The organism is Bradyrhizobium sp. USDA 4473 (genome assembly GCF_054063335.1).
This window is the reverse complement of sequence record NZ_JBSSGE010000001.1, coordinates 7,663,141-8,098,454: the sequence shown is the minus strand read 5'-3', so window position 1 is coordinate 8,098,454 and position 435,314 is coordinate 7,663,141. Positions and strand designations below refer to the sequence as shown.

Sequence of the window (435,314 nt, the reverse complement as noted above, 5' to 3'; positions counted from 1 at the left end):
AAAACTGCCGCGGCCGTTGGAGACGACGTAGCCGAGACCGCGCACGATCGACAGCATGCCGAGCGTGGTGACGAAAGGCGACAGCCCAAGCACCGCGATGCAGAAGCCGTTGACGAGGCCGACGATCAGCGCGACGCCGAGTCCGGCCAGCACCGAGACGAGCAGGATCAAGCCCGGCAAATTGGCGACCGCGGTCTTGCCGTCAGCGCCCAGATGCACGAACCAGTCAGCGCCGGGCAGACCCGGTGTCGAGATCTGCGTCATGACCATCGAGGTGATCATCGCGGAGAAGCACATCACCGAGCCGACCGAGAGATCGATGCCGCCGGTAATGATGACGAAGGTCATGCCGAGCGTGGCGATGGCGATGAAGGAGAAGTTCTTCGCAACGTTCTGGATGTTGCCTTCGGTGAGGAAATAGGGGCTGGCGAAGTTCATCACCACGAACAGCACGAGCAGCGCCAGCAGGACGTAGCCGGTCTGCGAGGCGAAGAAGCCGCTCTGCCACCATCTGGCCTTGCCGACATTGGTGAAGCTGATCGGAGAGTCCAGGGGCGTGGCCATCACGCAGCCTCCTTCGCTCCGGTGATGAGGGACGTGACCTCCTCGGGGCTGGTGTCGCCGATTGCTTTGTCGGCGCGCTTCTCGCCGCGGCGCATCACGACGACGCGGTCGCAGACCGCGAACACGTCGGGCATGCGGTGCGAGATCAACATGACCGCGACGCCCTGTTCCTTCAGACGATGGATCAGGCCCAGCACCTGCTCGACCTGGCGGACCGAGATCGCGGCCGTCGGCTCGTCCATCATCACGAGCTTGGCATTGGAGAGCCGCGTCCGGGCGATCGCGACCGCCTGACGCTGGCCGCCCGACATCTGCTTGACGAGGTCATGCGGACGGGTCTCCGAACGTAGCTCGCCGAACAGCTCCAGCGCACGCGCCGCCATCGCCTTGTGGTCGAGCAAGGCGAACGGACCAAGCTTGCGCTTGAGCTCACGGCCGAGGAAGACATTGGCCGCGGCCGTGAGGTTGTCGGCGAGGGCAAGGTCCTGGTAGACCACTTCGATACCGACCGCACGGGCATCGATCGGACGGGCGAAATGGACCGACTTGCCGTCAAAGCGGATCTCGCCGTGACTTGGCGGGAAGTTGCCGGCAATGATCTTGACGAGCGTCGACTTGCCGGCGCCGTTGTCGCCCATCAGGCCGACCACTTCGCCGGGAGAGATGCGCAGGTCGACGCCATGCAACGCGCGAATGGCGCCGAACTCCTTGCCGATGCCCTTCAACTCCAGGACCGCCAGCCCGGCGTCGTGAGGGGTTACCATGGCTGGCCTCGTTCGAACATATGCCGGCAGCTCAGAAGTGCACCAGCGTGCGCAGGCCGAGAATCCAGGCGTTGTCGGTCTTCACGCCGGCGGCGTTGTAGCCGCGTCCGCCCGGATTGATCACGTACTGGGCGTCGAACTTGAGGTTCATCCAGCCGGTCGCCTGCCAGCCGTACCAGGCTTCGATTGGAACTTCGTTGCCGCCGGCATTGGGTGTGAGCGCGGCCGTGTTCACGTGGGTCGTGCCCACCGCAAAGCCGACCTCGTCGTCCGGACGCCAGGAGAACGTGCCGGTGTGCCTGAAGCCGAGGGCGATCTGGTAATCCTGGTACGACGTCCGGTGATCGGCGACGGTCGTGTTGAGGAAGGTGTACCAGCCCTGTGCCTTGGGGCCGTCGACGGTCAAGCGCTGCAGGATCGATTCATAGACGCCATAGCGACCGCGTGAATCGCCGAGGTTCTGGTCCGAGACACCACCGATGCCCGGCGAGATCGCGATGATGCCCGGCAGGCCGCCGTCGATGGTCGAAGCGTTGTCATACCAGCCGCCGAAGCGCCAGGTCCCGTTCAGCGGACCGCTCGGCGCCCAGACCACCTCGACCGGCACCAGCACGCCGGAGGCGGGGCTCGATCCGGGAGCGCCGGGCAGGAAGTAGACGCTGGAGTCCGACGTCGTCAGATAATTCGGATTGGCGTCGTAGACGCCGACCGACAGCTGCCATTCCTTGGTGAAGTTGTAGTGAACGACACCGCCCCACTGGCTCACCGGCCAGTTGTAGATGTAGCCACCCTGGATGTTGCCGGGCTGACCGCCGCAGAATGTCAGGTTGATGAACTCGCACAGGCCGAAGAAGAAGTCGGAACCGACCGGGAGACGGCCGCCCTTGAGTTCGAGGCGATCATCGAACAGCTTCTGCGACCAGTAGAGTTCGGTGAGGCGCAGAATGTTGCCGCGGCCGAACACTTCGTTGGTCAGCTGCAAGGCCGGAATGCCTGCCTCGTCATTCAGATTGTGGCCGAAGCGGTCGACCAGCGTGAGGCCGACGGTGGCGCCCTGGATGCCGGCGAGCTTTGCCATGTCGAACTTGGCCTGGAAGAACAGCTGACCGGCCTGGGTCGCGGTGTTCCTGTTGCCGCCCGACAAGTTACCGACGGCTTCGTCACCCAGCGTCAGGGCCAGCGAGATTCCGCGCTCCTTCAGCTGCGTTCTGCCGAGATCGCCGAAAAGATACGGCCTCGTCCAGAAATCGTCGGTCTCCGTGTAAGGCACAGGCGGAGCCTTCGTTAGCAGATCGGCAGCACGCGCGCCGCCGAACAGAGATAACAGGGCGATCCCCACGCCGCACGCCCGCGCGGTGCTCACAGACCAAGATGACATTTTCTGCACTCCCAGCGTCCCCGGCTTTGTCTGTTTGTGTCGCGTTCCGGCCCAAAGCCCCTCAGCCGAAACGCGCCCCGTGTATCGATCCGTCAACTTGAGATAGAAACGGCGCGCACAGCAAAAGCGACCTTGCGCGTCGAGCTCCCCTCAAGCTCCTCTTCTCAAGTCGCCGCGACCATGCTGCTCCCCGGTCGCGCCGTACCGTCATGCCTGCTCGCCCGTGCCCGTCCGCACCGCGGCCGCGCTGAGCGTCGATGTGCTCTGCTTTCCCTGGCCGGATGGCGCCTTCGGCGCCGTGCGGGCGAGGCCAGCCAGCGCGGCCTTGCGCCGCCGCCGCGCCTGCAATTGCTGATCCGCCAGCACGCCGATCAGGATCACCGTTCCCATCACCGCGAAGTTCAGGGAGTTCGGGATGCCGAGGATGTTCACCAGGTTCTGCAGCACCTGCAGCAACGCCGTGCCCAGCACGATGCCGAGAATCGAGCCCTCGCCGCCGCGCAGGCTGCAGCCGCCGAGAACCGCCGCCGCGATCGCATAGAGCTCATAGAAATTGCCGAACGAACTCGGCGAGACCGAGTTGGTATAGAACACGAACATCACGGTCGACACACCGGCGAGCACGCCGCTGATGACATAGGCGGTCGCGATCACGAGGTTGGTGTTGATGCCGGAGAAGCGTGCCGCTTCCTCGTTCTTGCCCACGGCATAGAGCCAGCGCCCGTAGACCGAACGGTGCAGCAGCACGCCGAGGATCAGCGCAAGCACGATCAGGAAGATGAAGGTGTTCGGAATGCCAGCGACGTTGCCGGAGGCGATGTTGCTGAGCGTGCTGGCCTCGTCGCCGTAGCCGAAGCCGCGGGTCGAATCGCTGGTGTAGTAGCGCGCCGCGCCGCGATAGATCAAAAGCCCGCACAGCGTCACGATGAAGGGCTGCATCTTCAGCCGCGTGATCAGGAAGCCCTGAATGCCGCCGAGTGCCAGCCCGCCCATCAGCACCAGCAGCAGCGCGAACGGCCAGGGCACTTGATAGGTCGTCAGCAGATCGATGAAGACGACGCCGAGCAGCGCGAACATCGAGCCGAGCGAGAGATCGATGCCGCCGGTGATGATGACGAGCCCTTCGCCCAGTGCGAACACGCCGAACAGGCCGATCAGATTGGCCATGTTCAGCAGGTTCACGAACGACAGGAAGGCCGGATTGATCACACCGGTGATGGCCGAGATCACCGCCAGCAGCAAGAACAGGCCGAGTTCCTTCTTCATCATGACGCCGCGGCCTCCTGAATTTCGAGCGCTTGGCCGACCGCCAGCCTCAACACGTTGTATTCGCTGAACTGGTCGCGCTCGAGCACGCCGCTGACACTGCCTTCATGCATCACCGCCACCCGGTCGGAGACGCCGATGACCTCCTCCATGTCCGAGGAGATCATCACGATCGCGACGCCCTGGTCGGCGAGGCTGCGCATCAGCGCGTAGATCTCGCTCTTGGCGCCGACGTCGATGCCGCGGGTCGGCTCGTCGAAGAACATCACGCGCGGCTGCATCGAGAGCCACTTGCCCAGCACGACTTTCTGCTGGTTGCCGCCGGACAGCGTCACGGCTTCAATGTCGACGCTCGGCGCCTTGATCGACAGCCGCCGGGCCTGGTCCTTGGCGATCTTGCGCTCAGCCGTACCGTTGACCAGCCACATCCGCGCGTGATCCAGCAGGCTCGCGAGCGTGACGTTTTCCCGGATCGGCAATTCGAGCACCAGTCCGGATTTCTTGCGATCCTCCGGCACCAGGTAGATCCCTTGCCTGATCGCATCGCGCGGCGAGCCGACGCCGACCGGCATGTTGTCGACCCTGATTTCGCCAGCCAGCAGTGCGTCGACACCGAACACGGCGCGGGCCAGCGAGGTGCGGCCGGCGCCGACCAGGCCGGCGAGGCCGAGGATCTCGCCGCGACGTACCGACAGGTTGACCTGCCGGTCGGGAAAGGCCGATGTCACGACGCCTTCGATATCGCAGCCGCCCGGCTGCGGCGCGTGGGCCGGCGGCGTATACAGCGCCTTGAGGTCGCGGCCGATCATCAGCCGGATCATCGCTGCGTGGCTGAGCTCGTCTCGCGCCAGCTCGCCGACCGTGCGCCCGTCGCGCAGCACCACGACGCGATCGGCGCAGCTCATGATCTCGCCGAGCCGGTGGGAGATGTAGATCACCGAGATGCCGTGCGCCTTCAGGTCGGCGATCACCTCGAGCAGCCGCTCGGTTTCGGAAATCGTCAGGCTGGAGGTCGGCTCGTCCATGATGATCACGCGGGCGTCGATCGAGAGCGCCTTGGCGATCTCCACCATCTGACGCTCCGCGATCGACAGATTGTCGACCAGCGTGTTCGGCGTGAAATCGGCGCCCAGACGTTCCAGCAACGGCGTCACCCGGGCACGCATCTCGGCATTGTCCACCAGCTTCAGCGGGCCGCCGGCAAGCTTCTCGCGCCCGATGAAGACGTTGGCCGCGACGTCGAGGTTCTCGAACAGATTCAGCTCCTGGTGCACGAAGGCGATGCCGCATTGCGTGGCCTCGCTCACCGTCATCCGGGCGTGCTCGTTGCCCCCGATCCGGATCACGCCCGCGCTCGGTTCAATCACGCCGGCCAGCACGCGCATCAGCGTCGATTTGCCGGCGCCGTTCTCGCCGATCAGGCCAAGCACCTCGCCGCGGCAGACGCGCAAATTGACGTCGTCCAGCGCCCGCACGCCGGGGTAGGTCTTGCTGATTCCGCTGAGTTCGAGCAGCGTCTCCGCCATTCGGCATATCCTCCTGCATCCGCCCGGCTGCCTGCGGCGGCCGGGCGGTGATGCCGACTGAAGTTATTTCTTCAGCAGTTCCTTCATCTGTCCGGCGAACTCCGCGACATTGGTCTTGCTGATGACCTTGGTCGGAACGATCAGTTTGCTGTCCTTCGGAATCCAGGACTTGTCGCCGTTCAGCGTCTTGATGATGTTGGTGGCCGAGAGATAACCGAACTCGTAGGGCTGCTGCACGACCGTGGATTCGATCGTGCCGTCGGAAATGCCGCGCAGCGTGCGCTGGTCCTCGTCGAAGCCGACGATCTTCACCTTGCCGGCCTTGCCCGCGGCCTTCACCGCGTCATAGATCAGCGGCGTTTCGTAGCTCCACAGCCCGGACAGCAATGCGATGTCGGGATATTTGACGAGCACGTTCTCCATGTTCGCCTTGGCCTTGGCGAAGTCCACCTGGTCGGTGAAGACGTCGACCAGCTCGACCTTGGTGCCGGCGATCGCTTCCTTAATGCCCTGTACGCGCTCGCGGGCGTTGTCGGCATCCATCGTGCCGACGAACAGTGCGATCTTGCCGCCGTTCGGCAGCGCCTTCTTGATCTCCTCGCCGGCCTGCCGTCCCGCTGCGACATTGTCGGTGCCGATATAGGCCAGGCGGTTGCTCTGCGGCGCGTCGCTGTCGGTCGTGATCAGCACGGTCTTGGCTGCGACCTTGTTGAGCTCTTCGGTCGCATGCGGCGCATCGTCGACCGAGATCGAGATGCCGGCGACGCCACGCACCAGCAGATCGTCCAGTTCGCGGCGCTGGCCGGCCGCCGTCCCTTCATTGGTGACGATCAGCTCGATATTGTATTCCGGGTGCTCCTTCTGTGCCTTCTCGAGCCCGCGGCCCGCGATGGTCCAGAAGTCGGCGGCGACATTGGTCACCAGGGCGATGGTCTTTTTTTGCTGCGCCTGTGCTACCCCTGTTGCCATCGCGAGCGCGGCTGCGCCCGCGAGCAGCGGCACGATCAATCTTTTCATCGAGTCATTCATATGCACCTCCCTGACGACACCCCCGGTGAGGGGATTTCACGCTCGGCGCTTTTCACGCCTTATTTTATTCACGCAGCTAATAAATTATCGCGACAAAATGTCCAGTCAAGGGTGTTCATTCCGACGTCTTCAAGTAATAATAGTATGATGGTGATGTATTTTCGCCGCTATCCGCCATTTTTGACCAACTTCTGAGCCGCATACGTTGAATAATTTTATCGAGCGAATTAAAAAAGTCGGCATGAACGAGCAGTCTGAACCGCTGAGACGTGCTTCAAGTGTGGCTCGCGGGTCGAGCCGCGGTCGTCTCGTCGAGGTCCTGCGGCGTCAGGGGCCATTGCCGCGCGTCGAGCTCGCACGCAGCACCGGGCTGAGCTTCCCGGCGATTTCGGCAATCACCTCGAAACTGATGGCGGAAGACCTGCTCTGCGAAGCCGAGCCGGATGCGGCGGCGCTGTGGACCGACGATACCGACGAGGACGATGCGGACGGGCTGAACGGCCGCCGCCGCGGCCGGCCGGCGGTGCTGCTCACCCTCAATCCCGAGTTCGGCCGGATCATCGCGGTCTCGCTGCGCATGAACCTGATCGAGACATTGATCGCCGATTTCAGCGGCTCGGCCCTGGCGCAATCGCGGCTTGAACTGACGACGCGCGGCCTCGATGCCGGTGCGTTGTGCGATCTCGTGATCGCCCAGATCGAAGCCATGCTCGATGAGACGGCCACGCCGCGCGATCGGCTGCTCGGAATCGGGATCGCCTTGCAGGGGATCGTCGACGCCGACAGCGGCCGGCATTTGTGGAGCCCGGCACTGTCGATCACTGACGTCGATCTGGCGAAGCCCGTGCGCGAGGCATTCGGCGTCGACGTCGTGATGGCGAACGACGCGGTGGCCGTTGCGCTGGCGCTTGTGGCCGCCGAACCCGCATTGGCACAGGGCCTCACCGCCACGATCATGGTGGGCCATGGTGTCGGCATGGGTATCATTGTCGATGGCGAAGCGAGCTGGAGAGCCGGTGCGGGCAGTGAGATCGGCCATGTCAAGTTGGCGATGAACGGTCCGCAATGCCGCTGCGGGCAACGCGGCTGCATCGAGGCCCATCTTGCCGATTATGCGCTCTACCGCGACGCGCGCACCTTTCTCGACCTGCCGCCGGCGGTGTCGCAGCAGCCGTCCGAGGCTCAGATGGCGCTGTTGCGGGCGCGGGCACGCGCCGGCGACCCCCGTCTCGAGCAGCTATTCCGGCAGGCCGGCCTCGCGCTTGCCGAGGCGGTCGCCACGACGATTTCGGTGCTGCGCCCGGATCATCTCATCCTCGCAGGCCCCGGCCTGGAAGCGTTCGACATGATGCGCAGCGCCTACGAGGAGCGGCTCGACCGGGCGGTGTTGCCGTCGCTGCTCAAATCCACGACGGTCCATGTGCGTCCCAGCGAGTCGGCGACGATTGTCGACGGCATGGTGCGGCGGACGCTGCGGGTCGTGGATCGAAGCCACATGGAGACAACCGAGTGAAATCTCGGGAGCTGCGGCCCCAGGTTTGAGCCGCGGCAACAACGCAACCGACGCGCTTCAGGCGTCCAATCGAGAGTATGCCAATGCAGGGTGCCATCTATCCAAGCCTCAAGGACCGGACCGTCCTGGTGACCGGTGGCGGTTCCGGCATCGGCGAGGCGATCGTCCGGCAGTTCGTCAACCAGGGCGCACGGGTCGGCTTCATCGATATCGACGAGACGGCCTCGAAACGGTTGCTTGCCGACCTGCCGGCGCAATCCCGCGTCCATTTCGCGCACGCCGATCTGCGCGACATCGCGGCCCTGCGGCGCGCGATTGCCGGCATCCGCGAGGCGCTCGGGCCGATCACCATCCTGGTCAACAACGCAGCGCGCGACGACCGCCACGCGATCGAGGACGTCACGCCGGAATATTGGGACGAGCGGTTCGCCACCAATCTGAAGCATCAGTTCTTTGCCGCCCAGGCCGTTGCACCCGACATGAAACAGGCCGGCGGCGGTTCGATCATCAACATGGGGTCGGTGAGCTGGGTGATCGGCCAGGGCAACATGCCCTGCTACACGACTGCCAAGTCGGCGGTGCAGGGCCTTACCCGTGCATTGGCCCGCGATCTCGGGCCGAACAATGTGCGGGTCAATTCCATCCTGCCCGGATGGATCATGACGCAGCGGCAGCAGGACAATTGGTTGACGCCCGAAGGCGTCGCCGAACTGATGCAGCGGCAATGCCTCAAGCGCAAGCTGGTGCCGGATGACATCGCCCGCGTCGTGCTGTTCTTCGCCGCGGACGACAGCGGCGCCTGCACCAACCAGAACTACATCGTCGACGGCGGCTGGGTCTGACGACATCAGTGTGGGCGGATCAGATTATCCGTCCATTTGTCGGCAATGTGGGGAAAGGTCAGCTCCGGCTTTCGATCGAGCAGGAGCTCGAGCACCCGCGGCGGGGTCAATGGTAGCGCCTGGACGCGCTTGCCTGTGGCGTTCGCAACAGCGCAGGCGACGACCGCGCCGACATTGAGGATCGGCACCTCGCCGGCGCCCTTGGTGCCGAGCGGTCCGATCGACGGCGCCCCTTCGTAAAGACTGATCTCGACCGGCACGACGTCGAGCGCCAGCGGCACCCGATAGGTCTCGAAGCCGTTCTGGCAGACGCGGCCGTTGTCGCCGATCGTGACCTCCTCGTGCAGTGCATAACCCAGCCCCTGCACGACACCGCCCTGGATCTGGCCATGGATGGCGCGCGGATTTAGCGCACGGCCGACATCCTGCACCACGCGATAGCTGAGCACCTCGACATGTCCGGTTTCCGGATCGACCGCGACCTCGCAGTCGTGGACTGCGAATACGGGGATGTCGATCGCGTCGATGAAATGACCGGCGACGCAGCCCGGCATCGCCGGCACGCCCGCGCCGGTGAAGGCGCCGGTGCCTGAAACCGGACCACCTAGCGTCTGGGCCCGGGTCGCGACCTCGGCGACGGTGCGGCCGGAGCCCGGCGCGCCCGCGATCTCGATCCGCCCGTCGCGCATCACGAGATCATCGGGCGCGGCCTCGATCATGTCGGCGGCGACCTTCAGGAGCTTGGTGCGCACCTCCTGCGCGGCCGACAGGCTGGCGGCGCCGAGCGAAACCGTGGTGCGGCCGCCGCCGACGCCGACATCATAGCCGGCCGCATCGGTATCGGCGGCCCGGACGATGACGTGCTCGGGCGCGATGCCGAGCGTGCTGGCGACGATCTGCGGCAGGCTCTGCATCATCGAGCCCGACCCGATCTCCACGCCCGACGTGACCAGCGTCGCCGTGCCGTCGGCATTCATGTTCACGGTTGCCGCCGACGGGCCGACGAAGACGAACCAGGTGCCGACGGTGGTCGCGCGTCCATGGAGCCGGCCGTCGACACGTGGGAGACTTGGCGTTGCCGCATCGCGCAGCGTATCCATCCGTGCGAGCATCGGGCCGAGCACGTTGCCTTCGAACACCTGGCCGGTGGCGCCGAGATCCTTGTCGCCGAGCACGTTGCGGCGGCGGAAGGCCAGTGGATCCATGCCGATCCGCGCCGCGATCTCGTCGGTGTGCCGCTCCAGTGCAAAGGTGTTGTAGACGCCGTTGCAGCAACGAAAGGCACCGTTCGGCGTCGTGTTGGTATAGACCGCGCGTGAAACCATGCGCACGCTGCCGAGCTTGTAGTTGCCGCCCAGCGTGTGCGCGGTCATGGTGGTCAGGAAGATCTGTTCGCCGCCATAGGCGCCGCAATCCATCAGCACGACCGCTTCGCGGCCCACGATGTCGCCCTCGCGCGTCACCGCCGAGCGGATCCGGATGTCGGCGTTCTCGCGGAACAGGCAGGTCAGCATCTCCTCCTCGCGCGAATTGACCAGGCGCACCGGCCGACCGCTGGCGCGGGCGAGCAGAGCAGCGAAGGGCTCAACCGCCAGATCGAACTTGAGACCGAAGCCGCCGCCGACCGGCGGCACGGTGACGCGGACCTGCGATGCCGGCACGCCAAGCAGGCGCGCGGTCGCGTTGCGGATGCTCCAGGGGACCTGAGTCGAGGTCTCGATGTGGAAGCGGCCGTCCTCGTAGCTCGCGACCACCGCGCGCGGCTCGAACGCCACATGGTTCTGCCGGCCGACACGAAAGCAGCTCTCGACGATCTCGACGTCAGGTCGCGCGAACGCGGCATCGACATCGCCGCGCACGACGGTCGCCTCCCAGGCGACGTTGCCGCCACGCGCGCCACCTTCGAGCAGGACCTCGTAGCTCCGCCAGTCCGGATGAACCAGCGGCGCATCGGGTGCCAGTGCATCCGCCATGGTCAATATTGCCGGCAGCGGTTCGATCTCCACGTCGATCGCCGCCAGCGCGGCCTGTGCCTGCGCCAACGTGACGGCTGCGACCGCGGCGAGCGGTTCGCCATCGTAGCGAATGACGTCGCGGGCGAAGAGCGGGTGATCGGCGATGCCGATCCCGATCATGCCGGGCGCATCGGCTGCCGTGACGATCGCGTGCACCCCCGGCATGCGGGCAGCCCGCGACGTATCGAGACGAACGATCCGCCCCGACGGCACGGTAGCGCGCAGCACCGCGGCATGCAGCATGCCCGGCAGATACCGATCGATGGTGTAGCGCGTGCGGCCGCGCAGCTTGTCGGCGGCGTCGCGCCGGCGCAAATCCATCGTCGCGGAAACATCGGACATCCCTGCGCCTCCCGATCATCTCGTGGCCAAGGCGAGCAGTGTCGCCTCGACAATGCGTTCATAGCCGGTGCAGCGGCAGATATTCCCGGTCAGCGCAGCCCGGATCTCGTCGCGGGTCGCGTCAGGCCGGGTCGTCAGGAGATGTGTCAAACTCACCACCATGCCGGGAAAGCACATGCCGCACTGGACGGCGTCGCTGGCCTCGAGCGCTATCTGGATACGGTTCAGTGCGCCGTGCGGCGCGAGGCCTTCCACCGTGTGGATCGCGCGGCCATCGGCCAACGCGGCCGGCAGCAGGCAGGATGGCGTGGGCTCGCCGTCGACCAGCACCATGCAGGCACCGCAAAAGCCTTCGCGACAGACCGGTTTCGCGCCGGTCAGATGCAGCTCCTCGCGCAGGATGTCGACCAGCGGCGTGGCAGGGTCCGCCGTGCAGGAGAGGCGATCGCCGTTGACGGTGAGGCTAAATCCCATGTCGATCCCCGCGGGTTCAGGAGCCGAGCGCTGCGGTCGCAGCGCGGCGGACGAGACCAGGCAGCACGCTGACGCGATACCAGCCGGGCGCATCGACGCTGTCGCGGCCGGTGAACTCGTCCGTCAACTCGGTCGCGCTCCTTGCTGCTTCTGCGGCGTCGAGCGGCCGTCCGAGCAGCGCCGCTTCCAGCCGCGGCCATCGCCGTGCGCTCGCCTCGACCGAACCGACGGCGATCCGCGCGGCCTGGACACGGCTCGCCGCATCGAGGCTGACCGAAAGGCTGACGATGGCGACCGGATAGTCGCCCGCTCTGCGCAGCGGCAGCCGGACATGGACCGTCTTGCGCAAGGTCCGGGGCAGGATGATCCGTGTCACCAAGCGGCCGGGTGCGAGCGTTGACCTGATCTTGAGGAAATCCGCCAGGCTGAGGTGCTCGCGACCGCTGCGGTCCGCGATCTCGACATCGGCATCGAGACAGAGCAGCGCCGGCACGCAATCCGCCGCGGCGAAATCAGACGTCGCGAGATTGCCGCCGATCGTTGCCATGGCACGGATCGCGGGGTTGGCGGAGTGTCCGGCAGCCGCTGCGAGGCCGGCAAACTCCGGATGACCGGCCAGGGCCGCCGTCAGCTCCGCATGCGTGACCGCCGCGCCGATCTCGATGGCATCGCTGCCGATCCGGACCGCATTCAGCTCGGCTATTCGTCCGATCGCGACGTAATGGGTCTTGAGCGGCTGGTGCCGGATCGGCGATCGCATGATCCAGGTGCCGCCGGCAAACGGAGCGCCGGCCGCACCGACTTCGCCCAGTGCATCGAGCGCGGCGGCGAGCGAGGGCGCAACGTAGATCGATGCCGGTGCGTTCTGCGCCGCGACCGCGCCGTCCCGGATGGGTGAGCCCGACGTCATTGGCGTCGCTCCTGCCGCAGGCGATCCAGCAGGACGCCGATGATGACGATCGCGCCGAGCACGACCATCTGGACGTATCCGTCGATCCGGGTGAGGTTCATGCCGTTGGACAGGATGGTGATGAACAGCGCGCCGAGGATGGCGGTGCCGACCCCGCCGCGCCCGCCTGCCAGGCTGGTTCCGCCGACCACGGCGCCGGCGATCGCCTGCAGCGAAAGCGCGCCGCCGAGGTTCGGTTCGCCCGAGCCGGTCCGCGCCGTCATCATGATCGCACCCAGCGCGGCAAGCCCCGAGCACAGCACGTAGGTCGCGACCAGGATGCGCCTGACCGGCAGGCCGGCGACCGCCGCGGCGCGCGGGTTGGTGCCGATCAAATAGAGCGACCGGCCGAACACGGTGCGTGCCAGCAGCAGATGAAGCAAGACGCCGATCGCGACGGTGATCGCGATCGCCGCCGGCACGCCGAACAGGCTGCCGCCGTAGAATATCTGCGAGAACAGCGGCGGCACGCCCTGCACCGGCCGTCCGGACGAAAGGGTGGTCGCGATCCCGATCGCGATATTGTAGCTGCCCAGCGTCGCGACGAACGGATTGACGCCGAGCAGCGCGATGACCACGCCGTTGAACAGGCCGCACGCGATGCCGAGCGCGAAACCGGCCGCGAGCCCGGCGAGCAGCACGGCGGCCGTGCCATGGCCCGACGCGGTGGCGCCGGCCATCGCCAGCGCAGTGCCGACGCTGACCATCGACACGGTCGGGCCAAGGGCGAGGTCGAAGCCGCGGGTGAGGATGACGACGGTCTGCGCCATGGCGAACAGGGCGAGGTAGCTGGTCTGCTGCGCGATGTTGAGCAGGTTGGCCGACGACAGCACGCCGTGGTCGACCATGGCAAAGCCGAGCAGCAGCAGCACCAGGGCAGCCGGCAGGACCGCGCTCCAGAGCCGGCGGCTCACCGTCAGTTGCGGGCGATCGGGGTCCTTGGCACCGACAGATAATTCGAGATCAGACACGCGGCTTGCTCCGTCGGCTGAGTTCGTCGAGCGCCACGGCTGCGACCATGATGACGCCGAGGAAGACCGGCTGAAGGCGGGAATCGACATGCAGCAGGTTGAGGGCGTTGCCGAGGATGGTCAGGAACAGCGCACTGACGGCGACAATCTCGACGCGCCCGACGCCGCCGCGCAGGCTGACGCCGCCGATCACGGCGGCAGCGATCGATTGCAGCATCATCCGGTCGCCGCCGAAGCTGGCCTGGCCGGAGCCGACCTGCGCGGTCAGCAGGATGCCGGTCAATGCCGCAAGCACGCTCGAGACGACATAGGTGCCGACGATATGGCGCTGAATCGTCACGCCCGACACCACCGCGGCATCGACATTGCCGCCGATCGCGTAGACGTAACGGCCGAACAGCGTACGCCGCTGCGCAAACACCATCAGGAGGATTACGATCAGCGCGACATGAACCGCGGTCGGCAGCCCGAGTGCCTGGGCGCGGCCAAAGCCTTTCACGAAGCTCTCCGGCATGCCGTAAACCGGGATGCCGTTGGTGATCATCAAGCCGACGCCCGCCGTCGCCGACATCGTGCCGAGCGTCACCACGAAGCCGGAGACCTTGAGCTTGGCCACGCAGAAGCCGTTGACGAGCCCGACCACGGCTCCGGAGCCGAGCCCGGCCGCGACGCCGCTTGCGATGATAAGGGCATTGTTGCCGGGAAACGCCGTAGCTGTCGCCGCCATGGTTTTTGCGGTGACGACGCTCGCCAGTGCGACGACCGCGCCGACCGAAAGGTCGAAGCCGCCGGCGATGATGACCAGTGCCTGGCCGCAGGCGACGATCGCGAGCAGCGAGGCGTTACGCAGGATGTTGAGGACGTTGATGATACCATAGAACTGCGGATCGACCGCCGACATGCCGGCCACGAGCATCACCAGCAAAGCCGGCAAGAATCCGATCCGGCCGGCCATCGATCGCAGGCTGAGCGTGCCGTGCGGGTTGGTGGTGACCAGCGCCGTAGTCATGCGACCTCCGCGGCGAGGTGATCGCGGAAGAAGCTCGACAGCACGTTCTGCTCGGTCTTCTCGGCGCCCTTCAGCTCGGCGGCGATGCGGCCGTGGTGCATCACGTAGAGCCGGTTCGACAGCGCCAGCACCTCCGGCAATTCCGACGACACCACGATAACGGCGGCGCCGGCCTCGATCAGGCGTTTCATGAACTCGTAGACTTCGAGCTTGGCGCCGACGTCGATCCCGACGCTCGGCTCGTCGAAGAGGAATACGGTCAGTTCACGCGTCAGCGCGCGGTCCCAGCATCACCTTCTGGCGGTTGCCGCCGGACAATGTGCCGGCGCTGCGTTCGATGTTCAGCGGCCGTAGCTGCAGCTGCTCCATGATGCCTGTAATCGTCATGCGCTCGGCAGCCTGCCGCAAGACGCCTAAGCGGGCGAAGGCGGGTAGGTCGAGCCCGGTCATCGATGCGTTCTCGCGGATCGGCCGCGACAGCGCGAGACCCTCGGCGATGCGGTTGGCAGGAAAATAGGCGATACCGCGCTTGAGACTTCGCCTGGGCGTCGGAAATTCGTAAGGCAGACCATCGATACGGATCACGCCGGACGTCGCGGGTTCGATGCCGTAGATCGCGCGGATCAGCTCCGACTTGCCGCAGCCGACGAGGCCGGCGATTCCGGTGATCTCGCCGGCGCAGGCATGGAAATTCACCCCCTGAACGCTGCCGTCGGCGAGCGTCAGGCTTTCGATGTCGACCATCACCTTGTCGGGGCGATGCGCGATGGTCGGAAACAGCAGGTCGATCTTGCGGCCGGTCATCAATTCCACCAGTTCGCCATCCGTCGAGCCGGCGGCATCGAGGGTCTGGATATGACGGCCGTCGCGCAGCACCGTGACGCGGTCGGCAAGCGCGCGGATCTCGCGCATGCGGTGCGAGACATAGATCAGCCCGACATTCTGGCTTTTCAGGCGCGCGATCAGCTCGAACAGTCGTCCGGTCTCGCGTTCGGTCAAAGAGGCGGTCGGCTCGTCGAGGATCAAAAGGCGGACGCGACCGAGCAGGGCTTTTGCGATCTCGGCCATCTGCTGATGTGCGCGGGAGAGGTCATCGATCCGTTGTGACGGATCGAGATCGAAGCCGAGCTCGTCGATCAGTGCGCTGGCGCGCTTGCGCATCTCGCGCGAGCGCAGCACCCCGCCATGGGTAATCTCGCGGCCAAGGAACAGGTTCTCTTCGACGGTGAGACTCGGGATCAGCGAGAATTCCTGGAACACCGGGCTGATGCCGATCTCGCGGGCCCGTTGCGGTGTCAGATGCTGGATCTGCTCGCCGCCGAAATGGAAGGTGCCTTCGTCGGCTGGAAAGGTACCCGATATGACATTGATCAGGGTCGACTTGCCAGCACCGTTCTCGCCGAACAGCACGTGAAGCTCGCCGGCGTGGACATCGAGGTCGACGCGGTCGAGCGCGCGGACGCCGGTGAATCGCTTCGATATCCCCCGCAATCGCAGCAGAGGTTCGGCCGGCTTGGGGGCGATCTCGACGTCCATCCGCTGCTCCGTGGGGTGGGTCGTGGGCGAAGGCGAGAGCGTTGCTCCCGCCTTACGCCGGCTCTTGATCAGTTACTTGGCCTTGACCGAGTAGACCGGCGTCCAGCTTGCCGGCGCCAGCACGAGATCCATCTGCAATTTCGGCACGGTGGTCTTGTCGATCACCGCGGCCACCGGCTGGACCAGGCTCATGATCGGCTTCTTCTCGATGAGACGCACCGCCTGGTCGATCGCGATGGCGCCTTCGCCGACCGGATATTGGGTCGCAAAGGCGAGGATGTCGCCGCGGTTCAGCGCGTCGAGCATGGCCTGGTTCTCGTAGGACGACACGATCTTCAGATCGCTTCGGCCGGCCTCGGCCACCGCGCCGATGGCGGCCTCGGCGGTGGGGGCGGTGCCCCAGATCACGTTCATGCCGGGATAGGCCTGCAACGCATCCTGGATCAGCTGAAGCTGCACGGCGACGCCGGAGTCGCCGAACTTCTCAGCCAGGATCTTGGCGTTCGGGTTCTTGGCGACGGCCTTCTTGAAGCCCTCATTGAACGACTCCGCCCAGCCCGAGCCGGCCGGACCGGGGAACGTCACGATGTTGAGCTTGTCGCCGGGCTTGGTCTGCGCCAGCAGGCCGTCGCCGGTGACCTCGCCCATGGCGACGAAGTCGACATAGTTGGCCGCGGGCAGCGCATTGGGCGGCAGCGGGTTGGTGACGCCGACCACCGGCACGCCCTTGGCCTTGGCTTCCTCGAACTTCTTGCTGAGGCCCGCATCGGAGATGGCGCCGACGATGATCGCGTCCGGCCCGCTCGCCATGCAGTCGTCGAATTGCGACAGCTGCTTGGGCAGGTTCTCGTAACCTCCGGCCTCGTAGAGGTTCATGTTGACGTTCATCGTCTCGGCCTGTTTCACGATGCCGTAGGCGACCGCGACCCAGAAACTGTCCTTCATGTGCGGAAACAGCACACAGAGCTTGTAGGGCTTCTCGGCTTTCGGCAGCGGCGTGTATTCAGCAGGTTTCGGCGTGCCGGATGACGCATCGTAGACCTTCATGGGAAACCACGGCGTCTCGGCCGCTGCCAGTGCCGGAGTGACGGCGCTGGCAAGCGCGAGGCCGGCGGCGATGCCGAGCACGGAGCGGATCGGCCATTGTCGGTTGGAAGAAAGGCACGTCGTGATCGTCATAGCGCAATCCTCATGGTTCGAATGAAACTGCAGGGGCGGTGATTTCGAATCCTCTCTCGATAGACAGTCCGCGCCGCTGACGGCGGCGCCGACGTCGATGGCAATCAGCCCGGTTTCCACATCGCGACCGAGCGCCGCTCGAATGCTTCGCGGAATTGGCGGGTGGATTCGGGAAGCAAGGCGCCGGTGCCCCAGTCGAGGATCACCGCGTGGCTGCGGATCACGTCGAGCGCGTCGAGCTCGCCGTTGCGGTAGCGTTGTGCCACCTGCTCGGGATCGAGTCGCACATTGGCAATGCGCTCGGCGCGGATCTTGGCGCGCAGCGCCGCAGTCGCAACCTTGTCGACCTCGTAATTGCAGAGCTCGGCGTCGATGGCGTGCACCACGACGCCGTAGTCCTTGGCGGCGCGCGCGACCGAGACATAATCGTCCTTGATGTCCTCGATCACGAGATTCGGATCGCGCTCCAGCGGGTCGCCAAAGCCGCCGCCGCCGGCGGTCGGACGCGAGAAGATGTCGCCTTCGCCGATCGGGACATCCGAGAAGATCGAGCCGAGCCGTTCCTCGGCCGTGCTGCCGGCGCGCTTCAGGGTCAGGCCGTGCGGCATCGACGGCAGGCCACCCTCGATGCCCCACACGATGGCGCGCTCGCGGTCGCAGATATAGGAAATCACGGTCTTCTCGGCCTGCAGCATCCGCGACGTCTTCATCACGCCGGCGCCGCCGCGCCATTTGCCGGGACCGGGTGAATCCCTGAGGATCTCGCATTCGGTGGTCAGGATCGGGTTGGCGCGCTCCTGGCCCTCGACCGGCTGCGACATCAACCCGGTGCCGAAGCAGGCAGTCGTGACGTTGCTGCCGTCCTTGCCATTGCGTCCGCCCCAGCCGCCGGGCAGCCAGTCGTAGAACATGAAGATTGGCTTGTCGGAACTGCGGGCGTCGAGGCCGCCGGTCAGCAGATATTCGAGATTGAAGGCGCAGGCGAGCGCGCGCTCCGGCATCAGCTTCGACCACATCTCGTAGATCGAGTTCATGATCTTTTCGAACGGCATCAGGAAGCCGGTGACCGCAATCGGCCATTTGGCGTCGACGATCGAGCCTTCGGGGGCGATGATCTCGAAGCAGCGATAGAAGCCCGAATTGAGCGGCAGATCCGGGAAGAAGGTCTTCATGCCGGCGGCAACGGCGGAGAAGGTCGCGCCGAACGCCGAGTTGTAGATCGAGCCGATCGTCGGGTGGCTGCCGGTGAAGTCGTAGATCGCGCGGTCGCCCTTGATCGTCAGCTTGATGCGGATCGGGATCATGCCTTCGCCGCCGGCCGGATCGCGGTCGATGAAGTCGACTGTCTCCCATTCGCCGTCGGGGAGCGCTGCGATGCGCTGGCGTGCCGAGCGCTCGACATAGTCCTGCACGGCGGCAAGCCCGGTCTCGACCGTATCGCGGCCGTATTTGCCGACTAGGCGCAGGATCTCGCGTTCGCACACCGCGGTGGCTTCGGCCTGGGCCTGGATGTCGCCGATGATCGAGGCCGGGTCGCGCGTGTTGGACGCGATCAGATGCGCGACGTCCTTGCGCAAGCCATTCTTGTCGAAGAGGCGGACCGGCGTGATGCGCAGGCCCTCGCGGAACATCTCGCGGGCGGCGACGTCGAACGATCCCGGCACGCTGCCGCCGACGTCAGACCAGTGTCCGTTGGACTGGCTGAAGGCGATGATCTTGCCGTCGGCGAAGATCGGACGGATCAGCCGCACGTCGGAGAAATGGGTGCCGCCGGCATAAGGATCGTTGATGGCGAAGACGTCGCCCTCATGCATGTCGCCTTCGAAATGGCGCATGACGTCCTTGCAGGTGAAATGCAGCGTGCCGACGTGAACCGCGATGTCCTGGTTGCCTTGCGCGGCGCATTCGCCATTGGCGTCATGCAGCGCGCTTGAGAAATCGCGATTGTAAATCACGAAGGAGTAGCAGGTTCGCAACACCTGCTCGCCCATCTGGTCGACGCTGGTGATGAAGGAGTTCTTCAGAACCTCGAAGGTCACGGGGTCGAGCGGGAGAGCTCCGGTCATGGCTCACTCCTTCACGCGGATGATGATGTTGAGATATTTGTCGACCTCGGCGCTGGCGCCGGGCGGCACGACGGTGGTCGCATCGACCTGCTCGATGATCGCGGGGCCTTGAAAGGAGAAGCCGCAGGGCAGGTCGTCGCGCTGATAGACGGGCGTATCGAGCCCGCTGCCCTCGAACCAGACCCTGCGGCGGCTGACCGGCCCGGGGCTAGCGCCAGTCGGCGTGTGAATGGCGAACTCGGCCTTGGGAACCACACCCACGGCCTTCAGATTAAGACGGAAGAAGGAGACCGGCGCGCTGTCGCGGCGGAAATTGTATTCGCGCTGGTGTTCGGCGTGGAAACTCTGCACCAGATCGGAAATCGCTGCGATCGGACGCGGCGCGCTCACCGCGAGCGAACGCCACTGGCCGCGATACATCATGTCGATCGAGCGCTGCAACACGATGTCCTGCTGCGCGACGCCCTCATGGGTCAGCCGTGCCAGCGCCGCTTTCTCGAGCTCCGCGAATTGCGCCTCGATCTCGGCGGCGTCGGCGTCGGCCGCATCGACCATGCAGCTCTGCGAGAAATCGTGCTGCACGTCGACGAGCAGGCAGCCGAGCGCGGAGGTCACGCCGGGATTGGGCGGCACGATCACAACAGGAATCGAAAGATCGCGCGCGACGTCGACGCCATGCAGGGCGCCGGCGCCCCCGAATGCGACCAGGGCAAAGTCGCGCGGATCGTAGCCGCGGCTGATCGAGATCAGCCGCACCGCATCCGACATGTTGGCATTGGCGACCTTGACGATCGCGTCGGCGGCTTCGTGCAGGCCGAGGCCGAACGGCTTTGCAACGCCGTCTTCGACCGCCTGCTCAGCCAATGCGGGGTCGAGCTTGACCTTGCCGCCGGCGAGGTCGGTACCGAGCCGGCCAAGCGTCACATTGGCGTCGGTGTTGGTCGGCTGCGTATTGCCGTTGCCATAGCAGGCCGGTCCCGGGTGCGCACCGGCCGATTGCGGTCCGTTGCGCAGCGAGCCGGCCGGGTCCGTCCACGCCAGCGAGCCGCCGCCGGCGCCGATGGTGAGCACTTCGATCGAGGCAAAGCGGATCGGATAGCCGAATTCGATGTGCCAATCCTTGGTGATGCGCGACTGCCCCTCATAGGCCAGCGACACGTCGGTGGAGGTGCCGCCCATGTCGAGGCCGATCGAGTTCGGAAAGCCGCAGAGGCCGGCGATATAGCGGCTGGCGATGGCGCCGGCGGCGATGCCGGAGCCAGCCAGGCGCGCCGCGAAATCCTTCACGCTCGCCGGCGTCATCACGCCGCCGCCGGTGTGCAGCAGCAGCAGATCGCGGCTGTAGCCTTCCTGCGCCAAGCGTTCGCCGAGCCGGCTCGTGTAGTTGACGACGACCGGGCTCACCACCGCATTGGCGACCGTGGTCGAGAACCGCTCATGCTCGAAGATCTCGGGAAGCACCTGCGAGGAGATCGAGACCGGAATATCAGGCATCTCCGCCAGCAGGATGTCGCGCATGGCGCGCTCATTGGCGCCGTTGAGATAGGCGTTCATGAAACAGACGGCGACGGCGGCGACGCCGCGACGCTTGAGGATGCGCGCGACGTTGCGCGCGGCGTCGAGGTCGAGCGGCTCGATCACGGTGCCTGCAGCATCCACGCGCTCGGGGACGGTCAGGCGGTCGCGCCGCGGCACATAGGGCCGGACCACGTCCTTGTAGGTGTCCCAGAGGTCTTCCTTGTTGGCGCGGCGGATCTCGATGACGTCGCGGAACCCCTTGGTAGTGACGACGGCGGTGCGCGGCAGGCGGCGCGTGATCAGCGCGTTGGTGGCAACCGTCGTGCCGTGCGAGAACAGCGCCACCCTGGACAGGTCGATACCGGCCTTGGACACGCCGCCCATGATCCCGTCGATCGGATCGCGCGTGGAGGAGGTCTTTTCGATGCGGATGAGACCGGTGGTCTCGTCCATAATGCAGATGTCGGTGAACGTGCCCCCGACATCGACAGCCACACGAAGGTCCTGCACCATGCGTCTTCCTTTCGAACAAGCGTTTCGCCGATCTTAGGCAGAGCGGCGGCTTGCCTTCTTGACGCTGAGCGCAGGAAGATTTGTGCGAGAGAGCGCAGCCGCAGGGGGGCACACGTGCCCGGACCGGCGGCGGGATGCCTAGGAAACGATCAGGCGGCTGATGCCGCCGTCAGGCGCTGGCGGCGCGCGAGGTGGCACGCGCCTCGCTGGGGGTGCAGCCGAACCGGCCGCGATAATTGCGGCTGAACTGCGCCTGGTCGGCAAAGCCCCATTGATAGGCGATCTCCGAAATGCTCTTGCGGCAGCTTGCATCGCGCAGCAGGGCGTCGCACATCGACAGTCGCTGGTTGCGGATATAGGCGCAGACGGTCAGGCCTTCGCCTTCGAAGATCTGGTGCAGATAGCGCAGCGAAATGCCGCAGCCATCGGCGATCATCTGCGGCGTCAGCCGCATGTCGTCGAGGCGGGTGTGCGAATGAACTGCTCGCAGCGCAGCAGATGGCCGTTGCGCACCGAGGACGAATGGCCGGTCAGCACGCGGTCGTCGGATTCGATGGCCATCGCAAGCAGCTCGATCAGGTGCTTGCCCATCATCGCCCGCGCCGTCTCGTCCATTTCCTCGATCCGCTCCGCGGAGAGCCGCAGCGTGTCGACGAACAGCGCGCCGACGCTGCGGCTGGCGTCGAACTGCAGCGTCGCGAGCCGCTCGGGGCGGGTGATGCGCCCGCGCAGCACCACGCTCGGGATCTTCAAACACCACAGCGCCGTCGGATCCTGATGGCTGAACTCGTAGGGCAGATGGCTGCGCTCGATCAGGAAGGCGCCGGGCCGGCAGTGCACCACCTTGCCGTCCTGCTCGAAGCGGATTTCGGCAAGCTCCGGCACCGTGATCAGGAAGGATTCCTCCCGCTCGCTCAGCAGATGCCGCTCATGCCGCTTGTAAAGCAGGCCGTTTGCAATGTTGCGCGAGACCGAGAGGGGACCCATCGACCAGGCACCGAGGCGCGCATTGAAGTCGCGCGTGCTCGGGAAGCGCAGGTCGAGCGAGTAATAGGTTCGGGAGACCACCTCCTGCCAGTACTGGCGGCGGCTCTGCAACGGGATGTCGTTGGTCGTGTAGGTGACTTGCATGTCTCACTCCCCGCCGCCGGCTGTGCCTCCGGTCGTCGCGTCCCCGGGTCAAAGTTTGGCGAGGACTGCCGGACGGCGTCAAGTCGAATAAAACGGAAACAGATATTCTAGATTTCGATCGCCTCCTCGGCCCGGTGCCGGTGATCCATGCTGACCGGGGGCCGGGCCGGCCCCACGCCGGCAACCGCAAAGCGCATGAAATCGCGGAATGCCATCGCGGCGTCCGATGGCCTGGTGTCGCGACGCCAGGCCAGGCCGATGTCCATGGTGGGCACCTCGTCCTCGACGACGCGGGTCTCGATCCGCTGCCCTTCCAGCGACCAGGGCCGGTAGATCAGGTCGGAGAGGATGGCGATCCCCATGCCGCCTGCGACCATCGAGCGCACGGCTTCGACCGAGGACGTGCGGAAGATCGTCTTCGGCTCGAGCGAGGCGTTGCTCCAGTAGCGCATCGAGGTGTGCTTGGCCTCGTCGACGGTGAGCATGACGTAGGGATAGGTCGCGATCTCGGCGAGATGAACCCGCTCGGCGCGGGTCAGCGGATGCTCCGGCGCCAGCCACAGCCGGCGCGGCGATCGCAGCAACGTCTCGCTGGTGAGTTTGGCGTTGTCGCGCAAATTGGAAACCAGCATCACCGCGAGATCGAGCGCGCCGTCGACCAGCGCGCGTTCGAGCACGTCGCGCGGTGCCTCGAACAGCTCGATTGTGATGCCGGGGAAGCTCGCCTGGAAGCGCATCTGATGGCGCGGCAGGAAGTAGCCCGACACGGTATAGGTGACGCCGATGCGGATCGTCCCGAACAAGGGTCCGGCGGCCATCTGCGTGCTGCGCACCGCTTCGGCGACAGTGGCGAGGATTTGACGGCCCTGGGACAGGAACCGGCTGCCCTCCATGGTGACGGTCACACCGTTCGGCGTGCGTTCCAGCAGGCGCGCGCAGACGGTTGCTTCGAGCTGCTGAATGGCCGCAGTGACCGCGGACTGCGAGACATTGAGGTCGATCGCCGCCTGGCTGATCCGACCGGTCTCGGCGGCGGCGACAAAGTAGCGGATTTGTTTCAGAGAAACGGACATCGCGGTTGCTCCGATGTTGCCTAACCCATGAGCGGCGCCCCTCAGCCCGGCGGTATTCATTGCAACTCTCGTGCCGACAGGCCGGGAAGTCGCCGTGATGCCGATTTCAGACATGAGAGGCCGCAACCGACGGCCGAAGCGCAGGACATGATCATGCGCGGTCACCAATCGATGACCGCGGTCGTTGGCGAACAGGGCAGGTGACTGGCAATTATGCCAGTGCGCTGTGCAGCCTGCCGAGCAACTCCGAGCGGCTTTTGCGGGCCGCGAGCGCCTCGTTCATGTCGACCTTGACGAACTTCACCGGCGTGTTGGGTTGCAGCTGGCCGATCAGATCCATATCGGCGGCGATCACGGTGCCGACCATGAAGTAGCCGCCGCCAGAGACGGCGTCACGATGCAGCACGATCGGCTCGGTGCCGCCGGGAACCTGGATCGAGCCGTAGGGATAGCAGGCGTCGGTGATGTTGGACGGATCGGAGCCCGCGCCGAACGGCGGTTCGCGCGGCACGAATTCGAGCGGCTTGCCGCCCTTGAAGCGGTAGCCGATCCGGTCCGCTTCCGGCGCGACCTTCCAGGTGTCGGAGAAGAACCCCGTGCCGGCCGCCTCGGTGATGCGGTGCCAATAGAGGCCGGGCATTGCGCGCAGTTCCGTCGGCATTCCCGCCGGTTGCCCGCGCAATTCCCTGGCAACGGCGCGGCCGTCCTTGACGGTCGCGGCGGCTCTGCCGACCGGCAGTTCGTCGCCGGCCTCGAGCTTGCGGCCCTTGAAGCCGCCGAGCGCGCCGAGCGCATAAGTCGAGCGCGAGCCGAGAACCACGGGCACATCGATGCCGCCGGCGACGGCGATGTAGCCGCGCGCGCCCTGCTTGAGGAAGTCGAAGGAAAGGATCTGGCCGCGTTTCACCTTGAAGCTGGTCCAGGTCTCGCGCGGCTCGCCGTCGAGCTTCGGCGGCAGCTCCGCGCCGGTGATTGCGACGATCGCGTCCTCGGTGAACTCGAGCTCGGGTCCCATGAACACGGCTTCAAGCACGGCCGCGCCCGCCTCGTTGCCGACCAGGAGGTTGGCGGCGACCAGTGCGTGACGGTCCATGCCGCCGGAGAGCGGGATGCCGATGTGATAATAGCCGGGACGTCCGAGGTCCTGCACGGTGGTCGCAAGACCCGGCTTCAAAACCTTAACGGCCATGGAGAACTCCATCGAGCTTGCTGTTATAGCCATCGATGTCGCGGTTGAACTCGGTCAGCGAGAACGAGACATCACGGATGATTGGAGCAAAACGCCCGGCGTCGACATCGGCGACCGCGGCGTCATAGGCCGCCCGGTCGATGGACTTCCACTTCACGATGTCGCCCGGCTTGAACAGGCACATGAAGTCGCGCAGATAGCTGATGCTCTGGTTGGGATCATAGATCGGCATCGGCGTGATGCCGAACATCTGATAGCCGCCGGCCCCACGCACCGAGTAGATGCAGCTGAAGCATCCGCCATGCCCGACGGTGAGTTTCGGCGTGTCGGTGCGCGGGCGCAGATATTTCGGCGCCTGCAGCTGCCGCTTTCGCTCGACCATCTGGTAGAGGAAGGGCAGTCCGGCGACGAAGCCGACCATCGAGACGAACCAGGGCGCACTGGAATGCGCCTTGATGAAGGCGTCGACGCTGTCGAGGCCGTTGATGCGGGCGGCGTATTCGAGGTCGGTGCCTTCAGGATTCTGATGCCGCTCGCGGAAGCGCATCAGTGTCTCGTGGGTCCAGGGATCGTTGTAGAGCACGGGGATCTCGATGATCCGCGTCTTGATCACCGGCTCCGACTTCTCGGATGCGGAATCCAGCCGCTTCAGCTCGGTGAGCAGATCGTCGGGCTTGATCTGGTCGGGATCGAACTTGACCTGATAGGAGGCGTTGGCCGGACAGATCTCGGTGACGCCCTTGATCCTGGCGTCGCGTACCGCATTGGTGATGAAGAGGCTCTTGAAAAAGGCCTCGAGCGACATTGCCTCGCCGACCTCGGCGAAGATGTGCTCGTCGCCGCCGAAGGAAAATCGGGTTTGCATGACTAGCGGCCTCCTGTTGCTGACGGGGCGGATCGTCTCATGATCATGACGCGGCCTTTGCAGCCGATGGCGGTGAGGTGGTGGCAAGGGCCGCGGCGTGGGACTCCAGCCACGGCTCGAGCCATGCGGTATGGAAGCGTCCGGCCTTGACGTCGGCGTCGCGCGCCAGCGCCTGGTGCAGCGGCTTGGTCGTGAAGATGCCGTCGACATTGAGCTCGGCGAGCGCGCGCTCGAGCTTGGCGATGGCGCTCGGCCGATCCTTGTCGTGCACGATCAGCTTGCCGAGCAGGCTGTCGTAGAACGGCGGCACCGTGTAGCCCTGATAGAGCATGCTGTCGAAGCGCACGCCGTCGCCGCCGGGTACGCCGAGCCCGCTCACCGTTCCCGGATTGGGCAGGAAATTCCTGGCCGGGTCCTCGGCATTGATGCGGACCTCGATCGAATGGCCGCTGACGCGCACCTCCTCCTGGCGGATGCGCAACGGCTCGCCGCCGGCGATCCGGATCATCTCGCGCACGAGGTCGATGCCGGTGATCATTTCGGTGATGGGATGCTCGACCTGGATGCGGGTGTTCATCTCGAGGAAGTAGAACTCGCCGGTTCTATCGTCGTAGAGATATTCGAGCGTCCCGGCGCCGCGGTAGTTCACCGCCTTGGCCAGTGCCACCGCGGAGGTGCAGAGCTTTTCGCGCACGGCCTGGGTCAGCGAGGGCGAGGGGGCTTCTTCCCAGACCTTCTGGCGGCGGCGCTGCAACGAGCATTCCCGCTCGAAGCAATGGATCACGTCGCGGCCGTCGCCGAGGACCTGCACTTCGATATGCCGCGCGCCTTCGATCAGCTTTTCGACATAGAGCCCGCCATCGCCGAAGGCCGCAAGCGCCTCGGCCTGCGCCTGCGGCATCAGATGATGGAATTCTTCCGTGGATCGTGCGATGCGGATCCCGCGTCCGCCGCCGCCGGCGGCGGCCTTGATCATCACGGGGAAACCGGTTGTCTCGACCAGCGCGAAGGCTGCGTCCGCCGACTCCAGCCGCCCCTGGCTACCGGGAACGGTCGGCACGCCCGCCGAGGCCGCAGCCTCGCGTGCCGCGACCTTGTCGCCCATCAGCCGGATCGATTGCGCGGTCGGGCCGACGAAGACCAGTCCGGCTGCTTCGACCGCGGCCGCGAACTCGGCATTCTCGGCCAGGAAGCCGTAGCCGGGATGGATGGCATCGGCGCCGGTGCTCTGCGCCGCCGCCAGGATGGTCGCCTGGTTGAGATAAGATTTCGACGCCTGCGGCGGACCGATATCGATCGCCTCATCGGCGAGCCGGACCGCGAGCGAATCCTTGTCGGCCTTGCTGTAGACCTGAACGGTCGCAATGCCGAGATCGCGCGCCGCGCGGATGATGCGCACCGCGATCTCGCCGCGATTGGCTATGAGGAGCTTCTTGATCGTCATGGCTTATCAGACGTCGATTTCGGCGATCGGCTGGCCGGCCATCACGGCGTCCTCGTTCTCGACCAGGAATCCAATGATCTTGCCGGTGACGCCGGCCTTCACCTCATTGAACGATTTCATCACCTCGATGAGCCCGATCGTGTCGCTCTCGGCGACGACGTCGCCGTCGTTCTTGTAGACCGGCTTGTCGGGCGCGGGCTTGCGATAAAAGATGCCCGGGAGCGGCGAGAAGATCTGCTGGGTGGCCATGGTTTCCTCTTTGAGAATCTTTGCTTCGTTGCCGCGACCGTTCAGCGGGCGGTGAGATAGGGGCGGACCGCTTCGCGGACGGCCTCGGCGATGGCGACCGCATTCGGCGTGTCGGAGTGGATGCAGATCGAATCGGCGCCGACCACGATATCGTTTCCCGCCACCGTGCGCGTCTTGCCCTCATTGACCGCTCTTGCGCACCTTGTGGCAGCGTCGGCCGGATCCTTGGCCTCGTGCTCGCGGGTGATGATCAGGCTGCCGTCGCCATTGTAGTCGAGGTCGGCGTAATATTCGGCGACGAAAGCGTGGCCGCGCCGCTCGTAGACCTGCTGGTGCAGCGTTCCCTTCATGCCGAGCAGCGGAACCTTGTAGACGTCGGCGGCGTCCGCGATGGCGTCGGCGATCTCCTCGTTGCGCGAGGCCATGCCGTAGAGCGCACCGTGCGGCTTGATGTGATTGAGCGGCATGCCTTCGGCATCGAGGAACGCCTTGAGCGCGCCGATCTGGTAGAGCAGGCAGTTGGCCAGCTCCTCGCGGTCGATCTTCATCTCGCGGCGGCCAAAGCCCTGCAGATCCGGCAGCGAGGGGTGCGCGCCGACCTTGACGCCGAACTGCCTGGCGAGTTGCACCGTCTTGCGCATGTGATTGAAGTCGGAGGCATGAAAGCCGCAAGCGACGTTCGCGACGTCGATATGGGGCATCAATGCCTTGTCGTCGCCCATCTTGTAGAGGCCGTAGGCCTCGCCCATGTCGCAGTTGATCACGACCATCTCCTTGGTTCCTTCCAGCAGCATTGCAAAAGTACGAAGGCTGCGCCGCCCCGGTTCGCAGCAGGTGCGGCCGGGCGCGGCGCGTTGCCGGCTTATTTCGACACCAGATAATCGAGTGGGATCTTCTCCGAGATCGTCCACTGGTCGATCACTTTCGGCTTGCCGGCCTCGGTGTCGACGATCAGGTAACGGCCCTGGTTCTGGTGGTGGATGTCCTTGCTGAAGGTGCGCGGCCCGAACAGCGTGGCCTCGTTGTTCATCTTCTCGAGCTCGGCCACGACGGCTGCCGCATCGGTCGACTTGGCGCGTTCGACCGCCTTGGCCCAGACGTCGATCAGGACGTAGCCCGGATAGACGTACTGGCTGGACGGGTCGCCGCCGGTGACCTCCTTGTACTTCTTGTTGAACTCGTTGACCTTCGGGTTGGGATCGTCGCCATAGACCGAGCCCTGCACCGGAACATAGAAGTTCGACAGGTCCGGCACGGCGTTCATCCAGTAGCTGCCGTCGACGCCCGAACCGTTGAGGATCATCGACTTGATGCCGGCGGCGCGGATCTGCTTGATGGCGGAGACGGCGCCCGGCATCATCGTGCAGAGCATGATGGCGTCAGGTTCTGTCGGCAGGCTCTTGATCCGCGTGATCTGCGAGGCGATCGAGGCATCGTCGTTTTTGAAGGTGTCGCTGCCGACCAGCTTGGCCTCCTTCAGGCGCGGCAGCATCCAGTCGAAGCCGTCGCAAATGCCCTTGTTGTAGACCGTCCAGCTGTCGAGCAGCCGATAGAAGCTGCGCGCGTTTTTCTTGGTGTAGGCCCATTCCGACATCGTCGCGCCCTGCACCGCCGCCAGCACCGAGGCCGAGAACGAGAACGGGCCGACGCCGGGGATGCCGGCCTTGATCGACTCGGCGCAAAGGAAGAAGGAAACCTTGCCGGCGGCTTGCGCCTGCAGCGCCGCGGGCGCGCCGAAATCGTAGTCGCAGGAGACGATCACGAGATCGGCGCCCTGGTCGAGCACCGCAAGACCAGCCTTGGCGCCTTCGGCCTGGTCGGTCTTGGTGTCGGCAAACACCGGCTTGATCTTCTTGCCGAGCAGGCCGCCGGCCTTGTTGATCTCGTCGATCCGGATCAGCGCCGCGTCCTGCGCCGGCTTGTCATAGGCCTGCATGAAGCCGGATGCCGCGGTGGCAAATCCGACCACGATCTCGTCGGCCGCCTGCGCCGACGTGAACCAGAGCGTGGCTGCTCCGGCCAAGATGCTGAGTAATGTCGTAACGCGCATAACCCCACTCCTCCAATTGTACAAACAAGCGTCAGTGCAGTTCCTTCAGTGCGGTCTGGACCGGCCGCGTCAGGCGCCGCTGCAACGGCCATCGGCGCCAGGAGAACTCCCGGTTGCGGGTCAAGCCGGTCGGCAGGTAGATCAGGATCGCGATGGTGATGATGCCGATTGCGATCTCCTGGACGCCGTTCGGCAGGCCGACGGTGTGTCCGCCGAGGCTGACGCCCTTCTCGAGGTCGCGGAACAGCTCGATCAGCACCGATATCGCGACCACGCCCGAGACGGCTCCGCTGAGGCTGTACATGCCGCCGACCACCAGCATCGACAGCGTGATGAAGGTGGTCCGTAGATAGAATGCGCCGGGATTGACGATGCTCAGGAAATGCGCATACAGCGCGCCGGCGAGCCCGATGATGAAGGCGCTGACGACGAAGGCGATCAGCCGCTCGCGGACGATATCGATGCCGGAGGCGCTGGCCGCGACCGATTCGTCGCGGGTGGCGCGCAGCGCGAGGCCCGAGCGCGAGATCGAATAGAGATAGGCGATCGCGATCGCCACCGCGCCGCCGATCCATCCGGTCCAGACGTTCATGGTGGGCGGAATGCCGACGATCGAACCTTGCCCGCCCGTCACCGAGTCCCAGTTCGAATAGACATTGTTGATGACGCCGAGCAGGCCGAAGGTCGCGATCGAGGCGGCAATGCCCGACAGGCGCATGATGACGCGCCCGACGATCAGCGCGAACAATGCCGCAAACAGGCCCGAGATCGGCGTTGCCACCCACATCGGCAGCTGGGTGTGGAGCAGCCATGTCGGCAGGCCCTTGAGCGTGATCGACTTCATGACCGGTGGGATGGTGAGCCAGGCGGTCATATAGGCGCCGAGGCACATGAAGCTGATATGGCCGAACGACAGCAGGCCGGAATTGCCGACGAAGACGTAGAGCCCGACCACCACCATGATGTTGATAAACATCTCGACCACAGTGCGGTTGAACGCTCGGCTGCCGAATTGATAGGACAGGGCGGCCATGATGAGCAGCGCCACGATCAGCACGATCGGCGTGATGATCGTTTGCCGGATGACGGACGGCCGCTGCGACATCAGACCCTCTGCTTGGCGGATTTCGGTGCGAACAGGCCCTGAGGCCGCACCAGAAGGACGACGATGACCGCGCCATAGACGAAGGCGTCGCGGAACACGCGGGCATCATGCGGCAGGGTTGCCTGGAACACGACGCTGGCGGCACCGATCAGGAAGCCGGCGGCGACGGCGCCGGGAATGCTGCCGAGGCCGCCGATCACGGTCGCGATGAACGCGATCAGCATCACATTGGCGCCCATGCCGATGTCGGCGGTGCCGGAATTGGTCGCCAGGATCAGGCCGATCGCAGCCGCCAGCATGCCGCTAATGGCGAAAGCCAGCAGGATCACGCCGTTGGCGCGAACTCCGAGCATGCGTGCCATGGTGAAATTGTCGGCGGCCGCGCGCATCTCGAGCCCGTAGCGCGTGCGCTTGAGGAAGAGGACGAGGATCACCAGCACGGCCAGCGTGATGATGATGGTCACGACCTGGAGCATCGGGATGTGGGCGCCGAGGAACTCGACCGGCAGGCCGAGGCTCGGCCACAGCGTGATCGACTTCGGCCGGCTGGAAAACAGCATCAGCAGCAGATGGCGGATGACGAAACCGAGCGCGAAGGATGCGATCATCATCGTCGCCGGATTGGCGTTGCGGAAGCGGCGGAACACGACGATCTCCGACAGGATCGACAGCCCGGCGCCGATCAAGAGCAGAAGCGGGATCAGCAGATAGAATGGCAGCTGGCCGGCAAACACGATCGCGGCCGCATCGATCGACGGCCACAGCATGGCGAAGACGCAAAAGGCGATGAAATCGCCGTGGGCGAAATTGACCAGCCGCATCACGCCGAAAATCAGGGCGATGCCGAGCGCGCCGAGGGCATAGAGGCTGCCGAGGCTCAGCGCGTCGAAGATGATCTGGAGCAGCTCGCGCATCTCAGTGATCTCCGAAGCCGAAATAGGTCTGCCTCAGGCGATCGTCCCTGACCATCTCGGCCGCGGGGCCCTCGAGCACGATGCGTCCGCCGCGGATCAGCACCATCCGCCCGCCCGTCATCAGGGCGCGGGTCGAGCTCTGCTCGACGATCAGGAGCGTGAGCTTACGCTGGGCCCGCAACCGCAGCAGGATCTCATAGACCTGGTCGATGATTTTCGGCGCAAGGCCGAGCGACGGCTCGTCGATGGCCATGATGCGCGGCGCGGCCATCAGCGCGCGGCCGATCACCAGCATCTGCTGCTGGCCGCCGGACAGCATGCCCGCCGGGGTGTGGCGGCGCTCCGCCAGCATCGGGAATTCCTGGTAGACCTGATCGAGGTCGCCGGCGATCTTCTTGCGGTCGGCCCGCATACCGGTTCCGACTTTCAGATTTTCCTCGATCGTCAGCGCGCCGAAGACGTTGCGTCCCTCCGGCACCAGCGAAAATCCGCGCCGGGCAATGTCCTCGGGCGCGGCACCCCTGATCTCCATGCCATCGATCATGATGGAACCGGACCCCGGCGGTACGACGCCCGCGATGGCGTTTAGCAGCGTCGACTTGCCGGCGCCGTTCGGGCCGGTCACAAACAGGATCTCGCCCTCGTCGACGGTCAATGTTACGCCGCGGAGCGCCGTCAGGCGTCCATAGCTGACCGTGATGTCGTCGACGGCGAGGGCGGTCATGATGCGACGGCCACTTCGGCAGTCACCTGCGCAATCAACTCGTCGCGTTGCGTGCCCATATAGGCATGCCGCACCGCGTCGCTGTCGCGGATCTGGGCCGGTGGGCCGACTTCGATGACCTCGCCGGAGTCGAGCACGAAGATGCGCTCGCAGAGCTCGAGCACGAGGCCGATATTGTGCTCGATCAGCAGCACGCCGACATTGAGCTCGCCCGCGATCCGGCGGATGATGGCGGCGAGCTCGTGGCTCTCGAGTTCCGACATTCCCGCCGCCGGTTCGTCGAGCAGCAGATATCGCGGCGTGCACATGATGGCGCGGCCGATCGCAACACGGCGCTCGTCCGTATAGGGCAGCGCGCCCGCAATGGTGTTGGCGAGATGCGAGATGCCGAGCCAGGCCATGACCCGCTCGGCTTCGCTGATCGCCTCGGGCCGGCCATGGCCAAGGCCGACGCCGGTCACTTCCAGGTTGTCCATGACGGGCAAGTCGCGGAATAGTCGACCCGACTGGAACGTCCGCGCCACGCCCTTGCGCCGCAATTTGTGCGCCGCAATGCCGTTGAGCGTCTCGCCCTCGAGCTCCACGGTGCCAGCGCCGAGCGGCTGGAAACCGGTCAACACATTGATAAGGGTGGTTTTGCCGGCCCCGTTGGGGCCGATCAGCCCGGTTATGCGCCCGCGCGGCACGGCCAATGTAACGTCAGACAGCGCCTTCAGGCCTTCGAATTGGACGCTGACATCGCGCGCGACCAATTCCAACCCGTCCGCCATCATCTCAACGCCTTTTCGCCCGCACCCAGCAGATTGATCTTTCCGTTCCGTCGCGGGATTGTAAAATTCGAAATATCGTTCGCTGATATCGGAAAATTTTATGTCTCTGACGTTCCGTCAGGTCCGGCATTTTATTGCGACGGCGGAGAGCGGCCGCGTTTCGGCGGCCGCGGCCGCGCTGAGCGTGACGCAGTCGGCGGTCACCTCGTCGATCAAGGCCCTCGAGGCCGAGCTCGGCCGCAAGCTGTTCGACCGCCACTCCAATGGCGTGACGCTGACCTTTGACGGCCACGAATTCCTGCAGCGCGCCCGCGCCATCGAGGCGAGCGTGTCAGATGCGATCCGGGGACCGCATCGCTGGGGAACACAGGTTGACGGCACGGTCGACGTCGCCGTGAGCTACACCGTCGCCGGATATTTCCTGCCGCCGCTGCTGTCGCGGTTCTGGCGGTCCTTTCCGGGCATCACGGTCCGGCTGCACGAGTTTCAACGCGACGCGATCGAGCAGAGCCTGATCAGCGGCAGCGTCGATGCCGCGATCATGCTGATCGCGAACCTGCACGACCGCAACTCGATTCGCTCGCGGCTGCTGCTGCGCTCGCCGCGCCGGCTGTGGACATGCGTCAATCATCCGCTGCTGCGCAAGGACAGCATCAAGCTGACCGACCTGGCGAGCGAGCCCTATCTGATGCTGACCGTCGATGAAGCCGAACGCTCGGCGATGCGTTACTGGCAACATACGGCGCATGTGCCGAACGTCATCTTCCGCACCCTGTCGGTCGAAGCGGTTCGCAGCATGGTCGCGACCGGCATGGGCATCACCATCCTTTCCGACATGGTCTACCGTCCCTGGTCGCTGGAGGGACATCGCATCGACCTCAAGACGCTCGACGACGATGTCCACACCATGGATGTCGGGCTGGCCTGGAAGAACGAGGCGAAGCTGTCGCCGGCGGCGCGCGCGTTCTGCGAGTTCGTCGCCCATTCCTATCCTGGCGCCGAGCCGGTCGAGTTCGACTGACGTCCGCGCTACGGCGGGTAACGGCTGCTCGCGGGGCCGTCACAACTCTCGGACGGTCATTTCAGGTAATCCGGCAGCGTAAACCCGTCATAGAACCGATCCGACAGGATCGCGGTCTTGAAGGTCTGCGATTTGTAGCCGGCAACGATATCCTGCGCCCACGCAGAATCCGCATTGGCCTTCTTCACCGCGACCACGTTGACATAGGGCGTCGTCATCTTTTCCAGCGCGAATGCATTGGTCAACTTCAAGCCGCTGTAGATCGCGAAGTTGCCCTGGATGGCGGCGAAATCGACGTCGTCGAACGCGCGGGGCGCCTGTGCCGCTTCCAGCGGCACGATCTTGATGCCGCCGGGATTCTTGATGACGTCGAGTTCGCTGACGTCGACCGGCTTGGAGTCACGGATCTCGACGAGGCCGAGGTCGCGCAGGATCCAGAGCGCACGCTGCAGATTGACGGGATCGTTGGGCACGGCCACGGTCGAGCCGGGCTTGATCGGCGAGCCCACCGCGTGCTTCTTCGAGTAGAGCCCCATCGGCGGCGTCGGAACGTGGACGATGCCGACCAGGTCGGTCTGCTGCCGCTCGTTGTAGGAGTTCAGGAAGATCGTGTGCTGCATGACATTGGCGTCGATCTCGCCCTTGAACACGGCATTGTTGGCCTCCAACCCGGTCGAGAACTCGACATAGCGGATATGGTAGCCCTTCTTCTCCAGCTCCGGTGCGACGCCGACCTTGAACTCGTCGATATAGGGGCCCGGCACAAAGCCAACCTTCAGATCGGGCTTGGCCGGAGTCTCGGCGCGCAGGGCGGCGCCGGAGAGGACGCCGAGCATGAGAACGGCCGAACGGAGCAGGAAACGCATCGTCTTCATTGGAAACGTCAGATCCTTGGTTGTTGAGGCAAACATCGACCGCGGCCAGCGCGGGGCCGGCCGCACCTGAGACCGTCACGCGATCACGCGATCGCCTTGATCGATCCGGAGAACAGGCTCTCCGGCCGGTCCAAGCCGTAATGGTCGCGCAGCGTCATGCCGGCGTACTCGTCGCGGAACAGGCCGCGCTTGCGCAGGATCGGCACCACCTGCTCGGCGAAGAGATCGAAGCCGCCAGGCAGCCAGGGCGGCATCACGTTGAAGCCGTCGGCCGCGCCATTCTCGAACCAGGTCTGGATGTTGTCGGCGATCTTCTCCGGCGGACCCGCGATCACCCAGTGACCGCGGGCGCCCGCCAGCCGCTGCACCAGTTGACGGATGGTCGGCTTCTCTCGATCGACGATATCGACCACGAGCTTGAAGCGGCTCGCCACCCCGCGGGCACTGCCGGTGTCGATCAGATGGCGCGGGAAGGGCACGTCGAGATCGAAGCCGGAGAGGTCGAGCCCGATCATCTGGCGCAGCTGGGTCAGCGAATATTCCGGCTGGATCAGCTCGTTGAACTCGTCCTGCAGCCGGTCGGCCTCAACCTGCGTGCTGGCGATGAACGGGCTGATGCCGGGCAGGATCTTGACCTGATCGGGGTTACGGTCGAAAGCGCGGGCCTGTCGCTTGATGTCGGCATAGAATTCCTGGGCGCTGGCCAGCGTCTGATGCGCGGTAAAGATCGCCTCGGCAAAGCGCGCGGCAAAGGCGCGGCCATCGTCGGACGAGCCGGCCTGGACATAGACCGGCCGTCCCTGCGGCGTCCGCGAGATGTTGAGCGGACCGCGCACCCGAAAATGCTTTCCGACGTGATCGATCGGGTGAATCTTGCCGGTGTCGGCGAATACGCCCGACGCGGGATCGTTCACCACGGCGTCGTCTTCCCAGCTATCCCACAGCCGCGTGATGACATCGAGATATTCCCGCGCCCGCTCGTAGCGTTCGTGGTGCGGCGGATGCTCGGGTAGGCCGAAGTTCTGCGCCGCCTGCGCCGTGCTCGTGGTGACGATGTTCCAGCCGGCGCGGCCGCCGCTGAGATGATCGAGCGAGGCGAACAGGCGGGCAAGGTTGTACGGCTCGGTGTAGGTCGTCGATGCGGTCGCGATCAGGCCGATGCGTTTGGTCGCGACCGCGATGGCGGCCAGCCAGGTGATCGGCTCGAAGCGGAAGCGTTGCGCATAGCGGACATTGTCGGCGAGGGCCGGTCCGTCGGCGAAGAAGATCGCGTCGAATTTCTGGGCCTCGGCACGCTGCGCCAGTTCCTGGTAGTAGGTGACGTCGAGGATGCGATCCGCGGCAGACCCCTTGTAGCGCCAAGCCGCCTCGTGATGGCCGCCGGGATAGATGAAGAGGTTGAGGGAAAGCTGCCGTTTGCTCATGTCGGGGCTCGCAGATTCTGCTTGTTGTATCGGAGGGGGCGGCTCAGGCGCCGCTCGAACTGTTTCGTGCGGTGGCCTGCGTCACAATGCTGTTCGGCGGCACGTCCTTGGTCAGCCAGACGTTGCCGCCGATGGTCGAGCCGCGGCCGATCGTGATCCGGCCGAGAATGGTTGCGCCGGCATAGATCACGACGTCGTCTTCGACGATCGGGTGACGCGCGTCGCCCTTGATCACAAGGCCTTCATCGTCGGTCGGGAAGTGCCGCGCGCCGAGCGTGACCGCCTGATAGACCCGGACGTTGTTGCCGATGATGGCGGTCTCGCCGATCACGACACCGGTGCCGTGATCGATGAAGAAGCCGGAGCCGATCCGGGCGCCGGGATGAATATCGATGCCGGTCCTGGTGTGGGCGATCTCCGACATCAGGCGCGCCACCAGCCGGGCGCCGATCTGATAGAGCAGGTGGGCGAGGCGATGGTGGATGATGGCGGTCATCCCGGGATAGCCGATCAGGATCTCGGGAAAATTCCGCGCCGCCGGGTCGCCGACGAACGCCGCCCGCAGATCGTTGATCAGGAGCCCGCGCACCTGAGGCAGCTGGGCGGCGAAGCCGCGCGTCAGCTCGATCGCTTCCTCTTGCACAAAGCCCGGCTCAAGCTCGTCGCCGACGAACAATGCGCCGCGATGAATCTGCGCGCTGAGCGAATCCAGCGCCGTGCTCAGCGTGTTGCCGACGAAATAGTCGATGTTCTCGCCGTCGAGATCCGATTGGCCGTAGTGACGCGGAAACAGCGCCTCGGTGAGGCCATCGAGGATCAGCTCCAGCGCGTCGCGCGAGGGTGCACGGCGAGGCTCGCCGTCGCGTCGGATGCTGTGGGTCTCCTCGCGCGACGTGCGCAACTCGGCCACGATCCGGTCGAGTTGCCAGCGACCCGGCGCTCGGCCGACCGTGCCGGCGGACGACGGAGGTGACGGTGGTGGTGTTTCGCGCTTCATGCGGTGCCCTTCCTGCCCTAACGGACATGCGCCAAGGGAATGCTGACTTCGGCCAACAGGTCGAGATCGGCTTCGTGATCGATTTGGACATACTGTCCGTTCCAGTAGGTGAGGCCGGACAGCCGATGCGACAATTCCATGCTGGAGAGGCGGCCGACGATGATGCCGTGGGAATGCCGCTCGATGATCTCCTCGACCTGGCATTCGACGACGGCAAGCGACTGCAGCAGCAGCGGCACGCCGGAGGCGCCATGCGTCCAGTCGGTGCCGTCGAAGCGCTCACGGCCTCTCAGCTGGCTGTTGCTGAAGCGCTCGGCCAGGGCCTGCTGGTCCGAGCCGAGGATGTTGACGCCAAACAGCCGATGGCGGGCGATCGGTGCGAACGACGATGCCTGCCGGTTGATGCTGACCAGGAGCCGGGGCGGACTGGCGCTGAGCGAGGTCAGCGAGGTCACGGTCATGCCGGTGATGTCCTCGCCCTGTCCGGCGGTAATGATGCAGACGCCGCCGGGGAGGCGGCGCATGACAAGGCGGAATTGACGCTCGATCTCGTGGTCGGCGTCGACGAGATGGATATCCGGCTTGCTCATCGGTGACTCCCTTGCCTTGCCTCGCCGGATCGGGCCTCGCTAGAGCATTTTCGAGCGAAGTGGATACCGGTTCGCGTGAAGAAAACGCGTCAAACAGGAATCTAGGGCTCCGTTCCGATGCATCGGAACGGAGCCCTAGAAGAAGCCCTTGGCGGGCAGCGGCGTGCCGCTGATCTCGTATTGTCCGATCGAGCGCGTCTTGAAGGTGTTCGGATTGTGTGACGCCAGCGTGCGCGCGTTGCGCCAGTGCCGGTCGAAATTGGTCGCCTTCTTGGTGGCGGATGCGCCGCCGACGTCGAATAGCAGGCTGCCGCTCCGGATCGCGAATTCGTCCGCGACGATCTTGGCCTTGGCCGACAGCAGTGCGGCCCTGTGCGCGGCATCGCCGGCGTTCGCCTCGCCGGCATCGAAGGCATCGGTGGCGGCGTCGAGCGCTTCGGCGGCCGCCAGCACGACGGTCTCGGCGGCGAACGCGCCGCTCGCGATCTGGCCGACGGTCTGTTGCAGCAGCGGATCGTCCGCCGGAACCTCGCTCGGCGCATAGTAGAACGTCCGCTTGCGGGTGCGCACCAGGTCGGTGGCGTCCCGCAGCACGGCGCGCGCGATGCCGGCATTGATCGCGGTCAGGAACAGCTGGGCAAACGTGTTGGAGTAGGGGATGCCGTAGCCGGCATCCGGTGCATCGAACACCACCTCCTGCCGCTTGACGCGCACATTGCGGAAATGCGTGGTGCCGGTCGCCGTCAGCCGCTGCCCGAGGCCGTCCCAGTCGTCGACCAGCTCGATGCCGTCGCGCTTGACCGGAATCAGCACGGCCGCGTTGGTCGCGGATGCATCGGCGGTGCGGACCAGCACGTAGTCCGAATACAGCGTCCCGGTGCTGTAATATTTGGTGCCGTTGAGCAGGTAATCGTCGCCGTCCGCGGTGAGTGTCGTGTTCGGCGTGACATTGCCGACCTTCGGCGTGTCGAGCTCGGTCGCCGCAAGGCCGATGATCGCGCCCTCGGCGACCGCCTTCTGCCACTGTCTGTGCTGCTCGTCCTTCGGTCGACGCACCAGCCGTTCGACGACGCTGAAATGGTTGCGCAGGATATGCGCGACATTGGCGTCGGCTTCGCCGAGGCGGATGACGATCTCGAACAGGGCGCGGATCGACAGGCCGGCGCCGCCGGCCTCGAGCGGAAGCCGGAGTGCGCCGAGCCGGGCCTTGCGAATGAGATCGATCTCCGCAAACGGCAGCACGCGCTCGCGCTCGCGGTCGCTGGCTCCTTCCGCGATACGGCTGAGCAGCGCGTCGATATCGAGCGCATGATTGCCGAGGCGGTCGGAGGGCTCCAGCGAAGTGGCGGTGACGGGCTTGTTCATGGATGTCTTCCGAATGGCGGCGCGAATGGCGGTGATTGAGTTGACGGTTGTTGATCAGACCTGTGCCAGGTGGTCGGTGACCTTGATCGGCTCCGGGAGCACTTTGCGTGCGACCAGCCAGTCGGCGGCGCGTTGCAGCTCGGCAAGGAAGCTCTCGTCATTGGCGGCGAAGTAGCGATACTGCCGCTTCAGCGCGATGAACTGGTCGCGGACCTGGTCGCTGTACTTGCCGGCCTTCTGCGCGATGTATTCGGCGTCCTTGCTGTTCTCGGAGATCCATTTGCCTTCGGCGCGGAAGGCATCATTGACGGCGCGGACCAGTGCGGGATTGTCGGTCGCGAATTTCCTCGTGGTCAAATAGGACGTGTAGTCGATCTGGAACTCGAGATCGCGGCCTTCCAGGAAGATGTCGTGCGCCTTGTATTCGAGCCGGGCGATATCGACGCCGGGGCTCCACATCGACCAGGCGTCGACCTTGCCGGAGGCCAGCGCCGGCGCTGCATCCGGCGGATTGAGATAGACGAACTTCACCTTGGAGCGGTCGACGTTGTGCTTCTCGAGCGCTGCGACCAGCAGGAATTCGCCGAGACCGGAGCGGTTCACCGCCACCGACTTGCCGACCAAGTCCTCGACCTTGGTGATGCCGGAGTCATCCCGCGCGATGATCGCAGTGGTGCGGGGCTCGTAGACCACGAACTGGGTGAACACCAGCGGCGAGCCGGCAATGATCGCGGCGAGCGCCGGCGTCGTGCTGCCGCCGAAGCTGAAATCGGCGCTGCCGCCGGTCACCGCCTGCAGCGTCGGGGCGTGATTCGGAAACGGTCCCAGCCACTCGACCTTGATGCCGTCCTTGGCCAGCAGCTTCTCGAACTCGCCGCGTTCCTTGGCGATCAGGTTGAGCCCGCTCAGGCCCCAGGTCAGCCGCACCGTGTCGGTGACGCGGCCGTTTGCCGCCTGCGCGGGCTCGCAGAAGTCGAAGCCGGCGAGCGCGCCGATGCCGAAGGCCGCGCCGCCAAGGAAGCTACGGCGGGTGGGCTTGGTGAGCTGGGAGGGAGACATCGAATGGTCCTCAAGCAGGGATGGGGTGAGCGGTGCCGACGCCGAGCTCCGCGAGCAGGTCGGTGCGTGCGATCGGCGCTGCGCCGTCGCGTTTCATGCGGTGCTCGAACGCAATCCGGCCTGCGCGCATCACCAGGATGCGGTCGGCAAGCGCAATCGCCTCGTCGACGTCGTGAGTGACCAAGAGAACGCCGGGCCGATGCGCGTCGACCAGCTCGCGCACCAGATCGTGCATGCGAATCCGGGTCAGCGCGTCGAGTGCGGCAAAGGGCTCGTCGAGCAGAAGCAGTTGCGGCTCCTGCACCAGCGCGCGTGCCAGCGCCACGCGCTGCGCCTGTCCGCCCGAGAGATTGCGCGGCCAGTCATCGAGCCGGTCGCCGAGTCCGACCTCGGTGAGCGCGCTCGCGGCACGCTGCCGGGCGTCGGTGGCGTTGAGGCCGAGCGAGACATTGCGCCACAGGCTGTCCCACGGCAGCAGCCGGTGCTCCTGGAACACGACCGCCGGCCGCCGCGGCGCCGTGATGCGCCCGCCGTCGATCGGATCGAGGCCGGCCAGCGCCCGCAGCAGCGTGGTCTTGCCGCAACCGCTCTCGCCGAGCAGGACGACGAACTCGCCGCGCTCGATGCGCAGATTGAGGTTCTCGATCACGACGCGATTGCCGTAGGCCCGACGCAGGCCGGTCACCACGACGGCGGGTGCAGCCGCGCTCGATGAGGGTGCCACGTGCACGGTCATCGCGTACTCCCATAGTTCGGATGCCAGGCCAGCAGCCGTCGCTCCAGGGCGCGCGCGATGCCGTCGGCGGCGACGCCGATCAGCGCATAGATCACGATGGTCAGCACGATCACGTCCGTGCGCAGGAATTCGCGTGCATCCATCGCGAGGAAGCCGATGCCGGATTGGGCGCCGATGGTCTCCGCGACCACCAGCGCCAGCCACGCGGTCGCCAGCGCATAGCGGACGCCGGTCAGGATCGAGGGCAGGGCACCGGGCAGGATGACGCGCCGGATCAGCTCAAATGTGCCGAGGCCCTGGACGCGGCCGAGCTCGACCAGCTTTGGGTCGACCTGCCGGATTCCTAGCGTGGTGTTGATGTAGATCGGGAAGGCGACGCCGAGCGCGACCAGGAATATCTTCTGCGCTTCGCCGACGCCGAGCCAGACGATCACCAGCGGCAGCGCGGCGAGGAACGGGATCGCGCGGATCATCTGAATACTGCGGTCGATCGCAGCCTCCGCGATCCGCGAGAAGCCAACCAGGATGCCGAGTGCAAACCCGATGCTGCCGCCGATCGCAAACCCGGACACCGCGCGCAGCAGGCTGACGCCGAGATCGTTCAGGAGGCTCCCCGATGTCGCGAGCTTGACTGCCGTTCGGACCACCTTGCTTGGAGCCGGCAGCACCTGCGGTGAGAGCCAGCCGGCCTGCGCTAGCAATTCCCAAACGATGAGAAGTACGAGCGGAGCAAGCCACGACAGCAGCAGCAGACTGTGCCGGCTGATCTCGAAGCGTGCCGTCCGCGCCGTCGACGCGGTACGATCGCCGCGTTGCGCGGAATCGAAGGCAATCGATGGCGTAGCCTGTTCGAGGTTGCTCAAATCTGTTCCGTCCTCGTTCAACGTGCGCGAAGATCATCGATCGCGCGCGGCACGGCTCATCATTCTCTCGCTCGGCGGTTTGCCGTCGTTCGAAAGAGCGCGCCGTTCATGCGACGCAAACTGTCCCACGATTTTTCGCAGACAGAAATAGAGCCGTTTTCCAATTGTCGCTGCGTTCGGAGTTTTCTCGTTTCCCGCCGCGCGCGGCGCGGCAAGGAAAATCTTTTGATGCGCCGCTGCTTGATCTGTCGGCGTGCTTCTTCGAAAACACGGCGGTGTAACGGGAGATATCGGAGAGACGTCATGTCGGCACGACCGCTTCGCTTTGGCATCTGGGCGCTGGTCCATGGTTCGCGCGGTGCCTATCAGGATCCGGAGGAGCCGTATGACGCATCATGGGAGCGCAATCGCGATCTCGTGCTTGCGGCTGAGGCGCTGGGCTATGATTCCACGCTGATCGCGCAGCACACGATCAATCCGCATCAGGAGGATTTCGATCAGCTCGAGGCCTGGAGCGCCGCAGCGGCCGTCGCCGCATTGACGAGCCGGATCGAGATCATTGCGGCTATCAAGCCCTATCTCTATCACCCGGTGGTGCTCGCCAAGCTTGCGCTCGGGATCGAGAACATCAGCCGCGGACGCTTCGCGATCAACTTGGTCAATGCCTGGAACCGGCCCGAGCTCGACAAGGCCGGCATCGGTTTTGCCGAGCATGATGCCCGTTACGCCTATGGACGGGAGTGGATCACGATCGTCTCGCGCCTGATGCAGGGCGAAAGGCTGACCTACAAGGGCGAGCATTTCGACGTCCGTGACTATCTGTTGCGGCCGACGAGCCGCTATCGGCCGCGGCCGTTGATCTATGTCGGCGGCGAGTCGGAGCCGGCGCGCGCGTTGGTCGCCGACCATGGCGACGTCTGGTTCATCAATGGGCAACCGCTCGAGGATGTGGCCGGCCTGATTGCCGACGTTGCGGCGCGGCCGCGGACGTCAGCGCCGCTCCGTTTCGGGCTGTCCGCGTTCGTCGTCGCACGCCAGACGCAGGCCGAGGCGCAGGCTGCCTATCAGCGGCTGCTCGAGCTGTCGCGGCAGGATGCGCCGGTGAAGGCGATCCAGCGACAGAACACCGATCCGAAGGTCGTGATGATGCAAACCATGCAGAAATCGGAACGGGTCGGCAGCAATGGCGGCACCGCGGCGGGGCTGGTCGGCAGCTATGACGAGGTGGCGGCCCGGATCGGGGCGTTCCATGCCGCCGGGATCGAGTTGTTCATGCTCCAATTCCAGCCTTTCGAGGCCGAGATGGAGCGCTTTGCGAAGGAGATCATCCCGCGCGTTCGCGCTGCGTCATCTGCTGCCGCGACCGACACTCCGCCGCTGCTGGCCGGATCGCGCTAGCTGCGTCACGCGGTGGCCACAGTCCCGATCCGCCGCGCAAAGCGGCTGACCGGCCGCGGCAAGCCGAAATGCTCGCGCAGGGTGGCGCCTGCATAATCGGTTCGGAACAGGCCGCGCCGCTGCAGGATCGGCACCACGCTGTCGACGAAGACCTCGAGCCCGGTCGGCAGCACGTCCGGCATCAGGTTGAAGCCGTCCGCCGCGCCCGCCCTGAACCAAGATTCGATATCGTCGGCAATCTGTTCCGGCGTGCCGACGATGATGCGGTGTCCGACCCCGCCGCCGAGTGCGCGCAGCAGCTGGCGGACCGTGAGGTTGCCGCGCCGCGCGATGTTCACGGTACCCTGGAACATGGTGTGGTTGGCGTTCGCGGGCAGCGGCAGCGGATCGGGCAGCGGCTTGTCGAGATCGAGGATGTCCGGATCGACCTGCAATGTGCCGGCGAGACGCGCGAGACTGTATTCGATCGGAACCAGCTCCCACAGCTCATCCTGCCGCCGCTTCGCTTCGGCTTCGGTGCTGCCGATCACGGTGGCAAGTCCCGGCAGGATGATGATGGAGTCGCCGGTGCGGCCGTAAGCTGCGGCGCGGGCACGCAGATCGCGCGCATAGGCGACGCCTTCGTCGATCGTCTGCGCCAGCGTGAACACGGCTTCGGCCTGCGCGGCAGCCAGATCGCGACCGTCGCTCGAGCCGCCGGCCTGCACGGTCACCGGACGGCCCTGCGGCGAACGCGGCACATTGAGCGGGCCGGCCACGGCGTAATGGGCGCCGCGATGCGCGATCGGATGCACCTTCGACGTATCGACAAACCGGGCGGCGGTCTTGTCGCCGACAAAGGCGTCGTCCTCCCAGCTGTCCCACAGCGCATGGACCACTTCGGCGAACTCCTTGGCGCGCTCGTAGCGGGCCTTGTGCTCGAGCACGTTGTTGAGGCCGAAATTGCGGCCGGCCGCCGCGTCGGCGGTGGTCACCGCGTTCCAGCCGGCGCGGCCGCCGCTTGCGAGGTCCAGCGTCGCGAAGCGGCGCGCGATGTTGTAGGGCTCGTTATAGGTGGTCGAGGCGGTCGCGATCAGCCCGATATGGCTGGTCGCCGCGGCGACCGTTGCCAGCACGATGGTCGGCTCCATCGACATGAAGGATCGATAGTCGATGCGGTCGGTGATCGCCGGCGTGTCGGCCAGGAAGATCGCGTCGAGCTTGCCGCGCTCGGCGATCTCTGCGACGCGCACGTAATGACCGACGTCGAAGCAGGCGCGCGGATCGCTTTCCGGCAGCCGCCAGGCCGACGCGTAGACGCCGGAGTGCAGCAGATTGACGTTGAGATGAAGCTGACGATCGGACATGGCTGCCACGCAGTGAAATGAGATGTTTTCCGACATATCGCCTGTCGCGCGACAAGGGAACGAACGGCTGGCGCGTGCATGCAAAAAGAAATATCCGCCTCCGCCGCGTGGTTTGCGGACAAAACTCGTTTTCCTCTCTGGCATTGGACGAAACGTCCGCCGCGCCGGTGCATGATTATTCTTCGCTGAGCGGCGGCAGGGGAAGCTTCGTCCAAGTCCGTTCAAATATCTGAAATTGCCAGGGGCGCACGCGCGCGTAAGCATGTTGCTGCGGCGCATCTGCAAGCGATTGGTGTCGCGTGGAGAAGCTGGACGATGACAACCAACGATCGACGCGCCGAACGGCGGGCCGGAACGGACGGCTCGGTTGAATTCGACGCCGATGTCCTGGTGATCGGCGGCGGACCGGCGGGCACCTGGGCTGCGGTGAGCGCTGCAGAGCGCGGCGCCCGCGTTGTGCTCGCCGACAAGGGGTTTTGCGGCACGTCGGGCGCGACCGCGGCCGCCGGCACGGGTGTCTGGTATGTCGATCCCGATCCGGCGTTGCGTGAAGCCGCCATGGCCAACCGCGAGAAGATGGGCGGGTATCTGCAAGACCGCGGCTGGATGGCGCGCGTGCTCGACCAGACCTATGAGGCCAGCAATCGTTTGGCAGCGTGGGGCTACCCTTATCCGGTCGATGACAGCGGCAAGTCGCAACGCAATTCGCTGCAAGGACCGGAATACATGCGCCTGATGCGCAAACGTACCAAGCAGGCCGGCGTCACCATCCTGGATCACAGCCCCGCGCTCGAGTTGCTAGTCGACGATGACGGCGCGGTTGCCGGCGCCAGCGGCGTGCGCCGGCAGAAGCACGACCGCTGGATCGTGCGCGCCAAGGCTGTCGTGATCGCGACCGGTGGGTGCGCGTTCCTGAGCAAGACGCTGGGCTCGAACGTGCTGACCGGCGACGGCTATCTGATGGCCGCGGAGGTCGGTGCCGAATTCAGCAGCATGGAGTTCTCTAATCCTTATGCGATTTCGCCGGCGTTCGGCTCGGTGACTAAGACGCTGTTCTATGGCTGGGCGACCTTCAGCTACGAGGACGGCAGCGTGGTTCCCGGCGCGGCATCCAAGGGCGGCCGATCGGCGATCGCGCGCGCATTGCTGCAAGGGCCGGTCTACGCCCGCCTCGACAAGGCCGATGACGAGGTGCAGCGCGACATGCGCGCATCGCAGCCGAATTTCTTCCTGCCGTTCGATCGCACCGGCATCGATCCGTTCAGCGAGCGGTTTCCGGTGACGTTGCGGCTCGAAGGCACCGTGCGCGGCACCGGCGGCCTTCGCATTGTCGACGACAGCTGCGCCACCAGCGTGCCGGGGCTCTATGCCGCCGGCGATGCGGCGACGCGCGAATTGGTCTGCGGCGGCTTCACCGGCGGCGGCAGCCACAACGCCGCCTGGGCGATGTCGTCGGGGACCTGGGCCGGCTGGGGCGCTGCCGGCTACGCCCGGCAGCTTGGCCCGGCGCGGCAGCGCCGCCTGGCCTCCGCGGGAACAGTTGCGTTCCGAAGCCGATCGCGCCGCCCGTTTGAGCCGGCCGCACTGGCGCGGGCAGTTCAGGATGAGGTCTATCCGTATGAGCTGAACTACTTCCGGCACGCGTCGCGGCTCGAGGGCGCGCTGGCGCGGCTCGATGCGGCGTGGGCCGATGCGTCGGCGGCCGACGCCGCGAGCAAGGATGATCTGCTGCGCGCCCGCGAGAGCGCGGCCATGCTGGCGACGTCGCGCTGGATGTATCGCAGCGCGCTGGCGCGTACCGAAAGCCGCGGCATGCATCGCCGCGACGATTATCCCGATCAGGACGATCGGCAACGCCATTATGTGACGAGTGGCGGCCTGGATCAGGTCTGGACCGCGGTCCGGCCGCATGCCGACGCCACTTACGCCGAGGCTGCGGAATGATCGAGGTGATCGACGCCGAACGCTGCACGTCGTGTGACATCTGCGTGAATGTCTGCCCGACCAATGTGTTCGATAAGACGGATGGAATTCCGGTCATCGCCCGCCAGGGCGATTGCCAGACCTGCTTTCTCTGCGAACTCTATTGTCCCGAGGACGCACTTTACGTCTCGCCCTATGCGGATACCCCTTGCCCGACCGACGTAGTCGCGCTACGGCAGACCGCCGCATTGGGCAGTTACCGCCGCGCGGTCGGCTGGACCGACGAGACGCGCGATCTCCGCGGCATCGACCGCAGCTATCTGCTCTTTGGTCATTGAGTCCGGGCTGGCCCGGCGATCGAAGCCATCTGCCAATTGGACCGATTGAATGAATGTACATCAATCCCTGACGACGGCGCAGCCCGTTGCGCCGCTGCCGTCGATATCGCCGGCATCGGGCGCGGACGATGCGATGATCCGCTTCGAGGGCGTATCGAAAGTCTATCCGGCCTATCGCGACAAGCCGAGCGTGCATGCGTTGCAGGCGATCGATTTCGCGATCGCGCGCGGCTCGATCACCGGCGTGATCGGTCGTTCCGGTGCCGGCAAGTCGAGCCTGGTTCGCCTCATCAACGGGCTCGAGAAGCCGTCGACCGGCCGCGTCGTCGTCGATGGCAGCGAGATCTCCGCGCTGGCCGGCCGCGAGCTGCGCCTGGCGCAGCGCTCGATCGGCATGATCTTCCAGCATTTCAACCTGCTGTCGTCGCGGACGGCGGCGGATAATATCGCGCTGCCGCTCGAGATCGCCGGCTGGTCCAGGGCCGACATCGCGGTTCGCGTGGAAGAACTGCTCGCGCTCGTCGGCATCGCCGACAAATCCGACCGCTATCCCTCCGAACTGTCCGGCGGCCAGAAGCAGCGCATCGGGATCGCGCGCGCACTGGCGACGCGGCCGAAGGTGCTGCTGTCCGACGAGGCAACCTCGGCGCTCGACCCGCAGACGACGCGCGCGATCCTGGATCTGCTTGCCAATATCAATCGCGAGCTCGGTGTCACGATCGTGCTGATCACTCACGAGATGTCGGTTGTCCGCCAGCTCGCCAAGGAGGTCGCGGTGATCGACGGCGGCCATGTCGTCGAACGCGGCCATGTCGCCGACATCTTCACGCATCCCCGGCATCCGGTGACGCAGGCGTTCCTGTCCGAGGCGATCGGAGACAGCGTTCCGGTCTCGCTGACGAGCCGGCTATCGCCACAGCCGATTGTCGGCGGCAAGGCGGTTCTGCGCGTACAGGTGCGCGGCAGTGAGGCCGGCGACACGGTGGTGGCGCGTCTGTCGCGCGAGCTGGCTCATGACGTGGCACTGCTGTCGGCCAGGATCGACGAGATCGGCGGCCAGCACGTCGGCTCGCTGATCCTGGGCATTCCCGGCGGTGAAGCCGCCGCGAAGCAGGCCCTGGCCTATCTGTCTCAGCATGACCTTCTGGTGGAGCGTCTCGGCTATGTCGCGTGAACTCTTCAACCTGATCGTTCAGGCCACTGGCGAGAGCCTGTTCATGGTCTCGGTCGCGGCCCTGGTCGCGACCATATTGGGCCTGCCGCTCGGGATCTTCCTCGCCACCAGCAGGAAGGGCGAGTTGTTCGCGGCGCCGCCCGCCAACGGCATTCTCGGCGTGATCGTCAATGCTACGCGCTCGACCCCGTTCATCATCCTGGTGGTCGCGATCATTCCGTTCACGCGCCTGATCGCCGGCACTTCGATCGGCTCGGGTGCGGCGATCGTGCCGCTCACCATCGCGGCGACGCCGTTCATCGCCCGCCTGGTCGAGGCGGCGATCCGCGAGGTCGACGCCGGCCTGATCGAGACGGCATCTTCATTTGGTGCAAGCCCATTGCAGATCGTGTTCAAGGTCCTGATTCCGGAGGCGTTGCCGGGCCTGGTGCTGGCCCTGACGCTCGCCGTCGTCAGCCTGCTCGGCTACTCCGCGATGGTCGGGGCGGTCGGCGGCGGCGGTCTTGGCGACCTCGGCATTCGCTACGGCTATCAGCGCTTCATGCCTGAGATGATGCTGGCGGTCGTCGTCGTCCTGATCGCGCTGGTGCAGACCGTGCAGACCGCCGGGGACTATCTGGCGCGCCGCGTCAACCGCCGGCTGCGCAATCGCTGATCCCAAAGCCATTCCTGTTCCATGGAGACCAAGATGTTGTTTCGATCCTTTGTCGCGCTCACGAGCGCGATTGCGGTCTGGTCGACCGCGGCTGCGGCTGAAACGATCAAGATCGGCGTGACGCCGGGGCCGCATGCGCAGATCCTCGAGGCCGTGAAGCCGATTGCGGCCAAGAGCGGGCTCGATCTCCAGCTCATCGAGTTCTCCGACTATGTCGTGCCCAACGCCGCGCTCGACGCCGGCGACATCCAGGCCAATTCGTTTCAGAACCAGCCTTATCTCGACAACCAGAAAGCCGATCGCGGCTACAAGATCGAGCAGGTCGGGCTGACGGTCAATTTTCCGATCGGCATCTATTCACGCAAGCACAAGAGCTGGGCCGACCTGCCTGAGGGAGCCAAGGTCTCGATTCCGAACGATCCCACCAATGGCGGCCGCGCGCTGCTGCTGCTGCGCGACAAGGGTGCGATCAAGCTGAAGAGCGATGTCGGGTTCAAGCCGACCGTCATCGACATCATCGACAATCCCAAGAAGCTGAAATTCATCGAGGTCGACGCCGCCCAGGCGCCGCGCGCGCTCGACGACGTCGATGCGGCCGTCATCAACACCAACTATGCGACACAGGCCGGCCTCGATCCGGTCAAGGATCCGATCCTGCGCGAGGACCCGAAGGGACCCTATGTCAATCTGATCGCGGTCCGCTCCGCCGACAAGGACAAGCCGTGGGTCAAGATCCTGGTCGATAGCTATCACACGCCGGAGATCAAGGAGTTCGTCCTGACCAAGTTCAAGGGCGCGGTGTTGCCGAGCTGGTAATCGCCGATTCAGCTATCGAGGACAGACTGATGCGTATCCTGATGACCGCGCTCGCCGTTGCAGCGCTGTTGACCGGCGCGGCCAGGGCCGACACCATCCGGGTCGGCGTCACGGCCGGGCCCCACGCGGAAATCCTGGATGTCGTGAAGAAGGTGGCCGCCAGCCGCGGGCTCGACATCAAGGCGGTCGAATTCACCGACTATGTGATCCCGAACCAGGCGCTCGCGCTCGGGGACCTCGAGGCCAATTCATTCCAGCATGAGCCCTATCTGAAGAACCAGCTCTCCAAGACCGGCTGGAAGATCGTCAAGGTCGCCAACACCATCGCCTCCCCGCAGGGCGTCTACTCCCTGAAGTACAAGAAGCTTTCCGATCTGCCGGATGGCGCCCGGGTGGCGATCGCCAACGATCCGTCCAACGGCGCGCGCGGCTTGATGATCCTGGCGCTGCACGGCGTGATCAAGCTGAAGGAGCCGAACAACGTCGCCTCGACCATTGCCGATATCACCGACAATCCGAAGCAACTGCGCTTCGTCGAATTGGATGCCGCGCAGCTGCCGCGCGCGTTGCAGGACGTCGACCTGGTCTCGATCAACAACAACTATGCGGTTCAGGCCGGGCTCAATCCCGCCACCGACGCGATTGCGCGTGAGGCGGCGGATGGCCCCTGGGTCAACATCCTCGCCGTGCGTGAAGAGGACAAGGACAAGCCCTGGGTCAAGCAGCTGACCGACGCCTATCATTCCGACGAGGTGAAGGCATTCCTCGAGACGCGCTTCAAGGGCACCTATATCGCAACCTGGTGACGGGCGTTTGATTGCCGGTCACCGAGAGGTTCGCAAGTCACTCTATTCGGCGGCGTCAGCGCGCGTGGCCGAGGGCGAGCGACGGAAGCCGGCGCCGGGATGCGTGGCGTCAAGGTAGGGCCCGCGTCCGGGAAACAGCTTCTCGCGCAGCGTGCCTTCGCGATAGGCCGTCTTGTAGACCCCGCGCGATTGCAGTTCCGGCACCACCAGATCGACGAATGATGTCAGCGATTCCGGCGCGACCAGGCGGAACAGGTTGAAGCCGTCGACATCGGTTTCATCGACCCAGGCGATCAACTCGTCCGCCACGTCCTGCGGCGAGCCGACCACGAACGGTGAGCGCGCGCCGACCCGGCTCAGCGTTGCGAGATCGCCGACCTTGACCGGCTGGTCGCTGCGCACCGTGAAATTCTCGACCATCGAATGGATCGCGTTGCTCTCGACATATTGCACGGCCTGGTCCGGGCGATATTTCGAGAAATCGATGCCGGTCCATCCCGAGAGCAAGGCGAGCTGGCCGGCCTGATCGACATGCTCGGCGTAGTCCGCGAGCAGATCGTTGGCCTCGGCGCGCGCGTCGGTGCGACGATCACGGTCGCGCCAGCGAACAGGCGGATGTCATAGGGATCGCGTCCGAACTCCCCGGCGGCCTCCCTGATCTCGCGCGCGGCGCGGGCCAGGATCGGCTTGGTCTGGCCGTTGAGGAAGATCGCCTCCGCATGCCGGGCCGCGAAGGCGCGCCCGCGCTTTGAGGTTCCGGCCTGATACAGCAGCGGCGTGCGCTGTGGCGACGGTTCGGCGAGGTGGATGCCGTCGATCTGATAGTGACGCCCCTGGTGCCGCACCGGATGGATCTTTGCCGGATCGGTGAAGATCCGCGCCGCGCGGTCGCGGCGGACGGCGCCGTCCTCCCAGCTGCCTTCCCACAGCTTGTAGCTCGCCGTGAGAAATTCTTCGGCCGCCTCGTAACGCTCGTCATGCACGCGATTGGCCGCAAGGCCCATGCCGCGGGCACCGCTGTCGAGATAGCCGGTGACGATGTTCCAGCCGATCCGGCCGCGCGAGAGGTGATCGAGCGTCGAGAAGCGGCGGGCGAGCTGGTAGGGATGCTCGTAGGTGAGATTGGACGTGATGCCGAAGCCGAGATGCTTTGTCGCGTGTGCCATGGCGGAGACAAGCAAGGTCGGCTCGGCGTTCGGTAGTTGAACGGCGTGGCGCAGAGCGGTTTCGGGGCTGTTGCCGTAGACGTCGTAGATGCCGAACACGTCGGCCAGGAAGATGCCGTCGAGCAGGCCGCGTTCAGCCGTCCGGGCGTAGTCCACCCAATAGTCCAGTGTGTTGTAGTCGAGCGAGGTGTCGCGCGGATGCGACCACAGGCCCGCCCAGTTGTGGCTCGGCGCCATCATGTTGAACGCGTTGAAGCGAAGCTCTTTCGGTCTGGTCATCGCGCAGTTTCCGGCAATTGAGGACAGAGAGGTGATTTATCACGTCACCAGCGTGGCTTTATTTTCTATTCGGCGAAGCAGGATCAAAATCGTGCTCCGTCCCTGGTCCGGCGCAGCAGGGATTGGTCCGCTCGACGTCGTTGCATCGTTCAGGGTGACCGGCACGTCCGGCATGGCGCGCTGATTTGCCAACGCGATCGACGGGAAGATCAATGTGCCGGTGATCTGCTGAACGCGTGGGCGCAGCGAAACAAATGCAACGCGGCGGGGGCTCGAGCTGAAAAATTCGCGACGCCATCCGACGTGCGGCCAGCACGCGCATCGCTATTTTCGCCGACGTCTCGACAGCCGCGGCGTCGCTGCGCATCATCCGCTGCCTTTGATGCTGGGTCCATGGATTTCGGGAGATTTGGAAATGCCGATCGAAACCAAGAATGTCGAGACGCTCGCCCTGCACGGCGGTTCGTACCGGTCGGACCCGGCGACGGGCGCGGTGGCGGTTCCGATCTATCAGACGACATCCTATCAATTCGAGAGCACCGATCACGCATCGCGGCTGTTCGCGCTGGAGGCGCTCGGGCAGATTTACACCCGGATCAAGAACCCGACGGCCGACGCGTTCGAGGAACGGCTGGCGGCGCTGGAGGGCGGCGTGGCCGCGCTCGCCGTGGCGTCAGGCCAGTCAGCGACGGCTTACGCGATCTTCAACATCGCCCAGGCCGGCGACAACATCGTCTCGTCGACCGATCTCTATGGCGGCACCTGGACGCTGCTGTCGCAGACGCTGAAGCAGTTCGGCATCGAGGTTCGCTTCGTCGATCCGGCCGATCCGGAGAATTTCCGCCGCGCCACCGATGCGAAGACCCGGGCCTACTTTGCCGAGACCCTGCCGAACCCCAAGCTCAACGTATTTCCGATCCGGGAGGTTGCGGATATCGGGCGTTCGCTCGGCGTGCCGCTCATTCTCGACAATACGGCCGTGCCGCTGATCGCGCGCCCGTTCGATCATGGAGCGGCGATCGTGGTCTATTCCACCACGAAATATATCGGCGGCCATGGCACCTCGATCGGCGGCGCGATCATCGACGGCGGCAATTTCGATTGGGCGGCGCATGCGGAGCGCTTCCCGCTGCTGACGCAGCCGGACGATGCCTATCACGGCGCGATCTGGACCGAAGCCGCCAAGCCGCTCGGTCCGATCGCCTATATTCTCCGCGCGCGCGTCAAACTGCTGCGCGATCTCGGTGCCGCGATCGCGCCCCAGAACGCATTCCAGTTCATCCAGGGGCTGGAGACGCTGCCGCTGCGACTGCGCCAGCACAATGAGAACGCGATCAAGGTCGCGAACTTCCTGGCACGGCATCCCTCCGTCTCGCATGTGATCTTCCCCGGCCTGCAAAGCGGGGAGAACCGGCGCCGCGCCGATCTCTATCTCAACGGCGGCTATGGTGCGCTGGTCGGATTCGAGCTGAAGGGCGGCGTCGAGGCCGGCCGTCGCTTCATCGATGCGCTGAAACTGTTCTATCACGTCGCCAACATCGGCGATGCGCGGTCGCTGGCGATCCACCCGGCATCGACCACCCATCAGCAGCTCAGCGCCGAGGAGCAGCTCGCGGCCGGCGTGACGCCCGGCTACATCCGGCTGTCGGTCGGCATCGAGCACCCCGACGACATCCTCGCCGACCTCACCCAGGCATTGGCTCAGGCCGAGGCCGGCGGCAGCAGCCGCAAGGCGGCCTGATCGATCCCCGACAACGGAGTTGAAACCGAGACCATGAAGACATTGTTGTGCTTGGCGCAGGCGGCCGGGGTGCTGCTTGCCATGACTGCGGCCGCTGTTGCCGACGAACCGCTCAAGATCGCGACCAGTGCGGGGCCGGTCGGTCAGCTGGCGGCGTTTGCCGCCAAGCTTGCCAAGGACAAGGGCCAGGACGTCAAGATCGTCGAGCTGTCGGACTGGGTCGCGCTGAACGAGGTGGTGAACAGCGGCGATGTCGACGCCAACCTGTTCCAGCACGCGACGTATCTCGCGATCCAGAACAAGCAGCGCGGCTTCAATTTGATCCAGGTCGACAAGGTCGGCGTGATCGCGCCGGTCGGGTTGTTCTCGAAGAAGATCAAGTCGCTCGACGAGATCAAGTCCGGCGACAGCGTCGCGATCCCGAACGAGCCGCTCAACGGCGCGCGCGGCCTGATCCTGCTCGAACGTGCCGGGCTGATCAAGCTGGCGCCGGGCAAGGGCTTTTCTGTCAGCCGGTTCGACATCATCGACAACCCGAAGAACCTGAAGATCGTCGAGCTCGATCCGGCGCAGACCTACCGGTCGCTCGACGACGTCACGCTGGCGCTGGTCAACATCACCTATCTGATCCCGGCCGGCGGCGATCCGAAGTCGGCGCTGGTGATCGACCGTACGGTGGACGAGGGCCTCGTGCTGCGCTTCACCGCGCGACCGGACAAGAAGGACGATCCGCGCCTGAAGGCCTTCATCCAGGTCTTCAACTCGCCGGAGGTCAAGCACTTCATCGAGGAGAAGCTGCCGGCGTTCATTCCGGCGGGCTTCAGCAGTTAGAGCCGTGTGAGGCGGGGGGACGCGGCCAGGCCCTCAATGCGTTTTGCATTGGGGGCCTTCGCTCGTCTGGAGCGTTTTCAAGCGAAGTGAGTACCGGTTCACGTAACGAAAGCGCGTCAAACAGGAATTTGGGACCGCGAGACAGAGACGCTATTCCAACTCAGCCATGGAATTGTCCGACCGGATGGTCAATAAATGATGGTTCGAATGCGGCCCGGTGCAAGCTGGACCGTGGCTCCCAACTTTCACGGCCGGCTGGTGGAACGGAACGACATGGCCCGATCGCGCGCCAAGGACTATGACGACAAGCGCCTCTCGATGCTGCATCGCGCAGCCGAGCTGTTCGCCGCCTCGGGATATGTCGGCACCTCGATGAACACCATCGCCGATGCCTGCGGGGTCTCGAAGGCGCTGCTGTATCACTATTATCCCGATAAGGAAGCGATCCTGTTCGATCTTCTGTCCTCGCATCTCGAAAAGCTGGTGGCGGCGGTTCGCAAGGCGAGTGCGTCGGCCGGCGATCCGATCGAGCGTTTCAGGGCGATCGTTGCGACCCTGCTCGAGCTCTACCGGCATGCCGACGCCGAGCATCAGGTACAGATCGCAAGCCTCCGGCTGCTGCCGACGGAGAAGCAGCAGCCGCTGCTTGCGAGCGAGCGGATCCTGGTCGGGATCATGTCGGATGCGCTCGCCGCGGCAGTGCCGGCGGCGAAGCAGAAGCGCGTCCTCAAGCCGCTGACGATGAGCGTCTTCGGCATGCTGAACTGGCATTACATGTGGTTTCGCGAGGGCGGGCCGATGACCCGCGCGGAATATGCCGACTTCGTCGCGCAGCTGGTGCTGGCTGGTACGGAGGAGGCGGCCGCGACCCGGCCGCGCGGCAAAGCGAAACCGGCCGGCCGCAGCCGGCAGGTCGAGTTGCGCTGAAGATTTAAGCGCGCATCGCGTTCATCGTCAGCAGTTCGTAGGTCGCCGCGGTCTCGCCGGTGCCGGTGGTGATCTCGACGTCCCAGCGCACCTCGCCATACTGCTTGTTGCGCGGCGTCTTCTCCTTTGCGGTCAGCCGGACCTGGATTGATTCTCCCGGCTGGACCGGTTTCACGAAGCGCAGCGTATCGAGACCGTAATTCGCCAGCACCGGGCCGTAGTCGGGATCGACGAACAGGCCGGCGGCAAACGACAGCAGCAGATAGCCATGCGCGACCCGGCCAGGGAAGAACGGGTGCCCCTTGGTCGCCTCCTCGTCCATATGGGCGTAGAAGGTGTCGCCGGTGAAATGCGCGAAGTGTTCGATGTCGTCGAGCGTGATCTGCCGCGCTTTCGAGACCAGCGTGCGGCCGATCTCGAGATCATCGTAGTGATAGCGGAACGGGTGCAGGTCGCCTTCGAGCACCGGACTGCCCTTGAACCAGCGGCCGGTGGCGCCGCTCAGCATGCGAGGCGAGCCCTGTAATGCGGTGCGCTGCATGTAGTGCTGCAGGCTGCGGATGCCGCCGAGCTCCTCGCCGCCGCCGGCGCGGCCCGGGCCGCCGTGAACCATCTGCGGCATCGGTGAGCCGTGTCCGGTGTGCTCGCTCGCGCAATCGCGGTCGATGATCGCGACGCGGCCGTGGAAACTGCCGATGCCGAACGCAAGCTCGGTCGCGGTCGGGATGTCGTGCGTGTAGACCGACGCGACCAGGCTGCCGCCGCCGCGATTGGTCAGCGCGACGGCCTGGTCGAGATCGTCATAGCCCATCACGGTGCTAACCGGCCCGAACGCCTCGATCTCGTGCACCGCGGTCGCAGCGAGCGGCTTCGCGCAGTGCAGCAGCAGCGGCGGAACGAAGGCGCCGCGCGTCGCGTCGGCGTCGACCAGCGGGAAATTATCGGGATCGCCGGCCACCAGTTCAGCCTCGGCGCGCAGCCGGGCCACATGGGCAAGCACATCGCTGCGCTGGGCGAGACCGACCAGCGGCCCCATCCTGACCTTGTCGTTTGCGGGATTGCCGATCGTGACCTTTGCGAGGCGCTCGCGCAACGCGGTGATGACGGCATCGAGCTGCGCTGCCGGCGCCAGCGCGCGGCGGATCGCGGTGCATTTCTGCCCGGCCTTGACCGTCATCTCCTTCGCCACTTCCTTGATGAAGAGGTCGAACTCCGGACTTCCCGGCACTGCGTCCGGCGCGAGGATCGCTGCATTGAGCGAATCCCGCTCGGCGATGAACCGGACAGCTTCGCGCGCGATCACCGGATGGCGTTGCAGCCTCTGTGACGTGTCGGCCGAGCCCGTGAACGACACCACGTCCTGGCAGGTGAGGTGGTCGAACAGATCGCCGGTCGATCCGACGATGAATTGCAGCACGCCTTCCGGCAGCACGCCGGATTCGGTGATCATCCGCACCAGCTCGTAGGCGACATAGGAAGTGACTGTCGCCGGCTTGGTGACGACGGGAACGCCGGCGAGCAGCGCGGGCGCCAGCTTCTCCAGCATGCCCCAGCACGGGAAGTTGAACGCGTTGATATGAACGGCAACGCCGTGCAATGGCGTCACGATATGCTGGCCGGCGAACGCGCCGCCCTTGGAGAGCCCCTCGACATTGCCGTCGAGCAGGAATTTGCTGTTCGGCAGCTCGCGGCGTCCCTTGCTGGCATAGGCGAACAAGGTGCCGATGCCGCCATCGACGTCGATCATCGCGTCGGTGCGGGTCGCGCCCGCATGCAGCGACAGTTTGTAGAGCCGGTCCTTGTGCTGGCTCAGCGTGTCGGCCAGCGCCTTCAGCAGGCCGGCACGCTGGTGGAACGACAGTTTCCGGAGATTCTTGCCGCCGACCGTGCGGCCATAGGCCAGGATCTCGCGCATGTCGAGATCGCTCCGCGTCGCGAGCGCCACCACGTCGCCGGTCACGGCACTGTGAATCTCGGCGGCGGGTTCGCCTGCGCCGGACCACTTTCCGCGAACGAAGCTGTCGAGCTTCATGACGCTGTCCGCGTCGCTGGATTGAGGCTGTGTCATCGAACTGGACCCCTCTGACTCATGATCAATGTTGCGTCTTGCCTTGCCGGCGGAACGTTCAATCTAGACTCTTCCGGTGAAACCAGGTGCGCGCCTTTCAAGAACGGCAGGAACGCCTTCGGTGTCGTCAACCGGGCGGCCCGCACGTCCTTGCAGGTCGCGCTCGCGTTCGAGTTGAGCGTGTTGGTCGCGGATATCGGTCAACACCAGCTCGCTGACCATGATGGCCTCCCGTTGCGCCTTCTATGAGCGAAGGTCGCATGACCTGCGACCGGATTACTATTGACCGTCCGGTCAGTCAATTATAATTATCCTCGTGCTGCAGTGTGGAGAGCCTCTTCGGGCTTATCGGAGCGAGGACAATTTTAGTCCCGATCACGAATCCGGGCGCGACAAACCCACATCAAGATCGACGCGATGTCGCTCGCTGCACCAGGCCGCGTATTTGAGACGCTTATGCGCACGCTTGACAGTTGTCCGATGAGCTATCGGCGAAACCCGGAAAAGGTTCACGTCTACGGCCGCGCTGCATGGTCGCCATGATCGGCGTGTACTGCCACAAATCGGCCTTATATGACCGGCGACTTCCGCCGCCATGAGGGCGAGCCGATGACAATGCAGTCGGGCGATATGACGGGGTTCCGGTTCTCGACCGCGCATTTCGGCGTGCGCGACCGCTTGCCGATCTTCCGTGAGCAGATCGGGCGGATGATCGTGAAGCTCGATCCGGAGCCGCTCGATGACGGCGCGTTCCATGCCGAAGCGAATGTGCGCGAGTTGCCGGGGCTCGGCGTCGGATCCTGGGCGTGCAGCAATCTCAGGATTGCGCGACCGCGCGAATTGCTCGACGGCAATGACGACCTCGTGCTGACGATCATCACAAGCGGCAACGTGCGCGCGTCCCAGCGGGGCCGCGACATCGAGCTCAGCCCTGGTCAGGCCGTGCTGCAGTCGAGCGCGGAAGCCGGCAACATGGTGGTCCCGGTGGCACCGAGCCGCTTCGTCGGCCTCCGGCTGCCGCGCAAGGTGCTTGCCTCGCTGGTTCGCGACCCCGAAGACATGCTGATCCGCCCGCTGCCGGCGAACATCGAAGCGATGCGGCTGCTTGCGCTCTACATCAGGGAGCTCGACGACAGCTACCAGTTGTCGACGCCCGAACTGCGGCATGCGGTCGTCAAGCATCTGACCGATCTCGGTGCGTTGATCATCGGCGCCAATCGCGATGCGGCGGGGGGCGCGGAAGATGGCGGGCTGGCGGCCGCGCGGCTGGCCGCGGTCAAGGCCGACATCAATGCCAATCTCGGCTATGGCGACCTCACGCTGCCGGCGGTGGCGGCGCGGCTGAAGCTGACGCCGCGCCATATCCAGCGGCTGTTCGAAAACGCAGGCTCGACATTCTCGGAATTCGTGCTCGGCCAGCGGCTGGCGCGCGCGCATCATTTGCTGACCGATCCGCGCCACAGCCGCAGCACCATCGGCACGATTGCGTTCGAAGTCGGGTTCGGCGATCTCTCCTACTTCAACCGCACCTTCCGCCGGCACTACGGCGCGACGCCATCGGATATCCGCGCGGTGCCGCGGCGTCCCTGACCGGGCGTCGCGCCTCTTGGCCGAGGTCGCGCGGTGTGTGGCCTACGGCTCGCCGCAACCAGGCACCCGCCGGATCCATTCGATCAGCCGCCCGTGACGCTCCGCGGACAGCGTCCGCTCATTCGCGCACATCAACATGGCGGCGCACGCGGCCTCCGGTTCGGCAGGCCAGGCGATGCTGCCGTCGATCGCGCCGTCGCATTTGAGATAGGCGTTCTTCGCATCCCAGCGGATCGCGCTTTCGGGCGCGGCTGTCGCAGCAGCCGTCGCGATCAGCGCAGCTCCGATCAACAGCAACAATCGGGGTGTCCGCCGATATGTTCCGCGCATGCCGCTTCTCCATCGTGATGAAGGTCGTCGACGATACAATAGCGTCCAACGCGAGCGATCATTAGCGGGCAGCCCGTCGGCATACAACTTTGTCGCCGGGCAGCCACGCGACGAATTCGATTCACATCAGCAATCGATGTCGCATATGTCCAAATCAGTGTCGCATTCGTCCGTGCGGCATATCCGCTGAGTCCATAAAAGGCAGCTTTCGTCTTCGCGACAGGAAGAGGATTTGTCACCATGCCTCCGATCGCCAAACGGGCTTTTCTGGTCCTGCTTGCCGGGCTGATGCCCTGGTGTGTGCGGGCGAACGACACGTCCGCCGCGCTGGAAACCGGCGGCCTGCGCTTCAAGCAGGACCCCGATATCGTGATGCGCTCGGAGGATCTGTTCATCTCCGAAAAGCAGATCCGGATCGTCTACCGCTTCTTCAATACCTCGACCGCCGACAAGACCATCATGATCGCGTTCCCGATGCCCGATATTGTCAGCAAGGAAGCCGATGAGAATATCGGGCTCCCGACCGACGATCCCGAGAACATCTTTGATTTCCGCGTCACTGTCGACGGCAAGCCGGCCGCGCCGCATCTCGAGCAGACCGCGCTGGCGAACGACGTCGACCAGACGGCGCTGCTGCGGAAGCTCGGGATTCCGTTAATGCCGATCAGGGGTCCCGCGGGCCAACTGCTCGACAAACTGCCGAAATCGAATTGGCCGGAACTGGTCAAGCTCGGTGTCGGTGCCATCGAAACCTACGGATCGGGCGGCCCGATGCAGGATCATCTGGTGCCGACCTGGACGTTGCGCTCGGCCTATACCTGGACTCAGACTTTCCCCGCGGGCCGGGAGATCACCTTCGAGCAAACCTACCGTCCGAGCGTCGGTGGCTCCGTGCAGACCATCATCGGCGCCGACAACTGGCGCGGCAATCCGGAAGCGCCGGCGTTGCTTGCTTCATACTGCATCGACGATGACCTGATCCGCACCATCGAGCGGGCGCGTGTGACGAGGCGGGCGCCCTATCCGCCGTTCAGCGAGCGGTCGATCGCCTATGTGCTCTCGACCGGTGCCAACTGGGCGGCACCGATCGGCGACTTCCATCTCACCATCGACAAGGGTGAGCCGAATAATTTAGTCAGCTTCTGTGCCGATGGCGTCAAGAAGACCGGGCCGACCCGCTTCGAGGTCCGCCATTCGAACTTCAGGCCGTCGCGAGACCTGAAGATTGTCATCTTCGTTCCGAATCCGAATTAGCGCGCGCAGGCAATGCAGTGGTCGCGTGATGTCGCATGCGTCCCATTCCCCGTCGCATCCGTCCGAGCCGCGCATCATTGCCGCGCCTAAGCGCGGGGCGGTTCACCGATAGCAATCCGCGAGGCCAGCAATGACTGACACCATCACGTCACCGTTCGTCGATGCTGCCGCGGCGCTCGCACCGCTGGTTCTGGCATCGGCGCAGGAGAGTGAGCGGTCGCGGCGGCTGCCTGTTCCGCTTGTTGAGGCGATAGCGCAGGCCGGGCTGTTCCGGCTCTGGATTCCACGCGCCATCGGCGGCGAGGAGGCCGACCCGATGACCCTCGTTCGGGTGGTCGAGGAGATCGCGCGCGCCGACGGTGCCGCGGGCTGGTGCATGGCCATCGGCGGCATCTATGGCGTGTTCGGCGGCTATCTCGCAAAGGACGCCGCGCGCGATATCTATGGCAGCGATCCGCTGGTCCGAACCGCGGGCGCCTTGCGGCCGTTTGGCACGGCGACCGTCGTCGATGGCGGTTATCGCGTTTCAGGCCGCTGGCCGCTTGGAAGCGGCTGTCAGCACTCCGGCTGGATGATCGGCAACTGCCGGATCTTCGACGGGGATCAACCGCGCTTGCATCCCGACGGCACCCCGGTGATGCGCTTCATGCTGTTTCCGACCGCGCAATGCGAGATCATCGACACCTGGAACAGCATCGGGCTGCGCGGCACGGGCAGTCATGACTATGCGATCGCGGATGCCTTCGTGCCGTCCGCACGGTCGCTCTCGTTTCGCGAACCGCCGGTCGAGCAGGGGCCGCTCTACGCGCTTCCGACCATCGCATTGTTCGGGGCGGCGCTCGCGGCCGTGCCGCTCGGCATCGCCCGCCACGCGATCGACATCCTGGTCGAGCTTGTCGGGCGAAAGATCGCATCGCGCACGCGCAAGCTGCTCGGCGAGGACGCGCTGGTCCAGGCCGACCTCGGACGGGCCGAGGCCTTGCTGGGCTCGGGACGGGCTTTCCTCTACGGCACGCTGGCCGAGGCGTGGCAGGCCGTCAGTGCCGGCAAGCCGCTCAGCACTGCCGAGCGCGCCACGCTGTGGCTGGCATCGACCCATGCAGCGAATACGGCCAAGCAGGCGACCGAGCTGATGTTCGGTGCCGGCGGCTCGGCATCGGTGGACGTGAGCTGCGGGCTCGAACGCTGCGTGCGCGACGTCCATGCTGCCGTCCAGCATCTCGCTTTGATGCCGGCCAACTATCAGATGGCCGGCGCGGCGTATCTCGGCGCGGATATGCGGTCGACGCCCCTGCTGTTCTCGGATGATCGCGGCGATGCAGGTCGCTTACCCCTCGTTCAGTGAGCGATCGATTGCCTATGTGCTCTCGAACCAGCGCCGTTGCTCACCGCCACACCGATGCCGATTTGCCGACGCGACAGAGAATCAACCTCGCGGTCTCGACGCAATGGGGCGCGATCAAGGTCGGCGGCTCCTATGAGATCGAGCTGAAGGGCGCGGTCGAGGCGGCGGCACCGGTCGGCGCCGGCGTCAAGCCGGCAGAGCCCGAGCCGCTGGTGCGGCCATGATCGAACGACCATCAGCTCTGTGCGGTCGCGCACGCAGGATGATTCCAGGCGCCAATGCACGGCAACGTGTTTCACATTGTTGCCCGATGTCGCATATGTCCAATCCCCCGTCGCCCCAGTCCGAGCCTGCTTGCCATCGCGCGCATAAAAGGCAGCCCCCGGTGATCGTCGCAGCCGGCGACCTGAGTCGATTGCGATGCATTGAGGCGACTTGAGACCATCGAGGAGAATGTGATGACGTTTGCACTTCGAGAATATTGTCTTGCGCTCGGCGTGAGCCTGGCCTTGTCGGGCGCGGCCATGGCACAGGATATCAGTGTCGCCGTGGTCGGACCGATGACCGGCTCGGAGGCGAGCTTCGGCCAGCAGTTCAAGAACGGCGCCGACCTCGCTATTGCCGACATCAATGCGGCGGGCGGCGTGCTCGGCAAGAAGCTGAAGCTGGAAGTCGGCGACGATGCCTGCGATCCGAAGCAGGCGGTGTCGGTTGCCGAGAAGATGGCAGGCGCGAAGATTCCGTTCGTCGTCGGGCACTTCTGCTCGTCGACCTCGATCCCCGCCTCGGACGCGTATGCCGAGGGCAACGTGCTCGAGATCACGCCCGGCTCGACCAACCCGCTGTTCACCGAGCGCGGGCTCTGGAACACGTTCCGCGTCTGCGGCCGGGACGACCAGCAGGGCATGGTCGCGGCCGCCTATATCATCAAGAACTACAAGACCAAGAACGTCGCGATCATCCACGACAAGACGACCTACGGCAAAGGCCTGGCCGACGAGACCAAGAACGCCATCAAAGCGGCGGGCGTGAAGGAAAAGCTCTATGAGGCCTACACCAAGGGCGACAAGGATTTCGCCGCGCTGGTGTCCCGCTTCAAGAAGGAATCGATCGATTTCGTCTATGTCGGCGGCTACTATGCCGAGGCCGCGTTGATCCTGCGCCAGATGCGCGAGCAGGGCGTCAATGCGGTGCTGATGGGCGGCGACGCCCTGGTCGACAAGCAGTTCGCCGCGATCGCGGGGCCGCTTGCCGAGGGCTCGTTGTTCACCTTCTCGCCCGATCCGCGCAAGAAGGTGACCGCAGCGGCGACCTTGAAGAAGTTCAAGGACAAGGGCATCGATCCCGACGGCTACACGCTCTACAGCTATGCCGCGTTCCAGATCTGGAGCCAGGCCGCCACCCGCGCCCAGACCACGGATGCCAAGAAGGTCGCTGCCGCCATCAAGGCCGGAAGCTGGGACACCGTGCTCGGCAACATCAGTTACACGCCGAAGGGTGACATCACGCTGATCGACTACGTCGTGTACCGCCGCGACAAGGACGGCAACTACGCCGAGCTGCCGGCCGCCGGCCAATGATCGCTGGCCGCGACATCGGCTCACCTCCCTGATCGATGTCGCGGCCGTGCCGGCTCACAGCGCCAACGGACCAACCCTCTGCCAGCCCCGGAGGTGTTGGCGCTGTGACGCCAGGCGGGTCCACCACCGATTGATTTCCCCAACGACTGCCAACGCCTGACGTCGTTCGACGGCAACGGAAGAGAGCAACACGTGTCTGACATGAGTCTCAGCAATGGCGGCGGTCGTTCTGGCGAATGGCGCGCCGCGGGGCAATACCAGGCATCTTCCCAGGGATCTCCTCAAGGCCCTTCCCATTCCTATCCGCTGCTGGTGCGCGATCACGGTCTTGGCACCGCGCTGAAGCTGCTGCTCGAGACTCTGCCTTATGCGCTGGCGCGATGGGGCGTGTTGCTGGGTTTTGCCGCGGCGTGCGCGGTCTGGGCCATCGTCGCGGTCGGCGGCGCGGTATGGCTCGGCACCCACGTCGCCAGCGTGTTCGGCTATTGCTGGCTGCTCGGCATCCTGCTGCTCGGCGGATGGATCTGGGGTGCCATCCTGCGCTACACGCTGCACATGATCGCCTGCGGCCACGTCGCCGTGCTGACCGAGCTGATCACGCATGGCCGTGTCGGCAACGGCAGCGAAGGGCAGTTCGCCTATGGCCGGCGGATCGTGATGGACCGCTTCGGCGAGGTCGCGGTTCTGTTCGGGCTCAACGCGCTGATCCGCGCCGTGCTCCGCGCGTTTCACAATGCGCTCGATACGCTCGGCGAATGGCTGCCGGCGCCCGGCATGAAGGCGATCGTCGGTCTGCTCAACACCATCCTGTCGGCCGCGACGCGCTATCTGGACAAGGTGGTGCTGTCCTACGATCTGGCGCGCGGCGGCGACGATCCCAGGCGCAACATCCAGGATGGCCTGGTCTATTATTGCCAGAACGCCAAGCCGATCCTGACCACGTCGGTCTGGATGGTGATCGTCGAGCGGATCCTGAGCATCCTGCTCTGCATGCTGCTGCTGGTCCCGGCCGGCGTGCTGACGGTCTGGCTGCCGGAGGCGATCAGGGAATATGGCGCCCTGGTCACCGTGTTCATCGCGGCTCTGCTGGCGGTGACGGTGCGCGCGGCGTTCATCCAGCCGCTGTTCCTGATCTGCATGATGATCCGCTTCCACGCGCTGATCGAGAATCAGCCGATCAATTCGACCTGGGTCGGTTATCTCGACGGCTTGTCCGACAAGTTCCGGCAGATCGCGCGCTGAGATCGGTCGAACCCCGCGCGGGCCGAGCTGCTGCTGATCGAATTTTGCAACGGAGATTTCTGGTGACCGACATCACGCTCGACAATGCCGGCCTCAGGCTTGCTGCTTCGGTTGGCGGCCCCGTGGACGGTGAGCCGATCCTGTTCCTGCACGGGCTGTCGTTGAGCCGGGATACATGGCAGGAGATCGGTGGCCGGCTCAGCGATCGATATCGGGTCTGGACGCTGGATTTCCGGGGCCATGGCCACTCGGACAGGGCTGCAAGCTACGCGCTCGCCGACTATGTGTCGGATGCGCGGACCGCGTTGGCCGCGATCGGGCGCCCGGCGGTGATCGTCGGGCACTCGCTCGGCGGCTGCGTTGCCGGCGTGCTGGCGCAGCGCGGCGATGCCAATGTCCGCGCCGTCTTCCTCGAGGATCCGCCGTGGTATCTCGGGCAACCCGGCGAGTGGGAGAAGTCCGCCTTCCCGAAGCTGTTCTCGATCGTCAGCGCGCGTCAGGCCGCGTGGCAGCAGGCACGCGCACCGCTCGGCACATACCTGGCGTTCCTTGCCGACTCGCCGACGCCGATGGGCGGGATCGGCCGCGATCATTTCAGCTCCCGTCATTTGTTGAGCCATGCGTCAGCGCTGCAGCGGCAGGACGGGCGGTGCTGGGCCGACGGCAACGTCGCGGGCTCCGTCCTTGCGGCGATTCCGACCGAGCGGGAATTCCTGTGCCCGGTGAGGATTGTTCAGGCCGATCCCGGATGTGGGGCGGCCTTTCTGCCGGACCATGATGCTCGGCTCGCGCACGCCAATCCGCGTGCCGACATCGTTCGCTATGCGGGTTGCGGCCATTCACCCCATCGCGCCATCGCGTTCGAGCAGCGCTTTGCGGCGGATCTGCAAGGCTTCTTGTCGAGCCTGTCGTCGCAGTGAGCAGGGGGCGCGATCCTGCACGTGACAATCACAACCGAAGGCGGGTACGCCATGCAAGAGACGTCCGGCTACGATCCGAACTACGTGATGGGACGCTCGACCGCGGAGACCGACCGGCTCAAGCGACAGTCGCAGCTCTACGATGCGTCGACATGGCAGCTCCTGAGGGAGGCCGGGATCACGCACGGCATGAAGGTGCTCGATGTCGGCAGCGGAGCCGGCAACGTCTCCTTCATCGCCGCAGGTCTGGTCGGGAAGAGTGGGGCGGTCGTCGGCGTCGACAGCAATCCCGCCATCGTCGCGGAGGCCGCGAGCGCGGCGCGCGCGTTCGGCCTGAGCCAGGTCTCGTTTCGGATCGGCGACATCAGCACGATCGAATTGGAGCGCGATTTCGATGCGGTGGTCGGCCGACTGGTGCTGATCTATGTGAAGGATCCCGCGGCGCTGCTTCGGCAACTGCTCGGGCACGTCAAGCCCGGCGGCATCGTGGCGTTCCAGGACCTCGATTGGGGCGAGGGGCCGATCGCCAGCCCGCCGTCACCGCTGTTGTCGCAGTCCTGGGCCACTGTGAAGGAGATGTTCACCCGGGCCGGATTGAACAACCGGATGGGATTGTCGTTGCACCGTGCCCTGGTGGCGGCAGGACTTCCCGCGCCGCGCATGAGCCTGTTCGCGCCGGCCGGAGGCGGGGCGGATTTCGACGGCTACGACTACATGGCGAGCGGCCTGCGCAGCAACCTGCCGCACATCGTCAAGCTCGGCGTCGCCACCGAAGCCGAGCTGGCGCTGGACAGTTTTGCCGAACGCCTGCGCAGCGAAGTGGTTGCCATGGATGGCGTGTTTGCGTTGCCGACCTTCGTCGGCGCGTGGTCGCGCAAGCCGCGGGGTTGAACGCTGGCTCAGCGAGGGCTGGTCACCGCCTCGATGAACGTCGCGGCCAGATCCCGCAATTGCTTGCGGCTGTAGCCGGCGCGCTCCATCACTGCCAATCCGCGCGTGAACGTCACGATCACCCGCGCCAGCCGATTGGCGTCGGCCGCACTCCGCTTGTCCGGCGCCCGGCCGATCGCCTTGCCGATCAACTGTTCGAGCTGTGTGAGCACGCCCTGCACGCGCTGGCGCACATCTGCGCTTGAGATCGCCGCATCGAGCGCGGTGCGCGTGGTCAGGCAGCCGCGCGGCGGCGAGCCGTCGGTCATGTTGACGATGATCATGTCGAACAAGGCCTTGAGCCCGGTCGCCGCATCGCCCTGCGCCAGCGCGTTGCCGGCCGCGTCCAGGAACTGCTCGGCATAGCGATCGAAGGCGCGCAGGAAGATCGCTTCCTTGTCGCCATAGGCGTTGTAGAGGCTGCCGCGCTGCACCCCGGTTGCCGCGGCGAGATCCTGCATGGTCGCGTCGTGCAGGCCCTTGCGCCAGAACACGTCGAGCGCGGTCGCGACCACCTCGTCCTCGTCAAACTGACGTACGCCGACCATGTCTGCTCGCTCCACTGATCATTCTTGACATCATTGTCAATATTAACAATAATGTCAAGGATAATGCCCCAGGGAGCTTCGAATGATCACCGCCGTCACCACGTTCAGATTGCCCAAGCCGATCACGCGCGAGGAAGCGCGCAGCATCTTCCTGAGCACCGCGTCGATCTATCGGGGCGTCCAGGGGTTGTTTCGCAAGACCTATCTGCTGTCCGAGGACGGCATGACCGCCGGCGGGATCTACTTCTGGAACTCGAGGCAGGAGGCGGAAGCGCTGTACACCGATGCATGGCGCGCCCGCGCCCGCGACAGGTACGGCGCCGATCCGACGGTCAGCTATTTCGAGAGTCCTGTCGTGGTCGACAACGTCGCCGAGCAGGTTCTTTCCGACGCGTAAGGCGCAGTGCCGCCGGACTTTCGGCCGTTGCGGAACCTTCGGCCCCTGACCTGATCACGAGCGTCGCTCATGGGAGGCGCCACGCGCTTCGGCTTGTGTGTGGCGTGCCGGCGAGGCTAGTCTCTCTGCAAGCAAGAAGACTGCAGGGAGCCACCATGGTCAACCAATACCAATCTTCAAATCCAGCACCGGCACTGCCACGCCGCAGGCTCGGCCGCACCGGGCTCGATGTTTCCATCCTCGGCTTCGGCACCGCGCCGCTCGGCGATCTGTTCGCGCGGCTCGACGACAATGCGGCGATCGCGGCAGCGGAGCGGGCGTTTGCGCTCGGGGTCAATCTGCTGGATTCCTCGCCGCTGTATGGCCACGGCCTCGCCGAGCACCGCAGCGGCACCGCGCTGCGCCGCGTGGCGCGCGACGATATCGTCGTCTGCACCAAGGTCGGGCGCTGGATGGACCCGTTCCACGGCCGCGGCGACGGTTCGAATTTCGTCGGCGGCGCGCCGCATCGCGCGGTGGTCGATTATTCCTATGACGGCACCATGCGCTCGGTGGAGCAGTCGCTGCTGCGGCTCGGCACCGATCGCATCGACCTGCTCCTGATCCACGACGTCGACGTCTGGACCCACGGCGCCGACGCGATCGAGGCGCGGTTTCGCGAAGCCATGGAGGGCGCCTATGTCGCGCTCGACAAGCTGCGCGCCGAGCGCGTGGTCAAGGGCATCGGGATCGGCGTCAACGAGGCCGACATGTGCGTGCGCTTCGCCAAGGCCGGAACATTCGACACCATGCTGCTTGCCGGCCGCTACTCATTGCTGGAGCAGCCGGCGCTGGCCGAATTCCTGCCGCTGGCGGAGCAGCAGGGCATCGGCATGATGCTGGGCGGCGTGTTCAATTCCGGCATCCTGGCGACCGGCGCGGTGGCCGGCGCCAAGTATAACTACAAGGACGCGCCGCCGGACGTGATGCAGAAGGTCGCCGCGATCGAGCGCGTCTGCCGCGCCCATGGCGTGGCGCTGCCGACCGCCGCGCTGCATTTCGCGCTGGGCCATCCGGCGGTCGCAAGCCTCGTGCTCGGCGCGCAGACCCCGCAGGAGGTGGAGCGCAACGTCGCCGCCTTGTCGTCACCGGTGCCCGCGGCATTGTGGAGCGATTTGAAAGCCGAGGGGCTGCTCGACCAGCATGCGCCGGTGCCGGCATGATGCGGATCGACGCCCATCAGCATGTCTGGACCTTGGCACGCGCGGATTACGGCTGGTTGACGCCCGAGCGCGGTCCGATCTACCGCGACTTCGGCCTGGCCGATCTCGCGCCGCATCTTGCCGCCGCCGGGATCGACGGCACGATCCTGGTGCAGGCCGCGCCGACCGAAGCCGAGACGGCGTTCATGCTCGACGTCGCCAAGGGCGCCGAGCAGGTGCGCGGCGTGGTGGGCTGGATCGACTTCGACGCGCCCGATGCCGCGGCACGCGTCGACGCCGTCGCCGGGCGCGAGCTGCTCGTCGGCCTGCGGCCGATGGTGCAGGACATCGCCGATGACGACTGGCTGTTGCGGCCGGAGCTCGCCGCGCCGCTCGAGGCCATGGCGCGGCATGATCTGGTGTTCGACGCGCTGGTGCTGCCGCGCCATTTTCCGCGGCTGATCCAGCTGGTCGATCGGCATCCGGATCTGCAATTCGTGCTCGATCATTTCGGCAAGCCGCAACTTGCCACCGGCGACATCGCGCCCTGGAAGGACGACATCGCAAAGCTGGCAACCCGATCCAACGTGGTCTGCAAGCTGTCGGGGCTGGCAACCGAGGCGGCGCCGAACTGGCAGGTCAGGGATTTGCGCGAGGCGGTCGATCATGCGCTGGCCTGCTTCGGGCCGCAGCGGATGCTGTGGGGCAGCGACTGGCCGGTGGTCAATCTCGCCGGCGGCTATGCGCAATGGTTCGCGGCCGCCGAGAGCCTGCTGGCTGATTTGTCAAGTGACGCGAAGGCTGCAATTTTCGGCGGCAATGCGGCGCGCATCTATTTGTCAAGCCGCGGCCGGCCGGCATCCCTGAAATAGATTGCCGGCCGCGCCTCATTTGATCCACAGCGCGCCTTGATGAATCAATCCGGGATGGTTCATAAGCGGCGTCCGCGCCATGTGCGGCGCGACGATTCAGAGAGACGAGCGTGGCAAAGATTCATCATCAGATTGCGCAGGAGCTTGGGGTTCGCGACGAGCAGGTCGAGGCGGCGGTGACGCTGCTCGACGGCGGCGCCACGGTGCCGTTCATCGCGCGCTACCGCAAGGAGCTCACCGGCGCGCTCGATGACGCGCAGCTGCGCACGCTGGAAGAGCGGCTGACCTATCTGCGCGAGCTCGAGGAGCGCCGCACTGCGGTGCTCAATTCGATTCGCGAGCAGGGTAAGCTCGATGCCGCGCTCGAAGCCCAGATCATGGCCGCCGACAGCAAAGGCCGTCTGGAAGACATCTATCTGCCGTACAAGCCGAAGCGTCGCACCAAGGCCGAGATCGCCAAGGAGGCCGGGCTCGAGCCGCTCGCCGATCAGCTGCTGACGCAGCCGCAAAACGATCCGAACGAGGCCGCCGCGCCCTTCGTCAACGCCGAGAAGCAGGTCGCCGACGTCGCCGCTGCGTTGGACGGTGCCCGCGCCATCCTGGTCGAGCGCTTCGCCGAGGATGCCGACCTGATCGGCGCGCTGCGCGAGGAGATGTGGTCGAACGGCATCATGGCCTCGACCGTCCGCACCGGCAAGAAGACCGAAGGCGAGAAGTTCAAGGACTATTTCGATTTCTCCGAGCCGCTGCCGAAGCTGCCGTCGCACCGCATCCTGGCGCTGTTCCGCGGTGAGAAGGAGGAAATCCTCGACCTCGCGATCAAGCCGGAAGCGCAAGAGCCCGTGGCCGGCGTGCCCGGCCGGTACGAGCTCCGGATCATGAACCGCTTTGCGATCTCCAACCAGGGCCGCAAGGGCGACAAATGGCTGACCGAGACGGTGCGCTGGGCCTGGCGCACCAAGATCCAGATCCATCTCAATATCGATCTGCGGCTGCGGCTGTGGACCGCGGCCGAGACCGAGGCGGTGCGCGTGTTCGCCTCCAACCTGCGCGATCTCTTGCTCGCGGCTCCGGCCGGTCCGCGCGCCACCATGGGGCTCGATCCCGGCTATCGTACCGGCGTCAAGGTCGCGGTGATCGATGCGACCGGCAAGGTGGTGGCGCACACCGCGATCTTCCCGCACGAGCCGCAGCGGCGCTGGGACGAGGCGCTCGCCATTCTCGGCAAGCTCGCGATCGAGCATGGCGTCGAGCTGATCGCGATCGGCAACGGCACCGCCTCGCGCGAGACCGACAAGCTCGCCGCCGAGCTCGTGAAGCGGCTGCCCGAGCGCAAGATGACCAAGATCGTGGTCTCAGAGGCCGGCGCGTCGGTCTATTCGGCCTCCGCCTTCGCCTCGAACGAATTGCCCGACCTCGACGTCACCATTCGCGGCGCGGTCTCGATCGCGCGACGCCTGCAGGATCCGCTCGCCGAGCTGGTCAAGATCGATCCGAAGGCGATCGGCGTCGGTCAGTACCAGCACGATCTCGGCGAGGCCAAGCTGGCGCGCTCGCTCGATGCGGTGGTGGAAGATTGCGTGAACGCGGTCGGCGTCGATGCCAATACCGCTTCGGTGCCGCTGCTCTCGCGGGTGTCGGGCATCGGCGCGGGACTGGCGCAGAGCATCGTGCAGCATCGCGACGCCAACGGTCCGTTCAAGTCGCGCAAGGCGCTGAAGGACGTGCCGCGGCTCGGGCCGAAGGCGTTCGAGCAGTGCGCCGGCTTCCTGCGCATCAGCAATGGCGAAGACCCGCTCGATTCGTCCGGCGTGCATCCGGAAGCCTATCCGGTGGTGCGCCGCATCCTCGAGGCGACCAAGAGCGACATCAAGGCGCTGATCGGCAATGCCGACGTGGTGCGTGGGCTGAAGCCGCAATCCTTCGTCGACGACACCTTCGGTCTGCCGACCGTCACCGACATTCTGCGCGAATTGGAAAAGCCCGGCCGCGACCCGCGTCCGGCGTTCAAGGCGGCGGTGTTCAAGGAAGGCGTCGAGGAGGTCAAGGACCTCAAGAAGGGCATGATCCTCGAGGGCACCGTGACCAACGTCGCGGCGTTCGGCGCCTTCGTCGATATCGGCGTGCACCAGGACGGGCTGGTGCACATCTCGGCGATGTCGCGCAATTTCATCAAGGACCCGCGCGAGGTGGTGAAGCCTGGCGACATCGTCAAGGTCAAGGTTTTGGACGTCGAGGTCGCGCGCAAGCGCATCGCGCTGACCTTGCGGCTTGACGACGAGATCGGGCCGAAGAAGGACAATGCGGGACCGTCGCGCGATTTGTCGCGCGGCTCGGCCAAGATGACATCGTCCGCGCCGCGCCGCCCGCAGGAGCAGGCCGGTGGCGGCGCGCTCGCCGACGCGCTGCGTCGCGCGGCCGAGAAGAGCGGGCGCGGCAAGCCGACCTGAGCCGCGGTGGTGCCATCAGCCAACTCGCGGCGATTGCAGAACAGGGGCGGATGACGCTTCGCGGATCCGCCCCGGTCGTCTGCCATGGTGGCCTGCCATCAGTTACATCAAGCCACGCGAGAGCCATAGGTGCGCGGTACTATCCCTGAGCCGTTCGAGAGCTCGGTCGGCCGCGATGCAGTCGATCTCGCCGGGCGTCAGGCCGATATCCATCAGCTCCCTGTCGCTCAGGTCGCGCAAGTTCACGCGCAGTCTCTTGCGTTGCCGCCAGGTGCGGACCGCACGCCAGCACCGCCGAAGTAACCCCGGGACGCTCTGCGTCGCTGCAACCGGTGGTCCGACCGCTTGCTTTTCCGAGACAGCGTCTCTCCGCGCTGCGATGGAGACATCCGGGCATGGCTCGGCCACAGCATCGCCCGTGGCGTCTTTCGCCAAGACGATGGCGCGGCTGAGCCCTGTGGCATCGCGCCCGGATTCGGATGTGAAGTTCGTCTGTTGCGGTGGCATCGCATGCTCCTGCTGGTATGCCGGCAGGAGTGTGGCCAAACAAAAGGCCCCGTCCGATGCCGGCGGGGCCTGGTGAAAGATCGCGTCGTCGAATTCCTAGCGCACGACTCCTTCCACGGCCCAGCAAGAGTGGGTCATGTTTTTACGGTTCGCGGTGCGCACGACGGTGATCATGCCGCTTGGCTATCACGGAGATCGCGCAAAATCAAGGGCTGCGCCTGCGCCACGCGCAGCCTGAAGGCGAGTGCGCCGGACTGATGCGAAGATCGCGTGGGGGTTTGAACTGGACGCGCGTGGCCGCCGCAAGCAGCAGGCTTTGCGCCGATCCTAAATCCGCTGTCAGAATCTGGCGCATTTGTCAGTTGAAGTCGGCCTCACGCTTGCGTCTTCTGAGCATCCTCTGCTTGCGGCGATGAGAGTTCGCCGCGGTCCCAATCACGGAGGATGTCTCGATGACCAACAGGCTTCTCAAATGTCTCACGGCGGCGACGCTCGCGGTCAGCGTTGCGCTTGCACCCGCAGCCCTTGCCAGAGGCGGCGGTGGTGGGGGCGCCGGACATGGCGGTGGTGGTTTCGGCGGCGGCCATGGCGGTGGCTTTGCAGGCGCCATGGGCGGCGGAATGCATGGCGGCGGCTTCGGTGGCATGCGTGGTGGCGGAATGGCGTTCGCGGCGATGGGCGGCGGCGGCCATTTTGCCGGCGGGCATTTCGGCGGCGCGCGCTTCACTGGTGCTCCCGCGTTCGGCCCGCGCTTTGCCGGCGCCGGATTCCACGGTGGACGCTTCTTCCATCACGGCGGCTTCTTCCATCACCACCGCTTCCATCGCTTCGCATTCTTCGGCGGGCCTTATGTCTATGCCGATTACTACGATGGCTGTTACCGCAGGGTATGGACGGCTTACGGGCTGCAATGGGTCAATGTGTGCGGGGACTATTGGTGATCGCCCAACCAACCGCACCGTTGTCGCGGTCGTCGCCAGGCGTTCCATCCAGCCCCGGAATGGGATAGTCTGGCGGCGGCTGTCGCGGGGCACGGGCGCTCGGAGAGTTTGCGAACTCGACAGGGTTCAAGACAACTCGGAGAGTTTTGCATAATGACCGGTGCTCACCGCCGCATTCTCGTCGTCGAGGACGATCCGGAAACCGCAGGCCAGCTCGTCGAGGAGCTCACCACCAGCGGCTACGAGGTGGACTTGGCTGCGAACGGCCGCGAGGCGCTGAGCCAGGGCGCGGCGCGCGACTATGCGGTGATCACGATCGATCGCATGCTTCCCGATATCGACGGCATCGCGGTGATGCGCCAGATGCGCGACGACGGCATCGCGGTGCCGTTCCTGATCATCAGCGCGCTCGGCGAGGTCGACGACCGCGTGCGCGGCCTGCGCGCCGGCGGCGACGACTATCTGGTCAAGCCGTTCTCCTTTGTCGAATTGCTGGCGCGGCTGGAGGCGCTGGGCCGCCGCAGCGAGACCGTCGCCAAGGAGACCATCCTGCGGGTCGGCGATCTCGCGGTCGATCTGATCGCGCGGATGGCGAGCCGCCGCGGCCGCAAGATTCCGCTGCTGCCGAAGGAATTCCAGCTGCTCGAATATCTCGCGCGCAACGAGGGCCGCGTGGTGTCGCGCGCCATGCTGTTGCAGCACGTCTGGGATCTGCACTTCGATCCCTCGACCAACATCATCGACGTCTATGTCGGGCGGGTACGCCGCAAGGTCGACGACCAGCAAGCCTATCCGCTGATCCACACCATCCGCGGCATCGGATACTGCCTCCGTGCTCCTGGCTAAGACCCTCGGGTCATCGACATTCCGCCTGGCCTTGATCGCCATCGGCGTCTTCGGCCTGATCGTGTCCGCGATCTTCGCCTACGTCTACTGGTCGACGCTGTCCTATGTGCGCGACCGGTCCGACCGAGCCATCATGACCGAGCAGGCGAGCCTCGATGAGGCCTATGCGCGGTCCGGCCGCGATGGCCTGACCGCGTTGATCGCGCAGCGCATCGCGGACAAGACCTTTGTCGACCATGTCTATCTGCTGGCCGGTCCCGGCTCCGTGGTCCTTGCCGGTAATCTCAGACAATGGCCGACGGTCAGCGTCGGGCAAGGATGGGCCGAATTTCGCGCCTCGCTGCCGGCGCTCTCTTCGGGAGCCGCGCTGGTGCGCGGCGTGACCGAGACCTTGTCAAACGGCGATCGGCTGCTGGTCGGCCGCGACATCAGCGATCTCGACGGCTTCATGACGCAGATCAGGGCGGCCGGCATCGCCGTCGTGCTGCTGATCATCGGGCTTGCGGCCGCCGCCAGCATCGGGGTCACGCGGCGAACGGTCGGCCGGATCGAGCAGATCAATGCGACCAGCCGCGCCATCATGCTGTCCGGTCTTGACCAGCGCATCCCGCTCCGCGGCAGTCACGACGAATGGGATCGCGTCGCCGAGAATCTCAATCTGATGCTGGACCGGATTCAGAGGCTGATGGGCGACGTCAAGCAGGTCGGCGAGAACATCGCCCACGACCTGCGCACGCCGTTGACCCGGATGCGCGGCCGGCTGGAGAAGGCCTATCACGCCCCGCGCAACCAGGAGGCCGATGCGGCGCTGATCGGCGACACCATCGCCGATCTCGATGCGGTGCTCGGGATGTTCGCGTCGATCACGCGGATCTCCGAGATCGAGACGCGAGCCCGCAAGGGCGCGTTCCGCACCGTCAATCTGGTCGAGATCGCCGGCGAGGTGGTCGAGCTCTACGATGCCGCGGCCGAGGAGGTCACCACCCATCTCGATCTCGCCGGCGATCCGGCCGTGCTGGTCACCGGCGACCGCGACCTGTTGTTCGATGCGATCGCCAATCTCGTCGACAACGCCATCAAGCACGGCCGCCCTGGGGGGCGGGTGACCGTGACCTGCGAGAATGACGAAGCTGGACCGTTGATTTCGATCGCCGATGACGGGCCCGGCATCCCGGCCGGGGAGCACGACCACGTCTTCAAACGTTTCTACCGGCTCGAGCAGAGCCGCTACACGCCGGGCAACGGCCTCGGCCTCAGCCTGGTCGCGGCGGTTGCAAGCCTGCACGGTGCACGGATCGAACTGCGCGACAATGCGCCGGGGCTGTTGTGCAGGCTGGTGTTTCCCGCGGCGGAGGCGTAGGGGCGCCGGCGTTGTCGCGAGAATGCGGATGTATGTCCGCCGGCCGTTGCAACAGACCTGGTGTCGTCCCGGGCAAGCGAAGCGCGACCCGGGACCCATAACCACCAATGCGCGATGCGTTTGCTGAGCTGGGGCCGCAGCTCGCTTCAACAACGCAACCCCTGTGGTTATGGGTCCCTGCTTTCGCATGCGAAAGCAGGGACGACGATGTGGTGAGAGCAGGTCAAAACCTCACCGCCATTTCCGCCAGCCGCCGATGTGCCGCCTCCCGCGCGGCGCGGATCGGCTCCGCAGGCCCGGTGGTCGGGCCGATCGGCACGAAGCGCACATCGTTGATGCCGATGAAGCGCAGCACCTCGCGCAAGTACGGCGTCGCCATGTCGATGCGGCCGCGGTTCATTCCGGTGACGAAGTCGCTGCCGCTCGCCAGGATCACGACCGTCGGACGGTCCTTGAGTAGCGGCAGGTAGCCCTGCGCCGGATCGAACCGGAAGGTCAGGCCGGGCTGGATGATGACGTCGAGCCACTGCTTCAGCCTGTAGGGAATCGAAAAATTCCACATCGGCGTCGATATCAGCACGCGGTCGGCCAGCGAGAGCCGCAGCGCGAGGCGCTCGGCGACGGCGAAGGCGTCATGCTGCGAATTGGTGAAGCTCTTGCCGCCGATCCGGGCGTACTTCGCCTCAAGCAGATACCCTTCGAATTCCGGCAGCGGCTCGCGCCACAGGTTCATCGCGTCGATCTCCCAGTCCGGCCGCGCCTCGCGGAAGCGATCGAGAAAGATCCGTGCGCCGGCCGCCGATTCCGAATCGGCGCGGGGAGAGCAGGCAAGATGCAGCAGCTTCGGCACCGCGCCTCCCTCAGCCGAGTGCCTTGATGACGGTGTCGGCGTTGGTCACGACCGAGACGTTCTGCAGCGCGAAATTGATCGCGGCGTTGTGCCAGTCGGCATTCATGGTCGAGCAGCAATCCTCCGGCACGATCATGAAATAGCCCTTGTCGGCGCCGGTGCGCGCGGTGTGCTCGACCGACATGTTGGTCCAGGCTCCGGTGTTGATGATCATGTCGCGGCCGGTCGCCTTCAGGATGGTCTCGAGCCTTGTGCCTTCCCAGGCGCTCATCCGCATCTTCTCGACCACGAAATCGCCCGGGCGCGGCTCGAGCCCGGAGACCGGCGCCGCGCCCCAGCTGCCGCGCACCATCGCCTTGCTGTCGACCAGCCCCTCGAACAGCGGTGCGTTCAAGGTGACGCCGGGCGCCCCCGGCTCGACGACGAACCAGACATGAATGATAGCGACGCCGCGTGCGCGGGCGGCCTCGGCGACACGGCGGACATTCTCGACGACATGCTGCTGGCGGGCATGTGCCGGCGCGCCGGACTCCGCGAACGCGCCGCCGTCCATGATGACGTCGTTCTGCATGTCCTGGATGATCATCGCGCAACGCTGCGGATCGATCTGCATCTCGCCGGCGGCAAGGTTGGGCGCGGACGCGGAGGACGATGCGGCACTCGCGCTGCCGCGCTTGCCGTTCATATAGGGTTCGTGGCGCGGCCCGACCTTGGTCGGGATCGCGTAGACCGAATGGGTCGCGGTGAGGTAGAGCGTGCGGAAATCGGCGCCGCCCCAGGCGAGGTTGGTGACGAGCTCTGGGAGGCGGACCTTGCCGAGCAGATGGCCATCAGGCGAATAGACCCAGACGCCGCCGGGTGCGGTGACCCAGACATTGCCGCGCTGGTCGCACTTCATGCCGTCGGGCACCCCGGGCTCGAGCTCGGAGCGGATGCCGGAGGCGAACACGCGCGGATTGCCGAGCGTACCGTCGGCGCCGACGTCGAAGGCGCGGATCAGCGCCTGTACGGTGTCGTTGACATAGAGGATGCGCTCGTCGGGCGAGAAGCACAGCCCGTTCGGCTGCTCGAACAGGTAGCGGTCGACCAGCAGTTTCGGTGCGCCGCCGCCGGGCGGGACGCGATAGACGCCCTGGAAGCCGAGCTGGCGCGGCCGCTCGACGCCATAGACCGGCATCCGGCCATACCAGGGATCGGAGAAATAGATCGCGCCCGAGGAATGGACGCAGACGTCGTTCGGGCTGTTGAGCTCCTGATTCTCGTAATGCGAAGCCACCACCTCGCGTCGCCCGTCGGGACGCTCGCGGATCAGCGACGATGTCGCATGCTCGCAGACGATCAAATTGAGGTCGGCGTCATAGGTCATGCCGTTGCATTTGTTCGACGGACGCTTGACCTCGACGACGCCGCGCCGCGCATCCCAGCGCCGGCGCACGTCGCCCGGCATGTCGGAGAACAGCAGGAAGTGATCGACCGGATGCCAGATCGGTCCTTCCGTGAAATCGAAGCCGGTGCCGACCTGGCCGACCGGCGCATAGGGATCGATCAGGTCTTCGAATTCGCTGCGCAGCGTGACATGCGTCATCGCCTCGATCCTCTACGCCGGGAACCAGTTGCGCTGCGGCAGGCTCTGCACGACAGGCCCGGGCACCTGGTCGTGCAGGCGGCCGACCACTGCGCCGCCTTCGATCTTGGCCGGGCGATCATGCACCGGCAGCAGATAACGCGAGCTACTCAGCAGCTTCTTGATCGCGGCCTTCTCGGCACGCTTGCTGGTGCCGTGATTGCCCGTCGTGCGCGGCTCGGCGTCGTGGATTTCGTTGAAGGGATTTACGATCTGGTCGTTGAAATCGTAGATCACGTCGCCGCAGATCGTCGCGATCCCGTCGGCGGTGTGGACGTGGATGTTCATCGAGCCTTCGGTATGGGCATTGGCGGCGTCGCAATAGACGCCCGGCATCAGCTCGACTGGTCCCGTGATCTCGAGGTCGAGGAAGCGCAGCGCGCTCTTGGTGTGCAGCCGGTCGATCAAATGCTTGATGTCGGGCGCGGGATATTGCGGATGCATCAGGCCGGAGACCGAATATTCCAGCTCCTTGCGGTTGAGGACGACGGTCGTGTTCATCGGGAACAGATCGTCCTTGCCGGCATGGTCGATGTGCAGATGGGTGTGGCAGACGAAGCGGACATCGCCCATCCGCACGCCGTGGCGGGCGAGCTGGTTCTCGATCATGTTCTCGTGGAACTGGAGGCCGCGCATGCCGAGCGTCTCCATGATCTGGTTGGAGCGATAGCCGGTATCGACCAGCACAGGGTAGGGGCCGCCGAGGATCAAGAAGCCGAGCGTCAGCACGCGGCGGGTGCGGCCGCAATTGTGCCCGAGCACGAGGAAGCTCGATTCCAGCTCGATATCGCCATAGTCCAGGATCTTGATCTCCAACGGCATCTCTCTCCCTCCCGATTCGTCTTCGTTGTTGTGTTCGTGTCTGCGTCGCGTCTACGGCCCCAACCGATAGACCCGCGCCGCCGTGGTGCTGAAGATCGCCTCGCGTTGTTCCGCGCTGAGCCGCTCAGTGGCCGCCTTGAAAGCATCGATGAGATCGCGGTAGCTGGTCCACAGCTTCTCGATCGGAAAATTCGAGCCGAACAGGCAGCGCTCCGCGTCGAAGATCGCGACCGCGTCCATCACGACACCGGCGATATGCGCGGGATCGTTGCGATGGATGAAGGTGCCGAGCCCGGACAGTTTCGAGACCACGTTGGGACATTGCGCGAGCCGTGCCATGCCGGGGCGCCAGGCGGCGCGGCCCTGCGGCGACAGATCCTCCAGCATGCCGGCATGCTGCAGGATGAAGGTCACGTTAGGGCAGGCCTCGGCGAGGCCTGCCGCGTCGGCCATCTGCGGCGCGAACACCTGCAGGTCGAAACTCCAGCCATAATCGGCGAGGTAGCCGATATTGCGCCGGATCACCGGATCGGTGCAGAGATCGGGACGCGCCGCGAAGCGATACAGCGGGTTGTCGTGCCAGTGCAGCTGCATGCGCACGCCGCGCACCAGCGGATAGCGCTGCAGGCGATCGAGCTGCGGGCGGACGTCGTCGACGGAGAAGTCGGCATAGGCGACGAGGGCATGCGGCCAGCCGTGCCGGTCGGCGGTCTGCTGCACCCAGGCGGCCTCGTCCTCGAAGCGGCCGTTCGGCCAGTTGGTCTGGACATAGACCGAGCGGGTGACGCCGGTGTCCTTGAGGTCGTCGAGATATTCCTGAATCGGATAGTCGCGGCGGATCGGCTCGTAGGGGCCGAAGATGCGCGGCTGCATCGGGCCGGACAGCCAGGCGAGATCGGCCTGCCGCCAGATGTGATGATGTCCGTCGACAATGCCGGTCACGCAGCTCTCCTTGTTGCAAGCGACAGCAGGTGCGCGACCACCGCCGCGCTCGATCCGCCGTCGACGAGATCATCGACGAAGCGCTGGATCGCGATCAGCGCCTCGGTTTGCGGCTTGAAGCCGGCCGCAACGGCGAGCGGCGTCAGCCAGCTCACCCGCCAGGCCCGGCGCGACAGTTTTGCGACGGCATCGCGCAGCGCGGCGGGATCGCCGCGTTCGAGGCCATCGGAGACGATCATGACCGCGGCGCCGCGGGCATAGCCGCCGAATCGCGGCACCGCGAGGAAGGCCTGCAAAGCGTCGCCAATCCGGGTGCCGCCGTCCCAGTCGCTGACCAGGAAGGATGCCGCATTCAGCGCCTGCTCGCGCCGCTTCAGCCGCAGCGCCGGCGTCACTCGCGTCAGCCTGGTGCCGAAGGTGAACACCTCGACATTGCCGGCCGCCTGCACCAGCGCGTGCGCGAGCCGCATGTTCTCCTCGGTGCGCGCCTTCATCGAGCCGGAGACGTCGATCAGGAACAGGATCTTGCGCGGGCGCCGGCGGCGGCGCATCCGGCCGAGCCGCAGCACCTCGCCGTCATTGCGCACGCTGTCACGCAGCGTGCGGCGCAGATCGGCGAACGGGCCGGAGCGCGCCCGGCGGCGGCGGTGGCCGCGCCGTCGCGGCAACCGGCGAGCGGCCTCGCGCGACAATTGGCGGAGCGGATCGCTGGTTGCACTCTGCGCAAAACGGCGCTCGACCAGCGCCTCGGCGCGCGCCGCGGCGAGACCGGATTCGTTGGCCTCATCGGCAAGCGGTGGCTCGTCCTCGCCGCGTCCTTCCTCTTGCAGGCGGACGGTCTCCTCGTCCTCGCCTTCGGTCTGCTCGATCGCCTCAGCGCCGCGGAAATGGATGTCGAACAGCCGGTCAAACGTCGCGCGGCGCTCCGGCGGTGGCGCCAATGTCGCGAGCCCGGCCCGGCGGATATGCTCCAGACTGCGCGGTCCGAGCAGCTCGATAGCGGTGAGGAAGCTCGCGGTCTGCTCCGGCGCGACCGAGAAGCTATTGGCGCGCAGCAGCGCGACAAAGGAGACGAAGATCCGCGCGGCGCGCGGCAGCTTAAGATCGTCGCTCACGCGGCGGCCTCCGCGATGATCGCATCGAGCCGCGGCGAGATGAAATGCAGATCCTCCTCGTCCTTCAGCGCGACGCCGATCGAGCGCTTGAACGCATCGGGCCAGCGCGCGCCGCCCTTGTTGAGCAGGGTCGCGGCCTCCGCCCAGTCGACCGCTTCGGCAATGCCAGGCGCCTTGCTCAGCGGCTCGCGGCGCAGCCGGCCGACGGCGGCGACCACGGCGCGAGCGGTGGCTTCCGCGACGCTGGAGGCGCGCATCATCACGATCCGCGCCTCGCGCTCGGCATTCGGATAGTCGATCCAGTGATAGACGCAGCGCCGCCGCAGCGCTTCGTGCAAATCGCGGGTCCGGTTCGAGGTCAGCACGACGACCGGATGCTCGGCGGCGCGGATCGTGCCGCGCTCCGGGATCGAGATCTGGAAGTCGGAGAGGAATTCGAGCAGGAAGGCCTCGAACTCCTGGTCGGCGCGATCGATCTCATCGATCAAGAGCACCGTCGCGTCGGGCGCGCGAAGTGCCGCCAGCATCGGCCGCTCGATCAGGAACGACTCGCCGTAGATGTCGATGCTCTCTTCGCCGGCCTGTCTAATCGCCAGCATCTGGCGCGGATAATTCCACTCGTAGAGCGCTGCGGCCGCGTCGATGCCCTCGTAGCATTGCAGCCGGATCAGCCGGCGGCCGAGCACGGCGGCGATCGCCTTTGCCGCCTCGGTCTTGCCGACCCCCGGCGCGCCCTCGAGCAGCAGCGGCTTGCCGAGCGCGAGCGAGAGATAGGACGCGGTCGCGATACCGTCGTCGGCAAGGTAATAGGCCGCACGCAGCGCCTTCTCCAGCGCCTCGGGGCTGTCGATGCCGACGATGTTGCTGCGGACCGGCATGAAGCGACCTCAGCGCCGCGGCTGCGGCCGTGCGCCGCCCTGCGCCTTGATCGCGCGAAGTACCTTCTCCGGCGTGATCGGCAGATCGTCGATCCGGACGCCCACCGCGTTGAAGATCGCGTTGGCAACCGCGGGCAGCACCGGGTTGGCGCACATCTCGCCGGGTCCCTTGGCGCCGAACGGGCCGTCGGGCGCCGGGCGTTCCAGCACCGCGATGTCGTGCGGGCAGATGTCGCCCGGTCCCGGCATCAGGTATTCGACGAAGTCGCGCGGCCCGTGCACCGGCTCCGGATAATAAGGCTCCGGCGTCTCGTAGAGCGCGTGGCTGACCCCCATCCAGGCGCCGCCGACCAGCTGCTGCTCGACCAGCCGCGGATTGAGCGCGCGGCCGAGCTCGTAGGCGGAGTCCATCCTGACCATGTCGACCTCGCCGGTCTCGTCGTCGACTTCGACCTCGGCGACCAGGCAGGCATGCGCATAGCAGGTCGCCGGCGACATCTCGCCGGTTTCGGGATCGACATCGGACAGCGGTACCAGGAAAATGCCGCGGCCCGAGATGGTCTTGCCCTGCTTGAACTGGGCGGCGATCGCGACATCCTTGGTCGAGATCGAACGATGCGGCGCACCCTTGACATGGATGTTGCCGCGGCCGTCGGTCTCGAGATCGGCAGCGTTGACCTCGAGCTCCTCGGCGGCCGCCTCCATCATCACGCCGCGCGCCTCGCGCGCCGCCGCCATCACCGCGTTGCCGACCCGATGCGTGCCGCGCGAGGCGAACGAGCCCATGCAGTGCGGCCCGGTATCGGAATCCGCGGTGTCGACATAGACGTCCTCGACCGGCACGCCGAGCGTTTCGGCGCAGATCTGCCGCGTCACCGACTTCATGCCCTGGCCGAGATCGATCGACGACAGCGCCACGGTGAACTTGCCGCTGGGGTTGGAATGCACCAGCGCCTGGCTCGGATCGCCGCCGAGATTCATGCCGATGGGATAATTGACCGACGCGATGCCGCGTCCGCGATGCCTGGTCATGGTCAGCGCCTCCTGGTGCCGAAGACGGAAGAGAAGCGGGTGGCGCCATGCGACGGCGCGCTCGGCCGCGGCGGCGAGGGCGGTGCCGGCGGTGCCGGCGGTGGCGGCTCGCGGGTGGCGGCCGGCGCGCGATCATATGTCGTGCGCTGCTGCGACGCCGCGGCCGGCGGAGCATGCGTCTCGCGCGGGGTCGGCGTCACGGCGGCGCGCGCGCCGCCTCCATCCCTGCGTGACGACATCCGCTTGAACTCATCGCGGAGTGGCCATTTCGCCTTCTCGGCCGCCACCTGTACGCACTCGATCAGCGCCGTGTTCTTGGCTTCGCGGCGATGCGCCTTCATGTCGCCGTCGCGATAGGCATTGAGGATCCGGAACTCCATCGGGTCCATGCCGACGAGATGCGCGAGCTTGTCCATCTGGCATTCGATCGCGAAGTCCATCGCGGTGACGCCGAAGCCGCGCATCGCGGTCGCGGGCGTGCGGTTGGTGAAGACGCAATAGACGTCGCCATGCACGTTCGGGATCGTGTAGGGGCCGGGCAGATGCGCGGCGCATTTCACCGCGGCATAGCTCGACAGCCTTGTATAGGCGCCGCTGTCGAAATAGGCGCGCACCTTGCGGGCGACGACCCGGCCGTCGCGCATCACGCCGTCCTTGATGTAGATGCGCTCCGCGCCGCGCGGCGGGCCGTACTGCATCTCCTCCTCGCGCCCGAACACGTAGCGCACGGGACGCCCGGTCAGCATTGCGCCGAGGATGCAGAGCGGCTCGGTCAGCGTGTCGACCTTGCCGCCGAACCCGCCGCCGACCGTGCCGCCGATGAAGTGGAAGGTGTTGGACGGCACGTCGAGGATTTTTGCGCAAGTATCGACCGAGAAGAACAGCGCCTGCGTCGAAGTGTAGACGATGTAGCGGCCGTTGGTGTCGGGCGCCGCGATCGAGCCGTTGGTTTCGGTCGGCGCGTGCTCGATCGGCGACATCTGGTAGCGCTGCTCCAGCACGTGGTCGGCGGTGGCCAGCGCGCGATCCGCATCGCCGAATCGCAGTTGCTGGCGATCATAGGTTTCGTGATAGGTGAAGGTGTTCTTCGGATAGACCTCGTTGACGACGGGTGCGCCCGGTTTCAGCGCGTCCTCGACGTCGAACACCGCCGGCAGCGGTTCATAGTCGATCTTGACCTTGGCGATGGCCTTATAGGCCTCGCGCGGGCTGTCGGCGACGATGGCGACGATCGGCTCGCCCTTGTAGCGCACCTTGTCGACCGCCAGCGACGGCTCGTCGTCCTTGCCGAAATTGATCAGCGAGAGCAGCGTGTTCAGATTGCGCGGCACATCGGAGGCACGGATCACGCGCCGCACGCCCTGCGACCGTTCGGCCTCGGAGGTGTCGATCCGGCGCAGCCTTGCGTGCGGATGCGCACTGCGGACCACCTTCAGATGCAGCATGCCTTGCAGCTTGTGGTCGTCGAAATAGGGCGAGGTGCCGGTGACATGGCCGAGCATGTCCTGGCGCTGCGTGCCCTTGCCGATCTCCTTCAGGTTGTCGTCGCGTTCGTCGGCGAAGATGTCCTTGCGCAATTCCAGCATGGCACTGTTCCCTTACGCGCGAGCCTGGCCGCCGGACGCGGCAGCCAGCACGGCGTTGATGATCGGCTCATAGCCGGTGCAGCGGCAGATATTGCCCGAGATCGCCTCGACCACTTCGGCGCGGCTCGGCTGCGGATTGCGGTCGAGCAGCGCTTTCGCGGCCATCAGCATGCCCGGCGTGCAATAGCCGCACTGCGCGGCGAAATTGTCGGCGAAGGCGCGCTGCAGCGGGTGCAGATTGGGACCGTCCTTGATGCCGTCGAGCGTCTCGACTGAGCGGCCGGCGACCGCCTCCGCCAGCGTCAGGCAGGAGAGATGCAGTTCGCCGTCGATCAAGACGCTGCAGGTGCCGCAGCCGCCCTGGCCGCAGCCGAATTTCGGCGTCATGTCGCCGATCAGCTCGCGCAGCGCGACCAGCAGGTTGGTGCCGCCGTCGACGAAGATCGCGACGTCGCGGCCGTTGTGCTGAAATTGAAGGGCAGTCTTGGCCATCGCGATTACTCCTGGCCCGATAACAGGCGGCGGAGATGCACGCCGACGATCTCGCGGCGATACCAGGCGCTGGCGAGCGCATTGTCGCCGGGCGACGTACCCTCGACGGCCGCTGTCGCCGCTGCACCGATCGTCGAGGCGTCGAGCGACCGTCCTTCCAGCGCGCGTTCGGCGGCGCGGGCGCGGATCGGCGTCGGCGCCATCGATCCGAGCGCGACGCGGGCGCCGACGATCCGGCCGCCGTTGAGGGGCAGATGCGCCGCCAGTGTGATCACCGCGCCGCCCTTGGGCTTGATGCGCGCGATCTTGCGGTAGCGGAACGCATCGGCGCTGCCAGGCCTGGCGAAGGAGATCGCCAGCACCAGCGCGCCGGTCTGCCGGTCGCGCGATTGCAGGAATTCGTCGATCGGGATCTCGCGGCCGCCGAGCCCGCCCTGCACCGACACCATGGCGTCGAGCGCGAGCATCGCGACCGTGAAGTCGCCGTACGGCACCGGCGCGAACAGATTGCCGCCGACCGTGCCCATGTTGCGTACCGCCGGCCCGCCGATCGAGCGGGCAGGGCCGTGCAGGAAGGCGAGATCGCGTTCGGCCAGGATGCGGGCAAAGGTGACGCCGGCACCGAGCGTGATCCGCGAGCCGGTCGCGTCGATCCGCGTCATCGCCAGGTCGCTGGCGCGCACGACGGTCGAGATCGAGATGTCGCCCTCGTTCAGCGCCCGCATCACCAGCGTGCCGCCGCCGAGATAGCGGGCGCTGCGATCCGACGACAGTGCTGCTGCGGCGTCGTGGGTGCTGGTGAAAGTCTTCACCGTGACTGGCATGATGTTTGTCCCCGCTTACGCGGCCTCCGTCAGATGCCGGCGGATGGCCTCAAAGCCGGCTTGGTAGATATCTTCTGAGACCATCTGCGTGATGCGATCCCTGTCCTCGGTGCGCGTCGTGAAGCGTGATTCCCAGTGCCAGAAGGTGCGGTCGCCGTCTGTGACCGGGAGCAGGCGGACATGCGCCACGTAGTTGAACATCGGGATCGGCGTATCGAGCAGGCAGTAGCTGAAGCTCTGTTCCAAGTCGGACAGCGCCAGCAGCTGCTCGCGCAGCTCGGCGCCGTCCTTCAGCTTGAAGCGCCTGACGCAGCCGATCTTGTCGGAGGGCTGCGCGCGCTCGATGCCGCTGCTCGCGACCGCCGGGTGCCAGCGGTCATGGCCATTGAAATCGCGCAGCACGGCCCACACCGCATCGGTCGGTGCATTCAGGATCGTGCTTTTGACGATATGCGGCACGGCTACTCCCCGAGAGATATAGTTCTAACGCGCAGCTCGTCGCGTTTTACCTCGCCCCGCAAGCGGGGCGAGGTCGGAATCTGCGCGACGCGCAGATTCCGGGTGAGGGGGACTCTCCACGAGTCCAACTGCGACCGTCTCCGCGGAGATTCCCCCTCACCCCAACCCTCTAAGAGCGAGCTTCGCTCGTCTCGACCCCGCAAGCGGGGCGAGTGGGTGGAAAGCGCATCGCTCGTAGCCGTTGCGATCACGTCTTCAGCCCCCGAATGCCCGCTTCAGCGCGTCGAAGCCGCCCTGGAACACGCCGCCGCCGATATTGTTGACGAGCTCGGTCTCGCGCTCCGGCGCGCAGTCGAACTCGGCAGTCCATTCCAGGAACGTCTGGTCGCCATCGGTGACCGGCGTCAGCCGCAAGGTCGCGACGTAATTCTCGACGCCCATCGGCGATTCCAGGATCGAGTAGGTGCAGAACATGTCGTAGTCGGACAGCCCCAGCAGCTTCTCCCGGATCCGGTCACCGTTGCGCAGGCGAAAGTCCCTGACGCAGCCGATCTTGTCGGAGGGCTCGCCGCCCTCGATCCGGCTTTCCGCGATCGCGGGATGCCAGTTCGGCAGCCCGTTGAAATCGCGCACGCGAGCCCAGACCCGGTCATTGCGGGCATTGACGACGGTCGAGACGTAAACCCGTGCCATGGCGTCAGCTCAGTCCTTCTTGCGCGGCGTGCGCTCAGGGCGCGCCGGCTCGCCGCCGCCCTCGGTTGCTGCCGGCTTGGGATCGCCGCCGCCCTTGCGTGCTGAGTCCTTGATACCCTGCATGTCGCGGGCCTCGCGGATCAGGCCGGGCATTTTGGCGAGGCTGCCGCCCTCGACGCCGATGTCCGACAGGATCGAGTCGATCAGTGGCGCCTGCACGCGGTAGCGCAGTGCCGAATCGATCACCTCGTCGGTGGCGCTGCGTCCGGTGCCGTTGCCATGTCCGTTGCCGTTGAGGCCGTCGACCTGGAGGATGCGGATGCCCTCGATCTTCTCCATCGGCTTGACGCTCTCGCGCACGATGCCCTCGATGCGGTCGAGCAGCTTGCGGCGGAACAGCGAGTAGCGCGCCTGGTCGGTCAAGACATTCTCGGCCTCGTTGAGCAATCGCTGCGCCTCGGCCTCGACCGCGGCGCGGACGCGTTCGGCTTCGGCGGCGATCCTGGTCTCCTCGGCCTGCTTCTCGGCCAGCAGCACCTCGACCGTCTTGCGCCGCTTGGCGATCTCGCTTTCGCGCGCGGTGACGACGCGTTCGGCTGCTTCGGTGGCGCGGATCCGGGCGTCCTCGGCCGCGGCGCGCGCCGCGGACTCTTCCAACGACTTCTGATGCAGCGCGATGGCCTTCTCCATCAGCGCGGTCTCGACGTCCTTTTCGCGGTTGACCTCGAGCTTGCGCAGCTCGCGTTCGCGGCCGATGCGGGCCTCGTCCAGACCCCGGTCCGATGCGATCCGGGCGCGTTCGACCTCCTCGCGCGCGGCGATCTCGGCCTCCTGCAGCGACTGGTTGCGGGCGACTTCGAGCTGCTCGATCGCGCGGCGCCGCGCGATCCGGGCTGCCTCCAGCGCCTGCTCGCGCGAGACGTCTGTCGTGTCGACCTCCTTGCGCGCCACAATCTCGGCCTGCCGCACCTGCCGGTCGGCATCGATCCGCTCCGAGCGCTTGGCGGCGAGCGCGATCACGCGCTCCTCGTCGGCGAGCTCGATCGTCTTCTTCTGGTCGATGTTGAGCACTTCGCGGGTACGCGAGGAGGCGATCCGCTCGCTTTCCAGCGCCAGCTCGACATCGATGCGCTGCCGCTCGATCGCGTCGCGGCGCTTCAGCTCGGCGGCCTCGATCGCTTCGGTGCGTTCGATCTCGAGCCCGCGGGTCTCGCGCTCGGCGCGGATGCGCTGCGCGGCGACCGACTTCTCCTGCGAGATCCGCGCCGCCTCGATTGCTTCGCGCGAGGCGATGTCGGCCTCCTCGATCGCGCGGCTGCGGGCGATTTCGAGCGCGCGGACGTGCTCTTCCTGGGCGATCCGCGACGCCTCGGTGGCCTCGCGGGCGCTGATGCCGGCGATCTCGACGGCCTGGTTGCGCTCGATCTCGAGCTTGCGGGTGGTGTGGTCGGCGGCGATGCGCTCGGCCGCCAGTGTCTTCTCGCGGGCAATGCGGGCGGCCTCCACCGCCTTCTGCGCCTCGATCTCGGCTTCCTGGATGGTGCGCACCTGCTGGATTTCCAGTGCGCGCGTGCGCTCATCCGAGGAGATGCGCTCGACATTGACCGTCATGGTCTGGGCGATGCGCGCCTTCTCGGTGGCCTCGCGGGCGGCGATCTCGGCCTCGTCGACGGCGCGGGTCCGCTCGATCTCGCGGCGGCGGGTCTCTTCCTCATTGGCGATGCGGGCGTCGGTGACGACGCGATCCTGCTGGATGCGGGCCTTCTCGATCGCCTCGCGGGCGGCGATCTCGGCCTCCTCGACCGTGCGCATCCGCTCGATCTCGCGCTGGCGGACTTCGCGCTCGGACGCGATGCGCGTGGTGTCGACCGAACGCTGGTTGGCGATCCGGACCTTCTCGATCTCCTCGCGAGCCAGCAGCTCCTTCTCCTCGACCGCGCGGGTCCGTTCGATCTCCTTGTGCCTGGTCTCGCGCTCCGAGGCGATCCTGGCTTCGGTGATCGCCTGCTCATTGGCGATGCGCGCCTTCTCGATGGCTTCGCGGGCGGCGATCTGGGCCTGCTCGGACTCGGTCTCGCGCAGCGCGCGCTCGCGGGCGACCTCGGTGCGCTGCAGGGCGCGGCGCATCTCGATGTCGCGCTCCTGCTCGAGGCGGGCGGTCTCGCTCTCGCGCTCGATCTCCAGCGCCTGCCGCTCGGCTTCCAGATTGCGGGAGCGGATCTTGATCATCGAGTCCTGCTCGATGTCGTTGCGCAGCTTGCGCTTGGCCTCGATGTCCTCCATCAGGCGGGTCAAGCCTTCGGCGTCGAACCGGTTCGAGGGATTGAAATATTCGAGGTCGGTCTGGTCGAGATCGGTGATCGCGACGGATTCCAGCTCGAGGCCGTTCTGCGCCAGCGCCTCCGCGGCATTGGCCTTGACCCGCGCGACATAGTCGCCACGCTGCTCGTGCATCTGCTCCATCGTCATTTCCGAGGCGACCGAGCGGATCGCGGAGATGAACTTGCCGGAGAGCAGGGTGTGGAGCTGCCCGGGCTCCATGGTGCGGCGGCCGAGCGTAGCGGCGGCGATCGAGACCGCCTCGCGGGTCGGCTGGACCCGGACGTAGAAGTCGGCCTCGATGTCGACGCGCATGCGGTCGCGGGTGATCACCGCGTCCTGCCGCGAGCGCACGATCCCCATCGGCAGCACGTTCATGTTGACAGGCGTGTAGTCGTGGATGAACGGCAGCACGAAGGCGCCGCCATTGATCACCACGCGCTCGCCCATGAAACCGGTGCGGACGAAGGAGACCTCCTTCGACGAGCGATGGTACAGCCAGTTCACGACATAGACGATGATGACGATCGCGACGATTGCGACGATGAGCCAGAGGATCAATTCACCGACCAGCATCCCCGACATCTCTTCCTCCCTTGGTCACGGCGGCTCTAGCGCGCGCCGATCGCCTTGAATTTGCGAACCTGTTCCGTCAGCGCCCGTTCCACCGGGAGGCGCTCCATCGAGGAGGCTCCGTAGAAGCCGTGGCAGTTGCGGGTTTGCTTTATGATGAAATCGGCATCCGCCGGGTCCGCGATCGGACCGCCATGCGCGAGCACGATGATCTTGGAGTTGACGCTGAGCGCGGCCTCGGCCCAGGCCTCGATGCGGGCAGGGCAGTCCTCGAGCTTCAAGGCGGTCTGCGCGCCGATCGTGCCGCCGGTGGTCAGGCCCATGTGGCAGACGATGATGTCGGCGCCGGCGATCGCCATCGCGGTCGCCTCCTGCTCGCTGAACACATAGGGCGTGGTCAGCATGTTCTTGTCATGCGCCTTCGCGATCATGTCGATCTCGAGCGCGTAGGACATGCCGGTTTCTTCAAGGTTGGCGCGGAAGGTGCCGTCGATCAGGCCGACGGTCGGGAAGTTCTGCACGCCGGCGAAGCCGAGCGCCTTGAGCTGGTCGAGGAACACATCCATGTCGCGGAACGGGTCGGTGCCGTTGACGCCGGCGAGCACCGGCGTGTTGGTCACGACCGGCAAGACCTCGCCGGCCATTTCGACAACGATGGCGTTGGCATCGCCATAGGGCATGAGGCCGGCGAGCGAACCGCGGCCGGCCATGCGGTAACGGCCGGAATTGTAGATCACGATCAGGTCGACGCCGCCAGCCTCCTCGCATTTCGCCGACAGTCCGGTGCCGGCGCCACCGCCGACGATCGGCTCGCCGCGTGCGATCATGGCGTGAAACTTCTTCAACAGCGCCGCGCGTTCAAACCTGGCCATGGGTCACCTCGCCACTCTCCGCCGACCACCGGCGCGTCCGAGCAGCGGACGAAATGCGCTGACGACGGCGGCGGTGAACTCGGGATCGTTGATGTTGCGCTTGACGCGGATGATCTGCCGGTTGCCGGTCTGGCGCACGGTGCGCTCCAGCGCGTGGAACAGCGCAGCGTCCGCGTCCGGGTCCCAGAACGGCTGGCCCGGCGCATCGAGCGCCGAGACGCCGCCCTCGGACAGGAAGAAGCGCACCGGTCCGTCCATCTGGTTGAGCCGCTCGCCGATCCAGCGGCCGATGCGCTCGTTCTCTTCCGGCGTGGTCCGCATCAACGTGACCTGCGGATTGTGGACATGGAATTTGCGCTGCCGGTAGCGCTCCGGGATCGTCTCGGGCGCGCCGAAGTTGACCATGTCCAGCGCGCCGACCGAGCCGACATAGGGCACGCGGCTGCGGATGATGGCGCCGAAGCGATCCTCGGTCGCCGGGAACACGCCGCCCATCAGCAGGTCGCAGACCTCGGTCGTAGTGAGATCGATGACGCCGGCGAGCTGGCCGGACTCGACCAGCTTCTCCATCGAGCGGCCGCCGACACCGGTGGCGTGGAACACGAGGCACTCGAAATCCTCGCGCAGCTCGGCCGCGATCTTCTGCACCGCCGGCGTGGTGACGCCGAACATGGTGATGCCGATGGAGGGAAGCTGCGTGCCTGTGTCACGTTGCTTGCTCGTCTGTTCGTCGAGCCGCGCCCTGACCATGCCGACCAGCGCATGGGCGCCGTTACCGAGCACCGTGCGCGAGATCGAGTTGAGGCCTTGCACGTCGGTCACAGAATACATCATGGTGATGTCGGCAGGGCCGACATAGGGACCGACGTCGCCTGATGCGACCGAGGAGATGATGAGTTTCGGCACGCCGACCGGAAGCGCGCGCATGCCCGGCGCGACCAGCGACGCGCCGCCGGAGCCGCCGGCGGCGATGATGCCGGCGATATTGCCCTGACGGCGCAGCCAGCGCTCGAACGCGTCCGCCATCGCCGTGACCGAAGCGCCGCGATCGGTGCCGAACACACCAGCGCCACCGCGGCCATGGTTCAGCGCGATCTCCTGCGCGGTGACGTCGCAGCTCGCCGCCTTGCCGCTGGTCGAGACGTCGACCAGCCGGGTGCGCAGACCGCTGCCGGCAATGATGTCGCGGATGAAACGCAGCTCCGCACTCTTGGTGTCGAGCGTGCCGACGACCAGCACGACGGGCGGCCCCGATGCTTTCGACGTCGCGGGTTCGCGCCGGGTGCGGGTGGCCTCTTCAAGCCGTGTCACTCCGGCGGACTGCGTCCGCGCGGCGGCCTCGATGCGGGCGATCGGCACCGGCTGCGACCAGCGCGTCGGCAGCACGGGATTGGAGACGTAGACTCGGACCGGCCCCTTGCGTTCCGGCTGCGGCGGCGCACCGGCGGCTTCGGCTTTCGCCGGCGTCGCCTTGGCATCGGTCTCATCCGAGCCATGGGTACCGACGCCGAGCAACCGCTGCTGCAACTCGCGGTCGGTCGCAAGACGCGCGGAGTCGATGATGCGATTGATGCGGCCATTGACCATGATGGCGACGTTGCGCGACACCGCCGTCGCGACGCCGATGTTCTGCTCGATGACCAGAACGGAGATGTCGCCTTCGTCGCCGAGGCGCAGCAGCATCTCCTCGACCTGGGCGACGATCACGGGCGCAAGACCCTCGGTCGGCTCGTCCATGATCAGGAGCTGCGGATTGGTCAGCAATGCGCGGGAGATCGCCAGCATCTGCTGCTCGCCGCCGGAGAGCTGATTGCCGCCGTTGGTCTTGCGCTCGGCAAGGCGCGGGAAGGTGTCGTAGATGCGCTCGATGGTCCAGGCACCCCGGCGCAGGCCGCCGGCCAGCGCAAGATGTTCGTCGACCGTCAGCGATCGCCACAGCCGGCGGCCTTGCGGCACGTAGCCGACGCCGAGCCGGGCGATCCGCGCCGGATTCAGCCGCGTGACCTCCTCGCCGCGGATCCGGATCGAGCCGCCACTGGCGCGCACCAGCCCCATGATGGCCTTGCACAGCGTGGTCTTGCCCATGCCGTTGCGGCCGACCACCGAGAACACGCCGGAGTCCAGCGTGAGATCGACGCCCTGCAGCGCGTGGGAATGGCCGTAGTAGACGTCGAGACCCTTGACCTCGAGGGCGGGTGCGGCGCGGCGGTCATTCATGGCCGCCTCCGAGATAAAGCTCCTGCACCTCGGGATCGGATTCGATCTCGCGCGGCAGGCCTTCCTTGAAGATGCGGCCGTTGTGCATCATCGTCACGCTCTCGACGACGCGCAGCGCGACGTCCATATCGTGTTCGATGATGATGTAGCCGATATGCGCGGGCAGCGAGGTCAGGATATCGATCAGCTCGCGCCGCTCGGTCGGCGACAGTCCCGCGGCGGGTTCGTCGAACAGGATGAAGCGCGGCGCGCCGGCCAGCGCCAGCGCGATCTCGAGCTGGCGCTGCTGGCCGTGCGCGAGCTCGGCGACGCGCTGGTCCTTCACACCAGAGAGGTGCACGGCCTGCACCAGCGTTTCGGTCGCGTGCATCAGCGCGTCGTTCTGTCCCGGCCGCAGCAACGAAAACCGTCCGCGCGAGACGCCGCGGCAGGCGAGGTAGACGTTGTCCTGCACGGTGAGGCCGGGGAACAGCGCCGAGATCTGGTAGGTGCGGCGCAAGCCGCGGCGGATGCGCTCATAGGGCGGGAACTGGGTGATGTCCTCGCCGAAGAAGCGGATGGTGCCGGAGGAGGGCGGGAAGTCGCCGGTGATGCAGTTGAACAGTGTGGTCTTGCCGGCACCGTTCGAGCCGAGCACCGCGCGGCGTTCGCCGGGGCGCACGGTGATGGTGATATCGGTCAACGCCGCCAACGCGCCGAACAGCCGGGTCACGCCGCGCAGCTCCAGCGCGGCACCGGCGCCGACCACGGACAGCCGCTGCGCGACACTATCCATGGCGGCCTCCGCCCGAACGTTGCGTCGAGGATGCGTGGCGCCGCCGCCAGCGTTCCCACAGCCCGATCACGCCGTCGGACGACCAGAACACGATGGCGAGGAAGCCAAGCCCGATCAAGAGGCGGAAGCGGTTGCCGTCGAGCCCGAACTTGATCAGCACGTCGAGCGCGAAGGTGCGCAGCAGGACGAAGATCAGCGCGCCGATGAACGGGCCGATCGGTCGCGTGATGCCGCCGACCACGGCGATGATCAGCACGTCGATGCAGGCGCCGACGCTGACCGAGCCGGGCGAGATCTGGCGGTAGTTCCAGACCTGCAGCACGCCACCGAGCGCGGCGATGAAGGCGGCGAAGGCGTAGGCCGCGACGCGGTGCGCATTGGGATTGAAGCCGAGTGCAGCCATGCGGCGGGAATTGTCGCGCACGCCCTGCAGCGCGAGGCCGAACGGCGCGCGCGAGACATACTGGACGGCGAAATAGCAGATCGCGGCGACGCCGAGCGTCACATAGTAGAAGGCGATGTCGCCGCGCCAGTCGACGCCCCAGAACTGCGGCGTTGCGACGGTGTTGATGCCGGTGTGGCCGTTGAAGATCGCCCAGTTCTGGTTGGTGAAGTAGTAGAACGCCGCGCCGATCGCCAGCGTGATCATGATGGTGTAGATGCCCTCGGTGCGCACCGCGAGCGCGCCGCCGAGCGTGCCGAACAGCGTCGCCAGCGCCAGCGCCATCGGCGTTGCCAGCCACCACGGCCAACCCAGGCTGATATTGGCGTTGCCGCTGACGCCGAACACCGCGACCATGTAGCCGGCGAAGCCCGCGATGGTGAGCTGCATCAGGCTGACCATGCCGCCATAGCCGGCGAGGAACATCAGGCTGAGCGCGATGATGCCGAGGATCAGCGTGGTGGCGAAGATCTCGATCAGGAAGAAGCCGTTGGCGATCAGCGGCATGATCACGAGGATCAGCGCCACCAGCCAGGCCGCAGGGTTCTGGAATTCCGGCCAGGCGCGGATCAGCGCGCGGCGGGGCGTGCTGGTGGACGGATCGGGGCGGAACTGGGTGCTCTGCAGCAACGACATCTCATCGCCTCGCCAGCAGGCCCTGCGGCCGCAGCGCCAGCACCAGCACCATGATCAGGAAGGTGACGACGATGGCGTAGGTCGGGATGTAGACCGAGCCGAGCTGCTCGGCGAGACCGATGATGACGGCGCCGAGCGCGGCGCCTGGGATCGAGCCCATGCCGCCGACGATCACGACCACGAGCGAGGCGAGCAGGAAGCGGGTGTCCTCGCCCGGCGACAGCGACTGGAAGGTGCCGCCGACGACGCCGGCGATGCCGGCAAGCCCCGCGCCGAGCGCGAACACCAGCACGAACACCAGCTGGATCCGCACCCCGGTCGCGGCCAGGATGTCGCGGTCGTCGACCCCGGCGCGCACGATCATGCCGATCCGCGTCCGATTCAGCGCCAGCCACATCGCGATCCCGATCGCGACGGAGGCCAGGAAGATCACCAGCCGCACCAGCGGGTATTGCAGATAGACCGGCTCGCCGGATGATTTGATCGCGGTGAGCAGCGGCAGTTGTACCGGGCCGATCAGCCAGCTCGGGGTCTGGACCTGGTAGAAGTCGCCGCCGAACACCCACAGCATCAGGTCGGCGAACACGATCGAGAGCCCGATCGTCACCATGGTCTGCGCGGAGGTCCTGGCCCTCCATGCGGCGGAACACGACGAGCTGCAGGATCACGCCGACCAGCGCCACCGCGATGAAGGCGACGATGAAGGAGAGGATCCAGGAGCCGGTCCAGGTGCTGACCGCATAGCCGATATAGCCGCCGAACAGGTAGAGCGAGCCGTGCGCGAGGTTGACGTTGCGCATCAGGCCGAAGATCAGCGTGAAGCCGCTTGCGACCAGGAAATACAGCCCGCCGAGCGTGATGCCGTTCAGCACGGCATTGAGGAACACGCGCTTGCGGCCGATCGCGGCTTCCAGCCCCGGCGGCCAGATCGCGAACACCAGCCACGCGAGCACCGCGACCGCGATGATCACGATCAGCGCCCAGGCCGGATGGCGTTCGATGAACCTGGCCATCTCCGTCGCGTTCCCTCAACTGGTCGCGACCGTCTGCCGGGCCGCGTGTCCGATATCCTATCGAGGGCGAAGGCTGCGGATTTGATCGAGAGTATCTTTTATCGTGTGTCTGGAACTCCTTTCATGGCCGCAACACCTTGGCGGCGCGGCGATAGTCGGTCGGGGCCATGCCGACATTGGCGGCGAAGAAGCGGGTGAAGCCGCTCTGCGAGGAGAAGCCGAGATCGAAGCCGATATCGGCGATCGGCGCCTCGGTCGCGACCAGCGCATCCAGCGCCTGCTCCATGATCAGCGTGTTCATGTAGAGGTGAGGGGTGACGCCGGTCTGCGTCCGGAACAGCCGATAGAAATGCGGCCGCGACAGCCCCGCCTCGCGCGCGATCGCGTCGAGCTCGATTTCGGCGCCCGGGCTTTCCGACATCAGCTTGATCGATTTGCGGACCCGGAAGTCGGTCACCGCGGCCGCGGCGGGCGCGCCCTCGGTCGCCTGCCAGCTCTCCTCGTAGCAGGAATCGATCAGCTGCCTGAGCTCGCAATCCAGGCTGCGCAGCGATGGCGCGCCGCACACCAGCGCTGCGGTGCGGCGGATCAGCCGGTCGAGCGCCTCGGTGCGCGGAAAGAAGGTGCGGCCGAACCGCATGGCCTGCGCGTTCGCCCCCTGCGGCGCGAACCATTCGGCATTGACATAGAGCACGAAGAAGATCGCGCCATGGTCCATGTCGGTCGGCAGGAAATTGTGCGGTTCCCACGGGTTGACCGCGACCACGGTGTCGTCCTTGAGCAGCAGCCGCTGCTCGGCGACGTCGATCTGCGCCGGCGTGCCGCCGACATGAAAGATCAAGTGCCCTTCGCGGTGCGCATGCACGTTGAAGGGACGGTTCAACTGATAGACCGTCGCGCGACCGAACCGGCCGTGGAAGACGGCAAGCGCCCTGCTCATGCCTCCCCTCCCGCGGGATGTTCTTGTCTTTTCGACAAGCGTTCATCATCCGCCCGCGGAAAGCAAGGGCGAGCAGGGCTCTCGATGCAACCGCGCGCCCCGGTCACGGCTGGCTTGCTCGCACCTGCAACAAATACGTCAGTACTTCTTGCACTCCGGAACTGTGCGGCTCGGCAGGCCGATCTTGGCGAACACGGCCGGATCGTAGCCCAGCGTCTGGTTGACGTTCGGGATCACCTTCACGACCTTGGAGAACAGCGCGCCCTTGCCGTCATCGACCACCTCGGTGACGAAATTGGTGCCGATCGCTTGGCGGTTGGCATCGAGCTTGATCTTGCCGTTCGGCGCATCGATCTCGATCTTGGCCAGCGCGTCCTTCAGCTTGGCCTGGTTGTTGGAGAGATCGCCATTGACCTGTCGCAGCGCCAGGATCAGCGCCATGGTCGAGCCGTAATAGTTGGTGGCGAGGAGCGACGGGCTCGGGAAGCGTTTGCTCTCCGGGAACGAGTCCTGGTAGGCCTTCACGAATTTCTGCCAGTTCGGATCCTCCCAGGTATCGGCCTGGCCGCTGGCGGCGATGGTGCCGATCAGCGCGTTCTTGGCGCTGCCCTTTGACGACAGGATGGTCTGGTCGATCATGATCGAGCCGCCCATCAGATGCGCCTTGCCGCCGGCCTGCTGATACTGGTTGAGGAAGTTGACGGCGTCGGCGCCGCCGAGGCCGAGATAGATCGCATCGACATCGTCGGGCAGCGCCGCGATGACGGAAGCAAAATCCTTGGTGCCGAGCGGCACCCATTGCCGGTTGGTAACCTGGCCGCCGGCGGCGCAGAACTCCAGCACCAGGCCGAACACCTGGGTGTAGATGAAGGAGTAGTCCTCGCCGACGGTCGCGATCTTGCGATAGCCCTTGGTCTCATAGGCGTATTTGCCGAGGCCGACCTGCCATTGCGCGCCGTCCATGTTGTAGCGGAAGAAGTTCGGCGCCGGATCGACATAGGTCGTCTCCTGCGCGCCGGAGGCGGCGTTGACGAAGGTCAGTTCGGGGTGGGTTTTTGCAAAATTCTTCACCGCGATGCCTTCGTCGCCGGACAGCGGCGACAGCAGAATCTGCACCTTGTCCTGCTCGATCAGCTTGCGCACCGCGCGCACCGCGGAGTCCGGCGTCGCGTCGGTCGAGGCGACGACGAAGTCGAGCTCCTTGTCGCCGATCTTCTTGCCGAGCACGTTGAGCGCGGTCTGGAAGCCGCGCATGCCGTCCTCGCCGAGCACCGTATAGGTGCCCTCGAGCGTGGCGGTGACGCCGACCTTGATCTTCTCCTGGGCGAACGCCGTGCCCGAAAGCAACAGGCTGCTCAACGCAATCAGTCCCAAACTGCCCTTCAACATCGCTTCCTCCCTCTGTGTTGTCGCCGGAATCCACCTGGCCTTGCATTTGGGGTGCGAAGGCCGATCGGCGTCCGGTTGTTGGCGGCAAAGCTAGCCGAAGGCGGGCGCGGCGCGGATGTCGTCGCTGCCATGTGGCTTAACGGGCAGTCTCATTTTGATTGTTGCGCCGCAGCGCGGTTCGCGGCGCAATGTCGCGGTGGCGTGTTCGGTCTTGTTCGGTGTCATCACCCGCGAAAGCGGGTGATCCAGTATTTCAGGGGCAGTTGTTGTTGAGCCGATGGGCCGCGGCGTACTGGATCGCCCGGTCCCGTCTACGCCAAGGCTTCGACGAGGCAAGCAGTCCGTGGCGCGCCGAAGCTTTAGCGGAGGCGGCGAGCCGGGCGACGACAGTTGAGGATAAGGACGCAGCTTCGCATTCTCGCGACATGATTGCCCGAGCTTTGATCGTCGTTTCGCCGCTCTACAATCAGAGGGCGCAGGGAAAGCCGGGTGCCGATCGCACCCATGGGTCCCGCGTAATAAAAAACGCGGGAGGTAGGACCACAGGTGTAACCGGAAACATCCCGGCTTTCCCTGCGCGATGGTTTTACGGCTTATACGTGCTCGCCCCGGTGAGACTGGGCTTGTTTGTCACCGTCCTTCGCGAGAACGCTTGCGCGTTCCGCTAGGAGACACCTGCCGCTAGGGCGTCAGGTCTGCACGACTTCGCCGTCCGCCGCATTGTGCACGTCGTCAGTGCGCAAGCAGCGGCCACCGCATCTCACCGCAACACTCCTGACGATGCGCAGCGCCCCTCGATCGGGTGAGACGGGTGTATTGAACATCTGAGTTGGGTGGCTTGTCAAGACAAATTCGGAAAAAACGAAGAGACGGGATCGTGCGGTATATGTGTCGTACTCGCAACGTCACCAGAGTTTCGTCGATCGGTGGGCCCGTTCGCGCTTCACAGCCTGGCAAATTCCCGGTCTAATCATGGCGGACCTGAGATGCTGTTTTTATCGCAGAGACGTTCATTTGAGACCAGGTTCAAGAGGTCGCTGACCAGCGCCAGCGGCCTCTTCGTGCTGCATCATTGATTGCGAAGGGCTGTCCGATGCCGATGCAGGTATGGGCCGTTGCGGCATCGATCGGTTGGACGGCCGTGGTGGGCGTGACGCTGCTCTACATTATCTTCGGGCCTGGCTAGCGCCAGGAGGGCGCGCCTTACTTCGCGCTTGCTTACTTCAGCGCTTGCCTACTTCAGCGCTTGCCTACTTAGGCGCTTGCAGTCCTTTCGACGCGGCCCAGTCGTCCAGATGCGAGGCCGTATCGGCCCGCCGCGCCTTCTTCAGAAGCGCGTCACGTTCTGCGCCGGGAGAGAGCTTCGCCGCTTCCGCGCGCGCCGCTTCGGCGAACGCGGCGAGCCGTTGCTGAAGGGATTCTGTCTGCGTAAACCGCCGTCGTTTCATGTTTTGAACTCCCTGTGGAGTGGGCGGGAGCGCAACCGGCGTTCTCATCACCGATAGAAGCCAGGGTTGTGCGGTGATGGAACCATTATGGCGGGTCACCATGGAAAGGTATGTCCAATAGTGAACACAGCGCGACGGTTCCTCGTCGGTTAGTTTCTGAACCGATCGTACCCGAAGACGCATTTCGCCCGGAAGATCGTGCCACGCTCGTCTCTGACGCTCACTGAAAGCTCGCGGTCCGATTTGGCGCCAACAGCGGCCAGCGTGTCTCTTGCGAAATCGGCGAGGACAAGCGCTGCCTCTTCCTGCGCCTCCATGACGTTGCGCAGGTCTATCCCTTCCTGGTCCAGGGAAGCTGCCTCATCGTCTCGAAAATCGAAATAGTACCGGGGCATGAACCATAAACAGGTGATGTCGCGTACCGTTCCAATCGAAGTCAGGCTGGTGCCGAGACGTCGCGCCGACATCGCCGCCGCTACGGCATGTGGTGGCCGGCCGCCTGACCGCCGTCGACGTGCAGCACTTCGCCGGTGACGAACCCCGCGCCGTCGAGATAAAGCACCGCGTCGACGACGTCGGATATCTCGCCCATGCGGCCGACCGGGTGCAGCGCGGCCAGCGCCGGATGCGCCTCGCTCGGGTGCATCGGGGTCTTGATGATCCCGGGCGACACCGCGTTGACGCGAATGCCGCTGCTTGCATATTCGATGGCGAGCGCGCGGGTCGCAGCGTTCAAACCGCCCTTGGTGAGGGAGGCGAGGGCGGCCGGCACACTGCTCATCGGCTGGTCGACCAGGCTTGTCGTGATCGTGACGACATGGCCGTGGCCCTGCTTGCTCATCAGCTCCAGCGCACGCTGGGTCATGTGGAAGAAGCCGGTCATGTTGGTCGAGATGTACCCGGCGTAGTCGTCCTGCGAGTAGGCCGTGAACGGCTTGGCCAGGAAGATGCCGGCGTTGTTGACCAGCGTGTCGACGCGGCCGAAACGATCCAGCGCCACTCTGAACACCTGCTCCGCGGTCTGGGGTGCGCCGACGTCGCCTGGCACGGCAACGAGATCCGCATCGGTGCCCGGCTTGATCGAGCGCGATGTTGCGACGACCCGGCAGCCTCGATCCCTGAAGGCTTGTACCAGACCCGCGCCGATCCCCTGCGATGCACCGGTGATGACCGCGACTTTGCGCTCCGTGCTCATGATCGCACTCCCTCCAAAGTTTCAGGCTACGCCGCGCCGCTCGCCGCGAGCGGGCTGTAGTCGTTGTTCCTGAACATCGTATGCAGTTGCCGGCGGCGGATGCCGAGATTGCCGCCGTCGAAGATCGGCAGCGCCAGCGCGTCCTGGAGCAGGCGGCCGAACGGGGCTTCGTGGTCATAGCTGTCGATGCCGACCACCCGCATCAGCTCGGTGATGACACGCACGGCGGACTCCGAGCCGAAGATCTTGGCCTGCACCGACAGCTCCTCTGCGGCCGGCGACTGGGTGTCGAGAGCATGGCAGGCGCGCCAGCTGAGCGTGCGCGCCGCCTCGATCGTGGTCTTGGCATCGGCGAGCGCGTATCCGACCGCCTGATGCTCGATGATCGGGTGAACGCCGCCGCGCTTTTCGCTGCGGGCAAAATCAAGTGCAAACGAAAAGGCCGCGCGCATCAGCGCGACGCCGAAGATCCCGACCAGCGCCGCGGTGCCGGTGAACGCGGCTGCGGTCAGCGCGAGACCTGCACCCTGCTGGCCGAGCAGATTGTGCTGCGGCGTCGTGACATTGTTGAGCCCGAACTGCGGGACCAGATGCGCCCGATGCCCGATACTGTCGATCGCGCGTTCGAACACCAGCCCGCTCACCGGTCCCTGCACGGCAATGATCGAGATCGCGGCGTCCGGCGCGGCTGCCGGATCGGTCCGGCACACGATGGTCAAGAGATCGGCGCCCTCGCGATTCCAGCCGGTGGCCGAGGACACCCATTTCTTGCGGCCGTTGATCAGCCAGTTGGCGCCCTCGCGCCGCGCCGTGGTGCGGACGCCCTCGCCGGGCGGCGGCGAGGCGGCGTTGGCGCTGCCGCCGGGCTCGCTGGAGCAGAATGCGGCCAGCGGCGCGCCGCTGGTCTTCAGGAACGGGGCCAGCAGCCGCTGGGATTGCTCCGGCGTGCCGCCGAGCAGCAGCGGCAGCAGGCCGAGCACGCTGCCGAGCATGGTGAGCGTCACGCTCGGGTTCACGCTGTAGAATTCTTCGGCGAGGATCGCCATGTCAATCATGCCGGCATTGTCGCCGCCGGCCGGCGCCGGAATGCACTTGCGCAAATAGCCGGCCGCCACCATCGCCTCGTAGGTCGGTTTGGTCGCGAGAAACCGCTGCTCCGGCGTTGCCAGCAACTCGGCCGACCTGGCCTCGGCCAGCACCTCCCGGGCGAATTTGCGGGAGGTGAGTTGCAGCTCGCGCTGCTGCGCCGTGAGCGTGAAATCGATCGCCATGCCAATGCCCTCCGTGTCGGCAACTTGGGCAATGGCTATCGTGGTGAGGTCGGGAAATCTTGGACCGCAGCGCCAGATTTCTTGGCGCGGAGTGAACCGGAGTGATGTGGCAGAGCTGCTGCGCGGCAACACGGATCGGTTGGTGCCTGTCGGAACAGACGTCTTTCCATAGCCAGGGATGTCGCGTAATTTTGCGGCGAGCTACCGAGACGAGAGTGCCGAAGCCCCGTTTGGACGAACCGGTAGCGCGCATGCCGTCGGCAGGCATCGGCAGCCTTTCAGCAGGCCTCGCTTTTTCTGGTCTGACGCAGCTTTATTTTAGGGAGATTGGCCATGAGAGCTCTATTTGCGAGCGCAGGTTTGGCGCTGTCGTTGGCTTTGGCGGCACCGGGTGCCAGTGCTCAGGAGGCGCCCGAATGGATGAAGCAGACACTTCCTGACCAGGCATTCAAGGCGCACTGGGACGAACAGCAGGCCGTGATGAATCCAACCGGTGCCTTGGATGGGAAAACCAAGCACCTCATTGGCCTCGCTGTGGCGGCACAGATTCCGTGTGAATATTGCGTCAACGGTCACACCAAAGCGGCAAAAGCCGCTGGTGCGACCGATGACCAAATCAAGGAGGCCATTGCGACCGCCGCGCTCGTCCGTTTCAACAGCACGATGCTGAATGGCTCGGACGGCGGCCGCGAGTGGTCTTCGCGGAAATAGGCTTGGTGCTGTAGGGAGTGAACCTACGAGCCTTCCAGGTCGCGAGATTCGCATCAAAATTTCGGATGCGCGCGGCGATGCATCGAGTACGTTCGTCGCGCTTCAGTGCGCGGCGGCGCGGCGGAATTCGCGCGGCGCGAGGCCGTTGCAGCGCTTGAACAGCCGGTTGAAATGCGAGATGTCGCGGAAGCCTGCGGCAAAGGCGATCTCGGCAATGGTCTTGCGGGCAGAGCTGCGGTCGAGCAGGGCACGCGTGCAGGCGGCGATCCGCTGCTCGTTGACGTGTTCGCCGACGGAGCGGCCGGTGGCTGCAAACAGGCGATGCACGTAGCGCTCGGAGCAGCGGAATTTTCTCGCCAGCGCGAGTGCGCCGAGCTCGGGGTCGTCGCTGTGGCGGGCGATATGGTCGAGCATGACAGACAGCAGCACCGGCACATGCACGCGCTCGGCCGATAGATCGGCGAGGATATCGGGGGCGTGCGCGATCAGCTCGGCGATGTGCGTGCCGAGCATCGCCGAGGTTGTCGCGGGTTGGCGGCCGCTCAGGCAGAGCTCGGCATAGCTCGCCAGCGTCCGCGACAGCGCGCGGCCGGTTTCGGTCGCGGACAGGCCGAGCCGGGGGCGATCGAACAGCGCCTCCGGCAACAGGCGCCGCGGCACCGCAAAGCAGAACAGCTCGAAGTGATACCGGTGCGCGATCTCGAACGGCTGCGTCGTATCGGCAACCGCAAGATCGCCGGGGGCAGAGATCTGCTCATGGCCGCGCTGCGAGGTGCGCCCCAGGCCTTCGAGCTGGAGGTTGACGAAGCAGACGTCGTCGCTGCTCGCAGCGATATGCGAGGCGAGCCGGTGCACGATGTGTCCGCTCGCCGTGACCCGCGATATCTGCAGCGGCGCGGCATCGACCTTGCAGATCGCGCCCGCAAAGGATTCTTCGGCAATCCTGCGCGGCTCCAGTCGCACGAAGGCGGCCGCGAGGTCGTCTGCCCAGCTGCCGAAGGGCTGATCCGGACGGACCGGCCTGGTCGACCATTCCATGTGCGCCTCGAACAGATCGTCACTGCGAAGGGCCCAGCCGGCGAAAGATATCGCCGGCCAAACCGGCGGTCAAATGCCGCCGGTGGTCTGATCCCCCTGCAATGAATGGCGCGTGCATGCCGGGAACGGCGACGTCACTTCGTGGTGTAGCCGCCGTTGACCGGGATGGTCTGGCCGGCCGCGCATCCACAACTAGGGCAATCGCATATGACCCTTCGGCGGCTGCGGAGGTAACTTGGCCTCGTGGTTCGAGACGCGCCGCAAGCGGCGCTCCTCACCATGAGGGTCTACTATTGTGCAGCAAAACAAGCCGTCGTCCTGAGAGGATGTGAAGCTTTGTCCTCATCCACTGTTGTCGTCGCCCGGCTCGACCGGGCGACCCAGTACGCCGCGACTTATCGGCTCAAGCACAGCCGTCTCTGGAATACTGGATCACCCGCATGCGCGGGTGATGACGCTGAGCAAGCCAATTCCGTCACCCTGTGAGGAGCCCGCCAGAGGCGGGCGTCTCGAAGGATGGCCGCAGGATGCTTCTCGGCAGCTCTGTCCGCACTGCCAGCATTTGTCGCGGCGGCCGCAAGTGTTTGCCGATTGGCTCACCGCGCTGCTGAAAGAGAAACTGCTCGCTGCAAGCGAGGGCGCGTACTCAAACCGGGATGTCAGCTTTCTATGGGCAAAGCGGACCCGCGCCCCCGAGCCTGGCGCTGTCGGCTTTTGATCCGGACCTCGCGATCCCCCCGCGCACGCGGGAAACGGATTTATGAGTACACGCCCCAGAACCTCTGCATGATGCCGGCGCAGGAGCCGCGGCGCATCATCGCTCGCTGTTAGCGGCGGGTCGGGATTGTCCTCGTTGCGCGCTTGCGCTCGACCTTGGGCTGAAAGAACAGGCGGGGTGCCACCGAGACCAGTCCGATGGTCATTCCGAGGAATGCCAGGAACGTATCGAGGTAATTGAACTCCATTTCAGTTGTCTCCATTCGTCTTGCACCGGGCTCGGCTTGATATTTGGCCCGGTGCAATGCGTTCGATGAGCTAGATATGGTGCGGTGCAAGGCTCGGTACAATGGTAAATATTGCTCTCGGAGCAATACTCTCAATGCTCCGCATCCAGACAGCAGGCCTTACTAGTCCTACTGCGTCACAAGCGCTGTTTCGGCCGATCCCGAGAGGCCGTGAACGAATCTGGCCGTCATTGCGAGCCAACGGGTCGCGCGAATGCGCGCCCGATGACAGGCTCCGCGAAGCAATCCATCGGCCCGCAAACGCGGTTGGATGGATTGCTTCGTCGCTTCAGCGCAAAATTGCTTTGCAATTTTGTCGCGAGCTCCTCGCAATGACGGCGGAGGCAGGATTATGACGCAGTAAGGCTAGAACTTCTGCGTGATGCCGGCGTAGAAGCCGCGGCGCGGGCCGTATTGCGGGGCGAACACGCCGATGCCGGAGCCGTCGCGGATCTGGTAGACGGTGTCGAACAGATTGACGACGTCGAAGCGCAGCGTGGTCGGCTTGTTCGGCGCGACGATGGTGAAGTCGTGCGAGACGCCGAGATTGACCTGCGTATAGGCCGGCACCGTGCCGGTGTTGGCGAAGCCGTCGCGCAGGCCCGAGCCGTAGATCATCGAGGCGCTGAACTTGGTGTCGTGCCATTGATACCAGCCGCCGACCGATGCGGTCAGCGTCTGGGCGTGGTCGGTGTTGACGTAATTGTTGGCGATATAGGCGAGCTCGTCCGGATCGAACAGATATTGGTTCGACACGACCTGGGTGGCGACTTGCCGTGCGATTGCGACATTGCCGTAGAGATGCAGATTGTCGTGGTCGTAGCGCGCTTTCAGCTCGACGCCTTCATTGGTGCCCTTGGCATAGTTGAAGGCGGTCAGGACATAGGCCTGGCCGAACTGACCGTCGTCGAGCAGGTCGGTCGCGATCTTGTAATAGGCGTCCATGCCGACCTCGAGGCCGGGGATCGCAGCAACTTTTTGCGTGACGCCGATGTCGAACACGTGCGAGCGCTCCGGTAGCACCGGATCATTGGCGGTGACGCCCGGTTGCGCCGTGGTGTTCTGCACCAGCGCGAGGTTGGTCGGCGCCGCCAGCACCTGCTCGGGCGGCGTGAAGTTGCGCGCATAGCCGGCATGGAAGGTTGTGCCATCGAAAGGCTTCCAGGTCAGGCTGATCCTGGGGCTCAGCTGGTTGGCATCGACATATTGCCACATCTGGTCGAAGCGCAGGCCCGCGTTGAGCGTCAGCTGGTTGGTGATCTTCCACTCGTCGGCGATGTAGGTGGAGAACAGGTATCCGGTCTTGGCGCTGGAATCGAACACCGAGAGCGGCGCATCGATCGGATTGCCGGAATCGTCGAGCGGCAGCACGGTCGAGCCGTTGTTGACCAGCGTGCGTTCGGCGCTGAACGACATGCCGAATTTCAGCGTGTGCGCGAAGCCGAGCCGGTAGGACGTGTCCTCCTGGATGCCGTTGACGAAGCTCTGGCGATAGACGTCGGAGGCGACGCCGTTGAAGACGAGGTCGCCGACCGGGTCGGGCATGAAGTGCAGCTGGCTGTAGCGGTTGAAATAGGCGACCTGGTAGTCGAAGCCGTCGCCGGATTTTTGATAGGCCACGACGTTGAACTGGTTGAACTCCCGCTGCCGCTCGTTGAGCAGTGCGGAATCGAAGTTGGAGACGCCGTAGGCGGTGAAGGCCGGCGGCTGCCCGGGATTGTTGGGGATCTGATAGTTGCCGTTGGAGACGCCGCCGATATAGGTCAGCCGGCTGGTCGAGTCGATCGCGGTCGAGACATAGGCAAAGCCTTTCTCCTGATCGGTGCGGTCGTGGATGGCGCTGTAGGCCGGCGTCGGGTTCTCGATGCCGACGTCGCTGCCGAAATAGCGGCCGGAGACGTAGTACTGCGTCTGTCCGACCGTGCCGCCATAGTCGACGCTGGTGGTGAAATTGCCGTGGCTGCCGCCATAGACGCTCACGCTGCCGGAATTGTTGAAGGCGTCGGTCTTGGTCTGGATGTCGAGCACGCCGGCGGTGCGCAGGCCGTATTGCGCGGGCAGCGCGCCGGTGATGAGCGCCATGCTGCCGACGATCCCGGTGTCGATGATCTGGCCGAAGGCGCCGACGCCGTCCGGCAGCATGATTCCGTTGATGCGGTATTGCAGGTTGGCGTGCTCGTTGCGGACATGCAGTTCGCCGCTGGCGGCCGAATCCTGCGATACGCCCGGCGCCTGCAGCAGCGCCTTGTCGAGCGTGGTGTTGGTGCCCTGCGGCAGTGACTGAAGGAACTGCTGGCTCATCTGATAGCTGCCGGCGCCGGTCGGCGCGAGCAGCGCGGCGCGCGCCTGGTCGAGCCGTTCGTTCTGGCCTGCGATGGCCTGCGCCTGGGTCTGCTCTGGAGATTCCGGCGTCGCCGAGACCGTGCCGGCTCGTCGCGCGCGGTGGCCGCCGCCGGCAGCTACGCGGGTGTTCGGCTTTTTTGGCCCTGATGGCGCGTTGTGGTGCTGCGGCGCCGTCACCGTGATGTCGGGCAGGGTGGTGGTCGGCGCCGTCGTCTGCGCGAATGCGGTGCCATTGATCCCGCAGGCGATCAGCGAAGCCGCACCGGCGGCCGCGTGTCGTCGGATAGTGCCTGACATATTGGTTCCCGATCTCATGAGGCCGCGATCCGATCCGTCCGAACAGGACGCGGTCGAGCCCGCCGTCGCTTTACGACGGCCCAATTCCGATTGATCAAACGCCAGCCGATCCATGGCCGCGTTCGACGTTCAGTCGTGCGGGGAATTCAGGCGACCGGAGGCGCGCGCGGCTGATAGTGGTGCCGGCCGATCTCGACCGGGGCCGCATAATTGTCGATCTGCCAACAGAGCAGACCGGCAGCATTCGGCAGTTGCAGCGGCGGCAATGCCGGTGCCGGTACGGCCGAATTGACCATCGCCACGACGGCGCAGATCGCGCAAAGATCCGCGGCCTGGTCGGAATCCGGATTCGAAGCTGGTGCGTTGCGCGAGGCGCGCTCGACATGCGCCGCGAACGACGTCGGCGCCAGCGCCGCTGCAATGGCGTGGAAATGCCCGAACGACAGCACGAACTGGATCGACAGCGCCAGCAGCGCGAGCCGAGCCCCATGCCTGATGTTCGAACGAAACCACTTCATGTCGACGCCATTCCCGCGTCGGGAGGTCACAAGACCTACGGATGGCAGCTGCGACGCGGTGTCGCACAGTTTCGAAAACGTGCTGGGCTGTCAATCCGCATTGCTGGGCGAGGTGATCAATTTCCAGGCGATCGGACGATTTTGCCACATCGCGGCCGGCACGGGACGCCGGTCCCCGACAGCAATGTTTCCGCGAGCGATCGCTCCATGGCGAGGGGCGCCAGCACTAGTCTGTTGCGTCCTGCTGGAGGTCGTGCGCTGGCATTCTCGACCTCAGAAGGGTATGATCGACAACCACATGACGGTAAGCTGATGTCCGCTTTCGTAAGCAAACTTGGCCTCGCAATTCCACTATTGGTGCTGTGCCTCGGCGGCCAGCAGGCCCATGCGCAGGCCGGCCCGGTGCGCTACTGGACGCCGGGCTCGCTGTTCGGCTTCGGCGGCAGCCTGGCGGACGGCCAGAAGGCGGACACCTACGGCAATTTTCCGGGTTTTGACGCGACCAGCGCGCAGGGCGGCGCCGCGTATCTGAACGGGCGGCCGGACGGCTGGTTCGTCGGCAGCGAAGGCGGTCGTGCCGGCTGGAGCGCGCTCGGCCAATCGGCGGCGTTCGGTTCGCTGGACTATCAGGGCGCGCAGGTCGGCTACAATTTCAAGGGTGTCGGCAACACGCCCGTGACCTTCTTCGCCGGCTTCGACAGCCTGAAATACAATCCGCCCGGCGCCGGCGGACCGGCGGCGCCGTTCAGCGGCAATCCCGGCGTCAACGCCGGCTATTCGGCGCGGGCGGGTGTCGAGTTCCGCCCGACCTCGAATGTCACCCTGTCGCTTGGGGCCAGCTTCACCCAGCAGGGGGCGGAGCGGATGGACAGCGACATTCATTCGCAATTGTTGCCCGGCCAGTCGGTCCTGTTCGGCGGCCGCTAGCTTCAAGCCTAGAACTTCGCCCTGATGCCGGCATAGGCGGCGAGCGGCATGCCGGGCACGAACGTGCGGGGATCGCTGAGCTGGGCCATCAGGTTGGTGACGCCGCGCGTCGTGCTGGCGAAGCCGCCGGTCTCGTAGAACGCGCCGCTCAGATAATAACGCTGGTTGAAAACGTTGTTGATCAGACCGAACACCTCGATGTTCGGGGTGATCTGATACGAGGTGTGCAGATTGACGACGGAATAGGCCGGGATCTTCGGGCTCTGGTTGGTGTCGTCATGGATGATCCACTGGCTGCCGACGACGTTGACGTCGGCGCCGACCTTCCACGCATCGGTGACGTTGTAGTCGACACCGGCCTTGACGCGGTGCGCGGGAATGCCCGGGATCTGGTCGCCCGGCTTGACGTTGACATAGGAGACATCCGAATTGTTCGGATCGGTTACCGCGTTCGGATTGTTCGGCGAGAACAGCGTGATCGCGCTTTGATAGGTCGCGTTGACATAGGTGTAGCTGGCGTAGGCGTTCCAGCGATTGACGCGGTAGTCGAGCTTGGCCTCGATGCCCTGCCGCAAGGTCTGCCCGGCATTCTGGAAGAAGCCGAAATTGTTGACGCCGAGCGGGCTCGCCACCTGGATGATGTCGTCGTCGGACAAGGTGCGGAACGCGCCCAGCCCCCAGCTCAGCATGCCGGTTCTGGCGTCGCGGCCCCAGCTGCCGCGCAGGCCGGCCTCGACGGTATGCGACACCACCTGCTTGAGCGGCGGATCGGCCACCAGGAAGCTGTCGATCATGCAGGGATGGTTGGGATCGGAGCAGCCGAGCTCGAGCGGCGTCGGTGCGCGGTTGGCTTCCGAATAGCCGGCATAGGCGGTGAGGTTCGGCGTGATTTTGTAGGTGCCGCCGATCACCGGGTTGAAGCGCTGGAAGTGGTTGCTGCTGTTGAGCAGGTCGTTGGTCCCGGTCTGGTCCTGCAGATCGATCTGGGCGAAGTTGAACCGTCCGCCGGCGGTGATCGAGAATTTGTCGGTCACGTCGAAGGTGTTGGTGAGATAGACGCCGGCATAGGTGTTGCTGGCGTGCAGGTCGACCGGGCTGAGGCCGGCGTCGGGCTGGTTGATGAAGATGCCGGTGCCGGTCACGAACAGGTTCTGGTCGACCGTGCCCAATTCGCTGCTGGCATTGAACTTGGTGAAGCCGTGGTCGACGCTGACGCCCATCACCACGTGGTTGTCGTGGCCGAACAGCTGGTCGGTGTTGGTGAGCTGCGCCGTGCCGCCGAAGCTCTTGGTGTCGACCCGGTTGCGGTCGAGCTCGCCAAGGAAGACAGTGCCGAGCGTATTGGGGACCGGCGGACCGCCGACCGGACCGTAGATCGGGTCATTGTCGTTGTTGCCGTCGATGCACAGGTTGCGCCCCCTGTTGCATCCTTCGACGTCGGTGCCGTTGCCGTCGACATGGGACTGCCAGAAGCCGCGGAAATAGGCGTTGCCCTGGAACGACCAGGTGTCCGAAATCGTATGGTTCAGCGTCGCGTTGACGAAGGCGAGCTGCAGCAGTGTCGATTGCGGCCAGGTGTAGACGCTCGACCAGCGCTGGTTGAGCATCTCGACCGGCGTCGCCGCGACATTGCCGAGCAGATTGTCGGCGCCGGTGAAGTTGATGTGGAATTCGGTCTGGTCGTTACGCGCGCCGATGTCGACATACATGCGGTTGACGTGCGAGGAATTGGCATAGTCGCGCCAGCCGCGGTCATAGGCGGATTCGAATGCTGCATAGGCCGAGATGTTGTCCTTCTGGCCGCCGGCCTGCACGCTGCCCTGCACGCGGCCGTAGGAGCCGCCGAACGTTTCAGCCTCGATACCTTGATAGGTAAAGCCGTTCTTCATCTGAATGCTGAGCGCGCCGCCGATTGCGTTGAGGCCGAACACCGGGTTGTTGGGAACCAGCGAAACCTGGTCGATGGCCTTCTCCGGGATGAAGTCCCAGTTGACCACGTCGCCCCAGGACTCGTTGATGCGCACACCGTTCTGATAGACCGCGATGCCCTGCGGCGTGCCCTGCACCGGCGAGGCGGTGAAGCCGCGATAGTCGAGACTGCGCTGAAACGGATTGCCGGTCTGATCGGTGAGCGTGACGCCGGGCAGCTTGCGGTTCACCGAGTCCAAAAAGTTGGTCGAATAGTTGCGGCTGAAATCCGCCGAGGTCAGCACTTCGGTGTTGGACGGGATCTTGTCGCGGTCGAGCAGGCTGGAGTCGCGGTCGGAGGGGCCGGGCATTCCGGTGCTGCCTTCCGGCGCCGCCGCGGTCTGCGCCGGCGCGGCGCGGATTCGCGCGGTTCGCGATGTCCGCGCCACCGGCCGAGACGCGGGCTTGATGCTGCGGGTGCCTGACAACGGCGAGGTGGCGATCACGGTGACGGGCGGCAGCTCGGTTGCGGCCGGCGCGGCCGCCGTTTGGGCGTGCAGGATCGTTGGCGGCGCGACTGCAAGGACGGCCAGCACGGCTGCCGTTCCGCCGGTATGAGATGAAGACAACAAATATCGTGTTGCCGTACGCAACAACGTACCAGCCATGACGCTCCGCCCCTAAACCTTCGGTTCGCAGTTGTCCCCGTCGAACCCTGCATCTGAAGACTGCGGGAGCGGCACAGGCTTGGCAAACAAGATTTGTCCCGAGCGTCCGGGATTGTTTTCAGCAGCTGTCGGGAAGATTTCCAGCTTCGCGATCGGGAAAAATTCCCGCTCGCCGGCCTCAGAACTTCGCCCTGATGCCGGCGTAAGCCGCGAGCGGCATGCCGGGTACGAAGGTGCGGGGATCGCTCAGTTGCGCCATCAGGTTCGGAGCCGAGCCGGCACTGGCAAAGCCGCCGGTCTGATAGAACGCGCCGCTCAGATAATAGTGCTGGTTGAACACGTTGTTGATCAGGCCGAACACCTCGATGTTCGGCGTGATCTGATACGAGGTGTGCAGATTGACGACCGAGTAGGCCGGCACCTTCGGACTCTGGTTGGTGTCATCATGGATGATCCACTGGCTGCCGACGACGTTGACGTCGGCGCCGAGCTTCCATGCATCGGTCACGTTGTAGTCGACGCCGGCCTTGAAGCGGTGTGCTGGAATGCCCGGGATGTGGTCACCCGGATTGACGTTGACAAATTCCGCGCCGGCGTCGTTGGTCAGGGCGTTCGGATTGTTCGGCGAGGACAGCGTGATCGCGCTTCGGTAGGTCGCGTCGACATAGGTGTAGTTGGCGTAGGCGTTCCAGCGATCGATGCGATAGTCGAGCTTGGCCTCGATGCCTCGCCGCAAGGTCTGCCCGGCATTCTGGAAGAAGCCGAAATTGTTGACGCCGAGCGGGCTTGCCACTTCGATGATGTCGTCGTCCGACAGAGTCCGGAAGACACCCAGTCCCCAGCTCAGCATGCCGGTCCTGGCATCGCGGCCCCAGCTGCCGCGCAGGCCGGCCTCGACGGTGTGCGCGACCACCTGCTTGAGCGGCGGGTCGGATACCAGGAAGCTGTCGATCATGCAGGGGTGGTTGGGATCGGAGCAGCCGAGCTCCAGCGGTGTCGGCGCGCGGTTGGCTTCCGAATAGCCGGCATAGGCGGTGAGGTTCGGCGTGATCTTGTAGGTGCCGCCGATCACCGGATTGAATCGCTGAAAGCTGTTGCTGCTGGTGAGCAGCGGATTGGTCCCGGTCTGGTCCTGCAAATCGATCTGAGCAAAGTTGAACCGCCCACCCGCAGTGACCGAGAATTTGTTCGTCACGTCGAAAGTGTCGGTGAGATAGACGCCGGCATAGGTGTTGGTGGCGCGCAGATCGACCGGGCTCAGGCCGGCGTCGGGCTGGTTGATGAAGACGCCGGTGCCGGTCACGAACAGGTTGCTGGGATCGATCGTTGCGAGTTCGCTGGCCGCCGTGAATTTTGTGTTGCCGTGGTCGACGCTAACGCCCATCACGACGTGGTTGTCGTGTCCGAACAGCCTGTCGGAGTTGGTGAGCTGCGCTGTGCCGCCGAAGCTGTTGGTGGCAGCCCGGTTGCGGTCGAGTTCACCGAGGAAAGCGTCGCCCAGCGTGTTCGGAACGGACGGGCCTCCCGCGGAGCCAAAAATCGGAAGGCCGTCGCCGATGCACAGGCTGGCCCCCCCTTCGCACGATTGCACATTGGTGCCGTTGCCGTCGATATGCGACTGCCGGAAGCCGCGGAAATAGGCGTTGCCCTGGAACGACCAGGTGTCCGAGAAATTATGGCTCAGCGTCGCGTTGACGAAGGCGAGCTGCAGCAACGTCGATTGCGGCCAGGTGTAGACGCTCGACCAGCGCTGGTTGAGCATCTGAATCGGCGTTGCCACGACATTGCCGAGCAGGTTGTCGGCGCCGCTGAAGTTGACGTGGAATTCGGTCTGGTCGTTGCGAGCGCCGATGTCGACATACATCCGATTGACGTGCGAGGAGTTGGCATGGTCGCGCCAGCCGCGGTCATAGGCGGATTCGAACGCGGCGTAGGCCGAGACGTTGTCCTTCTGGCCGCCGGCCTGCACGCTACCCTGCACGCGGCCGTAGGAGCCGCCGAACGCCTCGGCTTCTGCACCCTGATAGGTGAAGCCGTTCTTCATCTGGATGCTGAGCGCGCCGCCGATCGCGTTGAGGCCGAACACCGGGTTGTTGGGAAACAATGCGACGCTGTCGATGGCCTTCTCCGGGATGAAGTCCCAGTTGACCACGTCGCCCCAGGATTCGTTGATGCGGACGCCGTTCTGATAGACCGCAATGCCCTGGGGCGTTCCCTGCACCGGCGAGGCGACGAAGCCGCGGTAGTCGAGATTGCGCTGGAACGGATTGCCGGTCTGGTCGGTGAGCGTGACGCCGGGCAGCTTGCGGTTCACCGAATCCAGGAAGTTGGTCGAATAGTTGCGACTGAAGTCCGCCGAGGTCAGCACCTCGGTGTTGGACGGAACCTTGTCGCGATCGATCAGGCTGGAGTCGCGGTCGGAGGGGCCGGGGACCCCGGCCCCGCCTTCCGGTGCGGCTGCGGTTTGAACCGGCGCGGCGCGCGTCCGCGCGGTCCGTGTGGGGCGCGCCGCCGGCCGGGAGGCGGGCTTGATGCTGCGCGTGCCGGACAGGGGCGAGGGGGCAATGACGTTGACCGGCGGCAGCTCGGCAGGGGCGGGGGCCTGGGCATGCGCGATCGTCAGCGGCGCTACGGCCCCGATGGCGGTGAGTATGGCCGCAGCGCCGCGCGCGGCGGCCGACTCGGATAAAAATCGTGTTGCCGTACGCAACACCGTACCAGCCATGACGCCCACCCCATGGTCGCGGTTCGCTTTTATCCCCGACGAACCTTTGCGACCCTTGGCTTTCAGACTGCGGGAGCGCTGTGGCTTTGGCAAACAAGATCAGTCCCGAGCGGGCGGGATTCTTTCCCGGTTCGATCGGGAAAAATTCCCGATGCTCGGCGCCGTGAGGCGTCATGGGCCGCTGATCAGGGGATTCCAGTGACGTTTCGCCGGTTGCTGCCCAAGAGGTAGGCATTCCCACCTCTTGGGCAGCGGTATCATGTCAGTCCTTGAACTCGCAGCCGAGCCGCTGCAGGGCCTCGTCGACCCAGCGGCGGTCGCTGGTGCCTGCGAGAATCTGCTGGATCGCCTTCTCCTCAGTCGCCTTCTTGGCCTCGGTCAGCTTGCAGATCGCCTCGACGTCGTCATAGGGCACGCAGAGCACGCCGTCGTCGTCGGCCACGATCAGGTCGCCGGGCTCGACGATCATGCCGTCGATCGAGATCGCGCAATTGATCTCGCCCGGGCCGTCCTTGTAGGGGCCGCGATGGGCGACGCCGGCGGCGAACACCGGGAACGAGCCGGTACGGATCGCGCCGGCATCGCGGATCGAGCCGTCGATCACGAAACCCGCGACGCCCTTCTTCTCGGCCAGCGTCGACATGATCTCGCCGATGATGGCGTTGACCAGCACGCCGCCGGCATCGACCACGATCACGTCGCCCGGTTGCGCCAGGTCGATCGCCTTGTGCACCATCAGATTGTCGCCGGGCCGGGTCTTCACGGTCAGCGCCGGGCCGCCGAGCCAGCCGCCCTTGTGCATCGGCCGCAGCCGGTTGGTGCCCGCGATCCGCGACATCGAATCGCTGATATTGGCGACCGGAAGCCGGCGGTAGCGCGCGACCAGGTCGGGCGAGACTTTCCGCTTCGCCTTGTGAATTGCAAATCCTATGGCCATCGGTTTTCTCCGGGAGATTGATTGCTTGAAGTCGGTTCTCGGTCTTGCTGCTTGGTTAGACCCTCATGGTGAGGAGCGCGGAACGCGCGTCTCGAACCATGAGGCCCCGTCGGTGGCCTGCATCCTTCGAGACGCCCTGCGGGCTCCTCAGGATGAGGGGTTAGAGGAAAGTGTGCCGCGGCCGTTCAGTGCGCACGGCGGTCGAGATGGGCGTTGAGGCGAGGATAGACGCGGCGGGCGTTGCCTTCAAAGATCTTGGCCTTGTCTGCCGCGCTCAACGGCAATGCATCGATGTAGCGGCGGGTGTCGTCGAAATGATGCCCGGTCTCGGGATCGATGCCGCGCACCGCGCCGACCATTTCCGAGGCAAACAGGATGTTCTCGACCGGGATCACCCGGGTCAACAGTTCGATGCCGGGCAGATGATAGACGCAGGTGTCGAAGAACACGTTCTTCAACAGATGCTCCGACAGCGGCGGCAGCTTCATGTCCTGCGCGAGGCCGCGGTAGCGGCCCCAGTGATAGGGCACCGCGCCGCCGCCATGCGGGATGATGAACCGCAGGGTCGGGAAGCGCTTGAACAGGTCCGAGGTCAGGAACTGCATGAAGGCGGTGGTGTCGCCGTTGAGGTAATGCGCGCCGGTGCCGTGGAAGCAGGGATTGCAGGACGAGGAAACATGGACCATCGCCGGCACGTCGAGCTCGACCATCTTCTCGTACAGTGGATACCACCATTCGTCGGTCAACGGTGGGTCGCACCAATAGCCGCCGGCGGGATCCGGATTGAGGTTGCAGCCGACGAAGCCGAGCTGGGTCACGCAGCGCTCCAGCTCCTCGATGCAGTTCGCAGGCGTGACGCCCGGGCTCTGCGGCAGCTGGCAGACCGGGACGAAGTTCTGCGGAAACAGGGTGCAGACCCGGTGCACGAGGTCGTTGCAGATCGTGGTCCATTCGCGGCTGGTGGCTTCCTTGCCGACATGATGCGCCATGCCGGCGGCGCGCGGCGAGAAGATGGTGACGTCGGTGCCGCGCTCCTTCTGCAAACGGAGCTGTGCGCCCTCGACGCTACTGCGGATCTCGTCGTCGGTGATGCCGAGATTGGTGGTGAGCGGACGGCGCGATTTGTCGGCGAGGCCGGCGAGCTGCTTGTCGCGGAAGATCTGCAGCTTGGCCGGCTCGGTGGTGTAGTGGCCGTGACAGTCGATGATCATGGTTGCTTCCTTACGAGGTGGTCAGTGTGTCAACGGATGACGGGATCGCGTCCGTCAATTCCGTCTCGCGCGGTTTGACGCGCATGGTGGCGGCGATGGCGGAGGCGATGAGCAGGAAGCCGGCGATGCCGACCAGCGCCCAGGAGAAGCTTCCGGTGGAGTCCTTGATCAGGCCGATGCACCACGGTCCGATCAGCCCGCCGAACTGCGCCAGCGTGTTGACCATGGCGATCGCGGCGGCGCCCGCCGCGCCGGTCAACAGCGAGGCATTGATGCTCCAGAACAGCGGATTGCCGGCATTCAGGCTGAAGCCGACGATGCAGAGGAACACGAAGGCCAGCACCGGACTTGCGACATAAGCGCTGCCGAGCATCGCGACCGCGGCGAGCAGATAGACGGCGGCCAGATGAAACTTGCGGTCGCCGGTCTTGTCCGAGCTGCGGCTGACCACGATGGTGCCGACGACGCCGAGCAGCGGCGGGACCGCCGAGAGGAAGCCGACATGGATGTTGCTGAGATCGCCCATGCCCTTGATGATCTGCGGCAGCCACAGCAACAGGCCGTAGATGCCGACCAGCGCGCAGCCGAACAGCGCCGCCAACAGCCAGACCCGGATATCGAGCACGCATTCGATCACCCTGTGCTGCCCCTGTCGTTCGATCTCGGCCCGTTCGGCGGCGAGCTCGCCCTCCAGCCAGGCCGCCTGCTCCTTGCTCAGCCAGCTTGCCTTGGCGGGACGGTCGGTCAGATAATAGAGCGTGAACAGGCCGAGCAGAATGGTCGGCACGCCCTCGGCGATGAACATCCATTGCCAGCCATGCAGGCCGGCCGCGCCGTCGAGGAAGGTCATGATGCTGGTCGAGATCGGCCCGCCCAACACCGCCGAGAACGAGCCGGCGATGATGTAGCCGGCCACCGCGCGGGCGCGATAGCGCGCCGGGAACCAGTAGGTGAGGTACAGCACGACGCCCGGCATGAAGCCGGCTTCGGCGACGCCGAGGCCGAAGCGCATCACGTAGAGGCTGAGCGGATTCCAGACGAAGGCGGTCAGCGTGGCGACGAGCCCCCAGGTGATCAGGATGCGCGCCAGCCAGATTCGCGCCCCGAGCCAGTGCAGCATCAGATTGCTCGGCACCTCGAGCACCATGTAGCCGAGGAAGAAGATGCTGGCCGCGAAGCCGAAGATCGCCGGGCTGAGGCCGAGATCCTTGTTCATGGTCAGCCCGGCATAGCCGAGATTGATGCGATCGAGATAGTTGAAGAACATCATCGCGAACAGGATCGGGATCAGCCGCCAATAGACGCGGCGGATGGTTTGTCGTTCGAGCTCGCTGACGGACGCGCCGTTCATTGCAATCTCCCGTTCATTGTGATGGCGTTCATTGGGTCGCGACGCCATTTCGGATGGTGTTGGGGGGCATGGCCCCGCGCCCGGCAGACGGCCGTTCGGCGCCATCCGGAGCTGCGCCTGCCGCCATCGTTCTGAGGTCGATGCCCTGCTGCTCGGGCAGCAGCAACGCCGCGCAGAAGGCGGCGGCGTAGCCGCAGATCGCGCAGATCGCCATGGCATCGCCGAGATGCATCCGCGCCGAGAGGATGCCGACGGTCGCCGGCACGATCGAGCCGAGGCCGCGTCCGGCGCTGAGCGCAAAGCCGGCGCCATTGGCGCGGATGTTGGTCGGGAACAGCTCGGCAAAGGTCGGCATCAGGCCGGAGGCGAGGCCCGCCTGCAACGCGCCGAGGAAGAAGCCGAGGATGATGGTGATGCCTTGGCCGATCGGCGCCTGGGTGTAGGCGGCGACGTTCAGCGCCTGGCAGACCAGGAACAGCATGAAACCCTTGCGGCGGCCGATCCGGTCGGCAATCAGGCCGAATGCGATCGGTCCGACGAACGATCCGAAGATGTTGACCGCGAGATAGCCGGCGGTGTGCGTGACGGGCAGGTGCAAGCCGGTCTGCAGATAGGTCGGCAGCCAGGTGATCATCACATAGGCCGCGCCGAGCGTGCCTGTGGTGAAGAACGTCGCGACCAGCGTCTTGAACAGATGCTCGCCGGTGAAGATGGTCCAGAAGCCGTGCGACGCCGACGCGGTGCGTTGTGCCTTCTCTTCGGCGAAGATCGCGGATTCCGGCACGAAGCGGCGAACGAAGAACACCAGCAAAGCGGGCAGGATTCCGATCGCGAAGAACACGCGCCAGGCGATGTCTTGCGACAGCCAGCCGAAGATGACCGGAAATGCCGCCACCGACAGCGCGTTGCCGACGGCGTATCCGCTCTGGATCGCAGCCGCAACGCGGCCGCGCATGCCGGCCGAAACCACTTCGGCGACCAGCACCGCGCCGACCGCGGCCTCGCCGCCATAGCCCATGCCCTGGATGGCGCGTGCGACCAGCAGGTACCAGAAGCCGTCGGCGAATGCGGCGGCAAAGGTCGAGACCGCAACCAGCAGGATGGTGAATTGCAGGACGCGGACCCGGCCGAACCGGTCGGCGGCAATGCCGGCGATCCAGCCGCCGATCGCGGTGCCGATCAGCGAGCTCGACGCGAGGATGCCGGCGTCGGGCCGCGACAGGCTCAGGGTTGCGATCAGCGCCGGCGTGACCAGCGCGTAGATCGTGGTGTCCATCGAGTCGAGTGCGAGCCCGCCGAAGGCGGCGAAGAATGTCTTGCGTTCGACGGCGGACAGTTTCGACAGCCACCCCAGATTCATGTTCGTTTCCTCGTGATGATGCCGGCCTCTTGTGTCGGGCCGTTGCTGGAAAGAGCTAAGGCGGGTCCAGCGCCGCCGGGTTCACCACATTGCCGCGATCGATTTCGCCGCCGGTCAGCACGGCTGCGATGTTGCGCGCGGCCTCGACGCCGGTCCGCGTAATCGATGCGCCGGTTTGCGCGGCGATATGCGGCGTCACGATCAGGTTCGGCGCCTGCAGGATCGGCCGGTCCTTGGCCGGCGGCTCTTCCGCCAGCGTGTCGAGGCCGGCGCCGGCGAGATGGCCGCTTGCGAGCGCCGCGCGGAGCGCGTCCTCGTCGACCAGCGCACCGCGCGCCGTGTTGATCAGGATGGCGCCGGGCTTCATGGCCGCGAGCCGCGCCGCATCGATCATGCCGCGCGTCGCATCGGTCAACGGCGCGTGCAGGCTGACGATGTCGGAGACTGCGAGCAGCTCGGCGAGATCGGCGGCCTCGCGCGCCAGCGCCGGATCGACGCGGCCCTTGCTGCGGCCGAGCGCGACGACGCTCATGCCGAGTGCGGCCGCCGCGCGCGCGACATGCCGGGCGATGCGGCCGAAGCCGACCAGGCCAAGCGTGCGGCCGCGGATTTCACGGCCGCGATAGGTGGCGCGGTCCCAGGCGCCGGCATGGGTGCGCGCGTTCAGGCTGACGACGTCGCGCCCGAGCGCGAGGATCAGCGCGATGGTATGCTCGGCAACTGCGGGCGCGTTGGCATCGCCCGCCACCATCACCAGCACGCGCCTCGCCGTTGCCGCATCGATGTCGACGCTGTCGACGCCGGCGCCGTGCTTGGCGATCACGCGCAGATGCGGATTGCCGGCGATGACGGCGGCGGAGAATACCGGGTTGCCGCGCATCAGGATCGCCTGCGTCGGCACCGTCGCCATCTCGTGCGTGAGGCGCTCGGGCGTGACCGCATCGCGCATCAGCACGATCTCCGCGCCGATCTCGGTGAGGATCTTGACGGCGGCGGGGGCGAGGTTGTCGCCGGTGACCAGAACGCGAAACCGAGCGGCCATGGTCTATCGCCCGCCGCGATAATGCATGGCTGACCCGCTGCGAGCGCTGCGCGATATTGCCTGATCCTGACGCATTTCTCGCGCTTCTCCCTTCTTGTCCCTTGGACCGCAGGTGATTTCGCGCGAAGATCGGGAAACGACTCCTTGAGGTCAAATACCGCTTTGCCCCCTCACTTATAGGGAATCGGAATAAGCCATGGATTACAGGCAGCTTCGTTACTTCATCGCGGTGGCCGAAGAGCTCAGCTTCAGCCGCGCCGCCAGACGCCTGCATGTCAGCCAGCCGCCGCTGAGCACGCAGATCAAGGCGATGGAGCAGGAGCTCGGCACCCGCCTGTTGGCGCGGACCCGGCGCGCGGTGGAACTGACCCAGGCGGGGCAGTTGCTGCTGGAACATGCGCGGCGCGCCGTCAGCGAACTCGACCTGGCCTCGGAGACGGTGCGCCGCGCGGCTCGCGGCGAGGCCGGCATGATCCGCGTCGGCTTCACCGGATCAGTGCCGATGCTCGACATGTTCGCCGAGCTGTTCCGCAGCTTCCGTGCCAGCTATCCGCGGGTCAAGATCGAGCTCCGGCACATGTCGACGGCGACGCAGCTGCGCGCGCTCGCCGACGCCGAGCTCGATGTCGCGATCATGCGGCCGCCGCTCGATTTCAGGCCGGCGGCGGATTTGCAGGTCCATGTGGTTTGGCGCGACCGGCTGATGGTGTTTCTGCCGCTCGATCATCCGCTCGCCGGTGCGAAAGGCGCACTCGAGATGGCCGACCTGGCCGAGCATGAATTCGTCGGCATGGCCGAGAGCGGCTGCGGCGTCGGCGACCAGGCCGCGATGCTGTGCCGGCGCGCGGGCTTCGCGCCGCGGGTGGTGCAGGAGGCGCATGAGCTGCGCACCGTGCTCAGTCTCGTTGCAGCAGGGATCGGGCTCTCGATCCTGCCCTCATGCTACCAGCAGGCCGGCGTGATGAACGTGGTGGCGAAGCCGCTGGAGACGCCGGATGCCGAAAGCCGCATGCTGGTGGCGCTGCGCTCGAACGCCTCGCTGCTGCCGCGCCGGTTCGTCGAATGCGCGTTGCAGGCGGCGTCGCGCAGTGCGCCGCCGCTCGTTCCGGAGGTTGCGGCAGTGAGCCGTTGATCGTGCCGCACGCCCTATACTTTCGTCGACTGTAGTCTTCCGGTATCCGGTCTGGCCCTGCTCTTGCATCGTTCGATGGCAGGTGCTGGGGCGCGCCTGCCCGTGTCCCCGTCCGCGGCGATGATGTCGTGGGCGAAGGATGTGTGACGCGCGCCCGCAGCTGGATCAAAATCTGCGGAGACGAGACGACATGCACGTCATCACACGTGCGGCACTGCTGCTTGGAGCGCTATTGCTGACATCGCCGACCCTGGCGCGCGACGACGGCCGCTACGCCAACTCACCATTGAAACCCTGGTTTGAAAGCCTGCACAGCGGCTACGGGCAGTGCTGCTCGGATGCCGACGGATATGTGGTCGCGGATCCCGATTGGGAGTCGGATCACGGTCATTACCGCGTGCTGATCGACAGTGAATGGGTTGTGGTGCCTGACGAGGCCTTGATCACCGAGCCGAACAAGATCGGGCGAACCATGGTGTGGAAGCACTATATCGACGGCCACCCGCGCGTGCGCTGCTTCATGCCGGGCAGCATGACCTGAAACGTATCGTCCGCTCAGGCCGGCGGAACGAAGACGCGGTTCGGGAACGCTTTCTCGACGACGTCGAGAAACGCGCGAACCTTTGCGCCGACCAGCCGTCGCGAGCTCTGCAGCGCCCAGATCTCGACCGGAGGCCTGGCATCCGTTCCCCAATAGGCAAGCCGGCCCGCGGCAATGTCGTCGTCGACCAGCAGCTTGGGCAGCAGCGCCGCGCCGGCGCCTGCCAGCACGGCATCGCGCATCATCAGCATCGATGAGAGACGCAACACCGTCCGCGGCCTGAGCGTGATCTCGTCGCGTTCATTGCGGATGCGCCAGACCGTATCCGCTGGCGTCTGCGACATCAGAACGGCATCGACGGCCATGCCATCTGAATCGCGCGCGGAGGTCGTCGGCCGTGGTCGATCGGGATGCGCCACCACCAGCAGTTCATCGTTGAGGACGCGGCGGCCGACCAGGCGCTCGTCCGGCGACGGGTTGATGCGGATGACCAGGTCATAGCCGTCCTCGACCGGATCGACCAAGCGGTCCTCGGCGACGATCTCGAGCTGGACATCGGGATAGGCGTGCGCAAAGCGCGCAGCGATCCGGCCGAACGCGACATGCGCGAGCAACACCGGCGCGCTGACCCGCAACCGGCCGCGCGGCGTCGATGCGCCGAGCACCACGGCTTCGCCGGCTTCGGCGATGTCGGACAGCGGACCGCTGGTGCGCTCGTGCAGCGCGCGGCCCTCGTCGGTCAATCGGAGACTTTGCGAACCCCGCTCGATCAGGCGGACGCCGAGGGACTGTTCGAGCTCGGCGACGCGGCGGGACAGCGTGGCCTTGGCCCGGCCGGAGATGCGGCTGGCACGGCCGAAGCCGCCATGCGCGGCAACCAGGTTGAAATCGACGAGCGCCTGAAGGTCCATCTTGACCGTTCCATATTTGAGACGACCTGTCCAAATATTGGCATCTTCAAGAGAAAATTGGAACGGCTAGCTTCTTCGCAACGGCAGACGGTCTGCCCGAAAGAAGGAGTATTCGACATGGCTATTCTGGTGACAGGCAGCACAGGCACCATCGGCACCCAGGTTCTCAACCATCTCGCCGGTCACGGCGTCGAGGTTCGCGCGCTGACGCGCTCGCCCGGCAAGGCGCAGTTCCCGCAGCATGTGACGGCGGTTCGCGGCGATCTGGCTGATGTGGATTCGGTCCGCGCAGCGCTCGACGGCGTCAGCACGCTGTTCCTGCTGGTGCCGAACGTGGCCGACGAACTGACCCAGGCGATGCTGACGCTGACGGCTGCGCGCGAGGCCGGCGTCAAGGGCATCGTCTATCTCTCGGTGTTCAAGGGCGAGACCTATGCCGACGTACCGCATTTCGTCGGCAAGCATACGGTCGAACGGATGATCGAGGCGCTCGATCTTCCCGCGACCATCCTGCGTCCGTCCTATTTCATCCAGAACGATCTCCGGCTGAAGGAGCCGCTGCTCAATTTCGGTGCCTATGGCGTGCCGATCGGCGCGAAGGGCATCTCGATGGTCGACATCCGCGACATCGCCGAGGCCGCCGCGATCGAGCTGGTGCGTCGCGAGCGCGCATCCGCACCGCTTGGCCGCGAGATCTATGACCTGGTCGGCCCCGATGTGATCACCGGCGAGGGCGCGGCTGCGATCTGGCGTGATGAGCTTGGCCGGGCGGTCAATTATGGCGGCGACGATCTTGCGGTCATGGAGCAGCGTCTCAAGGCCGCGATGCCGGCATGGCTCGCGCTCGATTTGCGCCTGATGTTCGGCCGTTACCAGAGCGACGGCGCGGTCGCGACGGCCGATGAGGTGGCGCGTCTGACGCGGCTGCTCGGCCGCGCGCCGCGTGCCTATCGCGATTTCGCCCGCGATGCTGCCGCGCAGTGGCGCAAGGCCTAGCTGCGAGGTTTTGTAAGGAAGCGCGTGACCACGCCGCCGAGCGCGGCGTGGTCGAGCGGGGCGGTGAGCGATGCCTTGGCGGTGTCGACCACGGCATCCGGCGCGAGGCCGCGGCGCAGCTCGCACAGCGCACCGGCGTAATCGGCGGTGAATTCCGGATGCGGCTGCACCGACAGCGTGGTGGCGTTGGCGTAGAGCAGCCCGGCATGCGGCGTGAAGTCCGACGCCATGATGGTGCGCGCGGAGGCGGGCGGGGTGATCACCTGGTCCTGATGCGAGGCGGCCACCGCGAGCATCTCGCCGTCGAGCAGCCCGTTGTCCGGCGCGATCCGATAGATGTGGCGGCCGATGCCCCAGCCCTTCTCCGACTTGCGCACGGTGCCGCCGAGCGCCTGCGCGATCAGCTGATGACCGAAGCAGACGCCGACCATCGGAATGCGCTTGTCGTGAGCTGCGCGTACGAAGGCTTCGAGCGGCGCGATCCAGGCGACGGCGTCATAGACGCCGGCCGCCGATCCCGTGATCAGGATCGCATCCAGATTGGACGGATCCGGCAGCGCCTCGCCCGTGGCGAGGCTCACGACGTCGCAGGTCACAGACGGATCGGCCGATGCCACCATCCGCTGAAACATCTGCGGATAGCTGCCGTGGCGCTCGCGGAATTGCGGGCTGACGAGCCCGGTCTCGATGATGGTGATGCGGGACATGGGATGCGGTGACGGATGCGCGGGGATGATCAAGCCTTTACCCCGAAAGCACTGAGCACCACAAGCCGGATGGCCGACAGCCCCAGGCGCGACGCAAGCGATGTCTGCTGCTCAATCCGTCATTGCGAGCGAAGCGAAGCAATCCATCGCTCCGCAAGCGGCGAAATGGATTGCTTCGTCGCTATCGCTCCTCGCAATGACGATGGTGCAAGATATCGCAGTCTCGCCGGATGAGGGAGGAGCCGTCGATCAATTCTGCGATGGTGCCGCCGCGTCGATCGTTGCGGTGTGCTGTGCTGCCGGCGCCGTGCTGACGGTCGCCGGCGTTGTGCTCACGATCGCGGGCTCGGTGCGGTAGCGCGGCAATTGGTCCTCGAGCGAATAGCCGACGCAGAGCGCGAGGCTCGACCACACCGCCATGCTGAAATACAGCGACATCCAGGCGATCTCCTCGCGCCACTCGGCGATGTCGTGGGTCACGACCCAGCGCCGGCTGACGTCGCGCAGGCCGTCGAGCGGATGCAGCAGCCTGCCGCCGGCGGCGCGGTTGGCGCGCCAGCGGTTCAGGTACATCGGAACGTCGACGGTCATCAGGAAGGCGAGGAAGCCGGCGATGCCGACGATCGCGACGATGAAGGCCCAGCGCACCGGACCCTGAAACTCCGGCAGCAGCCGGCACAGCGCAATCCCGACCAGGAAGAACACCACGGCCCAGATCGAGTTCTCGATCGCGTTGCAGAGATAGTGCGTGGTCAGCACCGCATACCAGGAGAAGCATTCCGCGATCACGATCAGCGGCACGATGATCCAGGCGATGGTCACGGTGGTCTCGGCGCCGGTCATGGTGCCGAGCTGATGCAGGATGATCGCCCATTGCGCGGCGAAGCAGACCTCTGCGACGGTGGCGACGCTGCGGCCGACCATGACGCTCGACAGCCAGTGGTCGAATAGGCAGATGCGCTGCACGTCGGCGCGCGGCAGCACCGAACGGAAGGCGCAGCCGAACACATAGGCCGCGCACAGCAGCATCATCAGGCCGATGCCGGAGGTGTTGCTGAAGCTGCCATTGGCCTGCTCATGGAACTGGCGGTACAGCGCGAACCAGACCGTGATGTTGACGGCGCTGACGAGGCTCAGGAAGCCCCACCACCGGACCACTGGATTTGACCAAGCCAGCGAAACCGGCCGCGCCCGCCACTCCATGCTCATTCACCGCTCCGCGTGTAACCGAATTGATATCGAACTGTAGCAATTCTGTCATAGAAGGCGGCGAATCACGACTAAAAAATGCGTGTGGCGCAGGCTCCGATTGTGACAGTGCGGCGTGGCCCGAAGGCTTTGTGACAGTGCGTGGCTCGGCGTTTGTGACAGTGAGCGCTTGGCGCGCGGCAACCTCTTTCGTCATTCCGGGATGCGCCGAAGGCGCAGGCCCGGAATCCATCGGGCCGCCGTGTTGCGGTTGAATGGATTCCGGGCTCGCGCTTCGCGCGCCCCGGAATGACGAGGGGAGAGAGTCGGGGTCCTCCCGCCTTCGCGATCGTGATCGAATATGACGCCGGCGCCGGTAGGCAGGCTCGCTCCGATCCTCTATTGAACGGCTTCCTTTTTCGGGCCGACCCCCCCGGGCTGGCTTCAAGCGAAGGCGCCTCGTGATCTCGGAAGCCACGGCCAGCTACGATCCGCTGCTGCGGAAAATTCACTGGGTAACCGCAGTGCTGTTCATTGCGGCGATGCTGATCGGGCTCTATTGCGGGCTGCAGCCGGCCGGCACGTCGCCGCGGCGCGAGCTGCTCGATGTGCACAAGTCGCTCGGCGTCACCCTGTTCTTCCTGGCGATCCTGCGGCTGATGGTGCGGGCCGCGACCACGGCGCCGCCGGAGCCGGGCTCGTTCTCACCGCTGGTCAGGCTCGCGGCACGGCTCAATCACTGGGCGCTCTACGCCATCCTGTTCGTGATGCCGGTGACCGGATACATGTTCTCGTCGGCCGGCGGCTATTCGCTGCGCTATTTCTGGACCTTCAGCTGGCCGCGCCTGTTTGCCGACAACAAGGCGGTTGCGGAGGCGGGCGAGCTGGCGCACGGCCTGCTTGCGTGGTTCGTCTATGCCGTGGTCGCGCTGCATATCGCCGCGACGCTCTGGCATGTCCTTGTCAAGAAGGATGAGACGCTGGCGCGGATGTGGCCGCGCGCGAGCCGCGAGCCGTCTTGAGCGCTTAGCGCAGCGCGGTTTCCGGAATGGTCCGGCGAACCACCTCGCGCATCGCGAAGCTGGAATGGATGCGGGCGACACCCGGCATTCGCGACAGATGCTGCTTGTGGATGCGCTCGAAGTCGGCGATGTCGCGGGCGATGACCTGCAGATGATAATCGTCGCTGCCCGACATCAGATGACAGGACACCACATCGGGACAACGCGCGATCGCGGCCTCGAACGCTGCGAGATAATCCTCGCTCTGCTTCTCCAAGGTGATGGTGACGACGACGGTTGTCACGAGGCCGAGCGCTGACGGTTCGAGGTCGACGCGGTAGCCGCGGATCACGCCGATCTCCTCGAGATGGCGGATGCGCCGCGCGCAGGCGGTCGGCGACAGCCCAACCTTCTCGGCGAGCTCGATCTGGCTGGCACGGGCGTCAGTGACCAGCTCGGCGAGGATTCTGAGGTCGATACGATCGAGACCGTCCACGCAGTTTTCCTTCAAGAGCTGACCTGAAAGTGGAGGATATGAGCGTATTTGGCTGTGAGCAAGCCGGAAATCGCTGAGAAACGCCGTGCGCCGGGGCATAGCCTCAAGCCTAACGAAAACCAATCTTTCAAGAAAACCAATCTTTCAAGGAGCGGACCATGCGCGTCGGCGTGCCCAAGGAAATCAAGGTCGAGGAATATCGGGTCGGGCTGACGCCCGCCTCGGTGCGGGAATATGTGGCGCACGGCCACGAGGTCGTGGTGCAGCGTGGTGCCGGCGCCGGCATCGGCGCCGGCGACGACGCCTATACCCAGGCCGGCGCGCGGATTGCCGACACCGCCGAAGAGGTGTTCTCGGTCGCCGAGATGATCGTCAAGGTAAAGGAGCCGCAGCCGTCGGAATGGATCAGGCTACGTGAGGGCCAGATCCTGTTCACCTATCTGCATCTCGCGCCCGACGTGCCGCAGACCGCGGGGCTGATCGCCTCCGGCTGCACCGCGGTCGCCTATGAGACCGTGACCGACGCGCATGGCGGATTGCCGCTGCTCGCGCCGATGAGCGAAGTCGCCGGCCGGCTGGCGATCGAGGCCGCGGGCGCCGCGCTGCGCAAGTCCGCCGACGGCATGGGCAAGCTGCTCGGCGGCGTGCCCGGCGTGCCGCCCGCGCGGGTTGCGATCATCGGCGGCGGCGTGGTCGGCACCCATGCGGCGCGGATGGCCGCAGGCCTCGGCAGCGATGTCACCATCCTCGACCGCTCACTGCCGCGGTTGCGCGCGCTCGATGATCTCTTCATCGGCCGCGTCCGCACCCGCTACGCGACGCTGGAGGCGATCGAGCAGGAGATCGTCGCCGCCGACGTCGTGATCGGCGCGGTGCTGGTGCCCGGCGCCGCCGCGCCGAAACTGGTGTCGCGCGCACAGCTTGCCGGCATGAAGCGCCGGGCGGTGCTGGTCGATGTCGCGATCGACCAGGGCGGCTGCTTCGAGACCTCGAAGGCAACCACGCACCAGGCGCCGACCTATCTGGTCGACGACATCGTGCATTATTGCGTCGCCAACATGCCGGGCGCGGTACCCGTCACCTCGAGCCACGCGCTCAACCACGCCACCCTGCCGTTCGGCCTGGCGCTGGCGTCGAAGGGGCTGCGCGCGCTGGTCGAGGATCCGCATCTACGTGCCGGCCTCAACGTCCATCGCGGCCGCATCACCAACCGCGCCGTCGCCGAGAGCCAGCATCTCGCGGCCGTGATGCCGGAGGAAGCACTGGCGTCGTAGCGTGGGAAGGAGAACTCCAACCCCTTCACAAACTTCGTAGCCCGGATGGAGCGACGCGCAATCCGGGGCCAATCTTTCTGCGGAGGGATTGACCCCGGATTTCGCTTCGCTTCATCCGGGCTACGGAGCTGCGTCTGTCAATTCCTTCAGCCGGCTCTGCATGACTTCGATGATGTGCGCGCGCTTTGCCGCGATCCGTTCGATCGGACCGCCGATGCCGATCGCCAGCGGAGCGCGTCGCTTCGGCAGCGGAACAAGCATGCCGATCGTGCTTGCGCCCGGCGTCGTGCGGCCGCCTGTCTCGGAAAAGCCGCGGCGGCGAATGCGCTCGATCTCTTCGAGAAAGGCCGCTTCGCGAACCCGCGCCGGCTGATTGGGCTCCTCGGCGTTGTTGCGCCGGATGATGCCGCGGATTGTGGTGTTCGGCATTTGGCTCAGCAGCACGTGTCCGAGCGCGGTCCGGACCATCGGTCGTATTTGACCGGCATGTGCCGTGTACTGAAGCTGGGAGCCGCCGGGGACAACGTGGAGATATTGCATCCCCGCGGCGCCGGCCTGTTGCCCGAGCATGACGGTTTCGCCGCCCGTTGCGGTCCAGAGCTCCTCCATCAGGTCGGTGAGCTTTTTGTCGCGGAACGGAGAACGACGGATCCAGTCGCCCAGCAGATTGACCCGGTAGCTCGGGATGAAGCGACGGGTCTTTCGTTCGTATTCGAGATAGTTCAATTCAACGAGACTGCGGAGCAGCATCGACGTGCTCGATTGCGGCATCTTGAGCGCGGAAGCAATTTCGGTCACGGACGCTGCCCGCTTGGTTTCCCGAAAGAACTCCAGAACTGCAAACACCCGCATGGCCGATTTGACAATCGCCGTCTTATTCGCGTTCGGCATGGCTGTCTCCGCGGCGGGTCATACCGCACCTCCATCACATATGTGATGTTAGGCCGAAACTGCTTCACTTGACGACAACTTTGGCACAGATTGACGCCAACAAGATCAAGACGCATGGAAACGCAGAGAGCAGGGGAAGGCGGATGCCCGGCCGAAGTTTGCTCGAGAAGATCTGGGACCAGCATGTCATTGCTCGTTTGAGCGACGACACGGACCTCCTTCATATCGACCGCCATCTGCTGCACGATCTCGGCGGCTCGCGCGGCCTGCTCGATCTCAAGAGCCGTGGCCTCAAGGTTCACAATCCCGAACTGACATTCGCGACGCCGGATCACGCGCTGTCGACGGCGCCCGGCCGCGCCGGGACCAGCAAGATCGGCATGGAGTTGCTGGCCGCGCTGCGGGTCGAGACCGCGGCGAGCGGGATCAAACTGTTCGATGTCGATCAGCCCGGTCAGGGCATCGTTCACGTCATCGGGCCCGAACTCGGCCTCAGCCTGCCGGGCGCGACGATCGTCTGCGGCGATAGCCACACCTGTACCCATGGCGGCTTGGGCGCGCTTGCCTTCGGCATCGGATCGAGCGAGCTCACGCATGTGCTGGCGACACAGGCGCTGATCCAGAAGCGTCCGAAGACGCTGCGCGCGCGCTTCGAGGGCAAATTGCCGCTCGGTGTCACCGCCAAGGACATGATCCTGGCGCTGATCGGCCAGATTGGCGCTGCCGGCGGCACCGGGTATGCAGTCGAATATGCCGGGAGTGCGATCCGCGCGCTGCCGATCGAGGGAAGGTTGACGATCTGCAACCTCTCGATAGAGCTCGGCGCCAAGATCGGCATGGTTGCGCCGGACGAGACAACGTTCGAATTCCTGCGCGGCCGTCCCTATGCGCCGCAAGGCGAGATGTGGGATCTCGCGGTCAAAGCGTGGCGCGAACTGCCGAGTGATCCCGACGCGGTGTTCGACCGCGAGGTCGTGATCGATGTCGAAAAGATCATCCCGCAGGTGACCTGGGGCATCAGCCCCGAGCACGTCGTCGGCGTCGACGGCATCATTCCCGATCCGAAGGCGGTCGACGATCCCGCACAGCGCGCCGCGATCGAGACCGCGCTCGAGTATATGGGCCTGCAAGGCGGCGCACCGATTGCCGGCACACCGGTCGACTGGGTGTTCATCGGCTCCTGCACCAACAGCCGCTTGAGCGATCTGCGCGCCGCGGCCGAGGTTGCGCGCGGCCGCAAGGTCGCGGCCGGCGTCCGTGCCTGGGTGGTGCCGGGCTCGGAGAACGTCAAGCGCGAGGCGGTCGCCGAAGGGCTCGACAAGATCTTCATCGATGCCGGCTTCGAGTGGCGCGAGCCGGGTTGCTCGATGTGTCTTGCCGCCAACGGCGAGGTGGTGGCGCCCGGGCAGCGCTCGGTCTCGACCTCGAACCGCAATTTCGTCGGCCGGCAGGGGCCGCGGGCACGGACGCATCTGGCAAGCCCCGCGAGTGCGGCGGCATCTGCGATTGCCGGCGCGATCGCCGATGTCAGGATGATGGGGCGCTAAGATGCCAAAGCCGTTCGACAAGCTCACCGCAACGGCTGCGCCGATCATGCGCAGCAATATCGATACCGACGTGATCATCCGCATCGAGCGTTTGGTCGGAAATGGAATCCGCGGCACGCTCGGCAAATGGGCATTCGGCTCGCTGCGCTATCTGCCCGACGGCTCGGAGAATCCGGAGTTCATCCTGAACCGCGAGCCGTACCGGGAGGCGGAGATCCTGGTGACCGGACCGAATTTCGGCTGCGGCTCGTCGCGCGAGGGCGCGGTGTGGTCGCTGCAGGAGCGCGGCATCCGCGCCATCATCGGCTCCGGCTTCGGCGACATCTTCTTCGCCAACTGCTTCCAGAACGGAATTTTGCCTGTTGTCCTCGACAAGGCGGTGGTCGATCAGCTCGCCGCCGATATCGAGGCGACGCAGGGCGCGGGCAAGGTCTCGATCGACCTCGAGGCGCAAACCATCGTCTCGCCCTCGGGTGCGCGGTATTCGTTCGAGATCGACCCGCGGCGGCGCGAGGGACTGTTGAAGGGGCTCGACGAGGTGGCGCTGACATTGCAGCGCGACGACGAGATCCACGCCTTCCAGGCTTCCGACCGCACCGCGCGGCCCTGGATTCATTCGACCAAGACACCTGCGACAAGGACACCTGCTTCGGGGATATCCGCATGAGCACGCAATCCAACATGGTCAAGGTCGCCGTGGTCGGCGGCGAGGGCATCGGCCCCGAGGTCACCGCGCAGTCGCGCCGTGTGCTCGACTGGTTCGCGGCGAAGCGTAACGTGCCGATGACCTTGCGCGAGGCGCAATACGGCCTGATCCCGTATCTGGCGACCGGCAAGGTGCTCCCCGAGGATACGGCAGAAGCGATGGACGAGGCCGACGCCATCCTGTGGGGCGCGACCGGCGGGCCGGAAACGACCGAGGTGCCGGCGGCGGCACGCAAGGCCGGCAGCCTTCTAGGCCTGCGCAGCAAATACGATCTCTACGCTAACTTAAGGCCGATCATGGCGAGCCCGGCGCTGTCGGCATCGGCGCCGCTGAAAGCCGAAGTGCTCGACGGCGTCGACTTCGTCATCATCCGCGAATTGACCAGCGGCATCTATTTCGGCGAGCCGCGCGGCATCGAGACCTTGCCCGACGGCCAGCGCCGCGGCTTCAACACCGAGCAATACACCACCAACCAGGTCCGCCGCGTGGCGCGCTCGGCGTTCGAGCTGGCGCGGACCCGGCGCAACAAGGTCTGCTCGGTCGACAAGGCCAATGTGCTGGAGACCAGCGTGGTGTGGCGCGAAGAGGTGATCAGGCTGCACAAGGAGGAGTTCTCCGACGTCGAGCTCACCCACCTCTATGTCGACAATGCCGCGATGCAGATTGTGCGCGAGCCGCGCCAGTTCGACGTGATGGTGACCGGCAACATCTTCGGTGACATCCTGTCGGATTGCGCGGCGATGGCCTCGGGCTCGCTCGGCATGCTGCCGTCGGCCTCGCTCGGCCCGGTCGATCGCTTCGGCCGGCGCAAGGCACTGTACGAGCCGGTGCATGGCAGCGCGCCCGATATCGCGGGCAAGGGCATCGCCAATCCGCTCGGCTCGATCCTCAGCGTCGCGATGCTGCTGCGGTTGACCTTGAACCGGCCCGAGGATGCCGACCTGCTGGAGCAGGCGGTGCAGACCGCGCTTGCTTCCGGCGCGCGGACCGCCGACATTGCTGAGGCTGGCGCGAAGAAGCTGTCGACCGTCCAGATGGGCGATGCGGTGCTCAGCGCGCTCGACAAGATCTCGGCCAGGGAGCACGCCTGATGGCAGATGTCGCCATGCCCAACATTTCGCGGCGATCGGCCCTGACGGTGATCGCCGCGGGTGGCGCGGCGCTGGCGACGGGGCGGGCATGGGCACAGGCGGCCGCGGGACGGGCGATCTATCCGGTCGCGGTGCCGGTCTATCAGACGCAGTTCGTGGCCGACCGCATCGGCTTCTTCAAGGAGGCCGGGCTCGACTGCAAGCTGGTGCAGGGCGGCAGCGGCGTGAAGACCCGCGAGATCATCGCCTCGTCGCAGGGCGACATCGGCATCGGCGACGTCACCCATCCGATGCAGCTGACCAATCACGGCCGCGCCGCACGCGTGCTGCTGCCGGTCGACACACGGTCGAACTCGGTGATGTTCATCCTGCGCAAGGACCTGAAGGACCAGGGCATCAACACGCTGGAAGCGTTCGCGCAATGGAAGCGGCCCGACGGCCGCAAGCCGATCGTCTCGGTGTCCTCGCTCGGCGGCACCAACCATGTCTGGGCGTCCTACTACATGGAAACCATGGGGCTCGACGACAAGGTGACCTGGATCGGCACCGGCAATGTCGACACCATGCTGGGGTCGCTGAAGTCGAAGCAGGTCGACATCCTGGTCTCTTCGCTGTCGCTGCTGAACGAGGCGCAGCAGCAGGGCTGGGGCGAACTGCTGTTCGACGGCACCGACGAGGCGATCTGGAATAAGCATATCGGCGGCAAGGTGCCGGTGACGGCCCATTTCACCCTGCAGGCCACCATCGACAAGGACCCGGCCAAGATGCAGGCCTATGTCACCGCGCTGTGGCGCGCCTCGCAATGGATCAAGGCGCACAAGCCGGCGGAGGTCTATGAGGCGATCGAGCCCTATGTCGGCAGCACCTCGCGCGACGCCAATCTGCTGGAGATCACGGCGATCCAGAAGGTCGCGGACTATGAGGGCATTGTCGACGCGGCGAGCTTCGCGCGCGGCGAGAAGGTCTGGTTCCGCGAGATGACCGGCATCAAGCCGCTCAAGATCGCCGACGTGGTCAACTCCAACCTGATCGAAGCGGCACGAAAGGCCTATCCGGGTTGAGCGCGCTCGAGACGAGCGCACCCGTGTCGCCGCGCGCCGCGGCCGAGCGCCGCGTCGAGGTCCAGGGGCTGAGCAAGTCGTTCCAGCTTGCCAAGACCACCATCGAGGCGGTGCGCGACGTGACGTTCGGCGTGCGCCGCGGCGAGTTCGTCGCGCTGCTCGGGCCGTCGGGCTCGGGCAAGAGCACCGTGCTCAACATGATCGCCTCGCTGATTCGCCCGAGCGGCGGCGAAATCCTGATCGACGGCAAGCGCGTCGTCCCCGGCAGGGCGACGCCGGATGTCGGCTATGTCTTCCAGCGTGACACGTTGTTTCCGTGGCGGACCGTCGGCGACAATATCGGCTACGGCTTGGAGTTGTCCGGCGTGCCGGCGCACGAACGGAAAGAGCGCATCGCCGAATGCGTCGCGCAGGCCGGCTTGAAGGGATTCGAGAACGCCTATCCGTCGGCGCTGTCGGGCGGCATGCGGCAGCGCGCGGCGCTGATGCGGACCCTGATCGTCGAGCCGCAAATCCTGCTGATGGACGAGCCGTTCGGCGCGCTCGACACCCACACCAAGATCGACATGCACGAGGTGCTGCTGCGGATCTGGGAGCGCGAGCAGCAGACCGTGCTGTTCGTGACCCACGATCTCGGCGAGGCGCTGACCCTGGCCGACCGCATCATCCTGTTCTCGGCGCGGCCGGGTCGCATCAAGGACATGTTCGAGGTCGATTTCCCGCGTCCGCGCGATGCGGTGAAGGTGCGCGAGACACCGCATTATGCCGAGCTGTTCCAGCACATCTGGCACTCGCTCGGCGAGGAATTCGTCAAGGGCCGTAGCGCATGAAACGGTACGGCACGCTCGGCACCATCGGCTGGCAGGTCCTGATCTGCGCCATTGTGCTGTCGGTCTGGCAATGGGGTTACGACCTGCGCGGCAAATTGCCGTGGCTGGTGCCGGATCTGCTCGATCCGTATTTCATCTCGAAGCCGTCGATGATCTACGAGAATTTCCTGATCCAGAGTTGCCTGACCTCGAAGCTCGGCGTCTTCAACGGCTGGTTCAATGGCGATTTCGCAAAATGCCTGGCGCGCAACGAGAACAATCTCTGGGCGGCGACGGCGATCACCCTGAAGAACACCTTCTTCGGCTTCGTCACCGGCGTGGTCTCCGGCTTCGTTGCCGGGCTGATCCTCGGGCGATCCGACCGGCTCAGCGCGATCTTTCAGCCCTTCATCACCGCGGTGAATTCGATCCCGCGGATCGCGCTGGCGCCGATCATCGTGCTGGCGTTCGGGATCGGCGACATGTCGAAGATCGTGACCTCCTGGATCGTCGTCGTGTTCCTGGTGTTCTTCAACACCTTCGAGGGCGCGCGCTCGATCGACGAGGGTTTTACAAATGCCGCGCGGCTGCTCGGCGCCAGCGAGTGGCAAATCACCCGCACCGTGGTGATCCCCTCGACCATGGCCTGGGTGTTCGCCTCGCTGACGCCGGCGATCTCGTTTGCGCTGATCGGCGTGATCGTCGGCGAGTTCATCGGCGCCGAGCGCGGTATCGGCCGGCTGATCATCGAGTCCGAGGCGCGCGGCGAAGCCTCGGGGATGATGGTCGCGGTGGTGGTGCTGATGCTGGTCGGCGTCGTGCTGTCGGCGATGATCTGGCGGCTGCAGGCCTATCTGTTGCGCTGGCAGCGGCAGCGCAGCGCCGAATAGCAGAGGCCCGCGGCGGTGTCTGCCGCCACGGGCCTTCATTCACGCTGCGGTTTCCGACGGCGAGGTCTCGCCGTCGAGCCAATCCTGCTCCTTGGCGAGCGCCCGCCAGGCCGCCTCCATGCGCTTGAAGCGGTTGTAGGTCGGATCGTCGGCGGCGCGCTCGGCAAGCTGCGCGCAGTTCTCCGCATTGTTGAGGAATTGCTGCGATTGCTTCATGGAATGTCCTCCTGTTGATAACGACGTGGGACAGCAAATCCGTCAATTCAACGTGGGGAACTATGAGCATTTCGCCACACAGGTGAACGCCTGTTCAGCAGAGTTCCCTGCGCCAAAATCCGCACCGACGTGAGCATCTGCGGCAGCACCGACGTAGGAACACTATGTCGCACCCGGCGTTCGTCTCTCGTCGCAACTGGAGGAGGAGAGACATCATGAGGAAATATCTGTTCGCCGCGGCCATGGTGACCGCCATCGCATGGCCCGCGCTCGCCGATGAAATCGGTGTTCGTGCAGGTCCCGTCGGCGCCGGCGTGACCGTCGGCCAGGCGCCCGAGTATCGGGACCGCGATCGTGACCGCACCACCGTGATCAAGGAGCGCGAGCCGCGCAGTGACCGCACCACCGTCATCAAGAAGCAGGACGAGTTCGGTAACCGCAGCAAGACCGTCATTCATCACGACGACGACTGACGACGATCGGACCGATTCGGAACGAAGATGAAAATCCGCCGTCGACCTCGTCGCGGCGGATTTTTTCCTGTCCTGGTGAGAGGTCTAGCTCGCGGACAGCACGGTCGTTCGATCCTCCCGGCGTTCGCTGGCGATGCGGCTGCGGCATTCCGCAGCGAATGCGCGCAATCGCTCAACGGTCAGCGGATCCATAGCCGTGCGCGCCAGACGCTCGGCTCGGTCGGCTTCATCCTTGAGATGGTCAATTGTCCGGCTCATGGTTGCCTCCATGCCCAGACAATTTGAATCGAATTGTGGCGTTCCCCGGCCTCTGGAGGCGTGGCTAACGGACGGTTAATTCGCCTTCCGAGCGTGCCTCAGGTCACCGGTGCGGGATTGAACAGCGTCAGATCGTTGTGGATGCCCCACCTGTCCGACCACGGCTTGGTCCGTCCGCTCGCGACGTCGAGGATCAGGCGGAACAGGTCCCAGCCGGTTTCCTCGATGGTCTTCTCGCCGGTCGCGATGCAGCCGGCGTCGAAATCGATCAGGTCCTTCCAGCGCCGCGCCAGCTCGCTGCGGGTCGCGACCTTGATGACTGGGGCGGCGGCGAGGCCATAGGGCGTGCCGCGGCCGGTGGTGAACACCTGCAAGGTCATGCCGGAGGCGAGCTGCAAGGTGCCGCAGATGAAGTCGCTGGCAGGCGTCGCCGCAAACAGCATGCCCTTCTGCCGCGCCTTTTCGCCGGGCGACAGCACGCCCGCGATCGGGCCGGAGCCCGACTTGACGATCGAGCCCAGGGATTTCTCGACGATGTTGGCAAGCCCGCCCTTCTTGTTGCCCGGCGTGGTGTTGGCGCTGCGGTCGGCGCCGCCGCGGGCGAGATAGGCGTCGTACCATGCCATCTCGCGGATCAGCGCGCGGCCGACATCCTCGTTGACGGCGCGGCGCGTCAGCAGCTGGATCGCGTCGCGCACCTCGGTGACTTCCGAGAACATCACGGTCGCGCCGGCGCGCACCAGCAGGTCCGCCGCGAAGCCGACCGCAGGGTTGGCAGTGACGCCGGAGAACGCATCGCTGCCGCCGCATTGCAGGCCGATCACGAGATCGGCGGCCGGGCAGGTCTCGCGGGTGCGGGCGTTGAGCACCTTCAGCCGCGCCTCGGCCTGGGTCATGATCGCCTCGACGATGGCGCCGAAGCCGTCGAAGGCTTCGTCCTGCATCCGCACGATGGCATCGCCGACGCCCTCCGGCACCAGCCGTTCCGGCGCGAGCTTCTCGCAGCCGAGGCCGATGACCAGGATCTCGCCGCCGAAATTCGGATTGAGCGCGAGGTTCTGCAAGGTGCGGATCGGCACCACGGCATCGGGTGCTGTGATCGCGACGCCGCAGCCATAGGCATGGGTCAGCGGCACGACGTCGTCGACATTGGGATATTTCGGCAGCAGCTCGGCGCGGATGCGCTTCACCGCATATTCCATCGTGCCCTTGACGCATTGTACCGAGGAGGAGATGCCGAGGATGTTCTTGGTGCCGACCGAGCCGTCGGGATTGCGAAAGCCCTCGAAGGTAAAGCCTTCGAGCGGCGGCAGCGCCGGCGGCACCGCGGTTGCGATCTCGAGCTGATCGAGCGGCGGCGCGTCCGGCATGCGGATGCGCGCTTCGTCGACCCATTCGCCGGCCAGGATCGGCGAGATCGCATGGCCGATCACCTCGCCGTAGCGGATGATCGGCGCGCCCTCGGCGATGTCTTGCAGCGCGGTCTTGTGGCCCTGCGGCACGAAGGCGCGCAAGGTCAGGCCCGAGGCGAAGCGGGAGCCTGCGGGCAGGCCGAAATCATTCACGACGATCGCGACATTGTCGCGTTCGTTGAGCTTGATGTAGCGGGGCTGCTCCTGCGCGCCGATCGACTGGTCCATGGGGGCTCCCGCTATTTTGTAAACTTTGTACGATGGGTAGAGCGTAGCGAAACCCATCATTGCGCCTTGCAGAAAGTCGATGGGTTTCGCTGCGCTCTACCCATCCTGCGATCTCAACCCGGATAGGTGTAGGCCGTCTTCACCGTGGTGTAGAACTCGCGGGCATAGGAGCCCTGTTCGCGCGCGCCGTAGCTCGAGCCTTTGCGGCCGCCGAACGGCACGTGATAGTCGACGCCGGCGGTCGGCAAATTGACCATCACCATGCCGGCCTCGCTGTTGCGCTTGTAATGCGAGGCGTATTTCAGGTTTGTAGTGCAGATGCCAGACGCAAGGCCGAACTCGGTGTCGTTGGAGATCGCCAGCGCCTCCTCATAATCCTTGGCGCGGATCACGCAGGCGACAGGGCCGAAGATCTCCTCGCGGGCGATCCGCATCTGGTTGGTCGCCCCGGTGAACAATGCGGGTTGCAGATAGAAGCCGGGCGTCTCGCGGTTCAGCAACTCGCCGCCCCAATGCAGGCGGGCGCCTTCGTCCTGGCCGATCTTGATGTAGCGCAGATCCTGATCGAGCTGGCTCTGGTCGACCACCGGGCCGACATGCACGCCGCTCTTCAGCGCGTCATCCACCGAAAGCCCCTTCATGCGCTCGGTCATCGCATCGACGAAGCGGTCATGAATGCCTGCGGTGACGATCAGGCGCGAGGACGCCGTGCAGCGCTGGCCGGTCGAGAAATAGGCGCCGTTGACGGCGACTTCGACCGCGACCTTGACGTCGGCGTCGTCGAGCACGACCAGCGGATTCTTGCCTCCCATCTCGAGCTGGAACTTCTTCATCGGGTTGGAGAGCACGCAGGCCTGCGCGATCTTGCGGCCGGTCTGCACCGAGCCGGTGAAGGAGATCGCGGCGACATCGGGATGGTCCAGCAGGGTCTGGCCGACCACGGAGCCCGAGCCGATCACGAGGTTGAACACGCCGGCGGGAATGCCGGAGCGGGCGATGATCTCGGACAGCGCGTGCGCGGAGCCCGGCACCAGCTCGGCCGGCTTGAACACGACCGTGTTGCCGTAGCACAGCGCCGGCGCGATCTTCCAGGCCGGGATCGCGATCGGAAAATTCCACGGCGTGATCATGCCGACGACGCCGACCGGCTCGCGGGTGATCTCGACATCGAGACCGGGACGCACCGACGCGCCCTTCTCGCCCATCAGCCGGAGCGCCTCGCCGGCGAAGAACGCAAAGATCTGTCCGGCGCGCGCCACCTCGCCGATGCCCTCGGGGAGCGTCTTGCCTTCCTCGCGCGCCAGCAGGCGGCCGAGCTCTTCCTTGCGGGCGAGGATTTCGACCGAGATCCTGGTCAGCGCGTCAAAGCGCTCCTGCGGGGTCGAGCGCGCCCAGGCCGGGAAGGCGGCCTTCGCCGCGGCGATCGCCTTTTCGGTCTGCGCCCTGTCGGCTCTGGCGTATTCGCCGACCACGTCCTTGGTGTTGGAGGGATTGATGTCCCGCGTAATGCTGGTTCCGTCGACCCATTCGCCGGCGATGAAGTTCTTCTGGTGAGCGGTCATGTTTCTCTCCAACTTTCTTGTTAGCGCACGAGGCAGGGACGCTTGTCGTCGAAGGTCCAGCCCGGGATCAGGAACTGCATGGCCAGCGCGTCGTCGCGGGCGCCGAGACCATGCTGCTTGTATAGCGCGTTCGCCGCCTCAATGGCACCGCGATCGAGCTCGATGCCGAGGCCCGGCCGGTCCGGGATCGCGATCTTGCCGCCCTTGATCTCTAGCGGCTCCCGCGTCAACGCCTGGCCGTCCTGCCAGATCCAGTGGGTATCGATCGCGGTCACCTTGCCCGGCGCGGCGGCACCGACATGGGTGAACATCGCCAGCGAAATATCGAAATGATTGTTGGAGTGCGAGCCCCAGGTCAGGCCGTTGTCGCGGCAGGTCTGCGCCACCCGCACCGAGCCCTGCATGGTCCAGAAATGCGGATCGGCGAGCGGAATGTCGACCGCCCCGAGCCGCAGCGCGTGAGAGAGCTGGCGCCAGTCGGTCGCGATCATGTTGGTCGCGGTCGGCAGCCCCGTGGCGCGGCGGAACTCGGCCATGATCTCGCGGCCGGAGAATCCGGCTTCGGCGCCGCAGGGATCCTCGGCATAAGCGAGCACGCCATGCATGTTGCCGCACAGTCGGATCGCCTCGTCGAGCGACCAGGCGCCGTTCGGGTCGAGCGTGACGCGCGCCTTGGGGAAACGCTTGGCAATCGCGGCGACGGCTTCGATCTCGGCTTCGCCCGCGAGTACGCCGCCCTTCAGCTTGAAATCGGCGAAGCCGTAATGCGCCTGCGTGGCTTCGGCGAGGCGCACGATCGCGTCCGGCGTCATCGCCACCTGATGGCGCAGATTGAACCAGTCGGGCTTGCCGGTCTCGCCCTCGACGTAAGGAAGGCTGGTCTTCTTGCGATCGCCGACGAAGAAGAGATAGCCGAGCGTCTCGACTTCATTGCGCTGCTGGCCTTCGCCGAGCAGCGCTGCGACCGGGAGGTTGAGATGCTGGCCGAGCAGATCGAGCAGCGCTGATTCCACCGCGGTGACCGCGTGGATGGTGACGCGCAGGTCGAAGGTCTGCTTGCCGCGGCCGCCGGCGTCGCGATCGGCGAAGGCCCGGCGCATCGAGGCCAGGATGTTGTTGCACGCTCCGATGGTCTGGCCGACCACGAGGTCGCGCGCGTCCTCCAGGGTTTTCTTGATCTTCTCGCCGCCCGGCACCTCGCCGACGCCGGTATGGCCGGAGTTGTCGGTGAGGATGACGAGGTTGCGGGTGAAGAACGGTGCGTGTGCGCCGCTCAGATTGAGGAGCATGCCGTCGCGGCCGGCGACCGGGATCACCTCCATCGCCGTGATCACGGGGGCGCCGGCAAAGCCGGTGCGGATCGCGTCTTGAATCATCTGCTCCTCCCTTCGTGCCTTGCCGTTCGGCTTATTCCGCCGCCTGCCGGGTCGCGGCCTGCGGCAGCTTCGCCACCAGCGCCGCGAGCTCGGCGATCTCCTGCGCGGTGAGATCGGTGAGCGGCGGGCGCACCGGGCCGGAATCGCGGCCGATCACCTTCATGCCGGCCTTGATGATCGACACCGCATAGCCCTTCTTGCGGTTGCGTATCGCGATCAGCGGCAGGATGAAATCCTTCAGTCCTGCATGGACGGTCTGATGATCGCGCCGGCGCACCGCGGCGTAGAACTTGGTGGCGAATTCCGGCACGAAGTTGAACACCGCCGACGAATAGGTGGTCACGCCCATGTCGAGATAGGGCAGCGCGAAGGTTTCCGCGGTCGGCAGGCCGCCGATATAGGTCAGGCGGTCGCCGAGCCTGGTGTAGACCCGGGTCATCAGCTCGATGTCGCCGATGCCGTCCTTGTAGCCGACGAGGTTCGGGCAGCGCTCGCAGAGGCGGGCCAGCGTATCCGGCTGCAGGATCGCATTGTCGCGATTGTAGACGATGACGCCGATCTTGACTGATGAACAGATAGCCTCGACATGCGCGGCGAGGCCGTCCTGCTCGGCATGGGTGAGATAGGGTGGCAGCAGCAAGAGGCCGTCGGCGCCGGCCTGTTCCGCGCCAACAGCGATCTCGCGCGCGATCGCGGTGCCGTAGCCCGTGCCGGCCAGCACGGGAACACGGCCCTTGGTCTCGTCGACGGCGATCTTCACGACCTCTGGCACTTCAGCCGGGGTCAGCGAGAAGAATTCGCCGGTGCCGCCGGCGGCGAACAGGCCGGCGACGTCATAGCCGCACAGCCAATCCATGTTGGCGCGGTAGGTCGCCTCGTCGAACGAAGTGTCAGGCTTGAACGGGGTCACGGGGAAAGACAGGAGGCCGCTGCCGATTCTCGCGGCCATCTCCTGCGGGGTCATCTTGCTCATGGCGCCACTCCTTGAATGATGTTGGGAAGGATGCGCGAGCAGCGCGCGTCCATGGCCGGGTTTCTAGGGAATGGTTCGATGCGCGTCCAAGCCAAACGCGGTATCGAGCGATGCCAACTCTGCATCAATCTCCGCGCAGCTGCGGCGCTGCGATTTCGGTTGCGATCTCGATCAGGGACGGCAGCAGCTGGTTCTCGTGATCGCGCCGCCACACCATGAACAACTCGACCGGGACCGGCGTGCGCAGCTTCAGCGGCTTCAATCGAACATCAGATATCTTTAGGCTGGCGGCGGCCTCCGGCACGATCGCGATGCCGAGCCCGGCGCGCACCATGGCGAGGATCGAGTGGATCTGGCTGAGATGCTGCACATAGCGCGGCAGCACGTCGGCGCGCGTGAACATCGACACCAGGAGATCGTGGAAGTAGCGCGCCTCGTAGGGCGAATACATCACGAAGGGCTGGTCGTCGAAATCCTTGATGCTGACGGCCTCGGCTGCGGCCAGCGGATGCTTCTTCGGGATCGCGGCGAGCAGCGGCTCGGCCACGACGCGGCGGCTGGCGAATTCCGGCCGTGCGATCGGCGGACGCAGCAGGCCGACATCGATCTGGCCTGTCGTGAGCGCCTCGAACTGTTCGCCGGAGACCATCTCCTTCAGCGAGAAATCCACCTCGGGCAGGCGGGAGCGGGCGGCTGCGATCAAATCGGGCAGGAAGCCGTAGGCGGCCGCCGCCGTGAAGCCGATCTTGAGCGAGCCGGTCTTGCCGAGCGCGATGCGGCGGGCGACCTGCGAGGCCGACTCGGCGAGCTTGAGGATCCGCCGCGCCTCCGGCAGGAAGCTGCGGCCTGCCGGCGTCAGCCGCACCGAGCGGCTGGTGCGCTCCAGGAGCGGCGCGTCGATGATGTGTTCCAGCACCTGGATCTGCCGGCTCAGCGGCGGCTGCGTCATGTTGAGCCGCGTGGCGGCGCGGCCGAAGTGCAACTCCTCGGCCACCGTGACGAAACAGCGGAGCTGGTTCAGGTCGAACATCGATGCTAGCCTGGAATGGATCGCCTTAGGATTTGTCCGTTCTAGCATCGATGCCTCCCACTGGCCAAGAAGACAAAGACGGCGGCCGAAGCCGCCGTTTTGGGTTTGTGCCGAACTCCATCCCCGTCATTGTGAGCGAAGCGAAGCAATCCATCGCGCGGCATATGCCGAAGCATGGATTGCTTCGTCGCTGTCGCTCCTCGCAATGACGGGGCGATAGACATGGGCGGCCTTGCTCAGGCCGCCTTCAGCTGCACCCGCTTGATCTCGCCGACGATGAACAGGTAGGCGATCGCCGCGACCAGCGCGTTGGCGCCGACGAACACCAGCGCGCCGTTGAACGAGCCGGTGGCGGCGAGGATGTAGCCGATGATGATCGGCGTGGTGATCGAGGACAGATTGCCGAAGGTGTTGAACAAGCCGCCGGAGACGCCGCCGGCTTCCTTCGGCGAGGTGTCGGAGACCACGGCCCAGCCGAGCGCGCCGATGCCCTTGCCGAAGAAGGCGAGCGCCATGAAGCCGACCACCAGCGCCTGGCTGTCGACGTAGTTGCAGGCGATGATCGCCATCGACAGCAACATGCCGCCGACGATCGGGATCTTGCGCGCCATGGTCAGCGAGCCGGTGCGGCGCAGCAGGTAGTCCGAGATCACGCCGCCGAGCACGCCGCCGACGAAGCCGCACAGCGCCGGCAATGTCGCGACGAAACCGGCCTGCAGGATCGAGAGCCCGCGCTCCTTCACCAGATAGACCGGGAACCAGGTCAGGAAGAAGTAGGTCAGGGTGTTGATGCAGTACTGGCCGATATAGACGCCGAGCATCATGCGGTTGGCGAGCAGTTGGCGGATGTGGTCCCAGCTCGGGCCGGAGTCCTGCGTCTTGCCGGCCTTCGCCGCATCCATGTCGACCAGCGCGCCACCCGCTTTGATGTAGTCGAATTCGGCCTCGTTGATCCCGGGATGGTCCTTCGGCTCGTAGATCGTCTTGATCCAGACGATTCCCATGACGATGCCGAGCCCACCCATCACGTAGAAGACGTGGCTCCAGCCATATGTGTGCGCGATCCAGCCCATCAGCGGCGCGAAGATCACGGTGGCGAAATACTGCCCGGAATTGAAGAAGGCCGATGCGGTGCCGCGCTCATTGCCGGGGAACCAGGAGGCGACGATGCGGGCATTGGCCGGAAACGACGGCGCCTCGGCGATGCCGACCAGGAAGCGCAGACCGAACAGCAGCACCACGGCCGCGCCGGCGGAGAGGAACCCGACCAGGCCCTGCATCGCGGTGAAGATCGACCAGACGATGATGCCGATGGCATAGACCCATTTGGAGCCGAAGCGGTCGAGCAGCCAGCCGCACGGCACCTGGGCGATCACATAGGACCAGCCGAACGCCGAGAACACGTAGCCCATCGCGACGGGATCGAGATGCAGTTCCTTGGAGAGGGCGGGGCCGGCGATCGAGAGCGTGGCGCGGTCGGCATAGTTCACGGTGGTGACGAGAAACAGCATCGTCACGATCAACAACCGGACGCGGGATCGCCGCACGTCGGTGGCGGACACAATTGCGCTCATTCGCGCCTCCTTGGAAATTTCCTCGGGGTCTGTCCTAGAGAGGTGACGACAATGGGTCCAAGCCGAAACGGGTATTGATCCATACCGATTTTGAATGGATCGGCCCGGTGTCATTCCACCTTTGCCGCATTTGGATGCGCGCCATAGGCGTTCGCGGCCCATCCTTCGAGGCTTCGCTATGCGAAGCGGTCGGATCGCATAGCTCGCACCTCAGGATGACGCCTTGCCAGCGGCAGTCAATTAATGTACTTGTAGTACAGTTATTGAGGGCGCAGCGTCGCGCCGAGCTGACCGAGGTCGAATCTGCATGACCACGCCACGCGACTATGAGGTGTTCGAGGCAGGTTCAGTGACCTTGCAGGGCGGCGGCGTGTTTCCGCAACTTGCGCTCGCCTACAAGACCTATGGGACGCTGAACGCGGCCAAAGACAACGTCATCCTGTATCCGACATCGTTCTCCGCGCAGCATCATGACATCGAATGGCTGGTGCAGCCGGGTGGGGCGCTCGATCCCGCGCGCTACTTCATCGTCATCGCGAACCTGTTCGGCAACGGCCTGTCATCCTCGCCCTCGAATTCGGCCGAAGTGCTCGGCGGCGCGCCGTTTCCGGCTTTCACCTATCACGATGCCATTGCGATCCAGCGGCGGCTGCTGATCGAGCGATTTGGCGTGAGCAAGCTCGCGCTGGTCTACGGCTGGTCGATGGGCGGCATGCAGGCCTATCACTGGGCCGCGCGCTATCCCGACATGGTGGAACGTGCAGCCGTGGTCTGCGGCAGCGCAAGGTGCTCGCCGTACAACTATGTGTTCCTCGAAGCCGTGAAGGCCGCTTTGACCGCCGATCCCGCCTACCGGGACGGCCGCTTCGTCGGCAAGCCGACCGCGGGCCTTCGCGCGATGGGACGCGTCTATGCGGGGTGGGCGATGTCGCATGAATTCTATCGCGAGGAACTCTGGCGTGCGGCCGGCTTCAACTCATTGGAAGACTACCTCGCAGGATCATGGGATGGCGCGTTCGCGCGGCGCGATGCCAATGATCTGCTGGCGCAGGTCGCGATCTGGCAGGCCGGCGACATCAGCCGCTGCGATGAATTCGGCGGCGACTTCGACCGCGCGCTCGCCGCGATCAAGGCGCATGTGCTGCTGATGCCGGGGCGGACTGACCGCTATTTCGACCCGCGCGACAACGAGGCTGAGCTCGGCCGACTGGTCAATGCGCGCTCCGCGGCGCTGCACGCGATCCCCTCGATCCACGGCCACCGCGCCGGCAATCCGATCAACAACGCCGAAGACCGCGCCTTCATCAACGCCGAGATCTCGGCGCTGCTGCAACGCTGAGATGTGAGATCACCATGAGCACCGCAGAGACCAGTGATGCCGGACCCCGCCTGAAGCCGCTCAGCCCGCTGACGTTGCGCGACCTGTCGACCAAGTCGAACCTGGCCGGCGCGGTGCGCGCAGCAAGCCATTACGGGATGATCCTGAGCGTCGGCACGCTGATCTGGCTGGTCGCATCGCGCTATGGACTCGGATGGGCGCTGCCGCTGATTGCCATCCAGGGTTACTTCGTCGCGTTCCTGTTCATGGTGGTGCATGAGACCGCGCACAAGACCGCGTTCCGCAGTCCGGCGCTCAACCTTGTCGTCGGCAATCTTTCGGCCTTCATGATCGGATTGCCCTACCAGTATTACTGCCTGTTCCACTGGGACCATCACCGCTACACCCAGGATCCGGAGAAGGACCCGGAGCTGATCGTCGGTCCGAAGCCTGCGTCCGACACCCAGCTCGCGATCGCCTATTCGGGACTGCTGCAGGTGCTGGTCCGCATCCGCCTGATGTTTCGGCACGCGCTCACCGGAGAGGTGATCGTACCGTGGATTCCGCAGCACAAGCGCGCCGCGATCGTGAGGGAAGCAAGACTCTATCTCGCCGGCTATCTGCTGCTGCTCGCGGCATCGCTCGCGCTGCACAGCGCGATCCTGCTTTGGGTGTGGCTCGTGCCGCTGCTGGCCGGGCAGCTCATCCTGCGCCCCTATCTCTATGCCGAGCATACCGGCTGCGAGCGGACGCGCAGCGCGTTCGAGAACACGCGCACCACGATGACCGGCCGGATCATGAAATGGTTCGCCTGGAACATGCCGTACCATGTCGAGCATCACGCCTATCCGACGGTGCCGTTTCATGCGCTGCCAAAGCTGAATGCCATCGTCGATGGCCACATCGTCCATCGCGGGAGAAATTACCGCGCCGTGACGCGCGAGACCTGGGCCTGGTTCCGTCGTCAGCGCTCCGCCTGAGTGTTCAAGCGTCCGTGCGCGGACGCAGCACCAGGTTGACGAGGTTGCGGGCATAAGCCGACGAGAGCGGCTTGATGCCGAAGACATAGCGATAGAAGAGGCTGCCATAGATCGCGTCAAAGATGTCGCCGGGCACGCCAGGTGCGCCGATGCTGCCGTCGTTCTGGCCGGCGCTAATGATCTCGAGCATCTTGCTGCGGCGCAGGGCGAGATAGCGCCCGTAAAACAATTCTGCGGTGCCGGTCTTGGAAATGCATTCCGAGATCACCGCAAGCTGCACCCGTCCGAACTCGCCCTGCAATGCCTCGACATAGCTTGCGACATGGCGGCGGATCCGGGCCACCGGGTTACCCGTTGCAGGCAGCGGCACGGCGCGCGAGGCCTGGTCGAGGAAGGCATCGATCAGCAAGGCTTCGCGCGACGGCCACCATTTGTAGATCGTCATCTTCGAGACGTTGGAGTGTTTGGCGATCGCGTCGATGGTAGTGGCGGCAAGGCCGGTGGTCGCCATCAGCGTATAGGCGCTTTGCAGGATCGCGGCCGTGGTGGCGGCGGAGCGCGGCCGGCCGCGCCGCCCGGTTGCCGTGTCCTCCGTCTCTGCCTTGCCGCTCGCCATGGCCGGGATTTGCGTCCTGCGTCTTTGAATCAAAGTTTGGTGTGTCGAGCATAGCACGACATCGCAGCCGGTTTGAGAGCATTGCCGGTGCTTGAGCGAAGCGCCGGGCTTGCGCGCTTGCAACCAAAGTCAGATCATGCAGTTGATATTCGGCGCTGGCTTGTGATTCTTGCCTGGCAGTGTCGGCCGAACAGGTGGGCAGCAATGCGAGGACGGCCATGAGTGACCTGCTTCGCATTGCCATCGTGGGTTTCGGCGAGATCGCCGGCCGTCAGCACCTGCCTGCGATCGCGAAGACATCAGGTGCCGCATTGGTCGCGGTGGTCGATCCGGTCAAGACCCCGCCGGGCCTGCCGCATTTCCGCGATCTGCAGGAGTTGTTGCGCGACGGGCCCGAGATCGATGCGGTCGCGCTGTGCACGCCGCCACAGGTGCGTCATGCGCAGGCCACTACCGCGCTTGCCGCGGGCAAGCATGTGCTGCTGGAGAAGCCGCCGGGCGCGACGGTCGGCGAACTCGCGCCATTGATCGCGGCTGCGCATGAAGCGAACAGGACGTTGTTTGCGACATGGCATTCGCGCTACGCGCCCGCGGTCGGGCCGGCGCGGCAATTGCTCGCCGGCCGCGCGATCAGCAAGGTGAGCGTGGTCTGGAAGGAAGATGTCCGCGTCTGGCACCCCGGCCAGGCCTGGATCTTCGAAGCGGGCGGCTTCGGCGTGTTCGATCCCGGCATCAACGCGCTGTCGATCCTGACCGAGATCGTGCCGCATCAGGTCTTTGTCAGGAGCGCGGTGCTGGATTTTCCCGCCAATCGGGAGGCGCCGATTGCAGCGGAACTTGAACTCTCCGATCAGAACGGTTTGCCGATCCACGCCCAGTTCGATTTCCGCCAGACCGGCGTGCCGAGCTGGGATATCGTGTGCGAGACCGAGGCCGGGCCGGTGACGTTGTCGAAAGGCGGACGGCAGCTGCGCGACGGCGACCGGCTGGTGGTCGATGCCACGGGTGAGGAATATCCCGCGCTGTACCGCCGTTTCGTCGCGCTGACGTCGGACGGAAAATCCGACGTCGATCTCGCGCCCTTGCAGCTGGTCGCCGATAGCTTCATGCTGGGGCGACGGCGCTTCGTCGAGGCGTTCGAGGACTGAACATGACATCAGCCAACATTGCGCGCGCGCCCTTCGGCAAACTGCACGACGGCACGTTGGTCGAGCGCGTGACGCTGCGCGGCGAACACGGCTTCGAGGCCGCCATCCTCACCTTCGGCGCCACGCTGCAAGCGCTGCTTATGCCCGATCGCGACGGGCGTTGCGACGACATCGTGCTCGGCCACGACGAATTCGACGGCTATCTCGCGCAGCGCAAATTCTTCGGCGCGACCATCGGGCGCTATGCCAACCGGATCGCCGGCGGCCGCTTCGTGCTCGATGGGGAGGCGGTGAACCTCGAGGCCAACAACGGCCCCAACGCGCTGCATGGCGGGGCGCAGGGCTTTGATCGCAAGCTCTGGCGGATCGTCGAGCTCTCCGATGAACCGGGCCCGACATTGGTGCTGGAGCGCGAGAGCCCGGATGGCGAGGAGGGCTATCCGGGCAACCTGTCGACGCGGGTGACCTATCGCGTGCGCGCTCCGATGGAGCTTTCGGTCACCTACGAGGCGACGACCGACCGGCCGACTTGCGTCAACCTCACCAATCACAGCTTCTTCAATCTCGAGGGCGCGCGCTCGGGCGCGCAGATCCTCGATCATCGGCTGACCATCCCCTCAGACCATTTCCTCGCGGTCGATGCCACCGCGATCCCGCTACCGGAGCCGCCGCGCTCGGTCGACGGCACGCCGTTCGATTTCCGTAAGGCCACGGCAATCGGCGCCCGGATCAGGATGAATGACGAGCAGCTGCGGCTCGGGCGCGGCTATGACCACAATTTCTGCCTGGCGTCAGGCACCGGCCTGCGGCTGGCCGCGCGCCTCGAGGCGCCGCGCAGCGGCCGTGTGATGGAGCTGTTCACCGATCAGCCGGGATTGCAGTTCTATTCCGGCAACTTCCTCGACGGCTCGACCGCCGGCAAGGGTGACCGGCTGTACCGGCAATCCGATGCGCTGTGTCTCGAACCGCATGCCTGGCCGGACACGCCGAACCGGCCCGACTTTCCGTCGGCGCGGCTCGATTCCGGGCAAATCTATCGGCGCAGCATCGTCTATCGCTTTGCAACCGTGTGAGTGACGCCATGACCGATCGTGCCGCCGAACCGTTGATCGAAGACGTGCCTACATCCGTGCTGTCGGCCGAGCGCTGTCATCTCGGTGAAGGCCCGACCTATGATGCGTCAACCGACACGGCGTGGTGGTTTGACATCCGCGAGCGGCGCCTGTTCGAGCATCGTTTTGCCGACGGCGTCACCGTCATTCACGCGCTGCCGAACATGGCGAGCGCATTGGCGCGGATCGACGGCGAACGACAGCTGATGCTGACCGAAGATGGGCTTTATGTCCGGCAGGTCGCCGATGGCCGCCTCGAACTGTTCGCCGCGCTGGAGGCCGACAATCCGCTGACGCGCTCCAACGATGCCCGCGTGCATCCGTCCGGCACGTTCTGGCTCGGCACCATGGGGCGTCAGGCCGAGCCGGGTGCCGGCGCGATCTACGCGCTGCATCGCGGCCGCATCACGCGGCTTTATCCCGGGATCACGATCCCGAATGCGATCTGCTTCTCGCCCGCGGGCGATATCGGCTATTTCGCCGACACCGCGACCAACGTGCTGCACCGCGTGCCGCTCGATCCGTCAACCGGGCTGCCGACGGGCGAGCCAACCGAATTGATCAGGCATCGCGGTGTCGGCGGGCTCGACGGCGCGGTCGTCGATGCCGACGGGCTGATCTGGAACGCACGCTGGGGCGGCGGCTGCGTCGATATCTACGATCCGAGCGGCCGCCATTTGCGTTCGCTGAAAGTGCCGGCGAAGCAGTCGAGCTGCCCTTGCTTTGTCGGCCGCGATTTTTCACGCCTGCTGGTGACCTCGGCCTGGCAGGATATGGACGAGGCGCAGCGCGCGTCCGATCCGGGACACGGCCAAACCTTCTTGCTCGAGGCCGCGGCGCGCGGGCGTGCCGAGCCTGACGTCAAACTGTCCTGACGGAAGCGGGTGCGGGCCACCTTGTTGACGTGACCTGATGATTTGGACGATAGTACAAATATGGTCCGCAAGCCTGCCAAACCCGATAAGAAGGCCGACGTGAAGGCCGCCGCCAGCACCCGCAAGCCGAACATGCGCGAGGCGATCCTCGCCGCGGCGGAGGAGCTGTTCTCGACCTACGGCTTCAACGCCGTCTCGGTGCGCGACATCGCGCAGGCGGCCGGCGCCAATCCCGGCAGCGTCACCTATCACTTCAAGACCAAGGACGGCCTGCTGCTGGAAATCTATCGGCGGCATTGCGGCCCGATGAACCGGCGGCGCTCCGAGCTGCTGGCGGCGGCGCGGCGGGTGCGCGATGTGCAGGACCGGCTCGAGGCGATCGTACGCGCCTATGTGCTGCCGGCCTTCACCTCGGGCAGCGATCTCGCCGGCGGCGGCACGCGGTTCACGCGGCTGCGCGCCATCATGTCGGCCGAAGGCAACGAGGTGGTGCGCAAGATCATCGCGCAGACCTTCGACGACACCAGCCATGAATTCATCGACGCGATCCATGACAGTCTGCCGCATATTCCGCGCACCGACCTGGTCTGGCGTGGCCACTTCCTGCTCGGCGCGCTCTATTACACGCTGGTGACGCCGGAGCGCGTCTCGCGGCTGTCGCGCGGCAGCGCCGACGGCACCGATGCCGGCCATGCCATCGAGCAGCTGGTGCGCGCCACCGTCGCCGCACTGCAGGCCGCGCCGCTCGATCAAGCCGCGCCCGCGCCGCGCAAGGCCGCCAGCGCGAATCCAGGACGAGCGCTGACCTGACCCTGCGGAGTTCGTCTTCATGGAGAAACTTCGGCTGCGTACCGTGCTCGGCAATCACCCGCACATCCAGGCGGTGAAGAATGGTGAGCTGCGCTCGGAGCTGTTCGACCTCGATTTCATCGAGTTCACGCCGACCAATGCCGCATTCAAGCCGATGGTGCGCGAGCAGGCGTTCGACGTCTGCGAGATGGCGATCGTGACCTATCTGATGGCGCGCGCCCACGGCAAGCCGCTGGTGCTGCTGCCGGCGGCGATGGTCGGCCGCTTCCAGCACGGCCATGCACTTTGCCGCGCCGACCGCGGCGCGCTCACGCCTGCCGATCTCGAAGGCAAGCGGGTCGGCATCCGCTCGTTCACGACCACGACCGGCGCATGGATGCGCGGCATCCTCGCCAACGACCATGGCGTCAATCTCGACCGCATCAACTGGGTCACGTTCGAGGACCCGCACGTCGCCGAATATGTCGACAGCACCGAACGCGCGCCGCAGGGCAAAGCCATCCTCCAGATGTTGAAGGACGGCGAACTCGACGCCGTGCTGGGCGAGACCTCGAGCGACCCGGCGCTCAAGCCATTGTTCGCCGATCCGGCCGCAGCGGCGGCGCGGTGGTATGCACGGCATGGCGTCGTGCCGGTCAATCATCTGGTCGTGGTGACCGGGCGGCTTGCGACCTCGCGGCCCGATGTGGTGCGCAGCCTCTACGATCTCTTCAAGCGCGCCAAGGCCGAGGCCGGTCTGCCCGGTGCCCCGGACATGGTGCCGTTCGGCGTCGAGGCGAACCGCAAGCCGCTCGCATTGATGATCGACTATTGCGCCCAGCAGGCACTGATCCCCCGGCGCGTCGCGGTCGACGAGCTGTTCGACGACACAACACGGGACTTGAACTGATGACAATCTCCGGCGATCCGAGGCAATGGCAGATCGGCATGCTCGGCTATGGCGAGGTCGGCCGCATCCTGGCCGAAGACCTGCGCCGGCAAGGCGTCAAGGTCTCTGCCTACGACATCAAGCTCGACCGCGGGCAAGGCGCGCCGCTGCGCGCTGATGCGGCGGAGATCGGCGTCGCGCTTGCGCAATCCCATGCCGATCTCGCGGCGCGGGCCGATTTCATCATCTCGGCGGTGACGGCGAGCCAGGCGGTGCCGGTGGCGGAGGCCTGCGCGCCGGCGATTCGGAAGGGCGCCTGGTTTGTCGATTTCAACTCGGCCTCGCCCGGTGCCAAGCAGCGCGCGGCGGCCCAGATCGATGGCGCCGGTGGCCGCTATGTCGAGGGCGCGGTGATGACCTCGCTGCCGCCGTACCGGATCAAGGTGCCGCTGCTGCTCGGCGGCCAGGGTGCGCGGGAGCTCGCGCCGCTGCTGATCGCGCTCGGCTTCGCGGCGAAGGTCGCCAGTGACGAGCTCGGCGTGTCCTCGGCCGTGAAGATGTGTCGCAGCATCATGATCAAGGGGCTGGAGGCGATGGTGATCGAGTGCTTCACCACCGCGCGTGCCTATGGCGTCGAGGATGCGGTGCTCGCCTCGCTCAAGGAGACCTTTCCGGGCATCGACTGGGAGAAGCAGGGCGCCTATTTCTTCCAGCGGGTGATCGAGCACGGCCGCCGCCGCGCCGAGGAGGTCCGCGAGGTGGCGGAGACCGTGCGCGAGGCCCAGCTCACGCCGTGGTCGGCGTCGGGCACGGCCGAGCGGCAAGCCTGGGTCGCCGACCTCGCCGACGACGGCGTGTTCGGCGCCAAGGGAATGCCGGACTTCGCCCGCAGTGCCGACTGGCGCACCGAAGCTGACCGGATTCTCGCGCGCGTCAATCCGGGATCACGCAAGGCAACGGCGTGATCCCCGGACGGCATCGCGCGGGACTTCAGGTCGAGACCGACAGCCTGGCGATCTCGGCCGCGTCGGGCAGGTTCTCGACATTCCAGCACGCGTCCATGACGCGTCGGGCCGCTGCCGCCGGAATGATGCCATCGGCGAGGTCGGCGAATTTGGTCTCGAGCTGCTTGTCGGTCATCGGAACCTCGACGCTGCCGATGGCATGCTCGATATAGCGGTGCAGGGTGCGCCCGTCCTTGAGCACGATGGTCATGTCGACCTGCGCCGGATCGATGCCCGGCGTGATCACCGGCATCACCTTCGACCGCAGCGCGACGACGGTCGGATCGGTCACCGCGCGGTCGCTGAACTGCTTCTCGCCGCCGGCGCCCTCGACCAGCGCGACGGCAACCGCGTGATAGATGCTGAACTTGCCTTCGAGACCTTCGCGCGGCGTCTTCTTGCCGGTCAATTCGAGCACCAGCGGATGTACCTTGAGATCGATGCGCTCGATCTGGTCGGCCGTCAGTTTGTTCTCGTTGCGCAGCTGGATCGCGGCGTCGATCGCCGGATGCATCACGATGCCGCAAGCAAACGGCTTGTAGGTGTTGAGCGCGGCTTCATAGCGCTTGCCGAGATCGCCGAGAATCTCGTTGTAGTCCTGCTTGGTGCTGATGGTGTTGGCCCAGCCGCGCTTGGCCTCGATCATGCTGTCTGAGGAGGTGAAGTTCTTCGCGGCCAGCATCGCGGCGAAGATGCCGTTCGATGCGGCACGGCCCGGATTGAAGCTCTTGTTCATCGAGCCGAAGGATTCGCGCAGGCCCACCGGCTGCGACGCGGCAAGGCCGAGCGCCCACACCATCTGCTGCTCGTTGAGGTTCAGCAGCTTGCCGACCGCAGCCGCCGAGCCGAACACGCCCGCGGTGCCGGTGATGTGCCAGCCGACGTCGTAATGGTTGGGATAGACGGCGTTGCCGATCCGGCATTCGGTCTCGACCCCGAGCACCAGCGCGTTGACGAAGTCCTTGCCCGACACATGCTGCATCTCCGACAGCGCGAGGATGGCCGACGCCACCGGCCCGGCCGGATGGATGATGGTCTTCAAATGAGTGTCGTCGTAGTCGAAGATGTGGCTCGACACGCCGTTGAGGAAGGCAGCGTTCATGATGTCGAAACGCTCGCGCCGCCCGAACAGCGAGGCCTGCGCCGGGCCCGAGAACGGCGCCAGTGCGGAGACCGCGATGTCGACGGTCTGATGATGCGAGCCGCCGATCGCGACGCCGACCCAGTTCAGCAGCGTGCGGACGCCTTCCTTGCGGACGTTGGCCGGCAAGTCGTCGTACTTTGCCGCGACCAGATAATGCGCGAGCTTGCGCGTCACGTCCTGCGCGGGCTTGGGCTCGGACTTGGTCGGCGCGGCCGGCGTCTGCGCGACTGCCGCGGTTGCCGCCGATGCGACGAAGGGGATGGTGGCCGCAGCCTGCAGCAACGATCGGCGGTCGGTGATCGACATGGTGGTCTCCCGGAGTAAGATGGGTATCGAAGCGGCTGTTTGAGCCGATCCTGGACCGACCGTAGCAGGCGATGTCGGTCGGGAGCAGGTGTGCAAGACGGCTGCCTGTTTCGCTCGCGCAGCCGCTTGACGAAGACGGCGGAGTCGTTTTTGACAGCCGGTTTGGCGTGGCGCAAGCAGGCAATTGTTGCCGAATGCAATCGTGATATGACGGCCCTGGTCGCCGCGCTTGTCATGGTGAATCCGTCGCGTTCCCTGACGCTGCGGAATAGGCTATTGCTCGGACCGCATCTCGCGTCGCGCGGCTCTGACCGAACGCGCAAACCGAAACTCCTGGAGACACGCCCATGAAAAATTCCGGCAAGGTCGTCGCCATCACCGGTGCGTCGCGCGGCATCGGCAAGGCCTGCGCGGCGCGTTTCCTGTCCGATGGTGCCAGGGTCGTCATCTCCGATGTCGATGCTGCCGGGCTGGTCCACGCCGCCCAGGAACTCGGACATGAGGACCGGCTGCGGGCCGTCGAAGCCGATGTCAGCAAGCGCGCCGACGTCGATCGCATCGTCGCTCACGCCGTGAAGGAGTTCGGCCGGCTCGACGTCATGGTCAACAATGCCGGCGTCGCGCGCAACCGCGACTTCCTCGACATCAGCGAGGCCGAGTTCGACGATGTGATGGGCATCAACCTCAAGGGCGCGTTCTTCGGCGTCCAGGCCGCGGCGCGCCAGATGATCGCGCAGGGCGGTGGCGGCGTCGTGGTCAACATGTCCTCGGTCAACGCGCTGCTCGCGATCCCCTCGCTCGCGACCTATGCGATGTCCAAGGGCGCGATGAAGCAGCTCACGTCGGTCGCCGCGGTGGCGCTGGCGCCGCACGGCATCCGCGTCGTGGCGGTCGGGCCCGGCACGATCCTGACCGAGATGGTGGCAACCGCGATCTTCTCGTCGGAGGACGCGCGGCGCAGCGTGCTGTCGCGGACGCCTGCCGGCCGCTGCGGCGAGCCGAGCGAGGTCGCCTCCGTCGTGGCCTTCCTCGCCAGCGACGATGCCTCGTACATCACCGGACAAACCATCTATCCGGACGGCGGCCGGTTGATCCTCAACTACACGGTGCCGGTCACCGAGAAGAAGTAGGGCGCTGCCAAAATATCGAAGAACAACCCCATGCAAAGGAGCCGCCGGTAGCTGGTTGCCGGCGTTCGATCAGGTTGAGCATCGTCTCCCTTCGTCATTCCGGGGCGTGCGAAGCACGAGCCCGGAATCCATCGCGCTGCATCAATTGTGGTGGAATGGATTCCGGGCTCTCGCTTCGCGAGCCCCGGAATGACGAGCGGATGAGGGCACCGTTACCGGCCCTCGAACTTCGGCTTGCGCTTTTCCATGAAGGCGTTGCGGCCTTCGCGGAAGTCGGCGCTGTCCATGCAGTCGATGCCGATCTGCCTGATCGCGGCCATGTCGCGGTCGGCGGGATCCTTCAGCACCTGCGCGATGGTGATCTTGGCGGCCTTGATCGCCAGCGGGGCGTTGCCGGAAATGGTGCGCGCGATCTCCATGGTCGCATCCCACAGCTCGGCATCGGGCAGCACGCGGTCGACGAGGCCGATCCGCAGCGCTTCCGCGGAGTCGATCCGCATGCCGGTATACATGATCAGCCGCGCCCAAGACGGACCGACCAGCGACACCAGATGGCGCAGCCCGTCATAGCCGTAGGCGATGCCGAGCTTGGCGGCGGGAATGCCGAACTGGCCGCTTGAGCCGGAGATGCGGATATCGGTCAGCATCGCGACCTGCATGCCGCCGCCGAGGCAGAAGCCGCGGATGCAGGCGATCGTCGGCTTCGGATAGTCGGCGAGCAAGGCGCGCTGGGCGGCGCTGCGCCGTGAATAGTCCTCGGAAGCCGCGGCATTGTGCCTGGTCTTCTCGAACTGGCTGATATCGGCGCCCGATACGAACGCCTTGTCGCCGGCGCCGACCAGGATCACGACGCGGACGGCCGGATCGTCGCGCAAGGCGATCAGCGCCTCGCCGAGCCCCTCCCACATCTCCAGCGACATCGCATTGCGCTTGTCCGGATTGTTGAAGGTGATGACGCCGACGCCGTCGACCACGCTTTGCAGGATCTTGCCGTCGGCGAGCGATCGGTCTGAGGTGTTTGGCATGGAGGATCCGGTCCGATTTCAGTCAAGGCTAGCACCCGGTCCCGCGCCGGAGCAGGCGGTTTAGGGCACGGCGCGATTGCACCGGCGTGCGGCAATTCTTCCGGTAGTTGTACGGCTCGCAAAATAAACTGTCGAGAAAGGGTTGCGCCATAGAGTGCGCCACCCGCGTTGCGTGCCGGCTTAACGTTTTCCTAGCTTTTCGACGGTACGAATATACGCACCTGCGCGCAGGGATCACCCGCGGCGCGCGGGCGCGCGTGCCACAGCCTTCCCGCTGCCATCGCGTCGGTAGCGGATGTCCCACCTCCGGACCGGCAGGGACGCCGGTCAACCCCGACCTCCGTGCACTCAGATCGCCTCGGGCGAGGTCCAGTCGTGTCCGTCGAAAAGTTTCTCAAGCAACGCGGTGTCAGGATCACGGTCAACGGCAGCTACACGCTGCCGAACTGGTACGATGCGCAGGGCAAATTGCGCACCTTCGCCTGCCGCACCACGCGCGTCTCGCCGTTCCGCATGATCGTGGACGTGCCCGTGGTCGGCAAGATCGGCGACCGGCTGACCTCTTACTTCGAGGAGTTCGGCAAGTTCGAGGGCTGCATCACCGACACGATGAGCGGCAGCTTCCTGCTCGAGCTCGAGATGACGCATGCGATGCGGGAGAAGTTCGCCGACAAGCTGACCTGGATCGAGAAGAAGCAGAAGGATCCGAGCGTCCGCGAGGCGCGCAACAATCCGCGTTTCGTTCCGGCCGCCCCGCACGCCATGCTGACCTTGGCGGATGGCACCATGCAGAGCTGCTTCATCATCGACATGTCGCTGTCGGGCGCGGCGGTATCCTCCGAGGTACAGCCGCCGGTCGGGATGCCGCTTGCGATCGGCGCCTGCGTCGGACGCGTGGTCCGGCATCTGCCGAACGGCTTCGCCATCAAGTTCGTCGAGACCTACAAGCAGAACGAACTGGCGCGCCTGATCGCGCGCAAGTCCAAGGAGCTGCTGGTGTCCGACGCGGACTCCGTTGCCTAGGGCGAGTGCTCACAAATCTCGTGTGCCCGTGCGGGAATAGCAATGCCGAGTTTTCCTCCAATGCAGACGTCACCGACGCCTGGGTGAATGTCCGCAAAGGGCCACAACCGGACATCAACGAGACAATGGCAGAGTCATGGGCGCTTGTTAGCCCGCAGCCTGCCGGCCACATCGCACGCCGCCGAACTGCAAGTCACCCGAACTGCGCGACCACGGCAGACCACAGACGCCAGATTTCGGAAGACTTTTCATCGACGGCGGTCTGCACCATGACCAGCTTGGAGGGCGGATCAACGAGGATGCGCTGCCCGAGGTGCCCCAGGAGCGCGAATTGTCGTCTGCTGCCGGGAAACAGGTAGACCTGATAGCCGTACCCGAACCCTCCTTCGGCCTTTGCCAGATACGGCTCGGAGGCGCGCACCGTGGTCGCATCGATCATCCACTGTGTAGGTATGATCTGTTTGCTCTCCCACGCTCCGTCGTGGGCCAGCAGACGGGCGAGCCGCGCGTAGTCGCGCAATACCGCATTGAAGAACCCGTGCGCTACCTCATAGCCTTCCGCATCAATCAGCCATTTGGCATCAGCTTCAGTGCCAATCGGCTGCCAGACTTTTTCCTGGAGATAGCCGCACATTGATTGACCGGTTGCGTAACGCAGCACGAGACCAAGCACATCCGTCTCGATGCTGGAGTAATGGAATCGCGTCCCCGGCGGCGCGATCCGTTGGTTGAATTGTGCGATGCTGGCAACGGTGCCTTTTTGGGTCCAGTGCTTGCGCACCATGTCGTCCCACAGGCGATCGAGGTCGTCTCCGCTGCCTTTCGCTTCGTCGTTCTCTTCACCGAACTTCACGCCGGACGACATGTGCAGCAGCGCGCGGATCGGCGTTGCACCGTATTCCGTACCTTTCAAGCCGGGAACATAGGTCTCGGCAGCATCGTCGATCGACTTGATCGCGCCTTCCGCGGTCGCGATCCCTATCAGCATGCCGGTGATGGATTTTGCCATCGACTGCGATATCAGGCGGTCTCGATCGGTGCGGCCGTACTGATAGTGCTCGACCAGAATCCGATCGTCCTTGGCGATCAACAGGCCCGTCACCGGATTGCGCGCCAGATAATCCACAAGCGAAGTGCGATTCCCCTTGTACTGGTAGCTGACATCCGCAGGCGTTCGCTTGAAGGGCCAGGCCGTGGCCGCGCGATCGACTTGACGCGTCGGGAATATCTCGTCGTAATGACTGAATGCGCCGACGCGATATTTTGGCGCCGGATTGCCGGGCTGGTAGATCCGCCACCGGTCCTTGACCGGGTAGTTCTCGGTCGCCCCGTAAAGTTCGGCGTCCGGGCCATCAGCGGAAAAGGACGGATCACCACCGATTTCGGCAGCCCAACTCCAATTCGCCGATGCCACAACGCAAGTTGCCGCCAGTCCAGTCAGGACTGGGCGTCGTGAGAGTGCTTTCCCGGCGCCGGTATCGGACTTTGAAGGACTTATCATGGCTCCCCCCCCCTTCCTGCCGCCGAACGTACGCGGTTTCGTGCCGAACGACCATGCATCGATGTCTGCTTAGGGAAGGCGACATTCCTATGGTCGGACCGCGAGTCCGCTTTTTTAAGTCTCGAACGCGGACAGGATTTAGGAGCGCTCACCTTAGCCTGCGGCCAGTGCGTCCGTTCCGCGCGCTACGTCAGCTCTTCCGGATCGTCGGCTGCGCGCATCCGCGCGATGCTGTCTTCCGTTGCTGCGCTACCTGCCGCCGCGATCGCGATCTCGCGGGCAAGATTGGTGCATTCGGCCCACAGCAGGAAGAACACCAGCGGCGGCCGCTCACGCGCCTCCAGCATCTGCCGGCAACGTTCCGCCGCGCCGTCGAGCGCCCACCACTGCCGGGCAACGACCATGACCTTGCGGAAGCTGCGCAGCGTGCCGGAAAATTTTTGCGGATCGGCCCCCACGATGGTGCCGCAATGGTTCAGCCAGTTCAGTGCCGCGTAGATCGCAATCCCGTAGTCCTCGATCGTGGTGCCGGTGAAATCGACGACGGTCTTGTCGTGCGCGCGCTGGCGCAGGAAGGCGTCGATCATCTCGGGTTGACGGGCCGGATCGACCAGTAGCGAGTTGTCCTGCCGCGGCACCATCGGTACGTAACGCATCGCTTCGAGCCGGGTGTGCTCCCAGATCGCCCTGCTGTCGCCGAGCAGGTCGCCGGTCTTGCGCTTGCAGGCCGGATAGACCAGCACGCCGTTGTCGGAGAGATCGAGATAGCGCGGCACCACCTTGTCGAGCGCGGCGAGAAACGCCAATGGATCGGTCAGGCCGCGCAGGTCACTGGCGGCATCCTCCGCTTGTGCAGGCTTGTTGACGCGTGTCCAGCCGAAATTGGCCATCCCGGGCGCCCCGATCTCAACCTTGTCCGTCAGGTTAGATGGAAAATGCGACGAAGCAAATGCGGCATTTGCGGTGACGGGGCCGCGCCCGCGCTGCCGGTTGACGTGGGAAACCGCCATGCCTAGCTCATGGTTAATCGTGTGCAATGCAGGTTTTGTCACCGACTTCGGGACCGATCGCCAATGGCTGCTTCTGACCGCCAATCGCATTGGCAGACCGTCTACCTGACCAAGGGTGAGCAGCAGGTGAGCTGGTCGCAGGCCGATCCGCAGCCATCGCTGCGCCTGATCGAATCGGTCGCGCCCCGCCGCGACGCGTCGATCATCGATGTCGGAGGCGGGGCCTCGCGCCTCGTCGATGCGCTGCTTGTGCGCGGCTTCCACGATCTGACGGTGCTCGATCTCTCGGAAGCGGCGCTGGCGAGCGCCCGGGAACGGATCGGCGCGGCAGGCGACGCGGTGCGCTGGATCGCCGGCGATGCGACGGTCTGGCAGCCGCCGCAGGCGTTCGGCATCTGGCACGATCGTGCGGCGTTTCATTTTCTGGTCGAGGAAACGGAGCGCGCGGCCTATCTGGAGAGACTGCATCGTGGCGTCACGGCCGGCGGCCACGCCGTGATCGGCACCTTTGCGCTGGACGGTCCGGAAAAATGCAGCGGCCTGCCGGTGCAGCGCTATGATCCGACAGCGCTCGGCCGCACCGTGGGTCCGGGATTCGAACTGGTCGCGCATGAGGCGCACCGGCACGTCACGCCGTGGGGCGCGACGCAGTCGTTCCAATTCAGTGTGCTGCGGCGGACGTGACCGGCAGCCGAAGGAGAGATGAGATGACGGACGCGCCACGCACGATCGGCGAGATCGCGAGCTACCACGCCCATGTCTATTACGATCCGGCCACCAGCCGCGGCGAAGCGGAACGGCTGCGCAACTGGCTGGGCGAGCGCTTCCTGGTCACGCTCGGGCGCTGGCACGACGTCAAGGTCGGTCCGCACGACCAGGCGATGTACCAGGTGGCGTTCGCGGCCGAGCTGTTTCCGACCCTGGTGCCGTGGCTGATGCTCAACCATGGCAGCCTGAGCATCCTGGTCCACCCCAACACCACCAATCCGCGCCGCGATCATCGCGACGATCCGCTCTGGATCGGCGCGCCGCTGGCGGTCCATGCCGACAAGCTGCCCGAAGAGGCCGAGATGGAGCAGGCGCCGGGGCCGAACACGCAGCCGACATTGCGTCCCTGAGCCTTATCGACCGGATCGCTGGATTGCGTAAAGTTTGAAGCGATTGTGTTACAACCAAGTCGTTTCAAACTCATCGCGTTTTGCAACGTGAGGTTAAGTCGCGATTCCTAGGCTGACCCGGCAATTTCAGAGTCGGGCGCATTGGGCATGTTCTTTTCGTTTCGAAGCTGGTCACTGTGGCGGGTGGTGGGACCGCTGCTGGCGATCGTGCTGCTGCTGGCCGGCCTGTCGGCCGGGAGCCTGCAGGTGATGTCCGCGGTGCGGGCCTATGTGGCGGGCGAAAGCCTGTGGTCGAAGGGGCAGAAGGACGCCATTCGCGATCTTCAGATCTATGTCTCGACCGGCGCGCCGCTCTATCTGCGGAAGTTCGATGCCGCGATCGCGGTACCGCTGGCCGATCGCACGGCGCGGCGCGCGCTGGAATCGCCGGGCAACAATGACGCCGTGGCCCGCGCCCGCTTCGCCGCGGCGGGCAATCATGATGACGACATTGGCGGCCTGATCTGGCTGTTCAAATATTTCCGCACGATGCATCACGTCGCCGGCGCGGTCACGGCCTGGCGCAATTCCGATGCGCTGCTCGATCAGCTGATCGACATCAGGAACGAGGCCGCGAACGATGTCGCGCTGCATGATCCGTCGGCCGCGACCATCAGGCACTGGGTCGAGCGGATCGGTGTGGTCGATGCGGCGCTGAGCACGCTGGCGGTCGATTTCTCCGATCATCTGGGCAAGGCGTCGCGCCAGGTCTCCGCGCTGCTGCTGCTGGTCAATCTCGTGATCGCGGCCTGCCTGGCCGGCATCGTGCTGTTCCACACCAGGCGGATGCTGTGGCGGCGCTGGCTTGCCGAGACCGCGCTTGCCGTCGAGAAGGAGCGCGCCCAGCTCACGCTGGCCTCGATCGGCGATGCGGTCATCGTCGCCACGCAGGACGATCGCGTCGGCTACATGAACGCCGCCGCGCAGCGGCTGGTGGCGTCGGAGCGGGACGTCACCGGCTGGCAGCTGTCATCGCTGTTCAACATCGCCGAGCAGCCGGTGCGGGGATCGTTCCAGAGCGGCGAGGCCGACGGCGAGAGCCGGCCGCAGCAGCGGCTCCTGGTGCGGCCGGATCATTCCAGCGTGCCGGTTTCGGTGGTCGAGACCCCGATCGTGCATGCCGGCGAACCGGCCGGCCGTGTCATGATCATTCACGACATGACCGCCGAGCGGCGGCTGGTCGAGGAATTGGCCTGGGCCGCCTCGCATGACGCGCTGACCGGGCTTGCGAACCGGCGCCAGTTCGAGTTCGAGCTGCACAAGGCGATGTCGGGTGCGCCGTCGGATGGCGCCGACCTGATGCTGATCGATCTCGATCAGTTCAAGATCGTCAACGACACCTGCGGCCACATGGCGGGCGACCGCCTGCTGAAGCAGGTGGCGCGGCTGCTGGCTGCGGAGGTTGGCGACAGCGGGCTGGTGGCGCGGCTTGGCGGCGACGAATTCGGCATCCTGCTGCGCGACGACGGCTCGGCCACGCATGACGTCGCGGCCGACGTCGCGGAGCGGATCAGGGCCGTGGTCGAGCAGTCGAACTTCGTCCATGAGGGCTCGAGCTTCCGGATCAGCGCCAGCATCGGCCTGGTCGGGCTTGCCGACAGCGCCGGGGTGCAGGATGCGCTGCGGCTCGCCGACGTCGCCTGCTTCCTCGCCAAGGACAAGGGCCGCAATCGCGTCCAGGAGCACCGTCCGTCCGATACCGGCATGGCGGTGCGGGTCGCCGAGATGAGCTGGGTCAATCGCATCCGCAAGGGATTGGACGAGGGGCGCTTCTGCCTCTACGAGCAGGAGATCCGCCCGCTGAACGGCACGCTGAAGGGCCACGACCGGCGCGAGCTGTTGCTGCGGCTGCGCGACGAGAGCGGCGCCATGGTGCCGCCCGGCAGCTTCCTGCCGGCGGCCGAACGCTATGGCCTGATGCCGCTGATCGATCGCTGGGTGGTTCGCCGCGCCTTCGAGATCATCGCCGAGCGCAAGCGCGACCCGCGCAAGATCGCGAGCTATGCGATCAATCTGTCCGGCGCCACCATCGGCGACAGCGACTTCGTCGACTTCGTCGCCGCCCTGTTTGCCGAGCTTGATGTCTCGCCGGCGGTGGTGTGTTTCGAGATCACCGAGACCAGCGCGATCTCCAATCTCGACGAGGCCCAGACCTTCATCGCGCGGCTGCGCGAGATCGGCTGCAGTTTCTCGCTCGACGATTTCGGCACCGGCATGTCCTCGATCGCCTATCTCAAGCATCTGCCGGTCGACGTCATCAAGATCGACGGCTCGTTCGTGAAGGAAATCCTGAACAGCAAGGTCGATCGCGCGATGGTCGAGATGATCACCAAGACCGCCAAGATCATGCAGAAGCAGGTGGTCGCGGAGTTCGTCGAGAGCCTCGCCATCCTGGACGAGCTGCGCCAGATCGGGGTCGACTACGTCCAGGGTTACGCCATCGGGAAGCCGGTGCCGGTGCTCACGCTCCGCGAGGAAAAGATCGCCTGAGTCGCCGAAATTGTCCCGAATCGGGACTTTTTCGGCTGCTTTGGCCTGGCGAAGGCTGATTCCCGGCACTTTCCATCCGAAAAACGTTTAAAAATCCTGTCGTTGCCGGCTTCGTCTCGATTATGCCTTACTCTAATTCCCTGATATGATGAGTGATCGGTGAATCCCATGTGGGCCGGGTAACAGGCTCCAGAGCACCGTACTTGGGGATGATGGGTCAACGTACGACGAAAGCTGCCGCGCGTCAGTCGAGCCGCGGCATGTCTCTGGTGGGCAGCACGGCGTTCGCCGTGACGGCGCTCGTCCTGTCGTCTGGCCTTGCCGCCTGGGTGGTCGGCATCGACCCGACCGCATGGCTGCACGGACCCGCGTTCGCCAACACCGCCGCATCGCTGAACTTCGACGATCGCTTCGGCTCGCGCTCCACGATCAACACGGCTTCGCTGTATTATCCCCTCCGCCGCGGATTCCGTTCGAGCCGCGGCGATTTCAATTCCGAGTTCGGTCAGATCGAGGACGCGCTGGCCGGCCAGCTGCGCGACACCCAGACCGAGCTGCCGGTCAGCCAGCCGGCGACAGCGTCGGTTGCGGCTACGACGACGACCCCATCCGCCTCTGCGGTGCCGATGCCGCGCTCGCGGCCGGCCGAAGCCAATCTGCTGGCGCGGAACGATCAGCCGCCGCCACCTCCGCAGGCGCCGCAGGGCGACAACCGGACCTTCCTGCAGAAGATCGCCGACATGATGCCGGGCAAGATCCAGCTTGCCTCGATCGATCCGAACGACGGCCTGCTGTCCGGTCCGAGCCCCGATCTCGGCGCACTTGGCTATGACAGCACCACGGCGGTGTACGACATCACCGGCCGCATCGTGTACATGCCTGACGGCACCAAGTTCGAGGCGCATTCGGGCCTCGGCAATCTGCTCGACGATCCCGCGCATGTGAATGCCCGCAACGCCGGTGCGACGCCGCCCGGCATCTACGAGATGAAGCCGCGCGAAAAGCTGTTCCACGGCGTGCCGGCGCTGCGCATGACTCCGGTCGACGGCAGCGACACGTTCGGTCGTGTCGGCCTGCTGGTCCACAGCTACATGCTCGGGCCGAACGGCGACTCCAATGGCTGCATCTCGGTCAAGCACTACGACCGCTTCCTGCAGGCCTACCGCAACGGCACGATCAAGCGCATCGCCGTCGTGATCAGCATCAAGGACGTCAAGTCGGCCTCGACGCGCTCTGCGTCGAACTCATAAGCCGCGAGTAGCGTCGCCGGTACCACACGCTCGATTGTCATCACCCGCGAAAGCGGGTGATCCAGTACGCCGCGGCCTCTCGATTCAAGCGCTGGCGCCTCTGGAATACTGGATCGCCCGGTCCCGTCTCCGCCAAGGCTTCGACACGAGGCTCTTGCTTTCAGACGCGCCGAAGCTCAAACGGAGGCGGCGAGCCGGGCGATGACAGCGCGCTTGTGCGGAGATGCTGCCGCGCATTTTTCCGGCTCATGCTTTAGCCGATCTCTTTCCTGACAATCCCAGCGGCGTCACACATCGCCTTGAGTTTTCCGAACGCGACCTGCCGCGGCATGTACTTCATGCCGCAGTCCGGCGCGACCACCAGCCGCTCCGCCGGCACATGCTTCAGGCCGTTGCGAATCCGGTCGGCGACGACAGTCGCGGGTTCGATCTCGGGATTGCCGAGGTCGAGTACGCCGAGCATGATCGTCTTCGATGATAGATCCCTGAGCACGCCGAGATCGAGTTTCGGCTGTGCCGCCTCGATCGAGATCTGGTCGGCGATGGTGTCGTCGAGCTCGGCGAGGAAGGAATAGCCGGCCGGCTTGGTTGAGCCTGGCACCACGGCGGCATAGCCGAAGCAGAGATGCACCACGGTCGGGATCGTGATGCCTTGCAGCGCGCGGTTGATCGCCTTCACCGCATAGCGCTTCGCGAGTTCCGGATTGTTGCGCACCCAGGGTTCGTCGAGCTGGATGACGTCGGCACCGGCCCTCTCGAGGTCGCGCGCCTCGGCATTGACGGCCTCGGCGAAGGCCATCGCGAGCTCCTCGTCGTCCTTGTAGAACTCGTTCTTGGCCTGCTGGCTCATCGTGAACGGGCCGGGCAGGGTGATCTTGGCGGCACGGTCGGTGTTCTTGCGCAGGAACTGCATATCGTGCAGCTCCACCGGTCCCCTGCGCTTCACCGGGCCGACCACGCGCGGCACCGGCGTCTGCGTGTTGCCGGTGCGTGCGGTGATGACAGCGGGATTGTCGGCATCGACACCCTCGAGCGCCGTGGAGAACCGGTTGGAGTAGCTCTCGCGGCGGATCTCGCCGTCGGTGACGATGTCGATGCCGGCGCGCTCCATGTCGCGGATCGCGACGACGGTCGCGTCGTCCTGCGCTTCCTCGAGATGCTCGGCCGGCAGCCGCCACATCGCGTGCATGCGGGTGCGCGGCACCGATTTCGACAGCATGGCGCGATCGACCAGCCATTCCGGCTGCGGGTAGCTGCCGACGACGGTGGTCGGCAGCAGATGCGTGGGCAGGTTCATGATGTCCTCCTTCTTGTCGTTGCCGCGGCCCGATCAGGCTGCGCGCGTCGCGCTTGCCGCGGTTTCGTCCTGCACCGGATTGCGCAGCACGCCGATGCCGGAGATCTCGACCTCGACGACGTCGCCGTCCTTCATCCACAGCGGCGGCGTGCGATAGGCGCCGACGCCGCCGGTGGTGCCGGTGACGATGACGTCGCCCGGCACCAGCTCAGTGAAGGTCGAGCAATAGGCGATCAGGGTGGCGACGTCGAACACGAGGTCCGAGATCGGCGCGGCCTGCACCTCGACGCCGTTGAGGCGGGTCGCGATGTGCTGCTGGCTGATGTCGGTCAGCTCGTCCGATGTCACCATCCACGGTCCGAAGCCGCCGGTGCCGACGAAATTCTTGCCCGGCGCGAATTGCGAGGTGTGGCGCTGCCAGTCGCGGATGCTGCCGTCATTGTAGCAGGCATAGCCGGCGACATGGGCGAGCGCCGCCTCGCGCGGGATGCGCCGGCCGGCCTTGCCGATGATCACGGCCATCTCGCCCTCATAGTCGAAGCGCTCGGATTCCAGCGGCCGGATCATCGGCTGGCCGGCACCGACCTGGCTGTTGGCGAAGCGGGTGAAGATCATCGGATGCGGCGGCGTCGGATGACCGCTCTCGGCGAGATGCGTCGCATAGTTGACGCCGATGCAGAAGATCTTGTCCGGATCGGGCACGGTCGGCAGCAGCTCGACGTCATTCAGCACGTGATCGGCGCGCTCGCCCTGCAGCTTCTTCAGCTCATCCAGCGATCCCGTCGTCAGCAGCGCCTTCAGCGTCGGATACGGCTTCAGCCGCCTGCCGGCGTCGATCACCCCCGCATCGGTCACGATGCCGTAGCTTGCGGCACCGGCCGCCTTGAAACTTGCGATCTTCATGGTCTCTCACTCTGTTCGATGGAGGAAACATAGGCTTCGATGGGCAGCGCGATCTCGCCGTTGCGGATCGGGACGCATTGCGGCGGAAAATCCTGACGGAAGCGGGCGCCGTTCGCCGCGGTGCGATCGAGGAAGCGGCCGAGATGGGCCATCGCGCCGGTCGGCAGATCGTGCAGCACCAGCAGCGTCCACGGCTGCGCGCGGCATTGCTCGAGCGCGCGCTCGGTCCAGCCGTCGGGATCGTCCCAATCGTGCGGGATCGCGTTCCAGAGCACGCAGCTGTGCTTGTGGTGCGCGAGATAATCGACCACGGAGGGTTTCAGCAGCCGCTCGTCGAGATTGCCGCCGCCGCCGAACGGCCGGAACCAGCGGTTGGGATGGGCGAGGTCGCCGATCGCGGCTTGGGTCCGGCCGATCTCGCGCTGCGCCGTGTCCGCGCCGGCTTGCAGGCCGAGCGGCGTGCTGTGCGTAAAGGTGTGATTGCCGATCCAGTGGCCGTCGTCGCGTGCGCGGGCGGCGAGGCGGCGGCGCGCGGGATCGACGAGCTTCTCGCCGATCACGAAGAACGTGGTCTTGATGCCGCGCTCGCCCAGGATATCGAGCACATGCGGCGTCACCTCGGGCTCGGGGCCATTGTCGAATGTCAGCGTGAGGTCGAACATTTCAGCGAACCCCTCACGTCGCCGGCTGCATCGCGCCGGAGCCGACCTCGTCGGCGGCGCTCTGGCCGGCGCGCGTGCCGGTCTGCCAGATCGCGGCCTTGCGCTCGACCCAGCGGATCGCGCTATTGAAGGCGATCGCCATGAACAGCACCAGCAGCACGCCGGCGAACACGTGCGGGCTGTCGAGGATGGTGCGGTAGCGCGAGATCAGGTAACCGATGCCCGCGGAGGAGATCAGCATCTCCGAAACCACTACGCCGACGATGACCAGCGCGCCGCCGATCCGCAGGCCTGACAGCACGGTCGGGATCGCGGCGGGAATGATGACGCGGACCAGCCGCTGGCTCAGGGTTGCGCCCATGCTGCGGGCGGCGAGCAGCAGCTGCGGGTCGATGGTCTGGATCCCGGCCGCGGTCGCCAGCATGGTCGGCAGGAAACCGTAGATCGAGGCGAAGGCGATCTTCGACTCCGAGCCGATGCCGAGCCACACGGTGAACACCGGATAAAGGATCACGAGCGGCACCGCATAGAGGCTCGAGACCATCGGCATGATCAGCAGTCGCGGCCGCGGCAGGCTGCCGACCACGGCGCCGAGCAGGATGCCGCCGCCGCAGGCGAACGCCATCGAGACCGCGACCTCGTAGAGCGTCACCGCCAGCGCGTGGCCATATTCGGCCGCCTCGTTCCAGCCGGCGAGCAGGGTGGAGGACAGCGACGGCAGGAACAGCTCGGGGATCAGGCCGGTGCGCGGCAATAGCTCCCACAGCACGAGCAGGCCTGCGACGATCAGATGACGAAGAGTTTTCGCGCTCATCGCCGTCTCACGCCGATTTGCGGATGTGCCGCCAGATGCGGTCGCGTAGCGCGCCGAAGGCATCGCCGCTCAGCATCTCATAGGTCCGCGGCCGCGGCAGGTTGACCTGCAGCTGATCGACGATGCGGCCCGGCCGCGGCGACATCACGATCACCTCGTCGGCGAGATAGACCGCTTCGGTCAGGCTGTGGGTGACGAACACGACCGTCTTGCCAGTGGCGGCCCAGATCCGCAGCAGCTCGTCGCCCATCGTCATGCGGGTCTGCTCGTCGAGCGCGGCGAACGGCTCGTCCATCAGCAGCACCGGCGGATCCTGCACCAGGCCGCGCGCGATCGAGACGCGCTGCTTCATGCCGCCGGACAATTCGTGCGGGTGGCGCTTGCCGAAGCCTTCGAGGCCGACGAGCTTGAGCGCATCCTGCGCCTTGGCCCGGCGCTCCGCCTTGGCGACGCCGCGCAGCGCCAGGGGAAACTCGACATTGTCTTCGGCCGTCAGCCAGGGAAACAGGCTCGCTTCCTGGAACACGACGCCGACGCGGTCCGGGTCGGGCTGCGGGATCGGCGCGCCGTTGATGGTGATGCTGCCCGAGGTCTGCGCGCGCAGCCCGGCCATCATCATCAGGAGCGTGGACTTGCCGCAGCCGCTCGGGCCGACCAGCACGACGAAGCGTCCCGGCTTGATGTCGAGCGAGACATTCTCCAGCGCAACGACGTCCTGCGACTTGGTCCGGAACACCTGGCCGACATTCCGCACCTCGATCGCGCCGGCGCGCGGCGCAGGCTTCAACGGTGTCACGTTCGCCAATGGCTGCATCGTGTTTCCACCCATCTGATCAGTTCATTGAAGGTCATGGCGATCGCGGCGACCATCACGACGCCGGCGAGCAGCTGCTTCATCTGGAAGTTCTCGCCCCAGGTCGCGATCTGGTGGCCGATGCCGTCCCGCGAGGCGTACATCTCGGCGAGGATCACGCCGGTGAGGTTGAAGATCATCGAAATCCGCAGCGCTTCCAGCAGCACCGGCAGCATGCTCGGCAGATAGACGCGGAACGCGGTCTGCGCGCGCGTGGCGCCGTAGGAGCGGGCCACCGTCAGATGCTCGACCTTGACCGACTCGACAGCCGTCGTGGTCGACATGATCACGATGAAGATGGTCGAGAAGAAGCCGAAGCCGACCTTCTGGGCGAAGCCGACGCCGAACACCAGGATGAACATCGGCAGGAAGATCGATTTCGGGATGCTGAAGGCGAAGAACAGCAATGGCTTGGCGACATCGGCAAAATAGCGGTTCTCCGCGATCAGGAAGCCGATCAGCGTGCCCATCGGCACCGCGAGCGCGAAGGCGGTCAGCACCTCGGTTGCGGTCACCATGAGGTCGGTCCGGACGCTCGACCGTTGCAAGAGGTCGCCGAGGGTGGCGAGCGTATCCGATGCCGACGGCAGCAGGCGGGGATTGACGAGGCCGGTCCGCGACAGCATTTCCCACAGCGCGAAGATCGCGATCACGATCGCGACCCGCGCGAGCTTGATGGTGAGGGTGGCCTGCATCTTATGGCTTGGTCGGAACCGGCTTGAATTTGGTCGAGATCACGTCCTCGACCGGAACGATGTCCTTCAATCCGCCGAGCTTGGCGAGATCGAGCGACAGCTGCACCGCCGCCGGCACGTTGGCCGCGCCCATGTCGCCATCGGTCTCGAGCTTCATGATGGTGTTGTCGTATTCCATCGCGGCGATCTCGGGCGGCATCTCGTAGAGGTCGGCGATCAGCTTCACGGTGACGTCGCGGTTGGCGCGCATGAACTGCACGGCGCCATAGAGCGCGTTGACGGCCTTCTGCACCACCTCCGGCTTGGCCTCGGCGAACTTGTCGAGCACGATCCAGCCCGCGGTGAGGTTCGGCGGTGCCGCGGTCGCATAGTCGAGGATGGTCTTGGCTTCGCCCGACTTGGCGACCTGGAAGCTGAGCGGCGAATAGACCACGGCGGCATCGACATTGCCGGCAAGCAGGTTCGGCACCAGCCCGCCGCCGCCGACCGGAACGCGGGTGAAGTCGATCTTCCTGTCCTGGATGGTCCAGAGCGCGAGCAGGTCGGAGCCGGAGCCCGCCGCGGTGATCCCGACCTTCTTGCCGTTGAGATCCTTGACCTCGAGCGTGGACTTGGCCGGCACCATCAGCTGCCAGCCGAAATTGCCCATCGCGGCATTGGCGACGATCCGCGACATCACGCCCTTCTTGCGGCCGGCCGATACCAGCGACGGCGGATCGAGGATGATGTCGGCGGCTCCGGCCGCCATGCCCTCGAAGGTCTCGGCGCCGCTGCGATAGACCGTCAGCTCCGCCTTGATGCCTTCCTTCTCGAACAGCTTCTGCCGCACCGCGGTCTCGGCGATCGTCGTCGGCCAATAGGTCTTGGTCGGCAGGCCGACGCGGATCGTGTCGGCGGCGACGGCCGGGCCGGCCAGCAGGGTGGTGGCGATCAGGGTTGCCAGCGCGCGGCGGCGCGTGATGCTCATGGTTCTGTTTCTCCCGGATATCGATTGTTGTTATTTGCGGCGCCTTGCGCGCCGTGGATCAGGGCGTGCCGTTGACCTCCGCGATGCGCGGAGCCGCGAGCTCGACGAATTCCCTGGTGGTGCCGAAGTGCTTTGACAATGCGCGAACTGCCGCATCCGCATCGCGGGCGAAAACCGCGTCCACAATCGCGGCGTGCTCGGCCTGGACGTCGCGCGCCCTGCCGACCTCGCGGCGGATCGAAAGCCGCCGGTAGCGCTCGCTCTGCTCATGCAGTACGTCGCGGAAGCCGAGCAGCCATTGCGATCCACAGGCATTGACCAGCGCGCGATGGAAGACGCGATGACGGACCACCCATTCCTCGTAATGCACGGTGGGGTCGTCGGGATAGCGATGCGGCACGGCCTTCAGCGATTCCCAGGCCGCCGCGACCGACGACAGCCAGGCCTCGTCGCCGCGTTCGATCGAGCGCCGCAACGCAAGTCCCTCGATGTCGATCCGGGTCTGCGTGACGTCGGCGAGATCGGCGAGCGAGACCGGGCAGACGCGGAAGCCGCGCTGGTCGGAAGCCTGCACCAGGCCGTCGGCCACCAGGCGCGACAATGCCTCGCGGACGGCGGCGAGGCTGACCGAGAACTGCTTGGCGAGACCTGCGATGTGCAGCTTCTGGCCCGGAAGCAACCGGGTCGACAGGATGTCGGCCCGCAGCCGCTCCTGAACCGCCGATGTCAGGCTGCGCGGCCCGTCGCCGGCCAGGCCCTCGCGAAAACTCAAGGCGATGTTCATGGCCGCGCAGACTGGCGGACGACCTTGTCGCCGTCAATCGAAAATCGATTTTATTCGGACGCAGACCCCTCTTGATAGTTAATGTATACTGGTATGGCTTTGACGGCACGAATGAGCGAGAATTCCCCTTGGGAAATTGCCGGAATTGGCGTATCTTGTATACAATCAGAATGCAGCTAGGGAGGATCTCGTGCCAAAACCCTTTCCAATGAACGCCTGGTACGCGGCCGGCTGGGATGCCGAGATCAAGCATGCGCTGCTGCCGCGGACGATCTGCGGCAAGCATGTCGTGATGTATCGTAAGGGCGACGGCGAGGTGGTGGCGCTCGAGGACGCCTGCTGGCATCGCCTGGTGCCGCTCTCCAAGGGCCGGCTCGACGGCGACACCGTGGTCTGCGGCTATCACGGCCTGAAATACAATGCGCAGGGCCGCTGCACCTTCATGCCGTCGCAGGAGACGATCAATCCGTCGGCCTGCGTGCGCGCCTATCCCATCGTCGAGCGTCACCGCTTCATCTGGCTCTGGATGGGCGATCCCGCGCTCGCCGATCCGGCGCTGGTGCCTGACATGCACTGGAACCACGATCCGGCCTGGGCCGGCGACGGCAAGACCATCCACGTCAAATGCGACTATCGCCTCGTCGTCGACAATCTGATGGACCTGACCCACGAGACCTTCGTGCACGGCTCGAGCATCGGCAATGACGCGGTCGCCGAAGCGCCGTTCGACGTCACCCATGGCGAGAAGACCGTCACCGTGACGCGCTGGATGCAGGGCATCGAGCCGCCGCCGTTCTGGGCCAAGCAATTGCAGAAGCCGGGCCCGGTCGATCGCTGGCAGATCATCCGCTTCGAGGCGCCGTGCACCGTCAACATCGACGTCGGCGTCGCGCCGGCCGGAACGGGCGCGCCGGAAGGCGATCGCTCGCAGGGCGTCAACGGCTATGTGCTCAACACCATCACGCCGGAAACCGAGAAGACCTGCCATTACTTCTGGGCCTTCGTCCGCAACCACCGCATCACCGAGCAGCGGCTGACCTCGGAAATCCGCGACGGCGTCGCCGGCATCTTCCACGAGGACGAGATCATCCTGGAAGCGCAGCAGCGCGCGATGGACGAGAATCCGGACCGCGTGTTCTACAATCTCAACATCGATGCCGGCGCGATGTGGGCGCGCCGTGTCATCGACCGCATGGTGGCGAAGGAAAACCCGTCGCAGCAGCTGCAAGCGGCGGAGTAGACGGCATGGCGGAGCGCGAAGCCGAGCGTTCAGTGTCGCAGACCGTGCGGGCGCAACTCGCGCTGCGCGAGCTGATCGTTTCCGGCGGCTTGCGGCCGGGCGAGCGCATCTCGGAATTGCAGGCGGTCGAGGTCACCGGGGTGTCGCGCACGCCGGTGCGGATGGCGCTGGTCCGGCTGGAAGAGGAAGGCCTGCTGGAGGTGATCCCGTCCGGCGGCTTCATGGTCAAGGCATTTTCCGAGCGCGACATCCTCGATTCGATCGAGCTGCGCGGCACGCTGGAGGGATTGGCCGCGCGCTTTGCCGCCGAGCGCGGCGTCTCGTCGCGCGATCTCGAGCCGCTGAAGCAGTGCCTCAACGAGATCGACGGCCTGGTCCGGCAGGAGCCGATCTCGATCGAGGCGTTTTCGTCCTATGTCGCGCTCAACGCCCGCTTCCACGTGCTGCTGGCCGAGCTGTCGCGCAGCCCGCCGCTGATCCGGCAGATCGACCGCGCCTCGGCGCTGCCATTCGCCTCGCCGAGCGGCTTCGTGATGGCGCAATCGGTCTTGCCCGAGGCGCGTCAGATCCTGCTGATCGGGCAGGATCATCATCGCGTCGTGGTCGACGCCATCGAGAACCGCGAGGGCGCGCGCGCCGAGGCCGTTATGCGCGAGCATGCAAGGCTTGCGGCGCGCAATCTGCGGCTGGCGCTGCGCAACCGCACCCATCTCGATCTGCTGCCGGCGCTTGCGCTGATCTCGGCCGGCTGAACGGAGCGCGCCATGCGATTCATCGAAACCTGGACACCCGCCACGCTGCTTGCCGTGCGCGACCTCACGACCGGCATCCGCGAATTCCTGCTGCGGCCCGACGATTTCACCGCCACGCCCTATCCGGTCGGCAGCCATATCGATGTCGGCGTCACCATCGACGGCCAGCCGCAGACCCGCTCCTATTCGCTGGTCGGCGAATTCGACCCGCAGGGCTATCGGATCGCGGTGCGTCGGGCACCGGATTCCCGCGGCGGCTCGCGCTACATGTGGTCGCTCGCGCCGGGCGCGCGGCTCAACATCACGCAGCCCGCCTCGCTGGTGCAGCTCGACTGGACGCGGCGGCAGTTCTGCCTGATCGCGGGCGGCGTCGGCATCACGCCGATCGTCGGCGCGGCGCAGGCGCTGGCGCGCCGCGATGCCGGTGTCGTGCTGCACTACGCCGTGCGGTCGCGCGGCGACGCGGCCTATCTCGGTGCGCTCGAACGTCTGCTCGGTGATCGCCTCATCGTCCATGCCGGTGACGAGGGCCGGCGGCTCGACCTCGACGGCGTCTTCGCAGGCCTGCCGCGGGATACGATGACGTTGTTCTGTGGGCCGATGCGGATGCTCGATGCGGCGCGGCGCGCCTGGGCAGCGTCCGGCCGTCCGATGACCGATCTGCGCTACGAGACCTTTGGTTCGAGCGGGCTGCTGCCGACCGAGGCGTTCCGCGTGCGGCTCCGGGGCGAGGGCACCGAGTTCGTGATCCCGCGCGACCGCTCGATGCTGGACGTGCTGAACGAAGCCGGCCACGAGGTGATGAGCGACTGCCGGCGCGGCGAATGCGGGGTCTGTGCGCTCGACGTGGTCGATGTCGACGGCGAGATCGACCATCGCGACGTGTTCTTCAGCGACCACCAGAAGCAGGAGAGCCGCAAGATCTGCGCCTGCGTGTCGCGTGCCCGCGGCACCATCACGGTGGACACGTTGCATCGCGCCGATCCGCTCTGATGCGACCGCGTCACGATTCTGGCCTCCGCCGTCATTGCGAGGAGCGATAGCGACGACGCAATCCATCTAACCGCGTTTGCTGGCCGATGGATTGCTTAGCGGAGCCTGTCATCCGGCGCCGACCGGGTGGCTCGCAATGACGGGCGGAGCCGTTCGCCAGGTTACGCCGCGTGCACCGAGTGCCGCGGATCGTGATCGAGCAGGGCAGTGATCTCGCCGGCCGACATCGGCCGGCCGATCAGATAGCCCTGCACTTCGTCGCAGCTGGTCTGGCGCAGATATTCGAGCTGATCTGCGGTCTCGACGCCTTCGGCGACGACGCCGATCTTCAGCTCCTGCGCGAGGCCGATCACCGATTTGACGATCGCGGCGCAATCCGGCTGGGTCAGCATGTCGCGGATGAAGGACTGATCGATCTTGATGCGGCTGAACGGCAGCTTGCGCAGATAGGTCAGCGAGGAGAAGCCGGTGCCGAAATCGTCGAGCGCGACCGTTAGCCCAAGCTCGAGCAGCCCGTTCAGGATCGCCGGCGCCGAACCGTATTTCGAGATCAGCATCGATTCGGTGATTTCGATCTCGAGCCGGTTTGGCGCGACGTTGGCTTCGGCCAACGCCTCGACGATGGTCTGCAGGATGCCGACGTTCTGGAACTGGACCGCGGAAAAATTCACCGCGATCCTGATGTCGTCGGGCCAGCGCGACAGCATCGCGCAGGCGCGGCGGATCACCCACTCGCCGAGCTGGTGGATCAACCCGCTCTCCTCGGCGATCGGGATGAACACGCTCGGCGGGATCAGGCCGCGCGCCGGATGCTGCCAGCGCAGCAGCGCCTCGAAGCCGGTGACGCGGCCTTTGCGGATGTCGAGGAACGGCTGGTAGACCAGGAACAGCTGGTCCGCCTCGATCGCCTGTTCCAGATCCCGCTGCAAGGCGCGGCGGTCGCGCGCCGACTGGTCGTCGCTCGCCTCGAAGAAGCAGATCGTGCCGGGGCCGGATTTCTTGGCCCGGTAGAGCGCGATGTCGACATGCTTGAGCAGGTCGTGGGAGGTGTTGCCGTCGCGTGGCGCGAGCACGATGCCGATGCTGATCGCGCCGGTGATCTCGAAACCGTCGATCGGGAACGGATCGGCGAAGGCCGCGACGAACCGGTCGGCGATCGCCAGCGCGTCCTCGGGCCGGGTCAGATTGGACATGATCAGCGCGAACTCGTCGCCGCCGATCCGCGCGACATGTTCGGCGGCGCGCGTGCAGCGCTGCAACCGCGCCGCGACCTGCACCAGGAATTCGTCGCCGGCCGGCCGGCCGAACCTGTCGTTGATCTCCTTGAAGCGATCGAGATCGAGCAGCAGCACGGCGAACTCCTCGCCCGAGCGCTCGAGCCGGCTCAGCGCGCCGTTGAGCGCCTCGTTGAAGGCGACGCGGTTCGGCAGATGCGTCAGCGGATCCTGCCGCACCGTCCGCTCGGCCTCGTGCTGGGCGATGATCCGCCGCCTGAACTCGAAGGCATTGACGAACACGCCGCGCAGCAGCACGGAGCCGTAGACCAGCACCAGCACCGCCATCAGGAGATAGATGAAGTCGCCGTCCCGGCCGAGGCAGATCGCGATGCCGACGAAGATCGGCGCGGTGAACGCGATCGCGGCGATCGGGATGGTCGAGAAGGCGAAGGCGCCGCCGGCGAGCATTCCGGCGCAAAGACACGTGATCACCAATTGCCCGCCGCTCGACGCACCGGCGAAGAAGGCGACCGGGACGACGCCCCAGGCCGCGCCGAGCGCCAGCGCATTGCGCACCAGGCGGTACATGGTTCGGCGCGACACGAATTGCGGCTTGGCGACGCGGCGCGATGCGCGGGCCTGCAGCCCGAAGAACAGCGCGGCGCTGCTCACCGCGGCCGCCCACACCAGCGCAAAGGCCCAATCCGGCGACTGCCAGAGCGCCGCAGCGAGCACCAGCGCATTGCAGGCGTTAGCCAGCATGATGCCGAAGGAGTAGCCGAGCACGAGCGATACCTGTTCGGCACGGATGTGACCGGCAAGCGCGTCATCCGTCGGTGGTGCGCCGAAGGCCGCGAGGTCACCCGCGAACAGGGCCGCGAAATATGATCTGAGATAGGTACGCATCTCACTGGTTTGGCTGCGCGGTTGGCCAGGGCGTAGCAGCGAAGAATTCTCTGCAAACCTTTGACAAACTATGAACTATTGGGACGGACCCTGCCACGGCGGGCGCTGGTTCCGGTTCCACTGGCGGGCATTGCTAACAAATCGATACAAATGCGTGACGGGACGTCGGGGACCGGCAGAGGCTGCCTAGCGCCGCCCGGCTTGATCCCCCGCCGGTTTTTCGCAATGACTTGAGTTCCCGCGAGCGGCAAGAGAACGGCAAGAACCAGAAGGTGCGCATGAGCCTCCCGACCACGAACCACGATCCCGGGTTCCGGATCACGCGGGCCAGCCATGTCGTCCTGACCGTGCGTGACCTCGCGGCAAGCCGGCAGTTCTACGAGAAGGTGATCGGGCTGATCTTGACCGCGGAGGAGGGCGATGCGCTGTATTTCCGCGGCGTCGAGGAGGCCTGTCATCACAGCCTCGTGTTGCGCAAGGGCGCGGACGCCGTCTGCGCGCGGCTGGGCTTGCGGGTGTTCAGGGATGACGATCTCGACCGGCTCAAGGCCTTCCTCGAAGCCAATGGATGCCGGACCGGCTGGGCCGAGGTGCCGCATCAAGGCCGCACCTTGCATGCGACCGATCCGGCCGGCACGCCGCTGGAGTTCTGCGCCACCATGCCGGTCGAGCCGCGCATGATCACCCGATTCACCCGCCATGCCGGGGGCTCCGCGCTGCGCCTCGATCACTACCAGATGCTGACCCCGGAGGTCCGCAAGGCGTGCGAGTTCTACACCGCGGCCGGCTTTCGGCTCAGCGAGTACATCGCGCCCGCCGGCACGTTCGATCTGCGCGGCGTGTTCCTGCAACGCAAGGGCAATCCGCACGACATCGTGTTCTTCAACGGCGCCGGACCGCGGCTGCATCATTTCGCGTTCCTCGCGCCCGAGGTTCATCATCTGCTGAACGCCTGCGATATCGCCGGTGAACTCGGCTATGGCGCCGCCGTCGAGCGCGGCCCGGGGCGGCACGGGCCGGGGCACGCGATGTATGTCTACATGCGCGATCCCGACGGACACCGCGTCGAGCTGTTCAACACGCACTACCAGATCATGGACATCGAGAACGAGCCGATCGGCTGGGATACGTCCGACCACACGATCTCGTTTCCGTGGGGCCTGCCGGCGCGGCAGGCCTGGTTCGAGGAAGCGACGCCGTTCGAAGGTGTCGCGATCCGCGAGCCGCAGATCAAGCCGAAGCCGGTGACGCTCGAGAGCTACCTCGCGAAGTAGCATGTCAGTGTCGGCCGCGAACTCCAGCCATGATGTGGCGATCGTCGGCCTCGGGCCGGTCGGTGCCATCTTCGCCAATCTGCTCGCGAAAGCGGGCCTGAGCGTCGCCGTCGTCGAGCGCGTCGCCGAGATCTACGACAAGCCGCGTGCGATCACGCTCGACCATGAGGCGCTGCGCGTGCTGCAGGCGATCGGGCTCGGCGAGTTCATGGAGCAGGCGATCGCTCCGCATAACGGCTCGCACTATCTCGGCGTCGACGGCGAGATCATCAAGATCTTCGATCCGATGCCGCCGCCGTTCCCGCTCGGCTGGATTCCGAACGTCACCTTCGTGCAGCCGGACCTCGAGCAGGCGCTGCGCGACAAGCTCGCCGGCTTTCCGCATGCCGACGTTGTTCTTGCAGCCGCCGGCGTGGCATTGCGGCAGGACGACGACGCGGTGATGCTGACCGCGCGGCGCGAATCCGGCGAGGAGTTTTCGATCCGCGCGCGCTATCTGGTCGGCTGCGATGGCGCCAACAGCTTTGTGCGCAAGCAGCTCGGCGTGGGCCTCGACGATCTCGCCTTCGATGAATGGTGGATGGTGGTCGACACGCTGACCAGCGACCCCGCCAAGCGGCCGGCCAAGAGCTTTCAGTATTGCTGGCCACAGCGCCCCGGCACCTTCGTTCCCGGGCCGCGCAATCTGCGGCGCTGGGAGATCAAGCTGCTGCCCGGCGAGGATCCCGAGGCGTTCGGCGCGCCCGACAATGTGGTGAGGCTGCTCAAGGGCTTCACCGACATCTCCGACCTGACGATCTGGCGCTCGGCGGTCTATCGTTTCCACGCCCTGCTCGGGCAGCGCTGGCGCGATCGCCGCGTGCTGCTGATGGGTGATGCCGTGCACCAGACGCCGCCGTTCCTCGGGCAGGGGCTGTGCGCCGGCATCCGCGACGCCGTGAACCTCGCCTGGAAGCTGCGGCTGGTGCTGCGCGGTGACGCTGACGAGACGCTGCTCGACAGCTACGAGATCGAGCGCAAGCCGCATGTCCGCGCCGTCGTCGCCAGCGCCAAGGAGTTCGGCAAGATCATCGGCGAGCTCGATCCGGTGGCTGCGGCCGAACGCGACCTGCGGCTGCGCGCCGAGCTGAAGGCAGGCACGGCCGAAACCATCCGGCAGAAATTCATTCCCGATCTCGTTACCGGCCTGATCGCGCGCGATGCCGTGCTTGCCGGGCGGCTGTTCGTGCAGCCGCATGTGCGTGCGCCGGACGGGCGGACCTGCCGGCTCGACGATCTGCTGCAACCGGAATTTGCGATTGCGACGGCGAGCGCCGAGCCGATGGCTTGGCTGTCGGAGGAATCTCGTGCCGCCTGGCAGCGTTTCGCCGGCCAGCGCGTTGTCATCGCTGCGTCAGGCGAAAGCAGCGATACTGACGGTATCCTGACGGTGGTCGAGCGCGACGGACTGTTCGCGGGGTGGATGCAGCAACACGACGCGTCGGCCGTCATTGTGCGGCCCGATCGTTATGTGTTCGGCGCCGCCGGGAACGCCGACGAGCTCAATATGCTTGTCAGGCAACTGCTCCAGAACCTCAGCGCAGAGCCCTAGCCTTTTCAAGACGGTGCTTTGTCTGTACCACCGGAACAAAGAAATTCCGGGGGAAACCAGTGAACAACAATAGTGATGCGGCCGAGTATGATTACGTCATCGTCGGTGCCGGCTCGGCCGGTTGCGTGCTCGCCAACCGCCTGAGCGCCGACGGCAAGCACTCGGTGCTGCTGCTCGAGGCCGGGCCGAAGGACAGCAACATCTGGATCCATGTGCCGCTCGGCTACGGCAAGTTGTTCAAGGAAAAATCCGTCAACTGGATGTACCAGACCGAGCCGGAGCCCGGCCTGAACGGCCGACAGGTGTTCCAGCCGCGTGGCAAGGTGCTCGGCGGCTCGAGCTCGATCAACGGCCTGCTCTATGTGCGCGGCCAGCACGAGGACTACGACCGCTGGCGCCAGCGCGGCAATGCCGGCTGGGGCTATGACGACGTGCTGCCCTATTTCAAAAAGGCCGAGGATCAGCAGCGCGGCGGCGACAAATATCACGGCACCGGCGGTCCGCTGCCGGTGTCGGACTGGCGGTATCACGACCCGCTGTCGGAAGCCTTCGTGCACGCCGCGGCCGAGATCGGCATTCCAACCAACCCGGATTTCAACGGCGCGACCCAGGAGGGCGCGGGCTTCTTCCAGACCACGACGCGGCGCGGCCGGCGCGCCTCGACGGCGCGGTCCTATCTGCGGCCGGCGCTGACCCGCGGCAATCTGCATGTCGAGACCTCGGCGCTGGCGCAGCGCATCCTGTTCGACGGCAAGCGCGCGAACGGCGTCGCCTACAAGCAGGGCGGGCAGTTGCGCACAGCGAAGGCGCGCAAGGAGGTGCTGGTGTCGAGCGGCGCGTACAACTCGCCGCAATTGCTGCAACTCTCCGGCATCGGCCCGGCCGATCTGTTGAAGCAGCATGGTATCGAGATTCTGCTCGACGCGCCCGGCGTCGGCAACGATCTGCAGGATCACATGCAGGTGCGCATCGTCACGCGCTGCGCGCAGAACGTCACGCTGAACGACATCGTCAATCATCCGGTGCGCCGCGTCATGGCGGGCCTGCGCTACGCGGCACTGCGCAAGGGGCCGCTGACGATTGCCGCCGGCACCTCCGGCGCGTTCTTCAAGACCAGCCCGCGGCTGGCCTCGCCCGACATCCAGATCCACTTCCTGCCGTTCTCGACCGACAAGATGGGCGAGAATTTGCATCCGTTCTCGGGCTTCACGGCGTCGGTCTGCCAGCTGCGTCCGGAGAGCCGCGGCTCGCTGAAGATCCGGAGCGCCGATCCCAGCGTGCCGCCGGAGATCCGCATCAATTATCTCGCGACCGAGACCGACCGCCGCGCCTTCATCGACGGCATCCGCATCCTGCGCAAGATCCTGGCCGCACCGGCGCTGAAATCATATGCGGTTGGCGAAGTCGATCCCGGCGCCAAGGTGGTCAGCGACGACGATCTGCTGGAGTTCTGCCGCCGCACCGGCAGCACGGTCTATCATCCGACCTCGACCTGCCGGATGGGCAACGATCCGCTCGCGGTGGTCGACCAGCGGCTCAAGGTGCGCGGCATCGACGGTCTGCGCGTGGTCGATGCCTCCGTGATGCCGGACCTGATGTCGGGCAATACCAACGCGCCGACGATCATGATCGCGGAGAAGGCGTCGGACATGATTTTGGAGGATGCGCGGTAGGAATACTCAGTTCCGTCATCCTGAGAGCCTGACCGAAAAAGAAAGTTGAGTGATTTCAGCCCGTTGTGATTCCTTCGTGTTTGCGAAGACTCGAGGGAGCACAACATGAGTTGGACCAAAATCACCCGCCAACAATATCGGCGCGACGGACTTCGTTATGCAAGCGACATGACGGATGCGGAGTGGAGATTGATCGAGCCGTTGATGCCTGCACGATGCCGGCGCGGCCGTCCGCGCGAGATCAACCTGCGCGTGATCATGAATGCAATTCTCTACATTGGAGCCAGCGGCTGCCAATGGCGGGCACTGCCGAAAGACTTCCCGCCATGCTCGACAGTTCAGTATTACTTTTACAATTGGCGCGGGTCTGGCTTGTGGCGCACGATCAATGACGTTCTGGTCCGGCGGATGCGAGAACGGCAAGGACGCAGCCCCACCCCAACGGCAGGGATTATCGACAGCCAGAGTGTGAAGACCACGGAAAGTGGCGGTCCAAGCGGGTTTGACATGGCCAAGCGGGTCAAGGGGCGCAAGCGTCATATCGTCACCGACACTGAGGGCTCCTTGCTGGCTGTGCAGGTGCATCCCGCCAACCTTCAGGACAATCACGGCGCAGTGCCGCTGCTGCGGATCATTGGCCGCCTGTTCCCTAGCCTGCGCCACGTCTTCGCCGATCGCGTCTATCGTGGTCCAAAGCTGCTCGATGCCATCGCTGATCTGGGCCAATGGACGATTGAAATCGTCACCCGCTCGCAAAGCGTTGGAACGTTCAAAGCCGAACCTCGACGTTGGGTCGTCGAACGGACGTTTGCCTGGTTCGGCCGCAATCGACGGCTTGCCAAAGACTTCGAGGCAACCATCGCCAGCGCAGAGGCATGGGTTCTCATCGCAAGCATTCGTCTACTATCCCGCCGACTGGCCAGAGCCTGAGATATCAATGACCTATTCTGAGTCAGACTCTGAGGAGCGCGCTCTCGCGCGCGTCTCGAAGGATGCACGGCCCCGCGCTGACGGCTCGGAGAGGTCCGGGCCGTCGACCCTTCGAGACGACCGCTGCGCGGTCTCCTCAGAGGGTGTGATTTTTTTGGGGTTTCAGCGAGCATTATAGCCGAAAGCCGGCGCGGTGTGATTCTCTGGCGATGATGGATTCGCGGGAGGTGATGTTGGCTGCCGATGAGTTGTTTGGGGACCTGCCGGAGCAGGCGAAGCCACCAGTCGAAGCGGGCTTGCCCGGCGCTCCGCGGCTGCGTGAGCCCCAGCGCGACCAGATTGCGCTGCGAGCGGTTGATATTGAGAGCCTGATCGGGGAAGACCATCCGGTGCGGCTGATCTGGTCTTATGTCGAAGAGCTTGATCTGAGTGAGTTGGAGGACCGGATCAAGGCTCGCGGCGATCGTCCCGGTCACCCCGCGACCTCGCCCCGGCTTTTGCTGGCGCTGTGGCTCTATGCCGCCAGCGAAGGCGTTGGCAGCGCGCGGGCGTTGGAGCGGCTGTGCGAGAGCCACGATGCCTATCGCTGGCTGTGCGGCGGGGTGTCGGTGAACTATCACCTGCTGGCGGACTTCCGGGTCGGCAACGCCGATCTGCTTGACCGACTGCTCAGTGAGCATCTGGCAGCGTTGGCAAAGGCCGGTCTCGTCGATCTGGAGACCTTGGCGCAGGATGGCATGCGGGTCCGGGCCAGCGCCGGGGCCGCCTCGTTCCGGCGCGAGGCGACGCTGGATAAGCATTTGGCGCAGGCTGAGGCCGTGGTGGAAGACCTCAAGCGCGAGGTCGACACACGCTCGGACGCCAGCAATAAGCGTGCCCGGGCAGCCAAGGAGCGGGCCGCGCGGGAACGCAGCGCGCGGGTGAAGGCGGCGCAGACGGCGCTCGCCGAGATCAAGCAGCAGCGCAAGGAGCGCGAAGAAAGTCGCGGCAACGGCAAGACGCCGAAGGAGCCGCGGGCCTCCACGACGGACGCCTATGCACGGGTCATGAAGATGGCGAACGGCGGCTTCCGCCCCGCCTACAACGTGCAGGTGACGAGCGTGGCCGGCGAGCAGATCGTCGTCGACACCAGAATTTGCAACATCGGATCCGATCGCGGCCTGATGCGCCCCATGCTGGAGCGGCAGCGTGCGCGGCCCGGAGGGTTGCCCAAGGACCATCTCGTCGATGGCGGCTTTGGCAGTGCCGAGGACATCGAATGGGCCTATGCCGAGGGCATCGATATCTTTTGTCCGCCCACTCAATCCAAGCACGGTACCGATCCCTATCTACCGCGGCGCGGCGACGGTCCGGGGGTGTTGGCCTGGCGTGCGCGAATGGCGAGCGAAGAGGGCAAGGCCCGATACAGGTCCCGGTCGATCTGCGAGTGCATCCATGCCCGCTGGCGCAATTGGGACCTGCGGCAATTGACCGTGCGCGGCATCGAAAAGGTCCGTGCCGTCGTGCTCTGGTACGCCCTCGTCAACAACATCCTGCAAGGCAACCGCCTCTCCAGAGCCTAAACAACGGGTCATCGCCGAACTCGAACTCAAACCTGCCAATTGCTGCGACGAACAGCCGCCAAAAACTCCGCAGGAGCCGAATCCGTCACAAGCTCTCAGGGTGACGGTGATGGAGTGGGGCGTAGCCCGCAATGAACTGGCGTAGCCCGGATGAAGCGAAGCGTAATCCGGGGCCACACCATCGACTGAGGGGAGAAACCCGGATTGCGCTACGCTCCATCCGGGCTACAGGGCTCTACCCCTTATACGCCCGTACCCGCGCGGCCATCTGCTCGACATGGGCGATCGGCGTCTCGGGGAGGATGCCGTGGCCGAGATTGAAGATCAGCCGGCCCTTGCCGAAATTCTCCAGCACGTCGTCCACCGCGCGGTCGAGCGCTGTGCCGCCGGCGATCAGGGCTAGCGGATCGAGATTGCCCTGCACCGCGACGCGGCTCTGCACGCGCTCGCGGATCATCGACGGCTCGGCCGCCCAATCGATCGAGACGGCATCGACGCCGGTCTCTTCGACATAGGCCGGCAGCATGCCCGCGGCACCGCGCGGGAAGCCGATGATCCTGGCGCCGGGGACCTGCTTGCGCACGCCGGCAACGATGCGTTTCGTCGGCTCGATCGACCAGCGGGCGAATTCGCGCGGCGGCAGCACGCCGGCCCAGGTGTCGAAGATCTGCAGGCAGTCGGCGCCGGCCTTCAACTGGCCGACCAGATAGTGGATCGAGTTCTCGACCAGGACGTCGATGATCCCGGCGAAGGCGTCCGGATGGCGATAGGCGAGCATCCGTGCCGGGGCCTGGTCCGGCGTGCCCTGTCCGGCCACCATGTAGGTCGCGACCGTCCAAGGCGCGCCGCAGAAGCCGATCAGGGCGATCTCGGGCGCAAGCTCGCGCCGGACCCGGCGCAGCGCCTCGAACACCGGCTCAAGCTGGTCGAAATTGGCCTGCGTGGCCAGCGTGGCGATCTCGCCCGGCGTTGCCAGCGGATCGAGCCGCGGCCCTTCACCGGCCTCGAAGCGCACCGAACGGCCGAGCGCATAGGGGATCACCAGGATGTCGGAGAAGATGATCGCGGCATCGAAATTGAACCTGCGGATCGGCTGCAGCGTGACTTCGGTGGCGAACTCGGGCGTGAAGCAGAGATCGAGGAAGCCGCCGGCCTTGGCGCGCAGCTCACGATATTCCGGCAGGTAGCGGCCGGCCTGCCGCATCATCCAGAGCGGTGGCACGGCCAGGCGGTGGCCCGACAGGACCTCGATGAACGGCTTCTTGGTGGAATCCTGGGGCACGTGGCTAGTTCCTGAGCACGGTCAAATTTGCGCCCCTGATACACGCTGCGGCGCAATGGGCCAAGGCGGTTCTGGAACCGGCCTCTGTACCGGCCGTTGTCTCCCCGAATGGAGGGACGAGATGACCGAGAAATTCGATCCTGCCCCGCATGACAAGCATGCCGAGAAGCCGCACGAGGCGCAGGCTGCCGACGCCAAGGCGCGCTCGCGGCTCAAGGAGGGACTGGAGGATACCTTCCCCGCTTCCGATCCGGTCAGCGTGACGCAGCCCGCGCCGTCGAAGCACGACGGCAATCGGGACAATTAGCTGGTATATCCCAGCGCTTGCTAACCACGATGCAAGATGAGTTCAGCCATGCGAGGAACCATTGGCTGCGCAGCGGCGGCTCGAAGCGCACCGCGCCCGTGGCGTGGAGCGCGATCGTGGCGGCGGCAATCGCTGTTATCCTGTGGCTGACGCTGCACGCCTAATATATTTGCGGGCGGCTTCGATCAGCGAAGCCGCCCGCACGTCGTGATCATTGGACTAGGCTAGACCGGGCCGCTTTCCGGGCGCTGCATCCGGTCGAATTCGAAGGTCACGCCGAGCCGGCGCTCGAGGCGCCAGACCAGAATGCAATGCCGCCGGATCGGCTCACTCTCGATCTCGAGATCGAACGCGAACGGGATCGCCTCGTCGCTTTCCACCGCAAGCCCGGCGCCTCCGGTCGAGATGTTCAGCACCAGGCATCCGACGCTGGTGTTGCGGAACAGGATCGTTCCGCGCTTCATCAGGGGCGTCCGCTGGCTGTCGGTCTTGTATCTTCTTATTGTTGTACTCACGGCCGTCTCCCTACCCCGACATGATGCTCCGTTGCGGTCGCGCCCCTAATTGACCAACACGGCGCCGTCGCAGCGGATGCCCAGCACCCAGACGTCGACCTGGCCGAGCCCGATGCCGAGCGTCGAGAGCAGCGTCGCCAGCACTTGATCGATCGGGCTCGTCACGGCGCTCAGGATGCTCATCACCAGCGCGCCCAATCCCGGGAGTGGAATGCCTGCGATGGTGAGCGAGAGGTTGCCGAGCAGGGTGCTGGTCAGCGACGTCAGGAAGTTGGTCGTCGTCACCGTCTTCTTGGTCCCGGACTGGATGTCGCTGTAGCTGAAATTGACGTTGGTCGGCGAGGTGTTGCCCATGCCGGCATGAGCGAGGCCCGTGATCTGGATCCCCAGCACAGTGGCCAGCAGTGCCGGAGGTGGATTGGGCTTGGTCGTGAAATTGGTCATGTCGGCCGTCGTGACGTTGCCGATCCAGGCATCCACGATTCCCGGCGTCACGCCGATCGTGACCTGCGAGGTGTTGATGTTCGGATGGCCGCAGGACACCGCGTTGAGCGTCGCGGTTCCGGAGGCGACCTCGACATAGACCGGCAGATTGATCGACGCAATGCTGCCGGAACCGAGCACATTGATGGTCGCCAGGACCCTGGTCTGCGCGGTGTGCACGCTCACGCCCTGGGTGCCCATCGCGATCCAGCTCGAACCGACCGGGCGTTCGCCGATCGTTGCGATCACGGACACATTGGCGATGCCGGGCAGGCCGAGATTGACCGAGGTTGCAATCTGATTGTTGCCATTGGCGATCTGAGCCACCGTGTTGACGAGATCGAATACCGAAACGCTGGCGCCGACCTTGGGTTTTTGCCCCACCGTGAGGTTGGCGAACGGGCCGAGATCGATCAGGGTGCCCGGCGAAATCTTGGTTGAAGAGCCGGTGACGGCCTGGGAGATCGTCGACAGCGCGGTCGTCGCGGCGTTCGCGCCATTGGTGATCTGCTGCGTCGACAGCGCGGCCGCGATGATGTCGCCGACCTTGATGTTGCTGCTCAGCAGGTCGCTGTATGTGACGCCGGTCAAATTGACCCGGGTTGCCAGCGCCGACAGGAAATCCAGGGCGTCGATCTTGGCGCTGATCAGCGAATTGTAGTCCATCACCGAGAGCGACAGCGTGGTGCCGAGCATCGAGCCGAGCAGCGCGTTGAGCACGCCGCCATTGACCGAGAGCAGCCGTGAGCCGATCGCGAACGAGGCCATTTCGGTCGATGTCGCGGTTGCGGTGGTCGTGATGTTGAAGCTGCTGGCGCCGGTCAAATAGCGCGCGAAATAGAGCGGCGTCTGGGTCGTCAGCGTGACGCGCGCGGCATTGGCGGTGCCGACCGCCGGGGTCACGAAGCGGGACTGCGGCGCGATGGCGCTGTTTGCGGTGTAGGTCCCTGTCTCGACCTTGACCAGCGCGCTGGCCGGATAGTTGTTCTGCGTCACCGTCGCGGTGGCGGCGTTGACCGGATTGCTCAGATTGGCGGCGGTGACGATCGCGGCGAGGTCCGCGGTGCTCTGGGTCTTGCGCCGGTCGGCGAAGATCGTGCCAAGGTCGATTGCGAGCCCGGCGCACCCGATCACGAGCGTCATCAGGCCGGCCGAGATCATCGCGAAGTTGCCGCGTTCGTCGGCGCCGAAACGCCGCATCAGCATGAAGATGCCCGTCATCCTAGAACCCCCCGTATTGGATGGCCGCCGAGCGCACGATCGTGCTCGCCGGCGCCGGGACGAACGGCAGCTTGTAGATGAAGTTGCCGGCCGCGTTGTAGTTGACCGTCACGACGTAGACGTTGGCATTCGATGGGGACGGCGCCGCATTGACCGTGAGATTGCTGGCAACGAGCAGCGGATAGGTCGCGGCGTTGGCGGTGACGTAGTTGGTCGCGAGGCTGTTGCGTTCGGTATCCGTCATGCCAGCGATCGACGATCGCGCCGCCTCGGCGGCGAGTTGCTGAACGCCATGCACCATGGCGAGATATGAGCCGAATACGATGATGCCGAAAATGAAGGCGAGAAACAGCGGCAGCATCAGCGCAAATTCGACAGCGGAAGCGCCGCTTCGACAGCGAAAAAAACTGGTCATTGCACACCTCGACACGCAAGCTACGGCGTCACGTTGCGAGGCTTTGATTAAGGAAAACTATGAAAACGCTTTCGCGAATCAGTGACGTCAATTCAGATCAATGACCGCGTCGGAAGTTATCGGGTGCGCCGCACGTTATGGGGCAATCAAAATGTTTGATGCCATATCCGCAGAAATCCGGGGGTCGACGGTGTCGGTGTGCTGCGCATGTGTGCAGAAGCAGCTGTCCGATACCGTAGCACTACGTGGCAATGCACGTAACGATACATATAAGCCGCAGTTGCTGCGGCGTCGCGACAAATTGAGGCTAAACGAAAGTGCAACCAAATGTTAGTATAGCTGAATCACATACTATGGAGATCGTAACTGCGTCCCGTGCTGAGATTGGAGGGCTCGCGATGCACAGACCACGTCAGCATTTGAATATTCCGACTGAGATTGTTCGCACCGTCGTTGCGATTGCAGAGACGGGAAGTCTGTCGAAAGCCGGTGAACGTCTCGGCCTCAGTCAGCCGGCGATCAGTTCACAGGTCAAGCGATTGCAAAGCCTGGTTGGCGGCGCGCTGTTCGTTAGAACAGCGAACGGCACCACGACTACTGAACTCGGCAAGGTTGCCGTGCAGCAGGCCAGGCGAATCCTCGAAGCCAACGATCAACTGCTTCGACTCGGTGGCAGTCATGAAGGACCCCAGCCATTGCGGTTGGGAATGAGCACGATGCTCGCCGACGAATTCCTCAAGCTCCATCCGGCCGATGCCCTCGCCGATATGCTGGTTCACGCCGACATGTCGCCGATCGTCATCAGGGGATTGATCGACGGCTACATCGACATCGCCTTCGTCTACAGCAACCCTTCGCTCGAGAACGAAGACGAGGTGACCATCGCCGCCGAGGCCGACGAACGTTCGGTCTGGGTACGATCACGCGATTTTGTGCTGCGGCCGGGCGCCCCGATCCCGATCCTGGCGTGGCCGGGTGACGACTGGATGATCCGGACGCTCACCAAGCACAACATCTCGTACAAGATCGTATTCAGGAGCCCGAACCACCAGCTGCGACTGGAGGCCGCACGGGCCGGGTACGGCCTGACGGCATGCCCCGAGCGGATGATCCCGTCTTCGTTGATTTCGGCGAAGGACTATTATCTTCCGGAACTGCCGGTGCAGAAGCGCCTGCTGTGTGTTCGCCCGGGCCTCGAAGGCAGCCGTGCGACGGCGATGGTGCAGCGTTTGTCCAGCCTGTTCTTCAGCGGCGCGAAGCCGATGCGTCAGGTGAGCAACATGTAGTCCGGTGCCGCGGCAATCCCGCGGTTCCGATCAATAGTGCGGTGGGCGCTCGTTGGCGGGCCCCGGCGCTTGACGTTCGGCGTCCTGCAGCCGGTCGCGCAACTCGGCGAGTTGGCGGGTCAGCGCGTCGATCTGCTTCCATTGTGCGGTGATGGTCTGGTTCAGCGTCTCGATGGTTTCGTCCTGGTAGGTCAGGCGGACCTCCAGCGCGTCGATCCGTTCGCTCAGTCCTGCCGCGTCACTCATGGACGGCGTCCCCGCATCCATGTTGGTGCAGGCCGTGGCCGAGCGCGACACGCTCGTCGAACACAAAGCAGCCGCCGCGCCAGCGGCTGTCCTGCTGCGGAATGTCCTCGAGATATCTGAGGATGCCGCCCTTGAGGTGATAGACCTCGGTGAAGCCTTGCGCCAGCAGATAGGCGCTGGCCTTCTCGCAACGGATGCCGCCGGTGCAGAACATCGCAATCCTGCGGTGCTTCGCCGGATCGAGTTGTTGCGCGGCAAAGTCCTTGAATTGTCCAAAGCTCGCGATCTTGGGATCCACCGCGCCCTCGAAGGTGCCCATCGCGACCTCGAATGCGTTGCGGGTGTCGAGCACCATGACGTCAGGCGAGGTGATGAGTGCGTTCCAGTCGCTGGCGTCGACATAGGTGCCGACCTGCCGGGTCGGATCGACCGTGCTGTCGCCGAGCGTCACGATCTCCTTCTTCAGCCGCACCTTCAGCCGCTGAAACGGCATCTTGGCGGCTTCGGAGAATTTCAGCTCGAGATTGTCGAAACGTCCGCCGAACAGCGGCCCGTGTCCGAGCTCCGCGACGAAGGCATCGATGCCGTCGCAGCTGCCTGCAAGGGTGCCGTTGATGCCCTCATGCGCCAGCAGCACGCTGCCTTTGAGATCGAGCCCGGCGCAGAGCGCGCGCAGCGGCTCGCGCAGTGCGCGGAAATCCGGCAGCGCGGCGAATTGGTAGAAGGCGGCGACCTTGAGGGGCATGGCCCCGGGGTTTATCAGGCCGCTCAGACCGGCGAAACCCCGCAAAGCCATGCATAATCGGGATAATTCCTCTGGCATGCCAGGCATTGCCCTGCCGGGGATGAATGTGCCATGTACTCTGCATCCTTTGGCATCCCTTGCCATCCCTTGCCATCATCCGTCGCGGCAACATCAGACCACGATCAAGCGAGCACTCCGTTATGAGGAATTTCCATTTCGCCGGCCGTTCCACGGTCCATGCCCAGAACGCGATGGTGGCGACCTCGCATCCCGAGGCAGCGCTGGTGGCCATCGAGGTGATGCGCGAGGGCGGCACGGCGGCCGACGCTGCGGTCGCCGCCTGCGCGCTGCTCGGCGTCATCGAGCCGCAATCGACCGGCATCGGCGGCGACTGCTTTGCCCTGATCCAGCCGAAGGGCGAGGGCAAGATCACGGCCTATAACGGCAGCGGCCGGGCGCCGATGGCGGCCAATGTCGAGTGGTATCTCGAACGCAAGATCCATTCGGTGCCGCTGACCTCCGCGCATGCCGTCAGCATTCCCGGCGCGATCGATGCCTGGGACGTGATCCTGCGGGATCACGGCAAATTCGGCTTCGACCGGCTGCTGCAGCCCGCGATCAAGGCCGCCGAAGAGGGCTACGTCGTCGCGCCGCGCATCGCCTTCGACTGGAAGAACGGCTACGAGAAGCTGAAGAACGGCACCAATACCGAGCGCTATCTGCTGCCGCATGGCAAGCCTGCGGTTGCCGGCGACGTGATCCGCCAGCCCGAGCTCGGCAAGACCTTGCGCGCGATCGCGCAAAAGGGCCGCGACGCTTTCTATAGCGGCGAGATCGCCGCCGACATGGTCGACACGCTGCGCGGCATCGGCGGCCTGCACACGCTGGAAGACTTCGCGGCGCATTCGACCGAGGCCACCGCGCCGATCGGCACCATGTACAAGGGGCATGACGTCTGGCAGTGCCCGCCGAACGGCCCCGGCATCACCATGCTGGTGATGCTCAACATCCTGTCGCGCTTCGACCTGACCAAATACAAGCCGCTCAGCGTCGAGCGTTTCCACCTCGAAGCCGAGGCTGCGCGCATCGCCTACATGATGCGGGAGCAGCATATCGGCGATCCCCAGCAGGTGCATGTCGATGTCGCCGGCATCCTCGCCCGCGAATTCGCCGACGAGCACATCAAGAACATCCGGATGGACGGCCTGCTCGACCTGCCGAACGTGGCGCCGCCGATGAACCCGTCGACGGTCTACATCACGGTGGTCGACAAGGATCGCAACGTCTGCTCCTTCATCAACTCGATCGCGCATTCGTTCGGCTCGGCGATCGTCTCCAACAAGACCGGCGTCCTGCTGCAGAACCGCGCCGGCGGCTTCCGCATCCAGCCCGGCCATCCGAACTGCATCGCGCCGGGCAAGCGTCCGCTGCACACCATCATCCCGGCGCTGGCGACGAAGAACGGTCGCTCCGTGATGTCGTTCGGTGTGATGGGCGGACAGTATCAGCCGGTGGGCCAGACCCATGTGCTGACCAACATGCTCGACTATGGCTGCGACGTGCAGGAGGCGATCGACATGCCGCGCGGCCTGCATTACGAGGGCGTCTACCAGCTCGAGGATTCGGTGCCGGCGGAGATCGTCGAAGGCCTGAAGAAGATCGGCCACAAGACCACCAGCGTGGTCGCCCCGCTCGGCGGCGGCCAGGGCATCTGGATCGACTGGGACAAGGGCACGCTGACCGGCGGCTCCGATCCGCGCAAGGACGGCTGCGCGCTCGGCTACTGATCGGATCGATATCAATCAAGGAAGGACGTCCGGGATGCAATCTTCACGACGCACGATCATCAAGACTGCGTTCGCCGGCCTTGCGGCGGCAGTCTCCACGTCCGTTGCCGCCGGAACGGCAACGGCTCAAACCGCAGGAAAGCCCATGACCACAGCTTCAGGCCTTCAGATCATCGACAGCAAGGTCGGCACCGGCGCTTCGCCGAAGCCCGGCCAGACCTGCGTCATGCACTACACCGGCTGGCTCTACGAGAACGGCCAGAAGGGAAAGAAATTCGACTCGTCCGTCGACCGCAACGAGCCGTTCGAGTTTCCGATCGGCCAGGGCCACGTCATCAAGGGCTGGGACGAGGGCGTCGCCACCATGAAGGTCGGCGGCAAGCGGACGCTGATCATCCCGCCGAACCTCGGTTACGGCGCGCGCGGCGCCGGCGGCGTGATCCCGCCGAATGCCACGCTGATGTTCGACGTCGAACTGCTCGGTGTGAAGTAAGCCACCGGCCGCCAATTACCCGGCCCACGACAAGAGGGGCGCAGCGATGAAGATCTCGATCCTCGACGATTATTTCGACACGCTGCGCACCCTCGATTGCTTCCGCAAGCTCGATGGCCACGACGTCACGATCTGGAACGATCATGTCCAGGACGTCGACGCGCTTGCCGAGCGGCTCTCCGATACCGACGCGCTGGTGCTGATCCGCGAACGGACCCAGATCCGCACGCCGCTGCTCGAACGGCTGCCGAAGCTGAAGCTGATCAGCCAGCGCAGCGTCTATCCGCATATCGACATCGGCACCTGCACCCGGCTCGGCATTATCGTGTCGTCGAGCCAGCATGCCGATACCCCGTCCTACGCCACCGCCGAGTTCACCTGGGGTCTGATCCTCGCGGCGATGCGGGCGATCCCGCAGCAGATGGCGGCGCTGAAGGCCGGCAAGTGGCAGATCGGCGTCGGTCATACGCTGCGCGGCAAGACGCTCGGCATCTATGGCTACGGACGTATCGGCGCCGTGGTCGCCGGTTATGGCAAGGCGTTCGGCATGAACGTGCTGGTCTGGGCGCGCGAAGGCGCGCTGGCCAAGGCGCGAGCCGACGGCTACGAGACGGCGGCCAGCAAGGCCGATTTCTTCGCCCGCTGCGACGTGCTGTCGCTGCATATGCGGCTGGTCGACGCGACGCGCGGCATCGTCAAGGCGGAAGACCTCGCGCGGATGAAAGACACCGCGCTGATCGTCAACACCAGCCGAGCGCCGCTGATCGAGCCGGGCGCGCTGGTCGACGCGCTACGCGCCGGCCGCCCCGGCATGGCCGCGATCGACGTCTACGAGAAGGAGCCGCTGCGCGACACGGCCGACCCGCTGCTCAACATGGACAATGTGGTCTGCACGCCGCATCTCGGCTACGTCTCGCGCGACGAATACGAGATCCAGTTCACCGACATCTTCGATCAGATCGTCGCCTATGCGGCCGGTACGCCGACCAATGTGGTGAATCCGGATGTGCTTGCACATCCGGATGTGCTGACACATCCGCGCCCGCGCGGCTGACCGGCGTCGTCAACGCTCGGACGGCCGGCTCGATTGACAGGCCGTCTCATCATCGTTCAGCGCGTCCGGTGAGCCGCTGCGGTCACCTTGTTGACTGCATGTCGGACGACGTTCTTGATGCCGCCGAGCGCCTTCTGTCCCTTGCCCTTGGCTTCCAGGATCACGCCTCTGCCCTGCATCGCCGGGGAGCCGGTGAGCTTGCCAAGACGCCGCTTGAACCTGCCGACCGCCTCGTTGGCGGTACCCCTGATCTTGTAAGTCGTGCTACGCATGAAATGACTCCTTTGGAATACGCCGACCTAACGCGCCGCGACATGGCGATGTTCCGATCTGTCATTGTTCCGATTTTGCGCTCGCCTGTCCGCGTGGTTTTCGGTAGCGTTCCGGCCACAATACTTGACCAACGAAAGCAAGAATGATGAGCGGTTCCCACGATCACACCCATTCCCATGACCACGGTCATCACCATGACCACGGTCATCACCATGACCACGGTCATCACCATGACCACGGTCATCACCATCACGACGACGAGCGTTGGAAGCACGACGGCGTCCGCGTGATTCCCGGCAACCAGCTCGATCCGAACGTGCCGTCGACCGCCGGCATGGACCGCAAGGCCGCGATCAATTTCGCCCGCGTCGGCGCGCAGAAACTGTGGGCGGGCACCGTCAGCATCAAGCCGGACGCCAAGACCGGCGCACATCACCACGGCCATCTCGAAAGCATCATTTATGTGGTGAAGGGCAAGGCGCGGATGCGCTGGGGCGAGAAGCTGCAATTCACCGCCGAGGCCGGTCCGGGCGATTTCATCTTCGTGCCGCCCTACGTGCCGCACCAGGAGATCAACGCCAGCCCGGACGAGGTGCTGGAATGCGTGCTGGTGCGCTCCGACGGCGAGGCGGTCGCGATCAATCTCGACATCGAGCCGGTCGAGAAGCCTGAGAACGTGCTGTGGGTCGATCCGGTGCACCGGCATCCCGACGAGAAGAAATAGCCGCGCGGCATCGCCGCGACGGACAACAATAACGAACAGGGAGGCCAGCATGACGCTCGTTCGATACGAGAGCGCCGACCGCGTCGCCACCATCACGATGGCACGCAGCGAGAAACACAACGCGCTGAACAACGCGTTGTGCACGGAGTTGCGCGACGCCTGGCTAGGGTTTCGGGACAGCGACGATCGCGTCGCGGTGTTGGCTTCCGCGGAGGAGAAGTATTTCTCCGTCGGTGCCGATGTCGCCGACCTTCCCGTCAATATGTGGCACGCGGTCCCTGGCCTCGGCGTCGAGCTCGACAAGCCGGTCATTGCGGCGACGTCGGGCTGGGTGGTCGGTGGCGCCTTCGTGCTGGTCCAGATGGCCGATCTGTGCGTGGCGTCGGAGACGACGCGCTTCATCTATCCCGAGGGCAAGATCGGTACGACGGCCGGCGGCGTCTCGTCGGTGATGGCACGGATGCCGCACAAGATCGCCATGGAGTTTCTGCTGGTCGGCGAGGAGATGTCGGCAGAACGCGCCTTCCAGATCGGTTTCGTCAACAAGGTCGCGCCGAAGGGACAACACGTCGCGATGGCGCAGCAGATGGCCGCCAAGATTGCCGGCAACGCGCCGCTGGTGGTGCGCGCGCTGAAGAAGCTCGCCCGTGAGGCCATGCCGAAGGGGCCGCTGGAGACAGTCGCCGACGTGCGGCGGCTGCTCGACGAAGTGCGAGACAGCGACGACCTCAAGGAAGGCGTCAAGGCGTTCGCCGAGAAGCGGAAGCCGAAGTTTACGGGGAAGTAGGGCGAGCGGAGCCCTGACTATTTTCGTCATTCCGGGGCTCGCGAAGCGAGAGCCCGGAATCCATCCGACCGCGATCGTTGCTGCGAAATGGATTCCGGGCTCGACGCTGCGCGTCGCCCTCAGGTGCGCAATTGCGCACCGGGGAATGACGGCTGAGGACTACGCAAACACCGTGTGATCGATCACACCGTTCGGCACCACATAGCCGTAGCGCCTGTTCGACGGCTCCGGGCCAGCCTTCTCATACTGCGCCTTCATGATCGCGAAGCGATCACCCTTGATGTCGAGCATCGCGCGCTTCGGCTGGATGTTGTAGAGCCGGGCGTTGTTGTCGCCGAAGATCGCGGTCTTCACCGGCCCGTCGGCGGGCCCGAGCGGCGCGTAGCCGAACTTCTTCTGCATCATCTCGGGAATCTCCAGCCGCCGCAGGCCCTCGATCTGCCATTGCGGCGCGCCGGTCCACAGCGCATCGGTGCCCCAGCAGACGTGATCGACGCCGAGTCCCTTGATCAGCGTGCCCATCAGCGCGGCGCAGACATTGGGCTCGGCGACCAGCGTGGTCGCGAACAACTGCCCGACATCGCCATAGACATTGTTGACGCCGTACTGCGCCGGGATATCGGCGAGGTCGCTCGTCCAGGCGATCCGGCCGGTGCGTTCGAACTCCGCGAGCGCGACCCTCGGATCGCCGCCGACATGGCGATAGGCCGAGTGATAGATGATGAAGTTGAGCTGCGGCCAGTCCTTGGCCGCCTGGCCGACGTCGGCGACGTCGGCGAAACCGCGCAGGTTCGGATACTGCTTCTCGATCCCGGGCGGGAACAGGCCCTTGTGGACGCAGACATTCTTGATGCCCGCCTTCACCATCTTCTCATAGCCCTTGTAGGTGACCTTCTCGTCGTCCAGCCGCCAGGGATAGCGGCTGATCTCCTTGTGCGTGTTGTCGCCGATCGTGTAGCCCTTGCAGGACTCCGGGCCGAGCGCCAGCGCGGCGTCCAGCTTGTCGAGCCAGCCGGGCTGCCCGGGCGTGAAGATGGCGTGGCAGAACACCCGCCGCGAGCCGGCCTCGTCGTTGATCTGCTTGCGCGCGGCGGCCATCTGCTCGTTGGTCAGGAACCAGTCCTGTTCGATATCCGACGGCGCCGAGGAGATCAGCGCGATCTTGGTGTCGGAATCGAGAAACATCTCCTTCTTGTAATTGTTGAACTTGAGATCCTCGATGGTCTGCTCGTGATCGTTGAGCTCCTTGTTCCAGCCGGCCTTGCCGACCGCCTTGCGCATTTCCACAAAACCCATGATGCGGGTGTCGTCGCGCAGGAAATGCGTGTGCATGTCCATGATGAACTGGTCTTTCAGGGTGTTGGCGCGCTCCTGCGCCATCGAAGGCGTCGCGGCCTCGGCCGCCGTCACATCGAACAGCTCGCCATAGACCTGGTTCATCGCGACGAAGGAAGCGGCCATGCCGGCCGCGGTCTGGAAGAATTTCCGGCGATCGAGGCCCTGCTTGCCACCGAGATCGTCGGCCATCGCGAGCAGCCGCGCCTCGACCTCGCGCTGCCGTTCGTTCTGCGGATCGGGATAGAACTCGTCGCTGGAGACGATCTGGGTCGGGATCGGGGTCTGGTACTGGCACAGTTCGGAGGGCATCAAGGCGGCAAGTTCTTCGTCGGTGAGATTGCTGCTCATTCTTCGCTCCCGCGTCTCGCCGGATATTTCCGGTCGGATCGCTGCGGAGACTAGGACCAAGTTCGTCCGTCGTCCGCGCCGATTGCCGCAAGCCGCGTTCACAAAATCGTGCATCGTATTTGTCATGGTGAGATGCCGGCATCGCGCGTTCGCTCGCTGTGGCACGCGCACGCTGCTATGCTCGATCGTACCGGATCGATAAGAAGAAATCCGGAAGGGAGGCGAACATGATGTCGTCAGGTCATTCGAGGCGCAGCATTATCAAGGGAATCGGCCTTGCAGCGGCCGGCGGTGCATTCGGCGCGGCGCAGGCGGCAGTCGCAGTTCCCACCGAGGGCGAAATATGGAGCAAGGAATATTGGGCGAAGAAGGGCGACATCCCGCTGTGGATGTTCCGCAAGCGGATCGGCGCGCCGAAGCCGGGCGAGCCGGCGCGGCCCGTGGTATTCTTCGTCCACGGCTCGTCGGTGACATCGCGGGCATTCGACCTCACCGTGCCCGGCAAGGGCGAGTATTCGCTGCTCAATGTGTTTGCGCGCTACGGCTTCGATTGCTGGACCATGGATCACGAGAACTATGGCAAGTCCGGCCGCACTTCGGGCAATGCAGATATCGCGAGCGGCCTCGAGGATCTGAAAGCGGCGGTCGAGGTGATCGCCCGCGAGACCGGCGAGCGGCGATATCACTTCGTCGGCGAGTCCTCCGGTGCGCTGCGGGCCGGCGCGTTCGCGATGGCCGCGCCCGAGCGGATCGACCGGCTGGTGTTCGCCGCCTTCACCTACAAGGGCGAGGGCTCGCCGACTTTGGCCAAGCGGGCCGAGCAGCTGGCCTATTACCGCAGTCACAACATGCGCAAGCGCGACCGCGACATGATCCGCTCGATCGCGACCCGCGACCGACCCGGCACGTCGGACCCCGCCGTGATGGAAGCGCTGGCCGACGTCGAGATGCAGTTCGGCGACCAGATCCCGACCGGCACCTATCTCGACATGACGGCCAATTTGCCGGTGGTGCACCCGGACAAGGTGCTGGCGCCGGTGCTGCTGGTCCGCGGCGAATATGACGGGATCGCGGCGGTGCCCGATCTGGAGGAGTTCTTCAACCAGCTGCCGAACGGCGACCGGCAGTTCATCATCCTGCCCGGCACGGCCCATTCGGTGGCGCTTGCCATCAATCGCGAGCTGTTCTGGCACGTGACCCGGGCATTCCTGACCATGCCGACGCCGATCGTGACCTGATAACACACCGTCGTTCCGGGGCGTGCGGAGCACGAACCCGGAACCTCGAGATTCCCCGGTGCGCAATTGCGCACCTGAGGGTCGATGCTCCGCATCGCCCCGGAATGACGGGCTAAAATTTCTTACAGTGGATGTCGGAATCCGGCTATGCGGTTCGTCCTCGGGGCACAACCCCGCCAACTGGAGTGCCTCTCATGGCCAATCCCACAATGATCTTCGTCAACCTGCCGGTCAGCAATCTCGCCCGCGCCACCGCGTTCTACGAGGCGATCGGCGCCAGCAAGAACCCGCAGTTCTCCGACGACACCGCCTCCTGCATGGTGATCTCCGAGACGATTTTCGTGATGCTGCTGACCCACGACAAATTCCGGCAGTTCACGCCGAAGACCATCGCCGATGCCAAAACCACCAGCGAAGTGCTGATCTGCCTCTCGGCCGAGAACCGCGACGCCGTCGACGGCTACGTGACCAAGGCGAAGGGCGCCGGCGGCAGCGCCGATCCGTCGCCGAAGCAGGATTACGGCTTCATGTATGGCCGCAGCTTCGAGGATCCCGACGGGCACATCTGGGAAGTGATGTGGATGGACGTCGAAGCCGCAACCAAGGCGCAGGCCGCAGCGGCCACCGCCTGATCGTTCGGCCCCGGGGAGTTCGACTGCGCAGGGTGTACAGAGGCGCGTTTGCGTCCTGTCCACCATCCGCGCCGCGCTCGTCGTGGTGGCGAGCCTTGTCATCGGGCGCGCGTTCGCGCGACCCGTTGGCTTTGCCCACCCTGCGAACGTCTCGTCTGGCGAGCAGCTCTAATAGCTGATCCGCAGCCCGACGCCGCCATGGACCGTGTTGCCGACCGGCTGCGGTCCGGCGGTGCCGTTGAGGAAGATGTCGGCGACCCAGCCCTTGGTGATGCGGAAGCCGACGCGGCCGCCATATTCGAACCAGCCCTGGTTGCCGATCGTCGGCACGATGGTGCCGTCGCCGGTGACCGTGGCGACGATGCCGGAATGGGTAGCGAACGACTGCACCCAGCCGCCATTGATGTTGGTTTCGATGTTCGATCCGAACAGATGCGTCCACTGGCCACCGATCTTGACCAGGCTGGTGCGATCGGTGCCGTCGGCGATGGTGGCGTCGAACGGATTGAAGGCAACCGCGGGATCGCTGTAGCCCTTGACCCGTTGCCAGAGCTGCCAGACCTCGACCGAGGCCGCGACCTCGTCGCGTGCCGACAGCCGGTTGATCCAGCCCGCGCGGCCGTAGACGCCGTAATTCTCGCTCGAGGTCTGGCCGGTGACCGACACCGGGCCGAGGCTCGTGGCGTAGTTGCGGGTGTAGCGCACCTTCTCGGACGGCGAGAGGATGGTGCCGATGTCGAAGAACGGTCGCGAGGAGCCCCAGTCGACGAAGTCGTAACGCAGCGCGAACGCGCCGATCGGCGCGCTGGTGACGTTGTAGCCGCCCTCGCCATACCGCGTGTAGGCGATGCCGGCGAGCAGCGACAGATCCGGCGTGATGGTCTTGCGGCCATGGATGCCGGCCGAGAACGAACCGGCCGAGCCGAACGCGCTGATGCAATCGTCGCAATTGACCTGCTCGTTGACGCCGAGCAGCACCGATCCGAGCACGCGGTTGGTGATCATCTGGTTGAAGCGCTGGTCGGCGAGGCTGTTGATCGAACTGCCGCTCGACGGCGCGCCGCTGATCGGCGTCGGCGTCGGTGTGGGCGTTGGAGTTGGCGTCGGGGAAGGGCTCGGCGTCGGTGTCGGCGTGGGGGTCGGTGTCGGTGTCGGCGTCGATGTGGGAGTGGGCGTCGGCGTGGGGGTCGACGTGCTGCAGTTCGGCGACGGCACGAACGTGTCGCTCGAGGGAACAGACGTACAATTCGACGTTGGAGTCTGCGCCTGGGCCGGTGCGGCCAGTGCGTGCAGCATCGCGACCGCCAGCGCGATCATCAGCGCCGCCGACGGGACCACATGATGGATGCGGCGCGCCATGCTCACCGTCCGCACAGCATGCCGCTGGGATCGTCATTGACCGGCGGCGTCACCGGCGTCGCGTCCGCATACTGGGTGACGGTGCAGAGCCCTGCCGACTGGCCGCAGGTCGCGGCAAAGGTCCAGGGCGGGTTGTTGGTCTTCTGGATCGTGGTGCGGCCGCCGCTCGAGGTGATGATCGCGGTGTCGCCGGGCTGGGTCAGGTCGATGCACTGCCGGTTCGACGTGCACACCGTCGATCCGCCTTCCTGCAACACCACAATGGTCTTGCCGCGCTGTGACAGGATATCGAGCACCGTGCCGCGAACGCCGATGGTCGCAAGCGGCGTCGTGATCTTGTAGGCGGCCTTTTCCGAATGGCCGGTGACGAAGCGGAACGCGCCCGAGGTCAGGCGGATCGCCACGTCGCGATAGTGATGCTCGTCGTCGAACACGGTGCGATCGAGCTTGAGCGAGGCGTTCGGCCCGAGCGAGAGGTTGGTGCTGTCGGCCATCACCAGTCGCGCCGCGCTCTCGAGACCGGTGCGCACCGTCTCATCGCGCAGCAGCGCGTCGCCGACACTGATCGGCGTCGTCGCGGCCGCAACACGGAGGACCTCGTTCTTCACCATCGCCGCTTCGCCAACGCGACTTTGCGCCTGAGCGGGATGGGCCGTCAATGCGACGGCAAGGCCGAGTGCTGGCAGGAAGAAAAAGCGGCGAGGCGAATTCATTGCGATACCGATCAACTTAACCGCGTCATCGTACCGGATCGTGTGCGCATCTGATATTGTATATTTGTCACAACCTTCGCCGAGGTGATTGGATGGTTAGTGTCCGTCGATTCGACTACGTTCAACGGTGCGGACGTGAACGTGAGTTCCGATCACACACGTCACAGAGTCACACGCGTCGCGAACGCGCGTAGCTCACACTTCGCTCACACTCGTTCTCATCGTGCACGCCCATTGAGTACCGCAAGCAAATCGTCTGCTGTTGGCCGCCGCCCGGCCGCGCGTACGGCGATCGTTGCGGCCGTCATCTTCGTCGTTGCCCATGTCGTGCTGCTGCTCGGGATCACGACGCCCGACAAGCTCTATTTCGACGAGGTGCATTACGTGCCGGCGGCGCGGCAGATGCTGTTGCCGGTGACCGAGGGGCCGATCCTCAACCCGATGCATCCGCCGCTTGCCAAGGAGATCATCGCGCTCTCGATCAAGGCGTTTGGCGATGGGCCGCTTGGATGGCGTTATCCGGGTGCGTTGTTCGGGGCGCTGGCGCTGGTCGCGATCTATCTCGGCGCGTTCGCGCTGTTCGCATCGCAGGAGCGCGCGGTCGCCACCGTGCTGATCGCCTTCTTCAACCAGATGCTGTTCGTGCAGTCGCGGATCGCGATGCTGGATATTTTCGCGCTTGCCTTCTGCCTGTTCGCGGTCGCCGCCTTCATCCATGGTTTCAGACAGCAACGGCCGCACACCGCGTTCGCGCTGGCGGGACTGGCCGCGGGACTTGCGAGCGCCTGCAAATGGAGCGGCCTGTTCGTGCTCGCGACCTGCATCGCCATCGTCGCGGTGATCCGCCTGATGCAGGGCTGGCGTACGCGCTTTGCCGACGCCAGCGCGGAGGATTGGTACCGGCCGGAGCTGTGGCCGGACTTCAGGCTTCCGCATTTCATCGTCTGTTTTGTGCTGCTTCCGTCAGCGGTCTATCTGGCGACGTTCGTGCCGCTCTACGGTCTCTCATGGTCCGGCCTCGTCGAAGCGCAGCGCCGCATCTTTGCCGACAACACCACGACCGCGATCGCCGGCCACACCTATATGAGCTCGTGGCCGTCTTGGCCGTTGCTGGCGCGCCCGGTCTGGTTTCTGTTCGAGAAAGTTGATGACGACGCTTTCGCCGCGATCGTATGTCTCGGCAACCCGCTGGTGCTGTGGCCGGCATTGTTCGCGCTGATCGTCGCGCTGCGCGACTGGATCGTCGGGCGCGGCCGCACTGCGTTTCTCGTGCTGGCGTTCTACCTCGGCCCGTATCTCGCCTGGGCACTGCTGCCGCGCACGCTCGGCTTCATCTATTACTATCTGCCGGCGGCGACCACCGCGAGCTTCGTGCTGGTCCACGCCCTGACCAGCAAGGGCGCGCCGCGCTGGCTGTTGTGGGCTTTCGTGGCGGTCGCATGCGCAGGATTCGTCGCGATGCTGCCGGTCACCGCCGCCGGCATCGGGACCTCGATGGCGACCTTCAATCGGCTGATGCTGTTCCAGAACTGGATTTGAGTCTCGTGGGATCAATCGAACCGCCTGCCGGGAAGCGGCGGATCGTGTGCGGGCGATTACTGCTGCGCCGTCTTGGTATCCATGTTGACGACCTGCACGCGGCGATTGGTCGGGTCCATCGGCGCGTTCGGGTCCTTCGGCCGGGTCTTGCCGTAGCCGACGGTCACGAGGTCCGAGCCGTTCAGGCCGTAATGCTCGACCAGATATTTCTTGATGGTGTCGGCGCGGCGCTCCGACAGGTCCTGGTTGTAGGCCTCGCCGCCGATCGCATCGGTATGGCCGGCGACGACGAAGGTCGAGCCCTTCATGCTGGCATCCGACAGCGCCTTGCCGAGCTCCTGCACCGCCTCGGTCGAGCCCTTGGCAATGGCGGCCGAGTTGTAGTCGAAGTGAATCTCCAGATCGATCTTCGGCTTGCTGGCGGCGATGTCGGCGATCTCCTGGCGCTCGCCCAGTGACAGCGAGCGGGTCTGCCGGTTGCGAACGGTGTTGAGGAAGCTCGTCTCCCTGGCCGTCGCGGCCGGGTCGGCCGGCGCGCCGGAGAGGCTGCGGGTGGCCGACTTCGGCTTCAGCGCGTTGAGGATCTGGGCGGCCGGGACGGTATCGCTGCCGGCCAGTGCAACGCCCGCCGTCATCGACAGCGCAGCGCCGATTGTCAAAAGAGACAGGGAAAAGGAGCGGGTCATCGTTTTCGTCCTTAGATACGCGGCCAGCCGGTTTTGGCTTGCTGTCGTTTTGATGCCGGGAACCTAGGACTGGTTCAAAGTCCCGTATGTGATGTACATCACAGTGCGATTTTCTGGACCCTGTGCAGGCAGACGGCAACGGAGAGGGCGAGCAACATGGCCCACGTCAATCGCGTGCTTCGCTCGATCAATGACGAGGATGCCGCGCGCTGCGTCGATATCTTCGTTCGCCCGGACCGGACCATCGGCTTCGAGGAATACCGGCGGGACGTCGAAGACGGCAGCGGCTGGTTTCCGGTCGGCGGTCATGCGTCCCGGGTCTTCGACGAGGAGGGCGCAGCGCTCGCAGCGGCGATGCGGGACGTGCCCTGGCTGCAGCGGGTCGTCGGATCGGATTAGCCGGTCCTGGCGCGCGGCTGATTTCCCTCGTGCGGCTCTCCACAGCGCCGCGAATCTCACTACATTGCCGGGGCAATGCCCCGCGCCGCCGAACCCTTATCCCTGAACAATGCTGCCGCCCGCCACATCTGGCTGCGTGCGCAGCGGTTGGATACGCAGACGCCGTTCGGGGAGGGCGCGTCGGCGGTGGCGGCCGCCGTCGACCATCTCGGCTATGTGCAGATCGACACCATCAACGTGATCGAGCGCTGCCATCACCACATCCTGTTCACCCGGATCCCGGACTATCGCCGCGCCGACCTCAAGCAGGCGCAGAGCCAGGACAAGAGCGTGTTCGAATACTGGACGCACGCGTTGTCCTACGTGCCGTCCAAGGACATCAATATCTTCCTGCCGGCGATGAGGGCGCACAAGCGCGACGGCCATAAATGGTTCTCGTCGGTCACCCCGGCGGACACCCGCAAGATCATGCGGCTGCTGCGCGAGGGACCGCTGACCATCCGCGACATCGACGACGATGTGCTGACCGAGAAGGAGCATCTCTGGCAGAGCCGCAAACCCTCCAAGCGGGCGTTGCAGCTCGCCTTCTATGGCGGCGTGGTCACGATCAGCGAGCGCAACGGCATGCTCAAGACCTACGAGCTGATGGGCAGGCATTTCGGCTGGGACAAGCCGCCGAAGCCGGCGCCGGCCTCGGCCCGGACGGCCTATCTGCTCGACCGCGCGCTGCGCTCGCAGGGCATCGTCAGCCTGGATTCGGTCTGCCATCTGGACGCGCCGAGCAAGAAGGCGGTGCGCAGCCTGATCGAGGCGCGGGTGCGCCGCAAGGAACTGGTCCAGATCGCGCTCGACGGCGCCGGCAAGCAGGAGCATTGGGCGCGCCCCGAGGTGCTGGACGCGACCGGCGAGGGGAATCCGTCCCTGGTGCACATCCTCTCGCCGTTCGATCCGCTGATCATCCAGCGCAAGCGCACCGAGCTGTTCTTCGGCTATGGCCACCGCTTCGAGGCCTATGTGCCGAAGGAGAAGCGGCTGTTCGGCTATTTCGCGCTGCCGGTGCTGGTCGGCGACGCCATCGTCGCCGCGCTCGACCTCAAGACCGACCGGCAGAACAAGAAGCTGCTGATGCAGAAATGGAGCTGGGTCGGCAACGGCAAGAAACAGGCGACGCGCAAGGAGCTGAAGCGCCGCATCGAGGAGGAGCTCGACCGCTTCGAACGTTTCCAGCTGGCGGATTAGACGGCGGTCTAGCCGTCATTGCGAGCGAAGCGAAGCAATCCATGGCGCCGCAAGGCGAACAGATGGATTGCTTCGTCGCTATCGCTCCTCGCAATGACACCGTGGAAACCGGCTCGGGTTCCCGTTTGTGCTGTGTGCTATGAGTTTTTGCCATTGCCGAATGCCGGGCCACCCAATAATCGTCAAGGCAAGCAATATTCCGGGGGGATACAGATGAGCCAGACCGCGACCATCGCGCCCAGCAGCGGCGCCCGCAGCGAGGTCGAGACGTCGACCATCCGCGCGATCTCCTGGCGGCTGATCCCGTTCCTGATCCTGGCCTACTTCTTCTCCTATCTCGACCGCGTCAATCTCAGCTTCGCCGCCCTCACCATGAACGCGGAGCTGAAGTTCTCGCCGCTGGTGTTCTCGTTCGGTGCCGGGATCTTCTTCATCGGCTATTTCATCTTCGAGGTGCCGAGCAATCTGGCGCTGGAGCGGTTCGGCGCCAGCAAATGGATCGCCCGCATCATGGTCAGCTGGGGCATCCTCTCGGCCTTGATGGCGGCGGTCTATGACGAGCACAGCTTCTACGCGTTGCGCTTCTTCCTCGGCGTCGCCGAGGCCGGTTTCTTCCCCGGCATCATTCTCTATCTCACCTACTGGTATCCGGCCGAATATCGCGCGCGCTTCCTTGCCGCCTTCGCGATCGCCGTCCCGGTCTCGACCGCGATCGGCGCGCCGATCTCCGGGCTTCTGCTCGGGCTCGACGGCGTCATGGGCCTGAAGGGCTGGCAGTGGCTGTTCATCATCGAGGGCGTGCCCTCGGTGCTGCTCGGCATCGTCACCTGGTTCTATCTCACCGACCGGCCGGAGCGGGCCGACTGGCTCTCGACCGAGCAGAAGGCGTGGCTGAAGGCGAAGCTCGATGCCGAGGTGGCGGCCAAGCAGGCCGCCAAGCACTTCACGCTGTTCGAGGCGCTGTCTTCGCCGAAGGTGCTGGCACTGAGCGCGATCTATTTCGGCTTCGTCGCCTCGCTCTACGGCATGCAGTTCTGGCTGCCGCAGATCGTCAAGGCGTTCGGCCTGACCAACGCGCAGACCGGTTTCGTCACCGCAATCCCCTATGCGGTCGGCACCGTCGCGATGATCCTGTGGGCGCGGCGGTCGGACGCCACGCGCGAGCGCGTATTCCACGTCGGCGCGCCGCTGTTGCTGACCGCGCTGGCGCTCGCCGTCTCCAGCTACATCACCGATCCGACCACGACCATGCTCGTGCTGACGGTCGCCGCGATCGGCGTGTTCTGCACCTTTGCCGTGTTCTGGACGCTGCCGACCGCCTGGCTGTCCGGCACCGCGGCCGCCGGCGCGATCGCGCTGATCAACTCGATCGGCAACCTCGCCGGTTTCCTCGGGCCCTATCTGATCGGCTGGGTGAAGGAGACAACCGGCAGCACGTCGACCGGGCTACTGGTGCTGGCGCTGCTGCCGCTCGCGGCGGGACTGCTGGTGTTCCTGGGCAGCCACGAGACCAAGACCGAATTCGCGGCGGCGAAGTAGCGACCCGGAATCCGGAACCGGCACCCTCGTCGCCGGCTCGAACAAAAAGTCGAAAACAACCCCATGCACAGTGCGTAGCCCGGATGGAGCGAAGCGAATATCCGGGAGGTCGCCGACGTGACAATGGTCCCCGGATTGCGCTTCGCTCCATCCGGGCTACGTCCCCGCAAATCCCTGCCAATCCGAAGCCCACCACGGCCGACCTCACGAATTGGTTATCACTGACGAATATTGACATTCATCAGTGATAAATAGATAGTCTTCATCAGTCGTCAGCCGATGGAGATTTCAGATGTTCGTTCGTTCCGTTTTATCGAGCTACTACAGGCTCTTAACGGGAGCGTCGCTGGCTTTTGCGGTGTTCGCGCTGACCGGCTGCAACGAAAAGGCGGCCGAAACTGCCGATCCCGGACGCCCCGTTCTGGTGGCGACCGTCCATTACGAAGCTGAAACCCCTGAACGCAGCTTTGTCGGCACCATCAAGCCCCGTATCGAGGCCGATATGGGCTTTCGGGTTGCCGGCAAGGTGGCCAAGCGGCTGGTCGAGGTCGGACAGACAGTCGACGTCGACCAGCCCTTGGCCACCCTCGACGAGGTCGATTTGAAGCTGCAGGCCGAGCAGGCGGAGGCCGAGTTCAGCGCCGCCACCGGCGTGCTGGCGCAGGCCGCGGCCGCCGAGCAGCGCGCCAAGGACCTGAAGGCCAAGGGCTGGACCACCGATGCGGCGCTCGATTCCGCCAAGGCCGCCGGCGACGAGGCCCGGGCGCGGCTGAACCGCGCCGAGCGCTCGGTCGAACTGACCAAGAACTCTCTCTCTTATGCAACGCTCGTGGCCGACACCCGGGGTGTCGTCACAGCGACCATGATCGAGCCCGGCCAGGTGGTTGCCGCGGGCCAGGCTTCGATCCGTGTCGCCCGACTTGGCGAGAAGGAAGCTGTCGTCGCGATCCCAGAGACGCTTCTTGCTCGTGCCAGGTCGGGCGTTGCCACGGTGACGCTGTGGTCGGACGCGAAGAAGAGCTACGCCGCGAAACTGCGCGAGGTCGCGCCGCAGGCCGATCCCGCCACCCGCACCTATCTCGCAAAGTTCTCGCTGCCTGACGCCGACGAGGCCGTCTCGCTCGGCATGACCGCAACCCTGACCCTGGCCGACAAGGCGAGCGAGCGCGTCGCCAAGTTGCCGTTGTCGGCGCTGTACAGCCAGGGCGGCGATCCCTCGCTCTACATCGTCGACGACAAGGGCGACATCGCGCTGAAGCCGGTCAAGGTGAAGGCCTATGAGAGCAACAATGTCGTGATCTCCGGCGGCGTCGACGACGGCGCCAAGGTGGTCGCCCTCGGTGTGCAGAAACTCGATCCGAGCCAGAAGGTACGGGTCGTCTCGTCGCTGTCGTTTTGATTAATGTTCCGTCATTGCGAGCGAAGCGAAGCAATCCATCTCGCAGCAAGACAAGTGTGGATTGCTTCGTCGCTAACGCTCCTCGCAATGACGGCCGTGGCGGTAACGGTTTGGGGAATTGGAGTCTGACATGAAGCGCTTCAACCTTTCGGCCTGGGCGGTCAGCCATCCGACGCTGGTGCTGTTCCTGATGATCATCCTCGGCGTCGCCGGCTTCTTCTCCTACGAGAAGCTCGGCCGCGCCGAGGATCCGTTCTTCACCGTCAAGGTGGTGAACGTCTCGGTGATGTGGCCGGGCGCGACCTCACAGGAAATGCAGATGCAGGTCGCCGATCCGATCGAGAAGAAGCTGCAGGAACTGCCGTTCTTCGACAAGGTGCAGACCTATTCCAAGCCCGGCTTCACGGCGATGCAGGTCTCCTTCAAGGATTCGACCTCGCCGAAGGACGTGCCCTACCTCTTCTATTTGTTGCGCAAGAAGCTGGTCGACGTGCAGGGCGAGCTGCCTTCCGGCATCCTCGGCCCCGTGGTCAACGACGAATTCTCCGATGTCGATTCGATCCTCTATATGATGACCGGCGATGGCGCCAATTATGCGCAGCTCAAGAAGGTCGCGGAAGGTTTCCGCCAGCGCCTGCTGAAGGTGCCGGGGGTGACCAAGATCGACCTCTACGGCACCCAGGACGAGCGCATCTTCGTCGAGTTCTCGCATGCCAAGCTGGCGACGCTCGGCATCACGCCGCAGGCGCTGTTCGATTCGCTTGCCAAGCAGAACAACGTCACGCCCGCCGGCACCGTCGAGACGTCGTCGCAGCGCGTGCCGCTGCGCGTCACCGGCGCGCTTGACGGCGTCAAGGCCGTTTCCGAGACGCCGATCGAGAGCAACGGCCGCGTGTTCCGGCTCGGGGATATCGCAACCGTCTCGCACGGCTATGTCGATCCGCCGAGCTTCGTGGTGCGCCAGGAAGGCAAGCCCGCGCTCGGCATCGGTGTCGTCACCGCCAAGGGCGCCAACATCCTCGAGCTCGGCAAGGAGGTCCAGCAGGCCACCGCCGAGTTCATGAAGGCGGTGCCGCAGGGCATCGACGTCGAGCAGATCGCCGATCAGCCCAAGGTGGTCGAGCACGCCGTCGGCGAGTTCGTGCACTCCTTCGTCGAGGCGCTCGCGATCGTGCTGTTCGTCTCTTTTGCCGCGCTCGGCTGGCGCACCGGCATCGTGGTGGCGCTGTCGGTGCCGCTGGTGCTCGGCATCGTCTTCATCGTGATGAACGCGATGTCGCTCGATCTGCACCGCATCACGCTCGGCGCGCTGATCATTGCGCTCGGCCTGCTGGTCGACGACGCCATCATCGCGGTCGAGATGATGGTGGTGAAAATGGAACAGGGCTGGGACCGCATAAAGGCGGCGTCCTTTGCCTGGGAATCGACTGCGTTTCCGATGCTCACGGGGACGCTGGTCACGGCCGCTGGCTTCCTCCCCATCGGCTTTGCCAATTCGGCAGTCGGCGAATATGCCGGCGGCATCTTCTGGATCGTGGCGATCGCGCTGGTCGCCTCCTGGTTCGTCGCGGTGATCTTCACGCCCTATATCGGCGTCAAGCTGCTGCCCAACATCAAGGTGCACCAGAACCACGATCCGCATGCGATCTACGAGACGCGGATGTATCGGGCCTTGCGCAGCGTCGTGCAGTGGTGCGTCGATCACCGCATCAAGGTGGTGGTCGCGACCGTCGGCGTGTTCGTCGCCGCCATCGTGGGCTTCGGCCACGTCCAGCAGCAGTTCTTCCCGCTGTCGGAGCGGCCCGAGCTGTTCCTGCAACTGCGCCTGCCGGAAGGCACTGCCTTCAACGTCACCGAAAAGGCGGTGAAGAAGGCCGAAGGGCTCCTGAAGGACGACCAGGACATCCAGACCTATACGGCCTATGTCGGCCAGGGTTCGCCGCGCTTCTGGCTCGGCCTCAATCCGCAGCTGCCGAACGAGGCTTTCGCCGAGATCGTGATCCTCGCCAAGAACGTCGAGGCTCGCGAGCGCGTCAAGGCGAAGATCGAGCAGGCCGCCGCCGACGGCGCGCTGAACGAGGCCCGGGTCCGGGTCGACCGCTTCAACTTCGGTCCGCCGGTCGGCTTCCCGGTCCAGTTCCGCGTGATCGGGCCCGATGCCAACAAGGTGCGCGACATTGCCTACCAGGTCCGCGATGTCATGCGCCAGAACAAGAACGTCAAGGACGTCCAGCTCGACTGGAACGAGCAGTCGCCTTACCTCAAGCTCGCCGTCGACCAGGATCGGGCGCGCGCGCTCGGCCTGACCCCGCAGGACGTCTCGCAGGCGCTCGCCATGCTGATCTCCGGTACGCCGGTCACCACGATCCGCGACGGCATCGAGAAGGTCGGCGTGGTCGCCCGCGCGGTGCCGTCCGAGCGGCTCGATCTCGGCCGCGTCGGAGATCTCACCATCACGTCACGCAACGGCGTCGCGGTCCCGCTACAGCAAATTGCAAAAATCGAATATGCGCATGAGGAGCCGATCCTGTGGCGGCGCAACCGCGACATGGCGATCACCGTGCGCTCTGACGTCGTCGACGGCGTGCAGGCGCCCGACGTCACCAACCAGATCTCGCCGAAGCTCAAGGATATCCAGGCTCATCTCGAGCCGGCCTACCGGATCGAGCCGGGCGGGGCGTTCGAGGAATCCGCCAAGGGCAATGCGTCGATCTTCATCCTCTTCCCGGTGATGGTGATGGTGATGCTGACGCTCCTGATGATTCAGTTGCAGAGCTTCTCGCGCCTGACGCTGGTCTTCCTGACCGCGCCGCTCGGCATCGTCGGTGCCTCGCTGGGCTTGAACGTCGCCAATCAGCCGTTCGGCTTCGTGGCGCTGCTCGGCCTGATCGCGCTCGCCGGCATGATCATGCGTAACACCGTGATCCTGGTCGATCAGATCGAGAGCGACGTGGCGTCCGGCCTGACCCGGCGCGAGGCGATCGTCGAGGCCACCGTCCGGCGCGCCCGGCCGGTGGTGCTGACCGCGCTCGCGGCGATCCTCGCCATGATCCCGCTGTCGCGCTCGGCGTTCTGGGGCCCGATGGCGATCACCATCATGGGCGGTTTGTTTGTTGCGACTTTCCTGACCTTGCTGTATCTGCCGGGCCTTTACGCCCTCTGGTTCCGCAAGACCCTCGAGGAGAGCGGCCCCGAGCAAATCAATACTGCGCCGCAGCATGCCGGCGATGCGCAACGCGCATTTCCGCTTGCTGAAGCCGCTGAATAATTGAAGATTGAGCAGGCCAACATGACACTGATCCAGGAACATAGCGAAACCGACACCCGCGAACGGATTCTCGTGGTGGCGGAGCGCTTGTTCCGGCAGATCGGCTACCAGAAGACCACGGTCGCCGACATCGCCAAAGAGCTGCGGATGAGCCCCGCCAACGTGTATCGCTTCTTCGATTCGAAGAAGTCGATCCACGAGGGCGTGGCACGCAGCCTGATGGGCGGGGTCGAGGTCGAGGCGCAGCGCATCGCCCGGTCGGAAGGGCCGGCGGCGGCGCGCCTGCGCCAGATGATAACGACCATCAATCGGATGAACACCGAGCGCTATGTCGCCGATTCCAAGCTGCACGAGATGGTCGAGATCGCGATGCAGGAGGATTGGGACGTCTGCGTCGCCCACATGCAGCTGATCGGCCAGATAATCGGCGAGGTGATCGCGCAGGGCGTGGCCTCGGGTGAGTTCGAGGTCGGGGATCTGGAGGTCGCCGCGCTGTGCGCTTGCACGGCGATGATGCGGTTCTTCCACCCGCAGATGATCGCCCAATGCGCCACCAAGCCGGGGCCGACCATCGACCAGATGATCGATTTCGTGATCGCCGGCCTGTCGCCGCGCGCCCGCACCCATTGAGCGTCAGGGCTGACATTTTCGTCAGTTGACTCTTACGTCAATTATCTCATTCGTCATTCCGGGATGCGCCGCAGGCGCAGGCCCGGAATCCATACTCACGATCGTGGTTATGGATTCCGGGCTCGCGCTGCGCGCGCCCCGGAATGACGAGCGACTGATAATAGGAAAGAGCCACCGGTGACCGCGAAAGACCTGCATTTCTACGAGCCGAAGAACGGCCATGGCCTGAAGCACGATCCGTTCAACGCCATCGTCGCGCCGCGGCCGATCGGCTGGATCTCGTCGCGCGACAAGGCCGGCAACGTCAATCTCGCGCCCTACAGCTTCTTCAACGCGTTCTGCTACGTGCCGCCGATCATCGGCTTCTCCTCCACCAACTGGAAGGACTCCGTCGCCAACATCCAGGACACCGGCGAGTTCGTCTGGAATTTGGCGACGATGGATCTGGCCAGGCACATGAACGCGACCGCTGCGCATGTCGCGCGTGATGTCGACGAGTTCAAGCTCGCCGGCCTGACGCAGGTACCCGGCAAGCTCGTCAACGTGCCGCGCGTCGCCGAAAGCCCGGTGTCGTTCGAATGCAAGGTGAGCCAGATCGTCCAGCTGCAAGGCGCCGACGGCAAGAAGGCGGAGGCCTGGCTGACCCTCGGCGAGGTGGTCGCGGTCCACATCGACAAGGCCTTCATCAAGGACGGCGTCTACCAGACCGGCCTCGCGCACCCGATCGTCCGCGCCGGGCGGAGAGGAGACTACTTCGAGATCAAGCCGGAAAACATGTTCGAGATGGTCCGGCCGGATTGAGCTTGTCCGTCATTGCGAGCGAAGCGAAGCAATCCATCGTTCAGCGCATGGGATAGATGGATTGCTTCGCTTCGCTCGCAATGACGGAACCAGAAACCACAACAATGTGAAATTTCCGCCCGTGGTGATGAAAAACCGTCACTCGCAACCTCGGGGCGAGCAGTCTAACCTCCCGCGCGCCAGGCCGGATCAACGGCCGGCCAACAGAGTGGGAGGATGCGATGACACGCCACGAGCAGAGCGGTCAAAACGAAGACCGGCGCGATCCGAACGTTTCACGACGAACACTTGTCCAGGGGCTGGCGGCCGGAGCGGCCGCTGCCGCAGCCGGCGTCGGCAGTGCGCTGGCCCAGAATGCGCCCGCGCCGGTCGGGCCACCGACGACCATCACCAGCCCGCCGCGCGACTTCAGCCCGCGTGGTGCGCCAACCACCTATTTCTGGGACCCCGACATCATCGCGGTCGATCCGTCCTTCAACGATCTGGCCCAGCCCAACACGTCGATCAAGCGTCTCCACACCGGCCTGTTGTGGGCCGAAGGGCCGGCATGGAGCTCGCAGGGCCGCTATCTGCTCTGGAGCGACATCCCCAACAACCGGCAGATGCGCTGGTCGGAGGATGACGGCCATGTCAGCGTGTTCCGAATGCCGTCGAACTACTCGAACGGCAATTCGTTCGACTTCCAGGGCCGCCAGTTGTCCTGCGAACATCTCACCCGCCGCGTCACGCGCTACGAGAATGACGGCACCGCGACGGTGCTTGCGGACAATTATCAAGGCAAGCGGCTGAACTCGCCGAACGATATCGTCGCGCATCCCGACGGCAGCTACTGGTTCACCGATCCGCCCTATGGCGGCCAGCTTTATGAGGGTGAGCCGGATGCGGCGGGCGGCCCGGGCAATTCCGCCGGCAAGCTCAATCCGCGGATCGGCCAGCCGGCGGGCTTCGTGCCGGCCAAGCGCGAGCTGCCGACCAATTGCTATCGGATCGATCCCTCCGGCCGGATCGATCTCGTGGTCAGCGAGGACCAGGTGCCGGATCCGAACGGCATCTGCTTCTCGCCTGATTACAAGAAGCTCTACGTGGTCTCGACCGGCAAGGGCCCGGGCGATACCGGCGCGGGCGGCAAGGGCGACGTCTTCGTGTTCGATGTCGGCGCCGACAACAAGCCTGTTAACGGCAAGCGGTTCAGCGATTTCACGATCGACGGCGTGAAGTGCGGGCCTGACGGCATCCGCTGCGATGTCAACGGCAATGTCTGGTGCTCGAGCAATGCCGGCCGCGCGGTCGGCTACAACGGCGTGACGTGCTGGTCGCCGGACGGCAAGCTGCTCGGTCGTATCCGGCTGCCCGAGGTCTGCGGCAACATCACCTTCGGCGGCCCCAAGCGCAACCGCCTGTTCATGGCCGCAAGCCAGTCGCTCTACGCGGTCTATACCGCGACCCAGGGCGCCGGGCCGGCCTAGCTCGTCTTGCGTGGGGATGGCGTCCGCGCCATCCCCCGCTACCTGATTGTCGCAGCTCAGCTTTCGGAACTGAACGCGCGGCCTGCCGTTAACAAACGGCGGCTTGGCCGCGTCAATTTCGCTTTATTTGAACAGCGAAGTGTTCACCGGTGAACGGCACTTTCCGATAGGATCACTCAATCCGCGCCGCCGTTTCATGAGGACCCTCCATGAGCTTCCGCCGCGACTATATTACAAAACCGATCTTCTCCTGGGCGCGCGGCGTGCTGCCGACCATGTCGGACACCGAGCGCGAGGCGCTGGAAGCCGGCGACGTCTGGTGGGACGCCGATCTTTTCACCGGCAATCCCGACTGGTCGAAATTGCTGGCGTTCGCGCCGGCCAAACTGACCGACGAGGAGACGGCCTTCCTGCACGGTCCGGTCGACGAGCTCTGCACCATGCTCGACGAGTGGAAGATCAACTGGGAATGGCGAGATCTGCCGCCCGAGGTCTGGGCCTTCATCAAGGCCAAGAAATTCTTCGGCATGATCATCCCCAAGGAATTCGGCGGGCTCGGCTTCTCGCCCTACGCGCATTCCGAAGTGGTGCGCAAGATCTCGTCGCGCTCGTTGACCGCGGCCGTCACCGTGATGGTGCCGAACTCGCTCGGGCCGGGCGAACTGTTGATGCGTTTCGGCACCAAAGAGCAGCAAGACAAATGGCTGCCGCGCCTCGCCTCCGGCCAGGACATTCCCTGCTTCGGCCTGACCAGCCCGGAGGCCGGCTCCGACGCCGCCTCGATGATCGACAGCGGGATCATCTGCAAGGGCAATTTCGAAGGCCGTGAGGTGATTGGGCTCAAGCTGAATTGGCACAAGCGCTATATCACGCTCGGTCCGGTCGCGACGCTGCTCGGCCTTGCCTTCAAGGCCTACGATCCCGATCACCTCGTCGGCAATCAGGACGAACTCGGCATCACGGTCGCGCTGATTCCGACCCATCTGCCCGGCGTCTCGATCGGCCACCGCCACCTGCCGGCGATGCAGGTGTTCCAGAACGGCCCGAATTGGGGCAAGGACGTCTTTATCCCGCTCGACTACATCATCGGCGGTGAGGCACGCTTGGGGCAGGGCTGGAAGATGCTGATGACGGCGCTTGCCGCCGGCCGCGGCATCTCGCTGCCATCGCTGTCGGCTGCGGGTGCCGCCTATGCCGCGCGCACCACCGGCGCCTATGCCCGCATCCGCGAGCAGTTCGGCATTTCCATTTCCAAGTTCGAGGGCATCGAGGAGCCGCTGGCGCGGATCGCCGGCACCGCCTATCTGCTTGACGCCGCGCGGCGGCTCACCTGTGCAGCGCTGAACGAGGGACATCATCCCGCCGTCATCTCCGGGATCATGAAGCTCCACGCCACCGAGCGGATGCGGATCGCGATCGACGACGCCATGGACATCCATGGCGGCAAGGCCGTGATCGACGGGCCGCAGAATTATCTCGGCGGTCTCTACCGCTCGGTGCCGGTCGGCATCACGGTCGAGGGCGCCAACATCCTGACCCGCAATCTGATCGTGTTCGGGCAGGGCGCGATCCGCGCGCATCCCTATCTGTTGCAGGAGATGAACGCGCTCGGCGAGCCCGACCGCGACAAGGGCTTGACTGCGTTCGACACCGCGTTCTGGAAGCACGTCGGCCACAGCTTTGCGACCATGTTCCGCGCCTGGGGCCGCAGCTGGAGCTTTGGCCTGTTCGCCCCGGCGCCGGATGCCGGCGACGCGACAGAGTTCTATCGCCAGCTCTCGCGCTATTCGTCGGCATTCGCGCTGTGCGCCGACATGGCGCTGCTCACCCTCGGCGGCGCGCTGAAGCGCAAGGAAATGCTCTCCGCGCGCTTCGGCGACATCCTCTCCGAACTCTATCTGCTCTCCGCTGCGCTGAAGCGCTGGCAGGATGAAGGCCGGCAGAAGGAAGACCTTCCCGCGCTCGAATGGTGCATGGCGTCCGGCTTCAAGACCATCGAGAACCGCTTTGCCGAAATCCTCGCCAATCTGCCGAACCGCCCGGTGGCATGGCTGCTGAAATTCCTGATCCAGCCGTTCGGCGCCCGCGTCATCGGTCCGTCGGACCGCGTCGTGCATCTCTGCGCGCAGCTCGTGCTGTCGCCGTCAGCGGCACGCGACCGCCTGACGCCGGACCTCGCCTTTGTCGAGGACGACGGCGGCATCGCGCGGCTGGAAAAGGCCTTCCGGCTCGTCACCGAGGCCGAGGATGCGGCCAAGCAGCTGCGCGCGGCGCGGCTGCATGACTGGAAGGAGGCGGTGAAGAAGGGTGTCATCACCGAGGCCGACGGTGAGAAGCTCGCCGCCGCCCACGCGGCTGTCGCAAAAGTCATCGAGGTCGATGATTTTGCGCCGGAGGAGCTGTCCCCGATTTACAAGAAATCCGCCGACGTGCATCAGTTCTTCCAGGAGCTTGGTGAGCAGAGGGCGGCGAGCTGATGGCGCGACCAGTCTTTATCGTCGACGGCAGCCGGACGCCGTTCCTGAAGGCGCGCTCCGGTCCCGGCCCGTTCACCCCGGTCGATCTCGCCGTGCAATGCGGCCGGCCGCTGCTGGCCCGGCAGCCGTTCGCGCCCACCGCCTTCGACCAGGTCATTCTCGGTTGCGTCAACGTGATCGCCGACGAGATGAATCCGGCGCGGGTCGCGGCGCTGCGGCTCGGCATGGGCGAGCAGATGGTCGCCTTCACGGTGCAGATCAACTGCGGCTCCGGCATGCAGTCGATCGACACCGGCTACCGTTACATCCGCGAGGGCATCTCCGACCTGATCCTGGCCGGCGGCGCCGAAGCCTTGAGCCACGCGCCACTGGTCTGGCCGAATTCCGGCGTGCGCTGGTTTGCCGGCTTCGCCGGCGCCAAGGGGTTGGGCGCCAAGATCGCCGCGGCGCTGAAGGTGAAGCCGAGCTATTTCAAGCCGATCATCGGCCTCGAGCGTGGGCTGACCGACCCGATCACCGAGCTCAACATGGGACAGACCGCCGAGAAGGTCGGCCACCTCTTCGGCATCACCCGCGCGCAGTCCGATGCCTACGCCGCCGAGAGCCACCAGCGGCTGGCCAACGCGCAGAAGCAGGGCTTTCTCAAGGGCGAGGTCGAGACCGCGTTCTCGCGCGACGGCAAGTTCTACGATTTTGACGACGGCGTCCGCCCGGACTCGACACCGGAGACGCTGGCCAAGCTGAAGCCGGTGTTCGAGCGTCCGTGGGGCCAGGTCACCGCCGGCAATTCCTCGCAGATCACCGATGGCGCCTCCTGGGTGATCCTGGCGTCGGAGACCGCGGTGGCAAAGCACGGGCTGACGCCGAAGGCCGTCATCCTCGACAGCCAGTGGTCGGCACTCGATCCCTCGATCATGGGGCTTGGTCCGGTGCTGTCGGCGAGCGCGCTGCTCAAGCGCAACAGCATGACCTTGCAGGATGTCGAGACCTGGGAATTGAACGAGGCGTTTGCAACGCAGGTGCTCGGCTGTCTTGCAGCCTGGAACGACGAAAAATTCTGCCGCGAGATCCTCGGGCTCGATGGTGCGGCCGGCGAGATCGACCGCGCCAAGTTGAACGTCGACGGCGGCGCGATCAGCCTCGGCCATCCCGTCGGCACCAGCGGCAACCGCATCGTGCTGCATCTGGTCAATGCGATGAAGCGGCTCGGCACCAGGCGCGGCGTCGCCACCGAATGCATCGGTGGCGGGCAGGGCGGCGCGATGTTGATAGAGACGGTGTGATCATGGATTCACGGATCATGGACCTTCTCGCCGACCGCGTGCTCGAACTCGGGCCGCCCCCGGCCGCCGACAGCCCGTACAAGAATTTCAAGCTGACGCGGGACGCGGACGGCATCGCCTGGCTGCTGTTCGATCGCGCCGGCGCCAGCGCCAACACGCTGTCGGCCGATCTGCTCGAGGAGCTCGACGCCATCGTCACGGCGCTGGAGAGCCAGCGGCCGACCGGCCTCGTGGTGCGCTCGGCGAAAAAGAGCGGCTTCATCGCCGGCGCCGACGTCAATGAGTTTCGCGGCGCCAGCGATCCCAGCACAGTCGAGACCGCGATCGGACGCGCGCACGCGGTGATCGATCGGCTCGAGGCGTTGCGCGTGCCCTCGGTCGCGGTCATTCACGGCTTCTGCCTCGGCGGCGGCCTCGAGGTCGCGCTGGCCTGCCAGATGCGGATCGCGATCGACGATGCCCGGTTCGGCTTCCCCGAGGTGATGCTGGGCCTGCATCCCGGCCTCGGCGGCACGGTGCGCTTCACCGAGCTGGTCAATCCGATGCAGGCGATGACCCTGATGCTGACCGGCAGAACCATTGACGCGCGCCGCGCCAAGGCGCTCGGCCTGGTCGATGCCGTGACGCAGGAACGCCACGTCCGCAATGCGGTGAAGGATGCGGTGTTCGGCCGGCTGAAGCGCGCCAAGCCCGGTGTGCTCAACTCGCTGCTCAATTCGGGGCCGGCCAGGGGCTTGCTGGCGTCGCGGATGCGCAGCGAGGCCGGGAAGGCGGCGCCGCGCAAGCATTATCCGGCGCCCTACGCGCTGATCGATCTCTGGGAGAAGCACGCCGGCAACCGCTCGGCGATGCTGAATGCGGAGAAGGCGTCGTTCGCCAATTTGATGGTGACGCCGACCGCGCAGAATTTGATCCGCGTGTTCTTCCTGCGTGAGCAGATGAAGAAGGTGGCAGGCTCCGGCAACAAGGTTGCGCACGTCCACGTCATCGGCGCCGGCGCGATGGGCGGCGACATCGCGGCCTGGTGCGCCAACCAGGATATGCGCGTCACGCTCGCCGACATGAAGGCCGAGCCGATCGCGGGCGCGATGAAGCGGGCGTCGGAGCTGTTCGGCAAGATCATGCGCAAGAAGATCGACCAGCGCGACGCGCTGGACCGGCTGATCCCCGACATGGACGGCGAAGGCGTCCGCAATGCGGACGTGATCATCGAGGCGGTGCCGGAAAAGCTCGAGCTGAAGCAGAAGGTTTACGCTGGCCTTGAGCCGAAGATGAAGCCGGGCGCGATCCTCGCCACCAACACCTCGAGCATTCCGCTGCAGGATCTGCGCACCACGCTGGCACGACCGGAGCGGCTGCTCGGCCTGCACTTCTTCAATCCGGTGTCGCGGCTGCAACTCGTCGAGGTGGTCAGCCATGACGGCACCGATTCCGCGATGCTGAAGGAGGCGCTGGCCTTTGTCGGCGCCATCGATCGCCTGCCGCTGCCGGTGAAGAGCTCGCCGGGCTTCCTCGTCAACCGCGCGCTGACGCCCTACATGCTGGAAGCGATGATGATGCTGGACGAGAAGACCGACCAGCGCCTGATCGACGCGGCGGCGATCGAGTTCGGCATGCCGATGGGGCCGATCGAGCTCGCCGACCAGGTCGGCCTCGACATCTGCCTCGACGTCGGCGACATGCTGCGCTCGAAGTTCGGCGACGCCTTGCCGCCGACGCCTGCATGGTTGCGCGAAAAAGTCGCCAAGGGCGAGCTCGGCCGCAAGACCGGCAAGGGCTTTTACAGCTGGAAGAACGGCAAGGCGGAGAAGGCGCCGCTGCCGGAGACCGGTCCGAAGGTCAGCGACGAGATGATCGACCGCCTGGTGCTGCCGATCTCGAATGTCTGCGTCGCCGCCTTGCGCGAAGGCATCGTCGACAATGCCGACATGGTCGACGGCGCGATGATCTTCGGCACCGGCTATGCCCCGTTCCGCGGCGGTCCGCTCAATTATGCGCGGACCCGTGGCGTCGATAATGTCGTGTCGACGATGCAGGCGCTGATGCGCAAGTTCGGCGGGCGGTTTGCCCCGGATCCCGGCTGGGAGGCTTTCAAGTGACCGACTCGCAAGCAACCGACACTCACGTTCACGCGCCGCCGATCAGCGGCAACGAACCGCAGGGCGATCTCTGCATCCGCACGCTGGCGATGCCGGCCGACACCAACGCCAATGGCGATATCTTCGGCGGCTGGCTGCTCAGCCAGATGGACCTCGGCGGCGGCGTGTTCGCGGGCAAGGTGGCGAAGTCCCGCACCGTGACGGTCGCGATCGAGGCGATGAATTTTCGCAAGGCGGTCTATGTCGGCGACCTCGTCTCGGTGCACGCCAATCTGGTGCGCGTCGGCCGCACCTCGATCACGGTGCATCTCGAAGCCTGGGTGCTGCGCCGCCGCGAGCAGCAATCGATCCTTGTCACCGACGGCAATTTCACCTACGTCTCGATCGACGACCAGGGCCATCCGCAGCCGATCCAGCGCGATGGCGCGACGATCGCCACATGACGCGGTCTAGGGGGTGCCGAATCATCCCTGCGACCGGCCAAATCAAAACTGAAGGCAGGATTGGATCGCCTCAGAACTATTACGCCGCAGCGCATGTTGCCGCAGCAGCGACCAGGAACAAATCCGTATCGCCTCGGTTATCGGCCCGGAATAAGAACCGAGGCTAACAATGTCCGACAGTTACGTGATCGAAGTGAGTTCGAAGACCGCGGGTATCGTGGTGCGCGATAAACGCGGCTATCAGTTCTTTGCTGCATCGCAACTTTTTTCCCGGCTTGAGGGCCATATCTTCCGTAACGCGCGTGAGGCCGAGCGCGCGGCGCGCCGGCTCCTCGCCGGCGACACGTTGCAACTGGCGTCGTAGCCGTTACGCTGCGGAGCAATGACCCTGACGCGGGCGCGCCGTTCCCCGCACGTTGACCTCCGCGCCGAACGGTCGCACCATGGGCGAGTCGCCGTTTCAAGGGGGCCGCCGTGGCCGGACTCTCCCACCGCCAGACTGAAATCCTCAACATCGCGCGTGCTTTTGGCCGGGTCATGGTCGAAGACCTCGCCAAGCGATTCGAGGTGTCGGCTCAGACCATCCGCAAGGACCTCAACGATCTGTGCGACGAGCGGTCGCTGACCCGAATCCATGGCGGCGCGATCATCGCCTCCGGTGTCGAGAACCTCGCCTATGAGGCGCGCCGCTTCGTCGCCGCCGAGGAGAAGAAGGCGATCGGCGCCGCCGCGGCGGCGCGGATTCCGAACGGCTGCTCGCTGTTCATCAATATCGGCACCACGACGGAAGAGGTCGCCAGCGCGCTGACCTCGCATGAGGACCTGCTCGTCATCACCAACAACCTCAATGTCGCGATGCTGCTCTATCGCCATCCGCGTATCGAGGTGGTGGTGGCCGGCGGCACGGTGCGCCGCGCCGACGGTGCCGTGGTCGGCTCCACCGCGACGCAGCTGATCGGCCAGTTCAAGGTCGACTACGCCATCATCGGCGCATCGGCGATCGACGAGGAGGGCGCGCTGCTCGACTTCGACTATCGCGAGGTGCAGGTCGCGCAGGCGATCATCGCCAATGCGCGCAACGGTCATGCTGGTGTCGGATGCGACCAAGCTCCGCCGCAGCGCGCCGGTGCGCATCGCGCATATGAGCCAGATCCAGACCTTCGTCACCGATTCGCCGCTCCCCGCAGGCCTCGCCAACATCTGTCACAGCCGCGGTATCGAGGTGGTCGTCGCGATGGACAAGCCGGCCGTCGATATCGACGACAACGCAACCGAGGCCGCGCCTGCGACATTGCGTAGCGCGTAAACGCGTTCGATCGCTCAATTTTTAGCGAACCTGTTTCGGACGCCTTTTACCGTTCCCTGTAGCCTTGCTCGAGGTAGAGCGGTTCGTTGGTCAGCACGCAATTCAAGATCGTCACGTCGTTGGGTATCGCGGCGATGTTTGCCGTGATTTCGTTTGCCCTCGGTTTCAGCATGTCGGCCGCGTTTGCAACGGCCCTGGCTAGTGGCGTGTCTGCGCGTGTCGTGATGAGCGCCCTCAACGGCGAGGCACGGCCGTCCCCGGAAGGTGCGCTCGCCCGTGCCTACCGTCGCGCGGCTAGCGGTGAAATGGCCGAGCTGTCGGCACGGGCCGAGCGGGATGGGCGCCCCCGGACCGTGCTCGTTGCATTGTTACGGGTCTCTCTCGCGGGATCGCTGTGTCAGCGCATCGCAAGCGGGGCGTTCCTCGCGCAGGCGGCAATCGGCGCGGTTGCGATCGTCTTGTTCTGGCTTGGCCAGACGATGGCCTTTGACATGCGGCTGTTCGCGATGGCGTCGCCTGGCAGCCTGTTTGCGGATGGCATTCCGATGTCGATCGATGCCTGCCTTTGGTCTCGTTCTACGCCGTCACCTTCTCGCTGTTTGTGATCGCTCTACTTGCCGATCTGCCGACCATCATGCGCAATTGGCGCGAGGAGTGGCGTTACCTCCTGTTGCCGCTGTTCGGCTTTGGATTCTGGGTGATCCTGACGCATCGAAAATCATCGACCTACAGCGGCCTGCAAGTGGCACTCGGCGGCGGATATATGTGGGCCTACGTCGTTGTCTTCGTCCTTGCGCCGCTGTTCTTTCTCGTGATGTCGGCGTCGCTGCCCAGCAATCGGGCGATCCGGTGAGCAGGGATCGCTCCGTCGCGCGAATCTATTTCCGCTTCGCCTTCAAATGGTATGCGATCCTCTTCGTCGCATCCTTGGTCCTCTACGTGCTGTTTGCCAGCGGTCATGCATTGCTTGCGGCGACCGGCGTGCTAGCGCTTGCCGTTTGGTTTGTGCGCGACAGCCGCGCGTGTGCGAAGCGAGTGGGCGGTGAAGTTCGCCGCACCTACGATCCGGAGCAGGCATTGCCGGAATTGCGTGCCGGACGATCGCAACGGCGTCTCTGACCAACCAACCACTCGTCCTGCATGGCGCCACTTCAAGCGTCGCGCGGCCGGTCTGGTCTCCCCAAACGCCCCCGCCGCGTGCATTCCGCCCAAAAAATCCCCAGCTAAAGTTCCCCATTTTCGCTTTGCTTTCGTTTTTGGTTGTGATCTACTTCAATTCGAAAGTAAAACCGTCAAAGCGAAAACGGTTGCCGGGGGAAGCGTTCTTTGGATCGAATTTACGACCTCGCCATCATCGGAGGCGGCGTTAATGGCTGCGGCATCGCGCGCGATGCGGCGGGCCGGGGTAACTCCGTTTTCCTTTGTGAAATGAATGACTTGGCCAGCGGGACTTCGTCCTGGTCGACCAAGCTCGTGCATGGCGGTCTGCGCTATCTCGAATATTACGAGTTTCGTTTGGTGCGCGAGGCGCTGATCGAGCGCGAGATCCTCTGGCAGATCGCGCCCCACATCATTCGTCCGCTGCGTTTCGTCTTGCCGCACCACGCCGGCCTGCGTCCGGCCTGGCTGCTGCGGCTCGGCCTGTTTCTCTACGATCATATCGGCGGCCGGCATCTGCTGCCGGCGACGCGCTCGGTGGACCTTGCGCGCGACGTGGTCGGCAAGCCGCTGATCCCGGGCCGCTACACCAAGGGTTTCGAATATTCCGATTGCTTCGTCGACGACGCGCGGCTGGTGGCACTGACCGCGCGCGACGCAGCCGATCGCGGCGCCGAGATCCGCACCCGCACCCGCGCGGTCGAGATCAGGCAGGTCGACGGCATCTGGCACGTCACGGTCGAGGATACGACCAGCGGTTCGCGCGAGACGATCAAGGCCCGCGTGCTGGTCAATGCCGGCGGTCCCTGGGTCGAACAGGTGCTGGCGTCAGGCGTCGGCGTCAATGCGCGCGCCAAGGTGCGGCTGGTGCAGGGATCGCACATCGTGGTGCCCAAGCTCTACGATCACGACCGCGCCTACATCTTCCAGAACGCCGACGGCCGCATCATCTTCGTGATCCCCTATCAGAACGATTTCTCGCTGATCGGCACCACCGATCGCGACTATGACGGCGATCCGGCCAAGGTGAAGGCGACGCAGGAGGAGATCGAGTATCTCTGCGCCTCCGCTAGCGAGTATCTCGCCAAGCCGGTGAAGCCCGAGGACGTGGTCTGGAACTACTCCGGCGTGCGTCCGCTCTATGACGATGGCGCGAGCGAGGCCAAGGCCGCGACCCGCGACTATGTGTTCGAGCTCGATACGCCCGGTGGCGCGCCGCTGCTCTCGATCTATGGCGGCAAGATCACGACCTATCGCCGCCTCTCCGAAGAGGCGCTGCAGCGGCTGTCGCCCTATCTCCGCGGCACAAAGGCGCAGGAGGGATGGACCGGCAAGGCGCCGCTGCCCGGCGGCGACATGGACGTGTCGGCGGTCGCCGCGCTGAGCGCCGAACTGGTTCGCACCTATCCGTTCCTCGCGCAGCCGCACGCCAATCGTCTCGCGCATGCCTACGGCACGCGTGCCAGCAAGGTATTGGGCAACGCAGCATCGGCCGAAGATCTCGGCCGATGCTTCGGCGCCACCTTGACGGAGGGTGAAGTCCGGTACCTGATGGCGAACGAATGGGCTCGGACTGCGGAAGATGTCGTCTGGCGACGATCCAAGCTGGGCTTGCGGATGACGGCGGGTGAAATCGCCGCGCTCGACGAGTGGATGGCCGCCAACCGCGTGTCCGGTGAACGTCCCCTCCGCGAAGCGGGAGGACGGGTATGAGCGTTGCACTGCAGAACGTCACGCGAACCGTGGATGGCGTTCCGACCATCCGCGATGTGTCGCTGACGCTGGAGCGTGGCACGCTCAGTGTGCTGCTCGGGCCGACGCTGTCGGGCAAGACCTCGATCATGCGGCTGCTCGCCGGCCTCGACAAGCCGGCCTCCGGCCGCGTGCTGGTCGACGGCAAGGATGTCACCGGCGCCGACGTGCGGCAGCGCTCGGTCGCGATGGTCTATCAGCAGTTCATCAACTATCCCTCGCTGACGGTCTATGAGAACATCGCTTCGCCGTTGCGCGTACAGGGCAAGCCGAAGGTCGAGATCGAGAGGCGGGTTGCGGAAGCGGCCGCCCTGCTGCGGCTCGAGCCGTTCCTGAAGCGCACGCCGCTGCAACTCTCCGGCGGCCAGCAGCAGCGTACCGCGATCGCGCGCGCGCTGGTCAAGGGCGCCGACCTCGTGCTGCTCGACGAGCCGCTCGCCAATCTCGATTACAAGCTGCGCGAGGAGCTGCGCGCCGAGCTGCCGCGCATCTTCGAGGCGTCGGGCGCGATCTTCGTCTATGCCACCACCGAACCGTCGGAAGCGCTGCTGCTCGGCGGCGACACGGTCTGCATGTGGGAAGGCCAGGCGCTGCAGACCGGCGCGACGCCGAAGGTCTACCGCCATCCCGACACGCTGCGCGTCGCGCAGGTGTTCTCCGATCCGCCGCTCAATGTCATCGGCATCGAGAAGAGGGGTGATCTCGTGATCTATGCCGGCGGCGAGCAGGCGCCCGCGACCGGGCTCTATGCCGGTCTGCCTGACGGCGCCTACCGGACCGGTTTCCGCGCGCACCAGCTCGAGGTCGGCAGCGCCGCGGCCGGCCGCCATAAATTCGCTGCCACCGTGACGGTGACCGAGATCACCGGCTCGGAGAGCTTCGTACACGTCCATGTCCATGGCTCGAACTGGGTCGCGGTGCTGCACGGCGTGCATGAATATGAACCCGGGCAGGTGCTCGACGCCGCGCTCGATCCCGACGACATCTTCGTGTTCGACGCGGCCGATCGCCTCGTCGCTTCACCCGCAACCAATTTCTCGAAGTGAGGGAGATGCTTCATGGCCCGCATTGACCTCGTCGATCTCGCGCAGTCCTACAACGGCAATGACGCGCCGCTGGAATCCTTCGCGTTGAAGCCGGTCACCATGACCTGGCGGCAGGGCGGCGCCTACGCGCTGCTCGGGCCGTCCGGCTGCGGCAAGACCACGCTGCTCAATCTCATTTCCGGCATCGTGACGCCGTCGCGCGGCAAGATCCTGTTCGACGGCCGTGACATCACGCCGCTGTCGACGCAGAAGCGCAACATCGCGCAGGTGTTCCAGTTCCCGGTCATCTACGACACCATGACGGTGGGCGAGAACCTGGCCTTCCCGCTGAAGAACCGCGGCGTTGCCAGGGCCGAGGTCGATGCGCGGGTCAAGCAGATCGCCGACCTGCTCGATCTCACGCCCTATCTGAACCGCAAGGCGACGCGGCTCACCGCCGACGCCAAGCAGAAGATCTCGCTCGGCCGCGGCCTGGTGCGTTCCGACGTCGCCGCCGTCTTGTTCGACGAGCCGCTGACGGTGATCGATCCCGAGCTGAAATGGCAGCTGCGCTCGAAACTGAAGGCGCTGCATCGCGAGCTCGACCTCACGATGATCTACGTTACCCACGACCAGACCGAAGCGCTGACCTTCGCCGATACCGTGGTCGTCATGCATGACGGCCGCGTGGTGCAGAGCGGTACGCCGGCCGAATTGTTCGACAAGCCGGAGCACACTTTCGTCGGGTACTTCATCGGCTCGCCCGGCATGAACATCGTACCCGCCGAGGTCTCGGGCCACGAGGCGCGGATCGACGGCCATGTCATCGGCCTGCATCGCAACTATGGTGTGCTGCCGAAGGCTGCGAAGATCGAGATCGGCGTGCGGCCGGAATTCGTCGATGTCGCAGCGCCCGCATCGGGGCTGCTGTCGGCGAAGATCGAGCGGATCGACGATCTCGGCCGGATCCAGTTTGCCCGTGTCCGCGTCGGCAACACCAAACTCGCGGCGCGCGTGCCGCCGGGCTTCTCGGTCTCCGAAGATACCGCCGGCCTGATCTTCAATCCCGCTTACGTCCACGTCTATGCCGACAGCCATTTGGTGGAAGGGGTCGCCTGATGGACAAGACCATCAACCAAAAAGCCTGGTTCCTGGTGCTGCCGGTGTTCCTGGTGGTCGCGTTCTCGGCGGTGCTGCCGCTGATGACGGTCGTGAACTATTCGATGCAGGATACCTTCGGCAACAACCAGTTCTTCTGGAACGGCGTCGGCTGGTTCAAGGAGCTGCTCGATCCCTCGACCGATCTCGGCGGTCGCTTCCTGGCTTCGCTCGGCCGCAACCTGTTCTTCTCCGCCGTGATCCTCGCGATCGAGGTGCCGCTCGGCATCGTCGTCGCGCTGTCGATGCCGCGCGAAGGCTGGAGCGTCGCAGCCTGCCTCGTCATCCTCGCGCTGCCGCTTCTGATTCCGTGGAACGTGGTCGGCACCATCTGGCAGATCTTCGGCCGGCCCGATATCGGCCTGCTCGGCTATGTGCTGAACCATCTCGGGTTCAACTACAACTACGTCTCCAATGAGGTCGATGCCTGGGTCACGGTCATCGTGATGGACGTCTGGCACTGGACCAGCCTTGTCGCGCTGCTCTGCTACGCCGGCCTGAAGTCGATCCCCGACGCCTATTACCAGGCGGCGCAGATCGACGGCGCGTCGCGCTGGGCGGTGTTCAAGGCGATCCAGCTGCCCAAGATGAACCGCGTGCTCTTGATCGCGGTGCTGCTGCGCTTCATGGATAGCTTCATGATCTACACCGAGCCGTTCGTGGTCACCGGCGGCGGTCCCGGCAACTCGACGACCTTCATCTCGATCGAGCTCGTCAAGATCGCGCTCGGCCAGTTCGACCTCGGCAAGGCGGCTGCGCTGTCGCTGGTCTACAATCTGATCATCCTGATCGTGTGCTGGGTGTTCTACACCGTGATGACCAATGCCGGCGCCGAGCGACCGGTCAAGGGAGGAGCGGCGTGATGCATTCGATCCCCGGCCGCCGCCTGATCATGGCGCTGTTCCTGATCTTCCTGCTGTTGCCGATCTACTGGCTCGTCAACATGAGCTTCAAGACCAACGCCGAGATCATCTCGTCGATGACGCTGTGGCCGCATGCGCCGACGCTGCAGCACTACAAGCGGATCTTCACCGACGAGAGCTGGTATTCCGGCTACATCAATTCGTTGGAATATGTCGTCATCAACACCGTGATCTCGATCGCGGTGGCGTTGCCGGCGGCCTATGCATTCTCGCGCTACCGCTTCCTCGGCGACAAACATCTGTTCTTCTGGCTGCTGTCCAACCGCATGGCGCCGGCGGCGGTCTACGCGCTGCCGTTCTTCAACCTCTATTCGGCGATCGGCCTGTTCGATACGCCGTGGGCGGTGGCGCTGGCGCACTGCATCTTCAACGTGCCGCTGGCGGTGTGGATTCTCGAAGGCTTCGTCTCCGGCGTGCCGCGCGAGATCGACGAGACCGCCTTCCTCGACGGCTATTCGTTTCCGCGCTTCTTCGTCAAGATCCTGGTGCCGCTGATCGCGAGCGGCATCGGCGTCGCCGCGTTCTTCTGCTTCATGTTCTCCTGGGTCGAGCTGCTGCTGGCGCGCACGCTGACGTCGGTTGCCGCCAAGCCGATCTCCGCTGTCATGACGCGGACGGTGTCGGCCGCCGGCATGGACTGGGGCCTGCTTGCCGCGGCCGGCGTGCTCACCATCATCCCAGGCGCACTCGTGATCTGGTTCGTCCGCAACTACATCGCGCGCGGCTTCGCGCTCGGCCGGGTCTAGGAGGGCGCATGATCCCGAAAAGTGGAAGCCGGTTTTCGGACCGGATCATGCGCAAGGAGTAAGATCATGGACAGCATCGCATGGATGGCATGGACCTGGCCCACCGCTATCTTCTTCGTGCTGCTTGCCTGCACGCTCGGAATGATGACCTGGCTTGCGATCGCCTATCCCGAGGCGGAGCGGGTCGGCGTGCTGCGGATTCCGACCACGCGTGGCGATCGCCTGTTCGTCTCGCTGGTGCTCGCCGCCGTCATCCACCTGGTGTGGATCGGCCTGGTCGGCACCGATCCGATTTTCAGCCTGCCGATTGGCGAGGGCGTCGAGATTTCGAGTCTGTGGCTCGGAACGGTAATTTCGCTTCTTTCAGCCGTGGTGATCTTTCGCACCGTCTGAAGAACGCGAAAAAGAGCAGATCCGGGGTCTACCCGGGCCTGGATTTAGTCGCTGCAACCGGAGGAATCTAATGCGACATTTACGAATGACTAAAGAAAAGCTTTTGACGATGACCAGCGCGGTCGCGCTCGTCGCAGCATCGGTCACTCTTGTCGCGCCGGCCCGCGCCGACGAGGCGGCCGCCAAGAAGTGGATCGACAGCGAATTTCAGCCGTCGACCCTCTCCAAGGACGACCAGATGAAGGAGATGCAGTGGTTCATCAAGGCCGCTGCCCCCTTCAAGGGCATGGAGATCAACGTCGTCTCCGAAACCCTGACCACCCACGAGTACGAATCCCGCACGCTCGCCAAGGCGTTCGAGGAGATCACCGGCATCAAGGTCAAGCACGACATCATCCAGGAAGGTGACGTCGTCGAGAAGATCCAGACCCAGATGCAGTCCGGCAAGAACGTCTATGACGGCTGGATCAACGACTCCGACTTCATCGGCACCCACTTCCGCTATGGCCAGGCCGTCGACCTGACCGAATGGATGAAGGGCGAAGCCAAGGACGTCACCGATCCGATGCTCGACGTCGACGACTTCATCGGCAAGTCGTTCACCACGGCACCGAATGGTCACCTCTACCAACTGCCCGACCAGCAGTTCGCGAACCTCTATTGGTTCCGCTACGACTGGTTCACCAACCCGGACTACAAGGCCAAGTTCAAGGCCAAGTACGGCTACGATCTCGGCGTTCCCGTGAACTGGTCGGCCTATGAGGACATCGCCGAGTTCTTCACCAACGACGTCAAGGAAATCAACGGCGTCCGCGTCTATGGCCACATGGACTACGGCAAGAAGGATCCCTCGCTCGGCTGGCGTTTCACCGACGCCTGGCTGTCGATGGCCGGCAACGGCGACAAGGGTCTTCCGAACGGCCTGCCGGTCGACGAATGGGGCATCCGCATGGAAGGCTGCCGTCCGGTCGGCTCGTCGGTCGAGCGTGGCGGCGACGTCAACGGCCCGGCGTCGGTCTATTCGATCGTCAAGTATCTCGACTGGATGAAGAAGTATGCTCCGCCGCAGGCGCAGGGCATGACCTTCTCCGAGTCGGGCCCGGTGCCCTCGCAGGGCAACATCGCCCAGCAGATCTTCTGGTACACCGCCTTCACCGCCGACATGGTGAAGCCCGGACTGCCCGTGATGAACGCGGACGGTACGCCGAAGTGGCGTATGGCCCCGTCGCCGCACGGCTCGTACTGGAAGGAAGGCATGAAGCTCGGCTACCAGGACGTGGGTTCGGCCACGCTCCTGAAGTCGACCCCGGTCGACCGCCGCAAGGCGGCCTGGCTCTATCTGCAGTTCATCGTCTCCAAGACGACGAGCCTGAAGAAGAGCCATGTCGGTCTCACCTTCATCCGTGAATCCGACATCTGGGACAAGTCGTTCACCGAGCGTGCGCCGAAGCTCGGCGGCCTGATCGAGTTCTACCGCTCGCCCGCGCGCGTGCAGTGGACCCCGACCGGCAACAACGTGCCCGACTATCCGAAGCTGGCGCAGCTGTGGTGGCAGAACATCGGCGATGCGTCGTCCGGTGCGAAGACGCCGCAGGCTGCGATGGACGCGCTCGCCGCGGCCCAGGATTCGGTGATGGAACGTCTTGAGAAGTCCGGTGTGCAGGGTGCCTGCGGACCGAAGCTGAACAAGAAGGAAACCGCCGAGTACTGGTTCGCCAAGTCGGCCAAGGACGGCAACATTGCGCCGCAGCGCAAGCTTGCCAACGAAAAGCCGAAGGGTGAGACGGTCGACTACGACACGCTGATCAAGTCGTGGCCGGCCTCGCCGCCCAAGCGCGCCGAAGCGAAGTAAGGCGTACCAGCCCACGCCATCCGAAGACTGCGAAAGGCCGGGAGCAATCCCGGCCTTTTTTCCGTCCGGCATCCGGGGCAGGGAGTGTGGAGGCGGGCGCTCGATTGTGCTCAAATGACGCGATGAGATCATCATGCGTCTCCCGTCGCTGCATCATGATCCCGGGAGTTTCGCCATGCGCATGATTTTTCGCTGCGATTCGCGGCTTGCCGATCACCTGCCACGGCCGTTCCCGGCCCGCACTGCATTGCCGGACTGGCTGCGCGCGATGCCGGCGAAGGCGCATTCGGAGATCCACGACCGCGAGATCCGCACGGTCAAGCAATGTCCGCCCTTCGTCGATGCGATGGCCCATGGCGTGATGATCCCGCTGCCTTGCGATGTCAGGGTCGAGCGCGGCACGTTCGCATGGGACTGGGACATTCCCGAACCCGCAACACCGGGCCATCCGCGTGCGCCGCTCAGCTTCCATCCCGTCGCGCAGTTTGCCGGCGCGCCGTTTGCCAATGGGCAGGCCGCGCTGAAGTTCAACAGCTTCTGGACCATCGAGCTCGAGCCGGGCTGGTCGCTGTTCGCGACCCATCCGGTCAATCGCGACGACCTGCCGTTCCGCGTGATCTCGGGACTGGTCGACGCCGACCGGTTTCACGACGGCGGGATCAATTTCCCGGCGGTGTGGAGTGAGCCCGATTTTTCCGGTGTGCTGCCGAAGGGCACGCCGGTCGTGCAATGCTTCGCGGTGCCGCGCCAGGCCCCCGAACTGCTGTTCGAGCCGTTCGACGACGCGCATCGCGAAGCCTATTCGAAGGTTCTCGGCGAGGTGCTGGCCGCACCCAATGTCTACCGCAAGCATTTCCGCGCCAAGCGCGGGAAACTAAAGCGCGATGAGATTTAGTTGAATCGTCATCGCGCTTTAGCCCTTTGTTTGAGCATGATCTTTTCGGAAAACCGCTTCACACTTTTCCGGATCATGCTTTAGTTACTTAGCGCCGCACGCAGCGCGCGCTCGTCGAGCCACAGCCGGCCGTGCGGCGCCGAGGTCAGTGCCATCGCGATCGATCCGAACAGCTGCGGACGCAGCGCATAGGCGCGCGCGAAGGCCTGCATCGCGGCGTCGGGCGCGCCGCCCTCCTGCAATGCGATCCCGAGATTGAGTGCCGCTTCGGCGTAGTCCGGCCTGATCTCGATCGCCCTGCGATAGGCCTGTGCAGCGCCGTCATGGTCGCGCAAATCCTGCCTGGCCACACCGAGATCGAACCACATCGAGGCCGGTGCCGCGCCTGTGGTCGCCCGCTCGAGCAGGCTCACCGCCGCGGGGAGGTTACCGTCCTCCCAGGCCAACCGGCCGAGCCGCGCATTGGCCTCCTGATGCTCCGGGATGGCCTTGAGGATCGCCGCCCAGGCCTCGCGCGCCTGCGCCTTGCGGCCGGCAAGCTCCAGCGTGCGCGCCTTCTCGACGAATGCATCGCGCTGCGGCTTGAGCGCGATGGCGCGGTCGAGATGGGTCAGGGCGGCATCGAATTCGCCGTCGCTGCGGGCGAGGCGGGCGGCGAGCAGCTGCGCCGCGGCATTGTCGGGCCGCTTTGCCAGGCTCGCCGCGACATGCCTGCGCGCCGGTGCGAGCTCGCCTTTGGTGAACAGCACGGCGGCCAGCAGATGGCTCAGCATCGGCTCGCCGGGCTGCCGCGCAAGGCCGCCCTCGCACAGCGCGATCGCCTCGTCGTGCCGGCCGCTGTTGAATGCCGCGGTGGCGCGTCGAACGATATCCTCGGCGGTGTCCTTGTTCATTCCCGCATGTGACCGTGTCATGCTATCGAGACGCACCATGCTATGCGGCGCCGGAGATCGTGGCCAGCGCTTACCGCGCGACGAGGCCGTCGATGCTTAGAAATCCGAGGGCGCGCAACGCAAAAAGGCCGGGAGCGGTCCCGGCCTTTTTCGTTCGCCCTGCCTACACCCTCTTTCGTCATTCCGGGGCGCGCAAAGCGCGAACCCGGAATCCATCTTGACGCGAGTCATGCGGATCAATGGATTCCGGGTCTGCGCCTGGCGGCGCAGCCCGGAATGACGATATGGAGAGAGTGGACTTGTTTACTCCGCAGCCTCCGTCGCCTTCAGCGTCGGGTAATCCGTGTAGCCCTTGGCGCCGCCGCCGTAGAAGGTCGCCTTGTCCCACTCGTTGAGCGGGGCGCCGGCCTTCAGCCGCTCGACCAGGTCGGGGTTGGAGATGAACGGCTTGCCGAATGCGATCAGGTCGGCCGCACCGGCTTCCAGCACCTTCTCGGCCAGCGCGAAGTCGTAGCCGTTGTTGGCGATATAGGCCTGCTTGAAGCGCTTGCGCAGCGAGGCGTAGTCGAACGGAGCGTTGTCGCGCGGGCCGCCGGTGGCGCCTTCGATGACATGGATATAGGTCAGCTTCAGCGCGTTGAGCTGGTCGACGATGTGATCGAACAGCGGCTGCGGGTTGCTGTCGGAGACGTCGTTGGCCGGCGTCACCGGCGAGATGCGGATGCCGGTGCGGTCGGCGCCGGCTTCGCCGACAACCGCCCTGGACACTTCCAGCATCAGCCTAGCGCGGTTCTCGATCGAACCACCATAGGCATCGGTACGCTTGTTGGTGCCGTCCTTGGCGAACTGGTCGAGCAGATAACCGTTGGCGCCATGGATCTCGACGCCGTCGAAGCCGGCGGCGATCGCGTTCGCCGTGGCACGCTTGAAATCGTCAATGATGCCGGGGATTTCCGACAGCTCGAGCGCGCGCGGCTCGGAGACGTCGGCGAAGGTGCCGTTGACGAAGGTCTTGGTCTTGGCGCGGATCGCGCTCGGCGCCACCGGTGCGCCGCCGTTCGGCTGCAGCGCGACATGCGAGATGCGGCCGACATGCCAGAGCTGGATGTAGATGCGGCCGCCACGCTCGTGCACGCGATCGGTGACCTTGCGCCAACCCTCGACCTGCTCGTTCGAATAGATGCCGGGCGTGTCCTGATAGCCCTGGCCCTGCTGCGAGACCTGGCTCGCTTCGGTGATCAGCAGGCCGGCGGAGGCGCGCTGGCCGTAATACTCCACCGCGAGCGGACCCGGCGCGAAGCTCGGTGCCGGCGCGCGGTTGCGCGTCAAGGGCGCCATCACCAGGCGGTTCGACAAGGTTACGGGGCCAAGCTTGAACGGCTCGAGAAGTTTGGTCGATTGGCTCATGAGGAAATGTTCCAGGAAGTGACGGATGGAGCAGACTTGTGCATTGCGGCGAGAAGCGCAATGGCTGGGCCATGCGTGCCGTGCGGGCTAACCACGCACGATTCCGCCCATGTGACCGGCGTCGAGGAACAGGGTATGCGCGTTCACGTAGGAAGATTCATTCGAAATCAGGAACAGCGCAGCATAGGCGACCTCCCATCCAGTGCCCTGGCGGCCGAATGGCACTGTCACGGCACGGTCGGACCGCCGGCGGCTGGCGTCGCGGCCCATCGGCGTATCCATGAAGCCGGGCGCGATCACGTTGCAGCGAATGCCCCTGTCCTCGCCGGCGCGCGCGATCGCCCGGCCGAGCGCGATCTGCGCCGCCTTGGAGGATTCATAGGCCGGGTTGCGGCCGCCGGCGCGCTGGCTCGCCATCGAGGAGATCAGGATGATCGCGCCGCCCGGTGCCATCAGTTCCAGCGCCTTCTGCGCGAACAGCATGTGGCTGCGGACGTTGACGGCGTAGTCACGGTCCCAGGCTTCTGCCGTCATCTTGGGCAGCGACAGGCCGGAGGAGATGCCGACATTGAGCGCCAACCCGTCGAGCCCGCCGAGCTTCTGCGCGCAGCGCTCGACTGCCGGCGCGATCACCGCGACGTCGGAGACATCGACGACATCGGTGAAGGCCTTGCCGCCCTCCTTGGTGATCTGCGCGACAGTGTTGTCGGCGGCCTCCTTGTTGACGTCGAGGCAGGCGACGGATGCGCCCTCGCGCGCGAACAGCACGCTCATGGCACGCCCGTTGCCGATCGGCGGTTCGGCGTCGACGGTCGTACGCTGTCCGGCACCGACCACGATGATGCGCCGGCCGGCGAGGCGGCCGTGATTTTTCGCGAGCCCCAGCGCTTCCGCGTGCAGCGAGGCTGAGGGATCGACGGCTTTCGGTGCGTGGGTTGTGGTCGACATGGCGAGCTCCCTGACGTCTTGTTGTTGTCAGGGAGCAGTAGCACGGGAGAGAGCGTGAGGCGACGTGTCCGCCGTAGCCTTGGCGAGAGGTGAGAAAATGCCGCCGCGGGGAATATTGATTGGAGAACTGTCATCCCGGGGCTCGCGAAGCGAGAACCCGGAATCTCGTGCCGCATAATCGCGAGATTCCGGGTTCGATGCTGCGCATCGCCCCGGAATGACGCGCTAAGCGCGCGTCAGCTCACGCCAAGGAAGTCGCGCTTGCCGATCTCGACGCCGTTGTGGCGCAGGATGCCGTGTGCGGTGACGGCGTGGAAGTAGAAGTTCGGGAACGAGAATGCGTTGAGGAATTGCTGGCCCTTCAAGGTCATGGTGCGTTCGGCGCCGATCGGGAAGGTGACGTCCTTGGCTTCGCCGCCCTCGAACTGCTCGGGCTTGAACGACTTCACATAGGTGATCGTGTTGGCGAGCCGCTGCTTCAGGTCGCCGAAGGTCGTCTCGGTGTCGGGCGTCGACGGCACCGCGCTGTGGGTCAGCCGCGCGCAGCCTCTGGAGGCATGGTCGCAGACCAGCTGAATCTGCTTGGTCAGCGGCAGCATGTCCGGATAGAGCCGCGATCCCAGCAGCACCTCGGGCGCGATCTTCCTGGCCTCGCAATGCGCCTCCGCCTTGGTGAGCTCGCCGGTGAGGCTGTTGAGGATCTGCAAATAGGCGGGGACGACGGCGTCATAAAAGGACATGTGATGCTCCCTGGGTCTGATGAAATCCGGATGTGACCGAACGGCGATGCTGCACATGGGGCGGCAAAGGGAAGAATACAACTGCGGGGGGCCGTAACAGTTGGTCAAATATTTCCTGCGGCGGCGCGCCCTCTCAGTCCCGTCATCCTGAGGATCGCGAAGCGCGTCTCGACGGATGCACGGCCCAGCTGGTGGCCGTCGACCCTTCGAGACGCGCTTCGCGGTCCTCAGAGGGTGTGATTTTTTTGGGGTTTCAGCGAGCATTATAGCCGAAAGCCGGCGCGGTGTGATTCTCTGGCGATGATGGATTCGCGGGAGGTGATGTTGGCTGCCGATGAGTTGTTTGGGGACCTGCCGGAGCAGGCGAAGCCACCAGCCGAAGCGGGCTTGCCCGGCGCTCCGCGGCTGCGTGAGCCCCAGCGCGACCAGATTGCGCTGCGAGCGGTTGATATTGAGAGCCTGATCGGGGAAGACCATCCGGTGCGGCTGATCTGGTCTTATGTCGAAGAGCTTGATCTGAGTGAGTTGGAGGACCGGATCAAGGCTCGCGGCGATCGTCCCGGTCACCCCGCGACCTCGCCCCGGCTTTTGCTGGCGCTGTGGCTCTATGCCGCCAGCGAAGGCGTTGGCAGCGCGCGGGCGTTGGAGCGGCTGTGCGAGAGCCACGATGCCTATCGCTGGCTGTGCGGCGGGGTGTCGGTGAACTATCACCTGCTGGCAGACTTCCGGGTCGGCAACGCCGATCTGCTTGACCGACTGCTCAGTGAGCATCTGGCAGCGTTGGCAAAGGCCGGTCTCGTCGATCTGGAGACCTTGGCGCAGGATGGCATGCGGGTCCGGGCCAGCGCCGGGGCCGCCTCGTTCCGGCGCGAGGCGACGCTGGATAAGCATTTGGCGCAGGCTGAGGCCGTGGTGGAAGACCTCAAGCGCGAGGTCGACACACGCTCGGACGCCAGCAATAAGCGTGCCCGGGCAGCCAAGGAGCGGGCCGCGCGGGAACGCAGCGCGCGGGTGAAGGCGGCGCAGACGGCGCTCGCCGAGATCAAGCAGCAGCGCAAGGAGCGCGAAGAAAGTCGCGGCAACGGCAAGACGCCGAAGGAGCCGCGGGCCTCCACGACGGACGCCTATGCACGGGTCATGAAGATGGCGAACGGCGGCTTCCGCCCCGCCTACAACGTGCAGGTGACGAGCGTGGCCGGGGAGCAGATCGTCGTCGACACCAGAATTTGCAACATCGGATCCGATCGCGGCCTGATGCGCCCCATGCTGGAGCGGCAGCGTGCGCGGCCCGGAGGGTTGCCCAAGGACCATCTCGTCGATGGCGGCTTTGGCAGTGCCGAGGACATCGAATGGGCCTATGCCGAGGGCATCGATATCTTTTGTCCGCCCACTCAATCCAAGCACGGTACCGATCCCTATCTACCGCGGCGCGGCGACGGTCCGGGGGTGTTGGCCTGGCGTGCGCGAATGGCGAGCGAAGAGGGCAAGGCCCGATACAGGTCCCGGTCGATCTGCGAGTGCATCCATGCCCGCTGGCGCAATTGGGACCTGCGGCAATTGACCGTGCGCGGCATCGAAAAGGTCCGCGCCGTCGTGCTCTGGTACGCCCTCGTCAACAACATCCTGCAAGGCAACCGCCTCTCCAGAGCCTAAACAACGGGTCATCGCCGAACTCGAACTCAAACCTGCCAATTGCTGCAACGAACAGCCGCCAAAAACTCCGCAGGAGCCGAATCCGTCACAAGCTCTCAGGGTGACGGATCAAGAGTCTGCGTAGCCCGGATGGAGCGCACCGCAATCCGGGATTCTGCGTAATCTGGTGAGCGGCCCCGGATTTCGCTTTCGCTCCATCCGGGCCACGGGCAGTGAACCTACCGCGTCGGCGCCGTCGCATCCGCGGCCGGCTGCGTGCGACCGCCGCCGCGCATCCGCGCCAAGAGCTCCGCCGTCGGCCAGGAGTCCGCGGGCAGGCCGTATTTCATTTGCATCGCTTTCACCGCGCTGCGGCTCGCCTGGCCGAGCACGCCGTCGATCTTGCCGACGTCATAGCCGGCGCGCGCCAGCAATCCCTGCAGCTCTTTGATCTCGCCAAACGGCAATTGCGCGACCGGGGCGTGCGGCCGCTGCATCGGCGGCGCGCCGGCGATGCGGCCGGCGAGATAGCCGGCGGTGGTCGAATAGATCAGCGAGTTATTCCATTCGGTGTAGGCGGCGAAATTCGGGTAGGCGAGGAACGCCGGGCCCATCCGGCCCATCGGCAGCAGCAGCGAGGCCGGCAACTCGTCATTGGCGAGCGGCTTGCCGTCGCTCAAGGTGACGCCGAGCGCGACCCATTTCGAGCGCGGCAGCTTGATGGTGAGGTCGGCCTGGTCCCAGGGGAAGTTCGCGAAATTCGCGGCCTGCGGCACGCGCACCTCCTGTAGCCACGGCTCGCCGCGCCGCCACTTCAATCCGTTGGCGATGTAGTTCGCGGTCGAGCCGATCACGTCGGGCCCGCTCTGCAACAAATTGCGATGGCCGTCGCCGTCATAGTCGACCGCATAGTTGAAATAATGCGTCGGCAGGAATTGCGTCTGGCCGAGCTCGCCGGCCCAGGAGCCGATCATCTCGTCGGGCGAGAGATCGCCGCGCTCGATGATCTTCAGCGCCGCGATGGTCTCGCCCTGGAACATCTCCGAGCGGCGGCAGTCATAGGCCAGCGACACCAGCGATTTCAGCGTCGGCAGATTGCCCATCTGGGCGCCGAAATCGCTCTCCAGTCCCCAGAACGCGGCGATCACCGCCGGCGGCACGCCGTACTCCTTCTCGGCGCGCGCGAACGCGGCCGCGTAGGTTCGGATGTATTGCTGGCCCTGCTGCATGCGGTAGTTCGCGGCCATGCGGCCGGCGAACTGGGTGAAGATCTGCCCGAACACGCGCTGGCCGCGGTCGCGGTTGACGATACCCTGGTCGTAGACGAGGTAGGGCGCGGCCTCCGCGATCGTACGCTGCGACACGCCGGCGGCGACCGCCTTCTGCTTCAGCTCGGCAAGGAAGCGATCAAAGCTCTGTCCGTTGTGGCAGGACGCGGCCCGCGGCGAAGCCACCGCGGCCGGGCGCGCCCGAACCGGGGCGGCGCCTGCGGGATTGGGCAGCGGCTGCTGTGCCAAGGCCAGCTGGGAGAGCGCCAGCGCGCCTGCGATCGCTGCAAACATGATCGGGGCGCGGAGGGGAGATGCTGGCATCGATGTCACCGGCTGGGGAAGGGAAATGGCCCAAACTGCATACACCAGGGCGATACCGGGCAACAACAACGGGGGAGGGCCTGTTAGACCAATTGGGCTTCGGCAGGTTGATTGGCCGCCGCTATGATCGGCCAAGTGATTCGCGGGCAGGGGTGTCGGCGGATCGATTACGCCCGGAGGGACCCATGTGGAGTTTTCTCGAGCGTCTGTTGGATTCGTCGACATTTTCGCCACACGGCATCTGCCTGTGGTGGGAGCCGGAACTGATCTGGCTCCATGTGATTTCAGACGCACTGATTGCCGCTTCCTATTTCTCGATCCCGTTTGCGCTGGCGATCCTGGTTTCCAAGCGGCGCGATTTCCAGTTCGGCTGGATGGCCTGGCCGTTCGCCACCTTCATCCTCGCCTGCGGCCTCACCCACGTGTTCTCGATCTACACGCTATGGGTGCCGATCTACGGCCTCGAGGGGCTGCTCAAGGCGCTGACCGCGGTCGCCTCGATCTTCACCGCGGTGCTGCTGTGGCCGCTGATCCCGAAGATCCTGGCGATCCCGAGCGAGGCGCAGCTGCGCGAGGCGCATGTCGCGCTCGCCGAGGAAGGACGGCAGCGCCAGCGTTCGGAATTCCTGCTCGAGCGGTTCCGCGAGGCCGAGGCCAATGAGAGCAAGATCCGCCAGGCGCAGAAAATGGAAGCGGTCGGCCAGCTCACCGGCGGCATCGCGCACGACTTCAACAACATCCTCACCGTCATCACCGGCACCATCGACATCCTGTCCGATGCGGTGACCCACAACCGGCAGCTGACCGAGATCACCGGGTTGATCCGCGACGCCGCCGATCGCGGCGCCTCGCTGACGCGGCATCTGCTGGCGTTCGCCCGCAAGCAGCCGCTGCAGCCGAGCGACGTCGATGTCAACGCGCTGATGGTCGACACCATCGAGCTGCTGCGCCCGACCATCGGCGACCATGTCGACATCGATTTCCACCCTGCGCCCAATCTGCCGCGCGCGCTGGTCGATTCCAATCAGCTCGTCACCGCGATCATCAATTTGGCGCTGAACGCCCGCGATGCGATGCCGAAGGGCGGCCGGCTCCGGATCGAGACCCGCACCGCCGAGTTGAAGCCTTCGGACGTGCACGGCCATGACGGGCTCGCCGCCGGCGACTATGTCGCAATCGCGCTGATCGACAACGGCCAGGGCATCGCGGAGGCCGATCTGGCAAAGGTGTTCGAGCCGTTCTTCACCACCAAGGATGTCGGCAAGGGCACCGGTCTTGGGCTCAGCATGGTCTACGGCTTCGTCAAGCAGTCCAACGGCCACATCACGCTCGACAGCGAGGTCGGTCGCGGCACCAGGGTGATGCTCTATCTGCCGCGCGCAGTGGCGGTCTCGCCGGCCGCGGTGCCCGAGCGGCGGCAGCCGGACGTGCGCGGCGCGCAGGAGATCGTGCTTGTCGTCGAGGACGACAGACTGGTGCGCTCCTACGTGCTGACGCAGATCGAGAGCCTCGGCTACACGGCGCTGTCGGCCAACAACGGCTCTGAAGCGCTCGCCGTGCTCGACAGCGGCGCGCCGATCGATCTGTTGTTCACCGACGTCATCATGCCCGGCGCGATGAACGGGCGCGATCTCGCCACCGAGGCGCAGAAGCGCCGCCCCCGGCCTGCGCGTGCTGTTCACGTCGGGCTACACCGATGACGCCATCGACCAGGACGGCAAGCTGGAGCAGGGCATCCTGTTCCTGGCCAAGCCCTACAGCCGCGCCCAGCTCGCGCGCATGCTGCGGTTTGCGCTGCGCGAGGAGGAAACCGCGCTCCCGCAGCAGGAGCCGGCGGAGTAGGCACGATGCCGTAGCCCGGATGAAGCGAAGCGCAATCCGGGATCTGCTCCGCGGTGGAATTACCCCGGATTTCGCTGCGCTCCATCCGGGGCTACAGTCGACTACCGGTAGGATGACCAATCGTTAATCCGCGCCGCGTCGCTGCGACGCACGCGTTCCCCTTGCGACGTCAGCGGCGAAATCCCTACCTCAGCGGCGTCGATTGTGGCAGCATTCCACCTGCCGTCAGGGAACCACGATGAACTATTTTCGTACCGCGCTCCTGCTTGCCGGCCTCACCGCCCTGTTCATGGGGGTCGGCTATCTGATCGGCGGTGGCACCGGCGCCGTGATCGCGCTGATCGTCGCGGCTGCGACAAATCTGTTCGCTTACTGGAATTCCGATCGCATGGTGCTGTCGATGTACGGCGCCCATCAGGTCGATGCGCGCTCGGCGCCTGAACTCCATAACCTTGTCGCCGAGCTCGCCCAGCGCGCGAACCTGCCGATGCCGCGCGTGTTCGTGATGGACGAGGCGCAGCCCAACGCGTTCGCGACCGGCCGCAATCCGGAGAATGCGGCGGTCGCCGTCACGTCAGGACTGATGCAGCAACTCAGCCGCGAGGAACTCGCCGGCGTGATCGCGCACGAGCTCGCGCATATCAAGCACCACGACACGCTGACCATGACGATCACGGCGACGATCGCCGGTGCGATCTCGATGCTGGCGCAGTTCGGCATGTTCTTCGGCGGCAACCGCAACAACAACGGCCCCGGCATCATCGGCTCGATCGCGATGATGATCCTGGCGCCGCTCGGCGCCATGCTGGTGCAGATGGCGATCAGCCGCACCCGCGAATATGCCGCCGACAACTACGGCGCGCGCATCGTCGGCCAGCCGATGTGGCTGGCGTCCGCGCTCGCCAAGATCGAGAACGCTTCGCATCAGGTGCCGAACATGGAGGCCGAGCGCAATCCGGCCACCGCGCACATGTTCATCATCAACCCGCTGTCGGGCCACGGCGTCGACAATCTGTTCGCCACCCATCCCTCGACCGCGAACCGCATCGCCGCGCTCCAGCAACTCGCCGCCGAGCTCGGCACCCAGACCGCGCCGCGTCCGGCCGGCACTCCGCCGCGCAGCCCATGGGGCGGATCGCAGGGCTCATCAAGCCCGCGCGGTCCTTGGGGTTAAGCTCCCGGCGCCGCAGATGCGGGCGAGGTCACGCTTTTGCCGTCAGCACCACGTCGTCCATGACCAGCGCGTCGATGCCGGACTTGCGGAACGTGACGATCGCATCCATGGGGGTGCAGACGATCGGCTCGCTGTCATTGAAGGACGTGTTGACGACAAGCGGCACACCGGTCTTGGCATGGAAGCAGGAGATCAGTTCGTGAAAGCGCGGATTTGATCTGCGGCTGACGATCTGCACCCGGGCGCTGCCGTCGCGATGCACGACCGCCGGGATCAGATCGCGCCGATCCGACTTGACTGGACATGCAAACAGCATGAATGCATGACTGGCCGTCGGCGCGCCGATCTCGAACCATTCCTCGGCGTGCTCGGCCAGCACGCTCGGCGCGAACGGCCGGAAATCCTCCCGGTGCTTGACCTTCTGATTGAGGATGTCGCGCATGTCCGGCCGCCTGGGATCGGCGAGCAGGGAGCGGTTGCCCAGCGCGCGTGGTCCGAACTCCATGCGGCCCTGGAACCAAGCGACGATCTTGCCGCCGGCGATCATCTCGGCGGCATCGCGCGCCGGAGATTTGCTGCGCGTTGCCTTGAGCCCGGCCGACTTGACCGCTGCCAGAATCTCGCGCTGCTTGAACGCGGGGCCGAGATACGGCGTATCGTTGCCGCGCTCGGGTGGACGCTTGTGCTTCGCGCAATGCACGGCAAAGGCAGCGCCGATCGCCGTGCCCGCGTCATGCGGCGCGGACGGGATGAACACATTCTTGAATTCGCCGGAACGCCTGACCCGATCGTTGGTCACGCAATTGAGCGCGACGCCTCCGGCAAGGCACAGATTGTCCGATGGCACCCTGCGCTTGAGACGCCGGACGGCAGCGATGACCGCGGCATCCGTCGCCTCCTGCAACGCCGCCGCCATGTCGGCGTGCCGCGGCAGGATTTCGCCGTCTTCATAGCGCGCCGGGCCGAACACGGCTTCCATTCGCGCGTAGCGCTCCGGGCTGTTGCCGAGATAGGCCGGCGACACACCATAGTTCACCTCGTCGGAACGCATGATCGACTGGAACTGCCGACGATAGACCTCCGGATCGCCGTAGGCCGCCAGGCCCATGACTTTCGACGCATCGTAATGCGAGAAGCCGAGATAGCCGCTGAACACCTCCCAGATGAAGCCGATCGAGTGCGGATATTCGAAGGTCTCGACAGTATGGATGCGACTGCCGGTGGCCTTCGCCAGCGAGGTGCCGGCGGTCTCGCCGATTCCGTCGATGGTCAGGATCGCCGCGCGGTCGAAGCCCGACGGGAAGTAGGCGGATGCAGCGTGCGCCATGTGATGGGGCACGAAATGCAGTCGCTGCCGCAGCGAGCGTCCAAGCAGGTCGTCGATGGCGCCCGGCACCTGACCGAGCCGGAGCCGAAAGGTCTCCTCCAGCCGCGGATCCCACCATTCGGCGCGATACCGCTTGCGACGCTGAGCGGGATCGAACGAGTAGGCGACGTGGTCGATATCGCGCGTGGTGAGTCCGGCGTGGTTCAGGCAGAACCGGATCGCGCGTTCGGGGAGTTGATGCGGGTTGTCGAACTCGGCCGGCTTGCCGTGCTTGATGCGGTTGAACCGCTCTTCCTCGACAGCCACGACGAGCCTGCCGTCAACCAGCAGCGCGGCGGCGGACTCGTGATACACCGAGTTGATCCCGAGGATGTTCACCAGCGTCTCCCCCTGCGCCTGGAGCCGTCTTCCGCTCCGATCACATCGGAACGGAGCAAACGGCGCAAGCTGTCCGGAATAGTAAGGCGGTATCGAGGCCGCGCATTGGAGGCCAAAAGCCGCAGTTCGATCCGCGCGAAACGCGCTATGCGCTCGCAGCGTCCAGCCGTTCGACCTGGACCTTGCTCAACTCGAGCCTGGTCGCTGCGACCAGCGTTGCGACCTGCTCGGGCCTGGTCGCGCTGGCAATCGGCGCGGTGATCGAGGGTTTTGCCATCAGCCAGGCGAGCGCGACCGCGGCAGGCTCGGCGCGGGTTTCCGCGGCGACCTCATCGAGGCCGGCCAGGATGCGCAGGCCGCGCGGATTCATGTATTTTGGAATGCTGCGTGCGCCGCGCGGGCTCTTGGCGAAGTCGGCCTCCGAGCGATATTTGCCGGTGAGGAAGCCGGCGGCCAGCGAGAAGAACGTGATCACGCCGACGTGGTTGTCCTCGCAAACCTGTTGCAGCGCGCCTTCGTAGCTCGACCGTTCCGCCAGGCTGTATTCGGGCTGCATGCTCTCGTAGCGGGGCAGTCCGTTCGCCTTGGAGATATCGAGGGCCGCCTTGAGCCGCGCCGGCGAGAAGTTCGATGCGCCGATCGCCCTGACCTTGCCGGCCTTGATCAGTTTATCGTAGGCCGCGAGCGTCTCTTCCTGCGGCGTCGTCTCATCGTCCTTATGCGACTGGTAGAGGTCGATGAAATCGGTCTGCAACCGACGCAGCGAGTCCTCAACCGCACGCGCGATATAGTCCGGCTTCAGCCCGACATTGCCGCCGCCCATGTCCATGCCGACCTTGGTGGCGAGGATGACGCGGTCGCGGTTGCCGCGCGTCTTCATCCATTTGCCGATGATGGTCTCGGACTCGCCGCCGCTGTGGCCCGGCACCCAGCGCGAATACACGTCCGCCGTATCCAGGAATGTCAGCCCCTGATCCAGCACGGTGTCGAGCAGCCGGAACGACGAGGCCTCGTCCACCGTCCAGCCGAACACGTTGCAGCCGAAGCACAAGGGAGGGACGGTGAGGCCGGAACGGCCGAGCGCACGATGCTTCATGAGTGTTGTTTCTCTTGTTATCAACGGGAGGCGCGCGAGACTGCGGCAGATTGCCGTTGTTTGCAAGACGCCGAGGCCGTGCCTCAGGTCAGGCGCGCTGCCCCTCCGGGCCGTGTCGGGCATGCATGGTCCGTCGCGCAGGAATGCGATTTCATTTGCACGATGTTTGATGTAGATTGCCCGGCGAGCTGCCACCGGTCACGCCGAATTCCGGAGAATGCGCGGCAGCGTCAATGGCCATCGGCAGGCCTTATGGTCTCATTTTCAGTACGAATAATCTTCTGCCTGGGCCGCGCCTGGGTCAGTGCCATTTTCATTCCAGCCAAATGGAGCAATTGCCATGCATTTCTGCTTCTCTGGTGAATACACCCCGCGTTCTCTCAACAACATCATGGAAAACCCGGGGACCAACCGGTACGAGGCCGCGAAGAAGCTGATCGAGACGGCCGGCGGCAAATTGATTTCGATGTACAGCACGGCGGCCGACGGTCCCGGCGTGATGGTGATCTTCGACGTGCCGGATCCAAGCTTCGCACCCGCGATCAGCGGCGTGGTCGTGGCGGCCGGCGCGATGCAGAATGTACGGCTGGTGCGGCTCTTCACCCAGGATGAGATCAAGGTGGTGCGTCAGCACGCAAGCAAGCTCAAGGGCGTCTACTCGCCGCCCGGCAGCTGACACGGCGGACGATCAGAACCGCAAGTGACCTGACGACTGCTGTCACTCTCGCGCGGCGGCGCTGTCCAGCGTGCCGCGCGGAGACGGGGGCCGTTGCGCGCCACTGATCCGGGGCGCGGTCAACGGATGGGCAGTAGCTCAGGCGGATGTCGTGCGCGCCTGCCGGCTCGCAAAGCCCCGGCTGGTTGTGCCGTCGCATGACGTCCGCCGCCTCGTACGGCAAGCCAGGTCCGCCGACGGATCCTGGCCGCGAGCAACGCGCGTGGTCGATAACGAGACTTGCCGGAAAAATCTGTCGCGTTCCGTGAAATGAAGTAAAGAGTGCGGTGTATGAATAGACGTTGCTGGTAAGTGCTGGCGGTCGATGCCGCGCACGCCAAATCCTTCCTCGCCGCCCATGGGGTCCGCTTCCAGGAAGACGACCGGCCGCAGATCAGCGGCACCGCCTGCCGCGCGCACCGCGCCGCCAGCATCTCGGCGCGCGTCACATGCCTGCAACAATGACCGACTAGTTGCTGCAACGGTCAGTATTCCCGCTGTCGTTGTCAGCCTGCGGTTCGCGGTCAATCCTTGTCCAGAACCATGCTCATCCTGCGGGGCACGCTCGTGCCCTCGTTCGGGCTGCTGATCCTGTCGCCGGCGCCGGGCCGCGCTCAAGACGCCAACTTTCGCAATCCGGAACAGGCGCCGCCGTCATGGGCGCAGTTCGCCAAGCTGGTCAAATACCGGTTCGAGGAATGGATCGCGGCCGACGAGACCGTCGCCAATCGCTTCCGCAACTGGGTGATCGAGCATTCCGGCAAGGAGAACGGGCCGCCGCCGACGCTCGTGGTGCGCGCCTGGCTCAATCCGGACGGCACCGTCGAGCGCGTCGCGTTTCCCGCCTTCAATGACGCCGGCGCGACTGAGGACCTGCGCACCATCCTGAAGCGCGGCAATGTCGGCGAGGCACCGCCGCCGGAGATGTTGCAGCCGCTCAATTTGCGCTTCTCGCTCAATCTGCGCAAGCCCTGAGCGTCTTTCCCCGGTCCGCATCTCCTCGTCCTTTCGGGGAGGCGCCAACGGTCATCATCCCCCGTCATTCCGGGGCTCGCGAAGCGAGAGCCCGGAATCCATCGCACCGCATGTTTCGTGGATGAATGGATTCCGGGCTCAGCCCTTTGGGCTGCCCCGGAATGACGAGGGAAAAGAGGCGCGCCCCTAGCATTCAGCGGGATGGATTGCTTCGCTTCGCTCGCAATGACGGTTACAATTACGACCAGTAACAAATGGAGATACAACTCCAATGGCCAAACAACAATCCGATCACTCGCGCCGCACCTTCGTTTGCACCGCGATCGCGGGACTTCCTGCGACACTCCTGCTGCGCAGTGCCTCCGCCTCCGACAAGATGACAAAGCCGCAGGCCGAGTATCAGGACACGCCGAACGGCATCTATTCCTGCGGCCTGTGCACGCTGTTCGTCGCGCCCGACGGCTGCAAGGTGGTGGAGGGCGCCATCAGCAAGGACGGCTGGTGCAAGGCCTTCGCTCCGGTGGATTGAGCGTAGGTGCCGTAGGGTGGGCAAAGGCGCGGTTGCGCCATGCCCACCATCAAGCGCACTGCTTGCGATGGTGGGCACGCTGCCGCTTTGCCCACCCTACGCTTTACGTTCGCCTACAATTCCCGCGCATTCGAGAACGCGAACGACGACACCCGCCGCGTGGTCTCGTCGAGGATCAGAGTGCGGGTGATCGGCGGCTCGGCGCGCTGGCTGCAATTCTCACGCTCACAGAGCCGGCAGTTGACGCCGATCGGTGTGCCCTCGATCTTTTCCAGGTCCATGCCCGTCGCATAGACGAGCTTGGCCGCATGGCGGATCTCGCAGCCGAGCCCGATCGCAAAGCGCGGCTGCGGCTGCGGATAGGGCGCCACCGGCCGGCGCACCATCTGCGCGATCGAGAAATAGCGTGTGCCGTCGGGCAGCTCGATCACCTGGCTGAGCAGGCGGTCCGGCATGTCGAAGGTGGAATGCACGTTCCAGAGCGGGCAGGTGCCGCCGAACTTGGAGAACGGGAAGGTGCCGGAGGAAAACCGCTTCGACACGTTGCCGGCATTGTCGACGCGCAGCAGGAAGAACGGCACGCCGCGCGCGTTCGGCCGCTGCAGCGTGGTGAGGCGGTGGCACACCTGCTCGAAGCCGGCATTGAAGCGCTGCGCCAGCACATGGACGTCGTAGCTCAGCGCCTCGGCGGCGAAATGAAATGCCTGGTAGGGCATCATCGCGGCCGCCGCGAAGTAGTTGGCGAGCGTGATGCGGTAGAGCCGGCGCGCGGTGTCGTCGAGCGGGCCGGCGCGGCCGACGATGGCGTCGATCGCGGCGCCGCATTCGACAAAGCCGATCTGCAGCGCAAGCTGGAAGCTGCGGCCGGAACCGTCGACGAGCTCGGAGATCAAGAGTTGCCGGCGATGCCGATCGAAACGGCGCAGCGTCTCGCGCATCACGTCGACCGGCATCACGCGGCAGACGATCGAATGCTTTTCCCGCAGCCGCGTGGCAAGGGCGGTGAACAGGCCTTCGGTCGGCACGTTGAGCTCGTCGCGCAGAGTTTCCGCCGCGGTCTCGAGCTCCGGAAAATAATTGCGGTTGGCCTCGATCAAATCGCGTACCCGCTCGATCGGGTTGGCGTCGAACTGCGAGCCCTCGCGGTCGGCCATCTGTGCCGCCACCAGCGTCTCGCCGCGGCGCGCCTCGGTGTAGGCGGCATAGAGCCGCTGCAACGCGTGCGTCACGCCGGGGCAGAGCTCGGCGAGGTCGCGCAGCTCCTGCTTCGGCAGGTCGATCTGGCGAAACAGCGGATCGGAGAAGATCTCGTTGAGCTCAGCGAAGAAGCGGTCCTCGTCGGCGGTGGCAAGATCGCGCAGGTCGAGGTCGTAGGTCTCGGCCAGCCGCAACAGGATCTGCGCCGTCACCGGGCGCTGGTTGCGCTCGATCAGGTTGACGTAGGACGGCGAGATGCCGAGCCCCTCGGCGATCTGGGTCTGCGACAGTCCCAATTGCTGGCGAATCCGTCGGAACCGCGGGCCGACGAACAGCTTCTTCCCGGACTCGCCCGGCATGGCAGCCTTCCTGACCTATGTTGTGACAACATTTACAAATCGACATTTATTACAAGTTCAGATGTTACATGACATCACCAATAAAAAACAAGGCATCTATACGAGCTTCGCCTTTGGCGTTTATCTCCCGACACGCACTTCGCGATGCTCTGTCAAGAATGTCGATGCGAGCATGCTGCGGGGATCAGAATTCAGGCGGCTGGGCCAAGGCAGCCTTACTTTTTGAAGGAGACTGATGATGAGCAAGGGCAGCAATTTCTGGGTGATCGGCGGCGAGTTCGGCTCGATGAACTTCCACAAGCTCGTCGAAGGCTCGGCTCAGGTCCGCGGTCCGTTCAAGACCCGCAAGGAAGCCGAAGAGTGCTGGAAGGAAGTCTCAGAAGAGAGCCGCCACAAGGCCGGCGTGCGCTTCTCGATCGTCGAGGAGCCGTCGCGGGTTTCGGCGTAACGGCCAAAATCACCAGAGCTAAGAAAACGTCCAAGGACGGCGGCCCCATCCGGTTCATCCGGGTGGGGTCGACCGTTTTTGGAACACTGCCAGGGGCTTTTGATCTGGGGATAAGTCGCCGCCTAAGTGCTTGGGAACCAACGTCCTTTGCGGACGTCATGGTTGCTGATAGGTTAATGATTTGGGAAACCCCGTCAGCACGAGGCCGCAAGGCATGTCCGATCCGCAGAACACCGGTAGCGAGGCGCGCGAGATGCGGCCGACGCTGCGAGAGGCGCTGCGGCGGGCGCGGATCGAGGCGGCCGACCGCACCGGCGTCGTCGTCGAATTGCGCGATGCCGAGGTGGCGCGGCTCGAGATCCTCAACGATGCGCTCGATCCGCTGTTCGCGCAGGTGCCGGAGAAGGTCGATCTGTTCGACCGCGGCATCAGCCAGGGCGAGACGCCGCGGCTGTGGATCGACGTCGTCGCCCATGTGCTGATGGGGCGCGACAAGCGAATCTACCGCTTCGTGCAGGACACCCGTTTTGGCCGCATCGTGCTCGCCGAATCGCACGACGTGGCTGCAATCGTCGATGCGGTCACCGACTATGTCGCGCGCCGCATGATCGAGCGCGAGCATGCGATGGTGGCAACGCCGCTGCCGCTCGCCGAGCCGCCGGCGCCGCCGCCCATGCCGGTGGCGCCGCCGAAGCGTCGCGGCGGGATGGGCACGTTCGTGCTCGGCTTCGTCCTGGGCGCGCTCGCGCTGTTCGGTCTCGCGCTGCTGGCGAGCTTGCAGAACTACTGAAGCATGATCCGGAAAAGCGCGAAGCGGTTTTCCCTCGCGACAAACGCGGAACGCGTTTGCGCGGAGATCATGCTCAAATAATGGAAGGGGCTGGGGCATCGTGGTCATAACACCCGCCTCGGCATTTTTCGGCATGCTGGCCGCGGCCGCGGTGGTCGGCAGCGCCGTGCTGTTCGGCAAGTGGCAGACGTTGCGCCGCGCCGAATACATCCGCACCTTCAAATGGCCGGCGGGCCTGTTGGCCCGTCTGGAGAAGCATCACCCCGGCTTCTCCCGCAAGGACAGCGCGCTGGTGTCGCGTGGCCTGCGCCAGTTCTTCCTCGCGCATCTGATGAGCGGCAAGCGCTATGTCTCGATGCCGTCGCAGGCGGCCGACGACCTCTGGCACGAATTCATTCTCTACACCCGCGAATACGACGCGTTCTGCCGCCGCGCCTTCGGCACCTTCCTGCATCACACGCCGGCCGTTGTGCTGGTGAAGGAGCGGCGTAGGAGCAACGAGGGGCTGCGGCGGGTCTGGTGGTATTGCTGCAAATACGAGAACATCGATCCGGTCCGGCCGACGCGACTGCCGCTGCTGTTCGCGCTCGATGCCAAGCTGAACATTCCGGGCGGCTTCGTCTATCACACCGATTGCGAGGCGCTGCGCCGCAGCGGCATCGGCGCCGACACACCCTACTGCGGCGGCGATTTCTCGGACTCATCGATCGATGGATCGTCTGCTGGCTTTGGCGATGCCGGCAGCGACGGCAGTGGCGGCGGCGAAGGCGGTGGCCACGGCGGTGATGGAGGCGGCGACGGTGGTGGCGGCGGCGATAGCGGAGGCGGCTGCGGCGGTGGTTGCGGCGGCGGTGGCGGGGATTAGGACAAGCGTATCTGCTTGATCTCGCGAATGCCGTCGTGATTGCCGAGTCCGCGTACGGTCTGCTCGCAGCGCCAGCCATTGCCGTCGCGCTCGATCGCGAACAAATTGTAGGCCGCCGCCGGATAGTGCTTGCGCGCCAGCGCCGATGCCGACGGCACGCCGATCGCCGGGATCTTCCGCTCCGGGCCGTCGAACCACATCGTCGAATGGACGTGGTCGTGGCCGTGCAGCACCAGCTCGACGCCGTGCCGCTTGAGCAGCGCCAAGAGCTGATGCGAATCGGTCAGCCGCTTGGCGCGGCCGTCGGAGTGCAGCGGGTGATGTACCAGCAGGACGCGGAAGGCATCCTCCCGCGACAGCTGCGCGAGGATCGCATCGAGCGCTGTGAGCTGGGCATGGCCGAGCCAGCCGGTCGCCATCAGCGGCGGTGTCGGCACCGCCGAGGAGACGCCGATCAGCGCCACCGGGCCGCGGCGTCGCACGAACGGAAAATGCGTCGTGGCGCCATCGGCATCGCCGCGCAGATAGTCGCCGAAGTGACTGATAAAGCGATGCCGCGTCGCGCGCACATAGGCGTCGTGATTGCCGGGGACCACGGTGACATCCGCGGCGCCACCGATGCCCTCCAGCCACTGCCGCGCCGGATTGAACTCGGCATCGAGCGCCAGGTTGACGAGGTCGCCGGTGACGGCGACATGGTCCGGCTGCTGCGCCTGCATGTCCGACACCAGTGCGTCGAGCACGTCGCGGCGGTGGTATTTGTGACGGTTGCGCGTCCAGTTCAAATAGCCGAAGGCGCGCTTGCCGGCGAGATCGCGCAGCCGCGCTGCCGGCAGCGGCGGCAGATGCGGGTCCGACAGATGCGCGAGACGGAACGCCGCCATCAGGCAATTTCCTTCGGATTGTCCGCGAAAAGTGGCCGGCAGCCGGTCATGTCGTGCTATCCCGAACGTCGTACCCTGTATTGGCAAGAGCTGCGCGGCCGCGCAAGGATCAAGTCAAGGATCAATGCAAGGATCAAAGCACGGATCAAACGCCATGATGTCGAGGGTTCAGTGACGATCCTGCTGGATTTACGCAAGCGCTACGAGCCGCAGATCAGGTGGGTGTTTCATTTCTACTGGCGGTTGGTCCGCAGCATGACGCTCGGCGTCCGTGCCGTGGTGCTCGATGCCGACAACAAGGTATTCCTGGTCAAGCACAGCTACGTCCACGGCTGGTATCTGCCCGGCGGCGGGGTCGAGGTCGGCGAGAGCTTTATCGAATCGCTGCGGCGCGAGCTGGAGGAGGAGGGGCGGATCGAGCTCACTGGCGAGCCGGTGCTGCACGGCATCTTCCACAACAGCCACGTCTCGCCGCGCGATCACGTCGCGGTCTATGTGGTCAGGAACTACCGCCAGGACCGGCTGCCGGAGCCGAATCGCGAGATCGTGGCCTGCGGGTTCTTCGATCCGGCCGATCTGCCTGAGGAGACCACCCCCGGGACGCGGCTGCGGATCGCGGAGGTGCTCGAGGGCAGGCCGCCGCCGGCGACATGGCGGTGATGTCGCCGACGGCGACGTGGCGGTGATGGACCGCGCCCGCGCCAGATGCTATCCCGCGCCCCACAATGACCGAACTGTCCCTGACCATCCTGCCCGAGACCCCGAAAGACGCCCAGGCGATCGAGCGCCTGCACGAGCGTACCTTCGGGCCCGGCCGCTTCGTGCTCAGCGCCTACCGGCTGCGCGAGCATGTCGATCATCTGCTCGATGTCTCGTTCACGGCCCGGATCGGCACGCTGCTGGTCGGCTCGGTGCGTCAGCTGCCGGTCACGATCGGCGATACGCCGGCCCTGATGCTCGGGCCGTTGACGGTGGAGCCGCCGTTCCGCAGCCGCGGCGTCGGCCGTGCGCTGCTTGAGCGTGCGATCAATGATGCCCGTGCCAAGGGCCACCGGCTGATCGTGCTGGTCGGCGACGAGCCGTATTACGCGCGGGTCGGCTTCAAGCCGGTGCCGAAGGGGCGGATGACGATGCCGGGCCCGGTCGACTACAGTCGTCTGCTTGTCATGGAACTGGTCGACGGCGCGTTCGAGGGCGTGTCGGGCCCGATCCAGCCGGACTGGAGCAAGGCGATCTGATGTTCCCGCTGATGTCGCGGGAACGGTTGCACGCTCTCGGAAACTGAAGCACAGTTGAGGCAAGCGCCGGGACAAGACCGGCGCATGTCATATCAACAGGGAGAGTGCGCGCCATGATCAAGGTCAGTGTGATGTATCCGAACAATCCAGGCGCACGCTTTGATCACGACTATTATCGCGACAAGCACATGCCCCTGGTGAAGGCGCGGCTCGGCGACGCCTGCAAATACTACACCGTCGACAAGGGTCTTGCCGGTGGCGCGCCGGGGCAACCCGCAACCTATGTCGGGATGTGCCACATCTTCTGCGACTCGGTTGAGGCCTTCGGGGCCGCCATGGGCAAGCACGCCCAGGAGATCATGGGCGACATTCCGAATTACACTGATCTGCAGCCGGTGATCCAGATCAGCGAAGTCGTCGTCGGGCACTGAGGCCTGTATCGCCGAGGGCCTGTAGCCCGGATGAAGCCAACGGGTCGCGCGAATGCGCGCCCGATGACAGGCTCCGCGAAATCCGGGAACAGTCCTACCGCGTGTGCAGCCTTCCCGGATTGCGCTTCGTTCCATCCGGGCTACACGACCGTGATCCCTCTGCCGCTGACGGCAGAGGGATTCGCTTGTCTCAGAACTTCAAGTTCGCAAAAGCCCGCACGCCGAGGCCCGGCATCAGCACCTCGTCCTTGGTGTAGGACACCGAGTTGCGGATGTTCTGGTTGAGCAGGTTGTTGCCGACCAGCCCAAGCGTCATCTCGCGCGCGCCGATCCAAGACGAAGTCAGCTTGGTGTTGTAGGTCACCTCCGCGTTCAAGAGGTTGTAGCCTGCGGTCGGGGTCTCGCCGATGACAGCGATGTCGTTTTGCGCGAAGGCGTGCACCAGGTTGACGCGGGTGAACCAGTTGCTGTCGCGCCAGTAGACGCCGCCGCCGAGCCGTACCGGTGGAATCCGCGGCACGTTGCTGCCGTCGGTGAAGGTGGCGCGCACCACGTCGAACTGGTTCTCGATGCCCCAGATGCCGCCGTTGAGCGGGCCGATGTCGAGCTGGCTCTGGAATTCGGCGCCGCGGAAGGTCGCGTCACGCTGCGAATAGACCGCCTGGCGCGCCTCGTTGTCGGGATCGCCATTGCCGCAGGAATCGAAATCCCCGCCGCACATCACGCCGGTCAGGCGGCGATAGATGAAATTGTTGAAGCGGGTGTAGTAGGCGGTGGCCTCGAAACGGAACGGTCCGGTCGCCTTGCGCAGGCCGATCTCGACCGATTTCGCGGTCTCGATGGTCAGGTTCGGATTGCCGATGTCGAAGGTCGCGGTCGCATCATGCGCGCCGCGCGAGAACAACTCGGCGGGCTTCGGCGCACGCTCGACATATTGCGCGGTGATGCTGCCGACGAGATCGCCGGGCAGGTTCTGGATCAACCCGACGCTGCCGCTGACCGGCGTGTAGGACGGATTGCGTGACACCGAACTCTGCGGCGCGCCGTCGGGCAGGAAATCCGCGGGGAAATCCGGCGTCGATCCGTGCAGCTCGACATGCTCGATGCGGCCCGCGATCTGCGCTTTTGTCGTATCCGTGAACTTGAACTCGTTGAACACGTAACCGGCAACGCGGTTGTTGTTGTTCGGGCTCCAGAGGCCGTTGAACAGCGCGCCCGGATCGTCCGGGCTCGGCGCGGTCAGCTCCTGATGTCCGGCCTGCAAACCGACCGCTGTCGTCACCGTGGCGAAGCGTGCGTTGAACGGCATCATCTGCACCTCGACGCGGGCTTCCTGCTCCTTGTTGGTGAAGGTCTGGCGCACGCCGTCGCTGGTCAGGTCGGCCGGATCGGCAAGCCCGAGCTCGTTGTGACGATAGTCGGTGGCGCCGACCCAGAACCGCACGGCGTCGATCGCAGCCGCATCGGGCCGGTACTCGCCCTTGACGGCGATCTTGGTCTGGTGCGCGTCGATCCTTGTCTGGTGATCGGCGCCGTCGATGCCGGGGATGTGGTAGAGCGAGTCGTTCTGGGTGATCGCCGCGCCGATATAGCCGCCCTGGAAGAAATAGGACGCGCCGACCGAGGCGCCGTCCGACTGCGTCGCCGAATTCGGCTGGCGACCGCCCACCGGCCGGGTCTGGTCGAACAGATACGGATAGCTCGGAATGCTGTAGTCGCTGGTGGTGCGGCCATAGACGTCGGCATGCACCGCGACATTGTTGCCGCCGGCATCCAGCAGCATGCCGCCTTCCACGCCGCGATTGACCGAGCTGAACGACGTGCGGGTCTCGACATTGAGGCAGGCGGGGCCCCCGGCATCGGCCAGCGGCGCCTTCACCGGCAGTCCATAAGTCTGGAACGGCGTCGCCGCGCAGGTCGGCATCGCGTCGGGAATCCGGTTGTTGGTGGCGCTGACCACGCCGCCGATCGAGGTCGAGCCGTAGCGCAGCGCAGCAGGTCCCCGCACCACCTCGATCTGGTTGGTCGAGAACGGATCGATCGGGACGAAATGATCTTCGCCGAGATCCGAAACGCCGCCGCCGCCGAGACCATTCTCGACGATGCCGACACGGTTGACGTCGAGGCCGCGGATGATCGGCCGGCTCGATGCGCCGGGCGCAAAGCTCGAACCGGTGATGCCGGGCTTCGAGAACAGGAGATCGCCGAGCGTGGCGCCGCCGGAGCGCCGCAGCTCCTCGTTCGGGACCACGGTGACGGTCGCGAACTGGTCGGTGACGACGGGCAGCACACCCTGCTGCGGCGCCGGTGCCGTTGCGACAGGCGCCGGTTGCGCGGCGGCAGCGCGTTCGCGGATGCGGCTCGGCGCGGCGCGGACTGCGCGGGTCGGCGTGCGTGTCGGCACGGTGCGGTGGCGCTGGATCGGGCTCGGCGCCGTCACGGTGATGTCAGGCAGTTGCGTCGCCGGCGGGTCGTCGGCCAGTGCGGCGCCATGCATTGCGCCGAGCAGCAGCCAGCTCGCGCCTCCGATGTGGAGTGCTCGTTTCGTCTGAAGTGTCATTGTCCTGGTCCAGCGCCGTCGAAATGACGGATCGATTCCGATTTGCCCTGTTGGAACCGGCCGTCATCGTGACGCGGCGTCCGCTCAGGGCGTGCAGCAATCAGTCGAGGTCAGGACAGAGGAGGTGCGCGGGAACGGAACGCCGCAGGCGCCGACTTCAGATGGGTGAATTCGGCATTGGTGGTGCGGAACAGGAGTTCGACGGCTTCCGGCAGCAACAGCACCGGCGGCGCCGTGAACAGCATGCTGCTCGCGAGCGACATCACGGCGCAGATCGCGCAATGGTCGGGCGGATGCCGGTCACGGTCCTGTTCGGTGGGCGGCTGCGTGCCGGTCACCTGGACCGCGAGATCAGGCGTTGCCGAGGTCCCGAGATAGGCGAGATCGAGCAGCGACAGGCCGCCGCTCCGAACCGCGGGCGCCGCTTGCGCGGCCGGAATCGGATGGAAATGTCCGAACGACAGCACGAACTGGACGGCGAGCGCGAACAGCGCCAGCCGCGAGCCCGTCTTGATGTGTCTCCGGAACCAGTTCATGCCGATTGAGCCCACCCGATCGGGACGGCGCTCGTTCCCTGGCCGCCCGATGTTACATTATAACATCGGAGGGTGGCCGCGATGTCAACGGTGGTTCAGACACACTGTGTCGATCCGTTGCTGGTGTGTGATTGAAGCAACGGGGGCGATTGGACATTGCGCACTATCGGGCTCAGCGTCCCTCGCGCAGCCAGGTCGCTGCGAATGCGCCGAGCAGCAGCAGCAGGCCGACCAGGCCCGCGAACATCGGCAGCACGCCGACGCCCTTGACCACGCTGGCGTCGCGCATCTTGACGCCGAGCCAGCCGTCGCCGCGGAAGATCGTGGAGGCGCGCACCGGCACGACGCGCGGCATATCGAGGTTCGATCCGTCGACGATGCGCCGTGCGTCGCCGCCGGTTGCCTGCGCCAGCGGTTTCAGCGTCTCGGTGGTCGAGGTGACTTCCGAGAATTCCTTGGGGTTGGTCGGACCGACATTGATCAGCGCTTTCAGCGTGCCGTCGGTGGCCTGCCAGAGGCCGAGCTCGCTCGCGGGCAGCGTGGCGCGCCATTCGCCGGGATCGCCGGCGGTCAAGGTCAGTTCATGCGTGGCGCCGCTCGGCGACGTCACGGTGACCGGCGCGACGGTGTCGGCCATGGTCTGGCGCACCACCATCAGATCCTTGCCCTGCACCTGCATGCGCAGCGCCTCTTCGTCGAGGTCGGGCTGCTTCATCAGCCAGTGCGACACCCGCCGCAACAGATCGAGATGCGGGCCGCCGCCCTCATAGCCGCGCGCCCACAGCCAGATCTGGTCGGACAGCAAGAGCGCGACGCGGCCTTCGCCGAACCGTGAGAGCAGCAACAGCGGCTTGCCGTCGGCGCCGGTCATGACCGGCGGGTTGATCGCGTTGCGGGTGTCGACGGTGCGGAAGAACCGGCTCCAATGCGGCGGCTCGACATTCGAGCCTTCCAGTCCGCGCGTCACTGGATGGCGTTTCCCGGCATCGCTCAAATGCGCATAGAACGGCTTCTCGGTGACGCCGACCGGCTCAGCCGGCAGCACCGAATCCAGCGGCGTGCGCCAGATGCTGGTGGTTGAGGCGTAGTCCGGGCCTGCGGAGACCAGCACTGCGCCGCCGGAACGGACATAGCGCGCGATGTTGTCGAAATAGGCGATCGGCAGCACGCCCTGGCGGGCATAGCGATCGAAGATGATTAGCTGGAATTCGTTGATCTTCTGCTGGAACAGCTCGCGGGTCGGAAACGCGATCAGCGACAGCTCGTTGATCGGCGTGCCGTCCTGCTTCTCCGGCGGACGCAGGATGGTGAAGTGCACGAGATCGACGCTGGGGTCGGACTTCAACAAATTGCGCCAAGTGCGCTCGCCGGCATGCGGCTCGCCGGACACCAGCAGCACGCGCAGCTTGTCGCGGACGCCGTCGATCGCGACCACGGCGCGGTTGTTGACCGGCGTCAGCTCGTTCTCGAGCGGCGAGGCCTCGATCTCGACGATGTTGGGACCGGCATGCTTGATGTCGATATCGACACTCGAGGTCTGCCCTGATGTCATCGTGCGCTCGTTGATCACCTCGCCGTCGCGGCGGATCGTGACCTTGGCACGCTCGCCGGTGACGCCCTGGTCGTCGAGCCGGAAAGTGATGGTCTGGGTCTGGCCGACGATGCCGAAGCGCGGCGCCGCCGTGATCGCGATGCGGCGGTCGCGCTCGTCCTTGCGGCCGGTGATCAACGCATGCACCGGCGCCTGGAAGCCGAGCGCCTGCGCGTTGGCGGGGATGTCGTGCACGCGGCCGTCGGTGATCATGAACGCGCCGGCGACACGCTCGACCGGAACATCCGACAGCGCCGAGGTCAGCGCGCCGAACAGCTTGGTGCCGTCGGTTTCGCCGTCGGCCTGGCCGGCCTCGACGACGCGGACCTCGAGGCCCTTGATCTGCTTCAGGCTGTCGACCAGCGCCTGCTTGGCTTTCTCGGTCTCCTGGTTGCGCGTGCCGAAATTCTGGCTCGGGCTCTTGTCGACCACGACCGCGGCGACCGAGGACAGCGGCTCGCGGTCCTCGCGGGTGAAGGAGGGATTGGCCAGCGCCAGCAGGATCAGCGCGAGCGCGGCGACACGCACCGCGGCGCCTCGGGCGCGCGACACCAGCAGCAGTGCCGCGATGACGACGATCGCGCCGAGCCCGAGCCACAGCACGATCGAAGGAACCAGCGGTGTGAACGCGATACCGTAGTTCATGATACCACTCCGTCATTCCGGGATGGTCCGAAGGACCAGACCCGGAATCTCGAGATTCCGGGTTCGATGCTTTCGCATCGCCCCGGAATGACGGTATGGGCAGTTGAACGCGTCACTCGCATCTCTATTGTCCCAGCCGCTCGATCAGGGCAGGCGCGTGCACCTGGTCGGCCTTGTAGTTGCCGGTCAGCGTGTACATCACGATGTTGACACCGGCGCGGAAGGCGAATTCGCGCTGGCGCGGCTCGCCCGGCGTCAGCGGCAGCATCGGCTGCCCGTCGGGGCGGATCGCCCAGGCGCCGGCAAGGTCGTTCGACGTGATGATGATCGGCGAGACGCCGTCGCCGCCGCGCGCCGGGCGCTGCGCGGCTTCGTCATCGTCCTCGCGCGGCAGCGCCTCGACCCAGGTCTGGCCCGAGTTGAAGCGGCCGGGGAAGTCGCGCAGCAGATAGAACGTCTTGGTCAGCACGTGCTCGCGCGGCACCGGCTCGAGCTCGGGCACGTCGAGGGTCGAGAGCAACTCGCGCAGCGTCTGCATCCCCGGGGTCTGCGACGAACCGTTGTCGCCCGGCGGCGCCTCGACGGCGTCGCGGGTGTCGAAGATGACCGTGCCGCCCTGCTTCATGTAGGCGTCGATCTTGTTGATGGCGTCCTGCGGCGGCTTCGGCGCGCCGGGCACGATCGGCCAGTAGATCAACGGGAAGAACGCCAGCTCGTCGCGCGCCGGATCGATGCCGACCGGGTCGCCGGCTTCCAGCGCGGTGCGCTGTCCGAGGAACAGCGTCAGACCGGACATCCCGGCCTTGACGATGGAATCGACGTCGGCATTGCCGGTCACCACATAGGCCAGCCGCGTCTGCGTCACCGCCTTGATCGCGAACTCGTCGCTGGTCTCGGCCCGCGTCGGGGTCGGTGCGATCGCCACCAGCGTGAACGCCGAGGCGAACATCAGGGCGAGCACCGCCGGTGCGGCGCGACGCCGGATCAGCGCGGCGAGGCCGCCGCCGAGCATCGCCACCACGATCGCATCGAGCAGGAACAGCGCGAGCGCGGTCGACAGCATGATGCCGCGCAGGTCGCGCGGCTCGGCGTTGGTGTAGGTCGCATGCTTGGCGCGCAGGCCGGAGGTGTCGAGCGGCGCGATGCGGTCGGCCGAGGCCAACGTGTTGACCGCGATCGGGCTCTCGGCGCTGCCGTAGAAGCCGGGCGGATGATCGGCGGTGCCGCGGTCGCGATAATCCGCCGGCATCGGCTTGGCGGTCGAGGGCGGCGGGCCGAAAACGCCGAAGCCGTCGAGCGTGCGCAGCGGCGCAACCATCTCGGCGGTGGGATCGCTGGCGACGCCGGGGCCCGGCTTCGAGGTGTAGCCGGACATGTCGATCAGCCGGCGCAGCATCTCGACGAAGGTGCCGGACATCGGCAGATCCGACCAGCGCATGTCGGCGCCGACGTGGAACAGGCTGACCACGCCCTTGCCGCGATGCTCGCCGGTGACGAGCGGCGTGCCGTCTTCGAGGGAGGCCCAGCTCTTGGTCGCAAGCACGGCGTCGGGCTCGGCCAGCACCTGGCGGCTCACGGTGATGTCCTTCGGCACGGTGAGGCCCGCGAACGGGCCGTCGGCGGCGAATGAGGCCATGTGTTGCGGCTTCTCCCAGGTCAGGCTGCCGCCGAGCGTGCGGCCGCCGCGGCGCAGCTTGACCGGAACGAGGTCGTCGTCGGCCTGGGCGAGGCGCGGACCTGCGAACCGCACCAGCACGCCGCCTTGCTCGATCCAGGCGTTGAGCCGGTCGCGGATCTCCGGCGACAGCGTGCCGACATCGGCCATCACGATCATCGGCAGCCGCTGATCGAGGAACTGCCCGATCACCTGCTGCGGCGCGCCGCGATCGCCGAGCCGGATGTCGGCGAACGGCGACAGCGCGCGGGAGAGATAGAACGTCGAGGCCAACAGCGGCTGCGCGGTGTCGTTGCTCGCGCCCGAGACCACGCCGATGGCGCGGCGGCGCCAGCGCCGGTCGAGCAGCTGCACGGCGCCGGCGGAGTGCTCGCCGGAGATTTCGAGCCGCGAGATATCGTTGCGCAGTTCGACCGGAAGATCGAACGCGGCTTCGGTCTCGCGATCCTGCGGGCCGAAACTGTAGCGGGCCTCGCCGATCGGCGAGCCCTTGGCGTCGACCGCGCGCACCGTCCCGGCCCCGATGCCGTTCTCGGTGCGCAGCACCTTCACCGTCATCTTGGCGGCGGCGTTCTCGGCGGCGACCAGCGCCTGTGCGGATTGCGCGCCGCCGGCATAGATCGTCAGATGGCGGCTCTCGATCACCTTGCCGAGACCTTCGGTGAACTCGCTGCCGCGGCCGGTGTCGACGCCGTCGGACAGCCAGGCGATGTCGCAGTCGCCGGTCGATTTGAGGAAACGCCCGAGCGTGGCGAGGGTTTCAACGCGATCGACCGAGTAGGCTTTCGGCGCGAGCTGGCGCAGCGCGACGCGCGCGGCGCCGGCCGGCATCAGCGTGATGTCGCGCGCAGGCTCCGACAGCGGCACGAGCGCGACGCCGCGGCGGTCGCTGTCGGCATTGGTGATCAGTTCATCCGCCGCTTTGATCCGCGCATCCCAGCTCGAAGCGGCGCTCCAGCCGTCGTCGAGCAGGATCACCAGTGGCTGCTTGCCGGCGGCAACGCCGGTCTGCGGATTCCAGATCGGCCCGGCGGCAGCGAAGATGACGAGCGCGGCGGCGGCGAGCCGCAACAGGGTCAGCCACCAGGGCGTGCGCGACGGCGTCTCTTCCCTCGGCGCGATGTCGAACAGCAGCCGCGTCGGCGGGAATTCGACCCGCCGCGGCCGCGGCGGCATCACGCGGAGCAGCCACCACAGCACCGGCAGGCTGACCAGCCCCAGCAGCAGCAGCGGTTCGGCGAATGAGAGGGGGAGGCCTGCGATCATGCGCTGCGCCCCGCCTTGACGGTTGAGCGGCCGCCGCCCTTGCTCACCATCATGCCAGCATGCAGGAACAGCAGCAGCTCGGCCGCGGAGCGGCTTGTGGTGTGGGTCGAGAACAGCCAGTCGAGCCGGTTGGTCTCGGCGCGAATCTGGTCGCGATGCAGCGCGACGCGGGCGACATAGTCGCTCGCCCAGCTCTCGGCGCGGCCCGCAGTGATGGCGCTGCCGACCTCCGGCTCGACGAACTCGACGCGGCCCGAATAAGGGAAGCTCTCTTCGGCCGGATCGACGACCTGGATCATGGTGCCGTGCGCGCCCGAGGAGGAAAGCCCGGCCAGCATCGTCGTGATCTCCGCGATCGGCGACCAGAAATCCGACAGCACGACGACTTCGGCCAGCGACGATGGCACGAAGGACGGCGGCAGGCTCGCGCGCGTCTTGTCGTCGTGCAACATCGCTTCCGCCATCTTGTCGATCACGTTGAGGCTCGCGGTCGGGTTCAGCAGGCCGGGAATGCCGACGCGTTCGCCGCCGGCAACCAGCAGCTCGGCAAGCGCGAACGCCACGATCAGCCCACGCTCGAGCTTGCTGTCGCGCGCCTCGCGCGAGGCAAAGGCCATCGACGGCGAGCGGTCGGGCCAGATCCACACGGTGTGCGCGGCCTCCCATTCCTGTTCGCGGACGTAGAGATGGTCGTCGCGCGCCGAGCGGCGCCAGTCGACGCGCTGTGCCGGTTCGCCGGAGACGAAGCGGCGGTATTGCCAGAAGTTCTCGCCCGCGCCGGCGCGGCGGCGGCCGTGCAGGCCATGGATGACGTTGGCGGCGACACGGCGGGCCTCAAGCACCAGGCGCGGCAGCGATGCGGCGAGCGTTCGGCTTTCGCCATCGGCACGTCGAACCGCCAGGATCTCCTCGTTCTGGTGCCTGTTCTCTGCCGCCATCAACCGATCCGCGTCTTCAATTGCTTGATCACGTCCGGAATGGTGCGGCCCTCGGCGCGCGCCGAGAAGGTCAGCGCCATGCGGTGCTTGAGCACGGGCTCGGCGAGATCGAGCACGTCGTCGATCGATGGCGCGAGGCGGCCGTCGAGCAACGCGCGGGCGCGCACCGCCAGCATCAAGGCCTGGCTGGCGCGGGGACCGGGTCCCCAGGCGATCAGCTTGCCGGCTTCGCCGCCCTCGGTGCCGGGGCGCGCGGCGCGCACCAGCGTCAGGATCGCTTCGACCACGGAATCGCCGACCGGCAGGCGCCGCACCAGGCGTTGCGCCGACAGCAGCGTCTCGGCGTCCATCGACGGCTTGGCATGCGCCTCTTCGGCGCCGGTGGTTTCGAACAGGATGCGCCGCTCGGCGTCGCGATCGGGATAGTCGACGTCGATTTCCATCAGGAAGCGGTCGAGCTGCGCCTCGGGCAGCGGATAGGTGCCTTCCTGCTCGAGGGGATTCTGGGTCGCGAGCACGTGGAACGGCTTCGGCAGATCGTGCCGTGCGCCGGCAATGGTGATGTGCTGCTCCTGCATGGCTTGCAGCAGCGCCGACTGGGTGCGCGGGCTGGCGCGGTTGATCTCGTCGGCCATCAGCAACTGCGCGAACACCGGACCTGCGATGAAGCGGAACGAACGCTTGCCCGCCGAACTCTCGTCGAGCACTTCAGCGCCGAGGATGTCCGAGGGCATCAAATCGGGCGTGAACTGGATGCGCTTGGCATCGAGCCCGAGCGTGACGCCGAGCGTCTCGACCAGCTTGGTCTTGGCGAGACCGGGGACGCCGATCAAGAGCGCATGGCCGCCGGACAGGATCGTCACAAGGGTGTTTTCGATCACCTGGTCCTGACCGAAAATGACCGTGGACACCGCTTCCTTGGCGGCCTTGATCTGGCCCGCGACCTGCTCGGCCGAACGGACGATCACATCCTCCAGTTTCTCGACGCTGTCTGCACCGGCCATTCGATCCGCTCCTTCTCGACGATTGCGCGCGATTCCTGCGTCGTCATCTCATGACCCTCATGCTAAACCTGCGCGAAGGCCATGTATTCGTTGAATTAAACTATCCCCACCTTATCGGTATTTCAGGGTATGAACGGCATCACGATGTGGCGAGAATGACATCCCGACCACATCTCAGGATATGTGCACCAAACGTGCCAGATTGAAGGTCGGAAACTTCAGGGCAAACAATGGCGAAGCAAGGGCAGAGCGATTCCGGCAGTGAAATTACGGGGCTCGGAAGCAGAGGCCTCGACGGGCTCACCACCGCTGCCAATCAAGCTGCGGCATCGGGGCCTGCCGGACGCAAGGGCCTGCCGCCGGTCCATTTGTGGAATCCGCCGTTCTGTGGCGATCTCGACATGCGAATCGCGCCCGACGGCACCTGGTTCTACATGGGAACGCCGATCGGCCGCCCCGCGCTGGTGCGGCTATTTTCCACAATCCTGAAGCGCGAGGACGGCAAGCACTTTCTCGTGACACCGGTGGAGAAAGTCGGCATCCGCGTCGACGATGCGCCGTTCCTTGCCGTGGAAATGCAGACCGAGCAGGACGCGCGCGGCCGGTTGCTCAGGTTCCGCACCAATGTCGACGACTGGGTCGATTGCGAGAAGGGCCACGGCCTCAGATTCGAAGCCGCCGAGGATGGCGGCTTGACGCCCTATCTGCATGTCCGCGCCGACCTGTGGGCGAAGGTGACCCGCGCGCTCTACTACGATCTGGTTGACATGGGCGAGGAGCGGATGGTCGATGGTCAGGAGATGTTCGGCATCGAGTCCGGCGGCGAGTTTTTCTCGATGGCCGATGCCAGTCAGGTGAGGGGCGCACTTTGAACGAGCCGTTGCTGAAGGTGAAGCCGGCGACGATCAGCTCGACGGAATTCTTCGCGCGAGCCCGCACGCGGCTCAATTTCGAAGTGCCGCCGGGGCTGGTCGATCCGCATATCATTCCGCGCACCGGAGATTCCGGCAACGACCGCATGCTGGAGATCGTCGCCCAGGAGCAGCCGGTGCGGCCGGCCGCGGTGCTGATCCCGGTGGTCGATCATCCCGAGCCGACCGTGCTGTTGACGCAGCGCTCGCCGCACCTGTCGAGCCATGCCGGCCAGATCTCGTTTCCCGGCGGCAAGATCGACGCCACCGATGCCTCGCCGCTCGATGCCGCGCTGCGCGAGGCCTGCGAAGAAGTCGGGCTGAAGCGGGAATTCATCGACCCGGTCGGCTATCTCGACCTCTATGGCACCGCGTTCGGCTTCCGCATCCTGCCGACGGTTGCCAAGGTGCAGCCCGGCTTCACGCTCAGGATCAACGAGGCGGAGGTCGTCGATGCCTTCGAGGTACCGCTCGCCTTCCTGATGAATCCCGAAAATCATCAGATCCACACCAAGGAATTCCGCGGCATGGACCGGTCCTATTATGCGATGCCGTTCGCCGAGCGCTACATCTGGGGCGCGACCGCGGGCATCCTGCGTGTGCTGTATGAGCGGATCTATCTGTCATGATCCGCACGGTGTTGACCGAGATCGGAATCTTTCTGATCCCTTTCGCGGTCTATGCCATCTTCCTGGTCGCGACGCGGTCCGGCGTGACGCTGCCGGCGTCCTGGCCGCTCCACATGATCGCGAAGCTGACGCTGGCGGCGCTGGTGATGGTGATCGTGAGCTTCGTGCTGCTGGCCGAACTGACCGGCGCGCCGCCGAACTCGACCTACGTTCCCGCCCATCTCGAGAATGGCAGGCTGGTGCCCGGAGTTGAGCGATGAGCGAGGTGCGCCTGCTGTCCGACGCGCCATGGCTCGCTTCGGGGCCGGCGGCACGCGTGCTCGGCCTGCTCAATGCCGACGGCGAGGAGGCGCGGGTGATCGGCGGCGCCGTGCGCAATGCGCTGATGCGGATTCCGCTCGCCGATATCGACATCGCCACTACGGCGCTGCCGGAGGAGGTGGTCCGCCGCGCCAAGCGGGCGAGCATCAAGAGCGTGCCGACCGGCATCGAGCACGGCACGGTGACGCTGGTCGTCGACGGCCAGCCTTTCGAGGTGACGACGCTGCGCGAGGACACCGAGACCTATGGCCGCAAGGCCAAGGTGGCATTCGGGCGTGATTGGGTGCGCGACGCCGAGCGACGTGACTTCACCATCAACGGTCTGTCGGTCGATGCCTCGGGTGTCGTGCACGATCATGTCGGCGGCCTCGCCGACATCGAGGCGAAGCGCGTGCGCTTCATCGGCGATCCCGCGCAGCGGATTGCCGAGGATTATTTGCGCATCCTGCGCTTCTTCCGCTTCCATGCTGCCTATGCCGCCGGCGAGGTCGATCGCCCCGGCTATCTCGCCTGCATCAGTGGTCGCGCCGGCTTGACCGGTCTGTCGGCCGAGCGCATCCGCATGGAGATGCTCAAGCTCGTGGTTGCGCCCGGCGCCGCCGGCGCGGTGGTCGCGATGGACGATGGCGGCTTGCTGCTGCCGCTGTTCGGCGGCGTCGCCTATACCGGTCCGTTCGCGGCGATGATCGAGATCGAGCAGCTGATGGCGCTTGCGCCGAGCGCGATGCGCCGGCTTGCCGCGCTGACGGTCGCGGTGACCGAGGACGCACGGCGCATCGCAAGCCGGCTGCGGCTCTCCAACGCCGAAGCCAAGGCGCTCGATTCGATGGGCCACCGCTGGTGGCGCCTGCCCGGCATGGACGAGGCCCATGCCAGGCGCAGGCTCTACCGGCTCGATGAGGGGCCCTATCGCGACCGGCTGCTGCTCGCCTGGGCCCGCACCGGCACGGGCCGCGACGTCGAGCAGTGGCGCGCGCTCGCCACGCTGCCGCAACGCTGGCGCGCGCCTCACTTTCCCTTGAGAGCGTCGGATTTCATCGCGCGGGGGATTGCCGAGGGGCCGGCATTGGGGCATGTCCTGACCTTGGCCGAGGATGCTTGGCTCGCCGCAGATTTCCCGCTCGATCCGCAGGTGTTGTCTGGCATCGCCGACCAGACCGTATCCCGTTTCACCCGCGATCATCGGCTTTGAATTTCCTCTCCGGCTTCGCAGACATCTCGCTCCTTCAAATCCTGCTCGTCGCAGCCGTTGCGCTGTTTGCTTCCGTGATCGGCGGTCTTGCCGGCTATGGCACCGGCGCCTTGATGCCGCTGGTGCTGGTGCCGATGGTCGGCGCCGAGCCGGTGGTGCCGATCATCGCGATCTCGTCGATCTTCACCAATTCCAGCCGCTTCGTCGCCTTCGTCAGGTTTGCCGACCGCCGCAAGGCGATCATCGTGATCGCGGCCGCGCTGCTCTCCACGGCGCTCGGCGCCTACGGCTATACGCGGCTGACCAGCGCCGGCGCGTCACTCGTGATCGGAAGCATGCTGATCCTGAGCGTGCCGCTGCGGCGGCTGCTGCGCAGGCACAGCGTCAGGATCGGCGAGCGGGGACTAGCGGCCGGCGCGATCGGCTATGGCGTCGTGGTCGGCGGCACCGCGGGCTCGGGCGTGATCCTGCTGTCGCTGTTGATGGCGGCGGGGCTCGAAGGCGCGGCCGTGGTCGCAACCGACGCGGTGATTTCGCTGACCAGTGCCGCGGTCAAGATCTCGGTGTTCGGTTTGACCGGCGTCATCACCGCGCAGGTGCTGGCGCTTGCGCTGCTGATCGGCCTCGTCGCCATTCCCGGCGCGTTCCTCGCCAAGGCCTTTGTCGAGCGGATGCCGGTGCATGTCCACACCGCGATCCTCGATGCCGCCGTCATCACGGGCGGTGCGGTGATGATTGCGAGCGCGTTGCGCGCGCTCTGAGGCGAAGCGGAGACGATGCTGCCGGCGCTTCGCGGACAGCATCGCCTGAGAAGTCTGACGCAGCCCCGTCAAGCGGCCTTGCGCTTCTTGCGGCCGCCGTGATCGTCGTCGTCCTCTTCTTCCTCGTCGTCCTCTTCCTCGTCATCCTCTTCTTCGTCGTCGTCTTCCTCGTCATCTTCCGGATCGATCTCGGTCGATTCGAGCGCGACGAGCGGCAAGGTCTCGCGAAACAGGTCGCCGTCCGTGCCCATCCACAGGCACTCGACCTTGTCTTCCTCGACTTCGACGACCGTGATCGGATGGCCGCCGGACTTCAGCATGACAACATCGCCTGGTTTCAGTTCCATGATTTTCCCTCCGCGCTGGATGACGCGGGCGGCAGGCTAGCGACCGGTGATGACAGTCAAATCACGGCCGGCGCTTGATGCAATGGATTTGGCGTGAAAACGGCCGTTGCGGCTATTTGCGCGCAGCAGGAACCAGCTCGCTCAATGAGCGGATGATGCGGTCCGGCTTGATGGTCGATCCCGACGGCAGCCCGACACCGTGCACATCCATCCAGATCGCGTAGATGCCGAGCCGCTGCGGCGCCACGACTTCCCATTCGAGATTGTCGCCGATCATCCAGGTATCGGATGCGGTGACGCCGAGTGCCTGCATCGCGTGCAGATAGGCGCGCTCCTCCGGCTTGCCGAAGCCGTGCTCGCCCTCGATCTGGATGTGATCGAAGCGATGGCCGAGCGCGAAGCGCTCGACCTTGGCGCGCTGCATGTCGGCGGCGCCGTTGGTCACCAGCGCGAGCTTGATGCCGAGCGCCTTGAATGCATCGATCGCCTCGTGCGCGCCGGGGAAGACGAACATCTCCTCCTCGCGATAGGCGGTGAAGCGGTCGGCGATGCGGTCTGCGAGTTCGTCGGGCAGCGCGCGGTGCCCGGCTGCGGCCAACGCCGCGAAGCCGCCCTTCACGGTGAGCCGCCGCGCCTCGCCGAGCTTGATCCGCCAGATCGGCTCGGCCGTCGACCAGAACTGCCGTGCAGACGCCAGCAGCGCAGTTGCGACCTGGTCTGGTGGCAGCGGCGCGAGCTCGGCCGCGAATTCGGCGGTGATCGTGTTCCAGGCGATCTCGGGGCGTCCATAGGCCGACAGGATGGTGTCATCCATGTCGATCAGCATCGCGCGCGGCAGCTTCATTACGGCCATTTCACCTCCGGCGGCAGCGACGACAGGATCGAATCCACATTGCCGCCGGTCTTCAGGCCGAAGATGGTGCCGCGATCATAGAGCAGGTTGAATTCGACATAGCGCCCGCGGCGAACCAGCTGCTCGTCACGGTCCTCCGCGCTCCAGGCCGCCGCGAAATTGCGCCGCACCAGCTCGGGATAGATTTTCAAGAAGCTGCGTCCGACGTCCTGGGTGAACGCAAGATCGGCCTCCCAGTCGCCGCTGTCGTGCCAGTCATAGAAGATGCCGCCGATGCCGCGGGCTTCCTTGCGGTGTGGCAGATAGAAGTACTCGTCGCACCACTTCTTGTACTTGTCGTAGTCGGCGACGCCGTTCGGCCCGCTGCACGCCTCCTTCATCGCGGCGTGGAAGGCGAGCGTATCGGGGTCCTCCTGGGTGCGGCGCCGGTTCAGCACCGGCGTCAGATCGGCGCCGCCGCCGAACCATGCCTTGGTGGTGACCACGAAGCGGGTATTCATGTGTACGGCGGGCACGTTCGGATTGCGCAAATGCGCGATCAGCGAAATGCCCGAGGCCCAAAACCTGGGATCGTCGGCGGCGCCGGGAATCTGAGCGCGGAATTCAGGGGCGAACTCGCCATGCACGGTCGAGCAGTGCACGCCGACCTTCTCGAACAGCCGGCCCTTCATGATCGACATCACGCCGCCGCCACCGGGCTTGCCGGTGTGGTCGGTGCGGTCCCAGGGGGTGCGCGCGAACCGGCCGGCATCGCCGGGATAGAGCGTGGAGGGGGCGTCGTCCTCGAGCTTCTCGAAGGCCGCACAGATCTCGTTGCGCAGCGCCTCGAACCAGCCGCGCGCGCGCGCCTTGCGGTCCTCGATGATGGCGGGGTCTGTTGGCAGCATGACTAACCTTGCGGGCCGAAGTAAGTGCAGCTCTCGTTGCAGCTGTCGCGATGAACGCTGACGCGGGTCAGCTTTCCGGCGTGCTGCAAGCGCTCCCAGATGAAACGCGAGAGATTCTCCAGCGTCGGGACGCCGATCGCCTCGATCTTGTTGAGGAACTTGTGGTCGAGCGTCTTCTGCACCTCGGCCATGGCGCGTTCGAGCAGGCCGAGATCGATCACCATTCCTGTTTTCGGGTCGGGCGTGCCGCGCACCGTGACTTCAGCGCGGAAAGAGTGACCGTGAATCTCCTCGCTGGCGGTGCCAAAGGTCGTTCCGGACAGCGCATGCGCAGCCTCGAACCGAAACGCTTTCGTCAATTCCCACATCTCGTTCAACAATCCAGTTCAGCTAAGGTCGGGTTCATCGAATGCCGAGCGTCTTGTGCGTCTGCACGCTGAGGCGCCATTGCGGGTGCTTCAGGCAGTATGCAATCGCCCGCTCGGTGTTCTCGATCACGTCGGGGCCGTCCATCGGCTGCAGCGAGAAGCGCTCGAAGGAAAGCCCGGCAAAGTCCTCCGGTGCGTTCTCCGGCTGCGGATAGACCAGCTTGAGCTCGTGCCCCCTGCGCACGACGAGCTCGGAGGCGGCCTTGGGGCTGACGCAGATCCAGTCGAGCCCATCGGGCGGGGCGATGGTGCCGTTGGTCTCGATCGCGATCGCAAAGCCGTGGCCGTGCAAGGCCTCGATCAGGGCGGTATCGACCTGCAGCAGCGGCTCGCCGCCGGTCAGCACCACGTAGCGGTCGGCCTCGCCGCCGGTCCATCGTGCGGCAATGGTGCCGGCGAGCTCTGCGGCGGTCGCGTAGCGGCCGCCGAGCGTGCCGTCGGTGCCGACGAAATCGGTGTCGCAGAACCGACAGACTGCGCCGGCGCGGTCCTGTTCGCGGCCGCTCCACAGGTTGCAGCCGGCAAAGCGGCAGAACACGGATGCGCGGCCCGCATGGGCGCCTTCGCCCTGCAGGGTGAGAAAGATCTCCTTGACCGCGTAGCTCACCAAAAATCCCTTAAGTTACCGAACCGGCGCTTCCTGAGCCGGCAATTCTTGAACCGGTTTGCCGCAGCGCCTCACCGACGGCCATGGCCGCCGTGACCGCCACATTGAGCGAACGCATGGTCGGCCTGATCGGAATCACCAGCCGTGCATCGGCGGCCGCCACCACCGCGTCGGTCACCCCCGCCGTTTCGCGCCCGAACAGCAGGACATCGGAGGCGGCATAGGCGAAATCAAGATAGGATTTCGCTGCCTTGGTCGTGAACAGCACCAGCCGGCATCCGGCCGCGGCCCGCCACTCCTCGAATTTCGACCATGAGTCGTGACGCTTCAACCGCACATGGTCCAGATAGTCCATACCCGCCCGGCGGAAATTCCGGTCCGAGGTGTCGAAACCCGCCGGTTCGATGATATGGGCCGACACGTCCAGGCAGGCGCACAGGCGCAGAATCGTCCCGGTATTCTGGGGGATGTCGGGCTGGAACAGCGCGATCTGCATGGTGCGGACGACCTGTGAAATCCGGATGAAATTGTCTCAATAAAACATCGCTCGGCGCGGATTTCGTGCATTGCACGTGTGCGAGCCGATAGCGGGCTTGCGCTCGTCCGGCAAGGGTGCCAATAGAACGATTCTGGACTGCTGTTCCGCCATTTGGGGTGGGGAATAGCGGTTTTCTGCCGCCGCGGGGGCCGCGGGCGCCGGCAGCCTTTCTTGGGGCGCTTCCCGGCGTCTCTGGGGCGGTTCCACCGGCTGCAGAAAAGAAAGGGCTAGGAATCGTGACGACAGCGTCTTCGGCGGACCATCCGACACGCCGTGATTTTCTCTTTGTTGCAACCGGAGCTGCCGCCGTCGTCGGCGCAGCCGCCACCGTGTGGCCGCTGGTTGCCCAGATGAACCCGGATGCCGCGACGATCGCGGCCGGCGCGCCGATCGAGGTCGATCTGACGCCGATCGCCGAGGGCCAGGACATCAAGGTGTTCTGGCGCGGCAAGCCGATCTACATCAGCCACCGCACCAAGAAGCAGATCGAGGAGGCCCAGAGCGTGGCGCTCTCCAGCCTGCCCGATCCGCAGCCCGACTCGGCCCGCGTCAAGGCTGGCCACGACCAGTGGTTGGTGGTGATCGGCATCTGCACCCATCTCGGCTGTATCCCGATCGCCCATGAGGGCAATTACGACGGCTTCTTCTGCCCCTGCCACGGCTCCCAGTACGACTCCTCCGGTCGTATCCGCCAGGGGCCGGCGCCCGCCAACCTGGCGGTGCCGCCTTACGCCTTCCTTTCCGACACCAAAATCCAGATCGGCTAAGTCCCGGACCCGCCGGGACTTCGGCTTCCCCTTGGACCCATCGCGTCGTTTTTCTTCTTCAGGATCGCATCAATGAGCGGACCATCTGATTTCCAACCGAGCAACCCCGCCTTGAAGTGGATCGAACGGCGCCTTCCGATCTTCGGCCTGATCCACTCCTCCTTCGTGGCCTATCCGACGCCGCGCAACCTGAACTACTGGTGGACCTTCGGCGCCATCCTTTCGATGATGCTGGCGCTGCAGATCCTGACCGGCGTGATCCTGGCGATGCACTACACGCCGCACGCCGATTTCGCCTTCAAATCGGTCGAGCTGATCGTCCGCGACGTCAACTACGGCTGGCTGCTGCGCAACATGCATGCCTGCGGCGCGTCGATGTTCTTCTTCGCCGTCTACATCCACATGTTCCGCGGTCTCTATTACGGGTCGTACAAGGAGCCGCGCGAGGTGCTGTGGATCCTCGGCGTCATCATCTACCTCCTGATGATGGCGACCGGCTTCATGGGCTATGTGCTGCCGTGGGGCCAGATGAGCTTCTGGGGCGCCACCGTCATCACCAATCTGTTCTCGGCCGTGCCGTATTTCGGCGAGAGCATCGTGACCCTGCTGTGGGGCGGCTATTCGGTCGGTAACCCGACGCTGAACCGCTTCTTCTCGCTGCACTATCTGCTGCCGTTCGTGATCGCCGGGGTGGTGGTGCTGCACGTCTGGGCGCTGCACGTCGCGGGTCAGAACAACCCGGCCGGCGTCGAGGCCAAGACCGAGAAGGACACCGTTCCGTTCACGCCCTATGCGACCATCAAGGACGCGTTCGGTGTGTCGTGCTTCCTGATTTTCTTCGCCTGGTTCATCTTCTACATGCCGAACTATCTCGGCGACGCCGACAACTACATCCCGGCGAACCCCGGCGTGACCCCGGCGCACATCGTGCCCGAATGGTACTACCTGCCGTTCTACGCGATCCTGCGTTCGATCCCGAACAAGCTCGCGGGCGTCGTGGCGATGTTCTCGGCGATCATCATCCTGTGCTTCCTGCCCTGGCTCGACAGCGCACGGACCCGGTCGTCGAAATATCGTCCGCTGGCCAAGCAGTTCTTCTGGATCTTCGTGGCGGTCTGCATCCTGCTCGGCTATCTCGGCTCGCAGCCGCCGGAAGGCATCTATGTGATCGCCGGCCGCATCCTGACGGTCTGCTACTTCGCCTACTTCCTGATCGTGCTGCCGCTGCTCGCCCGCATCGAGACGCCGCGTCCGGTGCCGAACTCGATCGCCGAGGACGTGCTGGCCAAGAGCAAGGGCCGCCCGCAGCCGATGGTCTCGACCATGATCGCCATCATGGTTGCAGGCGGGCTCGTCTTCGCCGGCAGCATCCAGAGTGCAAGGGCCGAGGGCGGCGACAAGCCGCCCGCCCAGACGTGGTCGTTCTCCGGCCCTTTCGGCAAGTATGACCGCGGCTCGTTGCAGCGCGGCCTGAAGGTCTACAAGGAAGTCTGCTCGGCTTGCCACGCGCTGTCCTATGTCGCGTTCCGCAACCTCGCCGATCCCGGCGGCCCCGGCTATTCGCCGGCGCAGGCGGCTGCGTTCGCGTCGGAGTACAAGATCAAGGACGGCCCGAACGACCAGGGCGAGATGTTCGAGCGTCCGGGCCGCACGGCGGATTACTTCCCGCAGCCGTTCCCGAACGAGCAGGCTGCGCGGGCGGCCAACGGCGGCGCGGCGCCGCCCGATCTCTCGCTGATCGCGAAAGCACGTTCCTACGAGCGCGGCTTCCCGCAGTTCGTGATCGACTTCTTCACCCAGTACCAGGAGCAGGGACCCGACTACGTCGATGCCATCCTGCAGGGCTTCGAGGAGAAGGTCCCGGCCGGCGTGACGATTCCGGAAGGCTCGTACTACAACAAGTACTTCCCCGGCCACGCCATCAAGATGCCGAAGCCGCTGTCCGACGGCCAGGTGACCTTCGACGACGGCTCGCCGGCGACGGTCAAGCAATATGCGCATGACGTCACCACCTTCCTGATGTGGGCCGCCGAGCCGCACATGGAGGAGCGCAAGCGGATCGGCATGCAGGTGTTCTTCTTCCTAGTGATCTTCGCGATCCTGATGTACTTCACCAAGCGCAAGGTCTGGGCCGACGCGCACTGATCTGACCTGTTGTCGTGAATTTGAAAAAGCCCCTTCGGGGGCTTTTTTGTTTGGCTCACGTCATTGCGGGCGAAGCGAAGCAATCCATCCATCCGCTTGCGGGGACCTGGATTGCTTCGCTGCGCTCGCAATGACGGCAAATCGATTTGCGTCCGTCACCGAGTACGGACAAGATGCCGGCCAATCAGCCGGCTAACATCTGCGGAGGAACTCATGGGTACCAGCATCAGCTTCAAGCGTCCGGACGGCAAGGAAGCTTCGGGCTATCTCGCCAACGCGGCGCGCGGCAATGCGCCGGGCGTGGTCGTGATCCAGGAATGGTGGGGCCTCCAGGACCAGATCAAGGGCATGTGCGACCGCTTCGCGCGGGCCGGTTTCGATGCGCTGGCGCCCGATCTCTACAAGGGCAAGGTGGTGCCGTATCACGACACCGACGCAGCCGGCAAAGAGATGAACTCGCTCGACTTCATGGACGCCACCACGCAGACGGTGCGCGGTGCCGCGCAATATCTCGCCAAGAACGGTGCCAAGGTCGGCCTGACCGGCTTCTGCCTCGGTGGCGCGGTGACCATCATCGGCGCCACCAAGATCCCGGAATTGACGGCCGGTGTGGTGTTCTACGGCATTCCGCCGGAGCAGGCCGCCAAGCCGGCGGATGTCAGGATCCCGCTGCAGGGCCATTTTGCCACCAAGGACGATTGGTGCACGCCGGCGCTGGTCGATGGCTTCGAGAAAGCGATGAAGGCCGCCGGCAAATCGCTGGAACTGTTCCGCTATGACGCCGACCACGGCTTCGGCAACGAGCAACGCCTGTCGGTGCACGACCGGCAGTGTGCGGAACTCGCCTGGGACCGGGCGACGGAGTTCTTCAGGAAGCATCTGGGATAACCTGTAGCCCGGATGGAGCGAAGCGTAATCCGGGATGGGTTTCTCCGCGGTGAGGGCCGTCCCGGATTGCGCTGCGCTCCATCCGGGCTACGCGCTCTCAATTCTTATCGCGCACCACGTCCCACCACGGGCACGTTCCCGACATCAGCCTGAAATTGCCTTCCAGCACCTGCACCGGCGCGCGCTTGCCCTCGGCGGCGGCGCGCATCCGCATCTCGCGGGCGACGGCGCGGTCCTCCGGCGACAGCCAGACCCGTTCGTGGCCCCACAGGCTCGGACCCTCATGCATCTCGAACGGCGTCCAGGTCTTGGGGTCGATCTCGCGGCCGCCCCAGCCGCATTCGACCATGAAGGCCGACGGTGACTTGGCGTAGAACGACGTCATCAAATCGTTGGTGTGGCGGCCGAGCGTGACGTTGACCCGGTCGTCCTGCTGCGCGATGTCGTAGGCTTGGCCGACATCGTCGAGCGAAAACAATTCCACCATCAGATGATGCATGCCGTTGGTGCCGGTCTCGATCAGCGCCAGCGAGTGGTGCCGCGCATTGACGTGGAAGAAATAGGCGCGGAACGGCTTTTCGATGTAGTCGCTGAGGCCGAAGCCGAGCACGTCGACATAGAAGCTCATGACCGGGGCGAGAGTCTCGACCGTCAGCACCGCGTGGCCGAGGCCGAGTGCGCCGGTGCGGAAGCCGGAGATCGAGCGCCCCGGCTTGAACGGCGTGTCGTCGATCTCGGCGCCATGAAACGCCTCGAGGCGGTTGCCGGCCGGATCGCGGAACGAGATCAGCCCGCGCACCCGCCGGCTATCTGCCAGCGCCTGCGGCTCTGAGGTCACGGCAATACCGGCGCGCTCCAGCCGCGCCGCCAGCGCGTCGAGGTCGGCGGCGTCCGCCACCTCCCAGCCGAAGAACCGCGTGCCTTCGCCCTGGGCGCGGTCGATCACGATGCGTTGCTTGCGGTCGTCCATCCGGAAGGCGAGCAGCGAGTTGCCGCGCTCGATGGCCTGTAGCCCGACCAGGCCGGTGCCGAACTGCCGCCAATCGTCCAGCGCGTCGGAGCCGAAGCCGGCATATCCGAGACCCAAAATCGCCATCTGCGTCTCCACCATCTGTCTGTTTTTTGGGCGGGCCGACCGGCCGCTATTTCCGCAAATCCTACGCGGATTCCCGTCCGCTCAAAGCCCCAAGATGCCGCCAAGGGGGCGTCCCGCCTTGGGGCAGGGCTGCCGGGCCATCCCTTGACACGGCCCGCGCCGGGTGGTGTGTAACGGCCATGAGCACCGTCGCCAGTCCATCCCGTCGTTGGTGGCCCACCTTCTCATAGGTGGCCGGTGCGTTTTCATTTTCTCAAAAACGTCGAAGGTCGCCATCGCAGTGCGACGGTCCCCTTCGTTTGTCCTGTGTGGCGCTCTCTTCCCAAGTCTCGTAAGAGGATCACATGAACAGGACAGTCTTCTCCCTGCCGGCTCGAAGCGAATACCTGACCAATGGCGGCCTGGCGGTCGCGCGGGTGGTTGAGCAGTTCACCGGCGGCGCCAACCGCCTCGACGACTTGATCGCGCTGCTCGACCGCCGTCGCGGCGTGGTGCTGTCCTCGGGCACCACGGTGCCGGGCCGCTACGAGAGCTTTGACCTCGGCTTTGCCGATCCGCCGCTGGTGCTGGAAACCTCCGGCACCGGTTTCTCGTTGCAGGCGCTGAACCCGCGCGGCGAGGTGCTGATCGCCTTCCTCGGCGACGTGCTGCGCGAGCCCTGTGTCGTGATTTCGGAGCGCAGCGCGACGAAGCTCTCCGGTCACATCATCCGTGGCGAAGCTCCGGTCGAGGAAGACCAGCGCACCCGCCGCGCCAGCGTGATGTCGCTGGTGCGCGACATGGTGGCGGCATTCACCTCCAATGCCGATCCGCTGCTCGGCCTGTTCGGTGCCTTCGCCTACGACCTCGTATTCCAGATCGAGGACCTCGTGCAGAAGCGCGCCCGCGAGGCCGACCAGCGCGACATCGTGCTCTACGTGCCGGACCGGCTGTTGGCCTACGACCGCGCCACCGGCCGTGGCGTGGCGCTCAGTTACGAGTTCGCGTGGAAGGGCAAATCCACCGCCGGCCAGTCGCACGAGACCGCGCCGAGCCTCTACGCCAAGGCCGGGCGGCAGGGCTTTGCCGATCACGCCCCCGGCGAATACCAGGCGACGGTCGAAGTGGCGCGCGCGGCGTTCGCCCGCGGCGACCTGTTCGAGGCGGTGCCTGGACAGCTGTTCGCCGAGCCCTGCGAACGCTCGCCGGCGGAAGTGTTCCAGCGGCTCTGCCGCATCAATCCGTCGCCCTATGGCGCGCTGATGAATCTCGGCGACGGCGAATTCCTGGTCTCGGCATCGCCCGAGATGTTCGTGCGCTCCGACGGCCGCCGGGTCGAGACCTGCCCGATCTCGGGCACCATCGCGCGCGGCTCGGATTCGATCGGCGATGCCGAGCAGATCCGCAAGCTCCTGAACTCGGAGAAGGACGAGTTCGAGCTCAACATGTGCACCGACGTCGATCGCAACGACAAGGCACGCGTCTGCGTGCCCGGCACCATCAAGGTGCTGGCGCGGCGGCAGATCGAGACCTACTCAAAGCTGTTCCACACCGTCGATCACGTCGAGGGCATGCTGCGGCCGGGCTTCGATTCGCTCGACGCCTTCCTGACCCATGCCTGGGCGGTGACGGTGACCGGCGCGCCGAAGCTGTGGGCGATGCAGTTCGTCGAGGATCATGAGCGGTCGCCGCGGCGCTGGTACGCCGGCGCGATCGGCTGCGTCAATTTCGACGGCAGCATCAACACCGGGCTGACCATCCGCACCATCCGCATGAAGGATGGCCTCGCCGAGGTGCGGGTCGGCGCCACCTGCCTGTTCGATTCCGATCCGGCGGCCGAGGACCGCGAGTGCCAGGTCAAGGCGGCGGCGCTGTTCCAGGCGCTGCGCGGCGATCCGCCGAAGCCGCTGTCGGATTTCGCGCCCGACGCCACCGGCTCGGGGAAGAACGTGCTCCTGATCGATCACGACGACAGTTTCGTGCACATGCTGGCGGATTACTTCCGTCAGGTCGGCGCCAACGTCACGGTGGTCCGGCACATCCATGCCCAGGACATGCTCAGGAAGAAGGGCTGGGACCTTTTGGTACTGTCGCCCGGACCGGGCCGCCCCGAGGATTTCGGCATCGCCAAAACCATCGACACCGCGCTGGAAAAGAATCTGCCGATCTTCGGCGTCTGCCTCGGCGTGCAGGCGATCGGCGAGTATTTCGGCGGTGAGCTCGGCCAGCTCGGTCAGCCCGCGCATGGTCGGCCCTCGCGCGTCCAGGTGCGCGGCGGCCGGCTGATGCACAATCTGCCCAATGAAATCGTGATCGGCCGCTACCACTCGCTCTATGTCGAGCGCGACAGCGTGCCCGAGGTGCTGACGGTGACCGCGACCACCGAAGACGGCGTCGCGATGGTGATCGAGCACAAGACCCTGCCGGTCGGCGGCGTGCAATTCCATCCGGAATCGCTGATGTCGCTCGGCAACGAGGTCGGCCTGCGCATTGTCGAGAATGCATTCCGGCTTAATCCGCCCGCCAATTGAGGATTGCGAGACCAATGACCTTCGACCACGACATCAAGGCGACCGTTCGCACCATCCCGGACTACCCGAAGAAAGGCATCCTGTTTCGCGACATCACGACCCTGCTCGCGGATGCCCGCGCCTTCCGCCGGGCGGTCGATGAGCTGGTGCACCCCTGGGCGGGCGCGAAGGTCGACAAGGTCGCGGGCATCGAGGCCCGCGGCTTCATCCTCGGCGGTGCGGTAGCGCATCAGCTCTCCGCGGGCTTCGTGCCGATCCGCAAGAAGGGCAAGCTGCCGCATACCACGGTGCGGATCGCCTATTCGCTGGAATACGGCATCGACGAGATGGAGATGCACGCCGACGCCGTGCAGCCCGGCGAGCGCGTGATCCTGGTCGACGATTTGATCGCGACCGGCGGCACCGCGGAGGGCGCGGTGAAGCTGCTGCGCCAGATCGGCGCCAATGTGGTCGCCGCCTGCTTCATCATCGACCTGCCCGATCTCGGCGGCGCCGCCAAGCTGCGTGCGATGGACGTTCCCGTGCGCACGTTGATGGCGTTCGAGGGGCATTGAGCGCCGCTCCCTCCACTCGTCGTCCCTGTGAACTCAGGGGACCCATAACCACGCATGGTGATTGTGGATCGACGCTGTGGCCCCAGCCTTCGCCAAATGCATAGCGGTGGTTATGCGTCCCGGCCTGCGCCTGGCCTGCGCCGGGACGACAGCTAGCCCCGCTGCAACAGCACGCTCAGTTCGAGATCCCGGAACGTCGTGTAATTCTTCCGGATCCACTGATGCAGCTCGGTCGATGAATCCTTCTCCTGGCGCAGATAGCCGGTGAAGGAGAAGTTCAGCCGGTCGATATAGGTCTTCAGGAACACCGGCAGCGCGCGGAAGCGCAGCACCCGGCTCGCGGCCATCACCGGCGGCAGCTCACCACGCACCACGAATTCATTGTCGATCACGACGAGCCCGTTCGCGGGGATCATGCCGGCCAGCGTCTGGTAGCCGCGCACCGAGGCACGGTCAGTGTCGGCGACGTACAGGATGACCGGCGCGACGTGGCGGCGCAGCGCCTCCTTCATCAGCCCGATCTGGTCGCACATTTTGAAGAATTCGTCGAAGGCGTGGTAGCCGAGGTCGATCACCTTGGCGACACCGTCATTGACGATGACGCGGTCCATCAGCTGCATCTTGCCGTAGGTGTCGATCACATCCGCAGTTTCGGTGACCCGCGGCAGATAGTCGAGCAGCGACGGCTCCTTCAGGTTGATGTCGTAGCAGACCACATCGCCGTTCTTGAGCAGCAGGAATTCGCCGAGCAGCCGCGCGATCAGCGTCTTGCCGACCTGCGGGCGGGGCGAGCAGATGATGTAAACGGGCGTGGAGGACATCGCCCGCTATATCAGGCCAAATTTTCGTCTAATCCAGCCCCATCGCTGTCCCCGATGCGCGATTTTTCGCTGCCGGGCGCGACTTTTTCGTTGCCCCCGGGCGCGACTTTTCGCTGCCCTGGCAGCGACTATTTTTCGCCCTTGGCCGACTTGGCGCCGACCAGGTCGGTCAGCTTGATCCGGTCGTACTCGCTCCAGACATTGGCGAGCCAGTGCCGGACATAGCCGCGCAGCACGAAGGAGTAGTTGGCGGCGTCGTCGTTGATGCCCTTGTTGGCGACGAATTTCAGGAACGGGACCGAGGAGACCTCGACCTGCTCGTAAGCCATTTCGTTGAGCTTGGGGATCGTGAGGTCGGTCGCATCCTTGATGCGGTGGAAGTAGGAATTGTAGGTCGCCTGGTCCCACTGGAAGAACTGGGTGTCGTTGATGAAGTTCTTCACCAGGAAATACTTCGCCCCGCCCATGAAGCCGGCGGTCTCGGCGATCTCGTCCAGCGAGGCGATCGACGGGCCGAGGATATGGAACACGGCGAAGGTGATCTGGCCGGAGCGTGCCGCGTCGAGGAAGCCGATGTCGCGCAGTGAGGCCAGCGCGGGCGACAGCAGGCCGGCGCGGACGTCGATCACGGTGACCGCGGGCCCCGAGTTCAGCGTATCGAAGATCTTCATCTGGTCCGCGGTCGTCGTCATGTCGACGATCTCGGTGATGTCGGGGTGGAAGCGCTTCAGCGTGCCGCGCGGCGATTCGGTGTCGAACGCCCGGGTCTGCACATTGTTGGCACTGAAATAGTCCAGGAGCGTCCGCGAGACGGTGGTCTTGCCGACCCCGCCCTTGTCAGCGCCCACCACGATCACAACCGGCTTTGCCATGGAAATCCCTTGAAAGCGCGCTCCCGACCGCGATGGCGATCGGCAAGTCCCCACACTGCTTTGGGCGCGAACATGGCAGAAACGAGGGAGAATTCAATTCCTGAAGGTGTCCGCAATCGGTTTGGTGGGGATTTCCTTAATGGACTGAGGTGCCTAGCGTGCAATCAGCGATGCCGGCCCCAAGGTCCTTGAAGCGGTCCCTGAAGCGGCTCGAATGGTCCCTGCGCGGGGCCTGTGCCCGGCAGCGGCGGCGGGGCGTTCGGTTGCGCGGGCGGCACGTCGCCCCACGGGCCATGGGTCACCGGCGGAGGCTGGCCGCCCGGTGCGGACGGTTGGTCCTGTGCCTGCGTCGCGTCCGACGTCTCATCCGGCAGCGCCAGCGGTCCGGGATCGTGGCCGCCGGCATATTTGACCAGGGCATCGACCCGGGACTTCACCGAGGGATGGGTGGCGAACAGGTCGGCAAAGCCCTCGCGCGGGTTGTCGACGCAAAGTTCCATCACGGCCGAGGTGGCGTCCGGTAGCTCGCCACGGTTCTCGATCTTGCGCAGCGCCGAGATCATCGCATCGGGGTTCTTGGTCAGCTCCACCGAGCCGGCATCGGCGAGGAATTCGCGCGACCGCGACAGCGCGAGCTTGACCACCTGCGACAGCAGCCAGGCCAGCACGATCAACGCGACCGCGATGATGATCACGACGATCGCGCCGCCGCCCGAGCCCTTGCTGTCGCGGTCCGAGGATGATGACGATCGGGAGGATGACGAGGACGACCAGCCGCCTCCGCCGCCGCTCGAGTTCCACGACAGGTTTGTGAACAGGCGGAAGAACAGCTCGCCGAAGAAGCCGACCACGCCGGCGATGATCACCGCGATCACCATCAGCTGCACGTCGCCGTTCCTGATATGGGTGAGCTCGTGGCCGAGCACGGCCTCGATCTCCTGATCGTTCAGTGCCTTCAACAGCCCGGTGGTGACCGTGATGGCGTATTGCCGCGGGTTCAGCCCGGTCGCGAACGCATTCAGCGCCGGGCTGTCCATCACCTTCAACTTCGGCATCGGAATGCCGCGCGAGATGCAGAGATTTTCCAAGAGATTGTAGAGCCGCGGCTGCTGCTGCCGTGTCACGCTCTCGCCGCCGGTGACCGCGTCGATCATCTTCTGGTGGAAGAAATAGGCGATCACGATCCAGGCCGCCGCCGCGATCGTCGCCCACGGGAACGCCGACATCAGGTCGCGCGAGGCTCGCGCCAGGTAATAGTCGACCGTGCGGCCGCTATCGATCACCACCTCTGCGACCAGTGCGCCGGCATAGACCAGCACGTAGATCAGCAGGAACAGGCCGGCGAGCAGCAACATCGAACGAAACTTGTTCGATGCGATATGCGTGTAGAGACCATAGGCGGCCATGACGGAGCAGCCTCTCGCCGGCGCGCGTCGCGCCTCAGAACTTCACGCTCGGTGCCGCCTCGACCTCCGTGCGGCTGGCGCCGAGGTCGAAGAAATCCTTGCGGGTGAAACCGAACATGCCGGCGAACAATGCTGCCGGCATCTGCTGGATGCCGGTGTTGTATTCCTGGACCGCGTTGTTGAAGAAGCGGCGGCTGGCAGCGATCTTGTTCTCGAGATCGGACAGCTCGGAGGCGAGCTGCTGGAAATTGGCGTTGGCCTTGAGGTCCGGATAGGCCTCCGACAGCGCGATCAGCCGGCCGAGCGCGCCGGAGAGCTGGTTCTCGGCCGCCGAGACCTGGGCCGGACCCTGCGCCGAGATCGCCGAATTGCGCGCCTTGATGACGTCGTCGAGCGTACCGCGCTCGTGCGCGGCATAGCCCTTCACGGTCTCGACCAGGTTCGGGATCAAATCGTGGCGCTGCTTGAGCTGCACGTCGATATCGGCAAAGGCCTGGCTGACCCGCTGACCGAGCGCGACGAGGCGGTTGTAGGCGCCGAACGCAAACAGCACGAGAAGGACGATGACGCCGATAACGATCCAGCTGGTCGACATGACAGGGCAACTCCTGATGGACGAGACGGCGGCACCGTAGCCCAGGATCGGGGCGCAGGGCAGCCCGCCGCGAAAAGGTGGGCAAAGCGTTGGTCGGTGATGGACGCGAACGGGTTCAACACGTCGTCCCGGCGAAGGCCGCCCATACGCCGCGGCCCGTGGAAAGGGCACAAGCGGCGTCGGCTTTGCTTCACAATCGAGATCGGTGGCTATGGGTCCCGGCCTTCGCCGGGACGACCCGCAAGGGGTGTCTCGATGGCATCGCCCCAGCGCCATCTGCGGGCGTGGGCGTAATCGGCCTTGGCGCGGCGCGGCACCCTGGTGACGACGACGCCCTCGGGCGTGCAGAGCTTGGCCGCAATCTCGACCTTGCCGACATCCGGCTGCGCCAGAACGCGCGACGACCTGTTCTCAACGCGCGCGCGGCTCAGCGCGACATAGGCGAAGCGTTCGTCCTCGAACGGGGCGTCGGCGCCCTTGACCTGCCTATGCGCGCGCGAGCGTTGCAGGCGCTGCGAGAAATGGCACCAGTCCGGCGCAACCAGCGGACAGCTGCCGTCATGCGGGCAGGGCGCCGCGACATGCGCGCCGGCGGCGATCAATCGTGCGCGCAGCGCGATGATCCGCGCATAGCCCACCGGCGTGCCGGGTTCGACGACCAGCAGCGTGTCGCGAGTCTTTGACCACAGCGCATCGGCCAGCGCCGTCCGCTCGGCGTCGCCGAGCTCGCCGATCATGTAGCTGGCGACGACGAGATCGGCGGCATCGGCCTTGTCCAGCAAGGCGCGGGCCTGGCCGAGTTGATAGCTGATGTCGTGCAGGCGAACGCTGCCGCGAAACAGCCCCTCGGCCAACGTCCGCAACGCGCCGTTGGCGTCGAGCAGGGTGAAACCCTTGAGCGACGTGAATGTCTCAGCGGCGGCCCAGGTCGCGGTTCCCGGGCCGGCGCCGACATCGAGCAGGCTCGCCGGCGCGAACTCCGGCCTGATCTCGGTCAGCGCATTGAGGCTCGCCACCACGGCGGCGTAGGTCGCCGGCATCCGCGCCAGCGTGTAAGCCAGCGCATCGGTCTCGGTCCTGATCGTCCCGGAGCCGCCGCCGTCGCGGTAGGTCTGCGAGATCACCGCGGCGCGGCCGGCGGCGTCGCTGCGCGACAGGCCTTCGAGGCGCGTGTTGAGGGCCGCCTTGAGTTCAGCAGGCAGGTCAGGTGAGGTCATGGCTCGCCGTCATCTGCACGTCATTCCGGGGCGATGCGCAGCATCGAACCCGAAATCTCGAGATTCCGGATATGGTCCTTCGGACCATTCCGGAATGACGGAATCCAACTTTACGCCACGTTCTGGTCGAGGATGTCGACCGCGCCCTGCAGGTCGACCGAGACCAGCTGCGACACGCCGCGCTCGGCCATGGTGACACCGAACAGCCGGTTCATCCGCGCCATCGTGATCGGATTGTGCGTGATGATGATGAAGCGGGTGTCGGTCGAGCCCGTCATTTCGTGCAGCAGGGTGCAGAATCGTTCGACGTTGTGGTCGTCGAGCGGCGCGTCGACTTCGTCCAGCACGCAGATCGGCGACGGGTTGGTGAGGAACACCGCGAAGATCAGCGAGAGCGCGGTCAGCGCCTGCTCGCCGCCCGACAGCAGCGACAGCGTCTGCGGCTTCTTGCCTGGCGGCTTGGCGATGATCTCGAGGCCGGCCTCGAGCGGATCGTCGCTCTCGATCAGGTGCAGCGCGGCTTCGCCGCCGCCGAACAGCTCGGTGAACAGCCGCTTGAAGTGGTTGTTGACGGTCTCGAACGAGGTCAGCAGGCGCTCGCGCGCTTCGCGGTTGAGGCTCTGGATGCCCTGGCGCAGCCGCTTGATCGCCTCGACGAGGTCGTCGCGTTCGGTGGTCAGCGCGGTGTGCTGGGTCTCGACTTCCTTGAGCTCTTCCTCGGCGCGCAAATTGACGGCGCCGAGCCGCTCGCGGTCGCGGCGCAGCTTTTCAAGCTCTTCCTCGACCTGCGCGACCGGCGGCAGCTCCGCGCCGGGCTCGATCTCGGCCATGGCGATGACGGCGCTGGGCTCGACCTCGAGCATGTCGTGGATCTCGCGCTCGATATCGGCGAGGCGGCGGCGGGTGCCTTCCATGCGCTCTTCGGCGCGTGCGGTGGCTTCACGGGACGAGGACAGCGCTTCGAGCGTGGCCCTGGCGACGCGATCGGTTTCCGCCATCGCGGCTTCCGCGGTCGCCAGCGCGTCGGCGGCGATGCGGCGATCGCCTTCGGCGTGCTCGATCTCCGAGATCAGCGCGCTGCGCTTCTCGGCGAACACTTCCGGCGCATTGGCCAGCTCCTCGCGCTCGGCCGACACCTCGGCGATGCGCGCCTCGATGGTCCCGACCTGCGAGGCGGCGCTGGTCTTGCGGTTCTGCCACTCATTGCGCTCAGCGAGGATCGCCTGCACGCGGCGGTCGGCCAGCTCGGCCTCGCGGGCGAGCGCCTGCGCCTCGGCGCGGACCTGCGCCGCGGCCCGGCGCTGGTTGTCGATCTCGGAGCGAACCGCGGCGAGCTGGGCTTCGGTCTCCACGCCCGGCGGCAGTTCGGACAGCGCAGCGACCGCGCTCTCATGCGCGGCTTCGGCCTCGGCGCGATCGGCGGCGACACGGCTATGCGCCTCGGTCAACGCCGATTTGCGGGCCGAGTGGCGGTTGATCTCGCGCTCGGTGGCGGCATGGCGCTCGCGCGCGGCGTCGGTCTCGCGGCGGGCGGCGCGCACGGCCTCGCGCGCGGCACCCTCGGCAGCGGACGCCGAGCGCAGTTCTTCTTCGGCCGTCTCCAGCGCCTGGCGCTTGGCGGCGGCATCGATGCGGGCCTGTTCCAGCTCATGCTCGATATCGACCAGGCGGGCGCGCTCGGCGAGCCGGCGCGCGGCGCCGGTCGGAGCATGCGCGTCGGCGACAAAGCCGTCCCAGCGCCAGACATCGCCTTCGAGCGACACCAGCCGCTGGCCGGTCTTCAGCTGCGACACCAGGTCTGCGCCGCGTTCCTTGGCCACCACGCCGATCTGGGCCAGGCGGCGCGCCAGCTCCGGCGGCGCCTGGACGTGATCCGCCAGCCGCTCGACACCGTCGGGCAGCGCCGGATCGCCTGCGGTTTCGCCGACATTGGTCCAGCGCATCGGCGCGGAGGAATCCACGGGCGCATCGAGGTCGTCGCCGAGCACGGCGCCGATCGCCTTTTCATAGCCCTTCGCGACCGTGATGCCGTCGATGATCGGCGGCCACAGATTCTTGGTCTCGCTGGTGACGAGCTTGGAGATGGTGCGGGCTTCGGTCTCGAGCCGCTGCACGCGCTTCTCGGCTTCGACCAGCGGATTGCGGGAGGATTCCAGCGTCTGCCGCGCGGCGGCGTGATGCGCCTCGCTCTCCTGCACCGCCGCCTCGGATTCGGCGAGCGTCTGCTGCGCCATCTCCATGGCGGCGGCGAGCGCGTCGATGTCGCCGAGATTGCCGGTCTCCTGCGCGAGCTTGGATTCCTCGGCCTGGACGTTGGCGATCTCCTGGTCGAGCCGCGCCAGCCGGTCGCGATGGGTGCGGACGCCGGCTTCGAGCTGGTTGCGCTTGGCGGTGAGGTCGGCGAGCTGCGTGGTCAGCTCGGAGAACTGGCGCTCGGTCGCGGCCAGGATCTCCTCGGCCTCGGCGACGCGCTCGTCGACGCCGGACCGCTTCTCGACCCGCGACTTGATCTCTTCCTTCAGCTCGGCGTCTTCGGTGTCGAGCCGCTGCAGCGCGATGTCGGCGTCCGAGGTCTGCTGCTGCTCGCGCGCGATGTCCTGGGCGAACTGGGTCAGGCGGCGATCGAGCTCGCCGACGCGCTCCTTGGCGCGCTGCTCCTCGCGGTCGAGCATCTCGCGCGCATTGGTCAGACGCTGCAGGCCGGCGGCGGCGCGCGCCTCGGCGTCGCGCAGCGCGGGCAGTTCGGTGGCGCGGATCGCCTGGATGCGCGCGGCTTCCGCCTGATGCTGGGTGCGTTCCGCCATCTCGCGCACGGCGAGATCGTGGGTGTGCGCGGCGTCGTTGACGTCGGCATTGGCCTCGATCCAGCGCAGATGGAACAGCATGGCCTCGGACTTGCGTACCTTGGCCGCGACCTCGCGGTAGCGGATCGCCTGGCGCGCCTGCTTCTTCAGGCCTTCCATCTGGCCGGTGAGCTGACCGATCACGTCTTCGACGCGGGTGAGGTTGGTTTCGGCCGCCTTCAGCCGCAGTTCCGCCTCGTGGCGGCGGGCATGCAGGCCGGCGACGCCGGCGGCGTCTTCCAGCACGCGGCGGCGCTGCTCCGGCTTGGCCTGGATGATCTCGCCGATCTTGCCCTGGTGAACCAGCGCCGGCGAACGCGCGCCGGTGGCGGCGTCGGCGAACAGGATCTGCACGTCGCGGGCGCGCACATCGCGGCCATTGATGCGGTAGACCGAGCCGGCCTCGCGCTCGATGCGGCGGGAGATTTCCAAGAGCTGGCTGTCGTTGACAGCGGCCGGCGCCGAGCGATCGGAATTGTCGATCGTCATCACGACTTCGGCGTGATTGCGCGCCGGGCGATTGCCGGATCCGGCGAAGATCACCGCATCCATGTCGGCGGCGCGCAGCGATTTGTGCGAGGTCTCGCCCATCGCCCAGCGCAGCGCTTCGACGAGATTGGATTTGCCGCAGCCGTTCGGTCCGACGACGCCGGTCAGGCCCGGCTCGATCATGAAATCGGTGGGTTCAACGAAAGACTTGAAACCGTGCAGGCGGAGGCGCGTGAGCTTCATGTACACAAATCTCGTTTGGCCGGGCGCGAATCTCCCTGCCGTGACAATACCATGGATGGCAATGTCGGTGTCTGGGTTGAATAGCTGCGTGCAGCTCTCATGAGCGGCGACAATGGCGATGCCTGTGCGTCAGGGCAACCGCTTGACCAAGCTTTTCCCAAGGGATTTACAAGGGATTTGCAGGGGTTTTGTGGCCTCTGCATGTCCCCGGAGATTCGCAGCACGCGAATCAGGTTTTCAACAACCAAATCATGCGACGGCCGCATGCCGTGACCGCAAGTCATCCACAATTATCGTGCCCGACTCGGAAGCGGGCACGACGTCGTCGGGCATCGAAGATGCGCGATCAGCTCTTCAGCAGCGGATCGATGTGCTTGCTGAACTCCTCGAACGAGGTCTCGCCCTTCAGCATCTCGCCATTGACGAAGAAGGTCGGCGTCGAGTTCACCTTCAGCACGTCGTTGGCGTATTTCTGGTCGGCGGCGATCTTGTCGAGCAGCTTCTGATCCTTCAGGCAGTCCTCGACCTGCTGCTGGCTGAGGCCGGCCTGTTTGCCGATCCGCGTCAGCGTCTCGGTGGTGTTCTTGACCACCCAGTCGTTCTGCTGGCGGAACAGGAGGTCGATCACGGCGAAGAATTTGGGCGCGTCGTCCTTGGCGATGCAGCGCGCCAGCATCGAGCCGGCGGCGGCCTTGATGTCGAGCGGGAATTCACGGAACACGTAACGGACCTTGCCGCTGTCGATGTAGGTCGACTTGATCTTCGGGAACACGGTCTCGTTGAAATTGGCGCAGTGCGGGCAGGTCATCGAGGCGTATTCGACGATGGTCACCTTGGCGTCCTGCGGGCCGAGGCCCATGTCCGGCAGCGACTGCGGCTTGGCGACCTCGGCGGCGGTCTGCGCGAACACCTCAGAGATCAGGCGCAGCGGCGACAGCCCGGCGAGGGCGGCAAGCCCGGTCAGCGAGAGAGCGGTGGTGAAAGCGCGGCGCGTGATGATCAAGGTCAGCTCCCGGATTGGCGCATGCACGCCGGAATGAAGGGTCCCGAAAAAAGAAGCCTTCGCTAGCTTGAAACCACCATTGTGGCAATGCCGCGGTCTCGCGGCCGCCCCTACGAAAAGCGTCAATTTCGCTTGATCGTGGCACCCAGCCGGGCCAGCGCCGCGCGCAGATCGGCGTCCTCGACGGCTTCCAGGTTTGCCGCCTCCCGGGCGACGATTTTGGCGTCGGGCGGGCGCGGCCGCGACGGCCGGCTGCGGCGCGACAGCGGGGCCTGGCGGATCGTCAGGCGGCCGACCGCGTGCCAGCCGAAGAAGCGGTTCACCCGCTCCAGGATGACGTCGGAGGAATGCTGGATCTCCAGCGCCATCGGCCCCTCGACCCGCAGCACCAGGGTGGCCGGCTCCTGCGGCTGCCCCTCCACCGGCCGCGGCCACTGGATCTTCATCGGCTCGCAATATGGCGCGATCCGGTCGCCCGCGATCTCGGCCCAGCGCGTCACCAGTTCGCGCGCGGCAAAGCCCTGCTTGGCATAGGCGTCCTTGAAGACGTCGCTGAGCAGGATCGACAGGGGCTTTGCGCTGATCGGGCCGGGTTTGGACATGGCAGGGTTATAGTGCGGCGGCGACGCGGCTGAAACCTCGTTCATCATTGTGGCCGCGCTTCGGTCTGGACAAAGAAAGACGTGGATGCCCGGGTCAAGCCCGGGCATGACGTGGCGAGATTTGCCTTAAGATACGTCCATGAGCTCTCGCGCGGCCGCCAAAACCAAATCGACCGACCAGGAAACCGACCGCCCGGCCCAGCTGCTGGCCTGGTATGACCGGCATCGCCGGCAATTGCCGTGGCGCGCGGCGGCGGGGGAGCTCGCCGATCCCTACCGCGTGTGGCTGTCGGAGATCATGCTGCAGCAGACCACGGTGCGGGCGGTCGGGCCTTATTTCGAGAAATTCGTGTCGCGCTGGCCCGATGTGACCGCGCTCGGCCGCGCCTCGCTCGACGACGTGCTCAGGATGTGGGCCGGGCTCGGCTATTATTCGCGGGCGCGCAATTTGCACGCCTGCGCGGTCGCGGTGCTGAGCGAGCACGGCGGGGCCTTTCCGGACACCGAGGACGGCCTGCGCCGGCTGCCCGGCATCGGGCCGTACACGGCGGCGGCGATCGCGGCGATCGCATTCGACCGCCGCACCATGCCGGTCGACGGCAATATCGAGCGCGTGGTCAGCCGGCTCTATGCGATCGAAGAGGCGCTGCCGCAGGCCAAGCCGCTGATCAGGGAGATGGCGGCGACCTTGCTCGGCCCGTCCCGCGCCGGCGACGAGAAGTCTCGCGCCGGCGACAGCGCGCAAGCCCTGATGGATCTCGGCGCCACCATCTGCACGCCGAAGAAGCCCGCTTGCGCATTGTGTCCGCTGAATGGCGATTGCGCTGCCCGCAGCCGCGGCGATCAGGAGACCTTCCCGCGCAAGGCACCGAAGAAGAACGGTACCCTGCGCCGCGGCGCCGCCTTCGTGGTGACGCGGGGCGGCGAATTGCTGGTGCGCTCCCGCCCGGAAAAGGGGCTGCTCGGCGGCATGACCGAAGTGCCGGGATCAGCGTGGCTTGCCGGGCAGGAGGATGCGGCCGCGCTGGCGCAGGCGCCGGAACTCAAGGGCGTCACCCGCTGGCACCGCAAGACGGGCGTCGTGACCCACGTGTTCACGCATTTCCCGCTGGAGCTCGTCGTCTATGCCGCCAGTGTTCCGTCGCGGACCCGCGCGCCGGCCGGCATGCGCTGGGTGCCGGTGGCGACGCTGGATGGCGAGGCGTTTCCGAATTTGATGCGCAAGGTCGTCGCGCACGGGCTGGATCTCTAGGAGATGATGACCTGCTGACACCATGCTGGCAGCAGCGCTCGGCTACGACCTCCGGAACAACGGAGGCCGCCATGATCGCAACTGCGCTCGACCGCATCCCGATGCCGCCTGTCGCCAAACTGCTCGGCTGGCGCCTGATCGACGCGCGTCCGCAGGACGGCTGGATCAAGATGACCTTCGATGGCAAGCCGGATTTTTGCAATCCGGCCGGCTTCATCCAGGGCGGCATGCTGTCTTCGATGCTCGACGACACGATGGGCCCGGCGGCATTCGTGATGACCGAGGGCCGGCTGTTCACCACGACCATCACGATGACCGTGAATTTTCTCGCGCCGGCCAGGCCCGGGCCGATCACCGGCGAGGCCACCGTGACGCATCTCGGCAAGACCATCGCGTTTGTCGAGGGCCGGCTGACGGCTGAAGATGGCACGCTGCTCGCGACGGCGAGCAGCTGCATCCGCCTGGTTGAAGCGTCGCGGGCGCTACGCTGATGCCTCTTGCGCCCAACCTAACCCGTCATCCTGAGGAGGCCGCAACGCGGCCGTCTCGAAGGGTCGACGGCCCCACTGGTGGCCGTGCATCCTTCGAGACGCGCTACGCGCTCCTCAGAGGGTGTGATTTTTTTGGGGTTTCAGCGAACATTGTAGCCGAAAGCCGGCGCGGTGTGATTCTCTGGCGATGATGGATTCGCGGGAGGTGATGTTGGCTGCCGATGAGTTGTTTGGGGACCTGCCGGAGCAGGCGAAGCCACCAGTCGAAGCGGGCTTGCCCGGCGCTCCGCGGCTGCGTGAGCCCCAGCGCGACCAGATTGCGCTGCGAGCGGTTGATATTGAGAGCCTGATCGGGGAAGACCATCCGGTGCGGCTGATCTGGTCTTATGTCGAAGAGCTTGATCTGAGTGAGTTGGAGGACCGGATCAAGGCTCGCGGCGATCGTCCCGGTCACCCCGCGACCTCGCCCCGGCTTTTGCTGGCGCTGTGGCTCTATGCCGCCAGCGAAGGCGTTGGCAGCGCGCGGGCGTTGGAGCGGCTGTGCGAGAGCCACGATGCCTATCGCTGGCTGTGCGGCGGGGTGTCGGTGAACTATCACCTGCTGGCAGACTTCCGGGTCGGCAACGCCGATCTGCTTGACCGACTGCTCAGTGAGCATCTGGCAGCGTTGGCAAAGGCCGGTCTCGTCGATCTGGAGACCTTGGCGCAGGATGGCATGCGGGTCCGGGCCAGCGCCGGGGCCGCCTCGTTCCGGCGCGAGGCGACGCTGGATAAGCATTTGGCGCAGGCTGAGGCCGTGGTGGAAGACCTCAAGCGCGAGGTCGACACACGCTCGGACGCCAGCAATAAGCGTGCCCGGGCAGCCAAGGAGCGGGCCGCGCGGGAACGCAGCGCGCGGGTGAAGGCGGCGCAGACGGCGCTCGCCGAGATCAAGCAGCAGCGCAAGGAGCGCGAAGAAAGTCGCGGCAACGGCAAGACGCCGAAGGAGCCGCGGGCCTCCACGACGGACGCCTATGCACGGGTCATGAAGATGGCGAACGGCGGCTTCCGCCCCGCCTACAACGTGCAGGTGACGAGCGTGGCCGGGGAGCAGATCGTCGTCGACACCAGAATTTGCAACATCGGATCCGATCGCGGCCTGATGCGTCCCATGCTGGAGCGGCAGCGTGCGCGGCCCGGAGGGTTGCCCAAGGACCATCTCGTCGATGGCGGCTTTGGCAGTGCCGAGGACATCGAATGGGCCTATGCCGAGGGCATCGATATCTTTTGTCCGCCCACTCAATCCAAGCACGGTACCGATCCCTATCTACCGCGGCGCGGCGACGGTCCGGGGGTGTTGGCCTGGCGTGCGCGAATGGCGAGCGAAGAGGGCAAGGCCCGATACAGGTCCCGGTCGATCTGCGAGTGCATCCATGCCCGCTGGCGCAATTGGGACCTGCGGCAATTGACCGTGCGCGGCATCGAAAAGGTCCGTGCCGTCGTGCTCTGGTACGCCCTCGTCAACAACATCCTGCAAGGCAACCGCCTCTCCAGAGCCTAAACAACGGGTCATCGCCGAACTCGAACTCAAACCTGCCAATTGCTGCGACGAACAGCCGCCAAAAACTCCGCAGGAGCCGAATCCGTCACAAGCTCTCAGGATGACGGGTAGAGAGTTGCGTCAGCCCGCCCGCTGCACGATCGGCGGCTTGGCGTTCAGGCCCTCGACCTGGAAGCCGGCGACGCGCTTGTAGTTGGCGGCGATGTCTTCCAGCTCCTGCTGCGACAGCACCTCGGTGACGACGCCGAAGCCGTTGGGCGCGCGCTCCTCGACCAGCTGCATCACCTGTTCCGGGCCGTTGCGGCGGTTCAGCATCACGAGATCCGTGGTCGCGGGCCGCCGCTCGGCCTCATAAGCCACCAGGGCCGCATGCGTCGGGCCGTGCACCAAGATCTCGCGCGTCAGCGTGCGCGCATCCAGGATCGCCTGCGAGGCGCCGTTGGAACCGATCGGGTACATCGGGTGCGCGGCATCGCCGATCAGCGTGACGCGGCCGAAGGTCCATTGCGGGATCGGGTCGCGATCGACCAGCGGATATTCATAGGCATGCGGACAGTTCCGGATCAGGCCGGGCACGTCGAGCCAGTCGAAATTCCAGCTCTCGAACCACGGCAGGAACTCGTCGAGCCGGGCGGTGCGGTTATAGTCCTCGCGGCGCCATTGATAGGTCGGCGGCATGTGCCGCTCGGCGACCCAGTTGATGTCGAACTTGCCGTCCGGGCCGGCCTCTTTCGAGATCGGATAGCAGACGAATTTCAGGACCTCGTGGCCGGCCATGATCATGGTGCGGCCGGTCAGGAAGGAGTTCGCCCGCGTGATGCCGCGCCACAGGATGCGGCCGTTCCAGAGCGGCGGCCCCTCCTGCGGATAGAGTTTTTCGCGCACCGCCGAATGGATGCCGTCGGCCGCGATCAGCACCGCGCCGTCATAGCTGCCGGCGGGCTTGCCGGTCGCCTTGTCGATGAACTCGGCGCGGACGCCGTCCGCGGTTTCGGTCCAGCCGGTGAGGTGGTGGCTGGTCAGGATGTTCGCAGCACCCAGCCGTTCGGTCGCGGCATCGAGCAGCAGCTGTTGCAGCCGGCCGCGATGGATCGAGAATTGCGGCCATTTGTAGCCGGCTTCGAGCCCGCGCGGCTCGCTCCAGATCGGCTTGCCGTGCTTGGAGAAATAGGCGAGCTCGCGGGTCCGCACGGCGGATGCGTCGAGCACGTCGTGCAGGCCGAGTTCGATCAATTCGCGCACCGCATGCGGCAGCACGTTGATGCCGACCCCGAGCGGCCGTAGCTCCGGCACGCTTTCGAACACGCGGCAGGGCACGCCGATCTGGTGCAGGCTGAGTGCCAGCGTCAGCCCGCCAATTCCGCCACCTGCAATGAGCACCGTCATGAAAAGCCCCTCTCGATTGGCCATGGTCATCGCATGGCGGCGGTGCCGCGGGCAAGGTCCGGTCCGCGGCACGGCGCGGGGTGGACGGCGAGGGGGGCTGCCGCTAACGTCCGCTGCATCTCATAAAAAGCGAGGGTCGGGTTCGCAACGGACCGACAAGGCCCGCAGAGGACATCGACATGTTCAAGCTCTATACCGCCCCCGGCACCTGTGCGCTCGCCTCCCACATCGCGCTGGCTGAGGCCGGTGCGCCCTACACGGTCGAGCGGCTCGATTTCAAGGTCAACCAGCAGAACAGCCCGGAATATCTCAAGATCAATCCGAAGGGCCGCGTGCCGTCGCTGGTGACCGACCGCGGCGTGCTGACCGAAACCCCGGCGATGCTGGCCTACATCGCGCAGACCCATCCGCAGGCGAAGCTCGCACCGCTCGACGACGCCTTCGAGTTCGCCAGGCTGCAGGCCTTCAATTCCTATCTCTGCTCGACGGTGCATGTCTGTCACGCCCACAAGATGCGCGGCGCACGCTGGGCGACCCAGGAGACGTCATTCGCCGACATGAAGACCATGGTCCCGAAGACCATGGGCGCCTGCTTCAACCTGATCGAACGCGACATGCTCAGGGGACCGTGGGTGATGGGCGAGAACTACACGATCGGCGACGCCTATCTCTACACGCTGACGCTCTGGCTCGACGGCGACGGCGTCGACATCGCGACCCTGCCCAAGGTGAAGGCGCATCGCGCGGCGATGGAGAGCCGCCCTGCGGTGCAGAAGGTGCTGGCGGAGGTGAAGGCGTAAGGCACCAAAAACTCGGTGTCGCAAAAGTTCGATGTCGTCCCGGCCAAGCGAAGCGCGAGCCGGGACCCATAACCCCAAATCGCAGTTGTCGTGCTACGCTGGGGCCGCTGCCGTCTTCATCACTAGCGGCGGTGGTTATGGGTCCCTGCTTTCGCAGGGACGACTGTTGGATGGACCCGGGCTAGGCCTTCCTTGTCTCCAGCTCGCGTCCCGTCTCCAGCATCAGCCTGCGCAGCCAGATCGAGCCCGGATCCATCTGGGCCCGGGTCGGATAGAACATGTGCTGCTCATCGATCCCGGGATCGAGCGGCGGGGTCACGATCATCAGCGACAATTGCTTCGCCAGCGCCGCGATCAGCCGGCGCGGCACGAAGGCGACGAGGTCGGTGCGCGCGGTGACGTGCAGCGCCTCGATATAGCCCGGCACCACCAGCGCGATCCGCCGTTCGATGCCCTTGGCGCGCAGCCAGGTGTCGATCAGATCCTCGTTGTGGCCGCGGATGATCACGGCGACATGGCGCGCGGCGAGGAATGCTTCGCGCTTCCGCAGCTTCGCCCCGGCGGGGTGGCCGCGCCGCACCGCGAGCGCATCGATGTCGGTGTAGAGCCGCTGGCGGTGAAAGCCCTTGAAGGAATTGCCGATCGAGATTACGAGATCGATGGTGCGGGCGAAGTCCGGCGTGAAGATCGTGGAGCTCCGCCACGGCACCACGTCGATGGTGACGTGAGGCGCGAGCCGCGTCACCTTCTCCATCAGCGGCGGCATCAACAGCTCGACCGCGAGGTCGGGCATCATCAGGCGGAAATGCCGCTCGCTGCGGGTGGCGTCGAAATCGTCCGCCACGAACAGCGTGCGCACCTGATCGAGCGCCTGTGCCAGCGGCGAGCGCAGCGCCTGCGCCCGCGGCGTCAGCTCCATCCGCGCGCCGTTGCGCACCAGCAAGGGATCGCCGATCAGGTCGCGCAGCCGCTGCAGCGCATGGCTGGTCGCCGGCTGCGACAGATTGAGCCGCAGCGCGGCGCGGCTGACGCTGCCGTCGCGCAGCAGCGCGTCGAGCGCCACCAGCAGATTGAGGTCAAGCGAATTCAAATTCATTAGGTGAATATATATCATATCACCTATCGATTGGAAGAATGGCTGGCTGCACCGCAGGATTGGAAGGCAAGGCGATCTCACGCGAAGCGGACACTGCTTCGCGTGCGGAACGCTGCACATCAAAGCCAACCCATCGAAGGAGACGCGCCATGAGCGCAGCCGACAACAAGAAACTGGTGCAGGAGATGTTCGTGATCGCGGGCAGCCCCGATCCCGCGGTGCGCGAGAAATCGCTGTTCATGGCAACGCTTGCCGACGACGCGACCTGGACCGTGACCGGGCAATATTCCTGGTCGCGCACTTTCACCGGCAAGCCATCGATCATGACCGATCTGCACGGCCATGTCCGCTCCAGGCTGGTCGAGCGCGGCCGCACCGTCGCGCATCGCATCATCGCCGACGGCGACATCGTCGTGGTCGAGGCCAAGGGCAACAACCTCACCAAGGAAGGTCAGCGTTACGACAACGATTATTGCCTGGTGTTCCGCTTCGACGGCGGCAGGATCAAGGAAGTGAGGGAATATTGCGACTCGGTTCTGACCGAGAAGGCCCTCGGTCCGTTTCCGGCCGCTGAGGTTCGCGCCGCGGGTTGAAACACCAACGGTTGCACTCGCAGCGGCGTGGATCTGGTTCAGGCAGTGGCGTGAGAACCGGCGCGCATGGCGGCAACTCGCCACCATGAGCGAGCGCGAACTGCAGGATATCGGCGTCTGCCGTGCCGATATCTGCCATCGTCGCAGTGACGACAAGCGCAGGCCGTACTGGCCGCCGTAACAAGAACTCTGGTCAAGATTCCGGGTTCACGCGCGTTGCGCGTGCCCCGGAATGACGACCTGCGTCAGGCCACCTTGTTCTTGAGGTGACCGAACATGATGTCGCGCGCCGCGTCATCCATCTCGGCCTTGAAGGTGTGCTTGTCCTTCAGCGCGAGCGCCCGCGCCGCCGCCGGCCGCGCCGAGATCTCGTCGACCAGCCGCTTGACGTTCGGATATTTGGCGTAGCCTTCCTCGCCGAGGATGAAGGTCGCCATCCGCGCCCAGCCCCAGAACGCCATGTCGACGATGGTGTAGCTGTCGCCGACCATGTAGCGCGATTTGGCCAGGTGATCGTCGAGGATCTTGTAGTGACGATGCGCCTCGTACTGGTAGCGGTTGTTGGCGTAGTCGAGGTCCTTCGGCGCGAAATGCTTGAAATGCACGGCCTGGCCCGAATACGGGCCGAGCCCGGTCGCGATGAACATCAGCCAGGACAGCGTCGCGGCGCGGTTGGCCGGGGTGTTGGCGGGCAGGAACTTGCCGTGCTCCTCGGCGAGGTAGAGCAGGATGGCGTTGCTGTCGAACACCTGCACGCCGTCATCGTCGATCGCCGGCACCTTGCCGTTCGGGTTGACCTTGAGGAATTCCGGCGCGAACTGCTCGCCCTTGCGGGTGTCGACCGGGATCGCCTCGAACGGCAGGCCGGATTCTTCCAGGAACAAGGCGACCTTGGTCGGGTTCGGCGCGCCGTTGAAATAGAATTTGATCATGAAGGGACTCCCTTGATTCTTGTGACCGGCGGGTTCGGGACGCGGCGGGGGGAAGGCCGCACGGCCCCTCATGCGCAAACTTCGCTGCGATGCGCAAGCGACGAGTTTGTGAATCAGGGTCGCGTGGCGCGCTGGTCAGCGGGCCGCGTTCAAGAGGGGGCGTCATCTCTCTATCTGTCATTCCGGGGCGCCGCGAAGCGGCGAGCCCGGAATCCATTAGGCCGCGGAGCTTGCGGCGCAATGGATTCCGGGCTCGCGCTGCGCGCGCCCCGGAATGACAGGGAGAGAGGCGGAAGCGTCGGACAGGTCTCGCTTCCGCCTTCTGTTCGCCGCTAGATCTATCCTGCGGTCGCAATGACGGAGAGATCTCAGCCCACCGCCATCTCGGAGCGGATCTCGGCGCGCAGCTCGTCGATCAGCTTGAGGCCGTTCTTGGTCTCGACGTGCCAGAAGGTCCAGCCGTTGCAGGCGCCGGAGCCTTGGGCCACCGCGCCGATGCGGTGGATCGAGCCGACCTTGTCGCCGAGCATGATGGCGCCGTCGGCGCGCACCAGGGCGCCGTGGCGTTTCTTGGCGTCGACCAGTCTGGCACCGGGTACGATCATGCCGCGCTCGATCAGCTCGGAGAAGGCGACGCGCGGCGCCTCGCGCGCGGTCATGAACGGCGCCAGCGTTGCCTCCGGCAGCGGCTCTATCGCGGCGATGCGGGCTTCGGCGGCGGCGGCATAGGTCCGGTCGCGCTCGAAGCCGATATAATTGCGGCCGAGACGCTTGGCGACGGCGCCGGTGGTGCCGGTGCCGTTGAACGGATCGATCACGAGATCGCCCACCTTCGACGACGACAGTAGCACGCGGGCGAGCAGCTGCTCGGGCTTCTGGGTCGGATGCACTTTCTTGCCGTCATCGCCCTTCAGGCGCTCCTCGCCGGTGCACAGCGGGATCAGCCAGTCGGAGCGCGCCTGGACGTCCTCATTGGAGGCCTTCAGCGCTTCATAATTGAAGGTGTAACCCTTGGCCTTCTCGTCGCGCGCGGCCCAGATCATGGTCTCGTGCGCGTTGGTGAAGCGGCGGCCGCGGAAATTCGGCATCGGATTGGACTTGCGCCATACGATGTCGTTCAGGAGCCAGAAGCCGAGGTCCTGCATGATCGCGCCGACGCGGAAGATATTGTGATAGGAGCCGATCACCCACAGCGTCGCCGACGGCTTCATCACGCGGCGGCAGGCCAAAAGCCAGGCGCGGGTGAAATCGTCATAGGCAGCGAACGAGGAGAACTTGTCCCAATCGTCGTTGACGGCATCGACATGCGATTCGTCGGGACGCTTGAGATCGCCCTTGAGCTGCAGATTGTAGGGAGGATCCGCGAACACCAGGTCGACCGAGCCGGCCTGAAGCTTCGACAACTCGGCCACGCAATCGCCAATGACGATGTGGCTCGACGGGGCACTCTCAAATTTAGTGCGGGGCGCCCTTGCAGACGCCCCGCGACGCGACACTACCATGACTCAAGAACTCTGACTCAGGCGACGCTGTCGGCGACGCGGGACTAAACAACCGACTGGCGTCACATTGACCCGGCAAAGTAAAAATCGACTTAATTGGAAATCTTCATGCAAAAGATTGCAGCATCTTTTGAATGGCGTGGCGCATGGCCGTCGGCGTTGTGCTGCAACATCAGCGCATTCGGCGAAAAGTTTTGCCGATCATCAAACCGGCACGATTCAGCCGGTAGATTCGGCCTCATTCGCAGCCGGTTGCGCCGCGAGCGATGCGCGTCTTCCGGACTAGGCAATTATTGCCGGGCAGGATATTGATTAACAGAATGGAAATTTTAAGTTGGTGTGTCCCACGTTGGGTCGCCGACTGGAATGAAGGGAAACCGCCATGCGCTATGATGATTTCCGCCGCAGCGACGACATCGAAGACCGTCGCGACGACAGCGGCGGAGGCGGAGGTGGCGGCGGATTCGGCATTCCGATGGGCGGCGGAGGCGGCCTCGGCATCGGCACTGTCATTGTGCTCGGCCTGCTTGGCTACGCCTTCGGCATCGATCCGCGCATCCTGATCGGCGGCGCCGAGATTCTCACCGGCGGCGGCCAGGCGCCGACCTATCAGACCGACCGGCAGGCGTCGGGCGGCCAGGTCAAGCGTGGCGCCCCGACCGACGAGATGGGCAGCATGATATCAGGCATCCTGGGTGAGATCGACGATCGCTGGAGCGAGATCTTCCAGGCTTCGGGCCAGAGCTACACCGGTCCGAAGATCGTGCTGTTCCGCAACGCCACCAATGGCGGCCGCTGCGGCATGGCGCAGTCGGCGATGGGGCCGTTCTACTGCCCGCCGGACAAGACCATCTTCCTCGACACCGGCTTCTTCCGCGAGGTCGAGACCCGCTTCCGCGGCTGCTCCGGCAACGCCTGCAAATTCACCGCGGCCTATATCATCGCGCATGAGGCCGGCCATCACATCCAGAACCTGCTCGGCATCATCCCGCGCGTGAACCGGCTGCAGCAGCAGGCCGGCAGCAAGGCCGAAGCCAACGCGTTGCAGGTCAAGGTCGAGCTGCAGGCCGATTGTCTCTCCGGCGTCTGGGTCAACCGCGAGGAGAAGAAGCGGCCGGGCTTCCTCGAGGCCGGCGACATCGACGCCGCGCTGACCACGGCGAACGCGATCGGCGACGACACGCTGCAGCGGCAGGCGACGGGCAGGGTGGTGCCGGATTCCTTCACCCATGGCTCCGCCGCGCAGCGCAAGCAGTGGTTCATGACCGGCTACCAGCAGGGTACCGTGCAGGCCTGCAACACGTTCGGCGGTGGAGTGTAGTCGTTGGGGCGCCCGAAGTATTGACCGTCATGGCCGGGCTTGTCCCGGCCATCCACGTCTTACTTCTGATAGAGTGTGAAGACGTGGATGCCCGGGACAAGCCCGGGCATGACGAGAAGATTAGAGTCATGTCCTCCATCGACGAATCCAAAACCTTCATCCCGCTCAACATCGCGGTGCTGACGATCTCCGACACCCGCTCGCTGGCGGATGACAAGTCGGGCACCACGCTGGCCGACCGGCTCACTGCGGCCGGCCATGCGCTCGCCGCGCGCGAGATCGTCACCGACGACGTCGAGGCGATCCGTGCGGTGATCCGGCGCTGGATCGCGGACCCGGGCGTCGATGCCGTCATTACGACGGGCGGCACCGGCTTCACCGGCCGCGACGTGACGCCGGAGGCGGTCGAGCCGCTGTTCGAGAAGCGGATGGACGGCTTCTCGATCGCCTTCCACATGCTGAGCCATGCCAAGATCGGCGCATCGACGATCCAGAGCCGCGCCACCGCCGGCGTCGCCGGCGCGACCTTCATCTTCTGCCTGCCCGGCTCGCCCGGCGCCTGCCGCGACGGCTGGGACGGCATTCTGGCCGCGCAGCTCGACTACCGCACGCGGCCCTGCAATTTCGTCGAGATCATGCCGCGGCTCGATGAGCATCTGCGCCGTCCGAAGGCGAAGGGCGCGAGCGCGTAGTATCGGCTCTATCCACGTCATTCCGGGGCGTGCGCAGCACGAGCCCGGAATCCATTGCGCCGCAGCGTTACGTGGCCGATGGATTCCGGGCTCATCGCTGCGCGATGCCCCGGAATGACGGCAGGGCATGAGGCGAGCCTACAACTCCAGCTCCCAGGTCTCGCCAACCAGGTCGACGCCAAAGCTGTGGTGCTTCTCTTCCTTCACCTTGCGGAATCCGGCGCGGGCGTAGATGCCGCGCGCGGCGACCAGGATGCTCTGGGTCCATAGCGTCATCTTCTTGTAACCCATCTCGCGGGCGGCGCGGATGCATTGCTCGACCAGCGCGCGACCGACGCCAAGTCCGCGCGCCTCCTCCTCGACCAGCAACAGCCGCAGCTTGGCGACCCGGTCGCCGCCGTTGACCAGGAAGATCGAGCCGGCCGGCTCGCCATCGACCTCGGCGATCCAGCAATGCTCGCGGGCCGGATCGAACGACCGGATGAATTGCGCGCAGATCTCGGCCACCAGTGCCTCGTAGCTGATGTCCCAGCCATATTCGTCTGCATAGGCGCGTCCCTGCCGCGAAATGACCCAGCCGATGTCGCCGACGCGATGGCTGCGCAGCAGGAAGCCGGCCGGCTTGTTCGCCGGCGGCTCCATCGCGCGCTCGATCGTGCCCATCGCGCGCACCACGGCGGCGCGGCGCTTGCCGTCGATCCGCTTCAACAGAGCGCCGACCTCGCTGCGCGAGCGGCGCTCGAGGTCCGCGGCGGCGGCGCGGCCCTTGGCGGTGAGCGCCACCTGATTGACGCGCCGGTCGGCCCTCGACGGTTTGCGTGTCACGATCTGACGGCGTTGCAGCGCCGCCAGCATGCGGCTGACGAAGCCGGGATCGAGGTCGAGATCGCGCACCAGATCGGTCGCGATGCAGTCGGGGCGATGCGCGAGCTCGTAGATGATGCGGGCTTCCTGCAGCGTGAACGGGGAATGCAGCAGCTTCGGCTCGATGATGCCGAGCTTGCGGGTATAGAACCGGCTGAAGCCGCGCACCGCGGCGACCTGGCTCGCAAGCGAGCCGTCTTGGGAGTTTGATCTCATCAAGCAGATTATTTGACGCAATCAAATAAATCGCAAGAGCCGTCCGCGAGGCGCTACGCCACCATAATCCGGCTGCGCAGCATGGTGCGCGAGGAACGGCCGAGCCGGCGCAGCAGCCGCGCCTCGGAGCGGCGGGCGTCGGGCCGGTAGCCGCCGATCCGCTCGTAATGCTCGCGCGCGATCAGGAGGCCCTGTTCGGCCGAGGGCCCGGTGATCATGCGGGCGACGAATTTGAGGCCGTCGCGCAGGCCGGGGTCGGTGTAGGGCGCGCGGGCGTAGCGGAAGATGCCGGCGCGGTCCTTGCCGCTGGCCGCCACCATCTGGATGAACTGGGTGGTCTCCTCGATCCAGCCGGCATCGAGCACCGCGCCCGGATGCAGGAACATCAGCCAGGGCGAGCGGGCCTGCTTCGCACCGGCGGCCAGCGCCGCGGCGCGCGTGCCCTCGAACCGCAGGAAGCCGCAGCCGGCCACGTCGGCGACGCGCTCCATCACGTCGCTATTGGTGCGGTCGACCAGCAGCACCTCGCGGACGACGCCGGCGGCCGCGCCCGGCACCAGCGCCGCCAATGTGGCGACCGCGGTGCGCTCGATGCCATCGGTTGGAATGATCACGCTCAGCATGATTTGAGGCTTCGGTGGCTCAAACGGTTCTGGAAACTCCGGCCGTGTTATCACCTTGTCATATTCAAAGCAGCCTGTTCGCTTGCAGAATTTTGCAGCAAGGTTCTGTGGAATTTCTCGATTCATGTTCTTGATTTGTTCTCACGCTATGCTAGCTTCACAGCATGAGCCGAGCATCCTCTCATGCCCTCAAGCACCCGCCGGTAACGGCGCCCTCCGATAACCCGGCGGGTGCACCTTCACCTGTCCCTGCCCCTTTTCCCGAGCTTGCGGTCGCAATCGAGCGCGAGCGGCGGCGCGGCCGCGGCGCGCAGTCCAACGCCAGCGGACGTTACGAGGCCGAGGCGAGGGTTGCGTTCGACGACGGCTGGCAGAGCCTCGACGACCTGCCACCATTTACCACCAGCGTGGCGCTCGACAGCTCGCGCAAGGTGATCACCCGCAACGACTCGCCCGATATCGGCTTCGACCGCTCGATCAATCCCTATCGTGGCTGCGAGCACGGCTGCGTCTACTGCTTCGCGCGGCCGACCCACGCCTATCTCGGCCTGTCGCCGGGGCTCGACTTCGAGTCGAAGCTGTTTGCCAAGCCGGACGCGCCCGCGCTGCTCGAGAAGGAGCTGACGGCGCCCGACTATGAGGCGCGGATGATCGCGATCGGCACCAACACCGATCCCTATCAGCCGATCGAGCGCGACCGGAAAATCATGCGCGGCATCCTCGAGGTGCTGGAGCGCGCCGGGCATCCGGTCGGCATCGTCACCAAGTCGGCGCTGGTGACCCGCGACATCGATATCCTGGCGCGGATGGCCAAGCGCAATCTCGCCAAGGTGGCGCTGTCGGTGACGACGCTCGACCCCAAACTCGCCCGCACCATGGAGCCGCGCGCCTCGACCCCGCCGAAGCGGCTCGAGGCGATCAAGCGGCTCGCGGAGGCCGGCATCCCGACCACGGTGATGGTCGCGCCCGTGATCCCGGCGCTGAACGACTCCGAGATCGAGCGCATCCTCGACGCCGCCGTGCATGCCGGCGCCAAGGAAGCAAGCTACGTGCTGCTGCGGCTGCCGCTCGAGGTCCGCGATCTCTTCCGCGAATGGCTGATGGCCAACTATCCCGACCGTTACCGCCACGTTTTCACGCTGATCCGCGACATGCGCGGCGGCCGCGACTACGACTCGCAATGGGGCACGCGGATGAAGGGCACTGGCCCGATGGCCTGGATGATCGGCCGCCGCTTCGAGATCGCCTGCGAAAAGCTCGGCCTCAACAAGCGGCGCACCAAGCTGACAACCGATCACTTCGCCAAGCCGAAGCGCAACGGGCAGCAGCTCAGTTTGTTCTAGGCGGGCCGCCGTAGCCCGGATGCAGCGCAGCGAAATCCGGGTTCTTATATCGGTGGCGAGTTTTCCCGGATTGCGCTTCGCTGCATCCGGGCTACGAAGATAACAGTGAGTGCAACGATGACTAACGCCCCGACCGCGCGCTTCACCGTCCTCACGCTCGGCGTCAGCGACATGCGCGCCAGCATCGCCTTTTACGAGTCCCTCGGCTTCACCAGGAAGATGCGCGCGACCGGCGAGGAGGTCGCCTTCTTCGAGACCGGCGCCACCGTGCTCGGGTTGTTCCCGTGGCATCTGCTCGCGACCGATGCCGGGCTGCCGGATCAGCCGCGGCCGGTCGCCTTCCGCGGCGTCGCGATCGCCTGGAACTGCAACGACGATGCCGAGGTCGATCGGGTGATGGCGTTCGCGCTGTCGAAAGGCGCCACATTGCTGAAGCCGGCGCAGCCGACCAGCTATGGCGGTTATTGCGGTTATTTCGGCGATCCCGATGGCCACGCCTGGGAAGTGGTGCGCGCGCCGGGCTTCGAGGTTCGCGATGACGGGCTGGTGTCAATTCCGGACTAGCAACGGCCGACTTGAATAACGGGGACGGGCGGCCGGTTCCCGGTTGCGTCACCGGGCTTGCTTGATCACGATCCCACGCATGATTCGGGACAAATCCAAGAGCGCATCAAAGACCTCGTCGAAGAAGGCGCCGGCCAAGTCGGCCGGGCCGGCCAAGCGCGTCGTCGCCGTGACCCGGCCGACCTTCCGGCGCGAGCGCGCGCTGATCAAGAGCGGCGTCTGGCCGGTCGCCGGCTGCGACGAGGCCGGGCGCGGTCCGCTGGCAGGGCCCGTGGTGGCCGCCGCCGTCGTGCTCGATCCCGCGCGCGTTCCAAAGGGTCTCGACGATTCCAAGCGGCTGACCGCGGAGCGCCGCGAGGAGCTGTTCGAGGAGATCTGCGCCACCGCTGCGTTCTCGGTCGCAGTGGCCTCGCCGGCGCGAATCGACCGCGACAACATCCTGCGCGCTTCGCTGTGGGCGCTGGCGCGCGCGGTGCACGCGCTGCCGGAAATGCCGAAGCACGTCTTCGTCGACGGCCGCGACAAGCTCGCCACGCCCTGCGGCTGCGACGCCGTGATCGGCGGCGACGGCATCGTGGCCTCGATCGCAGCCGCCTCGATCATCGCCAAGGTGACGCGCGACCGCCTGATGTGCGCGCTGGCGCTGGATTGTCCCGGCTACGGCTTCGAGCAACACAAGGGCTATGCGGTCCCCGAGCACCTCGAGGCGCTGGACCGGCTCGGGCCGAGCAGCCATCACCGCAGCTTCTTCGCCCCGGTCGTCGCGGCGCGGCTGAAGCATTTTCCGGTGCCGGGCGAGCCCGACCTGTTCACGGTGGATGCGGAGAGCGAAGCCGTTTCATCCGAAGCGGCGTAAAGGGGCGACGGCGCCGATCATCTCCGCTGTCATCCCCGCGTATGCGGGGATCCAGTATTCCAGAGGCAGTCGTTTTCGATCGAGAGGTCGCGGCGTACTGGATGCCCACTCGCGGGGCATGACGGCTGTGTGTGGCTTTGCACCGCCGACTCATCCGGCGCCGGTTGCCTCCACCGCCGTCGCCGTTTATCAAAACCCTCCGGATCAGATGACGCCGCTGACATGGTGGCAGGGGCATTTCAGGCGTTTCATGCGGTTTACCTCCCTGGTTGTCGAACTGATCCGCGCCCGGCCGCGCCTCGTGGTGTGGGTCGTGGTGCTGGTGCAGGCCGCGATCTGGCTGCTGCTGCCGCTGATCTTCTACGGCAGCCCGCCCGGCAATCTCGCCACTATCCTGGCCTTCGGCCGCGAGTATCAGGTCGGCACCGACATGGGGCCGCCGCTGGCATTCTGGCTTGCTGACATCGCCTTCCGTGCCGCCGGCAATCACGTGTTCGGCGTCTATCTGCTGGCGCAAGTCTGCGAGATCGCCACCTTCATCGCCTTTTATAGGCTGGCGCGCGCCATCGTCGGCGGCCCGCAGGGCGTGCTGGCGGTCTTGCTGTCGATGACGGAGGTGGTGTTCTCCTCGCCGAGCGTCGAGTTCGGTCCGCTGATCCTGGCACGTCCGCTGTGGGCGCTGCTGCTGCTGCATTCCTGGCAGTTGATCGGGCAGAACCGGCGCAGCGCCTGGTTCGCCTGGTCGATCGATTGCGGCCTGCTGCTGCTGACGACGCCGGCGGCGATCGGCATGATCCTGCTCGTGGTCGGCTTTGCGCTGGCGACCGAGCGCGGGCGGCGCACGCTGCGCGCGGTCGATCCGCTCTATGCGCTCTTGGTCGTCATCGTGCTGGTGCTGCCCTATCTGATCTGGCTGGTCCGCGCCGACGCGCTGGTGCTGCCGGCCTTGCCTGGGATCGCCGATCTCAGGGAACGCGCGCTGCGCTGGGGCGTCGTGCTCGGCGGGCTGATCGTGGCGACGGCCGCGATCGCGGTGCTCGCGATCCTCAATTCGCGCTGGTTCGCCCGCGCCGCCGAGGATGCGCCGATCATCTACCGTCCGCGGGTCAGCCCGCTGGCGCAGCAATTCGTCTATTTCTTCGCGTTTGCGCCGGCGATTTTGAGCAGCTTCGTCTCCGGCCTGTTCGATCTCGACCGCACCTTCGGCGGCGCCGGCGTGGCGCTGTTGATGTCGGGGCTCGCCGCCGTCGTCGCGACCGGCGACCTGATCCCGCTCAGGCGGCAGCGCCTGTTGCGTTCGGTGTGGGCCTTCGCGGTCGCGGCGCCTGCCGCCGCGGCGCTGGCGGCGGCGTTGTTCCTGCCGTGGATCAGCGCCACGGAGGCGCCGACCTCGCTGCCGGCAGCCGCGATCGGCCGCTTCTTCGACGACAGCTACGAGCGCCGCACCAACCAGCGCCTGCGCGCGGTCGCCGGCGATCCCGAGATTGCCAGCCTGATCGCGATGAACGGCCGCCGTCCGCATCTCTTGCTCGACGCCGCGCCGCAGCGGACGCCTTGGCTGTCGATCGCGAAGTTCAACGAGACCGGCGGCGTCGTGGTCTGGCGCGCGCAGGACACCGCCGGCACGCCGCCGCCCGAACTCGCACAGCGCTTCCCCGGCCTCGTGCCGGAAGTGCCGCGCGCGTTCGACCGCCTGGTCAATGGCCGGCAGCCGGTGCTGCGGATCGGCTGGGCGATCGTGCGGCCGAAGGGGTGAGGTTGATGTGAAGCCGTAGCCCGGATGAAGCGAAGCGAAGTCCGGGGACACTTCCTCAACCTGCGCTGTCAGACCCGGATTGCGCTGCGCTCCATCCGGGCTACGAAGCTACAAGCTACGCCGTCGCCTGTTGCAACGCCTTCGCGATCGCGCGCAGATCCTGCCACGACAGCCGCTTGTACGATGGCGAGCGCAACAGATAGGCCGGATGGAAGGTCGCGACCGCGCGGATCGTGCGGGTGCCGGTGTCGTAATCGACCCATTTGCCGCGGGTGCGCATGATGCCTTCGCGGGTGCCGAGCAGCGCCTGCGTCGAGGGATTGCCGAGCGTCACCAGCACGTCGGGATTGACCAGCTCGATATGGCGCTGGATGAAGGGCAGGCACACCTGCGTTTCCTGCGGCGTCGGCGTCCGGTTGCCCGGCGGCCGCCACGGGATCACGTTGGCGATGTAGGCTTTGCTGCGATCGAGCCCGATCGCGGCGATCATGCGGTCGAGCAGCTTGCCGGAGCGGCCGACGAACGGCAGCCCCTCGATGTCCTCGTCGCGTCCCGGCGCCTCGCCGACGAACATCACCCGCGCTTGCGGATTGCCATCGGCGAACACCAGCCTGGTCGCGGTGTGCTTCAGCGCGCAGCCGTCGAACGTCTCCATCAGCGTGCGCAAGGCTTCGAGCGTCGGCGCGGAGCGTGCGGCCTCGCGCGCCGAGGCGACCGCGGCCTCCGGTGCCACGGTGATTTCGCTGCGCGGAACGGAAGGCATCGGCGGCGGACGCAGCGGGTTGAGCGCCACCGGCCGCGGCGCGGCGGGCGCGGGAACTGGCTCGACCTCCTCCAGCCGGTTGATCGGCGCATCGCCGAGCGCGCAATCGACCCCGGCCTCGAGGTAAAAGGCCAGCAATTGCTGCAGTGTAGGGGAGGGCTCGGGCATCATGATGGGGACAATTTAGAGCATGGACGGGAAAAGTGGAGGCTCGATTTCGGAAAAGACCACGCCCCTGCGTCCTCGGAGCCGCGCGAAACCTTGCCAAGCGCAATTCCATGGTTGTCCTTCCCCGAAAAATCGGAAACAACGACCCCTGAAAAGCTTAGAAGCGTTCTCATTGGGCTGAGATCAAAGATCATGAGTGCTGAAGACCTAAATGCCGAAGGCCTGCCCCCGCGCGAGTCTATGGAATTCGACGTCGTCATCGTTGGCGCCGGCCCGTCGGGCCTGTCGGCCGCGATCCGGCTCAAGCAGCTCAATCCGGAGCTCTCGGTTGTCGTGGTGGAGAAGGGCTCCGAGGTCGGCGCGCACATCCTCTCCGGTGCGGTGATCGATCCGTCCGGGCTCGACAAGCTGGTGCCGGACTGGCGCGAGGATGCCGATTGTCCGCTGAAGACGCAGGTCACGAGCGACCGCTTCTACTGGGCGACGTCGCAAGGCTGGTTCCGCATCCCGAACTTCATCATGCCGCCGTTGATGCACAATCATCACAACTACATCGGCTCGCTTGGCAATGTCTGCCGCTGGCTGGCGCCGAAGGCGGAAGCGCTCGGCGTCGAGATCTATCCGGGCTTTGCCGCGGCCGAAGTGCTTTATGACGACAAGGGCGCGGTGCGCGGCATCGCGACCGGCGACATGGGCATCGCCAAGGACGGCAGCCACAAGGATTCCTACACCCGCGGCATGGAGCTGCTCGGCAAGTACACGCTGTTCGCCGAGGGCGCGCGCGGCTCGCTGTCCAAGCAGCTGATCGCCAAGTTCAAGCTCGATGCCAACTCCGAGCCGCCGAAATTCGGCATCGGCCTCAAGGAGGTCTGGCAGATCGACCCGGCGAAGCACAAGAAGGGCCGCGTCCAGCACACGCTCGGCTGGCCGCTGAACGACAAGACCGGCGGCGGCTCGTTCCTCTATCATTACGACGACAACCGCGTCGCGGTCGGCTTCGTCGTCCATCTGAACTACAACGATCCCTATCTGTCGCCGTTCGACGAATTCCAGCGGATGAAGACCCATCCCGATATCCGCGAACTGTTCGAGGGCGGCAAGCGGCTCGCCTACGGCGCGCGCGCCATCACCGAGGGCGGCTACCAGTCGGTGCCGCGGCTGACCTTCCCGGGCGGCGCGCTGATCGGCTGCGCCGCGGGCTTCGTCAACGTGCCGCGCATCAAGGGCGTCCACAATGCGATGGGCTCCGGCATGCTCGCCGCCGAGCATGTCGCCGCCGCGCTCGGCGCCGGCCGCGCCAACGACGAAGTCGTCGAATACGAGAACGCCTGGCGTTCGTCTTCGATCGGCAAGGACCTGTTCAAGGTCCGCAACGCCAAGCCGCTGCTGTCGAAGTTCGGCAATCTGCTCGGCATGGCGCTGTCCGGCTTCGACATGTGGTGCAACACGCTCGGCTTCTCGCTGTTCGGCACCCAGTCGCACGCCAAGCCGGACCGCAAGACGCTCGATCCGTCGAAGCAGCACCAGCCGATTGCCTATCCGAAGCCGGACGGCAAAATCACGTTCGACAAGCTGTCGTCGGTGTTCCTGTCCAACACCAACCATGAGGAGGACCAGCCGGTCCATCTCAAGGTTGCCGACATGAACCTGCAGAAGACCTCGGAGCACGACGTGTTCGCCGGTCCCTCCAACCGCTATTGCCCGGCCGGCGTCTACGAATGGGTCGAGGAATCCTCAGGCCCGCGCTTCCAGATCAACGCCCAGAATTGCGTCCACTGCAAAACCTGCGACGTGAAGGATCCCAACGGCAACATCACCTGGGTTCCTCCGGAGGGCGGCGGCGGTCCGAACTACGAGGCGATGTAAGGTGAGGGGCGGGCGAAGGCGGCCGACCACATTTGCGTGACCACAGCATGGGCCGCCGCAACCGCGGCGCGCCCCGCTCTCGCGTCGAGCGGCCGGATTGCACCGTTCGGTACAATAGGAGCGGCGGAACACCGGCCGGTGGGCGCCGTATCATCCGCTGCTTTTTGCTTCTGCACGCGAATATGCGCGGCCCGGTCACGATACCGCCATAGTGGGAGCGTCTTGCGGGGGCTGGCCGGATCGGCGGGTCTAAAGGCCTAATCTGCCAAATGATTCGTCATGGGTGCCCGTTGAGCTTTCCTTGGGGCGATCCTTGCGGATAAACGCCAAAAGCGGCATTGTCGCCCCCGCCGTGATGCCGCCGCTTGGGTTCGCATTTTGAGACTGATCGCAAGATCTTGGCCGTAAAATCCATCTTGGCGTAAACCCCTGGAGCAAGGCGACCGTGATGCTGTCCACCCGATTCCACCGCCTGACGATTGCCGTTCTCGCTGCCGCGGCGCTTGCCGTGCCTGCGCAGCTCGCAGCGCAAACGCCGGACCACCCGACCGACAATACCGCGCAATTCCCCTCCAAGACCGACCTGAAGTCGCTGACAACAGCCGGCAGCTATCTGGCCGCCCGCCACGCCAGCGTCGAGCGCGATGCGTCCTCGGCCGCGGCATTCTACCGCTCGGCGCTGCGGACCGACCCGAAGAATTCCGAGCTGCTCGACCGCGCCTTCATCTCCTCGCTCGCCGACGGCGACATCGAGGAGGCGGTCAAGCTCGCCGACCGCATCCTGACCCAGGACAAGTCCAACCGCGTCGCCCGCCTCGTGGTCGGCGTGCGCGACCTCAAGCTGAAGAAATACGCCGCCGCGCAGTCCAACATCAACCAGTCGGTGCGCGGTCCGATCACCGACCTGGTGGCGACGCTGCTGTCGGCCTGGGCGGCCTATGGCGCCGGCGACAGCAAAGGCGCGGTCGCCTCGATCGACAAGCTGACCGGGCCGGAATGGTATCCGATCTTCAAGGATCTGCATGCCGGCATGATCTACGAGCTGTCCGGCAAGGAGAAGGATGCCGGCGCCCGCTTCGAGAAGGTCTACAAGCTCGACGATTCGATGCTGCGCACGGTCGACGAATATGCGCGCTGGACCTCGCGCAACAAGGATGCCGCCGCCGCGACCGCGATGTACGAGGCGTTCGACAAGAAGCTGCCGCGCCATCCGCTGGTGCTTGAGGGCATCAAGGAGACCAAGGCCGGAAAGAAGCTGCCGCCGCTGGTCGACAGCCCGCAGGCCGGCGCCGCCGAGGCGCTGTACGGCATCGGCGCGACGCTGACCCGCCGCGGCGGCGAGGACCTCGCGCTGGTCTATCTGCAGCTCGCGCTCTATCTGCAGCCGAACCATCCGCTGGCGCTGCTCTCGCTCGCCGATCTCTACGAGTCGGTGAAGAAGCCGCAGATGGCGATCAAGGTCTATGAGCGGATGCCGGCGTCCTCGCCGCTGAAGCGCAACGCGCAGATCCAGCTCGCGACCAATCTCGACGCCGCCGACCGCAGCGACGAGGCGATCAAGATCCTGAAGGAAGTCACCGCGGATCAGCCGAAGGACGTCGAGGCGATCCTGGCGCTCGGCAATATCGAGCGCGGCCGCAAGAAGTTCGCCGACTGCGCCACCACCTATTCGCAGGCGATCGATGCGCTGCCGGCCGGCAACGGCGACAAGAACGCCTGGGTCACCTATTACTACCGCGGCATCTGCGAGGAGCGCTCCAAGCAGTGGAACAAGGCCGAAGCCGACATGCGCAAGGCGCTCGAGCTGCAGCCCGAGCAGCCGCATGTGCTGAACTATCTCGGCTATTCCTGGATCGACCAGGGCATCAACCTCGACGAAGGCATGAAGATGATCAAGCGTGCCGTCGATCAGCGCCCTGACGACGGCTACATCGTCGACTCCCTCGGCTGGGCCTATTACCGGATCGGCAATTACGACGAGGCGGTGAAGAACCTCGAGCGCGCGATCGACCTGAAGCCGGAAGATCCGACCATCAACGACCATCTCGGCGATGCCTACTGGCGCGTCGGCCGCACGCTGGAAGCCAAGTTCCAGTGGGCGCACGCCCGCGACCTCAAGCCCGAGCCGGAAGAGCTGCCGAAGATCCAGGCCAAGATCGACAACGGCTTGCCGGATGATACCTCGAACGCCGCCGCGGCCGACAAGAAGAAGGACGACGACGGCAAGGGCGGCTAGACCCGGCGCTTGCGGCAAATTCGGTGTCGTCCCTGCGAAAGCAGGGACCCATAACCAAGCTACCCGAACGACGAATCCCGATCGCAACATCCGCCGCGGAGTATCGGTCCCTGCTCCCGTGCGCAATTGCGCACGAGGCAGGGACGACGGCGGCGGATGCGGCGCTTGATCCGGCATACTCCCGGAATTTCCATCCAAACAAAGGGATAGGATCGTGCGGCGATTTACGCTAATCGCTCACGATCATTGTTTTTTAGAGGTTACTCGCCGTGCCGGCGCTGATTGAAGAAGGGCGTGCCAAGGTCAACCTGACGCTCAGGGTTGTCGGACGGCGCGTCGACGGGTTTCACGACCTGGAGAGTGTCGTCGCGTTTGCCGATTGCGCCGATCGTCTGACGCTGGAGCCGGGGCCCGAATTGTCGCTCTCGATGTCGGGGCCGCTGGCCGATGCCTGCGGCGATACCTCGGACAATCTGGTGCTCAAGGCGGCGCGGCTGCTCGGCGAGCGCGTCGTCGACCTCGAGGTCGGCCACTTCACCCTGGAGAAGGTGCTGCCGGTTGCGGCCGGCATCGGCGGCGGCTCGGCGGATGCCGCGGCCGCGCTGCGGCTTTTGGCACGGCTCAACGAGCTTGCGCTCGACGACAGCAGGATCATGGAGGTCGCGCTGGCGACCGGCGCCGACGTGCCGGTGTGCGTCGCCTCGCGCGCCTGCGACATGACCGGCGTCGGCGAAGGCCTGCTGCCGCTCGATCTGCCGACAATGCCCGCCGTGCTGGTCAATCCGCGCGTGCCGGTTGCGACCAAGGATGTCTTCAACGCGCTCGGCCTGCGCCATGGCGAACTCCTGATCGGCGCCACCGATGTCGTGATGCAGGCGCCGGACTGGCCGGCGGCCGGCCGCGCGGTCGACGACTGGATTGCGGCACTGTCGCGCGGCACCAACGATCTCGAAGGCCCCGCGGCGCGCATCGAGCCCGTGATCAGCGACGTCTTGTCCGCGCTGCGTGCGACCAGCGGCGTTCGCCTGGTGCGGATGTCGGGCTCAGGCGCGACCTGCTTTGCCGTGTTCGCCAGCGATGCCGACGCCGAGGCCGCCGGCGAAAAGCTCCGCGCCGCGCATCCCGGCTGGTGGGTGCATGCGGGCTCGCTGAGCTAGCGCTGCTTGCTCTCTGTCATCCCCCGGTGCACGATCGCGCACCTGAGGGCTCGTGCGCCATCCTCTCCGCGTCATTCCGGGGCGCGCGTCAGCGCGAGCCCGGAATCCATCGGGCCGCAGGTGTTGTGGATCAATGGATTCCGGGTTCGTGCTTCGCACGCCGCGGAATGACGGCAGGGAAAGACTGCGACAAATCACCCCGACGGGCAAAATAGCGCTTCCGTCGTCGGGCAAATCAGATGTTCAATTCCGCCCGTCTCGCCCGACACGAGGGGCGCTTCGCGGTCGTCACGAACGCGGGTCGAGATGCGGTGGACGCCGATTGCGCAGTCGACGAATGCGCATGAGGCGGACGGCGAAGTCGTGCAGGCCTGACGCCCTAGCGGTAGGTGTCTCTTCCGATTGCGCAATGCGCGTTGCGAAGACGGTGACAACAAAGCCAAGTCTCGCCGGGGCGAGCACGTATAAGCCGTAAGCCATCGCGCAGGGAAAGCCGGATTGCTCCGGTTACACCTGTGGTCCTACCCCCGAGCTTTCTACCCATCGCTCGGGGCCCATGGGTGCGATCGGCACCCGGCTTTCCCTGCGCCCTCTGAACGAGAGAGGGTGGAAAGAAAGAGCAAGACTCGGACAATTCATGTCGCGAGAACGCCGAACGATACCCCCACCACTACTGTCATCGCCCGGCTCGCCGCCTCCGCTGAAGCTTCGGCGAGCCCAAGACCGCAAGCCCCGTCGAAACCTTGGCGAAGACGGGACCGGGCGATCCAGTACGCCGCGGCTTCTCGGCTCAAGCACAGCCGTCTCTGGAATACTGGATCACCCGGTCAAGTGTTTAGACCGGAGACATGGCTGACGCCTGTTCCGACACATCACTGACAGGTCTGCCATTGGTCAAGTCGATTGATGCGACCTGCCAGCTGGCGAAGAAGATTCCGTAGTTGCCGTCGCGGTTGAGCGGTCTGATCGCAAGAGGCTCGCCGCAGAAGGCTTGCGGGACTTTCCACATCTGCCCCCGGAAGGCGACGTAGCTCCGTGTCGAGGAGACGATGCGAACGATCTCTCCGGTATCGTATTCGACCTTCGGAACACGGTTCGGCATGGCGCGAGAACTCGGCCGGTAGCGGTCGGCTGGGACAGCCATGCCGAGCGCCTCGTGAGGCCGCTCCAAATTGTAGAGTGTGCGCCAGCTATCCAGGGCACGCTGGACTTCCGGCAAAGTGCGGAACGAGCGCAGGGCAAACACTTCCGCTTTCAAACTGCGATGGAAGCGCTCGTTCTTGCCGCGGCCCTGCGGGTGACACGGCCTGGCATGCACCACATGGATGCCGAGCTTGAGCAGCCAGACCTTCAGCGCGGTCCAGCGAGCGCCGGACGTATCGCCCCAGGGCGAGCCGTTGTCGATGTAAAAGGCGTCCGGTAGGCCATAGCGGCGAAAGGTATCGGTCAGATGCTTCTGCACGTTGGGGCGCTGCTCATTGGCACATGCCTTCAGGCACAGAGCATAGCGCGAGTGATCGTCCACCATGGTCAGCGGATGGCACCGCGTCCCGTTGCCGAGAGGCATGTGGCCCTTGAAGTCCATCTGCCACAGCTGATTGGGAGCCTCCTTCTCAAAGCGATGGCCTGGCGGACCGGGCGGTGCCTTCTCACTCGGCTTGATCCGCTCATGTCGGCACAGGATCCGATGCACCGTGGAGGCCACCGGCACAGCTTGCCCGTCCCGCTTCAGGCAATGGGCGATCTTGCGCGCTCCCCAGGCCGGATGCTTGTCGCGGACCGCCACCACCTGCGCCTCCAGCGCGATCGCACTGCGCTTGGGCATCGTCTTCGGTCGACGGGACTGATTGGCCAGTTCCCGATCGCCGGCATGCCACCGCCTCAGCCACTTGTAGCCGACATCAGGACTGATCCCAAAGCGCCGGCACAGCTCTCGCCGGTTCGCGCCTTCCTGCAGAGCAAGCCGCACAAACTCTCGTCGCTGATCCATCACTGACACCTCGCTCCACGGCATGGACGGCTCCCGAATCGACCAATCCAGCCAATTTTGACGTGTCAGCTATGTCTCCGAACACCTGTCAGTGATCTGTCCGGTCTAAACATCAAGCCGGGTGATGACACCGATGTTCCATATCTTCATCCGCATCGTCTGCCCGGCGCAGGCCGCGACAGCAGTGGGTGTGGCGGCATCGGGGCATCGCCAGAACGATATCGCAATTTGCGGCCATCCCACCTCAACGCCGGGCAGCCTTGCACCCCCGGTTGCTTGGCAAGCCATACCCCGTTTGCCATAACGGGTTGAAACAACAACGTTGCGCGTGCGGGGCCGTTCGGAGACCGCCGGCAGCCAAAGAGCCGGGAGGATGCCATGGCCAATATCCGAGTTCTCGCCACCGATCTGGAGTTTCCCGAAGGTCCCGTCGTGATGCCCGACGGCTCGGTCGTGCTGGTTGAAATCCGCGGCCAGCGGCTGACCCGGGTCTATCCCGACGGGCGCAAGGAGATCGTCGCCAAGGTGCCGGGCGGTCCGAACGGCGCCGCGCTCGGCCCCGACGGCCAGATCTACATCTGCAACAATGGCGGCTTCTCCTGGATCCCGACCAGGAACATGATCATGCCGGGACCGCAGCCGGAGGATTATCTCGGCGGCTCGATCCAGCGCGTCGATCTGCAATCCGGCAAGGTTGAGACTGTCGTCACCAAATGCGGCGAGCATGAGCTGCGCGGGCCGAACGACCTGGTGTTCGACAGGCAGGGCGGCCTGTGGTTCTCCGATCTCGGCAAGCGCCGCGCCCGCGACATGGATGTCGGCGCGTTCTATTACCTGAAGCCCGGCATGAACGAGATCGTCGAGGCTGTGCACGGCATCCTGCCGGCCAACGGCATCGGCCTCTCGCCGGACGAGAAGACCGTCTACATCGCGGAGACGCCGACGGCGCGGCTGTGGGCCTATGAGGTGTCCGAGCCCGGCACCATCAAGCCGCGCGACGTGATCTATCGCGGCGAGCGGGGAAAACCGATCGCCGGCCTCGGCGGCTACCAGATGTTCGACTCGCTCGCGGTCGAAGCCAACGGCAATGTCTGCGTCGCGACCCTGATCTCGGGCTGCATCTCGGTGATCGCGCCCGACGGCACGGTGGTCGAGCAGGTGCCGACCGGCGATCGCGTCACCACCAACATCGCCTTCGGCGGCCCCGACCTGAAGACCGCCTACATCACGCTGTCCGGCAAGGGCGAACTGATCGCGATGGACTGGTCGCGGCCCGGATTGCCGCTGAATTTTCTGAATAAATGACCGCACCCACCGTCATTGCGAGGAGCGAAGCGACGAAGCAATCCATCTATCCCCGTGTGTGGATAGATGGATTGCTTCGCTTCGCTCGCAATGACGATTAGAGTGAGGCCGCTTCCACGTAGAGGATATTCGAATGCCCTGGCTTGAACCGGTCACCCTTCGCGGCGCGCATGCGCGGCTCGAACCGCTGTCGCATGATCACGCCGGCGGCCTGGTCGAGGCCGCGAAGGACGGCGATCTCTCGAAGATCTGGTACACCGCGATTCCGAAGGCGGAGACCATGGGCAGGGAGATCGACCGCCGGCTCGGCTTGCAAGCCGCAGGCACGATGCTGCCGTTCACGGTGTTCGACGCCGAGGGCCGGATCGCCGGCATGACGACCTACATGAACGTCGATACGCCGAACCGTCGTGTCGAGATCGGCTCGACCTGGTACGCCAAGCGTGTGCAGCGCAGCGCGCTCAATACGCAGTGCAAACTGCTGCTGCTGACGCACGCCTTCGAGACGCTCGATTGCATCGCGGTCGAGTTCCGCACGCACTTCTTCAATCACCAGAGCCGGCGCGCCATCGAGCGTCTGGGTGCAAAACAGGACGGCATCCTGCGCAGCCACCAGATCGCGCCCAACGGCACGTTGCGCGACACCGTGGTTTACAGCATCATCGCCAGCGAATGGCCGACGGTGAAGGCGCATCTCAACTATCAACTCAACGAAAAGCCGCGCTGACGGTTTGGTCGGCGCCAGAAAAGAGACGATGGAAACGTTCGATTATGTGATCATCGGCGCAGGCTCCGCCGGGAGCGTGCTGACCAACCGGTTGAGTGAAGACGCGGGCACCAGGGTGTGCGTGCTCGAGGCGGGGCCGAGCGACTGGCATCCCTATATCCATCTGCCGGCCGGCTTCATCAAGACCTTCCACATGAAGAGCGTGAACTGGGCGTACCAGCAGGAGGTCGGTCCCTACACTGGCGGCCGCAGCATCTATGCGCCGCGCGGCAAGACGCTCGGCGGTTCGTCCTCGATCAACGGCCACATCTACAACCGCGGCCAGCGCCAGGATTTCGACACCTGGGCGCAGCTCGGTAATCGCGGCTGGGGCTATCCCGACGTGCTGCCGTATTTCCGGCGGATGGAGAAGCGGATCGGCGAGGGCGACGACACCTATCGTGGTCGGGATGGCAATCTCACCGTCACTACGATGGACTGGCAGGATCCGCTCTGCGAGGCTTTCATGGCAGGCGCGGTCTCGCTCGGCATCCCGCGCAACCCCGACTACAACGGCCAGATCCAGGAGGGCGTGTCGTACTGCCAGCGCACCATCCTGAACGGCCGCCGGGTCAGCGCCGCGACCGCGTTCCTGCATCCGGCACGTCGCCGTCCGAATGTCGACGTGCGCACCCATGCCCATGTCACCGGCATTATCTTCGAAGGCAAGCGCGCGGTCGGCGTGCGCTACAACCGCGGCGGCAAGCACGGCGATCCCCTGGAGATCCGCGCCACCAAGGAGGTCATTCTCTCCGGCGGCGCCTATAACTCGCCGCAGTTGCTGCAGCTCTCCGGCGTCGGCTCGCCCGACCTCCTGAAGTCGCACGGCATCGAGGTGCGCCACGCGCTGCCGGGTGTCGGCGAAGGCCTGCAGGATCACTACGCGCCGCGCTCGGTGGCGCGGGTCAAGAATATCAGGACCATCAACGAGCTTCGCCGCGGCTTCAGCCTGTGGGGCGAGGCGATCAAATGGGCGACGACGCGGCGCGGCCTGCTGTCGCTGTCGCCGACCATGGTCTACTGCTTCTGGCATTCCGGCGAGACCACCGAGAGCTCCGATCTGCAGCTCACCTTCACGCCGGCAAGCTACAAGGAAGGCGTGCAGGGCCAGCTCGAGGACGAGCCCGGCATGACGGTCGCATCATGGCAGCAGCGACCGGAGAGCCGCGGCTATGTCCGCATCCGCTCGGCCGATCCGTTCGCGCCGCCGATCATCCAGACCAACTACCTCGCCGAGGAGATCGACCGCCGCGTCGTGGTCGCCGGCATGAAGCTGGCGCGCCGGCTGCTCGCCTCCGAGCCGCTCGCACCGTATTACGCCTATGAGGACTTTCCGGGCCCGAAGGTGCAAAGCGACGACGAACTGCTCGCGGCCGCGACCCAGCGCGGCACCACCACCTTCCATCCCGGCTGCACCTGCCGGATGGGCCCCGCCGATGCATCGTGGGCCGTGGTCGACGACCAGCTTCGCGTCCATGGCATGGAGGGCCTGCGCGTGATCGACGCCTCGATCATGCCGCGGATGATCTCCGCCAACCTCAACGCCTCGACCCTGATGATCGCCGACAAGGCCTCCGACATGATCCGCGGCAAGACGCCCGAGGCGGCCGCGAAACTGCCGGAGTATGCGTGAGGGATTGCGATTTTCGCGCTGATGCTTGTCGATCAGCGCGCTCGATCTATCACCGTCATGCTGAGGAGGCCGCGAAGCGGCCGTCTCGAAGCATCGACGGCCCGACTGGGGCCGTGCATCCTTCGAGACGCGCTGCGCGCTCCTCAGGATGACGGAACTGCCAGAAGAAGCTCACCCGTAGACGAACGCCTTGTCCTTGAGGTCGATCGCGGGGAATTCGTCCTTCTCGGCCCAGTAGTCCTGGTTGTGCTGCCACTCCGGCTTGTCGCCGCGCTTCGGCAACAGGTGCATGCCGCGCATCATGTAGCCGGGGTTGAAGTTCTCCGGATCGATCCACGGCAGCAGCGGCATGTTGTGGTCTTCGGGACGCAGCTCGGGCGTCACTTTCTTGGCGCCGGTCGCCTTCATGTGCTTGAGCAGGCGGCAGACGAAGTCGGCGACCAGATCGACCCGCAGGGTCCAGCTGGCGCGGAAATAGCCGAACACCCAGACGAGGTTCGGCACGCCGGTGAACATCATGCCGCGATAGGTCACGGTGTCCTTGAAGTCGAGCGGCTTGCCGTCGATCTCGAAGTCGATGCCGCCATTGGCGGAGAGATGGAAGCCGGTCGCGGTGATGATGATGTCGGCCTCGAGCTGCTTGCCGGACTTGAGCAGGATGCCCGTCTCGGTGAAGCGGTCGATCTCGTCGGTGACGACGGAGGCCTTGCCGCCCTTGATGGCCTGGAACAGGTCGGCATCCGGAACGAACGCGATGCGCTGCCGCCATGGCCGGTAGCTCGGCGTGAAATGGGTGGCGATGTCGTAGTCCTTGCCGAGCACGGCTTCGACCGCGGCCAGCAGGTCCTTCTTGGCGCCCTCGGGGTCGGCGAAGGTCCGCTTGGTGAACGCATCCTGCTCGAACAGGATCTTGCGGCGGGTGATCTCGTGGATCCAGTGCTCGTCGACCTGCAGCCTGCGCAGCTCCTCGGCGATCTCGATGGCGTTGCGGCCGGTGCGGAAATAGGTCGGCGAGCGCTGCAGCATGGTGACATGGCCGGCGTCCTTGGCCATCGCCGGGATCAGGGTCGCAGCCGTGGCGCCGGAGCCGATCACGACCACGCGCTTGCCCTTGTAGTCGAGGTCGTCGGGCCAGGTCTGCGGATGCACGACCGTGCCCTTGAACTTCGCCATGTCGGTCCATTCGGGCGTATAGCCGGCGTCGTGGCGATAGTAGCCCTGGCACATCCAGAAGAAGTTGGTGGTGAAGCGCAGTTGCTCGCCGGTGTCGATCCGTGTCGCGTCGATGGTCCAGAGATTGGTCTCGTTCGACCATCTCGCCGCGGTGATGGTGTGGCGATAGCGGATGTGGCGGGCGAGGTCGTTCTCCTCGATCACCTCGCCCATGTATTTCAGGATCTCTTCGGCGCTGGCGATCGGCGCGCTGGTCCACGGCTTGAAGCGATAGCCGAAGGTGTGCAGGTCGCTGTCGGAGCGGATGCCGGGATAGCGGTGGGTCGACCAGGTGCCGCCGAAGGTCTTCTGCGTCTCCAGCACCACGAAGCTGGTGCCCGGGGTTTGCGTGGTGAGGTGGTAGGCGGCGCCGACGCCGGAGATGCCGGCGCCTGCGATCAGGACGTCGAAATGCTCTGTGGTGACGGGCTCGGCGGCACGGATCTGGGTCTGGACGTTCATCTTCCCTGGTCTTCTTGTTGGTTGGCTTGTGCGTTGGGCGCTGGAAGCGAAACGCCGGAGCCATCGCCCCGGCGTCTGCCGATCTCGAAACTAGACTTCGCGGCGGCTGAGGAAGGCCAGCCTCTCGAACAGATGCACGTCCTGCTCGTTCTTCAGCAGCGCGCCGTGCAGCGGCGGGATCAGCTTGCGCGGATCGCGCTCCCTGAGCATCTCGGGCGTGATGTCCTCGTTCAAGAGCAGCTTGAGCCAGTCGAGCAGCTCGGAGGTCGAGGGCTTCTTCTTCAGGCCCGGCACCTCGCGGACCTCGAAGAAGATCCGCAGTGCCTCTTCCACCAGCCGCTTCTTGATGCCGGGGAAGTGCACGTCAACGATCTTGCCCATGGTGTCGGCATCGGGGAACTTGATGTAGTGGAAGAAGCAGCGGCGCAGGAAGGCGTCCGGCAGTTCCTTCTCGTTGTTCGACGTGATCATCACAATCGGGCGCAGCTTCGCCTTGATGGTCTCGCCGGTCTCGTAGACGTGGAACTCCATGCGGTCGAGTTCGAGGAGGAGGTCGTTAGGGAATTCGATGTCGGCCTTGTCGATCTCGTCGATCAGCAGCACCGGGCGTTTCTCGTGGGTGAAGGCCTCCCACAGCTTGCCGCGCTTGATGTAGTTCTTGATGTCGGACACGCGCGCGTCGCCGAGCTGGCTGTCGCGCAGCCGCGACACGGCGTCGTACTCGTAGAGGCCTTGCTGGGCCTTGGTGGTCGACTTGATGTGCCAGGTCAGAAGTGGCGCGTCGATCGCCTTGGCGACTTCCTCGGCCAGCACGGTCTTGCCGGTGCCGGGCTCGCCCTTCACCAGCAGCGGGCGCTCCAGCACGATGGCGGCATTGACGGCGACCTTGAGGTCATCGGTGGCGACGTAGTCCTTGGTACCCGTGAATTTCATCGATCTGTTTGCCTTGCTTCATTCGGCGGCGGCCCGCGCCCCCACACGAAACGACCGCTCTCACGGCGGTCGCATGTCCTGTCCGATGTCTTGTCCGGTACAATTCTAGTTGAAAAAGCCGGGCGGTCTAGCGTGGATTCCGCAGCGCAGCGGTGTCGGATCCGGGCGTTCGCATGGAATGTCAGGCGTCATCTTTCCGCGCAGCGGAATGATTGCCGATGCCGCGCGACCGTACGTCCGCCGCCACGGCGGCTGACGCCGGCAGAGGCAACCGGGTGAAAGTGGATGGCTGATCTCGGGATCAAGCACGGCCGGGGGCCCTTGACGCCACCGGCCCCGCGGGCGATCTAGATGGGTATGTTCCTGCAGTTCTTCACATCGCTGCGCGACGCCCAGGTCCCCGTGACGCTACGGGAATATCTGACCTTGATGGAAGCGCTTGACGCCGATCTCGCCGAACAGACCGTCGAGAACTTCTACTATTTGTCGCGCGCCGCCCTGGTGAAGGACGAGCGCAATCTCGACAAGTTCGACCGCGTGTTCGGCACCGTGTTCAAGGGGCTCGAGAGCCTCCTCGACGCCATGGGCAAGGCGGAGATTCCCGAGGAGTGGCTGAAGAAACTCGCCGAGAAATATCTCACCGAGGAAGAGAAGAAGCAGATCGAGGCCATGGGCTGGGACAAGCTCATGGAGACGTTGAAGAAGCGCCTCGAGGAACAGAAGGGCCGCCACCAGGGCGGCAGCAAGTGGATCGGCACCGCCGGCACCTCGCCGTTCGGCGCCCATGGCTACAACCCCGAGGGCGTGCGGATCGGGCAGGAGAAGAACCGCAACAACCGCGCCGTGAAGGTGTGGGACAAGCGCGAGTTCAAGGACCTCGACGGCAATGTCGAGCTCGGCATCCGCAACATCAAGGTGGCGCTGCGGCGGCTGCGCAAGTTCGCGCGCACCGGTGCGCCCGACGAGCTCGATCTCGACACCACGATCAAGGAGACCGCCAACCACGGCTATCTCGACGTGCACATGCGCCCCGAGCGGCGCAACGCGGTCAAGGTGCTGGTGTTCTTCGATATCGGCGGCTCGATGGATTCGCATATCGAGCAGGTCGAGGAGCTGTTCTCGGCCGCCAAGAGCGAATTCAAGCACATGGAATATTTCTACTTCCACAACTGCCTCTATGAGGGCGTGTGGAAGCAGAACAAGCGGCGCTTCACCGATCGCACGCCGACCTGGGACGTGCTGCACAAGTACCCGCACGACTACAAGGTGGTGTTCGTCGGCGACGCCTCGATGTCGCCCTACGAGATCATGGTGCCCGGCGGCTCGGTCGAGCATGTCAACGAAGAGGCCGGCTCGGTCTGGCTCGACCGCATCATCCGCACCTATCCGCACGCGGTGTGGCTCAATCCGGTGGCGCAAAAGCACTGGGACTATTCGGAATCGACCACCATCATCCGCCGCCTGTTCTCCGAGCGCATGTATCCGATCACGATCGAGGGCCTGGAGAACGCGATGCGGGAGCTGGTTCGCTAGACGGCGCCCGTCATTCCGGGGCGATGCGAAGCACCGAACCTCAGATGCGCAATTGCGCATCGGGGAATCTCGAGATTCCGGATCGGCCGCTTCGCGTCTGTCCGGAATGACGGTGGCGAAAGACAAAGAAGGGAGAGCTCCATGCCCCAGACCATCCACCGCGGCATCAAGGTGATGATCGACGAGGCCAATGCCGAGATCGAGACCATCAGCGCGACTGACGCGATCACGATGATCGGCAAGAACGACGTCGTGATCGTCGACATCCGCGATCCCCGCGAGATCGAGCGCGACGGCAAGATTCCCGGCGCGTTCTCCTGCACCCGCGGCATGCTGGAGTTCTGGATCGATCCGAACAGCCCCTACGCCAAGCCGATCTTCCAGGAAGACAAGAAGTTCATCTTCCACTGCGCCGGCGGCCTGCGCTCGGCGCTCGCCGCCAAGACCGCAAAGGACATGGGCCTCAAGCCGGTCGCGCATATGGGCGGCGGCTTCGCCGCCTGGCGCGAGGCCGGCGGCCCGATCGAGGCCTGGGAGCCGAAGAAGAAGGGCTGAGGGCGCTGCGCTGTCTTCGATCGTCATTCCGAGGCGCGCGCAGCGCGAACCCGGAATCCAGAGACTGCTTTGCGAGATTCCGGGTTCGATGCTGCGCATCGCCCCGGAATGACGAAGGAAATATGGAATGACCACAACCGATGATCCGCTCGTTTCGACCGAATGGCTGGCCGCGCATCTCGGCGATGCCAATGTCAAGGTGCTCGACGCCACCTTCAAGCTGCCCGGCGTGCTGCCGCTGCCGAAGGATGATTATCTCGCCGCGCATCTGCCCGGCGCGGTGTTCTTCGATGTCGACGCGGTGTCGGATCATGCCAATCCGCTGCCGCACATGTTTCCGAGCGCCGAGCAGTTCGGCCGCGACATCGGCGGGCTCGGCATCGGCAATGCCGACACCATCGTGATCTACGATGCCGGCGGCTGGGTCGCAGCACCTCGCGCCTGGTGGATGTTCCTGTCCTACGGCCATCGCAACGTGCGGATCCTCAACGGCGGCTTGAAGAAGTGGCGCGCCGAGGGCAGGGCGGTCGAAAGCGGTGAAGTGAAGCCGAAGCCCGCGACGTTCAAGGCGAGCTACGATCCGAAGCGCGTGCGCAGCATCGAGCAGATGATCGCCAACGTCGAAAGCCGTGCCGAGCAGGTGGTCGATGCGCGCGCCGCCGATCGCTTCGAGGGCCGCGCGCCGGAGCCGCGGCCGGGCATCCGTGCTGGCCACATCCCGGGCGCCCGCAACGTGCCCTACGGCCAATTGTTCGATGCCGCGACCGGCGAGATGAAGCCGCTCGACGAGTTGCGCAAGTCGTTCAGTGCCGCCGGCGTCAAGCTCGATGCGCCCATCGTGACAAGCTGCGGCTCCGGCGTCTCGGCCGGCGTGCTGACGCTCGCGCTGTACCGGCTCGGCGTCACCGACAGCGCGCTCTATGACGGCTCATGGTCGGAATGGGGCCAGGCCCGCGGCCCGCCGATCGCGACCGGGCCGGCTTGATAGATATCCTCTACAGCGCGATGAGATGAAGTTGAATCGTCATCGCGCTTCGGCTCCTTGTTTGGGCATGATCTTTTCGGAAAACCGCTTCGCACTTTTCCGGATCATGCCTTAGCGCCGGGTGAGCGGCACCAGGGTGGTCTGGCCGAACGGATCGATCTGCTGCTGCATGACCTGCCGAACCGGACGCGCGCGGACAATCCGCCGTCGCTCCTTGCGGTGTGCCGGCTTGCCGGCCGCACGGCGCTCCGGCTTCTTCGCCTCGGCGGCCTTCGGCGCCGTCGGGGTTTCGATCACGACTTCAGGTCCGCCCAGTGTCGCGATCCTTGTCGCGGCCGCGATCGCTTCCGGTGACGGCGGCGGGGCGGGCTCCGCCGCAACCATCGCGGGTGCCGGTGCGGCAGGCGCGGGCTCGCCGGTCGTTGTGGGATCAGCGACGGCAGCGACCTTGGGCTCGGCGGACGCTTGTGTCGCTTCGGCGGCAGCGGGCGTCGGCTCCGATGCCGGCGCGCCATCTGGGGGCGGGGTTTGCGCCGTCGTGTCGGCGGATTGAGCTGGCGCGGAGGTCTCCGCAGCTTGGGTTTGGGCCTGGGCCTCCGGCTTCGGCGGGGCGGATGGCACCGGATCGTCCGCCTTCACGGCGGCGACCTGCTCCGCTTGGGCTGGAGGCGCGGCCTCGGCGGGAGTTGCCGGCTCGGCCGCGGCGGGCTCGGGCGCGATCGAAGGTGCCGAAGTATTGGTCACCGCCTTATCCGCAGCGGGCGGATCGACCCGCACCATCGCGAGCACCGGCGGTGCCTCGGATGGCTGCGCGAATTGCGGCTCCGCCGGCGCGCGGCGGGCCGGAATGCTGGCGAATTCCTCATGCGCCGCGCGGAACAGCGCGGCCGCCCCGAGCCCAAACACCAGAAGCGAGATCGCCAGCACGGTCGCAGCGAACAGGAAACGAAGGCCGGGGAGCATGGGCGCGGGTTCCCCCTTCTACGGGAGGGTGCAGATATCAAGGGAACGCGGTGACCACACGAGAAAGCCGGCATCGCGAGCGCGAATCAGGCCGATTCGAGGATATCGCAACGCCCGGCGACTGTTTGTTACAAAATGCGGACGATTGATGACTTTGGCCACGTAGACAGAGTTTGCCAGGCCATGAGACATCTTTGCAGCAGCGTTGGCCCACATCACAAATGCCCGAAATCGCCCGGGTTTCGCGGATTTGTCTTGAATGCGCCGCTATCTTCCTGCATTGGGCCGTTAACGGTCCGGTGTGGCTTGGGGACTATAACAGAGCAATGATGATCAACCGCATTCTGACGATTTGCGCTGCCGCGGCTCTCGGTGCGGCAGGAACCTCGCTCGCGCATGCGCAGCAGAGTTATCCGGCTCCCCAGGGACAGGTCTATTCGGCCGCGCCGCAGCCCTATCCGCAGGGCAGCATGCCGGATTTCGATGCGATCGACGATGACGACGCGCCGCGCAATTCCGCCGCGCTGCCGCCGCCCGGTCCGGTGATGTCGCCGGACGACCCGCGTTACGGCCGGCCGATGAATGCGCCGCCGGTCTACTCCGAACGTGCGCCGACCGGCCCGGTGATGTCGCCGGACGATCCGCGCTATGGCCGGCCGATGGGACCGCCACCGGTGATCTATGGCGATCGCGCGCCGGGTGGTCCGCAGCAGGCCTATCGTGACAATGGCGTCCCCGCTGCCGGCGTGTCCTATGGCGACGACCGCGGCGGCATGCGTCCGCCGGAGGGCGTGACCGGAGCCGTGCCGCAGCAGCAGGCGCCGGTCGACGCCAATGGCAAGCCGGTGCAGATCGCAGCACTGCCGCCGGACGAGCAGCCGGAAGATGGTCCGGCGCAGCTGGCGCCGAACCTGCGTCGCCAGGAAGTGGCATTCGCGACCAAGGAGCCGGCCGGCACCATCGTCGTCGATACGCCGAACACCTATCTCTATTACGTTCTCGGCAATGGCCGGGCGATCCGTTACGGCGTCCGCGTCGGCCGCGATGGCTTCACCTGGACTGGCGTGCAGAAGATCACCCGCAAGGCCGAGTGGCCGGATTGGCATCCGCCGACGGAAATGATCGAGCGCCAGCCCTATCTGCCGCGCTTCATGGCGGGCGGTCCCGGCAACCCGCTCGGTGCCCGCGCGATGTATCTCGGCTCGACCGTGTATCGCATCCACGGCACCAACCAGCCGTCGACCATCGGCAAGTTCGTCTCGTCCGGCTGCATCGGCATGCTGAACGAGGACGTCTCGGACCTGTTCGAACGCGCCAAGGTCGGCACCCGCGTGGTCGTGCTGCCGGGCGGCCCGCCGCCGGGAACGACGACGGCTTCCGCGGCGCCGCCGCCGAATCCGATGGCGCCGGCTCAGGCCGCGCCGCTGCCCGGCGCGCAGCCGACCTCGGTGCAGCCGCTGCCCGCGCCGGTCACGGTGCGCTAGGCCAACCGGCGACTCTTCGGAAAAGGCGCGCGAACAGCGCGCCTTTTTTGTTGCAACAAGCCGGTCTGTTTCGACGTTGCCGCCATGAGGCAATGCGATGCATGAATCCCGCCTGACCTATCCGCCGCTGAACACGCCGAAGCCGGTCGCTGACGACGTATGGATCGTCGACGGCCCGGTGATCCGGTTCGGTCCGCCCGGGCTCAGGATGCCGTTTCCGACGCGTGCAACGATCCTGCGGCTGCCAGGCGCACGGCTCTTCATTCACTCGCCGACCCCGTTGGCGGACGAGCTCGAGACCGAGATCGCGCGCCTCGGCGTGCCGAGCTGGATCATCGGGCCGAACCGCCTGCATTATTGGTGGATCCCGGACTGGCATGCGGCCTATCCCGACGCGCGCGTCTTCCTCGCGCCGGGAATTGCGCAGCAGGCCGGCGGCCGGCTTGCTTTTGATGGCGAGTCGCTCGAAGCACGGTCGGGATACCCGTGGGATGAATGGATCGCGACGCTTCCGGTGGCCGGGAGCTACATGACGGAAACCGTGTTCTTCCATCTGAAGTCACGGACATTGCTGCTAACCGATTTGATCGAGAATTTCGAGGCCGACCGCATTCGTTCGCCATTGATGCGGTTCTTGACCTGGATCGGCGGCGTGCGCGATCCGGACGGCAGCACGCCGCGGGACATGCGGTTGACGTTTGCGCGCGACCGCGTCGCGCTGAAGGCCGCCGTCGCCTGCATGATCGAATGGAATCCGGAGCGGATCATCCTCGCCCACGGGCGCTGGTATGATCGGAACGCGCGCGCGGAGCTCGAACGCGCGTTCCGCTGGCTCGGCTAGAGCATGATCCGGGAAAACTGTGAAGCGGTTTTCCGAAGCGATCATGCTCCACCAAAAATGCGTCAGACCAGCCGCCGCGGCGGCTCGCCGCCTTTGGTGAAGGCATCGATGCACGCGACCATCTGCTGATAGTGCGCTTGCAGGCTCTCGCGCGTCGCGTAGCCGAGATGCGGCGTGATCACGACATTGTCGAGCTTGCGCAGCGGATGATCCGACGGCAGCGGCTCGACCGCAAACACGTCGATGCCGGCGCCGGCGATCTTCTTCTCGCGCAGCGCCGTGAGCAGGGCGTCCTCGTCGACGATCGGCCCGCGCGCGGTGTTGACCAGATAGGCCGACGGCTTCATGCGGGCGAGATCGGGGGCGCCGACCAGTCCGCGCGAACGCGGGCTCAGCACGACATGGATGGTGATGATGTCCGATGTCGCGAACAGCTCATCCTTGCCGGCGTAGCCGACGCCGGCCTCCTTGCACTTTTCCGGCGTGAGGTTGGGGCTCCAGGCGATCACGTTCATGCCGAACACCTTGGCCATGCCGGCGACCTTGCTGCCGAGCTTGCCGAGGCCGATGATGCCGAGCGTCTTGCCCTCGATCTCGGTGCCGGCAAAGCTCTGCCAGGCTTCGCCGGCGTGCATGCGCGCATTCTCGCGGCCGATGCCGCGGGTCAATTCCAGGATCAGGCCGATGGTCAGCGGCGCGGTCGGATCGCGCCCATATTGGGTGCCGCACAGCACCACCTGGTTAGCCTTGGCGGCCTCCATGTCGATCGCGGCGTTGCGCATGCCCGAGGTGATCAGGAGCTTCAGCTGAGGCAGTGCATCGAACAGGCTCTTCGGGAACGCCGTACGCTCGCGCATCGCGCAGATGATCTCGAAATCCTTCAACTTCGCCGCCGCCTCAGCCTCGCTCGCGAACGGCTTGTCGAACACGGTGACCTCGACGCGGTCCTTGATCGCCGGCCAGTCAGCCAGCGAAAGCGCGATGTCGAAATAGTCGTCGAGGATTGCACAGCGGAGCCGCGTCATCGGAAAGGTCCATTCAGGGTGAGGGCGACGGCGGGAAATCGACCGTCGGGATACCCGTCATGGTCGCGCGCAATCGGCAGGCGCGCAAGCGGCCGCGCTTTCACATCGGGGCGATTGTCACGCCGGCCGGGACGGCTGCTGTGCCTTGGCGGTGCGGATATCGGCGAGCATCGACCGGACCGCCGGCGACAGCGCCATCTGCTTGGCGCGGCAGGCCGGACCCGGGCCGCGCATATAGTGCAGTTCCGGACGGTAGGGATTGAAAGCCTTGGCGACGAAGGCCCGCCAGAAAGTGCGGAATTCGGCGAACAGCGTCGCCTCGCCTTTGATCGCCGGACGCGAAAGGGGGGCTGAAATGATGGTAGCCATGGTGCGGCCTCAACTGTTTTGGTCGCGGTTCTGCCGCGAAAATCGCCGTTTTTCGGCGTTGAGAACGAGTTTTGGCCTGATTTATTAAAAGATGGTTTCAATTGTCGTGATTCGGCGCACACATCGCGGCGAACCCGTAGTCACCCGTGATGAATGGATCGAACGTGGTGAACGGATGGAAAACGCCCGCCCTGCGGTTGCGCTTTCAGGGGCCGGCCGTTACATCGGCGGCAGCAAAATTTCCTCCAATTCGGATCAATTCCAGGGACAGCGGATGGCTCGCCAGTTCATCTATTTCATGCAGGGTCTGACCAAGGCGTACCCGACCCGCAAGGTGCTCGATAACATCCATCTGAGCTTCTACCCGGACGCTAAGATCGGCGTGCTCGGCGTCAACGGCTCGGGCAAGTCGACCCTGCTCAAGATCATGGCGGGCCTCGACAAGGAGTATAGCGGCGAGGCCTGGGTCGCCGAGGGTGCCCGCGTCGGCTACCTCGAGCAGGAGCCGCAGCTCGATCCGAGCCTCTCGGTCCGCGAAAACGTCATGCAGGGCGTCGCCAAGCAGAAGGCGATCCTCGACCGCTACAACGAGCTCGCGGTCAACTATTCGGACGAGACCGCCGATGAGATGACCAAGTTGCAGGACGAGATCGAGGCGCAGGGCCTGTGGGATCTCGACAGCAAGGTCGACCAGGCGATGGACGCGCTGCGCTGCCCGCCGGACGATGCAGATGTCACCAAGCTGTCGGGCGGTGAGCGCCGCCGCGTCGCGCTGTGCCGCCTGCTGCTCGACCAGCCGGAATTGCTGCTGCTGGACGAACCGACCAACCATCTCGACGCCGAGTCGGTGTCGTGGCTGGAAGGCCATCTGCGCAACTATCCCGGCGCGATCCTGATCGTGACCCACGACCGCTACTTCCTCGACAACGTCACCGGCTGGATCCTCGAGCTCGATCGCGGCCGCGGCATTCCCTACGAGGGCAACTACTCGTCCTGGCTGGTGCAGAAGCAGAAGCGGCTCGAGCAGGAGGGCCGCGAGGAGGCTGCGCACCAGAAGACGCTGGCCCGCGAGCAGGAATGGGTGGCGTCCTCGCCGAAGGCGCGCCAGGCCAAGTCGAAGGCGCGCTACCAGCGCTATGAGGAACTGCTCAAGCAGGCGAGCGAGAAGCAGACCCAGACCGCGCAGATCATCATCCCGGTCGCCGAGCGGCTCGGCGCCAACGTGGTCGACTTCGAGGGCCTCAGCAAGGGCTTTGGCGATCGGCTTTTGATCGACGACCTCAGCTTCAAGCTGCCGCCCGGCGGCATCGTCGGCGTGATCGGTGCCAACGGCGCCGGCAAGACCACGCTGTTCAAGATGATCACCAAGCAGGAGACGCCCGACAAGGGCACCATCACGGTCGGCGAGACCGTGCATCTCGGCTACGTCGACCAGTCGCGCGACGCGCTCGACGGCAAGAAGACGGTGTGGGAGGAGATATCCGGCGGCAACGAGTTGATCCTGCTCGGCAAGAAGGAAGTCAATTCGCGCGGCTATTGCTCGTCGTTCAACTTCAAGGGCGCCGACCAGCAGAAGAAGGTCGGTGCGTTGTCGGGCGGTGAGCGCAACCGCGTGCATCTCGCCAAGATGCTGAAGTCCGGCGCCAACGTGCTGCTGCTCGACGAACCGACCAACGACCTCGACGTCGACACGCTGCGCGCGCTGGAAGAGGCGCTGGAGGATTTCGCCGGCTGCGCCGTCATCATCAGCCACGATCGCTGGTTCCTCGACCGCATCGCGACCCACATCCTGGCCTTCGAAGGCGACAGCCATGTCGAATGGTTCGAGGGCAACTTCCAGGATTACGAAAAGGACAAGATGCGCCGGCTCGGCCAGGACAGCATCATCCCGCACCGCGTGAAGTACAAGAAGCTGACGCGGTGATTTGATTGCGCGCCCGGACGCGGCCCATCGCGCCGCGTTCGAACGCCGCTTCATTTGCAGGATCGTGACGGGATCGCGGCGCAATCTGCGGCCAGTTGTCGCTTTTCAAGCGCGTGGGAATGCGTAGATAGAGCGCTTCCGCAAATCGAATCCTGCGAGCACTCCAATATGTCCGCTATTTCCGAGGCGCGCGCCCCCGCGAAGGGCCGGTCGCTGCGTCCCGTTCCCATGCTGATCTTCGGATCGCGCTGGCTGCAATTGCCGCTCTATGTCGGCCTGATCATCGCCCAGGGCGTCTATGTCGTGCTGTTCCTGAAGGAGCTGTGGCACCTGTTCGCCCATGCCTTCGATTTCAGCGAGCAGCAGATCATGCTGGCGGTGCTCGGCCTGATCGACGTCGTGATGATCTCGAACCTCTTGGTGATGGTGATCGTCGGCGGCTACGAGACCTTCGTGTCGCGGCTCAATCTGCAGGGACATCCGGACGAGCCGGAATGGCTCAGCCACGTCAACGCCAGCGTGCTGAAGATCAAGCTGGCGATGGCGATCATCGGCATCTCCTCGATCCATCTGCTGCGCACCTTCATCGAGGCCGGCGCGCTGTCGTCCGGCAAGGGCAACTACACCGAGACCGGCGTGATGTGGCAGACCATCATCCACTGCGTCTTCATCCTGTCCGCCATCGGCATCGCCATCGTCGACAAGTTGTCGAACGATTCGATCGAGGGCGCCAAGCAGCAGGCAGGACACTAGCGCGGGATGAGTTTTGACCGAATCGGCTCGGCGGTCTCGGTTCACCTCTCCCAGGAGAGAGGTGAACTTTCGATGCGGTTGCAGCTCAACCCGATTTCATCGCGCTCGAGGGATTGCTCGCGCTGCGTCACCGCGCAGTGCGTGTGCCGAGCGAAGCGGCCGCGGTGATCTTGCCGAGCCATTCCGGAATCTGCGCGGCGCCACGCGGGAATCCGCGTGCCATGGCAAGGACGAACACAGGTTGCCAGACGCCGAACAGCACCAGCCAGCCGAGCAAATCCGGAAGCTTGACGACCGTGCCGTAGACGATCCCTGCAGCGACGGCTGCGATCCAGGTCATGACAATACTGTTGAGCCGCCGGAAGCCGGGATTTGTCAGGATGATGCCAAGAATTGTGATCGCACCGCCAACCGCTCCGCCGACGCCACCGATGACGTAGCCCATGAAAGGATTATTGCTGAGCGTATCTCTGACCTCGGCGGCGGACGTGGTCGTTGTATTGCTGTCGGCAGCGGCGCTCGTGTCGGCAGCGGCAGTGGTGTCGGCAGCACCGGTGGTGTCGGCAGCGGCGGCGGTGGTGGTGGCAACTCTCGAATATTGGCCGAGTGTCTGAAGCGTGACACTGCTGGCATCGAAGGCCGAGATCCACGCCGCGGCGGTCATCGCAATCACGAGTGCCAGCTGGAACCGGTCCTTGATGCCGAAGATGAAATTGCAGGTCGCGACCACGACGCCGAATATGACGCCGGGCAGGATCGTTATTCCGCCGTAGGGCCCGGAATCGACGAACGAAAATCGCAGCAATCCGGTGGCATATTTCACGGCGAGGGTGCAGGCGATGGCGGAAGCCAGCGCCAATGCAATGAACGGCAGACTGGATCGGCCACGCGACAGCGCGCTTTCGGCTGCCAGCATCCGATCCACCGCGGCCCGCGTTTCGGCCGCCGCGCTGCCCTGCGGCTCGAGGATCGTGACCGCCTTGAGATAGGTCGGGACCTGGTCGAGCGGGGTCGGCGCCATCATCACCGGCAGCACGCGATTGCTCGGGTTCGGCCACTTGGTTTTGGCAAAGGCGAGCTCGCTCAAGGTGTAGCGTCCCCTGGTCACCGATGCCGGGCTGATCAGGAACACCATAAAATCGCTGCTTTCGATGGCTTTTTCGACGCGCGCATCGAAGCTGTCGCCCGGCGGAAGATCGTCGTGCGAAAAGAAAACGTCATGGTCGCAATTGCGCAGGGACTGGGCGATGCTGTCCGCCTGCGATTCCAATTCGGAGGGAAATGACAAAAATATGCGCATGGCAAAACTTACCACCCAGAATTGAATTCTGACATTGCTGATTCCACGTTGCAATGCCTGTTTCCGCAAGGTGACATCGATCATGAAATGGCCCGCCACCATTGTCGCATTGGCGCTGCTGTGTGCACCGCTGCAGCGGCCGGCCCACGCCGCCGACGCTGCGTTCACCCAGCTCATCGCCTCGCTGTGGCCGGAGGCCAAGGCGGCAGGCGTGTCGCGCGAGACGTTTGACCGCGAGACGAGCGGGCTTGAGCCCGACTACAAGCTGCCCGACCTGATCCTGCCCGGACGTCCCAAGACCGGCGCGCCGGCGCAGGCCGAGTTCGTGCAGGTGCCGGCCGATTACATCAAGGAAGCCTCGATCGCGCGGCTCGCCGCCGAGGGGCAGCGGCTGCTGCAGAAGTATCGTTCCTCGCTAGACGCGATCGAGAAGCGGTTCGGCGTTCCCCCCACCATCGTGCTGGCGATCTGGGGCCGCGAGACCGATTACGGCCGCTATTCGCTGCCCTACGACACGCTGCGCGTGGTGGCGACGCAGGCCTATGTCGGCCGCCGCAAGGATCAGTACCGCACCGAATTCATCCTCGCGCTGAAGATCCTCGGCGAGGGCGTGGTGACGCGCAAGGAGCTGCGTTCGTCCTGGGCGGGGGCGACCGGCTACACCCAGTTCCTGCCGTCGGAATATTACAAGCACGGCGTCGACCTCGACGGTGACGGCAAGGTCGACATCTGGCATTCGGTGCCGGACGCGCTTGCCTCGGCCGCGCAGCAGCTCGTCAACAAGGGCTGGCAGCCCGGCGTGCGCTGGGCCTACGAGGTCACGGCACCCGCCAATGCCGATTGCACGATCGGCGTGCCCGAAGTGACAAAACCGATCAGCCAGTGGCTGCGGGCGGGCTTCGTGCCGGTGCGCGGGCAAAAGCTCAATGCGACCGAGCAGGCGCAATCGGCCTCGCTGCTGCAGCCGGAGGGCATTTACGGTCCGGCCTTCCTGACCACGCCGAACTACTTCGTGATCAAGGAATACAATTTCTCCGATCTCTACGTGCTGTTCGTCGGCCATCTCGCCGACCGCATGACGAGCCCGCAGCCGTTCGCGACGCCATGGGCGGCGTCGAAGCAGCTGCGCTCCGCCGATGTCGAGGCGATGCAGCAGCAGCTGACGAAGATCGGGCTCTACAAGGACAAGCTCGACGGCAAGGCCGGGATGCAGACCCGCGCGGCGCTCGGCGCCTATCAGAAGCAGGCCGGGCTGAAGGTCGATTGCTGGCCGAGCGAGGCGGTGCTGCGTGCGATGCACGGGCAGCGCTAACCCCGAGGCCTGCACAGTGACGCAAACAAAAACCCGGCCGCAAGGCCGGGTTTTCGAGTGTGATGCTGAAACCGTGTCGGTCGATTAGTCGCAAACCTGGATGCGACGGAAGCGCCAGCCGTAGCCGTCCCAGAAGCGCTCACGCACCCAGCGGCACGGAGCTTCTTCGACGTAGGTCGGGGCCGGTGCAACATAGACCGGAGCCGGGCGAGCGCCGGCGATCGCGCCGCCGAGCAGGGCGCCGCCGATCAGGCCGCCGGCAACGCCGGCCGCGACGGCGCCGCCGTCACCAGCCTTGGCAGCCGGAGCAACCGCCAGCGAACCGGCAATCGTGGTAACGGCGACAAGGGCAGCTAAAGTCTTCTTCATGTCTTTGGCTCTCCTGGAAGGTGGTGGCGTCGTGGTTCGACGCCGGGTTTAGGTGACTCGCACGCTGATCTCGAACTGCTGTCTTGCTAAACAGCGCAGAACAGTCAACCGAAAGTAAACGTCCGTAGGCTCATCGCGCAGAAAAGCGGTTTTTTCTGGCCATCTACAGCCGACGTCCCGGAGAACAGTCGGTTTTCCGGGACGTTTGGTTCGATTTAATCGAGATGAACGCCGATCAATCGCAGACGCGGACGCGGCGCACGCGCCAGGTGTAGCCGTCCCAGAAGCGCTGGCGCTGCCAGAAACAGTCGGGACCATAACCGGGCTCGGCGACATAGGCCGGACCGGGCGCGTAGTAGCCATATCCCGGACCGTAATATCCATTCTGCGAAGCGATTGCGCCACCGACGAGGGCGCCACCGATCAATCCCGCAGCGACGCCAGCGGCGACACCGCGTTGTGCCTGGGCGGGGGCGGGCACCGCCACAGCGGAAACCGCCAGCGTGGCGGCGGCGCAAAGCGCCAGCAATGTCTTCTTCATGACCTCACCTTTCTCACGGGAGCAGGGACAGCGTGCGTTGGCGATCTGTCTCGCCTGAAGGGTTCCATATTCCGCTTGAATGATCAATGAACGACGCTGCCGTATTCGCGTCCAAATGCTTGCAGCTTTTGCAGTATCTTGCAACGCACAGCTGCTTGTGGCGGTCGGGCTGGGGATCGGCCCGGCAGGACCCGCCTGGCGGGTCCGATACTCCCGGAAGTCCGGCCGGTCGATTTAGATTCATTCCAATATGAATCCCGCATCAGTTTGGAATTGCTACAAGAACCGCTTTTTCCTTTTGCATCCCGCGGGGGCCGACAATATCCATATTGGCGAGCATCACCCGTTGGACCCGCCTCCTCTGATGATTGTCTGTTCCTGTAACGTCCTCAGCGACCAAGATGTCCGCAATGCCGTCAATGGCGGCGGGGCCGTGACCCGAAATGCCAAGCAGGTGTATGGCTGCCTCGGCTGCAGTGCCGAATGCGGCCGTTGCGCACGCACCATCAAGGCGATCATCGACGAGGCGCTCGGTCCCTGCGCCAAGGCCTGCTGCTCCGGCTGTCCCCACAGCGGCCATCCGCACGCCGCCAACGAAGACGCCGAGCCCGCCACCGAGTTCGCGCTCGCGGCCTGCTGACGACGCCAAATCCCCCGAATCCGGTTATCCACGCGCTGCTTCCGCGAAGGGTTGCCCTTGCCGGTAATCTGATTTAGAAGCGTTCTAAATTCAGACCGGCCAACGGTGGCCGCGACAGGTGGAGTGGATCATGCAAGGCGACCCGAAGGTCATCGATTATCTGAACAAGGGGCTGCGCAGCGAACTGACCGCCATCAATCAGTACTGGCTGCATTACCGGATGCTCAACAATTGGGGCCTCCTGGAGATGGCCAAGGTCTGGCGCAAGGAATCCATCGAGGAGATGGAGCACGCCGACAAATTCGTCGATCGCATCCTGTTCCTCGACGGCTTCCCGAACCTGCAGGTGCTCGATCCCCTCAAGATCGGCCAGGACGTCAAGGAGATCATTGAGGCTGACCTCGCCGCTGAGATCGGCGCCCGCACGCTCTACCAGGAGGCGGCGACCTACTGCCACGGCGTCAAGGACTATGTCAGCCGCGACCTGTTCGAGCAGCTGATGAAGGACGAGGAACACCACATCGACTTCCTCGAGACCCAGCTCGACCTGATCAAGCGCATCGGTCTCGAACTCTACACCCAGAAGCACGTTGGGCATCTGCAAGGCGAGGACCACTGAGCGGCTTGACGCTCGGAGCGTGCCGCCAAAATACGAGAGGCCGTCCTTGCGGGCGGCCTCTTTTGTTTTTCCCGATCCGATGGCGTGGGCGGTCAGTAGCACCGCGTGATGTTGATGGTGCGGTCGCCGCCGCGTCCGGGCACCGTGACGCTCTCGGTGGGACAGCTCGACACATACGGGCGATCCGACGGCACCACGGCGGGCGGATAGCGATGCGCCCAGTCCCAGGGCACGTCCTGGGTGTAGGTGTAACGGACGTCGTTCGAGGCCGGCGCCGGTACCTCGGCGGCGAGGGGCGCGGCGGCCAATGCATCATCGTAATATCCGCCCGTTCCCGGCAACACGATGCCGGGCACCCGCAGATGATGACGGAAGGCGGGATGATGCGCGGAGAATGTGCCGCGCGGCGCCGTGCCGGATCTCGCATAGGTCTCGGTGGAGCAAGCAAGCAGCAGCGCTGCAACGCCGAGGGACGCTGTCAGCGCCCCATATGTTCGATAGGCCATTGTTGGAAGGGGCATGGCACGCACCAACTCACGGTTACGAAGCATTGTGCGGACGCTAGGCCGGGCCGCGTTGCGCCCGCAAACTCATCCTTAATTATTGGTTAAGAAGTAAGGTTAACAGAGAGTAATTGTCTCAAATTGGCGCGATCACGGCGTGCGGCTTCGCGCGGGCGACGCGCGCCGTTCAGACGGCGTCGGCGGGGACGAAGCAGCTGATGATGACGTTGCCGCGATGGTGCACGTACCACACCACGGCCTCGCCGACCGGATTGCCGCGATCGCGGATCACAGCGCGTTCCGGCACCATCATCCATTCGCCTTCGATCGGCACCCAATAGGCGCCACCCCGTACATCGTAGCTGGTGCGATGGCCGTCGGAAATGTCGCAGCACGGCACGCCGTTCGGCGCCATCACGCTCTTGAACCAGGCGCGGATCTCGGGCGGCACGTTGTCGTATTGGCCGTTGTCGAACGCCAGGGCCGCGCCCGCCAACATGACGAGCGACGCAAGCCCTGCGACATGCGCGAGCCTTCGCATTGCCTTCCTCCGGCGAAAACTTATGCGTGATCCGCGCAACCTGCCGCGCGCGAATCCGATGTTTGCGCGATTAGGCACGAACCGCGCGCGGGATGCATGCTCAAAGAATCGGCGGAACGGCGTTGTGCGTCGTGATGCAGTGCGGGATCGCGGCGATCAGGATGGTTTCTTCGCGCGGATCTTCTTCGCAGGCTTCGCCGCGATATTGTCCCACGCCATTGTGAGCGCGCTGCGCAGCGTGACCTGATCGGCTTTGGCGAGACGGACATTGGTGCTGCTGCTCTTGCCCCACCCGCCCGGCACCGGCCGGAAGATCTCCGGCTCGGCCTCGACCACGACAGCCTGCTGCTCCGGCGTCAGCTTGACCATGCCCCAATCCTTGTCGGGGTAGCCGAGCGTCGCGAAGATACGCTTGCCGACGCGGAAGTCGGCGGTGCCGTGATGCGCGCCTTCGACGACCTCGGGCAGGCTCAGCGCGACCTTGCGAAAGCGAGTTGCGGACATCGCCCTGATCCCGCTCACTACATCATGCGTTGCGGCGCGGTCTGCAGCAATTCCTGCAATTGCCTGGCATAGAACCTGGCGTCGCCGGTCGTCAGATGACCGCGCGTCTCGGTGCTCGCCGGAATCAGATATATATTGCCGTTCTTGATCCGCTTCACGGCGGCTTCGGTGACGCCGGTCTCCGGCGGATTGCGTTCGTCGTCGGCCGCATTGATCGCAAGCAGCGTGGCCTCGATCTTCTCCAGTCCGGCGGACGGATCGTAATCGTGCGAGGCTTCCCATTGATAGACGTAGTCGTTGGCGTCTGCGGTGACCGGCAGTGCCAGCTGGTCGTCGACCATCTTGTCGGCTTGCTGTGCCGACGGCGCCAGCGTCTGGTAGCCGAGCGTGCCGCCGGCGCTGGCGAAGCGATAGGCCGCGATCGCATATTTCATCATCCGTGGCGGGCTGGTGTAGTTGCCGTTGTTGTAGTCGGGATCGTTGCGGATCGTGTCGAGCATGGTCCGGCGCAGGATCCAGTTGCGCGCCGCCATCGCCGTCGGTTGCGAGGCCATCGGCACCAGCACGTCCATCATCTGCGGATATCGCACGCCCCAGATCCAGCTATGCATGCCGCCCATCGAATTGCCGATCACGAGCCGCAGATGCTTGATGCCGAGCCCTTCGGTGACGAGCCGGTACTGCGCGTCGACCATGTCGTTGTAGTCGTATTTCGGAAAGCTGGTCCGCATCGCATCCGACGGCTTCGACGATTTTCCGTGCCCGATGCCGTCGGGGATGATGATGTAGTATTTCGCGGCGTCGAGCGGCTGGCCCGGGCCGAACAACTGGCCGGCAAAGCTCGGCGTCAGCATGCTGGCGGCCGAGCCGCCGGAGCCGTGCAGCACCAGCACCGGCTGCCCGGTCGGCGCGCCGACCGTGGTGTAGTGCAGCCGCAGTTCCGGCATCACCTCGCCGCTGTGAAACTTGAAGTCCTTCGCGATCCACTCGCCATCCTGCGGCGCGGGATAATCTGCAGCCATGGCCGGAACCGACATCGAGACAACAGCGGCAACCAGCGCCGCGCACCAACGGAACATCATGCTTCTTGCCACCCGCGGCGCGTTTGTCCAGCCGCTTCGACGCAGGCCTAGCATGAGGGAAAGCGTTGTCCGACAGGACGTCGGCGCGGCTGGCGAAGATGTGTCCGGCTAGCCTGCCTTCAGGATGTTGAGCGCATACCAACCCCAATAGACCCGGTGGCGCTGGATCAGGCCGCCCTCGATCTACATGACCTCGACCAGATCCATCTGGTCGCTGTCCGGAGACTGGCGCGGATATTCCCAGGTGAGAATCCGGCCATCGCTGAAGAAGCCCTGCTTGAAGCGTCGCCGCTGCGGTGGGTTGGTGCGGAACACGCGCGTGATGAACTCGCGCAGCGCCTCGCGGCCCTGGACGATGCCGTTGCTGGTCTGCATCAGATGCTGGACCAGCGGGCTCTCGATCGAGGCATCGGGCGCATAGAGCGCCAGCGCCGCCTCGAGGTCCTTGTTGCCGAGCGCTTCATCCCAAAGCCTGTAGATGCGTTCCGCGTCTTTGTTGCCTGCTGTCATGATTGTTCCCTTGTGTGTCGTCGACTGCCGCCGATTTGACCGGAGAAGGCGGCCGCAACGTTTCAGGAAAATCTGAAATGAGTTTCGCGATGCTGCGAATGCGCGTAGGAGGGTTTCGGCGTGATATGGAGGACGATGCGGTGGGATCATCCCAATCCGTGCAGACCGGATTTTCGCGGATCGCCGAGGCATTGGGCGATCCGGTGCGCGAGGCCATGGTCAGCGCGCTGGCGGACGGCAAGGCGCTGCCCGCCGGCGAGCTTGCCGCGGTCGCCGGCATTTCGCCGCAAGGCGCCAGCGCGCATCTGCAAAAGCTGGTCGACGCGCGGGTGCTGTCGGTGTGGGCCCAGGGCAGGTTCAGATATTACCGGATCAGGGATGACGACGTCGCGGCGCTGATCGAGAACCTGGTCGACCTCGCGGCCAAGACCACGCCTGGACGCAAGCGTGCGATGCCGGCCGAGCAGCTCAGGCAATCGCGCACTTGCTATCATCACCTCGCGGGCCAGCTCGGCGTGCTGTTGTCGAATGCGCTGATCCGCCGCCGCCTCGTCATCGTCGACGGCCGCGATGGCCGGGTCACCGAACAGGGGCTGGCCTGGTGCCGGGCCGAAGCGATCGATTTCGATCCGGCGCGGCAGCCGCATCTGCGGCTCTGCAACGACTGGACCGAGCGCGTGCCGCATCTCGCCGGTCCGTTTGCCAATGCCGTGCTGGCGCGGCTGGTCGAGATCCGCGGCGTTGCGCCGCATCGGATTCCGCGGGCGCTGCGGATCACCGATCGCGGGCGGGCGTTCTTCGATCGGCTCGGCGTGCAGGTTCCGTTCTGAGCGCGCGTGGATGAGCTAGCGCCCGTCCTCGACTTCGGTCTCCGGGCGGTCGTTGCCGGAGGCGGTTTCGGTGAGCCATTTGCCATCCGACGTCTCGTACTGGATCGCCTCTGTGCGCCCGGGAACGCGCTGCTCATTGGCGGCGCGCCGGGCGGCAGCGAGCGCCGCGGCATGGGTTGGAAACGGTTCCGAGAACACCCCGTTGACGGTATAGGCCCAGCCGCCATCGTGCTGGACCACCTTGTAGATCACGTGGCTCATCCGGAACCTCGCTTCCGTCGTGAACGATGAGGCTGCCAGAATAGACCACGATGTCGTATTTTGCAGCAGCCGATCGTCCTTGAGCATGATCCGGAAAAGTGGAGGCCGGTTTTCCGAGAAGATCATGCTCAGATATCGAGACAGACGCCCGCTGCTGCGGGCGAGGGAGACCGACATGTGCCGCAATATCAAGACGCTGTTCAACTTCGAGCCGCCCGCCACCGAGGACGAGATCCACGCCTCGGCGCTGCAATTCGTGCGCAAACTGAGTGGCTTCAACAAGCCGTCGCAGTCCAATGAGGCGGCCTTCAACCTTGCCGTGACCGAGGTCTCGGACGCCGCGCGCAAGCTGCTGATCTCGTTGCAGACCACCGCGCCGGCGCGCGACCGCGAGATCGAGGCGGAGAAGGCGAGGGAGCGTTCGCGCCTGCGGTTCGGCTGAGGCCTGCGGCTTTCCGTGACTCAGGTCACGGTAGGCGCCGCACCGCCGGGGCATCATGGCCGTTCATCCCGAACCCGGAACAACACCATGAAGCCTGCCGCCCTGCTCACATTCTGTTCGATGGCGTTCGCCGTGCTGTGGACCTGCGGCATGCTGTGGTCGAGCGGCATGATCGACTTCGCCAACGTCATCATCCTGTCGGCGTGCGGAGCGTTCGCTGGCGTTGCCTGGTTCTACGCGATGCGCTGGGTCTTTCAACTCATGCAGCTCGCCAAGCCGTCCGATCCTCCGGCCAATTCGGGGACCGAGCGGTGAGCATCGCGCGCGACACGAATCTCGCTCGCCGTGTCGCGCAATGACAAGAAGGATTACTTCCTGTCCTTCTTGCGATGTTTCTTCTTTTTCTTGTGGTCGTCGTCTTCGTCGTCATCATCCGCGAAATCGACCGCGTCGACGTCAAGCGCGATCGCTTCCGCCGTCGCGCGCTCGGCGGCATCGCGCTCGGCGAGCTCGGCGGCTTCACGCTCCTTGGTGCGCTTGTAGTCTTCCCAGGCATCGAAGATCATGTGCAGCCACGGCATCACCTGCTCGATCGACGGCAATTGTCCGGGCGGGCCGGCTTCACCGCGCGGGCCGGCCGGACCCTGCGGTCCCTGCGGACCGGCTTCGCCGCGCGGACCCTGTGCGCCTGGCTTGCCCTGCGCGCCCGGTTTGCCCTGAGGGCCTGGCTTGCCTTGCGCGCCCGGCTTGCCCTGCGGCCCCGGCTTGCCGCGCGGACCTTCCGGTCCGGGGCGCCCGGGATGTCCCTGCGGACCGGGCTTTCCCGGCTCGCCCTGACGGCCCTGCGGCCCCTGTGCCCCTCGTGCCCCCTGGCGGGAGGTTGTCTCGTCAGCCACTGCTATGCTCCGTCGCGATGTGAAGCCGCTTGTAACAGAGGTTGGACGACGGCTTCAATTCTGCCTGACGGCAGCGATGCGAGCGATCAACAGTCATAATTCCATGGGCATGATGACAGCGGAGGACGCGTTGCGGATTCTGCACGGCAGCTACGGCGACGAACCGCGACCGCTCGACATCGTCGTGACGCGACACGATGTGCTCGACGAAGTGAGCTTTCGCAGCACGGGCGTGCTCGAGCTTTATGAGCAATTGTTTCCCGCGATCGAGCGCGACAGTCCTGACGACATCGTGCGCTGGCTGTTGTCGGACGATGTCGGCGAGCTCAGGCAATTCAGTGTCGGCGGCCAGCAGATCTCCTATCGCCTCGACTCGCGCTGCTTTATCCTGCGTGGCGGCGGGCGTGCGATCGGGCTCGGCTTCTTCACCTACGATCACGCCAGCGCCCTGATCTATTGCAACCATGTCGGCCTCGACAAAGCGTGGCGCGGCCGCGGCCTGGCGCGTGCGTTCTACCGCGAGATGGTCGCCATGCTCGACCGGCTGTTTCCGCGCAATGTCGGCGTCGTGCTCGAGGTCGAGCCATTCGATCGCAATCGTCTCGTCGCGATCATCGCCGATCTCGAACGAACGGGCAGGCGGCAGCTCGTGGAGGATCAGCAGGCCGAGATCCGCAAATTGCTCCGCGTCCGTTGGTACGACAAGCTCGGCTATGCCGTGTTCTGCGACGCGCGCACGATGCGGCCGCTGGTGTGCCGCTCGCCAAGTCTTAATCCCTCGAGTCTTGATCCATCAAGTCTTGATCCGTGCCTGCCGTCATCTGATCGGGCAGGAGGCGAAGAAAATTACTGGCTGATGTGGCAGCCGCGGACCGGTGCGCCCCAAGCAGAGGCGCGCGCCGATCAGCTCTGGCAAGATGCCGTCGCTGCGATCTATGTCGAGATCCTGGCAAAGTCCCTCGTCGATGACGATCCGTGTGGACGCCGCGACTATTGGGACTATGCCACCGGGCTGGTTGCCCGGACGATGCAACAGACCGCGACGACCGACGTGCGTCTCGCACGCTGCCTCGCTGACGAGGACGGCGCCCTGCTGTCGCGCTGGCGGCGCCTTGCGATCGACCTGCCGATCTAGGACTGGCCGCCAGAGCTCGATGAAATGAAGTTGAAGCGGTTTGGCCGCGGACCGCGGTTCACCTCTCCGACGGGGAGAGGTCGATTTGCGTAGCAAATCGGGTGAGGGGGCGTAGTCCTAACGAGAGACCGTGGTCTCTCACCCGGCGCTGCGCGCCGACCTCTCCCAAAGGAGAGGTGAACCTCTGCTGCCCCTTCACACCAACCTAATCTCATCACGGCTTTACGCCGCGGCGTGCTCGCTCAACGGCACCTCGATGCCGTCGGCCGAGTATTCGCGAATCTTGTTCCGCAAGGTGCGGACCGACAGGCCGAGCACGCGCGCGGCGCGGGTGCGGTTGCCGTCGCAGCGCGCGAGCGTTTGCAGCACAAGTTCCCGCTCGACTTCATCGACGGTCGCGCCGATCAGCAATGGGACGATTTCATTTGGAGCCAGCGACGGCAGCAGTGCTTCCGGCGACGGTACGGTGGACGCGTAAGACATGAACTCCTCCCGATCAACGCCCGCCTCATCGATGAGGCGGAGACATCGAGAAAACCAACTACCCCGTAGATCCACGGTGTGCCGGTTTGGTTAACAAGACCTTAACGCGCCGCTAACTCCCTGCGTTGTAAGCAAAATACCCAGAAATCGCCACGATTGCGGTTCCATCGGTCACAATGTCCGGTAACCGCCGTCCACCATCACGATCGATCCCGAGACGTAGGCCGACAGGTCCGAGGCGAGGAAGATCGCGGGGCCGACAATGTCCTCCGGCTTGCCGGGACGGCCGAGCGGGGTGTGATCCATGAAGGCTTTCACGAGGTCCGGATTGGTGGCGCGCACCTTCTCGTTCAACGGCGTCTCGATGAAGCCGGGCCCGATCGCATTGACGCGCACGCCGTCCTTGCCGAGCTCGGCCGCCAGCGCCTTGGTGAAGCCGAGCACGCCGTGCTTGGAGGCGGTATAGGCCGGCGAGCTCGGCGTGCGCAGATGCACGAAAGACTGGATCGAGCCGATATTGACGATGCGTCCCTTGTTCTGGCGCAGGGCCGCGAGGAAGGAGTGCGTCACGTTGAAGACGCCGGTGAGGTTGATCGAGATGATATCTTCCCAATCCTTGATCACGGCTTCCTCGGCGCCCAGCATGCCGTTGCGGCGCGCGATGCCGGCATTGTTGACCAGGATCGAGACCGGCCCGACCTTGTCGGCGACCTGCTTGGCCATTGCGATGCAGGCGTCGCGATCGGTCACGTCGAGCGGAAAGCTGTCCGCCTTGCCGCCGGCGCTCCTGATCTCCTTGGCCGCTTCCCCCGCCGCATCGCCGTTCATGTCGAGCAGCACCACGCGCGCGCCCTCGCGGCCGTAGCCGACGGCGATCGCGCGCCCGATGCCGGAGCCCGCACCGGTGATGACGGCGATGTGATTGTCGAGAAGAGCCATGGTGTTTCCTCGTTTCTGATTTGTGACGTTGTCGACAACACTATTCAAAACTGCGCCAAGCGAAACGCCAAGCCGCGTTTGCGCGTTGCTGTTATCCGGATTCGGATGACAGCACGGACCGATCATGGACCCGCATATCAGACAATGGAAAGTTGCGATCGCGCGCTTCTGCGCGGCGCCGGATCCCGATTATCGCGAGATCGCCAAAATGGTCGCCGAGATCGCCACCACCGAGATCGACGAGACGCTGCGGCAAGCGGCCGCACAGGTGCTGCCGATCCTGCGCCAGGCGGCGCTGAAATCGGCTGACCGCCGGACCAGATCGATGGCGCTGCGTCGTCTCGGCATCGTTGCCGACGCGCTGCACACGCTGTCCGCGCCGCGGTTCGGCCGGCGCGGCTTGACGCCGAAGGTGCTGACGGAGGACGAGCGCTACCGGCAATTGCTGGGCCTGCCGTTCGGCCGCCATCTCGCGGCGACCGAAATCCAGCAGGCGTTCAAGCGCGCCGCCAAGACGGTTCATCCCGACGGCGGCGGCAACGGCGCGGCGTTCCTCGAACTCGCCGCCGCGCGCGACGCCCTGATCAAGCATCACTGATGCGTCTAGCATCACTGATGCGTCAAGCATCATTGACGCGCAATCGCGTCAAGTCCGGCAATACAAAGCCTGACAGCACAAGGGCGGACGACGCGTTGTTGCCGCGTGTCCGCCCTCGCGCGTGATCGGCGATCGCTCAGAACGAGCAGGTGCCGTTGTTCAGGAGGCCGGTCTTGTAGCTGAATGCGGCGTCGAAGGTCGGCAGCTCTTCGCTGACAATGGCGAAGTTCGTGGGCCACGGCGTGGTCGGGATGCTCTGGTCCCAGATCTGGCAGAAGCCGGTGTCCTGCCAGCGGATCAGATGATACGGGTTGGCGCTGGCGGGGCTGGCCGCGGCAAGCACGGACACGGTGGCGGCAATGGCGGCGCAGGCAATCGCAAGACGACGCATGGGAAATCTCCGCTTTGGATATGTGAATGCTCCGCAGGGGCAATCCTGGAGCTCAGGGGCCGATCGCCCCGGACATGCAGTGAGTGTTGCAACCCCGGGAACAGGTTCAATGCCGGTGCTGTGCCAAATTGCGCCGGATCGTGCTCTTGCTACAGTCGGCCCGGTGCGATTCGTGCCCGTCGCGACGCGAGCCGATCGACGTGAGTAAATCGCTGTGAGCAAATTTTGGGGAGACCGCACATGAAACCTTCGTCCACGCTTCGCGCCGTGCTGATTGCACTGATGGCGTTCACCGGACTTGCTTTCTCTTCGGCGGCGCGCGCCGACAGCGGCTTCGTGACGCTCACGATCTACAAGGCCGGATGGATCATCGGCGGCTCCGGCGGCAGCGGCGTTTTGACCTTCCGCGGCCGCTCCTATCGGTTGTCCACCGGCGGCCTCGATTACGGCCTGGTGTTCGGCGGCTCCAAGACCGTGCTGCGCGGTCGCGTCAGCAACATCAATCGTCCGTCGGACGTTGCCGGCGTCTACGGCGCAGCGGGTGCGGGACTTGCGGTCGGCCGCGGCGCCCGCGCCATCGTGCTCACCAATCAGAAGGGCGCGGTGCTCGAGCTGACCGGCCACCAGGTCGGGCTGATGGCCAACGCCGATCTGAGCGGACTTGCGATCACGATGCGGTAGTTCGCCGATCCCGGGGCGTTTGAGTCGAGGTCGTGTCCGGTTTGGTGATGAAGATGCTCCTGGATATCGGTCTTCGCGGTGGGGCCCTGGCCTTGCTGGTGCTTCTCGCGCTCGACGCCCTCCTGCAGTTGCGCAAGACGCGGCTCGGCCGCATAACCCTTGTTCTCAACTTGTGCGGAATTGCGTTTCTCATCGAGACGGCTCCGCAATTTCACGACAGCCACGCCGTGTGGATCCTCTTCCTCCGGGTGGCGAGCAATATGGCGGCCGCTGTCTTTGTTCTCTGGAGCGAGGAGGTGTTCGACGACACGGCCAGGCCGCCATTGGTTGGTTGGACGCTCCTGGGTTTGATGGCCTTGCTTGTCATCTGGGCCGTGGTCGCCGACTCGTCATGGGCCTGGCTCGCGACCCATGTCTCCGCTCTGATGCTGGTGGTGATCGCGATCGCTCGCGCTCTGCTGGGCCGAGCCAACGACCTGATCGAAATGCGCCGCCGGGATCGGGTCGTGTTCGCATGGGGTTTGGGCCTCACGATCGTGGGCTGCACGCTGATTGGGGCGAGCAATGTCGGGATGACGCCTGCGCTTCCCGGTGTGCTGGGCATCGCGCTGGCTGCCGCCTTGCTTCGCTTGCGTAGGGCAAGCCCGATCTCCGCGGTCACCGCTGCGCCAGCGGGATCGGAGCCGGTCCCGCCGACGCTCGCCATGACGGAGCCGGAAGCCGCGCTGTATCAGCGTTTGCTGGCGACGATGGAAGTGGAGCGGGCCTACCGCGACGGCGGCATGACCATTGCGAGCCTGGCCAAACGGCTGGCCACGCCGGAATACCGATTGCGCCAGCTCATCAATCAGCGGCTCGGGTACGGCAACTTTGCCCGCTTCATCAACTCCTTCCGGCTGGCGGAGGCGCGCGCGGCGCTGGCCGATCCCGGTCAGGTGCGCGTCCCGATCCTGACGATTGCACTGGATGCCGGCTTCGAGTCGATCGGCCCGTTCAATCGAGCGTTCAAGGTGCAGACCGGAGAAACGCCAAGCGAATTCCGCAAACGAACCCTGGCGGAACTGGTCTGACGCACCGATTGTCGGAAACGGCCAGATTTTGCGGGTTTCGGCGATCCTGAGCGCGACTTTCGGCGCGACCGGCCCGGCCTTGGCCATCATGTTCGCATCCAGCCCAGGGAGATGCCCATGATGCAACCCGCTTCGCCGACGACCCACCGGCTCCTTTATATCGACAATCTGCGTTGGTCGGCGATCAGCATGGTTGTGGTCATGCACGCCGCCGTCACCTACTCGCCGTTTGGGAGCTGGTACTACCGCGAGCATCCGCCGCTGGGCCTGGTCACCGAGGTGGCGTTTGCGGCCTACCAGACGTTCCAGCACGCAGTCTCCATGGGGCTGCTGTTCGGCATCGCTGGATACTTTGCCGCCGGTATGGTTGCCCGCCGCGGCGTCGGCGGCTTCATGCAGGAACGGCTGTATCGTCTCGGCATCCCCCTTCTCCTGTACATCGGGCTGATCGGACCGCTGACAGAGTATTACGTCGCGGGATCATGGTGGTCGCAGCCGCGCCGGAGTTTCACGGAGGACTGGCTGCACCACCTCTCCAACGGAGAACTTCTCGACGGCTCCGGCCCGCTCTGGTTCTGCCTGGTGCTGCTGCTGTTTTCCGGCTGCTTTGCCCTGCTGTGCAGCTTCCGGCCGATCGGCCAACCCGCCGCCCGTTCGCTACCGAGCCTGGCCTCGGTGCTTGGTTTTGTCCTGGCGATGAGCGCCGTGACGTTCGCAGTGGGGCTGCTGGCGCCGGAAGGCCGCAGCATCCTCAACATCGCCATTCACGACGCGCCGCAGTACCCCTTCATGTTCGTCGCCGGGGTCGCGGCGTGGCGAGGCGATTGGCTGCGACGGATGTCGAGCGGCGCGGGACGGCGCTGGCTGGTCGGCGGGCTGCTGGGGAGCATCGCGCTGTGGGCAGCCATCGTCGTCTTCGGGGGAGCCCTCGAGGGTCGGCTGGCCGACTACGGCGGCGGTTGGCATTGGCAGGCGGCGGGTATGGACTTTTGGCGCTCGGCAACGTGCGTCTCGCTCAGCCTGGGGTTGGTGGTGCTGTATCGTGACCTGTTCGACTGGCAGGGTCCGGTGACGAAATTCCTCAGCCGGAATGCCTTCGGCGTTTACGTTCTGCACGCCCCTGTGCTCATCGCGGTGACCCGCGCGATGCACGATTGGACCGTTGCCCCGCAATGGAAATTCCTGTTGGCAAGCCTCGTCGGCGTGGTCGCCAGCTTTCTGGTGGTCGGATTGCTGGCTCGGCGCATTCCGGGGCTGCGCGCAGTGCTGTGAACGTTGGCGCGCCCGTCGCAATGCCACGTGCCCCCAGGGGCCGGCGCGCAGCTGCATGATTTCTGGATATTGGAAATGTATCCGTGAGTTGCTCGACGTGTCAAGTCGAGCGCCGGCCGCCGCCGGCTCATTTGCATGGGGTTGTTCCTCGATATTTTGGCGGCGCCCCCTGCGACTGACTGCGGCAGCACCTACCTGAACAGATGCAGCGCGGCGTATTGCAGCAGCATGATGGTCTTGGCGTCGACGATGCGGCCGTCGCTGATCATGGCGAGCGCGTCGTCGATCGAAAGCTCCAGCACCTCGATGTCCTCGCCCTCGTCGGCGAGCCCTCCGCCATCGCCGACGCGCATCGCGGCATCGTATTCGGCGACGAAGAAATGCAGCTTCTCGGTCACCGCGCCCGGCGTCATGAAGGCTTCGAATACCTTGCGTACGTGGGCGAGCCGGTAGCCGATCTCTTCCTCCGCCTCGGCGCGGATGCGCGCCTCCGGCGCGGCGTCGTCGAGCATGCCGGCCGCGGCCTCGATCAGGAGATCATCATAGCCGTTGGCGAACGCCGGGTAGCGGAATTGGCGCACCAGCACGACGCTGCGGGTCTTTAGATTATACGGCAACAGCGTCGCGCCGTTGCCGCGGTCATAGACCTCGCGCACCTGGGTCTGCCATTCGCCATTGCTGCGGCGGTAGTCGAATGTCGCGCTCTTCAGCTCGTAGCGGCGCTTCGACAGCAGCTCGACGTCCTTGATGCGGACGCGGTCGGCGATGCTCATGCGGAAATCCTCAACCCTGTCACGGCGTGGCTTCGCGGCCGTCGAGCCATTTGGCCAGCATCACCGAGGTCGATTCCTCATAGCCGAGCGTTTGATAGAATGCGCTCGCCTTGGCGTTCTCCCGCCGCACCAGCAGTTGCAGCTTCGGCACGCCGGCTGCGCGCAGCCAATTCTCGACCGCTTCCATCATGGTGCGGCCCAGGCCCTTGCCCTGGCGGCCGGGGGCGACCGCGACGTAATAGACCCAGCCGCGGTGGCCGTCATGACCGACCATCGCGGTCGCCACGATCGCGCCGGCGTCGCGGCCGACCAGCACGGCGGAATTCGGTCCGCGCCGCGCCAGCGCGATGTCGGCTGTGGGATCGTTCCACGGCCGCGTCAGGCCGCAAGCCTGCCACAGCGCGACCACGTCGGAGATGTCCGCGTCGGTGATTGGTGTAATCGCAAGGGAGGGGGAGGGCATCGTCGTCTGCACGCTCACAGCACCTTGCCCGGATTCATGATACCGAGCGGATCGAGCATCGCCTTGATGGAGCGCATCAGCTCGATCGCGACGTTGTCCTTGACGTCGGGCAGTTCGTCGCGCTTGAGCACGCCGATGCCGTGCTCGGCCGAGATCGAGCCGCCCATCCGCAGCACGATCTCGAACACGACGGCATTGACGTCGTGCCAGCGCGCCAGGAAGTCGGCCGCGTTGGCGCCGACCGGCTGGCTGACATTGTAGTGGATGTTGCCGTCGCCGAGATGGCCGAACGGCACCGGCCGCGCGCCGGGGATCAGCTTCACCACCGCCGCATTGGCTTCCTCGATGAAGGCGGGCACGGCCGCGACCGGCACCGAGATGTCGTGCTTGATCGAGCCGCCCTCCGGCTTCTGCGCCGCCGACATCTCGTCGCGCAGCTTCCAGAACGCCTGGCGCTGGCTCAGATTGGCCGCGATCACGGCGTCATCGACGATGCCGTCCTCCATGCCCTGGGCGAGGATCGCCTCCAGCGTGTCGCGCGCGTCGTCGCGCGACGACGACAATTCCATCAGCACGTACCAGGGGTGCTTGCTGGTCAAGGGATCGCGGATATCGATGCCATGGCGGATCGAGAAGTCGACCGCGATGTCGGCGAGCAGCTCGAAGCTCGTCAGCGCACCTGCCGCCTGATTGCGCGAGATCGACAGCAGTTTGAGGGCGGCCGCCGGCGAGGTCAGGCCGACATAGGCGGTCTCGACCGCGCGCGGCCGCGGAAACAGCTTCAAGGTCGCCGCGGTGATGATGCCGAGCGTGCCCTCGGCGCCGATGAACAGGTTGCGCAGATCGTAGCCGGTGTTGTCCTTCTTCAGCTTGGACAGCGCGTTCAGCACGCGGCCGTCGGCCAGCACGACTTCGAGGCCGAGCGCCATTTCGCGCGCCACGCCATAGGCGAGCGCGCCGGTGCCGCCGGCATTGGTCGAGAGGTTGCCGCCGATGGTGCAGCTGCCTTCGGCGCCGAGCGACAGCGGAAACAGCCGATCGACCTCGGCGGCCTTCTGCTGCGCGATCTGCAGCACAACGCCGGCCTCGCAGGTCATGGTGTTGGATTCGACGTCGATGTCGCGGATCTTGTCGAGGCGCCGCAGCGACACCACGACCTCGCCATTGTGCGGCGTCTGGCCGCCGACCAGGCCGGTGTTGCCGCCCTGCGGCACCAGCGCGATCCTGTGCTCGCTCGCGAGCTTGCAGATCGCGGCGACTTCGGCGGTCGAGCCCGGGCGCAGCACCAGCTGTGAGCGGCCGTGGAACAGGTCGCGCTCCTCGGTGACGTACGGCTCGATGTCGGCGGCGTCGGTCACTGCATATTTCGCCCCGACGATGGCGCGGAATTTCTCAAGCAATTCGGGCGGAAGCGGCGGCACCGCGGACTGGACGATGTTCATTTTTTCTTGGTCTTTCACGTGGGTCGCGATTTACCGCCCAACCGCTGCGCGGCGCAGCCGGTCATTGATGGCTTCGCCCAGCCCGTCCTCGGGAATGGGCGTCACTGCAATAGCATCCGCGTTTCTCTTGTCGAGCGTGCGAAGGTAGCCGAACAGATTTGCGGCGGCCTCGGCGAGATCGCCGCGCTCGGACAGGTTCACCTCCACTAGGGCGCATTCGCGCCGCGCCACCTTGGTCGGCCCGAACGTCAGCAAGGCTTCGCCGACATGGACGTCGCTGGCATTGAGCCGCACCGGGGTGCGCGGCGCATAATGCGAGGCGAGCATGCCGGGGGCGACCGGCTGGGCGTCGCTCTCGGCGTCCTGCGGCGGCGACTGCAAGGGATGGCCGAGCACGCGCTCGATCTCGGCGCGCGTCAGCCCGCCCGGCCGCAGCAGCACCGGATCGGAGAAGCAGCCGATGATGGTGGATTCGACGCCGACCTCGACCGGGCCCCCGTCGACGATCAAATCGATCCGGCCGTCGAGATCGCCGTTCACATGCTCGGCGGTGGTCGGCGAGACATGGCCGGACAGATTGGCCGACGGCGCTACCACGGCACCGCCGAAGGCCTTGATGATGTCGCGCGCCACTTTGTGGGCCGGAATGCGGATCGCGACCGTATCGAGCCCGGCGGTCGCGAGTTCCGCGACCGGGCAGGACAGCGCCTTCGGCAGCACCAGGGTCAGCGGGCCCGGCCAGAACGCGTCCGCCAGCCGCAGCGCCTGGCCGTCGAACAGGGCGATCCGGCGCGCGGCGCCGAGATCGGCGACATGGGCAATCAGCGGATTGAAGGCCGGCCGGCCCTTGGCCTGGTAGAGCCGGGCGATCGCGGCGGCGTTGCCGGCATCGGCACCGAGGCCATAAACCGTCTCGGTCGGAAACGCCACCAGGCCGCCTTCGGCCAACACCCCGGCGGCGGTCGCCGTGGCGGCGGCGCCGGCGGGCAGAACGTGCGTTTTCAGGCCTGTATCCACTGTGACTAGATTCCTCAATTGGGCGCCTTGTGGTCCCTTGCAGTCCCTGAAACCCGACGCTATAAGCCCGGCTCTTAGTCGGAGTGTGGCTCAGCCCGGTAGAGCACTGCGTTCGGGACGCAGGGGTCGCAGGTTCGAATCCTGCCACTCCGACCATTCATTCAAACACTTATAGTTTCTGTGTTTTTTGTGCGCAACGAGATGCGCATCGATTTGTGGCGCGGCTGCCATGTCCGTCGATTGCGCGACGTATGTCTCTGATATCGGCAAGTCACAAGGATGAGTCGCCGCGGTCGTGCGCCGCCCGGAACCGGGATGACCTCCCTTCGGACCCGTTGGCCGATCTTGGCGACATCAAAGCACGAATAGCCCGCGGCGAGTAGTGCTCAACGTGCCATCGCCAATCCCGACACGCGTTTGTCAGGGGGTGCCGACTTCGAAGGCCAGCAGGACGTTGCCGGGCAGGCCGCTCCATTGCGCGTAGCCGGAATTGACGTACAGCATGCCATCGACGACGACCGGGCCGGGGCCGTCCATCGCACCGCCGCGGGCGGCGACGCCATTCACCGTGGTGTAGTCGCGCGCCGTGTCGATCTCCCAGAGCAGCCTTGCGTCATCGGTCGCATAGGCGCGCAGGAAGCCGCTGACGCCGCCCGAGAACACGACACCGGGAATCAAGGTGACCGCTGCGGACAGCGCCGGACTGCACTGCGGGCGATCGCCGCAGGCAACCGGCGGCACCTGCATTGCGATTTTCCCAGTCGCGAGATCGAGGCCGAACAGGCCGCCGCCTTCGCTCGAATTGAGACGCCGCGAGCCGTCCCTCAGGAACCGGACGTCGGAATTGGCGACGTAGATGCGATCCTGGTCGGCGGCGGAGCCCCACTCGGTCCCGCCCAATGGGCCACCCTGGCCGATCCGTGTCTGCCACAGGATCTTGCCCTCATGGTCGGGATCCAGCGCATGGACCACGCCGGATTTCTGCCCGATCACCAGCACGCGTTGTCCGCTGCGCAAGCTCACCAGGATCGGCGATTGTCCGAAGTCATGATCCGGGCCGCGGTCTTGCGGACAGTTGCTCTGGTCGGTGCCGAAGCACGCCACCACGAAGCTGTCCTTCGGCGTCGCCTGCTGATGCCACAGCATGCGCCCGGTCGCGAGATCGAGCGCGAGGATGGCGTCGCTGGTGTCGGTTGCCGGATCGGCATAGCTGTTCGAGGTCGCGACATAGAGCGCCTGGCGCGCAACGTCGATCGTCGGTGCGGACCAGACCGAGGCGCCGGCCGGCCCGAACAGCTGGGTCCCGATGGCGTTCGTCCGCGTCGGATGCGGCGCCTCGGCGATCGTATAGGTCTTCCAGATCTGCGCGCCGCTGTCGGCCTTCAGCGCAACGACGCTGCCGCGAAACGTGCAGCATTGGTAGGTGGGCCGCGATCCCGTGGCCTCCTCGATCGATGACACGCCGACATAGACCGCGCCGGAATGGAACACCGGTGCGCCGGTAATCCGGGCGGCCATATGATCGTCGACCCGGCTCTTCCAGATCAGCGCGCCGGTGGTCGCATTCACGGCGTAGACGTTGGCGAGCACATCGCCAAAGAAGATCACAGGCTGGCCGCCATCCAGCGTCGCGAAACTGATCGCCGCCCGCACCGGCGCATCGGTCGGAAACAGCCAGCGGGTGCATCCGGTCCTGGCGTCGAGGGCGTGGACCTTGCGGTCGCCGCCGCCGACGAACAGCAACCCGCCGATGACCGTCGGCTGAGCAAAGGCGACGGATGTATTCGGGAATCCGAAGGCCCATTTCAGACGCAGTCGTGAGACCTGGTCCTGTGCGAGGCCGGCCATGGCCGCCGGCTGAAACCGGCTGTTGTTGAGATCCACGCCCCAGCCATTCCATCGCGGGCCATCGATTGCTTGCGGAAAGCCGGTCTCGCTTTGTGCGCATTGGCCCGCATTTTCGCTTGCCGCTTGCGACGCCGCTTTTCCGGTGACGAGCGAGGCGATCGCTGCCCGCTCGTCATTGCTCAACCCTTGCGCGAAAGACGCCATCGGGCCGGTGGTGATCGCACCGAGAATCTCGTCGAAGGATCTTGATTGCAGGGCGGCACGGCTCGGCGCGCGAATATTTGCATTGCCGCCGTCGTGACACTGCGCACAGCGCTGCGCGTAGAGGGCGGCTCCGCCCTGCTGGGCTGTTGCAGGCAGGCAAGACCCAATCAGGGCGACGGCAATAGCAGCACTCAGTTTCATCGCGGTTCACCGGCATTGGCTTTGATGAGATGAGCGATCGAAGCGTAGCACAATCGTCCGGCGGCCGGCGGCGGGGGCGGGGTGGAGGACCGGACCGCGGCCACCCCAATTCGAGCCCCGTCGCCGCGATCTCCCATTGACAGGGCGCATGATGTGATAGAATTATAACACGATAAGTTGCAAAAATAACAACATGTCATCATCGTACCAGCGCCTGGCGCGGGTGACGGGAGGAAATTTTGGAATTGTCCGGTTCGATCGCCGCAGAGCCTCGGCCGTCGACGGCGCTTCTGTTGGTCGGTGGCATCAACAAGCGCTTCGGCGGCGTGCGCGCATTGCGCGACGTCAACCTCGAGGTCCGTCCCGGCGAGGTACACGCGCTGCTGGGCGAGAACGGGGCCGGAAAATCCACGCTGATCAAGATCCTCAGCGGGGTTCATGCGGCCGACAGCGGCACGATCGAGATCGCCGGCAAGCCGGTCGCGTTCGACAGCCCGGCACGCTCGCGCGAGGCGGGGATCGCCGTCGTCTATCAGGATCTCAGCCTCGTTGAATCGCTCAGCGTCGCCGACAATCTGTTGCTCGGCCGCGAGCCGCGCGCGCGGTTCGGCTTTGTCCGGAAGCGCGAATTGATGGCCAGAGCAGAAGCGTTCCTGAGCGAGCTCGGCATTCCCCTCGACACCAAAGCTGCGGTCGGCTCGCTGCCGTTCGCCTACCGCCAGATGACCGAGATCGCCAAGGCGTTGATGGGCGAGGTGCGGCTGTTGATCCTCGACGAGCCGACATCCTCGCTGACGTCGGATGAAGTCCGCATCCTGTTCGACGCGATCGGCAAGGCGACACGCCGTGGCATCGGCGTGATCTATGTGACGCATCGGCTCAACGAGGTGTTCGAGATCTCGCAGCGCGTCACGGTGCTGCGCGACGGCGCCAATGCCGGCACCTTCGTCACCGCCGAGACCGACATGAAGCGGCTGGTCAACGCCATCATCGGCACCGATCGATCGGCGCCGGCCACGACGCGCGCCGCGCCCGCTGCCGCACGTGCGTTCGATCCGTCGCCGGTTCTGTCGCTCTCGGGCGTTTCCAATGACCGGCTATCGGCCGTCGACATGTCCGTGATGAAGGGTGAGATCCACGGCCTCGCCGGATTGATCGGCAGCGGACGTACCGAGATTCTGGAGACCATCTTCGGACTCCGGCCGGTCGAGCACGGCACGCTCGAGATCGAGGGCCGGCCGTGGCTGCCGAAGGGAGCCGCCGATGCGATCGATCACGGCGTCGCGCTGGTGCCGGAGGATCGGCACGTGCAGGGCCTGGTGCTGGACCATTCGATCGAACGCAACATCACGCTGCCGCGGATTCCCCACTTCTCGCGCTGGGGCTTCATGCAGCAGCGCGCCGCGACAAGGCGCGCGGAAACGGCGGTCGCCAGGCTTTCGGTGAAGGCGCAGGGCGCCTCCAGCCTGGTCAGGACCTTGTCCGGCGGCAACCAGCAGAAGGTCGTGTTCGGAAAATGGAATGATCCGCGGCCGCGCGTGCTGTTGCTCGACGAACCGACGGTCGGCGTCGACGTCGGCGCGCGCGAGGAGATCTATGGCGTGATCCGCAATGCCGCGCGCGACGGCAGTGGCGTGCTGGTAGTCTCGTCGGATCTCGTCGAGCTGATCGAGCTGTGCGACCGCATCTCCGTGATCGTCGATGGACGCGTCGCGCGCACGCTTCAGCGCGGCGAGATCGATGATGCCGAAGAGCTGCATCATCTGCTGCAGATGTACCAGGCTTCCGGACAAGGCGTATTGCAAGAGCTGCCCGCATGACTGAACTGATCGCACCCAACGTCGTCGCCGCGTCGACCCGATCCGAACGACGCCGCAAGCTGCTGCAGAATCTGCTACGGGGCGAGCGGCCCTACATGCTGTACATCGCCTTCGTGGTGCTCTTGGTGGTGTTCAGCCTGTCCTCGCCCTGGTTCCTGTCGGTCGACAATTTCCTGAATATCGGCCGCCAGACGACGCTGGTGTCGATCATCGCGGTCGGCATGACCTTCGTGATCATCGCGCGCCAGATCGATCTTTCGGTCGCATCGACATTGGCGCTGTCGGGAATGGCTGCCGCGCTGGCGATGAGCCAGATCAACAACAGCTGGATCGTCGGCGCCGTCGCAGGCCTCGGCACCGGCGCGTTGGTCGGGCTGCTCAACGGCATCCTGACCACGCAGCTTTCGATCCCGTCCTTCCTGGTCACGCTCGGCTCGCTCAGCATGGCGCGCGGGCTGGCGATGATGGTGACCAACACCAAGCCCGTCATCATCACCAACGAGACCTACTTTGCGATCTTCGGCGAAGGATCATTTCTCGGCATTCCGGTGCCGATCGCCTGGACACTGGTGGCGATGATCGTCGGCATCCTGCTGCTGCACTACAACGTGTTCGGCCGCCGCATCTATGCGGTCGGCGGCAATCCGACCGCAGCGCTCTATTCCGGCATCAATACCAAATGGGTAACGACTGCAGCCTTCGTGCTGACCGGCACGCTGGCCGGACTTGCGGCGCTGGTGCTGTCCGCGCGCTCGCATGCCGCGCGGCCCGACGTCGTGCAGGGCATGGAGCTCGACGTCATCGCCGCCGTGATCCTCGGCGGTTGCAGCCTGTTCGGCGGCCGCGGCTACATCCTGGGGACGCTGTTCGGCAGCCTGATCATCGGCACGCTCAACAACGGGCTCGTGCTGCTCGGCGTCAGCTCGCCGCTGCAACTCGTCATCAAGGGAGCGATCATCGTGGCCGCGGTCGCGTTCACGAAGCGGTAGTCAGGAGGAGATGCAGCGCATTGCGTCGCGAGGCCACTGCGTTGCGGCAGTAGGGGCAAGGTCGCCGGCCTCCGGTCAATCGGCGACCACAAAGGGAGGAAAACAATGAAGCCAATCTTGCGACAAACGCTGCCGCTGACCGCGCTGATCGCGGCGATGGCCATTTCGATCGCGCCCTCGGCCCGTGCCGAAGTGCCGGCAAGCTGCGTCAAGGGCGTCGATCTTGCGACGCTTGGACCAAAGTCGATCGTCGGCCAGGGGCCGCACGGCGAGAGGGCCGCTTCGCCCGAAGTGCTGGCGCTGTCGGATGCCGAAGCCGCCAAGATCAAGGAGAAGAACTTCAAGGTCGGCATCTCGATGCAGACCGTCAACCTCGACTGGGCGCAACTGCAGATCCAGGGCATCACCGACACGTTGAAGAAGTACGGCGTGACGGTGACTGGTGTCGCGTCGGCCGAATATCAGGTCGACAAGCAGATCGCCGATATCGAGAACACCATCCAGCAGCATCCGGACGGCATCATCTCGATCCCGGTCGATTTCACCGCGACCGCGCCGACCTACAAGAAGGTCGCCAAGGCCGGTATCAAGCTGGTGCTGATGGACAGCATTCCGACCGGCCTCAAGCATCCCGAGGAATATGCCTCGATGATTTCGGCGGACAATCTGGGTAACGGGCAGATCGCGGCGCAGATCCTGGCGTCCTGCATGGCGCAGGGCGCAACCATCGGTCTCGTCAATTTCGGCGTCGACTATTTCAGCACCAACGAGCGCACAAAGGGCGTTCGCGAGTGGATGCAGAAGAACCGGCCGGACATCAAGATGAAGCAAGTCGACTTCACCGACCCGCCGAAAGTGTCGCAGATCGCGGGCGACTTCCTCACCGGCAATCCCGACGTGAAGGGCGTGTTCGCGGTCTGGGACCAGCCGGCGCTGGATACGTTGAGCTCGATGCGCGCGCAGGGCATCGATATTCCGGTCACGACCGTCGATCTCGGCCTGCAATCGGCGATCGAGATTGCGAAAGGCGGACCGCTGAAGGCGACCGGCTCGCAGCGTCCCTACGATCAGGGGGTCGCGGAGGCGATGGCGATGATGAATGCGCTGCTGGGCAAGGAAACGCCGGCCTGGGTCGGCGTGCAGTCGCTGCCTGTGACGCAGTCCAACGTGCTGGAATCCTACAAGACGGTGTTCAAGAAGGAGCCGCCGCCGGAACTGACCGATGTCTGCAACAAGGCGAAGCCGGCCTGCAACTGATCTTTGGCCAGCGATGCGCGGTGTCGCAACGGCGTGCATCATGGACGAAGCTGACCCGGGCGAGCCAGCCCCCGCCCGGGTCAGAGCGTTTTCGCGCGGACAACCGTTCCGATTCAATCGGAAAGGAAAAGGTTCCGGTGTTGTGTCTCTGGCAGCCTATTCTGTCATTCCGGGGCGCGACGAAGTCGCGAACCGCAGATGCGCAATCGCGCATCGGGGAATCCAGAGATCGTGAATGGAGATTCCGGGTTCTCGCTTCGCGAGCCCCAGAATGACACTGAGTGAATCACGCTAGCTTGCGCTGGTCACGTATTCGACCGGAAGGCTGCGGAAATGCTTGCGCATGTCGGATGAGGCCGCGCCGCCGACGATGATCCGCGAGAACGCGGCGATGTCGGAAAAGAATGCCGATTTTAGGCTGCCGAGCTTGCTGGCGTCGATCACCAGGATGCTCTCCATCGCGGTCTCGATGACGGCCTGCTTGACCGCGACCTCGTGAAAATTCGAGCAGCTCGCGCCGCGGGTCCAGTGCACGCCGCCGGCGGAGATGAAGGCCTTGTTGATCCCGAGCCGCCGCAGATAGGACAGCCCGTCGTCCGACGCAAAGGACTGCGACGATGGATGGTACAGCCCGCCCATCAGCATCACCTGCGTGGCCGGCCGCCGCGTGACGATCGAGGCCACGTTCATCGAATAGCAGATCACCGAGAGTGGCAGGTCCTCGGGCAGGCAGTCCGCCAGCGACTGCATCGTGGTGCCGCAGTCGATGAAGATCGTATCGCCTTCCCTGATCGAGGCGGCGGCGGCCCGGCAGGCGAGGCGCTTGTCCTGGGTGTGCTGGTCGATCTCCTGCTCGAATGCGTATTTGATGCCGGTCGGCGATGCTGCGTTGACGACATAGCCGCCGAGCAAGGCGAGCGCGGCCTCCGGACCGGCAAGGTCACGCCGCACCGTCATTTCGGAAACCCTGAGGAGCTCGGCGGCGTCCTTCAGATGCAGCGCGCCACTCGATTCAACGGCGCGGCGCAGCCTCTGCAGGCGCTGGACGCGGGTCTCGCTTGGTCGTGCGTTGGTGGTTTCAGCCATTTTGATCGCCGAGCTTGCTTATCCGATTGACAATGATCTTACAATGTTGTGAGTTTATCAACGTCGGTTTGTTACAAAAATAACATCCAGTTTCGATGGGCTGAACCGATGCCAGAACGATCCCGTTCCTCGGCAGTCGGCAAACCCAGCGACGAGGTGAGGGGAGGATCACATGTTGCGATCTGCACATTCAGTCTATCTGGCGATCTCGTCGATTCGCTAGCACGCACGGCGCCTCCCATGACGCAGAGCGTCTTCATCCAGAATCCGTCCCCATTGGCGGTGCAGACGCCTGCTCCGGGCGGCGAGCATCCGCATCCGATCCCGCGCAACAGCGGCCGCGCGCTCGAGATGGATTGGGTCGACGACATCAGGATCAATCTGTCGGCCGCCGAGCGGCGCGTCGCCAGCCTGCCCGGCCGGCGGACCGTCAAGAAGGACGCACAGGCCGCGTGGCTGCTCAAGGCGGTCACCTGCATCGACCTGACGACGCTCAATGGCGACGATACGACCGAGCGGGTGAAGCGCCTCTGCGCCAAGGCCAAGGCGCCGGTGCGCGGCGATGTCATCGAGAAGCTCGGCTTTGCCGGCCGTGACCTGCATACCGGCGCGGTCTGCGTCTACCATCGGTTCGTCGCGACGGCGGTCGAGGCGCTCGATGGGTCCGGCATTCCGGTCGCTGCGGTCTCGACCGGATTTCCCGCGGGTCTCGTGCCGCACGATCTGAAGCTGAAGGAGATCGAGGCCTCGGTCCGCGATGGCGCCGAGGAGATCGACATCGTCATCACGCGTGAGCATGTGCTGACCGGCGATTGGCGGGCGCTTTACGCCGAGGTGCGGGATTTCCGCGCCGCCTGCGGTAATGCGCATCTCAAGACGATCCTGGCCACCGGTGATCTCAAGACGCTGCGCAATGTCGCCAAGGCGTCGATGGTCTGCATGATGGCCGGAGCCGACTTCATCAAGACCTCGACCGGCAAGGAAGGCGTCAATGCGACATTGCCGGTGACGCTGGCGATGTTGCGGATGATCCGCGTCTATCAGGAGCGCACCGGCTACAAGATCGGCTTCAAGCCGGCCGGTGGCATTTCGACGGCAAAGGACGTGCTCAACTACCAGTTCCTGATGAAGGAGGAGCTGGGACGCGACTGGCTCGAGCCGGACCTGTTCCGCATCGGCGCCTCCAGCCTGCTTGCCGACATCGAGCGGCAGCTCGAGCATCACGTGACCGGCCACTACTCGGCTTTCAACCGCCACCCCGTGGGATGAGATGAGCGTCGCAAACTATTTCGAGACCATGGAGTATGGCCCCGCGCCCGAGGCGGACGGCGAGGCACGCGCCTGGCTGGCGCGGCACGGCGCCACGTTCGGGCATTTCATCGCCGGCAAGTTTGTCGCGCCGCATGCCGGCAAGCACCTCACGACGAGCGAGCCCGCCACCGGCAAGACGCTGGCGCGCATCGCGCAGGGCGCTGCCGCCGATGTCGAGGCCGCGGTCAGCGCCGCGCGTACCGCGCAGACCGCGTGGGCCAAGCTTGGCGGTCACGGCCGCGCGCGTCATCTCTATGCACTGGCGCGCATGCTGCAGCGTCACGCCCGGCTGTTCGCCGTGCTGGAGGCGATCGACAACGGCAAGCCGATCCGGGAAACCCGCGATCTCGACGTGCCGCTCGCCGCGCGCCATTTCTATTATCACGCCGGCTGGGCGCAGCTGCAGGATCGCGAATTCGCCGATCAGGTGCCGATCGGCGTGATCGGGCAGATCATCCCGTGGAATTTTCCGCTGCTGATGCTGGCCTGGAAGATCGCGCCCGCGCTCGCCGCAGGCAACACGGTGGTGCTGAAGCCGGCCGAGTTCACCTCGCTCACCGCGCTGCTGTTCGCCGAACTCTCCGCCGAGGCCGGCCTGCCGCCGGGCGTGCTGAATGTCGTGACCGGCGATGGCGCGACCGGTGCGTTGCTGGTCGAAAGTCCCGGTGTCGACAAGATCGCCTTCACCGGCTCGACCGAGGTCGGTCGGCTGATCCGCCAGGCGACGGCGGGCACCGGAAAATCGCTGACGCTGGAGCTCGGCGGCAAATCGCCGTTCATCGTGTTCGATGATGCCGATATCGATGGCGCGGTAGAAGGCGTGGTCGATGCGATCTGGTTCAACCAGGGCCAGGTCTGCTGCGCCGGCTCTCGGCTGCTGTTGCAGGAAGGCATTGCGGAAACCTTCCGCCGGCGGCTGATTCGCCGCATGGAGACGCTGCGCGTCGGCATGCCGCTCGACAAGGCGATCGACATGGGCGCGGTGGTCGCGCCGGTGCAACTCGAGCGGATCACGTCGCTGGTCGAGACCGGGGTGAAGGAGGGTGCGGAGAAATACCAGGCGCCCGGCGCGATCCCGGCGGAAGGATGCTTCTATCCGCCGACTTTGCTCTGGAACGTGCATCCATCCTCGACGGTCGCGACCGAGGAGATTTTCGGCCCCGTGCTGGTGGCGATGACGTTCCGCACGCCCGACGAAGCTGTCATGCTTGCCAACAACACGCGCTACGGCCTTGCTGCCAGCGTGTGGAGCGAGACGATCGGGCTTGCGCTCGACATCGCGCCGAAACTCCTGGCCGGTGTGGTCTGGGTCAACGCCACCAACCTGTTCGATGCCAGCGTCGGCTTCGGCGGCTATCGCGAGTCCGGCTTTGGCCGTGAGGGCGGCCGCGAAGGCATGGTTGAATACCTCAAGCCGAAGGCCTGGAGCGGGCGCAAGGCGCGGGCCAAGGCATCGCCTCTGCCTGCGGCGGAAGGTGTCCGCAGCGGCTTCGATGTGCCGCCGATCGATCGAACCGCAAAGCTATTTGTCGGCGGCAAGCAGGTGCGTCCGGACGGCAATTATTCGCGCGCGGTGCTCTCGCCGAAGGGCCGGCGGCTCGGCGAGGCGGGCGAGGGCAATCGCAAGGACATCCGCAACGCGGTGGCCGCCGCCCGTTCCGCCGAGTCGTGGGCGCGGGCGACGGCGCATAATCGCGCCCAGATCCTCTATTATCTTGCCGAAAATCTCTCCGCGCGCGGCGACGAGTTCGCCCGGCGCATCGCCGACATGACCGGTGTGTCGGGCGCAAAGGCGCGTACGGAAGTCGATGCCAGCATCGAGCGGCTGTTCAGTTATGGCGCCTGGGCCGATAAATTCGAGGGATCCATCCACGCGCCGCCGCTGCGCGGCTTGGCGCTCGCAATGCACGAGCCGATCGGGGTGGTCGGCGTCGCCTGTCCCGACGAGGCACCGCTGCTCGCCTTCGTCAGCCTCGTCGCGCCATTGATTGCGATGGGCAACCGCGTCGTCGCGGTGCCGAGCGAGCGGCACCCGCTCGCCGCGACCGACTTCTATCAGGTGCTCGAGACATCTGATGTGCCGGGTGGCGTGGTCAACATCGTCACGGGTGACCGCAACGAACTGGTCGAGGTGCTTGCCGAGCATGACGATGTCGACGCGCTCTGGGCGTTCGGATCGCAGGAGGCTTCGACGGCAGCGGAGCGGCTGTCGATCGGCAATCTCAAGCGCACGCTGGTCGACCATGGTCTCGCGCTCGACTGGTACGACAAGGCAGCGAGCGAGGGCCCGATCCTGCTCCGCCATGCGGTGCAGGTGAAGAACATCTGGATTCCGTACGGCGACTAAAAAAGTCACCTTGCGGTGATACCGGTAGAGATCCGAACCGGCAGAGTCCGGTGATTTTTGAAGACGAGGGAGGACGCAACATGCTCAAGGGCATCAATCCGCTGCTCAATGCCGACGTGCTCTATGCCCTGCGGGCGATGGGGCACGGCGATCGCCTGGTGGTGTGCGACACGAATTTTCCGGCCGACTCGATTGCTCGGCAGACCGTGTTCGGCGAGCTGCTGCGCATCGACAATGTGAGCGCCGCCAAGGCGGTCGAGGCCGTGCTCTCGGTGATGCCGCTCGACACCTTCGTCGACGATGCCGCGATCCGCATGGAGATCGTCGGCCAGCCGCAGGAAGTGCCGCCCGTGCAGCACGAGGTGCAGGCCGCGATCGATCGCGCCGAGGGACAGTCCTGGCCGCTGGTCGGGGTCGAGCGCCATGCGTTCTACGAGAAGGCCAAGACGGCCTATTGCGTGATCGCGACCGGCGAGCGGCGCTTCTACGGCTGCTTCCTGTTCAGCAAGGGCGTCATCGCGCCGGACGGGGAGTGACGACATGAGCAGGAATGGCGTCGCCGTCCTCGGCGTGTTCGTCGTCGATCTGGCGTTCCGCGCCGGCAACATGCCGGCGATCGGCGAGACCATCGCCGGATCTGGATTCGCGATGGGGCCCGGCGGCAAGGGCTCCAACCAGGCCGTCGCGGCCGCGCGCGCCGGCGCCAGCGTGAGTTTCATCTCGCGGATCGGCAGCGACGCCTTCGGCGAACTCGCGCTGAAGACCTGGGAGACCGAGGGAATTCGTCCGCGCGTCGCCAGGAGCGCCGAAGCGCCGACCGGCGCGGCCTTCATCTACGTCCACGAGACCCGCGGCGATAACGCGATCATCGTGGTGCCGGGTGCGGCGGGCGGGATCAGCCCGGCCGATGTCGACGCGGTGGCGGACGCCATCCGCGACTCCCGCGTGTTCGTGACCCAGCTCGAGCAGCCGGTCGATGCGGCGCGGCGCGGGCTCGAGATCGCGCGCGCCGCCGGCAGCATCACGGTGTTCAACCCCGCGCCGGCGATCACGTTCGACGACGATGGCCTGTTCGCGCTCTGCGATTATGTCGTTCCCAACGAGACCGAAGCCGAAGGGTTGACCGGCATCGCGGTCGGCGATCTCGCCGGCGCCCGCCGCGCCGGCGATGCGTTGCTGGCGAAAGGCGCCGGCACCGCTTTGATCACGCTCGGCGAGCGCGGCGCGTTGTTTCATGCGCGGGATCGCTCGCTGCACGTGCCGCCGTTCGCGGCCGGCAAGGTGGTGGAGACCGCCGGCGCGGGCGATGCATTCGTCGGCGGCTTTGCCGCAGCGCTTGCAGCCGGCGCCGATCCGCTGGAGGCGGCGCGGTTCGGTTCCGCCACCGCCGGAATCTCGGTGACCCGACCTGGCACCGCGCCCGCGATGCCGCAGCGCGCGGAGATCGACGCGCTGCTGAAGGGATGATCGCGCGATGATGCGGAACGATCCGATCAAGCATGTCTTCATCTGGCCGGCGGTGCTCGTCGTGCTGGCGATCTCGATCTTTCCGCTGATCTATTCGCTGACCACGAGCTTCCTCAGCTATCGCCTGATTCCGCCGATCCCGCCGCGCGTCGTCTGGCTCGGCAATTATGCCACGCTGTTGCAGGAGCCGCGGTTCTGGAGTGCGCTGTTCACCACAACGCTGATCGCCTTCATCGCGGTCGGGCTGCAATACGCGATCGGGTTCGGCGTCGCGCTGGCGCTGAACGCGCGGGTGCCGGGCGAGCGGCTGTTTCGCGTCGCCCTGCTGCTGCCGATGTTGCTGGCGCCGGTCGCGGTCGCCCTGGTGGCGCGCATGATCTTCAACCCGACGATGGGGCCGCTCAACCAGTTCCTGTCGAAGTTCGGGCTGGCCAATCTGCCGTTCCTCACCAACGGCCATTGGGCGCTCGCCTGCATCATCGCGGTCGAGGTCTGGCAGTGGACCCCGTTCATCATCCTGATGATGCTGGCCGGCCTGCAAACCCTTCCCGAAGATGTCTATGAGGCCGCCGAGCTCGAGAATGCCAGCGCCTGGCAGCAGTTCTGGGGCATCACCTTTCCGATGATGCTGCCGATCTCGGCCGCGGTCGTCTTCATCCGCCTGATCGAGAGCTACAAGATCATGGACACGGTGTTCGTGATGACCGGCGGCGGACCGGGCGTCGACACCGAGACGCTGACCTTGTTCGCCTATCAGGAAGGCTTCAAGAAGTTCAATCTCGGCTACACGTCGGCGCTCAGCTTCCTGTTCCTGATCGCGATCACGATCATCGGCGTCACCTATCTGGCGCTGCTGCGGCCGCATCTGGAGAAGCGCCGATGAGCGGACAGGGCCTGACCGGATTGTCGCCATGGAGCCGCCGCCTGGTCGCAGTCGGTGTTCTCCTCTGGTGCCTGATCACGGTGTTTCCGCTGTATTGGGTGGTGGTGACCGCGTTCAAGACGCCGCCGGGCGTCGTCGGCGGTCCGACTTACATTCCGTTCGTCGACTTCACGCCAACCTTGCAGCCCTTCATCGATCTCTACCAGGGGATCCGCGGCGAGTTCTTCCGGACCTTCCTGAACTCGACTATTGTCGGCCTGTCGGCGGCGGCGATCGCCACCGCGATCGGCGCGATGGCGGCCTATGCACTGGTGCGGTTCGAGTTCAAGGTCCGGCTTGGTGCGGGCCTGGTGTTCTTCCTGCTCGCGCTCGGCGGCTATCTGCTGTTCAACGCGACGTTGGGGTTGACCCGGCCGCAGGCGCTGCTGCTCGCCTTTCCGATCGCGCTGATCGCAGCCGTGATCGCCAATCGCCTGCCGCTGCCCGGGCCGATCCTCGGCAATGAGGACATCCTGTTCTGGTTCGTCAGCCAGCGCATGTTTCCGCCGATCGTCACCGCGTTCGCGCTCTATCTGCTCTACAGCGAGATCGGCCGGCTCGGCTTCCAGCTGATCGACAGCTTCGTCGGCTTGACGCTGTGCTACGTCGCGTTCTCGCTGCCGATCGTGGTCTGGCTGATGCGCGACTTCTTCGAGGCAATCCCGATCGAGGTCGAGGAGGCCGCGATGGTCGACAACGTGCCGAGCTGGCGCATCTTCATCGGCATCGTGGTGCCGATGTCGATGAACGGCCTGCTGGCGACGTTCATGATCACGCTGGCCTTCGTCTGGAACGAGTTTCTGTTCGCGCTGTTCCTGACCAATTCCAGATGGCAGACGCTGCCGATCCTGGTGGCGGGACAGAACAGCCAGCGCGGCGACGAATGGTGGGCGATCTCGGCGGCGGCGCTCGTCGCCATCGTCCCCATGATGATCATGGCGGGCCTGCTCAGCCGCATGATGCGGTCGGGCCTACTGCTCGGGGCTATCAAATAGCAAAAGCGTATGTAGGGAGGACTAGACGATGTTACGACGGACGTTCCTGATGTTGACCACCTCGCTCGCGATCGCGGGCGCTGCGAGCCAGGCCAGTGCGGCGTGTAGCCCGGATTACACCGGCGTCACCCTGACGGTGGCGTCGCAGACCGGACCGTATATCGCGTCCGCGCTCAAGCTCGGCGCCGACGAATGGGCCAAGAAGACCTGCGGCAAGGTCAATGTGGTCGAGTTTCCCTGGTCCGAGCTCTATCCGAAGATCGCGACCTCGCTGACCGCATCGGACGCAACGTTCGACCTCGTCAGTTTCGCGCCGGCCTGGCTGCCGGACTTCGTGCCCTATCTCAGCGAGATGCCGAAGGAGATGCAGTCCGGCAAGGACTGGGACGATATCGAGCCGGCCTATCGCGAACGCCTGATGGTGTGGGAAGGCAAGATCTACTCGCAATCGATGGACGGCGACGTCCACACCTATACCTACCGCACCGACCTGTTCAGCGATCCCAAGGAGAAGGACGCGTTCAAGGCCAAGTACGGCTACGACCTCGCGCCGCCGAAGACCTGGAAGCAGTATCTCGACATCGCGGAGTTCTTCCAGCGGCCCGACAAGGGCCTGTGGGGCACGGCAGAAGCGTTCCGTCGCGGCGGTCAGCAGTTCTGGTTCTTCTTCAGCCACGCCGCGGCCTACACCAACAATCCGAACTATCCGGGTGCGATGTTCTTCGACCCCGAGACGATGGACGCGCAGATCAACAACCCGGGCTGGGTGAAGGGCCTCGAGGAATATATCCGCGCGTCGAAGCTCGGGCCGCCGAACGCGCTGAACTTCTCGTTCGGCGAGGTCAACGCCGCGGTCGCCGGCGGTCAGGTCGCGGAATCGATCGGCTGGGGCGACACCGGCGTCATCGCCGCCGACCCGAAGCAGTCGAAGATATCGGGCAAGGTCGGCTCGGCGATGCTGCCCGGTTCGGACGAGATCTGGAACGCGAAGACCAAAAAGTGGGACAAGTTCCCGAGCGTGCTGCCGGGCCCGTTCATGGCATTCGGTGGCTGGCAGATCGCGGTGCCGAAGGCCGGCAAGAACCAGCAGGCGGCGTGGGACTTCGTCAAGACGCTGACCAGTCCCGACGTGTCGGGGCAGGCGGCGATCACCGGCGGCAGCGGCGTCAATCCCTATCGCAAATCGCACACCGCCAATCTGCAACTGTGGAGCAAGATCTTCACGCCGGAAGAGGCCAAGGAATATCTCGGCGCGCAATCGGACTCCATCAACGCCAAGAACGTCGCGCTCGACATGCGTCTGCCCGGCTACTTCTCCTACACCGAGGTGGTGGAGATCGAGCTCGGCAAGGCGCTGGCCGGCCAGACCACGCCGCAGGCGGCGCTCGACGCGATGGCCAAGGAGTGGAACCGGCTGACCGACGAGTTCGGCCGGGCCAAGCAGCTCGCGGCCTATCGCGCGGCGATGGGCCTGCCGCCCAAGAACTAGCTTTCAACCGAGACATCCCGGATGATGCGCAAGTGTCATCCGGGACTTTATCTGCCGTCGACGAAGGGACGGAAAAGGATTCCATGGCGCACGTCGAGATCGAGAACGTCAGCAAGGCATACGGGCCCTACAAGATCATTGAAGGGCTCGACCTCAACGTGGCCGACGAGGAGTTTGTCGTGCTGGTCGGTCCGTCCGGCTGCGGCAAGACCACGACATTGCGCATGATCGCGGGACTGGAGGCCGTCACCGGCGGGACCATCCGCATCGGCAACCGCGATGTGACGCAGCTGCGGCCGGGCTTGCGCAATTGCGCGATGGTGTTCCAGAACTATGCGCTCTATCCGCATATGACGGTCGGCGAGAACATCGGCTACGGCATGAAGGTGCGCGGTGAATCGCGCGTCAGCATCGAGAAAGCCGTCAACGACGTGGCGCGCGTGCTTGACCTCGAGCAATATCTGCAGCGCAGGCCCAAGCAGTTGTCCGGCGGCCAGCGCCAGCGCGTGGCGATCGGCCGCGCCATCGTGCGCAGCCCGGACGTCTTCCTGTTCGACGAGCCCTTGTCCAATCTCGACGCCAAGCTGCGCATCGAGATGCGGACCGAGATCAAGGCGCTGCACCGCCGCCTCGCCAAGACCATCGTCTATGTCACGCACGACCAAGTCGAAGCCATGACGATGGCGGACCGCGTCGTGGTGATGAACAAGGGCCGGATCGAGCAGGCGGCCGATCCAATCACGATCTACGAGAAGCCGAGCAATCTCTTTGTCGCGGGCTTCATGGGCGCGCCCAGCATGAACTTCATTCATGGCGAGATTGTCGCCCGCGACGGCGCGCTCACCTTCACCGAGCCGTCGGGTACGGCGTTGCGATTTCCGAAGTCGCGTGAGGCGGCCTATGCCGGCAGCGTCGGCAAGCCGGTGGTGCTCGGCGTGCGGCCCGATCATGTGTTGCGCGAAGGCGCCCCGGCGGGCTCGTCCATCCGCATCCTTGTGAAGGACGTGGAGCCGCTCGGGCCGCACACGCTGGTGATCGGGACCGTCGGCGCATTCGCGTTCACGGCGCAAATGCCGGTCGGCGTCGCCGCCGCGCCGGATCATGCGATCGACGTCGCGCTCGATCTCGAGCGAACGCATTTGTTCGACAAGGCGTCGGGGATGGCGATTTGCTGATCGGCGTGCCCGCTCAACGGCTCCGGGTGAGGGCTCTTGCCTCTCGATAGACCATAAACCCTCACCCGATTTGCTGCGCAAATCGACCTCTCCCAAGGGAGAGGTGAACTTTCGATGCCGTTGCAGCTCAACCTAATCTCATCATGCGCTAGCTGCTGAACCCTCGCACGCGCCGGACGGTATCGGACGGATACAGGCCGAAAGCCGAGCGGTACACCGCTGCGAAACGGCCCATATGGGTAAAGCCCCACTTCAGGGCGACTTCGCTGACCGGAAGCATGTTCTCCGGTCGCGACAGCTCATCGTGGATTGCCTCGAGACGAATTTGCCGCAGATAGGCGACCGGCGTCGTGTCGTGGATCTTGCGGAAACCCAGTTGCAGCAGCCGGCTGCTGACGCCGACCGTCGCGGCAATGTCCGATACCGTCAGCGGCAGATGAGGATTGGCGCGCATATATTCGACCGCCTGCCGGATGTAGCGCGGCGGCGTGTCCAGCGGGTGGCGGTTCAGGCGGTCGGTCAGCCGGTGGGGAACATTCTCGAGGATCAGCTGTATCGCAGCCTCGGACAGCAGCGCGCTGGCCTTCGGGGAGCGCGCCAGGGTCCCGTCGTACAAACCGGTCGCGCTCGTGCGAACCAGTTGAAGAAGCGTTTGCCCGGCTCCCGTGGACACGTCGACGATCGGCGTCAAATTGAGATCTTCGAGCGCTGCGCTCCCGAAAGTCGCAGACAGCACCTTTGTGACGATGCCCGTATGCAGCGTCAGCGTGACGCTTGAGTATCTTCGGTCGACCACTTCGACGCGCTGCGCCTGCATCGTCGGGAGGGGGACGATGGCGATCTCGGACGGGGTTCGCTCGATGCTCTTTCCTGCAATCAGCGTCTCGGCCTTGCCGACATTCAACAGGCCTATTGCGAGCTCTCCGGCGGAGTCCTCGTAGGAGTAGCGCCAATCCCAGCCTGCGGAAAGGTCCGCCCGCACGACGTCGATTTCCGCTCCAATTGCGATATCGGCATGCCAGCGAAACGATTCGTCAGACTGCGGCGAGGAGTGGGCACTGATCCCGTGCGGTCTGAGCATTTCGAGGAGATCTTCAAACGAAGACCCCGATCGTGTGGGGGGTGCAGCGAGTACGTCTTCGACCATTAATCCCAACCAGTTGCTGTGCGCGACATGACCCGATCCATCCGGACCGCGGTCCATCATTCAGGACGCCTGCCACACGCACAACCCGCACGATCACAATAGCACAGCCTTGGGGAATACAGCTCGCGTTCTCTTTTTCTTCTCCCTCAATATCCAATTGCCGAACGGAATATCCAGCACGCGAACATCGAGCCGCGAAAGGTAAGATTTGATCCAATTCCTCGCCTCGATTGACGGCGATGCCGCACCGACCATCGCCCGCCGCGCCTTCGCTGCGGTGCTGATGTTCTGAAGCTACAGCGAGCGTGACGTGTGAGTGATCACTAGCCGAAATCCGAACGCGCCCATCCGGAATGCGATGGCATCCATGGACTCGTAGCCCATTTGGCCTACATCGTCCCGACCAACTCAAACGGGTTATGAAAGCATGCTTACAAGGATTACTTGCGTATTCGCGCTTACGGTTGTTTCGTCCATACCTGCGCTGGCCGATAGCTGCGCAGATCACGTCCAGAGCACCGGCGTTCCGATGGTATCGGGCATGACGCACAAGACCTGGATGACCTTCCCGTCGGTCAATCCCGGTGTCGCCCTCGACAAGGTGTCGCGCGCCGTTCTGGCGGAGGGCTTTGTCGGTGTGAACGTCGACAAGAAGCTCGGCACGGTGACCACCCAGCAGGAGACCACCGGATCCGGCCGGCCCCAAACCTTGCAAGTCGTCGTCCGCAAGGACGGCAAAGGCAGCCGCGTCGATGCGAGCTTCATCTTGCCGCCGGGACAGCTAGCTCCAGGCGTCGGCGATAATCTCTGCCGCGTCGTGAACGCAGCCGGCCAGTGAACTCCGCCCATCCGTGAAGCTAGGCTGACGCGCGAATCGTAACCGGCCGCGCGTGCAAGGGTGTCGTCCGGTCCCGCACCGGACGAACCATCCATGTTGAGGGAATTGGGACGCCGGTGCCGGCCTGCGCCCACAGCAATGAAGCAGGAGATATGATGCGTAGGGCTCGCTTTCTGAAAGTCGCTTTGACGGCCACCACCGGCGTTATGATGTTGTCCGCCTCCGCGATCTCGGCTCCGCTGCAGCACGGCGCCGGTGTTGCGGCCGCGGTGCCGCCAGCGGCCGAGCAGGTCTGGTGCCGTTACGGGAATTGCTACGACAATGGCGGCGGTGCGGCCGTCGGCGGACTGGTCGGTGGCCTCATCGGCGGCGTCATCGCGGCCGGTGCAGCCAATGCCGCCGCGCAGCAGGAAGCTGCTGCGGCCCAGCAGCACGCGGCGTCTTGCGCGCAGCGCTATCGCTCGTACGATGCCGCATCGAATACCTTCCAGGCAAAGGACGGCCGGCGCTATCCCTGTCAGTAAGCGTTGAAGCTTTTAGTCGCGACCATATTGCGTTCGGGCTGCGGTGTGACACCGCAGCCCTTTTCAATTATCGGGATCGCCACAAGACAGGCCGTGCGGAGTCAATCCGCCGAGAAGCCGAATGGCACGCTCGAGGTTCTGAAATCGTCGGGCAGAATCTCGCGCCCGATCGGGGGCGCCGACCGCGCCGCGCATCGCGGGCGATGGCAGACCCGGCAGGCGACGCCGATCGGGGTCGGCTCGTCCGCGTTCGGTCCCCGTCCATCGCGGGTGTAGATCAACTGGCCGGCATGCTCGGCGGCGCAGCCGATCGCGATCGCACGCTCGACCCGGATGGCGCCGAACGCGCCGCCGCCGGCGGTCACGGTGCGGGCGATCGAGAAGAACCGCTGACCGTCCGGTAATTCCAGCCATTGCGTGACGATCTGCCGTGGCGTCTTGAAGATATCGTGGACCGACCACAGCGGGCAGGCGCCGCCGTGCTTCGCGAACGGAAATCCGGCGCCATCGAGCAGCTTGGAGATGTTGCCGGCGGGATCGACGCGGATCAGGAAGAACGGCACCTTCTCGAGACCCGGCCGCTGCAAGGTCGTGACGCGGTGCGCGGTCTGCTCGAAGCTGGTGCCGAATTGACGCGCCAGCGCCTCCAGATCGTAGCGCCGCGTCTCGACCGCTTTCGCAAACACCGAGTAGGGCATGATGAGCGCGGCCGCAGCGTAGGCTGCGAGCGCGCGGCGAGCCAGCAATTCGGCGCTCTTGCTGCTGAACTTGCCGTCTTCCACCGCCGCGCTGATCTCGCCTTCGAGTTCCAGATAAGCGAGTTGCTTGGCGAGCTGGAAATTGAGGCCTGCGGTATCGAGCGAGTCCTCGAGCAGCAATTGCCGGCGATGCAGGTCGAGCCGCCTGACCGAACCGAGCATGACGTTCGGCGGCAGGTAGCGGACCTGGAGCTTGTGACGCTCGCGAAGCCGCTCGATGAACCCGGCTGGTCCGGCCGGTTCATGGACGAGACGCTCGGCGGCATCGTCGAGATTGGCGAAATTGTTGCGGCGCGCGGCGAGGAAGCGCCGGACTTCCGCAACGGGATCGTTGGCATCGAAATTCTCGCCCGGCAGCAAGGCCGCACCCGCCAGGTCCGGCGCGCGCCGCTCCGCCAGCGCCAGCTGCTCTTCGCGATAGGCGGTGTAGAGGCGCAGGAACGCCTCGGTCATTCCGGGATAGCTCACCGCGAGGTCGCTGACCTCGAGCGCGGGGATGTCGATGTCGGCAAACATCGGTTCCTTCAGGACCGACTGCATGCGCGCGGTGTGATCGGCACCGCCGTCGCCGGCGAGATCGGCCAGATCGATCTTGTAGGTGCGAGCCAGGCGCAGCAGCATGTCCGCCGTCACCGGACGCTGGTTGCGTTCCAGCAGCGCGACATAGGGGGCGGAGATTTCGAGATCGGCGGCCATATCCGCCTGGGTTAGCCCGAGGTCGCGCCGTAGCCGGCGCAGCCGCGGGCCCATGAAAACGGAACGGGCGGTTGAGGTGACCATCGCCTAATCCATGTAAGATTCTTACAACAATACAACGGTTTCTTGTAAGTTATGACAAGTTTTCCGCGCCAGGTCTAGCTCCCGACGGCGCCGCGGGTCACAAACGGTGCAGTTATTTCGTCACCGAAGGGATCACGGACATGAACTTCCAACCGCGCGGGATCAGCGACCGGGCCATCCAGGGACCGGCTTCGTATCAGAGCGAGATCGAGGCGGCCGAGGCGCTGCTCAAGACCAAGGATACCTGGAACGGCGTCACCGCCGAAGCCGTGGCGCGCATGCGCCTGCAGAACCGCTTCAAGACCGGTCTGGATATCGCCCGCTACACGGCTGCGCTGATGCGCGCCGACATGGCCGCCTATGACGCCGACAGCACCAAGTACACCCAGTCGCTCGGCTGCTGGCACGGCTTCATCGCCCAGCAGAAGCTGATCTCGGTCAAGAAGCACTTCGGCAATACCGACCGCCGCTACCTGTATCTGTCGGGCTGGATGATCGCGGCGCTGCGCTCCGAGTTCGGCCCGCTGCCGGATCAGTCGATGCATGAGAAGACCTCGGTGCCGGCGCTGATCGAAGAGCTCTATACCTTCCTGCGCCAGGCGGACTCGCGTGAGCTCAACGACATCTTCCGCGCGCTCGATGCGGGCGCGCAAGGAAGGCGACAAGGCCAAGGAAAAGGCGCTGATCGAGAAGATCGACAACTTCCAGACCCACGTCGTGCCCGTCATCGCCGACATCGACGCCGGCTTCGGCAACGCGGAAGCGACCTATCTGCTCGCCAAGAAGATGATCGAGGCGGGCGCCTGCGCCCTGCAGATCGAGAACCAGGTCTCCGACGAGAAGCAGTGCGGCCACCAGGACGGCAAAGTCACCGTGCCGCATGAGGTGTTCATCGCGAAGATCCGCGCCTGCCGCCATGCGTTCCTCGAACTCGGCGTCGAGGACGGCATCATCGTCACCCGCACCGACTCGCTCGGCGCAGGTCTCACGCAGCAGATCGCCGTCAGCCACAAGCCCGGCGACATCGGCGACCAGTACAACAGCTTCCTCGATTGCGAGGAAGTGACGGCGGCCAATGCACGCAACGGCGACGTCATCATCAACCAGAACGGCAAGATGATGCGTCCGAAGCGGCTGCCCAGCAACCTCTACCAGTTCCGTCCCGGCACCGGTGCGGACCGCTGCGTGCTCGACTGCATCACCTCGCTGCAGAACGGCGCCGACCTGTTGTGGATCGAGACCGAGAAGCCGCATATCGAGCAGATCGCCTCGATGGTCGATCGCATCCGCAAGGTCATCCCGAACGCCAAGCTCGCCTACAACAACTCGCCGTCCTTCAACTGGACCCTCAACTTCCGTTGGCAGGTTTACGACGCGATGAACGAAGCGGGTCAGGATGTCAGCAAGTACAACCGCGCCGAGCTGATGAAGGCGGAGTACGACGACACCCCGCTGGCGAAGGAAGCCGACGAGCGGATCCGCACCTTCCAGGCGGACTCGGCCAAGCGCGCCGGCATCTTCCACCATCTGATCACGCTGCCGACCTATCACACGGCTGCGCTGTCGACCGACAATCTCGCGCGGGAATATTTCGGCGAGCAGGGCATGCTCGGATACGTCAAGAACGTGCAGCGCGCGGAGATCCGTCAGGGCATCGCCTGCGTCAAGCATCAGAACATGGCGGGATCCGACATCGGCGACGATCACAAGGAATACTTCGCCGGTGAAGCCGCCCTCAAGGCGGGCGGCGCCCACAACACGATGAACCAGTTCGGCTAACCGAACGGATCATTCCGATCCTCGGCTGGACAGGCTGGCTTGCGAGCAGCCACCTGTCCGCCGACTTGACGGGGCGGTTTCGACCACTGGTCGAAATCGCCCCGCAACGTTTGCAGAGCCGCTTAGTCGCGATCCGCGGCAGCATTCACCGCTGTCGTCCCTGCGAAAGCTATCGAGTCCGTCATCCTGAGGAGCGCGTAGCGCGTCTCGAAGGATCGACGGCCACCGGCCGTGCATCCTTCGAGGCTCGCCCAGCGGCGCAATCGCGCCGCAAGGCTCGCACCTCAGGATGACGGTCTAGGTCGGCAAGTCGGAGAAGTTCATTCCCCCGCAACGAGGTGGCCGACCGGCGGCGGCGCGAGGCGGCGGTGCCTGCGGCGGGACAGATAGAGCAGCAGGCCGGTCACGGCGAACAGCGGCATCATCGCGGCCGCCAGCATGAAGGCAAGCTTGCCCGGCCAGCCCAGGACGGCGCCGCGGTGGATGTCGAGCACGCCTGCCAGCACGCGCTCGCCGAAGGTCTTGTCGGCGTAGCGATCCGAGGAGATGACGCGCCCGGTGACCGCATCGATCCTGAATTCGTCGCGCACGCTCTCGAGCGATGAATCCCGTGACCATGACCGCACGCGCACCGCCGTGCCTGCGCCGGCCGGCAGGGTCAACAATGCGCGTCCGTAATCGTTGTTCTCCTGCTGCAGGAACGCTGACCAGACGTGATCGAACACCAGCGGTTTTGCCTCGGCCTTCGCGTGCGCCCCGGCTTCAGCCTTGCCCTCTGCAGCGACCGTGCCGCGTGGTGATTTGGGTTGCACCGCTGCGGCAGTGGCCTGAGGCCGCGCGAACAGCCAGTTGGCGCCGGCCTTGTACCATTCGAACGAATACCACAGGCCGGTGAGCGTCATCACCAGATAGACCGGCAGCACCCAGGTGCCGATCACGGCATGCAGCGAGCGGTGCAGGCCACGCCCGCGCAGGCCGAGATTGGGCTTCAGCCACATCTTCACGCTGCGCGCGCGATGCGGCCAGCGCAGCACGAGGCCGGATATCAGCATCACGATCAGGCATATTGCGGCCGACCCGGTGATCTTGCGGCCAACGCCATTGCCGTCGCCCGGCAGCAGCAGCCAGCGATGCAGCTTGCGGACGGTGGCGAAGAAGTCCTCACCGCGCGGCGAACCGAGCACATGTCCGTCATAGGGGTCGACATAGACCGAAGACGGCCGCGCGCCGCCATCGCTGCGGGCAAAGCGGATACGCGCCGCGGCCGACGGATCGCTGGACATGGTGACGGCCGAGACCTTGCCGAAGTCGCCGGCTGTCTGAAGCCGCGCGACCAGTTCGTCCGGCGTCAGCCGCCGGGCGGCGCTGGCGTCGACATGCATCATGTGGCTGTTCAGGCTGGCCTCGATCTCATCCTCAAAGGCCATGGTCGCGCCGGTGAGCCCGACCACGGCCCAGAGCAGGGCCAGCACGAGGCCAACGACGGAATGGACCTGCAACAGCGCGGCCTTGATCGGGCGTCGGAGGTCACTCATCGATTCCGGCCTTTCGGATCAGGGCGATCGCGGCCGCTTGATGCGCGGCGATCTCGTCGACAGGCAGTGCATCGGCAGGGAACGATCCGATGCCCTCGACGATCGGCGGCAGCTTTGCGGTCGCAAGGACGGGATATTCCAGCTCGGCAGCGGCAAAGATCGTCTGCGCGTCGGCTGTGACGAGGAATTCGAGGAACGCGCGCGCGGCGGCCGGATGCGGCGCATGCCGGGCGATCGCCGCGCCGGTGAGGTTGACGTGACTGCCGCCGTCCGTGAATGCGGTCGGTACCGGTTTCACGGCATCCGCCCATACGCGCCAGTCATTGCCTTCACGGCCGTCGCGCAGCTGGGCCAGCGCGACCGTGTTGCCTATGCCGATGGCGCAGTGGCCTTCGGCGATATCGCGGGCCACGTCGTTGTCCTTGCCGGCCGGTTTGCGCGCGAGATTGGCCTTCAACCCGGCGAGCCAGGTTTCCGTTGCGTCCGTCCCGTGATGCGCAAGATAGGCTGCGACCAGCGCGACATTGTTCTGGTGCGCGGCCGGCCGCATGCACAATTTGCCGCGCCATTTGGCATCGGCGAGGTCTTCATAGGTGATTGCGGCGAGGGGATCGTCCTTGCGCGCGAACACCACGCGCGGACGGATGGCGAGCGCAATCCATTCGCCGTCCTTGCCACGCAGGTTCGCCGGCACCGCCCGATCGAGCGTGGGCGATGCAAGCGCCTGCGTCAGCCCGCGCGTCGCCAGTTGCGTCGTCTTGTCGAGACCGATGCTAAGCAGCACATCCGCCGGCGAATTGTCGCCTTCCGAAGTCAGGCGGTTGACCAGGCCGTCTTCGATGAAGACGGTCTTGACCTTGGTGCCGCGCGCGGCCGTGAAGGCCGCGATGACAGGCGCGACCAGATGGGCTTCCCGGGTCGAATAAAGCGTGAGCTCGTCGGCGCGGACGCTGGTGGCGAGCGCGGTCGTGGCCAGGATGGCGAGCAGTCCGATCGCTATCCGACCTGCGCGCATGCTAGAATTTCACCGTCGCCGAGAGCGAGAAGCGCCGCGCGTCGCCCATCGCCACGGCCAGATTGCTGACGGCCGAGGGATAGTAGACGGTGTCGAACAGGTTCTTGACGTTGAACTGGTAGATCACCGGGAAGCTCTGGACCTTGGTCTCGTAGGTCGCAAACGCATCCGCGACGGTGTAGGCCGGCAGCACGAAGCTGTTCGCGGCATCGCCGGGCCGGTCGCCGACATAGCGCGCACCGCCGCCGAGACGCAGCCGGCCGGGCAGGGTGGTGCCGAAATCGTAGACCAGATAGAGCGAGGCGGTGTTGAGCGCGACGTTCTGCAAGGCGTTGCCGGCGAGCGTCGGATCCTCGGTGACGCGTGCATCGGTGTAGGCGTAGCTGCCGATCATGCTCCAGCTGTCGGTCAGCCTGCCGGTGACGTCGAGCTCGACGCCGCGCGAGCGAACCTTGCCGGCGGTGCGGTACTCGACGATGCCGGTCGAGGCGTTGAGCTGCGAGACCAGCACGTTCTTCTTGTCGATGTCGTAGAACGCAAGCGTGCCGGAGATCCGCTTGTTGACATCGAACTTGACGCCGGTCTCCCACTGGGTGCCCTGTTCGGGCGCGATGTTGGAGCCGATCACGACACCGCCGGTGAGCGGCGCGATGGTCGAGGTCGGCTTCAGCGACTGCGTGTAGCTCGCATATAGCGAGACCTCGTCGGTGAGCTTGAGGATCGCGCCGCCGAGCGGCAGCACCTTGTCCGCCGACACGTTGGTGTTGGTGATGAACGGCCGACCCCTGCCGGCGATCTGGTCGTAGTCCATGTAGCGCACGCCGCCGACCAGCGCGAAGCGTTCGGTCAGATGCAGCGTGTCCTGGAAGAACAGCGACCACTGGCCGAGCTTGTCGGTCTGGGCGCTGTCGCTGGCGGAGACCGTGGTGCCCGGCGAGACCAGGCCGTAGACCGGGTTGTAGAAGTTGAAGCTCGGCGTCGCCTGCCGGATCAGATTGTCGCGATAGATCGTGCGGTATTGGCCGTCGCCGCCGAACAGCACCTCGTGGCGGAAACTGCCGAGCCAGACATTGCCCTGCAGATAGGAGGTGCCGTAGCTGGCATTGCTCAGCGAGCCCTGCGTGCCGTCATTGCTGCGGGTCTCGACGCCGGTCCTGGCGTTGATGCCGGTGATGCGGAGCTGGTTGGCGCTGAAGCTCTCGGTGTTGTAGCTGTAGGCCGCGAACAGCTTCCAGTCCTGGTTCAGGCGGTGCTCGACCGAGGCCTGCATCAGGTCGGAGGTTCCCCACATGTTGTTGAAGGGCTCGTCGAGCCGGCGCGTCGCGGGAATCGCAAGCGGTGCATTGTTGACGAACGCGGTGCCGCGGTCGAACGGCGTGATGAATTCGCGGTGCTCATAGTTGAGCTGCACGGTGGTGTTGTCGCCATACCAGGCCAGCGACGGCGCCACCAGCATCTCGCGATGCCGTCCGAAATTGCGCCAATAGTCCTCGCTGACGCCATAGCCGATGAAGCGATAGGCGAGGCCGCCATCGCCGATCGGGCCGGTGATGTCGACCGTGCCGTCGGCGCCGTTTTTGTTGTTGGCGTAGGTCGAGCCGAGCAGCGTCACCGAGCCGTGCTGGTAGAGCTCCGGGCGCTTGCTGATCGTGTTGACGATGCCGCCGGGATCCATGATGCCGTAAAGCAGCGACGCTGGACCCTTCAAGACCTCGACGCTTTCGACCGCCGCATTGAGGCTGCGGCCCTGCACCAACGGCATGCCGTTGCGCATGATCGAGCCGTCGCGGTTGTCGCCGAAGCCGCGCCGCATCACGGCGTCCTGGGTGCCGGCCAGCGTGTTGCCCTGGGTGACGCCGCTGACATTGGCCAGCGCATCATCGAGATTGCGCGGCAGCTGATCCTTCAACACCTGCTCGGGCACGACGTTGACGGTTTGCGCGGTGTCGAGCGGCGAGGCGCCGCTGCGCAGCGTGGTCGAACTCGGCATCGCGCGGTAGTGCAGCTTGGCTTCGTTCAGCACCGCGGCGGCTGCCGCCGCGCGCTGCGAGGGAGTCGGTGCTGTTGGTTGGGCGTTGCGGGCGCGCTGCCGTGCCGCGGCGGCCGCCTGCGTTCGCTGCGCCGACCGCGCCGAACTGGCTGCCGGCTTGCGCTTCTGGGTCGGCTGCTCCACCGTGACCGGCGGCAACGGCACGCTCGATTGGGCGCCTGCCGGGGTCGCCGCGGAGGAGACGTCGGCGAGCAGGAATGCTGCACCGATCAGCAGGTGGGTGCGGCCCTTGTCGGCGGCATTTCGACGGTCGCCGGCAACCCGGCGATCAGCATTCACAGGCACTCTTGGACTTCCGATTCACGCGAACTCATTCACGCCGCGCCTCTAGCAGTCGGCGCGCGCGAAAAGAACCGGAGCAGACTTGAATCCCTCTAACCGCGGTGAATTTGAATCGTTCTAAGACGCCGCAAGACTCGCGCGTGCGCGAGCCCTGCACCTCATGACTTGGTTGTCGCGATGACTTGGTTGTCGCGTCAGCGCGTCAATTGGTCGCGATTGTGGCGAGAGACGACAGTCGTCGTCCTGTCACGCCTCGAGCGTAGTGTCGCCCGTGTGGCGCGATGCGCCTTACGACAATGTCAGGCTGACAGGCGCCTTGCCGACCATTCCCGTACTGACGCCGTCGCGGGCCATCGATTCGATCTCGCCCCAGTTCTCGCGAAAGATTCGCGCCGCCTCGTTGGCGCTCTCGGCCTGGATCGTCAGACTGCACGCGCGTCGCGTGCCATTGCTGGCAAGCTGAAAGTAAAGGACATAGCCGGATGAGTCCGCGTTCCGCGCGGCCAACGGTGTCTGCTGCATGTAGGTTTTCCCCAAGTGTTCTTGTTGCGCCACCGGTAGTCAGCATTGGGCCGGGATGCGGCACAGTCGTGGTCGCGATCGAACCGAGCTGAACGTTTGTTCATTTTGTTTGCCGGTGTTGCCGGGATTCAACAGGCGATGGAACCGGCGATGCGCACGGTTGCAACTCAGCCGCGATCACGCCGCCGCGGCTTCAACTCTGGCGGCGTCGCTCACGCATCACCATCACGACGCGCCATCAGGTTCCCTCGATCGATGACAGCCACGGTCCGATCGCGGACACCGCGACCGTGATCGCACGCCCGTTGCCATTTGTGATCTTGCGATCATACCGAAATCGATCTCGCAGCCGGCGAGCGCGACGCCTCCGTGGACGGCGCAGATCGCGGCGACCGGCCAGGGGGATTGTCCCTCCGCGCTGGACCGGCGGTTGTGCGCCGTTCGTAAAGCCGCTTGCCGGCCCATGGCGTCCGTGCTATTAGTCGAACGACCGTTCGGATTATTATTAGTGACCGATAAGGCACCGCGGCAAGCGGCTGGCGAGGGAGACGGAGCGATGAACATGATGACCGGCGTCTCGCCATGGGAACGGCTGATCCGGCCCGACCGGGTGCACGGCTCGCTCTATACCGATCCCGAGATCTTCGAGGCCGAGCTCAAAAACATCTGGTACCGGACCTGGGTCTATGTCGGGCACGAGAGCGAGGTGCCTGATGCCAACGACTACGTGGTCAAGTCGATCGGCCCCCAATCCGTGATCATGACCCGCGACGAGCAGGGCAAGGTCAATCTGCTGCTCAATCGCTGCTCGCATCGCGGCAACCAGGTCTGCTCGTTTGAGCGCGGCAATGCGCGCTCGTTCACCTGTCCGTTCCACTCCTGGACCTTCGCCAATGACGGCCGCCTGGTCGGCTATGCCTTCCCGGACGGCTACGAGGGCCAGGACAAGTCACAGCTTGCGCTCGGGCGGGTGACCCGCGTCGAGTCCTATCGTGGCTTCGTGTTCGGCTCGTTCGCGGCCGAGGGGCCGACCCTGAAGGAGCATCTCGGCGGCGCCGCCGAGACCATCGATCGCCTGGTGCGGACTTCGCCGGGGGGCGAGGTCGAGATCACGGCGGGCTTCCTCAAGCATCGCGTCAAGGCGAACTGGAAGTTCATCCTGGAGAACGAGTGCGATGGCTATCACCCGGCCTTCGTGCACACCTCGATCTTCGGCGTCGCCGACAGCATGATCGGCAAGCTCTACGGCGGCGCCTCGACCGCACTGACCCGCGATTACGGCAACGGCCATACCGAGATCGACCTGCGGCCCGAGTTCCGCAAGCGCGATGCCCCGATGAGCTGGTTCGGCACCAGCGAGGAGCGGCTACCTGACTACACCGCGCGGATGAAGGCGGCTTACGGCGACAGCGCGGCGCGCCAGATCATGATCGACGGCACGCCGCATGTGATGATCTTCCCGAACCTGTTTATCGCCGAGATCCAGATGTTCGTGATCCAGCCGCTCGGCGTCGACGACAGCGTGCAGCACGTCACCGCGCTGCAATTCAAGGGTGCGCCGGATCTGAACCGGAGGCTGCGCCAGCAGACCATGGGCTCGGTCGGCCCGGCCGGCTTCCTGCTCGCGGATGATTCCGAGATGTACGAGCGCTGCCATCGCGGCGTGCTGGCGCGCAATCCGGAATGGATCTTCCTCGGCCGCGGCGAGAAGCGGGAACGGCAGGACGAGCAAGGCTTCACCGTCGGCCACGTCACCGACGAGGTGCCGTCGCGCGGCATCTGGACACACTATCGCAAGCTGATGGAGCCCAACTGATGCTGTCGCGCGAGAGCAGCGCCACGTTGATGAGCGCCATCACCGCCTTCCTCTTCCGCGAGGCGCGGTTGCAGGACGAGCATCAATACGAGGCCTGGGAAAGGCTCTGGACCGATGACGGCGTCTATTGGGTGCCGGCCAACGGCGCCGACATCGACCCGGAGCGGCAGATGTCGATCATCTACGACAACCGCTCGCGGATCGCGCTGCGCGTCCGCCAGCTGATGACCGGCAAGCACTTCACCCAGACGCCGCAATCGAATTTGCGCCGGCTGATCTCCAACATCGAACTGATGGACGAGCAGCCTGACGATGGCGACATCGCGGTCGCCAGCAACAGTCTCATTTTCGAGTCGAGCCTGCGCGACGACACGCTGTGGGCGGCGCGCAATGAATACCGGCTGCGTCATGTCGATGGCGAATTGCGGATGGCCAGCAAGAAGGTCGTCCTCGTCAACAACGACAAGGCGATCTACACGCTGTCATTCCTGGTTTAGGGAAGGTCTCGCCATGATCGACAAGGGCCCCGTCCTGCTCGACATCACCGACGGCATCGCGCGGCTGCGCCTCAACCGTCCCGATGCGGCCAACGGCATGAGCGCGGAACTGTTGAGCGCCCTGTGCGACGCTATCATGGTCTGCCACGGCCATCCGGATCTGCGGGTGGTGCTGCTGAGCGGCGAGGGCGCCAACTTCTGCGCCGGGGGCGATGTCCGCGCCTTTGCTTCCAAGGGCGAGAAGCTGCCGGACTATATCCGCCAGGCCACCGCCTATCTGCAGAATGCGGTGACCGGCTTGCTGCGGCTGGAGGCGCCGGTCATCGCTTCGGTGCAGGGCTTTGCGGCGGGCGGCGGCGGCTTCGGCCTGGTCTGCGCCGCCGACATCGTGATCGCAGCCGAGTCGGCAAAATTCCTCGCTGGTGCGACCCGCGTGGCGATGGCGCCGGATGCCGGCGTCTCCGTCACGCTGTCGCGGCTGGTCGGTCTGCGCAGGGCGATGTCGATCCTGCTGACCAATCCGGTGATCCCGGCGGCGGAAGCGTTGCAGATGGGCATCGTCACCAAGGTCGTGCCCGATGCCGAGCTCGCCGATGCGTCGCTGGCATTGGCGTGCGAGCTCGCGGCCGGCGCGCCGAAGGCACTGGCGGCGACCAAGCGGCTGGTCTGGGCCGGCACCGGCACCAGCATCGAGCAATGCTTGTCGGAAGAGGCGCGCACCGTCGCCGAGCTCTCGGGGATGGCCGACGCGCGCGAAGGGCTCGCCGCCGTGATCGAGCGGCGCAAGCCTGTATTCACGGGGCGCTGAAATGGCGACCCTGCCATTCGGGCGCCTCGATGGCCGCCGTGCCTTCGTCTCCGGCGGCGCGCGCGGCATTGGCGCCGCGATCGTGCGCAGCTTTGCCGGGGCCGGCGCCAGGGTCGTGATCGCCGATCTCGATGTCGCCGCGGCGTCCGAGCTTGCGCGCGAGACCGGCGCTGTCGTCGCCGGGCTCGATGTCAGCGATGCCACCGCGGTGCAGTCCGTAATGGTGCAAGACGGTCCGTTCGACATTGTCGTCAACAATGCCGGTGTCGATCAGCACGCCTTCTTCACCGACACGACGGCGGAGGATTGGACGCGGCTGATCGCCGTCAATCTCACCTCGGTGCTGGCCTGCACCCACGCCGCGCTGCCGGGGATGCAAGCGGCCCGCTTCGGCCGCATCATCAACGTCACTTCGGAGGCGGCACGCCTCGGCTCCAAAGGCGGCGCGGTCTATTCCGCGGCCAAGGGCGGCGTGATCTCCTTTACCCGGAGCATCGCGCGCGAGAATGCGCGCTTTCGGATCACCGCGAACGCGATCGCGCCGGGACCGATCCGCACCCCGATGCTGGAGCAGGCGGTCGCGAAAGGCGGCGACAAGATCCTGCAGGCGATGATCGGCGCGACGCTGCTTGGCCGGCTCGGCGAGCCGGAGGAGGTCGCGGCGGCCGCGCTGTTCCTGGCTTCCGACCAGGCCGCCTATATCACCGGCGAGACGCTCGGCGTGTCCGGCGGCATGGGCATCGGCGGCTGAGATGAGTGGCGCGGACGATATCGCCCTCACGCCGGTCGATCGTGCCATCGCGCGCCTGCGGGCGATCTATCGCGGCTGGTCCCGCGAGACATCGGTGGCGCAGATGCGCAGCGATTGGGACAATGCTTTTGCTGGCTGCACGGTGCCGGTGACGTGCCGGCCGGTCTCCGACGGCGTCGACGGAGAATGGCTCGTGCCATCGGATGCGCCGCGCGAAAAAGCGATCCTCTATTTCCACGGCGGCGGCTTTCGCATCGGCTCGGTCGCCTCGCACCGTGATCTGGCTGCGCGGATTGCCGATGCATCCGGCTGCCGGGTGCTTTCGATCAATTATCGCCTCGCGCCGGAGCATCGCTTTCCGGCGGCGCCGGACGATGCGCTGTTTGCTTATCAATATCTGCGCGATCAGGGACTGCGTCCGACGGATATCGCTTTCGCCGGCGACTCTGCCGGCGGCAATCTCGTGCTCAGCGCGATGTTGGCGGCGCGCGATCGCGGCCTGCCGCTCCCCGTCGCCGGCGCGCTGATGTCACCGTGGACCGATCTTACTGCTGCCGGCGCGAGCTACGAGAGTCGGGCCGAGGCCGATCCGATCCACCAGCGCGCGATGATCCTGGCGCTGGCGAAGAATTATCTCGGCGAGGATGCCGATGCCCGTGATCCGCTGGCCTCGCCGCTTTACGCGGATCTCGCTGGGCTGCCGCCGCTGCTCGTGCAGGTCGGCGACCGCGAAACCGTGCGCGATGACTCGATGGAATTGGCGGCAAAGGCGAAAGCCGCCGGCGTCGACGTCGAGCTACAGGTCTGGGACGGCATGATCCATGTGTTCCAGATGTTCCCGGAAATTCCGCAGGCTGGGGAGGCGATCGCATCTCTCGCGAATTTTCTGCGCAAGCATCTTCACATCGGCCATCAGAGGGCGCCACAATGAACGTCATGACCTCGGATCCGCGCCAGCTCTCAGAGATCGAATTCCATTTCCCGGAGCAGCCCAACCTGCCCGAAGAGCTGCGCATGCTGCGCGAGCAGGTCCGCCGCTTCGTCGAGAAGGAAGTGGTGCCGCATGCCGACGACTGGGAGCGCGACGGCAAGATCCCGCGCGAGATCTATCGCCGCATGGGCGCGCTTGGTTTCCTCGGCATGCGCCATGCAGCCGAATATGGCGGCACCGACATGGGGCCGCTGGCCTCGATGGTGTTCGCCGAAGAGCTCGGCCGCTCGAGCTTCGGCGGCTTCACCTCGTCGGTCCTCGTGCATACCGACATGTCGGCAGTGCACATCTCCTTGCGCGGCACGCCCGGACAGAAGCAGAAATATCTGCCGGCGATTATCCGCGGCGAGACGGTCTGCTCGATCGCGGTGACCGAGCCCGACGCCGGCTCCGACGTCGCAGGGCTGAAGACGCGGGCGCGGCGCTACGGCGATCATTGGGTGATCAACGGCGCAAAAATGTTCATCACCAACGCGGTCTATGGCGATCTCCTGATCGTTGCCGCGCGTACCGACCCGCACGCCAAGGGCAGCCGCGGCATCTCGCTGTTCATCGTCGAGCGCAATTTGCCGGGCATCACGGCAACCAAGCTCGACAAGCACGGCTGGCTCTGCTCGGACACCGCCGAGCTCGGCTTCCACGATGTGCGCGTGCCGGCGGAAAACCTGCTCGGCGAGGAGAACAAGGGCTTCTATGGCATCATGGAGACCTTCCAGAACGAGCGCATCTGCATCGGCGGGATCTGCGCCGGCGAATCCGCCAAAGCGATCGAGCTGACGACGAACTATGTGAAGACGCGGCAAGCGTTCGGCGGCCCGCTCTGGAACCAGCAGGGCGTGCGGCTGAAGCTCGCCCAACTCGCCGCGAAGGCGGCCGCCGCGCGCGCATTGGCCTATCAGGCCGCCGAGCTCGCCGCCGCGGGGAAGGAATGTCTCCGCGAAGTGTCGATGGTCAAGGCGCTGTCGCCGGAGGTGCTGCACGAGGTCGTGCATGGCTGCCTGCAGCTGCACGGCGGCTCAGGATTCATGCGCGGCACCGCGATCGAGCGCATGGTGCGCGACGCCCGCGTGCTGACGATCGGCGGCGGCGCCACCGAGGTGATGCTGGAAGAGGTTGCCAAGCGGATGTGAGGGGGCTTTACCTCGCCCCGCCTGCGGGGAGAGGCCGGATCGCATCGTGAGATGCGATCCGGGTGAGGGGGGTACACTACCGGGAGCGGTGAGGTAGGTTTGCGGGAGCTGTTCACTGCACCGGCTTGAAGCTGAGCGTCGCCGCGTCGGCCTGCATGATCTGCAGCTTCTGGTTCGAGAAGCGGACGCCGGGGCCGAAGCTGATCGGTGCCATCACGCCGGTCTCGATGTTCTTGGTCTTCTCCAGTTCTGAGATGGTGCAGGCCCAGGTCGGTTGCTTGCCGCAACGTTCGATCGCCGCGATCAACACTTTCGCCGCGGCGTAGCCGGTCATGGTGTAGCGGTTGATGCCCTTGAACTCGGCCTCCGAGACCAGCGGCTTGGCTTTCTCCAGGAACGCCTTGCCGGCGGAGCCTGCGAACGGCTCGACATAGTCGACCGCATAGATGCCGTCGCCGGCCGGGCCCATCAGTTTCAGCACCGGCTCGATGCGTCCGGGCCAGAAGATGCCGGTCACCGGCTTGATGCTGAGCTTCTCGAGCTCCTTCATCATCGCGATGTTCTCGGCGATGATACCGCCGGCCAAAAACACCTCGGCGCCGGACTCCTTCAGCTGTAGCATATCGGACGAGAAGTCCTGCTGGCCCTTCTTGTAATTGCCGCTGTAGACCACGTTGAGCTTCTTGGCCTTGACCACGGAATCGAATCCGTCGCGCACCGTGATGCCGTAATCGTCGTCCTGCGTGATCAGGCCCCATTTCTTGCCGGGGTTCCTGTCGGCGAGGAAGTTGACGAGGTGGATGATGCCTTCCTCGTAGGACTGCCCGACCACGAACACGTTCTTGCGCGGCGGCTCCCACAGGAATTTCACCGGCGCGACGTCGATCACGGTCGGAATGCCGGATTTCTCCAGCACCGGCATGACGGCGATCGATTGCCCCGAGCCGGAGATGCCGAGCATCGCAAACACCTTGTCGACGTCGATCACCTTCTTGACGCCCTGGATGGTGCGCGCGGTGACGTAGCCGTCATCTTCCAGCACATATTTGATCTTGCGGCCGTTGATGCCGCCGGCGGCGTTGGCTTCCGCGATCGCGATCTTGTGGCCGATCGAGGCGGCGACGCCAAGCAGCGCCGGCGGCCCGGTCAGCGGCTCGACGTCGCCGATCAGGATCTCGCTGTCGGTGATTCCGGGATCGGCGGCCGCCGCCGGACCGATGGTAAGACAGGCAGTGGTGAGCAGCAGCGCGGTCGCTGCCAGATATTTGATCATTGTCTCCTCCTCATGGTGTTTTCTTTTTTGTTAGTAGCGCAGCGGCCAGTGCACCCAGGTCCGCTTGATGTCGTGCCAGGCGCCGACCAGCCCCCTCGGCTGGAAGCGCAGGAACAGGATGATGACGAGGCCATAGAGCATGCTCTTCAGCTCCTGCGCCCCGGTCGTGAAGACAGCGTCCATCTGCGCGCTGAACAGGCTGAAGACGAGCCGTGTCGCCTCCGGCAGCAGCACGATCAGGATGGTGCCGAGCACGGCGCCGAGCGCCGAGCCGAGGCCGCCGACGATCAGGATCGCCAGCGCCTCGATCGAGAGCAGGAACGGAAAGCCTTCGACGCTGACGAAGGAGAGATAGATGCCGTAGAGCGCGCCGGCGATGCCGGTGATGAAGGCCGAGCTGACGAAGGCGAGCAGCTTGTAGGCGTGCAGGTTGATGCCCATGACGCGGGCCGCGGTGTCGTTGTCCCTGATCGCGACGAAGGCGCGGCCGACCCGGCTGCGGCGGATGTTGAGCGTGGCGAACAGCGTCAGCGCCGCGATCGCGAGGCAGAGATAGGTGAACGCGGCATCGCTCTCGAAGCTGATGCCGAAGATGTCGGGGCGCGGCACCTGGATGCCGCGCGCGCCGTTGGTGAGCCAGCGCATCTCCAGGATCACGGTGTTGATGATGAAGGAGAAGGCGAGCGTGGTGATCGCGAGATAGAGCCCCTTCAGCCGCAGCGACGGCGCGCCGACGACCAGGCTCGCCAGCGCCGGCACCGCGCCGGCGCCGAGGAAGCCGACCAGCGGCGGCAGGTGATATCTCGATACCAGCACCGCATAGGCATAGGCGCCGGTGACGAGGAAGCCGACATGGCCGAGCGAGATCAGGCCGGTATAGCCGGTGAGGATGTTGAGCCCGAGCGCGCCGGTCACCGTGATCAGGATGATGATCACGAACGACAGCGCGTAGGAGTTCAACACAAACGGCGCTGCGATCAGCGCCAGCAGCAGCACCGCCGACCACAGCCACACCGGCGGGGAATCGATCAGCGCGACCAGCTCGCCATAGCTCTGCTTGTAATCGCCCGTGCGCATCACACCCTCTCGATGTCGCGTTCGCCGAAAATGCCGAACGGGCGCACCATCAGCACCACGATGATCATGGCAAAGCCCGCGACCTCCTTCATGCCGGAGCCGAGATAGCCGCCCGCCAGGTTCTCGGTGATGCCGATCAGGAGGCCGCCGAGGCCGGAGCCGAGCACTGCGTCGAGCCCGCCCAGGATCGTGGCCGGAAACGCCTTCAGCCCGAGCTGGAACATCGCCGGCGACAGGTCGTAGGACAACGCGAAGAACACCCCGCCGATGCCGGCGATCACCGAGGAGGCGGCCCAGGCCAGCGCATGGACCTTCGTGGCGCTGATACCCATCAACAGCGCGGTGCGGTCATCGGCCGCGACCGCGCGCATCGCGACGCCGACCTTGCTGTAACGGAAGAAGGCCCAGATCGCGGCGAGCAGCAAAAGCAGCGTCGCGATCACGGCAATCTGCCCGGTGCGCACGCCGATGCCGCCGAGATGCACGATGCCGCGGCCCATTCCGAGCTCGAGGCCGTGCGGATAGGCGTCCCAGATGAAATTGATGGCCGAGCGCAGGATCACCGCGAGCCCGATCGTCACCATCACGGTCGCGAACACCGGCTCGCCCAGCATCGGCCGCATCACCAGCCGCTCGATGACGAGCCCGAGCACGACCGCGGCGAGGATCGCGCCGATCGCGACCACGACCACATTGCCGCTGACCGTGGTCGAGATGGTCCAGGCGATATAGGCTGTGATCATGGTCATCTCGCCCTGCGCGAAATTGACCAGCCCGGTCGACTTGTAGATCACCGCAAAGCCCATCGCGATCAGGCCGTAGATCGCACCGATCGCGAGCCCCGAGATCAGGAGCTGGATAAGGTACTGCATTCAGCCCTCCGCCCGGTAGATGATCGCGAGCTCGCGCGCGAACTTCTTCTCGATCATGGCGCGGCGCACCTTCTGCGTCGCGGTCAGCTCGCCATCGTCATGGTCGAGCTCCTTTTCGAGGATGGCGAAGCGCCTGATGTTCTCGACCCGGGCAAAGCGCTTGTTGGTTTCGTTGACGACGCGTTCGACCAGCTCGTGCACTTCAGCGAGCTGCGACAGCGACTTGTAGTTGGTGTAGGCCAGCGCCCGGTCGCGGGCCCAGCGGCCGACAGTGTCGTAATCGACCTGGATGATGGCGCCGAGATACTTCCTGGCCTCGCCGACCACGATCGCCTCCTTGATGAATTCGGAATCCTTCAGCGCATTCTCGATCTCGGATGGCGCGATGTTCTTGCCGCCGGCAGTGATGATGATCGCCTTCTTGCGGTCGACCACGGCGATCTCGCCATTGTCTGTTATCTCGACAATGTCGCCGGTGCGCAGCCAGCCGCCTTGTTCCAGCGACGCGGTGGAGGCCTTCTCGTCGAGGAAGTAGCCCTTGAAGACGCCGGGGTTGCGCAGCAGGATCTCGCCGTCGGGATCGAGCTTCCATTCGGTCTGCGGCAGCGGCACGCCGCAGCCGCCGATCCGGTGATGGCTCTCGGTTTGGATGAAGGCGACGCCGCCGCTCTCGGTGAGGCCATAGCCCTGCGACACCGGCCGGCCGATGATGTCGAAGAAGCGCAGCGTCTCCGGCGAGATCGAGGCGCCGGCGCAGAGCCGGTGCCGGCTATGCGCGAAGCCGAGATGGCGCTGCAAATTGCGGAACATGAGCACATAGAGCAGGCCATAGGCCAGGCGATCGAGCAGGTTCTCCTTGCCGGCCTGGCGGCGGTCGGACAGCACGCGGCCCCAGCCGAGGCAGGCCCTGGTGAAGCCCTGCCGCAGCCGGCCGCTCTCGCCGAGCCGGAACAGAAAGCCCTGCTGCAGCTTCTCGTAGATGCGCGGCACGCCGACAAAGAAAGTCGGCGCGATCTCGCGGATGTTGATCGCGACCGTGTCGATCGACTCGGCGAACGAGACGGTGCCGCCGAGCACCAGATGCGTCACCGTGCCGTAGCAGCGCTCGGCGACGTGGCACAGCGGCAGATAGCTCACCGCCTCGAACGGCTTGTCGGCGATCCCCACAGTTTTGGCGTAGGCGTAGGCCGCGTAGACCAGATTGCGGTGGGTCAGCATCGCGCCCTTCGGCGGGCCCGTCGTGCCCGAGGTGTAGACCAGGATGCAGACATCGTCGGGCGCGCCCTGGCTGATCAGCCGGTCGAGGGTCGCGTTGGCCGGGTTCGCCTCGGCATAGGCCTTGCCGCGCGCGCACAATGCATCGAACGCCATCAGCTCGGACTGCCGATAGTGCCGCAGCCCCTTCATGTCGATGCAGACGATGGCCTCGAGGTCCGGCAGGCCGCCATTGTTGGCCATCGCATCCAGCACCTTGTCGGTCTGCTCCTGATCGCCGGTGACGACGACGCGTGCGCCGGAATGCTTGACGATGTATTGCAGCTCGACCCAGGGATTGGTCGGATAGATGCCGACCGCGACCGCGCCGATCATCTGGGCGCCGAGATCGGCGTAAAACCATTCCGGCGTGTTCTCGCCGGCGATGGCGACGCGGTCGCCCGGCTTGATGCCGAGCGAGAGCAGGCCGAACGCGACCGCACGCGCAGTCTCGTAATAGTGCCGCCAGGAATACGGGTTCCAGATGCCGTAATCCTTCTCGCGCAGCGCCAGCGCATCGCCATGCATCGCGGCGCGCTGCCGCAGCAATTGCGGGATGGTGATGGCGGCATCCGCAAGTGCGGCCTGAAGCGCATCGGCGCTTGTCGCCGCCGGGTTGCGCAACGTGCTCGCCTGCAGCGGCGGATGAGCGGTGCGGAGACTGTCCAGCGTCGACATCACGCGCCTGCCTTTGCCATGGCCTCGGCGCGCTGGCCGCCAAGATAGGCCTCCGCCACCGCCGGATCGCGCCTGATCTCGTCGGGCGTGCCTTCGGCGATCTTGCGGCCGAAATTCAGCACATGAATGCGGTCGGAAATGTCCATCACGATCCGCATCTCGTGCTCGATCATCACGACGGTGACGCCGAGCTCGTCGCGGATATCGAGCACGAAGCGGGCGATGTCCTCGGTCTCCTCCTGGTTCATCCCGGACACCATCTCGTCGAGCAGCAGCAGCTTCGGCTCGCAGGCCAGCGCGCGGCCGAGCTCGACGCGCTTCTGCTGGCCGTAGGACAGCGTGCCGACCACGGCGTCCCTGATATGCTCGATCTCGAGGAATTCGACGATGTACTCGACGCGCTGCCGCGCCGCGATCTCCTCGTTCCGGGTGCGGCCGAAGAACACCACGGCGTCGAGCACGGTCGAGCGCAGATGGGTGTGGCGGCCGGTCAGGATGTTCTCGACCACGGTGCCGTGCTTGAACAGCGCCAGGTTCTGGAAAGTGCGGCCGATGCCGACGGCGGCGAACTTCCACGGCGAGATGGTCGCAAGGTCGATGCCGTCGAAGCCGATGCGCCCGCCGCTCGGCCGCAGCACGCCCGAGATCATGTTGAACAGCGTGGTCTTGCCGGCGCCGTTCGGGCCGATCACGCTGCAGATCTCGCCCGGCGCGACCTCAAGGCTGACGTCGGCGACCGCCTGCAGGCCGCCGAAGCGTTTTGAAAGCTTGTCGACCGTGAGCAACGCGGTCACGACAGCCACCGCTTGCGACGCTTGTAGTGCTTGACGTCGCGCAGGCTCTTGCGGCCGCCGGAGGAGACGCCGAGGTAGAATTCCTGGACGTCCTCGTTGGCGGCGAGCTTCTTGGCCGTGCCGTCGAGCACGACGCGGCCGGTCTCCAGGATGTAGCCGTAGTCGGCGATGTCGAGCGCGCGCTGCGCGTTCTGCTCGACCAGGAGCACCGTCATCTTCAATTCGTCGCGCAGGCGCACGATCACCTCATAGATCCGGTCGATGATCAGCGGCGCGAGGCCGAGCGACGGCTCGTCGAGCGCCAGCAGCACCGGATCGGTCATCAGCGCGCGGCCGATCGCGAGCATCTGCTGCTCGCCGCCGGACATGTAGCCGGCGATCTGGTCGCGCCGCTCGTAGAGCCGCGGGAACAGCGCGAACACCTTGTCGCGGCGCTCGCGCGCCTCGGCGCCGGTCCTGGTGTAGCCGCCCATTTGCAAATTCTCGTCGATGGTCAGCGCCGCGAACACGCGGCGGCCCTCCGGCACCTGCACGATGCCGCGGCGCACCAGCTCGTCCGGCGCGAGGCGATGCACCTCGTCATTGCGGAAGCGGATGCTGCCGTTCTCGATCACGCCTTCCTCGGTATAGAGGATGCCGGACATCGCCTTCAGCAGCGTCGACTTGCCGGCGCCGTTGGAGCCGAGCAGGGCGACGATGCTGCCTTCGCCCACCGCGATCGAGACGTCGCGGATCGCCTCGATCGCGTTGTCGTAGACGATCCGGACGTTGCGGAATTCGAGCAGGGCATCCTGCGCCGGCGCGGCCTGCGGCGTCGGATGAGGGATCGTCGTCGGCATCGTGCTCAGCCCCGGCCCGCCGCGCGGCGCGGCCGCGCACCGAGGATCGTATCGGTGACGATCTTGGCGGTCTCGGCGCAAGCCTGCGTGCCGCCATTGCCGTATTGCTTCACCGCGTCGCCGACGCACCACAGGCCCGCGATGCCGGTCTCGCGCGGCAGGTCGTAACCGGCGCAGCTGCGTTGCGCCGGCCAGTCGTCGCGCATCACCCGGATCGACAGGATTCTTGCCTGGTCGAAATTGGCGAACTGCTCGCGCAGATCTTCCAGCGCGAACGCGACCTCGGCATCGCCATCGAAATCGCCGAGCGCGGGCACCGGCACCGCGTAGGCGACATAGAGGTGCCAGCCGGGCGGCGCGAGCTCCGGACAGGTCGCGGACAGGTTGGCCATGTTGCAGAGCCGGCGCGTCTTGCCGAAGGTGACGATGCCGGGGTGGTTGATCAGCGGCTCGCGGCTCGCGATATTGATGACGATATTGGCGGCCGGGCGAAGATCGCTCTTCACCTTGACGATATAGTCCGCCGGAAAAGCCTCACTGCCGGCGAGCGCGACGGTGGCCTTCGGCCCCGCATTGCTGATGACGAGATCGGTGTCGATCCGCATGTGCTCGCCGTTCCGAAGAACAGTGACGCCCTCGACGCGGCCATTGGACGTGTGGATCGCCGTCGCCGGCGTACCGAGCCAGATGTCGCCGTTGCGCCGGACGGCGCTGCCGAGGCTGTTCCAGACGCCGATCGTGCCCTGAGGGCAGAAGCCGAACTTCTTGAAGGCGCCCTTGCTGGTGAAATAGGTGAGGAAGGCGCGAGCCGGCAGCTCGGCGGCGTTGCAGGCGAAGATCGCCGCGCAGAGGTTGCGGAACAGCGCATGCACCGTAGCGTTGCTGGTGTAGCCCTTCAGCCAATCCTCGGTCGATTGCCGCCCGTCGGGCAGATTGCCGGAGCGCGCATCGGCGAATTTCTCCAGGATGCGCGAGGCCTGTTTTGTGAGCTGCCCGAGCAGCAGCGACCAGCCGCCGCGGCCGACGTCGATCACCTTGCCGTCGATGAAGAACGAGCTCGCGGGCTCCGGCGCGCGAATGTCGAGCGGTGCGCCGACGGTGTGGAAGGTCTCCTCGAACACGCCGCCGAACTCGATCGCGATCGCGCCGATATTGACCTTGAAGCCGTCGATCTCCTCGGTCGAGGCGCGGCCGCCTAGCCGGTCCTTGTCGTCGACAACCAGCGTATGCAGCCCGCCATGGGCGAGGCGCGCCGCCGCGCACAGCCCGCCGGCACCGGCTCCGATCACGACAGCATCGACCTTGTGAGCATCCACGCGCAGCCTCCCTCGATGCCGCCGGGTTGGTCCCGGCGTGTGCAATCCGCTTGCTTGACGGCAGGCATTCTAATATAATCCGACCGGTCGTTCAAATTATTTTTTGACGCAGGCCAATGGACCGGCGCCGCTTGATCGACGAGTTCTGGTGGATGGTGCCCGCAAAGGGGAGGAGGGCGCGCGGTGGGGGTAGTATAGAGAGACGGGTGCCGCCCGATTCCGGCGACGCCGATGGTGCACGAAAGAGACGGGTATGGCGCGGACGCGCTCGGAAAACTACGACGAGATCCAGCAGGGCATTCTCACCACCGCCTGCGGCCTGTTCGCGCGGCAGGGCTATATGCGCGCCTCGATCGCCGACCTTGCCGATGCCTGCAAGCTGTCGCGCGGCGCGCTGTATCACTATTTCGACTCGAAGGAAGCGATCCTGTTCGCGATCCTCGATGCGCATATCCGCGAGATGATCGCCGACGTCGATGCCGCGATGGCCGGCAAGGCGACGACGCTGGAGCAGTTCCGCGCCGCAATCCAGGCCATCGTCGCGCTCAATGCGCGCTCCAGCGACGAGCAGCGCGTGATCCTCAACGACCTCTCGTTCCTCGGCGAGACCGAGCAGGATGCGATCAAGGCGCTGGAGCGTCAGCTGGTCGACACCATCGCCGATCTTCTGGTCAGGCTCGACAAGGAAGGCAAGATCGTCAAGCGGACCAAGAAGATCTACAGCATGATGCTGTTCGGCATCTTGAACTTCAGCCACACCTGGTACGATCCGAAAGGCGGAATCGATCCGACCGAGTTCGCCGACATGGTGGTGGACCTGTTCCTGTACGGTTTCACCATGCCGGTGCCGGCGAAGGATGCCGCGCGGCCGCTGCGCCAGCGTGCGTGAGGCCGCGGCGCCGGCTGGCTACAGTCTTCATCACCTCGCCCGCACATCCTTGTGAAGGCCGCGACGTGGTGCCGCGCGTAACACGCGTGCGCCGCGCCGCGTAGTCCTGCCACGAACGCCGCAACCGCGGCTGATGGCGGCATTACAGCGAGGGAAGAGGCATCCACATGAATCTGTCGTTCAACATCGCCGAACGAGGCGAGGGGTCTTTTCGTCTGCTCGCGATCCTGCGCTGGGTCATGGTGGTGATCTTCGTGTCGTTCGGCATGCAGAAGTTCACGCTGCAATCGGCGCAAGGCATCGCGCAATTCATCAGCAACAGCCCGTTCGTCTCGTGGCTGTCGGTGTTCGGTCTCCGCGGCGAAGCCTATGTGCTCGGTGTCACCGAGTTCGGCATCGCCGTGCTGCTTGCCGCCGGCGCATTCAACCCGATGCTGTCCGCGATCGGCGCGCTGATGGGCGTGATCACCTTCGCGGTGACGTGGTCGTTCTTCTTCACCACGCCGGGCGTGGTCACATGGAGCTTGTCGACCGATCCGATGGCCTGGAACCTGGCCGGCGAGTTCCTGTTCAAGGACATCGTGCTGCTCTGCGTCTGCCTCGTGCTGCTGCTGGCGTCGTTGCCGGGGCGGATCATCCGCTCGCGCGCGGCATAGTCGCGTCTCTCGCGCGGTCGATGGTTAATCCATGCTTAATCGTGGCATCGCGCGCATCCGGCATCTGGAACAGGACAATTCGTCGCAGACCGCAATGTCTTGTCACTCGAATCCGATGCGGCTATGCAACCCTTGATTGACGAATTGTTGCTAGTAGGAAACGGTCCCCGGTTGGGAGCTGAATGTGACGAAGTCAGACATGTCGACGGTCGGCCCGGCAAGCGTTGGTCTTGCCCATCCGTCGAAGCTTACCCCCGGCATTTTCAAACGCCCCGCATTTTTTGATGTCATTGCAGTTCCCGCGCCGTGGCTGGAGTGGGAGGGCGGTCGCGATCGCGACGTCCGGCAGTGACCGCCGGAACCGCGATCGGGCCGCCCGTTCCCCGGCCGGGGCGGATCACGCTGGAATGCGCGCAATCGTGAATGCGGGCCGACCGGTTCCGTCGCTAGGATCGCGATGTCGCCATCTCTTGATGGCTGAACAGGCCCGCCCGCGGGTCACATCGCAACATCGTCCCGATTTCAGTCTTTATGAGACAATGGCTTCTCGTCCGGATCGTCACCGTCCTGCTTGCCGCAGCTGTTAGCGCGCTTGCGACGGCGCGCGCGGATTCCGACATGGATGCGCAGATCAGGGATATCGTCACGACGGAACTCGCGCCGACCGCGACGCCCGCCGATCCCGGAGGCCTTGCCGCGGCGGTCTACGCCGGCGGCCAGGTGACCTTCTTCACCTACGGCCTTGCTGACGTTGCGCGGAAGCAGCCGGTCACCCCGGACACCCTGTTCAATCTCGCTTCGCTGCGCAAGCTGTTCGAGGCGACGCTGCTCGCGCTCGGCGCCGAGCGCGGCGAATTGCGGCTCGACGATCCCGTCGAAAAGTATCTGCCCGAGTTGCACGGCGACTATATCAGCCGCGTCACCCTCGGCGAGCTCGTCAATCATACGTCCGGGCTGCTGCTGCCGACCGATCATCCGCCATGGCCGAACGAGACCTTCGGCCGCGATCAGTTCATTGCGATGCTCAATGCCTGGACGCCGCCTGACGGAGTAGCGCCCGGCAAGCAGCGCATCTACAGCCATGCCGGCTATGTGCTGCTGCAATTGGTGCTGGAGCGGCGCTATGGCACACCGATCGCGACGTTGATCGAAAGCCGCATCCTCACGCCGCTCGGCATGACTTCGACCTTCGTTCCCGAGCGTGCCGAGGACAATCGCGCGGTGCTCGCGCCGGAGATCATGCAGCGCATGGTTCAGGGTTACTCCCACGACGGTACGCCGATCGGGCCGCCCGGCAATCAGCAGAGCTATTATGATTTTGCAGGTACCGGCCAGATGTTTTCGTCGGCGCGCGATCTCGGCATCCTGCTCGGCGCCTGCCTCGACGGCGCGGCGATCGATCCCGAATTGCGTGCGGCATTGCAGGCGACCATGCGCGAGAGTTTTCGTGTCGATGCGAAGTTCGGCCAGGCGATGGCGTGGGAGCATGTGCGGCTCGATGGCGTCACCGTCATCGACAAGCCCGGCGGTCTCAACAATGCCTCGGCCTATATCGGCCTGGTGCCGGCGCGCAGGTTCGGCATCGTGCTGCTCGCCAATCGTGGCGACTATCCGCACGAGATCGCGCGCTACAAGATCCTGCCGGCGCTCGCGCGGCTCTGATCAAACCCTGATTCCCTAGCAACGCCGCGTGCCAATCCGATGACATGGCACGCGCGGCAGCGTAGGGGGCTGCATGCAAAAATTGTCATGGCACGGATCCATGATCGGCTGTATAAGCCGGTAGCTTCTTCTCCATTCTGAAGAGGCTGCTATGACTGATCTGCAAAATTCCGATTTGCACACTCCTGATCTGCACGCTCCCGATTTGCACAACACGGATCTTTACGGTTGGCTTTCGCAACAGCCGCACGGCTTGCGAACCTACCGAACCCTCCAGGACAAACTCGAGACCTTGAGCAGGCATCAGCCCGAGCAACGGGCGATGTGCCGGCTGCTGAGCGGCTTGGTCGGCAATTACATCGAGGCCTTCGATGAGGAGCCATTGCCTGTGGCGGTGGCCGACCGCGCCTATGGCCGGCTGCTCGATCTCCTCGCAAGCCTTGATTTCAAGGGAACTTCCGACCGCCGCCTCGCCGACATCAACCGCATCGCGTCCTGCGACCTGCTGACCTGATCGTGGCCTGAGTTACTTGCGCGCGGCGGCGAGCTCGCGATAGAGCGCGGCGTAGTGGCCGGCGCGATTGCGCCACGACACATCGGTGGCCATGCCGGCCTGTTGCAGCCGGCGCCAGGTCACCTTGTCGTTGAACAGCAGGTTCGCCGTGCGCAAGCCATGGGCGAGCGCTTCCGAGGTGACGGGTGCGAATTTGACGCCGGTTGCGGCACTGCCTGTGACTGCGGCTTCATCGAAGCCCAGCACGGTGTCGGCAAGGCCGCCGACATTGGCGACGACAGGGACGGCGCCGTAGCGCAGCGCGCAGAGCTGGGTGAGGCCGCACGGCTCGAACCGCGACGGCACCGCAAGCGCATCGGAGCCGGCCTGGATCAGATGCGCCAGCGTCTCATCATAGCCGATCACGACGGCGATCCGCCCGGGATTGTCGTGCGCCAGCGCGGTGTAGCGGTCCTGCAGATCGCGATCGCCGCTGCCGAGCAGCGCGAGCTGAATGCCTTCGCCGAGCAAGGTCGGAATGTTCTCGAGCAGGAGGTCGAGGCCCTTCTGCCACGACAGCCGGCTGATGACGCCGAGCAGCATTGCCTCCGGCGCCGGATCGAGGCCGAAGCGCCGCTGCAGCGCCGTCTTGTTGGCGGCCCGCTCGGCGATCTGCCCGGCGCCGAAGCGTGCCGCGATGTCGGGATCGGTGGCCGGATTCCAGACGTCGATATCGATGCCGTTGAGGATGCCGCTCAGCACGTCGGCCCGTTCGCGGAGCAGGCCGCCGAGCCCCATGCCGCCTTCGTCGCTCTGGATCTCCTGCGCATAGGTCGGCGACACCGTGGTGATGCGATCGGCGAATTGCAGGCCGGCCTTCAAGAGACTGACGGTGCCGTAATATTCGACGCCGTGCAGCGAGTAGGCTTGGTCCGGCAGGCCGAAGGCGGCGAGCATGTCCGGCGAGAACTGTCCCTGATAGGCGAGGTTGTGCACGGTCATCACCGTGCCCGGCCGTTTGGGCCCGCCATAATGCAGATAGGCCGGCGCAAGCCCGGCCTGCCAGTCATGCGCGTGCACGATGTCGGGGACGAATGACGGGATCGCACCGCGGCCGATTTCGGCCGCCATCCGCGACAGCGCCGCAAAGCGGATGCCGTTGTCGGGCCAGTCGCGTCCGTCGGGGCCGACATAGGGATTGCCGGGGCGGGCATAGAGATGCGGCGCGTCGAGCGCGAACAGGTCGAGGCCGCCATGGCTGCCGCCGAGCACGCGGATCGGCCCGCCGTAGAATTCCGGCCAATGCAGCAGCGTCTGTGCGGAGGCCAGCGCGTCGAGCACGGCCGGATAGCCGGGCACCAGCGTCCGCGTCGCGACGTCATGCCCTTGCAGCGCCGCCGGCAGGGCGCCGACCACATCGGCGAGGCCGCCGGTCTTGACGATCGGATAGACTTCCGAGGCGACCGCGAGGACGCGCAGCTGCGTCATGTCCCGAGCCTGTCGATCATCGGCTGGGTGATCAGCGTGATGCCGTGCTCGGTGGTGCGGAAGCGCTTGCCGTCGAACTCGGGATCCTCGCCGACCACGAGTCCCTCCGGAATCCGCACGCCGCGATCGATCACGACGTTCCTCAGGCGGGCGCCGCGGCCGACATTGACATAGGGCATGATCACCGCATTCTCGACATTGGCGTAGGAGTTGACGTGGACGCCGGTGAACAGCAGCGAGCGGCGCAGCGCCGCGCCGGAGATGATGCAGCCGCCCGAGACCAGCGAGGTCACCGCCTGCCCGCGCCGGCCATCCTCGTCATGGACGAATTTGGCCGGCGGCGTGATCTCGGCATAGGTCCAGATCGGCCATGAGCGATCGTAGAGATCGAGCTCCGGCACCACGTCGGTGAGATCGATATTGGCGGCCCAATAGGCATCGACGGTGCCGGCGTCGCGCCAATAGGCGCGCGGATCGTCGCCGGAGCGGACGCAGGAATCGTTGTACTGATGCGCGATCGCGCGGCCGTGCTTCACGATGTAGGGAATGATGTCCTTGCCGAAGTCGTGGGCCGAGTTCGGGTCGGCGGCATCGCGGCGCAATTCGTCGAACAGGAATTCCGAATTGAAGACATAGATGCCCATGCTGGCGAGCGACTTGTCCGGCTTGCCCGGCATCGGCGGCGGGTCGGCCGGCTTCTCCAGGAAGGACTGGATCAGGCCGTTCTCGTCGATATGCATGATGCCGAAGCCGGAGGATTCCGCGCGCGGCATTTCCAGGCAGCCGACGGTGACGTCGGCGCCGCTCTCGACATGCTGCTTCAGCATGATCTCGTAGTCCATCTTGTAGACGTGGTCGCCGGCGAGCACCAGGATGTACTTGGTGCCGTGCGCCTCGATGATGTCGATGTTCTGGTAGACCGCATCGGCCGTGCCGACATACCACATCGTCTCCGAGACGCGCTGGCTTGCGGGCAGGATGTCGAAGCTCTCGTTTCGTTCCGGGCGGAAGAAGTTCCAGCCGCCTTGCAGATGCCGGATCAGGCTGTGCGCCTTGTACTGGGTCGCCACCGCGATGCGGCGGATGCCTGAATTCACCGCATTGGAAAGCGCGAAATCGATGATGCGCGACTTGCCTCCGAAATACACCGCCGGCTTGGCGCGCCTGTCGGTGAGCTCCTGAAGTCTGCTGCCGCGTCCGCCGGCCAGCACGAAGGCGAGGGCGTGACGCGACAATGGTTCATTTACGACGGTTCTCATGGTCATCCTCCCAGAACTTCAGGCGTGGCCCCGCTGCCTCCTCTTGTCTGGAAGGCCTGATCGGGCGTCAACGGGGCCGATTGGGAACGTAGCAAGCGCGCCCCGGTTGAGCAAAGCGGATGATCAATTTTCGTTCCCCTGACCCGGCTCGTGAAGATCGGGGTTGCAGGCGGGTTAAGCCTATTGACGAGGCGCGATTTCGGCCTAGAGCAGGTCTGCGCATATCCCGCCCAAGGTCCCGTCCAAGGCCAGCATCTCATGACAGTTTCTTCGGTGACGCCTCAGACCGTCCGTGCAATGCTTCTGCTGGGCAGGGAGATCGCGCTGCTCGACGTCAGGCATGAGGCGGAGTTCGCCACCGGCCATCCGCTGTTCGCCGCCAACATGGCCGCCGGCCGGATCGCGCTCGAAGCCGAGCTGCGCTTGCCGCGCAAGGACGTGCCGATCGTGCTCTATGACAATGGTGAGGGACTGGTCGCAGCCGCGGCCGAGCAGCTGCAGGCACTGGGCTACGGCAATGTCGCCGCGCTCGAAGGCGGCTTGCAGGGCTGGAAGGCCGCCGGCCTCGAGGTGTTCGAGGACGTCAATTCCTATGCCAAGGCGTTCGGCGAGCTGGTCGAGGTGCGCAGGCATACGCCGTCGATGAGCGCCGACGAGGTCGCCGCGCTGATTTCAGCCAAGGCCAACATCGCGATCCTCGATGTGCGCCGGTTCGACGAATACGCCACCATGAACATTCCGGGCTCGGTCAGCGTCCCCGGCGCGGAGCTGGTGCTGCGCGCAGGGCGCGCGGCACCCGATCCCGACACCACCATCATCGTCAACTGCGCCGGTCGCACCCGCTCGATCATCGGCACGCAGTCGCTGATCAATGCCGGGTTGCCCAACAAGGTGCGGGCGCTGCGCAACGGCACGATCGGCTGGACGCTCGCGAAGCACGATCTCGAGCACGGCGCCGGCAAGCGCGGCGCGGTCGGGCCGTTCGCCGGCGCCGCCGACAATGCGCGCGACGTCGCCTATCGCGCCGGCGTCCGCCATATCGGTCCGGCCGAACTCGCCGCGCTGGAAGGCGACGCGCAGCGCACGCTGTATCGCTTCGACGTGCGCGATGCGGAGGAATATGCCGCCGGTCACCTGGCCGGATTCCGGCATTATGCCGGTGGCCAGCTGGTGCAGGAGATCGATATGGCAGCTCCCGTGCGCGGCGCGCGCATCGTGCTGACCGACGACAAAAGCATCCGCGCCGACATGACGGCGTCCTGGCTCGCGCAGATGGCGTGGGAGGTCTACGTGCTCGAAGGCGGCTATGACGGCCGGCTCGAGGTCGGTGCACCGCACGTCGTGCCGCGGCCCGATCCCGCGCACCGGTATCGGCGCCCTTACGAGGGCACCGGCGTCGCCGAGCAGGCGATGCAGGCCTATCTCGATTGGGAGTACGGGCTGGTCGAGCAGCTCCGTCGCGACGGCACGCATGGGTTTTATGTGATCTGAGGAGCGGCGAGACGCGGTTCGAGCTATGACCGCACCGCCCCTGCGCTCCCTCTCCCCGTTCTTACGACGATCTTACGGGGAGAGGGTTGGGGTGAGGGGCCTCTCGCGAGTTCGGGGACAGGCTGAGTTCGCCGAGGCTCCCCGTCACCCGTAACGCATCTGACGATGCGTTAGGGCCGCTCCCCGCACGCGGGGCGAGGTGAGCCAGCGGTCCGATCTCTACTTCGGCAGCGCCACCGGCGTCAGCGTGAACGGACCGGGGTCTTTTCCCTTGTTGTCGCCGATGATGTAGGACAGCTTGCCCTCGGCGATCCAGCCCGTGCCGCCGACCTCGGTCACCGAGACCGGCTCGGCGAGACCATCCTTGATGGTGTCGATGGCGGCCTCGCTGCCCGTCACGGTCACCTTGTCGAGCTTGCCGTTGCCCTCGATCAGCAGGAAGCCGCTGCCATGGGCACGCAGCGCGTCGGCATGATCGAGCGGCCGCGACGGCTTCAGCTCGGTCACCGTGCCCGCCTTGCCGTCCTTGACCTCGACCTTGAACAGCTTCGCGGGAATGAAGGTCGTGACGTAGATATTGCCGTCGGCGCCGATCGCGATGCCGTCGAGCCCGACGCCGTCCTTGGCTGGCGCGAGCTGCGGATCGGTGGCAAAGGTCGCAAGCGCTGTGGCGCCGGGCTTCAGGCTGTAGACGATCGGGGTGAAGGAGTCGCTGACATAGGCGGTGCCGTCGGCGCCGACCGCGATGTCGTTGCACAGCGATTTCGGATCGCTCAGCGCGAAGCTGCCTTTCGGTGCGCCGCTCTTGAGGTCGAAGGTCTTCAGCCAGGCGCCCTTGGTGTCGCTCGGTCCGGCGACGCCGAAGCCGGAGATGTCGTTGGAGCAGACATAGAGCGTGCCGCTCTTCTCGTCGGCCAGCACGCCGAGCGTCGAGCGGCTGTCGGCGGCACCCGGCTTGACCAGCTGCTCGGCCTTGCCGCCGGAAATCTTGGTCACGCCGCCATGGTTGAAGCTGCCGACGTATAGCGTGCCGTCGGAGGTCGAGGTCACGCTCTCCGGAAAGCTCTTGTCGGGCACGCCGACCGGCGCGGTTTCGGCGCGGGCTGCACCGACCGGATCGAGTGCAAGGATAAGGGCCGCAGCGCTCGCGAGCGATGCGCGGCGGATCCTGAGCAGTTCTCCCGTTGCGCGCGGATGTCCCGCGTCGCCATTCTTCGTTGTCATGATCGCGTTTCCTCGATGGATCCTGGTTGGACCAGGCAGGAATTGTCGAGGCGATCGTCTCCGGCCAATGGTTGTTGTCTGCAGGGTTCCCGGCCGGATTGTTTCACCCGCCTGCCTTGTCGGCTCGATATATACGATAGTATATAGCGTGAGGAAAGCTCGACGGCGGGAAAGCGGGTTTACGGATACGTGTGCGTTCGTCTGCAACGAATGCAGCGCGAGCCTGATCGCCGATGCAGCACGGCGCAGGCAGGAAGCGGTTCGGCGGAAGTCAGCCGCGTCTTTGCGAGCGCAAGCAAAGCAATCCATCTATCCGCGAGCAAACGGATAGATGGATTGCTTCGTCGTTTCACTCCTCGCAATGCCGAAGTTAATAACGGCGGAACTCAATCCGGGCTGAACGCGTCGTACACCAGCTTGCGGAATGCCGGCGTGATGCGCTGGCGCTCGTTCTGGGTCTGCTCCAGCATGATGTAGATCATGTCGAGTTTCGGATCGACGCCGAAATAGGTGCCGCTGCCGCTGTCCCATTTCAATTCGCCGATCGAGCCGGGCGGCGGCGGCTTGGCGATGCCGGGATCGGTGCGCACCGCGATTCCGTAGCCGTAGCCGAAGCCGTCGCCTGGAAAATACCAGTAGTCGCGGCCGACGCCCGAGCCCGGCCCGATATGATCCGTCGTCATGGTCTTGAAGGCGGCGGGGCTGAGATAGCGCTTGCCGTCGAGCTCGCCGCCGTTGAGCAGCATCTGCGCGAAGCGCGCATAGTCGGTTATGGTCGACACCAGGCCGCCGCCGCCGGATTCCCATTCCGGATGCGCGCGCCGGTCGTTCTCGCCTTCGATCAGGATCGTGTCCGAAGGCAGCGGTTCGGCCAGCCGCGTCCGTTCCGTCTCCGCATCGAGCACGTATCGGGTGTCGGTCATCCCAAGGGGATCGAAGATCCGCTCCTTCTCGAACTGATAGAGCGTCTTGCCGGAGACGATCTCGATCACTCGGCCGAGCACGTCGGTGGAATGGCCGTAGCGCCACAGCGTGCCGGGCTGCCGCGACAGCGGCAGCTTGGCCAGCCTTGCTGTGAATTCCTTGTTGTCGAACTTGCCGTCGAACAGATGTCCCGCGCGGTAGATCTTCTGGATCCAGTCGGCGCCGATATATTCGTAGGTGATGCCCGAGGTGTGCCGCATGATGTCTTCGATGGTCACCGGGCGGATCGGCGGCACCAGCTCCACCTTGTCCGGATCGTTGCCGCCGTCGGGTTCGATCGCGACCTTCACGTCGGCGAACGCCGGAATGTATTTCGACAGCGGATCCTGCGGCGACAGTCTGCCTTCGTCGACCAGCATCATCGCGGCGGTGTTGGTGATCGGCTTGGTCATCGAATGCAGCGCGAACATCGTGTCCGCCCGCATCGGCGATTTGGTCGTGACGTCGCGATAGCCGAAGGCTTTCAGATAGACCGGCTTGCCGTGCTGCTGGATCAGGATGACTGCGCCGGGCAGCTTGCCGCTGTTGACTTCATTGTTGAAGAATTCGGTTATGTGTTCGAGCTTCTCCGGCGACGGGGCAGGGGCGTCGGTGGCGCGTGCGTCGCCCGATGTGACAAGTGCAAGACACGCGATCGCGGTCGTTACCCCACGAAGTATCCGCACGGCAGGGTGGATCGCCCGATCATATCCACATGACATTGAGAAGCCCGCCCCCTGCCTGATGTTCTGAACGCCGCATGTCTAGCGCAGGCGCCCGCGCAGCATAATCATTTTCGAGCGAGTTTATTCCCGAACGATGGTCGAATTTTAGACAATCTGCGTGGCGCCGGCCGGCGTGCGCACGGCACTCGACAGCACCTGCAGCGCCTGGCTCAGCTCGGCGCGGTTGCGTGCGGCACCGAGCGAGACGCGCAAGCCGCGCGGCGCGGCATCGCCCGCTGCAAAGGCGTCTTCGCCGACGACGGCAAGGCCATTGCGCATCAGATGCGACAGCAAATCGGTGCCGTCGAAATGCTTCGGCAGCGGCATCCACAGATGATGGCTCGCCGGCCGCGCCGCATAGCTGACGCCCTTGAGGAAGCGGGCGGCGAGCTGCTGGCGCGCGGCGGCCTCGTTGCGGATGGCGCGGATGATGTCGGCGGCGACGCCGGAGCGCAGCCATTGCGTCACCAGCGCCACCATCAGCGATGGCGGCATTTGCATGGTGGCCTGCATGCCGGCGCGCATGCGCTGCTCGGCGCTCGCATTGGGCGCCAGCAGATAGGCGACGCGCAAGGCCGGCGCGATGCATTTGGCGATGCTCGCGGCGTAGTAGGTGTGCTCCGGAATCAGGGTCGCGATCGGCGCCATCTGCGGTTCGAGCGGTCCGTAGACGTCGTCCTCGATCAGGACAGAGCCGCGCTTCCGGATGATGTCGGCCATCGCCTTGCGCCGCGCAGTGCCCATGGTCGCGGTGGTCGGGTTCTGCTGCGTCGGCACCAGATAGACCGCCTTCGGCTTGTGCTTTCGGCAGGCCTCGTCCAGCGCGTCGGGCCGCGCGCCCTCCGCGTCCATCGCCACGCCGATCAGGCGGACATCGAGCCGCGCCGCCGCGGCCTTGATGCCGGGAAACGTCAATGCTTCCGTCAGCACCACATCGCCGGGCGATGTCAGCGCCAGCAGCGCGTTGAAGATGATCGCCTGCGAGCCCGGATAGATCACGATGCGGTCGGCGGAAGCGTTCGGCACGCGCGGCTGTAGCCACGCGGCGCCGACCTCGCGCTCGTCGGCAGTGCCGCCGGGACGCGTGTAGCCGAGATAGGCGGAGAACCCGGCGTCTGAGCGGATGGTCGCGAGGCCCTGCGCGATGCGCAGGTCGAGATTGGCCTCGACCGGCTGCGGCGGCAGGTTCATCGACAGGTCGATGTTGACGGGCGCGGATAACTCGGAGGCCGCGCGCGCGGTGGTCTCCGAGACGAAGGTGCCCTGGCCGACGCGTGCGTCGAGCAGTCCGCGCCGCCGCGCCTCGCCATAGGCGCGCGTCACCGTGGTGAGGTCGATGCCGAGCGCGGTCGCCAGCGCGCGATGGGTCGGCAGCCGCTGGCCGCGGACCAGCCGGCCGCTGGCGATATCGGCGGCCAGCGCATCGACGATGCGCAGGAACATCGGGCCGTGCCATTCCGAAACTGTAGGGATCCAATCCATGCAATACAGCGATTTGTCTTTGATTGTATGCTCTAGGAGACATATTGTATGGATCATCAGATCAGGTCAAGGACAACGACCAAGGACGACTGCGATGACCGAGACGGTTTCCCTGCCAAAGGCAATGTTGCGCGGCTTCACCATGAAGTGCCCGAACTGCGGGCGTGGCCATCTGTTCGGCCGCTTCCTTAAAGTGGCGGATCATTGCGAGGTGTGCGGCGAGGACTTCACCCCGCAGCGCGCCGACGATTTCCCGGCCTATCTCGTGATCGTCGTGGTCGGCCACGTCGTGGTGCCGGCGCTGCTCTGGATGGAGACGACCTACGCGCCGCCGGCCTGGTTGCAACTCGCGATCTGGCTGCCGGTGACCTTGTTCAGCGCGCTCGCGCTATTGCAGCCGACCAAGGGCGCGATCGTCGGCTTGCAGTGGCAACTCGGCATGGAGGGATTTGCGGCGACGCGGCGCGCCGTGGCGACGGTGCGGAGTGGCGTTGGGCGAACTCGCCAAGCCTGACGCGATGTCGTAGCCCGGATGCAGCGAAGTGAAATCCGGGGGCTCGTGCAGCGGGCAACACCGTCCCGGATTGCGCGGAGCCTGTCATCGGGCGCGCGTTCGCGCGGCCCGTTGGCTCCATCCGGGCTACGGGCTCGTCAAATCGGATGGTGATGGGGCCGGAACATGCGGCCCTTTTCCGTCACCAGCACCACGGCGAGCGCGGCCAGCGTGCACAGGAAGAAGCCGGTCGCGAACGGCAGCAGCGTGCCGTTGTAATCCTGGCCGATCACCGTCCCGACGCCGATCCCGAGCAGCGTGGTGATGGTGCCGTACAGCGAGGAGGCGGTGCCGGCGATCTTGCCCTGCGGCTCCATCGCCAATGCGGTGAAGTTCGCCATCATCAGCCCGAACGCGAACATCATCAGCCCCGACAGCACCATGAACAGCGGCAGCGACAGCGTGTCGGTCTTCACCGCGAGGAACAGTGCCGCGGCCACCACGGCGAAACCGGTCAGCGCGGCGTGCGAGATCACCCGCATGCCGATGCGGCCGACGATGCGCGAATTGAGGAAGCCGGCGATCGCGACGCCGACCGCGCAGGCCGCGAACGCGACCGGGAAGTAATGCCCGAGCTTGAAGATCTCGGTGAAGATCTGCTGCGACGAGAACACGAAGGCGAACAGCGAGCCCTGCACGCCGCCGGCGGCGAGCGCATAGCCGAGCGTCTGGCGATTGGTGACGGTCTGGCGGAATGCGGACAGCACCTCCGGGATCGCCAGCGACTTGCGCAACTCCTCGGGCAGCGTTTCCGGCATCCGCATCGCGCTCCAGGCCAGCGCGATCACGCCGTAGATCATCAACAGCACGAAGATGCCGCGCCAGTGCGTCAGCAGCATCACCGCCTGGCCGAATGACGGGGCGATCACGGGGACGGCGATGAACACCATCATCGCCAGCGACATCACGCTCGCCATCCGCCGTCCGGCGTAGCAGTCGCGCACGATCGAGGTCGCGATCACGCGCGTCGCCGCGGTGCCGAGCCCTTGCAGCGCGCGCGCCAAGAGCAGCGTCTCGAACGAGGGCGCCATGATCGCGAGCAGGCCGGCGATGGTGTAGACCGTCATGCCGCCGAGCAGCACCGGGCGGCGGCCGAAGCGGTCCGACAGCGGGCCCATCACGAACTGGCCGACCCCGAAGCCGACCAGGAAGATCGACAGCACCATCTGCGGGCGGTTGGCGTCGGCGATCTGGAATGCGGAGCGGATGTTCGGCAGCGCCGGCAGCATCATGTCCATCGCCAGCGGGTTCAGCGCCATGATGGAAGCGATAACGACGACGAATTCCGGAAAGCCCATCGGGCGGTGGCCTGAGGAGACCCAGGCATCGGCATTGATGTCAGACACTTACGACCTCTTGGAGCGCTGGGATCATAATGCCCTTGCTGCAATGCACAATCGGCGTTTTGGGATGGGAGACCGTCGGCGACGGGTGAGGTAACCGGGTCATGGAACCGGTCGGGCAGGGGGTGGCGGCGTGTCGGCCGTGGCTACACCGTTGCGATTGCAACTATTTTGCTCGTCCCGCGCGAAAACCTCTGCTATCCCCGCATCAGCACCCGTGCAGGGCAGGCGCAACGCGGCCGGTGACCCGCACGGCAAAGACGTTTGGGGAGGCCACATGTCCATCGAACTATCCGCGCGGTCGCGCGGTGCTGAACTGTCGGATGAGGAGCGCAAGGTTCTCACCGCAACGCTCGTCGGCACCACCATCGAGTGGTACGACTTCTTCGTCTACGCCCAGGCCGCCGGCCTGGTGTTCGGCGCGCTGTTCTTCGCGCCGATGAACGCCAACAATCCGCTGCTGGCGCAGATCGTCTCGTTCGCGACGCTCGGCCTCTCCTTCCTGTTCCGCCCGCTCGGCGCGATCGTCTGCGGTCATCTCGGCGACCGCTTCGGGCGCAAGAACATGCTGGTCGTCACGCTGCTGTTGATGGGCGCTGCGACCGCGCTGGTCGGCCTGCTGCCGACCTATGCGCAGATCGGCGCCTGGGCGCCGGCGCTCCTCATTCTTCTGCGCATCCTGCAGGGCTTCTCGGCCGGCGGCGAGTGGGGCGGCGCGGCGCTGATGGCGGTGGAATCGGCGCCCGTCGACAAGCGCAGCTTCTTCGGCTCGTTCCCGCAGATCGGCACGCCGCTCGGCATGATCCTGGCGACCGGCGTGCTGTGGTTGCTGACGGCGATGCTCGGCAAGCAGGCGATGATCGAATGGGGCTGGCGGATTCCGTTCCTGCTGTCGATCCTCTTGATCGTGGTCGGCATCGTGACCCGCCGCACCGTGGAGGAATCGCCGGTGTTCCAGGCGATGCAGCGGCGGCACAAGGAATCCTCCGCGCCGCTGCGCGAGCTGATGCGCAATCATGCAAAGGAGATCCTGCGCACCGCCTTGATCTTCATGGCCAACAACGCGGCCGGCTACATCCTGATCGCGTTCATCATCAGCTATGGCGCCAACACGCTGAAGCTGCCGTCGGAGCAATTGCTGCTGATCGGCACGCTGGCGGCAGTGAGCTGGTTCATCTTCACGCTGCTCGGCGGCATCCTCGGCGACAGAATAGGCCGCGTGCGCTGCTTCCAGATCGGCTACACCCTGATGGTGCTGTGGGCGGTGCCGATGTGGTTCTTGATCGACAGCAAGAATTTGCTGCTGTTCTTCATCAGCGCCGTCGGCCTCACCATCGCGCTCGGCCTGTCCTATGGCCCGCAGGCCGCGCTCTATGCCGAGCTGTTTCCGGCCAAGGTGCGCTATTCCGGCGTCTCGATCGGCTACGCGCTCGGCGCCATCTTCGGCGGCGCCTTCGCACCGATGATCGCGCAATGGATCATCGGCACTTACGGTGAGTCCTGGCGGGTGGGCGTCTATATCGGCCTGCTGGCGCTGATCTCGCTGATCACGGTGTCGACGATCAGGGATCCGCAGGGCGTCGATCTGAACGTGAAGGACGCAGGGACGTAGGCGAGGGGAATCCGTAGGGCGGATTGGCCGCAAGGCGTAATCCGCCACTGCCGTTGCGTCGCGGTGGATTACGCCTTCGGCTAATCCACCCTACGCAGCGGCGGCCATTCAGATTCGGGCGCCGCGGTTGTAGCCGTCGACGAGTTCATTGTAGTCGCGCATCAGCCGGGCCGGCGATCCTTCCACCATCCAGCCGGCGCCGGCATTGCTCAGCATCATCTTCTCACCGGAGCTGTAAGGCACCTTGTCGCGCATGCGGCGCATCAGCTGCTTGGCCGTGGTGAGGAATGATTTGGCGCTGCCGACGAACATCGAGCCGAGCTTGACGTCGCCGTCCTTGCCCGAGGCCTCCTCCATGGCCTTCACCGTCGCCTCATACTCGCTGAGCCCCTGGGTGATCGCGTCGAGGTCGGGCTTGTCGGCCTGCTCCGCGCGAAGCACGCGTTTGGCCTGGATCATCAGGGCCTCGACATAATAATGCGACTTGCGGCCTTCGCTCGCCTCGATCGCGGCCAGCTGCTCGGCCGAGCGCTTGTCATTGATCGCCTCGACGCCGGCGCGCAGCGCCTTGTCGGCGCCGGCGAATGCATCCCATGCCGCAACCAGGCGCGGATGCAGCGCCTTGCCCTTGGCCATCTTGTCGTCCTTGTAATTCTCCTGGGTGTAGTAGTCGTCCGCCTCCTTCAACAGCGGCTCGAGCGTGGTCACGGCGGCAACATAGGCATTCGCAGCCGACTCAAGCCCGGCGTCGTGCGGGTCCGCCGCATTGGCGGCCGCGACGCTCGTCTTGCAGTCGGAGGTGTCGTAGATCGTGTAGGTGCCGTAGATGATCCGCTCCTTGCCGGTGGGACCACTCCTGGCGGCCCAGGAAAAGTAGCGGTCGCGGGATTCGTAGGAGCGCGACGACAGGCGGTTGATGCACCCGACATAGGCATTCATCTTGCGCGTCAGTTGCGCGGAGGCGGCGCTCTCCGATGACGCAGGCGGCGCCTGCTGGGCGACGGCCGGTTCGAGACAGGCAGCGATGGCTGCAATCACAAGGAAACAGGTCTTTCGCATCGGGAAGTTGCCCTCATCTCGGCCGGAAGGCGGCCTCAGCTTGGGAAGCTTATGTGACGGCAGCAGGTGACGTCACATAAGCTTCCCAAGCCGAGGCCGCGCCGCCCACTATCGATAGACTGGTTTGTCGGCTACGGCCAGAAGCCCGCCTTGCGGACCGCACGCCGCGCGCGTAGCCGATGCTTTCCCTTCGTGCTCGCTGAGGCCGGCTCCGTCGGGCGTGTGATCGGAAACGTCTCGCGCATATGCTCCGCGAGCATTGCACAATAGTCGGTCGCGAAACGAGGCAAGGGACGTCGTTTGTCCCACGAGATGGTCAGGGGCTCCCGCAACATTCGGCGCCTGTGCGTGAGACCGACGATTCTCAATTCGTAACGCTGGCATTGCAGCTGGGAGGGAACGATTGCTACGCCGTGCCCCGCTTCGGCAAGTGCCAGCAAAGTGTGCGGGTTCCTGCTCTCGAACATGATCGCGGGCTTCAGTCCGGCCATTCGGCTCGCCGCATCGAAAGCACGGCGAAATCCGAACCCGCTATCCATCAGCAGCAGCGGAAACTCAGCAAGGTCAGCGACCTCGATCGTCGTCTGAGGCCCGAGCCGCATTGAGGGATGGCAGGCAGCCAGCAGCTCTACGGATCCAAGCGAAAGACTGCCGAAGTGCTGCTCGTTCAGCTTGACTGCATGCAGCAGGTTTTGGCCGAGATGAATTTCACCACGTTCGAGCATCGCCAATATTTCGTTGCCCGTCCCCTCTCTGATCCTTACTTCAACCCGGGGATAGCGCTTCGCATACCGATGCAGGAATCGGGACAGGACACTTTCGATGTGTTGCGGCGACCCGGCTATCTTGAGAACTCCGGTGTCTCCCCGTCGGAGCAACTGAGCCTGCTCTTTCAGTGAGCTGGCGCTGTTGAGCAGCAGCCGGCAGCCTGCGATCAACTGCTCGCCTTCGCCGGTCAGCAGAAGGCGGCGCCCGACACGATCAAACAGCCGCAGCCCGAGCTCCTGCTCAAGTCCGATGATTTGCCTGGACAGCGCCGGCTGGGCGACCCGCAACCGCAATGCGGCCTTTGAGACGGTGCCGAGCTCGGCCACGGTCAGGAACGTGAGGGCCTGTCGCAGGTTCATGCCCGCTTATAGCACTTTGGCATGAACTTTCAGAAGATATATGCATTGGACACATTTTAGGCCGAGGCGGAGAGTCCGGTGCGGCAGCGGTTCGCGACAGCAGCGAAACATGGAGGGAGGCCCGCATGAACGCCCGAGGCAGGATCGGTCTGGTCGTGCTGACATGCGCGACGTTGTGTGCTCTGGGCTGGGAGGCACTGCATGGCGAACCCGGGCCTCCCGCCTATCTGATCGGCCAGATCGACGTCGTCGATCCCGATGGCTATGCCAGGGAATATCTGCCCAGGGCGCGCGAGATCATCAAGGCGCACGGCGGGAAGCTGGTTGCGGCCGCGGGCGCGGCGGCGGCCGGTTCGCAGGTCGTTGCCGTCGACGGAGAGCCGCCGAGACGCGTGATCATCTACATGTATCCGAGCATGGCAGCGCTTCTGGCTTGGCGAAACGATCCAGCCTACGTGCAGGTCCGAGCCATTGGCGAAAAATACGCCAAGTATCACACATTCGCTGTCGAGGGCTCGGTGGCCAATTAGTCCCGATCGTCTCGCGCAACGGGATCAGGAAAGCAAAAGTTCTGCGCGATGGATGTGGCGACATAACCTGGCAGCGTCCCACTCCCAGGCGGCCAACGCATGCGAGTATCAGCCTAGCTGGCTCCGAGCAACACCTTCAGCTTCTTGACCGCGCTGTCGGGCGTCGTCAGCACCTCGCGGCCGGTGACTTCGGCGACGCGCGCGGCGGCCGGGGCCATGCTGTACTGGGCGAGCGCGATCAGATCGCAGTCGCGCAGATCGCGGCTGGCCTCGACCACGATGCGGTCGTGTGCGGCGCGGTCGCCGCGATCGAGCGCGGCCAGCGCGCCGTCGGCGAGCTTCGGCACCAGCGTCACGGACGACGGAAATTCCGGCGGCATCGACACCAGCGTCGGCGGGAAGGTCGAGAGCAGGCCGATGCGTTTTCCCTTGGCGACCGCCTGTTCGATCATCGCCTCGTTCGGCTTCAACACCGGCATCGGCGCGTGCGCGCGCGCCACCGCCTCGATGCACGGGCCGAACGCCGAGCAGGTGAACAGGATGCCCTCGGCGCCGGTGCCGGCTGCATATTGCCCGATGGCAAGGAAGCGCTCGGTCATCCGGTCGGTCAGCTTGCCGTCGCGCGCGAGGTCGGCCGACAGACTGTCGTCGAGCAGGTTCATCAGCCGCGCTTCCGGCCAATGATTTGCGAATGACGCCTCGATCGGCGCGATCGAATGCTTCAGGGCATGAATGAGGGTGATGCGCATGATTTCTTTCTACTCCCTCTCCCCGCAAGTCGTTGAGGTTGGAGGCTATAATCCATCAACTCGTCATTGCGAGGAGCGATAGCGACGAAGCAATCCATCGCTGTACTTGTGGCGCGATGGATTGCTTCGCTTCGCTCGCAATGACGGGAGGAATAGGTTCAAGGCCTATCAGAGTATCATTTGAACGGGATCGCGTACATCAGGCCGCCCTTGCTCCAGGTGGCGTTGAGGCCGCGTTCGAGCTTCAGCGGGCTTGCCTTGCCGACATTGCGCTCGAAGATCTCGCCGTAATTGCCGCCGGCCTTGATCGCCGCGACCAGCCATTTGTTGTCGAGGCCGAGCCGCGAGCCGAGATCGCCGGATGCGCCGAGCAGGCGCTGGATCGCCGGCACCTGCGACTTCGTCATCTCGTCGACATTGGCTTGCGTCACGCCGAGCTCTTCGGCTTCGACCAGCCCGTAATGCAGCCAGGTGATGATGTCGCTCCAGACCTCGTCGCCGTTGCGGGTGAACGGGCCGAGCGGCTCCTTGCTGATGGTCTGCGGCAGCACGACATAGTCGTCGGCCTTCGGTGCCGCGGTTGCGACCGCGCCGGCAAGCGCCGAGGCGTCCTGGGTCATGGCATCGCAGCGGCCGCCGAAGAAGGTCTGGTACATGGTATCGGGACGGTCGAACACCAGCGGCTTCCAGTCGATGCCGTTGGCGCGGCCGTAATCGCCGAGCGTCACTTCATGCGTGGTGCCCTGCGCGACGCAGACGGTGGCGCCCTTGAGGTCCTTCAGCTCCTTCACGCCGAGGTCCTTCTTCACCACAAAGCCCTGGCCGTCGTAGAAATTGACCGGGCCCTGGCGCAGCCCGAGCGTGGTGCCGCGCAGATAGGTCTGCGTCGAATTGCGGTAGAGCACGTCGATCTCGCCGGATTGCAGCGCGGTGAAGCGGTTCTGCGCGGTCAGCGCGACGTAGCGCACCTTGGCTGGATCGCCGAGCACGCCGGCGGCAAGCGCGCGGCAATAGTCGACGTCGAGGCCCTTGAAATTGCCCTGCGAGTCCGGCGCCGAGAAGCCGGCAAAGCCGGTCGAGACGCCGCACACCAAGGTGCCGCGCTGCTTGACGGTGTCGAGCGTCGCCGCGCTCGCGGTCGCGACGCCGGCGACGAGAACGGCTGCAGTAATCAATCCCCTGTACATTTTACACCTCCCTCATGCTTGAGCATGATCTTCTCGGAAAACCGGTACCCACTTTTCCGGATCATGCTCCGTGACCAACATCCTTCAGCGCGCCGTCGACCGCAGCGCCGAGCCTTTCGACGATCATGTCGATGTCGCCGGGCGTTGCGATATAGGGCGGGGCGAGCAGCACATGGTCGCCGCGCTGGCCGTCGGCGGTGCCGCCCGACGGATAGCAGCCGAGGCCGCCGGCAAACGCTGCGGACTTGATCCGCTGATGCAGCTTCAGCTTGGGATCGAATGCCTGCCGCGTGCCGCGGTCGGCGACCAGCTCGATCCCCCAGAACAGGCCGCGGCCCCTGATGTCGCCGACATGGCGGTGATTGCCGAAGCGCTCGATCAGCCGCTGCTCGAGCTGGCGGCCGCGCTCCTTGACCTGGTCGAGCAGCCTCTCCTCGGCGATCGTCTTCTGGACCTCGAGGGCTGCGGCGCAGGCGAGCGGATGCGCGAGATAAGTGTGGCCGTGCTGGAACGCGCCGGAGCCGTTGCGCACGGTGTCGACGATCGTGCCGCTCGCGAGCATCGCGCCGATCGGCTGATAGCCGCCGCCGAGTCCCTTGGCGATCGCCTGGATGTCCGGCGAGATGCCTTCCTGCTCCCACGCATGCAGCGTGCCGGTGCGGCCCATGCCGCACATCACCTCGTCGAGGATCAGCAGCGCGCCATGGCGGGTGCAGATCTCGCGCACCGCCTTGAAGTAACCCTCCGGCGCCGGCACGCAGCCGGCGGTGGCGCCGACCACGGGTTCGGCGATGAAGGCTGCGACATTGTCGGGGCCGAGCCGTTGGAATTCAGCCTCTAATTCGGCGGCGAGGCGGCCTACGAACGCGGCCTCCGATTCATCGTCGCGCTTCTCGTGATAGGCGAAGGCCGGGGTGACATGGCTGAACGAGGGCGACAGCAGCGGCGCGTAGGGCTCGCGGCGCCAGGCATTGCCGCCGGCCGACAGCGCGCCGAGCGTGTTGCCGTGATAGCTCTGGCGGCGGGCGATGAAGCGCGCGCGCTTAGGCTCGCCGCGCTCGATGAAATATTGCCGCGCCAGCTTGATCGAGGCCTCGATCGCCTCCGATCCGCCGCTGACGAAATAGACATAGCCGAGCCCGCCGGGCTCGTGGCCGACCAGGCGCTCGGCGAGCTCTTCCGCGGGCTCCGACGAGAAGAAGCCGGTGTGCGCATAGGCGATCTTCGACGCCTGCTTGGCGATGGCGGCAAGAATGCGCGGATGCTGATGACCGAGGCACGACACCGCGGCGCCGCCGGAGGAATCCAGGACGCGGTGGCCATCCTCCGCGATCAGCCAGACGCCGTCGCCGCCGATCGCTTTCGGCGGGGTCTCGCGCAGGCTGCGGTGCATCACGCGGCTCTTGTGGGCTGCCATGATACTCATCCTTTCTCGGCAATATATTGCGACATCCTGGCAAGCCGGCCTTCGGTCTCTTCCAGCTTGCGCTTTGCATTTGCGCCGCCCAGCGTGAAGGCGACGGCGGCGAGCGACTGGGCGACCGCGATCGCGCCGGTGAGGCTCGGGAAGAAGCCGGGCGAGGAAGCGGCCTCGAACAGCAACAGATGATCGGCGCCTTCGGCCATCGGCGCTGTGATCGTGTCGGCGATCGCGATCAGTGTGGCGCGCGCCTGATGCGCCGCACGCGCGGTCTCGACGCTGACCAGCGTGTAGGGCGCAAAGCCGATCACGACCACGGCGTCGTCAGTGCGGAAGGCGCCGTGGTCGAGATCGAACGGGCCGGAACCGCCGACCAATTGCACCGCGTCGGGACGGAACAGGCGAAGCTGATAGGTCAGCAGTTCCGCGACGCTGCGGCAGCTGCGAAAGCCTGATATCCAGATCCGGTTCGCCGAATGCAGCGCACGCGCGGCATCGGCGATCGCGTTCGCGGAGATCCGCGCAAGCCCCGCGGCTTCGGCTTCCAGCTTGTCGTGGACCAGTTTGACATCGGCATTCGGCCCGGCGCGGCGGCTCCTGGCGCGGCCGGAGAACGGCGAGCCCTGCGCCGGCCGTCGCGCTTCGGTGAGTGCAGCGCGCAATTCATCCCAACCGGAATAGCCGAGCGCCTTTGCCAGACGCGTAAAGGAGGCTGGATCGGCGCCGGCGACGGCGGCAAGCTCGCGCATCGAGCGGGTGGTGGCGTCGTAATCATTGGCTGCGACAAACCGACCGACCTCCTGCAAACGCATTGGCAGCGACGGCAACGCGCTGCACAATTCGTTGAGGGGCGATGGTTTCGGCTGAGCCTGGGCCATGAAACATATGTTGCATGAATCTTGATTTGGTGCAACATATGAAGTGCGCATCCTCGAATAGACGCCTGCGCATGGCAGAAGATCGCTTCTCAGGGGATCCTGTGCTGTGACGACATCGACGCCGAAACGCCCTCCCGCCCGCAACTGGCGGTTCTCGCTCAGCGATCCCCGCGTCGCCGGCCTGTTCTGGCAGGTCCTGGTGGTCGGCATCGCGATCGCCATCGTCGCCTTCCTGTGGTCGAACGCGCTGCATAATCTCTCGGTGCGGCGGATCTCGACCGGCTTCGCTTTCCTCGGCCGCGAGGCTGGCATGCCGATCGCCGACAGCTGGATCGACTACACGCCGAAGGACACTTATCTGCGCGCCTTCATCGTCGGCGTCGTCAACACGCTGCGCGTTGCCGTGATCGGCATCGTGCTGGCGACGGTGATCGGCACGCTGGTCGGCATCGCACGGCTGTCGTCGAACTGGCTACTGGCGCGGCTCGCCGCCGTCTATGTCGAGGTGCTGCGCGACCTCCCGCTGCTGTTGCAGCTATTGTTCTGGTACGTGCTGATGCAGGGCCTGCCGGCGGCGCGCCAGGCGTTCAAGCCGGTCGAGGGCGTCTATCTCTCCAATCGCGGCCTGATCCTGCCGTCGGTGCCGCTGCACGAGGCCAATTGGTGGACCATCCTGGCGCTGGTCGCAGGCCTGATCGTGTTCGCTTTCGTCAGGCGCCGCCTGATCGCGCAGCAGATGCGCGACGGCCGGGCGCGGCCGGCCTGGCCCTACGCGCTCGGCCTCGTCGTCGCGTGGCCTGTGCTGGTGTCGTTCCTCGCGGGCGCGAGCTGGAGCGTCACGCTGCCCGAGCTGCGCGGCTTCAACTTCGTCGGCGGGCTGACCCTGGCGCCGGAATATTTCGCGCTCTTGATCGCGCTCGTCACCTACACCTCGGCCTTCATCGCCGAGATCGTGCGCAGCGGCATCCAGGCGGTGCCGCGCGGCCAGTCGGAAGCCGCCAAGGCGCTCGGGCTGAAGCGCGGCTTCGTGCTCCAGCACATCGTGCTGCCGCAGGCGCTGCGCGTCATCATCCCGCCGATGACCAGCCAGTATCTCAACCTGACGAAAAACTCCTCGCTCGCGGTCGCGGTCGGCTACCAGGACATCGTCTCGATCGCCAACACCACGCTGAACCAGACCGGGCAGGCGATCGAGTCGATCGCGCTGATCATGATGGTGTTCCTCACCATCAGCCTCGGCATCAGCCTGTTCATGAACTGGTACAATGCGCGCATCGCGCTGGTGGAGCGTTGACATGAGCTCGGTCGCGCATGTCCCGCAGGATCCGCTGCCGATCGGCCCGCGTCCCGCACCGCGCGCGCTCGGCGGATATCTCACCGCCTGGCTGCGCGCCAATCTGTTCGCCTCGATCCCGTCCGGCATCATGACCTTGCTGCTGCTGTTCGTGCTCGGCAAGGCCGGCATCGCGTTTTGGCAATGGGGCATCGCCAATGCGGTCTGGATCGTCTCCGGCAACGACACCGCCGCCTGCCGCGCGCTGCGCGGCGTCGGCGCCTGCTGGGCCGTCGTGCCCGAGAAGTACCGCTTCATCCTGTTCGGCACCTATCCGTATAGCGAGCAGTGGCGGCCTGCGCTCGCGGTCGTGATCTTCATCGCGCTGTTCGTGGTGTCGAGTCGCCGCAGCTTCTGGCGCAAGGAGCTGTTCCTCGTGTGGGCCGCGGCGCTGATCGTGATCGGCTGCCTGATGTGGGGCGGCTTCCTTGGCCTCACCTTCGTCACCCAGGACCGCTGGGGCGGGCTGCCGGTGACGCTGATCCTCGCGACCTTCGGCTTGGCGCTCGGCTTCCCGCTCGGCATCCTGGTCGCGCTCGGCCGCCGCTCGAACTTGCCGGCGATCCGTTCGCTCTGCGTGCTCTATGTCGAATTGATCCGCGGCGTGCCGCTGATCAGCCTGCTGTTCATGGCGAGCGTGATGTTCCCGCTGTTCATGCCCGACGGCGTCAACATCGACAAACTCCTGCGCGCGCAGATCGCCTTCATCCTCTACGCCGGCGCCTATCTCGCCGAAGTCGTGCGCGGCGGCCTGCAAGCGGTGCCGCGCGGACAATATGAGGCCGCGGATGCGCTCGGGCTGTCTTATTGGGAGAAGCACGCGCTGATCGTGCTGCCGCAGGCCATCCGCCACGTCATCCCGCCGCTGGTCAACACCTTCATCGCCTTCTTCAAGGACACCAGCCTGGTCCTGATCATCGGCATCTTCGATCTCTTGACGACCGCGAAAACCGCGATCGTCGATCCGGCCTGGCAGTCCTTCAGCGTCGAGGTCTACGTCTTCGTCGGCGTGATCTACTTCGTGTTCTGCTTCGCGATGTCGCGCTATAGCCGCAGCCTCGAGGCGCAACGCGCGCACGGCTGAGCGCGCCAGGCTTTCCGCCAATTCCCGAATGTTCGATCCGGGCGGGCCGTCCGAAGGACGGCGCCGCTCCCGTTCGCTCGGAGGTCGGAAGCGAGCCCCTTGCCAAGCCGTCGCAATCCTATTTATGATCATAAAATGGATAAATCGGCTCTGCCCACCCTCGACCCCTCCCGCCGCGCTTCGATCAAGCGCAAGCGCTCGGACGCGGTCGCCGATCTGATCCGCAGCCACATCTTCCAGGCCGGCTTGCAGCCCAACGACCGGCTGCCGCAGGAGAGTGAGCTGATCGAGATGTTCGGCTGCAGCCGCTCGACCATCCGCGAGGCGCTCAAGTCGCTGGAAGTGCAGGGGCTGGTGCAGAACACCACCGGTCCCGGCGGCGGCGCGCGGGTGGCGCCGGTGTCGATCAACCGGATCGTCGGCCTGCTCAGCAACTACTTCTATTTCCAGTCGGTCAATGCCGCGCAGATCTACCAGATCCGCCGCCTGATCGAGCCGGAGCTCGCCTTCAGCGTGGTCGGGCACCTCACAACGGCGCATTTCGCCGCGCTCGACACCGCGATCGCGGTTCAGGAGCATCATCCCGGCGGCGAAGCCGATTGGGATCATCATCGCCACGCCGAGATCGATTTCCACGACATCCTGATCGAGGCCTGTCCCAACCCGCTGCTCGGCCTGATGTGCCGGTTCGTCAACGAGGCGATCCGTCATCTGATCGGCAAATTCGGCGCGCAGCAGTTCTCGTCGCGCTTCACCTGCGAGAATATCGACTTTCACAAGCGCCTGATGGCCGCGTTTCGCTCCGGCAACGCCGTGCGCGCCCGGCGCGTGATGCTCGATCATGTGCTCAGCGCCGAGGCGGTCGTCGTTCCCAAAGAAGACCGGCGGATGGACCAGCCGGTGTTCTACGAGCCGTTGCGGCTCGACTGAACCAACCAGCAAGAAACCAGTGCGAGAACCAGTGGAGGACAACACGTGACGAATGCACCGATCTGGCAATGGTCGGCCGTGGAGACGGCTGCGGCGATCAGGAACGGCGAGGCGACCTCCGAGCAGGTGGTCCGCGCGCATCTCGATCGCAAGCAAGAGGCCAACCCGGCGCTCAACGCCGTCGTCGTCGATCTCGGTGACGCCGCGCTGAAGTCGGCGAAGGCCGCGGACGAGGCGTTGGCCGCCAGCAAGCGCGGCGGCGCTGCCGTCGGGCCGCTGCACGGCGTGCCGGTCACGATCAAGATCAACATCGACGTCGAGGGCCAGGCCAATTCGAACGGCGTGGTCGCCTTCAAGGACAATATCGCGCCGGGCGACTCGCCGGTGACCGCCAACCTCAAGAAGGCCGGCGCCATCATCATCGGCCTGACCAACACGCCGGAATTCTCGCTGCGCGGCTTCACCGACAACCCGCTGCACGGCCTGACGCGCAATCCCTGGAATGCGGAGGTGACCTGCGGCGGCTCCTCCGGCGGCGCCGGCGCGTCGATCGCGGCCGGCATCGGCACCATCGCGCATGGCAACGACATCGGCGGCTCGCTGCGCTGGCCGGCGCATTGCAACGGCATCGCCACCATCAAGCCGACCCAGGGCCGGATTCCGGCGTTCAATCCCTCCGCCACCGCAGAGCGGCCGCTGATGGCGCAGTTCATGTCGTCGCAGGGCCCGCTCGCGCGCCACGTCGCCGACGTCCGTCTCGGGCTCGAGGTGATGGCGCAGCGCGACCCGCGCGATCCCTGGTATGTGCCGGCGCCGCTCACGGGGCCGAAGCCGGCAGCGCCGAAGGTCGCGCTGGCGAAGATCCCGGAGGACATGGTGACCGATCGCAGCGTGATCGCGCTTCAGCGCAAGGCGGCCGATCATCTGGCCGATGCCGGGTACGCGGTCAGCGAGGTCGAGGTCCCCGAGCTCAACAAGGTCTGGCAGCTCTGGTGCGACCTGATCATGACCGAGACGCGGGTATTGCAGCAGGATCAGATGCTGGCGACGACGAGCGCCGACTTCCAGAAGACGTTCCACGGCTTCATGGCGCTGGCCAACCCGCTCGATCAGGCCGGCTACATGAAGGCCATTGCCGAGCGGTCGCGCCACATCAGGGCCTGGATGGCCTTCCTCGAGCAATATCCTGTCGTGCTGATGCCGACCACGGTGCGCAAGACGCCGGAGGTCAATGCCGATCTCGGCGGCGATCAGCGCGTCAAGGATTTGTTCTGGAACGATCTGCGCTTCATCTCGTCGATCAACGTGCTCGGCCTGCCGGCGGCCGTGGTGCCGGTCGGCCTGCATGAGGGCGTGCCGGTCGGCGTCCAGATCGTCGGCTCGCGCTATCGCGAGGACATGTGTCTCGACGCCGCCGAGGCGATCGAGCGCAAGGTCGGCATCCTGGCAAGGCAATTGTGGGAGCGGCGCTGAGGCAATCATTCGGATGATCCAGGCAACGCCGCGGCGAAATCTCGTCGCGGCGTTCGCATGACCGGCGACGCGCGAGCCGACGCATTCGTCGCGTTCCTCCTCCCGGAATTTTAGCGCGGAATCGCAGAGCGCCATGCCGGTGAACGGGGTTGTCGGTGATGCCTGATTGGTTCAGGAGTTCGTCGAACCGTCCGAAACCTTTGGGAACGAAATGTCCATCACGAAACGCTCGTCCGTCCTCGCCGCCATTGCCGCCGCGTGTCTGTCATTTGCGGCCGGCGCGGCCCGCGCGGAGGATGGCGTGTTGCGGGTCGGCATCATCACCGACATGAGCGGGCAATATTCCGACGGCAATGGGCCGGGATCGGTGATCGCGGCCCAAATGGCCGCGGAAGAAATCGGCGGCACGGTCGCCGGACGCAAGATCGAGATCATCTCGGCCGATCACCAGAACAAGCCTGACGTGGCGACCGGCATCGTGCGCAACTGGATCGACACCAAGGGCGTCGACGTGATCGCCGAAGGCGTCAATTCCGCGGTGGCGCTCGCGATCCAGACCGTGACGCGCGACCGCAAGAAGCTGTTCCTGATCTCGGGTTCCGGTTCGTCCGATCTCACCGGCAAGCAGTGCTCGCCGACCAGCGTGCAGTGGACTTACGACACCTATGCTTCCTCGAACGCGACGGCAAAGGCCGTGGTCGCGCGCGGCGGCTCGCCGTGGTTCTTCCTCACCGCGGACTACGCCTTCGGCCAGGCGCTGGAGCGCGATGCCAGCAAGGCCGTGACCTCAGCCGGCGGCAAGGTGCTCGGCGCGGTCCGTCATCCCTTCGACACCGCGGACTTCTCGTCCTTCCTGTTGCAGGCGCAATCCTCCGGCGCGAAAATCCTGGCGCTCGCCAATGCCGGCTCCGACTTCCGCAACGCGGTGTCGCAGGCCGACGAATTCAACATCCGCGCCAGCATGCAGGTCGTCGCGTTGCAGGTGACGCTCACCGACGTGCCGGCGCTCGGGCTGGCGCATGCGCACGACCTCTTGTTCACCGATTCCTTCTATTGGGATCGCACGCCGGAAACACGCGTGTTCGCCCAGGAGTTTTTCAAACGACATGGCGCGATGCCGACCGCCTACCAGGCCGGCGTCAATTCGGCGCTCAGGCACTATTTCAAGGCGGTCGCCGCCACCAACTCGGTGGATTCGGAGACCGTGATCGCGCAGATGCGCAAGACCCCGGTCAACGACTTCTTTGCCCAGAACGGCGTCGTGCGCGAGGATGGCCGCATGGTGCACGACATGTACCTGATGCGCATCAAGAAGCCGGAGGAGTCCAAGAGCAAGTGGGACCTCTACGAATATCTCGCGACCGTGCCGGGCGACCAGGCCTTCCGTCCGCTCGATGAAGGCGGCTGCCCCTACGTCGCCAAGGCGCACTGAAGCGATCGGGCTGCGATGCCGGCGAGGTGAGGATGTCTGCCTCTCCAAGCGTCATTCCGGGGCGCGCCTCTTGGCGCGAGCCCGGAATCCATTCCTCAACGAGTACATGCGGCCCGATGGATTCCGGGCTCGACGCTTCGCGTCGCCCCGGAATGACGAGGAGGGTGTCGGGTGCGACAAAACAACCCGACGGGCAACTCAGCAAAAACGCGTCAAGGGCTCGCAGCAAAAATTTTTCGCTTTATCCGAAGAGCAATTCGGTGTATGAATTCCCCGTCTCACCCGACACGAGGGGCGCTTCGCGGTCGTCACGAACGCGGGTCGAGATGCGGTGGACGCGGATTGCGCAACTGACGAGTGCGCATGAAGCGGACGGCGAAATCGTGCAGGCCTGACGCCCTAGCGGTAGGTGTCTCTTCCGATTGCGCAATGCGCGTTGTGAAGACGGTGACAACAAAGCCAAGTCTCGCCGGGGAGAGCACGTATAAGCCGTAACCCATCGCGCAGGGAAAGCCGGATTGCTCCGGTTACACCTGTGGTCCTACCCCCGAGCTTTCTACCCCATTGCTCGGGGCCCATGGGTGCGATCGGCACCCGGCTTTCCCTGCGCCCTCTTCGAGAAGAGGGCGAAACGAACAGCAAGACTCGGACAAATCATGTCGCGAGAATGCGAAGCTGTATCCCCACCCCACCTGTCATCGCCCGGCTCGCCGCCTCCGCTGAAGCTTCGGCGAGCCCAAGACCGCAAGCCCCGTCGAAGCCTTGGCGTAGACGGGACCGGGCGATCCAGTACGCCGCGGCCTCTCGGTTGAACCACAGCTGTCTCTGGAATACTGGATCACCCGCTTTCGCGGGTGATGACACCGCGTGTTTGACGCCTTGAATCGAGCACCATCCGCACCGTCGTCCCTGCCTAGTGCGCAATTGCGCACGGGTGAAGGGACCCATAACCACGGATGCAAATTGCAGTGCAGCGCTGGAACGACGAGTCCCTCTAACAACATCCGCCGCGGCGTATGGGGCCCGATTTTCGCCAGGACGACAGCGGTGATGAAATCGGGTCGGTCGCGTGATGCATCAAAAGCGCGTGTGGCTGGATGTGGAAGCGTGCGGCCTTTCTTGACACGGATCGCATCAACCGTTTCCCTTCGCCATCGACGTCAGCGGCTGGGTGGGCGCGGGTGCAGAACGAATCTGTGATCAGGCGGCGGGATCTGCTGACGCTGATCGGGACCATTGCCGGCAGTTCGGCGATGTATCACGCGATGACGAGCCTCGGCTTCGCATCGGAGTCCGCCTACAAGGGGCCGGTCAAGCTCGCCGGCGACGTCAAGGGCGCCTCGGTGCTGATCCTCGGCGCCGGGCTTGCCGGCATGACGGCGGCGCTGGAACTGCGCAAGGCCGGCTACAAGGTCCAGATCCTCGAATTCAACAGCCGCGCCGGCGGCCGCAACTGGTCGATCCGCGGCGGTGACAGCTTCACCGAGCTCGGCGGCTTCAGGCAGACCTGCCAGTTCGAGCAGGGGCTCTATCTCAATCCGGGCCCATGGCGGATTCCCTATCATCACCGCGCGCTGCTCGATTACTGCCGCCGGCTCAATGTGACGCTGGAGCCCTTCATCCAGCTCAACCACAATGCCTATCTGCACGCGACGCGCGCATTCGACGGCAAGCCGCAACGCTTTCGTAGCATCAAGGCGGATTTCCAGGGCGGCGTGTCGGAGCTGCTTGCGAAAGTCAGCCAGCAGGGCAGGCTCGACGAGTTCGTCGGCAAGGAAGATCAGGAGATCCTGTTGCAGGCGCTGCGCGACTGGGGCGCGCTGGATCGCGATTACAAATACAATGCCAACCTCGGCTCCGCCGAGTTTCGCGGTTATGCCCACGATCCCGGCGGGGGCCTGATGCCCGACCCGCTGCCTAGCGACCCGATCTCGCTGCAGGAGCTGTTGCGGTCGCGGATGTGGCGCTATCTGCAGACCTTTGCGCGCTACGACTTCCAGACCACGATGTTCCAGCCGGTCGGCGGCATGGACATGATCGGCAAGGCGTTCGTGCGCGAGGTCGGCGATCTCATCCGCTACAACGCCAAGGTGACGCAGATCCAGCAGAACGGCTCCGGTGTCACCGTGAGCTATGTCGACACCGCCAACCCGTCCGCGGTGCAGCAGGCGACCGCCGACTGGTGCATCTGCACCATCCCGTTGCCGATCCTGAGCCAGCTGCCGATCGATGTCGGCGCGCCGATGAAGAGTGCGATCGAGGCCGTGCCCTATGCCGCCTCGGTGAAGATCGGGCTGCAGTTCAAGCGGCGGTTCTGGGAAGAGGACGAGGCGATCTATGGCGGCATCAGCTACACCGATCTGCCGATCCGGCAGATCGCCTATCCGAACACTGGCTTCAACCGCGGCGGCCGCGGCATCCTGCTCGGTGCCTACATGTATGGCGGCGCCAATTCGTTCGAGTTCACCGCGATGACGCCGGCCGAGCGGGTCGCCAGCGCAGTCGAGTTCGGGTCGGCGATCCATCCGCAATACCGAAGCGAATTCGAGAACGGCGTCGCGGTGGCTTGGCATCGCGTGCCGTTCACGCTCGGCTGCGCCGGCGAATGGACCGAGACCGCGCGGGCGCAGCATTACCGCAATCTCTGCCAGATCGACGGCCGCATCGCGCTGGCCGGCGAGCATGCCTCGCAGCTGCCGGCCTGGCAGGAGGGCGCGATCCTGTCCGCGCTCGACGTCATCTCCCGGCTGCACGAACGCGTGGTGAAGACGTGATGATGCGCAAAGGACCATCTGTCATTGCCATGTTGGCGCTGCTCGCAACGTCCGCGGCCGCTGCGCAGGACGGTGGTGCGGGCAAGCGCACCTTCTCCTCGGGTTACCGCTTCGTCGAGATGACCGGCGAAGAGCTGTTCGCCAATGTCTGCCAGGGCTGCCACATGCCGGACGCGACGGGCGCGAGCGGCGCCGGCAGCTATCCTTCGCTCGTCGGCAACAAGAATCTCGAATCCGGCAGCTATCCGATCTTCCTCGTCGTCAATGGCCGCCGCGGCATGCCGGCATTCGGCGACATGATGACCGATGGTCAGGTCGCTGCCGTTGTGAATTATCTGCGGACGCACTTCGGCAACAGCTATCAGGACGCGGTGACGACCAAGGACGTCCAGGACGCCCGCCGCTAACAAATACACTTGGGAGAGTTTGATGAAATTCACCGGTATCGCGTTGGGTGCCGCGCTGTCGGCGATGGCGACCGCCGCCTCGGCCGAAGTGGTCAGGCATCCGATTCCCAACTCGACATTCCCGATCGCGCAGGCCGTGACCGTCACCGGCAACGCCACGACGATCTATGTCAGCGGCCAGGTGCCGCCAGTCGTCAACAAGGATGCCGATCCGTCGAGCCCGCAGGCCTATGGCGACGCCAAGACCCAGACCGTCGGCGTGCTCAACCGGATCAAGGCGATCCTGGAAGGCCAGGGGCTCGGCATGGGCGACGTCGTCAAAATGCAGGTGTTCCTGGTGCACAGCGCGGGCGCGCCGATGGACTTCAAGGCCTTCATGGAGGGTTACACCCAGTTCTTCGGCGGCAGCCAGCCGAACCTGCCGGCGCGCTCGGTGGTCGGCGTCGCCACGCTGGCCAATCCCGGCTTCCTGGTCGAAATCGAGGTGATCGCGGCCAAGGATTCCAATAAGGACTCCAAATAGCGTGCACGAAACTGCGGAGCATGCGCGCGCAAATTGAAGGGCTTGCCGTCTTGCCAAAGCCTGTGTCGCCTGTCTGAATTCGTTGCAGTGGAATTCTGGGAGAGCATGATGTCGCACAAGACCCGAAACATGGTTCGATCGTTGCTGCTGTCGGCGGCGCTCGGTGCGCTGCTCGCAACCGGCGCCGCAGCGGAGGGATTGACCGAGCAACAGCAATTTGCCCGCGGCATCTACCAGGAGCTGGTCGAGATCAACACCACCACCGCAACCGGCGATACCCGGAAGGCGGCGGAAGCGATGGGCGCGCGGCTCCGCGCTGCGGGCTACCCCGAGGCCGACGTGCATGTGTTCTCGCCGGCGCCGCACAAGGGCAATCTGGTGGCGCGGCTGCACGGCTCCGGCGCGCGCAAGCCGATCCTGCTGGTCGCCCATATCGATGTCGTCCCCGCCCTCCGGGAAGACTGGACGGTCGATCCGTTCAAGCTCACCGAGCAGGACGGTTATTTCTACGGCCGCGGCTCGAGCGACGATAAATACATGGCCGCGTCCTTCATCACCAATCTGATCCGCTACAAGAAGGAGGGCTATAAGCCGGACCGCGACATCATCGTAGCGCTGGAGACCGACGAGGAGATCCTCGATGCCAACGGCCTCGGCATGCAGTGGCTGATCAAGAACCATCGCGACCTGATCGACGCCGAGTTCGCGCTCAACGAAGGCGGCGGTGTCGGCCTGAAGAACGGCAAGGCGATCCGCAACAGCGTGCAGACCGGCGAGAAGGTCTCGGTCGGCTACCAGCTCACCGTGAAGGATCGTGGCGGCCATTCATCGCTGCCGCGCAAGGACAATGCGATCTACCGGCTCGCCGAAGGCCTGGTTCGTCTCTCCAAATACGACTTCCCGATGAATCTCAACGAGACCACGCGGATCTATTTCGCCAAGACCGCGGAGACCGAGAGCAAGGAGAACGCCGACGACATCAAGGCAATCCTGGCGCCGCAGCCCGATCCGGCGGCCTTGGCGCGATTGTCGGACAAGCCCGGCTACAACGCCCAGCTCCGCACCACCTGTGTCGCGACCATGCTGGAAGGCGGCCATGCCATCAACGCGCTGCCGCAGCTGGCGAGCGCCAAGGTGAATTGCCGGATCCTGCCCGGCGAGCCGGTCGATGGTGTCCAGGCGGCGATCGAGCGCGTGCTGGCCGACAAGCAGATCGAGGTGACCCTGACCGGCAAGGCGGTGCTGAGCCCTCCGTCGCCCTTGAACGAGGAGATCATGGGTTCGATCGAGAAACTGTCGAAGGAGTTCTGGCCGGATGCGGCGATCGTCCCGGTCATGAGCACCGGCGCGACCGATGGCAGCTATCTGCGCAATGCCGGAATCCCGACCTATGGCCATTCCGGACTCGGCGCCGATGTCGACGACAACCGCAACCATGGCAAGGACGAGCGCGTGCTGGTCAAATCGTTCTACGAGGGCCAGGAGTACCTCTATCGCCTGGTCAAGATGCTCGCCGGTGGGAAATGATGGCGGACGGTAAGGCAAAGTTGCGGGTCGCGGTCGCCGGCCTCGGCGCGATCGGCACCGACGTCGTCAAGGCGCTCGATCAGGGCATCGAGGGCCTGACGCTTGTCGCGGTGTCGGCCAACAGTCCGGACAAGCATGGCGGCTGGGTCGCGGCGCTCAAATCCGCGCCGCGGCTGGTGCCGATCGAACAGCTTGCCGATGTTGCCGACATCGTGGTCGAGTGCGCGCCGAGCAAGGTGGTGCGCGCGATCGTGGCGCCGGTGGTCGCGCGCGGCAAGACTGCGGTCGTGCTCAGCGTCGGTGCGCTGTTGCAGAACGAGGACCTGGTCGATCTCGCGCGAGCCCATGGCGGCCAGATCATCGTGCCGACCGGCGCGCTGATCGGGCTCGATGCGGTGACCGCGGCGGCGGTCGGGACCATTCATTCGGCGAAGCTCGTGACGCGGAAGCCGGTCGCGGGCCTGCTCGGCGCGCCGCATCTGGTCGAGAACGACATCAAGATCGATGATATCACCGAGCCGCTGCGCATCTTCGAAGGCAGCGCGCGCGACGCGGCAAAAGGCTTTCCGGCCAATCTCAACGTCGCGGTGGCGCTGTCGCTCGCCGGCATCGGCCCGGACCGGACCCGGGTCGAGATCTGGGCCGATCCGACGGTGACGCGCAACACCCACCGCATCGAGGTCGATTCCGATTCCGCGCGGTTCTCGATGATGATCGAGAACATCCCCTCGGAGAACCCCAAGACCGGCCGCATCACCGCGCTGTCGGTGATCGCCTGCCTACGCAAATTGCGCGCGTCGTTACGGATCGGCACCTGATGAAGATTGAGCCTGACGATCTCCTGTTGATCATCGACGTGCAGAATGATTTCTGCCCCGGCGGCGCGCTGGCGGTCGCCGATGGCGATGCGGTGGTGCCGGTGGTCAACCGGCTCGCGGCGCGGTTTGACCATGTCGTGCTGACCCAGGACTGGCACCCGGCGGGCCACAGCTCGTTTGCGACCTCGCATCCGGGCGCGGCGCCGTTCTCCGCGATCACCATGCCCTATGGGCCGCAGACGCTGTGGCCGGACCATTGCATCCAGGGCACCGCGGGCGCGGCGTTTCATCCGGGCCTCGCCACCGACCGCGCCGAGCTCGTGATCCGCAAGGGGTTCCGCTCGGCGATCGATTCCTATTCGGCGTTCTTCGAGAACGACCGCACAACCCCGACCGGGCTCGGCGGCTATCTGCGCGAACGTGGCCTCACGCGTGTCCTGATGGCGGGGCTGGCGACGGATTTCTGCGTGCAATATTCGGCGCTCGATGCGCGGCGGCTCGGCTTCGAGACGGTGGTCGTGTTGCCGGGCTGCCGGGCCATCGATCTCGGCGGTTCGCTTGCGGCTGCCATCGCGGCGATGCGCGAGGCCGGCGTGAAGCTTGTCGAGGAGATCGTCTGAGCCTCGCCAGGCAGGGGCAAAAACCATTGTTTTGACTGGCCTTTTGTTCTAATCCCCAGCCGTTGATGATCACGCGCAGCGGAGCTTTCGTGTCGGGACAGGTTTTGCGGATTGGGACGCGCAAGAGCGCGATGGCACTCGCGCAGACGGATGAGGTCGCGCGGCTGCTGCGCGCCTCGGCACCGGACCTTGCCGTCGAGATCGTCAAGTTCGAGACCCGCGGCGACCAGGACCAGACCAGCAAGTTGCTGCGTCACGGCGGCAAGGGCGGCGCCTTCGTCGCCGAGATCCGCGAGGCGATGCGCGCGGGCACCTTGCAGGCCGCGATGCATTCGCTGAAGGACGTGCCGGGCAATGAGGAGACGCCGGGTCTGGTCCTCGCGGCGATGCTGGCGCGCGACGCCGCCAATGACAGCCTGGTGCTGCGGCCGGGCCTGTCACTGGAGACCCTGCGCGCCGCCCGCGGCAAGGGCTTCATGATCGGTACCAACGCGGTGCGCCGCGCCGCCTATCTGCGCCGGCTGTTTCCGGAAGCAACCGTGATCCATTATCGCGGTGCTGCCGACACGCGAGTCGCAAAACTCGATCGCGGCGACAAGCAGCGATTGCCGGATGGCGGCGAGGTCGGGCCGGCGGATGCGCTGGTCATGGCGCGCTCCGGCCTCGAGCGCATCGGCATGACCGCGCGCATCGCACATGATTTCTCCGTCGGCGAGATGCTGCCGGCGGTCGGCCAGGGCATCGTCGCGGTCGAATGCGTCGCGACCGATTGGGCGACGCGGGCGCGGCTTGCCGCGATCGACAAGGCGGCGTCGCGGCTTGCCGCCGAGGCCGAGCGCGAGGTGCTGTGGGTGCTCAACGGCCATTGCAACTCGCCGATCGCCGGCCACGCTACGCTCTCCGGAAACGAGATGACGCTGCGCGCCTCGGTGCTCGACGAGGGAGGCGCCGGCTTCGTCGAGGTGACGCGGCGCGGGCCTTCGGATCGGCCGCGCGAACTCGGCCGCGCCGTCGGCATGGAGTTGTTGGAGAAAGGCGCCGCCGAGATCATCGCCCGCACCAGGGTGGACGAGTAGCGTCCGCTATTGCGCGCGCAAGGGCCAGCTGTCGATGATCCGGAACCTGGATGCACGATCGGCTTGCTTGAACAGCGCGATGCGGTCGATCGCGAGCGTCGCAAGCTCGATCGCCGCGAACCGCTCGCGCAGCTGCGCCACGATTGGACCGCGCCGTTCGTCGCTCAACCGCCCGGTCAGCGTCATGTGGAAGCGGAATTCCTCCATGACGTAGGGATAGCCCCAGCGGTCGAGATAGTCGCGCTGCCGCTCCGTGAGCCGTTCGGGTTTGCGCCGCGCGCGATCGTCGGGCGTGAGTGGCGCGCGAAACGCATCGAATTCGGTGACGCAGTCGGCGGCAAGCTGCTGCAATTCGTCCGAGCGGCCGGCCGGGGTCACGGCAATGAAGCCGCTGATGGCATCGACCACCGGTTCGATCACGGGAATGCGCCGTGCGCGGCCGGCGAAGGCGGCGCAGGCGTCAAGAAGTTCGGACTCGCTCCTGCCGTCGGCGAGCGCAGTGGGCGCCTTCAGCGTGGCGTGAAAACCGTATTTGCGCGGATCCGCCGTCACTTCGCGCCAGTCGGGCGCGACGCCATCGGGAAACGGCAGGTCGTTGCCGTCAACGGCATCGTAACCGAGCAGCGTCGAGCCGAAGCGATGCAAGGCGCTGTCGGGCGGCGGCGTATAATAGATCGCGTAGCGCGGGATGGAGGTCATGGCGGCAGAATAGAGCTTGACTACGCGGCCGCAACCGCCTTGCGCGGCGCGAACGAATGAACGAGGCAGCTTGCGTCAGCGAGATGCACCAGCCGCCCGGCCGCGATCACGGCGACGATGCGCGGGCGCATTGGCACCTTGTCGTCGACGACGATGACGTCGGCGCGGCAGCCCGTGGCGAGCACGCCGCGATCGGCGAGCCCGGCGGCGCGCGCCGGCGCCGACGAGATCAGGTCCCACGCCTCCGTAAGCGGCAGGATGCCGTCGGCGGCGAGCCGGAACGCCGCGAGCAGCTGCGCCGGATAATAATAATCCGACGCCAGCACCGAGCAGAGGCCCTGCGCGATCATGTCGGAGGCCTTGGTCCAGCCGGTGTGGCTGCCGCCGCGCACCACGTTGGGCGCGCCGAACACGATGAAGTCGCCGGCAGCCGCGGCATCGCGCGCGGTCTCCTCGTTGACGGGGAATTCGGCGATCGTGGCGCCGAGCGCACGAAACTCCTGGCGCATCGCCGGGCTGTTGTCGTCATGCGACAGCATGCGGATATCAGCCGCGCGTGCAGCCGCAGCCAGCCGCCTGATCGAGGCCGGCACCTCGGGACGGCGCGCCACGATCCGATCGAGCATGTCGTTGACGGCGTCGACGGAGAGTCCGCTACGTTCGGCGAGCTGGTTGCGCTTCTTCGGCTTGACGTTGCTGTGGTCGTTGAAGGCGAACAGGTCGATGCGGCCTTCGGTGAGCCATTGAATGATCTCGGCCTCGGCGTCGAGATTGTGGGTCTCGTGACGCAGATGGAAGCGGGTGTCAGCGGCGAGCTGCGGCCGCAGCGCCTCGATCGCATCGAGCAGCTTGCGCGCGTTCTCCGCGCTGCGCAGGCCAGGCTCCCACGACCAGGTGGTGCCGTGGAACACGGTGGTGATGCCGTTGGCGATCGCCTGGCGGTCGCTGTCGAGCAATGCGACGTCGGTCGGGAAGTCGACGCCCGGGCGCGGCATCATCTGCCGCTCGAACGCATCGCCGTGCAGATCGATGATGCCGGGCAGCACCAGCAGGCCCTCGGCATCGATATGGAGTGCGGCACGACCCTGCTCGGCGTCCAGCGCGCCGATGTCGCGGCCGGCGGTCCGCAGCGAGGTCTCGACCAATGCCCCGTCAACCAGCGCGCGCCCGCCTTCGATGAAGATATCCGTCACGATGCGGCGCTCCGTTGTTTGTCCAGTGATTGGGATACGGCCTCGGCCTCATACTTGTCGAGGAATTCTTCGGCCGTGAGCTTGCGAAAATCGGGCAGCACACGACGAAGTGTTTCGTGATCCCAGTCCCACCATGCGAGCGCCGCGAGGCGATCCGCCGTGGTCTCGGAGAAGCGCCGCTTGACCGGACGCGCCGGGTTGCCGGCAACTATCGTATAGGCGGGGACATCCTTGGTCACGATCGCGCCGGCGGCGACCACGGCGCCGGTTCCGATGTTCCGTCCCGGCAGCAGGATCGCGCCGTGACCGATCCAGACGTCATGGCCGATATGCACGTGATGCGCACGTCGCCAGTTGAAGAAGTCGATGTCGTCGCTCTCGCCGGGGAAGTAGGCGCTGGCGCGGTAGGTGAAGTGCGCCTGCGTCGCGCGATGCATCGGATGGTTGCCGGGGTTGATCCGGGTCATCGCCGCGATCGAGCAGAACTTGCCGATCGAGGTGTAGGTGATCTGGCTGTCGTTCACGACGTAGGAATAGTCATCCATGCTGACTTCAAGCAGGATCGTGCGCGCGCCGACCTCGGTATATTTGCCGAGCTTGCTCTCGCGGACCGACGCGGTCGGGTCGATGGTCGGCACAACCGAGAGTGTTTTTCCGGCCATCGGGGTCCTCCGCAATTCTTGCAAATCGTTGGCTTCCGGGGAGATGGGGCCCGTCATCGGGATGCTTGATGACGGCATCATGACGTTACGATGACGACATGCGAGCGGGTGTGGACGATCGCCGCACCGCAACGTCACGTCACATAACTGTAAAACGCCGGGGATAGCGATGGCCCAAACGCGACGCGGTTGGAGCATTGCATGCTGGTGGTGGAAGGTTTGACGTGCCGGTTCGGCACAAAAGCCGCAGTCGACAACGCATCGTTTTCGATCGCGCCGGGCAGCTTTGTCGGTGTGATCGGCCGCTCCGGTGCCGGCAAGTCGACCCTGCTGCGGATGATCAACCGTCTCGCCGATCCGACCTCCGGCCGCATCCTGTTCGAGGGCACCGATGTCACCGCGCTGCGCGGCAAGGAGCTGCGGCAGTGGCGGGCGCGTTCGGCGATGATCTTCCAGCAGTTCAATCTGGTCGGTAGGCTCGACGTGCTGACCAATGTGCTGATGGGCCGGCTTGCGCAGATTCCGTCCTGGCGCTCGCTGGCGCAGGTCTGGCCGGAGCAGGACAGGGCGCTGGCGATGTCTGCGCTCGATCAGTTCGATATTGCCCAGCTCGCGGCGCAGCGCGCCGACCAGCTTTCCGGCGGCCAGCAGCAGCGCGTTGCGATCGCCCGCGCGCTGGTGCAGGAGCCCGATATCATCCTCGCCGACGAGCCGATCGCCTCGCTCGATCCGCGCAACACCAAGATCGTGATGGATGCGCTGCTGCGCATCAACAAGCATTTCGGCATCACGGTGCTCTGCAACCTGCACTCGCTCGACCTCGCGCGAACCTATTGCGACCGCCTGGTCGGCATGGCGGCCGGCCGCGTGGTGTTCGACGGCGCGCCTGCGGCGCTGACTGACCATATCGCCCGCGAGCTC

The 435,314-nt window shown here is 65.4% G+C and carries 406 protein-coding genes, 1 tRNA gene and 4 pseudogenes (1 of these 411 running past the window's edge); 204 read left to right on the top strand and 207 right to left on the bottom strand.

Features of this window, described 5'->3' with window-relative positions:
- The 6 genes from ACVW17_RS37935 to ACVW17_RS37910 all read right to left on the bottom strand — a co-directional run.
- Positions 1 to 564, bottom strand: a 564-nt coding sequence (locus ACVW17_RS37935) for an ABC transporter permease (RefSeq protein WP_456798918.1), incomplete at its 3' end; no start/stop codon positions are given.
- Positions 564 to 1,328 (bottom strand): ATP-binding cassette domain-containing protein, encoded by a 765-nt coding sequence (locus ACVW17_RS37930; RefSeq protein WP_456798917.1) that lies wholly within the window; start codon positions 1,326 to 1,328, stop codon positions 564 to 566. The genes ACVW17_RS37935 and ACVW17_RS37930, both read right to left, overlap by 1 nt.
- A 31-nt stretch (positions 1,329 to 1,359) precedes the next feature.
- Complete coding sequence (locus tag ACVW17_RS37925) at positions 1,360 to 2,706, bottom strand: carbohydrate porin (RefSeq protein WP_456749882.1); 1,347 nt, start codon at positions 2,704 to 2,706, stop codon at positions 1,360 to 1,362.
- Positions 2,707 to 2,913: 207 nt separating this feature from the next.
- Positions 2,914 to 3,975 carry an ABC transporter permease gene (locus tag ACVW17_RS37920; protein ID WP_456798916.1) on the bottom strand — a complete coding sequence of 354 codons (1,062 nt, stop codon included), beginning with the start codon at positions 3,973 to 3,975 and terminating at the stop codon, positions 2,914 to 2,916.
- A complete protein-coding gene (locus ACVW17_RS37915) occupies positions 3,972 to 5,498 on the bottom strand; it encodes a sugar ABC transporter ATP-binding protein (protein WP_456798915.1) in 1,527 nt (508 codons plus the stop codon). Before ACVW17_RS37915 ends, ACVW17_RS37920 begins: the two co-directional genes overlap by 4 nt.
- Positions 5,499 to 5,561: 63 nt before the next feature.
- A complete protein-coding gene (locus ACVW17_RS37910; RefSeq protein ID WP_456749879.1) occupies positions 5,562 to 6,527 on the bottom strand; it encodes a sugar-binding protein in 966 nt (321 codons plus the stop codon).
- A 241-nt stretch (positions 6,528 to 6,768) separates the two neighbouring features.
- Between ACVW17_RS37910 and ACVW17_RS37905 the strand changes: the two genes are divergently transcribed.
- Positions 6,769 to 8,040 (top strand): ROK family protein, encoded by a 1,272-nt coding sequence (locus tag ACVW17_RS37905; RefSeq protein ID WP_456749878.1) that lies wholly within the window; start codon positions 6,769 to 6,771, stop codon positions 8,038 to 8,040.
- An 83-nt stretch (positions 8,041 to 8,123) separates the two neighbouring features.
- Entirely contained in the window at positions 8,124 to 8,882 is a 759-nt protein-coding gene (locus tag ACVW17_RS37900; protein WP_456798914.1) for an SDR family NAD(P)-dependent oxidoreductase, read from the top strand.
- Between the two features lie 5 nt (positions 8,883 to 8,887).
- Here ACVW17_RS37900 and ACVW17_RS37895 read toward each other — a convergent pair whose 3' ends face one another.
- From ACVW17_RS37895 to ACVW17_RS37785, 23 genes are all read right to left on the bottom strand, one after another.
- Positions 8,888 to 11,239: a xanthine dehydrogenase family protein molybdopterin-binding subunit gene (locus ACVW17_RS37895; protein ID WP_456798913.1), complete on the bottom strand. Its 2,352-nt coding sequence runs from the start codon at positions 11,237 to 11,239 to the stop codon at positions 8,888 to 8,890.
- A 15-nt stretch (positions 11,240 to 11,254) separates the two neighbouring features.
- Positions 11,255 to 11,713, bottom strand: coding sequence for a (2Fe-2S)-binding protein (locus tag ACVW17_RS37890; RefSeq protein WP_456798912.1), 459 nt, complete (start codon positions 11,711 to 11,713; stop codon positions 11,255 to 11,257).
- Positions 11,714 to 11,729: 16 nt separating this feature from the next.
- Positions 11,730 to 12,623: an FAD binding domain-containing protein gene (locus tag ACVW17_RS37885; protein WP_456798911.1), complete on the bottom strand. Its 894-nt coding sequence runs from the start codon at positions 12,621 to 12,623 to the stop codon at positions 11,730 to 11,732.
- Positions 12,620 to 13,633, bottom strand: coding sequence for an ABC transporter permease (locus tag ACVW17_RS37880; RefSeq protein WP_456798910.1), 1,014 nt, complete (start codon positions 13,631 to 13,633; stop codon positions 12,620 to 12,622). The genes ACVW17_RS37885 and ACVW17_RS37880 overlap by 4 nt, the downstream gene beginning before the upstream one ends.
- Positions 13,626 to 14,642 (bottom strand): ABC transporter permease, encoded by a 1,017-nt coding sequence (locus ACVW17_RS37875; protein ID WP_456798909.1) that lies wholly within the window; start codon positions 14,640 to 14,642, stop codon positions 13,626 to 13,628. Before ACVW17_RS37875 ends, ACVW17_RS37880 begins: the two co-directional genes overlap by 8 nt.
- Complete coding sequence (locus ACVW17_RS37870; protein WP_456798908.1) at positions 14,639 to 14,833, bottom strand: hypothetical protein; 195 nt, start codon at positions 14,831 to 14,833, stop codon at positions 14,639 to 14,641. The genes ACVW17_RS37875 and ACVW17_RS37870 overlap by 4 nt, the downstream gene beginning before the upstream one ends.
- A 73-nt stretch (positions 14,834 to 14,906) precedes the next feature.
- The gene (locus ACVW17_RS37865; RefSeq protein WP_456798907.1) at positions 14,907 to 16,178 is read right to left on the bottom strand and encodes a sugar ABC transporter ATP-binding protein; all 1,272 of its coding nucleotides are present in this window, start codon (positions 16,176 to 16,178) and stop codon (positions 14,907 to 14,909) included.
- A 72-nt stretch (positions 16,179 to 16,250) separates the two neighbouring features.
- Positions 16,251 to 17,357: a TMAO reductase system periplasmic protein TorT gene (torT, locus tag ACVW17_RS37860; protein ID WP_456798906.1), complete on the bottom strand. Its 1,107-nt coding sequence runs from the start codon at positions 17,355 to 17,357 to the stop codon at positions 16,251 to 16,253.
- A 104-nt stretch (positions 17,358 to 17,461) separates the two neighbouring features.
- Entirely contained in the window at positions 17,462 to 19,423 is a 1,962-nt protein-coding gene (locus ACVW17_RS37855; RefSeq protein WP_456798905.1) for a hydantoinase B/oxoprolinase family protein, read from the bottom strand.
- A gap of 3 nt (positions 19,424 to 19,426) precedes the next feature.
- Entirely contained in the window at positions 19,427 to 21,451 is a 2,025-nt protein-coding gene (locus tag ACVW17_RS37850) for a hydantoinase/oxoprolinase family protein (RefSeq protein WP_456749868.1), read from the bottom strand.
- Between the two features lie 172 nt (positions 21,452 to 21,623).
- Entirely contained in the window at positions 21,624 to 21,908 is a 285-nt protein-coding gene (locus ACVW17_RS37845) for a helix-turn-helix domain-containing protein (protein ID WP_456798904.1), read from the bottom strand.
- Positions 21,899 to 22,585, bottom strand: coding sequence for a cupin domain-containing protein (locus ACVW17_RS37840; protein ID WP_456798903.1), 687 nt, complete (start codon positions 22,583 to 22,585; stop codon positions 21,899 to 21,901). The genes ACVW17_RS37845 and ACVW17_RS37840 overlap by 10 nt, the downstream gene beginning before the upstream one ends.
- 107 nt (positions 22,586 to 22,692) lie before the next feature.
- Complete coding sequence (locus ACVW17_RS37835; RefSeq protein WP_456798902.1) at positions 22,693 to 23,658, bottom strand: LysR family transcriptional regulator; 966 nt, start codon at positions 23,656 to 23,658, stop codon at positions 22,693 to 22,695.
- A gap of 211 nt (positions 23,659 to 23,869) precedes the next feature.
- Positions 23,870 to 24,847 (bottom strand): 5-oxoprolinase subunit C family protein, encoded by a 978-nt coding sequence (locus tag ACVW17_RS37830; RefSeq protein ID WP_456798901.1) that lies wholly within the window; start codon positions 24,845 to 24,847, stop codon positions 23,870 to 23,872.
- Complete coding sequence (locus tag ACVW17_RS37825) at positions 24,837 to 25,712, bottom strand: 5-oxoprolinase subunit B family protein (RefSeq protein WP_456798900.1); 876 nt, start codon at positions 25,710 to 25,712, stop codon at positions 24,837 to 24,839. Before ACVW17_RS37825 ends, ACVW17_RS37830 begins: the two co-directional genes overlap by 11 nt.
- A 43-nt stretch (positions 25,713 to 25,755) precedes the next feature.
- Entirely contained in the window at positions 25,756 to 27,156 is a 1,401-nt protein-coding gene (locus ACVW17_RS37820; RefSeq protein ID WP_456798899.1) for an acetyl-CoA carboxylase biotin carboxylase subunit, read from the bottom strand.
- 6 nt (positions 27,157 to 27,162) lie between these two features.
- Positions 27,163 to 27,405 (bottom strand): acetyl-CoA carboxylase, encoded by a 243-nt coding sequence (locus ACVW17_RS37815; protein ID WP_456798898.1) that lies wholly within the window; start codon positions 27,403 to 27,405, stop codon positions 27,163 to 27,165.
- Positions 27,406 to 27,446: 41 nt separating this feature from the next.
- Complete coding sequence (locus ACVW17_RS37810) at positions 27,447 to 28,175, bottom strand: LamB/YcsF family protein (RefSeq protein ID WP_456749861.1); 729 nt, start codon at positions 28,173 to 28,175, stop codon at positions 27,447 to 27,449.
- A 92-nt stretch (positions 28,176 to 28,267) separates the two neighbouring features.
- Entirely contained in the window at positions 28,268 to 29,455 is a 1,188-nt protein-coding gene (locus ACVW17_RS37805) for an ABC transporter substrate-binding protein (RefSeq protein ID WP_456798897.1), read from the bottom strand.
- A gap of 31 nt (positions 29,456 to 29,486) precedes the next feature.
- On the bottom strand, positions 29,487 to 30,560 hold the full coding sequence (locus ACVW17_RS37800) for a branched-chain amino acid ABC transporter permease (protein WP_456798896.1): 1,074 nt from the start codon (positions 30,558 to 30,560) through the stop codon (positions 29,487 to 29,489).
- Positions 30,560 to 31,474, bottom strand: coding sequence for a branched-chain amino acid ABC transporter permease (locus ACVW17_RS37795; protein ID WP_456798895.1), 915 nt, complete (start codon positions 31,472 to 31,474; stop codon positions 30,560 to 30,562). Before ACVW17_RS37795 ends, ACVW17_RS37800 begins: the two co-directional genes overlap by 1 nt.
- Position 31,475: 1 nt before the next feature.
- Positions 31,476 to 32,198 carry an ABC transporter ATP-binding protein gene (locus ACVW17_RS37790; protein WP_456798894.1) on the bottom strand — a complete coding sequence of 241 codons (723 nt, stop codon included), beginning with the start codon at positions 32,196 to 32,198 and terminating at the stop codon, positions 31,476 to 31,478.
- Positions 32,195 to 32,968 (bottom strand): ABC transporter ATP-binding protein, encoded by a 774-nt coding sequence (locus ACVW17_RS37785; RefSeq protein ID WP_456798893.1) that lies wholly within the window; start codon positions 32,966 to 32,968, stop codon positions 32,195 to 32,197. The genes ACVW17_RS37790 and ACVW17_RS37785 overlap by 4 nt, the downstream gene beginning before the upstream one ends.
- Before the next feature lie 100 nt (positions 32,969 to 33,068).
- On the opposite strand from ACVW17_RS37785, the gene ACVW17_RS37780 reads away from it, so the two are divergent.
- Complete coding sequence (locus ACVW17_RS37780; protein WP_456798892.1) at positions 33,069 to 33,989, top strand: LysR substrate-binding domain-containing protein; 921 nt, start codon at positions 33,069 to 33,071, stop codon at positions 33,987 to 33,989.
- A 56-nt stretch (positions 33,990 to 34,045) separates the two neighbouring features.
- Here ACVW17_RS37780 and ACVW17_RS37775 read toward each other — a convergent pair whose 3' ends face one another.
- The 8 genes from ACVW17_RS37775 to ACVW17_RS37740 form a co-directional block, all read right to left on the bottom strand.
- On the bottom strand, positions 34,046 to 34,855 hold the full coding sequence (locus ACVW17_RS37775) for a MetQ/NlpA family ABC transporter substrate-binding protein (RefSeq protein WP_456799030.1): 810 nt from the start codon (positions 34,853 to 34,855) through the stop codon (positions 34,046 to 34,048).
- A gap of 92 nt (positions 34,856 to 34,947) precedes the next feature.
- Positions 34,948 to 36,288: an LLM class flavin-dependent oxidoreductase gene (locus tag ACVW17_RS37770; protein WP_456798891.1), complete on the bottom strand. Its 1,341-nt coding sequence runs from the start codon at positions 36,286 to 36,288 to the stop codon at positions 34,948 to 34,950.
- A gap of 43 nt (positions 36,289 to 36,331) precedes the next feature.
- A complete protein-coding gene (epsC, locus tag ACVW17_RS37765) occupies positions 36,332 to 37,285 on the bottom strand; it encodes a serine O-acetyltransferase EpsC (protein WP_456798890.1) in 954 nt (317 codons plus the stop codon).
- Between the two features lie 17 nt (positions 37,286 to 37,302).
- On the bottom strand, positions 37,303 to 37,875 hold the full coding sequence (locus tag ACVW17_RS37760; protein ID WP_456798889.1) for a flavin reductase family protein: 573 nt from the start codon (positions 37,873 to 37,875) through the stop codon (positions 37,303 to 37,305).
- Positions 37,876 to 38,010: 135 nt separating this feature from the next.
- The gene (locus ACVW17_RS37755) at positions 38,011 to 39,240 is read right to left on the bottom strand and encodes an acyl-CoA dehydrogenase family protein (RefSeq protein WP_456798888.1); all 1,230 of its coding nucleotides are present in this window, start codon (positions 39,238 to 39,240) and stop codon (positions 38,011 to 38,013) included.
- Positions 39,241 to 39,294: 54 nt separating this feature from the next.
- Positions 39,295 to 40,299 carry an NrtA/SsuA/CpmA family ABC transporter substrate-binding protein gene (locus ACVW17_RS37750; protein WP_456798887.1) on the bottom strand — a complete coding sequence of 335 codons (1,005 nt, stop codon included), beginning with the start codon at positions 40,297 to 40,299 and terminating at the stop codon, positions 39,295 to 39,297.
- A gap of 10 nt (positions 40,300 to 40,309) precedes the next feature.
- Positions 40,310 to 41,035, bottom strand: coding sequence for an ABC transporter ATP-binding protein (locus ACVW17_RS37745; RefSeq protein WP_456798886.1), 726 nt, complete (start codon positions 41,033 to 41,035; stop codon positions 40,310 to 40,312).
- Entirely contained in the window at positions 41,032 to 41,802 is a 771-nt protein-coding gene (locus ACVW17_RS37740; protein ID WP_456799029.1) for an ABC transporter permease subunit, read from the bottom strand. The genes ACVW17_RS37745 and ACVW17_RS37740 overlap by 4 nt, the downstream gene beginning before the upstream one ends.
- Positions 41,803 to 42,201: 399 nt before the next feature.
- Between ACVW17_RS37740 and ACVW17_RS37735 the strand changes: the two genes are divergently transcribed.
- The gene (locus ACVW17_RS37735; protein ID WP_456798885.1) at positions 42,202 to 43,296 is read left to right on the top strand and encodes an LLM class flavin-dependent oxidoreductase; all 1,095 of its coding nucleotides are present in this window, start codon (positions 42,202 to 42,204) and stop codon (positions 43,294 to 43,296) included.
- A 5-nt stretch (positions 43,297 to 43,301) separates the two neighbouring features.
- Here ACVW17_RS37735 and ACVW17_RS37730 read toward each other — a convergent pair whose 3' ends face one another.
- A complete protein-coding gene (locus ACVW17_RS37730; protein WP_456798884.1) occupies positions 43,302 to 44,642 on the bottom strand; it encodes an LLM class flavin-dependent oxidoreductase in 1,341 nt (446 codons plus the stop codon).
- A 315-nt stretch (positions 44,643 to 44,957) separates the two neighbouring features.
- On the opposite strand from ACVW17_RS37730, the gene ACVW17_RS37725 reads away from it, so the two are divergent.
- Genes ACVW17_RS37725 through ACVW17_RS37700 form a run of 6 tightly spaced genes read left to right on the top strand, consistent with a single transcriptional unit; the run spans position 44,958 to position 50,354 of the window.
- Positions 44,958 to 46,586, top strand: a complete 1,629-nt coding sequence (locus ACVW17_RS37725; protein ID WP_456798883.1) for an FAD-dependent oxidoreductase — start codon at positions 44,958 to 44,960, stop codon at positions 46,584 to 46,586.
- Positions 46,583 to 46,903, top strand: a complete 321-nt coding sequence (locus ACVW17_RS37720; protein WP_456749837.1) for a 4Fe-4S binding protein — start codon at positions 46,583 to 46,585, stop codon at positions 46,901 to 46,903. The genes ACVW17_RS37725 and ACVW17_RS37720 overlap by 4 nt, the downstream gene beginning before the upstream one ends.
- A 49-nt stretch (positions 46,904 to 46,952) precedes the next feature.
- Positions 46,953 to 48,077: a methionine ABC transporter ATP-binding protein gene (locus ACVW17_RS37715; RefSeq protein WP_456749836.1), complete on the top strand. Its 1,125-nt coding sequence runs from the start codon at positions 46,953 to 46,955 to the stop codon at positions 48,075 to 48,077.
- Complete coding sequence (locus tag ACVW17_RS37710; protein WP_456749835.1) at positions 48,067 to 48,732, top strand: methionine ABC transporter permease; 666 nt, start codon at positions 48,067 to 48,069, stop codon at positions 48,730 to 48,732. The genes ACVW17_RS37715 and ACVW17_RS37710 overlap by 11 nt, the downstream gene beginning before the upstream one ends.
- Positions 48,733 to 48,753: 21 nt before the next feature.
- On the top strand, positions 48,754 to 49,548 hold the full coding sequence (locus ACVW17_RS37705) for a MetQ/NlpA family ABC transporter substrate-binding protein (protein ID WP_456749834.1): 795 nt from the start codon (positions 48,754 to 48,756) through the stop codon (positions 49,546 to 49,548).
- A gap of 29 nt (positions 49,549 to 49,577) precedes the next feature.
- Complete coding sequence (locus ACVW17_RS37700) at positions 49,578 to 50,354, top strand: MetQ/NlpA family ABC transporter substrate-binding protein (RefSeq protein ID WP_456749833.1); 777 nt, start codon at positions 49,578 to 49,580, stop codon at positions 50,352 to 50,354.
- Between the two features lie 42 nt (positions 50,355 to 50,396).
- On the opposite strand, the pseudogene ACVW17_RS37695 reads toward ACVW17_RS37700, so the two are convergent.
- Positions 50,397 to 51,799, bottom strand: a pseudogene (locus ACVW17_RS37695) (LLM class flavin-dependent oxidoreductase).
- 31 nt (positions 51,800 to 51,830) lie between these two features.
- On the opposite strand from ACVW17_RS37695, the gene ACVW17_RS37690 reads away from it, so the two are divergent.
- The 4 genes from ACVW17_RS37690 to ACVW17_RS37675 all read left to right on the top strand — a co-directional run bounded on the left by ACVW17_RS37690 (position 51,831) and on the right by ACVW17_RS37675 (position 55,298).
- Positions 51,831 to 51,983 carry a hypothetical protein gene (locus tag ACVW17_RS37690; protein WP_456749831.1) on the top strand — a complete coding sequence of 51 codons (153 nt, stop codon included), beginning with the start codon at positions 51,831 to 51,833 and terminating at the stop codon, positions 51,981 to 51,983.
- A gap of 231 nt (positions 51,984 to 52,214) precedes the next feature.
- Positions 52,215 to 53,540 carry an O-acetylhomoserine aminocarboxypropyltransferase/cysteine synthase family protein gene (locus tag ACVW17_RS37685; RefSeq protein ID WP_456749830.1) on the top strand — a complete coding sequence of 442 codons (1,326 nt, stop codon included), beginning with the start codon at positions 52,215 to 52,217 and terminating at the stop codon, positions 53,538 to 53,540.
- Between the two features lie 33 nt (positions 53,541 to 53,573).
- The gene (locus ACVW17_RS37680) at positions 53,574 to 54,371 is read left to right on the top strand and encodes a MetQ/NlpA family ABC transporter substrate-binding protein (protein WP_456798882.1); all 798 of its coding nucleotides are present in this window, start codon (positions 53,574 to 53,576) and stop codon (positions 54,369 to 54,371) included.
- Between the two features lie 273 nt (positions 54,372 to 54,644).
- On the top strand, positions 54,645 to 55,298 hold the full coding sequence (locus ACVW17_RS37675) for a TetR family transcriptional regulator (protein WP_456799028.1): 654 nt from the start codon (positions 54,645 to 54,647) through the stop codon (positions 55,296 to 55,298).
- Positions 55,299 to 55,302: 4 nt separating this feature from the next.
- Here the strand turns inward: ACVW17_RS37675 and paaZ are convergent, their stop codons facing one another.
- Together paaZ and ACVW17_RS37665 are read right to left on the bottom strand one after the other, a co-directional pair.
- A complete protein-coding gene (gene paaZ / locus ACVW17_RS37670; protein ID WP_456799027.1) occupies positions 55,303 to 57,330 on the bottom strand; it encodes a phenylacetic acid degradation bifunctional protein PaaZ in 2,028 nt (675 codons plus the stop codon).
- A gap of 99 nt (positions 57,331 to 57,429) precedes the next feature.
- Complete coding sequence (locus ACVW17_RS37665; RefSeq protein ID WP_456749828.1) at positions 57,430 to 57,588, bottom strand: hypothetical protein; 159 nt, start codon at positions 57,586 to 57,588, stop codon at positions 57,430 to 57,432.
- 393 nt (positions 57,589 to 57,981) lie between these two features.
- Here ACVW17_RS37665 and ACVW17_RS37660 point away from each other — a divergent pair, with 393 nt between their 5' ends.
- A complete protein-coding gene (locus tag ACVW17_RS37660; protein ID WP_456798881.1) occupies positions 57,982 to 58,956 on the top strand; it encodes an AraC family transcriptional regulator in 975 nt (324 codons plus the stop codon).
- Positions 58,957 to 58,998: 42 nt separating this feature from the next.
- Here ACVW17_RS37660 and ACVW17_RS37655 read toward each other — a convergent pair whose 3' ends face one another.
- Positions 58,999 to 59,286 (bottom strand): hypothetical protein, encoded by a 288-nt coding sequence (locus ACVW17_RS37655; RefSeq protein WP_456749826.1) that lies wholly within the window; start codon positions 59,284 to 59,286, stop codon positions 58,999 to 59,001.
- A gap of 240 nt (positions 59,287 to 59,526) precedes the next feature.
- On the opposite strand from ACVW17_RS37655, the gene ACVW17_RS37650 reads away from it, so the two are divergent.
- The 7 genes from ACVW17_RS37650 to ACVW17_RS37620 all read left to right on the top strand — a co-directional run bounded on the left by ACVW17_RS37650 (position 59,527) and on the right by ACVW17_RS37620 (position 66,518).
- Complete coding sequence (locus ACVW17_RS37650) at positions 59,527 to 60,540, top strand: DUF4424 domain-containing protein (protein WP_456749825.1); 1,014 nt, start codon at positions 59,527 to 59,529, stop codon at positions 60,538 to 60,540.
- 130 nt (positions 60,541 to 60,670) lie between these two features.
- Positions 60,671 to 61,885, top strand: coding sequence for an acyl-CoA dehydrogenase family protein (locus ACVW17_RS37645; RefSeq protein WP_456798880.1), 1,215 nt, complete (start codon positions 60,671 to 60,673; stop codon positions 61,883 to 61,885).
- A gap of 62 nt (positions 61,886 to 61,947) precedes the next feature.
- Positions 61,948 to 62,109 (top strand): hypothetical protein, encoded by a 162-nt coding sequence (locus ACVW17_RS37640; RefSeq protein WP_456749823.1) that lies wholly within the window; start codon positions 61,948 to 61,950, stop codon positions 62,107 to 62,109.
- Between the two features lie 234 nt (positions 62,110 to 62,343).
- Positions 62,344 to 63,465 carry a branched-chain amino acid ABC transporter substrate-binding protein gene (locus ACVW17_RS37635; protein WP_456798879.1) on the top strand — a complete coding sequence of 374 codons (1,122 nt, stop codon included), beginning with the start codon at positions 62,344 to 62,346 and terminating at the stop codon, positions 63,463 to 63,465.
- A 192-nt stretch (positions 63,466 to 63,657) separates the two neighbouring features.
- Complete coding sequence (locus tag ACVW17_RS37630; protein ID WP_456798878.1) at positions 63,658 to 64,707, top strand: hypothetical protein; 1,050 nt, start codon at positions 63,658 to 63,660, stop codon at positions 64,705 to 64,707.
- 62 nt (positions 64,708 to 64,769) lie between these two features.
- Positions 64,770 to 65,627 carry an alpha/beta fold hydrolase gene (locus ACVW17_RS37625; RefSeq protein WP_456798877.1) on the top strand — a complete coding sequence of 286 codons (858 nt, stop codon included), beginning with the start codon at positions 64,770 to 64,772 and terminating at the stop codon, positions 65,625 to 65,627.
- Between the two features lie 51 nt (positions 65,628 to 65,678).
- A complete protein-coding gene (locus ACVW17_RS37620; protein ID WP_456749819.1) occupies positions 65,679 to 66,518 on the top strand; it encodes a class I SAM-dependent methyltransferase in 840 nt (279 codons plus the stop codon).
- Between the two features lie 8 nt (positions 66,519 to 66,526).
- Here the strand turns inward: ACVW17_RS37620 and ACVW17_RS37615 are convergent, their stop codons facing one another.
- A complete protein-coding gene (locus ACVW17_RS37615) occupies positions 66,527 to 67,105 on the bottom strand; it encodes a TetR/AcrR family transcriptional regulator (RefSeq protein WP_456798876.1) in 579 nt (192 codons plus the stop codon).
- 82 nt (positions 67,106 to 67,187) lie between these two features.
- Here ACVW17_RS37615 and ACVW17_RS37610 point away from each other — a divergent pair, with 82 nt between their 5' ends.
- From ACVW17_RS37610 to ACVW17_RS37595, 4 genes are all read left to right on the top strand, one after another.
- Positions 67,188 to 67,502 (top strand): monooxygenase, encoded by a 315-nt coding sequence (locus ACVW17_RS37610; protein ID WP_456798875.1) that lies wholly within the window; start codon positions 67,188 to 67,190, stop codon positions 67,500 to 67,502.
- A 155-nt stretch (positions 67,503 to 67,657) separates the two neighbouring features.
- Positions 67,658 to 68,704 carry an aldo/keto reductase gene (locus ACVW17_RS37605; protein WP_456798874.1) on the top strand — a complete coding sequence of 349 codons (1,047 nt, stop codon included), beginning with the start codon at positions 67,658 to 67,660 and terminating at the stop codon, positions 68,702 to 68,704.
- Entirely contained in the window at positions 68,701 to 69,555 is an 855-nt protein-coding gene (locus ACVW17_RS37600) for an amidohydrolase family protein (RefSeq protein WP_456749815.1), read from the top strand. Before ACVW17_RS37605 ends, ACVW17_RS37600 begins: the two co-directional genes overlap by 4 nt.
- A 110-nt stretch (positions 69,556 to 69,665) precedes the next feature.
- A complete protein-coding gene (locus tag ACVW17_RS37595; protein WP_456798873.1) occupies positions 69,666 to 72,005 on the top strand; it encodes a Tex family protein in 2,340 nt (779 codons plus the stop codon).
- A 102-nt stretch (positions 72,006 to 72,107) separates the two neighbouring features.
- Here the strand turns inward: ACVW17_RS37595 and ACVW17_RS37590 are convergent, their stop codons facing one another.
- On the bottom strand, positions 72,108 to 72,512 hold the full coding sequence (locus ACVW17_RS37590; protein WP_456798872.1) for a DUF1127 domain-containing protein: 405 nt from the start codon (positions 72,510 to 72,512) through the stop codon (positions 72,108 to 72,110).
- Between the two features lie 452 nt (positions 72,513 to 72,964).
- Here ACVW17_RS37590 and ACVW17_RS37585 point away from each other — a divergent pair, with 452 nt between their 5' ends.
- The 3 genes from ACVW17_RS37585 (at position 72,965) to ACVW17_RS37575 (ending at position 75,659) form a co-directional block, all read left to right on the top strand.
- Complete coding sequence (locus tag ACVW17_RS37585; protein ID WP_456798871.1) at positions 72,965 to 73,453, top strand: hypothetical protein; 489 nt, start codon at positions 72,965 to 72,967, stop codon at positions 73,451 to 73,453.
- A gap of 153 nt (positions 73,454 to 73,606) precedes the next feature.
- Positions 73,607 to 74,299, top strand: a complete 693-nt coding sequence (locus ACVW17_RS37580) for a response regulator transcription factor (RefSeq protein WP_456798870.1) — start codon at positions 73,607 to 73,609, stop codon at positions 74,297 to 74,299.
- A 340-nt stretch (positions 74,300 to 74,639) separates the two neighbouring features.
- On the top strand, positions 74,640 to 75,659 hold the full coding sequence (locus ACVW17_RS37575) for a sensor histidine kinase (RefSeq protein WP_456799026.1): 1,020 nt from the start codon (positions 74,640 to 74,642) through the stop codon (positions 75,657 to 75,659).
- Between the two features lie 223 nt (positions 75,660 to 75,882).
- Here ACVW17_RS37575 and ACVW17_RS37570 read toward each other — a convergent pair whose 3' ends face one another.
- The 24 genes and pseudogenes from ACVW17_RS37570 to ACVW17_RS37455 form a co-directional block, all read right to left on the bottom strand.
- Positions 75,883 to 76,509 (bottom strand): FMN-dependent NADH-azoreductase, encoded by a 627-nt coding sequence (locus ACVW17_RS37570; RefSeq protein WP_456798869.1) that lies wholly within the window; start codon positions 76,507 to 76,509, stop codon positions 75,883 to 75,885.
- Between the two features lie 10 nt (positions 76,510 to 76,519).
- Positions 76,520 to 78,094: an isochorismatase family protein gene (locus tag ACVW17_RS37565; RefSeq protein WP_456749808.1), complete on the bottom strand. Its 1,575-nt coding sequence runs from the start codon at positions 78,092 to 78,094 to the stop codon at positions 76,520 to 76,522.
- A 12-nt stretch (positions 78,095 to 78,106) separates the two neighbouring features.
- On the bottom strand, positions 78,107 to 78,955 hold the full coding sequence (locus ACVW17_RS37560) for an MBL fold metallo-hydrolase (RefSeq protein ID WP_456749807.1): 849 nt from the start codon (positions 78,953 to 78,955) through the stop codon (positions 78,107 to 78,109).
- Positions 78,956 to 79,006: 51 nt separating this feature from the next.
- Complete coding sequence (locus ACVW17_RS37555; protein ID WP_456798868.1) at positions 79,007 to 79,897, bottom strand: amidohydrolase family protein; 891 nt, start codon at positions 79,895 to 79,897, stop codon at positions 79,007 to 79,009.
- Entirely contained in the window at positions 79,894 to 81,012 is a 1,119-nt protein-coding gene (locus tag ACVW17_RS37550; protein WP_456798867.1) for a vWA domain-containing protein, read from the bottom strand. The genes ACVW17_RS37555 and ACVW17_RS37550 overlap by 4 nt, the downstream gene beginning before the upstream one ends.
- Positions 81,009 to 81,890: an AAA family ATPase gene (locus ACVW17_RS37545; protein ID WP_021075857.1), complete on the bottom strand. Its 882-nt coding sequence runs from the start codon at positions 81,888 to 81,890 to the stop codon at positions 81,009 to 81,011. Before ACVW17_RS37545 ends, ACVW17_RS37550 begins: the two co-directional genes overlap by 4 nt.
- A 9-nt stretch (positions 81,891 to 81,899) precedes the next feature.
- Complete coding sequence (locus tag ACVW17_RS37540; protein WP_028333322.1) at positions 81,900 to 82,922, bottom strand: xanthine dehydrogenase family protein molybdopterin-binding subunit; 1,023 nt, start codon at positions 82,920 to 82,922, stop codon at positions 81,900 to 81,902.
- Positions 82,923 to 82,924: 2 nt separating this feature from the next.
- Positions 82,925 to 84,508, bottom strand: a complete 1,584-nt coding sequence (locus tag ACVW17_RS37535; RefSeq protein WP_456798866.1) for a xanthine dehydrogenase family protein molybdopterin-binding subunit — start codon at positions 84,506 to 84,508, stop codon at positions 82,925 to 82,927.
- Between the two features lie 12 nt (positions 84,509 to 84,520).
- Positions 84,521 to 85,000, bottom strand: coding sequence for a (2Fe-2S)-binding protein (locus ACVW17_RS37530; protein WP_456798865.1), 480 nt, complete (start codon positions 84,998 to 85,000; stop codon positions 84,521 to 84,523).
- 5 nt (positions 85,001 to 85,005) lie between these two features.
- On the bottom strand, positions 85,006 to 85,824 hold the full coding sequence (locus ACVW17_RS37525; RefSeq protein ID WP_456798864.1) for an FAD binding domain-containing protein: 819 nt from the start codon (positions 85,822 to 85,824) through the stop codon (positions 85,006 to 85,008).
- Between the two features lie 15 nt (positions 85,825 to 85,839).
- Positions 85,840 to 86,283, bottom strand: coding sequence for an SRPBCC family protein (locus tag ACVW17_RS37520; protein WP_456749801.1), 444 nt, complete (start codon positions 86,281 to 86,283; stop codon positions 85,840 to 85,842).
- Positions 86,284 to 86,538: 255 nt separating this feature from the next.
- A complete protein-coding gene (locus ACVW17_RS37515; protein WP_028338488.1) occupies positions 86,539 to 86,976 on the bottom strand; it encodes an SRPBCC family protein in 438 nt (145 codons plus the stop codon).
- Between the two features lie 9 nt (positions 86,977 to 86,985).
- Positions 86,986 to 89,880 (bottom strand): flotillin domain-containing protein, encoded by a 2,895-nt coding sequence (locus ACVW17_RS37510; RefSeq protein ID WP_456798863.1) that lies wholly within the window; start codon positions 89,878 to 89,880, stop codon positions 86,986 to 86,988.
- 26 nt (positions 89,881 to 89,906) lie between these two features.
- Positions 89,907 to 90,740 carry a phosphoenolpyruvate hydrolase family protein gene (locus ACVW17_RS37505; protein ID WP_456749798.1) on the bottom strand — a complete coding sequence of 278 codons (834 nt, stop codon included), beginning with the start codon at positions 90,738 to 90,740 and terminating at the stop codon, positions 89,907 to 89,909.
- 3 nt (positions 90,741 to 90,743) lie between these two features.
- Positions 90,744 to 92,957: a Tm-1-like ATP-binding domain-containing protein gene (locus ACVW17_RS37500; RefSeq protein ID WP_456798862.1), complete on the bottom strand. Its 2,214-nt coding sequence runs from the start codon at positions 92,955 to 92,957 to the stop codon at positions 90,744 to 90,746.
- Positions 92,950 to 93,732, bottom strand: coding sequence for an ABC transporter ATP-binding protein (locus ACVW17_RS37495; protein ID WP_456798861.1), 783 nt, complete (start codon positions 93,730 to 93,732; stop codon positions 92,950 to 92,952). Before ACVW17_RS37495 ends, ACVW17_RS37500 begins: the two co-directional genes overlap by 8 nt.
- Positions 93,725 to 94,810 carry a branched-chain amino acid ABC transporter permease gene (locus ACVW17_RS37490; RefSeq protein WP_456798860.1) on the bottom strand — a complete coding sequence of 362 codons (1,086 nt, stop codon included), beginning with the start codon at positions 94,808 to 94,810 and terminating at the stop codon, positions 93,725 to 93,727. The genes ACVW17_RS37495 and ACVW17_RS37490 overlap by 8 nt, the downstream gene beginning before the upstream one ends.
- 1 nt (position 94,811) lies before the next feature.
- A pseudogene (locus tag ACVW17_RS37485) lies at positions 94,812 to 95,823 on the bottom strand (branched-chain amino acid ABC transporter permease).
- Between the two features lie 121 nt (positions 95,824 to 95,944).
- The gene (locus ACVW17_RS37480; RefSeq protein ID WP_456749794.1) at positions 95,945 to 96,763 is read right to left on the bottom strand and encodes a helix-turn-helix transcriptional regulator; all 819 of its coding nucleotides are present in this window, start codon (positions 96,761 to 96,763) and stop codon (positions 95,945 to 95,947) included.
- Between the two features lie 138 nt (positions 96,764 to 96,901).
- On the bottom strand, positions 96,902 to 98,152 hold the full coding sequence (locus ACVW17_RS37475) for an ABC transporter substrate-binding protein (protein WP_456749793.1): 1,251 nt from the start codon (positions 98,150 to 98,152) through the stop codon (positions 96,902 to 96,904).
- A gap of 1,250 nt (positions 98,153 to 99,402) precedes the next feature.
- Complete coding sequence (locus tag ACVW17_RS37470; protein ID WP_456749792.1) at positions 99,403 to 99,600, bottom strand: hypothetical protein; 198 nt, start codon at positions 99,598 to 99,600, stop codon at positions 99,403 to 99,405.
- Positions 99,601 to 99,749: 149 nt separating this feature from the next.
- Entirely contained in the window at positions 99,750 to 100,067 is a 318-nt protein-coding gene (locus ACVW17_RS37465; protein ID WP_456798859.1) for a DUF6894 family protein, read from the bottom strand.
- A gap of 8 nt (positions 100,068 to 100,075) precedes the next feature.
- Positions 100,076 to 100,795, bottom strand: coding sequence for an SDR family NAD(P)-dependent oxidoreductase (locus ACVW17_RS37460; protein ID WP_456798858.1), 720 nt, complete (start codon positions 100,793 to 100,795; stop codon positions 100,076 to 100,078).
- A 26-nt stretch (positions 100,796 to 100,821) separates the two neighbouring features.
- On the bottom strand, positions 100,822 to 102,066 hold the full coding sequence (locus ACVW17_RS37455) for an acyl-CoA dehydrogenase family protein (protein ID WP_456798857.1): 1,245 nt from the start codon (positions 102,064 to 102,066) through the stop codon (positions 100,822 to 100,824).
- Positions 102,067 to 102,399: 333 nt separating this feature from the next.
- Here ACVW17_RS37455 and ACVW17_RS37450 point away from each other — a divergent pair, with 333 nt between their 5' ends.
- Positions 102,400 to 102,777 carry a carboxymuconolactone decarboxylase family protein gene (locus ACVW17_RS37450; RefSeq protein ID WP_456749788.1) on the top strand — a complete coding sequence of 126 codons (378 nt, stop codon included), beginning with the start codon at positions 102,400 to 102,402 and terminating at the stop codon, positions 102,775 to 102,777.
- Between the two features lie 102 nt (positions 102,778 to 102,879).
- Here the strand turns inward: ACVW17_RS37450 and ACVW17_RS37445 are convergent, their stop codons facing one another.
- The 4 genes from ACVW17_RS37445 to ACVW17_RS37430 all read right to left on the bottom strand — a co-directional run bounded on the left by ACVW17_RS37445 (position 102,880) and on the right by ACVW17_RS37430 (position 107,977).
- Positions 102,880 to 103,815, bottom strand: a complete 936-nt coding sequence (locus ACVW17_RS37445) for a helix-turn-helix domain-containing protein (RefSeq protein WP_456749787.1) — start codon at positions 103,813 to 103,815, stop codon at positions 102,880 to 102,882.
- An 827-nt stretch (positions 103,816 to 104,642) separates the two neighbouring features.
- Entirely contained in the window at positions 104,643 to 104,780 is a 138-nt protein-coding gene (locus ACVW17_RS37440; RefSeq protein WP_456749786.1) for a hypothetical protein, read from the bottom strand.
- A 405-nt stretch (positions 104,781 to 105,185) separates the two neighbouring features.
- Positions 105,186 to 107,459, bottom strand: coding sequence for a TonB-dependent receptor (locus ACVW17_RS37435; RefSeq protein WP_456798856.1), 2,274 nt, complete (start codon positions 107,457 to 107,459; stop codon positions 105,186 to 105,188).
- 146 nt (positions 107,460 to 107,605) lie between these two features.
- Positions 107,606 to 107,977, bottom strand: a complete 372-nt coding sequence (locus ACVW17_RS37430; protein ID WP_456749784.1) for a DUF2946 family protein — start codon at positions 107,975 to 107,977, stop codon at positions 107,606 to 107,608.
- Positions 107,978 to 108,289: 312 nt separating this feature from the next.
- On the opposite strand from ACVW17_RS37430, the gene ACVW17_RS37425 reads away from it, so the two are divergent.
- Complete coding sequence (locus ACVW17_RS37425) at positions 108,290 to 108,904, top strand: hypothetical protein (RefSeq protein ID WP_456749783.1); 615 nt, start codon at positions 108,290 to 108,292, stop codon at positions 108,902 to 108,904.
- An 8-nt stretch (positions 108,905 to 108,912) separates the two neighbouring features.
- Here ACVW17_RS37425 and ACVW17_RS37420 read toward each other — a convergent pair whose 3' ends face one another.
- From ACVW17_RS37420 to ACVW17_RS37390, 7 genes are all read right to left on the bottom strand, one after another.
- Complete coding sequence (locus ACVW17_RS37420) at positions 108,913 to 111,408, bottom strand: TonB-dependent receptor (RefSeq protein WP_456749782.1); 2,496 nt, start codon at positions 111,406 to 111,408, stop codon at positions 108,913 to 108,915.
- A 250-nt stretch (positions 111,409 to 111,658) separates the two neighbouring features.
- Entirely contained in the window at positions 111,659 to 114,205 is a 2,547-nt protein-coding gene (locus tag ACVW17_RS37415; protein ID WP_456749781.1) for a TonB-dependent receptor domain-containing protein, read from the bottom strand.
- 262 nt (positions 114,206 to 114,467) lie between these two features.
- Positions 114,468 to 115,142: an RraA family protein gene (locus ACVW17_RS37410; protein WP_456749780.1), complete on the bottom strand. Its 675-nt coding sequence runs from the start codon at positions 115,140 to 115,142 to the stop codon at positions 114,468 to 114,470.
- 185 nt (positions 115,143 to 115,327) lie between these two features.
- Positions 115,328 to 116,353, bottom strand: coding sequence for an amidohydrolase family protein (locus ACVW17_RS37405; RefSeq protein WP_456749779.1), 1,026 nt, complete (start codon positions 116,351 to 116,353; stop codon positions 115,328 to 115,330).
- A gap of 10 nt (positions 116,354 to 116,363) precedes the next feature.
- Positions 116,364 to 117,704 carry an MFS transporter gene (locus ACVW17_RS37400; RefSeq protein ID WP_456749778.1) on the bottom strand — a complete coding sequence of 447 codons (1,341 nt, stop codon included), beginning with the start codon at positions 117,702 to 117,704 and terminating at the stop codon, positions 116,364 to 116,366.
- Positions 117,705 to 117,732: 28 nt separating this feature from the next.
- On the bottom strand, positions 117,733 to 119,064 hold the full coding sequence (locus tag ACVW17_RS37395) for an MFS transporter (RefSeq protein WP_456749777.1): 1,332 nt from the start codon (positions 119,062 to 119,064) through the stop codon (positions 117,733 to 117,735).
- 55 nt (positions 119,065 to 119,119) lie between these two features.
- The gene (locus ACVW17_RS37390) at positions 119,120 to 120,106 is read right to left on the bottom strand and encodes a hydroxyacid dehydrogenase (protein WP_456749776.1); all 987 of its coding nucleotides are present in this window, start codon (positions 120,104 to 120,106) and stop codon (positions 119,120 to 119,122) included.
- A 196-nt stretch (positions 120,107 to 120,302) separates the two neighbouring features.
- Here ACVW17_RS37390 and ACVW17_RS37385 point away from each other — a divergent pair, with 196 nt between their 5' ends.
- Both ACVW17_RS37385 and ACVW17_RS37380 read left to right on the top strand, forming a co-directional pair.
- Positions 120,303 to 121,238 carry a LysR substrate-binding domain-containing protein gene (locus ACVW17_RS37385; protein WP_456749775.1) on the top strand — a complete coding sequence of 312 codons (936 nt, stop codon included), beginning with the start codon at positions 120,303 to 120,305 and terminating at the stop codon, positions 121,236 to 121,238.
- 190 nt (positions 121,239 to 121,428) lie between these two features.
- Entirely contained in the window at positions 121,429 to 121,779 is a 351-nt protein-coding gene (locus ACVW17_RS37380; protein ID WP_456749774.1) for a hypothetical protein, read from the top strand.
- A 14-nt stretch (positions 121,780 to 121,793) separates the two neighbouring features.
- On the opposite strand, the gene ACVW17_RS37375 is transcribed toward ACVW17_RS37380, so the two are convergent.
- Complete coding sequence (locus tag ACVW17_RS37375; protein WP_456749773.1) at positions 121,794 to 122,690, bottom strand: LysR family transcriptional regulator; 897 nt, start codon at positions 122,688 to 122,690, stop codon at positions 121,794 to 121,796.
- A gap of 117 nt (positions 122,691 to 122,807) precedes the next feature.
- Between ACVW17_RS37375 and ACVW17_RS37370 the strand changes: the two genes are divergently transcribed.
- On the top strand, positions 122,808 to 123,686 hold the full coding sequence (locus ACVW17_RS37370; RefSeq protein WP_456798855.1) for an NmrA/HSCARG family protein: 879 nt from the start codon (positions 122,808 to 122,810) through the stop codon (positions 123,684 to 123,686).
- On the opposite strand, the gene ACVW17_RS37365 is transcribed toward ACVW17_RS37370, so the two are convergent.
- Both ACVW17_RS37365 and ACVW17_RS37360 read right to left on the bottom strand, forming a co-directional pair.
- Complete coding sequence (locus tag ACVW17_RS37365) at positions 123,683 to 124,393, bottom strand: type 1 glutamine amidotransferase (RefSeq protein ID WP_456798854.1); 711 nt, start codon at positions 124,391 to 124,393, stop codon at positions 123,683 to 123,685. The two genes, ACVW17_RS37370 and ACVW17_RS37365, sit on opposite strands and share 4 nt — an antisense overlap.
- A gap of 249 nt (positions 124,394 to 124,642) precedes the next feature.
- Positions 124,643 to 125,596, bottom strand: a complete 954-nt coding sequence (locus ACVW17_RS37360) for a hypothetical protein (RefSeq protein WP_456756275.1) — start codon at positions 125,594 to 125,596, stop codon at positions 124,643 to 124,645.
- 446 nt (positions 125,597 to 126,042) lie between these two features.
- Between ACVW17_RS37360 and ACVW17_RS37355 the strand changes: the two genes are divergently transcribed.
- Complete coding sequence (locus ACVW17_RS37355; protein ID WP_456749771.1) at positions 126,043 to 126,603, top strand: cytochrome b; 561 nt, start codon at positions 126,043 to 126,045, stop codon at positions 126,601 to 126,603.
- A gap of 4 nt (positions 126,604 to 126,607) precedes the next feature.
- On the opposite strand, the gene ACVW17_RS37350 is transcribed toward ACVW17_RS37355, so the two are convergent.
- Positions 126,608 to 127,093, bottom strand: a complete 486-nt coding sequence (locus ACVW17_RS37350; RefSeq protein WP_456749770.1) for an Lrp/AsnC family transcriptional regulator — start codon at positions 127,091 to 127,093, stop codon at positions 126,608 to 126,610.
- 143 nt (positions 127,094 to 127,236) lie between these two features.
- On the opposite strand from ACVW17_RS37350, the gene ald reads away from it, so the two are divergent.
- Positions 127,237 to 128,352 carry an alanine dehydrogenase gene (ald, locus tag ACVW17_RS37345; RefSeq protein ID WP_456749769.1) on the top strand — a complete coding sequence of 372 codons (1,116 nt, stop codon included), beginning with the start codon at positions 127,237 to 127,239 and terminating at the stop codon, positions 128,350 to 128,352.
- Between the two features lie 120 nt (positions 128,353 to 128,472).
- On the opposite strand, the gene ACVW17_RS37340 is transcribed toward ald, so the two are convergent.
- Positions 128,473 to 129,243 (bottom strand): IclR family transcriptional regulator, encoded by a 771-nt coding sequence (locus tag ACVW17_RS37340; protein WP_456749768.1) that lies wholly within the window; start codon positions 129,241 to 129,243, stop codon positions 128,473 to 128,475.
- Between the two features lie 143 nt (positions 129,244 to 129,386).
- Between ACVW17_RS37340 and leuC the strand changes: the two genes are divergently transcribed.
- The 6 genes from leuC to ACVW17_RS37310 are packed head-to-tail and all read left to right on the top strand — an operon-like array spanning position 129,387 to position 135,347.
- A complete protein-coding gene (gene leuC, locus ACVW17_RS37335) occupies positions 129,387 to 130,790 on the top strand; it encodes a 3-isopropylmalate dehydratase large subunit (RefSeq protein ID WP_456749767.1) in 1,404 nt (467 codons plus the stop codon).
- A gap of 1 nt (position 130,791) precedes the next feature.
- Entirely contained in the window at positions 130,792 to 131,457 is a 666-nt protein-coding gene (leuD, locus tag ACVW17_RS37330; RefSeq protein WP_456749766.1) for a 3-isopropylmalate dehydratase small subunit, read from the top strand.
- The gene (gene leuB, locus ACVW17_RS37325) at positions 131,454 to 132,587 is read left to right on the top strand and encodes a 3-isopropylmalate dehydrogenase (protein ID WP_456749765.1); all 1,134 of its coding nucleotides are present in this window, start codon (positions 131,454 to 131,456) and stop codon (positions 132,585 to 132,587) included. The genes leuD and leuB overlap by 4 nt, the downstream gene beginning before the upstream one ends.
- Positions 132,587 to 133,648 (top strand): ABC transporter substrate-binding protein, encoded by a 1,062-nt coding sequence (locus ACVW17_RS37320; RefSeq protein WP_456749764.1) that lies wholly within the window; start codon positions 132,587 to 132,589, stop codon positions 133,646 to 133,648. The genes leuB and ACVW17_RS37320 overlap by 1 nt, the downstream gene beginning before the upstream one ends.
- Positions 133,645 to 134,478 (top strand): ABC transporter ATP-binding protein, encoded by an 834-nt coding sequence (locus ACVW17_RS37315; protein WP_456749763.1) that lies wholly within the window; start codon positions 133,645 to 133,647, stop codon positions 134,476 to 134,478. Before ACVW17_RS37320 ends, ACVW17_RS37315 begins: the two co-directional genes overlap by 4 nt.
- Complete coding sequence (locus ACVW17_RS37310) at positions 134,475 to 135,347, top strand: ABC transporter permease (protein WP_456749762.1); 873 nt, start codon at positions 134,475 to 134,477, stop codon at positions 135,345 to 135,347. Before ACVW17_RS37315 ends, ACVW17_RS37310 begins: the two co-directional genes overlap by 4 nt.
- A 39-nt stretch (positions 135,348 to 135,386) precedes the next feature.
- On the opposite strand, the gene ACVW17_RS37305 is transcribed toward ACVW17_RS37310, so the two are convergent.
- Complete coding sequence (locus tag ACVW17_RS37305; protein ID WP_456749761.1) at positions 135,387 to 135,563, bottom strand: hypothetical protein; 177 nt, start codon at positions 135,561 to 135,563, stop codon at positions 135,387 to 135,389.
- Between the two features lie 215 nt (positions 135,564 to 135,778).
- On the opposite strand from ACVW17_RS37305, the gene ACVW17_RS37300 reads away from it, so the two are divergent.
- Positions 135,779 to 136,036, top strand: coding sequence for a hypothetical protein (locus tag ACVW17_RS37300; RefSeq protein WP_456749760.1), 258 nt, complete (start codon positions 135,779 to 135,781; stop codon positions 136,034 to 136,036).
- 84 nt (positions 136,037 to 136,120) lie between these two features.
- Here ACVW17_RS37300 and ACVW17_RS37295 read toward each other — a convergent pair whose 3' ends face one another.
- From ACVW17_RS37295 to ACVW17_RS37265, 7 genes are all read right to left on the bottom strand, one after another.
- Positions 136,121 to 136,294: a hypothetical protein gene (locus ACVW17_RS37295; RefSeq protein WP_456798853.1), complete on the bottom strand. Its 174-nt coding sequence runs from the start codon at positions 136,292 to 136,294 to the stop codon at positions 136,121 to 136,123.
- A 98-nt stretch (positions 136,295 to 136,392) separates the two neighbouring features.
- Positions 136,393 to 137,934, bottom strand: coding sequence for a galactarate dehydratase (garD, locus tag ACVW17_RS37290; RefSeq protein ID WP_456749759.1), 1,542 nt, complete (start codon positions 137,932 to 137,934; stop codon positions 136,393 to 136,395).
- A 113-nt stretch (positions 137,935 to 138,047) separates the two neighbouring features.
- The gene (locus tag ACVW17_RS37285) at positions 138,048 to 139,496 is read right to left on the bottom strand and encodes an aldehyde dehydrogenase family protein (RefSeq protein ID WP_456798852.1); all 1,449 of its coding nucleotides are present in this window, start codon (positions 139,494 to 139,496) and stop codon (positions 138,048 to 138,050) included.
- A 20-nt stretch (positions 139,497 to 139,516) separates the two neighbouring features.
- Positions 139,517 to 140,872, bottom strand: coding sequence for a glucarate dehydratase (gene gudD / locus ACVW17_RS37280; protein ID WP_456749757.1), 1,356 nt, complete (start codon positions 140,870 to 140,872; stop codon positions 139,517 to 139,519).
- 31 nt (positions 140,873 to 140,903) lie between these two features.
- Positions 140,904 to 141,845, bottom strand: a complete 942-nt coding sequence (gene kdgD / locus ACVW17_RS37275) for a 5-dehydro-4-deoxyglucarate dehydratase (protein WP_456749756.1) — start codon at positions 141,843 to 141,845, stop codon at positions 140,904 to 140,906.
- A 124-nt stretch (positions 141,846 to 141,969) separates the two neighbouring features.
- Complete coding sequence (locus tag ACVW17_RS37270) at positions 141,970 to 142,875, bottom strand: LysR substrate-binding domain-containing protein (RefSeq protein WP_456749755.1); 906 nt, start codon at positions 142,873 to 142,875, stop codon at positions 141,970 to 141,972.
- 236 nt (positions 142,876 to 143,111) lie between these two features.
- Positions 143,112 to 144,449: an MFS transporter gene (locus tag ACVW17_RS37265; RefSeq protein ID WP_456798851.1), complete on the bottom strand. Its 1,338-nt coding sequence runs from the start codon at positions 144,447 to 144,449 to the stop codon at positions 143,112 to 143,114.
- 307 nt (positions 144,450 to 144,756) lie between these two features.
- Between ACVW17_RS37265 and ACVW17_RS37260 the strand changes: the two genes are divergently transcribed.
- Complete coding sequence (locus ACVW17_RS37260) at positions 144,757 to 145,788, top strand: alpha/beta fold hydrolase (RefSeq protein ID WP_456749753.1); 1,032 nt, start codon at positions 144,757 to 144,759, stop codon at positions 145,786 to 145,788.
- 14 nt (positions 145,789 to 145,802) lie between these two features.
- A complete protein-coding gene (locus ACVW17_RS37255; protein ID WP_456749752.1) occupies positions 145,803 to 146,747 on the top strand; it encodes a fatty acid desaturase in 945 nt (314 codons plus the stop codon).
- A 4-nt stretch (positions 146,748 to 146,751) separates the two neighbouring features.
- Here ACVW17_RS37255 and ACVW17_RS37250 read toward each other — a convergent pair whose 3' ends face one another.
- Positions 146,752 to 147,363 (bottom strand): TetR/AcrR family transcriptional regulator, encoded by a 612-nt coding sequence (locus ACVW17_RS37250; RefSeq protein WP_456749751.1) that lies wholly within the window; start codon positions 147,361 to 147,363, stop codon positions 146,752 to 146,754.
- A 218-nt stretch (positions 147,364 to 147,581) separates the two neighbouring features.
- Between ACVW17_RS37250 and ACVW17_RS37245 the strand changes: the two genes are divergently transcribed.
- Genes ACVW17_RS37245 through ACVW17_RS37220 form a run of 6 tightly spaced genes read left to right on the top strand, consistent with a single transcriptional unit; the run spans position 147,582 to position 153,141 of the window.
- A complete protein-coding gene (locus tag ACVW17_RS37245) occupies positions 147,582 to 148,511 on the top strand; it encodes a Gfo/Idh/MocA family protein (protein ID WP_456749750.1) in 930 nt (309 codons plus the stop codon).
- A gap of 2 nt (positions 148,512 to 148,513) precedes the next feature.
- Entirely contained in the window at positions 148,514 to 149,584 is a 1,071-nt protein-coding gene (locus tag ACVW17_RS37240; protein WP_456749749.1) for an aldose epimerase family protein, read from the top strand.
- 35 nt (positions 149,585 to 149,619) lie between these two features.
- Complete coding sequence (locus ACVW17_RS37235; protein WP_456756274.1) at positions 149,620 to 150,498, top strand: SMP-30/gluconolactonase/LRE family protein; 879 nt, start codon at positions 149,620 to 149,622, stop codon at positions 150,496 to 150,498.
- Between the two features lie 60 nt (positions 150,499 to 150,558).
- Positions 150,559 to 151,308 carry a TetR/AcrR family transcriptional regulator gene (locus tag ACVW17_RS37230; protein WP_456749748.1) on the top strand — a complete coding sequence of 250 codons (750 nt, stop codon included), beginning with the start codon at positions 150,559 to 150,561 and terminating at the stop codon, positions 151,306 to 151,308.
- Positions 151,309 to 151,327: 19 nt separating this feature from the next.
- Positions 151,328 to 152,197 carry an ABC transporter substrate-binding protein gene (locus ACVW17_RS37225; RefSeq protein ID WP_456749747.1) on the top strand — a complete coding sequence of 290 codons (870 nt, stop codon included), beginning with the start codon at positions 151,328 to 151,330 and terminating at the stop codon, positions 152,195 to 152,197.
- Positions 152,198 to 152,202: 5 nt separating this feature from the next.
- Positions 152,203 to 153,141, top strand: coding sequence for a DUF1932 domain-containing protein (locus tag ACVW17_RS37220; protein ID WP_456799025.1), 939 nt, complete (start codon positions 152,203 to 152,205; stop codon positions 153,139 to 153,141).
- A gap of 25 nt (positions 153,142 to 153,166) precedes the next feature.
- Here the strand turns inward: ACVW17_RS37220 and ACVW17_RS37215 are convergent, their stop codons facing one another.
- A complete protein-coding gene (locus tag ACVW17_RS37215) occupies positions 153,167 to 154,630 on the bottom strand; it encodes an MmgE/PrpD family protein (RefSeq protein WP_456798850.1) in 1,464 nt (487 codons plus the stop codon).
- A 347-nt stretch (positions 154,631 to 154,977) separates the two neighbouring features.
- On the opposite strand from ACVW17_RS37215, the gene ACVW17_RS37210 reads away from it, so the two are divergent.
- Positions 154,978 to 155,760, top strand: a complete 783-nt coding sequence (locus tag ACVW17_RS37210) for an SDR family NAD(P)-dependent oxidoreductase (RefSeq protein ID WP_456798849.1) — start codon at positions 154,978 to 154,980, stop codon at positions 155,758 to 155,760.
- A gap of 212 nt (positions 155,761 to 155,972) precedes the next feature.
- Here ACVW17_RS37210 and ACVW17_RS37205 read toward each other — a convergent pair whose 3' ends face one another.
- On the bottom strand, positions 155,973 to 156,785 hold the full coding sequence (locus ACVW17_RS37205; RefSeq protein WP_456749744.1) for an enoyl-CoA hydratase: 813 nt from the start codon (positions 156,783 to 156,785) through the stop codon (positions 155,973 to 155,975).
- 375 nt (positions 156,786 to 157,160) lie between these two features.
- Between ACVW17_RS37205 and ACVW17_RS37200 the strand changes: the two genes are divergently transcribed.
- Positions 157,161 to 157,808: a PilZ domain-containing protein gene (locus ACVW17_RS37200; protein ID WP_456749743.1), complete on the top strand. Its 648-nt coding sequence runs from the start codon at positions 157,161 to 157,163 to the stop codon at positions 157,806 to 157,808.
- 193 nt (positions 157,809 to 158,001) lie between these two features.
- Here ACVW17_RS37200 and ACVW17_RS37195 read toward each other — a convergent pair whose 3' ends face one another.
- Both ACVW17_RS37195 and ACVW17_RS37190 read right to left on the bottom strand, forming a co-directional pair.
- Positions 158,002 to 159,222 (bottom strand): serine hydrolase domain-containing protein, encoded by a 1,221-nt coding sequence (locus ACVW17_RS37195; protein ID WP_456798848.1) that lies wholly within the window; start codon positions 159,220 to 159,222, stop codon positions 158,002 to 158,004.
- A 272-nt stretch (positions 159,223 to 159,494) separates the two neighbouring features.
- The gene (locus tag ACVW17_RS37190) at positions 159,495 to 160,319 is read right to left on the bottom strand and encodes a hypothetical protein (protein ID WP_456798847.1); all 825 of its coding nucleotides are present in this window, start codon (positions 160,317 to 160,319) and stop codon (positions 159,495 to 159,497) included.
- 63 nt (positions 160,320 to 160,382) lie between these two features.
- Between ACVW17_RS37190 and ACVW17_RS37185 the strand changes: the two genes are divergently transcribed.
- From ACVW17_RS37185 to ACVW17_RS37170, 4 genes are all read left to right on the top strand, one after another.
- Positions 160,383 to 161,003, top strand: coding sequence for a class I SAM-dependent methyltransferase (locus tag ACVW17_RS37185; RefSeq protein ID WP_456798846.1), 621 nt, complete (start codon positions 160,383 to 160,385; stop codon positions 161,001 to 161,003).
- Positions 161,004 to 161,026: 23 nt separating this feature from the next.
- Complete coding sequence (locus tag ACVW17_RS37180) at positions 161,027 to 161,437, top strand: DOPA 4,5-dioxygenase family protein (protein ID WP_456798845.1); 411 nt, start codon at positions 161,027 to 161,029, stop codon at positions 161,435 to 161,437.
- A gap of 147 nt (positions 161,438 to 161,584) precedes the next feature.
- Positions 161,585 to 163,966, top strand: a complete 2,382-nt coding sequence (locus ACVW17_RS37175) for a putative bifunctional diguanylate cyclase/phosphodiesterase (RefSeq protein WP_456798844.1) — start codon at positions 161,585 to 161,587, stop codon at positions 163,964 to 163,966.
- A 260-nt stretch (positions 163,967 to 164,226) separates the two neighbouring features.
- Positions 164,227 to 165,216: a DUF2778 domain-containing protein gene (locus ACVW17_RS37170; protein WP_456798843.1), complete on the top strand. Its 990-nt coding sequence runs from the start codon at positions 164,227 to 164,229 to the stop codon at positions 165,214 to 165,216.
- Between the two features lie 253 nt (positions 165,217 to 165,469).
- On the opposite strand, the gene ACVW17_RS37165 is transcribed toward ACVW17_RS37170, so the two are convergent.
- Genes ACVW17_RS37165 through ACVW17_RS37130 form a run of 8 tightly spaced genes read right to left on the bottom strand, consistent with a single transcriptional unit; the run spans position 165,470 to position 172,191 of the window.
- On the bottom strand, positions 165,470 to 166,513 hold the full coding sequence (locus ACVW17_RS37165; protein ID WP_456798842.1) for a 5-methyltetrahydropteroyltriglutamate--homocysteine methyltransferase: 1,044 nt from the start codon (positions 166,511 to 166,513) through the stop codon (positions 165,470 to 165,472).
- A 33-nt stretch (positions 166,514 to 166,546) separates the two neighbouring features.
- A complete protein-coding gene (locus ACVW17_RS37160) occupies positions 166,547 to 167,416 on the bottom strand; it encodes a fumarylacetoacetate hydrolase family protein (protein WP_456798841.1) in 870 nt (289 codons plus the stop codon).
- Positions 167,413 to 168,078, bottom strand: coding sequence for a polysaccharide deacetylase family protein (locus tag ACVW17_RS37155; RefSeq protein WP_456798840.1), 666 nt, complete (start codon positions 168,076 to 168,078; stop codon positions 167,413 to 167,415). Before ACVW17_RS37155 ends, ACVW17_RS37160 begins: the two co-directional genes overlap by 4 nt.
- A 13-nt stretch (positions 168,079 to 168,091) precedes the next feature.
- On the bottom strand, positions 168,092 to 168,892 hold the full coding sequence (locus ACVW17_RS37150) for an ABC transporter permease (protein WP_456749733.1): 801 nt from the start codon (positions 168,890 to 168,892) through the stop codon (positions 168,092 to 168,094).
- A gap of 7 nt (positions 168,893 to 168,899) precedes the next feature.
- The gene (locus tag ACVW17_RS37145; protein WP_456798839.1) at positions 168,900 to 169,706 is read right to left on the bottom strand and encodes an ABC transporter ATP-binding protein; all 807 of its coding nucleotides are present in this window, start codon (positions 169,704 to 169,706) and stop codon (positions 168,900 to 168,902) included.
- Positions 169,685 to 170,440, bottom strand: a complete 756-nt coding sequence (locus ACVW17_RS37140; protein ID WP_456798838.1) for an ABC transporter permease — start codon at positions 170,438 to 170,440, stop codon at positions 169,685 to 169,687. The genes ACVW17_RS37145 and ACVW17_RS37140 overlap by 22 nt, the downstream gene beginning before the upstream one ends.
- 1 nt (position 170,441) lies before the next feature.
- Positions 170,442 to 171,407 carry an ABC transporter substrate-binding protein gene (locus tag ACVW17_RS37135; RefSeq protein WP_456798837.1) on the bottom strand — a complete coding sequence of 322 codons (966 nt, stop codon included), beginning with the start codon at positions 171,405 to 171,407 and terminating at the stop codon, positions 170,442 to 170,444.
- 58 nt (positions 171,408 to 171,465) lie between these two features.
- Positions 171,466 to 172,191, bottom strand: coding sequence for a GntR family transcriptional regulator (locus ACVW17_RS37130; protein ID WP_456749729.1), 726 nt, complete (start codon positions 172,189 to 172,191; stop codon positions 171,466 to 171,468).
- A 190-nt stretch (positions 172,192 to 172,381) separates the two neighbouring features.
- Between ACVW17_RS37130 and ACVW17_RS37125 the strand changes: the two genes are divergently transcribed.
- The 3 genes from ACVW17_RS37125 to ACVW17_RS37115 are packed head-to-tail and all read left to right on the top strand — an operon-like array spanning position 172,382 to position 175,176.
- Entirely contained in the window at positions 172,382 to 173,431 is a 1,050-nt protein-coding gene (locus ACVW17_RS37125) for an aromatic ring-hydroxylating dioxygenase subunit alpha (RefSeq protein ID WP_456798836.1), read from the top strand.
- Between the two features lie 5 nt (positions 173,432 to 173,436).
- Positions 173,437 to 174,183: a GntR family transcriptional regulator gene (locus ACVW17_RS37120; RefSeq protein WP_456749727.1), complete on the top strand. Its 747-nt coding sequence runs from the start codon at positions 173,437 to 173,439 to the stop codon at positions 174,181 to 174,183.
- Positions 174,184 to 174,195: 12 nt separating this feature from the next.
- A complete protein-coding gene (locus ACVW17_RS37115) occupies positions 174,196 to 175,176 on the top strand; it encodes a PDR/VanB family oxidoreductase (protein WP_456798835.1) in 981 nt (326 codons plus the stop codon).
- 161 nt (positions 175,177 to 175,337) lie between these two features.
- On the opposite strand, the gene ACVW17_RS37110 is transcribed toward ACVW17_RS37115, so the two are convergent.
- Complete coding sequence (locus ACVW17_RS37110) at positions 175,338 to 177,299, bottom strand: putative bifunctional diguanylate cyclase/phosphodiesterase (RefSeq protein WP_456798834.1); 1,962 nt, start codon at positions 177,297 to 177,299, stop codon at positions 175,338 to 175,340.
- Between the two features lie 278 nt (positions 177,300 to 177,577).
- Between ACVW17_RS37110 and ACVW17_RS37105 the strand changes: the two genes are divergently transcribed.
- From ACVW17_RS37105 to ACVW17_RS37085, 5 genes are all read left to right on the top strand, one after another.
- Positions 177,578 to 178,573 (top strand): VOC family protein, encoded by a 996-nt coding sequence (locus ACVW17_RS37105; protein WP_456798833.1) that lies wholly within the window; start codon positions 177,578 to 177,580, stop codon positions 178,571 to 178,573.
- A gap of 1 nt (position 178,574) precedes the next feature.
- Complete coding sequence (gene mhpA, locus ACVW17_RS37100; RefSeq protein ID WP_456798832.1) at positions 178,575 to 180,164, top strand: bifunctional 3-(3-hydroxy-phenyl)propionate/3-hydroxycinnamic acid hydroxylase MhpA; 1,590 nt, start codon at positions 178,575 to 178,577, stop codon at positions 180,162 to 180,164.
- A 59-nt stretch (positions 180,165 to 180,223) separates the two neighbouring features.
- Positions 180,224 to 181,837 carry a GMC family oxidoreductase gene (locus ACVW17_RS37095; RefSeq protein WP_456798831.1) on the top strand — a complete coding sequence of 538 codons (1,614 nt, stop codon included), beginning with the start codon at positions 180,224 to 180,226 and terminating at the stop codon, positions 181,835 to 181,837.
- Between the two features lie 105 nt (positions 181,838 to 181,942).
- On the top strand, positions 181,943 to 182,767 hold the full coding sequence (locus tag ACVW17_RS37090; RefSeq protein ID WP_456798830.1) for an IS5 family transposase: 825 nt from the start codon (positions 181,943 to 181,945) through the stop codon (positions 182,765 to 182,767).
- Positions 182,768 to 182,997: 230 nt separating this feature from the next.
- A complete protein-coding gene (locus ACVW17_RS37085; RefSeq protein WP_456756305.1) occupies positions 182,998 to 184,329 on the top strand; it encodes an IS1182 family transposase in 1,332 nt (443 codons plus the stop codon).
- A gap of 235 nt (positions 184,330 to 184,564) precedes the next feature.
- Here the strand turns inward: ACVW17_RS37085 and hemE are convergent, their stop codons facing one another.
- Positions 184,565 to 185,611 (bottom strand): uroporphyrinogen decarboxylase, encoded by a 1,047-nt coding sequence (hemE, locus tag ACVW17_RS37080; RefSeq protein ID WP_456798829.1) that lies wholly within the window; start codon positions 185,609 to 185,611, stop codon positions 184,565 to 184,567.
- A gap of 121 nt (positions 185,612 to 185,732) precedes the next feature.
- Between hemE and ACVW17_RS37075 the strand changes: the two genes are divergently transcribed.
- The gene (locus tag ACVW17_RS37075; RefSeq protein ID WP_456798828.1) at positions 185,733 to 185,918 is read left to right on the top strand and encodes a hypothetical protein; all 186 of its coding nucleotides are present in this window, start codon (positions 185,733 to 185,735) and stop codon (positions 185,916 to 185,918) included.
- A 224-nt stretch (positions 185,919 to 186,142) separates the two neighbouring features.
- Here ACVW17_RS37075 and ACVW17_RS37070 read toward each other — a convergent pair whose 3' ends face one another.
- The 3 genes from ACVW17_RS37070 to ACVW17_RS37060 are packed head-to-tail and all read right to left on the bottom strand — an operon-like array spanning position 186,143 to position 188,552.
- Positions 186,143 to 186,433: a PilZ domain-containing protein gene (locus ACVW17_RS37070; protein WP_456749720.1), complete on the bottom strand. Its 291-nt coding sequence runs from the start codon at positions 186,431 to 186,433 to the stop codon at positions 186,143 to 186,145.
- A 45-nt stretch (positions 186,434 to 186,478) separates the two neighbouring features.
- Complete coding sequence (locus tag ACVW17_RS37065) at positions 186,479 to 188,137, bottom strand: TadG family pilus assembly protein (RefSeq protein WP_456798827.1); 1,659 nt, start codon at positions 188,135 to 188,137, stop codon at positions 186,479 to 186,481.
- A 1-nt stretch (position 188,138) separates the two neighbouring features.
- A complete protein-coding gene (locus ACVW17_RS37060; protein WP_456798826.1) occupies positions 188,139 to 188,552 on the bottom strand; it encodes a TadE/TadG family type IV pilus assembly protein in 414 nt (137 codons plus the stop codon).
- 398 nt (positions 188,553 to 188,950) lie between these two features.
- Between ACVW17_RS37060 and ACVW17_RS37055 the strand changes: the two genes are divergently transcribed.
- Positions 188,951 to 189,838 (top strand): LysR family transcriptional regulator, encoded by an 888-nt coding sequence (locus ACVW17_RS37055; protein ID WP_456749717.1) that lies wholly within the window; start codon positions 188,951 to 188,953, stop codon positions 189,836 to 189,838.
- Between the two features lie 30 nt (positions 189,839 to 189,868).
- On the opposite strand, the gene ACVW17_RS37050 is transcribed toward ACVW17_RS37055, so the two are convergent.
- Positions 189,869 to 190,084, bottom strand: a complete 216-nt coding sequence (locus ACVW17_RS37050) for a SlyX family protein (RefSeq protein WP_456749716.1) — start codon at positions 190,082 to 190,084, stop codon at positions 189,869 to 189,871.
- Entirely contained in the window at positions 190,077 to 190,829 is a 753-nt protein-coding gene (gene trhO / locus ACVW17_RS37045) for an oxygen-dependent tRNA uridine(34) hydroxylase TrhO (RefSeq protein WP_456798825.1), read from the bottom strand. The genes ACVW17_RS37050 and trhO overlap by 8 nt, the downstream gene beginning before the upstream one ends.
- Positions 190,830 to 191,029: 200 nt before the next feature.
- Here trhO and ggt point away from each other — a divergent pair, with 200 nt between their 5' ends.
- Genes ggt through ACVW17_RS37030 form a run of 3 tightly spaced genes read left to right on the top strand, consistent with a single transcriptional unit; the run spans position 191,030 to position 194,163 of the window.
- Positions 191,030 to 192,616 (top strand): gamma-glutamyltransferase, encoded by a 1,587-nt coding sequence (gene ggt / locus ACVW17_RS37040; RefSeq protein ID WP_456798824.1) that lies wholly within the window; start codon positions 191,030 to 191,032, stop codon positions 192,614 to 192,616.
- A 34-nt stretch (positions 192,617 to 192,650) separates the two neighbouring features.
- A complete protein-coding gene (locus ACVW17_RS37035) occupies positions 192,651 to 193,109 on the top strand; it encodes an FKBP-type peptidyl-prolyl cis-trans isomerase (RefSeq protein ID WP_456798823.1) in 459 nt (152 codons plus the stop codon).
- A 46-nt stretch (positions 193,110 to 193,155) separates the two neighbouring features.
- Positions 193,156 to 194,163, top strand: coding sequence for a D-2-hydroxyacid dehydrogenase family protein (locus ACVW17_RS37030; RefSeq protein WP_456798822.1), 1,008 nt, complete (start codon positions 193,156 to 193,158; stop codon positions 194,161 to 194,163).
- A gap of 56 nt (positions 194,164 to 194,219) precedes the next feature.
- Here ACVW17_RS37030 and ACVW17_RS37025 read toward each other — a convergent pair whose 3' ends face one another.
- Positions 194,220 to 194,435 carry a CsbD family protein gene (locus ACVW17_RS37025; protein WP_456798821.1) on the bottom strand — a complete coding sequence of 72 codons (216 nt, stop codon included), beginning with the start codon at positions 194,433 to 194,435 and terminating at the stop codon, positions 194,220 to 194,222.
- A 146-nt stretch (positions 194,436 to 194,581) separates the two neighbouring features.
- On the opposite strand from ACVW17_RS37025, the gene ACVW17_RS37020 reads away from it, so the two are divergent.
- Positions 194,582 to 195,160, top strand: a complete 579-nt coding sequence (locus ACVW17_RS37020) for a cupin domain-containing protein (RefSeq protein ID WP_456799024.1) — start codon at positions 194,582 to 194,584, stop codon at positions 195,158 to 195,160.
- A gap of 49 nt (positions 195,161 to 195,209) precedes the next feature.
- Positions 195,210 to 195,947, top strand: coding sequence for an enoyl-CoA hydratase/isomerase family protein (locus tag ACVW17_RS37015; protein WP_456749710.1), 738 nt, complete (start codon positions 195,210 to 195,212; stop codon positions 195,945 to 195,947).
- Between the two features lie 159 nt (positions 195,948 to 196,106).
- Here ACVW17_RS37015 and ACVW17_RS37010 read toward each other — a convergent pair whose 3' ends face one another.
- The gene (locus ACVW17_RS37010) at positions 196,107 to 197,633 is read right to left on the bottom strand and encodes an amidohydrolase family protein (RefSeq protein WP_456798820.1); all 1,527 of its coding nucleotides are present in this window, start codon (positions 197,631 to 197,633) and stop codon (positions 196,107 to 196,109) included.
- Between the two features lie 227 nt (positions 197,634 to 197,860).
- Here ACVW17_RS37010 and ACVW17_RS37005 point away from each other — a divergent pair, with 227 nt between their 5' ends.
- Complete coding sequence (locus tag ACVW17_RS37005; RefSeq protein WP_456798819.1) at positions 197,861 to 198,871, top strand: alpha/beta hydrolase; 1,011 nt, start codon at positions 197,861 to 197,863, stop codon at positions 198,869 to 198,871.
- 194 nt (positions 198,872 to 199,065) lie between these two features.
- Positions 199,066 to 199,503, top strand: a complete 438-nt coding sequence (locus ACVW17_RS37000) for a VOC family protein (RefSeq protein ID WP_456798818.1) — start codon at positions 199,066 to 199,068, stop codon at positions 199,501 to 199,503.
- Positions 199,504 to 199,671: 168 nt separating this feature from the next.
- On the opposite strand, the gene ACVW17_RS36995 is transcribed toward ACVW17_RS37000, so the two are convergent.
- Together ACVW17_RS36995 and ACVW17_RS36990 are read right to left on the bottom strand one after the other, a co-directional pair.
- Positions 199,672 to 200,862, bottom strand: a complete 1,191-nt coding sequence (locus ACVW17_RS36995) for a hypothetical protein (RefSeq protein ID WP_456798817.1) — start codon at positions 200,860 to 200,862, stop codon at positions 199,672 to 199,674.
- A 2-nt stretch (positions 200,863 to 200,864) separates the two neighbouring features.
- Positions 200,865 to 201,575, bottom strand: coding sequence for a FecR family protein (locus ACVW17_RS36990; protein ID WP_456798816.1), 711 nt, complete (start codon positions 201,573 to 201,575; stop codon positions 200,865 to 200,867).
- 234 nt (positions 201,576 to 201,809) lie between these two features.
- Between ACVW17_RS36990 and ACVW17_RS36985 the strand changes: the two genes are divergently transcribed.
- Positions 201,810 to 203,114: a phospholipid carrier-dependent glycosyltransferase gene (locus ACVW17_RS36985; protein WP_456798815.1), complete on the top strand. Its 1,305-nt coding sequence runs from the start codon at positions 201,810 to 201,812 to the stop codon at positions 203,112 to 203,114.
- Between the two features lie 56 nt (positions 203,115 to 203,170).
- Here ACVW17_RS36985 and ACVW17_RS36980 read toward each other — a convergent pair whose 3' ends face one another.
- Positions 203,171 to 203,800, bottom strand: a complete 630-nt coding sequence (locus ACVW17_RS36980) for an OmpA family protein (RefSeq protein WP_456749700.1) — start codon at positions 203,798 to 203,800, stop codon at positions 203,171 to 203,173.
- 156 nt (positions 203,801 to 203,956) lie between these two features.
- On the opposite strand from ACVW17_RS36980, the gene ACVW17_RS36975 reads away from it, so the two are divergent.
- The 25 genes and pseudogenes from ACVW17_RS36975 to ACVW17_RS36855 all read left to right on the top strand — a co-directional run bounded on the left by ACVW17_RS36975 (position 203,957) and on the right by ACVW17_RS36855 (position 232,051).
- Positions 203,957 to 204,199 carry a hypothetical protein gene (locus tag ACVW17_RS36975; protein WP_456749699.1) on the top strand — a complete coding sequence of 81 codons (243 nt, stop codon included), beginning with the start codon at positions 203,957 to 203,959 and terminating at the stop codon, positions 204,197 to 204,199.
- A 75-nt stretch (positions 204,200 to 204,274) separates the two neighbouring features.
- On the top strand, positions 204,275 to 205,438 hold the full coding sequence (locus ACVW17_RS36970) for a winged helix-turn-helix domain-containing protein (protein ID WP_456798814.1): 1,164 nt from the start codon (positions 204,275 to 204,277) through the stop codon (positions 205,436 to 205,438).
- A gap of 213 nt (positions 205,439 to 205,651) precedes the next feature.
- Positions 205,652 to 206,977, top strand: a complete 1,326-nt coding sequence (locus ACVW17_RS36965) for an MFS transporter (RefSeq protein ID WP_456798813.1) — start codon at positions 205,652 to 205,654, stop codon at positions 206,975 to 206,977.
- Positions 206,978 to 207,269: 292 nt separating this feature from the next.
- Positions 207,270 to 208,376: an efflux RND transporter periplasmic adaptor subunit gene (locus ACVW17_RS36960; protein ID WP_456798812.1), complete on the top strand. Its 1,107-nt coding sequence runs from the start codon at positions 207,270 to 207,272 to the stop codon at positions 208,374 to 208,376.
- Between the two features lie 130 nt (positions 208,377 to 208,506).
- Positions 208,507 to 211,644: an efflux RND transporter permease subunit gene (locus ACVW17_RS36955; protein ID WP_456798811.1), complete on the top strand. Its 3,138-nt coding sequence runs from the start codon at positions 208,507 to 208,509 to the stop codon at positions 211,642 to 211,644.
- Between the two features lie 21 nt (positions 211,645 to 211,665).
- The gene (locus ACVW17_RS36950; protein ID WP_456798810.1) at positions 211,666 to 212,274 is read left to right on the top strand and encodes a TetR/AcrR family transcriptional regulator; all 609 of its coding nucleotides are present in this window, start codon (positions 211,666 to 211,668) and stop codon (positions 212,272 to 212,274) included.
- A gap of 177 nt (positions 212,275 to 212,451) precedes the next feature.
- The gene (locus ACVW17_RS36945; protein ID WP_456749693.1) at positions 212,452 to 213,075 is read left to right on the top strand and encodes a flavin reductase family protein; all 624 of its coding nucleotides are present in this window, start codon (positions 212,452 to 212,454) and stop codon (positions 213,073 to 213,075) included.
- A gap of 221 nt (positions 213,076 to 213,296) precedes the next feature.
- The gene (locus tag ACVW17_RS36940; protein WP_456798809.1) at positions 213,297 to 214,541 is read left to right on the top strand and encodes an SMP-30/gluconolactonase/LRE family protein; all 1,245 of its coding nucleotides are present in this window, start codon (positions 213,297 to 213,299) and stop codon (positions 214,539 to 214,541) included.
- Between the two features lie 209 nt (positions 214,542 to 214,750).
- Positions 214,751 to 217,018 (top strand): acyl-CoA dehydrogenase, encoded by a 2,268-nt coding sequence (locus tag ACVW17_RS36935; protein ID WP_456798808.1) that lies wholly within the window; start codon positions 214,751 to 214,753, stop codon positions 217,016 to 217,018.
- Positions 217,018 to 218,301 (top strand): acetyl-CoA C-acetyltransferase, encoded by a 1,284-nt coding sequence (locus ACVW17_RS36930; protein ID WP_456798807.1) that lies wholly within the window; start codon positions 217,018 to 217,020, stop codon positions 218,299 to 218,301. The genes ACVW17_RS36935 and ACVW17_RS36930 overlap by 1 nt, the downstream gene beginning before the upstream one ends.
- Positions 218,302 to 218,303: 2 nt before the next feature.
- The gene (locus tag ACVW17_RS36925) at positions 218,304 to 220,400 is read left to right on the top strand and encodes a 3-hydroxyacyl-CoA dehydrogenase NAD-binding domain-containing protein (protein ID WP_456798806.1); all 2,097 of its coding nucleotides are present in this window, start codon (positions 218,304 to 218,306) and stop codon (positions 220,398 to 220,400) included.
- An 89-nt stretch (positions 220,401 to 220,489) separates the two neighbouring features.
- On the top strand, positions 220,490 to 220,843 hold the full coding sequence (locus ACVW17_RS36920) for an acyl-CoA thioesterase (RefSeq protein ID WP_456756270.1): 354 nt from the start codon (positions 220,490 to 220,492) through the stop codon (positions 220,841 to 220,843).
- A 169-nt stretch (positions 220,844 to 221,012) separates the two neighbouring features.
- Positions 221,013 to 221,207, top strand: a complete 195-nt coding sequence (locus tag ACVW17_RS36915; protein ID WP_456749688.1) for a hypothetical protein — start codon at positions 221,013 to 221,015, stop codon at positions 221,205 to 221,207.
- 110 nt (positions 221,208 to 221,317) lie between these two features.
- Positions 221,318 to 222,149 (top strand): annotated as a pseudogene (locus tag ACVW17_RS36910) (DeoR/GlpR family DNA-binding transcription regulator).
- A gap of 86 nt (positions 222,150 to 222,235) precedes the next feature.
- Positions 222,236 to 222,754, top strand: a complete 519-nt coding sequence (locus tag ACVW17_RS36905; protein WP_456798805.1) for a hypothetical protein — start codon at positions 222,236 to 222,238, stop codon at positions 222,752 to 222,754.
- Positions 222,715 to 223,002 (top strand): hypothetical protein, encoded by a 288-nt coding sequence (locus ACVW17_RS36900; protein WP_456798804.1) that lies wholly within the window; start codon positions 222,715 to 222,717, stop codon positions 223,000 to 223,002. Before ACVW17_RS36905 ends, ACVW17_RS36900 begins: the two co-directional genes overlap by 40 nt.
- Positions 222,999 to 223,268, top strand: coding sequence for a hypothetical protein (locus ACVW17_RS36895; protein ID WP_456798803.1), 270 nt, complete (start codon positions 222,999 to 223,001; stop codon positions 223,266 to 223,268). Before ACVW17_RS36900 ends, ACVW17_RS36895 begins: the two co-directional genes overlap by 4 nt.
- Positions 223,269 to 223,475: 207 nt before the next feature.
- Positions 223,476 to 225,020, top strand: coding sequence for a glycerol-3-phosphate dehydrogenase (gene glpD / locus ACVW17_RS36890; RefSeq protein WP_456798802.1), 1,545 nt, complete (start codon positions 223,476 to 223,478; stop codon positions 225,018 to 225,020).
- Complete coding sequence (locus ACVW17_RS36885; protein WP_456798801.1) at positions 225,017 to 226,105, top strand: ABC transporter ATP-binding protein; 1,089 nt, start codon at positions 225,017 to 225,019, stop codon at positions 226,103 to 226,105. The genes glpD and ACVW17_RS36885 overlap by 4 nt, the downstream gene beginning before the upstream one ends.
- 12 nt (positions 226,106 to 226,117) lie before the next feature.
- Positions 226,118 to 227,203, top strand: a complete 1,086-nt coding sequence (locus ACVW17_RS36880; protein WP_456798800.1) for an ABC transporter ATP-binding protein — start codon at positions 226,118 to 226,120, stop codon at positions 227,201 to 227,203.
- Positions 227,203 to 228,105 carry a carbohydrate ABC transporter permease gene (locus tag ACVW17_RS36875; protein ID WP_456749683.1) on the top strand — a complete coding sequence of 301 codons (903 nt, stop codon included), beginning with the start codon at positions 227,203 to 227,205 and terminating at the stop codon, positions 228,103 to 228,105. Before ACVW17_RS36880 ends, ACVW17_RS36875 begins: the two co-directional genes overlap by 1 nt.
- A complete protein-coding gene (locus ACVW17_RS36870) occupies positions 228,105 to 228,911 on the top strand; it encodes a carbohydrate ABC transporter permease (RefSeq protein ID WP_456749682.1) in 807 nt (268 codons plus the stop codon). Before ACVW17_RS36875 ends, ACVW17_RS36870 begins: the two co-directional genes overlap by 1 nt.
- A 66-nt stretch (positions 228,912 to 228,977) precedes the next feature.
- Positions 228,978 to 229,304 (top strand): DUF2160 domain-containing protein, encoded by a 327-nt coding sequence (locus ACVW17_RS36865; RefSeq protein ID WP_456749681.1) that lies wholly within the window; start codon positions 228,978 to 228,980, stop codon positions 229,302 to 229,304.
- A gap of 85 nt (positions 229,305 to 229,389) precedes the next feature.
- Positions 229,390 to 231,156, top strand: a complete 1,767-nt coding sequence (locus ACVW17_RS36860; protein ID WP_456749680.1) for an ABC transporter substrate-binding protein — start codon at positions 229,390 to 229,392, stop codon at positions 231,154 to 231,156.
- Positions 231,157 to 231,331: 175 nt separating this feature from the next.
- Complete coding sequence (locus ACVW17_RS36855) at positions 231,332 to 232,051, top strand: hypothetical protein (RefSeq protein WP_456798799.1); 720 nt, start codon at positions 231,332 to 231,334, stop codon at positions 232,049 to 232,051.
- 80 nt (positions 232,052 to 232,131) lie between these two features.
- Here ACVW17_RS36855 and ACVW17_RS36850 read toward each other — a convergent pair whose 3' ends face one another.
- The 4 genes from ACVW17_RS36850 to ACVW17_RS36835 form a co-directional block, all read right to left on the bottom strand.
- Positions 232,132 to 232,944 (bottom strand): tetratricopeptide repeat protein, encoded by an 813-nt coding sequence (locus ACVW17_RS36850; RefSeq protein ID WP_456798798.1) that lies wholly within the window; start codon positions 232,942 to 232,944, stop codon positions 232,132 to 232,134.
- Between the two features lie 303 nt (positions 232,945 to 233,247).
- Positions 233,248 to 234,351, bottom strand: coding sequence for an alkene reductase (locus ACVW17_RS36845; RefSeq protein WP_456798797.1), 1,104 nt, complete (start codon positions 234,349 to 234,351; stop codon positions 233,248 to 233,250).
- Between the two features lie 87 nt (positions 234,352 to 234,438).
- A complete protein-coding gene (locus ACVW17_RS36840; protein ID WP_456798796.1) occupies positions 234,439 to 235,299 on the bottom strand; it encodes an SDR family NAD(P)-dependent oxidoreductase in 861 nt (286 codons plus the stop codon).
- Between the two features lie 236 nt (positions 235,300 to 235,535).
- Entirely contained in the window at positions 235,536 to 236,039 is a 504-nt protein-coding gene (locus ACVW17_RS36835; protein WP_456798795.1) for a DUF1993 domain-containing protein, read from the bottom strand.
- Positions 236,040 to 236,360: 321 nt separating this feature from the next.
- Here ACVW17_RS36835 and ACVW17_RS36830 point away from each other — a divergent pair, with 321 nt between their 5' ends.
- The gene (locus tag ACVW17_RS36830; protein ID WP_456756372.1) at positions 236,361 to 237,692 is read left to right on the top strand and encodes an IS1182 family transposase; all 1,332 of its coding nucleotides are present in this window, start codon (positions 236,361 to 236,363) and stop codon (positions 237,690 to 237,692) included.
- 218 nt (positions 237,693 to 237,910) lie between these two features.
- On the opposite strand, the gene ACVW17_RS36825 is transcribed toward ACVW17_RS36830, so the two are convergent.
- Positions 237,911 to 239,233, bottom strand: a complete 1,323-nt coding sequence (locus ACVW17_RS36825; protein WP_456799023.1) for a lytic murein transglycosylase — start codon at positions 239,231 to 239,233, stop codon at positions 237,911 to 237,913.
- Positions 239,234 to 239,448: 215 nt separating this feature from the next.
- Here ACVW17_RS36825 and ACVW17_RS36820 point away from each other — a divergent pair, with 215 nt between their 5' ends.
- The 3 genes from ACVW17_RS36820 (at position 239,449) to htpX (ending at position 242,279) form a co-directional block, all read left to right on the top strand.
- Entirely contained in the window at positions 239,449 to 240,963 is a 1,515-nt protein-coding gene (locus tag ACVW17_RS36820) for an ATP-binding protein (protein WP_456798794.1), read from the top strand.
- Positions 240,935 to 241,105: a hypothetical protein gene (locus tag ACVW17_RS36815; RefSeq protein WP_456798793.1), complete on the top strand. Its 171-nt coding sequence runs from the start codon at positions 240,935 to 240,937 to the stop codon at positions 241,103 to 241,105. Before ACVW17_RS36820 ends, ACVW17_RS36815 begins: the two co-directional genes overlap by 29 nt.
- 238 nt (positions 241,106 to 241,343) lie before the next feature.
- Entirely contained in the window at positions 241,344 to 242,279 is a 936-nt protein-coding gene (htpX, locus tag ACVW17_RS36810; RefSeq protein ID WP_456798792.1) for a zinc metalloprotease HtpX, read from the top strand.
- Positions 242,280 to 242,307: 28 nt separating this feature from the next.
- Here htpX and ACVW17_RS36805 read toward each other — a convergent pair whose 3' ends face one another.
- Positions 242,308 to 243,984: a carbamoyltransferase family protein gene (locus ACVW17_RS36805; RefSeq protein WP_456798791.1), complete on the bottom strand. Its 1,677-nt coding sequence runs from the start codon at positions 243,982 to 243,984 to the stop codon at positions 242,308 to 242,310.
- Positions 243,985 to 244,129: 145 nt separating this feature from the next.
- On the bottom strand, positions 244,130 to 245,080 hold the full coding sequence (locus ACVW17_RS36800) for an aldo/keto reductase (protein WP_456798790.1): 951 nt from the start codon (positions 245,078 to 245,080) through the stop codon (positions 244,130 to 244,132).
- A gap of 340 nt (positions 245,081 to 245,420) precedes the next feature.
- Here ACVW17_RS36800 and ACVW17_RS36795 point away from each other — a divergent pair, with 340 nt between their 5' ends.
- The 4 genes from ACVW17_RS36795 (at position 245,421) to ACVW17_RS36780 (ending at position 247,299) form a co-directional block, all read left to right on the top strand.
- The gene (locus tag ACVW17_RS36795) at positions 245,421 to 245,756 is read left to right on the top strand and encodes a GYD domain-containing protein (RefSeq protein ID WP_456749670.1); all 336 of its coding nucleotides are present in this window, start codon (positions 245,421 to 245,423) and stop codon (positions 245,754 to 245,756) included.
- Between the two features lie 351 nt (positions 245,757 to 246,107).
- Positions 246,108 to 246,260, top strand: a complete 153-nt coding sequence (locus ACVW17_RS36790; protein ID WP_456798789.1) for a hypothetical protein — start codon at positions 246,108 to 246,110, stop codon at positions 246,258 to 246,260.
- A 78-nt stretch (positions 246,261 to 246,338) separates the two neighbouring features.
- Positions 246,339 to 246,770 carry a hypothetical protein gene (locus ACVW17_RS36785; protein WP_456798788.1) on the top strand — a complete coding sequence of 144 codons (432 nt, stop codon included), beginning with the start codon at positions 246,339 to 246,341 and terminating at the stop codon, positions 246,768 to 246,770.
- A gap of 271 nt (positions 246,771 to 247,041) precedes the next feature.
- Entirely contained in the window at positions 247,042 to 247,299 is a 258-nt protein-coding gene (locus ACVW17_RS36780; protein ID WP_456798787.1) for a high potential iron sulfur protein, read from the top strand.
- Between the two features lie 113 nt (positions 247,300 to 247,412).
- On the opposite strand, the gene ACVW17_RS36775 is transcribed toward ACVW17_RS36780, so the two are convergent.
- On the bottom strand, positions 247,413 to 248,855 hold the full coding sequence (locus tag ACVW17_RS36775; RefSeq protein WP_456798786.1) for a helix-turn-helix domain-containing protein: 1,443 nt from the start codon (positions 248,853 to 248,855) through the stop codon (positions 247,413 to 247,415).
- On the opposite strand from ACVW17_RS36775, the gene ACVW17_RS36770 reads away from it, so the two are divergent.
- The 4 genes from ACVW17_RS36770 to ACVW17_RS36755 all read left to right on the top strand — a co-directional run bounded on the left by ACVW17_RS36770 (position 248,854) and on the right by ACVW17_RS36755 (position 250,958).
- On the top strand, positions 248,854 to 249,081 hold the full coding sequence (locus ACVW17_RS36770; RefSeq protein WP_456798785.1) for a hypothetical protein: 228 nt from the start codon (positions 248,854 to 248,856) through the stop codon (positions 249,079 to 249,081). The genes ACVW17_RS36775 and ACVW17_RS36770 overlap by 2 nt on opposite strands.
- A 12-nt stretch (positions 249,082 to 249,093) precedes the next feature.
- Positions 249,094 to 249,303, top strand: coding sequence for a DUF4170 domain-containing protein (locus tag ACVW17_RS36765; protein WP_016839740.1), 210 nt, complete (start codon positions 249,094 to 249,096; stop codon positions 249,301 to 249,303).
- 214 nt (positions 249,304 to 249,517) lie between these two features.
- The gene (locus tag ACVW17_RS36760; protein WP_456798784.1) at positions 249,518 to 250,093 is read left to right on the top strand and encodes a hypothetical protein; all 576 of its coding nucleotides are present in this window, start codon (positions 249,518 to 249,520) and stop codon (positions 250,091 to 250,093) included.
- A gap of 100 nt (positions 250,094 to 250,193) precedes the next feature.
- Positions 250,194 to 250,958 carry a glycine-rich domain-containing protein gene (locus tag ACVW17_RS36755; RefSeq protein ID WP_456798783.1) on the top strand — a complete coding sequence of 255 codons (765 nt, stop codon included), beginning with the start codon at positions 250,194 to 250,196 and terminating at the stop codon, positions 250,956 to 250,958.
- Here the strand turns inward: ACVW17_RS36755 and ACVW17_RS36750 are convergent.
- Positions 250,955 to 251,842 carry a metallophosphoesterase family protein gene (locus ACVW17_RS36750; protein ID WP_456798782.1) on the bottom strand — a complete coding sequence of 296 codons (888 nt, stop codon included), beginning with the start codon at positions 251,840 to 251,842 and terminating at the stop codon, positions 250,955 to 250,957. The genes ACVW17_RS36755 and ACVW17_RS36750 overlap by 4 nt on opposite strands.
- Before the next feature lie 171 nt (positions 251,843 to 252,013).
- On the opposite strand from ACVW17_RS36750, the gene ACVW17_RS36745 reads away from it, so the two are divergent.
- The 3 genes from ACVW17_RS36745 to ACVW17_RS36735 all read left to right on the top strand — a co-directional run bounded on the left by ACVW17_RS36745 (position 252,014) and on the right by ACVW17_RS36735 (position 253,511).
- Positions 252,014 to 252,502, top strand: a complete 489-nt coding sequence (locus tag ACVW17_RS36745) for an NUDIX domain-containing protein (protein WP_456749663.1) — start codon at positions 252,014 to 252,016, stop codon at positions 252,500 to 252,502.
- Positions 252,503 to 252,567: 65 nt separating this feature from the next.
- A complete protein-coding gene (locus ACVW17_RS36740) occupies positions 252,568 to 253,080 on the top strand; it encodes a GNAT family N-acetyltransferase (protein ID WP_050387376.1) in 513 nt (170 codons plus the stop codon).
- 113 nt (positions 253,081 to 253,193) lie between these two features.
- On the top strand, positions 253,194 to 253,511 hold the full coding sequence (locus tag ACVW17_RS36735) for an EthD family reductase (protein ID WP_076867107.1): 318 nt from the start codon (positions 253,194 to 253,196) through the stop codon (positions 253,509 to 253,511).
- A gap of 190 nt (positions 253,512 to 253,701) precedes the next feature.
- Here ACVW17_RS36735 and ACVW17_RS36730 read toward each other — a convergent pair whose 3' ends face one another.
- The 6 genes from ACVW17_RS36730 to ACVW17_RS36705 all read right to left on the bottom strand — a co-directional run bounded on the left by ACVW17_RS36730 (position 253,702) and on the right by ACVW17_RS36705 (position 263,726).
- Positions 253,702 to 256,071, bottom strand: a complete 2,370-nt coding sequence (locus ACVW17_RS36730) for a TonB-dependent receptor (protein WP_456798781.1) — start codon at positions 256,069 to 256,071, stop codon at positions 253,702 to 253,704.
- Between the two features lie 110 nt (positions 256,072 to 256,181).
- Complete coding sequence (locus tag ACVW17_RS36725) at positions 256,182 to 256,607, bottom strand: DUF2946 family protein (protein ID WP_456798780.1); 426 nt, start codon at positions 256,605 to 256,607, stop codon at positions 256,182 to 256,184.
- A 172-nt stretch (positions 256,608 to 256,779) separates the two neighbouring features.
- Positions 256,780 to 258,843 carry a hypothetical protein gene (locus ACVW17_RS36720; protein WP_456798779.1) on the bottom strand — a complete coding sequence of 688 codons (2,064 nt, stop codon included), beginning with the start codon at positions 258,841 to 258,843 and terminating at the stop codon, positions 256,780 to 256,782.
- 124 nt (positions 258,844 to 258,967) lie between these two features.
- Positions 258,968 to 261,781: a DUF4159 domain-containing protein gene (locus ACVW17_RS36715; RefSeq protein WP_456799022.1), complete on the bottom strand. Its 2,814-nt coding sequence runs from the start codon at positions 261,779 to 261,781 to the stop codon at positions 258,968 to 258,970.
- Positions 261,781 to 262,722 (bottom strand): DUF58 domain-containing protein, encoded by a 942-nt coding sequence (locus tag ACVW17_RS36710; RefSeq protein WP_456798778.1) that lies wholly within the window; start codon positions 262,720 to 262,722, stop codon positions 261,781 to 261,783. Before ACVW17_RS36710 ends, ACVW17_RS36715 begins: the two co-directional genes overlap by 1 nt.
- The gene (locus tag ACVW17_RS36705) at positions 262,722 to 263,726 is read right to left on the bottom strand and encodes an AAA family ATPase (RefSeq protein WP_456749658.1); all 1,005 of its coding nucleotides are present in this window, start codon (positions 263,724 to 263,726) and stop codon (positions 262,722 to 262,724) included. The genes ACVW17_RS36710 and ACVW17_RS36705 overlap by 1 nt, the downstream gene beginning before the upstream one ends.
- A gap of 230 nt (positions 263,727 to 263,956) precedes the next feature.
- Between ACVW17_RS36705 and ACVW17_RS36700 the strand changes: the two genes are divergently transcribed.
- Genes ACVW17_RS36700 through ACVW17_RS36680 form a run of 5 tightly spaced genes read left to right on the top strand, consistent with a single transcriptional unit; the run spans position 263,957 to position 267,540 of the window.
- Positions 263,957 to 264,598 (top strand): DUF1285 domain-containing protein, encoded by a 642-nt coding sequence (locus ACVW17_RS36700; RefSeq protein ID WP_456798777.1) that lies wholly within the window; start codon positions 263,957 to 263,959, stop codon positions 264,596 to 264,598.
- Between the two features lie 32 nt (positions 264,599 to 264,630).
- Entirely contained in the window at positions 264,631 to 265,266 is a 636-nt protein-coding gene (locus tag ACVW17_RS36695) for a CoA pyrophosphatase (RefSeq protein ID WP_456756267.1), read from the top strand.
- Positions 265,263 to 265,526 carry a DUF6111 family protein gene (locus tag ACVW17_RS36690; protein WP_456749656.1) on the top strand — a complete coding sequence of 88 codons (264 nt, stop codon included), beginning with the start codon at positions 265,263 to 265,265 and terminating at the stop codon, positions 265,524 to 265,526. Before ACVW17_RS36695 ends, ACVW17_RS36690 begins: the two co-directional genes overlap by 4 nt.
- The gene (locus ACVW17_RS36685; RefSeq protein WP_456798776.1) at positions 265,523 to 266,779 is read left to right on the top strand and encodes a CCA tRNA nucleotidyltransferase; all 1,257 of its coding nucleotides are present in this window, start codon (positions 265,523 to 265,525) and stop codon (positions 266,777 to 266,779) included. The genes ACVW17_RS36690 and ACVW17_RS36685 overlap by 4 nt, the downstream gene beginning before the upstream one ends.
- Positions 266,776 to 267,540 (top strand): TSUP family transporter, encoded by a 765-nt coding sequence (locus ACVW17_RS36680; RefSeq protein WP_456798775.1) that lies wholly within the window; start codon positions 266,776 to 266,778, stop codon positions 267,538 to 267,540. The genes ACVW17_RS36685 and ACVW17_RS36680 overlap by 4 nt, the downstream gene beginning before the upstream one ends.
- A gap of 68 nt (positions 267,541 to 267,608) precedes the next feature.
- Here the strand turns inward: ACVW17_RS36680 and ACVW17_RS36675 are convergent, their stop codons facing one another.
- From ACVW17_RS36675 to ACVW17_RS36650, 6 genes are all read right to left on the bottom strand, one after another.
- Positions 267,609 to 267,887 (bottom strand): DUF2158 domain-containing protein, encoded by a 279-nt coding sequence (locus ACVW17_RS36675; RefSeq protein WP_456798774.1) that lies wholly within the window; start codon positions 267,885 to 267,887, stop codon positions 267,609 to 267,611.
- A gap of 112 nt (positions 267,888 to 267,999) precedes the next feature.
- Positions 268,000 to 268,740: an HAD family hydrolase gene (locus tag ACVW17_RS36670; protein ID WP_456798773.1), complete on the bottom strand. Its 741-nt coding sequence runs from the start codon at positions 268,738 to 268,740 to the stop codon at positions 268,000 to 268,002.
- Positions 268,731 to 269,627, bottom strand: coding sequence for an oxygen-dependent coproporphyrinogen oxidase (gene hemF / locus ACVW17_RS36665; protein WP_456798772.1), 897 nt, complete (start codon positions 269,625 to 269,627; stop codon positions 268,731 to 268,733). Before hemF ends, ACVW17_RS36670 begins: the two co-directional genes overlap by 10 nt.
- 2 nt (positions 269,628 to 269,629) lie before the next feature.
- Positions 269,630 to 269,995, bottom strand: a complete 366-nt coding sequence (locus ACVW17_RS36660) for a 6-pyruvoyl trahydropterin synthase family protein (protein ID WP_050404001.1) — start codon at positions 269,993 to 269,995, stop codon at positions 269,630 to 269,632.
- Positions 269,996 to 270,029: 34 nt separating this feature from the next.
- Positions 270,030 to 270,662 carry a 7-carboxy-7-deazaguanine synthase gene (gene queE, locus ACVW17_RS36655; RefSeq protein WP_456798771.1) on the bottom strand — a complete coding sequence of 211 codons (633 nt, stop codon included), beginning with the start codon at positions 270,660 to 270,662 and terminating at the stop codon, positions 270,030 to 270,032.
- A 10-nt stretch (positions 270,663 to 270,672) separates the two neighbouring features.
- Positions 270,673 to 271,158, bottom strand: a complete 486-nt coding sequence (locus tag ACVW17_RS36650; protein ID WP_456798770.1) for a tRNA (cytidine(34)-2'-O)-methyltransferase — start codon at positions 271,156 to 271,158, stop codon at positions 270,673 to 270,675.
- 278 nt (positions 271,159 to 271,436) lie between these two features.
- On the opposite strand from ACVW17_RS36650, the gene petA reads away from it, so the two are divergent.
- The 3 genes from petA (at position 271,437) to ACVW17_RS36635 (ending at position 275,000) form a co-directional block, all read left to right on the top strand.
- Positions 271,437 to 271,967 (top strand): ubiquinol-cytochrome c reductase iron-sulfur subunit, encoded by a 531-nt coding sequence (gene petA / locus ACVW17_RS36645; protein ID WP_456749649.1) that lies wholly within the window; start codon positions 271,437 to 271,439, stop codon positions 271,965 to 271,967.
- A gap of 72 nt (positions 271,968 to 272,039) precedes the next feature.
- The gene (locus tag ACVW17_RS36640; protein WP_456798769.1) at positions 272,040 to 274,112 is read left to right on the top strand and encodes a cytochrome c1; all 2,073 of its coding nucleotides are present in this window, start codon (positions 272,040 to 272,042) and stop codon (positions 274,110 to 274,112) included.
- A gap of 213 nt (positions 274,113 to 274,325) precedes the next feature.
- Entirely contained in the window at positions 274,326 to 275,000 is a 675-nt protein-coding gene (locus tag ACVW17_RS36635; RefSeq protein WP_456749647.1) for a dienelactone hydrolase family protein, read from the top strand.
- A 97-nt stretch (positions 275,001 to 275,097) separates the two neighbouring features.
- Here the strand turns inward: ACVW17_RS36635 and ACVW17_RS36630 are convergent, their stop codons facing one another.
- Positions 275,098 to 276,096, bottom strand: a complete 999-nt coding sequence (locus ACVW17_RS36630; protein ID WP_456798768.1) for a VOC family protein — start codon at positions 276,094 to 276,096, stop codon at positions 275,098 to 275,100.
- 344 nt (positions 276,097 to 276,440) lie between these two features.
- Between ACVW17_RS36630 and ACVW17_RS36625 the strand changes: the two genes are divergently transcribed.
- Entirely contained in the window at positions 276,441 to 278,606 is a 2,166-nt protein-coding gene (locus ACVW17_RS36625) for an anthranilate synthase component I (protein ID WP_456798767.1), read from the top strand.
- Between the two features lie 14 nt (positions 278,607 to 278,620).
- Positions 278,621 to 279,160, top strand: a complete 540-nt coding sequence (locus tag ACVW17_RS36620) for an adenine phosphoribosyltransferase (RefSeq protein WP_074131621.1) — start codon at positions 278,621 to 278,623, stop codon at positions 279,158 to 279,160.
- Between the two features lie 152 nt (positions 279,161 to 279,312).
- Here ACVW17_RS36620 and ACVW17_RS36615 read toward each other — a convergent pair whose 3' ends face one another.
- The 8 genes from ACVW17_RS36615 to ACVW17_RS36580 all read right to left on the bottom strand — a co-directional run bounded on the left by ACVW17_RS36615 (position 279,313) and on the right by ACVW17_RS36580 (position 289,251).
- A complete protein-coding gene (locus ACVW17_RS36615; protein ID WP_456798766.1) occupies positions 279,313 to 279,981 on the bottom strand; it encodes a hypothetical protein in 669 nt (222 codons plus the stop codon).
- Positions 279,982 to 280,109: 128 nt separating this feature from the next.
- On the bottom strand, positions 280,110 to 280,853 hold the full coding sequence (locus tag ACVW17_RS36610; protein WP_021076032.1) for a P-loop NTPase family protein: 744 nt from the start codon (positions 280,851 to 280,853) through the stop codon (positions 280,110 to 280,112).
- Positions 280,854 to 281,017: 164 nt separating this feature from the next.
- A complete protein-coding gene (locus ACVW17_RS36605; protein ID WP_456798765.1) occupies positions 281,018 to 282,259 on the bottom strand; it encodes a M48 family metallopeptidase in 1,242 nt (413 codons plus the stop codon).
- Between the two features lie 34 nt (positions 282,260 to 282,293).
- Positions 282,294 to 282,854, bottom strand: coding sequence for a LemA family protein (locus ACVW17_RS36600; protein WP_092124555.1), 561 nt, complete (start codon positions 282,852 to 282,854; stop codon positions 282,294 to 282,296).
- A 209-nt stretch (positions 282,855 to 283,063) separates the two neighbouring features.
- Positions 283,064 to 284,071 (bottom strand): small ribosomal subunit Rsm22 family protein, encoded by a 1,008-nt coding sequence (locus ACVW17_RS36595; RefSeq protein ID WP_456798764.1) that lies wholly within the window; start codon positions 284,069 to 284,071, stop codon positions 283,064 to 283,066.
- A 110-nt stretch (positions 284,072 to 284,181) separates the two neighbouring features.
- The gene (smc, locus tag ACVW17_RS36590; protein WP_456798763.1) at positions 284,182 to 287,646 is read right to left on the bottom strand and encodes a chromosome segregation protein SMC; all 3,465 of its coding nucleotides are present in this window, start codon (positions 287,644 to 287,646) and stop codon (positions 284,182 to 284,184) included.
- 346 nt (positions 287,647 to 287,992) lie between these two features.
- Complete coding sequence (locus ACVW17_RS36585) at positions 287,993 to 288,649, bottom strand: DsbA family protein (RefSeq protein ID WP_456798762.1); 657 nt, start codon at positions 288,647 to 288,649, stop codon at positions 287,993 to 287,995.
- A gap of 122 nt (positions 288,650 to 288,771) precedes the next feature.
- Positions 288,772 to 289,251, bottom strand: coding sequence for a DUF721 domain-containing protein (locus ACVW17_RS36580; protein ID WP_456799021.1), 480 nt, complete (start codon positions 289,249 to 289,251; stop codon positions 288,772 to 288,774).
- A gap of 139 nt (positions 289,252 to 289,390) precedes the next feature.
- On the opposite strand from ACVW17_RS36580, the gene mutY reads away from it, so the two are divergent.
- The 3 genes from mutY to ACVW17_RS36565 all read left to right on the top strand — a co-directional run bounded on the left by mutY (position 289,391) and on the right by ACVW17_RS36565 (position 292,534).
- Entirely contained in the window at positions 289,391 to 290,503 is a 1,113-nt protein-coding gene (gene mutY / locus ACVW17_RS36575; protein WP_456798761.1) for an A/G-specific adenine glycosylase, read from the top strand.
- 71 nt (positions 290,504 to 290,574) lie between these two features.
- Positions 290,575 to 290,994, top strand: coding sequence for a PaaI family thioesterase (locus tag ACVW17_RS36570; RefSeq protein ID WP_456798760.1), 420 nt, complete (start codon positions 290,575 to 290,577; stop codon positions 290,992 to 290,994).
- 208 nt (positions 290,995 to 291,202) lie between these two features.
- A complete protein-coding gene (locus ACVW17_RS36565) occupies positions 291,203 to 292,534 on the top strand; it encodes an IS1182 family transposase (RefSeq protein ID WP_456756305.1) in 1,332 nt (443 codons plus the stop codon).
- Positions 292,535 to 292,654: 120 nt separating this feature from the next.
- Here ACVW17_RS36565 and ACVW17_RS36560 read toward each other — a convergent pair whose 3' ends face one another.
- Positions 292,655 to 293,920 (bottom strand): flavin-dependent oxidoreductase, encoded by a 1,266-nt coding sequence (locus ACVW17_RS36560; protein WP_456798759.1) that lies wholly within the window; start codon positions 293,918 to 293,920, stop codon positions 292,655 to 292,657.
- A 179-nt stretch (positions 293,921 to 294,099) separates the two neighbouring features.
- Here ACVW17_RS36560 and ACVW17_RS36555 point away from each other — a divergent pair, with 179 nt between their 5' ends.
- Positions 294,100 to 294,720, top strand: coding sequence for a glutathione S-transferase family protein (locus ACVW17_RS36555; RefSeq protein ID WP_456798758.1), 621 nt, complete (start codon positions 294,100 to 294,102; stop codon positions 294,718 to 294,720).
- Between the two features lie 181 nt (positions 294,721 to 294,901).
- Here ACVW17_RS36555 and ACVW17_RS36550 read toward each other — a convergent pair whose 3' ends face one another.
- The gene (locus ACVW17_RS36550) at positions 294,902 to 295,816 is read right to left on the bottom strand and encodes a LysR family transcriptional regulator (protein WP_456798757.1); all 915 of its coding nucleotides are present in this window, start codon (positions 295,814 to 295,816) and stop codon (positions 294,902 to 294,904) included.
- Between the two features lie 149 nt (positions 295,817 to 295,965).
- On the opposite strand from ACVW17_RS36550, the gene ACVW17_RS36545 reads away from it, so the two are divergent.
- Positions 295,966 to 296,409: a nuclear transport factor 2 family protein gene (locus tag ACVW17_RS36545; protein WP_456749634.1), complete on the top strand. Its 444-nt coding sequence runs from the start codon at positions 295,966 to 295,968 to the stop codon at positions 296,407 to 296,409.
- On the top strand, positions 296,387 to 296,590 hold the full coding sequence (locus ACVW17_RS36540; protein WP_456799020.1) for a DUF1127 domain-containing protein: 204 nt from the start codon (positions 296,387 to 296,389) through the stop codon (positions 296,588 to 296,590). The genes ACVW17_RS36545 and ACVW17_RS36540 overlap by 23 nt, the downstream gene beginning before the upstream one ends.
- A gap of 64 nt (positions 296,591 to 296,654) precedes the next feature.
- Here ACVW17_RS36540 and ACVW17_RS36535 read toward each other — a convergent pair whose 3' ends face one another.
- Both ACVW17_RS36535 and ACVW17_RS36530 read right to left on the bottom strand, forming a co-directional pair.
- Entirely contained in the window at positions 296,655 to 297,341 is a 687-nt protein-coding gene (locus tag ACVW17_RS36535; protein ID WP_456749633.1) for a glutathione S-transferase family protein, read from the bottom strand.
- A 368-nt stretch (positions 297,342 to 297,709) separates the two neighbouring features.
- A complete protein-coding gene (locus ACVW17_RS36530) occupies positions 297,710 to 298,843 on the bottom strand; it encodes a DNA methyltransferase (protein ID WP_456749632.1) in 1,134 nt (377 codons plus the stop codon).
- A 382-nt stretch (positions 298,844 to 299,225) separates the two neighbouring features.
- Between ACVW17_RS36530 and ypfJ the strand changes: the two genes are divergently transcribed.
- A complete protein-coding gene (gene ypfJ, locus ACVW17_RS36525; protein WP_456798756.1) occupies positions 299,226 to 300,164 on the top strand; it encodes a KPN_02809 family neutral zinc metallopeptidase in 939 nt (312 codons plus the stop codon).
- A gap of 128 nt (positions 300,165 to 300,292) precedes the next feature.
- The gene (gene moaB, locus ACVW17_RS36520; protein ID WP_456749630.1) at positions 300,293 to 300,856 is read left to right on the top strand and encodes a molybdenum cofactor biosynthesis protein B; all 564 of its coding nucleotides are present in this window, start codon (positions 300,293 to 300,295) and stop codon (positions 300,854 to 300,856) included.
- Between the two features lie 138 nt (positions 300,857 to 300,994).
- Here the strand turns inward: moaB and ACVW17_RS36515 are convergent, their stop codons facing one another.
- Entirely contained in the window at positions 300,995 to 301,936 is a 942-nt protein-coding gene (locus tag ACVW17_RS36515; RefSeq protein WP_456798755.1) for a bifunctional helix-turn-helix transcriptional regulator/GNAT family N-acetyltransferase, read from the bottom strand.
- A gap of 53 nt (positions 301,937 to 301,989) precedes the next feature.
- The gene (locus ACVW17_RS36510; protein WP_456749628.1) at positions 301,990 to 302,559 is read right to left on the bottom strand and encodes a glycosyl transferase; all 570 of its coding nucleotides are present in this window, start codon (positions 302,557 to 302,559) and stop codon (positions 301,990 to 301,992) included.
- Positions 302,560 to 302,723: 164 nt separating this feature from the next.
- Here ACVW17_RS36510 and ACVW17_RS36505 point away from each other — a divergent pair, with 164 nt between their 5' ends.
- The 4 genes from ACVW17_RS36505 to ACVW17_RS36490 all read left to right on the top strand — a co-directional run bounded on the left by ACVW17_RS36505 (position 302,724) and on the right by ACVW17_RS36490 (position 307,078).
- Positions 302,724 to 303,902 carry a PA0069 family radical SAM protein gene (locus tag ACVW17_RS36505; protein WP_456798754.1) on the top strand — a complete coding sequence of 393 codons (1,179 nt, stop codon included), beginning with the start codon at positions 302,724 to 302,726 and terminating at the stop codon, positions 303,900 to 303,902.
- A 117-nt stretch (positions 303,903 to 304,019) separates the two neighbouring features.
- Entirely contained in the window at positions 304,020 to 304,466 is a 447-nt protein-coding gene (locus tag ACVW17_RS36500) for a VOC family protein (protein WP_456798753.1), read from the top strand.
- A 79-nt stretch (positions 304,467 to 304,545) separates the two neighbouring features.
- A complete protein-coding gene (locus ACVW17_RS36495; RefSeq protein WP_456798752.1) occupies positions 304,546 to 305,322 on the top strand; it encodes a ribonuclease HII in 777 nt (258 codons plus the stop codon).
- 250 nt (positions 305,323 to 305,572) lie between these two features.
- Positions 305,573 to 307,078, top strand: coding sequence for a glycosyltransferase family 39 protein (locus ACVW17_RS36490; protein WP_456798751.1), 1,506 nt, complete (start codon positions 305,573 to 305,575; stop codon positions 307,076 to 307,078).
- Positions 307,079 to 307,193: 115 nt separating this feature from the next.
- Here the strand turns inward: ACVW17_RS36490 and ACVW17_RS36485 are convergent, their stop codons facing one another.
- A complete protein-coding gene (locus ACVW17_RS36485) occupies positions 307,194 to 308,012 on the bottom strand; it encodes a uracil-DNA glycosylase (protein ID WP_456798750.1) in 819 nt (272 codons plus the stop codon).
- 189 nt (positions 308,013 to 308,201) lie between these two features.
- Here ACVW17_RS36485 and ACVW17_RS36480 point away from each other — a divergent pair, with 189 nt between their 5' ends.
- The 3 genes from ACVW17_RS36480 (at position 308,202) to ACVW17_RS36470 (ending at position 313,268) form a co-directional block, all read left to right on the top strand.
- Positions 308,202 to 309,875 (top strand): electron transfer flavoprotein-ubiquinone oxidoreductase, encoded by a 1,674-nt coding sequence (locus tag ACVW17_RS36480; RefSeq protein WP_456798749.1) that lies wholly within the window; start codon positions 308,202 to 308,204, stop codon positions 309,873 to 309,875.
- A gap of 448 nt (positions 309,876 to 310,323) precedes the next feature.
- Positions 310,324 to 312,111: a tetratricopeptide repeat protein gene (locus ACVW17_RS36475; RefSeq protein WP_456749621.1), complete on the top strand. Its 1,788-nt coding sequence runs from the start codon at positions 310,324 to 310,326 to the stop codon at positions 312,109 to 312,111.
- Between the two features lie 269 nt (positions 312,112 to 312,380).
- Entirely contained in the window at positions 312,381 to 313,268 is an 888-nt protein-coding gene (locus ACVW17_RS36470; RefSeq protein WP_456798748.1) for a 4-(cytidine 5'-diphospho)-2-C-methyl-D-erythritol kinase, read from the top strand.
- An 835-nt stretch (positions 313,269 to 314,103) separates the two neighbouring features.
- Here the strand turns inward: ACVW17_RS36470 and ACVW17_RS36465 are convergent.
- Complete coding sequence (locus tag ACVW17_RS36465; RefSeq protein WP_456749619.1) at positions 314,104 to 315,282, bottom strand: IS481 family transposase; 1,179 nt, start codon at positions 315,280 to 315,282, stop codon at positions 314,104 to 314,106.
- A gap of 354 nt (positions 315,283 to 315,636) precedes the next feature.
- Between ACVW17_RS36465 and ACVW17_RS36460 the strand changes: the two genes are divergently transcribed.
- The 3 genes from ACVW17_RS36460 (at position 315,637) to ACVW17_RS36450 (ending at position 318,962) form a co-directional block, all read left to right on the top strand.
- A complete protein-coding gene (locus ACVW17_RS36460) occupies positions 315,637 to 316,563 on the top strand; it encodes an SMP-30/gluconolactonase/LRE family protein (protein WP_456749618.1) in 927 nt (308 codons plus the stop codon).
- A gap of 133 nt (positions 316,564 to 316,696) precedes the next feature.
- Positions 316,697 to 317,290, top strand: a complete 594-nt coding sequence (locus ACVW17_RS36455; RefSeq protein WP_456749617.1) for a GNAT family N-acetyltransferase — start codon at positions 316,697 to 316,699, stop codon at positions 317,288 to 317,290.
- 28 nt (positions 317,291 to 317,318) lie between these two features.
- Positions 317,319 to 318,962 (top strand): GMC family oxidoreductase, encoded by a 1,644-nt coding sequence (locus ACVW17_RS36450; protein WP_456798747.1) that lies wholly within the window; start codon positions 317,319 to 317,321, stop codon positions 318,960 to 318,962.
- Between the two features lie 171 nt (positions 318,963 to 319,133).
- Here the strand turns inward: ACVW17_RS36450 and ACVW17_RS36445 are convergent, their stop codons facing one another.
- Together ACVW17_RS36445 and ACVW17_RS36440 are read right to left on the bottom strand one after the other, a co-directional pair.
- Positions 319,134 to 320,636 carry a flavin-containing monooxygenase gene (locus ACVW17_RS36445; RefSeq protein ID WP_456798746.1) on the bottom strand — a complete coding sequence of 501 codons (1,503 nt, stop codon included), beginning with the start codon at positions 320,634 to 320,636 and terminating at the stop codon, positions 319,134 to 319,136.
- Positions 320,637 to 320,726: 90 nt separating this feature from the next.
- On the bottom strand, positions 320,727 to 321,569 hold the full coding sequence (locus ACVW17_RS36440) for an AAA family ATPase (RefSeq protein WP_456749614.1): 843 nt from the start codon (positions 321,567 to 321,569) through the stop codon (positions 320,727 to 320,729).
- A gap of 357 nt (positions 321,570 to 321,926) precedes the next feature.
- Between ACVW17_RS36440 and ACVW17_RS36435 the strand changes: the two genes are divergently transcribed.
- From ACVW17_RS36435 to sseA, 3 genes are all read left to right on the top strand, one after another.
- On the top strand, positions 321,927 to 323,102 hold the full coding sequence (locus ACVW17_RS36435) for a vWA domain-containing protein (RefSeq protein ID WP_016847779.1): 1,176 nt from the start codon (positions 321,927 to 321,929) through the stop codon (positions 323,100 to 323,102).
- Positions 323,103 to 323,243: 141 nt separating this feature from the next.
- Entirely contained in the window at positions 323,244 to 323,657 is a 414-nt protein-coding gene (locus ACVW17_RS36430; RefSeq protein WP_456798745.1) for a rhodanese-like domain-containing protein, read from the top strand.
- Between the two features lie 127 nt (positions 323,658 to 323,784).
- The gene (gene sseA, locus ACVW17_RS36425; protein ID WP_456798744.1) at positions 323,785 to 324,642 is read left to right on the top strand and encodes a 3-mercaptopyruvate sulfurtransferase; all 858 of its coding nucleotides are present in this window, start codon (positions 323,785 to 323,787) and stop codon (positions 324,640 to 324,642) included.
- Positions 324,643 to 324,753: 111 nt separating this feature from the next.
- Here sseA and ACVW17_RS36420 read toward each other — a convergent pair whose 3' ends face one another.
- Positions 324,754 to 325,605 carry a hypothetical protein gene (locus tag ACVW17_RS36420; RefSeq protein ID WP_456798743.1) on the bottom strand — a complete coding sequence of 284 codons (852 nt, stop codon included), beginning with the start codon at positions 325,603 to 325,605 and terminating at the stop codon, positions 324,754 to 324,756.
- Positions 325,606 to 325,934: 329 nt separating this feature from the next.
- Here ACVW17_RS36420 and ACVW17_RS36415 point away from each other — a divergent pair, with 329 nt between their 5' ends.
- Both ACVW17_RS36415 and ACVW17_RS36410 read left to right on the top strand, forming a co-directional pair.
- A complete protein-coding gene (locus ACVW17_RS36415; protein WP_456749610.1) occupies positions 325,935 to 327,089 on the top strand; it encodes a L,D-transpeptidase family protein in 1,155 nt (384 codons plus the stop codon).
- Between the two features lie 97 nt (positions 327,090 to 327,186).
- Positions 327,187 to 327,930, top strand: coding sequence for a DUF4336 domain-containing protein (locus tag ACVW17_RS36410; protein WP_456798742.1), 744 nt, complete (start codon positions 327,187 to 327,189; stop codon positions 327,928 to 327,930).
- Positions 327,931 to 327,992: 62 nt separating this feature from the next.
- Here ACVW17_RS36410 and ACVW17_RS36405 read toward each other — a convergent pair whose 3' ends face one another.
- Both ACVW17_RS36405 and ACVW17_RS36400 read right to left on the bottom strand, forming a co-directional pair.
- Positions 327,993 to 328,955 (bottom strand): D-2-hydroxyacid dehydrogenase family protein, encoded by a 963-nt coding sequence (locus ACVW17_RS36405; RefSeq protein ID WP_456798741.1) that lies wholly within the window; start codon positions 328,953 to 328,955, stop codon positions 327,993 to 327,995.
- Positions 328,956 to 329,072: 117 nt separating this feature from the next.
- On the bottom strand, positions 329,073 to 329,324 hold the full coding sequence (locus ACVW17_RS36400; RefSeq protein ID WP_456749607.1) for a hypothetical protein: 252 nt from the start codon (positions 329,322 to 329,324) through the stop codon (positions 329,073 to 329,075).
- Positions 329,325 to 329,598: 274 nt separating this feature from the next.
- Here ACVW17_RS36400 and ettA point away from each other — a divergent pair, with 274 nt between their 5' ends.
- Together ettA and ACVW17_RS36390 are read left to right on the top strand one after the other, a co-directional pair.
- Positions 329,599 to 331,248: an energy-dependent translational throttle protein EttA gene (gene ettA, locus ACVW17_RS36395; protein ID WP_456749606.1), complete on the top strand. Its 1,650-nt coding sequence runs from the start codon at positions 329,599 to 329,601 to the stop codon at positions 331,246 to 331,248.
- Positions 331,249 to 331,416: 168 nt separating this feature from the next.
- Positions 331,417 to 332,001, top strand: coding sequence for a TIGR00645 family protein (locus ACVW17_RS36390; protein ID WP_456749605.1), 585 nt, complete (start codon positions 331,417 to 331,419; stop codon positions 331,999 to 332,001).
- Positions 332,002 to 332,128: 127 nt separating this feature from the next.
- Here the strand turns inward: ACVW17_RS36390 and ACVW17_RS36385 are convergent, their stop codons facing one another.
- Positions 332,129 to 333,385, bottom strand: coding sequence for a toll/interleukin-1 receptor domain-containing protein (locus tag ACVW17_RS36385; RefSeq protein WP_456798740.1), 1,257 nt, complete (start codon positions 333,383 to 333,385; stop codon positions 332,129 to 332,131).
- Between ACVW17_RS36385 and ACVW17_RS36380 the strand changes: the two genes are divergently transcribed.
- A complete protein-coding gene (locus ACVW17_RS36380; RefSeq protein ID WP_456798739.1) occupies positions 333,384 to 334,613 on the top strand; it encodes a lytic murein transglycosylase in 1,230 nt (409 codons plus the stop codon). The two genes, ACVW17_RS36385 and ACVW17_RS36380, sit on opposite strands and share 2 nt — an antisense overlap.
- An 84-nt stretch (positions 334,614 to 334,697) precedes the next feature.
- Here the strand turns inward: ACVW17_RS36380 and ACVW17_RS36375 are convergent, their stop codons facing one another.
- Complete coding sequence (locus tag ACVW17_RS36375; RefSeq protein WP_029084043.1) at positions 334,698 to 334,982, bottom strand: hypothetical protein; 285 nt, start codon at positions 334,980 to 334,982, stop codon at positions 334,698 to 334,700.
- Between the two features lie 235 nt (positions 334,983 to 335,217).
- Positions 335,218 to 335,523 carry a hypothetical protein gene (locus ACVW17_RS36370; protein WP_456749602.1) on the bottom strand — a complete coding sequence of 102 codons (306 nt, stop codon included), beginning with the start codon at positions 335,521 to 335,523 and terminating at the stop codon, positions 335,218 to 335,220.
- A 364-nt stretch (positions 335,524 to 335,887) separates the two neighbouring features.
- Here ACVW17_RS36370 and ACVW17_RS36365 point away from each other — a divergent pair, with 364 nt between their 5' ends.
- Together ACVW17_RS36365 and bfr are read left to right on the top strand one after the other, a co-directional pair.
- Positions 335,888 to 336,163 carry a (2Fe-2S)-binding protein gene (locus ACVW17_RS36365; protein ID WP_456756265.1) on the top strand — a complete coding sequence of 92 codons (276 nt, stop codon included), beginning with the start codon at positions 335,888 to 335,890 and terminating at the stop codon, positions 336,161 to 336,163.
- A gap of 130 nt (positions 336,164 to 336,293) precedes the next feature.
- The gene (gene bfr / locus ACVW17_RS36360) at positions 336,294 to 336,782 is read left to right on the top strand and encodes a bacterioferritin (RefSeq protein ID WP_456798738.1); all 489 of its coding nucleotides are present in this window, start codon (positions 336,294 to 336,296) and stop codon (positions 336,780 to 336,782) included.
- A 92-nt stretch (positions 336,783 to 336,874) separates the two neighbouring features.
- Here bfr and ACVW17_RS36355 read toward each other — a convergent pair whose 3' ends face one another.
- The 5 genes from ACVW17_RS36355 to ACVW17_RS36335 form a co-directional block, all read right to left on the bottom strand.
- Entirely contained in the window at positions 336,875 to 337,288 is a 414-nt protein-coding gene (locus ACVW17_RS36355) for a hypothetical protein (protein ID WP_456799019.1), read from the bottom strand.
- A gap of 184 nt (positions 337,289 to 337,472) precedes the next feature.
- Complete coding sequence (locus ACVW17_RS36350) at positions 337,473 to 337,826, bottom strand: hypothetical protein (RefSeq protein WP_456798737.1); 354 nt, start codon at positions 337,824 to 337,826, stop codon at positions 337,473 to 337,475.
- A 156-nt stretch (positions 337,827 to 337,982) separates the two neighbouring features.
- Positions 337,983 to 338,330, bottom strand: coding sequence for an MmcQ/YjbR family DNA-binding protein (locus tag ACVW17_RS36345; RefSeq protein ID WP_456798736.1), 348 nt, complete (start codon positions 338,328 to 338,330; stop codon positions 337,983 to 337,985).
- Between the two features lie 17 nt (positions 338,331 to 338,347).
- Positions 338,348 to 339,409 carry an alpha/beta fold hydrolase gene (locus ACVW17_RS36340; RefSeq protein WP_456799018.1) on the bottom strand — a complete coding sequence of 354 codons (1,062 nt, stop codon included), beginning with the start codon at positions 339,407 to 339,409 and terminating at the stop codon, positions 338,348 to 338,350.
- Positions 339,410 to 339,595: 186 nt separating this feature from the next.
- Positions 339,596 to 339,922, bottom strand: a complete 327-nt coding sequence (locus ACVW17_RS36335; RefSeq protein WP_456798735.1) for a nuclear transport factor 2 family protein — start codon at positions 339,920 to 339,922, stop codon at positions 339,596 to 339,598.
- Positions 339,923 to 340,062: 140 nt separating this feature from the next.
- On the opposite strand from ACVW17_RS36335, the gene ACVW17_RS36330 reads away from it, so the two are divergent.
- Positions 340,063 to 340,752, top strand: a complete 690-nt coding sequence (locus ACVW17_RS36330; RefSeq protein WP_456798734.1) for an ArsR/SmtB family transcription factor — start codon at positions 340,063 to 340,065, stop codon at positions 340,750 to 340,752.
- A gap of 15 nt (positions 340,753 to 340,767) precedes the next feature.
- Here ACVW17_RS36330 and ACVW17_RS36325 read toward each other — a convergent pair whose 3' ends face one another.
- Positions 340,768 to 341,013, bottom strand: coding sequence for a DUF2188 domain-containing protein (locus ACVW17_RS36325; protein ID WP_016840968.1), 246 nt, complete (start codon positions 341,011 to 341,013; stop codon positions 340,768 to 340,770).
- Positions 341,014 to 341,188: 175 nt separating this feature from the next.
- On the opposite strand from ACVW17_RS36325, the gene ACVW17_RS36320 reads away from it, so the two are divergent.
- On the top strand, positions 341,189 to 341,455 hold the full coding sequence (locus ACVW17_RS36320) for a DUF2277 domain-containing protein (RefSeq protein ID WP_456749596.1): 267 nt from the start codon (positions 341,189 to 341,191) through the stop codon (positions 341,453 to 341,455).
- 87 nt (positions 341,456 to 341,542) lie between these two features.
- Positions 341,543 to 341,770 carry a hypothetical protein gene (locus ACVW17_RS36315; RefSeq protein WP_456798733.1) on the top strand — a complete coding sequence of 76 codons (228 nt, stop codon included), beginning with the start codon at positions 341,543 to 341,545 and terminating at the stop codon, positions 341,768 to 341,770.
- A 53-nt stretch (positions 341,771 to 341,823) separates the two neighbouring features.
- On the opposite strand, the gene ACVW17_RS36310 is transcribed toward ACVW17_RS36315, so the two are convergent.
- The gene (locus tag ACVW17_RS36310; RefSeq protein WP_456798732.1) at positions 341,824 to 342,351 is read right to left on the bottom strand and encodes a collagen-like protein; all 528 of its coding nucleotides are present in this window, start codon (positions 342,349 to 342,351) and stop codon (positions 341,824 to 341,826) included.
- 130 nt (positions 342,352 to 342,481) lie between these two features.
- Between ACVW17_RS36310 and ACVW17_RS36305 the strand changes: the two genes are divergently transcribed.
- Positions 342,482 to 343,486, top strand: coding sequence for a hypothetical protein (locus tag ACVW17_RS36305; RefSeq protein WP_456798731.1), 1,005 nt, complete (start codon positions 342,482 to 342,484; stop codon positions 343,484 to 343,486).
- Positions 343,487 to 343,708: 222 nt separating this feature from the next.
- Here ACVW17_RS36305 and ACVW17_RS36300 read toward each other — a convergent pair whose 3' ends face one another.
- Complete coding sequence (locus ACVW17_RS36300) at positions 343,709 to 343,969, bottom strand: helix-turn-helix domain-containing protein (RefSeq protein ID WP_456749592.1); 261 nt, start codon at positions 343,967 to 343,969, stop codon at positions 343,709 to 343,711.
- Between the two features lie 171 nt (positions 343,970 to 344,140).
- Entirely contained in the window at positions 344,141 to 344,908 is a 768-nt protein-coding gene (locus tag ACVW17_RS36295) for an SDR family NAD(P)-dependent oxidoreductase (RefSeq protein ID WP_456749591.1), read from the bottom strand.
- 124 nt (positions 344,909 to 345,032) lie between these two features.
- Between ACVW17_RS36295 and ACVW17_RS36290 the strand changes: the two genes are divergently transcribed.
- Positions 345,033 to 345,506, top strand: coding sequence for a hypothetical protein (locus tag ACVW17_RS36290; protein WP_456749590.1), 474 nt, complete (start codon positions 345,033 to 345,035; stop codon positions 345,504 to 345,506).
- Positions 345,507 to 345,642: 136 nt separating this feature from the next.
- Here ACVW17_RS36290 and ACVW17_RS36285 read toward each other — a convergent pair whose 3' ends face one another.
- Entirely contained in the window at positions 345,643 to 345,897 is a 255-nt protein-coding gene (locus tag ACVW17_RS36285; protein ID WP_456798730.1) for a hypothetical protein, read from the bottom strand.
- 240 nt (positions 345,898 to 346,137) lie between these two features.
- Here ACVW17_RS36285 and ACVW17_RS36280 point away from each other — a divergent pair, with 240 nt between their 5' ends.
- From ACVW17_RS36280 to ACVW17_RS36270, 3 genes are all read left to right on the top strand, one after another.
- A complete protein-coding gene (locus ACVW17_RS36280) occupies positions 346,138 to 346,578 on the top strand; it encodes a hypothetical protein (RefSeq protein WP_456798729.1) in 441 nt (146 codons plus the stop codon).
- 32 nt (positions 346,579 to 346,610) lie between these two features.
- Complete coding sequence (locus tag ACVW17_RS36275; RefSeq protein ID WP_456798728.1) at positions 346,611 to 347,648, top strand: helix-turn-helix domain-containing protein; 1,038 nt, start codon at positions 346,611 to 346,613, stop codon at positions 347,646 to 347,648.
- A 117-nt stretch (positions 347,649 to 347,765) separates the two neighbouring features.
- Positions 347,766 to 348,920 carry an acyltransferase family protein gene (locus ACVW17_RS36270; RefSeq protein ID WP_456798727.1) on the top strand — a complete coding sequence of 385 codons (1,155 nt, stop codon included), beginning with the start codon at positions 347,766 to 347,768 and terminating at the stop codon, positions 348,918 to 348,920.
- Positions 348,921 to 349,111: 191 nt separating this feature from the next.
- On the opposite strand, the gene ACVW17_RS36265 is transcribed toward ACVW17_RS36270, so the two are convergent.
- Genes ACVW17_RS36265 through ACVW17_RS36250 form a run of 4 tightly spaced genes read right to left on the bottom strand, consistent with a single transcriptional unit; the run spans position 349,112 to position 352,615 of the window.
- Positions 349,112 to 349,693, bottom strand: coding sequence for a GDP-mannose pyrophosphatase (locus tag ACVW17_RS36265; RefSeq protein WP_456749585.1), 582 nt, complete (start codon positions 349,691 to 349,693; stop codon positions 349,112 to 349,114).
- 19 nt (positions 349,694 to 349,712) lie between these two features.
- Positions 349,713 to 350,156 carry a GNAT family acetyltransferase gene (locus ACVW17_RS36260; RefSeq protein WP_456798726.1) on the bottom strand — a complete coding sequence of 148 codons (444 nt, stop codon included), beginning with the start codon at positions 350,154 to 350,156 and terminating at the stop codon, positions 349,713 to 349,715.
- Between the two features lie 14 nt (positions 350,157 to 350,170).
- On the bottom strand, positions 350,171 to 351,598 hold the full coding sequence (locus tag ACVW17_RS36255; RefSeq protein WP_456798725.1) for an FAD-binding oxidoreductase: 1,428 nt from the start codon (positions 351,596 to 351,598) through the stop codon (positions 350,171 to 350,173).
- Between the two features lie 30 nt (positions 351,599 to 351,628).
- The gene (locus tag ACVW17_RS36250) at positions 351,629 to 352,615 is read right to left on the bottom strand and encodes an L-threonylcarbamoyladenylate synthase (RefSeq protein ID WP_456749582.1); all 987 of its coding nucleotides are present in this window, start codon (positions 352,613 to 352,615) and stop codon (positions 351,629 to 351,631) included.
- Between the two features lie 79 nt (positions 352,616 to 352,694).
- Between ACVW17_RS36250 and ACVW17_RS36245 the strand changes: the two genes are divergently transcribed.
- Positions 352,695 to 352,771 (top strand) — tRNA-Pro (locus tag ACVW17_RS36245).
- 264 nt (positions 352,772 to 353,035) lie between these two features.
- On the opposite strand, the gene ACVW17_RS36240 is transcribed toward ACVW17_RS36245, so the two are convergent.
- On the bottom strand, positions 353,036 to 354,868 hold the full coding sequence (locus ACVW17_RS36240; RefSeq protein WP_456798724.1) for an outer membrane protein assembly factor BamB family protein: 1,833 nt from the start codon (positions 354,866 to 354,868) through the stop codon (positions 353,036 to 353,038).
- 245 nt (positions 354,869 to 355,113) lie between these two features.
- Between ACVW17_RS36240 and ACVW17_RS36235 the strand changes: the two genes are divergently transcribed.
- The 3 genes from ACVW17_RS36235 to ACVW17_RS36225 all read left to right on the top strand — a co-directional run bounded on the left by ACVW17_RS36235 (position 355,114) and on the right by ACVW17_RS36225 (position 358,934).
- Entirely contained in the window at positions 355,114 to 356,688 is a 1,575-nt protein-coding gene (locus tag ACVW17_RS36235) for a sugar ABC transporter ATP-binding protein (protein ID WP_456798723.1), read from the top strand.
- Positions 356,685 to 357,677 (top strand): ABC transporter permease, encoded by a 993-nt coding sequence (locus ACVW17_RS36230; RefSeq protein WP_456798722.1) that lies wholly within the window; start codon positions 356,685 to 356,687, stop codon positions 357,675 to 357,677. Before ACVW17_RS36235 ends, ACVW17_RS36230 begins: the two co-directional genes overlap by 4 nt.
- Before the next feature lie 105 nt (positions 357,678 to 357,782).
- On the top strand, positions 357,783 to 358,934 hold the full coding sequence (locus tag ACVW17_RS36225) for a substrate-binding domain-containing protein (RefSeq protein WP_456798721.1): 1,152 nt from the start codon (positions 357,783 to 357,785) through the stop codon (positions 358,932 to 358,934).
- Positions 358,935 to 359,225: 291 nt separating this feature from the next.
- On the opposite strand, the gene ACVW17_RS36220 is transcribed toward ACVW17_RS36225, so the two are convergent.
- Positions 359,226 to 360,020, bottom strand: a complete 795-nt coding sequence (locus ACVW17_RS36220) for a DeoR/GlpR family DNA-binding transcription regulator (RefSeq protein WP_456798720.1) — start codon at positions 360,018 to 360,020, stop codon at positions 359,226 to 359,228.
- Positions 360,021 to 360,371: 351 nt separating this feature from the next.
- Between ACVW17_RS36220 and deoC the strand changes: the two genes are divergently transcribed.
- The 8 genes from deoC (at position 360,372) to ACVW17_RS36180 (ending at position 369,726) form a co-directional block, all read left to right on the top strand.
- The gene (deoC, locus tag ACVW17_RS36215; RefSeq protein WP_456799017.1) at positions 360,372 to 361,289 is read left to right on the top strand and encodes a deoxyribose-phosphate aldolase; all 918 of its coding nucleotides are present in this window, start codon (positions 360,372 to 360,374) and stop codon (positions 361,287 to 361,289) included.
- A 1-nt stretch (position 361,290) separates the two neighbouring features.
- A complete protein-coding gene (locus ACVW17_RS36210) occupies positions 361,291 to 363,678 on the top strand; it encodes an aldehyde dehydrogenase family protein (RefSeq protein ID WP_456798719.1) in 2,388 nt (795 codons plus the stop codon).
- A gap of 80 nt (positions 363,679 to 363,758) precedes the next feature.
- A complete protein-coding gene (locus ACVW17_RS36205; protein WP_456798718.1) occupies positions 363,759 to 364,214 on the top strand; it encodes an RbsD/FucU family protein in 456 nt (151 codons plus the stop codon).
- Positions 364,215 to 364,218: 4 nt separating this feature from the next.
- Positions 364,219 to 365,145 carry a ribokinase gene (locus ACVW17_RS36200; protein ID WP_456798717.1) on the top strand — a complete coding sequence of 309 codons (927 nt, stop codon included), beginning with the start codon at positions 364,219 to 364,221 and terminating at the stop codon, positions 365,143 to 365,145.
- A gap of 7 nt (positions 365,146 to 365,152) precedes the next feature.
- On the top strand, positions 365,153 to 366,028 hold the full coding sequence (locus ACVW17_RS36195; protein ID WP_456749473.1) for a carbohydrate ABC transporter permease: 876 nt from the start codon (positions 365,153 to 365,155) through the stop codon (positions 366,026 to 366,028).
- The gene (locus ACVW17_RS36190; protein WP_456749472.1) at positions 366,025 to 367,062 is read left to right on the top strand and encodes a carbohydrate ABC transporter permease; all 1,038 of its coding nucleotides are present in this window, start codon (positions 366,025 to 366,027) and stop codon (positions 367,060 to 367,062) included. The genes ACVW17_RS36195 and ACVW17_RS36190 overlap by 4 nt, the downstream gene beginning before the upstream one ends.
- Before the next feature lie 49 nt (positions 367,063 to 367,111).
- Positions 367,112 to 368,551 (top strand): extracellular solute-binding protein, encoded by a 1,440-nt coding sequence (locus ACVW17_RS36185; RefSeq protein WP_456756259.1) that lies wholly within the window; start codon positions 367,112 to 367,114, stop codon positions 368,549 to 368,551.
- An 83-nt stretch (positions 368,552 to 368,634) separates the two neighbouring features.
- Positions 368,635 to 369,726 (top strand): ABC transporter ATP-binding protein, encoded by a 1,092-nt coding sequence (locus ACVW17_RS36180; RefSeq protein ID WP_456749471.1) that lies wholly within the window; start codon positions 368,635 to 368,637, stop codon positions 369,724 to 369,726.
- Positions 369,727 to 369,874: 148 nt separating this feature from the next.
- Here the strand turns inward: ACVW17_RS36180 and ACVW17_RS36175 are convergent, their stop codons facing one another.
- Entirely contained in the window at positions 369,875 to 370,933 is a 1,059-nt protein-coding gene (locus ACVW17_RS36175) for a helix-turn-helix transcriptional regulator (RefSeq protein ID WP_456749470.1), read from the bottom strand.
- 481 nt (positions 370,934 to 371,414) lie between these two features.
- Here ACVW17_RS36175 and ACVW17_RS36170 point away from each other — a divergent pair, with 481 nt between their 5' ends.
- Both ACVW17_RS36170 and ACVW17_RS36165 read left to right on the top strand, forming a co-directional pair.
- Positions 371,415 to 371,711 (top strand): hypothetical protein, encoded by a 297-nt coding sequence (locus tag ACVW17_RS36170; protein ID WP_456749468.1) that lies wholly within the window; start codon positions 371,415 to 371,417, stop codon positions 371,709 to 371,711.
- Between the two features lie 155 nt (positions 371,712 to 371,866).
- Positions 371,867 to 372,235 carry a BA14K family protein gene (locus ACVW17_RS36165; protein ID WP_456798716.1) on the top strand — a complete coding sequence of 123 codons (369 nt, stop codon included), beginning with the start codon at positions 371,867 to 371,869 and terminating at the stop codon, positions 372,233 to 372,235.
- 101 nt (positions 372,236 to 372,336) lie between these two features.
- Here ACVW17_RS36165 and ACVW17_RS36160 read toward each other — a convergent pair whose 3' ends face one another.
- Entirely contained in the window at positions 372,337 to 373,773 is a 1,437-nt protein-coding gene (locus ACVW17_RS36160) for a helix-turn-helix domain-containing protein (RefSeq protein ID WP_456798715.1), read from the bottom strand.
- A 140-nt stretch (positions 373,774 to 373,913) separates the two neighbouring features.
- Between ACVW17_RS36160 and ACVW17_RS36155 the strand changes: the two are divergent.
- A pseudogene (locus ACVW17_RS36155) lies at positions 373,914 to 375,552 on the top strand (isocitrate lyase).
- Between the two features lie 320 nt (positions 375,553 to 375,872).
- On the opposite strand, the gene ACVW17_RS36150 reads toward ACVW17_RS36155, so the two are convergent.
- The 4 genes from ACVW17_RS36150 to ACVW17_RS36135 form a co-directional block, all read right to left on the bottom strand.
- Positions 375,873 to 377,087, bottom strand: coding sequence for a PepSY-associated TM helix domain-containing protein (locus ACVW17_RS36150; RefSeq protein ID WP_456798714.1), 1,215 nt, complete (start codon positions 377,085 to 377,087; stop codon positions 375,873 to 375,875).
- Positions 377,080 to 378,102 (bottom strand): extracellular solute-binding protein, encoded by a 1,023-nt coding sequence (locus ACVW17_RS36145; protein ID WP_456798713.1) that lies wholly within the window; start codon positions 378,100 to 378,102, stop codon positions 377,080 to 377,082. Before ACVW17_RS36145 ends, ACVW17_RS36150 begins: the two co-directional genes overlap by 8 nt.
- A 1-nt stretch (position 378,103) precedes the next feature.
- Positions 378,104 to 380,431: a TonB-dependent siderophore receptor gene (locus ACVW17_RS36140; RefSeq protein ID WP_456799016.1), complete on the bottom strand. Its 2,328-nt coding sequence runs from the start codon at positions 380,429 to 380,431 to the stop codon at positions 378,104 to 378,106.
- Between the two features lie 291 nt (positions 380,432 to 380,722).
- On the bottom strand, positions 380,723 to 380,956 hold the full coding sequence (locus ACVW17_RS36135) for a hypothetical protein (RefSeq protein WP_456798712.1): 234 nt from the start codon (positions 380,954 to 380,956) through the stop codon (positions 380,723 to 380,725).
- A 556-nt stretch (positions 380,957 to 381,512) separates the two neighbouring features.
- Here ACVW17_RS36135 and ACVW17_RS36130 point away from each other — a divergent pair.
- Genes ACVW17_RS36130 through ACVW17_RS36105 form a run of 6 tightly spaced genes read left to right on the top strand, consistent with a single transcriptional unit; the run spans position 381,513 to position 386,949 of the window.
- A complete protein-coding gene (locus tag ACVW17_RS36130) occupies positions 381,513 to 382,772 on the top strand; it encodes an aromatic ring-hydroxylating oxygenase subunit alpha (protein ID WP_456798711.1) in 1,260 nt (419 codons plus the stop codon).
- Entirely contained in the window at positions 382,772 to 383,269 is a 498-nt protein-coding gene (locus tag ACVW17_RS36125) for an aromatic-ring-hydroxylating dioxygenase subunit beta (protein WP_456749460.1), read from the top strand. Before ACVW17_RS36130 ends, ACVW17_RS36125 begins: the two co-directional genes overlap by 1 nt.
- Before the next feature lie 13 nt (positions 383,270 to 383,282).
- Positions 383,283 to 384,077 carry an enoyl-CoA hydratase/isomerase family protein gene (locus ACVW17_RS36120; protein ID WP_456749459.1) on the top strand — a complete coding sequence of 265 codons (795 nt, stop codon included), beginning with the start codon at positions 383,283 to 383,285 and terminating at the stop codon, positions 384,075 to 384,077.
- 1 nt (position 384,078) lies between these two features.
- Positions 384,079 to 384,828, top strand: coding sequence for an SDR family NAD(P)-dependent oxidoreductase (locus ACVW17_RS36115; RefSeq protein WP_456798710.1), 750 nt, complete (start codon positions 384,079 to 384,081; stop codon positions 384,826 to 384,828).
- Between the two features lies 1 nt (position 384,829).
- A complete protein-coding gene (locus ACVW17_RS36110; RefSeq protein ID WP_456799015.1) occupies positions 384,830 to 385,759 on the top strand; it encodes an alpha/beta hydrolase in 930 nt (309 codons plus the stop codon).
- The gene (locus tag ACVW17_RS36105) at positions 385,756 to 386,949 is read left to right on the top strand and encodes an acyl-CoA dehydrogenase family protein (RefSeq protein ID WP_456798709.1); all 1,194 of its coding nucleotides are present in this window, start codon (positions 385,756 to 385,758) and stop codon (positions 386,947 to 386,949) included. The genes ACVW17_RS36110 and ACVW17_RS36105 overlap by 4 nt, the downstream gene beginning before the upstream one ends.
- Before the next feature lie 112 nt (positions 386,950 to 387,061).
- On the opposite strand, the gene ACVW17_RS36100 is transcribed toward ACVW17_RS36105, so the two are convergent.
- The 7 genes from ACVW17_RS36100 to ACVW17_RS36070 are packed head-to-tail and all read right to left on the bottom strand — an operon-like array spanning position 387,062 to position 395,052.
- Complete coding sequence (locus ACVW17_RS36100; RefSeq protein WP_456798708.1) at positions 387,062 to 388,222, bottom strand: ABC transporter substrate-binding protein; 1,161 nt, start codon at positions 388,220 to 388,222, stop codon at positions 387,062 to 387,064.
- 30 nt (positions 388,223 to 388,252) lie between these two features.
- Complete coding sequence (locus ACVW17_RS36095; RefSeq protein ID WP_456798707.1) at positions 388,253 to 389,299, bottom strand: branched-chain amino acid ABC transporter permease; 1,047 nt, start codon at positions 389,297 to 389,299, stop codon at positions 388,253 to 388,255.
- Positions 389,299 to 390,171, bottom strand: coding sequence for a branched-chain amino acid ABC transporter permease (locus tag ACVW17_RS36090; RefSeq protein WP_456749453.1), 873 nt, complete (start codon positions 390,169 to 390,171; stop codon positions 389,299 to 389,301). The genes ACVW17_RS36095 and ACVW17_RS36090 overlap by 1 nt, the downstream gene beginning before the upstream one ends.
- Positions 390,172 to 392,103 (bottom strand): AMP-dependent synthetase/ligase, encoded by a 1,932-nt coding sequence (locus ACVW17_RS36085; RefSeq protein ID WP_456798706.1) that lies wholly within the window; start codon positions 392,101 to 392,103, stop codon positions 390,172 to 390,174.
- The gene (locus tag ACVW17_RS36080) at positions 392,103 to 392,897 is read right to left on the bottom strand and encodes an ABC transporter ATP-binding protein (protein WP_456798705.1); all 795 of its coding nucleotides are present in this window, start codon (positions 392,895 to 392,897) and stop codon (positions 392,103 to 392,105) included. Before ACVW17_RS36080 ends, ACVW17_RS36085 begins: the two co-directional genes overlap by 1 nt.
- Entirely contained in the window at positions 392,894 to 393,736 is an 843-nt protein-coding gene (locus tag ACVW17_RS36075) for an ABC transporter ATP-binding protein (RefSeq protein ID WP_456798704.1), read from the bottom strand. The genes ACVW17_RS36080 and ACVW17_RS36075 overlap by 4 nt, the downstream gene beginning before the upstream one ends.
- Positions 393,737 to 393,741: 5 nt before the next feature.
- The gene (locus ACVW17_RS36070; RefSeq protein ID WP_456798703.1) at positions 393,742 to 395,052 is read right to left on the bottom strand and encodes a phytoene desaturase family protein; all 1,311 of its coding nucleotides are present in this window, start codon (positions 395,050 to 395,052) and stop codon (positions 393,742 to 393,744) included.
- Positions 395,053 to 395,305: 253 nt separating this feature from the next.
- Here ACVW17_RS36070 and ACVW17_RS36065 point away from each other — a divergent pair, with 253 nt between their 5' ends.
- The 5 genes from ACVW17_RS36065 to ACVW17_RS36045 all read left to right on the top strand — a co-directional run bounded on the left by ACVW17_RS36065 (position 395,306) and on the right by ACVW17_RS36045 (position 398,773).
- On the top strand, positions 395,306 to 395,941 hold the full coding sequence (locus ACVW17_RS36065; RefSeq protein ID WP_456798702.1) for a TetR family transcriptional regulator: 636 nt from the start codon (positions 395,306 to 395,308) through the stop codon (positions 395,939 to 395,941).
- Positions 395,942 to 396,108: 167 nt separating this feature from the next.
- Positions 396,109 to 396,597 carry a DUF417 family protein gene (locus ACVW17_RS36060; RefSeq protein ID WP_456798701.1) on the top strand — a complete coding sequence of 163 codons (489 nt, stop codon included), beginning with the start codon at positions 396,109 to 396,111 and terminating at the stop codon, positions 396,595 to 396,597.
- Positions 396,598 to 396,796: 199 nt separating this feature from the next.
- Entirely contained in the window at positions 396,797 to 396,949 is a 153-nt protein-coding gene (locus tag ACVW17_RS36055) for a hypothetical protein (protein WP_456798700.1), read from the top strand.
- 179 nt (positions 396,950 to 397,128) lie between these two features.
- Positions 397,129 to 398,259 (top strand): serine hydrolase, encoded by a 1,131-nt coding sequence (locus tag ACVW17_RS36050; RefSeq protein WP_456749437.1) that lies wholly within the window; start codon positions 397,129 to 397,131, stop codon positions 398,257 to 398,259.
- 151 nt (positions 398,260 to 398,410) lie between these two features.
- Entirely contained in the window at positions 398,411 to 398,773 is a 363-nt protein-coding gene (locus tag ACVW17_RS36045) for a hypothetical protein (protein ID WP_456798699.1), read from the top strand.
- Positions 398,774 to 398,785: 12 nt separating this feature from the next.
- Here the strand turns inward: ACVW17_RS36045 and glgA are convergent, their stop codons facing one another.
- Together glgA and glgC are read right to left on the bottom strand one after the other, a co-directional pair.
- Positions 398,786 to 400,240, bottom strand: a complete 1,455-nt coding sequence (gene glgA, locus ACVW17_RS36040; RefSeq protein ID WP_456798698.1) for a glycogen synthase GlgA — start codon at positions 400,238 to 400,240, stop codon at positions 398,786 to 398,788.
- Entirely contained in the window at positions 400,237 to 401,499 is a 1,263-nt protein-coding gene (gene glgC / locus ACVW17_RS36035; RefSeq protein WP_456749434.1) for a glucose-1-phosphate adenylyltransferase, read from the bottom strand. Before glgC ends, glgA begins: the two co-directional genes overlap by 4 nt.
- 258 nt (positions 401,500 to 401,757) lie before the next feature.
- Between glgC and ACVW17_RS36030 the strand changes: the two genes are divergently transcribed.
- A complete protein-coding gene (locus ACVW17_RS36030) occupies positions 401,758 to 402,990 on the top strand; it encodes a rhodanese-like domain-containing protein (RefSeq protein WP_456798697.1) in 1,233 nt (410 codons plus the stop codon).
- Between the two features lie 219 nt (positions 402,991 to 403,209).
- Here the strand turns inward: ACVW17_RS36030 and ACVW17_RS36025 are convergent, their stop codons facing one another.
- From ACVW17_RS36025 to ACVW17_RS36015, 3 genes are all read right to left on the bottom strand, one after another.
- Complete coding sequence (locus ACVW17_RS36025; RefSeq protein WP_456798696.1) at positions 403,210 to 404,214, bottom strand: hypothetical protein; 1,005 nt, start codon at positions 404,212 to 404,214, stop codon at positions 403,210 to 403,212.
- 386 nt (positions 404,215 to 404,600) lie between these two features.
- Entirely contained in the window at positions 404,601 to 405,899 is a 1,299-nt protein-coding gene (locus ACVW17_RS36020; RefSeq protein ID WP_456798695.1) for a serine hydrolase domain-containing protein, read from the bottom strand.
- Between the two features lie 108 nt (positions 405,900 to 406,007).
- Positions 406,008 to 407,384 carry an aminotransferase-like domain-containing protein gene (locus ACVW17_RS36015; protein ID WP_456798694.1) on the bottom strand — a complete coding sequence of 459 codons (1,377 nt, stop codon included), beginning with the start codon at positions 407,382 to 407,384 and terminating at the stop codon, positions 406,008 to 406,010.
- A gap of 94 nt (positions 407,385 to 407,478) precedes the next feature.
- Between ACVW17_RS36015 and ACVW17_RS36010 the strand changes: the two genes are divergently transcribed.
- Entirely contained in the window at positions 407,479 to 407,898 is a 420-nt protein-coding gene (locus tag ACVW17_RS36010) for a DUF983 domain-containing protein (protein WP_456798693.1), read from the top strand.
- Between the two features lie 137 nt (positions 407,899 to 408,035).
- Here ACVW17_RS36010 and ACVW17_RS36005 read toward each other — a convergent pair whose 3' ends face one another.
- Positions 408,036 to 409,235 (bottom strand): multidrug effflux MFS transporter, encoded by a 1,200-nt coding sequence (locus ACVW17_RS36005; protein ID WP_456799014.1) that lies wholly within the window; start codon positions 409,233 to 409,235, stop codon positions 408,036 to 408,038.
- Positions 409,236 to 409,557: 322 nt separating this feature from the next.
- Here ACVW17_RS36005 and ACVW17_RS36000 point away from each other — a divergent pair, with 322 nt between their 5' ends.
- Positions 409,558 to 410,892: an MFS transporter gene (locus tag ACVW17_RS36000; RefSeq protein ID WP_456798692.1), complete on the top strand. Its 1,335-nt coding sequence runs from the start codon at positions 409,558 to 409,560 to the stop codon at positions 410,890 to 410,892.
- A 108-nt stretch (positions 410,893 to 411,000) separates the two neighbouring features.
- On the opposite strand, the gene ACVW17_RS35995 is transcribed toward ACVW17_RS36000, so the two are convergent.
- Entirely contained in the window at positions 411,001 to 411,951 is a 951-nt protein-coding gene (locus tag ACVW17_RS35995) for a YiiG family protein (protein WP_456798691.1), read from the bottom strand.
- Between the two features lie 131 nt (positions 411,952 to 412,082).
- The gene (locus ACVW17_RS35990) at positions 412,083 to 413,078 is read right to left on the bottom strand and encodes a LysR family transcriptional regulator (RefSeq protein WP_456798690.1); all 996 of its coding nucleotides are present in this window, start codon (positions 413,076 to 413,078) and stop codon (positions 412,083 to 412,085) included.
- A 125-nt stretch (positions 413,079 to 413,203) separates the two neighbouring features.
- Between ACVW17_RS35990 and ACVW17_RS35985 the strand changes: the two genes are divergently transcribed.
- Positions 413,204 to 413,608 (top strand): DUF1330 domain-containing protein, encoded by a 405-nt coding sequence (locus ACVW17_RS35985; protein ID WP_456798689.1) that lies wholly within the window; start codon positions 413,204 to 413,206, stop codon positions 413,606 to 413,608.
- A 113-nt stretch (positions 413,609 to 413,721) separates the two neighbouring features.
- Here the strand turns inward: ACVW17_RS35985 and ACVW17_RS35980 are convergent, their stop codons facing one another.
- The 4 genes from ACVW17_RS35980 to ACVW17_RS35965 all read right to left on the bottom strand — a co-directional run bounded on the left by ACVW17_RS35980 (position 413,722) and on the right by ACVW17_RS35965 (position 417,842).
- Entirely contained in the window at positions 413,722 to 414,357 is a 636-nt protein-coding gene (locus tag ACVW17_RS35980; RefSeq protein ID WP_456798688.1) for an aspartate/glutamate racemase family protein, read from the bottom strand.
- A gap of 176 nt (positions 414,358 to 414,533) precedes the next feature.
- Complete coding sequence (locus ACVW17_RS35975) at positions 414,534 to 415,544, bottom strand: amino acid ABC transporter substrate-binding protein (protein ID WP_456749425.1); 1,011 nt, start codon at positions 415,542 to 415,544, stop codon at positions 414,534 to 414,536.
- A 61-nt stretch (positions 415,545 to 415,605) separates the two neighbouring features.
- Positions 415,606 to 416,961: an aspartate aminotransferase family protein gene (locus ACVW17_RS35970; protein WP_456798687.1), complete on the bottom strand. Its 1,356-nt coding sequence runs from the start codon at positions 416,959 to 416,961 to the stop codon at positions 415,606 to 415,608.
- A 5-nt stretch (positions 416,962 to 416,966) separates the two neighbouring features.
- Complete coding sequence (locus ACVW17_RS35965; protein ID WP_456798686.1) at positions 416,967 to 417,842, bottom strand: MurR/RpiR family transcriptional regulator; 876 nt, start codon at positions 417,840 to 417,842, stop codon at positions 416,967 to 416,969.
- Positions 417,843 to 417,948: 106 nt separating this feature from the next.
- On the opposite strand from ACVW17_RS35965, the gene ACVW17_RS35960 reads away from it, so the two are divergent.
- The 12 genes from ACVW17_RS35960 to hemC all read left to right on the top strand — a co-directional run bounded on the left by ACVW17_RS35960 (position 417,949) and on the right by hemC (position 431,839).
- The gene (locus tag ACVW17_RS35960; protein ID WP_456798685.1) at positions 417,949 to 419,136 is read left to right on the top strand and encodes an amino acid ABC transporter permease; all 1,188 of its coding nucleotides are present in this window, start codon (positions 417,949 to 417,951) and stop codon (positions 419,134 to 419,136) included.
- 1 nt (position 419,137) lies between these two features.
- Positions 419,138 to 420,259, top strand: a complete 1,122-nt coding sequence (locus ACVW17_RS35955) for an amino acid ABC transporter permease (protein WP_456798684.1) — start codon at positions 419,138 to 419,140, stop codon at positions 420,257 to 420,259.
- Between the two features lie 135 nt (positions 420,260 to 420,394).
- Positions 420,395 to 421,189, top strand: a complete 795-nt coding sequence (locus tag ACVW17_RS35950; protein WP_456798683.1) for a FadR/GntR family transcriptional regulator — start codon at positions 420,395 to 420,397, stop codon at positions 421,187 to 421,189.
- A 45-nt stretch (positions 421,190 to 421,234) separates the two neighbouring features.
- Complete coding sequence (locus tag ACVW17_RS35945) at positions 421,235 to 422,662, top strand: amidase family protein (protein ID WP_456798682.1); 1,428 nt, start codon at positions 421,235 to 421,237, stop codon at positions 422,660 to 422,662.
- Positions 422,663 to 422,873: 211 nt separating this feature from the next.
- Entirely contained in the window at positions 422,874 to 424,094 is a 1,221-nt protein-coding gene (locus ACVW17_RS35940; protein WP_456798681.1) for an ABC transporter substrate-binding protein, read from the top strand.
- Positions 424,095 to 425,275: 1,181 nt separating this feature from the next.
- Positions 425,276 to 426,868, top strand: coding sequence for an FAD-dependent oxidoreductase (locus ACVW17_RS35935; protein ID WP_456798680.1), 1,593 nt, complete (start codon positions 425,276 to 425,278; stop codon positions 426,866 to 426,868).
- Complete coding sequence (locus ACVW17_RS35930) at positions 426,868 to 427,275, top strand: c-type cytochrome (RefSeq protein WP_456756249.1); 408 nt, start codon at positions 426,868 to 426,870, stop codon at positions 427,273 to 427,275. Before ACVW17_RS35935 ends, ACVW17_RS35930 begins: the two co-directional genes overlap by 1 nt.
- Positions 427,276 to 427,297: 22 nt before the next feature.
- Positions 427,298 to 427,798, top strand: a complete 501-nt coding sequence (locus ACVW17_RS35925) for a RidA family protein (RefSeq protein ID WP_456798679.1) — start codon at positions 427,298 to 427,300, stop codon at positions 427,796 to 427,798.
- A 108-nt stretch (positions 427,799 to 427,906) separates the two neighbouring features.
- The gene (locus ACVW17_RS35920) at positions 427,907 to 429,325 is read left to right on the top strand and encodes a M20/M25/M40 family metallo-hydrolase (RefSeq protein ID WP_456798678.1); all 1,419 of its coding nucleotides are present in this window, start codon (positions 427,907 to 427,909) and stop codon (positions 429,323 to 429,325) included.
- Positions 429,325 to 430,143, top strand: coding sequence for an aspartate dehydrogenase (locus ACVW17_RS35915; protein ID WP_456756246.1), 819 nt, complete (start codon positions 429,325 to 429,327; stop codon positions 430,141 to 430,143). The genes ACVW17_RS35920 and ACVW17_RS35915 overlap by 1 nt, the downstream gene beginning before the upstream one ends.
- Positions 430,143 to 430,763, top strand: coding sequence for a bifunctional nicotinamidase/pyrazinamidase (gene pncA, locus ACVW17_RS35910; protein ID WP_456798677.1), 621 nt, complete (start codon positions 430,143 to 430,145; stop codon positions 430,761 to 430,763). Before ACVW17_RS35915 ends, pncA begins: the two co-directional genes overlap by 1 nt.
- A gap of 65 nt (positions 430,764 to 430,828) precedes the next feature.
- The gene (hemC, locus tag ACVW17_RS35905) at positions 430,829 to 431,839 is read left to right on the top strand and encodes a hydroxymethylbilane synthase (protein ID WP_456798676.1); all 1,011 of its coding nucleotides are present in this window, start codon (positions 430,829 to 430,831) and stop codon (positions 431,837 to 431,839) included.
- Positions 431,840 to 431,845: 6 nt separating this feature from the next.
- Here hemC and ACVW17_RS35900 read toward each other — a convergent pair whose 3' ends face one another.
- Genes ACVW17_RS35900 through ACVW17_RS35890 form a run of 3 tightly spaced genes read right to left on the bottom strand, consistent with a single transcriptional unit; the run spans position 431,846 to position 434,393 of the window.
- Positions 431,846 to 432,538 carry a DUF1045 domain-containing protein gene (locus tag ACVW17_RS35900; protein WP_456798675.1) on the bottom strand — a complete coding sequence of 231 codons (693 nt, stop codon included), beginning with the start codon at positions 432,536 to 432,538 and terminating at the stop codon, positions 431,846 to 431,848.
- 20 nt (positions 432,539 to 432,558) lie between these two features.
- Positions 432,559 to 433,731: an alpha-D-ribose 1-methylphosphonate 5-triphosphate diphosphatase gene (locus ACVW17_RS35895; protein ID WP_456798674.1), complete on the bottom strand. Its 1,173-nt coding sequence runs from the start codon at positions 433,729 to 433,731 to the stop codon at positions 432,559 to 432,561.
- Positions 433,728 to 434,393: a transferase hexapeptide repeat family protein gene (locus tag ACVW17_RS35890; protein ID WP_456798673.1), complete on the bottom strand. Its 666-nt coding sequence runs from the start codon at positions 434,391 to 434,393 to the stop codon at positions 433,728 to 433,730. The genes ACVW17_RS35895 and ACVW17_RS35890 overlap by 4 nt, the downstream gene beginning before the upstream one ends.
- A 201-nt stretch (positions 434,394 to 434,594) precedes the next feature.
- Between ACVW17_RS35890 and phnC the strand changes: the two genes are divergently transcribed.
- Positions 434,595 to 435,314 carry the 5' portion of a phosphonate ABC transporter ATP-binding protein gene (gene phnC / locus ACVW17_RS35885; RefSeq protein ID WP_456798672.1) on the top strand. It continues 96 nt past the right edge of the window, so the window shows 720 of its 816 coding nt (coding positions 1–720); the start codon lies at positions 434,595 to 434,597; its stop codon lies beyond the right edge, outside the window.

Coding starts and splice junctions, on each gene's coding strand:
- ACVW17_RS37785 (WP_456798893.1), bottom strand. CDS start 32,968: ATGGCGGACGGGTTGGAATTGGTCGCGCGCGATGTCAGCGTCCAATTC.
- ACVW17_RS36465 (WP_456749619.1), bottom strand. CDS start 315,282: ATGCCGTGGAGCGAGGTGTCAGTGATGGATCAGCGACGAGAGTTTGTG.
- ACVW17_RS36180 (WP_456749471.1), top strand. CDS start 368,635: ATGGCGCACGTCGAGATCGAGAACGTCAGCAAGGCATACGGGCCCTAC.
- leuD (WP_456749766.1), top strand. CDS start 130,792: ATGCCAAAGCCGTTCGACAAGCTCACCGCAACGGCTGCGCCGATCATG.
- ACVW17_RS36865 (WP_456749681.1), top strand. CDS start 228,978: ATGGACAGCATCGCATGGATGGCATGGACCTGGCCCACCGCTATCTTC.
- ACVW17_RS36565 (WP_456756305.1), top strand. CDS start 291,203: ATGTTGGCTGCCGATGAGTTGTTTGGGGACCTGCCGGAGCAGGCGAAG.
- ypfJ (WP_456798756.1), top strand. CDS start 299,226: ATGCGCTATGATGATTTCCGCCGCAGCGACGACATCGAAGACCGTCGC.
- ACVW17_RS37725 (WP_456798883.1), top strand. CDS start 44,958: ATGACAACCAACGATCGACGCGCCGAACGGCGGGCCGGAACGGACGGC.
- ACVW17_RS37915 (WP_456798915.1), bottom strand. CDS start 5,498: ATGGCGGAGACGCTGCTCGAACTCAGCGGAATCAGCAAGACCTACCCC.
- htpX (WP_456798792.1), top strand. CDS start 241,344: ATGAACTATTTTCGTACCGCGCTCCTGCTTGCCGGCCTCACCGCCCTG.
- ACVW17_RS37515 (WP_028338488.1), bottom strand. CDS start 86,976: ATGGCACGGGTTTACGTCTCGACCGTCGTCAATGCCCGCAATGACCGG.
- ACVW17_RS37445 (WP_456749787.1), bottom strand. CDS start 103,815: ATGGAATGGTCGACCAGGCCGGTCCGTCCGGATCAGCCCTTCGGCAGC.
- ACVW17_RS35930 (WP_456756249.1), top strand. CDS start 426,868: ATGATGCGCAAAGGACCATCTGTCATTGCCATGTTGGCGCTGCTCGCA.
- ACVW17_RS37650 (WP_456749825.1), top strand. CDS start 59,527: ATGCCTCCGATCGCCAAACGGGCTTTTCTGGTCCTGCTTGCCGGGCTG.
- ACVW17_RS37025 (WP_456798821.1), bottom strand. CDS start 194,435: ATGCGTAGCACGACTTACAAGATCAGGGGTACCGCCAACGAGGCGGTC.
- ACVW17_RS36495 (WP_456798752.1), top strand. CDS start 304,546: ATGATTCGGGACAAATCCAAGAGCGCATCAAAGACCTCGTCGAAGAAG.
- ACVW17_RS37180 (WP_456798845.1), top strand. CDS start 161,027: ATGACGGACGCGCCACGCACGATCGGCGAGATCGCGAGCTACCACGCC.
- ACVW17_RS36570 (WP_456798760.1), top strand. CDS start 290,575: ATGATCGCAACTGCGCTCGACCGCATCCCGATGCCGCCTGTCGCCAAA.
- ACVW17_RS36350 (WP_456798737.1), bottom strand. CDS start 337,826: ATGCGAAGGCTCGCGCATGTCGCAGGGCTTGCGTCGCTCGTCATGTTG.
- ACVW17_RS36370 (WP_456749602.1), bottom strand. CDS start 335,523: ATGAAGAAGACATTGCTGGCGCTTTGCGCCGCCGCCACGCTGGCGGTT.
- glgC (WP_456749434.1), bottom strand. CDS start 401,499: ATGAGAACCGTCGTAAATGAACCATTGTCGCGTCACGCCCTCGCCTTC.
- ACVW17_RS37790 (WP_456798894.1), bottom strand. CDS start 32,198: ATGACCGCCCTCGCCGTCGACGACATCACGGTCAGCTATGGACGCCTG.
- ACVW17_RS36380 (WP_456798739.1), top strand. CDS start 333,384: ATGAAATGGCCCGCCACCATTGTCGCATTGGCGCTGCTGTGTGCACCG.
- ACVW17_RS37450 (WP_456749788.1), top strand. CDS start 102,400: ATGAGAGCTCTATTTGCGAGCGCAGGTTTGGCGCTGTCGTTGGCTTTG.
- ACVW17_RS37750 (WP_456798887.1), bottom strand. CDS start 40,299: ATGTCTCCCTCCCAGCTCACCAAGCCCACCCGCCGTAGCTTCCTTGGC.
- ACVW17_RS36780 (WP_456798787.1), top strand. CDS start 247,042: ATGGCCAAACAACAATCCGATCACTCGCGCCGCACCTTCGTTTGCACC.
- hemF (WP_456798772.1), bottom strand. CDS start 269,627: ATGCTGCCAACAGACCCCGCCATCATCGAGGACCGCAAGGCGCGCGCG.
- ACVW17_RS37115 (WP_456798835.1), top strand. CDS start 174,196: ATGCGATTCATCGAAACCTGGACACCCGCCACGCTGCTTGCCGTGCGC.
- ACVW17_RS36765 (WP_016839740.1), top strand. CDS start 249,094: ATGAGCAAGGGCAGCAATTTCTGGGTGATCGGCGGCGAGTTCGGCTCG.
- ACVW17_RS37215 (WP_456798850.1), bottom strand. CDS start 154,630: ATGTCGATCACCGACCGCCGATCGTTGCTGCAGGCTGCGGCCACCATC.
- ACVW17_RS36460 (WP_456749618.1), top strand. CDS start 315,637: ATGGCCAATATCCGAGTTCTCGCCACCGATCTGGAGTTTCCCGAAGGT.
- ACVW17_RS37460 (WP_456798858.1), bottom strand. CDS start 100,795: ATGAGCACGGAGCGCAAAGTCGCGGTCATCACCGGTGCATCGCAGGGG.
- ACVW17_RS36885 (WP_456798801.1), top strand. CDS start 225,017: ATGAGCGTTGCACTGCAGAACGTCACGCGAACCGTGGATGGCGTTCCG.
- ACVW17_RS36230 (WP_456798722.1), top strand. CDS start 356,685: ATGACTGAACTGATCGCACCCAACGTCGTCGCCGCGTCGACCCGATCC.
- ACVW17_RS37375 (WP_456749773.1), bottom strand. CDS start 122,690: ATGGACCTTCAGGCGCTCGTCGATTTCAACCTGGTTGCCGCGCATGGC.
- ACVW17_RS37480 (WP_456749794.1), bottom strand. CDS start 96,763: ATGAGCAGGGCGCTTGCCGTCTTCCACGGCCGGTTCGGTCGCGCGACG.
- ACVW17_RS36030 (WP_456798697.1), top strand. CDS start 401,758: ATGACAGTTTCTTCGGTGACGCCTCAGACCGTCCGTGCAATGCTTCTG.
- ACVW17_RS37840 (WP_456798903.1), bottom strand. CDS start 22,585: ATGCAAGTCACCTACACGACCAACGACATCCCGTTGCAGAGCCGCCGC.
- ACVW17_RS37820 (WP_456798899.1), bottom strand. CDS start 27,156: ATGACGATCAAGAAGCTCCTCATAGCCAATCGCGGCGAGATCGCGGTG.
- ACVW17_RS37250 (WP_456749751.1), bottom strand. CDS start 147,363: ATGGCGAGCGGCAAGGCAGAGACGGAGGACACGGCAACCGGGCGGCGC.
- ACVW17_RS36400 (WP_456749607.1), bottom strand. CDS start 329,324: ATGGCTACCATCATTTCAGCCCCCCTTTCGCGTCCGGCGATCAAAGGC.
- ACVW17_RS37855 (WP_456798905.1), bottom strand. CDS start 19,423: ATGACCGGAGCTCTCCCGCTCGACCCCGTGACCTTCGAGGTTCTGAAG.
- ACVW17_RS36940 (WP_456798809.1), top strand. CDS start 213,297: ATGACACGCCACGAGCAGAGCGGTCAAAACGAAGACCGGCGCGATCCG.
- ACVW17_RS37160 (WP_456798841.1), bottom strand. CDS start 167,416: ATGAAGATCGCAAGTTTCAAGGCGGCCGGTGCCGCAAGCTACGGCATC.
- ACVW17_RS37490 (WP_456798860.1), bottom strand. CDS start 94,810: ATGTCGTTGCTGCAGAGCACCCAGTTCCGCCCCGATCCGTCCACCAGC.
- ACVW17_RS37895 (WP_456798913.1), bottom strand. CDS start 11,239: ATGTCCGATGTTTCCGCGACGATGGATTTGCGCCGGCGCGACGCCGCC.
- ACVW17_RS36435 (WP_016847779.1), top strand. CDS start 321,927: ATGTTCCTGCAGTTCTTCACATCGCTGCGCGACGCCCAGGTCCCCGTG.
- ACVW17_RS36705 (WP_456749658.1), bottom strand. CDS start 263,726: ATGGCCGGTGCAGACAGCGTCGAGAAACTGGAGGATGTGATCGTCCGT.
- ACVW17_RS37050 (WP_456749716.1), bottom strand. CDS start 190,084: ATGAGTGACGCGGCAGGACTGAGCGAACGGATCGACGCGCTGGAGGTC.
- ACVW17_RS37540 (WP_028333322.1), bottom strand. CDS start 82,922: ATGACCAGGCATCGCGGACGCGGCATCGCGTCGGTCAATTATCCCATC.
- ACVW17_RS36490 (WP_456798751.1), top strand. CDS start 305,573: ATGCGGTTTACCTCCCTGGTTGTCGAACTGATCCGCGCCCGGCCGCGC.
- trhO (WP_456798825.1), bottom strand. CDS start 190,829: ATGCCCCTCAAGGTCGCCGCCTTCTACCAATTCGCCGCGCTGCCGGAT.
- ACVW17_RS37210 (WP_456798849.1), top strand. CDS start 154,978: ATGAAAAATTCCGGCAAGGTCGTCGCCATCACCGGTGCGTCGCGCGGC.
- ACVW17_RS36100 (WP_456798708.1), bottom strand. CDS start 388,222: ATGATCAAATATCTGGCAGCGACCGCGCTGCTGCTCACCACTGCCTGT.
- ACVW17_RS36005 (WP_456799014.1), bottom strand. CDS start 409,235: ATGGGCTTTCCGGAATTCGTCGTCGTTATCGCTTCCATCATGGCGCTG.
- ACVW17_RS36385 (WP_456798740.1), bottom strand. CDS start 333,385: ATGATCGATGTCACCTTGCGGAAACAGGCATTGCAACGTGGAATCAGC.
- ACVW17_RS36505 (WP_456798754.1), top strand. CDS start 302,724: ATGAGCCGAGCATCCTCTCATGCCCTCAAGCACCCGCCGGTAACGGCG.
- ACVW17_RS36000 (WP_456798692.1), top strand. CDS start 409,558: ATGTCCATCGAACTATCCGCGCGGTCGCGCGGTGCTGAACTGTCGGAT.
- ACVW17_RS37205 (WP_456749744.1), bottom strand. CDS start 156,785: ATGCCAAACACCTCAGACCGATCGCTCGCCGACGGCAAGATCCTGCAA.
- ACVW17_RS35925 (WP_456798679.1), top strand. CDS start 427,298: ATGAAATTCACCGGTATCGCGTTGGGTGCCGCGCTGTCGGCGATGGCG.
- ACVW17_RS37735 (WP_456798885.1), top strand. CDS start 42,202: ATGTCGGCACGACCGCTTCGCTTTGGCATCTGGGCGCTGGTCCATGGT.
- ACVW17_RS36085 (WP_456798706.1), bottom strand. CDS start 392,103: ATGTCGACGCTGGACAGTCTCCGCACCGCTCATCCGCCGCTGCAGGCG.
- ACVW17_RS36675 (WP_456798774.1), bottom strand. CDS start 267,887: ATGGAACTGAAACCAGGCGATGTTGTCATGCTGAAGTCCGGCGGCCAT.
- ACVW17_RS37905 (WP_456749878.1), top strand. CDS start 6,769: ATGAACGAGCAGTCTGAACCGCTGAGACGTGCTTCAAGTGTGGCTCGC.
- garD (WP_456749759.1), bottom strand. CDS start 137,934: ATGGACCAGTCGATCGGCGCGCAGGAGCAGCCCCGCTACATCAAGCTC.
- ACVW17_RS36825 (WP_456799023.1), bottom strand. CDS start 239,233: ATGTTTGCAGCGATCGCAGGCGCGCTGGCGCTCTCCCAGCTGGCCTTG.
- ACVW17_RS36785 (WP_456798788.1), top strand. CDS start 246,339: ATGCTCATCCTGCGGGGCACGCTCGTGCCCTCGTTCGGGCTGCTGATC.
- ACVW17_RS36965 (WP_456798813.1), top strand. CDS start 205,652: ATGAGCCAGACCGCGACCATCGCGCCCAGCAGCGGCGCCCGCAGCGAG.
- ACVW17_RS37465 (WP_456798859.1), bottom strand. CDS start 100,067: ATGTCGGCGCGACGTCTCGGCACCAGCCTGACTTCGATTGGAACGGTA.
- ACVW17_RS36545 (WP_456749634.1), top strand. CDS start 295,966: ATGAGCGCAGCCGACAACAAGAAACTGGTGCAGGAGATGTTCGTGATC.
- ACVW17_RS36135 (WP_456798712.1), bottom strand. CDS start 380,956: ATGCAGCAGACACCGTTGGCCGCGCGGAACGCGGACTCATCCGGCTAT.
- ACVW17_RS37780 (WP_456798892.1), top strand. CDS start 33,069: ATGTCTCTGACGTTCCGTCAGGTCCGGCATTTTATTGCGACGGCGGAG.
- ACVW17_RS36405 (WP_456798741.1), bottom strand. CDS start 328,955: ATGACGCGGCTCCGCTGTGCAATCCTCGACGACTATTTCGACATCGCG.
- ACVW17_RS36605 (WP_456798765.1), bottom strand. CDS start 282,259: ATGGCCGCCTATGGTCTCTACACGCATATCGCATCGAACAAGTTTCGT.
- ACVW17_RS37390 (WP_456749776.1), bottom strand. CDS start 120,106: ATGGCCGCTCGGTTTCGCGTTCTGGTCACCGGCGACAACCTCGCCCCC.
- ACVW17_RS37265 (WP_456798851.1), bottom strand. CDS start 144,449: ATGAGCGCAATTGTGTCCGCCACCGACGTGCGGCGATCCCGCGTCCGG.
- ACVW17_RS36915 (WP_456749688.1), top strand. CDS start 221,013: ATGTCCGACAGTTACGTGATCGAAGTGAGTTCGAAGACCGCGGGTATC.
- epsC (WP_456798890.1), bottom strand. CDS start 37,285: ATGAAGCGCGAAACACCACCACCGTCACCTCCGTCGTCCGCCGGCACG.
- ACVW17_RS37660 (WP_456798881.1), top strand. CDS start 57,982: ATGCAGTCGGGCGATATGACGGGGTTCCGGTTCTCGACCGCGCATTTC.
- ACVW17_RS37405 (WP_456749779.1), bottom strand. CDS start 116,353: ATGATCATCGACTGTCACGGCCACTACACCACCGAGCCGGCCAAGCTG.
- ACVW17_RS36295 (WP_456749591.1), bottom strand. CDS start 344,908: ATGGCTCTTCTCGACAATCACATCGCCGTCATCACCGGTGCGGGCTCC.
- ACVW17_RS36090 (WP_456749453.1), bottom strand. CDS start 390,171: ATGCAGTACCTTATCCAGCTCCTGATCTCGGGGCTCGCGATCGGTGCG.
- ACVW17_RS37310 (WP_456749762.1), top strand. CDS start 134,475: ATGAAACGGTACGGCACGCTCGGCACCATCGGCTGGCAGGTCCTGATC.
- ACVW17_RS37225 (WP_456749747.1), top strand. CDS start 151,328: ATGGAGAAACTTCGGCTGCGTACCGTGCTCGGCAATCACCCGCACATC.
- gudD (WP_456749757.1), bottom strand. CDS start 140,872: ATGATTCAAGACGCGATCCGCACCGGCTTTGCCGGCGCCCCCGTGATC.
- ACVW17_RS37845 (WP_456798904.1), bottom strand. CDS start 21,908: ATGCGGCTGACGCCGCAGATGATCGCCGATGGCTGCGGCATTTCGCTG.
- ACVW17_RS37090 (WP_456798830.1), top strand. CDS start 181,943: ATGAGTTGGACCAAAATCACCCGCCAACAATATCGGCGCGACGGACTT.
- ACVW17_RS36255 (WP_456798725.1), bottom strand. CDS start 351,598: ATGAACATCGTCCAGTCCGCGGTGCCGCCGCTTCCGCCCGAATTGCTT.
- ACVW17_RS37760 (WP_456798889.1), bottom strand. CDS start 37,875: ATGAGCAAGCCGGATATCCATCTCGTCGACGCCGACCACGAGATCGAG.
- ACVW17_RS36105 (WP_456798709.1), top strand. CDS start 385,756: ATGAACGTCATGACCTCGGATCCGCGCCAGCTCTCAGAGATCGAATTC.
- ACVW17_RS37305 (WP_456749761.1), bottom strand. CDS start 135,563: ATGAAGCAATCGCAGCAATTCCTCAACAATGCGGAGAACTGCGCGCAG.
- ACVW17_RS36920 (WP_456756270.1), top strand. CDS start 220,490: ATGCCGGCCGACACCAACGCCAATGGCGATATCTTCGGCGGCTGGCTG.
- ACVW17_RS36285 (WP_456798730.1), bottom strand. CDS start 345,897: ATGCGTCGTCTTGCGATTGCCTGCGCCGCCATTGCCGCCACCGTGTCC.
- ACVW17_RS37475 (WP_456749793.1), bottom strand. CDS start 98,152: ATGTTGAAGGGCAGTTTGGGACTGATTGCGTTGAGCAGCCTGTTGCTT.
- mutY (WP_456798761.1), top strand. CDS start 289,391: ATGAGCTCTCGCGCGGCCGCCAAAACCAAATCGACCGACCAGGAAACC.
- ACVW17_RS37610 (WP_456798875.1), top strand. CDS start 67,188: ATGATCACCGCCGTCACCACGTTCAGATTGCCCAAGCCGATCACGCGC.
- ACVW17_RS36600 (WP_092124555.1), bottom strand. CDS start 282,854: ATGTCGACCAGCTGGATCGTTATCGGCGTCATCGTCCTTCTCGTGCTG.
- kdgD (WP_456749756.1), bottom strand. CDS start 141,845: ATGAGCAAGATGACCCCGCAGGAGATGGCCGCGAGAATCGGCAGCGGC.
- ACVW17_RS36700 (WP_456798777.1), top strand. CDS start 263,957: ATGGCGAAGCAAGGGCAGAGCGATTCCGGCAGTGAAATTACGGGGCTC.
- ACVW17_RS37085 (WP_456756305.1), top strand. CDS start 182,998: ATGTTGGCTGCCGATGAGTTGTTTGGGGACCTGCCGGAGCAGGCGAAG.
- ACVW17_RS35990 (WP_456798690.1), bottom strand. CDS start 413,078: ATGAACCTGCGACAGGCCCTCACGTTCCTGACCGTGGCCGAGCTCGGC.
- ACVW17_RS36185 (WP_456756259.1), top strand. CDS start 367,112: ATGTTGACCACCTCGCTCGCGATCGCGGGCGCTGCGAGCCAGGCCAGT.
- ACVW17_RS37150 (WP_456749733.1), bottom strand. CDS start 168,892: ATGAGCGCGAAAACTCTTCGTCATCTGATCGTCGCAGGCCTGCTCGTG.
- ACVW17_RS35965 (WP_456798686.1), bottom strand. CDS start 417,842: ATGGCCCAGGCTCAGCCGAAACCATCGCCCCTCAACGAATTGTGCAGC.
- ACVW17_RS36265 (WP_456749585.1), bottom strand. CDS start 349,693: ATGAGCATCGCCGACCGCGTCCGCATCAAGGACGTCGAGCTGCTGTCG.
- ACVW17_RS36730 (WP_456798781.1), bottom strand. CDS start 256,071: ATGACACTTCAGACGAAACGAGCACTCCACATCGGAGGCGCGAGCTGG.
- ACVW17_RS36995 (WP_456798817.1), bottom strand. CDS start 200,862: ATGGCGCGCCGCATCCATCATGTGGTCCCGTCGGCGGCGCTGATGATC.
- ACVW17_RS37835 (WP_456798902.1), bottom strand. CDS start 23,658: ATGTCCGTTTCTCTGAAACAAATCCGCTACTTTGTCGCCGCCGCCGAG.
- ACVW17_RS37910 (WP_456749879.1), bottom strand. CDS start 6,527: ATGAATGACTCGATGAAAAGATTGATCGTGCCGCTGCTCGCGGGCGCA.
- ACVW17_RS37705 (WP_456749834.1), top strand. CDS start 48,754: ATGGAGACCAAGATGTTGTTTCGATCCTTTGTCGCGCTCACGAGCGCG.
- ACVW17_RS37560 (WP_456749807.1), bottom strand. CDS start 78,955: ATGCCGTTGGAGATCAAGATCCTGGACTATGGCGATATCGAGCTGGAA.
- ACVW17_RS37440 (WP_456749786.1), bottom strand. CDS start 104,780: ATGGAGTTCAATTACCTCGATACGTTCCTGGCATTCCTCGGAATGACC.
- ACVW17_RS36115 (WP_456798710.1), top strand. CDS start 384,079: ATGGCGACCCTGCCATTCGGGCGCCTCGATGGCCGCCGTGCCTTCGTC.
- ACVW17_RS36935 (WP_456798808.1), top strand. CDS start 214,751: ATGAGCTTCCGCCGCGACTATATTACAAAACCGATCTTCTCCTGGGCG.
- ACVW17_RS37240 (WP_456749749.1), top strand. CDS start 148,514: ATGACATCAGCCAACATTGCGCGCGCGCCCTTCGGCAAACTGCACGAC.
- ACVW17_RS36095 (WP_456798707.1), bottom strand. CDS start 389,299: ATGCGCACGGGCGATTACAAGCAGAGCTATGGCGAGCTGGTCGCGCTG.
- ACVW17_RS37010 (WP_456798820.1), bottom strand. CDS start 197,633: ATGAGCAGCAATCTCACCGACGAAGAACTTGCCGCCTTGATGCCCTCC.
- ACVW17_RS37005 (WP_456798819.1), top strand. CDS start 197,861: ATGATGTCGTCAGGTCATTCGAGGCGCAGCATTATCAAGGGAATCGGC.
- ACVW17_RS37900 (WP_456798914.1), top strand. CDS start 8,124: ATGCAGGGTGCCATCTATCCAAGCCTCAAGGACCGGACCGTCCTGGTG.
- ACVW17_RS36510 (WP_456749628.1), bottom strand. CDS start 302,559: ATGCTGAGCGTGATCATTCCAACCGATGGCATCGAGCGCACCGCGGTC.
- ACVW17_RS37430 (WP_456749784.1), bottom strand. CDS start 107,977: ATGAAGTGGTTTCGTTCGAACATCAGGCATGGGGCTCGGCTCGCGCTG.
- ACVW17_RS36660 (WP_050404001.1), bottom strand. CDS start 269,995: ATGTGGGAATTGACGAAAGCGTTTCGGTTCGAGGCTGCGCATGCGCTG.
- ACVW17_RS37890 (WP_456798912.1), bottom strand. CDS start 11,713: ATGGGATTTAGCCTCACCGTCAACGGCGATCGCCTCTCCTGCACGGCG.
- ACVW17_RS36045 (WP_456798699.1), top strand. CDS start 398,411: ATGACTGATCTGCAAAATTCCGATTTGCACACTCCTGATCTGCACGCT.
- ACVW17_RS37000 (WP_456798818.1), top strand. CDS start 199,066: ATGGCCAATCCCACAATGATCTTCGTCAACCTGCCGGTCAGCAATCTC.
- ACVW17_RS36595 (WP_456798764.1), bottom strand. CDS start 284,071: ATGACCTCACCTGACCTGCCTGCTGAACTCAAGGCGGCCCTCAACACG.
- ACVW17_RS36420 (WP_456798743.1), bottom strand. CDS start 325,605: ATGCTCCCCGGCCTTCGTTTCCTGTTCGCTGCGACCGTGCTGGCGATC.
- ACVW17_RS36450 (WP_456798747.1), top strand. CDS start 317,319: ATGGAAACGTTCGATTATGTGATCATCGGCGCAGGCTCCGCCGGGAGC.
- ACVW17_RS35970 (WP_456798687.1), bottom strand. CDS start 416,961: ATGGCAGCCCACAAGAGCCGCGTGATGCACCGCAGCCTGCGCGAGACC.
- ACVW17_RS37165 (WP_456798842.1), bottom strand. CDS start 166,513: ATGAACCTGCCCACGCATCTGCTGCCGACCACCGTCGTCGGCAGCTAC.
- ACVW17_RS36970 (WP_456798814.1), top strand. CDS start 204,275: ATGCCCCGCGCCGCCGAACCCTTATCCCTGAACAATGCTGCCGCCCGC.
- ACVW17_RS36410 (WP_456798742.1), top strand. CDS start 327,187: ATGCATGAATCCCGCCTGACCTATCCGCCGCTGAACACGCCGAAGCCG.
- ACVW17_RS36130 (WP_456798711.1), top strand. CDS start 381,513: ATGAACATGATGACCGGCGTCTCGCCATGGGAACGGCTGATCCGGCCC.
- moaB (WP_456749630.1), top strand. CDS start 300,293: ATGTCCTCCATCGACGAATCCAAAACCTTCATCCCGCTCAACATCGCG.
- ACVW17_RS37930 (WP_456798917.1), bottom strand. CDS start 1,328: ATGGTAACCCCTCACGACGCCGGGCTGGCGGTCCTGGAGTTGAAGGGC.
- ACVW17_RS37545 (WP_021075857.1), bottom strand. CDS start 81,890: ATGCCGGTCCGCAGCAACATCGTCGGCATCGACAGCCCCGAGGCGCTG.
- ACVW17_RS37065 (WP_456798827.1), bottom strand. CDS start 188,137: ATGACGGGCATCTTCATGCTGATGCGGCGTTTCGGCGCCGACGAACGC.
- ACVW17_RS37590 (WP_456798872.1), bottom strand. CDS start 72,512: ATGCCACCGCAACAGACGAACTTCACATCCGAATCCGGGCGCGATGCC.
- ACVW17_RS37600 (WP_456749815.1), top strand. CDS start 68,701: ATGATGCGGATCGACGCCCATCAGCATGTCTGGACCTTGGCACGCGCG.
- ACVW17_RS36160 (WP_456798715.1), bottom strand. CDS start 373,773: ATGGTCACCTCAACCGCCCGTTCCGTTTTCATGGGCCCGCGGCTGCGC.
- bfr (WP_456798738.1), top strand. CDS start 336,294: ATGCAAGGCGACCCGAAGGTCATCGATTATCTGAACAAGGGGCTGCGC.
- ACVW17_RS37830 (WP_456798901.1), bottom strand. CDS start 24,847: ATGGCCGTTAAGGTTTTGAAGCCGGGTCTTGCGACCACCGTGCAGGAC.
- ACVW17_RS37700 (WP_456749833.1), top strand. CDS start 49,578: ATGCGTATCCTGATGACCGCGCTCGCCGTTGCAGCGCTGTTGACCGGC.
- ACVW17_RS37665 (WP_456749828.1), bottom strand. CDS start 57,588: ATGGTCAGCGAGCTGGTGTTGACCGATATCCGCGACCAACACGCTCAA.
- ACVW17_RS37775 (WP_456799030.1), bottom strand. CDS start 34,855: ATGCGTTTCCTGCTCCGTTCGGCCGTTCTCATGCTCGGCGTCCTCTCC.
- ACVW17_RS37400 (WP_456749778.1), bottom strand. CDS start 117,704: ATGAACGGCGCGTCCGTCAGCGAGCTCGAACGACAAACCATCCGCCGC.
- ACVW17_RS37060 (WP_456798826.1), bottom strand. CDS start 188,552: ATGACCAGTTTTTTTCGCTGTCGAAGCGGCGCTTCCGCTGTCGAATTT.
- ACVW17_RS37815 (WP_456798898.1), bottom strand. CDS start 27,405: ATGGCCACCCAGCAGATCTTCTCGCCGCTCCCGGGCATCTTTTATCGC.
- ACVW17_RS37135 (WP_456798837.1), bottom strand. CDS start 171,407: ATGAGCATCACGCGCCGCCGCGCGCTGGCAACCCTGATCGCCACCACC.
- leuC (WP_456749767.1), top strand. CDS start 129,387: ATGCCCGGCCGAAGTTTGCTCGAGAAGATCTGGGACCAGCATGTCATT.
- ACVW17_RS36355 (WP_456799019.1), bottom strand. CDS start 337,288: ATGGCCTATCGAACATATGGGGCGCTGACAGCGTCCCTCGGCGTTGCA.
- ACVW17_RS36290 (WP_456749590.1), top strand. CDS start 345,033: ATGGACCCGCATATCAGACAATGGAAAGTTGCGATCGCGCGCTTCTGC.
- ACVW17_RS37110 (WP_456798834.1), bottom strand. CDS start 177,299: ATGCGTACCTATCTCAGATCATATTTCGCGGCCCTGTTCGCGGGTGAC.
- ACVW17_RS36125 (WP_456749460.1), top strand. CDS start 382,772: ATGCTGTCGCGCGAGAGCAGCGCCACGTTGATGAGCGCCATCACCGCC.
- ACVW17_RS37365 (WP_456798854.1), bottom strand. CDS start 124,393: ATGTCCCGCATCACCATCATCGAGACCGGGCTCGTCAGCCCGCAATTC.
- ACVW17_RS36340 (WP_456799018.1), bottom strand. CDS start 339,409: ATGTTCCGTTGGTGCGCGGCGCTGGTTGCCGCTGTTGTCTCGATGTCG.
- ACVW17_RS37190 (WP_456798847.1), bottom strand. CDS start 160,319: ATGGCGGTTTCCCACGTCAACCGGCAGCGCGGGCGCGGCCCCGTCACC.
- ACVW17_RS37455 (WP_456798857.1), bottom strand. CDS start 102,066: ATGGCGATCGATTTCACGCTCACGGCGCAGCAGCGCGAGCTGCAACTC.
- ACVW17_RS36770 (WP_456798785.1), top strand. CDS start 248,854: ATGGCAGCCTTCCTGACCTATGTTGTGACAACATTTACAAATCGACAT.
- ACVW17_RS37470 (WP_456749792.1), bottom strand. CDS start 99,600: ATGAAACGACGGCGGTTTACGCAGACAGAATCCCTTCAGCAACGGCTC.
- ACVW17_RS36560 (WP_456798759.1), bottom strand. CDS start 293,920: ATGACGGTGCTCATTGCAGGTGGCGGAATTGGCGGGCTGACGCTGGCA.
- ACVW17_RS37795 (WP_456798895.1), bottom strand. CDS start 31,474: ATGCGCGAGCTGCTCCAGATCATCTTCGACGCGCTGAGCCTCGGCAGC.
- ACVW17_RS36555 (WP_456798758.1), top strand. CDS start 294,100: ATGTTCAAGCTCTATACCGCCCCCGGCACCTGTGCGCTCGCCTCCCAC.
- ACVW17_RS36530 (WP_456749632.1), bottom strand. CDS start 298,843: ATGGTAGTGTCGCGTCGCGGGGCGTCTGCAAGGGCGCCCCGCACTAAA.
- ACVW17_RS36475 (WP_456749621.1), top strand. CDS start 310,324: ATGCTGTCCACCCGATTCCACCGCCTGACGATTGCCGTTCTCGCTGCC.
- ACVW17_RS37865 (WP_456798907.1), bottom strand. CDS start 16,178: ATGGACGTCGAGATCGCCCCCAAGCCGGCCGAACCTCTGCTGCGATTG.
- ACVW17_RS37395 (WP_456749777.1), bottom strand. CDS start 119,064: ATGAATCTGGGGTGGCTGTCGAAACTGTCCGCCGTCGAACGCAAGACA.
- ACVW17_RS36440 (WP_456749614.1), bottom strand. CDS start 321,569: ATGAAATTCACGGGTACCAAGGACTACGTCGCCACCGATGACCTCAAG.
- ACVW17_RS35980 (WP_456798688.1), bottom strand. CDS start 414,357: ATGCGCATCACCCTCATTCATGCCCTGAAGCATTCGATCGCGCCGATC.
- ACVW17_RS36415 (WP_456749610.1), top strand. CDS start 325,935: ATGATCAACCGCATTCTGACGATTTGCGCTGCCGCGGCTCTCGGTGCG.
- ACVW17_RS36955 (WP_456798811.1), top strand. CDS start 208,507: ATGAAGCGCTTCAACCTTTCGGCCTGGGCGGTCAGCCATCCGACGCTG.
- ACVW17_RS35955 (WP_456798684.1), top strand. CDS start 419,138: ATGAGCTCGGTCGCGCATGTCCCGCAGGATCCGCTGCCGATCGGCCCG.
- ACVW17_RS37360 (WP_456756275.1), bottom strand. CDS start 125,596: ATGGAGTGGCGGGCGCGGCCGGTTTCGCTGGCTTGGTCAAATCCAGTG.
- ACVW17_RS37920 (WP_456798916.1), bottom strand. CDS start 3,975: ATGATGAAGAAGGAACTCGGCCTGTTCTTGCTGCTGGCGGTGATCTCG.
- ACVW17_RS36200 (WP_456798717.1), top strand. CDS start 364,219: ATGAGCAGGAATGGCGTCGCCGTCCTCGGCGTGTTCGTCGTCGATCTG.
- ACVW17_RS36535 (WP_456749633.1), bottom strand. CDS start 297,341: ATGATCAAATTCTATTTCAACGGCGCGCCGAACCCGACCAAGGTCGCC.
- ACVW17_RS36320 (WP_456749596.1), top strand. CDS start 341,189: ATGTGCCGCAATATCAAGACGCTGTTCAACTTCGAGCCGCCCGCCACC.
- ACVW17_RS36875 (WP_456749683.1), top strand. CDS start 227,203: ATGGACAAGACCATCAACCAAAAAGCCTGGTTCCTGGTGCTGCCGGTG.
- ACVW17_RS37615 (WP_456798876.1), bottom strand. CDS start 67,105: ATGGTCGGCGTACGTCAGTTTGACGAGGACGAGGTGGTCGCGACCGCG.
- ACVW17_RS37525 (WP_456798864.1), bottom strand. CDS start 85,824: ATGCCAGTCACGGTGAAGACTTTCACCAGCACCCACGACGCCGCAGCA.
- ACVW17_RS36280 (WP_456798729.1), top strand. CDS start 346,138: ATGAAACCTTCGTCCACGCTTCGCGCCGTGCTGATTGCACTGATGGCG.
- mhpA (WP_456798832.1), top strand. CDS start 178,575: ATGTCAGTGTCGGCCGCGAACTCCAGCCATGATGTGGCGATCGTCGGC.
- ACVW17_RS37185 (WP_456798846.1), top strand. CDS start 160,383: ATGGCTGCTTCTGACCGCCAATCGCATTGGCAGACCGTCTACCTGACC.
- ACVW17_RS36075 (WP_456798704.1), bottom strand. CDS start 393,736: ATGCCGACGACGATCCCTCATCCGACGCCGCAGGCCGCGCCGGCGCAG.
- ACVW17_RS36640 (WP_456798769.1), top strand. CDS start 272,040: ATGAGCGGACCATCTGATTTCCAACCGAGCAACCCCGCCTTGAAGTGG.
- ACVW17_RS36880 (WP_456798800.1), top strand. CDS start 226,118: ATGGCCCGCATTGACCTCGTCGATCTCGCGCAGTCCTACAACGGCAAT.
- glgA (WP_456798698.1), bottom strand. CDS start 400,240: ATGACGCAGCTGCGCGTCCTCGCGGTCGCCTCGGAAGTCTATCCGATC.
- ACVW17_RS36735 (WP_076867107.1), top strand. CDS start 253,194: ATGATCAAGGTCAGTGTGATGTATCCGAACAATCCAGGCGCACGCTTT.
- ACVW17_RS36835 (WP_456798795.1), bottom strand. CDS start 236,039: ATGTCCTTTTATGACGCCGTCGTCCCCGCCTATTTGCAGATCCTCAAC.
- ACVW17_RS37510 (WP_456798863.1), bottom strand. CDS start 89,880: ATGTCGGGGATGCTGGTCGGTGAATTGATCCTCTGGCTCATCGTCGCA.
- ACVW17_RS36670 (WP_456798773.1), bottom strand. CDS start 268,740: ATGGCCGTAATGAAGCTGCCGCGCGCGATGCTGATCGACATGGATGAC.
- ACVW17_RS36240 (WP_456798724.1), bottom strand. CDS start 354,868: ATGAAACTGAGTGCTGCTATTGCCGTCGCCCTGATTGGGTCTTGCCTG.
- ACVW17_RS37720 (WP_456749837.1), top strand. CDS start 46,583: ATGATCGAGGTGATCGACGCCGAACGCTGCACGTCGTGTGACATCTGC.
- ACVW17_RS37120 (WP_456749727.1), top strand. CDS start 173,437: ATGGCGGAGCGCGAAGCCGAGCGTTCAGTGTCGCAGACCGTGCGGGCG.
- ACVW17_RS37805 (WP_456798897.1), bottom strand. CDS start 29,455: ATGCGCGTTACGACATTACTCAGCATCTTGGCCGGAGCAGCCACGCTC.
- ACVW17_RS36850 (WP_456798798.1), bottom strand. CDS start 232,944: ATGAACAAGGACACCGCCGAGGATATCGTTCGACGCGCCACCGCGGCA.
- ACVW17_RS37145 (WP_456798839.1), bottom strand. CDS start 169,706: ATGCAGCCATTGGCGAACGTGACACCGTTGAAGCCTGCGCCGCGCGCC.
- sseA (WP_456798744.1), top strand. CDS start 323,785: ATGACCACAACCGATGATCCGCTCGTTTCGACCGAATGGCTGGCCGCG.
- ACVW17_RS37270 (WP_456749755.1), bottom strand. CDS start 142,875: ATGTTCGACCTGAACCAGCTCCGCTGTTTCGTCACGGTGGCCGAGGAG.
- ACVW17_RS36820 (WP_456798794.1), top strand. CDS start 239,449: ATGTGGAGTTTTCTCGAGCGTCTGTTGGATTCGTCGACATTTTCGCCA.
- ACVW17_RS36625 (WP_456798767.1), top strand. CDS start 276,441: ATGAACAGGACAGTCTTCTCCCTGCCGGCTCGAAGCGAATACCTGACC.
- ACVW17_RS36620 (WP_074131621.1), top strand. CDS start 278,621: ATGACCTTCGACCACGACATCAAGGCGACCGTTCGCACCATCCCGGAC.
- ACVW17_RS35940 (WP_456798681.1), top strand. CDS start 422,874: ATGTCCATCACGAAACGCTCGTCCGTCCTCGCCGCCATTGCCGCCGCG.
- ACVW17_RS37105 (WP_456798833.1), top strand. CDS start 177,578: ATGAGCCTCCCGACCACGAACCACGATCCCGGGTTCCGGATCACGCGG.
- ACVW17_RS36750 (WP_456798782.1), bottom strand. CDS start 251,842: ATGGCGGCGTTCCGTCTCGCGCATCTGTCGGACCCGCATCTGCCGCCG.
- ACVW17_RS37585 (WP_456798871.1), top strand. CDS start 72,965: ATGACCAACAGGCTTCTCAAATGTCTCACGGCGGCGACGCTCGCGGTC.
- ACVW17_RS36855 (WP_456798799.1), top strand. CDS start 231,332: ATGCGCATGATTTTTCGCTGCGATTCGCGGCTTGCCGATCACCTGCCA.
- ACVW17_RS36635 (WP_456749647.1), top strand. CDS start 274,326: ATGGGTACCAGCATCAGCTTCAAGCGTCCGGACGGCAAGGAAGCTTCG.
- ACVW17_RS35900 (WP_456798675.1), bottom strand. CDS start 432,538: ATGACCTCCATCCCGCGCTACGCGATCTATTATACGCCGCCGCCCGAC.
- leuB (WP_456749765.1), top strand. CDS start 131,454: ATGAGCACGCAATCCAACATGGTCAAGGTCGCCGTGGTCGGCGGCGAG.
- ACVW17_RS37635 (WP_456798879.1), top strand. CDS start 62,344: ATGACGTTTGCACTTCGAGAATATTGTCTTGCGCTCGGCGTGAGCCTG.
- ACVW17_RS36190 (WP_456749472.1), top strand. CDS start 366,025: ATGAGCGGACAGGGCCTGACCGGATTGTCGCCATGGAGCCGCCGCCTG.
- ACVW17_RS36830 (WP_456756372.1), top strand. CDS start 236,361: ATGTTGGCTGCCGATGAGTTGTTTGGGGACCTGCCGGAGCAGGCGAAG.
- ACVW17_RS37230 (WP_456749748.1), top strand. CDS start 150,559: ATGGTCCGCAAGCCTGCCAAACCCGATAAGAAGGCCGACGTGAAGGCC.
- ACVW17_RS36990 (WP_456798816.1), bottom strand. CDS start 201,575: ATGAATTCGCCTCGCCGCTTTTTCTTCCTGCCAGCACTCGGCCTTGCC.
- ACVW17_RS37620 (WP_456749819.1), top strand. CDS start 65,679: ATGCAAGAGACGTCCGGCTACGATCCGAACTACGTGATGGGACGCTCG.
- ACVW17_RS36975 (WP_456749699.1), top strand. CDS start 203,957: ATGGCCCACGTCAATCGCGTGCTTCGCTCGATCAATGACGAGGATGCC.
- paaZ (WP_456799027.1), bottom strand. CDS start 57,330: ATGAAGCTCGACAGCTTCGTTCGCGGAAAGTGGTCCGGCGCAGGCGAA.
- ACVW17_RS36685 (WP_456798776.1), top strand. CDS start 265,523: ATGAGCGAGGTGCGCCTGCTGTCCGACGCGCCATGGCTCGCTTCGGGG.
- ACVW17_RS36325 (WP_016840968.1), bottom strand. CDS start 341,013: ATGAGCCACGTGATCTACAAGGTGGTCCAGCACGATGGCGGCTGGGCC.
- ACVW17_RS37730 (WP_456798884.1), bottom strand. CDS start 44,642: ATGTCCGATCGTCAGCTTCATCTCAACGTCAATCTGCTGCACTCCGGC.
- ACVW17_RS35975 (WP_456749425.1), bottom strand. CDS start 415,544: ATGTACAGGGGATTGATTACTGCAGCCGTTCTCGTCGCCGGCGTCGCG.
- ACVW17_RS37380 (WP_456749774.1), top strand. CDS start 121,429: ATGCACGTCATCACACGTGCGGCACTGCTGCTTGGAGCGCTATTGCTG.
- ACVW17_RS37770 (WP_456798891.1), bottom strand. CDS start 36,288: ATGAGCAAACGGCAGCTTTCCCTCAACCTCTTCATCTATCCCGGCGGC.
- ACVW17_RS36270 (WP_456798727.1), top strand. CDS start 347,766: ATGATGCAACCCGCTTCGCCGACGACCCACCGGCTCCTTTATATCGAC.
- ACVW17_RS36375 (WP_029084043.1), bottom strand. CDS start 334,982: ATGAAGAAGACTTTAGCTGCCCTTGTCGCCGTTACCACGATTGCCGGT.
- ACVW17_RS37020 (WP_456799024.1), top strand. CDS start 194,582: ATGAGCGGTTCCCACGATCACACCCATTCCCATGACCACGGTCATCAC.
- ACVW17_RS36690 (WP_456749656.1), top strand. CDS start 265,263: ATGATCCGCACGGTGTTGACCGAGATCGGAATCTTTCTGATCCCTTTC.
- ACVW17_RS37170 (WP_456798843.1), top strand. CDS start 164,227: ATGTCTCTGGTGGGCAGCACGGCGTTCGCCGTGACGGCGCTCGTCCTG.
- ACVW17_RS36220 (WP_456798720.1), bottom strand. CDS start 360,020: ATGGCTGAAACCACCAACGCACGACCAAGCGAGACCCGCGTCCAGCGC.
- ACVW17_RS36615 (WP_456798766.1), bottom strand. CDS start 279,981: ATGTCCTCCACGCCCGTTTACATCATCTGCTCGCCCCGCCCGCAGGTC.
- ACVW17_RS36610 (WP_021076032.1), bottom strand. CDS start 280,853: ATGGCAAAGCCGGTTGTGATCGTGGTGGGCGCTGACAAGGGCGGGGTC.
- ACVW17_RS37685 (WP_456749830.1), top strand. CDS start 52,215: ATGCCGATCGAAACCAAGAATGTCGAGACGCTCGCCCTGCACGGCGGT.
- ACVW17_RS37505 (WP_456749798.1), bottom strand. CDS start 90,740: ATGGCCAGGTTTGAACGCGCGGCGCTGTTGAAGAAGTTTCACGCCATG.
- ACVW17_RS36195 (WP_456749473.1), top strand. CDS start 365,153: ATGATGCGGAACGATCCGATCAAGCATGTCTTCATCTGGCCGGCGGTG.
- ACVW17_RS36775 (WP_456798786.1), bottom strand. CDS start 248,855: ATGCCGGGCGAGTCCGGGAAGAAGCTGTTCGTCGGCCCGCGGTTCCGA.
- ACVW17_RS36065 (WP_456798702.1), top strand. CDS start 395,306: ATGGCGCGGACGCGCTCGGAAAACTACGACGAGATCCAGCAGGGCATT.
- ettA (WP_456749606.1), top strand. CDS start 329,599: ATGGCTCGCCAGTTCATCTATTTCATGCAGGGTCTGACCAAGGCGTAC.
- ACVW17_RS37385 (WP_456749775.1), top strand. CDS start 120,303: ATGGATTACAGGCAGCTTCGTTACTTCATCGCGGTGGCCGAAGAGCTC.
- ACVW17_RS37370 (WP_456798855.1), top strand. CDS start 122,808: ATGGCTATTCTGGTGACAGGCAGCACAGGCACCATCGGCACCCAGGTT.
- ACVW17_RS37810 (WP_456749861.1), bottom strand. CDS start 28,175: ATGGTCGTGATCAACTGCGACATGGGCGAGGCCTACGGCCTCTACAAG.
- ACVW17_RS37260 (WP_456749753.1), top strand. CDS start 144,757: ATGACCACGCCACGCGACTATGAGGTGTTCGAGGCAGGTTCAGTGACC.
- ACVW17_RS36725 (WP_456798780.1), bottom strand. CDS start 256,607: ATGAACTGGTTCCGGAGACACATCAAGACGGGCTCGCGGCTGGCGCTG.
- ACVW17_RS36515 (WP_456798755.1), bottom strand. CDS start 301,936: ATGAGATCAAACTCCCAAGACGGCTCGCTTGCGAGCCAGGTCGCCGCG.
- ACVW17_RS35985 (WP_456798689.1), top strand. CDS start 413,204: ATGAACGCCCGAGGCAGGATCGGTCTGGTCGTGCTGACATGCGCGACG.
- ACVW17_RS35950 (WP_456798683.1), top strand. CDS start 420,395: ATGGATAAATCGGCTCTGCCCACCCTCGACCCCTCCCGCCGCGCTTCG.
- ACVW17_RS36390 (WP_456749605.1), top strand. CDS start 331,417: ATGTCCGCTATTTCCGAGGCGCGCGCCCCCGCGAAGGGCCGGTCGCTG.
- ACVW17_RS37825 (WP_456798900.1), bottom strand. CDS start 25,712: ATGCAAACCCGATTTTCCTTCGGCGGCGACGAGCACATCTTCGCCGAG.
- ACVW17_RS36165 (WP_456798716.1), top strand. CDS start 371,867: ATGCGTAGGGCTCGCTTTCTGAAAGTCGCTTTGACGGCCACCACCGGC.
- ACVW17_RS36020 (WP_456798695.1), bottom strand. CDS start 405,899: ATGTCATGTGGATATGATCGGGCGATCCACCCTGCCGTGCGGATACTT.
- ACVW17_RS37715 (WP_456749836.1), top strand. CDS start 46,953: ATGAATGTACATCAATCCCTGACGACGGCGCAGCCCGTTGCGCCGCTG.
- ACVW17_RS36500 (WP_456798753.1), top strand. CDS start 304,020: ATGACTAACGCCCCGACCGCGCGCTTCACCGTCCTCACGCTCGGCGTC.
- ACVW17_RS36485 (WP_456798750.1), bottom strand. CDS start 308,012: ATGATGCCCGAGCCCTCCCCTACACTGCAGCAATTGCTGGCCTTTTAC.
- ACVW17_RS36795 (WP_456749670.1), top strand. CDS start 245,421: ATGCATTTCTGCTTCTCTGGTGAATACACCCCGCGTTCTCTCAACAAC.
- ACVW17_RS36145 (WP_456798713.1), bottom strand. CDS start 378,102: ATGCGCGCAGGTCGGATAGCGATCGGACTGCTCGCCATCCTGGCCACG.
- ACVW17_RS37130 (WP_456749729.1), bottom strand. CDS start 172,191: ATGAACATCGCCTTGAGTTTTCGCGAGGGCCTGGCCGGCGACGGGCCG.
- ACVW17_RS36480 (WP_456798749.1), top strand. CDS start 308,202: ATGAGTGCTGAAGACCTAAATGCCGAAGGCCTGCCCCCGCGCGAGTCT.
- ACVW17_RS37245 (WP_456749750.1), top strand. CDS start 147,582: ATGAGTGACCTGCTTCGCATTGCCATCGTGGGTTTCGGCGAGATCGCC.
- ACVW17_RS37340 (WP_456749768.1), bottom strand. CDS start 129,243: ATGCCGAACGCGAATAAGACGGCGATTGTCAAATCGGCCATGCGGGTG.
- ACVW17_RS36860 (WP_456749680.1), top strand. CDS start 229,390: ATGACTAAAGAAAAGCTTTTGACGATGACCAGCGCGGTCGCGCTCGTC.
- ACVW17_RS36150 (WP_456798714.1), bottom strand. CDS start 377,087: ATGAGTGACCTCCGACGCCCGATCAAGGCCGCGCTGTTGCAGGTCCAT.
- deoC (WP_456799017.1), top strand. CDS start 360,372: ATGGATTGGGTCGACGACATCAGGATCAATCTGTCGGCCGCCGAGCGG.
- smc (WP_456798763.1), bottom strand. CDS start 287,646: ATGAAGCTCACGCGCCTCCGCCTGCACGGTTTCAAGTCTTTCGTTGAA.
- ACVW17_RS36430 (WP_456798745.1), top strand. CDS start 323,244: ATGCCCCAGACCATCCACCGCGGCATCAAGGTGATGATCGACGAGGCC.
- ACVW17_RS37800 (WP_456798896.1), bottom strand. CDS start 30,560: ATGTCGCAGCGGCCGTCCGTCATCCGGCAAACGATCATCACGCCGATC.
- ACVW17_RS37535 (WP_456798866.1), bottom strand. CDS start 84,508: ATGCTGGAATTGCGCAAGGACATCTTCGCCGACGAACGCGACGACAAC.
- ACVW17_RS37425 (WP_456749783.1), top strand. CDS start 108,290: ATGTCCGCTTTCGTAAGCAAACTTGGCCTCGCAATTCCACTATTGGTG.
- ACVW17_RS37155 (WP_456798840.1), bottom strand. CDS start 168,078: ATGTTCGACCTCACGCTGACATTCGACAATGGCCCCGAGCCCGAGGTG.
- ggt (WP_456798824.1), top strand. CDS start 191,030: ATGAGGAATTTCCATTTCGCCGGCCGTTCCACGGTCCATGCCCAGAAC.
- ACVW17_RS37580 (WP_456798870.1), top strand. CDS start 73,607: ATGACCGGTGCTCACCGCCGCATTCTCGTCGTCGAGGACGATCCGGAA.
- ACVW17_RS37035 (WP_456798823.1), top strand. CDS start 192,651: ATGCAATCTTCACGACGCACGATCATCAAGACTGCGTTCGCCGGCCTT.
- ACVW17_RS36225 (WP_456798721.1), top strand. CDS start 357,783: ATGAAGCCAATCTTGCGACAAACGCTGCCGCTGACCGCGCTGATCGCG.
- ACVW17_RS37055 (WP_456749717.1), top strand. CDS start 188,951: ATGCACAGACCACGTCAGCATTTGAATATTCCGACTGAGATTGTTCGC.
- ACVW17_RS36365 (WP_456756265.1), top strand. CDS start 335,888: ATGATTGTCTGTTCCTGTAACGTCCTCAGCGACCAAGATGTCCGCAAT.
- ACVW17_RS35995 (WP_456798691.1), bottom strand. CDS start 411,951: ATGCGAAAGACCTGTTTCCTTGTGATTGCAGCCATCGCTGCCTGTCTC.
- ACVW17_RS36175 (WP_456749470.1), bottom strand. CDS start 370,933: ATGATGGACCGCGGTCCGGATGGATCGGGTCATGTCGCGCACAGCAAC.
- ACVW17_RS36210 (WP_456798719.1), top strand. CDS start 361,291: ATGAGCGTCGCAAACTATTTCGAGACCATGGAGTATGGCCCCGCGCCC.
- ACVW17_RS37925 (WP_456749882.1), bottom strand. CDS start 2,706: ATGTCATCTTGGTCTGTGAGCACCGCGCGGGCGTGCGGCGTGGGGATC.
- ACVW17_RS36205 (WP_456798718.1), top strand. CDS start 363,759: ATGCTCAAGGGCATCAATCCGCTGCTCAATGCCGACGTGCTCTATGCC.
- ACVW17_RS37495 (WP_456798861.1), bottom strand. CDS start 93,732: ATGGATAGTGTCGCGCAGCGGCTGTCCGTGGTCGGCGCCGGTGCCGCG.
- ACVW17_RS36950 (WP_456798810.1), top strand. CDS start 211,666: ATGACACTGATCCAGGAACATAGCGAAACCGACACCCGCGAACGGATT.
- ACVW17_RS37410 (WP_456749780.1), bottom strand. CDS start 115,142: ATGGCCATAGGATTTGCAATTCACAAGGCGAAGCGGAAAGTCTCGCCC.
- ACVW17_RS37285 (WP_456798852.1), bottom strand. CDS start 139,496: ATGACCGCTCACCAGAAGAACTTCATCGCCGGCGAATGGGTCGACGGA.
- ACVW17_RS36740 (WP_050387376.1), top strand. CDS start 252,568: ATGACCGAACTGTCCCTGACCATCCTGCCCGAGACCCCGAAAGACGCC.
- ACVW17_RS36760 (WP_456798784.1), top strand. CDS start 249,518: ATGTCCGATCCGCAGAACACCGGTAGCGAGGCGCGCGAGATGCGGCCG.
- ACVW17_RS37565 (WP_456749808.1), bottom strand. CDS start 78,094: ATGACGCATGTCACGCTGCGCAGCGAATTCGAAGACCTGATCGATCCC.
- pncA (WP_456798677.1), top strand. CDS start 430,143: ATGAAGATTGAGCCTGACGATCTCCTGTTGATCATCGACGTGCAGAAT.
- ACVW17_RS36930 (WP_456798807.1), top strand. CDS start 217,018: ATGGCGCGACCAGTCTTTATCGTCGACGGCAGCCGGACGCCGTTCCTG.
- ACVW17_RS36720 (WP_456798779.1), bottom strand. CDS start 258,843: ATGAACTACGGTATCGCGTTCACACCGCTGGTTCCTTCGATCGTGCTG.
- ACVW17_RS37530 (WP_456798865.1), bottom strand. CDS start 85,000: ATGGCCAAGACTGCCCTTCAATTTCAGCACAACGGCCGCGACGTCGCG.
- ACVW17_RS37745 (WP_456798886.1), bottom strand. CDS start 41,035: ATGACCGTGCACGTGGCACCCTCATCGAGCGCGGCTGCACCCGCCGTC.
- ald (WP_456749769.1), top strand. CDS start 127,237: ATGCGCGTCGGCGTGCCCAAGGAAATCAAGGTCGAGGAATATCGGGTC.
- ACVW17_RS36260 (WP_456798726.1), bottom strand. CDS start 350,156: ATGCCCTCCCCCTCCCTTGCGATTACACCAATCACCGACGCGGACATC.
- ACVW17_RS36315 (WP_456798733.1), top strand. CDS start 341,543: ATGAAGCCTGCCGCCCTGCTCACATTCTGTTCGATGGCGTTCGCCGTG.
- ACVW17_RS36170 (WP_456749468.1), top strand. CDS start 371,415: ATGACGCACAAGACCTGGATGACCTTCCCGTCGGTCAATCCCGGTGTC.
- ACVW17_RS35915 (WP_456756246.1), top strand. CDS start 429,325: ATGGCGGACGGTAAGGCAAAGTTGCGGGTCGCGGTCGCCGGCCTCGGC.
- ACVW17_RS37500 (WP_456798862.1), bottom strand. CDS start 92,957: ATGAATGACCGCCGCGCCGCACCCGCCCTCGAGGTCAAGGGTCTCGAC.
- ACVW17_RS37645 (WP_456798880.1), top strand. CDS start 60,671: ATGACTGACACCATCACGTCACCGTTCGTCGATGCTGCCGCGGCGCTC.
- ACVW17_RS36650 (WP_456798770.1), bottom strand. CDS start 271,158: ATGCAGATCGCGCTGTTCCAGCCCGACATCCCCCAGAATACCGGGACG.
- ACVW17_RS36335 (WP_456798735.1), bottom strand. CDS start 339,922: ATGACAGCAGGCAACAAAGACGCGGAACGCATCTACAGGCTTTGGGAT.
- ACVW17_RS37075 (WP_456798828.1), top strand. CDS start 185,733: ATGACCGAGAAATTCGATCCTGCCCCGCATGACAAGCATGCCGAGAAG.
- ACVW17_RS36925 (WP_456798806.1), top strand. CDS start 218,304: ATGGATTCACGGATCATGGACCTTCTCGCCGACCGCGTGCTCGAACTC.
- ACVW17_RS37015 (WP_456749710.1), top strand. CDS start 195,210: ATGACGCTCGTTCGATACGAGAGCGCCGACCGCGTCGCCACCATCACG.
- ACVW17_RS36025 (WP_456798696.1), bottom strand. CDS start 404,214: ATGACAACGAAGAATGGCGACGCGGGACATCCGCGCGCAACGGGAGAA.
- torT (WP_456798906.1), bottom strand. CDS start 17,357: ATGACGATCACGACGTGCCTTTCTTCCAACCGACAATGGCCGATCCGC.
- ACVW17_RS37295 (WP_456798853.1), bottom strand. CDS start 136,294: ATGAGCCGGACAATTGACCATCTCAAGGATGAAGCCGACCGAGCCGAG.
- ACVW17_RS36055 (WP_456798700.1), top strand. CDS start 396,797: ATGTCGACGGTCGGCCCGGCAAGCGTTGGTCTTGCCCATCCGTCGAAG.
- ACVW17_RS37030 (WP_456798822.1), top strand. CDS start 193,156: ATGAAGATCTCGATCCTCGACGATTATTTCGACACGCTGCGCACCCTC.
- ACVW17_RS36800 (WP_456798790.1), bottom strand. CDS start 245,080: ATGAAGCATCGTGCGCTCGGCCGTTCCGGCCTCACCGTCCCTCCCTTG.
- ACVW17_RS37255 (WP_456749752.1), top strand. CDS start 145,803: ATGAGCACCGCAGAGACCAGTGATGCCGGACCCCGCCTGAAGCCGCTC.
- ACVW17_RS37300 (WP_456749760.1), top strand. CDS start 135,779: ATGAGGAAATATCTGTTCGCCGCGGCCATGGTGACCGCCATCGCATGG.
- ACVW17_RS36445 (WP_456798746.1), bottom strand. CDS start 320,636: ATGAACGTCCAGACCCAGATCCGTGCCGCCGAGCCCGTCACCACAGAG.
- ACVW17_RS35920 (WP_456798678.1), top strand. CDS start 427,907: ATGTCGCACAAGACCCGAAACATGGTTCGATCGTTGCTGCTGTCGGCG.
- ACVW17_RS36300 (WP_456749592.1), bottom strand. CDS start 343,969: ATGTCTTACGCGTCCACCGTACCGTCGCCGGAAGCACTGCTGCCGTCG.
- ACVW17_RS36710 (WP_456798778.1), bottom strand. CDS start 262,722: ATGGCGGCAGAGAACAGGCACCAGAACGAGGAGATCCTGGCGGTTCGA.
- ACVW17_RS36050 (WP_456749437.1), top strand. CDS start 397,129: ATGAGACAATGGCTTCTCGTCCGGATCGTCACCGTCCTGCTTGCCGCA.
- ACVW17_RS37755 (WP_456798888.1), bottom strand. CDS start 39,240: ATGAACAAGCCCGTCACCGCCACTTCGCTGGAGCCCTCCGACCGCCTC.
- ACVW17_RS36110 (WP_456799015.1), top strand. CDS start 384,830: ATGAGTGGCGCGGACGATATCGCCCTCACGCCGGTCGATCGTGCCATC.
- ACVW17_RS36550 (WP_456798757.1), bottom strand. CDS start 295,816: ATGAATTTGAATTCGCTTGACCTCAATCTGCTGGTGGCGCTCGACGCG.
- ACVW17_RS37435 (WP_456798856.1), bottom strand. CDS start 107,459: ATGTCAGGCACTATCCGACGACACGCGGCCGCCGGTGCGGCTTCGCTG.
- ACVW17_RS36120 (WP_456749459.1), top strand. CDS start 383,283: ATGATCGACAAGGGCCCCGTCCTGCTCGACATCACCGACGGCATCGCG.
- ACVW17_RS37875 (WP_456798909.1), bottom strand. CDS start 14,642: ATGACTACGGCGCTGGTCACCACCAACCCGCACGGCACGCTCAGCCTG.
- ACVW17_RS36015 (WP_456798694.1), bottom strand. CDS start 407,384: ATGGATTGGATCCCTACAGTTTCGGAATGGCACGGCCCGATGTTCCTG.
- ACVW17_RS36845 (WP_456798797.1), bottom strand. CDS start 234,351: ATGAGCCAATCGACCAAACTTCTCGAGCCGTTCAAGCTTGGCCCCGTA.
- ACVW17_RS36010 (WP_456798693.1), top strand. CDS start 407,479: ATGACCGAGACGGTTTCCCTGCCAAAGGCAATGTTGCGCGGCTTCACC.
- ACVW17_RS36060 (WP_456798701.1), top strand. CDS start 396,109: ATGAATCTGTCGTTCAACATCGCCGAACGAGGCGAGGGGTCTTTTCGT.
- ACVW17_RS36455 (WP_456749617.1), top strand. CDS start 316,697: ATGCCCTGGCTTGAACCGGTCACCCTTCGCGGCGCGCATGCGCGGCTC.
- ACVW17_RS36960 (WP_456798812.1), top strand. CDS start 207,270: ATGTTCGTTCGTTCCGTTTTATCGAGCTACTACAGGCTCTTAACGGGA.
- ACVW17_RS36870 (WP_456749682.1), top strand. CDS start 228,105: ATGCATTCGATCCCCGGCCGCCGCCTGATCATGGCGCTGTTCCTGATC.
- ACVW17_RS36630 (WP_456798768.1), bottom strand. CDS start 276,096: ATGGCGATTTTGGGTCTCGGATATGCCGGCTTCGGCTCCGACGCGCTG.
- ACVW17_RS37870 (WP_456798908.1), bottom strand. CDS start 14,833: ATGAAACGCCTGATCGAGGCCGGCGCCGCCGTTATCGTGGTGTCGTCG.
- ACVW17_RS37605 (WP_456798874.1), top strand. CDS start 67,658: ATGGTCAACCAATACCAATCTTCAAATCCAGCACCGGCACTGCCACGC.
- ACVW17_RS37320 (WP_456749764.1), top strand. CDS start 132,587: ATGGCAGATGTCGCCATGCCCAACATTTCGCGGCGATCGGCCCTGACG.
- ACVW17_RS37415 (WP_456749781.1), bottom strand. CDS start 114,205: ATGGCTGGTACGGTGTTGCGTACGGCAACACGATTTTTATCCGAGTCG.
- ACVW17_RS35890 (WP_456798673.1), bottom strand. CDS start 434,393: ATGGCCGGAAAAACACTCTCGGTTGTGCCGACCATCGACCCGACCGCG.
- ACVW17_RS36345 (WP_456798736.1), bottom strand. CDS start 338,330: ATGTCCGCAACTCGCTTTCGCAAGGTCGCGCTGAGCCTGCCCGAGGTC.
- ACVW17_RS37710 (WP_456749835.1), top strand. CDS start 48,067: ATGTCGCGTGAACTCTTCAACCTGATCGTTCAGGCCACTGGCGAGAGC.
- ACVW17_RS37140 (WP_456798838.1), bottom strand. CDS start 170,440: ATGCAGGCCACCCTCACCATCAAGCTCGCGCGGGTCGCGATCGTGATC.
- ACVW17_RS37680 (WP_456798882.1), top strand. CDS start 53,574: ATGAAGACATTGTTGTGCTTGGCGCAGGCGGCCGGGGTGCTGCTTGCC.
- ACVW17_RS37885 (WP_456798911.1), bottom strand. CDS start 12,623: ATGACGTCGGGCTCACCCATCCGGGACGGCGCGGTCGCGGCGCAGAAC.
- ACVW17_RS37655 (WP_456749826.1), bottom strand. CDS start 59,286: ATGCGCGGAACATATCGGCGGACACCCCGATTGTTGCTGTTGATCGGA.
- ACVW17_RS36840 (WP_456798796.1), bottom strand. CDS start 235,299: ATGTCGACCACAACCCACGCACCGAAAGCCGTCGATCCCTCAGCCTCG.
- ACVW17_RS37675 (WP_456799028.1), top strand. CDS start 54,645: ATGGCCCGATCGCGCGCCAAGGACTATGACGACAAGCGCCTCTCGATG.
- ACVW17_RS36980 (WP_456749700.1), bottom strand. CDS start 203,800: ATGACCCGCTCCTTTTCCCTGTCTCTTTTGACAATCGGCGCTGCGCTG.
- ACVW17_RS36580 (WP_456799021.1), bottom strand. CDS start 289,251: ATGTCCAAACCCGGCCCGATCAGCGCAAAGCCCCTGTCGATCCTGCTC.
- ACVW17_RS37175 (WP_456798844.1), top strand. CDS start 161,585: ATGTTCTTTTCGTTTCGAAGCTGGTCACTGTGGCGGGTGGTGGGACCG.
- hemC (WP_456798676.1), top strand. CDS start 430,829: ATGATCACGCGCAGCGGAGCTTTCGTGTCGGGACAGGTTTTGCGGATT.